General features: G+C 36.5%; 332 protein-coding genes, 1 tRNA gene, 1 rRNA gene, 1 pseudogene, 1 riboswitch and 3 other annotated features. Of the genes and pseudogenes, 262 read left to right on the top strand and 73 right to left on the bottom strand.

From position 1 onward, the window contains the following. Positions 1–34 precede the first annotated feature (34 nt). Positions 35–150 (top strand): 5S ribosomal RNA (rrf, locus tag BAU17_RS11030). 78 nt (positions 151–228) lie between these two features. Here the strand turns inward: rrf and BAU17_RS11035 are convergent. Further along, complete coding sequence (locus BAU17_RS11035) at positions 229–717, bottom strand: cupin domain-containing protein (protein ID WP_161902879.1); 489 nt, start codon at positions 715–717, stop codon at positions 229–231. 111 nt (positions 718–828) lie between these two features. Between BAU17_RS11035 and msrB the strand changes: the two genes are divergently transcribed. The 6 genes from msrB (at position 829) to BAU17_RS11065 (ending at position 4404) form a co-directional block, all read left to right on the top strand. Further along, on the top strand, positions 829–1263 hold the full coding sequence (gene msrB / locus BAU17_RS11040) for a peptide-methionine (R)-S-oxide reductase MsrB (RefSeq protein ID WP_161902880.1): 435 nt from the start codon (positions 829–831) through the stop codon (positions 1261–1263). 99 nt (positions 1264–1362) lie between these two features. Continuing rightward, positions 1363–1965 carry a Holliday junction branch migration protein RuvA gene (gene ruvA, locus BAU17_RS11045; protein ID WP_161902881.1) on the top strand — a complete coding sequence of 201 codons (603 nt, stop codon included), beginning with the start codon at positions 1363–1365 and terminating at the stop codon, positions 1963–1965. Positions 1966–1975: 10 nt separating this feature from the next. Further along, the gene (gene ruvB, locus BAU17_RS11050) at positions 1976–2974 is read left to right on the top strand and encodes a Holliday junction branch migration DNA helicase RuvB (protein WP_161902882.1); all 999 of its coding nucleotides are present in this window, start codon (positions 1976–1978) and stop codon (positions 2972–2974) included. A gap of 16 nt (positions 2975–2990) precedes the next feature. Further along, positions 2991–3560, top strand: coding sequence for a TetR/AcrR family transcriptional regulator (locus BAU17_RS11055; RefSeq protein WP_161902883.1), 570 nt, complete (start codon positions 2991–2993; stop codon positions 3558–3560). 4 nt (positions 3561–3564) lie between these two features. Beyond that, a complete protein-coding gene (locus BAU17_RS11060; RefSeq protein WP_161902884.1) occupies positions 3565–4023 on the top strand; it encodes a low molecular weight protein-tyrosine-phosphatase in 459 nt (152 codons plus the stop codon). Between the two features lie 24 nt (positions 4024–4047). Next, positions 4048–4404, top strand: a complete 357-nt coding sequence (locus BAU17_RS11065) for a hypothetical protein (protein WP_161902885.1) — start codon at positions 4048–4050, stop codon at positions 4402–4404. A gap of 61 nt (positions 4405–4465) precedes the next feature. Here the strand turns inward: BAU17_RS11065 and BAU17_RS11070 are convergent, their stop codons facing one another. Next, positions 4466–4894, bottom strand: a complete 429-nt coding sequence (locus BAU17_RS11070; RefSeq protein ID WP_420022110.1) for a GNAT family N-acetyltransferase — start codon at positions 4892–4894, stop codon at positions 4466–4468. Between the two features lie 394 nt (positions 4895–5288). On the opposite strand from BAU17_RS11070, the gene nox reads away from it, so the two are divergent. Next, positions 5289–6620, top strand: a complete 1332-nt coding sequence (gene nox, locus BAU17_RS11075) for a H2O-forming NADH oxidase (protein WP_161902886.1) — start codon at positions 5289–5291, stop codon at positions 6618–6620. Positions 6621–6637: 17 nt separating this feature from the next. Here the strand turns inward: nox and BAU17_RS11080 are convergent, their stop codons facing one another. After that, positions 6638–7048 carry a DUF1801 domain-containing protein gene (locus BAU17_RS11080; RefSeq protein WP_161902887.1) on the bottom strand — a complete coding sequence of 137 codons (411 nt, stop codon included), beginning with the start codon at positions 7046–7048 and terminating at the stop codon, positions 6638–6640. Between the two features lie 4 nt (positions 7049–7052). Beyond that, the gene (locus BAU17_RS11085; protein ID WP_161902888.1) at positions 7053–7850 is read right to left on the bottom strand and encodes a nucleotidyltransferase domain-containing protein; all 798 of its coding nucleotides are present in this window, start codon (positions 7848–7850) and stop codon (positions 7053–7055) included. A gap of 277 nt (positions 7851–8127) precedes the next feature. Here BAU17_RS11085 and infC point away from each other — a divergent pair, with 277 nt between their 5' ends. Genes infC through rplT form a run of 3 tightly spaced genes read left to right on the top strand, consistent with a single transcriptional unit; the run spans position 8128 to position 9282 of the window. Beyond that, entirely contained in the window at positions 8128–8649 is a 522-nt protein-coding gene (gene infC / locus BAU17_RS11090; RefSeq protein WP_016176001.1) for a translation initiation factor IF-3, read from the top strand. A 32-nt stretch (positions 8650–8681) separates the two neighbouring features. Then, positions 8682–8882, top strand: a complete 201-nt coding sequence (gene rpmI, locus BAU17_RS11095) for a 50S ribosomal protein L35 (protein WP_161902889.1) — start codon at positions 8682–8684, stop codon at positions 8880–8882. Positions 8883–8922: 40 nt separating this feature from the next. Beyond that, positions 8923–9282 (top strand): 50S ribosomal protein L20, encoded by a 360-nt coding sequence (rplT, locus tag BAU17_RS11100; RefSeq protein WP_161902890.1) that lies wholly within the window; start codon positions 8923–8925, stop codon positions 9280–9282. Positions 9283–9368: 86 nt separating this feature from the next. Here the strand turns inward: rplT and BAU17_RS11105 are convergent, their stop codons facing one another. Then, on the bottom strand, positions 9369–9821 hold the full coding sequence (locus tag BAU17_RS11105; protein ID WP_161902891.1) for a threonine/serine exporter family protein: 453 nt from the start codon (positions 9819–9821) through the stop codon (positions 9369–9371). Further along, on the bottom strand, positions 9818–10591 hold the full coding sequence (locus BAU17_RS11110; protein WP_161902892.1) for a threonine/serine exporter family protein: 774 nt from the start codon (positions 10589–10591) through the stop codon (positions 9818–9820). Before BAU17_RS11110 ends, BAU17_RS11105 begins: the two co-directional genes overlap by 4 nt. A gap of 122 nt (positions 10592–10713) precedes the next feature. Here BAU17_RS11110 and BAU17_RS11115 point away from each other — a divergent pair, with 122 nt between their 5' ends. Further along, positions 10714–11577 (top strand): VOC family protein, encoded by an 864-nt coding sequence (locus BAU17_RS11115; RefSeq protein WP_161902893.1) that lies wholly within the window; start codon positions 10714–10716, stop codon positions 11575–11577. Between the two features lie 38 nt (positions 11578–11615). Here BAU17_RS11115 and BAU17_RS11120 read toward each other — a convergent pair whose 3' ends face one another. The 3 genes from BAU17_RS11120 to BAU17_RS11125 form a co-directional block, all read right to left on the bottom strand. Beyond that, a complete protein-coding gene (locus tag BAU17_RS11120) occupies positions 11616–12668 on the bottom strand; it encodes an FUSC family protein (protein WP_161902894.1) in 1053 nt (350 codons plus the stop codon). A 125-nt stretch (positions 12669–12793) separates the two neighbouring features. Further along, positions 12794–12958, bottom strand: coding sequence for a hypothetical protein (locus BAU17_RS14125; protein WP_202622322.1), 165 nt, complete (start codon positions 12956–12958; stop codon positions 12794–12796). Between the two features lie 116 nt (positions 12959–13074). Continuing rightward, a complete protein-coding gene (locus tag BAU17_RS11125; RefSeq protein WP_161902895.1) occupies positions 13075–13512 on the bottom strand; it encodes an acyl-CoA thioesterase in 438 nt (145 codons plus the stop codon). 159 nt (positions 13513–13671) lie between these two features. Continuing rightward, positions 13672–13884 (top strand) — a binding site (T-box leader). Between the two features lie 78 nt (positions 13885–13962). On the opposite strand from BAU17_RS11125, the gene hisS reads away from it, so the two are divergent. The 13 genes from hisS to BAU17_RS11190 all read left to right on the top strand — a co-directional run bounded on the left by hisS (position 13963) and on the right by BAU17_RS11190 (position 26238). Then, complete coding sequence (gene hisS / locus BAU17_RS11130) at positions 13963–15255, top strand: histidine--tRNA ligase (RefSeq protein ID WP_161902896.1); 1293 nt, start codon at positions 13963–13965, stop codon at positions 15253–15255. 4 nt (positions 15256–15259) lie between these two features. After that, positions 15260–17032: an aspartate--tRNA ligase gene (gene aspS / locus BAU17_RS11135; RefSeq protein WP_161902897.1), complete on the top strand. Its 1773-nt coding sequence runs from the start codon at positions 15260–15262 to the stop codon at positions 17030–17032. A gap of 120 nt (positions 17033–17152) precedes the next feature. Beyond that, positions 17153–18028, top strand: a complete 876-nt coding sequence (locus BAU17_RS11140) for a YitT family protein (RefSeq protein WP_161902898.1) — start codon at positions 17153–17155, stop codon at positions 18026–18028. 112 nt (positions 18029–18140) lie between these two features. Then, entirely contained in the window at positions 18141–20006 is a 1866-nt protein-coding gene (locus BAU17_RS11145) for an acyltransferase family protein (protein ID WP_161902899.1), read from the top strand. A gap of 66 nt (positions 20007–20072) precedes the next feature. After that, complete coding sequence (gene comGA / locus BAU17_RS11150; protein WP_161902900.1) at positions 20073–21011, top strand: competence type IV pilus ATPase ComGA; 939 nt, start codon at positions 20073–20075, stop codon at positions 21009–21011. Further along, complete coding sequence (gene comGB / locus BAU17_RS11155; protein ID WP_161902901.1) at positions 20989–21987, top strand: competence type IV pilus assembly protein ComGB; 999 nt, start codon at positions 20989–20991, stop codon at positions 21985–21987. Before comGA ends, comGB begins: the two co-directional genes overlap by 23 nt. 1 nt (position 21988) lies before the next feature. Then, positions 21989–22255, top strand: a complete 267-nt coding sequence (gene comGC, locus BAU17_RS11160) for a competence type IV pilus major pilin ComGC (protein WP_161902902.1) — start codon at positions 21989–21991, stop codon at positions 22253–22255. A gap of 10 nt (positions 22256–22265) precedes the next feature. Further along, positions 22266–22712 (top strand): competence type IV pilus minor pilin ComGD, encoded by a 447-nt coding sequence (gene comGD, locus BAU17_RS11165; RefSeq protein WP_237579121.1) that lies wholly within the window; start codon positions 22266–22268, stop codon positions 22710–22712. Continuing rightward, positions 22702–22983 carry a type IV pilus modification PilV family protein gene (locus BAU17_RS11170; RefSeq protein WP_161902903.1) on the top strand — a complete coding sequence of 94 codons (282 nt, stop codon included), beginning with the start codon at positions 22702–22704 and terminating at the stop codon, positions 22981–22983. The genes comGD and BAU17_RS11170 overlap by 11 nt, the downstream gene beginning before the upstream one ends. Beyond that, positions 22973–23425 carry a competence type IV pilus minor pilin ComGF gene (comGF, locus tag BAU17_RS11175; protein ID WP_161902904.1) on the top strand — a complete coding sequence of 151 codons (453 nt, stop codon included), beginning with the start codon at positions 22973–22975 and terminating at the stop codon, positions 23423–23425. Before BAU17_RS11170 ends, comGF begins: the two co-directional genes overlap by 11 nt. Then, positions 23389–23784, top strand: coding sequence for a competence type IV pilus minor pilin ComGG (comGG, locus tag BAU17_RS11180; protein ID WP_161902905.1), 396 nt, complete (start codon positions 23389–23391; stop codon positions 23782–23784). Before comGF ends, comGG begins: the two co-directional genes overlap by 37 nt. Before the next feature lie 204 nt (positions 23785–23988). After that, entirely contained in the window at positions 23989–25002 is a 1014-nt protein-coding gene (locus BAU17_RS11185; protein WP_161902906.1) for a class I SAM-dependent methyltransferase, read from the top strand. Between the two features lie 51 nt (positions 25003–25053). Further along, a complete protein-coding gene (locus BAU17_RS11190; protein ID WP_161902907.1) occupies positions 25054–26238 on the top strand; it encodes an acetate/propionate family kinase in 1185 nt (394 codons plus the stop codon). Between the two features lie 61 nt (positions 26239–26299). On the opposite strand, the gene BAU17_RS11195 is transcribed toward BAU17_RS11190, so the two are convergent. Beyond that, positions 26300–27259: a 1-phosphofructokinase family hexose kinase gene (locus tag BAU17_RS11195; RefSeq protein ID WP_161902908.1), complete on the bottom strand. Its 960-nt coding sequence runs from the start codon at positions 27257–27259 to the stop codon at positions 26300–26302. Then, positions 27256–28017: a DeoR/GlpR family DNA-binding transcription regulator gene (locus BAU17_RS11200; protein WP_161902909.1), complete on the bottom strand. Its 762-nt coding sequence runs from the start codon at positions 28015–28017 to the stop codon at positions 27256–27258. Before BAU17_RS11200 ends, BAU17_RS11195 begins: the two co-directional genes overlap by 4 nt. A 246-nt stretch (positions 28018–28263) precedes the next feature. Here BAU17_RS11200 and BAU17_RS11205 point away from each other — a divergent pair, with 246 nt between their 5' ends. Genes BAU17_RS11205 through BAU17_RS11225 form a run of 5 tightly spaced genes read left to right on the top strand, consistent with a single transcriptional unit; the run spans position 28264 to position 31499 of the window. Further along, positions 28264–28722: a PTS sugar transporter subunit IIA gene (locus tag BAU17_RS11205; RefSeq protein ID WP_161902910.1), complete on the top strand. Its 459-nt coding sequence runs from the start codon at positions 28264–28266 to the stop codon at positions 28720–28722. Between the two features lie 31 nt (positions 28723–28753). After that, complete coding sequence (locus BAU17_RS11210) at positions 28754–29056, top strand: PTS sugar transporter subunit IIB (protein WP_161902911.1); 303 nt, start codon at positions 28754–28756, stop codon at positions 29054–29056. 38 nt (positions 29057–29094) lie between these two features. Then, positions 29095–30444: a PTS galactitol transporter subunit IIC gene (locus BAU17_RS11215; RefSeq protein ID WP_161902912.1), complete on the top strand. Its 1350-nt coding sequence runs from the start codon at positions 29095–29097 to the stop codon at positions 30442–30444. A 21-nt stretch (positions 30445–30465) separates the two neighbouring features. Beyond that, the gene (locus BAU17_RS11220) at positions 30466–30765 is read left to right on the top strand and encodes a hypothetical protein (RefSeq protein ID WP_161902913.1); all 300 of its coding nucleotides are present in this window, start codon (positions 30466–30468) and stop codon (positions 30763–30765) included. Beyond that, entirely contained in the window at positions 30747–31499 is a 753-nt protein-coding gene (locus BAU17_RS11225) for a class II aldolase/adducin family protein (RefSeq protein WP_161902914.1), read from the top strand. Before BAU17_RS11220 ends, BAU17_RS11225 begins: the two co-directional genes overlap by 19 nt. Before the next feature lie 47 nt (positions 31500–31546). On the opposite strand, the gene BAU17_RS11230 is transcribed toward BAU17_RS11225, so the two are convergent. Together BAU17_RS11230 and BAU17_RS11235 are read right to left on the bottom strand one after the other, a co-directional pair. Beyond that, positions 31547–33670, bottom strand: a complete 2124-nt coding sequence (locus BAU17_RS11230; protein WP_161902915.1) for a HelD family protein — start codon at positions 33668–33670, stop codon at positions 31547–31549. 62 nt (positions 33671–33732) lie between these two features. Continuing rightward, on the bottom strand, positions 33733–34557 hold the full coding sequence (locus tag BAU17_RS11235) for an NAD(P)H-hydrate dehydratase (RefSeq protein ID WP_161902916.1): 825 nt from the start codon (positions 34555–34557) through the stop codon (positions 33733–33735). A gap of 192 nt (positions 34558–34749) precedes the next feature. On the opposite strand from BAU17_RS11235, the gene pepV reads away from it, so the two are divergent. Next, positions 34750–36162, top strand: coding sequence for a dipeptidase PepV (gene pepV, locus BAU17_RS11240; protein WP_161902917.1), 1413 nt, complete (start codon positions 34750–34752; stop codon positions 36160–36162). 320 nt (positions 36163–36482) lie between these two features. Here pepV and BAU17_RS11245 read toward each other — a convergent pair whose 3' ends face one another. The 5 genes from BAU17_RS11245 to BAU17_RS11265 form a co-directional block, all read right to left on the bottom strand. After that, the gene (locus BAU17_RS11245; RefSeq protein WP_161902918.1) at positions 36483–36872 is read right to left on the bottom strand and encodes a hypothetical protein; all 390 of its coding nucleotides are present in this window, start codon (positions 36870–36872) and stop codon (positions 36483–36485) included. A 424-nt stretch (positions 36873–37296) separates the two neighbouring features. After that, entirely contained in the window at positions 37297–38628 is a 1332-nt protein-coding gene (locus BAU17_RS11250) for a DNA/RNA non-specific endonuclease (protein WP_161902919.1), read from the bottom strand. Positions 38629–38726: 98 nt separating this feature from the next. Further along, entirely contained in the window at positions 38727–39467 is a 741-nt protein-coding gene (locus BAU17_RS11255; RefSeq protein WP_161902920.1) for a DUF4950 domain-containing protein, read from the bottom strand. 132 nt (positions 39468–39599) lie between these two features. Continuing rightward, positions 39600–39980 (bottom strand): PH domain-containing protein, encoded by a 381-nt coding sequence (locus BAU17_RS11260; RefSeq protein WP_161902921.1) that lies wholly within the window; start codon positions 39978–39980, stop codon positions 39600–39602. Between the two features lie 29 nt (positions 39981–40009). After that, entirely contained in the window at positions 40010–40351 is a 342-nt protein-coding gene (locus tag BAU17_RS11265; protein WP_161902922.1) for a hypothetical protein, read from the bottom strand. Between the two features lie 154 nt (positions 40352–40505). Between BAU17_RS11265 and pepA the strand changes: the two genes are divergently transcribed. The 5 genes from pepA to BAU17_RS11290 all read left to right on the top strand — a co-directional run bounded on the left by pepA (position 40506) and on the right by BAU17_RS11290 (position 43560). Next, positions 40506–41582, top strand: a complete 1077-nt coding sequence (gene pepA, locus BAU17_RS11270; RefSeq protein WP_161902923.1) for a glutamyl aminopeptidase — start codon at positions 40506–40508, stop codon at positions 41580–41582. A gap of 114 nt (positions 41583–41696) precedes the next feature. Further along, complete coding sequence (locus BAU17_RS11275; RefSeq protein WP_161902924.1) at positions 41697–42008, top strand: thioredoxin family protein; 312 nt, start codon at positions 41697–41699, stop codon at positions 42006–42008. A gap of 20 nt (positions 42009–42028) precedes the next feature. Then, positions 42029–42484, top strand: coding sequence for a universal stress protein (locus tag BAU17_RS11280; RefSeq protein WP_161902925.1), 456 nt, complete (start codon positions 42029–42031; stop codon positions 42482–42484). A 95-nt stretch (positions 42485–42579) separates the two neighbouring features. Continuing rightward, positions 42580–43038, top strand: a complete 459-nt coding sequence (locus tag BAU17_RS11285; protein WP_161902926.1) for a GNAT family N-acetyltransferase — start codon at positions 42580–42582, stop codon at positions 43036–43038. Positions 43039–43056: 18 nt separating this feature from the next. Further along, on the top strand, positions 43057–43560 hold the full coding sequence (locus BAU17_RS11290) for an isochorismatase family protein (RefSeq protein ID WP_161902927.1): 504 nt from the start codon (positions 43057–43059) through the stop codon (positions 43558–43560). Positions 43561–43677: 117 nt separating this feature from the next. Here the strand turns inward: BAU17_RS11290 and BAU17_RS11295 are convergent, their stop codons facing one another. Next, positions 43678–44040, bottom strand: coding sequence for an iron chaperone (locus BAU17_RS11295; protein WP_161902928.1), 363 nt, complete (start codon positions 44038–44040; stop codon positions 43678–43680). 189 nt (positions 44041–44229) lie between these two features. Here BAU17_RS11295 and ytpR point away from each other — a divergent pair, with 189 nt between their 5' ends. The 4 genes from ytpR to BAU17_RS11315 all read left to right on the top strand — a co-directional run bounded on the left by ytpR (position 44230) and on the right by BAU17_RS11315 (position 47661). After that, positions 44230–44841 (top strand): YtpR family tRNA-binding protein, encoded by a 612-nt coding sequence (ytpR, locus tag BAU17_RS11300; protein ID WP_161902929.1) that lies wholly within the window; start codon positions 44230–44232, stop codon positions 44839–44841. Between the two features lie 114 nt (positions 44842–44955). Next, positions 44956–45906: an ABC transporter substrate-binding protein gene (locus BAU17_RS11305; protein WP_161902930.1), complete on the top strand. Its 951-nt coding sequence runs from the start codon at positions 44956–44958 to the stop codon at positions 45904–45906. Then, positions 45899–46900, top strand: coding sequence for a FecCD family ABC transporter permease (locus tag BAU17_RS11310; RefSeq protein ID WP_161902931.1), 1002 nt, complete (start codon positions 45899–45901; stop codon positions 46898–46900). Before BAU17_RS11305 ends, BAU17_RS11310 begins: the two co-directional genes overlap by 8 nt. Continuing rightward, complete coding sequence (locus BAU17_RS11315) at positions 46897–47661, top strand: ABC transporter ATP-binding protein (protein WP_161902932.1); 765 nt, start codon at positions 46897–46899, stop codon at positions 47659–47661. Before BAU17_RS11310 ends, BAU17_RS11315 begins: the two co-directional genes overlap by 4 nt. A gap of 40 nt (positions 47662–47701) precedes the next feature. Here BAU17_RS11315 and BAU17_RS11320 read toward each other — a convergent pair whose 3' ends face one another. Beyond that, positions 47702–48964 carry a S1C family serine protease gene (locus tag BAU17_RS11320; protein ID WP_161902933.1) on the bottom strand — a complete coding sequence of 421 codons (1263 nt, stop codon included), beginning with the start codon at positions 48962–48964 and terminating at the stop codon, positions 47702–47704. 400 nt (positions 48965–49364) lie between these two features. Between BAU17_RS11320 and rlmH the strand changes: the two genes are divergently transcribed. After that, a complete protein-coding gene (gene rlmH / locus BAU17_RS11325) occupies positions 49365–49844 on the top strand; it encodes a 23S rRNA (pseudouridine(1915)-N(3))-methyltransferase RlmH (protein WP_161902934.1) in 480 nt (159 codons plus the stop codon). Between the two features lie 85 nt (positions 49845–49929). Here rlmH and BAU17_RS11330 read toward each other — a convergent pair whose 3' ends face one another. Next, complete coding sequence (locus BAU17_RS11330) at positions 49930–50826, bottom strand: Ig-like domain-containing protein (protein WP_161902935.1); 897 nt, start codon at positions 50824–50826, stop codon at positions 49930–49932. A gap of 167 nt (positions 50827–50993) precedes the next feature. Continuing rightward, positions 50994–51092, top strand: a riboswitch (purine riboswitch). A gap of 52 nt (positions 51093–51144) precedes the next feature. Here BAU17_RS11330 and add point away from each other — a divergent pair. The 7 genes from add (at position 51145) to truA (ending at position 57333) form a co-directional block, all read left to right on the top strand. Continuing rightward, entirely contained in the window at positions 51145–52146 is a 1002-nt protein-coding gene (gene add / locus BAU17_RS11335) for an adenosine deaminase (protein WP_161902936.1), read from the top strand. A 262-nt stretch (positions 52147–52408) separates the two neighbouring features. After that, a complete protein-coding gene (locus BAU17_RS11340) occupies positions 52409–53830 on the top strand; it encodes an adhesive domain-containing protein (protein WP_161902937.1) in 1422 nt (473 codons plus the stop codon). A gap of 12 nt (positions 53831–53842) precedes the next feature. After that, the gene (locus BAU17_RS11345) at positions 53843–54154 is read left to right on the top strand and encodes a hypothetical protein (protein ID WP_161902938.1); all 312 of its coding nucleotides are present in this window, start codon (positions 53843–53845) and stop codon (positions 54152–54154) included. Continuing rightward, complete coding sequence (locus BAU17_RS11350; RefSeq protein ID WP_161902939.1) at positions 54151–54822, top strand: WxL domain-containing protein; 672 nt, start codon at positions 54151–54153, stop codon at positions 54820–54822. Before BAU17_RS11345 ends, BAU17_RS11350 begins: the two co-directional genes overlap by 4 nt. 117 nt (positions 54823–54939) lie before the next feature. After that, positions 54940–55905, top strand: coding sequence for a WxLIP family cell surface protein (locus BAU17_RS11355; protein ID WP_161902940.1), 966 nt, complete (start codon positions 54940–54942; stop codon positions 55903–55905). An 88-nt stretch (positions 55906–55993) separates the two neighbouring features. Next, the gene (locus tag BAU17_RS11360; protein ID WP_161902941.1) at positions 55994–56542 is read left to right on the top strand and encodes a GyrI-like domain-containing protein; all 549 of its coding nucleotides are present in this window, start codon (positions 55994–55996) and stop codon (positions 56540–56542) included. 50 nt (positions 56543–56592) lie between these two features. Continuing rightward, positions 56593–57333 (top strand): tRNA pseudouridine(38-40) synthase TruA, encoded by a 741-nt coding sequence (gene truA, locus BAU17_RS11365; protein ID WP_161902942.1) that lies wholly within the window; start codon positions 56593–56595, stop codon positions 57331–57333. A gap of 45 nt (positions 57334–57378) precedes the next feature. Here the strand turns inward: truA and BAU17_RS11370 are convergent, their stop codons facing one another. After that, on the bottom strand, positions 57379–59022 hold the full coding sequence (locus BAU17_RS11370) for a peptide ABC transporter substrate-binding protein (RefSeq protein ID WP_161902943.1): 1644 nt from the start codon (positions 59020–59022) through the stop codon (positions 57379–57381). A 22-nt stretch (positions 59023–59044) separates the two neighbouring features. Beyond that, positions 59045–59317 carry a hypothetical protein gene (locus tag BAU17_RS11375; RefSeq protein WP_161902944.1) on the bottom strand — a complete coding sequence of 91 codons (273 nt, stop codon included), beginning with the start codon at positions 59315–59317 and terminating at the stop codon, positions 59045–59047. 220 nt (positions 59318–59537) lie between these two features. On the opposite strand from BAU17_RS11375, the gene BAU17_RS11380 reads away from it, so the two are divergent. Continuing rightward, entirely contained in the window at positions 59538–61049 is a 1512-nt protein-coding gene (locus BAU17_RS11380; RefSeq protein ID WP_161902945.1) for a DUF1846 domain-containing protein, read from the top strand. Positions 61050–61150: 101 nt separating this feature from the next. Next, entirely contained in the window at positions 61151–61813 is a 663-nt protein-coding gene (locus BAU17_RS11385; protein WP_161902946.1) for an HAD family hydrolase, read from the top strand. Positions 61814–61853: 40 nt separating this feature from the next. On the opposite strand, the gene BAU17_RS11390 is transcribed toward BAU17_RS11385, so the two are convergent. Beyond that, positions 61854–62333, bottom strand: coding sequence for a GyrI-like domain-containing protein (locus BAU17_RS11390; protein ID WP_161902947.1), 480 nt, complete (start codon positions 62331–62333; stop codon positions 61854–61856). A gap of 101 nt (positions 62334–62434) precedes the next feature. Here BAU17_RS11390 and BAU17_RS11395 point away from each other — a divergent pair, with 101 nt between their 5' ends. Further along, the gene (locus BAU17_RS11395; protein WP_161902948.1) at positions 62435–63373 is read left to right on the top strand and encodes a helix-turn-helix transcriptional regulator; all 939 of its coding nucleotides are present in this window, start codon (positions 62435–62437) and stop codon (positions 63371–63373) included. Positions 63374–63406: 33 nt separating this feature from the next. On the opposite strand, the gene BAU17_RS11400 is transcribed toward BAU17_RS11395, so the two are convergent. The 4 genes from BAU17_RS11400 to BAU17_RS11415 all read right to left on the bottom strand — a co-directional run bounded on the left by BAU17_RS11400 (position 63407) and on the right by BAU17_RS11415 (position 67464). Next, positions 63407–65281, bottom strand: coding sequence for a beta-glucoside-specific PTS transporter subunit IIABC (locus BAU17_RS11400; RefSeq protein WP_161902949.1), 1875 nt, complete (start codon positions 65279–65281; stop codon positions 63407–63409). Positions 65282–65376: 95 nt separating this feature from the next. Beyond that, positions 65377–66216: a BglG family transcription antiterminator LicT gene (gene licT / locus BAU17_RS11405; RefSeq protein WP_161902950.1), complete on the bottom strand. Its 840-nt coding sequence runs from the start codon at positions 66214–66216 to the stop codon at positions 65377–65379. A gap of 126 nt (positions 66217–66342) precedes the next feature. Further along, positions 66343–66879, bottom strand: coding sequence for a DUF924 family protein (locus tag BAU17_RS11410; RefSeq protein ID WP_202622326.1), 537 nt, complete (start codon positions 66877–66879; stop codon positions 66343–66345). A gap of 3 nt (positions 66880–66882) precedes the next feature. Next, a complete protein-coding gene (locus BAU17_RS11415; protein ID WP_161902952.1) occupies positions 66883–67464 on the bottom strand; it encodes an alpha/beta hydrolase in 582 nt (193 codons plus the stop codon). Positions 67465–67496: 32 nt separating this feature from the next. On the opposite strand from BAU17_RS11415, the gene BAU17_RS11420 reads away from it, so the two are divergent. Both BAU17_RS11420 and BAU17_RS11425 read left to right on the top strand, forming a co-directional pair. Beyond that, positions 67497–68471: a VOC family protein gene (locus BAU17_RS11420; protein WP_161902953.1), complete on the top strand. Its 975-nt coding sequence runs from the start codon at positions 67497–67499 to the stop codon at positions 68469–68471. Positions 68472–68480: 9 nt separating this feature from the next. Beyond that, positions 68481–69188 (top strand): GntR family transcriptional regulator, encoded by a 708-nt coding sequence (locus BAU17_RS11425; protein ID WP_161902954.1) that lies wholly within the window; start codon positions 68481–68483, stop codon positions 69186–69188. A gap of 56 nt (positions 69189–69244) precedes the next feature. On the opposite strand, the gene BAU17_RS11430 is transcribed toward BAU17_RS11425, so the two are convergent. Beyond that, positions 69245–70444: an enolase C-terminal domain-like protein gene (locus BAU17_RS11430; RefSeq protein WP_161903196.1), complete on the bottom strand. Its 1200-nt coding sequence runs from the start codon at positions 70442–70444 to the stop codon at positions 69245–69247. 252 nt (positions 70445–70696) lie between these two features. Here BAU17_RS11430 and BAU17_RS11435 point away from each other — a divergent pair, with 252 nt between their 5' ends. The 5 genes and pseudogenes from BAU17_RS11435 (at position 70697) to BAU17_RS11455 (ending at position 79153) form a co-directional block, all read left to right on the top strand. Then, the gene (locus tag BAU17_RS11435; protein WP_161902955.1) at positions 70697–72520 is read left to right on the top strand and encodes a glucose PTS transporter subunit IIA; all 1824 of its coding nucleotides are present in this window, start codon (positions 70697–70699) and stop codon (positions 72518–72520) included. Positions 72521–72774: 254 nt separating this feature from the next. Next, on the top strand, positions 72775–73761 hold the full coding sequence (locus BAU17_RS11440) for a LacI family DNA-binding transcriptional regulator (protein ID WP_161902956.1): 987 nt from the start codon (positions 72775–72777) through the stop codon (positions 73759–73761). A gap of 107 nt (positions 73762–73868) precedes the next feature. After that, on the top strand, positions 73869–75299 hold the full coding sequence (locus BAU17_RS11445; protein WP_161902957.1) for a PTS transporter subunit EIIC: 1431 nt from the start codon (positions 73869–73871) through the stop codon (positions 75297–75299). 1 nt (position 75300) lies between these two features. Beyond that, positions 75301–76719, top strand: coding sequence for a glycoside hydrolase family 32 protein (locus BAU17_RS11450; RefSeq protein ID WP_161902958.1), 1419 nt, complete (start codon positions 75301–75303; stop codon positions 76717–76719). Positions 76720–76919: 200 nt separating this feature from the next. Beyond that, a pseudogene (locus tag BAU17_RS11455) lies at positions 76920–79153 on the top strand (ATP-binding cassette domain-containing protein). A gap of 164 nt (positions 79154–79317) precedes the next feature. Here the strand turns inward: BAU17_RS11455 and BAU17_RS11460 are convergent. Beyond that, a complete protein-coding gene (locus BAU17_RS11460) occupies positions 79318–80016 on the bottom strand; it encodes a MurR/RpiR family transcriptional regulator (protein ID WP_161902959.1) in 699 nt (232 codons plus the stop codon). A 41-nt stretch (positions 80017–80057) separates the two neighbouring features. Between BAU17_RS11460 and BAU17_RS11465 the strand changes: the two genes are divergently transcribed. The 25 genes from BAU17_RS11465 (at position 80058) to BAU17_RS11585 (ending at position 108880) form a co-directional block, all read left to right on the top strand. Beyond that, on the top strand, positions 80058–80675 hold the full coding sequence (locus BAU17_RS11465; RefSeq protein ID WP_161902960.1) for an AAA family ATPase: 618 nt from the start codon (positions 80058–80060) through the stop codon (positions 80673–80675). Positions 80676–80690: 15 nt separating this feature from the next. Beyond that, a complete protein-coding gene (locus tag BAU17_RS11470; protein ID WP_161902961.1) occupies positions 80691–81983 on the top strand; it encodes a PTS sugar transporter subunit IIC in 1293 nt (430 codons plus the stop codon). A 139-nt stretch (positions 81984–82122) separates the two neighbouring features. Next, complete coding sequence (locus tag BAU17_RS11475; RefSeq protein ID WP_161902962.1) at positions 82123–83148, top strand: LacI family DNA-binding transcriptional regulator; 1026 nt, start codon at positions 82123–82125, stop codon at positions 83146–83148. Positions 83149–83296: 148 nt separating this feature from the next. Continuing rightward, positions 83297–84559 (top strand): ABC transporter substrate-binding protein, encoded by a 1263-nt coding sequence (locus BAU17_RS11480; RefSeq protein WP_161902963.1) that lies wholly within the window; start codon positions 83297–83299, stop codon positions 84557–84559. A 91-nt stretch (positions 84560–84650) separates the two neighbouring features. Beyond that, entirely contained in the window at positions 84651–85547 is an 897-nt protein-coding gene (locus BAU17_RS11485) for a carbohydrate ABC transporter permease (RefSeq protein ID WP_161902964.1), read from the top strand. Positions 85548–85562: 15 nt separating this feature from the next. Continuing rightward, positions 85563–86387 carry a carbohydrate ABC transporter permease gene (locus BAU17_RS11490; protein WP_161902965.1) on the top strand — a complete coding sequence of 275 codons (825 nt, stop codon included), beginning with the start codon at positions 85563–85565 and terminating at the stop codon, positions 86385–86387. 30 nt (positions 86388–86417) lie between these two features. After that, positions 86418–87728 carry an alpha-glucosidase/alpha-galactosidase gene (gene melA / locus BAU17_RS11495; protein WP_161902966.1) on the top strand — a complete coding sequence of 437 codons (1311 nt, stop codon included), beginning with the start codon at positions 86418–86420 and terminating at the stop codon, positions 87726–87728. 67 nt (positions 87729–87795) lie between these two features. Further along, on the top strand, positions 87796–89979 hold the full coding sequence (locus BAU17_RS11500) for an alpha-galactosidase (RefSeq protein WP_161902967.1): 2184 nt from the start codon (positions 87796–87798) through the stop codon (positions 89977–89979). A gap of 134 nt (positions 89980–90113) precedes the next feature. Beyond that, positions 90114–91118: a LacI family DNA-binding transcriptional regulator gene (locus BAU17_RS11505; RefSeq protein WP_161902968.1), complete on the top strand. Its 1005-nt coding sequence runs from the start codon at positions 90114–90116 to the stop codon at positions 91116–91118. 183 nt (positions 91119–91301) lie between these two features. Continuing rightward, entirely contained in the window at positions 91302–92594 is a 1293-nt protein-coding gene (locus tag BAU17_RS11510; protein WP_161902969.1) for an ABC transporter substrate-binding protein, read from the top strand. A gap of 99 nt (positions 92595–92693) precedes the next feature. Then, on the top strand, positions 92694–93554 hold the full coding sequence (locus BAU17_RS11515; RefSeq protein ID WP_161902970.1) for a carbohydrate ABC transporter permease: 861 nt from the start codon (positions 92694–92696) through the stop codon (positions 93552–93554). Then, complete coding sequence (locus tag BAU17_RS11520) at positions 93554–94369, top strand: carbohydrate ABC transporter permease (RefSeq protein ID WP_161902971.1); 816 nt, start codon at positions 93554–93556, stop codon at positions 94367–94369. The genes BAU17_RS11515 and BAU17_RS11520 overlap by 1 nt, the downstream gene beginning before the upstream one ends. Positions 94370–94388: 19 nt before the next feature. After that, complete coding sequence (locus BAU17_RS11525) at positions 94389–95024, top strand: hypothetical protein (RefSeq protein ID WP_161902972.1); 636 nt, start codon at positions 94389–94391, stop codon at positions 95022–95024. 38 nt (positions 95025–95062) lie between these two features. Then, complete coding sequence (locus BAU17_RS11530) at positions 95063–96736, top strand: alpha-glucosidase (protein ID WP_161902973.1); 1674 nt, start codon at positions 95063–95065, stop codon at positions 96734–96736. Positions 96737–96749: 13 nt separating this feature from the next. After that, positions 96750–98435: an alpha-glucosidase gene (locus BAU17_RS11535; protein WP_161902974.1), complete on the top strand. Its 1686-nt coding sequence runs from the start codon at positions 96750–96752 to the stop codon at positions 98433–98435. A 3-nt stretch (positions 98436–98438) separates the two neighbouring features. Continuing rightward, positions 98439–99884, top strand: a complete 1446-nt coding sequence (gene gtfA, locus BAU17_RS11540; protein WP_161902975.1) for a sucrose phosphorylase — start codon at positions 98439–98441, stop codon at positions 99882–99884. 130 nt (positions 99885–100014) lie between these two features. Beyond that, complete coding sequence (locus BAU17_RS11545) at positions 100015–101013, top strand: LacI family DNA-binding transcriptional regulator (RefSeq protein WP_161902976.1); 999 nt, start codon at positions 100015–100017, stop codon at positions 101011–101013. Between the two features lie 68 nt (positions 101014–101081). Beyond that, a complete protein-coding gene (locus BAU17_RS11550) occupies positions 101082–102743 on the top strand; it encodes a glycoside hydrolase family 13 protein (protein ID WP_161902977.1) in 1662 nt (553 codons plus the stop codon). Between the two features lie 20 nt (positions 102744–102763). Continuing rightward, positions 102764–104179, top strand: a complete 1416-nt coding sequence (locus BAU17_RS11555) for a PTS transporter subunit EIIC (RefSeq protein WP_161902978.1) — start codon at positions 102764–102766, stop codon at positions 104177–104179. Between the two features lie 183 nt (positions 104180–104362). Beyond that, positions 104363–105172, top strand: coding sequence for a MetQ/NlpA family ABC transporter substrate-binding protein (locus BAU17_RS11560; protein WP_161902979.1), 810 nt, complete (start codon positions 104363–104365; stop codon positions 105170–105172). Between the two features lie 141 nt (positions 105173–105313). Beyond that, positions 105314–105784: a YehR family lipoprotein gene (locus tag BAU17_RS11565; RefSeq protein ID WP_237579122.1), complete on the top strand. Its 471-nt coding sequence runs from the start codon at positions 105314–105316 to the stop codon at positions 105782–105784. Positions 105785–105926: 142 nt separating this feature from the next. Then, a complete protein-coding gene (locus BAU17_RS11570) occupies positions 105927–106163 on the top strand; it encodes an AbrB/MazE/SpoVT family DNA-binding domain-containing protein (RefSeq protein WP_161902981.1) in 237 nt (78 codons plus the stop codon). Beyond that, the gene (locus BAU17_RS11575; RefSeq protein ID WP_161902982.1) at positions 106160–106579 is read left to right on the top strand and encodes a type II toxin-antitoxin system death-on-curing family toxin; all 420 of its coding nucleotides are present in this window, start codon (positions 106160–106162) and stop codon (positions 106577–106579) included. The genes BAU17_RS11570 and BAU17_RS11575 overlap by 4 nt, the downstream gene beginning before the upstream one ends. A gap of 133 nt (positions 106580–106712) precedes the next feature. Then, positions 106713–108542 (top strand): heavy metal translocating P-type ATPase, encoded by a 1830-nt coding sequence (locus BAU17_RS11580; RefSeq protein ID WP_161902983.1) that lies wholly within the window; start codon positions 106713–106715, stop codon positions 108540–108542. Positions 108543–108589: 47 nt separating this feature from the next. Next, on the top strand, positions 108590–108880 hold the full coding sequence (locus BAU17_RS11585) for a rhodanese-like domain-containing protein (protein ID WP_161902984.1): 291 nt from the start codon (positions 108590–108592) through the stop codon (positions 108878–108880). A gap of 40 nt (positions 108881–108920) precedes the next feature. Here the strand turns inward: BAU17_RS11585 and BAU17_RS11590 are convergent, their stop codons facing one another. Beyond that, positions 108921–110981: a methyl-accepting chemotaxis protein gene (locus BAU17_RS11590; protein ID WP_202622323.1), complete on the bottom strand. Its 2061-nt coding sequence runs from the start codon at positions 110979–110981 to the stop codon at positions 108921–108923. 539 nt (positions 110982–111520) lie between these two features. On the opposite strand from BAU17_RS11590, the gene flgB reads away from it, so the two are divergent. The 56 genes from flgB (at position 111521) to BAU17_RS11870 (ending at position 159405) form a co-directional block, all read left to right on the top strand. After that, complete coding sequence (gene flgB / locus BAU17_RS11595; protein WP_161902986.1) at positions 111521–111898, top strand: flagellar basal body rod protein FlgB; 378 nt, start codon at positions 111521–111523, stop codon at positions 111896–111898. Between the two features lie 13 nt (positions 111899–111911). Beyond that, positions 111912–112340, top strand: a complete 429-nt coding sequence (gene flgC / locus BAU17_RS11600; RefSeq protein ID WP_161902987.1) for a flagellar basal body rod protein FlgC — start codon at positions 111912–111914, stop codon at positions 112338–112340. A 4-nt stretch (positions 112341–112344) separates the two neighbouring features. After that, positions 112345–112671 carry a flagellar hook-basal body complex protein FliE gene (gene fliE / locus BAU17_RS11605; protein WP_161902988.1) on the top strand — a complete coding sequence of 109 codons (327 nt, stop codon included), beginning with the start codon at positions 112345–112347 and terminating at the stop codon, positions 112669–112671. 33 nt (positions 112672–112704) lie between these two features. Further along, positions 112705–114318 carry a flagellar basal-body MS-ring/collar protein FliF gene (fliF, locus tag BAU17_RS11610; protein WP_161902989.1) on the top strand — a complete coding sequence of 538 codons (1614 nt, stop codon included), beginning with the start codon at positions 112705–112707 and terminating at the stop codon, positions 114316–114318. A 17-nt stretch (positions 114319–114335) separates the two neighbouring features. Beyond that, entirely contained in the window at positions 114336–115343 is a 1008-nt protein-coding gene (gene fliG, locus BAU17_RS11615) for a flagellar motor switch protein FliG (protein ID WP_161903197.1), read from the top strand. Further along, on the top strand, positions 115327–116166 hold the full coding sequence (locus tag BAU17_RS11620) for a FliH/SctL family protein (RefSeq protein ID WP_161902990.1): 840 nt from the start codon (positions 115327–115329) through the stop codon (positions 116164–116166). The genes fliG and BAU17_RS11620 overlap by 17 nt, the downstream gene beginning before the upstream one ends. Positions 116167–116174: 8 nt before the next feature. Further along, positions 116175–117512 carry a flagellar protein export ATPase FliI gene (fliI, locus tag BAU17_RS11625; RefSeq protein ID WP_418904815.1) on the top strand — a complete coding sequence of 446 codons (1338 nt, stop codon included), beginning with the start codon at positions 116175–116177 and terminating at the stop codon, positions 117510–117512. 17 nt (positions 117513–117529) lie between these two features. Continuing rightward, positions 117530–117949, top strand: a complete 420-nt coding sequence (gene fliJ / locus BAU17_RS11630; RefSeq protein ID WP_161902992.1) for a flagellar export protein FliJ — start codon at positions 117530–117532, stop codon at positions 117947–117949. Between the two features lie 17 nt (positions 117950–117966). After that, positions 117967–119634, top strand: coding sequence for a flagellar hook-length control protein FliK (locus BAU17_RS11635; RefSeq protein ID WP_161902993.1), 1668 nt, complete (start codon positions 117967–117969; stop codon positions 119632–119634). Positions 119635–119645: 11 nt separating this feature from the next. Then, on the top strand, positions 119646–120083 hold the full coding sequence (locus BAU17_RS11640; protein WP_231474860.1) for a flagellar basal body rod modification protein: 438 nt from the start codon (positions 119646–119648) through the stop codon (positions 120081–120083). Between the two features lie 27 nt (positions 120084–120110). Further along, on the top strand, positions 120111–121025 hold the full coding sequence (locus BAU17_RS11645; protein ID WP_161902994.1) for a flagellar hook-basal body complex protein: 915 nt from the start codon (positions 120111–120113) through the stop codon (positions 121023–121025). A gap of 28 nt (positions 121026–121053) precedes the next feature. Then, positions 121054–121263 carry a flagellar FlbD family protein gene (locus BAU17_RS11650; protein ID WP_161902995.1) on the top strand — a complete coding sequence of 70 codons (210 nt, stop codon included), beginning with the start codon at positions 121054–121056 and terminating at the stop codon, positions 121261–121263. Between the two features lie 8 nt (positions 121264–121271). Continuing rightward, the gene (locus tag BAU17_RS11655; RefSeq protein ID WP_161902996.1) at positions 121272–121808 is read left to right on the top strand and encodes a flagellar basal body-associated FliL family protein; all 537 of its coding nucleotides are present in this window, start codon (positions 121272–121274) and stop codon (positions 121806–121808) included. 10 nt (positions 121809–121818) lie between these two features. Next, on the top strand, positions 121819–122199 hold the full coding sequence (locus BAU17_RS11660; protein ID WP_161902997.1) for a flagellar biosynthetic protein FliO: 381 nt from the start codon (positions 121819–121821) through the stop codon (positions 122197–122199). Continuing rightward, a complete protein-coding gene (gene fliP / locus BAU17_RS11665; RefSeq protein WP_161902998.1) occupies positions 122183–122947 on the top strand; it encodes a flagellar type III secretion system pore protein FliP in 765 nt (254 codons plus the stop codon). The genes BAU17_RS11660 and fliP overlap by 17 nt, the downstream gene beginning before the upstream one ends. A 48-nt stretch (positions 122948–122995) precedes the next feature. Continuing rightward, positions 122996–123259, top strand: coding sequence for a flagellar biosynthesis protein FliQ (fliQ, locus tag BAU17_RS11670; protein ID WP_161902999.1), 264 nt, complete (start codon positions 122996–122998; stop codon positions 123257–123259). A 9-nt stretch (positions 123260–123268) separates the two neighbouring features. Then, entirely contained in the window at positions 123269–124021 is a 753-nt protein-coding gene (fliR, locus tag BAU17_RS11675) for a flagellar biosynthetic protein FliR (RefSeq protein ID WP_161903000.1), read from the top strand. Between the two features lie 13 nt (positions 124022–124034). Further along, positions 124035–125099 (top strand): flagellar biosynthesis protein FlhB, encoded by a 1065-nt coding sequence (flhB, locus tag BAU17_RS11680; RefSeq protein ID WP_161903001.1) that lies wholly within the window; start codon positions 124035–124037, stop codon positions 125097–125099. A gap of 23 nt (positions 125100–125122) precedes the next feature. Further along, the gene (flhA, locus tag BAU17_RS11685) at positions 125123–127198 is read left to right on the top strand and encodes a flagellar biosynthesis protein FlhA (RefSeq protein WP_161903002.1); all 2076 of its coding nucleotides are present in this window, start codon (positions 125123–125125) and stop codon (positions 127196–127198) included. Positions 127199–127221: 23 nt separating this feature from the next. After that, positions 127222–127932, top strand: coding sequence for a sigma-70 family RNA polymerase sigma factor (locus BAU17_RS11690; RefSeq protein WP_161903003.1), 711 nt, complete (start codon positions 127222–127224; stop codon positions 127930–127932). Further along, complete coding sequence (locus tag BAU17_RS11695) at positions 127929–128630, top strand: flagellar hook-basal body protein (protein ID WP_161903004.1); 702 nt, start codon at positions 127929–127931, stop codon at positions 128628–128630. Before BAU17_RS11690 ends, BAU17_RS11695 begins: the two co-directional genes overlap by 4 nt. 13 nt (positions 128631–128643) lie before the next feature. Next, positions 128644–129426 (top strand): flagellar hook-basal body protein, encoded by a 783-nt coding sequence (locus BAU17_RS11700; protein ID WP_161903005.1) that lies wholly within the window; start codon positions 128644–128646, stop codon positions 129424–129426. A gap of 15 nt (positions 129427–129441) precedes the next feature. Next, a complete protein-coding gene (locus BAU17_RS11705; protein ID WP_161903006.1) occupies positions 129442–130155 on the top strand; it encodes a cell division ATP-binding protein FtsE in 714 nt (237 codons plus the stop codon). A 135-nt stretch (positions 130156–130290) separates the two neighbouring features. Beyond that, the gene (locus tag BAU17_RS11710; RefSeq protein ID WP_161903007.1) at positions 130291–131580 is read left to right on the top strand and encodes a methyl-accepting chemotaxis protein; all 1290 of its coding nucleotides are present in this window, start codon (positions 130291–130293) and stop codon (positions 131578–131580) included. A 33-nt stretch (positions 131581–131613) separates the two neighbouring features. Beyond that, positions 131614–132099 carry a chemotaxis protein CheW gene (locus BAU17_RS11715; protein ID WP_161903008.1) on the top strand — a complete coding sequence of 162 codons (486 nt, stop codon included), beginning with the start codon at positions 131614–131616 and terminating at the stop codon, positions 132097–132099. After that, positions 132086–132577, top strand: coding sequence for a chemotaxis protein CheD (locus BAU17_RS11720; RefSeq protein WP_161903009.1), 492 nt, complete (start codon positions 132086–132088; stop codon positions 132575–132577). Before BAU17_RS11715 ends, BAU17_RS11720 begins: the two co-directional genes overlap by 14 nt. 12 nt (positions 132578–132589) lie before the next feature. Beyond that, entirely contained in the window at positions 132590–133606 is a 1017-nt protein-coding gene (locus tag BAU17_RS11725; RefSeq protein WP_161903010.1) for a protein-glutamate methylesterase/protein-glutamine glutaminase, read from the top strand. Positions 133607–133611: 5 nt separating this feature from the next. Then, complete coding sequence (locus BAU17_RS11730) at positions 133612–134382, top strand: CheR family methyltransferase (RefSeq protein WP_161903011.1); 771 nt, start codon at positions 133612–133614, stop codon at positions 134380–134382. A gap of 19 nt (positions 134383–134401) precedes the next feature. After that, positions 134402–136456 carry a chemotaxis protein CheA gene (locus BAU17_RS11735; RefSeq protein ID WP_161903012.1) on the top strand — a complete coding sequence of 685 codons (2055 nt, stop codon included), beginning with the start codon at positions 134402–134404 and terminating at the stop codon, positions 136454–136456. 2 nt (positions 136457–136458) lie between these two features. Next, positions 136459–137046: a chemotaxis protein CheC gene (locus tag BAU17_RS11740; RefSeq protein ID WP_161903013.1), complete on the top strand. Its 588-nt coding sequence runs from the start codon at positions 136459–136461 to the stop codon at positions 137044–137046. A 13-nt stretch (positions 137047–137059) separates the two neighbouring features. Next, positions 137060–137422, top strand: a complete 363-nt coding sequence (locus BAU17_RS11745; RefSeq protein WP_161903014.1) for a response regulator — start codon at positions 137060–137062, stop codon at positions 137420–137422. 26 nt (positions 137423–137448) lie between these two features. Further along, positions 137449–137847, top strand: a complete 399-nt coding sequence (locus tag BAU17_RS11750) for a chemotaxis protein CheW (protein ID WP_161903015.1) — start codon at positions 137449–137451, stop codon at positions 137845–137847. Between the two features lie 13 nt (positions 137848–137860). Continuing rightward, the gene (gene fliM / locus BAU17_RS11755; RefSeq protein WP_161903016.1) at positions 137861–138877 is read left to right on the top strand and encodes a flagellar motor switch protein FliM; all 1017 of its coding nucleotides are present in this window, start codon (positions 137861–137863) and stop codon (positions 138875–138877) included. Beyond that, complete coding sequence (gene fliY / locus BAU17_RS11760; RefSeq protein ID WP_161903017.1) at positions 138870–140021, top strand: flagellar motor switch phosphatase FliY; 1152 nt, start codon at positions 138870–138872, stop codon at positions 140019–140021. Before fliM ends, fliY begins: the two co-directional genes overlap by 8 nt. 99 nt (positions 140022–140120) lie before the next feature. Beyond that, positions 140121–140411, top strand: a complete 291-nt coding sequence (gene flgM / locus BAU17_RS11765; RefSeq protein ID WP_161903018.1) for a flagellar biosynthesis anti-sigma factor FlgM — start codon at positions 140121–140123, stop codon at positions 140409–140411. Positions 140412–140414: 3 nt separating this feature from the next. Continuing rightward, positions 140415–140780 carry a flagellar protein FlgN gene (locus tag BAU17_RS11770; RefSeq protein ID WP_161903019.1) on the top strand — a complete coding sequence of 122 codons (366 nt, stop codon included), beginning with the start codon at positions 140415–140417 and terminating at the stop codon, positions 140778–140780. Between the two features lie 11 nt (positions 140781–140791). Beyond that, the gene (flgK, locus tag BAU17_RS11775; RefSeq protein ID WP_161903020.1) at positions 140792–142246 is read left to right on the top strand and encodes a flagellar hook-associated protein FlgK; all 1455 of its coding nucleotides are present in this window, start codon (positions 140792–140794) and stop codon (positions 142244–142246) included. A gap of 4 nt (positions 142247–142250) precedes the next feature. Further along, on the top strand, positions 142251–143282 hold the full coding sequence (flgL, locus tag BAU17_RS11780) for a flagellar hook-associated protein FlgL (RefSeq protein ID WP_161903021.1): 1032 nt from the start codon (positions 142251–142253) through the stop codon (positions 143280–143282). Positions 143283–143546: 264 nt separating this feature from the next. Next, positions 143547–144632, top strand: coding sequence for a flagellin N-terminal helical domain-containing protein (locus BAU17_RS11785; RefSeq protein WP_161903022.1), 1086 nt, complete (start codon positions 143547–143549; stop codon positions 144630–144632). Positions 144633–144770: 138 nt separating this feature from the next. Continuing rightward, positions 144771–146192, top strand: a complete 1422-nt coding sequence (gene fliD, locus BAU17_RS11790) for a flagellar filament capping protein FliD (RefSeq protein ID WP_161903023.1) — start codon at positions 144771–144773, stop codon at positions 146190–146192. Between the two features lie 7 nt (positions 146193–146199). Continuing rightward, a complete protein-coding gene (gene fliT, locus BAU17_RS11795; RefSeq protein ID WP_161903024.1) occupies positions 146200–146499 on the top strand; it encodes a flagellar protein FliT in 300 nt (99 codons plus the stop codon). Between the two features lie 14 nt (positions 146500–146513). Then, entirely contained in the window at positions 146514–146885 is a 372-nt protein-coding gene (gene fliS, locus BAU17_RS11800; protein WP_237579123.1) for a flagellar export chaperone FliS, read from the top strand. Between the two features lie 130 nt (positions 146886–147015). Continuing rightward, positions 147016–147780 (top strand): flagellar motor stator protein MotA, encoded by a 765-nt coding sequence (gene motA, locus BAU17_RS11805; RefSeq protein WP_161903025.1) that lies wholly within the window; start codon positions 147016–147018, stop codon positions 147778–147780. Between the two features lie 15 nt (positions 147781–147795). Further along, complete coding sequence (locus BAU17_RS11810; RefSeq protein WP_161903026.1) at positions 147796–148560, top strand: OmpA/MotB family protein; 765 nt, start codon at positions 147796–147798, stop codon at positions 148558–148560. A gap of 58 nt (positions 148561–148618) precedes the next feature. Beyond that, the gene (locus BAU17_RS11815; RefSeq protein ID WP_161903027.1) at positions 148619–149455 is read left to right on the top strand and encodes a C39 family peptidase; all 837 of its coding nucleotides are present in this window, start codon (positions 148619–148621) and stop codon (positions 149453–149455) included. A gap of 150 nt (positions 149456–149605) precedes the next feature. Continuing rightward, on the top strand, positions 149606–150034 hold the full coding sequence (locus BAU17_RS11820; protein ID WP_161903028.1) for an RrF2 family transcriptional regulator: 429 nt from the start codon (positions 149606–149608) through the stop codon (positions 150032–150034). A gap of 45 nt (positions 150035–150079) precedes the next feature. Continuing rightward, entirely contained in the window at positions 150080–150391 is a 312-nt protein-coding gene (locus tag BAU17_RS11825) for a hypothetical protein (RefSeq protein WP_161903029.1), read from the top strand. A 1-nt stretch (position 150392) separates the two neighbouring features. Next, positions 150393–152366 carry a V-type ATP synthase subunit I gene (locus BAU17_RS11830; protein WP_161903030.1) on the top strand — a complete coding sequence of 658 codons (1974 nt, stop codon included), beginning with the start codon at positions 150393–150395 and terminating at the stop codon, positions 152364–152366. Next, a complete protein-coding gene (locus tag BAU17_RS11835; RefSeq protein WP_161903031.1) occupies positions 152367–152840 on the top strand; it encodes a V-type ATP synthase subunit K in 474 nt (157 codons plus the stop codon). Positions 152841–152850: 10 nt separating this feature from the next. Then, positions 152851–153444 (top strand): V-type ATP synthase subunit E, encoded by a 594-nt coding sequence (locus tag BAU17_RS11840; protein ID WP_161903032.1) that lies wholly within the window; start codon positions 152851–152853, stop codon positions 153442–153444. A gap of 13 nt (positions 153445–153457) precedes the next feature. Then, the gene (locus BAU17_RS11845; RefSeq protein WP_161903033.1) at positions 153458–154453 is read left to right on the top strand and encodes a V-type ATP synthase subunit C; all 996 of its coding nucleotides are present in this window, start codon (positions 153458–153460) and stop codon (positions 154451–154453) included. Next, on the top strand, positions 154446–154760 hold the full coding sequence (locus BAU17_RS11850) for a V-type ATP synthase subunit F (RefSeq protein ID WP_161903034.1): 315 nt from the start codon (positions 154446–154448) through the stop codon (positions 154758–154760). The genes BAU17_RS11845 and BAU17_RS11850 overlap by 8 nt, the downstream gene beginning before the upstream one ends. 29 nt (positions 154761–154789) lie before the next feature. Beyond that, positions 154790–156565 (top strand): V-type ATP synthase subunit A, encoded by a 1776-nt coding sequence (locus BAU17_RS11855; RefSeq protein ID WP_161903035.1) that lies wholly within the window; start codon positions 154790–154792, stop codon positions 156563–156565. Next, positions 156565–157962 carry a V-type ATP synthase subunit B gene (locus BAU17_RS11860; RefSeq protein WP_161903036.1) on the top strand — a complete coding sequence of 466 codons (1398 nt, stop codon included), beginning with the start codon at positions 156565–156567 and terminating at the stop codon, positions 157960–157962. Before BAU17_RS11855 ends, BAU17_RS11860 begins: the two co-directional genes overlap by 1 nt. Continuing rightward, entirely contained in the window at positions 157950–158585 is a 636-nt protein-coding gene (locus BAU17_RS11865; protein WP_161903037.1) for a V-type ATP synthase subunit D, read from the top strand. The genes BAU17_RS11860 and BAU17_RS11865 overlap by 13 nt, the downstream gene beginning before the upstream one ends. A gap of 76 nt (positions 158586–158661) precedes the next feature. Then, positions 158662–159405, top strand: a complete 744-nt coding sequence (locus BAU17_RS11870; RefSeq protein ID WP_161903038.1) for an alpha/beta fold hydrolase — start codon at positions 158662–158664, stop codon at positions 159403–159405. A 37-nt stretch (positions 159406–159442) separates the two neighbouring features. Here BAU17_RS11870 and BAU17_RS11875 read toward each other — a convergent pair whose 3' ends face one another. After that, on the bottom strand, positions 159443–161083 hold the full coding sequence (locus BAU17_RS11875; protein ID WP_161903039.1) for a hypothetical protein: 1641 nt from the start codon (positions 161081–161083) through the stop codon (positions 159443–159445). A 12-nt stretch (positions 161084–161095) separates the two neighbouring features. Then, entirely contained in the window at positions 161096–161818 is a 723-nt protein-coding gene (locus tag BAU17_RS11880; protein ID WP_161903040.1) for an ABC transporter ATP-binding protein, read from the bottom strand. Positions 161819–161915: 97 nt separating this feature from the next. Between BAU17_RS11880 and BAU17_RS11885 the strand changes: the two genes are divergently transcribed. Beyond that, complete coding sequence (locus BAU17_RS11885; protein ID WP_161903041.1) at positions 161916–162458, top strand: helix-turn-helix domain-containing protein; 543 nt, start codon at positions 161916–161918, stop codon at positions 162456–162458. Between the two features lie 37 nt (positions 162459–162495). Here BAU17_RS11885 and BAU17_RS11890 read toward each other — a convergent pair whose 3' ends face one another. Continuing rightward, the gene (locus BAU17_RS11890; protein ID WP_161903042.1) at positions 162496–163107 is read right to left on the bottom strand and encodes a sugar O-acetyltransferase; all 612 of its coding nucleotides are present in this window, start codon (positions 163105–163107) and stop codon (positions 162496–162498) included. A gap of 178 nt (positions 163108–163285) precedes the next feature. Between BAU17_RS11890 and trhO the strand changes: the two genes are divergently transcribed. From trhO to BAU17_RS11980, 17 genes are all read left to right on the top strand, one after another. Next, the gene (trhO, locus tag BAU17_RS11895; protein WP_161903043.1) at positions 163286–164239 is read left to right on the top strand and encodes an oxygen-dependent tRNA uridine(34) hydroxylase TrhO; all 954 of its coding nucleotides are present in this window, start codon (positions 163286–163288) and stop codon (positions 164237–164239) included. Between the two features lie 237 nt (positions 164240–164476). Then, on the top strand, positions 164477–164971 hold the full coding sequence (locus BAU17_RS11900) for an LURP-one-related/scramblase family protein (protein WP_161903044.1): 495 nt from the start codon (positions 164477–164479) through the stop codon (positions 164969–164971). A gap of 320 nt (positions 164972–165291) precedes the next feature. Further along, positions 165292–166371, top strand: a complete 1080-nt coding sequence (locus tag BAU17_RS11905) for a BMP family lipoprotein (RefSeq protein ID WP_161903045.1) — start codon at positions 165292–165294, stop codon at positions 166369–166371. A 72-nt stretch (positions 166372–166443) separates the two neighbouring features. After that, the gene (locus tag BAU17_RS11910) at positions 166444–167379 is read left to right on the top strand and encodes a nucleoside hydrolase (protein ID WP_161903046.1); all 936 of its coding nucleotides are present in this window, start codon (positions 166444–166446) and stop codon (positions 167377–167379) included. Positions 167380–167502: 123 nt separating this feature from the next. Beyond that, positions 167503–168378, top strand: a complete 876-nt coding sequence (scrK, locus tag BAU17_RS11915) for a fructokinase ScrK (protein ID WP_161903047.1) — start codon at positions 167503–167505, stop codon at positions 168376–168378. A gap of 21 nt (positions 168379–168399) precedes the next feature. After that, positions 168400–169260, top strand: a complete 861-nt coding sequence (locus tag BAU17_RS11920) for a helix-turn-helix transcriptional regulator (protein WP_161903048.1) — start codon at positions 168400–168402, stop codon at positions 169258–169260. Between the two features lie 55 nt (positions 169261–169315). Continuing rightward, on the top strand, positions 169316–169591 hold the full coding sequence (locus BAU17_RS11925; protein WP_161903049.1) for a hypothetical protein: 276 nt from the start codon (positions 169316–169318) through the stop codon (positions 169589–169591). Positions 169592–169804: 213 nt separating this feature from the next. Continuing rightward, positions 169805–170821 carry a lipoate--protein ligase gene (locus tag BAU17_RS11930; protein WP_161903050.1) on the top strand — a complete coding sequence of 339 codons (1017 nt, stop codon included), beginning with the start codon at positions 169805–169807 and terminating at the stop codon, positions 170819–170821. Positions 170822–170831: 10 nt separating this feature from the next. Next, positions 170832–171554, top strand: a complete 723-nt coding sequence (locus BAU17_RS11935; protein WP_161903051.1) for an ATP-binding cassette domain-containing protein — start codon at positions 170832–170834, stop codon at positions 171552–171554. Beyond that, positions 171551–172222 carry a metal ABC transporter permease EmtB gene (locus tag BAU17_RS11940; protein ID WP_161903052.1) on the top strand — a complete coding sequence of 224 codons (672 nt, stop codon included), beginning with the start codon at positions 171551–171553 and terminating at the stop codon, positions 172220–172222. The genes BAU17_RS11935 and BAU17_RS11940 overlap by 4 nt, the downstream gene beginning before the upstream one ends. Before the next feature lie 9 nt (positions 172223–172231). Beyond that, positions 172232–173053 carry a MetQ/NlpA family ABC transporter substrate-binding protein gene (locus BAU17_RS11945; protein WP_161903053.1) on the top strand — a complete coding sequence of 274 codons (822 nt, stop codon included), beginning with the start codon at positions 172232–172234 and terminating at the stop codon, positions 173051–173053. Positions 173054–173756: 703 nt separating this feature from the next. After that, complete coding sequence (locus BAU17_RS11955; protein ID WP_161903055.1) at positions 173757–174830, top strand: Gfo/Idh/MocA family protein; 1074 nt, start codon at positions 173757–173759, stop codon at positions 174828–174830. Between the two features lie 9 nt (positions 174831–174839). After that, complete coding sequence (locus tag BAU17_RS11960; protein ID WP_161903056.1) at positions 174840–175589, top strand: sugar phosphate isomerase/epimerase family protein; 750 nt, start codon at positions 174840–174842, stop codon at positions 175587–175589. After that, positions 175586–176299, top strand: coding sequence for a ThuA domain-containing protein (locus tag BAU17_RS11965; RefSeq protein WP_161903057.1), 714 nt, complete (start codon positions 175586–175588; stop codon positions 176297–176299). Before BAU17_RS11960 ends, BAU17_RS11965 begins: the two co-directional genes overlap by 4 nt. A 2-nt stretch (positions 176300–176301) precedes the next feature. After that, complete coding sequence (locus BAU17_RS11970) at positions 176302–177270, top strand: sugar phosphate isomerase/epimerase family protein (protein WP_161903058.1); 969 nt, start codon at positions 176302–176304, stop codon at positions 177268–177270. Positions 177271–177309: 39 nt separating this feature from the next. After that, positions 177310–178341: a Gfo/Idh/MocA family protein gene (locus BAU17_RS11975; RefSeq protein WP_161903059.1), complete on the top strand. Its 1032-nt coding sequence runs from the start codon at positions 177310–177312 to the stop codon at positions 178339–178341. 168 nt (positions 178342–178509) lie between these two features. Further along, positions 178510–180312, top strand: a complete 1803-nt coding sequence (locus BAU17_RS11980; RefSeq protein ID WP_161903060.1) for an LTA synthase family protein — start codon at positions 178510–178512, stop codon at positions 180310–180312. Between the two features lie 53 nt (positions 180313–180365). Here the strand turns inward: BAU17_RS11980 and BAU17_RS11985 are convergent, their stop codons facing one another. Beyond that, entirely contained in the window at positions 180366–180710 is a 345-nt protein-coding gene (locus tag BAU17_RS11985) for a hypothetical protein (protein ID WP_231474828.1), read from the bottom strand. Positions 180711–180872: 162 nt separating this feature from the next. Here BAU17_RS11985 and efp point away from each other — a divergent pair, with 162 nt between their 5' ends. Both efp and BAU17_RS11995 read left to right on the top strand, forming a co-directional pair. Next, complete coding sequence (efp, locus tag BAU17_RS11990) at positions 180873–181436, top strand: elongation factor P (protein WP_161903061.1); 564 nt, start codon at positions 180873–180875, stop codon at positions 181434–181436. A 57-nt stretch (positions 181437–181493) separates the two neighbouring features. Continuing rightward, positions 181494–182678, top strand: coding sequence for a chloride channel protein (locus tag BAU17_RS11995; protein WP_231474827.1), 1185 nt, complete (start codon positions 181494–181496; stop codon positions 182676–182678). Between the two features lie 39 nt (positions 182679–182717). On the opposite strand, the gene BAU17_RS12000 is transcribed toward BAU17_RS11995, so the two are convergent. Both BAU17_RS12000 and BAU17_RS12005 read right to left on the bottom strand, forming a co-directional pair. Then, on the bottom strand, positions 182718–182999 hold the full coding sequence (locus tag BAU17_RS12000) for a GIY-YIG nuclease family protein (protein ID WP_161903062.1): 282 nt from the start codon (positions 182997–182999) through the stop codon (positions 182718–182720). Then, positions 182989–183726, bottom strand: coding sequence for a tRNA1(Val) (adenine(37)-N6)-methyltransferase (locus BAU17_RS12005; protein WP_161903063.1), 738 nt, complete (start codon positions 183724–183726; stop codon positions 182989–182991). Before BAU17_RS12005 ends, BAU17_RS12000 begins: the two co-directional genes overlap by 11 nt. 213 nt (positions 183727–183939) lie before the next feature. On the opposite strand from BAU17_RS12005, the gene licT (BAU17_RS12010) reads away from it, so the two are divergent. The 9 genes from licT (BAU17_RS12010) to BAU17_RS12050 all read left to right on the top strand — a co-directional run bounded on the left by licT (BAU17_RS12010) (position 183940) and on the right by BAU17_RS12050 (position 198826). After that, positions 183940–184776: a BglG family transcription antiterminator LicT gene (gene licT / locus BAU17_RS12010; RefSeq protein WP_161903064.1), complete on the top strand. Its 837-nt coding sequence runs from the start codon at positions 183940–183942 to the stop codon at positions 184774–184776. A gap of 136 nt (positions 184777–184912) precedes the next feature. Next, on the top strand, positions 184913–186790 hold the full coding sequence (locus BAU17_RS12015) for a beta-glucoside-specific PTS transporter subunit IIABC (RefSeq protein ID WP_161903065.1): 1878 nt from the start codon (positions 184913–184915) through the stop codon (positions 186788–186790). 130 nt (positions 186791–186920) lie between these two features. After that, on the top strand, positions 186921–187541 hold the full coding sequence (locus BAU17_RS12020) for a lysophospholipid acyltransferase family protein (protein WP_161903066.1): 621 nt from the start codon (positions 186921–186923) through the stop codon (positions 187539–187541). 149 nt (positions 187542–187690) lie between these two features. Next, a complete protein-coding gene (locus BAU17_RS12025) occupies positions 187691–188812 on the top strand; it encodes an exonuclease SbcCD subunit D (RefSeq protein WP_161903067.1) in 1122 nt (373 codons plus the stop codon). After that, positions 188813–191902, top strand: a complete 3090-nt coding sequence (locus BAU17_RS12030; protein WP_161903068.1) for an AAA family ATPase — start codon at positions 188813–188815, stop codon at positions 191900–191902. It begins immediately after the preceding gene. 17 nt (positions 191903–191919) lie between these two features. Further along, positions 191920–195084 carry a DEAD/DEAH box helicase gene (locus tag BAU17_RS12035; RefSeq protein ID WP_161903069.1) on the top strand — a complete coding sequence of 1055 codons (3165 nt, stop codon included), beginning with the start codon at positions 191920–191922 and terminating at the stop codon, positions 195082–195084. 117 nt (positions 195085–195201) lie between these two features. Continuing rightward, complete coding sequence (locus BAU17_RS12040; RefSeq protein WP_161903070.1) at positions 195202–196917, top strand: ABC transporter ATP-binding protein; 1716 nt, start codon at positions 195202–195204, stop codon at positions 196915–196917. Between the two features lie 634 nt (positions 196918–197551). After that, positions 197552–197950, top strand: coding sequence for a transcriptional regulator SpxA (spxA, locus tag BAU17_RS12045; RefSeq protein WP_161903071.1), 399 nt, complete (start codon positions 197552–197554; stop codon positions 197948–197950). 168 nt (positions 197951–198118) lie between these two features. After that, positions 198119–198826 (top strand): adaptor protein MecA, encoded by a 708-nt coding sequence (locus BAU17_RS12050; RefSeq protein WP_161903072.1) that lies wholly within the window; start codon positions 198119–198121, stop codon positions 198824–198826. A 58-nt stretch (positions 198827–198884) separates the two neighbouring features. Here BAU17_RS12050 and BAU17_RS12055 read toward each other — a convergent pair whose 3' ends face one another. Beyond that, the gene (locus tag BAU17_RS12055; RefSeq protein WP_161903073.1) at positions 198885–199190 is read right to left on the bottom strand and encodes a hypothetical protein; all 306 of its coding nucleotides are present in this window, start codon (positions 199188–199190) and stop codon (positions 198885–198887) included. Continuing rightward, positions 199159–199608 (bottom strand): hypothetical protein, encoded by a 450-nt coding sequence (locus BAU17_RS12060; RefSeq protein WP_161903074.1) that lies wholly within the window; start codon positions 199606–199608, stop codon positions 199159–199161. The genes BAU17_RS12055 and BAU17_RS12060 overlap by 32 nt, the downstream gene beginning before the upstream one ends. A 194-nt stretch (positions 199609–199802) precedes the next feature. On the opposite strand from BAU17_RS12060, the gene BAU17_RS12065 reads away from it, so the two are divergent. From BAU17_RS12065 to BAU17_RS12080, 4 genes are all read left to right on the top strand, one after another. Next, a complete protein-coding gene (locus BAU17_RS12065) occupies positions 199803–200246 on the top strand; it encodes a hypothetical protein (RefSeq protein WP_161903075.1) in 444 nt (147 codons plus the stop codon). A gap of 60 nt (positions 200247–200306) precedes the next feature. Next, positions 200307–201266 carry a competence protein CoiA gene (locus BAU17_RS12070; protein ID WP_161903076.1) on the top strand — a complete coding sequence of 320 codons (960 nt, stop codon included), beginning with the start codon at positions 200307–200309 and terminating at the stop codon, positions 201264–201266. A 59-nt stretch (positions 201267–201325) separates the two neighbouring features. Beyond that, complete coding sequence (gene pepF, locus BAU17_RS12075; RefSeq protein ID WP_161903077.1) at positions 201326–203143, top strand: oligoendopeptidase F; 1818 nt, start codon at positions 201326–201328, stop codon at positions 203141–203143. 98 nt (positions 203144–203241) lie between these two features. After that, positions 203242–204828, top strand: coding sequence for a ClC family H(+)/Cl(-) exchange transporter (locus tag BAU17_RS12080; RefSeq protein WP_161903078.1), 1587 nt, complete (start codon positions 203242–203244; stop codon positions 204826–204828). A 30-nt stretch (positions 204829–204858) separates the two neighbouring features. Here the strand turns inward: BAU17_RS12080 and BAU17_RS12085 are convergent, their stop codons facing one another. From BAU17_RS12085 to BAU17_RS12095, 3 genes are all read right to left on the bottom strand, one after another. After that, positions 204859–206004, bottom strand: a complete 1146-nt coding sequence (locus tag BAU17_RS12085) for a cation:proton antiporter (protein ID WP_161903079.1) — start codon at positions 206002–206004, stop codon at positions 204859–204861. A gap of 90 nt (positions 206005–206094) precedes the next feature. Next, complete coding sequence (locus BAU17_RS12090) at positions 206095–206691, bottom strand: DsbA family protein (protein ID WP_161903080.1); 597 nt, start codon at positions 206689–206691, stop codon at positions 206095–206097. 81 nt (positions 206692–206772) lie between these two features. Further along, positions 206773–207333: a CYTH domain-containing protein gene (locus tag BAU17_RS12095; protein ID WP_161903081.1), complete on the bottom strand. Its 561-nt coding sequence runs from the start codon at positions 207331–207333 to the stop codon at positions 206773–206775. Positions 207334–207493: 160 nt separating this feature from the next. Between BAU17_RS12095 and yjbM the strand changes: the two genes are divergently transcribed. Genes yjbM through mgtE form a run of 4 tightly spaced genes read left to right on the top strand, consistent with a single transcriptional unit; the run spans position 207494 to position 211252 of the window. Continuing rightward, positions 207494–208168, top strand: coding sequence for a GTP diphosphokinase (gene yjbM / locus BAU17_RS12100; protein WP_161903082.1), 675 nt, complete (start codon positions 207494–207496; stop codon positions 208166–208168). After that, positions 208165–208971, top strand: a complete 807-nt coding sequence (locus tag BAU17_RS12105; protein WP_161903083.1) for an NAD kinase — start codon at positions 208165–208167, stop codon at positions 208969–208971. The genes yjbM and BAU17_RS12105 overlap by 4 nt, the downstream gene beginning before the upstream one ends. A gap of 5 nt (positions 208972–208976) precedes the next feature. Next, positions 208977–209879, top strand: a complete 903-nt coding sequence (locus tag BAU17_RS12110; protein WP_161903084.1) for an RluA family pseudouridine synthase — start codon at positions 208977–208979, stop codon at positions 209877–209879. A 5-nt stretch (positions 209880–209884) separates the two neighbouring features. Continuing rightward, the gene (gene mgtE, locus BAU17_RS12115) at positions 209885–211252 is read left to right on the top strand and encodes a magnesium transporter (RefSeq protein ID WP_161903085.1); all 1368 of its coding nucleotides are present in this window, start codon (positions 209885–209887) and stop codon (positions 211250–211252) included. A 32-nt stretch (positions 211253–211284) separates the two neighbouring features. Here mgtE and BAU17_RS12120 read toward each other — a convergent pair whose 3' ends face one another. Together BAU17_RS12120 and BAU17_RS12125 are read right to left on the bottom strand one after the other, a co-directional pair. Then, positions 211285–213420, bottom strand: a complete 2136-nt coding sequence (locus BAU17_RS12120) for a GH92 family glycosyl hydrolase (protein ID WP_161903086.1) — start codon at positions 213418–213420, stop codon at positions 211285–211287. A gap of 18 nt (positions 213421–213438) precedes the next feature. After that, a complete protein-coding gene (locus BAU17_RS12125; protein ID WP_161903087.1) occupies positions 213439–214488 on the bottom strand; it encodes a GntR family transcriptional regulator in 1050 nt (349 codons plus the stop codon). 151 nt (positions 214489–214639) lie between these two features. Here BAU17_RS12125 and BAU17_RS12130 point away from each other — a divergent pair, with 151 nt between their 5' ends. The 5 genes from BAU17_RS12130 to BAU17_RS12150 all read left to right on the top strand — a co-directional run bounded on the left by BAU17_RS12130 (position 214640) and on the right by BAU17_RS12150 (position 222014). Further along, complete coding sequence (locus BAU17_RS12130; protein ID WP_161903088.1) at positions 214640–215932, top strand: glycoside hydrolase family 125 protein; 1293 nt, start codon at positions 214640–214642, stop codon at positions 215930–215932. Positions 215933–215942: 10 nt separating this feature from the next. Next, positions 215943–218618: an alpha-mannosidase gene (locus BAU17_RS12135; protein WP_161903089.1), complete on the top strand. Its 2676-nt coding sequence runs from the start codon at positions 215943–215945 to the stop codon at positions 218616–218618. Between the two features lie 202 nt (positions 218619–218820). After that, complete coding sequence (locus tag BAU17_RS12140) at positions 218821–220131, top strand: Sapep family Mn(2+)-dependent dipeptidase (RefSeq protein WP_161903090.1); 1311 nt, start codon at positions 218821–218823, stop codon at positions 220129–220131. A gap of 19 nt (positions 220132–220150) precedes the next feature. Next, on the top strand, positions 220151–221107 hold the full coding sequence (locus BAU17_RS12145) for a glycosylasparaginase (protein ID WP_161903091.1): 957 nt from the start codon (positions 220151–220153) through the stop codon (positions 221105–221107). A gap of 46 nt (positions 221108–221153) precedes the next feature. Continuing rightward, entirely contained in the window at positions 221154–222014 is an 861-nt protein-coding gene (locus BAU17_RS12150; protein WP_161903092.1) for an ROK family protein, read from the top strand. 92 nt (positions 222015–222106) lie between these two features. Here BAU17_RS12150 and BAU17_RS12155 read toward each other — a convergent pair whose 3' ends face one another. From BAU17_RS12155 to BAU17_RS12165, 3 genes are read right to left on the bottom strand one after another with little or no spacing between them, the layout of a single operon-like run. Further along, positions 222107–223405: an alpha-L-fucosidase gene (locus BAU17_RS12155; protein ID WP_161903093.1), complete on the bottom strand. Its 1299-nt coding sequence runs from the start codon at positions 223403–223405 to the stop codon at positions 222107–222109. A gap of 9 nt (positions 223406–223414) precedes the next feature. Further along, entirely contained in the window at positions 223415–223894 is a 480-nt protein-coding gene (locus BAU17_RS12160) for a hypothetical protein (protein WP_161903094.1), read from the bottom strand. Positions 223895–223905: 11 nt separating this feature from the next. Beyond that, on the bottom strand, positions 223906–225783 hold the full coding sequence (locus BAU17_RS12165) for a beta-N-acetylhexosaminidase (protein ID WP_161903095.1): 1878 nt from the start codon (positions 225781–225783) through the stop codon (positions 223906–223908). Between the two features lie 316 nt (positions 225784–226099). Here BAU17_RS12165 and BAU17_RS12170 point away from each other — a divergent pair, with 316 nt between their 5' ends. The 12 genes from BAU17_RS12170 (at position 226100) to BAU17_RS12225 (ending at position 239488) form a co-directional block, all read left to right on the top strand. Continuing rightward, on the top strand, positions 226100–227032 hold the full coding sequence (locus BAU17_RS12170; RefSeq protein WP_161903096.1) for an ABC transporter permease: 933 nt from the start codon (positions 226100–226102) through the stop codon (positions 227030–227032). 13 nt (positions 227033–227045) lie between these two features. Continuing rightward, positions 227046–227960 carry a carbohydrate ABC transporter permease gene (locus tag BAU17_RS12175; protein ID WP_161903097.1) on the top strand — a complete coding sequence of 305 codons (915 nt, stop codon included), beginning with the start codon at positions 227046–227048 and terminating at the stop codon, positions 227958–227960. A gap of 52 nt (positions 227961–228012) precedes the next feature. Next, complete coding sequence (locus BAU17_RS12180; RefSeq protein WP_161903098.1) at positions 228013–229650, top strand: extracellular solute-binding protein; 1638 nt, start codon at positions 228013–228015, stop codon at positions 229648–229650. Positions 229651–229777: 127 nt separating this feature from the next. Then, the gene (locus BAU17_RS12185) at positions 229778–230398 is read left to right on the top strand and encodes a YesL family protein (protein WP_161903099.1); all 621 of its coding nucleotides are present in this window, start codon (positions 229778–229780) and stop codon (positions 230396–230398) included. Continuing rightward, a complete protein-coding gene (locus tag BAU17_RS12190; protein WP_161903100.1) occupies positions 230395–232656 on the top strand; it encodes an AraC family transcriptional regulator in 2262 nt (753 codons plus the stop codon). Before BAU17_RS12185 ends, BAU17_RS12190 begins: the two co-directional genes overlap by 4 nt. Before the next feature lie 16 nt (positions 232657–232672). Next, complete coding sequence (locus BAU17_RS12195) at positions 232673–233617, top strand: DUF7916 family protein (RefSeq protein WP_161903101.1); 945 nt, start codon at positions 232673–232675, stop codon at positions 233615–233617. Between the two features lie 11 nt (positions 233618–233628). Next, positions 233629–234525 carry a metallophosphoesterase gene (locus BAU17_RS12200; RefSeq protein WP_161903102.1) on the top strand — a complete coding sequence of 299 codons (897 nt, stop codon included), beginning with the start codon at positions 233629–233631 and terminating at the stop codon, positions 234523–234525. 22 nt (positions 234526–234547) lie between these two features. Continuing rightward, the gene (locus BAU17_RS12205; protein ID WP_161903103.1) at positions 234548–235162 is read left to right on the top strand and encodes a YitT family protein; all 615 of its coding nucleotides are present in this window, start codon (positions 234548–234550) and stop codon (positions 235160–235162) included. Between the two features lie 88 nt (positions 235163–235250). After that, on the top strand, positions 235251–236645 hold the full coding sequence (locus tag BAU17_RS12210) for a glycoside hydrolase family 1 protein (protein WP_161903104.1): 1395 nt from the start codon (positions 235251–235253) through the stop codon (positions 236643–236645). After that, positions 236642–237970 (top strand): family 20 glycosylhydrolase, encoded by a 1329-nt coding sequence (locus BAU17_RS12215; protein WP_161903105.1) that lies wholly within the window; start codon positions 236642–236644, stop codon positions 237968–237970. Before BAU17_RS12210 ends, BAU17_RS12215 begins: the two co-directional genes overlap by 4 nt. Before the next feature lie 12 nt (positions 237971–237982). Next, positions 237983–238927: a glycosylasparaginase gene (locus tag BAU17_RS12220; protein ID WP_202622324.1), complete on the top strand. Its 945-nt coding sequence runs from the start codon at positions 237983–237985 to the stop codon at positions 238925–238927. A 264-nt stretch (positions 238928–239191) separates the two neighbouring features. Beyond that, entirely contained in the window at positions 239192–239488 is a 297-nt protein-coding gene (locus BAU17_RS12225) for a hypothetical protein (protein WP_161903106.1), read from the top strand. Positions 239489–239606: 118 nt separating this feature from the next. Here BAU17_RS12225 and BAU17_RS12230 read toward each other — a convergent pair whose 3' ends face one another. Further along, positions 239607–240245 (bottom strand): copper homeostasis protein CutC, encoded by a 639-nt coding sequence (locus BAU17_RS12230; RefSeq protein WP_161903107.1) that lies wholly within the window; start codon positions 240243–240245, stop codon positions 239607–239609. A gap of 83 nt (positions 240246–240328) precedes the next feature. Here BAU17_RS12230 and BAU17_RS12235 point away from each other — a divergent pair, with 83 nt between their 5' ends. The 3 genes from BAU17_RS12235 to recD2 all read left to right on the top strand — a co-directional run bounded on the left by BAU17_RS12235 (position 240329) and on the right by recD2 (position 244632). Continuing rightward, complete coding sequence (locus tag BAU17_RS12235; protein WP_161903108.1) at positions 240329–241171, top strand: putative RNA methyltransferase; 843 nt, start codon at positions 240329–240331, stop codon at positions 241169–241171. A 340-nt stretch (positions 241172–241511) separates the two neighbouring features. Then, positions 241512–242015, top strand: coding sequence for a tRNA (uridine(34)/cytosine(34)/5-carboxymethylaminomethyluridine(34)-2'-O)-methyltransferase TrmL (gene trmL, locus BAU17_RS12240; RefSeq protein ID WP_161903109.1), 504 nt, complete (start codon positions 241512–241514; stop codon positions 242013–242015). A gap of 64 nt (positions 242016–242079) precedes the next feature. Next, a complete protein-coding gene (gene recD2, locus BAU17_RS12245; RefSeq protein WP_161903110.1) occupies positions 242080–244632 on the top strand; it encodes an SF1B family DNA helicase RecD2 in 2553 nt (850 codons plus the stop codon). 49 nt (positions 244633–244681) lie between these two features. On the opposite strand, the gene BAU17_RS12250 is transcribed toward recD2, so the two are convergent. After that, positions 244682–245638: a diacylglycerol/lipid kinase family protein gene (locus BAU17_RS12250; protein WP_161903111.1), complete on the bottom strand. Its 957-nt coding sequence runs from the start codon at positions 245636–245638 to the stop codon at positions 244682–244684. Positions 245639–246094: 456 nt separating this feature from the next. Between BAU17_RS12250 and BAU17_RS12255 the strand changes: the two genes are divergently transcribed. Further along, positions 246095–246361 carry a hypothetical protein gene (locus BAU17_RS12255; protein ID WP_161903112.1) on the top strand — a complete coding sequence of 89 codons (267 nt, stop codon included), beginning with the start codon at positions 246095–246097 and terminating at the stop codon, positions 246359–246361. 25 nt (positions 246362–246386) lie between these two features. Here BAU17_RS12255 and BAU17_RS12260 read toward each other — a convergent pair whose 3' ends face one another. Together BAU17_RS12260 and cbpA are read right to left on the bottom strand one after the other, a co-directional pair. Next, positions 246387–246881 carry a QueT transporter family protein gene (locus BAU17_RS12260; protein WP_202622325.1) on the bottom strand — a complete coding sequence of 165 codons (495 nt, stop codon included), beginning with the start codon at positions 246879–246881 and terminating at the stop codon, positions 246387–246389. A gap of 155 nt (positions 246882–247036) precedes the next feature. Next, a complete protein-coding gene (cbpA, locus tag BAU17_RS12265; RefSeq protein WP_161903113.1) occupies positions 247037–247666 on the bottom strand; it encodes a cyclic di-AMP binding protein CbpA in 630 nt (209 codons plus the stop codon). A gap of 148 nt (positions 247667–247814) precedes the next feature. On the opposite strand from cbpA, the gene rpmG reads away from it, so the two are divergent. The 8 genes from rpmG (at position 247815) to sdaAA (ending at position 255614) form a co-directional block, all read left to right on the top strand. After that, entirely contained in the window at positions 247815–247967 is a 153-nt protein-coding gene (gene rpmG / locus BAU17_RS12270) for a 50S ribosomal protein L33 (RefSeq protein WP_161903114.1), read from the top strand. 11 nt (positions 247968–247978) lie between these two features. Continuing rightward, positions 247979–248149, top strand: coding sequence for a preprotein translocase subunit SecE (gene secE / locus BAU17_RS12275; protein WP_161903115.1), 171 nt, complete (start codon positions 247979–247981; stop codon positions 248147–248149). Positions 248150–248323: 174 nt separating this feature from the next. Then, entirely contained in the window at positions 248324–248869 is a 546-nt protein-coding gene (gene nusG / locus BAU17_RS12280; RefSeq protein WP_161903116.1) for a transcription termination/antitermination protein NusG, read from the top strand. Positions 248870–248957: 88 nt separating this feature from the next. Further along, positions 248958–251231, top strand: a complete 2274-nt coding sequence (locus BAU17_RS12285; protein ID WP_161903117.1) for a helix-turn-helix domain-containing protein — start codon at positions 248958–248960, stop codon at positions 251229–251231. Positions 251232–251377: 146 nt separating this feature from the next. Beyond that, entirely contained in the window at positions 251378–252586 is a 1209-nt protein-coding gene (locus tag BAU17_RS12290) for an MFS transporter (protein ID WP_237579124.1), read from the top strand. Positions 252587–252588: 2 nt separating this feature from the next. After that, positions 252589–254019, top strand: coding sequence for an amidohydrolase (locus BAU17_RS12295; protein ID WP_161903204.1), 1431 nt, complete (start codon positions 252589–252591; stop codon positions 254017–254019). 44 nt (positions 254020–254063) lie between these two features. Next, complete coding sequence (gene sdaAB / locus BAU17_RS12300) at positions 254064–254729, top strand: L-serine ammonia-lyase, iron-sulfur-dependent subunit beta (protein WP_161903118.1); 666 nt, start codon at positions 254064–254066, stop codon at positions 254727–254729. 12 nt (positions 254730–254741) lie between these two features. Next, entirely contained in the window at positions 254742–255614 is an 873-nt protein-coding gene (gene sdaAA / locus BAU17_RS12305) for an L-serine ammonia-lyase, iron-sulfur-dependent, subunit alpha (protein WP_161903119.1), read from the top strand. An 85-nt stretch (positions 255615–255699) separates the two neighbouring features. Here sdaAA and BAU17_RS12310 read toward each other — a convergent pair whose 3' ends face one another. Beyond that, entirely contained in the window at positions 255700–256542 is an 843-nt protein-coding gene (locus tag BAU17_RS12310) for an alpha/beta fold hydrolase (protein WP_161903120.1), read from the bottom strand. 145 nt (positions 256543–256687) lie between these two features. Here BAU17_RS12310 and BAU17_RS12315 point away from each other — a divergent pair, with 145 nt between their 5' ends. The 9 genes from BAU17_RS12315 to rplL all read left to right on the top strand — a co-directional run bounded on the left by BAU17_RS12315 (position 256688) and on the right by rplL (position 264205). Further along, complete coding sequence (locus BAU17_RS12315; protein WP_161903121.1) at positions 256688–257710, top strand: LacI family DNA-binding transcriptional regulator; 1023 nt, start codon at positions 256688–256690, stop codon at positions 257708–257710. 203 nt (positions 257711–257913) lie between these two features. Next, complete coding sequence (gene rihC / locus BAU17_RS12320; protein WP_161903122.1) at positions 257914–258828, top strand: ribonucleoside hydrolase RihC; 915 nt, start codon at positions 257914–257916, stop codon at positions 258826–258828. A 12-nt stretch (positions 258829–258840) separates the two neighbouring features. Then, complete coding sequence (gene dcuC / locus BAU17_RS12325; protein WP_161903123.1) at positions 258841–260214, top strand: C4-dicarboxylate transporter DcuC; 1374 nt, start codon at positions 258841–258843, stop codon at positions 260212–260214. Positions 260215–260281: 67 nt separating this feature from the next. Beyond that, complete coding sequence (locus tag BAU17_RS12330; RefSeq protein WP_161903124.1) at positions 260282–260788, top strand: GNAT family N-acetyltransferase; 507 nt, start codon at positions 260282–260284, stop codon at positions 260786–260788. Further along, positions 260763–261668 (top strand): ribokinase, encoded by a 906-nt coding sequence (locus BAU17_RS12335; protein WP_161903125.1) that lies wholly within the window; start codon positions 260763–260765, stop codon positions 261666–261668. Before BAU17_RS12330 ends, BAU17_RS12335 begins: the two co-directional genes overlap by 26 nt. A gap of 145 nt (positions 261669–261813) precedes the next feature. Beyond that, positions 261814–262236, top strand: coding sequence for a 50S ribosomal protein L11 (rplK, locus tag BAU17_RS12340; RefSeq protein WP_161903126.1), 423 nt, complete (start codon positions 261814–261816; stop codon positions 262234–262236). Between the two features lie 110 nt (positions 262237–262346). Next, on the top strand, positions 262347–263036 hold the full coding sequence (gene rplA, locus BAU17_RS12345; protein WP_161903127.1) for a 50S ribosomal protein L1: 690 nt from the start codon (positions 262347–262349) through the stop codon (positions 263034–263036). A 64-nt stretch (positions 263037–263100) separates the two neighbouring features. Then, positions 263101–263226 (top strand) — a sequence feature (ribosomal protein L10 leader region). 45 nt (positions 263227–263271) lie between these two features. Continuing rightward, entirely contained in the window at positions 263272–263772 is a 501-nt protein-coding gene (gene rplJ, locus BAU17_RS12350; RefSeq protein ID WP_161903128.1) for a 50S ribosomal protein L10, read from the top strand. Between the two features lie 64 nt (positions 263773–263836). Continuing rightward, a complete protein-coding gene (gene rplL / locus BAU17_RS12355) occupies positions 263837–264205 on the top strand; it encodes a 50S ribosomal protein L7/L12 (RefSeq protein WP_161903129.1) in 369 nt (122 codons plus the stop codon). 76 nt (positions 264206–264281) lie between these two features. Here the strand turns inward: rplL and BAU17_RS12360 are convergent, their stop codons facing one another. Genes BAU17_RS12360 through BAU17_RS12370 form a run of 3 tightly spaced genes read right to left on the bottom strand, consistent with a single transcriptional unit; the run spans position 264282 to position 267547 of the window. Next, positions 264282–265463: an ABC transporter permease gene (locus BAU17_RS12360; protein ID WP_161903130.1), complete on the bottom strand. Its 1182-nt coding sequence runs from the start codon at positions 265461–265463 to the stop codon at positions 264282–264284. Then, entirely contained in the window at positions 265450–266580 is a 1131-nt protein-coding gene (locus tag BAU17_RS12365) for an ABC transporter permease (RefSeq protein ID WP_161903131.1), read from the bottom strand. Before BAU17_RS12365 ends, BAU17_RS12360 begins: the two co-directional genes overlap by 14 nt. 34 nt (positions 266581–266614) lie before the next feature. After that, complete coding sequence (locus BAU17_RS12370) at positions 266615–267547, bottom strand: ABC transporter ATP-binding protein (protein ID WP_161903132.1); 933 nt, start codon at positions 267545–267547, stop codon at positions 266615–266617. A 354-nt stretch (positions 267548–267901) separates the two neighbouring features. Here BAU17_RS12370 and BAU17_RS12375 point away from each other — a divergent pair, with 354 nt between their 5' ends. After that, the gene (locus BAU17_RS12375; RefSeq protein WP_161903133.1) at positions 267902–268756 is read left to right on the top strand and encodes a sensor histidine kinase; all 855 of its coding nucleotides are present in this window, start codon (positions 267902–267904) and stop codon (positions 268754–268756) included. Further along, positions 268753–269373, top strand: a complete 621-nt coding sequence (locus tag BAU17_RS12380; RefSeq protein WP_161903134.1) for a response regulator transcription factor — start codon at positions 268753–268755, stop codon at positions 269371–269373. Before BAU17_RS12375 ends, BAU17_RS12380 begins: the two co-directional genes overlap by 4 nt. Positions 269374–269423: 50 nt before the next feature. Here the strand turns inward: BAU17_RS12380 and BAU17_RS12385 are convergent, their stop codons facing one another. Next, positions 269424–269753, bottom strand: a complete 330-nt coding sequence (locus BAU17_RS12385; protein ID WP_161903135.1) for a winged helix-turn-helix transcriptional regulator — start codon at positions 269751–269753, stop codon at positions 269424–269426. A 135-nt stretch (positions 269754–269888) separates the two neighbouring features. Here BAU17_RS12385 and BAU17_RS12390 point away from each other — a divergent pair, with 135 nt between their 5' ends. After that, positions 269889–270518 (top strand): NAD(P)-dependent oxidoreductase, encoded by a 630-nt coding sequence (locus BAU17_RS12390; RefSeq protein ID WP_161903136.1) that lies wholly within the window; start codon positions 269889–269891, stop codon positions 270516–270518. Positions 270519–270557: 39 nt separating this feature from the next. On the opposite strand, the gene BAU17_RS12395 is transcribed toward BAU17_RS12390, so the two are convergent. The 7 genes from BAU17_RS12395 to BAU17_RS12425 form a co-directional block, all read right to left on the bottom strand. Next, the gene (locus tag BAU17_RS12395; RefSeq protein ID WP_161903137.1) at positions 270558–271892 is read right to left on the bottom strand and encodes a PTS transporter subunit EIIC; all 1335 of its coding nucleotides are present in this window, start codon (positions 271890–271892) and stop codon (positions 270558–270560) included. 16 nt (positions 271893–271908) lie between these two features. Next, entirely contained in the window at positions 271909–273300 is a 1392-nt protein-coding gene (locus BAU17_RS12400) for a glycoside hydrolase family 1 protein (RefSeq protein ID WP_161903138.1), read from the bottom strand. Between the two features lie 109 nt (positions 273301–273409). Then, positions 273410–274177, bottom strand: coding sequence for a DeoR/GlpR family DNA-binding transcription regulator (locus BAU17_RS12405; RefSeq protein WP_161903139.1), 768 nt, complete (start codon positions 274175–274177; stop codon positions 273410–273412). Positions 274178–274304: 127 nt separating this feature from the next. Continuing rightward, the gene (locus BAU17_RS12410) at positions 274305–275318 is read right to left on the bottom strand and encodes a branched-chain amino acid aminotransferase (RefSeq protein WP_161903140.1); all 1014 of its coding nucleotides are present in this window, start codon (positions 275316–275318) and stop codon (positions 274305–274307) included. A gap of 160 nt (positions 275319–275478) precedes the next feature. After that, positions 275479–276288: a TPM domain-containing protein gene (locus BAU17_RS12415; RefSeq protein WP_161903141.1), complete on the bottom strand. Its 810-nt coding sequence runs from the start codon at positions 276286–276288 to the stop codon at positions 275479–275481. After that, positions 276285–277385: a TFIIB-type zinc ribbon-containing protein gene (locus BAU17_RS12420; protein ID WP_161903142.1), complete on the bottom strand. Its 1101-nt coding sequence runs from the start codon at positions 277383–277385 to the stop codon at positions 276285–276287. The genes BAU17_RS12415 and BAU17_RS12420 overlap by 4 nt, the downstream gene beginning before the upstream one ends. Before the next feature lie 77 nt (positions 277386–277462). Beyond that, positions 277463–278692, bottom strand: a complete 1230-nt coding sequence (locus BAU17_RS12425) for an SPFH domain-containing protein (RefSeq protein WP_161903143.1) — start codon at positions 278690–278692, stop codon at positions 277463–277465. 193 nt (positions 278693–278885) lie between these two features. Here BAU17_RS12425 and dnaX point away from each other — a divergent pair, with 193 nt between their 5' ends. The 10 genes from dnaX (at position 278886) to dinB (ending at position 286929) form a co-directional block, all read left to right on the top strand. After that, a complete protein-coding gene (gene dnaX / locus BAU17_RS12430) occupies positions 278886–280604 on the top strand; it encodes a DNA polymerase III subunit gamma/tau (protein ID WP_161903144.1) in 1719 nt (572 codons plus the stop codon). 18 nt (positions 280605–280622) lie between these two features. Continuing rightward, positions 280623–280937, top strand: a complete 315-nt coding sequence (locus BAU17_RS12435) for a YbaB/EbfC family nucleoid-associated protein (RefSeq protein WP_161903145.1) — start codon at positions 280623–280625, stop codon at positions 280935–280937. Between the two features lie 25 nt (positions 280938–280962). Continuing rightward, positions 280963–281559 (top strand): recombination mediator RecR, encoded by a 597-nt coding sequence (recR, locus tag BAU17_RS12440; protein WP_161903146.1) that lies wholly within the window; start codon positions 280963–280965, stop codon positions 281557–281559. Positions 281560–281587: 28 nt separating this feature from the next. Beyond that, positions 281588–282226, top strand: coding sequence for a dTMP kinase (tmk, locus tag BAU17_RS12445; RefSeq protein ID WP_161903147.1), 639 nt, complete (start codon positions 281588–281590; stop codon positions 282224–282226). A 22-nt stretch (positions 282227–282248) separates the two neighbouring features. Further along, the gene (locus tag BAU17_RS12450) at positions 282249–282578 is read left to right on the top strand and encodes a cyclic-di-AMP receptor (protein ID WP_161903148.1); all 330 of its coding nucleotides are present in this window, start codon (positions 282249–282251) and stop codon (positions 282576–282578) included. Between the two features lie 11 nt (positions 282579–282589). Beyond that, positions 282590–283516: a DNA polymerase III subunit delta' gene (gene holB, locus BAU17_RS12455; RefSeq protein WP_161903149.1), complete on the top strand. Its 927-nt coding sequence runs from the start codon at positions 282590–282592 to the stop codon at positions 283514–283516. Positions 283517–283545: 29 nt separating this feature from the next. After that, positions 283546–284376: a PSP1 domain-containing protein gene (locus BAU17_RS12460; RefSeq protein WP_161903150.1), complete on the top strand. Its 831-nt coding sequence runs from the start codon at positions 283546–283548 to the stop codon at positions 284374–284376. Continuing rightward, the gene (locus BAU17_RS12465) at positions 284369–284713 is read left to right on the top strand and encodes a DNA replication initiation control protein YabA (protein ID WP_202622328.1); all 345 of its coding nucleotides are present in this window, start codon (positions 284369–284371) and stop codon (positions 284711–284713) included. Before BAU17_RS12460 ends, BAU17_RS12465 begins: the two co-directional genes overlap by 8 nt. 52 nt (positions 284714–284765) lie before the next feature. Next, a complete protein-coding gene (gene rsmI / locus BAU17_RS12470) occupies positions 284766–285623 on the top strand; it encodes a 16S rRNA (cytidine(1402)-2'-O)-methyltransferase (RefSeq protein ID WP_161903152.1) in 858 nt (285 codons plus the stop codon). 175 nt (positions 285624–285798) lie between these two features. Further along, entirely contained in the window at positions 285799–286929 is a 1131-nt protein-coding gene (dinB, locus tag BAU17_RS12475) for a DNA polymerase IV (protein WP_161903153.1), read from the top strand. Between the two features lie 37 nt (positions 286930–286966). On the opposite strand, the gene BAU17_RS12480 is transcribed toward dinB, so the two are convergent. After that, positions 286967–288388 (bottom strand): helix-turn-helix domain-containing protein, encoded by a 1422-nt coding sequence (locus BAU17_RS12480; RefSeq protein ID WP_161903154.1) that lies wholly within the window; start codon positions 288386–288388, stop codon positions 286967–286969. A gap of 374 nt (positions 288389–288762) precedes the next feature. On the opposite strand from BAU17_RS12480, the gene BAU17_RS12485 reads away from it, so the two are divergent. Continuing rightward, entirely contained in the window at positions 288763–293973 is a 5211-nt protein-coding gene (locus BAU17_RS12485) for a Cna B-type domain-containing protein (protein ID WP_161903155.1), read from the top strand. 34 nt (positions 293974–294007) lie between these two features. On the opposite strand, the gene BAU17_RS12490 is transcribed toward BAU17_RS12485, so the two are convergent. From BAU17_RS12490 to nrdD, 3 genes are all read right to left on the bottom strand, one after another. Continuing rightward, entirely contained in the window at positions 294008–295438 is a 1431-nt protein-coding gene (locus tag BAU17_RS12490) for a helix-turn-helix domain-containing protein (RefSeq protein ID WP_161903156.1), read from the bottom strand. A 208-nt stretch (positions 295439–295646) separates the two neighbouring features. Next, positions 295647–296249, bottom strand: a complete 603-nt coding sequence (gene nrdG / locus BAU17_RS12495; RefSeq protein ID WP_161903157.1) for an anaerobic ribonucleoside-triphosphate reductase activating protein — start codon at positions 296247–296249, stop codon at positions 295647–295649. Between the two features lie 12 nt (positions 296250–296261). Continuing rightward, positions 296262–298451, bottom strand: a complete 2190-nt coding sequence (nrdD, locus tag BAU17_RS12500) for an anaerobic ribonucleoside-triphosphate reductase (protein ID WP_161903158.1) — start codon at positions 298449–298451, stop codon at positions 296262–296264. Between the two features lie 243 nt (positions 298452–298694). Here nrdD and BAU17_RS12505 point away from each other — a divergent pair, with 243 nt between their 5' ends. The 5 genes from BAU17_RS12505 to BAU17_RS12525 all read left to right on the top strand — a co-directional run bounded on the left by BAU17_RS12505 (position 298695) and on the right by BAU17_RS12525 (position 304569). After that, positions 298695–299462, top strand: coding sequence for an ABC transporter ATP-binding protein (locus BAU17_RS12505; protein ID WP_161903159.1), 768 nt, complete (start codon positions 298695–298697; stop codon positions 299460–299462). Continuing rightward, positions 299452–301515 (top strand): ABC transporter permease, encoded by a 2064-nt coding sequence (locus BAU17_RS12510; RefSeq protein ID WP_161903160.1) that lies wholly within the window; start codon positions 299452–299454, stop codon positions 301513–301515. Before BAU17_RS12505 ends, BAU17_RS12510 begins: the two co-directional genes overlap by 11 nt. An 87-nt stretch (positions 301516–301602) precedes the next feature. Continuing rightward, positions 301603–302685, top strand: coding sequence for a M42 family metallopeptidase (locus BAU17_RS12515; protein ID WP_161903161.1), 1083 nt, complete (start codon positions 301603–301605; stop codon positions 302683–302685). A gap of 89 nt (positions 302686–302774) precedes the next feature. Then, complete coding sequence (locus BAU17_RS12520; protein ID WP_161903162.1) at positions 302775–303515, top strand: MBL fold metallo-hydrolase; 741 nt, start codon at positions 302775–302777, stop codon at positions 303513–303515. A 49-nt stretch (positions 303516–303564) separates the two neighbouring features. Beyond that, positions 303565–304569, top strand: a complete 1005-nt coding sequence (locus tag BAU17_RS12525) for a lipoate--protein ligase (RefSeq protein ID WP_161903163.1) — start codon at positions 303565–303567, stop codon at positions 304567–304569. Between the two features lie 45 nt (positions 304570–304614). On the opposite strand, the gene BAU17_RS12530 is transcribed toward BAU17_RS12525, so the two are convergent. From BAU17_RS12530 to BAU17_RS12540, 3 genes are all read right to left on the bottom strand, one after another. Continuing rightward, positions 304615–305397 (bottom strand): L-threonylcarbamoyladenylate synthase, encoded by a 783-nt coding sequence (locus BAU17_RS12530; protein WP_161903164.1) that lies wholly within the window; start codon positions 305395–305397, stop codon positions 304615–304617. A 292-nt stretch (positions 305398–305689) separates the two neighbouring features. Beyond that, a complete protein-coding gene (proS, locus tag BAU17_RS12535) occupies positions 305690–307126 on the bottom strand; it encodes a proline--tRNA ligase (protein WP_161903165.1) in 1437 nt (478 codons plus the stop codon). A gap of 11 nt (positions 307127–307137) precedes the next feature. Beyond that, positions 307138–307332, bottom strand: coding sequence for a helix-hairpin-helix domain-containing protein (locus BAU17_RS12540; RefSeq protein WP_161903166.1), 195 nt, complete (start codon positions 307330–307332; stop codon positions 307138–307140). Between the two features lie 53 nt (positions 307333–307385). Further along, positions 307386–307594 (bottom strand) — a binding site (T-box leader). 108 nt (positions 307595–307702) lie between these two features. Between BAU17_RS12540 and BAU17_RS12545 the strand changes: the two genes are divergently transcribed. The 13 genes from BAU17_RS12545 to BAU17_RS12605 all read left to right on the top strand — a co-directional run bounded on the left by BAU17_RS12545 (position 307703) and on the right by BAU17_RS12605 (position 317815). After that, positions 307703–308125, top strand: a complete 423-nt coding sequence (locus tag BAU17_RS12545) for an ester cyclase (protein ID WP_161903167.1) — start codon at positions 307703–307705, stop codon at positions 308123–308125. A 94-nt stretch (positions 308126–308219) separates the two neighbouring features. Then, complete coding sequence (locus tag BAU17_RS12550; RefSeq protein ID WP_161903168.1) at positions 308220–308912, top strand: O-methyltransferase; 693 nt, start codon at positions 308220–308222, stop codon at positions 308910–308912. A 300-nt stretch (positions 308913–309212) separates the two neighbouring features. Further along, the gene (locus tag BAU17_RS12555) at positions 309213–310199 is read left to right on the top strand and encodes a tyrosine-type recombinase/integrase (protein WP_161903169.1); all 987 of its coding nucleotides are present in this window, start codon (positions 309213–309215) and stop codon (positions 310197–310199) included. A gap of 33 nt (positions 310200–310232) precedes the next feature. Next, complete coding sequence (locus BAU17_RS12560; RefSeq protein WP_161903170.1) at positions 310233–310424, top strand: hypothetical protein; 192 nt, start codon at positions 310233–310235, stop codon at positions 310422–310424. Positions 310425–311064: 640 nt separating this feature from the next. Continuing rightward, on the top strand, positions 311065–311580 hold the full coding sequence (locus BAU17_RS12565) for a hypothetical protein (protein ID WP_161903171.1): 516 nt from the start codon (positions 311065–311067) through the stop codon (positions 311578–311580). A 343-nt stretch (positions 311581–311923) separates the two neighbouring features. Continuing rightward, complete coding sequence (locus tag BAU17_RS12570) at positions 311924–313492, top strand: synaptobrevin family protein (protein ID WP_161903172.1); 1569 nt, start codon at positions 311924–311926, stop codon at positions 313490–313492. A gap of 374 nt (positions 313493–313866) precedes the next feature. Continuing rightward, a complete protein-coding gene (locus BAU17_RS12575) occupies positions 313867–314124 on the top strand; it encodes a hypothetical protein (protein WP_161903173.1) in 258 nt (85 codons plus the stop codon). 106 nt (positions 314125–314230) lie between these two features. Next, a complete protein-coding gene (locus BAU17_RS12580) occupies positions 314231–314428 on the top strand; it encodes a hypothetical protein (protein WP_161903174.1) in 198 nt (65 codons plus the stop codon). Then, positions 314425–314796 (top strand): hypothetical protein, encoded by a 372-nt coding sequence (locus BAU17_RS12585; protein WP_161903175.1) that lies wholly within the window; start codon positions 314425–314427, stop codon positions 314794–314796. The genes BAU17_RS12580 and BAU17_RS12585 overlap by 4 nt, the downstream gene beginning before the upstream one ends. A 20-nt stretch (positions 314797–314816) precedes the next feature. Beyond that, on the top strand, positions 314817–315269 hold the full coding sequence (locus BAU17_RS12590; protein WP_161903176.1) for a hypothetical protein: 453 nt from the start codon (positions 314817–314819) through the stop codon (positions 315267–315269). Beyond that, complete coding sequence (locus tag BAU17_RS12595) at positions 315269–315997, top strand: hypothetical protein (RefSeq protein WP_161903177.1); 729 nt, start codon at positions 315269–315271, stop codon at positions 315995–315997. The genes BAU17_RS12590 and BAU17_RS12595 overlap by 1 nt, the downstream gene beginning before the upstream one ends. Before the next feature lie 19 nt (positions 315998–316016). Continuing rightward, positions 316017–316460, top strand: a complete 444-nt coding sequence (locus BAU17_RS12600; protein ID WP_161903178.1) for a LuxR C-terminal-related transcriptional regulator — start codon at positions 316017–316019, stop codon at positions 316458–316460. Between the two features lie 854 nt (positions 316461–317314). After that, the gene (locus BAU17_RS12605; protein WP_161903179.1) at positions 317315–317815 is read left to right on the top strand and encodes a hypothetical protein; all 501 of its coding nucleotides are present in this window, start codon (positions 317315–317317) and stop codon (positions 317813–317815) included. A gap of 1350 nt (positions 317816–319165) precedes the next feature. Here the strand turns inward: BAU17_RS12605 and BAU17_RS12610 are convergent. Further along, positions 319166–319465, bottom strand: coding sequence for a helix-turn-helix domain-containing protein (locus BAU17_RS12610; protein WP_161903180.1), 300 nt, complete (start codon positions 319463–319465; stop codon positions 319166–319168). A gap of 104 nt (positions 319466–319569) precedes the next feature. On the opposite strand from BAU17_RS12610, the gene BAU17_RS12615 reads away from it, so the two are divergent. The 10 genes from BAU17_RS12615 to BAU17_RS12660 all read left to right on the top strand — a co-directional run bounded on the left by BAU17_RS12615 (position 319570) and on the right by BAU17_RS12660 (position 327489). Next, positions 319570–320229 (top strand): hypothetical protein, encoded by a 660-nt coding sequence (locus BAU17_RS12615; RefSeq protein ID WP_161903181.1) that lies wholly within the window; start codon positions 319570–319572, stop codon positions 320227–320229. Between the two features lie 337 nt (positions 320230–320566). Further along, a tRNA-Arg gene (locus BAU17_RS12620) sits at positions 320567–320640 on the top strand. A gap of 697 nt (positions 320641–321337) precedes the next feature. Next, on the top strand, positions 321338–322723 hold the full coding sequence (locus BAU17_RS12625) for a hypothetical protein (protein WP_104870472.1): 1386 nt from the start codon (positions 321338–321340) through the stop codon (positions 322721–322723). Between the two features lie 117 nt (positions 322724–322840). Next, positions 322841–323554, top strand: a complete 714-nt coding sequence (locus tag BAU17_RS12630; protein WP_104870473.1) for a type II toxin-antitoxin system PemK/MazF family toxin — start codon at positions 322841–322843, stop codon at positions 323552–323554. 366 nt (positions 323555–323920) lie between these two features. Beyond that, on the top strand, positions 323921–324496 hold the full coding sequence (locus tag BAU17_RS12635) for a tyrosine-type recombinase/integrase (protein ID WP_161903182.1): 576 nt from the start codon (positions 323921–323923) through the stop codon (positions 324494–324496). Between the two features lie 153 nt (positions 324497–324649). Beyond that, positions 324650–325057, top strand: a complete 408-nt coding sequence (locus tag BAU17_RS12640; RefSeq protein ID WP_161903183.1) for a MarR family winged helix-turn-helix transcriptional regulator — start codon at positions 324650–324652, stop codon at positions 325055–325057. Between the two features lie 38 nt (positions 325058–325095). Next, positions 325096–326109: an NADP-dependent oxidoreductase gene (locus BAU17_RS12645; protein WP_161903184.1), complete on the top strand. Its 1014-nt coding sequence runs from the start codon at positions 325096–325098 to the stop codon at positions 326107–326109. A gap of 77 nt (positions 326110–326186) precedes the next feature. Continuing rightward, on the top strand, positions 326187–326825 hold the full coding sequence (locus BAU17_RS12650) for a nitroreductase family protein (protein WP_161903185.1): 639 nt from the start codon (positions 326187–326189) through the stop codon (positions 326823–326825). Positions 326826–326839: 14 nt separating this feature from the next. Beyond that, the gene (locus BAU17_RS12655) at positions 326840–327127 is read left to right on the top strand and encodes a putative quinol monooxygenase (RefSeq protein WP_161903186.1); all 288 of its coding nucleotides are present in this window, start codon (positions 326840–326842) and stop codon (positions 327125–327127) included. A 2-nt stretch (positions 327128–327129) separates the two neighbouring features. Next, positions 327130–327489, top strand: coding sequence for a DUF1304 domain-containing protein (locus BAU17_RS12660; RefSeq protein WP_161903187.1), 360 nt, complete (start codon positions 327130–327132; stop codon positions 327487–327489). 24 nt (positions 327490–327513) lie between these two features. Here the strand turns inward: BAU17_RS12660 and BAU17_RS12665 are convergent, their stop codons facing one another. Continuing rightward, positions 327514–328428, bottom strand: coding sequence for a hypothetical protein (locus BAU17_RS12665; RefSeq protein WP_161903188.1), 915 nt, complete (start codon positions 328426–328428; stop codon positions 327514–327516). 571 nt (positions 328429–328999) lie between these two features. Next, the gene (locus tag BAU17_RS14130) at positions 329000–330028 is read right to left on the bottom strand and encodes a hypothetical protein (RefSeq protein WP_202622329.1); all 1029 of its coding nucleotides are present in this window, start codon (positions 330026–330028) and stop codon (positions 329000–329002) included. Positions 330029–330383: 355 nt separating this feature from the next. On the opposite strand from BAU17_RS14130, the gene BAU17_RS12670 reads away from it, so the two are divergent. From BAU17_RS12670 to BAU17_RS12695, 6 genes are all read left to right on the top strand, one after another. Continuing rightward, positions 330384–330956 carry a recombinase family protein gene (locus BAU17_RS12670; protein ID WP_161903189.1) on the top strand — a complete coding sequence of 191 codons (573 nt, stop codon included), beginning with the start codon at positions 330384–330386 and terminating at the stop codon, positions 330954–330956. Between the two features lie 195 nt (positions 330957–331151). Further along, positions 331152–331364 carry a preprotein translocase, SecE subunit domain protein gene (locus BAU17_RS12675; RefSeq protein ID WP_161903190.1) on the top strand — a complete coding sequence of 71 codons (213 nt, stop codon included), beginning with the start codon at positions 331152–331154 and terminating at the stop codon, positions 331362–331364. A gap of 17 nt (positions 331365–331381) precedes the next feature. Continuing rightward, positions 331382–332302 (top strand): hypothetical protein, encoded by a 921-nt coding sequence (locus BAU17_RS12680; protein ID WP_161903191.1) that lies wholly within the window; start codon positions 331382–331384, stop codon positions 332300–332302. Positions 332303–332311: 9 nt separating this feature from the next. Next, complete coding sequence (locus BAU17_RS12685) at positions 332312–332554, top strand: hypothetical protein (RefSeq protein WP_161903192.1); 243 nt, start codon at positions 332312–332314, stop codon at positions 332552–332554. Between the two features lie 478 nt (positions 332555–333032). After that, positions 333033–333302 carry a hypothetical protein gene (locus BAU17_RS12690; RefSeq protein WP_071859052.1) on the top strand — a complete coding sequence of 90 codons (270 nt, stop codon included), beginning with the start codon at positions 333033–333035 and terminating at the stop codon, positions 333300–333302. After that, entirely contained in the window at positions 333283–335139 is a 1857-nt protein-coding gene (locus tag BAU17_RS12695; RefSeq protein WP_161903193.1) for a hypothetical protein, read from the top strand. The genes BAU17_RS12690 and BAU17_RS12695 overlap by 20 nt, the downstream gene beginning before the upstream one ends. Positions 335140–335148 lie beyond the last annotated feature (9 nt).

Raw genomic sequence — 335148 nt, forward strand, 5'->3', positions numbered from 1 at the left:
GTTTTGAGTGAGCAATCACTTCAAAATAAAATAGTGTGGTGGCGATAGCGAGAAGGATACACCTGTAACCATGCCGAACACAGAAGTTAAGCTTCTTAGCGCCGATTGTAGTTGGGGGTTGCCCCCTGTGAGAGTAGGACGTCGCCACGCAAATAAAAAAGACTTGATAAATTATCGAGTCTTTTTTTGTTTTTTAATAACCTAGAATGAAAATACATTCTAGATTATTTATGGTATTGTTTCATAAGCAAGAGCTTGGATAATTGCTTGGTGTTGAGGATAATCTTTTAGTAATTGCTCTTGAGTAAATAATTCAAAATCTTGGTAATCAAAACCTGGAGCAACGACACAGCTAACAAGTGCATAGTCTTCTTTCACACTTGAGCCAAAAATGGTTCCTTTTGGTACAGTGTAAGAAAGGTATTCATTATTTGCAATATTTTTTCCTAAATGAATTTCTTTATAACGTCCATCAGGAAAAATACAGTGAACGGTTAACGATGTTCCTTCATGGTAAAACCAAGTTTCATCAGAAGCTAATCGATGAAAGTGTGAAGGACTTTCTGTATTTAATAAAAATAAAATACTTGTATATAGCGGACGTTCTCCATTTATTGTTTCTATCGTTTGGTCACTTCGGTCAGTTTGTTTGAAATAGCCTCCTTCGGCATGTGGTTCTAATGCCAGTTGTTCAATCCAATAAGTTGCTGTCGTCATCTTAATCATCCTTTCAGAGTCAGTTAAACGTTATTATAACATGGTACAAGCAGATAGGTAGACAATTAGAATAAACACGTAGAAAATAGTAGTAAAGGATGTGTAGTTAAAATGGAATTTTCAAAAGAGGAATTAAAAAAGAAACTTTCACCAATTGAATACGCAGTTACACAGGAAAATGCAACAGAACGACCATTTACAGGAAAATATGACAGTTTCTATGAAAAAGGTATTTATGTGGATGTTGTGAGTGGTGAACCACTTTTTGCTTCGACTGATAAATTTGATGCGGGATGTGGCTGGCCAGCATTTTCTCGACCATTGAAAACAACAGAAATTCAAGAGAAAGAGGATTTTTCATTAAGTCGACCGAGAGTAGAAGTACGTAGCAAAAAAGCAGATTCTCATTTAGGACATGTTTTTGAAGATGGCCCGATTGAGCAAGGTGGCCTACGTTATTGTATTAATTCAGCTGCATTGAAATTCATTCCTTATGATGAGATGGTTGCGAAAGGGTATGAAGAATATCTTCAATACGTTCAATAATCAAACTTTAGTCAGATAACCAATGAGTTATCTGATTTTTTTCATATCTATCTGATTTGTGGTACAATAAAGGGAACATATGTACAGAAAGGAAAAAGAATGTACGAATATATTATTGGAAAGATTACAGCAATTTATCCTGCTTATATTGTGGTCGAAGTAAATGGTATCGGTTATCAAATAGCATCAGGAAATCCTTATCGTTATAGTGGAAAGATGAATCAAGAAGTAAAATTGTTTGTTCATCAAGTGATTCGTGAAGACGCTCATACCTTATATGGATTCAATAGTTTAGAAGAAAAACAATTATTTTTACGCTTAATTAGTGTATCTGGAATTGGACCCAAAAGTGGTTTAGCAATTATGGCTAATGATGACCATGAAGGTTTGATTTCAGCAATTGAAACGGGAGATATTACATATCTAACGAAATTCCCCGGTGTAGGAAAAAAAACAGCGCAACAACTTGTGTTAGACTTAAAAGGAAAATTGGGTGAACTTTCAGGCGAATTGACAGGTTCAGTTGTAATGGAACTATTTACAACTAATCATTCTGCTTTGGATGAAGCGATATCTGCCTTGCAGGCATTAGGCTATAGTGAACGAGAAACAAAACGCGTGCACAAATTATTACTTCAAGAATCACTCCAAACAACCGATGAATATTTAAGAGCCGGATTGAAATTAATGATGAAGAAATAAGGAGAAGTACATGACAGATCGAATGATTTCACCAAATGCAAATCAAGAGGAAGAATTTTTTGAAAAATCATTACGTCCGCAATCTTTTGCGCAATATATTGGGCAAGAAAAAGTAAAACAAGAATTAAGTATTTATATTCAAGCGGCACAAAAAAGAGAAGAAGCATTGGACCATGTGCTTCTATACGGGCCTCCGGGTCTAGGGAAAACGACGATGGCCATGGTGATTGCAAATGAAATGCAAGTGAATATCCGTACTACAAGTGGGCCTGCTATTGAAAAGCCGGGTGATTTAATCGCAACACTTAATGAATTGGAGCCAGGAGATGTGCTATTCGTGGATGAAATTCATCGTTTACCGCGTGTAGCAGAAGAGATGCTTTATTCAGCGATGGAAGACTTCTTTGTGGATATCATGGTCGGACAAGGCACAACTGCACATCCTGTTCATTTTCCTTTACCACCATTCACACTTATTGGTGCGACAACGAGAGCTGGCATGCTATCAGCACCATTAAGGGATCGTTTTGGGATTATTTCTCATATGCAATATTATGATGAAAATGATTTGAAGGAAATTGTGCAACGAACGGCTTCGATTTTTGAAACAGAAATTGTTACTGAAGGGGCAGTAGAAATTGCTCGACGTTCCAGAGGGACACCGCGAATTGCGAACCGATTGTTAAAACGGGTGCGCGATTTTGCTCAAGTACAAGCAGATGGTATTATTAACCGCGAAATTGCTGATAAGGCATTGTCATTGCTACAAGTAGATCATGAAGGTTTAGATTTAGTGGATCAAAAATTAATTAAAACAATGATTGAGTTATATAATGGTGGTCCGGTGGGATTGAGCACGTTATCCATCAATATCGGTGAAGAACGTGAGACTGTCGAGGATATGTATGAGCCTTATTTAATTCAAAAAGGATTCTTGAAGCGAACACCTAGAGGACGAGTAGCTACTGCGCTTTCCTATGAACATTTCGGTTATCCTTATCAAGAATAGTACAAGTGAGGTAAGTATGGCAGAGGGAAAAAAGACAAAAGCAGCAATTGCATCCGCATATATTCAATTATGTGAGGAAAAAGAATATGCAAAAATTAGTGTGCAAGATATTGCTTTAAAGGCATCAATTAATCGTCAAACGTTTTATTATCATTTTCAAGATAAAAATGAATTATTACGATGGGTCTATTTTAATGATTCGTTGAAATTCTTAGCAAGTAAAGAAGTAAAACTAGATAATTGGGAAGAACAGGCACTAAAAATGCTGAAACGAATGCAGGAAAAGCAGGTATTTTATCAAAATACTATGATTGGCAATCGAACCATTCTGATTAATGAATTTTTTACTGTTGTTCAATCTATTTTTAGGCAATTATTTCGTCAAGTCGATGAAGAAAAAGTATTATCAAAACAAGATATTGATTTTTATAGTCGATTTTTTTCTTTCGGTTGTAGTGGGATTTTAGAGGCTTGGATTTGTGGGAATTTCCAAGAATCTGCATTGGAGATTGCTACACAGCTATTTCGTTTAGCACAAGATATTGAAGTCTTCTCTTATCGTATTTATCAAAGAAAAGAGGAATAAAGTGATGACAAAAGTGTTATTTGTTTGTTTAGGAAATATTTGTCGCTCACCAATGGCGGAAGGGCTAATGAAAAAGTATAATGAGGAGCAACGCTTAGGCTTAGTTATCGATTCAGCAGCAACTAGCCGCTGGGAAGTGGGGAATCCGCCTTATGCAGGTACGCAGGAAATTCTCAAAAGAGAGAACATTGATTTTTCAGGAATGTATGCAAGACAAATCCAGCCAAAAGATTTTGAAGAATTTGATTGGATTATCGGCATGGACCATCAGAACGTCAAAGATTTGATGCGTTTAGCACCAAGTGGCACAGAAGAAAAAATTCATCTGTATATGGAAGTGGTACCGGGCAAAGAAGAACAAGAAGTACCAGATCCATGGTATACAGATAATTTTGAAGAAACCTATCAGATGTTATCAGAAGGTCTATCATTGTGGGGAGAAAAGTTTGGGTCTTATTCTTAGTGGAAGCAGAAAGGAAGAATTGTTATGGAGAAACCTTCGACAATTAAAAAACTTAGAAATTTCCTTGTCATGACCTCAAGCGTGTTATTAGATACTTTTTTAAGCGATGACGCAGATAAACGTTTGGCCAAAGCGAAATTACGGGAAATGCGTGAAACGTTGCAACGTGCGGCTTATGAAAAAAGTCTCGTTGTCCTGCAATTAGACTCAGAAAATAATGAAGTTATTTCTGGGTGGATTGTTGGAAAAAACATTGGAAAAGAACAAGTGGTCATTAAAATTCAAGATAATCAACAGCAAATGCGTATTGTTGATTTGAAATCAATTGTTAAAGTGAGCACTCTTTCCCCAGAAGGAAAAAATATGAAAGCAGCAAGATAAGTAAAGAGTGGACGTGTTAGAATACTACGCCCACTCTTTTTTGTTTTGAGACCAATGAGTCTTATTTTTGCCAAATCATTTCAAATGCGATTTCTCCTGTTTCATCAGTAGTAGTTTTCGTGACTGTGAACCCTTGCGAGCGGTAAAAATGATACGCGGTGCTATTTTTTTGGTAAACAGTTAAGGACAAGGTAGTAGCATGTTGTTTGGCTGCAGTTAGTAATTTTTTGCCGATACCTTTTTGTTGCGTACTTGGTTCTACAAAAATACCTGCAATATACGTATCGATGAGTCCAATAAATCCTAAGATTTTCTCTTTTCGATAAACAAAGAAGGTTGCTTGCGTCAGTTGCTCTTTTACTTCAGGGTACATTTGATGCCAATAAGTAGGGGCGATAAAATCATGTGCCTGTAAATTAGTACCTAACCAAATTGTCGCAATTTCATCTAATTCATTCGGTGTTAGTGTGGATAAATAATCAATCATCATACAACCTCCCAACTAATTTAATAAATATAAACAGTTTTATCATAATTTATTCACACTTATCCATTATATTATATACATACCAACAAACAACCCTAACAAAACACTTTTTCATTTTTACTCCTTGACCTGCCATCCCCTATTGGCAGGTCACTTTTTTAGTTTTTAAAGTATTTTATTCACAAACTATTTTTTTTAATTTATATTAATTAGACAAAATGATTGTTCTGCCGTGTTTTTTAGAAAAAACTCTCACTTTTTTTGCTTGTGCAAAAAAAAATGATAGTTTCTTCGTTCACAATCTATGTATACTAAGGATGTAAGTTAAAGGTAATCACTTTTGATAAGAACGTTTTCACTAAAAGAAAGTGATTAATAAAACTAGGAGGAATTCTCAATGACAAAAACAGTAATTATTGGATCGAATCACGCAGGTATTGCCGCTGGGAACATTTTATTAGATAAATATAACCAAGAAGTAGTTATGATTGAACGTAACTCAAATTTCAGTTACTTAAGTTGTGGAACAGCTCTTTGGGTAGGACGTCAAATCGATGAAGTAGACGGTTTATTCTATACAAATCGTGATGATTTTGAAGCAAAAGGTGCTAAAGTTTATTTAGAAACAACAGTAGATCATATTGATTTTGAGAAAAAAGAAGTGCATTCTGTGACAGCTTCTGGTGAAGAATTGGTAGAAACATACGACAAACTTATTCTAGCAACAGGTTCTGTCCCAATTTCTCCAAAAGTACCAGGAAATGATTTAAAAAATATCACATTCATGAAAAAATTCCAAGAAGGTCAATTTATTGATAACTTGTTAGAATCAGATGAAATTCAAAATATCGCGGTTATTGGTGCAGGATACATCGGTGTGGAAATGGCAGAAGCAGCGAAACGCCGTGGCAAAAATGTCTTGTTATTTGATGCAGCAGATCGCTCATTACCAAGCTACTATGACCCAGAATTTACTGATGCAATGGACAAAAACTTAGCAGATCATGGGATTGAATTGCACTTAGGTGAATTAGTACAAGAATACCGCGGAACTGATAAAGTTGAAACAGTTGTCACTGAAAAAGGTGAGTATGCAGCAGACTTAGTTATCAACGCAATTGGTTTCTTACCAAACAGTGAATTAGGTAAAGATGAATTAGATTTATTTGTGAACGGGGCTTATTTAGTTGACCGTCATCAACGTACAAGCAATCCAGACGTGTATGCAGTAGGTGACTGTGCAACTGTTTACTCAAATGCATTGCAAGATACAGCTTATATTGCTTTAGCAACAAATGCCGTTCGTACTGGAATGGTTGCGGGTGAAAACATTGGTGGAAACGAAATTGAATCACCAGGAGTTCAAGGCTCAAATGGTATTTCAATCTTTGGTTACAATATGGTATCAACTGGTTATTCAGTAACAGCAGCACCTCGCTTTGGCTTAGATGTGAAGTATACTGACTTTGAAGATACACAAAAACCAGGCTTCATGCATGATAACCATGATGTAAAAATCCGTATTGTTTACGATGCAAACACTCGTCGTATTGTCGGTGCACAAATGGCATCAACAACATCTGAAATTTCAATGGCTATCCACATGTTCTCATTAGCGATTGAACGTGGTGTAACAATTGATGAGTTGGCATTACTAGACTTGTTCTTCTTGCCACACTTTAACCAACCTTATAACTATATCAATAAAGCCGCATTAGCAGCTGAATAATAACAAAAAGGCATCCGTCATTCGGATGCCTTTTGTGTGTCATTCCAAGCAATCACATCAGTGACAATAGCTTCCAGCACGTTGAAATCAATTTTTTTTGGATTTCGTAATCGCAAACAAATTTTTCCCACAGCTGATTTGGCAAAATGTTGCTCGTAGCTTTTTAAAATTGGTTGGCCATTTTTTTCGCCACTGATATAAAGAGAAACATTATTCTTTTGTGGGGCTAAACTAAGAAGGGAATTGTAAATATCATCTGTAGCATCATACAACTCGCCATAGCCAATAAAGGTGATGGTTCCACTAGCAATCAAACGACGAGAAAGCTGTGGGAAAGTTGTTTGTATCCATTGATCAAGCAGATGGAACAATTCACGATGTTCGCTAGTTTCGATTAATTCTTCTATTGTTTTGGCAGAGCTGTTCATACTATCATTTCTCCTTTTCTACGAGGGCTGTAATTTTGTTGAATTGACTGATGTTAAAGCTAATTGGAAATTCCTGAGAAATTTTTTGACTAATATCTCTAATTAAACTAGTCATTGTAGTTATAAATGCGGTGCCTTCTAATTGTGATAGCTCATTTAACTGGTTGAGTTGAGCGGAAGATAGTTTAGTGCGAGTGCCTTCATACTTACTCCAATCTCCCAAACTATTGGGTAAATACTGTTGCTGCATATACCAAAAGGATACTAGAATATGTTTCAAAGTTAGTTGACAACTTAGGGCATAATGGCCTTCTTTTCTACGATAACGACGATAATATTCATGTAAGTAGGCATAATATTTTGTCATAAAATACGTAAACTTTTCTTGTGATGGTACATAGGTAACACGTTGAGAATCTTCTTTGATATCGAGCAATTGATTGGCTGTATCTTTAAGAATGGCAATGTCAGCTAACCAAGGATTAGGTGCGAGATCTTTCCAAGTATAAATAAAGATATCTAGCTTAATAAATGTTTCAAAATGAACAACTGCATAGAAATCCGTTTGTGTTTCTATAAAAAGAATAGCATCCAATTGATTTAATAATGACTGTAAAAAGTTTGATTTCTGAAGAGGGGATGTAATCACAATACGAAAATCAATATCAGAATAGCAATCAGTCGTACCTGTAGCTAATGAGCCACCTAAAAAAATCCCTTCAATAGTAGGATTATCCTGAGTGAGACTTAGGATTTGGTCAAGCAGAAGTTGTCTAGCACTATTAAGATGTGTACGATACATAACTAGTTCCTCCAAACTTTTGCTTTAATTATATCATGAGCCGATTGAAAGAAAATGGAATTATTTCAGTCAATCTGATTGACAAAGGAACACGGATTTGTTATGATATAAAAGTTGAGAAATTAAAGTAGAAGTCCCACTTCTCGCCTAAGTGAATGTCTTACTGGGCTGAATAGTATTCTAACTAAGGATTTAGTAATGAATGACGGTGGGTTCTTTGATAAAAAGAAGCCATTTTTTTATTGCTTTATTTTTCTCTCAAATAACTTGGAGGTGAATGACCATAGCTAAAGATATGATGGTAAATGACGGCATTCGTGCAAGAGAACTACGCTTGATTGATCAGAACGGTGAACAATTAGGAGTGAAATCTAAAGCAGAAGCATTAAGTATTGCTGAAAGAGCAAACCTAGATGTAGTTTTAGTTGCTCCAAATGCAAAACCACCAGTTGCGCGAATTATGGACTACGGAAAATATCGTTTTGAACAACAGAAAAAAGAACGTGAAGCCCGTAAAAAGCAAAAAGTTATCAATATTAAAGAAGTACGCTTAAGTCCAACGATTGACGTAAATGATTTCAATACAAAATTGCGTAATGCACGAAAATTCTTAGAAAAAGGCGATAAAGTGAAAGCTTCTATCCGTTTCAAAGGACGTGCCATTACCCATAAAGAGATTGGTCAACGTGTTCTAGATCGTTTAGCTGAAGAAACTACTGATATTGCAACAGTAGAACAAAAAGCGAAAATGGATGGACGAAGCATGTTCTTAGTGCTTGCACCGAAAAACGAAAAATAGATAAATGAAAGATTTTGAGGAGGAAATTAGTTATGCCAAAACAAAAAACTCACCGCGGATTAGCAAAACGTGTTAAACGTACTGGCGGAGGCGGATTAAAACGCGCTCGTGCTTTTACTAGCCATAGATTCCACGGAAAAACTAAAAAACAACGTCGTCAACTACGCAAAGCAAGCATGGTATCAAGTGGCGATTTCAAACGTATTCGTCAACAATTAGCAAAAATGAAATAATACAATTATTAGATTAGAGATATATTAGGAGGAATTAAACATGGCACGTGTTAAAGGTGGAACAGTAGCTCGTAAACGTCGTAAAAAGATTCTTAAATTAGCAAAAGGCTACTACGGTTCAAAACATACTTTATTTAAAACAGCTCAAGAACAAGTAATGAAATCATATAGTTACGCATATCGCGATCGTCGTCAAAAGAAACGCGACTTCCGTAAATTATGGATTGCACGTATCAACGCTGCAGCTCGTATGAATGGTTTAAGCTACTCAAAATTAATGCATGGTTTGAAATTAGCTGAAATCGACATCAACCGCAAAATGTTAGCTGATTTAGCTGTTAACGATGCAAGTGCGTTTACTGCATTAGCTGACCAAGCAAAATCTGCATTATCTAAATAATGAACTGACTGTCCCTGCTCTTTGGAGTAGGGGCTTTTTTGTTTGTCATTTTATCAAGGAAAAATGACGTAATAAAAGCTGGAAAGTCATCTTTCCAGCTTTTTCCGACGACGATACGCAAAGAAACACTGCGGTGGTAATTCATAACCAAACGTAATGCCAAGAGCGATAGCAATCGCAATTTGGATTACCTTGACTAAGACAACGGCTGCATGAAGTGAGTCCCCAACAAAAAATTCATAGGCAAATTGGTAGACGCCAAGACCAGGAACGAGACAAAAAATCCCGCAGATTAAGAAAATTGTTACAGGTGCACGCAAGCCAAATGACGCTTCACGCGCCATATAAATGAGGCTTAGAGCGGAAACAAAGGTTGCGATAAGTAAGGAATCTGTTAGATGTAGCACAACTAAATAAATCCCCCAACCAATACTGCCGATGATGCCACAGTACAGATAATATTTTTTAGGCGTATCAAAGACAATAGCAAAAGAGATAGTTCCGATAAAACTTGCAATGAGTTGTAGAAGAACGGTCATATCTGTGCCCCCAATACATAATTAATAAATAAAATTCCTGTACCAACACCAATTGAGATAGACATGGCAGTGATTAAAGCGTACAAAATTTGTGTCCAACCTGTTTGATAATCTTCATCAAAGAGTGCCCGAATACCGTTTGAGATAGCTACCCCTGGAAGGAGTGCCACGATACCACCAGTAATGAGACTCATCACATTCATTTGCGGGACCAGTAAGACCAATAAGGATGCGCATATGCTAATTAAAAAACTGCTGGTAATTGAAACGATAATAGGAGAAAACTTTAGCTTAGGTAAAATATACAACGTATAAATCGCTGAAATGCCACCTAAAACCAAGGCACCACAAGCATCTAATAAGCTACCACCAAAGATATAACAAAAACTCGCACTTCCTAAAATATAAGCAAGTAGTTTAAGTGGACGGCTACTAAAAGTTTGTTCTTTGATTTCTGCAAGTCGTTCTTTTGCTTCTTCTGGTTGAATTTTTCCTTCTGTAATATGCCGAGACAAGGTATTAATCGCATCGATTCTACCTAAAGAAGTTGGTGAAATCGGCGTATCGCGAACGCGGGCTTTAGCTGCAATATCATTGTATTGATAGGTTAAAAAAACACCGTGAATGGAGACGTAACTATCGAAATTTTCTAGTTGAAAAGCATTTGCGACATGGGTAATTGTCGCTTCCACTCGTTGCACCTCAGCACCATTTTTTAATAATGTTTCCGCGATATCATAAACGAGATCAAAACGTTCAGGTTCGTTCAATGAAGTCAGTCCTCCTTAATAAATTAGTCCAAGGACTATTATAATCATACTACTAGCTAATTTGCTACTTTTTCTTTATGATGAAGAAAATAAAGTCGTTTCAAAAAGAAAGGGTGGCAAAAATGAATAAAATATATCCATGTCTTTGGTTTGATCAACAAGCAGAGGAAGCTGCAGAATATTATGTGTCGCTGTTTAATGATAGCGCTATTAATAACAAAGCGTACTATGTAGATGATGTTCATCGGGAAAAAGGTTCGTTATTAACCGTCGATTTGACATTAGCAGGCCAACGATTTATGACTTTAAATGGAGGACCGGAATTTTCTTTTACCCCGGCAGTTTCATTTTTCGTTGATTGTGAAACAAAAGAAGAAGTTGAGCGGCTATGGGATGCATTCATGGATGGTGGGCAAGCATTGATGCCCTTGCAACAGTATCCGTTTAGTGATTACTTTGGTTGGGTGCAAGATCGATACGGTGTATCATGGCAAATTAGTTTATCAAATATTCCTCAGCGAATCAGCACAGCAGTCATGTTTGCGAATGAAAAACTAGGGCGAGCGAAACCAGCGATGGAACAGTGGATATCCTTATTTGAAAACAGTCAGGTACTTGCCGAATTTCCTGCTGGTGAATTATTACAACAAGCTCTATTTACATTGGAAGATAGTCTTTTTCGAGTAATGGATAGTCCTGAAAAGCACCCATTTGGCTTTACCATGGCAATTTCATTTTGTGTTGCATGTGCGAACCAAGCCGAAATTGATTTCTTGTGGGAACATTTGACAAAAGACGGGAAAGAATGGCCATGTGGTTGGGCAGAAGATGCGTATGGTTTATATTGGCAAATTGCACCGGGTGACTGGGGTGATTTAATGGATCGTAGCAATCCTGAACGAGCAGAAGCAGTGGCCAAAGAAATGTATACAATGAAAAAAATTGATATTGCGCAGCTACAAGCAGTCTATAATCAGTTTAAGTAAAAAATGCATGGTACCCTCTAAAAAGGGAGCCATGCGTTTTAATCTGTTTCTTTATCAAGCGTTTCATGTAATTGGAATGCTTTGTTGTAAAATGTTAGACCAGTTGTCATCACCCAAGCAGCTAAGACACCTAATAAACTTCCGAGAACAATACCAATAAAGCGGTCTTGCAGTAGAGAAGTGACGTATTGCTGTTTCATGATAGAAGAGAGCATCAATGCCATTGGTGTAATGAAAAAGTTCGCCACCGCATAATTTGAGCGTACGGTATACTCGACGATAATATATAGTAAGGTGATTGCTACTAATGTCTGCACAGTTGATAACGGCAAGGTTAACAACAAAGCAGAAAGACCTAAACCAATCGTAGTACCGAAAATTCGTTGGATATTTCGGTGCATCATTGCGCGTAAATTATCGCCTTGTAAAATAGCTGCACACGAGACCACAAACCAATAGGGATTCGTTAACTGTAGGCTTTGGCTAAGATACATTGCTAAGAATAACGTACTAGCATAGAAAAGACCATCTAAAATGACTGCTGGATCGTCTGCCAGTCGTTTGGATAATGAACGTTGAGGCATGACTGGCGGAGGTGTTTTTTCCGTATAATGAACAATGATTGCAATTAAAAAGGCAAGGGCAATTCCTAAGAGAAAAAAGAGACTCATCATTGGTAATTTAGCCAATGGTATTTTAGAACTGACTCCCATCGCTGAAACCATCACACCAAAAAAGACACCAGGTTTGGTGATTTCATAGAGACGGAAAAAAATGCGACCTACAAAGCCAATCGTAGCAACAACTAAAGGTGCTGTCCAGCTAAGATGCGTGGATAGACTAGAAACAATGTAGCTCAAAAAAATAAAGGCACTGACCGCACTAAAGCGAGTCAGTAAGTTTTTTAATGGTAAATTCTGATAATATAGGAAAACAAAAATTCCCAGAGAGCCAAAACTGGCAATTAATAAATTGTCTAAAAAATAACCTGTAAAAAGGATAATCAGCATGCAAAGACCAGATCCAATGATTTGCATAGGGTTAATTTTTACTTTACGAAAGGTCATTATTTCTTTCAGGTGGTGTTTCATTCTCTCACTCCTTCTAGTTAAGAATAGCATGTCAAACAAAAAGTATTACAAAAATTTGCTTGTGATTTTTTTATTAAAAAATGTCAAAAAAAAAAAGCCCAAGCAACTTTCCAACATAGAAAGACTCAGACTTTAATTTCTTCTAATTTTTTCACGCGACCGCCTACTTTATCTGCGAAGGCTTCGGATTGCTTTTTATCTGGAAATAACAACAACTGCTCTGGTGATTTATCACGTGTGCGTTGGCCGTTTTTTGCGATATAGCCGTGAAAGACTTTTACAACATACATAGAAATTCCCCTTTCGTTAACCTACTTTTGATTATACGAAGGAAAAATAAAAAATCAAAAATGACGCTTCCAATTTAATGAAAAACTTAGAATTGTTAACAAAATCACGTTTTTTCTTAATTATTGTTGGCATGTTCTTGAAAATAGGTCATAAAAATCTGATGGAAGTCTGGTGCTGCTTTTTTTAAGTGAACCAATCGTTGGGTATCTTTTGTTAAGAAACAATGCTTACTCGTGCCAATCGTCATTAATTCCTCGGCATCGTTGCGTATTTCATAACGAAAATCAAGTCGTGTTCCGGTGTATTTTTCGACAAATACATCAATCCGAACAGTATCGCCGTAACGAATCATATTTTTGTACTGACAACTCACCTCTAAAACTGGAACAATCAATCCAGCTTCTTCAATAGCTTGATAAGGTAATTGTAAAAAATTCAGAATATCGACACGGGCTTCTTCAAACCAGCGAATATAATTGGAATGATGGATAATACTCATTTGATCGGTTTCGTAATAGTGTGGTTGACGGATGTAACCAGAATAGCTGTTCAAAATCGATTCCTCTCTTTCTTTTAAGCTTATCTTTAGTGTACGATTCTGAGGGAAAAGTGCAAGGTTTTTTTATCCGAATTCTCTTGCAAATTTTCTGAAATTTCAACGTAAAATCTTGACTTTTTGTGCGCTTTCCTGTAACTTATAGCTAATATCGGAAAAAAGCCAGTGAAAGAACAAGTATGCGATCATTTATCTTTAAAGAGAGAACTACCTAGGCTGCAAGTAGTTTAAGACATGAAGCAGAAAAGACACTCTGGAGGCGAGTGCGTGCAAAGCCACTCCGCGAGCGAGCGTTATTCGCATAGAGGAAAGCAGTAATTATGCTTTCAAAATTTAGGTGGTACCACGTGTAGCTAACTCGTCCTTGTGAAAACAAGGGCGATTTTTTGTTTTTTTAGAATGAAAAATGTCGAGAACATGGTTTTTTATGATTAGGGAGGAAAGAAAATGAGTTACCAACGCCCAAAAGGCACCAATGATATTTTACCGGGAGAATCGGAGAAATGGCAATTTGTAGAAGAAACTGCACGTTTGTTGTTTAAAGATTACCAATACCATGAAATTCGTACACCGATGTTTGAACACTATGAAGTAATTGCGCGTAGCGTCGGTGACACAACAGATATTGTGTCAAAAGAAATGTATGATTTCTATGATAAAGGGGAGCGTCATGTTACATTACGCCCAGAAGGAACGGCACCGATTGTTCGTTCATTTGTGGAAAACAAATTGTTTGGTCCAGAACATACAAAACCATACAAAGTGTATTATACAGGACCAATGTTCCGTTATGAGCGTCCGCAAAAAGGACGTTTGCGTCAATTCCATCAAATTGGTGTAGAAGCATTTGGTTCTGTCAATCCAGCAACAGATGTGGAAACTATGATGATGGCAATGGATTTCTTTGCACAATTAGGAATTCAAGAAATTCGTTTAGTGATTAACTCTTTAGGAGACAAAGAAACGCGTATTGCTTATCGTCAAGCGTTGATCGACTATTTGAATCCTCATTTAGCTGAACTAAGTGAAGATTCACAACGTCGCTTACACGAAAATCCATTACGTGTCTTGGATAGTAAAGATCGTCGCGACAAACAATTTGTGGCGAATGCACCATCTATTTTAGATTATTTAAGCGAACCGTCTAAGAAACACTTTGATGAAGTGACAAAGATGTTGGATGCTTTAGCAGTTCCTTACGAAATAGATACCAATATGGTTCGTGGTTTGGACTATTATACAGATACTATCTTTGAAATTATGAGTGATGCAAAAGGCATGGGTGCACAGTCCACAATTTGTGCTGGTGGTCGTTATGACGGTTTAGTCGAAGAACTAGATGGTCCTGCAACACCTGGTTTTGGATTTGCGATGGGGATTGAACGTATTTTGCTTGTTTTAGAGGCAGAAGAGGTTACTTTGCCGACGCTACATCAAGTCGATGCCTATGTCGTGAATTTAGGAGAAGCAACCAATGTGGAAGCTTTAAAAGTGGTTCAAGCAATTCGCAATGCTGGTTTTTCTGCGGATCGAGATGTCATGAATCGTAAAGCAAAAGCACAATTCAAAACAGCGGATAAATTAAATGCCGCACTTGTACTAACTTTAGGAGAAGATGAGTTAGCTGCAGGGATGATTAATGTCAAAGCAATGGCAACACGTGAGGAAAAACGAGTGCCATTAACTGAAATTTATCAATCTTTTCCAACAATTTATGATGAAATGACAAAAGGGGAGTAATTCAATGGCAAAAAGAACAGTTTATTGTGGTCGTGTGTCAAAAGAACAGTTAGGCCAAAAAGTAACATTAAAAGGTTGGGTACAAAAACGTCGTGACTTAGGAGGCGTAATCTTTATTGATTTGCGTGACCGTGAAGGAATTGTCCAAGTTGTATTTAATCCAGAATTATCAAAAGAAGCATGGGAAATTGCAGATTCATGCCGAAGTGAATATGTCATTGAAGTAACAGGTGAAGTGATTAACCGTGCACCAGAAGCAATTAATCCGAAAATGGTTACTGGTGAATATGAAGTCATGATTGATGAGATTACTATTTTAAGTAAAGCTAAAACACCACCATTCCCAATTGAAGAAGATGCTAATGTTGGTGACGAAGTACGTATGAAGTATCGTTATTTAGATTTGCGTCGTCCAAATATGACAAAGAATCTAATCACACGTACAAAAATTACACAAGCGATTCGTCGTTTCTTAGATGACAATGATTTCTTGGATATTGAAACACCATATTTGGCAAAATCAACACCAGAAGGCGCGCGTGATTATTTAGTCCCATCTCGTGTACATCCAGGTCATTTTTATGCCTTGCCACAATCACCACAAATTTTTAAACAATTATTGATGAATGCTGGTTTTGACCGTTATTATCAAATCGTTCGTTGTTTCCGTGACGAAGATTTACGTGGGGACCGTCAACCAGAATTTACACAAGTGGATATTGAAACTTCTTTCTTAACAACAGAAGAAATTCAAGAATATACAGAGCAAATGATTGCCAAAGTAATGAAAGAAGTAAAAGATATTGACGTAACATTACCATTCCCTCGTATGAGCTGGGATGAAGCAATGAACCGCTATGGTAGTGACAAACCAGATACACGTTTTGATATGGAATTAATTGATTTGTCTGAAACAGTTAAAGACGTTGATTTTAAAGTATTCCAAATGGCGTTACAAAACGGCGGTGTAGTCAAAGCATTGAATGCGAAAGGTGCTGCAGCGAATTATTCACGTAAAGACATGGATAATTTAGGCCAATATGCAAGCCAATTTGGTGCCAAAGGGTTGGCTTGGTTGAAAGTCGAAGAAGACGGCTTGAAAGGTCCAATTGCAAAATTCTTAGTAGATGCAACAGACGCAATTGTTGCTGCAACGAATGCTGAAGTAGGCGATTTATTAATGTTTGGTGCCGACAGCTTTGAAGTTGTGGCTGCAACATTAGGCGCAATCCGTACGCGTTTAGGAAAAGAATTACAATTAATTGATGAATCAAAATTCAACTTCTTGTGGATTGTAGACTGGCCACAATTTGAATATGATGACGAAGCAGGTCGTTATGTATCAGCCCATCATCCATTCACGATGCCTAAAGCAAGTGATGTTGAATTATTAGCGACAGATCCTGCGAAAGTTTATGCAGAAGCCTATGATATTGTCTTAAACGGCTACGAATTAGGTGGCGGTTCATTACGTATTCATGACCGCGCAATCCAAGAGCAAATGTTTGAAACATTAGGATTTTCTCGTCGTGAAATGAATGAACAATTCGGATTCTTATTAGATGCTCTTGATTATGGTTTCCCTCCACATGGCGGAATTGCCTTAGGATTAGACCGTTTAGCAATGCTATTAGCAGGCGAAGAAAACATCCGTGAAGTGATTGCCTTCCCTAAAAACGGTAAAGCGGTGGATCCAATGTCTGCTGCACCAAGTACAGTCTCTCCACTTCAATTATTTGAATTGAATATCGATGTAACATCTATCGAAGAAGAATAAGAGAATAATCCGAAAAAGTAATAGTTTTCTAATGAAAGCCACTTTTTCGGATTTTTTTATGTTTTTTGCTAAAAAAAATCCTATAATAAAAAACAAATTGATACAAAGTGAGGAAAAAACATGAATCGCTTCTTTAAATTTCTGCCTCATCCAGACTACGCCATGAAATTTTCATTTTCAGTCGTGTATGCTATTTTAGCTTCTGTTTCAGTCAATCTTTTTTATCAACCGGGAAAAATTTATTCCAGTGGTCTAACTGGTATTGCGCAAATTGTTTCGACGCTTGCTAGTAGTTGGTTTGATATTACATTGCCTGTTTCTATTGCTTTATTGCTGTTAAATGTTCCGTTATTTCTAATTGGCTGGTTTAAAATTGGGCATAAATTTACGATTTTTACAGGAATTACGGTGGTTTTAACTTCAGTTTTCATGCAGTTAATTCCCAGTGAAGTGTTAACGACAGACCCGATTATATGTGCTATTTTTGGTGGTGCAGTGATGGGTGCTGGAATTGGCTATGCCTTAAAAAACGGTCTTTCTTCTGGGGGACTGGATTTTATTAGTATTGCCATTCGTAAAAAAACAGGAAGAACAATTGGTTCAATCTCAATTGTCTTCAATTTCTTTATTTTATTAGCCGCAGGTGTATTATTTGGTTGGCAATACGCCTTGTATAGTGCATTAGCGATTTTTGTCAGTGGCAAGGTGACCGATGCGGTATTTACCAAACAAAAGAAGATGCAGGTTACCATTATCACGCGTCATCCCGACCAAGTCATTCATGCGATTCAAGATAAAATGCGTCGTGGCATTACGATTATTAATGAGGCAGAAGGGGCATTTCGACATGATAAACAAACCGTCTTATTGACAGTGGTTACTCGTTTTGAGTTACCATTTTTACGTCAAGCGATGAAAGAAGCGGATGCCGATGCTTTTGTGAGTATTGCTGAAAATGTCCAAATTCTAGGACGTTTTTATGAAGAAGAGCTGTAAGAGTTCTTCTTTTATTTTTTATAAAAAATAGCGTCAAATGACGAATCATAGTTGGTTTTTTGGGCATTGTGTGGCATCATGAAAGAGAAGAAAGAGTAGAGAAGGAATGCATATGGAGAAAAAACGAATCAAAAGGAGATACATCACAGGACTTGATGGTCTACGAAGTTTAGCTGTACTGGCAGTTATCTTTTATCATTTGATTCCAACAACAATGCGCGGTGGATATTTAGGCGTACCAGTAATTTTTGCTATTTCAGGTTATTTAATTACAGATTTACTACGGCAAGAATGGCAACAAAATGGCAACATACAATTAAAGCAATTTTATATTCGACGAATTAAACGATTATATCCAGCGTTAGTTGTGTTATTAGTGACTTCGTCTGCTTATATTACGTTGTTTCAACGTAATTTATTGAATAATTTAAGAGGAGTTGTGACTAGTAGTTTGCTGTATGTGAACAACTGGTGGCAAATTAATCATGGACTCTCTTATTTTGATCGGTTTGGGAATGAATCACCATTCACCCATTTATGGTCATTAGCTGTAGAAGGACAAAATTATTTGATTTGGCCATTGGTGTTCTTGTTCTTAATGAAATTTGTTAAACGCAGAGAGAAAATCTTTTTATGGATTGCTGGTGGAGCACTAATCTCCGCGATTTTAATGGGGATTTTATACACGCCAGGGACAGACCCAACTCGCGTATATTATGGGACTGATACACGAATCTTTGCTATTTGGATGGGGAGCAGCTTAGCCTTTATTTGGCCTAGTACCCGCTTGAAAGAAACGATACCTAAACAAGCACAGCAAGTATTGAATATCATTGGTGGTATCGCATTAGCGATTTTATTAGTCTCGTTTGTCTTTTTAAATAGCCAGTACACATTTGTTTATTATGGTGGAATGTATATACTAACCTTTTTTGCTATTATATTCATAGCAATTGTTGTTCATCCGGGGGCTAGTTGGAATCGCTGGTTAACAAATCCAGTGTTTACGTATTTAGGAAAACGAAGCTACGGTATTTATTTGTACCAATTTCCAGTAATGATTTTCTATGAAGCAAAAGTGCAAACAATCGCCAATCAGATGTGGCTGCATATTTTCATCGAGTTAGCCCTGATTTTAATTGCCAGTGAGCTATCTTATCGCTTTGTCGAAACACCGCTACGCAAATTTGACTATGGAAAATTAATTGAATGGATTCGCAAATGGTGGAAACAACCCGTTTATAGTGTCGGTAAAATTGTTGGTATCATAAGTGGTATTGTGTTCGCTATATCATTGATTGGACTAGTGATTGCTCCAAAAGATTTTGTAGATGCCAATCAAGCTGATTTCCAAAAAGAATTACAAGAAAATAAAAAAGTGGCGGAACAAACGAAGAATGAACAACCATCTTCAACGACTGATGAAACAGATTCTGAAAAAAATGGCAATGATGCTGAACTGATGGCAACGTATAATCTAACTGCTGAAGAAGCAAATCAGGCACGTCATTTAGAAGTGACCGCTTTTGGAGATTCAGTCATGCTAGGTGCAACACAAAATCTACAAGAAGTCTTTCCAAATGCTGTCGTAGATGCAGATATTGGTCGTCAATTGTATGGTAGCAATGATGAAATGACGAAGCTAAAACATAAAAAACTACTCAAAGATAACGTAATACTTGGCCTAGGAACCAATGGACCAGCCAGTGAAGCACAATTTGATAGTTTAATGCAAATTATTGGCGACCGTCATGTTTACCTGATTAATACCAGAGTACCAACTCAACGCTGGCAGAATGATGTCAATCAAATGTTGGCGCAAATGGCAGAGAAATACGACAATATAACGTTGATCGATTGGTATAATCAAAGCAATTCACAAGATACATGGTTTAAAGACGATTTAGTTCATTTAACAGAAGAAGGCAAAGTTGCTTACACGTCATTTATTGCCAAACAACTATTAGAAGAAAAATAATAAAAAGCTCTTAGACAAAAAAGTCTGAGAGCTTTTTTCGTACTTTAATAGTGAGAGGGGGACAAAATGGATATTCAAACATTGTCAGATACATTGATTTCTTATGGAAAAGAACAGCACATGCAAGATTTATATCTTTACCCAGTTGGAGAGGAAACAGATATCATCTTTCGTCGAAGTACGCAAACAATGGTTTATCAAACGATTTCTACCGATATAGCAAATCAATTAATTGCACGTTTCAAATATTTAGGAGAAATGGATGTTGGCGAAAAACGCAAAGCACAATTAGGGGCTATTTCGTATCCTTTAGACAATGAGAAGCAACGATTGCGTTTGTCGACAGTCGGAGATTATCGAGGACAGGAAAGCATGGTTATTCGTTTCCTACACGAGAACCAACATGTAAAGCTAGATTATTTTTTTCCGGAGGATGTTCCCTTGATTCAGCAAAAAGTAGCCGATGAAATTGGACTCTATCTTTTTAGCGGTCCGACTGGTTCAGGGAAGACAACCTTGATGTATCATTTAGCGCGTCAATTACCTGGACAAGTAATTGCAATTGAAGACCCAGTGGAAATTGAAGAAGTATCATTTTTACAATTGCAAACGAATGAAAAAATCCAACAGACGTATGAACAATTGATTAAGTTGTCTTTACGACATCGTCCCGATGTGTTGATTATTGGAGAAATTCGCGATGAAGCCACAGCTAGAGCTGCGATTCGTGCAGCATTAACAGGTCATACTGTCTTTGCAACAATTCATGCAAAAAATGTGTCCGAAACTCGCTTGCGACTGATCGATTTAGTTGGTGAGTCTGCTGAGTTGAGTTCTTGTTTAAGTGGAATTATTTATCAACGCTTATTATTAGATAAATCACAATGTCTGAAAGGATTGCTGGCTTACGAATTTTATAATGGAGCTAAAGAAAAACAATCATTTAGCACACGTTACCAACAAATAAAGAAAGGACAAGTTGATGAAAGAGGAAATCTTCCGTAAACAATTTTTAGAGTTGTTAGTTGCTTTATTAGAGAATGGTTTTTCTATGCAAGAAAGTATCGCTGTTATGAAGCGAAGTGGACAATTTTCAGAAGGGAAAATACAAGCCTTTTTAACGAGTTTAGAGGTGGGGGCTAATTTAGCAACCTGTTTTGAAAAAGTCGGCTTTTTACCACGACAAGTCACACAAATTCGTTTAGCTGAAATTCATGGGGATCTGCAGCATACCTTAGCGACGATTTTACAACACATGAAACTTTTTGAAAAACAACAAAAAGAATTACGAAAAGTGATTGCTTATCCTATTTTATTATTGTGTTTTGTGTTTGCTCTTTTATTTGGGATGCGTTTGTTTCTATTACCACCCTTATTGCAATCGGGCATGATTGACGATCGGCATTGGGGCGTATTGTTTTTAGCGCATGGTCCCTTTCTTTTGGCAGGTCTTTTAGTAGGAAGTGTGGGGCTAATTTTTTTGATATGGCACTATCTAAAACGTAAAACAGCGATTGAACGAGCGGAATTGTTCGCTGCTATTCCCATTTTTGCCAGTTTTTTTAAGCTGTATCAGACCAGTTATTTTGCACTGGAATGGGGACGATTATTTAAGCAAGGATTAGAAGCCCATCAAATTTTAGAACAAATGATAGCAGTAGAAGATAATTTATTATTGACGATGGTTGCACAGCAAGTTCATCAAGGAATGACACAAGGGCAAACATTATCACAACAATTAGTACGATATCCATTTTTGATGCCTGAATTTCCCTTGATTATTTATCAGGGCGAAGTAAAAGGACAGTTAGGTGAGGAATTACTGATCTATAGCCAATTATTGTTGAATAATTTAGTTCTAAAAGTAGAAAAAAGCATTCAGTGGATTCAACCAATAATCTTTTTATTTGTGGCTGTGTTAATTTTAGCGATTTATATGGCGATGCTCTTACCAATGTATGGAAATTTAGGAGGAATATAGAATGAAAAAGCGAATACATCAGGGTTTCACATTAATTGAGATGACAATTGTCTTACTAATAGTAAGTATTCTAATTTTAGTTTTTGTACCCAATTTATCTACTCAAAAAGAGAAAGCAACGGATACTGGTAACAATGCTGTAGTTAAATCAGTCGAAACACAGTTAGAATTATACGAATTGGAACATGGACAAAAAATGACTGAAGCCGAAATGGAGAAAGCAATTCCAGAACGACAATTAGAAATTTATCGTAAATACAAAAAGTAGGTGAAGAGAAGTGAAGCATCGTCTGCAAGGATTTACATTGCTTGAGTCACTCATTGTTTTGGTAATTGTTTCGATGTTTTTATTGCTACCAATGATTGCGAGCAGAGAAACATCGAAAACGATGACGACGTTGTACTTTTTAGATCGTTTAGAAAAAAATATGTTAGTCTGCCAACAAACAGCAATTGTCGGAAATCGCCAAACCAAAGTACTACAAAATACTGATAATCCTCGAGAACTTGCTTTTCGATTAGCACCAGGCATCTGGCTTGAATCTTTAGTTGTACCAGAAACATTAACGGTCAGTAGTGTGCCAATTATTACATTTGCAGGAGGAACAGGTAATGCGCAGAGTTTTCAAGTCTTTTCGTTTATTTGGAATGAAAAAGGGCAAAAAATTACGTATCGCTTTTTATTCGGAAAAGGGCATTTCGAAAAAAAGATTAGTGATTTATAGAGGCTATATTCTTTTAGAAGCGATGGTTGCTATCGGATTGTTAAGCATAGGAATTGTTCTTTTTCAAAATACACAAATGTATCTCTTACGATTGTCGCAAAATCAGCAACAACAAGTAGCGATGATGCGGGTGTTGTACGAAGAAATCCGAGTGAATCGTGCAGCGGTTGAAATTGAGCGAGAAGGCATGTCGATTCAGATTCAAGCTACACCTTATCATCAAGCAAGTGTGACAAAAGGTGATACTTGGAGGATTTATCGTGAAAACTAAAGGATTTACGCTTTTAGAATGTGTGATTGCCTTATTATTACTTAGTTTGTCTTTATTAGTGATTCCGACGATGATTCAGCAAAGTAAGCGAATAAATCATCACGTACTAGGACGTGATGATCAGACGTGGCATGTTTTCTTAATCCAATTGGAAAACAAATTATCTGAAGGTGAATTTTCACATATAAAAAATAATAAAATTTATTTTTATAAATTTAGGGAAAAAACAAATGTTCCGTATGAATGCCAAATCGAACTGAATCAGACGAAAGGAGAGCTTGTGATACGAGAAGACGGTGGTTATGAGCCGATTTTAACCGAAGTTCAATCATTACGAGTCATACAAGAAGTAAATCGTGTATTAATAGAAATAACATTCTTAAATGGGGAGGTCAAAAAAAGTCAATGGAACGAACCAATACCCATTATGGTGGCATCTTAATGACGACCATTTTTACGTTAGGTTTAATGAGTTTGTTGCTTGTATTTTTATTAGGAAACTATCGAAGTGTATCTGAATTTTCATTACGAACACGTCGTTTCTATGAAATGAAAATTATGACGCAGTTGTTTTTAGCAGACTACCCAAAGCTTTCAGAGCAGGACCAACAAAAAGGAGAAGTTCACTACAACGTTGGTACCATCAGTTATCAGCGTAAAGACACAGATTTGTTCATTACTGCTTTTAGTGGGAAATACAAACAAACACATACCGAAAAGCTACAGACAAACAAAACAGACACAAGTACAAGTGATACAGAAAATAAAAGTACACGCTTAGAGAAAGAGAAACAAGAGTAACAGTTTTTTTAATAAATTAGTACAGATTAAGACGCTGTTTTATAAATAAAAAGTGTCTTTTTATCTTGTGCATCATTAAACAAAGATTGTCATACAAGGAATTATTGGAATTGAGGAGGAAGCGGTTGATTATTTGCCTTAAATCAGCTAAAATTAAACAGGTAAAAGAGTTGTTATAGTTTAGAATTTGAGATGAGGTGTACCATGTTTCCGGAAAAAATTGAAGAAAGTTTCCACTTGCATTTGGAAGCTATTCAATTGTTACAAAATGCATTGAATTCTTCTTATTTGGATACCTATGTAGAGAACGTGGAAAATGTCATTGATCAGTTTCAAGTTCGTGTGATTGATGGGGTTCCAAGTGAACAAGTAACAGAACAAGTGAATGCACTCTATCAACGATTAAAGAATATCTCGTTAGAGCAAGAAGAAATTCGCAAGCTTTCACAATTGTTATTACTTAAAGGGTCACAGACTGAACCGTTACAGCCAAACCATCAACTAACACCTGATAGTATTGGCTTTTTATTTGTCTTTTTAATTGAACAATTGACAAACAAAGAGCAACCATTGTCTGTATTGGATATAAGTGTTGGAATGGGGAATTTGTTATTAACGATTATTAGTAATCTATCACTTGCAAATTACCAAGTAACTGGTGTTGGCGTTGATAATGATGAAACGTTATTAGCAGTTGCTGCTGCAAATAGTCAATGGATGAATGCTGATATACAATTGTTCCATCAAGATGGCTTGCAAAGTTTATTGATTGATCCGATGGACATTGTTGTGAGTGACTTGCCGGTTGGTTATTATCCAATTGATGAGAAAGCCCAAGAATTTGTTTCTGCCTCCCCAGAAGGACATAGTTTTGCACATCATTTATTAATGGAACAAAGTATGAACTATGTAAAAGAAGGTGGTTTTGGACTATTTTTAGTGCCGAGCAATTTTCTAGAAACAGAGCAAAGTCAGTACTTGAAACAATGGTTAAGTGAAAGTGTCTATGTACAAGGGATTATTCAATTGCCAGATGATTTATTTAAAAATGAAGCATCTCGTAAAAGTATTTTAATCTTACAACGTCGTGGTTCACAAGCAACACAGGTATCGGAAGTGTTGTTGGCAAAATTAACTTCGTTGAAAGAACCAAAATATGTCACTGCTTTTTTCCAAGAATTTGTTGCTTGGAAAACTAAAAATGGATTCGCTAAATAACCTTTAACATTACGTCAAAGGTTTAAAATAATAAGAATGAGGAGAATTTACATGTCTAAAACAATTGCAATTAATGCAGGAAGCTCTAGTTTAAAATGGCAATTATACCAAATGCCAGAAGAAACAGTTGTCGCAAAAGGAATCGTAGAACGTATTGGTTTAAACGATTCAATCTTTACAATCAAATACGGAGAAGATCAAAAATTTGAACAAATTATTGATATCCCAGATCATGAAGTAGCTGTTAAAATGTTGTTAGATCAATTAATCGAATTAAACATTTTAGGTTCTTATGATGAAATCACTGGCGTTGGTCACCGTGTCGTTCAAGGTGGTAGCTATTTTGATAAATCAGTTGTTATTGATGAAGATGTCATGGCTAAAATTGAAGAGTTGGCAGATTTTGCACCATTACACAACCCAGCACACTTAATGGGAATTAAAGCATTCAAAAACTTATTACCAGACATCGTAAGTGTGGCCGTATTTGATACAGCTTTCCATTCAACAATGCCAAAAGCAAACTACTTGTACAGCTTACCAAAAGAATATTATGAAAAATTCGGCGTACGTAAATATGGTGCACATGGAACAAGTCATCAATACGTTGCGCATCGTGCAGCTGAAATGTTGGGACGTCCAATTGAAGAATTAAAAATCATTACTTGTCATTTAGGTAACGGTGCTTCAATTACTGCCGTTGACGGTGGTAAATCAGTAGATACTTCTATGGGATTCACTCCTTTAGCAGGTGTTACTATGGGTACTCGTTCAGGTGATTTAGACCCAGCTATCTTGCCATTCTTAATGGATAAATTAAACATTGATATCAAAGAAATGGTTAACATCTTAAACAAAAAATCTGGTTTACAAGGTCTAACTGGTATTTCCAGTGATATGCGTGACTTAGAAAACAACATGGATAAAGAAGAAGTTCAAGTTGCTTTAGATATCTTTGCTGACCGTATCCGTAAATACATTGGTTCTTACGTAACTGTAATGAACGGTGTAGATGCAATTGTCTTCACTGCAGGTATCGGTGAAAATGATGCGAATGCTCGTGCAAACATCATCAACGGTATGACTTGGTTTGGTTGTGAATTAGATCCAGAGAAAAACGCGACTCGTGGAAAAGAATTAGAAATTTCAACACCAGAATCAAAAGTAAAAGTATTATTGATTCCAACAGATGAAGAATTAGTCATTGCACGTGATGTAGAAGCGTTACGTGGGTAATATATAGTAATAAGCAATTAAGGCGACTCTGATTAACAGAGCTCCCTTAATTGCTTATTTTTTATGAAAGGAGTAATTTTTTTACCTGAATTTGTTGCATGAATTGCTCTGTATCAGCTTTATTTATAAAACCGACTTCACCATGTTGTGCATTAGACATTCCGCATGCCATAGAATATTTGAAAATATTTTCTAGAGAAAAGTTATGTTCTACCGCATGAGCAAAACCTCCGACTGAAGCATCGCCAGAACCAGTTGTATTCACAATATCGATAGCTGGAATGGTAATATCGTAAATATCACTCCCAACTTTACATAAGGCACCTTCATTGCCACAAGAAATCATCATGTAGTCAATACCGCTAAAGTAGGAATGTGTTAATTCGCTGTATGCTTGTTCTTTAGTTTCAATTTCTTTATGCAGAATTTCTCCTAACTCATGGACATTTGGTTTGATGAAACTTGGTTTGTAGCGATTATTCTTTAAGAGTGAGAGTAACTGCTTGCCTGATATATCCATGAATACTGGGATGTTTTGATCAATATGCTCTCGAATGTACGTAAGCATCTCTAAATAAATCTGTTCGTTTTTTGAATTGATTGATCCTGAAATGCAGATAACTTTTAGTTGTTCATGTTGGTAAAGTTTTTTTAATTTTTCTAGCAATTGATAGACCTCATTATCAGATATTTCCGGACCGCTCTCAACGATTTCTGTGTGAGTATTATTGTCATGCATAATAGTAATTGCATTTCGGGTCTCACCAGAAGTTGGGATCATATCTAATTTGAATAAGTTTTCAGCTTCTAGGTATCGTTCAACTAAATCTCCGATATCACCTGCTAAGAAACCCGTTAAGACGACTTCTGATCCGGATAAGGCGGCAGTTCTTCCGGCATTAATTCCTTTGCCACCAACAGATTTTGTTGGGGAATCAAAACGATTCATCTTGCCCAACTGAAAATGGTTGATGAAATAAGCTAAATCAATGGATGGATTCATTGTTACAGTAACAATCATTTTAGTTCCTCCTTGAGAATCTTGGTATATGAACCATAATATTCTATTTGATTTTCAGAAATAAAATTATCGGTAATCAAGTAATCGATATCCCCTAGGCGACGGAAAGTGTAAACATCTGACACACCGAGTTTCGAGCTGTCCGCCAACACGCAACGAATTTTTGATTTTTTGAACACAGCATTTTGAACCGCTCCTTCATCAAATTGTGCGGTTGTGATATTATCCTCGAAAATTCCATTCGTTGAAGCAAAAGCAATATCAATATTTAGATTTTCAAAAGCCTTAATGGCCACTTCACCTACAAATTCTTCAGTAATTGGTGAAAATTCACCACCACTTAATAAAATACGATAATCGGTATGTTCTCTTAGGTAGTTAAAGGCAATCAAGCTATTAGTCGTAACAAACAAATTTTTTCGTTTGATTTCAGGGAGTGCGTAGAGAATTGTTGTTCCCGCACCGACAAAAATAGTGGAATTATCTGGAATCAAGCTATTCATCACGCGCCCAATGTATTTTTTTTCTTCTACTTTGGTTTGAATTTTTTCTTCAGTAGTTCGTTCTTTGTCTAATAACTCTAATCGTTGGGCACCACCATATAATTTAGTTAATTTTTTTTGTTTGGATAATTCGGTAATATCGCGTCGGATTGTCATATCAGATACTGAAAGTTTTTCAGCGATATCAACGATAGAGAGATACGTGTGTTCGTTCAATAATTCTAAAATGTTTTGTTGTCTTTCTTCTTTTAACATAAATAGCCTCCTTGCTATGTTTATTAATGTTCATTATTGTTTAACTTCGGTGTTTAAGTTCATTATACGAGTAAATAGTGTCTTTTTCAATCAATAATGTTTAACTTTTTTTGAAAATGTCTAAAAGAAAGCGTTGACAAATGTTTTAAAAGGTAATATTATGTGTTTGTAAAACAAAATAGAACAAAAAAGAACTTATTTTTAAAACAAAGTTTAACAAAAAAGAACAAAAAGGAGATGAGAGGAATGTCGTACAAAGAAATGTTTCATTCGGATTTAGTGGAACTTCATTTACAAGTAGATAATGAAGAAGAAGCATTTGAAGTGATTGGTACACGATTAAAGGAATTAGGTTATGTCAATGAAGGGTATTTAGAAGGAATTAAACGCAGGGAACAAGCTTTTCCTACAGGATTAATTACTCAATATTTGAATATTGGGTTACCTCATTCTGATCCAGAATTTGTGGAGAAGCCATTTATTTATATTGTGCGTTTAGTCGAAGACGTGACTTGTCGACAAATGGGAGATAGCCGAGAAATGAATGTCAAAAATTTATTTTTCTTAGGTATTAAAAATGGCAAAGAACAGGTCGGTTTATTGCAATCATTTATGAATTTGTTTATGGATGAAAATTTTGTTAGCACTTACACGTCCTTAGATAAAAAAGAAGAGATTTATCAATTATTTGTGAATCATATTTAAAAAAATAAAAAATTTTTAGGAGGAATAGAAAATGAAACAAAGATTAATCGTAGCATGTGGAAGTGGAGTGGCAACAAGTCAAACAATTGCGAGTAAAATCCAAAGTAAATTTGAAGAAGATGGGATTGATTTTCCAGTCGATGCTGTAGATTATAAGTCAATTGCTGGAGAATTACCTAGTACAGGAATTTATGTGTATGTTGCACAACCGGATGAAGAAGTATTAGAACAAGCTGAAGAGTTAGGTGTCAAAGTTTTCCCAGGTGTACCATTCATTACTGGCATGGGTATGGACGATATTTATGAACAAATTGTCGCAGCAGTGAAGGAATAATCGTCTGCAAAAATTTAATTGAAAAGAGGTAAGAATAGATGGGAGTATTTGAAAGTATTGTCAATGCTGTTTTAGGTTTAGGATCGGCAATTTTTGTACCTTTAATTATTTTAATTTTAGGTTTGTTGACGGGAATGAAAGTTCAAAAAGCGTTTATGTCGGCGATTACATTGGGAATTGCCTTTACTGGGATGTCAATGGTTATCGGTTTTATGTCGAATGCAGTTGGTCCGGCGTCAGAAGCATTAGCCAAGAACACAGGTATTAATTTGCCTGCTTTGGATATGGGATGGACGGGAGCTGCAGCAATTGTATGGTCTTGGAGCTATGCATTTATCTTCTTTGCAGTAACAATAGGCGTGAATTTCATTATGCTGATTTTTAATTGGACAAAAACCTTAAATGCTGATATGTGGAATGTTTGGGGAAAAGCATTAACTGCTTACATGGTTTACTTTGTTACTGGTAGTTTAGTCGCAGGTTTTGTGACAGCGATTGTACAAGTTGTATTGGAATTAAAATTAGGAGATATGTTCCAACGTCATATTCAAGATTTAACAGGAATTCCAATGGTAACAGTCACACATTTTATGACGTCAGCTGCGGTTTTACTTTTACCATTTAATATGTTGATGGATAAAATTCCTTTTTTCAACAAACGTGCAGATACGAATGCATTGAAGAAAAAAATCGGAATGTTCTCTGAAAATTCCGTGATGGGATTTATTATTGGATTGGGGTTAGGATTAGCTGCTGCTTATGGTATCTCTGGTTCTTTAAATTTAGCTATTCAGGTAGCAACTGCTTTGGCACTGTTTCCAATGATTTCTAAATTATTCATGCAATCCCTCTCTCCATTAGCAGATGCGATGTCTGAATTTATGAAGAAACGTTTTAAAGATCGGGAAGTATTTATCGGTTTAGATTGGCCGATTTTAGCAGGTCGTTCAGAAGTTTGGGTAACAGCGATTCTTTTAGTACCAGTTTTTATTGGATTTGCGATTTTATTACCTGGAAACCAAGTCTTACCTTTAGCAAGTATTATTAATTACTCAATTGCCGTAGGGGGACTTTTGTTAACGGGTGGGAATTTACTTCGAATGCTTATTTTAGGAATCATCACTATGCCAATTTATTTGTATGCGGCAACGTATTTAGCACCTGTTTTAAGTGGTTTAGCTGCTGATACAGGAGCGGTAGAAGGCTTTAAAAAAGGACAACTAATTACTTGGGCATCGATTGAAGGTCCGGAATTCCGAATTTTATTTGCTGAAGCATTTAACAAAAATATTTTAGCGATTATTGGAGCAATCGTCTTTATTCTCTTATTTATCTTGTTAAATCGATATATGAATAAAGTTGCTGTACCAAGCAAACGTTACGAATAATCAGAAGGCGAGGAGAAGGAAATGATGAAATTAACAAATCAAGAAAGTAAACTAAAATGGCTGCTCTTGCTTTTTCTCGCGATTGCATTATTCATTCTTGCTTTGTTTACAGGACAAACAAGCTTAAATATGATTGTCATTGGTTTAGCAATATATATTTATAAATATGGCAATCCGATTTTATTTAAGGAATATGATGAAAAGCGAAAAAAACAACTTGAGGAATCGCGAGTGGTTCACGAAGCTGTACAAGAAACACTGCAGTCAAAAAAATTGTTTAAAAAAATAAGGAGGACGTATAGATGTCTGATGGACGTATGATGTTTGAAAGAGAACGAGAAGATATGGCGAAAATTGTAAAGCTGATTTTTTCAAGAAAATTAACCAATGTTGCAGGAGGAAATTTTTCATTCAAAGCGACGGATGAAACAGGTAAAGATTATATTATCATGACACCAACAATGATGTCTGAAGCGTATCTGGGTGAACTAAGTGCAGCCCAAATTCTAGTAGTGGAACCACATACTCGTAAAGTAGTCAGTGGTATTGGTAAATTAACGCGTGAAATTAATATGCATGAAGCAATGTACGATACAAATCCTGAAATCAAAGCAGTTTTGCATGCCCATGCTCCAAATGCGATGTTTTGGGCAACAACTGAACTACCAATGCCTAATTTAACTGAAGCAACCCAAAAAGTAGCTGCTGTCCCCGTATTAGACTTTGCGCCAAATTGTTCTGAAGAATTAGCGAGCATCACAAGTACCTATATTAAAGAAAACAAGTTGTCTGTGCCACACATGTTATTGCTTGATAGTCATGGTGTATTAATTAATGCAACGGGTGAAACGGGTATGATGGCAATTCATAAAGCATTATCTATTCTAGATACGGTGGAGTGGAATGCCGAAATTGCGTATAAGCAGACACTCTTTCAGGCATTAGGGATTACCGATGGCTATTATTCTAAAGGGGAAAAAATTGGGAACCTAGAAGAATTGAAATCGAAAAAAGCTATCTATAATCAAGCAAAAATTGCTGCCGGTGGTGATTAGCATCAAACACTCTCCAACATTCGCGTGTAATGTTGGAGAGTGTTTGATTATAGCCATTGGGGCAATTGATTTGTATATAAAATCGTCAATGTCTGCATGCTTCGTGAAATGGCTGTATAAAGAATTTTTTTATCACGTTCTGTGTAATAATTTTCATCAGATACATCATACAAAACTACATGATCAAATTCTAATCCTTTGGCTAAGCTGATTGGCAAGATAGTGATCGTAGTGGGCAATAGAGCCCGTAAAACAGCTGCTTGGTCAGCTGTTTTGGTTAGGAATGTCAATGTCGTTGTTTGATTATCTCGAACAATTTCTCTGACTAGTTCATTTAAATCGGTGGCTGGGTTGATTTGAATAAAGTTGGGTGCTTGACCAAGTGGACGTATCGGTATAATCGAAATGTCTTGGGACGTTAATTGATTGAATAGTTGCGTAATGGCGCCTGTCGAGCGATAACTATACAATAAAGGATAGGTTATCACTGATTGGCGATGAGCAAATTGTTGAGCAATGTGTTCAAATGTACTATACGAATTAAAAATTGCTTGGTTTTCGTCACCAACCATAGTGAAATGGGCTGTAGGGAATAGTTCATTTAATAAAGCAATTTGCGCAGGTGTATAATCTTGCACTTCATCAATAAAAAGATATTTAGTTTGTGATGTGTCGATTTTTTCAATTAAGACATGTCTAATCAAGACAAAAATAACCGCTTCATCCACAGTATAAGGGGCTGTTAAAGGATTGTTTGTTCCTTGATACGCAGCTAAAAGCATTTCGTAAATCGAAACTAAATCAACCCAAGCAAAGGAATCAATTTGTGTTTGAATCGAACGGTATTTTTTCTTCAATAATTGCTCTGCGTACCTTTGTAGATGGTGTTCGGAATCATCTGAAATCAGTTCGCCAAAAAAATGACGTTGTTGTTCTTCTGATAAATCGAGCAGTTGTGTTTGAATGTTCGTTGATTTGGCTTGTTTGAATAAATGACGTTGCCAGTCGCTAGTAATTCTTTTTTTCGTTGCCTGCATTCGATCTTGCACAGAAGCATGTAGCGGTGTCTCGTGATAATAGTTGATAATGGTTTCTTTTCGTATCAGCACGCGTTTTTTATATCGAATATCTTGGATAAATTCTTCTGGGCGTAAAGTATGTGTCGTTGTTTTTATAAAATCAATAAACGATAAGCTACGTAAAGTTTCTGTTTGTGTATCGTTTGATTGTTGGCTGATGCGTGAAAAATACTGGTTTTCATCTTCTAAGGGAACGGAGAGATATTGTTTTAGAAATTGTAAAATTGTTACATTTAAAGGTGATTGTTCGCCTAGTGAAGGTAAAACATTTGAAATATAATCGATAAATCGATGATTTGGTGAAAGAATGAGACAATTATCTGCCGACATTTCTTGGCGTAAGGAATAGAGTAAATAAGCAATTCGCTGCATGATAGTAGATGTTTTTCCGCTACCAGCAACTCCGTTGACTAAGACAATATCATGCTTACGATCACGAATAATTTTGTTTTGTTCGGTTTGAATTGTAGCAGTAATATCTTGCATATAATGGGTTGTATCTTGTTTGAGGGCTTCAAGTAAAATATCATCTTGAATCGCAACCGAGGTATCAAAGTATTGTAATAATTGATCTTTTTCAATCAAAAATTGACGACGATCACGAATGGTGACAGGAATTTGTTGTTGGTTGGCTTCGTAGTATGATGGACCAATCAGATTATTATAATACGTTTCAGCAATGGGGGAACGCCAATCAAAGATGAGGGTATTTCCGGTTTCATCCGTAAAATTATGACGACCAAAATAAAAAGCTTCATCAGTTTCTTCTGCTGAGAAATTCAAAGTGATTTTCCCAAAGTAGGGGCTCAATAATAATTGTTGGACCTTTTGAAGCGTTTGCTCACTGGTTTGAATTCGGATATTCATTTGATCGATTTCACGATTTTTCATTTCAATCATTGAAAAAGTATCCAAATTATCAAGAACACTATCAAAATTGAGGCTAATATCTTTCCCCATTTCTTTAAGTGACAGCAAGCCATCCGTTTTTGCTGTTTGGATGAGCTTAGTAAGCAGCTCTTCAGTTTGTAAAAGTTGTTGATACACGTGAGACAAGTAATGTTTTTCTTTTTGCAATTCAGTGTTGACCATACACATGCTCCTTTGTCAAAAAGTAATAGAGTTCAAAATTATAGTTGATTCTTATAGTTTTTTCAAGAGTTTGAGAACTTTTTCATCCAATACGGAAGTGCGGCACTAATTTCGGTTGGCAATACAACATAACGCTCTTTTGCCAAGAGGTCACCAATATAACTATGAAGGTAAACCGCAGCTTGAATGGCGCCTTTATCTGAGAATTGTGCTAAAAAGCCAGCAATCATTCCTGCTAATGTATCGCCCATGCCCCCAGTTGCCATCGCTGGATTTCCCAAAGGATTTTGAACAGTCGGTCCACAGGAATAAATTTCTGTCCGATGACTTTTGAGTACAACGGTTGCTTGTAATTGGTGTTGTGCGTGTTTGTTTGCTTCTTCTGATTGTTGTGCGATTGCCAGTCCACTTAATCGTTGCCATTCCATTTGATGCGGTGTAAAGATAGTTTGACTAGAAAAAGGTAAAGTGAAAGAAGACGCAGCAAATAATGTAATTCCTGAACCATCAATAATCAGTTGTTGTTCTGCTTGTTGATGGTTTAATACGAAAGAAAGTAGCGTTTGTCCATGTGCTTCTAATCCTAGTCCGGGACCGATCAAACAAACATCAGCTGTCTCAAAAATTTCTTGTACAGAAGTAAGATCATACCAATTCACAACCATCACTTCTGGTAGACGAGCGTGAAGCGCAACATGATTAACTGGATCGGTAATAACCGTGACAAGACCTGCACCAGAGCGAACACAGGCTTCTGCCGCCATCATAATTGCGCCACCGTATTGTTGATTGCCACCAATTAAAACGACGCGACCAAACGTACCTTTGTGTGAAATTTGTGGGCGAGGGGGAATGATAGATAAACATTCTGGCGTTAATTTTTTCATGAGCAAAGATTCCTTTCTAGAAGACCACTAATTGTCTTTACTATAGTACAAGGTGAAAAAGAATGTAAGTAGAATGATTGGAATGGTATTTTTTAAGCGACCATTTCTCTATGCATCACTGCATTTCTTTTTCACTTTCTAGTTTAGAAGTGGTATCATGGAACACGAGAATACAAAATTGGAGGGACTCAAATGACAATTGATTGGCAAAAAGAAGTCGAAGCACGCAAAGATGATTTATTGCAAGACTTAATCGACTTATTAAAAGTAAAAAGTGAACGTGAAGACGATAAAGTAACACCGGATGCACCTTTTGGACCTGGACCTCGTGATGCGCTATTACACATGTTGGCCTATGGTGAACGTGACGGTTTTGTCGTTAAAAATGTCGATAATTATGCTGGACATATTGAATTTGGTGAAGGCGATGAAACACTAGGTATTTTCGGACATATGGACGTCGTACCTGCAGGTGATGGCTGGGATACAAATCCTTATGAACCAGTGATTAAAGACAATAAAATTTATGCACGTGGTTCTTCTGATGATAAAGGACCAAGTATGGCAGCTTATTATGGAATGAAAATCATTAAAGAATTAGATCTACCATTATCTAAAAAAATCCGCTTTGTGGTAGGTTCTGATGAAGAAAGTGGTTGGGGAGATATGGACTACTACTTCGAGCATGAAGAAAAACCAGACTTTGGCTTCTCTCCTGATGCAGAATTTCCAATCATTAATGGTGAAAAAGGGAATGTTTCTGTTGCTGTCCACTTACCTGTCAGCAATGAAGGTGCGTATGTTTTAACAAGCTTTACAGCCGGTTTACGTGCAAACATGGTACCAGGAACAGCGAAAGCAGTGGTTACTGTTGCAGATGCAGCGAAAGCGGAAGAATTGGCAACAGCTTTTGCCGCCTTTTTAGAAGCACATCCTGTGACTGGATCAAGTAGTATTGATGGTAAAACAGTAACATTTGATTTAGTTGGAAAAGGTGCACATGGGGCAAGCCCACAAATCGGCATCAATGCGGCTACTTTCTTAGGTCTATTTTTAAATGACTTTGCTTTTGCTGGTGGAGCGAAAAACTTCCTTGCAGCGGTAGCAACTTATATTCACGAAGATGTGTATGGCGAAAAACTACACACTGCTTATGAAGATGAAAAAATGGGTAAACTAACAATGAATGCGGGTCTATTTGATTTTGATGCGACAAAAGAACAAGCGTTTATTAACTTAAATTTCCGTTACCCACAAGGCACTTCTTTAGAAAAAATCGAAGCTGGTTTACAAGAAACACTTGGACAATTTGAGCCAACATTCAGTGCGGAACCACATCATATGCAACCACACTATGTTCCTCAAGATGATCCATTGGTTCAAACATTATTAGCGGTTTACGAAGACCATACGGGTGAAAAAGGCTTTGAACAAATCATTGGTGGCGGCACATACGGACGTTTACTAAAACGTGGTGTAGCTTATGGCGCGATGTTCCCTGGCTATACAGACACTATGCACCAAGCCAATGAATTTATGGACTTAGATGATTTATTCCGTGCAGCTGTGATTTATGCAGATGCTATTTATAGATTAGCGAAGTAACGTTGGTTCTATCTTATTCTCAATAATTCTGAATCACTTCCAAAATGTTGTTAAAATGGGACTTAATAATTTATAAAAGTGAATAGAAACGAATGAGAGTTAATTCGTGGTATGATTTTAGTGTGATTTTTTTTTAAGAATCGCAAAATATCACACCACGTTTTTTACGCTTCTTCCATCAAGATACTCTTGAACAATTTTTAACTTGAATTCAAAACGATATTTAGCCATAAAAACATCGACCTCTGGCAGTTAGATTTTTGGTCTAACTGCCAGAGGTCGGTACATATTGAGTTCTCTTTATGTTCATATTGTCTTCCTTAATGATTATCTTCTGTGTAACAAGCACTTGCAGCTCCTAACAATACTCCACCCAAAATCCCTAGTAACAAATTTCCGTGATTCATAAAGATAACCCCATGTTTATTGAAAAAGAAATATATATAAATAATCATATATACTAATAAAAAGACTGACACACTGGATACTAATATACGTTTAATAACTTTTGTGACTCTTATTGATAAAAATAAAGGAATAAGATAACCTATAAAAAACAAATAAGCTACTGGAAATAGAACATTTAAATATAGATATTGAAATACTGGTTGAATTTCTCTAGGGTTATAATTAGTCAAAAATACTTGAGATAGGATAAAACAGCAACTTGAAATTAATGGATAAACTTGATATAGTTTGATTTTTTTCATCTGCATTATACCTCTTGATTTATTTATTTTTCACAGTGAATATACCATGAAAAATAAGAAGGAAACCATTTTTATCCTAAACGTCGTAAATTCATACCTAAACGTCATATTTTTTCATACATTGCTAATTACAGCATCGATTAATTTAGTGAACAAAATGTTAAGGGGACTGGAGATATAAGAATAACAGTTGGAAGGTCGGAAAATAAAAAAAGCTCTTACCGAACATAATTATTAATGTGATTTTTTTAATCGCAAAATATCACATCAAGGTCTTTTGGTTATTTCGCAGAGCTTAGAAGGAAGGATTATGGTAACACTACTTTCAATTTGTTATAATTATGTATGATAAAGAAGCCTAGGTCATAGGTCTTTATTAGTGAACACGTCCTCGGTCGCCAAACTAGAGGGGCGTGTTTTTTAGTTACCGTTTGGGTGGTCTATATCCAGCGGCTTCGGCTTCCTCAATTGAAGAGAACCAAGCAACAGGATTTGTTGTTCTATCATAATAAGTAGAGCCAGGGACATGATAAATTCCGCTACTAGATCCTTTTATCAAACCATTACCATTTGCATCACTATACGGATTGTTAGCCGCACTTTGCTGTTGTGTTGCTTGCTCTTCTGCAAGCCGGTTCGCTTCAGCTTGTTCTGCTTCTATACGTTCTTGCTCAGCTCGCTCTGCAGCAATGCGTTGTCTTTCTTGTTCCGCTTTAGCTTCTTCGTCAGCGATACGTTGCTTTTCTTGTTCCGCTTTAGCTTCTTCGTCAGCAATGCGTTGTTTTTCTTGCTCAGCCTTTGCTTTTTCATCTGCAATTCGCTGTTCTTCTTTCTGTTTTTTCGCCGCTTTTTCTTCATCTGTTTCACTAGAACCATCCGCATAATTTAAAGTTACACCATCTTGGATGTTAAAAATAAATACATTAAATTTGATGGTATCATCATTTACAGATTGAGCCATCAAGTGCACGCCACGTGCTAGTAGTTCATCGTCTTTGAAAATCGGTGTTACTGAATATCGGACATAGTGATCGTCATTTTCTTCTAAATATGTTTTGATGTCCATTTCATGACGAAGCATTTCAGGATTGTTTAATTGAGCGGTACCAGTAATTAGGTTTTTCCAGTTATCATTTTCCCCAGAAAGTGCAAAACCAATCAGATGTGAACGATTATAAAGATAGCCTTTATTCAGCTTTTTATTCTTCCAACCAGTCGGTTCTACATTAGAGATATCCCCACGTTTTTCTGTAGGCATTAAATCATGATTCAACATAGCTTCAGCTGACGTCGCACGATTCAACTCGTCTAAATCACCATATGTTTCCCAACTGCCTTTTTTTACAGATAAATCAGCTTTCGTAAATAGGGGAACATTATCATTTACTTCAATTGTTTGCGTATCTTTATATTCAATTGTAGCAAGCTCGGTTCGTAATTTTTTTAATTCTTGATTGTTCTGTTCCTGTTCTTTCTTTAACGCCTCTTGTTTTTTCTTGTCGTTTTCAACTTTTTTTGTATCCTCCTGTTTGGATGATACTGTTGTAGATTCTTTGACATCAGCTGGTGGGGAAGGGGCAGTTATCCCAACACCAACAAAAGATATAACTAATGCTAGTGCAGATGAGATGATTAATCGTTTATTGTCTTTTCTTCGCTGTTTGTCTTTCTTTATAAGATGTATGATTGAACGAACTGTACCATATCCAAGACCACCAAGACTAACTAAAAATAAAATTACGAATAAATTTTCCATGATAAAACCTCCGTTTCTTTGATATAATGTTTTTACAAAGAATCTCGGAAACGAGAGGATAGCTAGACGATGCCGCGAACATTGTCTAGCTTATTTTTTTATTGCCAAGCACACTCACCATTATCAGCATAAACAATAATCGTCCCAATTGCCATGGATTTCATACCATTACTACCATTTTGGCGGATATTAATTGCATAGTAGGGGCGTCCACTAGCATCGGTTAATTGTTCATCACTTGTGAAAGTATAATTATCGAATAGAGACAGGTCATTGCCGTCAGCCATAAAATGTTTGGCTGCAGTGATGGCCTCGTCTAATGTATACGTGGTAGGTTCTGAGTCAACGGTGGTTTCTTCGGTTGGTGCATTATTGGCACGAAACTCTTCTAAAGTTATATTTCCTAAGTAAATATAACTTTCACCATTCGTAGTCAAGGTGCCGTCTTTTTCTAAAACAAAGTCATTTGAAGTCCCATCTGCTCTATGTAGTGTCATAACAGAACGACCATCATCTGTATAGTGAAATGATGTTTCAGGGAGTGGCTGATTGACTTCACTCGTATCAGATGCAGTCCCATCACTATTAATAAAGAAAAAGAATTCGGAATAGGGAATGCCCCAACCGCCGACAAATTCTTCAAGAGTAGGTGAAGCAACGACTTCTGTACTTTCGCTCGTTTCTTGTTGGCTGGACACAGTAGTAGAGTTGGTTGTTGTTTCGATTATGCTTGATTCGGAAAGCCGAGCATCACTTTCTTCTGTCTGTGCTTCGTTCGTACATGCCGTTATAAAAATCCCTAAAACAGGAAGTACTAAGCTGTGAACAATTTTTTTCATATATATCCTCCATTTCTTTGACCGTACTATCAATCGGTTAAAAAATAGAATAATATATAGTTAGTTTAAAATAAAGACAAGGGTAGGCTCGCTAGTTAGATGCTGAGTCTACTCTTGTCGCTTATCAAGCAATTATTTCAATACGGCCATTGCTAGTGCTTTTTGTACTTGTGTAATGTTTTTATCTTTTCTAAATTGTAAAATTTCGACAGGTTCCAAGGCACTTGAAATCCAGATTTTTAACTCGGCATCTAAATCAAAGTGCCCGGATGTTTCAACCGTGAAGCGAGAAATACTTTTATATGGATATGTTTTGTACGATGTTTTTTTACCGGTGACGCCTTGTTTGTCAACGATAATTAGTCGGTAGTCTGTAAAAACAACAAGGTCACGAACAAGTTTGAATGCTAAATCAACTTGTTCCTCTGGCATAAGAACGTCAGCTAAATCTTTTTCGACACCTGCAGGTTTTGCTTCGGTTGCATTTCCGATTAATCCGTTAAATAAGCCCATAAGAATGTCCTCTTTTCTTTCAATTTATTTTATGCAATTGAACGATGGACGTCTAAGACAGTACCAGTTTTTGTATCTGCCAAAAATTCGTACATGACAAGTAGCCCGTCTTCCATGCGTGTAATCCCGCCACTGTAAGCTTCTGAGTGGATGGCAAATTTACGAATTGGTTGTTTCTCAAAACTAATCCAAGAACCCTCAATCGAACCTTCTTTTAGAAAAGCGCGTTTAATTCTATCCAACACGGCATCTGCGCTCAATTCTTGCTTGTTTTTCGCCCAAATAGTTGTGGCAATGCCTGTAGCTAAACCAATACCGGCACCAATCATTAATCCACCTTTAAAATAATTCAAATGATTTTCTTTATTCATTCTCATGCTCCTTTCTGTCAACTATTGTTATTGTTCATTTTACCATAGAATAGAAGCAATCAAACAAGAAAACTTCCATCTTTTATAATTTGCGATATAATAGAAGAAGTTATTTAGAAAGGGAGGGTCGGTTTGACATTAGTCAAACATTCTCATGGAAGACAAAACATTTCAACGAATTAAAGAGCTAACAGAACTTCAAGGAACAAGCGGATTTGAGCAAGACATTCGTGCGTATATGCGCAAGGAAATCACCCCGTTAGTTGATGAAGTACAACAAGACGGATTAGGTGGTATTTTTGGTATTCGTCAACACGAAGAAGCAGATGCACCTCGTGTGATGGTCGCAGCACACATGGATGAAGTTGGCTTCATGGTTACCCAAATTACAGATCGTGGACTATTTAAAATTACGCCACTAGGTGGTTGGAATCCATATGTGGTTTCAGCACAGCGTTTTACATTAAAAACAATGAAAGGCGATTATCCATGTATTTCATCTTCGATTCCACCACATTTATTGCGTGGAACAGCGGGTCAAAAATCATTGGAAGTAACTGATATTTTATTTGATGCCGGTTTTGAATCGCGTGAAGAAGCCGAAGCCTTTGGTGTTCGTCCAGGTGATACAATTGTGCCACAAGTTGAAACAATTAAAACAGCAAACGGCAAAAATATTATTTCAAAAGCTTGGGATAACCGTTATGGTTGTACAGTTGTTTTGGAAGCTTTAGAAGCATTGAAAAATGAAAAATTAGGCCATACCTTAATTGCGGGTGCCAACGTGCAAGAAGAAGTTGGTTTGCGTGGAACAAAAGGTGCGGTTAATAAATTTAAACCAGATTTATTCTTTGCGGTAGACTGTTCAGCAGCAGATGATACAGTGACAAAAAATGGGACATTTGGTCATTTAGGTGAAGGCACATTGATGCGTATTTATGATCCAGGGTTGATTATGTTGCCTCGCTTGAAAGAATATTTATTAGATACAGCTGAAACAAACAATATTCCATACCAATACTTTGTTTCAAAAGGTGGTACGGATGCAGGTGCTGCTCACACAGCGAACGAAGGAATTCCAAGTACAGTGATTGGTGTTGTGGGTCGCTATATTCATACACATCAAACAATGTTCAGCATTGCTGACTATGATGCAGCCCGTGAAATGTTGATTCAAACATTACGTGGTCTAGATCGTAGTACGGTACAAACAATTATTGAAGGTAAGTAATCTTGACCAGCTATTTGAGTAAAATCAGGTAGCTGGTTTTTCTGTCAGGATTTTTTGCAGAGCATTCTTAAAAAGTGGTATACTTAAAGTAGTTAAAAGAAAGTAGGGGATTCGATGATTATTCCGAAAAATTTAGAAGAACTTGCAGGATATGTAGAGAAGGGAAAGAATGTCTTTTTCTTTACGGCAGATTGGTGTGGCGATTGTCGCTTTATTAAACCAGTAATGCCTGAGATTGAAGCCGAATTTCCAGAGTATCAATTTATTGAAGTTGACCGCGATGATTATATGGATGTGGCGATTGAATGGAATATTTTTGGAATTCCTAGCTTTGTTGTCATTAATGATGGTAAAGAAGTCGGTCGTTTTGTGAATAAAAATCGTAAAACGAAAGAGGAAATTGCAGCATTTCTTCGAGAGCTGTAAGTAAAGAAAGGGTGAGTGCAATGGAACATACGTATCAAACAATTTTGGTGGGAATCGATGGTTCAGAGCAAGCGAAAAATGCATTTGCAAAAGCAGTCGAAGTTGCCCGTCGAAACCAAGGAAAGATTATTGTAGCATCTGTTTTAGACTCACAAGTATCCACAACAATGGGCTTTGCGCCATTGAATGAAAGTATTTTTGTGCAGGAAGAAGAAGCAGCCAAAGAAATGATTCAAGAAGCCAAAGCATACGCAGCTTCTGTTGGTTTTGAGGCAGTGGAAGGTGTCGTTGCCTATGGCTCAGCCAAAACAGCCATGGCCAAAGAACTTCCAGCAAAATACAATGTGGACTTAATTATGATTGGTCAGTCAGGATTAAATGCTGTCGAACGTTTTATCACAGGAAGTGTCGCAAGCTATGTCATTCGTGAAGCCAAATGTGATGTGTTAATTATTGCACCCGAAGAAGCTGAGTAATCAGCTTCTTTTCTTTTCGAATAAATAGTAAAAAATAGAAATCTATTTTATTGTATGAATAAAATGATACATATTTTTAGGAAAGGAATAGTTGGATGACATTTGAAATTATCTCATTGGTCAATAAAATTGAAATGAAAGAAAAGGCTGCACAATGGTTTCATGAAAAGTGGGGACTTCCCAGGGAAGCTTATTTAGAAAGTATGAATGAAAGTATAAATAACGAGCAATCTATTCCTCAATGGTATATCGTACTATCAGATAATGGTCAAATTATAGGAGGTATGGGAATAATAGAAAATGACTTTCATGACAGGAAAGATTTAACACCTAATGTTTGTGCACTTTATATTGATGAAAATTATCGATCGCAAGGTATCGCCGGAAAATTATTGGACTATGGGTGTGAAGATATGAGAGACAAAAAGATTAGAACACTTTATCTACTAACGAGTCATAGGTCTTTTTATGAGCAATACGGATGGAAGTTTTATTGTATGGTAAAAGAAGATGGTGAAACTGAGTTAACCAGAATGTATATTCACAAATACTAAAAATAATAGGAGAGAAAAATGGAGAAACTTAGCGATGTCCTACTAATTATCGATTTACAAGTAGGTGTTTGTTTAGATGCGATACCTGTTTATCGATTACCCCAATTAATTGAACATGTGAACCAACGAATTGACAATTATCATCAAGCAGGGAAAAATATTATTTTTGTTCAACATTGTGATGAAGTATTGATTCAAGGAGAGCATGCATGGGAAGTGATTCCCCAGTTAGATCAAGGAAAGGGAACCTATTTTGTTCAAAAAACACATGGAAATGCTTTTTTCAATACTGACTTACAGCAGATTTTATCAAGTATTCATGCACAGTCATTGGAAATTTGTGGGGCGCAAACGGAATATTGTGTGGATGCCACAGTTAAATTTGCTCACGGTTTGGGCTACCAATTAACGATGTTCAGGCAAACAACAACCACGACTGACAATACCTTTCTTACTGCGAAAGAAACCATTGACTTCTATGAAAATATTTGGAATAAACGCTTTGTCACTTTGATTGAATGAAAGGATTGCTAGAGAGTAATCAAATGTTCTTACTAAATAAAAAACGATAAAATGGGTCTTATCGTTTTTTGTTTAATACATCTATTCAACTTTTAAATACTAATGGAAGATCTATTTCTACGCTTTTCTCCCAGCATCAATGTATTGTTTATGAGCAAGTACGAGTTCGGTTATCAACTTTTCAGACAAGGGTTTTTCTAAGGTAAATTGAATCGCATGTTGGGTTTGTTTATAATCTTGTAGTTGTTCTTTGAAATCTTCCATTGCCCAAGAGGATGGATAGAAGCTCATATGATTCTTTGAAGCAGTAAAATAGACAAGCGGTCGATTTTTATATTTTAACGTAGGCATGTTGTAACTAATGGTTTCTTCTGCACTTGGTACTAATTGTTTAACAAGTGTTCGTATCTGATTGAGAACTTCTCTACGTGTCGGATCAACAAGAGCTAGATACTCGTCGATGGTTTGAGGTTTGTTCATGGTCAAAACTTCCTTTCATTCATTACTTAGTATTAATTTATTTTAACATAGATTGATACCAGCTATTCCATGTTGTTAGTCCTTTCAGGGGATATTCAAGCGATTGAATAAAAATATTGCCATGAATAGTGTCGAAGTGTCAAAAATTTGTTAAAATAGTGGTCGAAGTGAATTTTAGGAGGAAACAGTGTGATTTTTGCGTATAACCCAAAATATGTTAGTGACACTTTGATGGTAATCACTGACAATGATAAAAATTTAGAACAAACAGTTGAAAGAAAAGGCAATGTCGCTTGTCTGAAAACAGAAGACGGTCGAATCATCGGCTGGAATTTCTTTGCTATTTCAGAAGTCATGACTATTGAAGGGAATGGTCAAGTCTATCTTTCAGATGAACAAGTAGCCAAATTGAATGAATTAATGCGTGCGGCTGGTTTTACAGAACAATTAACCCCTGATCATGAGCCTAAGTTTGTGGTAGGATTTGTGAAATCTTGTGAACCACACGAAGATAGCGATCATTTATCGATTACTGAAATTGAAGTTGATAACAATCAAACGTTACAAATTGTTTGTGGCGCGCCAAATATTCGTAAAGGACTAAAAGTTGTCGTTGCGAAACCCGGAGCGATGATGCCTGATGGAATGCTGATTTGGCCAGGTGAACTACGCGGTGTTGCTAGTTACGGGATGGTATGTTCAGCAAAAGAATTGCATTTACCAAATGCACCAATGAAGCGTGGTATTTTAGAATTAGGGAACGATGCTGTTGTCGGCGAAGCGTTCACTGTCGGAAAATAAAAAAGAGACGATTTGTTCCTAGTGGATGAATCGTTTTTTTGTTACGTGCAAGTTGAGTTTCGTGAAAGAGTATGCTTAAATGAAGAAAATATAAGATGGGATGGAGAATAGAAGATGAAAAAACTAAAATTAGTGGCTTTAACGCTAGCCATGTTGACAGTGGTTGGTCTGGCAGGTTGTACTCAACAAACCCCAACCAACGAAGCAACACAGACCCAAACACTACCAAAGAAAGACCGTGCAGGAAAAGATATTCATTTATCAGAAAAAACAACAAAAATTGTATCCCTTGCTCCATCAATGACACAAGTAATTACCGATATTGGACGCGAAGCTGATTTAGTAGGTGTGGATATGCAAAGTGCAGATGCCGATGCTACCCTTAAAAAATTGCCACAGTTTGATATGATGGCCATTGATGCAGAGCAACTTATTGCATTAGAACCACAAGTTGTTTATGTGACAGATATCAACATGGCTTCTTCTGAAAGTGTTTGGAATCAGGTGGAAGAAGCGGGAATTCCTATCGTGACGATTCCGACCAGTACAACCATAGGAGATATTGCATTGGATGTACAATTTATTGCGGATTCCTTAGATGAACACGATAAAGGGAAAGAATTAGTTGATACGATGAATCAAGAAATAGCAACAATCCGTGAGATTGGTAAGACAATTCAAGAGAAGAAAAAAGTACTCTTTGAAATTAGTGCGTTACCAGATATTTATAGTTTTGGTCAGGGCACCTTTTTAAATGAAATGTTGGAAGTAATTGGCGCTGAAAATGTTTTGGCTGGAGAAAATGGTTGGCTGCCAGTCACTGAAGAAGCGGCGATTGCCAGTAATCCAGATGTTATTTTAACGAGTGTTGATTACATTGAGAATCCGGTTGAAGAAGTGCTGGCTCGTCAAAATTGGGCGAATGTCACAGCGATTCAGAACCAAGCAGTTTATGAAATTGATACTGACACAAGTTCTGTACCGAATCATCATATTACAAAAGCTTTGAAACAAATGGCCAAAGCAGTCTATCCAGAAGCTTATCAGGATGTAACAAATGACTAAGCGAGTCTATCTTTTAGGTTTGTTTCTTTTGAGTATGGGTGCAATTTTTTTCGGGAGTACGATTGGGAGTGTCGACGTATCGTTAGCAGAATTTTTCTCAATTTTATTTCATCATTCGGATGACACGATGCTTGCAACAATTATCTGGCAAGTTCGCTTGCCACGCGTTTTGATGGCTTACTTTGTCGGAGCAGCGCTAGCGGTTAGTGGGACGGTTATGCAATCCTTACTAGGAAATCCGTTAGCGTCGAGCTATACATTGGGGGTTTCAGCAGGAGCTTCTTTAGGCGCTGCCTTAATTATGATTACTGGTGTAACAGTATCATTTATCGGCAGTCTATTGTTACCGGCCACGGGGTTTGTTTTTGGTTTAGCAACCGTGTTATTTATTTTAATTGCGGTACGTTCTTTAGATAGTCAAATGAATAATCAAACCGTTGTCTTGATTGGAATGATTGTGACGTTATTTATCAGTGCTGTATTGACGATGTTAACGGCGATTTATCAGGATTATTTGAAGCAGTTGATTTTTTGGCAAATGGGCAGTTTTTCTGGTAGTGATTGGGAGACGTTACGTTTATTTATCCCAACGACACTGCTTGCTAGTTTTTTCCTTTGGCGCGAAGCCAATGCGTTAGATAGTTTGAGTTTAGGAGAAGAACAAGCAATGATGGTTGGTGTTGAAGTGAAGCATCTGAAATTACACGTCATTTTATGGTCGACATTATTAGCAGGAAGTGCGGTATCGTTTGTTGGGATAATTGGTTTTGTGGATTTAATTGCGCCGCATATTTTGAGACGCTTGTTAGGCGCGACACATCGCTGGGTGCTTCCTGGAGCGGCCTTACTCGGTGGAAGTTTAATGGTGATTGCTGATACCGTCTCACGCACACTACTATCACCCCGAGAAATCCCTGTTGGAGCAGTGACCGCTTTGATTGGGGCACCTTTCTTCTTGTATCTCTATTTCAAAAAAAGGAGCCGAATACAATGATTGAACTGAACCAAGTGACGGTTTACCTACAAAAACGAACCATTTTGACGGATGTTTCCATGACGGTTCATTCAGAAAATCATTTGTGTATGCTAGGACCCAATGGGAGTGGCAAAACCACGCTGTTAAAAACAATAGCAGGTTTATTATCGTACCAAGGATCAGTAAAAATCGATGGACAAGAAGTCAAACAATTAAAACGTAAGCAAATGGCACAAAAAGTAGCGCTACTTAGTCAATTCACGACGATTGCCTTTGATTATACTGTCTACGAGACAGTTTTGATGGGATGTTATCATTATCAAACCACGTTTTTCCCACGTGTGTCACCAGAAGTACACCAACATGTATTGGATTGCTTAAAACGAACGAACTTACTTGATTTAAAAGATAAAGTGGTGAATCAGTTGTCTGGTGGACAGCAACAACGTGTGTTTTTAGCAAAAGTGTTTGCCCAAGATCCAGAAATTCTTTTATTGGATGAACCAAATAATCATTTAGATATTCGTTATCAAAAAACACTGATTCAAGAATTGAAGCAGTGGGGGCAGCAGGAAAAGAAAACGTTGATTGGGGTTTTTCACGATATTCGTTTAGCGTTAATGCTCAGTCAAAATATCTTGTTATTAAAAGAAGGAAAAATTGTCGCACAAGGTGCGTTCTCGACGATTGCTTCTCGAAAATTATTAGCAGAGACTTTCGATTTGGATATTGTTGATTATTTTCAACAACAGCAGCAATTTTGGATTGATATTAAATAAAAAAAGCTGAGTATGCGACATACTCAGCTTTTTTGCATGATTATTGTTGGGGTTGTTGTTGATTTAATGCCGATTGATCTAACGTTAATTCAACCGTTACTGTTTGTTCTTTGCCTTCACGATAGAAAGTAAGTTCCATCTTATCGCCAATTTGTTTTTTGTAGAGCGCAGCGCGAAGTTCGGTTGAATTGCTGACGTCTTTGCCGTCCACTTTGGTAATGACATCGTATTGTTGTAAACCAGCTTTTTCAGCAGGAGTCGCACTTTCAACGTAACGGACGACGACACCATTGACCACAGAAGAAGGGACTTTTAGAATTTTTTCTTGTTGTTGGCTAGAAATTTCGTTCATGTTCAGCATTGAAATACCTAATGCCGGACGAGCAACACTACCATTTTCTTCTAATTGGGCAATAATACTTGTCACATCATTACTTGGGATCGCAAAGCCCATCCCTTCAACGCTAACACCAGAATTGGCTGAACTAGCAATTTTACTTGAATTAATTCCGATGACTTGCCCAGCCACGTTAACTAAAGGACCACCAGAATTTCCTGGGTTAATCGCAGCATCAGTTTGAATTGCGTTGATACTGATTTCTTGACCGGATTCATTGGTGTTTTGAACCATACGATTTAAAGAAGACACGATACCTTGTGTAACCGAGTTGGCATAGTCAGAGCCAAGAGGTGAGCCAATAGCAATTGCTGGTTCACCGACTTTTAGTGCATCTGAATCACCAAAAGTAGCGACTGATTTTACCTTATCGGAAGAAATTTTCAAGACTGCCAAGTCAGTATAGGCATCTGTACCAACAAGTTCAGCTTGAACTTTTGTGCCGTCTTGCAAGAGAATCTCTAATCCTTTTTGACCTTCAACTACGTGATTATTGGTTACAATATACGCATCTTTGCCATCTTTTTTATAAATGACACCACTCCCTTCACTAGCAGGAGCTAATTCTGTGGAATTATTTTGTTGAGGTTCAAAAGGACTTCCCCACTGGCTTTGTGCCGGTGTTTGTAAATTAATGACAGAAACCACGGCATTTTGTACTTTACTAATGGCAGATGTAATGTCGCTGTTCACATCTACTTTGACATTACTTACTTTTGCATCACCGGAAGTCGTTGTATTTTCAGTGACAAGTGGTTCATTTTGAAAGTTAAAACCGTCTGTTGCGTAGTATGTACCTCCAATGGTAAGGAAACCACCTAATACACCACCCAAAAGACCAATCCCAAATTTTTTCAATACACCATTACTTGTTTTTTGAGGTGTGACATCTTTTCGATTATTCATAATTATGTTCCTCCATATTGAATTGTCTGTACTCTTATTTTTAGTATAAGCTTTACTTCTGCATTTAGTCTACTGCGAGATTTTGAAAAAAATATGAAGAACTTACGCAAAAAAGCAGATAAGAGTATGAAAAAATAGTTTTCCACAAATTCTGGGGAAAAAACTGGGGAAATGTTGTGTGTAAACAGTTGATTAGTTATACACAAGTATGTGGATAAAGTGGAAAACTATCGAGGGGAATAAGTGTTCTTATCCAAAAAGTGATGAAAAAAGTCTTTTATACGCATTTTTCTGTGGATAAACCTGTGTATACTGTGCATAACTATGTTAAAAAAGAGATTGTGCAGAAGGAAGGTATTTCTTGTATAATAAACAAGAAGAAATCAAGGGAGCTAAAACAATGAATATCAAAATTATCACAGTTGGAAAATTGAAAGAAAAATACTTAGTGCAAGGAATTAATGAATATGTCAAACGCCTTGGTGCTTATGCCGAAATACAGTTAGTCGAAGTTCCTGATGAAAAAGCACCTGAAAACTTAAGTGAAGCTGAAATGTTACAAGTGAAAGAAAAAGAAGGACAACGTATTTTAGCGAAAATCAAAGACCAAGAGTATGTATATGCTTTAGCAATTGAAGGGAAAAATCCAAGTAGTGAAGATTTTGCAAAACAAATTGATCAATTAGGCATTCAAGGGAAAAGTCAGTTGGTTTTTGTCATTGGGGGGTCACTTGGGTTAAGTGAAGCAGTGATGAAGCGGAGCAATGCCCAAATTTCATTTGGAAAAATGACTTACCCGCATCAATTAATGAAGTTGATTTTGGTGGAGCAAATTTATCGTGCGTTCCGTATCAATACAGGCGGACCCTATCATAAGTGAGTGAATAAGAGGAGAAAATTTATCACTTGTTACTTGATACAAAACTAGCAGGGAAATTCTATTCCTAGAATTTCCCTGCTAGTTTTTAATCTTCCCAACCGCAAAGGGTATAGCCTTCGCTTTTCGCTTTACTTTCAGTAGTTGAGCTGATAGATTTTGCTCTATTTAAACCGCGACAATGTGAATCAAAATGGTATTTTTTTCCAGATTTGGGTGCGATGTAGACTGTTTTGCCAACCGGTTTAACTGCATTGATAGTTATCGTCACTTTGCTTGTTTTATTGCCATCTTTGCTAGTAGCCGTAATGGTCGCTTTTCCGGCTTTTTTGCCGGTAACTTTCCCATGACTATCAACTGTCGCAATTTTCGTGTCTGACGATTTCCAAGTGACGCTTTTATTACTTGCGTTCGTTGGATTAAACGTTGCTTTTAGTGTAGTTGATTTTCCAACTGTGAGTGTTTTAGTTGGCGCATTGATACTGATACTTTTTACAGCAACCTTTTTAGGTGGTGACGCGAATGTAGATACTGTAAAGTGATAGTTTTTGGCTTTTTTTACATTTTGTGTACTTTTAAATTGAAGGTAATATTTTCCTTTAGGCAAGGATTGTTTCACTAGTGTTTGTGAGGTTGCATTGGTAATATTTTTGGTTTTCACAATCACTGATCCAGAACTATTTGTTAATTGAAATGTTCCTAATTGTTCTTTGGCAGTCCCAGTACCGTTAAAAAGTAATTGGATATTGCTTGTTGCTGATAATGTAAATGTGTACGTATCAATATCTTTGTTTCCAGAAAAATTCCCCTGTGTTTTTCTGCCTAAAGCAATGTTATTTGCTTTAGCGTTACTACCATTAAATTCTTTTTCATAAGTCACATTGCTAGCAGCATATACCGAAGTAGGAGCCATAGCTAAGAAACTTATCAAAATACCAACAATTGCAAATAGATGAACCCTTTTTTTCCATTGTTTTTTACTCATCATTTTCCTCCTTTATAATTTAATTGAAGTATAGCTTATTTTTAGCGAGAATTCACTAGAATAATAGGCAAAAATACGTCTTTTTGTAAAATAAATTTTTCAGAGATATAACCATTCTTGTAGTTTCTTTAATCATTTGACAATGAATAAAAAATTGCGTATCCTTAGAAAAATTAATAGATATATTTCGTATAATTCCAATAATTTGGTTTGGAAGTCTCTACCAGGAACCTTAATTCCTGCTTACGAAGAAGATGTGCTCGATGTCTTCTTCGTAAGCAGGATTTTTTATTGGGAATATTTTAAGGAGGAAAAAAAATGCACGGATTACCTAAAATTGAACTACATTGCCATTTAGATGGCAGCTTACGGGTGGCAACTGTTTTAGACATTGCGCGTAAAGAAGGAATTGAGTTACCAACTTATCATTTAACCGAATTAAAACATGCGTTAATTGCACCAGAAGAATGCACATCATTAGCAGACTATTTACAATGTTTTGCACTGCCAAATGCAGTCATGCAATCGAAAGAAAGCTTAAAACGAATCACATTTGAGCTATTTGAAGATGCGGCAAAAGAAAACGTGAAATATTTGGAAGTACGCTTTGGTCCACAGCTTCACACAATGAAAGGTTTAACACTCGAAGAAGTGATTCAAAGTGTGATTGATGGGTTGAAATTAGCAGAAGCGAGGTATGAAATTAAAGGCAATATTATTTTATCTTGCTTACGTTCGATGTCGGTGGAAAGTGCGTTTGAGGTCGTCGAATCTGGGAAAAGCTTTTTAGGTAAAGGCGTCGTTGCGATTGATTTATGTGCAATTGAAGAAGATGGATTTTGCACTCGTTTTGTTGAACCGATTGCCCTGGCTAGAGAATATGGTTATCATGTAACAATTCATGCTGGTGAGACGGGAAGTAGTCAAAACGTGTTGGATGCAGTAGACATGTTAGGTGCTGAGCGGATTGGTCATGGTGTTTTTATCAAAGATGACCCAATTGTTTATCAACGCGTAAAAGAACAACAAATTGTATTGGAGATGTGTCCAACAAGTAATGTCCAGACGAAAGCTGTTTTAAACTATCAGGAACATCCTTTTTACCTATTTCATCAAGACGGTATTAAAGTCACTATGAATACAGATAACCGTACAGTGTCACATACAACAATGACCAATGAATGGGAAATCATGGAACAGTTATTCACTGTGGATAAGCAGATGTACCAAATGATTTATGAAACTAGTGTGCAAGCTGCTTTTGCAACACAAGCAATCAAAGAATGGTGTTTATCACAATATCCCCCAACTATTCATTAATAAAATCCCTTTTTTTTACCTTAGTAATATTTTTTTAGAACTTTTATTGAAATGAAACAAATAATTCAATTGAGATGGATTATTTGTTTTGTTTTTTTTGTTCTTTTTTTGCATAATATTTGTTAAAAAAAGACACAAAAAGTTGTTGGAATGAAAATAAGGTGGTAAAATTAAAAAAAAATAATAAATAGATGATGAATGGTTAATTTTTATGTAAGCAATGATGATTTGGTAAGCGTTTTCTTTTGGAGGAGGGGTGGTTGTGAAGAAAAGTCGGGTATTTTGGTATCAAAAATTAATCGTTCTTTTTTTGGTTTCAATCATTCTTAACCTAGTATGTCCTATCCAAATAATCCATGCAGCGGTGTTAGACACAGAAATTTTAACCAATGTGACGACTGAAAATAATAGTCAAACAACACCTGAACAAAGATGGCAAGTAGAAGAACAACGGCAAGTCGATTTTACAATAGAAGGTTCGCAAAGGTTGGATATTGATGTCAAAGTTTTAGCAGGACGGAAACGTGCTGTACTTGTTTATCCAAGCGAATTGATTGGAAAAGTACAAGCGAGCACCGAAGCCAGAGGTGAAATTGCCGCCTTATTAAAATTAACCGATGTAGCGATGCTTTCAGAGGTCTTAAAAGCGATTGAAGCGTTATTAAATATTGAAATTGATTTAGGTTTAGTCCGTGTTGATTTAACAGATTTTAGACAACAGGTCCAACTCCTTAAGCAAATTGAAAATCTAGGAACGCAATCATTTACTGCACCAATCGAAGCGACCGACACTCATGCGATTGTCGATATTGATAATACATTAGGTATTTTATTGAGCGATTTGACAACTAATCGATTAATGAATGTGTTACGTGCAGCCAAAGCGATTAAAGTGGAGGTAAGAGTACCAATTGTCGGCGATCTTTTAGCGACAACCTTAAAAACAGCAATTAAGTTAGTCATTGATTTGTTAGACCCATTGCTAGCTTCTCTAACAGATCCAGGAAAACTAGGGCAATTGCAAGCACAGCTAGCAGATGCAGCAGTATTAGGAAGTGCGGACATTACAATTCCGACAACGATTAATCGTCCTGTTGGAATGACTGAAGAATTAGATTCGCCTTTTGTAGCGACAGTTACGAAAGAAGCGGTGGTTAATCTTGATTTATTGACTCAATCAAGTAATAAATCCTTTGTTTATTTTGCACCTGAAATTTTTGAATTGTCTACTGACTTTCCTGATAATTTAGATTTTGGTACGCATCCAGTTCAAATGATAGAGGAAGAAAACTGGTCAGCACTGACAGGAGAAAACTATACGACAGGGCAATTAATTGTAACCGACACTCGTTTACTTGAAAAAAATTGGCAATTATCCGTGACGCAAGAAGGCGATTGGGTGAATCTGGGAAAAACATTGCCAGGTGAACTACAGTTGACTTTAGATCCACCAAAAAGCACTTTTATCGACGGCATTCTAGAAATCCCTCAGAACAACCAGATACATTTACAAGCGAATCAATCGCAACCTATTGCTAGTTTAACAAATGCGCAGTCTATGGGAGAATTAACGATTGAAGTTGCTCATTTTAACCTGTATATTCCTGAGAATACAAAGAAGTATACGGGGGCGTATCAGACGACACTTGTTTGGAAACTATCTGATGTACCAATCGGGCCCTAGGAGGTGCGACTGATGAAAAAAAAGGTGCAACTATTTTTTTGTTTTGCAGTACTAGCAAGTTTTATTTTTACTGTGAATAGCCAAGCCGAAGTTACCACTGGAAAAGTGGAATTTTACTATGAGGATACTCTAAGTACTAGGGAACCAGAAAAGGAGGAGTGGAAAGAGCCCGAATTAGAAGCAGAACCAAAAGATTTTGCCAAAAAGTTCAATGAAATTGGAAAATTTGGAGAAGAAATCAATATATTGTTGTCAGTTGTTGGGATAGGGTTAGTTTTATTAGCAAGCTATTACATGATAAAGATACGGAGGATAAGAAAATGAAAAAATTATTGTTCGGTTCGTTGTTGATTGTTGGTACCTTGATTTATACCCCCGCTGCTTTAGCCAATGAAACAAATGGTGAGGTTCGTTTTACCACTGGAGGGCTTACACTAGATCCTTATGAAAATGGTTCTGATGTGACGAAGAAATTACCTAGAGATTTGAATTTTGGGAGTCATGCGATTCAGTTAGAAAAAAAAGGAGAAGATAAATGGTATGCCACGTCTGCTGCGGGCAACGGTGTCTATGGCGATGGCTCAACATTAACCAAAGGTGCTATTGTGGTCCGTGATAACCGTGGACGTACGGATTCATCATGGAGTTTAAGTGTTCAGCAAGAGGAACAGTTTACCATTCAATCTTCTGGAAAGACGCTAGGAACAGCGGAACTTAATATGAAGGTCAGCGATTTAGAAAATAATGTTAGTTCGCTACCTAGAATGGAAGGTTTTGTAGATGAAACATTTAAGAATCAATCATTAAAAACTTTCAGATTTGCTAATTACAGTGCCGCAACCATTCTAACCGCTGATACAGGCACTGGGATTGGGGAGACGACTTTGCCATTAGAAGTATTTGAATTAGTCATTCCTGAAGATGTCGTAGAGTACGAAGGAATTTACACCACTACCTTAGTATGGACATTAAATGCTGGGACAACTCCTTAGGATAGACAACCTTTCTTTTCAAGGAAGGTTTTACATAATTGATAGAAAGTAGTGATTAGTGTGAGACGAGATTTTAGCAGATGTTTTTTCAGCATAGTTTTTTTTAGCCTTTTTTTCTTGACTACTTATACAGTCAACGCAGAATCATTAGATAGCTTTGACATTTCAATTGAGCCACCTGCATCACAAACAAAACCAGAGTTAATGTACTACGATTTGCAATTAGCGCCGAGTAAAAAAGAAAAATTACCAATTGTTATTACAAATAAAAGTGAAAAAGAATTATCTTTAGAGCTATCTTTTAATCGGGCCGTGAATAATATGAACGGGATGATTGACTATTCAAATAGTAGTAAGGAAAAATCAACTTCTGCACCTTTCGATATTGAAAAGTTTGTTACGCTTTCTGAAGAAAAGATTCTTTTACCACCAGAAGGAACGCAGACAATTTATGCCGAAGTAGAAATGCCTAATCAAGAATTTTCGGGTGTGTTAGCTGGGGGCGTTTATATCAAACAATCTGCAGAAAAGGACTTTGAAGGAAATGTCCAAAATTTATTTGCCCGTGAATTAGCCATTTTATTACGTTCTGATTTAACACCAGTTACACCTGAATTTAGTATTAATAAAGCCTATAGCCAACAAGTCAATGGTCGGAATGCAGTCGGATTGCAAATTGAAAATCTTTCAGCTGCCTATGTCAATCAAATGATGCTAAATTATGAAGTCATGTATGAAGGAGAAGAGACAGGAATAGTTGAAGAGCGGGAAATTAATTTTGCACCCAATACAGTGATGGATTATTTTATTCCTTTGAATGGAAAAGCTTTTGAACCTGGAACATACACTGTAAACACGACTTTAGTCGCAGGAGAGCAGGTTTGGAAAGGTAGTTCAACTTTTACAGTGAATCGGGAAGCAGCGAAAAAATTTAATGACACGGATGTGACTATTGAAAAAGAACCGTTTCCTTGGTTAACTTTGGGGATTGGAACAATGGTTGTGTTATTAATCATTGTTGTGACCTATTTGAGTTTAAAAAATCGTAAGCTTCAAAATGAGATACAAAAAAGTAAGAAATAATAATTTAAAACTCCAGTGTTCATTAACATGGAGTTTTTTTATGAGCAGAAGGATATTCAGGTATAATAAATTGAGGAGGAAGATAAACATGAAAAAAATTGATTTTAAAAAAGAATATAAGCAGTATTATCTACCTAAAAATAAACCTGAAATTATCAAGATTCCTTCAATGAATTTTTTAGCAATCCGGGGTGCAGGTGATCCGAATGAACCAGATGGTATGTATGCCCAAGCAATCAGTAAACTCTATGCTATTTTGTATACGATAAAGATGAAAGGGAAACATTTAGAAGGCTATTATGAATACGTTGTGCCACCATTAGAGGGTTTTTGGTGGATGGATGGCTTAAAAGGTGTGGATTACAATCATAAAGAAAAATTTCGGTGGATTTCAGTGATACGTTTGCCAGATTTTGTGAGCAAGACAGATGTAGAATGGGCCATCTCACTTGCAACCGAGACGAAGAAAAATGATTATTCGGCAGTGATGAATGATTTTTTGAAAGAACAAGGTTACGAACCAGATTTTGAACCACGCATGCATCATGAAATATATATTAGTGATCCTAGAAAAACAGAGGCAGACAAATTAAAAACCGTGATTCGCCATCCAGTAAAACTTACGACCCTAAAATAACTGCCCAGTATGTTATACTTTGACAAGAAATGAAACCAAAGGAGCAAATCATGAGAAATATAAAATTAACAATTGAGTATGATGGCAAGCGTTATTTAGGCTGGCAACGTTTAGGTGATTCAGGGAAAACCATTCAAGGGAAAATTGAAAGTATTTTGACACAAATGACGGGTGAAAAAATTGAAATTATTGGTTCAGGGCGTACCGATGGAGGCACCCACGCTCGTGGTCAAGTTGCTAATTTCAAAACAGATTCAACCATGACAAGAGAAGAGATGTTACATTTTCTCAACCAATTTTTACCACGTGACATTGTGATTACCAGAGTGGAAGAGATGCCCGAACGTTTCCATGCCCGTTACAATTGTACAGGGAAGCAATATAGTTACTATGTTTGGAATAGTCCCATTCCAACTGCATTAGAGCGAAATCATAGTTTTCACGTAGCGCAGCCTTTAGATTTTGAAAAAATGAATGAAGCCTGCAAAAAATTAATTGGCACGCATGATTTTATCGGATTTTCTGCATTGAAAAAAACCAAAAAATCGACAGTTCGTACCATTCATGAATTAACGATTCAGCAAGAGGAATCAATGGTCCATTTCACTTTTTTAGGTGATGGCTTTCTACACAAAATGGTTCGTATTATAATGGGGACACTATTGGAGATTGGCACTGGAAAACTGCCCGTTACAATCATTGATGAAATTTTCGAAAATAAAGTTCGTGCAAATGCCGGAGAGACTGTTCCTTCACATGGACTCTTCCTTGATGCTGTCTTTTATGAATAAAATAACGTCTAGATTCAGTGAATTGAGTCTAGACGTTATTTTTTGTTATTCTTCTAAATAAGCATATTTATAATCAAATTGGGCGCCTGCACTATGACTAATAATGCCTTTCAATGCAGGGTTGCGTAAGCGTGCTTCTGATTTTTGAATCAATGGAGAGACACCCATATCTTGCATCAATGTTTTTTCTGCTTGGATGTAGTTATCCCACCGTTGCTCCAATTGATTTAAATCAGCTTTTTTAGCAGCTGCAACAAATTGATCGTACTTCGGATTTGTGTATTTTCCATAATTGTAGACAGAATCCGTAGTAAATAATTCTAAGAATGAACTTGGATCAGCGTAATCGGCTGTCCAACCAAATAAAAATAAATCAAAATTGGTACTTTGTCCATATTCAATTGCGACAGAGACAGGTACGACAGATAGCTCAACTTTGATGCCCTCTAAATTTTCTTCAATCGAAGACTGTAGATACTCAGCGACTTTTTTGATTGAATCGGTGTCATAAGCGACTAGTTTTAATGTGAGATTTGTAATACCCAATTCTTTTTGAGCCGTTTGCCATAATTTTTTTGCTTCATCAATATTCATTGTTAAGTTGCCACCTGCTTCAACAGCGAAATCTTCATCTGTTGTTGGTGAGTAGGACATACCACTTGGAACTAGTCCTGTTGGTGCAATTGAGCCATCTCCCAACAACTGATTAACAATTGCTTCGCGGTCAAAGACATAAGAAATAGCTTTACGCATATTTTCGTTTTTGAAAGTAGCTTCTGTTTGGTTATAAGATAGATAGGTTGTCCCAGCTTTTTTGATGGTCACAAATGCTTCATTGTCTTTGTATTGTTTGGCAAGTTCACCGGTTAATAGAATATCATCGGCTTGACCAGTTTCAAATAAATTGACACTGGTTGATGATTCTTTGACCACTTGATTATCAATTTTGGTTAATTGAACGGTGTCCTTATCCCAATAGTCTTCATTTTTTAGATAGGTCCAACTCGTGTCTGTACCTGGTCCGTCAAAATCTGCTAAGGTGAAAGGACCGTTATAAATGAGATTCTCGCTATTTTTTCCATAACTATCACCTTGTTCAGTCACAAATGCTTCGTTTTGTGGAAAGAAGGTAGGAAAGGCGAGTAAGCTGTCAAAGTAAGGCGTAGTTTTTTCTAACTCAATCGTTAGTTCATGTTCACTAACAGCTTTAATTCCTAATTCTTCGGGTGCTAGTTGACCTGCAAGGATGTCAGTTGCGTGTTTGACAGGCTCAAATAAATAGCCGTATTCGGCTTTTGTTTCAGGTGTAACAGCTTTACGCCATGCAAAGACATAATCATCAGCGGTTACGGGAGAACCATCGGACCAAGTGGCGTGCTCGTTTAATTGGATGGTATATGTTAAACCATCTTCGCTTACTTGAGGAAGGGATTTCGCGCCAGCAGGTTCTAATTCATTATTTTCTGTTAAACGGTATAATCCTTCCATGACGTTATTAATTGCGGTAATGCTATAAGTGTCTGTTGCTAACGCCGAATCCATGGAAGACATTTCTTGATCGACGACCACTGCAATTTCTTGTGAAGGGGCTTTACTTGAAGTAGATTCGCTTGTATTTTCTTTTTGTTTGCTCGTGCATCCAGCAAGTAAAAGTGTCACCATAACCATACTAAACCCTAATTTTTTCATCTTTTCACTCCTTATATTGTGTTCATTTGCCGTATAATGTTCCATCAAGTGCTTTTAAATACTGAGGTGCTTGTTGATAGAAATACGACCGTGCATCAGCACATAGTGGAATCACCGTTTTTTTCTGTTGTGTTAATTGTTCCAAAAATAGTGCAGGTAACGGACTATCTTTAGCGATGTCAAATTTGGTAACCAGCCAAACATTCCCGCCTGCAATACTCCATTCAATTTTTTGAATCGTTTGATTCTGATGGAAAATTAATTTTGTTTCTTCTTGAATTAAAATAGGAGTCACCTCTTTTCGATTGCAAAATGATGATAATTCTAATTTTTTTATAATGTTATCTATTATAGCAAAAGATTCCAATAAAGTCTCTAGCTATTTTGTATGAGAAACAAAACTAAAATTCTTTTCAAAAATCAGGGAATATTGGTTGTATATTTGCTCATTTTCTGGTTGAATGGTACAAGAGATTTTTTTGATAAATAGTAATTTAGTGAGGGGTACGAGAATAGTGAGAAAAATCGGTTTTGATCCACAGAAGTACATTGATGAACAGTCAAAATATATTTTAGAACGTGTGAATAACTACGACAAATTGTATTTGGAATTTGGTGGAAAACTAATTGGTGATATGCATGCCAAACGTGTTTTACCAGGTTTTGACCAAGATGCAAAAATCAAATTGTTGCATAAATTGAAAGACCAGACAGAAATTATTATTTGTGTTTATGCAGGAGATATTGAACGCAATAAAATTCGTGGCGATTATGGTATTACTTATGATATGGATATTATGCGTCTGATTGATGAATTAAGCGACTATGAATTAGCAGTGAATAGTGTTGTTATCACGCGCTATAATGGCCAACCATCAACTAAAATTTTTATCAATAAATTAAAACAACGTGGCATCAAAGTCTTTACCCACAGTGAAATTGAAGGCTATCCAATTAACGTAGACAAAATTGTCAGTGATGAAGGATTTGGCAAAAATACATTTATCCCTACGACAAAACCGATTGTTGTCGTTACTGGACCAGGGGCAGGTAGTGGTAAATTAGCAACTTGCTTGAACCAGTTGTACCATGAAAGTCGTCACGGTCATTCAGTTGGGTATTCAAAATTTGAAACCTTCCCAGTCTGGAATGTTCCGTTAAAACATCCATTGAATATTGCTTATGAAGCAGCAACCGTGGATTTAAAAGACGTGAATATGATTGATTCTTTCCACTACGATTGTTATGGCGAAGTTGCAGTCAACTATAATCGCGATTTAGAGTCATTCCCGATTATTAAACGGACAATTGAACGAATTACTGGGAGAGAATCTGAATTTAATTCACCAACCGATATGGGCGTAAATCGTGTCGGCTATGGCATCATTGACGATGAAGTGGTACAAGAAGCATCAAAACAAGAAATTATTCGTCGCTATTTTGATACAGAAGCGAATTATAAAAAAGGCTTAACTGATTTAGAAACTTTACAACGTAGTCAATTGATTATGGAAGAAATTGCGTTACGTCCAGAAGCTCGTCCATGTGTTTCTCCAGCTCGTACCTATGCAGAAGAAATTAAAAAAGAGAAGATGGATCAAGAATTTATGCCGCCAGTTGTCGCATTGGAATTAGCAGATGGACAAATTGTGATGGGCAGAGGATCAGAATTAATGGATGCAAGTGCTGCTGCCATCCTAAATGCTATTAAGAAACTGGCAAATATTGCGGATGAAATTTTATTATTGTCACCAAATATTTTAGAACCTATTCAAAAACTAAAAGCCAATGAATTATCTGGCAGAATTACGTCTTTGAATACCTCTGAAATTTTAATTGCCTTATCGATTAGTGCGGTAACCAATCCAACAGCGCAATTAGCCTATTCAAAATTAGTGGAATTAAAGGAAACGCAAGCACATTCAACTGTTATCTTTAATAAAGATGATGAACAAATCTTACGTAATTTGGGAATCTCATTTACGTGTGACCCCATTTATCCATCGAAAAACTTATTTTATGTTTAATCAAAAGCTGTCCAAATTTTTTGGACAGTTTTTTTGTTAATGCAAATGTGGTTTAACTAAGGTACACTAAAATTAATAAAATGATGTTTGGAGTGTAACCGATGCAAGGAATTGTTTTTGATTTTAACGGAACATTGCTGAGTGATACAGCAATTCATGAGGTAGCGTGGCGTCAATATATTCAATCATTATTGAATCGCCCAATCACGGAAGAAGAATTTCAACAGATTCACGGCAGAACCAATCACTTGATTATGGAAAAATTTTTGAATAAGCAACTCACATCTAATGAAGCTGAACGATATTCAGAGGAAAAAGAGGCTGTGTATCGAGAATTGTTATTGCAAGAAGAGACTGTTGAACTGATCCAAGGTGTGACAGAATTTTTTGATTACTTGCAAGAAAAGAATGTACGCATGAATATTGCGACCGCTTCTCCGAAAAGCAATGTGGATTTTTATTTTGATTTCTTTGATTTAGGACGTTGGTTTGACTTAGAAAAAATCGTCTATAATGATGGGACATTAGCGAGTAAACCGGCACCAGATTATTATCTTCAAGCGGCAAAAAATGTTGGGATAACGCCTGAAGAAATGATTGTCTTCGAGGATTCACCAATTGGACTACAAGGTGCTGCGAATGCCAAAGCCAAACATGTAGTAGCTGTGGCAACGAATGGCAATCATGACACCTTACAAGAACTCGATGCGGTAAAAGTTGTCATCGATGATTTTATGGATCCGCGTTTGCGAGAATTAATCTAAAAAGAAGGCTGAGGTAGCATCTTACCTCAGCCTTTTGTGATTATTTCGCTACGACAGGAATCCACATTTCACCAAAGAATTTGCCGTCTTTTTGTCCCATTTCAACGGCAGCGTTTGGTCCGCCAACGTATTGGTAATCCTGTAATTCAACCAGCGCTTGACCAAATGCCATACCAGTCAATACATTTTGTAATTCTTCAGATGAATCAGCTTCACCGCTGACAACAACATACGTGCTTTTTGGAAATTGAATGATACGAGTTGCTTCAGGTAACGTTTTTTCAGTTAAGACACCAGCATAATGCATCATTTTGTTGTCATAAGCTTCATTTACCGCAAAAATATAGTCATTATCAGCTAATTCTTTTAACTTTGTTAATGTCCCATCTTGTGTGACTTGTTCCCAGAAATCATGTTTTTCTTTGGTGATACCTGCAAAATCAGTGTAATCACTTTTTAATTCCACACCAATTCCTAAAACAGTGAAGGCTTCTTTTTCTACTAATTGATAGTTTGACATAACAATTCCTACTTTCTTTAGATAATTTGTTGTATTTCTCTTTGATATCTTTATACTAAAGCTAAACCATGTCAAAAAGTGACACTATTTAAGGAGATTGTATGAAAAAGACAGAAAGAATAAATACAATAATGAGATATATCAATAATCGCGCCCATTTTACGATTTCAGAAATTATGTCTGAATTTGCTATTTCACGTTCAACAGCTATCCGTGACCTTCGTGAAATTGAACAAATGGGGCTACCGCTCATAGCAGAAGTCGGGCGTGATGGTGGGTACTCAGTATTACAAAATTCCTTTTTACCAAGTGTCCACTTTACGGATGATGAAGTAAAGGCACTGTTTATTGCTTTTATGGCAACACGTAACCAGCAACTTCCTTATTTAAAAAGTCGCCAATCGTTATCAGAAAAACTGATAGGCTTGCTCTCAGAAAATCAACAAGATGAGCTGGTTTATTTGAATGAAGTACTCCTGTTTGAAGGGACAAATCCCTACAATCCTGATTTACTTGATTTAACGGATTTACCTGATCCAACTTTGGAGAAACTGATTCAAGCGTTACTGAAAGATCGCTATCTGATTTGTACCTTTACCACCGGAAAGATTGCTTTGTATTTAGTCCATTTATACCAACAAAAAAGCGCGTGGTTTATTGAAGGAATCATTATCGAAACTAGAGAAAAACACGTCTTTGCGGTCGAAGAATTAATCGATATTGCAGTTTTTGAAGGTAAACATCCTAAAAATATAGCCAAAAACTATGTTGCTGCACCAATCAATCTTATTTTAACTTTAGAAGCCAAGGCGATTGCACAATTTAAAAAGTATCACCCATTCCGTTTGACCTTAGCATATTTAAACCCATTTCAAACGAAAGCACGTTTAGAAACAGTTGTTGGCACCAATCCAGAAGAAGTGAGTGAGATGGTTAATTGGTTACTATTTTTAGGAGAAGATTTATACATTGAGCGGATGCCTGATGAAATTCGAGAGGAATTGATACGGCGAACAAAGAAACACCAAAGTGTGCTGTAAGACACACCTTGGTGTTTTGTTTAATCAAAAGAACTATTTGTAAATATTTAGTACCGTTTCACCCGCTGTAACTTGTTGTTTATTTAACTGCTCAATGCGAGCAAATTCTGTGTGATTGGTAAAGATAATGGGTGTGGTTGTTTCCAATCCAGCAGCTTTAATTTGTTCCAAGTCAACGTTGACTAATGGGGTACCAACTTGAATAGTGTCACCAGTTTTTACTAGCGTCTCGAATGGCGCACCGTCAAGTTTGACCGTATCTAAACCGATATGAATTAATAGTTCTAATCCGTCTTCTGAACGCAAACCAAAGGCATGTTTGGTTTCAAAGACCATTTCTACGGTACTGTTAATCGGGGAGACAAAGGAGCCATCTGCTGGCACAATCGCCAGACCTTCACCCATTGCACCACTAGCAAACGCTTGGTCGTTAACTTGAGCGAGTGGAATGACTTGTCCATTAACAGGTGCAGAAAATTCAAGGATTGTATCCGTATCTTTAGCGATAGTTGTTGTTGGATTGTTTTTTTCATTCTTTTCTTCGGTTGTATGATCTTTGTAAAGAATGTAGGAAATAATAAAGGTAATCACAATACTAATTGCCGCACCAATAGCTGCATGAATCAAGTGATACAATGTGTCGTCGCCAATATAACTTGGCAAGGTTAATAAACCGGGAGAGCCGCCTGAAAAGTTTTTAACACGCATAATTCCCGCATATAAACCACCGAATCCACCACCAATCATGGCTGCATATAAAGGTGTTTTAAAGCGTAAGTTAACGCCATATAGTGCAGGTTCTGTAATCCCAAATAAAGCTGTTAAACCAGAAGAAAAAGCTAATTGCTTAATTGTAGAATCTTTTGATTTCAATCCGACACCAATCGCAGCTGCACCTTGACTGACATTCGAAGCTAACATCCCTGGATAAATAACAGAATCGTAACCAGAAGTCATCCGATTATTAATACCAATTGGAACTAAGCCGTAATGAGTACCTGTTGCCACAAACAGTGGAGTGAAAGCTCCAATCAATAATGGAACAATCCAAGGACTAAATGTTTCCAATGCTTTGATACCAGATGAAATTAATTCACTAATAAAATAGCCTAGAGGTCCAAGCACTACAAGTGTTACAATACCAACAATGAAAATCGTAATTAATGGTTTCGTAAAGAATTTGACTGCTTTAGGAGATACTTTATCAGCTAGCGGTTCGACATAAGATAAAAACCAAACAGCTAAAATAATTGGAATAACTGAAGATGAATAGCTAACAGCTGTAATGGGTAAATTAAATAGACGAATGGCGCCTCCAGATTCTTTAACAGCTTCTACCATACCAATAAAGTTTGGATGAAGTAAAATTCCTCCGACCATCATAGACAGATACATATTGGCTTTAAATTTAACAGCAGCAGAAGCAGCTAATAAAATTGGCAAGAAGTAAAAGGCAGAGTCGGCCATAAAGTTTAAGATTTGATAACTTTGGCTTTCTGGAGTGAGCCAATTTAAAACAACTAATAAAGAAAGAACCGCTTTTAACATCCCTGAAGCTGTGATTGCAGGTAAAATTGGTGTGAAAATACCGGTAATCGTATCGATTACTTTGGCAACCATCCCACGGTTGTCAGGTTCATCATTTTTAGGGCTATCTGTAGCAATAGATGTCTGAGCTAAGACCTCTTTATAAACACTTCCTACGTCACTTCCGATAATAATTTGATACTGACCACCTTTGTTTACGACACCAGCAACACCTGCCGTGTTTTTTAAAAGCGATTCGTTGGTCTTGGAATCATCTTTTAAATTGAAGCGTAATCTTGTTGCACAATGGGTTAAAGAAGCGATATTTTCTTCTCCACCAATATTTTCAATAATGGTTTGTGCTAAATCTTTGTAATTCATTTTTTTCTCCTCCTAATTAAAATAATATAAAAAAGACCTAAATATCCCTTATCAGAGATATTTAGGTCTAGCCCACAAATTCAATGGTAACAATCCTAATCGATATTGGTTATTCTTCTAATATGAATCGTTAAATAAATCAATTCATCTTCTTCTAATTCACGATTAAATACGTTTTGTACATAATTATTAATTTTAATTGCACAAGCATATTCCTTCGTGTATTGCTCTTTAATTTTTAACATAAACTGAACAGTCTCTAAATCATTCAGACGAACATCGCTAAACAAACGTTGAACAAAAAATTTCAGATGGGTCACAAAACGTTCGTAATTCAATGAATATTCATCAATTTCAATATTAAAATGATATTTTACGATATTCAATATGTTTTGGATAATTTCTGTCATTTCAGCAACTTGCGCAATTTCTTTCATATCCAAATTTGCATTGACGATATGAAAGGCAATAAATCCCGCTTCATCTTCAGGGAGTTCTACACCTAAACGCTGCCGAATAATCGAAAGGGCTTCTTTCCCAATCAAAAATTCATGATTATAGAACCGTTTAATTTCCCACAGTAAAGCATTTTTTAGCACAATCCCTTCTTTACTACGTTCAATCGAATAATGAATGTGATCGGTAAGTGTCAGAAAAAGGCTATCACTAAGTTTTTTGCCAAGAGAAACTCTTGCAAAGCTGATAATTTCGTTGGCGACTTGAATATGCTCAATAGGAATTTCAGACAACATTTGCGTTAGCTTGTTGACGCTCCATTCTTGTGTGATAACATAAGTCTTTTCGATTGCTGTCTCATCAATCGTGTCACCAATTTTTTTATTAAAGCCGAGTCCTTTGCCCATTACGATTATTTCATTGTTTGCATTATTTAATGAAACAACGATGTTATTGTTGATAATTTTTTCAATAACCATAATGAACAAGCTCCCTAATATTTTTTCGTTTATTTGAGTATAGCTCGCTTCATGTAAAGCGGTAACAATCCCACGGATATTCTAGCACGCAATAAGTAAGAATGTCAATGTTCAAAAAAATAAGTGTTAGAACGATGAATCAGGTTCTTGTAAAAAGGCGAGTTCCTCTGCTGTGGAACTTCTTCCGAGAGCTTCGTTACGATGTGGGTAGCGACCAAAACGTTTGATAATCGCGTAGTGTTTTTTTTCATACTCAAAGTTGCTCTCTAATTCAGGTTGGTCAAATAAAATCATCGCTTTATTATGAATCATCAAAGATTCTGAATGCATAAAAGGCATATATAAGAAGGCGAGTTCTTCTTTGGTTAATTCTACAAGATCGGGTGCTTGTAAGGCTTCTTGTGCTAGGACTAAAGCCATACCATCATAGGCAAAAGCTTGTGCCGATTGCCGATATAAATTCCGCGAAAATTGATCAAGAACAATGATTTCTGCTAAACGTCCATGAATGGTCTCACGCCATTGAACACACTCACCAGCAGCAGCTTGGCGATGGACATGTGCAAAACGTTGGCGAATCAATTGATCAACTTCTGTACTATTGTACCAGTCAGTAGGTGTTAATTCATTGAACCAAAAGTGAAGAATTTCTTCTGGACGCATCATTTAATTTCCCCCTAGTTGTTTTTGAATGGCTACGATTTCTTGTTCACTCAATTCATGACCACTATCTGTAAATAGCAACGTTGTATTAGGAAAAACGACTTTTAGCTCTTCGCTTAATTTAAGGACCTCTCCAGGAAGGCTCATTGTATCTTGGGCACCAACTGTTAATAAGATGGTTGTATCGCTCGACCGATTGAAAGAATAGACGAGACGACTAGGATGCAGTAGAATAACGGTATCAGCAATCGTAGGTTCTTGTTCTAATAGACCTAAAATAAAGTTGGCGCCATTTGAATAACCGATAAAAATTACTTCTTGATAATCTTTTTCAAGAGAGGGCCAATCCTTTGTCAAAAAAGCTGAAACATGTTGTTCGAAATCACGTCGATCTAATTGACCATTGTCCAATGGTGCAAAAAAACGTCGTTGTGCTCCTTCCGAAACAGGGCCACGAAAGCTCAATAAAGACGCAGCAGGAAATAGTTCTGCGACAGTAGTCAACAATTGATACTCATTGCCACCAGTGCCGTGAAAAGCTACGACAAGTTGGTTATTTGTTCCAGCTTGAAAAAAAGAATCCATAGGGAAACCTCCTAATAGAAAGGAATTTTATTATGTCTGCACGTATTCACCATATCTCGATTATTAACCGCTTTATCCGTCCGACATTTGACTTTTATCATAATACACTTGGTTTGAAATTACTAATGAAAACAATCAACCAAGACGATCATACCATGTACCACGTCTTTTTCTCCGATGACCGTCAACGAATTGGTACAGAAGTGACTTTTTTTGAAGTACGAGAAGGGAATAACTACTTTTTTGGAACAAACACAATAGAACGAACAATTTTTAAAGTACCGACGGTGGCTTCTCTTCGTTTTTGGGAAAGTTATCTTGAAGAACAAGGTGTTTGCCAGTATGGTATTGAGAATTTCAACGGACGACCAATGTTACGTTTTGAAGGTCCGGATGCCACTCAATTAGCAATGGTTCCATTAAGAGAATTTGAACATGCGACGGATTATTTTCCTTATCAAGAAAGTGCCATTCCAGTGGAACATGCTATTTTAGGGATTGATGCTATTCAATTACGTGTCCAGTATGCTGATGCGACCGAAAAAGAATTGTTGCCATTAGGTTGGAAGAAAAAAGCAGATGCTCGCTTTTTTGCAAACCAACACCGAGTGACGATTTTAGAAAATCAAGATAGTCAGTTTTATCAAGAAGTTCATGTCATTCAAGACCGTGAAAATCCAATTGCCATTGATGGGATTGGGAGTGTTCACCATGTTGCATTTGGTGTATCAAGTATTATTGACCTTGAAATGATTGATACACGTTTAAATCAGCGTAATTTTATTAATTCTGGAATCAAAGACCGTGAATTCTTTCAATCGCTTTATTATCGCGAACCCAATCAGTTGTTGATAGAAGTCGCTACAGAAGAGGGGCAGCTCGATGCCAAGGCGTATGAAAACCAAAGTTCAAATTTTGATGATATTCCATTGTATTTACCACAATATTTGAGCTTTGTCCGTGAACAAGTCGAGCAAACATTAGCTAACCAACAACATGAAGAATAGGAGTTCGTGATGAAAAAACGTGAATTCATTATTCAGGATTTGTTAAGTAAGATTTATCAAGAACAATTTATAGAAGGCAAATTACCACCACAAAGAACATTAGCAGAGTTATATGGTGTTTCGCGATTCACTATCCAACAAGCAATTAAAAATCTTGAAGAAATTGGTGTCGTACGTGTTGTACAAGGTTCTGGAATTTTTGTTCATGAGAAATGGGTTCAAAATCCATTAATCTTTAATTCGCTCACTCGTACACCTTATGATCGAATTGATTCAAAAATGTTAAGTTTGAGAAAAACGAAAGCTACACCAGAAGAGCAACAGATTTTTCAGTTAAATCAAGAAGATGAGATTTGGACTTTTGAACGTTTACGGATTGTCAATTATAAGATTGAACAGTTAGAAGTTTCAAAAATGCCTGTTTCATTATTTCCAGACTTATCCAGAGAAGTAATCGAACACTCGATTCAAGGATATGTTGAGAAAAAGGGGTATAGAATTTCACATTATATTACAAGCTATCTCCCAATCACAATTTCGAAAGAAAAAGCCGCTATTTTGCTATGTAAAAGAGGAACACCTGCAATGAAAATTGAAAATCGAGCCATTTTAGAAAATGGTCAACTTTTTGAGTATAGTGAAATTATAGCGATTGATTATTCTGCAACGTATATTCGTCCTTTTGATCGTGAAATACATCGCTCTAGAATAGATTAAACTACCCAAACGATAGGCTGTTTACAACAGTGACTCTCTATCGCTTGGGTAGTTTTTTAAGGTGTCACAATAGTACCATCGGGAGTCCGACTTTGTGTCCATTCATGAGGACGATAAACAACAGGAAATTCTTCAGCCAGTTCTTCGTTAAAAGTTACGCCAATACCAGCTTGTTCAATTGGATAAAAGAATCCTTTTTTTGGTGTAGGAATATTTCCGAAAATGTTTTGTGTGTTGTCAGGAACATCAATATTTTCTTGAATAGCTGCATTGTGCAAATGAATGTTTAGATGTGTGTTCACTGCTAACCCTACAGGAGAGATATCAGAAGGTGTATGCCAAGCTATTTGTATTCCCATAGCATCACAAAAATGAGCCAATTTTAAAGCTGGTGTGATACCACCAATCTGTGAGACATGTGCACGCATAAAATCAATTTGCCTATTTTTAACAATTTCTTTCCATTCCATAGGGTTATTGAATAACTCTCCTGTAGCAATCGGAGTAGTCGCTTGGCTACGTAATTGTGCCAACCAATCATTTTGAGTCGGTGGCAAAATATCTTCTAAAAAAAATAGATGATACGGTTCAGCTGCTTTAGCGAAACGGATAGCTTGATTGGGATGCAAGCGTTCGTGTACATCGTGTAACATTTGAAAGCGATGACCATATCTGTTTTTAATTGCTTCAAACATACGTAATGTCGTATCCATATATTCTTCTTGATTAAAATATGAACCTGGAATTGGCTGCTCAGGTGTTTGTAGGTTAGTAGGGTTTCCACCGTAAAAACCTAGTTGACAGCGAATGTATTGATACCCTTCGTCTAAAAAATGATCAATTTCTTGATAAAGTGTATCTAAATTATCAGCAACTGCATGAGTATAGGCTGGAATAGCGGTCCGAGCTTTTCCACCTAATAATTGATATAGGGGCATATCTGCTAGTTTTGCTTTAATATCCCAAAGCGCCATATCGACACCTGAAATTGCGTTATTTAAAACAGGCCCATTACGCCAATAAGAGTTTACATTCATTACCTGCCATATGTCTTCAATTTGATTCGCATCACGTCCAATTAATAATGGTTTTAAATAGTCATCAATAGCAGATTTAACTGTTAAAGGACGAAATTGAAATGTAGCGCAACCTAGTCCTGAGATATCTTTATTTGTTTCAACTTTTACAATAACTAAATTGTGTCGATCAGGCTTAATTGCAAAACTTTTTATATCCGTGATTATAGTAGGTGTCATCATTTTTCACTCCTGTTTTCTTATAAAGAAATTAGTTACAAGACTATTGAACCATGGATAATAGAACGCTGTCAATTTGGCCTAAAAAAATCTGTTTATAAGCTAAAATTTCAGTCCAATTTTAATTGGATTTTAGTATATATGTTGATATATAGGTGTTTTTCTTTTTATTTTTAATAATAGGACTGATTTTACAATGAAGATATAAGCGTGCTACTATAATGCTGAAAACGGAAACAAGGAGGAAGAAAAATGACGCACAAAGAAGTAGCAAATTCGATTATTGAACAAATTGGTGGGAAAGAAAATATCAATAATGCCTGGCATTGTATGACACGACTGCGATTTGATATCAAGGATGAAAAGAAAGTAAATTATTCTGCACTAGAAAAAATTTCTAAAGTTGTTGGAACTAAGTATCAAAGCGAACAATTGCAAGTTGTTATTGGGACAGATGTTGCTGATTATTTTGCACCGATTGCCAAAGAATTGGGACTAGATGAAGACGGTACGCAAAGTAGCAATGAAAAGAAAGGTATTGTTTCGTTATTTATGGATACAGTATCAGGTGTTTTTGGACCGATTGTACCTGCAATTGCTGGAGCAGGAATGATTAAGGGGTTAATGGCAGGGTTAGTCGCTTTAAATGTTATTTCTAATCAAACAGATACATTCTTGGTTATTGATATGATTGCAAGCGGCGTTTTTACGTTTCTACCGTTTTTTGTAGCAGCTTCAGCAGCGAGAATTTTTAAAACAAATCAATATTTAGCGGTTGCTATTGCAGCGACATTACAATTTCCAACAATGACTAATGCAGTTGCAGCAGGGGATGTGTCGGAATTTTTGTTATTTAATATTATCCCAGTACCCGTGTTTAATTATGCAGGGACAGTCATTCCGATTATTTTTGCCGTACTGGCATTAAGCTATATCTATCGTTGGGTAGACAAAATCATGCCTCAAGCGTTAAAAACGGTATTTACACCGACACTTTCATTATTTATTGCTGGTTTAGTAACGTTAACAATTATTGGACCGATCAGTATTCATTTAGGAAATTTATTGGCAGATGGCGTAGCATGGCTATTTTCTATCTCACCTGTTTTAGCTGGTATAATTGTAGGAGCTATCCGACCAATTTCAATCTTTACAGGATTACATCATGCAATGACACCAATTGCTTTACAAAATTTTGCTAATCAGGGTTATGATATGCTGATGCCTATGATGTTTATGGCAAATATGGCAATCACAGGTGCAACAGCAGCTATTTATACAAAAGTAAAAACAAAAGAAGAAAAGACAATCGTTTTTTCTTCTGCGGTATCAGGGATTTTAGGAATTACAGAACCTGCATTGTTCGGTATTTTATCGAAGTATAAAAAAGCATTCTTAGCAGCAACAATCGGTAGCTCCGTAGCCTCAGCCTTTATTAGTTTCTTTGGTGTTCGTTTGTATGGCTATATTTTGTCTAGTATCTTTAGCTTGCCGGCCTATATTGGGGAATATTTTATCTTTGCTGTACTCGGTATTTTGATTGCGCTGATTTTATCATTTGTCCTAACCTATATGATGGTTCCCGCTGCTACGACTGAAGAAGATATTCCAAATGAAATAAATCTTCATGCAGTTGCCAGTGGGACATATATTCCGTTAGAAGATGTGTCGGATGAAGTGTTCTCTTCAAAAATGATGGGAGATGGTTTTGCGATTGAACCACTTGATGGTTCCGTGTACGCCCCTGTACGTGGAATAGTTACTACAGTATTTCCATCTAAACACGCCATTGGTATCCGTACAGCGAATGGTATTGAAGTTTTGGTTCATATGGGAATTGACACTGTTTCTTTAGGTGGTGAAGGATTTGATGTTTTAGTCAAAGAAGGTGACAGTGTAACCACAGACACAAAATTAGCACAAATGGATTTAGCTAAACTTAGAGAATATGGGAAAGCAACAGTTATCATTGTACTCATTACAAATATGGATCGAGTGGCAAAAATTTCACCGATTCCATCAGTCGAAGGACAACACGCTGCTGGTGCATTACTTGAAAATGTAGACTTAATTTAAGTATAGTTAATAAAAATAGCTCACTACAATAGTAGGGGGCTATTTTTGATTGTTTAGTAGTTATATTGACAATAAAGTCTACCGCAAGTTTTTCGTAAAATATAGTACAATATTTATAGGAGGATAATTATGACAATATGACTCTGAATCTCTGGAATTATCATGAATCAAACATTAACATTTATCCCTAATCGTCCTACGACTGTAGACATGAGAAGTTTGAAGGTTATAATAGAATAAAGAGGGGTGATAAGATGGCAAATATGAATGATGTGGCAAAGTTGGCAAAGGTTTCTCGTGGAACAGTTTCGAACTATATTAATGGTGTAAAAATAAAAGATATACTTGCTCAACGCATTGAAGCAGCAATTGAAGAATTGGATTACGTCCCAAACCAAGCGGCACGTGCATTAAAAAAACAATCAAGTGATACCATTGCATTTATTCTACCAACTATTTGGACACCATTCTTTGCGGAATTAACGAATCACTTACAATTAGAATTACAAAAGCGTAATTTGAAATTGCTTTTATGCAACTCAAATAACGATTTTCATTTAGAATTAGAGTATGTCAAGATGGCAAAAGAAGAAAAAGTAAAAGGAATTATTACTATTTCATATAGCGATATCGAACCATATATTACGTCTAATTTACCAATTGTCTCTATCGAACGTTACTTTAATCAGCGTGTACCTTTTATAACGAGTGATAATTTTGTTGGTGCCCGTCTAGCTGCCCAACAGTTACATCAGCGTGGTTCTAAAAAATTATTGATGATTTTAAGAGACATTCCTGACAATTTAGGGATTTATGAACGAATGAATGGCTTTATTGATTACTGCAAACATGAGCATTTGGACTATGAAGTATATTGTGATACTGGAGATTCACTTGGTTTTGCCAGTAGAATCGATGCGTACTTGCAAGAGATGTATAAGCAAGATTGTCCATTTGATGGTATCTTTGCAGTAACTGATCGTTATGCAGAATATGTGCTACATAGTTTTGAAAGCTTACCATGGCACATTCCTGAAGATGTACAACTCATCGGTTTTGATGGCGCTCGTAGTTATCAGAATCAATCGTTAACTATTTCAACAATTGCGCAAGATATTGAGAAGATTGCCAAAATGAGTGTCGAAGAGCTAATAAATTTTGATAACCAGAAAGAAAGACAAAATAAGCATATTCTACCCGTAAAATTTTTAGAATTCCAAACAACGAGAAAGTTGAAATGATTATATTTCAGCTTTTTTTATTTTTTTTAAAGAAAACGCTTGATTTTTGGAACGTTCCAAGTATAATAACTATTGAAATGGAACGTTCCAAAAAAGGAGGAAAAAGAATGGATTATCAAAAAATTGTCAAAGAAGTTCTCGAAGCTGTCGGTGGAAAAGAGAATATTTCTAGTGCGACACATTGTGTTACTAGATTGCGTTTGACATTAAAAAATGACGAATACAATCAAGAAAAATTGGAAAATGTTGAGGGAGCGAAAGGTGTCTTCTTTAATAAAGGGCAGCTACAAGTTGTTTTTGGCACAGGTGTCGTTGAACGAGTATATGAAGCATTTAATCAACAAGTGGGTGGAGAGACGGTCGAAGAGACCAGTCAACAAACGGCTACTGAACCAAAAAATAGTAGTTGGAAAGATAAGGTATTGGAATTTTTTAAAGCTTTTTCAGATATTTTTGTTACATTGATTCCAGCAATTGTTGGCTGTGCAATGCTTTTAGGGATTCGTTCATTATTTATTACATCTGGTTTATTTGGTTTAGAAGGGACGTTAGCTGATAATTACGTTTGGGCAGCAGATGCAGCTAGTTTCTTGAATATTGTTGCAACAGGTTTGAATTTCTTACCGGTATTTGTAGCATATTCTGCAACGAAACGTTTTGGTGGAAACCCAATCTTTGGGATTATCATTGGTTTGGTATTAGTTCATCCAGAGTTAGGTAATCGCTTTGAGTATGTACAAGGAACGTTAGAAAATGTTGATTATTGGAATTTCTTTGGGATGAGTGTTCCGCAAGTTGCGTTCCAAGGTGGGATTTTCCCAGCCATTTTAACTTCTCTATTTATGGCAAAATTTGAAAAAATCGTTACGAAGTATACGCCGCATATGTTGACATTCATTGTTGTTCCTATGGTGACTATTTTAGTTTCAGCTGTGGCATTATTTACGATTTTTGGTCCTTTGGGTGACTTAGTTGCTTCAGGAATCGGTGCAGTTGCAGACTTTTTATATATGAAAGCTGGAATTTTTGGTGCCGGCATTTTTGCAGCCTTATTGCAACCGTTAGTAATCACTGGAACCCAACATATGATTGGTTCAATCGAAGCACAATTATTAGCACAAACAGGCTTTAATTATATTCAACCATTATGGGCCGTATCAATTATTTCTCAAGGTGGCGCTGCAATAGGGATGTTTATCTTATCGAAAAAAGGTTCGAAACGTCGTGAAATTTCCGTGTCAAGTTTTGTTCCAACCTTAGTCGGTGTCAGTGAACCCGCAATTTTTGCCGTTAATTTAAAAGATTCTGTTGTTCCGTTTATTATGGCTGTCATCGGAGCTGGAATTGGTGGCGTGTATATGAAACTCTTAGATGTGAAAGCATTAGGATTTGGTTTAACGGGGATTCCCGGGATGACAATCGTTAACCCACCGGTAGTTATTCATTATATTATTGGTTGTGTGATTGCATTTGTTGTACCGATTGTCTTAATCCTTATCTACAATAAAGCGAAAGGGGTGGCGGGAGCCGAACGATAATATGAAAAAAAATAGCATTGAAAATCATAAAGAAACATTTTATCAAGAAAAATATGAAGAATTATTCCAGGAATTAAAAGCAAATGTTCGAAAGAGTACCTATGTGCCTGAGCTTCATATCTCACCCGAAGCAGGATTAATGAATGATCCAAATGGCTTGGCTTACTTCAACGGAAAATACCATGTCTTCTTTCAATGGTATCCATTTGGCGCAACACATGGATTAAAACATTGGGGACATACCACATCCGAAAACTTAGTGCAATGGAGTGAACAAGAATTTGCTCTCATTCCTGATCAAGAATATGAAAAGAATGGTTGCTATTCTGGAAATGCATTTGAGTATAAAGGAGAATTATACCTATTTTATACGGCAAATTATAAAACAGAACACGGCAAAATTCCGAAACAAGCCATTGCAGTGATGAATAAAGCCGGGGAAATCAAAAAATTTCCAGAACCTATAATTTCTGAAGGCATAGAAGGATTGTCTGGTGAATTACGTGACCCCTTTGTTTTTGAACGAGAGGGAACCTTCTACATGTTGTTAGGTGGGGGAATGTTTGAAGGAGCGGCGCGTTCAGGTTTTGGAGATAAAGGTGTTATTGTTCTTTATCAAAGCTCAGATTTATTTGATTGGGAATATGTTGGTTTACTCGATTTACCGATACCTACGGGATATATGCTTGAATGTCCAAGCGTGGTACAAATTGATGGCAAAGATGTGCTATTCTTATCACCCATGGGTTATGAAGCAGAGGAAAAAAGATTTCATAATCGCTTTGCAACGATTTATTTAGTCGGACATTTAGACCTTGAGCACTTACGTTTTGAAGTAGAACATTGGGATGAGATGGATGCTGGTTTTGATTTTTATGCGCCACAAGCTTTTATGGGCAAAAATGAACCACTCTTATTCGGTTGGTTTGGTTGTGGTGAACAAGAACAACCAATTCAAGAAAATTGGCAACATGGCTTAACATTTCCACAAAAAATGTGGCTTGAAGACAACCGATTAAAACGCTATCCTGTATCAGAGATTATTGAACAATTTACTGAAAAAAAAGAAATGAATACCCAAGAAGTACGTATTGATCAAGCTGTCTACCGTCTACAGTTGACAGCACAAACGAGTATAAAAGTCGGAAAACCAGATGATTATTGGGAACTTCTCTTTCGTCCGCAAGGAGAGGTAACTATTTCTCGTGAGCATTTGGCAAAAACGATTGATGAAAGTTATGGAATGACCAGAAGTACAACAATTTCGACATTTGATTGTGTTGATATATTCGTTGACCATTCATTCATTGAAATTTATATCAATAATGGCGAACGAGTCTTTTCATTCAATGTATACCAAAAGAAAGAAGCAACGATTTGGAGTAATGACGGTATACTTGAAGGGACATTGTATTTCTAAGAGTAGAAACAGCACTTTACATGATTGTAGAGGGCTGTTTTTTGATTGAATACATCTGACAAAAAAATACATATTATTTCCGCATGTTCTCCTTGCCTATCCCTCAACCTTACTGATAGAATAAGAGCTCACCCAAAAAATACCGTGTCATGCCTTACAAAACATTCTCAAAAATTTTGTCATCAAAAAGGGGATTAAAAATGAACGAGTATATTGAAATTATCCACGCAAGAGAGAACAATTTGAAAAATGTTAGTCTCAAAATTCCAAAGAACAAAATTACTATTTTTACAGGCGTTTCTGGTTCTGGAAAATCATCGATTGTCTTTGATACAATTGCGCAAGAAGCTGGTAGACAGCTAAACGAAACGTATGATAGCTATACACGATTGTTTTTACCAAAATACAGTCGTCCAGATGCCGATGAAATTAATAATCTATCTACTGTAATTGTTGTTAACCAAAAGAAAATTGGTGGAAGTGCGCGCTCAACGTTAGGGACGATTACAGACATCAATGCATTGTTTAGAGTATTATTTTCACGCTTTGCAACACCGAGTTTAGGCTATGAGAATGCCTATTCATTTAACGATCCGACTGGGGGATGTGTCCAGTCTGTCAAGGGATTGGTAAGACGATTACGTTAGATATCAATAAGGCCGTTGACCATAACTTGTCATTAAATGAAGGAGCAATCTTGTTACCAGGTTTTTCAGTAGGTTCTTGGTATTGGAAATTGCACGCTGAAACAGGATTATTCGATGCAGACAAAAAAATCAAAGACTATACTCCAGAAGAATATGATTTACTGATGTATGCTCAGGCACAAAAAGTAACAACCGCTGAAACAGGGGACATGAATGTGACTTACGAAGGAATCGTCACACGTTTCATGCGAACCAACGTGAATACTGAAAAAGAAACGAGCAAACGCTCTGCCAAAGTCTTAGAGGAATTCACTGTGATGCAAGCTTGTCCAACATGTGCAGGGAAGCGATACAATGCAGAAGTGTTAGCCTCGACCATTGATGGTTATAATATGTACGATTTGACGTCCGTTCAGTTAACGAATTTACAAGAGATTTTATTAAAACTAGATAATGAGACGCGTCATCCAATTATTGCCGGTATTCAAAAACGTGTCCAAGATTTGATTGATATTGGGTTAGGTTATATGGATTTATGCCGAGAAACCAATAGTTTATCCGGTGGTGAATCCCAACGTGTCAAAATGGTAAAACAATTGGCAAGTAGCCTGACAAATATTTTATATATTTTTGATGAGCCTAGCACTGGCTTACACCCTCGAGATGTTTATCGCTTGAATGATTTATTGCGAAAAATTCGGGACGCTGGCAATACAGTTCTAGTTGTGGAACATGATCCCGATGTGATTCAAATTGCCGACTATATTGTGGATGTTGGACCACATGCAGGAACGCATGGAGGAGAAATCACCTTTGAAGGAACGTATGAACAATTGCTTTCTTCTGATACATTGACTGGACGATTTTTAAAACAAGAGCTGCCAGTAAATGAGCAATCAAGAGCAATTACGACCTATTATGAAAGTACACGAAGTTCCTTGCATAATTTAAAAGATGTCCAGTTACGCGTACCAAAAGGAGCTTTTACCGCTATTACAGGGGTAGCAGGTTCAGGAAAAAGTACGTTAGTCAATCAAGTATTTGCACAAGAATATCCAGAAGCAATTCAAATTACACAAACGCCGATTCATACGAATAAGCGCTCGAATCCAGCAACTTATACGGGAATTATGAATAGCATTCGCAAAACATTTGCAAAAGAAACTGGAATGGATGCAGGTTATTTTAGTTACAATTCAAAAGGTGCTTGTCCAGAATGTAAAGGCGCAGGAAGTATTGAATTGAATTTGTCCTTTATGGAGACCTCTGAAATTGAATGTACACACTGTCACGGGAAACGCTACGACCCAACCGTATTGGAACATACCTATCAAGGAAAAAATATCGTGGATGTTATGGATATGACCATTGAAGAAGCAGTAGTCTTTTTCGATGCCAAGGATATTCAACGCAAACTCAAAAATCTACAAGAAGTAGGTATTGGCTATTTAACATTAGGCCAACCGATGGATACGCTATCTGGAGGGGAAGCCCAACGATTGAAATTAGCCAATGAATTAAAAACCAATGGAAAGATTTATATTTTAGACGAACCAACGACAGGCTTACACATGTCGGATGTCAAAAATGTTATTCGTATCATGAATAATTTAGTGGATAAAGGCAATACCGTCATTGTCATTGAACACAATGTGGATGTCATTCGTAGTGCCGATTGGATCATTGACTTAGGGCCAGAAGGTGGGCAAGGTGGCGGAGAAATTCTGTTTGAAGGCACTGTTTCGGATTTGAAAAATGCCAATACTGTGACCAGTCGATATATTTGAATGGTAATAGCTAAAACCAACAACTAACTTTTGAGAGTTAGTTGTTGGTTTTTTAAAATGTTCGGATTTTTTTGTAAAAATGTTTTTTTGTGATTGAACATTTTTATAATTCTAGTAAAACACGTACAAAATGAAAAATACATACTATAATGCAAATGAAACAACTACTTTTTAAATAGTGTTTGGAGAGAATGACTCATAAGTAACTCAAATTGATTGAGTGCTGTTCCAAAAAAGAGATTAGGTGCAAATTCATAAAAGCCTTTTGTCGCATGTGTTTTTGTACTAATGGTTAATGTGGCAAGGGAACCGATTTTTGAATGACGTTCTCCTACAAAAGCAAGACATTCAATATGATTTTTTTCAGCAATTGTTAGAAGCTCAATAAGTCGTTGGGTCTCACCAGAATGAGAAATCATAATAATTAATATCTCATCTTCAACCGATTGGCGTAAAAATTCTAAATGACTGTTCGCAGTAGCGCGAAAACCATACAAATTAAGATACTCCGAAAAATAATTTGCCAGGTTTTGAGAAAAACCAGAAGCTAGAATCATGATTCGTTTCTTTCGATACTTTTGTAAAAGCTGTGTAAATTGTTGGTATTCTTCCGCTGTTACTAAATCTGAAGGGGCGTTATCGGAGGTCTGATTATTTTGAAAAGAAAAGACAAGTTCACTGTAACCAGAGAAGCCTAGTTTTTTGGCCATATTGACAATTGTTGCGGTTGACACATAAGAGTATTTGGCAACATCTCGAATGCCAACTTTTGCAAAAGGCGTAATATTTTGTTGCATAAAACGCAATGCAGCAGCTTCGGCATCACTTAATTGGTACTTTTCTATGAGCATTTCAACATCCATACACGAATCACCTTAATTTTATTTGATAGGAGAATTATACCATGGAAAACAAAAAAATCATTCAAGATCCTTGGGCAAGAACAACAACACGCAATGGATTAGCAGGCGACGAAGTAATTTCTGCGCTACAGAAGTCTATTCGCCGAGGCTATGAGAAAGAAGCATGTGAATTTGCTTATGAAATGTATATTACCTCACCACAATTTGAAGAAAAATTATGGCGTCGTTTATTAGCAATTTCAGTAGAAGATATTGGTATGGGAAATCCCGAAGCAGCCATTATGATTAATAGTCTGAATCAAATGCGTAAAGAATTTCAATACAATGAATCTGATCGGTTAATGTATATTATTCATGCGATTCGTTTTTTATGTCATTCAGAGAAAGACCGTTCATCCGATTTATTAAAAAATATTGTCATTAAAAGCTTTGCGATGGGGTATGTACCAGAAATTCCTGACTATGCATTAGATAAACATACGACTCGTGGCATGGAGATGGGACGTGATTCCAATCATTTCTTAAATGAAGCGAGCAAAGTGTATCCACAAGCAGAAGTTGATAACGATTATAAAGAACAGTATGCAGAGATACTAAAACAATATGACCCCAATAATCAAACAGCAACAGCGTTTCAATTTAATTCTTGGCAAGTTTAAATCTGGAGGGATAAAATGAAAAATTCGGGTATGGTAGAAAAATTAAATGGAATTTTAAGTCCGTTAGCGGCAAAATTAGGAAATCAGCGCCACTTAAAAGCAATTTCAAATGGGATGATGTTTGGTCTGCCGTTTATCGTTATTGGTTCATTCTTTTTAATTGTGGCAAATCCTTCCATCAATATGGAGCAATACAATCCTGAGACTGCAAACTTTTTTATGAAATTTTTAGCTGCTTGGAAAGAATTTTCTGTAGCAAATTATGATGTGATTACTGCACCGTATAATTTAACCATGGGATTGATTGGTTTAATTAGCGCATTCGGTATTGCGTATTCATTAGCAAATGAATACAAACTCAATGCTGCTATGAATGGGATGATTGCCACAGTGGTCTATGCAATGGTATGTACACCCGTAGTGGAGGGGAAAATCGATCTAAACTATCTAGGCACGAACGGTTTATTTGTGGCGATTATTATTGGTCTATTGGTAGTCGAAATTTGTCGTTGGTTTGAAGTGAAAAAAATCAAAATTACGCTACCGGAAAGTGTGCCACCGATGGTTGTGGTGTTTATCAATACGTTAATTCCTTTATTAGTAAATATTGTCATTTTTTATGGCATTAATATTCTATTTTTAGCAACAACCAAGCAAATTTTTCCAGAAGCTATTATGCAAGTATTGACTCCTGCTACAGATATTGCAGGTAGTCTGGGTGGATTTTTGCTAATTGTTACCTTAGGAAATATTTTATGGTTATTTGGTATCAATGGCTCTTCGATTATTTTTCCAATTGTCTTTACTTTAGGAATTACTCAAACTGGTTTCAATGCCGAACAGTTAGCGAATGATGAAACGATGACGCATGTCATGAATTTACAAATGTTTCGAATTTCTGTTATGGGGGGAGCAGGTGCAACTTTAGGACTCGTTATACTAATGATGACAAGTAAAGTCCGAGAATATCGTACGATTGGCAAACTGTCAATCATTCCAGGGATTTGTTCGATTAATGAGCCGGTGATTTTTGGTTTACCAATCGTGTTTAATCCGATTTTAGCAATCCCTTTTCTAGTAACACCAGTTGTTAATCTCTTGTTGACATATTTTGCGCAAAAATTTGGCTGGATTGGTCTAGGGTTTATTATCGATCCATCATTCACACCATTTTTTGCACAAGCGTATCTATCTAGCATGGATTGGCGCAACATTATCTTTACCTTAGGATTAGTTATTGTCAGTATGATTATTTATTATCCGTTCTTTAAAGTGATGGAGAAAAATCGATTGTCACAAGGAAAATAGGTTAAGTTGGAAAACACCTTTCTGGAATGGAAGGTGTTTTTTTATAAATATAAATCAGAACTAAAAATCAACCTCCATTTGCTTATTTTAACAATCTATGGTTATATTTTAGTAAACACTTCGCAAAGGAGGAAAAATCATGGTTGGAATTAGAGATGTTGCGAAACGTGCAGGTGTATCCATTGCAACGGTATCAAGGGTATTGAATGACGACCCAACGCTTTCAGTGACAGATGAAACCAAAAGAAAAATTACAGAGTCTGTTAATTTTTATAATTATGTCAAAAAAAGTCCCGTTTCGAAGTTGTCAAAAAGTTTAGCGTTAATTACTACTGTATCTGAAATAGATGAGTTGGAAGATCCGTATTTTAGAACAATCAGAAGAGGGATTCAAACAGAAGCTGAAAAAAGTAAAATTGGTTTAAAAAAAGTCATCCGATTGTCAGAGACACCTTTAGATAAAGAAGAACTAGAAAAATGTCAGGGAGTCTTAATCATTGGACAAGTACTTCCGACAGTCATTGAGGAAGTACTAAAGGTTAATGCTAATGTAGTTGTTATTGATGATCCTAGCGTCGATGAAAGCATTGATGCCGTATATACAGATTTGTCAAAAGCAACACAGAATCATTTAGAACGGTTATATGAAAAAGGTCATCGAAATATTGCTTTTATTGGTGGTAAACGTAATCAATTAGATGGTGAAGGTATCCAACATGCAACAGAAGATGATGTGCGTCAACAAGCTTACGAAGAATGGATGAAACAAAAAGGTTTAGAACGTTATATACAAATTTATCTGGAAGGATGGACAACTTTAGAAGGAATGCAGGCAACAGATACCTTGTTAGAAGCTACGAAAGGCAAAGCATTACCAACTGCATTGGTAGTTGGTAATGACCCAATTGCAGTGGGAGCTTACCGAGCTTTGCAAAAAAGAGGAATCAATATCCCGGATGATATATCGATTGTTAGCTTTGATAATATTGAAGTAGCAGAATTCCTTACACCAGCTTTAAATACCGTTCATGTCAACACGGAAGAGCTTGGAAAAATAGCCGTTCGGATGGTCAATGATCGAATAATCAATCATCGAACGGTTTCTATCCACGTGACTGTGGCTAATACAATGATTATCCGAGAAAGCGAAAAGAAGATGAATTAAAAAAAGTAAACACTCTAGTAAAAGAGTGTTTACTTTTTTTGTTTACTAATTTATTTACTAAAATATATTGACAAAACATTTGGTAAACAGTTATATTGTTGTTAACGAAAAAAGAAAACGCATACAAGGTGTGTGAGGAGGAAAAATGATGAAACGCTGGAATAAAGTTATTTTGACAGGGTTGACGGTTCTTATGGGAGCGACATTAGCTGCATGTGGAGGTGGAAATTCTAGTAAAGATGGACAAGTAACATTAAGTTATGCTAGTTGGGATACTGACCAAGCTCCCGGCTTAAGAAAAATGCTTGATAAATTTGAAGAAGAAAACCCTAATATTAAAGTTGAAATGGAAACAACTCCATGGGATCAATATTGGGTGAAGTTAGAAGCTGCAACTACCGGAGGGAATATGCCAGACGTAGTGACGATGCATTCAAGTGAATCTTACAAATATATGTCACAAGGTGTATTGATGGGGTTAAATGATTTAGTAAAAGACAACGATATTGATATGAATGATTTTACAGAAGGATTAGCCGATTTTTATACGTATGAAGATGAGTTATATGCGATTCCTAAAGATGCTTCGGTAGTTGGTTTGTGGTATAACAAAGAACTTTTTGATAATGCGGGAGTTGCATATCCAGATGAAACATGGACGTGGGAAACACTTCGACAAGCTGCGATTGATTTGACTGATGAATCAAAAGGCATTTACGGATTTGCTTCACATATTGGCACGGAAACTGGTTATTGGCCATTTATCTATCAAAACGGTGGTGAAGTATTTACGGATGACAACACAAAATCAGGACTAAATACACCTGAAGCACAAGAAGCTTTGGCGTTCTACCGAGATATTGCACTTGTTGATCATGCGTCACCAACAATTACGGAATTACAAGATCCAGATAAACTTAGTCGTTTCCAATCAGGAAGATTAGCTATGATGATTGAAGGAAACTGGTTTGCACCAGGATTTTTGAAAAATGATTACTTAGTTGAAAATGTTTCAGCAGCAGTATTACCTAAAGGAAAAGTTAATGCAACAATTACAAATGGTCTTGGGTGGGCTGCGAGTGCTAAAACAGAACATCCTGAGGAAGTCAAAAAATTAATGGCATTTTTAGCTAGTAAAGAAGCAAATCAGATTCAAGCGGAAACTGGTGCATCGATTCCAGCATTGAAAGGTTTTGAAGATGAGTGGGCAGCTTCCTCAGATACCATTGACTTAACTGCATTTGGAAAAATGCTAGAATATGGCGTTCCTCGTCCTTACAACAAAGATGGTCTAAGAGCAGAACAAGCAGAAGTACAAATTATCAACCAAATTTTCTCTGGCAAAGTAAGTGTAGAAGATGGGACTGCTCAAATAGAAAAAGAAGTAAATACGATTTTGAGCGGAAATTAAACGTGAAGGTTACACAAGTTCAGAAAGATAGAGATGAAATAGGAGTTATTTTGTCTTTATCTTGATGAGCAATACCAAAAAGGGGGATATCATGAAAAATCGAATTTTTGGAAAATATCGTAAAGATCAAGTTTTTTGGGGATATGTGTTTATTTTTCCTACCGCATTAGGATTATTACTCCTAAATATCTGGCCAGCCATTCAAACAGTTATTTTAAGTTTCCAAAAAACTGTAGGCTTTGGAAATACAGAATGGGTAGGTTTAGCTAATTATCAGAAGTTATTTACAGACAATGAAGTCTTTCGTTCATTGATGAATACACTTATTTATGCAATAGTTTCCATTCCAAGTATCGTTATTCTTTCATTACTAGTTGCTGTATTAATGAATAAAAAGGTAAAAGGGTTGTCTATTTATCGAACAATTTATTTCTTACCAGTTGTTGCAGCACCTTCTGCAGTAGCGATGATTTGGCGCTGGATGTTTAACAATGACTATGGCTTGATTAATAGTATGTTAGCTAAAATTGGTATTAGTGGTCCATCTTGGTTATCAGATCCATCAATTGCAATTTATTCCATTATCATTGTCGGTGTTTGGAGTGCAATTGGTTATAACATGGTTTTATTACTGGCAGGGTTACAAGAAATTCCTAAGGATTATTATGAAGCAGCAGAGATTGATGGAGCTAGTCCTATTCAACAATTTTTTAATATCACGTTACCTTTAGTTACCCCAACATTGTTTTTTGTAGTTGTTACCACAGTTATTAATGCGTTTCAGGTATTCGATGTTATTTTCATGATGATTGCTCCTAATAGTGAGGCGATGTTTAACTCGCAATCTTTAGCTTATCTTTTCTATAAGCATTCATTTATTTTAAATGATAAAGGTTATGGTTCAGCGATTGTTATGTTTTTACTAATTATAATTTTAATCATTACTGCAATTCAAATGAAATTACAGAAAAAATGGGTGAATTATTAAGGAGGAACAGAACATATGAAAAAGAAATTATTCTCAAATGTGTCAACCCACTTATTACTCATTTTAGGTGGCATTGTGATGGCACTACCATTCATTTGGATGATACTAACTTCTGGGAAAACACTAGTTGAATCTACACAAATACCACCAACAATTTTTCCTGAAAAATTTCAATTCAATAATTATGAGCAAGTCCTTTCGTTATTACCATTTATGAAATTTTATATTAACACCTTCTTAATGGTAATTGGTCGTGTAGCAGGTTCAGTCTTGTTTTCAGCAATGGCGGCTTATGCATGTGCGAGATTGCATTTTCCAGGACGAGATGTATTCTTTGGAATGGTACTTGTGCAAATGATGATACCTGCATCTATTTTTATCACGCCACAATATTTATTGGCGCAAAATTTAGGTATATTAAATACCGTGCCAGCATTAATATTACCGGGAGTGGTAAGTGCATTTGGTACATTTTTGTTACGTCAATTTTTCCTTGGATTGCCGGATGAATTAGAGGAAGCCGCATATATGGAAGGCGCCAATGTTTGGACAATCTTTTTCAAGATTATGTTGCCATTAGCAAGATCGGGACTAATTGCTTTAGGAATCTTTACAGCATTATTTGCTTTCAAAGATTTGATGTGGCCATTAATTGTCAATACGTCTATTGATAAGATGCCGTTAGCTTCAGGTTTAGCGAATCTACAAGGACAGTATGCAACGAACTTTCCACAATTGATGGCAGGTTCATTGTTAGCGATTTGGCCTATGGTCGTGGTCTTTATAATCTTCCAGAAAAAATTTATCGAAGGAATCGCTACAACTGGTGGCAAACTATAAAATTATTATCTATTGATTGGAGAGTAAAAAATGACAAAAATTACGTTTATCGGAGCAGGTAGTACTATTTTTGCAAAGAATGTGTTAGGCGATGCGATGCTCACAGCAAGTCTATCAGATGCACATATTGCATTATATGATATTAATGAAACAAGATTAAAAGAATCTGAATTGATGTTGAAGAATATCAATAAAAACTCAAATGAAAATCGTGCAGACATCGTTTCTTATCATGACCGTAGAGAAGCTTTAAAAGATGCAGACTTTGTGATTAATGCCATTCAAGTAGGTGGGTACAAACCTTCAACAGTCATTGATTTTGAAATCCCTAAAAAATATGGGTTACAACAAACAATTGGTGACACGATGGGAATTGGCGGGATTTTTAGAACGTTACGTACGTTACCTGTAATGCTAGAATTTGCTAAGGAAATGGAAGAATTATGTCCGAATGCTTGGTTATTAAACTATACAAATCCAATGGCAATGCTAACGATGGGTGTATTGAAAGCAACCAACATTAAAACAGTAGGATTATGTCACAGTGTCCAAGTTTGTGTGCCGGAATTATTTGAACATCTAGGTATTGCGGATCAATACGATTTAAATGATTTCCAATGGAAAATTGCAGGAATTAACCATATGGCATATTTATTAGAAATTACCAAAAATGGAGAAGATTTTTATCCAACAATTCGTAAATTAGCAGCAGAAAAACCAAATCCCCATGCTGATTCTGTCCGTTTTGAATTATTGAAACGATTTGGGTATTACATTACGGAATCCAGTGAACACAATGCGGAATACCATCCATACTTTATTAAATCAAAGTATCCAGAATTGATTGATGAATTAGGTATTCCATTGGATGAGTATTTGCGTCGCTGTGAAAACCAAATCAATGACTGGGAAGCAATGCGAGATGATATTGTTAATAATGGTGATTTGACGCATAAGAGAAGTCGTGAGTATGCTTCATACATCATGGATTCCATCGTAACAGGAAAACCGTCCGTCATTGCAGGTAATGTATTGAATAAAGGATTGATTACGAATTTACCAGAAGATGCTTGTGTAGAGGTACCGTGTCTAGTAGATAAAAACGGTGTACAGCCAACTTATGTAGGGGATTTACCAACTCAATTAGCAGCTTTAAACCGTACGAACATTAATGTACAGGAATTAACAGTAGAGGCTGCCTTAACTTTAGATAAATCAAAAATTTATCAAGCGGCATACTTAGATCCGCATCTTTCATCAGAACTATCTTTAGATGATATTACTAATTTAGTAGATGATTTAATCGAAGCACATGGCGATTATCTACCAAAATATAAATAAGGGTAGAGTGAAAGGGGAAAATTAATTTTTCTCCTTTCCTTCCTTAATAGACTAGAGGAGCAAATAAATGATCACTTACAACGAACAAACGCAAACTTTTCACCTGAAAAACAATAAAATCAGTTATATCTTAGGTATCGAAGAAAACAACTATTTAACGCATTTGTATTTTGGTAAAAAAATAAACCATTACTCGGGGAATTATCGTTATCCCCGAACAGATCGCTCTTTTTCACCTAATGCACCAAATGCAGTGGATCGGTTGCTATCTTTAGATACATTACCATTAGAATTTCCTGGTTATGGCTATGGTGATTTTCGAGAGCCAGCACATAATATTAAGTTAGCTAATGGCAGTCGAATCAATGATTTTCGATATGAAAGTTATGAAATTCAACAAGGTAAACCACAATTATCAGGACTACCAGCACTGTACACAAATGAAGAATCAGAAGCAGAAACATTAATTATTCAATTAAAAGATGATGTGTCCGGATTGAAATTACGCTTGCTATATAGTATTTATCAAAATCAATCAGCAATTATTCGTTCTTCGCAAATAGTAAATGAGAGTCAAGACGTAGTCGAGATTAATCGTTTAGCAAGTCAATCCACTGATTTTCCGAATCGTGAGTTTGAACTTATTCACTTGAATGGCACATGGGCGCGAGAACGTCAATTAACGAGAGAGAAAGTGCATACAGGTATAAAAGTATTAGATAGTAAACGTGGGTCAAGTAGCCACCAACAAAATCCGTTTGTTGCTTTGGTTGAATCAACAACGACTGAATTTCAAGGAGAAGCATATGGTTTTAACTTGGTGTATAGCGGAAATCACGAAACAGTTATTCAAAAAGATCCGTTTAATCAAACGCGAATCATTTCTGGCATTAATTCGTTTAATTTTGGTTGGCAATTACAACCAAACGAAAGTTTTCAAACCCCTGAAGTTGTCATGGTTTATAGTCAATCCGGTTTAAATGACTTATCGCAGACCTATCATCATTTATTTAATCATCACTTAGTTCGTGGGAAATATCGTCTCCAAGAACGTCCAACATTGATTAACAATTGGGAAGCGACTTATTTTGATTTCAATGAAGAAAAAATCATGAGTATCGTTAATGAAGCTAGCGAACTAGGCATTGAGATGTTTGTCTTGGATGATGGATGGTTTGGGAATCGAGAAGATGATTTTACCTCTTTGGGAGACTGGTTTGAAACAGAGGGGAAACTTGCTTGTGGGTTAGTAGAGCTAGCTAACCAAATCCATGATAAAGGAATGAAATTTGGGATTTGGTTTGAACCGGAGATGGTTTCTGAAAACAGTGAATTATTCCGTGCGCATCCTGATTGGGCACTTGCTGTACCAAATCGTGAAAAATCACTAAGTCGTAGCCAGTATGTATTGGATTTTTCTAGAGCAGATGTCCGTGAGAATATCTATCAACAAATGACCGCGATTTTTGACCGTATACCGATTGATTATGTGAAATGGGATATGAATCGTAATATGACAGAAGTTTATTCAATTCTACTAGATCCGACAATGCAAGGAGAAGTAGCGCATCGCTATATGCTAGGATTATATGAATTTTTAGAGAAACTAACAAATGCATATCCTAATATTCTATTTGAAAGTTGTTCAGGTGGAGGCGGCCGTTTTGATGCAGGTTTTCTTTACTATATGCCACAAACATGGACAAGTGACAATACCGATGCGGTTGCCCGCTTGAAAATTCAATATGGGACAAGTTTAACATATCCTATTTCTAGTATGGGCGCCCATGTTTCAGCTGTTCCGAATCATCAAACAGGTCGCAACACTAGTTTAGAAATTCGTAGCAATGCAGCAATGTCTGGCGTTTTTGGCTACGAATTAGATTTAACACAACTAACTTCCAACGAAAAAACAGAGATTAAAGAACAAGTTGCGTTCTATAAAAAACATCGTCAATTATTACAATTTGGAACCTTTTATCGTTTGGAAAGTCCTTTCGAAGGCAATGATACTGCTTGGATGTTTGTATCAGAAGACCAGTCAGAAGCCATGGTCTTTTATTTCCGAGTATTAGCAGAAGCCTCTCATCCGCTAGTTACCTTAAAATTAGCCGGTTTGTTGGAAGATGCGACGTATCAATTGAATGATATTGCCGTAAGTGGTGATGAGTTGATGAATTTAGGTTTTTATATCGATTCCGAATTGCATGGGGATTATGCTACACAACGATTTTATTTGCGGAAAATATGAAAAATAGCCAATCGTGTAAACGGTTGGTTATTTTATATGTCCTGAAAAAGAAAGCGTTGACATTGTTTTTCTTCTGTGATAATCTCAATAAGTGATAACGATATCAGAAAACGATTTCTTTTGGAGGTGAGGAAATGTCTACTATTTCAGATGTAGCAAAATTAGCTGGCTTATCGGTTTCGACAGTCTCTCGTGTAATCAATAACCAAAAGTATGTTACTGAAGAAAAAAGAGAAGCCGTGCTCAAAGCGATGAAAGCGTTAAATTATCAACCTAGTGTAGCAGCTAGACAGCTACGTGGACAGCAAACTAATATTATTGGAGTAATTGTTCCTCGTATCACGAATCCATTTTTTTCTTATTTAGTAGATGAGCTTCAAAAGCAAGCGTATAAACAAGGATTTCAAATCATGATCTTTCAAAGCGATGAAGATAAGAAAAAAGAGCTCTCGTTCTTAAATTTAATGCTTCAAAAACAAGTAGATGGCATTATTATGTGTGCTGTTGAAAATGAGGAAAAGAAGGTAAGTTCTTATATGAAATATGGTCCAATTGTCTTATGTAATATTTTCTTTAATGGGAAATTTGAAGAGAATAAGATACCAAGAATTAGCTTAAATCAAGAACATGGGGCTTATATTGGAACAAAGTATCTTTTGGAAAAAGGGTATCGAAAGTTAGCTTATTGTACAGGTGGAACATTTGACGAACATGTTAAAGGAATTGAAAGGGATCGAGGCTTTACTAAAGCTTTGAATGAGTATGGACTAAAAATTAACAAAGATTGGGTGTATGTCAATCAACATACGATTAATGATGGTAAGCAGCTTGCACATGAATTTCAAAAATTGTCTGATAAGCCGGATGCAATATTTACGGGAAGTGATGAGATTGCAGCTGGATTTATTGCGGAAGCTAATCGTTTAGGCATTAAAGTACCAAATGATATTGCAGTATTAGGATTTGATAATCAAGTCACAGCTGAATTAACGGTACCAAGTATCACAACTGTTTCTCAACCAATCGATGAATTAGGAAAGCAAACAATTAATCTAATCACACATATTTTAGCTAATAAAGAATTTCAAATAGATGAAGAAATTCTAAAAATGAATGTAGTTATAAGAGAATCTGCATGATTGCCATGTAGTTTTTCTTTAAATTATCTGATAACGATATCATACATAACTTTATATAAGGGGGAATCATTTGGACATAGCGGAAAATTTTTATAAATGGTTGTTCTTTTGAATAATAGAATAATCAGGTGTTTGACATTAGGGAAAAGCTTTTATCTCAATTAAAAGAAAGAAGGATGTAAAATGTTTAAGAAAATGATTCGTACAGCAGCAATCTTAAGTGCAGTAGGTGTTTTAGCTGCATGTGGTAATTCTAAAGATAAAGATTCGACCTCAGGCAATGATGAGGATCAAGTAACTATCGAAATTTTACAAGGGAAAGTTGAATTTAATAAACAGTTTGAAGCATTGGCTCAACAATATGAAGAACTAAATCCTGGAGTGAAAATTAATATCACTTCTGTTGGAGGGGGTTCTGATTATCTTTCTTCTTTAAAGACAAAATTCTCGTCTGGTGAAGAGCCAACTATTTTTAGCTTGTCAGGTCCAAGTGAAGTTGATCAATTTAGAGATAGTGTAGCAGATTTATCTGATACAGAAGCTTCAAAAAAAGCATTGGCTGGTACATTAGACTCAGTAACTTATGACGACGAAATTGTAGGTTTGCCATATAACTTAGAAGGTTATGGTTATATCTACAACAAAGAAATTTTTGAAAAAGCTGGTATTGATGCAGAAACAATCAAATCATATGATGCTTTAGAAGCAGCTGTGAAAACATTAGATTCTAAAAAAGACGAATTGGGAATTAAAGGAGTGTTTGCTTTACCTGGAAAAGAAACTTGGGTAATGACAAATCACTTAGGAAATACATTCTTAGCACCTGAATTTGACAATAATGTATTAAACGCTTATGAAGCAAAAGAAGTAAAATTTGAATTGTCAGATCAATATCAACGTGCATTAGATATGCAAAATAAATACTCAATTGGTAAGCCATTATCTATTGATTACTCACAACAAGTAGAAGAATACTTCTCGCTAGGTCAAGTAGCAATTATCCAACAAGGAAACTGGGTATATCCAACAATTGCACAAATTGATCCAGAATTCGCGAAAGAGGGCATTGGTATGTTGCCAATTCCAGTTGACGGTTTAGAAGGAAAATTACCAGTAGGCGTGCCAAACTATTGGGCAGTGAATAAAAATAAATCAGACAAAGAAGTAAAAGCGGCAAAAGATTTCATCGACTGGTTGTACTTATCTGATGAAGGTAAAAAAGCAGTTGTTGATGAATTAAACTTTATTCCTGCGTATGAAGGATATGATGGTTTAGATATTGCAGATCCATTATCTCAAGCTGTTTATGATTATTCACAAGCAGGTGAAACAATCGGTTGGGTATTTAATGGCTATCCAGCTGGATGGGAACAATCAACATTTGGTCCAGAAATTCAAAAATATCTTGAAGGTTCAACATCATGGGATGATGTCATTAAAGTGTCTCAAGATGGTTGGAAAGAAGCTAGAAAATAGGCACTAATTGGTTATGGGCAGTAGCTTACTTTATAGCTTCTGCCCATTTCAGTAGTAATCATTTAAAGTCTTCGTAACGAAATTGGGGGAGTGAGCAATATGAGAAAAAATAATTTAACATTTTGGCTTTTTTTAACACCAGCTTTACTTAGTCTTACGCTAGTAATAATTGTACCCTTAGTGCTAGGAACGTATTATTCATTTACAGATTGGAATGGTGTCGGTTCTTATTCTTTTATTGGTTTTTCAAATTATACGAAATTGTTTGCTGATGATACGTTCAAAAGTGCTCTATGGTTTACCATTAAATTTTCAATTGTTACTGTCATCTCATTAAATGTCTTAGGCTTAGGATTAGCAATGCTCGTTACACAAAAATTGAAAGTCAGCAATACGCTACGAACTGTCTTTTTTATGCCTAATTTAATTGGTGGATTGATTCTCGGTTTCATTTGGCAGTTTATTTTTGTTCGTGTGTTTTCATCAATTGGCGAAGCAGTAGGAATGGATAGTTTAGTTGGATGGTTGTCAACAACTACCACTGGATTCTGGGGATTAGTCATTTTAACTTGTTGGCAAATGGGAGGATACATCATGATTATCTATATTGCCTATTTGCAAAATGTACCAAATGAACTAATGGAAGCTGCTGATATTGATGGTGCTTCAGCTATTCAGAAGTTTCGGTTTATTACCTTCCCATTAATTGCACCCGCTTTTACTGTTAGTATGTTTTTAACCTTATCTAATTCTTTTAAAGTATATGATCAAAACTTATCATTAACGAATGGTGGTCCATATAATTCGACAGAAATGTTAGCGATGAATATTGTAAAAACGGCTTTTGTTAATAATGACATGTCTTATGGGCAAGCGAAATCATTAATTTTCTTTGTCATTGTTGCAATCATTTCACTAACACAAGTGTACTACAATAAAAAACGTGAGGTGGAAATGTAATGAAAAATAAATCAAATAAAATTATTCTTTCCATTATTGGTATTGCTTTAGGTCTTCTATGGTTGTTTCCTTTTTACTTGATGGTTGTTAATAGTTTTAAAACACCAAAAGGAATATTTACTGATGTTATTGGTTTCCCTCTTGAAACAACATTTGAAAACTATAAAAATGCGTTTGTTGAATTGGATTTTTTTAAATCATTATTTAATTCGGTATTAATTACTGTCGTGAGTATTTTAGTGATTATTTTCTGTTCATCAATGGCAGCATATGTTTTGGCCCGAACAAAAACTAAAATGAGTATGATTGTGTTGATGATTTTTGTTGCAGCAATGTTAATTCCGTTCCAATCAGTAATGATTCCATTGGTATCTATTTTTGGTAATGTCGGGATGTTGAATAAAGTTGGTTTAATCTTTATGTATCTAGGTTTTGGTGGAAGCTTATCTATTTTCCTCTTTCATGGGGCAATGGGAGGTATTCCCGTATCATTGGATGAAGCTGCGTTGATTGATGGTGCTTCGAAGTTTCAAATTTTTACGAAGATAATTTTTCCACTGTTGATGCCAATTTCTGTTACTTCAGGAATTTTAAATGTTATCTGGATTTGGAATGACTACTTATTACCATCGTTGATTTTAGGAAAAGCAGATGAGACGATTCCATTGAAAATGTTTTATTTCTTTGGACAATATACAAAGCAATGGCATCTAGCATTAGCAGGTTTAACGATCGCTATTATTCCAGTAATTATTTTCTACTTCTTTGCTCAAAAATATATTATTGAAGGAGTAGCAGAAGGTGCTGTGAAGTAACAAGAAAGGAAGAAAAGAAATGAATAAGGAAAAATTAATGGGTGATTTATTAACTTTATGCGAATGGTTAATGAATTGTTCGATATCAAATCTAGTTTGGGTGATTTTCACTTTACCAAGCTTCATGGCAGGGTACCAATTATTATTTGCACCATCGGGGTTGGCTGTGCTAAGTAGCCTGTTCTTTTTCTCCTTATCTCTATTCTTTCTTACTTTGCCAGCTACGAGAAGTTTAGTTCTTTTTTGTAAAGATTGGAGTGAAAATAGGTTAAGCAAATATACATTTTATCTTAAACAAGGGTATGCATTTTGGTTTAAGCGGAAAAAAATTGCATTATTATTTAGTATTCTATTTGGGAATGTATTATTTTATTTTCGTATAGCAAAAAATTCAGCATTTTTATTACCTATATGTTTATTTATTGGGATGATTGCATTATTAACATTATTTTACTACCTTGTTATGAATTTAAGCAGCTCAATAGATATTTTAGAGGCACTTTCGCTGACGATTACTCGTTGGAAAGATTCCATCAAATTATTGATAGTTGTGCTAGGAACACTATTCGTTTGTTTGTTCGGCATACAATATTTGTATATAGTTGGAATTTTTACTATTTTAGTCAGATTCGTTGTGAGAGTCATTGAAAAATAGCAAGTTGAATTATTGGAAAAGTTACTGGAGGTTTTTAAGTGGAAAAGCAGTTGTTAAATAAAAAATGGTGGCACGAAACAATTGGATATCAAATTTATCCAAAAAGTTTTCAAGATTCAAATAATGATGGTGTAGGTGACATTCAAGGAATGATTCAACATTTAGATGAGTTACAAGAACTTGGCGTAAATGTTGTCTGGATTAGTCCGATTAACTTATCACCGATGGTTGATCATGGGTATGATATTTCAGATTATTTCCAAATTGATCCATCGTTTGGAACAAATGAAGACTTTGAAGAATTGATTCAAGAAGCCAATAAACGTGGCATTAAAATTTTAATGGATTTAGTGATTAATCATACTTCTGATCAACATGAATGGTTTAAAGAAGCGTTAGCAAATCCGAATAGTGATTTTCGTAATTATTATGTGATAAAAGAAGGGAAAGATGGTTTACCACCGAATAATTGGCGTTCTATTTTTGGCGGAAGTGCTTGGGAACAAATTGAAGATACCAATGAGTACTACTTACATTTGTTTACAAAAGGTCAACCTGACCTGAACTGGGAAAATCCAATGTTACGTGAAGAATTGTATCAAATGATTCAGTATTGGTTAGACCGCGGATTAGGCGGCTTCCGAATTGATGCGATTACGCATATTAAGAAAAATTATGATTATATCAATGTCCCAGCAGATGGTCCGGATAATTTGGCTACGGTATGGGAGCATTATCGTGACGCAACAGGTATTGGCGAATTTTTAGGAGAGATGCGCGATCGCGTCTTTACTGACAATGATGTATTGACGATTGCTGAAATGGATGTGGAAGATCCTGACAAATGGGAAGAATATTTTGGAGAAAACGGCTATTTTTCAACAATTTTTGATTTTTATCATACTCCGTATTCCATTCAGCAAGAGAAATACAAAGAGCATCCAGTGACATTTATTGAGGACATGAAAACAAAAATGTTTGCCAAGCAAGTAAAAGCAAATGGTCGTGTATTGTTTACGAATTTCTTGGAAAATCATGATTTACCAAGAGCGCTAAACCGCTGGATTCCTGAGTCGGAGATTCATTTCAATAGTGCGTCAGCATTAGCAATGATGTATTTCTTTTTACGTGGTATTCCGGTTATTTATCAAGGACAAGAAATTGGCATGGTCGATTATCCGAAAGATTCGATTGAGGAGTATTTGGATTTACCAACCTATAATAACTATGAAAACTACTTATTAGAAGGTCTATCTGAAGATGAAGCGTTGCATCAAATTAATATTGAATGTCGTGAAAATAGTCGGACACCAGTGCAATGGGATGCGTCAGAATATGCAGGATTTTCGACAGTAAAACCTTGGTTTGATGTGAATCCAAATTACCATGACATCAATTATGCGCAACAAAAAGATGACCCACATTCACTATTAAATTTCTACAAAAAAATGGCTGTTTTACGTAAAAATAAAGCGTATCAAGAGACCTTTATTTACAGTGATACGGTGCCTTTTGCTACCGAGATTAAAGGGTGTGTTGCGTATGAGCGTCAAGGTATAGAGTCTATCTTTGTTATCTGTAATATGACGAATCAACCAATGCAAGTACCTGTCGCATCAGTAGAGGAAATTTTGCTAACCAATGGAGAAACAGATATTTATGTAGATGGATACCTTCATTTAAAACCATATCAAGGAATTATTTTTAAATAAAAGAGGTGAGTCAATGACAACAAAAGACTGGTGGAAAGAATCAGTAGTCTACCAAGTGTATCCGAAAAGTTTTCAAGATAGTGATGGAGATGGTTTTGGAGATCTTCGTGGGATTATTAATCGTTTGGACTATTTAAAAGAGTTAGGTATTGATGTCTTATGGTTATGTCCAGTTTATCAATCACCAATGGATGATGGAGGCTATGATATTTCTGATTACTATACCATTGACGAACGCTTTGGAACGAACGAAGAAATGGATGAATTGTTAGAAAAAGCTAATCGATTAGGAATAAAGGTATTGATGGATTTAGTCGTGAATCATACTTCAGATGAACATGAATGGTTTCAAAAAGCATTGGCTGATCCGGATAGTAAATATCGTGATTATTATATCTTCCGAGAAGGGGTAGATGGCAACCCACCAAATAATTGGCGCTCTTACTTTGGGGATGCCGCTTGGGAAAAAGTACCCAATGAAGAGAATCTTTTCTATCTACATGCTTTTACGAAAAAGCAGCCTGATTTAAACTGGGAAAATGAAGAAGTGCGTGAAGAAATTTATAAAATGATTAACCATTGGTTGGATAAGGGACTGGGTGGTTTCAGAATCGATGCAATTTTGAATATCAAAAAAGAAATTGAATATGGCCAATTAGAAGTAGATGGTGAAGACGGTCGCGCCTTTATTGGACACTGGATTTTGAACAAACCCGGTATTGAAGAGTGGCTTGAAGAAATGCAAGAGCGAACATTTCGACCTCACAACAGCATGACCGTTGCAGAAGCAGATGTGCCAGAAGAACGTTTAGCAGAATATATTGGTGAAGATGGTTATTATTCTATGGTGTTTGATTTTAGTTATACTGATATTGATGTACCTGCAACGGGTGAATGGTTTGTTGACAGTAATTGGACATGGCAACAGATGCGTGAACGAATTTTTAATAGTCAATTAATGACGCAACGAAATGGTTGGGGAGCACTGTATTTAGAAAACCATGATCAACCACGTTCGATTAATAAATATATCCCAGTAGAACATATTAATGACTACAGCAAAAAAATGTTAGCGACCTTGTTTATGTGTTTACGAGGAACACCATTTATCTATCAAGGCCAAGAAATCGGGATGGAGAATATAACGCTAGCGGACATTGATACGTTTGATGATGTGGCGACTTATGCTCAATATTATCGTGGAATTGCTTCTGGTTTAACGGAAGAAGAGGCACTAAAGATTGTCAATCATCGCAGCCGTGATAATTCTAGAACACCAATGCAATGGGATAGTACACAACAAGCAGGTTTTTCAGGAGCAGAAACGACTTGGTTTCCAGTCAATTCTAATTATGAAACTATCAATGTTGAAAATGAGTGGAATAATCCAAATTCTGTCTTACATTATTACCGCCAATTAATTGCATTGCGTAAGAATAGTCCATACCAAGAGAATTTAATTTACGGGGAATTTGTTCCTGTAGCTGAAAAAAATAAAGAAGTAATTGTGTACGAGCGTCAATTAGAGGGACAAATAATACGCGTGTTGATTAATCCAACGTCCGTAGAACAACGAGTTAAGCATGATGGATTAAATTATTTCGTTATCGGTAACTACCCCGTAGAAAATGATATGTTAGAAGAATCCTTTGTCTTACGTCCCTTTGAAAGTATTGTATTAGCAAATTATGGAGGTTAAACAATGAAAATCAAAAACGAAGCGATGCTCATTACCTATTCAGATAGTTTAGGTAAAAACATGGGTGAGTTAAAAACAGTGTTAGACAAGTATTTAAAAGGTGCCATTGGTGGGGTTCATTTGTTGCCATTCTTTCCATCGACGGGTGATCGTGGCTTTGCACCGAGTGATTATACCACGGTTGATCCAGCACTTGGTACGTGGGAAGACGTGGAAGCATTAGGAGAAGACTATTATTTAATGTTTGACTTTATGATTAACCATATTTCTCGTGAGTCGAAATTTTTCCAAGACTTTAAGAAAAATCATGAACATTCACCTTATAAAGACATGTTTATTCGAATTCATGAGTTTTTCCCAGAAAATCGCCCCACGCAAGAAGATATTGATTTAATTTATAAACGCAAAGACAAAGCACCCTTTCAGACGGTTGAATTTGTGGATGGAACGACCGAAGAAGTGTGGAATACCTTTGGGGAAGAACAAATTGATTTAGATGTGACCAAAGAAATCGTGAAAGAATTTATTCGTGAAACCATTAAAGATATGGCCAGTCATGGTTGTTCGTTAATTCGTTTAGATGCGTTTGCCTATGCTATCAAAAAATTAGATACCAACGATTTCTTTGTGGAACCCGATATTTGGGAATTATTAGATGAAGTCCGTCAAGAAGCAGCGAAATATGAGGTTGAGTTGTTGCCGGAAATCCATGAGCACTACTCGATTCAAATGAAAATTGCCGACCATAACTACTATATTTATGATTTTGCTTTGCCGATGGTCACGTTGTATTCACTCTATAGTGGCAAGTCTGAACGACTAGCCCGCTGGTTGAAAATGAGTCCAATGAAACAATTCACCACGTTAGATACTCATGATGGTATCGGTGTCGTTGATGCACGGGATTTATTAACCGATGAAGAATTGGACTACACGTCGGAAGAGTTGTACAAGGTCGGAGCGAATGTGAAAAAAGTTTATTCTAGTGCCAACTACAACAACTTAGATATTTATCAAATTAACAGCACATATTACAGTGCACTAGGAGATAACGACCGTAGTTATCTATTAGCACGTGCCATCCAAGTATTTGCACCAGGGATTCCACAAATTTATTATGTTGGTCTATTGGCTGGAAAAAATGATATTGAGTTATTAGAAGCGACGAAAGAAGGTCGTAATATCAATCGTCATTACTATGATTTCGACGAAATTGATCAAGAAGTCCAACGTCCAGTTGTCCAAAACCTTCTGAAGTTATTGCAATTCCGTAATCAATCGGAAGCCTTTGACTTGTCGGGTAGTATTGAAGTAACAACCCCAACAGAAAATGAGCTAGTGGTAGTCCGTAAAAACAAAGCCGGCGATCAAGTCGCAACATTGACTGCGAATTTAGTTACGAAAGCTTTTGTTGTACAAGAAGCAAACACGATTATTTTGGAACAATAAATTTTAATTACTCAAAAGATGTATTCTTGCGTAATTTAAGCAAGAATGCATCTTTTTATTTTTTTTGTTGACAACGGATTCAAAATATTTTATAGTATGTATGAAATCGATACCACAAAGGAGCGATGATATGGCAACGATTAAAGATGTAGCTAAAAAAGCCAACCTATCTGTTTCAACTGTCTCTCGCTACTTAAATAATCATCCGTATGTTTCCGAAGAATACAAGAAACGGATTAAACAAGCAATGGATGAACTTGATTATACGCCAAGTTCGATTGCGACACAACTTCGTTCGAAAAAAGGAACGATGATAGGTATTCTCGTTTCACGGATTACGAATCCATTTTTTGCGTATTTAGTGGATGCGATTGAAAAACAAGCGAAGCAACAAGGTTACAATGTCTTAATTATGCAAACTTATGATGATCATCAAGCAGAAATGAAAATGCTGGAAATGTTAAAGCAACAAGTCATTGCTGGTTTGATTATGTGTTCGGTTGAAGGCGAAACAAAACTGATTGAAAGCTATCAAGCGTACGGTCCAATTGTTTTTTGTAATGAACGAGTTGTAGGAACAACGGTACCTAGTGTGATTACAGATCAATCACGAGCTGCATATGAAGCAACTTGCTTTCTGATTCAAAAAGGTTATAGAAAGCTTGCTTACTGTACCGGTGGTAATTTAACGACGAAAGGCCACGGGAAAGAACGAACGCAAGGCTTTGAGCAAGCATTATTAGAACACCAATTACCGTTTAAAAAAGAATGGGTCTTTCAACAAATTCATACAATTGCAGATGGACAAGAGGTTGCTTGTCAATTGATGGCATTAGAGGAAGAAAATCGTCCAGATGCAATCTTTACCAATAGTGATGAAGTAGCAATGGGGGTATTAAACTACCTACAGCAACAAGGCTTACATGTGCCAAGTGATTTAGCAATTATTGGATTTGACAATCAACCATTTACATCCATGTTGTCTGTTCCACTAACAACGATTGAACAGCCTGTTTCAGCGTTAGGAATTGAATCAACAAAATTAATGGTTTCATTGATTGAGTCAACGACATATACAGTAGATCAAACGAATTTACACTTACAATTAATTCAAAGAGAATCCGTTTAGAAGCAACGGATTTTCTATATGAAATGTATGGTATCGATACCATAAATAATATTCAGAGGAGAAATCAAATGAACAATGTAGAAACAACGAAAGACTGGTGGAAAGAGGAAGTTATTTATCAAGTCTATCCAAAGAGTTTTAATGATTCAAATGATGACGGAATTGGTGATTTACAAGGAATCCGTGAAAAATTACCGTATTTGAAAGACTTAGGTATTACAACGTTATGGATTTGTCCGATTTTTACTTCTCCAATGGTAGATAACGGATATGATATTGCAGACTTTGAAGGGATTGACCCGCAATTTGGGACGATGGCCGATTTTGATGAATTATTGGCAGATGCCAATCAATTGGGAATCAAAATTTTATTGGACTTAGTGATTAATCATACGTCGGATGAGCATCAATGGTTCCAAGAAGCTTTGAAAGATAAGCATAGTAAATACCGTGATTACTATATTTTTAAAGAAGGTAAAGAACGGCCAAATAACTGGCGCTCGATTTTTGGCGGCTCGGTTTGGGAAAAAGTTCCAGGCGAAGATTGTTACTACCTCCATGTCTTTGATAAAAGACAGCCCGATTTAAACTGGGAAAACCCAGAACTACGACAAGAAATTTATGCGATGATTAATCGTTGGTTGGATAAAGGAATCGCGGGTTTCCGAATTGATTCGATTACGTTTATCAAAAAAGACCAAGATTATGCAAGTTTACCAGCAGATGGTGTTGATGGGCTTGTTTCATGCAAACATAAGACACGAAACAGACCAGGTATTGAAATATTTCTGAATGAATTAAAGCGAGAAACATTTGAAAAGTACAACTGTGTCACTGTCGGAGAAGCACCTGGCGTCCCTTATGACGAGTTTTCTCAGTTTATTGGAGAAGATGGTTATTTTTCAATGATTTTTGATTTTCATTATGCAGATATTGATGTGGAGTCAGGGTCAGATTGGTTTAAACGTACGAATTGGACGACGAAAGAGTTCAAAGAATTACTAATAAATTCGCAAGAAGCGTTACAAGCTGCTGGTTGGGGCGCAAACTTTATTGAAAATCATGACCAACCACGTGCGTTGTCTAAATTAGTGAAAGAAGGATTCCAAACAGCGGAAGCAGCAGCTGGGATTGGTGTGATGTATTTCTTCTTACGTGGAACACCATTCATTTATCAAGGACAAGAGCTAGGAATGGTCAATGCACAACGTGAACAAATTAGTCAATTCGATGATATTTCAAGTATCGATAATTATCATCGTTCGATACAAGAAGGGTTTTCTCCAGAAGAAGCGATGAATTTTGTTAATTTACGTAGTCGAGACAATTCACGCACACCGATGCCATGGAATAATCAGCAATTTGGTGGGTTCTCAAAAGTTGCACCTTGGCTTGAAATGACGGAAGAATACCCTCGCGTTCATGCAAGCGAAAATAGTGTGCTAGACATGTATAAACAAATGATTGCCTTGCGTCAGCATTCAGCAATTAGCCCGATTTTAAAAACAGGGAGTATTCGCTTTTTAACAGATTTGCCAGATAATGTGCTTGGCTATGCACGTGAGTTAGAGAATGACACCGTTTATGTGTTGACGAACTTAAGTCCAGAAGAAGAAGCTGTTACTTTGGCGGATGAAATTGGAGAGATTTATTTAAATACACATGCAATCAATGAACCAGCTGGTAAAGAATTTACTTTATTACCTTATCAAAGCGTACTTTTTAATTAGTATCTAAGGAGGAAACAACGATGGCAACAAATTATCAAAAAATTGGTGAAGATATTTTAACGGTTGTTGGAAAAGACAATGTTCAATCCATTACCCATTGTGCGACACGATTACGTTTGGAAGTAAAGGACCGTGAAGCAATTGATGACAAAGAAATTGAAAAAATCGATCAAGTAAAAGGCGTCTTTTTCAATGCTGGTCAGTATCAAATTATTTTAGGAACAGGTACAGTAAATAAAGTTTATGAAGCCATTACTCAAAATGACAAAGAATTAGAAAATAAGGTTGCAGATTTAGAAGAAGTGAAAAAAGAAGGAAATCCAATTAAGCGAGGCGTTCGGACATTAGCGGATATTTTTATTCCGATTATTCCGGGAATTGTTGCGACCGGTCTCTTCTTAGGTCTGAAAGGCGTTGTTTTAAACGATACCGTATTAGGATTTTTTGGGACATCATCAGCTGGTATTCCTGAATATATCCTTGTATTGATGAGTGTGCTAACAGATACCGTTTTTGCATTCTTGCCAGCGCTGATTTGTTGGTCAGCATTTAAAAAATTTGGTGGGACACCCATTATTGGCTTTGTCATTGGGTTAATGCTTGTTTCACCGATGTTGCCTAATGCCTATTCAGTTGCAGATATTAACAGTGGCGTCGAACCATTAATCGCGTTTGGTTTTATTCCGATTGTTGGTTACCAAGGAAGTGTCTTAACGGCTTTGGTAATCGGGATTATTGGTGCGAAATTCGAGAAATTTTTACGAAAAAGAATGCCTGATTCGCTTGATTTGATGTTCACGCCATTTTTCGTTATTGCTGGCATGATGCTCTTAGGATTACTCGTTTTAGGCCCAGTGTTGCATTTTATTGAAGATGGCCTAGTCTACATTGTGGAAGGGTTAATTCATGTACCATTTGGCATTGGTGGCTTAATTATCGGTTTTATTTACCCATTAGCTGTTATGACAGGAATGCATCATTTATTCATTATGATTGAAACAACGTTATTAGCTTCAACAGGATTCAATCCACTAATTACACTATGTGCGATGTATGGATTTGCGAATGCAGCAGTTTGTTTTGCAATTAGTATCAAAGCGAAAAACAATCGGGTAAAAGTAATTGGAACGAGTGCTGGTGTGACGCAATTGTTAGGAGTAAGTGAACCAGCATTATTTGGTATTACGTTGCGCTATGGAACGAAACCATTGGCAGTAATGCTAGCTTCTTCAGCAATCGGCGGTGCAGTTTTATCTATCTTAGGTGTTCAAGCAAATTCTTATGGATTGGCAGTAATTTTATCGCCACTGATGTATATCTATGATTCATACCAATTAATTAGTTACATCGTTGTCGGTTTGTTGACATTTGTAGGTGCCTTTATTTTGACGTATTTGTTTGCAGTACCGCAAGAATTAATGGTAGCAGAGGATTAATCGCTGATAGATACAGTTGTATTTTTTAAATTAATACAGAAAAAGCTATTTTTAAGCAAAAAGGAGAAAACAAATCTTTTCTCCTTTTTTTCTGTTATATTTTAATTTGAATTGTGTTATAATAAATTAACTTGAAATGCGTAGTTACGTACCAAAGTTAGCTAGATGAAAGTAGGGGAAAAGATGAAAAAATTATATGTAGGAGTATTGACAGCACTTGCAGTATTCACTTTAACTGCTTGCGGAAATAAGAAAGAAGCTGCGGATGATAAAGTAATCAAAGTAGCTACCCAATTAGAAACAAGCGCAGAAATGGTAAAAATTGCTGCAGAAGTTGCGAAAAAAGATGGTTGGGATATTCAAAATGTCTCCGTAACTGATAATGTCGCTTATAATGACATGGTGAACAATGGCGAAGCAGATGCAAATTTCGCTCAACACAAACCATTTATGGAACAATACAATGAAGAAAAAGATGCTCATTTAGTAGCTGTTCAACCTATGTATGATGTAAAAATCGGTTTCTACTCAAAAGATTATCAAAATGTCGATGACATTCCAGATGGATCTAAAGTCGCAATTCCTAACGATCCAACTAATGAAGGTCGTGCATTGGCTATTTTAGAGCAACAAGGATTAATTAAATTAGCAGATGGTGTCGGCGTAAAAGGTCGTGTGAAAGACGTCGTTGAAAATCCAAAGAACTTTGAATGGTTATCCGTTGATTTATTGAATTTATCTGAAAGCTATCAAGAACCAAATGTTGCCTTAATGTACAATTACCCAGCTTATATCAAAAAAATCAATTTAACGCCAGATGATGCAATTTTCTTAGAACAAAAACGTGACGATTACTTTGCATTACAAATTGTTACTCGTGAAGATAATCAAGATTCAGAAAAAATTAAAGCATTGAAAAAAGCAATCACTAGTCCAGAAGTGAAACAATTTATGGAAGACAAACATGGTGACACCATGATTCCTTCTTTTTAAGTAACGTATGTAAGTGTAAAAACTGTCAAAAAAGTTTTTACACTTTTTTATTTTGCGAAAAAGCATACAAGCAAATCAAGGGTGTTTTTGATAAAAAACTGCTACTCTTTACGAAAGCGCTATTTTAAAAAGGAGTGTTTGATGATGAAAAAGATGGTAACTGTTGGTATGTTAATCATGTCGCTACTCTTTATTGTTGGTTGTGGAAATGGTGGCGGAACAGAGAAAAAATATGACACCAAAGTATTTGTCAAAGAAACAGAAGGACTTAGCTCAGAGATGACGTATTATTATATAGGAGACACGGTGGAAAAACAGTCGACGAAGAATGTTATGAGCTATGATTATCTGGGGGTAGCAAATGAAGAAGCTGCCAAAGAAAGATTAGAACCGATTGTGAAGCAATATCGCGAACTAGAAGGTATGGCGCATAAGATTGATTATCAACAAGATCAATTGGTAGAGGAATTAACAATTACTTATGCGGACGTGGATATTGAAGCCGCTAAAAACGTACCAGGTATTACTTTTGAAGGCGATGTATCAAAAGGCATTAGCATGAAGAAAAGTGAAGAAATGATGCTGGAAAATGGCTATAAATTAAAAGAATAGTTGAGTAGAGCACAGTCAGTTTTGATTGTGCTTTTTTTTGAATTTGTTAGATCAAATTGATAAAGATTTTTATAAAAGAAGAAGTTTTAATTGTGTATATACGCATGTATATACTATTATAATAATAAGGAAGGTGATAAATATGCAATTGGAAGAGAAAAAAATAAGAAAAGTAGGGAACTCGGTCGTGATTACCATTCCGCAAGATTTTTTAGATAAAGCTAACATTCAACCAGGAGAAGTTGTAGATGTAGATAATGATGCTTGGAGTCACTTAATCAAGAAAAAAGAAGTAACTAGAGAAGAAGAAATAGCATTGTATGCAAAAAAATCTCTTGCCAAATATGAAGAAGCCTACAGAGAGTTAGTGGAGCGATGAGTCATAAATATCTATTTATAGAAGAAATCATTTTTTTCAATAAGTTACAGATAGAAACATTTTCTCCAGCAGAGCCAATAGGTGTTGCTGATAGAAATGCGTTAGAAATGATTGTTGAACAGCCTAAAGCGACAGTATTTGGTGGAGATGTATATAAGGATATCTCGGAAAAAGCGGGTATTTTATTTATTAATCTTGTTAAGAAGCATCCATTTTTCAATGCAAATAAACGCACGGCTGCTATGGCATTAGATGTATTTTTAGCAATGAATGGATATCACTTAGAGTTGACAAATAAAATGTTAGCAGATTTAACCGTTGAAGTAGCTATCTTTGACGGAGATTTTGACCAATTGAAAAATAATATTTCTTCAAAAATAAGAAATAATCTATCCTCAACAGAAAGTAAAGAATAGGGAATTACTAAAAAGCACAGTCAGTTTTGAGTGTGTTTTTTTTATTGCTAGTGATTCTCTTTATCATTTAAGGGGTTTTGTATGAGTTGTTGATAGATAGGTGCTATGCTAGTTTTGTGAGGAGGGATAAAGAATGGAACAAGAAAAATTAGCATGGCGTTCAACGGCCATTTGTACAGCACTATTAGTAATAGGAATTATAATGGAAGTCTTTTTCTCATTTAATCAGACTATTTTTTATATTGGTGCGATTTTAGTTGGTGGATTTGAATTAACTATTGAAGGTGTGCGAGAATTAGTTCAAGAGCGACATTTTAATGTTGATTTACTGATGGTGATTGCAGCTTTAGCAGCGGGGCTGATTGGTGATTGGCGAGAAGGAGCTTTATTGATTTTTATTTTTAGTTTGAGTCATATCATGGAAGAATATGCGACACGTCAAAGTACGCGCGAAATTAATCGTTTGCTTGATAAGCAGCCGCAAGTCGCACGGAAAATAGATGTGGATGGGTCTTTTGTTGAAATGCTTGTGAAAGATTTGGTAATCGGTGATCATTTAGCTGTCTTTAAAGGTGAAAGTATTCCAACAGATGCACAAATTATTCGTGGTACCTCTGAAATTAATGAAGCAGTTGTTAGTGGGGAAAGTGTGCCTCGCTTAAAAAGTGTAAATGATGAGGTTTATGGAGGTACAGTAAATTTAGGAAATGAGTTAGAAATTATAGTGACCAAAGATGCGTCTGAAACCATGTTGGCACAAATCATACGTTTGGTCAAAGAAGCGCAAAATAGTCAAACAACGACGGAAAGTTTTCTGCAAAAAATAGAGAATCGTTATGTATTAGCAATTTTAATTGGTGTGCCTTTGATGGTTGTCTTCTTTTATTTTGGTTTGCATTGGACGTTGCAAGAGAGTCTTTACAGAGGAGTGAACTTACTTGTTGTAGCGAGTCCATGTGCTTTAGTTGCTAGTAGTACACCAGCGTTGTTGAGTGCTATTAGTAATGGCGCAAAACGCGGTGTGTTATTCAAAGGTGGTACCTACTTAGAAGATTTATCTGAAATTAAGAGTATTGCATTTGATAAAACAGGTACCTTAACTCGGGGCGAACTAACGGTTACCAATTATGATTTAACTAGCGAAGCGTTGATTCCAATGATTGTTGCGTTGGAATCAAAGAGTACACATCCAATTGCAATAGCAATTAAAGAGAAGTGGCAAGTTCCCATCCTTCATCTGACGACAGAAGAACAAACTGCTCAAGGAATGCAGACAATCTATCAAGGAACATCTTATTATGTTGGGAAGAAAAGAGCTAACTATGCGGATACACCAGCAATCAATCAATGGAAAGCTGAAGGAAAAACAGTCGTATATGTTGAAAAAGATGCGCATTACGCAGGTGCCATTGCGCTACTTGATACTGTCAATACTAATGCAAAAGAAGCGGTGACTTACTTTAACCAGCAAGGTGTTCATACGGTTATGTTAACTGGTGATGCGCAAAATACTGCTGACTTTATTGGCTCGCAAGTTGAAGTTCGACAAATTGAAGCAGCGTTATTGCCTGAGGACAAAGTAGCCCATGTTAGAGAGCAGAAGGAAACGTTTGGTAAGAATGCGATGGTTGGTGATGGAATTAATGATGCTCCAGCCTTAGCCACAGCAACATTAGGGATTGCGATGGGGCAAGGAACGGATGTAGCAATGGAAGTATCCGATGTAGTAATTATGGAAAATGACTTGAGTAAGTTAGTTTACACGCATCGCTTGTCAAAAAAAATGAAACGAGTGATTTTACAAAATATTTGCTTTAGTATTTTCGTTATTGTGACCTTAATCTTTTTCAATATTCGCCAACAATTGACGATTCCTTTTGCAGTCATTGGTCATGAGGGAAGCACGATTTTAGTCGTCTTAAATGGGTTGCGGCTACTATTGCCGGTGCGAGATTCACATTGACAAAACCAGCTTTCTTTCGTAGGATGCAAGAAGAGGAGTGAGTGGATATGTTTTCATCAATTTCAATGGAAGAATTTGCAAAACGACGTGAAGAACCATTAACAATTATTGATGTACGAGATGCATTACCTTTTGAACAGAATCATTTACCTGAAGCTATCAACATTCCTATTGGAGAGTTAGCAAACGCAATTCCTGCCTTGTCCCCAGAAACAACCTATTATGTTGTTTGTACAATGGGTGTTCGCTCGGTACAAGCTTGCGAATTTTTAGCAAATGAAGGATTTGATGTAATTAATGTTGAGGGTGGAATGAATGCCTTTCGTACATTAGCATAAGCAAAGAGAGCTTGACGACTTGTCAGGCTCTCTTTTTTTGCTAGTCAATCATTGTTAAGCGACTCATGCTTTGTTTTAAACCTTCAGAGATATTTTGTAAATCACTGACATGGCCAACAAATTCTTCCATAGTTGCTAAGACTTCTTCCGCGTTAGCAGAGACTTCTTGGGTACCAGCTGCATTCTCTTCGGTTGAAGCAGAGATACTTTCGAGATTTTCTAAGACAATATTTTGAATTTCAACAATGCGATTAGTAGAGATTTCAATTTCTTGAATCCCCTTAATCATCGCTGAACTGCGGTTAAAGACTTCTTGTGAAGAGTAAATCGCTTGGTCGATTAGTCGAGTTTGTTGCTCGCTACCTTCCAATGAGCGTGAAGCTTGTTCCACCATTTGTGTTGATTGTCCTTGGATAGTACCGATAATTGTTTCAATTTCTTTTGTTGAGTTTTTACTTTGTTCTGCAAGTTGACGAATTTCCGAAGCGACAACGGCAAAACCTTTCCCTGATTCCCCGGCACGTGCAGCTTCGATTGAAGCATTTAACGCGAGTAAGTTTGTTTGGTAAGAAATATCATTAATGACGTTGATAATTTGATTGATATCTTGAATGCTTTGATTCATACCATTCATACTGTCTACTAAAGAACTCATTTGAGCCATTTCATGTTGCCAACTTGAATTAACGGCATTCATGACTTCCATACTCTGTTGATTGATTTCGGTTGATTCTTTTGATTGGTCATTCATGGTAGTTACATTTTCAGTAAGCTCTTGAACGATGTCTGATAGTTGTTGTAATTGAGAGACACTACGTTCTGTTTCTTCTGCTTGTGTGCCAGTCACTTCAGCAATACCAGTAATTGTTTCAGTCACTTCACTAGTAGCAGAACTTGTTTGTTGGGATAACTCCAATAAAGAATCAGCCATAGTAGCGACGTGGTTACTTTCGTCTTGTACCTCAGAAACCATTGCACCTGTTCCTTCGATCATTGCATTATAGCTAGACGCCATTCGATGAATTTCTGTGCCGTTTTCATCGGGATACACGTAGCGACGAGCAGCATTGACAATACTAAAGCGATTATCTTTGGTCTTTTCTTGCTTATTGATTTTACGATAAGTACCATCTTTCATTTCATTAAAATGTTCTTCAAACACATTGATAATTTCTTTAATAATATTACGAACTAAGAAAGCAAACAATGTGACTAAAATCAACATAACAATAGCAACGATAGCGGAATTGCGAATCAAACCAGTTGTTTCAACTGAATACTCATCGTTACGAATAGAGGCATATGCCCAAGATTGACTGCCTTCACGTCCTTTATCAAAGTATAAATTTGTCACATCAGGACTTTCAGTATCTTCTTTTTTAAGTTCTACCATTGCTTCGTTCTTCTCTGAATTAGCAATTTGCTTAAAGATTTCTGTTTCGGAAATGTCTTTACCAATTCTAGCCGGATTAGCATCAGCAACGATAATTCCTGAATTAGAGATTAAGGTGATATAACCTGTACGTCCGACTGTCAAATCACTTAATAGTGTACCAATACCTTCATATGAAATGTTCAGACTAATAACACCCCAGCGTCCATCTTTTTGGCGAATCACTTTTGAAGCGGTGGTTAAATAATCTTCTCCTGCAGCATTTTTGTAAGGTGGTGACCAAGCAACTTCACCGTTTTTTTTGACAGCAGCTTGGAACCAAGGGCGTGAGCTAGGAACAAAATCGTCTGGTAAATCACTTAATGAAGTAAATTCATCTTGGTCTGTTGCAAACGTCATACCTTTAATTCCCGAATCTCCGTATGTAACTAAATTCATTGTTTCATGAATTTTATTTAAGTCCCAATCTTCTTGGAAAGCAGGTAATTTTGTAATTTCCTCTAGGCGTTGAGCAGTTGTATTTAATAAATTGTCTTTTTCTGTAATAACTGCATTGGTTGTACTTCGTTGGTTAGTTTCATTGCGATCGCGTAATAAATCAGTATTTAGTTTGTATGAACTTGCTAGCATAACTAAGATAGGTAACAAAGCCAATGAAATTAGCACAGAAAGAATAAGTGAACCGATACTTTTTTTTCCTTTTTTCAATGTTTTTCCTCTTTTCACACATAATAGTGAGCAGTTAATGCTCATACAAAATAAAATCGGTTGTTATTCTATAAATTTAAGCATAAAAATAAGAAATCTTTTTTTATTGAATTGTTCGCTAATAAAATATATTTCAAAAAAACTGTTTCTGTTATCGGAAAAATATCAAACTTACTATTATAAAGTGCGATGTAAAGAAAAAAGTCAAATATTTCACATGCTTTCGCTAAGTGGTTTTGTTATTTTTCAGGGGGCGAGCTTAGAATGCAATTGTAAAATTCTTTGAAATTAAGCGATTTATGGTATTTACGATAGGTTTTATTTATAGTAAACTTCTCTTTGGATTAATAAAAATTATTGTAAAGATGCACTGAATTACTTATACTTAATAAGCGTATTAATTTTAAATTAAGGTAAATTTTATCGGATTGTAAAAACTGAAATATTTTAGAAAATTAATGCAATTATTTGTTGGTTCAAAAAATAAAAAACGGACAATAATTTTTTGAACATTTTGTAACAAGGAAGGATGATGGCGATTGGATACATATGGGTTATTAAAAACAGCAATGCAGGTTGCAAATACACGCAGTGAATTAATTTCTACCAATATTGCTAATGTCAATACGACAAATTACAAAGCAAAACGAGTCGAGTTCGAAAGTGAACTACAAAAAGCTATCGGTCAAAATGACTTTCATTTAAAGACTACAAACAAAAATCATTTGCGAAATGATGTAACGAGTATTCAACCTGTGGTAAAAGAAAATCAGACATCTTCAGTAAAAGAAAATGGCAACAATGTTGATTTAGATGTGGAAATGCTCAATCAGGCAACAAATGGGTTATACTACAATGCTTTAACAGCCCAATTAAATGGACGCCTAAAAATGATGAATTATGTATTGAGCAATTAAAAGGAGATTGAGTATGAGTATTTTTAATGGATTAAACATCAATGCGAGTGGCCTTTCTTTAGAACGTTTTAAATTGGATACGATTTCGACGAACATTGCGAATGTGAATACTGCTCAGACGATAGAAAGTGATGCTTATCGAAAAAAAACAGTCGCGTTTTCAGAGAGTTTAAAAAACGTGCAGCAAAGCAATGCGTTAACCAATAAACAGAGCTATGGCGTGCGTATCGACGGCATTCGAGAAGATGACACAGTTAACTTGAGTTACGACCCGACAAACCCAGCAGCAGATGAAAATGGTTATGTTGAGCAATCGAATGTAAATGTGGCGGACGAAATGATTGAAATGATTCAAACATTGCGTACATATGAAGCAAATGCATCAGCCGTCGAAATGAACAAGAGTATGTTGAGAAAAGCACTAGAAATTTCAAAGGAGTAATGACATGAATACAATATCGTATGCACAAAGTTTGTTGGATTATCAAAAACAAATTCAAGAGTTGCAAGCAACGAATACCCCTCAAATCACTCCTCAAGTTAATGAAACGGAAAAATCATTTAGTTCTCACTTAGGTGAAGCCATCGCGGGATTAAGTCAAAACATGCAGATTATTGATGCAGATACTACACGTGTGATTTCTGGCGATGAGAATGATTTAGCAAAAGTAATGACAAATATGACGGAAGCGCAATTATCATTACAAACAGCGGTACAAGTACGTAACAAATGTTTAGAAGCATATAACGACATTAAAAATATGCAATTCTAAAAAATGAGCACATAGCTTGGAAGGATGGAATGAATGGGTGCCAATATAAAAGAATGGTTCGAACAAATAAGGTACAAATGGCAAAATCTTAGCTCATTGATGAAGAAAGTAGCTATTTTAGGAATAATCAGTTTATTAGTTATTATTGGTACCTTTTCTTATATGATGAACAAAGTAGAATACGGCGTTCTTTTTTCTAACTTAGCTCAAGCAGATGCGGGCAAAGTAACGACTGATTTGAAGGAAAAAAATATTCCGTACAAATTAGGAGATAATGGAACGACGATTCTGATTGATAAAAATATGATTGATGAATATCGAATCGATTTGGCTGTTGAAAATAAATTGCCAGATAGCACGACAGGATTTGAGTTATTTGATCAATCAGACATGATGACAACCGACGAAGATCGTAAAATTATGTATCAACGTGCATTAACAGGTGAATTGGAACAAGCAATAGGCTCGCTTGATGGCGTTCAAAAAGTAAAAGTTATCTTGGTTACACCGGACGATGGGGTTTTTAGTCGTGAAAAGAAAGATGCCACAGCTTCGATTGTCTTAACATTGAACGGCAATTTATCGGACTCATCAATTCAAGGAATTGTGACATTAGCTTCTGGCGCTGTAGAAAACCTATCACCAGAAAATGTAAAAGTCGTTGATGCAAATGGTAAAGTTTTAGCTGGTGGCGAAGAGGCAGAATCCTTAGCTAATGTAAGTGACCGTTACATAGGTATCAAATCAGCCTATGAAGAGGCATTGGAAAAGAAAGTTCGGAATTTGTTAGAACCAATTTATGGGGCAGATAAATTAAAAGTATCCATCAATGTGGATTTAGATTTCGATTCTGTGGAACGAACAACGACAACTTACAATAACCCCGAAATACGAAGCGAACAAGTAGAAGCATCAGGGAATGCTGATGCAATTCAAGAAGCACAAACAGGACAAGTAAATGACAACGTAACAGTTGTCACTGGCGATGACGCAGAGGGCAATCGTAATTATCGACGTAGTGTGAACAACGAACTTGACACGGAGACGACCAAAACAATTAGCGCTCCGGGCATGATTCGACGCATGACTAGTTCTGTCGTGGTGCCAGGTAATTTACCCGCTGATGTCCAACAAGAGCTACGAACCTTGATTGCTTCTGCTGTCGGGTTTAATGAAGAACGTGGCGATGAAATTGCTGTCCAAGGGTTAGATTTTGAAACAGCAGAAGATGATGGAGCAACCGATGACATGATTGAGCAACAAGCGAAAAATGCAAATTGGTGGATTTATCTTGCCATTGCAGGTGGTATCCTATTGACGATTGTTATCGTAACTATCATTATCTTGATAGTGCGTAGACGTCGCAATGATGATGATTTCCTTGTAGCCGAAGAAGAGATGCAAGAATCTGTCGCTTCACCAGCTTTGGATGAAGAGCTACTACAATCAATTGCACGCAATCAAGCGACAACTGCTTATGAAGAAGCAGAGGACGATAATGAAATCGATACAATTGATCCAGCTGAAAATGAAAAACGAAAAGAAGCAGAAAAATATGATGAGCGAGATCGTCGTGCAAAACAATTTGCGAATGACAATCCTGAAATTGCAGCAGAATTAATTAAAGCGTGGTTGAAAGAAAAATAGATGGAGGGACGCAAATGATGGATAATACCATGGAAGGTATTAAAAAAGCAGCAGTATTATTAATTTCGTTAGGGTCAGAAACCTCCTCCAAAGTGATGAAATTACTACCAGAAGATATGATTCGCAAAGTAAGTTACGAAATTGCGAATACCGATATGGTCAGTCCTGAAGAACGAGAGCTTGTCCTAGAAGAATTAGTCGAAACTTCAAGTGCACGACAATACGTCTTAGATGGTGGGATTGATTATGCGAAAGATTTATTGAATCAGGCATTAGGACCACAACGAGCAAAAGATGTGATTGATGTTTTAACACAAATTCAATTGAGAGAACGCCCGTTCAATATTGTACGTAAAGCAGATACCCAACAATTAACAAATTTATTACTAAATGAGCATCCACAAACCGTGGCTTTAATTTTATGTTATTTACAACCTGAAAAAGCTGCGACCGTTCTTTCACAATTTCCAGATAAATTGCAAGTTGAGATTGCAGAGCGTGTCGGCATGATTTCAAGTACGTCGCCAGCGATTATTCGTCGTATTGAAAAGGTCATTGAAAATAAATTCTCTAATTATGTTGAAAATAGCACTGAAAATGTCGGTGGTGTGCATACACTGGTCGAAATTTTAAACTCTGCCAGCCGTGGTACCGAGAAGAATATCTTGACCGATTTAGAAAAACGCCAACCGGATTTATCCAACGAAGTCAAGTCAAGCTTGTTTACCTTCGAAGATATTGTTGGTTTGGATCGTTTGGATGTACAAAAAGTGTTGCGTGACGTCGAAAATACTATGTTGGTACTGGCATTGAAAGGAACGACGGAAGATATTCGTGAATTCATTTTTACAAACTTATCAAGTCGTGCTGTACAAAATATTAAAGAAGAAATTCAGTTTATGGGACCAACTCGTCTATCGGCAATCGAAGAAGCACAACAACACGTTGTCGCTGTTATCCGCCGATTAGACGAAGCCGGTGAAATTTATATTGGAAGAGGCGAACAAGATGCCGTGGTCAAATAAGTCGTTAGTTAAAGGGGCAGAAGTTGGTAAGAGTAACAGCTCAAAATCAATTGTCACAAAATTACCGACTCTTCCAGTAAAAAAAGTTGCTACTTCTACCCAAGAAAATCAATTGAAACAAAAAACTGTAGTAAAAGAGCCTGAACAAGCTCAGTCGCTAACTAAGGAGCAAAAACAAGCGCAAAAATTGGAGGCAATGAAAACGACGGTTCTGCAACAGGCCCAAGAAGAAGCAGCAAAGATTATTGAAACTGCGCGAGAACAAGCAACTATCATTCAAGCACAAGCGCAAGAAGAAGCACAAACAGTGAAAACAATCGCTCAACAGCAAGGACTTGAAGAAGGCCAGCAAAGCGGTTACCAAGTGGGCTATCAAGAAGGCATTACCCAAGCAAAAGTAGAAAGCGAAGAATTACTGAAACAAGCGACGGCCTCATTGCAAGAGGCAATGGCTTCTGCTGAAACGTATGTGAAGGAGAAACAACAAGAACTTATTCAATTCAGTATCGAAATGGCAGAGGCACTTATTCAGGCCCAATTTGATTTTGATGAAAAAACAATATTAGCAATTGTAAATCCAATTCTGCTAAAGCTTGAAAAGGCTGATCAGCTAATAACGGTTCGCGCAAATGGCCGCTACCATGAATTATTGCAAAGAAGAATGGAACAATTAAAGCAAGAGATTCCTTCACTACGATATGTAGTCTTAAATGATGCATCGATGGGGGCGTATGAACTATCTGTGGAGTCAGATGAAACATTGGCAATTTTTCATTTAGAAGATGAACTTCGCAAATTTTTACAACAAATTTCAAAGGACTGATGACTAATATGGAGCTAGTATTACCGACAGAACGATATGTAAAACAAGCAAAAAAATATCCATTTTTTTCAGTATACGGAAAAGTCAGTGAGGTTGTGGGCTTAATTGTCAAAGTCGAAGGTTTAGATGTTTTTGTTGGAGAAATTTGTGAGATTAATATTCGAAATAGTGATAAAGTGGCCTTGTCAGAGGTTGTAGGTTTTGTCAAACAGACGGTTTTACTTATGCCGTTGGACGAACTGGAAGGCATTGGACCAGGCTGTTTGGTAAAAGCTACCGGACAAACACTGACTGTTAAAGTTAATGACGAATTGTTAGGTCATACATTGGATGGACTAGGTCGACCCTTGGATGACTTAGTTATTGAAACAGACTGCTTTGAATATGAAGTGTTAAATGATTCACCGGATCCGTTTAAACGTCGCAAAATCGAGCAAGTGATGAGTACTGGTGTCCGTGCTATTGATGGCTTAATGACCGTAGGCGAAGGACAACGTATGGGGATCTTTGCTGGTAGTGGTGTTGGTAAAAGTACACTATTAGGTATGCTGGCAAGATATTGTGACGCGGATGTTATCGTCATTGGGTTAATTGGTGAGCGTGGGCGTGAAGTAAAAGAATTTATTGAAAATGATTTAGGCTTAGAGGGCTATCAAAAATCAGTTGTCGTGTGTGCCACGTCGGATTCACCCCCACTGGTTCGTTTGAAAGGTGCTCATGTAGCAACGGCAATCGCTGAATATTTCCGTGATCAAGGCAAAAAAGTTGTCTTGATGATGGATTCAGTTACCCGATTTGCTATGGCACAGCGAGAAATTGGTTTGTCCATTGGCGAACCTCCGACAACAAAAGGTTATACTCCTTCAGTATTTACTGCATTGCCGAAACTGTTAGAACGTAGTGGTATGTCTGATAAAGGATCAATCACAGCTTTCTATACTGTGTTAGTTGAAGGAGACGACATGAATGAACCGATTGCCGATGCAGTGCGAGGGATTTTAGATGGCCATATTTTACTTTCAAGAAAAATTGCTTCACAAAATCATTATCCAGCGATTGATGTGCAAAATAGCTTAAGCCGACTCATGAAAAGTCTCGTTGCCCCAGAACATTACAAACATGCCGGTGAGTTGAAAGAAAACATGTCTGCTTATACCGAAGCAAAAGATTTGATTGATATTGGTGCTTATCAAAAAGGATCAAATCCATTAGTAGATTATGCGATTTCTCTTCATCAACCAATCAATGCATTTCTAAGACAGCAAGTAGAAGAAAATTCTGATATGGAAACAACCGTGATGAAATTGCATTCATTATTTAATGATGTAGCAACTATTAGAAATTAGTCAAAAGAGGAGATAGCATGGAAAAATTTCAATTCTCATTAGAAAAAGTGTTAGATTATCGTTGGTTGCAAGAGCAAGATGCAAAACGTGTGTATGCTTCGGCACAAAAAGCACTAAACGAACAAGAAAGTATTCTCCAGCAAATCAAACAAGAAAAAAATGAATTGATGGAAATTCGAGAAACAACGGTTAATCGGATGCAAGTACAGCAGTGGTATCTCTTAGATTTGAACCAACGATTAGTAGCAACCACACAAACGATTCAAGAGATGCGTCAATATGTGGCTACAGCTTTACAAAATTATATTACTGCACAAAAAGAACGAAAAATACTTGAAAAACTTTCCGAAAAACAATTAGAGGAATATCAATTAGCAGCCAATCGAGAAGAGCAAAAAATGTTAGATGAGATGGCAAGTCGAAGACGAATCAGTTAAACGAGAGGAAGGGACAAATGGAACGAATTCAACGTACTACTGAAATAAGTAATTTTCAAGTAGAAAAAGCGACAATCATACATGATATCAGTAAGTTTAGCACATTATTCCAACAGCACCTCTCTCAACACAATACGATGGAATCATCCTTTGGTGGACAATCAGAAACAATGAATCCCATGAGTGATGCACAGGAAAACTCCTCTACATACCAAGACCAGTCTGAAATCGATGCAACAGATTCAACAAATAAATCTTCGTCGGAACTATCTGAAGTACGCACATCTTTAGAAACAGAGCATGTGGATAAGTCAAATGCAGAGGTAGTTGGCGAAAAAGTCACACAAAAAGCTAAAAGCGATTTGTCAGAGCAAGAACTGTTGGCGAATGCGGAACTAACTGAATTTGTGACAAGGATGCCAAACGAAACACAAGAGAATTCAACGCGTGTTTCTCATTCAAAATCGAATGTGGCATCAGAGGAAACAATAAAGTTAGCTGAATCTTCTGGAATGACGTATGACTTCATGCCAGTTGTTGAGACGCAACCCGTTAATGAACAGTCAGAATTACTTGATGAAAGTATGGGATTACCTAGTTCTGATGAATATTCATTGGAAGAAATCAAAGGAATAACGGAAACTACACAATTCATTGAGGAAGAACAGTTAGCACAACAGATAGCAGAAAATGCTTTTAAAAAGTCTATTCACTCCTCCCAAATGGCTGATGATGTGGCAGAACGAGACAACTTGACGGCTGCTGATAATAAAGTTTTCTCACTGAATGATGAGCAACAGTTGAGTGAGAAGTCCACACAATTGAATGAATCTGTTGACGTAATGAAAGGACAATCAACTGAAATTAGTTCCGTATCTAAAGAAAAGCAGCACATGTTAAGCGAATCAGCTGAGGGGCTACAAGAAATAAAAGCGCCAGTTCGCATTGCAACAAAACAAGTCTTAGTTAAAGACTCGAAACAGTCACAATTGCCAGAAGATACAGAAGAACATATTCAAGCAGAGCAAAGCGTTAGTGAGGCTAAACTAGCGGAACTAAAAGGATCAGTAATTTCTGAAACAGAAGCAGTTGCTAGCGTATCTAGTAACGTGCATAAAAAAATACCAGAATCACAATCAATGGTAACTGAAATAGTTGAAGGACAAACAATTAGTCAAGATGTAACACCCACAATTGTTCATATAGATGTCCCAAAATTGGCACAAGGAAACAGTGAAACAATTGAAAAAGTTGCGGAGACTTTTGCTAAACCAGTTGTTAAAGAATTGAAGTCAATTGTTCGACCAAATGAGAAAGTATTGACCTTTGATTTAGCTCCCGATCATTTAGGGAAAGTTCAAGTCAAAATGAAGGTTACTGCGCAGATGGTATCATTAGAATTTACGGTTCAATCAGAACAAGCTAAAAAAGCCTTAGAAACCATCACTCCTAGCTTCGATAAAGTGTTACAAAAACAAGAACAAGTACCAGTTTTCTCGATTACTCGCACTGCGGAAGCACCGCTGGCTATGTCAAGTGAAAATCAATCTTCACAAAATTTTCAGCAAAGCTTTTCACAAGAGCGTCATATGCCTCAGCAACAACGTAGTTCGATGAAGTATAAACGCCCAGTGGAAGAAATAACAGAACCAGAAATAGAAGCTCGAGTGAGTATTTTAGCCTAGGAGGGAAAGACATGACAGATTCAGTAAATGGGATGACGCCTTTATACAGCCCAGCTACAGCAGCGGCGAACCAGAAGGAAAGATCGTCAGATATTTCAATGGATGATTTTTTGAAAATTTTAGCAGCAACTATGAGTAATCCTACAGTGAGTGCTGGTGGTGAATCAGGAGGCAACGCTGGTACTGATTACGTTGGACAATTCGTCCAATTTACCACCCTGCAACAAATTAAGGAAATCGGTGATGGTTTATCGCAATCTGTACGCATGACCCAACAGCAGCAAGCCTTCGATTTATTAGGTAGAGAAGTAACCGTTAAAGTAGATGACGAAAACAACGTGACAGGAAAAGTTGAAAAAGTTCGTTTTGTTGATGGCTATGCAACAATTGTTGTGAACGGTGAAGAGTATTACATGAGTGGTGTCCAAGAAATTGGCGAAAAAAAATAAAGTAGAAAATTTTAGGAGGAAATAAAAATGTTAAGATCTCTATATTCAGGTGTTAGTGGAATGAAAAATTTACAAACAAAAATGGACGTGGTTTCAAATAATATTGCCAATGTAAATACCGTTGGCTTCAAATCAAGTCGTGTCATGTTCCAAGATATGATGAATCAAACGACTGCTTCGGCAGCACGACCTGCCAATGGTTTAGGCGGAACAAACCCACGTCAAGTTGGGTTAGGAGTCCAAGTTGGTTCAATTGATACGGTTCATACGCCTGGTTCTAAGCAATCAACAGGCCGAGACTTAGATTTTTATCTAACAGGAGCAGGTTATTTTGTAGTAAGAGATGGTGCTGGCGATGAGTTATACACAAGAGACGGTATCTTCACACGTGATGCAGAAGGCTCAATTGTTAATAGTGCAGGGATGAAAATTTTAGGGCAACAACTTGGAACACCTATGACAGAAGATGACTACATCGCAGCGGTTAAAGGTGCAAATGGAGATCCTTTGAAAACATTCCCAACTGATCCAAATAACATGCAAGGATTAGTTGTACCTGCAACTATTGATGATGCTAATGGCACACCTCAAACGTACCAATCAATGGCTATCGACCGTAACGGAATTGTGACTGCCAAATATGGCAATACAAATTATGTCTTAGGGAAAGTCGCCGTTGCAACCTTCACTAACCCGGATGGACTAGAAAAACAAGGTGGCAATAATTATGCGGCTTCACCTAATACTGGCGCGCCAATTATCGCTGGTGCTGGCGAAAATGGTTCAGGTCTTTTAGAGTCTGGAAGCATCGAGATGTCGAATGTTGATTTAGCCAATGAATTTACTGAAATGATTGTAGCTAGTCGTGCTTACCAAGCCAACTCACGTAGTATTACAACTTCTGATGAAATGCTTCAAGAATTATTGAACTTGAAACGTTAATTCACATTAAACTAAAGGAGATACTCAAATGATTCTTGTTACAGCAATTAATAATAAAGAATTTTATCTAAATCCTGATTTGATTTATCGCATAGAAGAAATACCAGACACGCTAGTGACATTGGTTGATGGAAAAGCCATCGTTGTTAGAGAACCTGCGGAAGTTGTCGTACAACGAATCGTTGAGTATCGTAAACAAATTAGTCAGCCAATTGTGAATGAAAAAGAACAGATGTGAGGTGAGTCATGGTGGAAAAGAAAGCAAATAAGAAAGCTACAAAAGCAGAAAAAAAAGCAAACAAAGAACAAAAAGAAAAAAAGGACATTAATATTGGTATCGTATTACCATTGATTCTAGTTTTGGCAATTATTGGTAGCGTGATTGGGACAATTGTGACAACAAAATTCCTTTTACCAACACCGGCTGCTGGGCAAATCATTGAAAAAGAAGTACAACCCGGAAAAATTGAAGAAGGTCAAGTGGTCGTACCGTTAGAAGAATTTTTAGTAAATTTGGCTCAAACAGAAAACAAACCGCAACAGTATATTCGTGTCACAACATCGATTCTAATCGATGAAAAAAACAGTGATGAAGTCGAAAAGGGAATTGCACTTGTACGTGATGGGATTGTTAACACGTTACGTAAAAAACATGAAAGCGACATTCTTAATACAGAAGATGGTATGGATCGCTTGAAAGCTGAATTAAAAGACACAATTAATAATGCTTATGGAAAAGAAATTATTCGTGATGTATTCATTACAGATTTAGTCATTCAATAAAGGAGTAATTATGGAGATAGTATTTTTACTGATAAAGATGATTGTATTCCTCTTTGTCTTGCTATATGTAGCGAACCAGTTGATTCGATATTTGAATAATCGAACCCAACAAAGTGGCGGTAAAACATTACAAGTGTTAGAACGAATTGCTGTTAGTAAGACGTCTGCAATTGGAATTGTCAAGATTTTGGATAAATACTATGTCATGAGTTTAGCTGAACAAAGCAATGAAATTATTCGAGAATTAACACCCGATGAAGTTCAAAAGTATCGTACGAGTCAACCGCAAAATATAGAATTTGTTCCAAAACAGTTTGCGCAATTGCTTCAAAGTAAAAAAGACGTACTGTCCAATAGAAAGAGGAAATCGTCACATGAAAAAGAAGAATAAACGTTGGCTTACTTTAGTAGGTCTCATCAGCTTATTTTGGCTATTTCCGATACAAGCTTATGCACTAGACACAGGTGAAATTACAGATACGATTAATGGGTTACTCTCTAATAGCGGTTCTTCTGATATCACAATTAATACCTTTGTGATGATGACACTATTGTCGATTATTCCTGTCTTGTTAGTTATGACAACTTCATTTACACGTATTATTATGGTTCTTTCGTTTGTACGTAATTCGTTAGGAACCCAGCAAAATCCACCGAACCAAGTATTGATTGGTTTAGCTTTATTTTTAACATTTTTTGTCATGCAACCTGTGTATACCGATATTTATACAGATGCAATTAAACCTTTTCAAAATGAAGAGATTTCCCAGCAGGAAGTGTTTGATCGTTCTGAAGTACGCATTAAAGAATTTATGTATGAACAGACACGAGATAAAGATGTAGAATTATTTGTTGATTTGGCAGATAAACGAGGGGCATATGAATCTTTTGAAGATTTGCCACTTACAATTTTAACCCCGGCTTTTATTATCAGTGAATTACGAATTGCCTTTAGCATCGGCTTTTTAATTTTTATTCCGTTTTTGATTATTGATATGGCAGTTGCTAGTATCCTGATGTCTATGGGGATGTTCATGCTTTCGCCAGTAATGATTTCATTGCCATTCAAAATATTATTGTTTGTATTAGTAGATGGTTGGTACTTAGTCGTGGAGTCGTTGATGAGAAGTTTTTATTAAAACAAAGCTCATTGCGAAACAGTAGTTCAATAGAAAGCAGGCGAAAATATGTCCGTTCAATTGGTTTTAGATGTTCTTAGCGAAGCTTTTATGAAGATTTTGGTTGTCGCTGGTCCGGTGGTTATTGTGGCAATGATTGTCGGATTAATTATTAGTATTTTTCAAGCAACGACACAAATTCAAGAACAAACATTAAGTTTTGTTCCTAAATTATTAGCCATTTTTTTAACCTTAATTTTAGCTGGTAATTTTATGTTAAATACTTTATTACAATTTACGCAATCGATTTTTAAAATCATTGCTTCACTGTGAGGAAGAAAGATGGCACAAGTACAAGTTTTTTTATTCATCTTTATACGTATCCTTTCTTTTATTGCAGTTTGTCCCGTCTTCTCGCATAAAGGCGTTCCGTTAATGGCACGATCTGTTTTAGCAGGGAGTTTAGTTATTGGTTCTTGGCACTTTGTCGAAGTGACATCTACGGTTTATCCTCTCTTTCTATTTGGATTGATTAGTGTGAAAGAGGTTTTGTTAGGATTAGCCATGGGGTATGTGAGTCAGCTTATTTTTACCGCAGTTGAAATGGCTGGGCAATTAATCGATTTCCAAGTAGGATTTTCAATGGGACAAGCTTATGATCCGAGTTTTCAAATTATGTCTTCTCAATATGGAAAGATGTATTATTGGGTAACCCTTGCACTTGTTTTTGTCTTAGATTTACATCATTTATTGATTCAAGGTGTGGTCACGTCTTTTCAATTAATTCCACTGGGGGCATTTCCTATTGAAGGAAGTACAGTGGATGGCATTGTTCAGTTGTTTGCGGGGACTTTTGAAATGGCGTTAAATTTAGCAGCGCCCTTGATTGTTACGGTGTTAATTATTGATATTGTTTTAGGGGTTATTTCACGGACGATTCCCCAAGTCAATGTATTAATGCTAGGAATGCCTATCAAGACAATGGTTAGTTTCGTGATTTTTTTAATGTTAATTCCTAACATGATTAGTTATTTAGGAAAGCGGCTCCCACAAGCACTTTCTTTCTTACAGTCCTTTATTGAATCGTTAAGCTAGTGAGGTGAGGCAAATGGCAGAAGGTGACAAAACAGAACAACCCACCCCCAAGCGTCTGAAAGATGCGAGGAAGCGTGGAGAAGTGGCGAAAAGTCCTGATATTTCGTCATCGGTCTCCTTATTAATTTTTGCAGGAATGCTAATTCCACTTTGGACCTATGTCATGAAGAAATTATTGCCATATCTGGTAACCTCCATTCAACACGTACATAATTATGAACATTTGATGGAAGATTTGCCAAAGATTGCTTTACAAGCAATCGCCGTGTTTTTACTAACTTGTTTGCCTTTTTTTGCGATTACATTGGTTGTCGGTTTTATAGCTAATTTTGTACAGGTCGGCGTCCTTTTTTCAGGAAAAGTGATTAAACCAGATTTCAAGAAATTAAATCCTTTACAAGGTATGAAGCAATTATTTGGAAAGCAAACATTGATGAATCTTTTCAAAACACTTGTAAAATTTATAGTCGTCATTCTCTTCTGTTATCAAAAAATACAGGATGCTATTCCAATATTGTTGAACTTAAGTACAGTTGGTACAGAAAAACCACTCCAATTTTTACTCGGTTTTGTACGTGGTTTAGCACTACAAATTGGTATGATTTTGTTTGTACTAGCAATTATTGATTATATATTCCAACGTTATTCTCAACGGAAAAAACTGAAAATGACCAAACAAGAAGTCAAAGAAGAATTCAAACAGATGGAAGGCGATCCGCAAGTGAAATCACAGCGGAAAGCGAAGTATCAGGCCATGGTTCGGAATGCGATTGCCAATGTGAAAAATGCAACTGTCCTAATCACCAATCCAACCCATTATGCCATTGCTTTACGCTATCAGCCAGAGGAAGATGATGTACCAATTGTCTTAGCAAAAGGTGCGGATGATTTAGCCCAACGGATGAAAGCGGAAGCGAAGTTACATGATATTCCAATGATTGAAAACAAAGCTGTTGCACGTGCCCTCTATCCAGAAATTGAGCCAGGAGATAGTATTCCAGTGGAGTGGTATGAAGCTATCGCGGAAATTATCGCCTTAGTATATCAATTAGAAGAAAAAAACAAAGGAAAATTGTAGCATATTAGAAAGTAGGAGAACGGATGAACGAAGCAACAAATGAGAAGAAAAATAAATCAATCAATCTTGCAGACATACTAATTTCTGCGATTGTCGTAGGAACAATTGGTTTAATTATTATTCCGTTACCTGCAGCAATACTGGACTTTTTAATCATTGTCAATTTAACAATTGCGATGAATATTCTGTTGATTACTTTGTTTACCAAAAATGTGTTGGAATTTGCCACCTTCCCGACAGTTCTATTAATTACGACGATGTTTCGTTTAGGCTTGAATTTATCGTCTACACGCTTGATTTTAACGAATGGAAGTGCAGGGCATGTCATTGATGCCTTTGCTAACGTTGTGGCTGGAAACAATTATATTGTCGGGATTATTTTATTTGTCATTATCATGATTGTTCAATTAGTTGTAGTAACTAACGGTTCGAGTCGGGTATCTGAAGTGTCTGCAAGATTTACTTTAGATGCGATGCCGGGGAAACAAATGGCGATTGATTCAGACTTAAATTCAGGTTTGATTACAGAAGACCAAGCAAGACAGCGACGCAAAGATTTACAACGAGAAGCTGATTTTTTTGGTTCAATGGATGGTGCTAGTAAATTCGTGAAAGGTGATGCCATTGCAGGCATCATGATCACATTGATTAATTTAATTGGTGGTGCCGTTATTTTTTCTCTCAATGGACAATTAACAATTGTTGAAGCCTTCTCACAATTTGGAAAATTATCAATTGGTGATGGGTTAGTCAGTTCCATTCCGTCATTATTGATTTCCGTTGCTTCAGGTATTATTGTCACGCGTTCTGATAATTCGGTATCGTTTGGTTTGGATATCGCTGGCGACTTCATGCGTAATCCGCTGTTATTTCGAATTATTAGTGTCATTTTATTAGTCTTGGCAATTGTGCCGGGCTTCCCGTTTCTACCATTTGTGATTATCGCTGCTGCTTTATTTGGGATTAGCTTATTCATTAAGCAACAAGAAGAAAAAGCGATTATTGAACAGAAAAAGCAAGCCCAAACTTTGGCGTTGCAACGGAAAAAAGAGCAACAGGAAGAGGAAGAATCGGTCTCAGCTTTTCAGGTAGAACCCATCTCGATTGAAATCGGCTATGCCTTAATTCCAATGGTGGATAGTACGTTAGATAATAGCTTAATGAATCGGATTGTTGCGATCCGCAAACAAAGTGCCCATGAGCTAGGTATTTTAGTAAATCCTGTCCGTATCAGAGATAATCTATACCTTGAACCCAATAATTACTCCATTAAAATTCGTGGAAATGAAGTCGGTAGCGGTGAAATTTATCCAAATAAATTTATGATTATCAGTAATGGCGAACCGTTTCCTTTCCAAGGACAGTTAACCAAGGAACCAGCCTTTAATTTAGATGCAATGTGGATTGAAGAAAAAGATAAAGATGCTGCTGATTTACAAGGATTTACAATTATTGAACCATTGACTGTCGTAGCGACCCACCTAAAAGAAATTATCTACAGTCACGCCTCTGAATTATTGGGACGTCAAGAAGTGAAGAAATTACTCGAAGGTATTAAAGAGCAATACAATGTCGTCATCGACGAATTAATTCCTGATATTATGCGACTAGGGGAAGTACAAAAAGTTTTACAAAACTTATTGGATGAACAAATTCCCATTAATGATTTGGCTTCGATCTTAGAAACACTTGCGGATTACGGCATGGTTACCAAAGATATAGAAACGTTGACTGAATATGTACGTCAATCATTGAAACGCACAATTTCAGCCAAATATGCAGACAATACGCATTCAATCAATGTTGTAGTCGTTCACCCGAAAGTCGAAGAAATTATCTTGCAAAGTATTCAAAAAACAGCAACTGGTTCCTATCCTGTCTTAAAACCAGATGTTGTGAATGAGTTGTTAGAAAGATTAGGCATTTTACATCAACAATTAATGATGGAAAATGTGCCTCATGTTATTTTAGCATCACCAAAAATTCGTTTGGCATTTAGAAAATTAATTGCATTCAATTTCCCTGACATAGCTGTTTTATCACTGAATGAAATACCAAATGAAATGATGATAGAAACCGTAGCGAACTTAGAACTTTAATAATGATGAAAGGAGGGCTTGGAATGTATGAAATGAGTATGGAAGAAGAGATTATGAAATACTTACCTTTGGTTGAGCGAGTGGTGAACCGAATTGGGATTAAAAATCATGAGTATGAACCTGGCGATTTATTTAATATTGGCGTAATTGGCTTAATGGATGCTATTCATAAATTTGACGCCTCTAAAAAAGTACCGTTTGAAAGCTATGCAGCTATTCGTATCCGTGGCGCTGTGATTGATGAGGTTCGTAAAAATGCCAAGCTCTCCAGATATAAAATGGCGAATGTCAATGCTTATTACAAAGCTAAACAAGACTTGGAACAGACATTAAAACGTGAAGTCACGGACAGTGAAGTATGTACAGAAATGAAAATTAATCAAAGTCAACTAGCAGATATTTTTGATAGTATTCATTATTTAGCTAGTATCTCATTAGAAGACACCTTGTTTAACCAAGAAGATGATGGTGTGGAATTAAAAGATACCTTACGCGATACGTCGACTAAATCAGCAGAAGAACAATTATTAGATACTGAGCATAAAGATGCATTACAGCATAGTATTGAGCAACTAACAGAAAGAGAACAATTATTGTTAAGCTTATACTATAAGGAAGAGTTGACATTACGAGAAATTGCGGAAGTCTTGGAAATTTCGATTGCAAGAGTCTCTCAAATTCACGGCAAAACAATTAGTAAATTGAAAAAGCTCATCGAGGAGGAAATGGCATGATTCGCGCATTTGATACATTAACAAAAAACTTTGATATTTTACAAAAGAGACAAGAAAATATTAGCAGTAATATGGCTAATTCCCAAACGACAGGCTACCAGTCGAAGCAATTATTTCAACAAACATTAAGAGAAGTCGAGATACATAACTATCAAAACGGAGCCCGACTGGATCAACGGAATGATTTGGGGACGTTTACTTTCGGAAATGAAATTGGCGGTATCAATTTAAATATGGAAAAAGGTGCTTTTGAAGAAACCGGTCGACCCACTGATTTTGCAATTGGAACAGAAGGTTATTTTGCTGTACGTCTACCTAACGGGCAAACAGGTTATACCCGAAATGGTAATTTCGTGTTAAATGACCAGAACCAATATACAACGCAAGAGGGTTATCTTGTTCTTGGAGGAAATAATCAACCAGTCCTAGCAGAAAATCCTAATTTTCAAGTTGTGACATTTGCTAATCCACAAGCACTGACTAGTGAAGGTAATACGTATTTTCAAAGTAATGCAGCGGTTCAAGCTGTAGAAAATCCGCGTGTTTTTCAAGGATATTTAGAAACATCAAATGTGACTGTTGCAGATGAGATGGTTGCTATGATTCAGACCTCTCGTGAATTTGAAGCAAATCAAAAAGTCTTAAGTACGACAAATGAAACATTACGTAAAACAGTCAATGAATTAGGTAGATTCTAAAGGAGAAAAGTAAATGAACTTAAATAGCTTATTACATGTGAGTCGTTCTGGCGTCAACGGGATGCAAAAGAAAATGGACGTCACATCAAACAACATTGCGAATGTTAATACGACTGGTTATAAAGAAAAACAAGTCAGTTTTCGCGAATTATTGAACAATCCAACCACAAATAATGATGCACCTCTTGCTGCCAATGCACAAGTAGCGTTGAGCCGAGGGACAGGTGCGGATGAACAGAGTGTTAATTTTAGTCAAGGAAGTTATTTGCAAACTAATTCTCCGTACGATTTTGCCATTCAAGGAGCCGGTTTTTTTGGTGTTCGTGATGCCGACAATCAATTAGTGTTAACGCGAGATGGAAATTTTGGACGCGATGAGGTGGGACGTTTAGTAAATAACCGTGGACAAGCAGTTGAAATGAATTTAACTGTGCCTTACCAAGAGTGGCCAACAGGAACGCCCGTGGTAGATACATATGGCAATGTATCAATTGTAGATGGTGGTACGACAACAAATGTGGGCCGTTTAGTAATGTATTTGCCAGAAAATAACGAGAACTTAATTGCTGATGGGAACAATCAATATCGTGTAGCTGCTGGCACAAATCTAGCAACTTCCGATGCAAATCCAGAATTGTTTGGTGATATTGCTCAAAACAGGTTAGAAAATTCAAATGTAAATTTAGCGCAATCGATGACGGATATGATTGCCACCCAGCGTGCCTATTCGTTGAATATCCGTGTGTTACAAAGTACAGATGAGATGTTAAGTGTTGTTAACCGATTTACAGAATAATTAAAGGTGAAGGTCATGATCAAAGTTAAAAATGCCACGAAGCGATACAACAAAACCGCAAAACCGGCAGTCAAAGATATCTCTTTTCAAATGAAATCCGGCGAGTTTATCTATTTGATTGGACCAAGCGGCTCAGGAAAATCAACATTGCTGAAACTATTATCAAAAGAAGTAACATTAACGCAAGGTTCGATTCAAGTGGATAATATTAGAGTTGAAAAAATTAATACGTCGAAACTCTATGTACTCCGTAGAAAACTAGGTGTAGTTAGTCAAGAAGATATTTTTTTACCCCAACAAACGGTGTATCAAAATGTGATTTTTGCTTTACAAGCAGTTGAAACAAACTATCAACAAATAAAAGAGCGTGCAACAGCCGTCCTATCCCAAGTTGGTATGTTGGAGTACAGTGAACAATTGATTGAAAATTTGTCTATTGGACAACGGAAAAAAGTTGCTATTGCTCGTGCATTGGTCAATCAGCCTTTATTACTTATAGCAGATGAACCTACAGCGAATCTTGACGTTAAGTCCGCTGTAGAAATGATGAAATTATTTTTGCGAATTAACGAGATGGGGACATCTGTGATGATTGCCACTCACGATAGTACGATGGTCAACTCAATCCGCAAACGAGTGATTGAACTTTCAAATGGTGAGATTGTTCGAGACGACAAGTTCGGAGGTTATACCCGCTTTTCGGATCCAAAAGATGTCTATGTTTGGTAAGACGCTTTAATTTTTACTAGAATATCCGATAGTTATGACAGGACTATCATTTCTGGCGAAAAGGAGGGTACGATAAGCGTCAAAGATAGGGTCTAAATTGGTTGAACATATTATTGTTGTAGAGAGGATAAGCAAATGAAGATCAAATCATTTTTTTCACGCGTTCCGTTAAGTAGTATTATTTCATTGGTAAGCACAGGGGTAGTCTTGTTTGCGGGCTACTTCTTTGTTTTGAAACCGAGTGGAGATACCACTATTATTCATTCTTATACCCAGTTTTCGGTTGTTGTATTGATTTTATCGGTTTTGTTATCGACGGTTTATACTATTGTTTCAAAAAGGCAACGTGAAGTAATTCTAAATCAGTTGTCAGAACAATTAGCGCATGTTAGTCAAGGAGATTTTCAACAATTTGATAAAAAGCAAATTCATACGACAAACCCAATTATGCATCAATTAGTTGAGCGTTTTAGTAATATTGCCAATACGTTCAAAGCATTGATTTTAGGAATGAAAGATGAAAGTACACGCATGAATGATATGGCGGTGCAACTAGATGAAACCGCACAAAATATTCAAACTTCTGTAGAGAATATTCAAGAAAATATGGATCATATTGCTGATGCAGCAGGGATTGAAGCCGCTGATGCTGAACAAACGGTCCAAGAGATGAATGAGCTAGCGAGTGATATTGAGGCAATCAATAGTGCTATTGAGCAAATGGATGGATATATTGAACAAGCACAAAAAAGTAATGTTCGCAATGCTGAAATGATGTTCAAAGTTTATGAATACTGGGAGCTTGAACGAATGGAACAATCACAGTTAGTGGATGAAATGAAAGGAATGGACCAAGATATCCAAAGTATTGGACAAATTGTTCAATTGATTAATGATATCTCGGAACAAACCAATCTATTAGCACTAAATGCGTCGATTGAAGCCGCTCGTGCTGGAGAAGCTGGTCATGGGTTTGCCATTGTTGCTGATGAAGTACGAACATTGGCTGAACAAAGTAGCCAATCAACAAAAAATATCCGTAAAATTATGGAAAATATCCGTAATAAATCAGAAAAAATGGTTAAAACAGTGGCAACTTCTTTTGAGAGCGGTGAAAAACAAACACAAACGCTTAACAAAGCGATTGAATCGGCAAATGAGATTACGGATATTGTCGATATGTTCATTACAAGCATTCAATCAGTTGAAGCACATATCAAGAGCATTGTGATAAAAAAAGGGCTTGTCCAACAATCAGTCAGCAATATTTCTGAGGCAATTTCTGATACTTCTGCTAGTACACAAGAAGTGAGTTCGAACTTAGAAACGGTATCTTTAGTAGTAGAAAATTTAGAAAAAGAAGTTCAGGAAATTGCAAATACCGCAATGATTTTGAAATTCCAAGTAGACCAATTTAAACTATAAAGTGAAAATTTTGAATAAAGGAAGAATACAAGTATGGAACAATATGTTGTGTTTAAGAGTCACAATCAACTTTTCGCCATTCGTGTCAAAAACGTTGATCGTGTAATTGAAGCCAATCGTTTTATTGCTTTACCTGAAGTTGCGGAATTTATTTTAGGCGTGTATGAATATCACGATAATATGATTCCAATTGTGGATGTACGCAAAAAGCTCTTCGGAAAATTCTCAGAACAATCTGAAGAAAGTAAAGTTATTTTATGTCGTTGGCAAAATCACTCACAAGGATTATATGTAGAGGATATTATTGGTATTTCCTATATGGAAGAGACGAATTATGAACAAGATTTTGTTCAAGCGTTATTGAAAAAAGGCTATATTGAGAAATTCTTAAAACTAGAAGATGAAGTTGTGATGCTAATTGAATTGGATTATCTATTTAACAATGAACAGACGAAGCAAGCATTTTTAGAGTTAGAACAATTAGCAAATGCTGAGGAAAATGGCGATGGTTCAAACTGATATCCGTGTAGGAATTTCTGATTATAAACTTGGAAAAGCCCCTGATAAACTGATTACCGTTGGCTTAGGTTCATGTATCGGAACGATTATTTATGATGAAAAAACCAAGATTGGTGGACTTAGTCATATTATGTTACCTGATAGTCGTGCATTTGCAACGAAGCAAGATGTCAAAGTAGCTAAGTTTGCTGACTTAGCATTACCTCAAATGGTAAAGGAATTAAAAAAAGAAATTCCTTTTCCACGTCTGAAAGCTAAAATTGTTGGTGGGGCAAGTATGTTTGAATTTAATGCTACGGCATCTGCGACAGGAATTGGTCAACGGAACATTGAAGCGGTAGAACAAGTATTAAAAGAATTACGTATTCAAATTGTTGCTAAACATGTCGGCGGCAATGCAGGTCGAACAATGATAGTTGATTTAAATGATTTTACAACGACTGTTCGAATTGTAAATAAGGATATAGTCTATATTTGAAGGAGAAGACAGATGAATATATTGGTTGTAGATGACTCAGCATTTATGAGAAAAATAGTTACCGACTTGTTAGAGAAAATGCCAAATATTCATGTCTCTAATACAGCAAGAAATGGGCAGCAGGCACTAAAAATTTTATGTGAACAAAAGCAACCAGATTTGGTTTTGCTAGATGTAGAGATGCCCATTTTAAACGGACTAGAAACATTAAAGGAAATCAAACGGTTGTACGATATTCCAGTTATTATGTTGAGTGCGTTATCTAATAAAGATGTAACGATTGAAGCGTTGGCATTGGGAGCGGCCGATTTTGTTGAAAAGCCAACAAATATTCGTGAAATTCAAGAGGAATGGATTCGCGAATTTTATAACAAAATCAAAAGTATCCATATGCAAAAACGTCGGCCGAACAGGAAGCGAGTCGAAAAAGTTGAACCAGCTGCACCAAGTATTAAAGAGCGTTCTTTGCCGAGTCGGGTGCAGGCTGTAGTAATCGGTGCATCTACTGGAGGACCCAAAGCTTTATTAAAAGTCATGCAAGCACTCCCAGCTTCCTTAAGTATACCTATATTTATTGTTCAACACATGCCTAAGGGGTTTACCAGTTCCTTTGCCCAGCGTATGAATGACGAAAGCGCTGTGACAGTCAAAGAAGCCCAAGACGGTATGTTGGTTGAAAAATGTGTGTATTTATGCCCAGGTGATTTTCACATGACTGTCAAACAAGGAAAAATTCAGTTAAATCAAGAAATGAAAATTCATGGCACGCGGCCAGCAGTTGACTACTTATTTGAATCAGCAGCTCAACTATATCGCCGTGAATTAGTCGCAGTTTTGTTGACTGGGATGGGAAAAGATGGAACTGAGGGCATGCGTGAGATTCAGCGTCTTGGTGGTTATACTATTGCACAAGACAAAGAAACTAGTGTTGTTTTTGGAATGCCAAGACAAGCAATTCTTTCCGGTGTCGTGAATGAAGTGTTGAGCTTAGATGAAATCGCAGCTAAAGTCAAACAGATAGTTAGGTGAAGAACATGCAATTAAATTTTGATTTTTTTAATAAATGGGTCAAAGATAAATTAGGGATTCAATTGGATGCCTATAAAGAAAAACAAATGCAACGTCGAATTGCCAATATTATGGAGTCACACAATATAAAGACCTTGGAAGCTTATGCCAAACTTTTAGAACGTAATGCCGATGCGAAACAAGAATTTTTAGAGCATATTACGATTAATGTGACCGAATTTTATCGTAATCGCGATTTATTCGAAGTGTTTGAGAAGAATTTAGTGGCATTGAATAAAACATTTCCACGGATGAAAATTTGGAGTGCAGCCTGTTCAATTGGGGCAGAACCTTATACATTGGCGATGATTCTTCAAAAAAATAAAATTAATTCCGCTAAAATTATTGCGACCGATATCGATCGCACGATTTTACAAAAAGCGAAAACGGCCATTTACAAACCAAATGAATTAAAAAATATACCGCCAGCAGAAAAATCGGAGTATTTTACTAAATTTTCTGCCGATCAGTATCAATTAAAAGACAATATCAAACGTCAAGTCATGTTTAAGCGTCATGATTTACTAAAAGATCGTTACGAAGACAAGTGTCATGTGATTGTTTGTCGAAATGTTACGATTTATTTTAAAAATGAAGCTCGTGATGAAGTTTATCGCAAATTTGCTGACGCACTCGTACCAGGCGGCATTTTATTTACAGGTGCGACAGAAACTATTAATTTTTCAGAAAAATTTGGATTAAAGAAAATTGATTCATTTATCTATCAAAAAATGTAACAAAAGGAGTTGAAGAAATGTGGATGATAATAACATTTATCGCACGCTGTTCTTTGAAGAAACAGATGATCATCTTCAACAGTTGAATGACAACGTGTTAGAGTTGGAAAATAATCCTAATGATACCAGTCTATTAAATGAAATTTTTCGTTCAGCACATACTTTAAAAGGTATGGCGGCAACGATGGGCTACGATGTAATGACTGAACTTACACATAAAATGGAAAACATTTTTGAAAAATTCAAAGAAGGAACAGTCGAAGTAACGAGTAGCTCTATTTCATTAATTTTTCGCTGCTTAGATAAATTATCTAGTTTAGTTGAAGATTTACGTGAAGAAAAAGAATTAACACATGCTTCTATTGAAAGTTTGTTAGCAGAATTGAATGAAGTTGAAGTAGGACAAGAAACAACGGAGGCTGTAGAGGTTCCGGAAGTAACGACGACTGGTGAACTAATTGTTGGCTTTAAACAACTGGAAGAAAGCGACTTACACGTCATTAAAAATGCCATTGCTGGTGATTATTATGCGTATAGTATTGCGATTCGTTTAGAAGCAGACTCTTTATTAAAAGGCCCGCGAGCTTTCTTAATTATGGAAAAATTGGAACAAGAAGGCGATATCCTTCATACAGAACCAACAGCAGAAGTATTAGAAGAAGGAAACTTTGATTCTGATTTTCATATTGCGTACTTAACGAAAAATGAGCAAGAACGCGTACTAGAGAACTTGCTAGGTAATAGTGAGGTTGAGGAAGTCAAAGTAGAACTTTTTGATGAAGAAGCACATATTGTCTCAGAAGATACCTTGGTGGAATCGGCAGATGAAGCGGTAGTAGCAAGCGATGAAGTAGTTACCGAAAAAGTAGAAAAAGCCGTAACGACAAGCGAAGTACAACAAAAACCAGCGCAACAACATCATGCAAATAACAACAATCAATCGATTCGTGTAGACTTATCTCGCTTAGATTTATTCTTAAATCTCGTGTCTGAGTTAGTCGTTTATCGAAATCAATTGGAAGAAGTCAGCAGCCGTGCCAATATTGCCGACATCAAAGAGTCTTTGGAACAAGTGTCGCGTCTCACATCAGAATTACAAGATTTAGTCTTGAAAATTCGTATGCAACAAGTAAAAGTTGTCTTTAGTCGTTTCCCGCGAATGGTGCGAGACCTATCCAATGAATTAGGTAAAGAGATGGATTTGATTATCACAGGTGAAGAAACAGAGTTAGATAAAACAGTTGTTTCTGAATTAAGTGAACCTTTGGTACATTTGTTGCGAAATTCAGTGGATCATGGGATTGAATCGCCAGAAACACGTGAACAATTAGGGAAAAACCGTAAAGGAACAATTCAATTATCCGCTTTCCAAGAAGGCAATCAAGTAATGATTACGATTGAAGATGATGGGAAAGGCTTAGATCCAGAAGTGATTCGCGCAAGTGCTGAACGCAAAGGGATTGCAACTGATGGTTTGACAGAGGAAGAAATTCAACATTTGATTTTCCACCCAGGATTTTCAACAGCCAAAGAAGTAACGAATATTTCTGGCCGAGGCGTTGGGATGGATGTTGTGCAAGCAAAAATTAGTTCTTTAGGTGGAACGATTGAATTGCGTAGCCAAGTCAATGTAGGGACTATTTTCATCATTAAACTACCATTGACTTTATCAATTATTGAAGCTTTGATGGTTCGTATTGGCAATGAAAGTTTTGCGATCCCGTTAGATATCGTTGAGCGTGTGGTAATGATTCGTGAAGATGAAATCGAAGAAACCTTGCATGAGGAAGTCTATGAATTCCAAGGAGAAATGATTCCGATTATTCGTACCAATGAATTATTACAAGTTGAGACGAAACACACAGGTAAACACTACGCAATCATTGTCAACATCGATCAGCGTTATTACGGTGTTTTGTCGGATGAGTTGATTGGGCAGCAAGAAATCGTGATTAAAAAAATTGATAATATTTTACAACAAACACGAAAATATCAAGGTGCAACCATTTTAGGCGATGGTTCAATTGCGTTAATCTTAGATATCAATGCCATTTGCCATGACCAAAGGAGCTGACTATGACATATACTGAGTTACAATTAGACGGATTAAAAGAAATCATTAATATTGGTGGCGGTCATGCAGCAACGAGTATTTCAATGATGGTCAATCGCAAAATTGATATGCGTGTACCGGAAGTTGAAATTCTTAGTTATGAAAAATTATATGAACAAATTCTAGCTGAAAATGAAGAAGTTTATGCTGTTGTTAGTCAAATTTTAGGCGATGTGCGTGGTGTATTCTTATTTGTTTTAACCAATCCTGCTGCTGATAAAATGACAGAATTTATGATTGGAACTTCCGAATTTGATGAAGAAGTCAAAGCATCAGCAGTGAATGAATTAACCAATATTGTTTCGAATTCTTTTTTAGGAGCAATTGGAAATTTTTTGGATAATCAATTGATTTCGTCGCTTCCTGTGATACAATATGATTATTTTGGAGCTATTATAAGCAGTGTTTATATGGCATTAAACCAGTTTGATGATCAAATTATGGTCATACGTAACGAATTTACGTATGATGAAGATCGACTAGACGCTTCGTTGTTTTTCATACCAGAGACGGGTGTCATTGAGAAATTTTTAACTACTTTAGGGATTTAAGGAGAGAAAACAAATGGCGAAAAAAGTATTAATCGTAGATGATGCGGTATTTATGCGTATGAAATTAAAGGATATTTTAGAAAAAAATGGTTATGAGGTTGTCGGTGAAGCTCAAAATGGACAAGAAGCATTTGAAAAATATCAAGCAGTGTCACCAGACTTAGTAACGATGGATATTACAATGCCCGAAGTTGATGGGTTAGAAGCATTAAAAATGATTAAACAAGCTGATCCAAGTGCAAAAGTAATTATGTGTAGTGCTATGGGGCAACAAGGAATGGTCATGGATGCCATTCGTTCAGGTGCCGTTGACTTTATCGTAAAACCATTTGATACAGATCGAGTAATCAAAGCAATTGATAAAGCTCTTTCTTAATATGAACTAGTAGGAGATGACCGAAGATGCAAATGATTCTATTCAAAATGAATCATCAAAACTATCTCATCTCTGCGGATGCTGTAGAAGAAGTGATTGATACCATTCGAATTACAAAGGTACCTTTGGCGCCGCATTGGATAGAAGGATTGATAAATTTAAGAGGAACAGTATTAACCGTGGTCAACTTATCAAGATTAATTGGCGTTCCCACGACAGAGATCAATCGTAACATTTTGATTATGAAGCAAAATGAAGAAAAAAAAGGCTTGCTGATTGAAGAGGTCGTTGAAGTCGTCGATATTGAAGCGGGAGATATTCAGTTAATGGATGAAGAAGGATACGATGAGTACTATTCTGGCATTGTATCTTTTCCAGACAAGGTAGCAAATGTGATTCAAGTGAATCATATGATTTTTGAGTAAATGGGGGATTGAATTGGATCAGGTATTGTCGCAACAAGAAATTGATCGACTATTAAATGCCATGAGCAGTGGTGAGATTGATCAAGAAACAGTTGAAGAAGAAAACGAACAATCCAAAATTAAAAATTACGATTTTAGAAGACCGACAAAGCTTTCAAAAGAATACATTAATACCCTGCATATGATTTTTGAAGACTTTTCAAAAATGGGTAGTAATGCGATGTCAACTTTGTTACGTACAAATGTCAATTTTCAACTAGCAGCGATTGAGCAAATCAGTTATGATGAATTCATTCATTCGATTCCAAAATTTACGTTGTTGGGATTATTGCAATCAAAACCACTAAACGGGATTCAGATTATTGAAATGAATCCACAGCTATGTATGCTGTTAGTAGAATTATTATGTGGTGGGATGGAAATTCATCAGCAACAAGGAGTCTTAGATGAACAATTAGAAAAGAAAACTTTTACAGATATTGAAATAGCGGTGCTAGAAGAAGTCATGAGTCAATTGACAGCATCTTTTAAAAATTCTTGGAAAGATATTGTGGAGTTATCAACTGTGATGGAGGGAATGGACACCAACCCCCAATTGTTGCAAAACATGTCCCCAAATGAACCCGTCGTATTAGTAACATTTACTGTAAAAATCTTTAAAGTACAAACGTTTATCAATATTTGTATTCCATATGTTTTCTTTGAGGGCATTATTGATAAATTAAGTTTCCGTAATTGGTTTGACTCGAATCAGACATCAAACCAAGAAGATTCTGAAGAATTGCAAAGAAGTTTGAATAGTGTTCAGTTAGAGCTAGAAGTGCTGTTAGGAGAAGCTCAAATGAATCTTTCCGATTTCCTTCATCTAGCACCAGGAGATGTAGTTAAACTAGACCGTAAAATTACCGATCCGTTAGATACCTTTATCGAAGGGAAACCTTTCTATCGTGTGATTCCAGGAAAGAAAAATGATCAGCTCGCGATTGAGTTAATAGATAAATTGGAAGGAGATCAGGAAGAGAATGAGTGAAAGTCTATCACAAGAAGAAATTGATGCAATGTTAAATGGAGGGACAACTAGTCAGACAGATGAGAATACATCTTCATTAACTGAGCAAGATAAATTTGATATTATTGGTGAAGTTGGCAATATTTCGATGTCTCAAGCAGCAACAACCTTGTCTTCTATTTTGAATCGTCGGGTAATGATTACCACACCTCGCGTAACAAAAGTAAGATTTGGTGAAATTTTAGAAGAAATGGCTGCCCCAAAAGTTTCAACAACTGTTGAATTTAAAGAAGGTTTGTTTGGAACGAATTTAATGCTTTTAGAAGTGAGCGATGCCATCATTATTGCTGACTTAATGATGGGTGGCGAAGGCGCACCAACGAATACGAAATTTACTGAACTTGAATTAAGTGCTGTAGCGGAAGCCATGAATCAAATGATTGGTTCGGCGTCCACTTCAATGGCAACGATGATTAATAAAAAAGTAGATATTTTACCACCAGTGGTTAATTTGTGGGAAAGCAAAGAATCCATTGACTATGAAGGTATTGTCATGGATGAAGAAATTTATCGTATTTCATTCTCATTGAATGTTGAAGGTGTCATTGAAAGTGAAATTATGCAAGTCTTTACTGAAGAAGTGGTAAATGAAATTACAGATGCAATGTTATCAGACAAAGCAGTGAGTGTACGTCGTGAAGAACCGGTTATCCCACAAGAACCAGTCCAACCAACACCACCAGTAGCGGAGCCGCAAATGCAACAAGCACCACAACAAGCTCAACCACAAGAACAACAATGGCAACAGCCACAACAACCTGTGCAATCGCAACAACGAACAGTTGAAGTAAGTCAGGCTGAGTTTCAGCCATTGTTTTCAAAAACAACGACACCAGAATATGATAATGACAACTTAGGATTGATTATGGATGTCCCATTAGATATGAGTGTTATTTTAGGTCGTAGCCGCAAATCAATCAAAGATATTTTATCTTTGAATACAGGATCAGTTGTTGAACTAGATAAACTAACCGATGAACCGTTAGAAATCCTAGTTAATGGGAAATTAATTGCTACTGGAGAAGTCGTTGTCATTAACGAAAATTTTGGTGTCCGAATCACCAATATTTTGTCACCAAAGCAACGCTTAAACAATTTAAATTAAATAAAATAAAAAAAGTTAAACAAAAAAGTTTAACTTTTTTTATTTTTGACCGATACTATAAACATACAAACAAAAAAGATGACGAAGGAGGGTATCCTAATGAAAATCGAACGTGGCTATGGTGAATATAATGACCGATTGTTTCAAGCCAATAAAAATAAAAGTGTGCAAACATCTACCCTAAAAACGAATAGTCAAAAAGATGATATTGATTTCTCTGAAACAACTAAAAAAATTCGTCACACACAAAAAAATGAAGCAATAGAATCAGCACGCTCTGAGAAAATTGCTGCACTAAAACAAGCGATTAAAGATGGAACCTATCAAGTGTCTGCTGAAGAAATTACGACGAGTATGTTACAAGCAATGAAAACACCAAAGGATATTTAACTTATGACAAGTATGGAATTCGAACGTAAATTAACAAAGTTTAATCAACTATTGAAAAAAGAGCGTACGTATTTAATTAAAGGCCAATCTGAAAAATTAGCAGATTTAGTCGCTCAAAAAGAAGTGTATGTGCCTATTTTTGACTCTTATTCCGGTGACGTGACTGATAAAATGCGTGACTTGATTCAGCAGATTCAACAACAACAAGAAGAAAATTTATTACTAACGAAGCAAGCAATTAGTTACCAAGAAACCTTGATGCGTGCGGTGAAAGATACGATGAAAGAATCAACGACTCAAACCTATTCAAACCCATCGAACACCGCATATCATCAAGCACCAACAACGCTTGTCGATACTGAATTTTAGGAGGAACAACCATGACTGGTTTATTTGGAACACTAGGAACAGCCACTAGAGGGATGAACGTCAATCAGACAGCTCTACAAACAAGTGGACATAATATCGCAAATACCAATAGAGATGGTTATTCACGCCAACGTATACATATGCAGGCAGAAACACCTTATTATATGGCTGGTGTAGGTGCAATTGGCATGGGTGTAAAGGCAACTAGCGTTGATCGTATTGTGGATTCATTTATTCGTGGTCAAGTCAATGAAGCTTACTCTAAATTCCGTTTCTATGAACAAAAATCAGATGCGTTGGGACAGTTAGAACGTATCATGAACGAACCATCTAAGACAGGGTTAATTAATCAATTATCAGTGATGTATGATTCTTGGTCAAAATTAGGGAGTAACCCTGAGCTTGCAACGTCTAAAACCCTAGTTGTAAAAAATTCTGAGACATTTACCGATACGATTCGTCAAATGCGTACACAGATGAAACAACTCAAAGGTGAAGTAATTGCCAATGTGGAAAAAGGAGCATTGGATTTTAATCAAAAAATTGAGCAATTAGCCACATTAAATGATCAAATTTTTGCCATTGCTTCAAATGGTACAGTACCAAATGATCTATTGGACACTCGCGATACCTTATTAAAAGATATTTCTGGTTTGGCAAACAACACTGTGAAATTTGATAAATTTGGTCGTGTCTCTTCCTTAAAAATTGGAGGGGAGCAAGGTCCGGAAGTACTGAATTTAAATGAGGTGAAAAAAATTAGTGTTGTTTCGGGTGATGAAGATCCGAGTAACACTATTTCACTAGGTGGGGATGCACAACAGAAAAAAACAATCGCTGGTAATGCCTTGCCACTAGGAACAATTGTCATTGCTGACACTACAGACCCTGATAATATCACAGTATCCGAAGTAGCTTTAACAGAAGGCGAAATTGGTGGATTCAAAGAAGCAGGTAAAGAAATAGATGAGCGTATGGGAGAACTTGATACCTTTGTTCAGTCAGTTGCTGATCGTTTGAATGCTGTTTATAACCGAGATAAAGTTCCTGGCGAGGATTTCTTTACTTTTGATAAAGACGGCAATCTTGAAGTCAATGAGCAACTACGAAAGAACCCAAGTGGGCTTCGAACTGGATACGGGACTGACGAAGGTGATGGTTCATTAGCAAAAGATATGGCGAAAGTTTTTTCTGAAAAAGATGGAGACAAGATGACTTTTGCCGATCGATACAATAATATCGTGACGAAGAATGGGATTTCCAAACAACAAGCAGATAATACAGCAGAATCACAGTTAACGTTGTTAAATCAATTAGAATATAAAAATGAATCTGTTTCTGGTGTCAATATTAATGAAGAGGTGTCAGATGTGATTCGCTTCTCACAAGCATTCCAAGCAAATGCCAGAATCATTCAAACTGTTTCGGAAATGCTAGATACTTTAATTAACCGAACAGGAGTGTAGCCATATGCGCGTTTCTAGTAATGTAACGTACAATGATTTTATTAAAAATTTAGGAACAAATGCAAGCAAAGTTCAAAAAACATTGAATCAACTTTCAAGTTTAAAAGAAGTTAGTCAATCATCAGATAATCCATTATTAGTGGCAAAAATTATGAACTTAAATGTTTCGCTTGCTAAAAATACGACATACGGACAAGAAATTAAAGATAGCCAAGATTGGATTAATACTGAGTTTAGTGCTCTTAAGGGTGTCAATGACTCAATGAATAATATTCGTCGATTGGTACAACATTCAGCTAACGGCACACAAGATATTGATGAAATTAAAGCCAACCGTAATGAGATTCAACAAGAAATTCAAGGAATTGTTGAAGCATTAAACACTAATTTTGATGGACGTTATATTTTTGGTGGAACCAATACGACTAAACCACCATTTGAAGTTAGTCGTGATGCAGATGGAAATGTGAATGGCATTATTTATGCCGGTTCTCAAACAGAAGTTTCTCGAGAAATTGCCGATAATGTATCAATTGATTTACCAACAAATGGCGGAAAATTGATTGGTGGTCGCGTGGATGGTAACGGGCAAGCGAATGGTAGTGACATGAATGATTTCTTTACTTCATTAATGGACGATATGAACTTTTATATTGAGAACAAAGAACGTTTGAGCACAATTGATCGTAGTAGTTTAGATCCTGCTATCCCAGCTGATCAAGCAGTGCTGAATGATTTGAATCGTTTTGATAAATGGGCTGTAAATATGTCAAACAATATTAGTAAAGTTGATAATTTAAAGAACAGTATCTCTGATTTTCAAACACAAATTGATGCAATTGCCAATCGCTTAAAATCTGCTGGTGAACGTAATGAAGCAGACAAACTATCGCTAACTAGTACCTTGTCCGAACGCCAAGATGTAGATGTAGCCGAGAAATACATGGAATATCAGAATCAAATGTTAGCATACCAAGCAACCATGTCAATGGGAACCAAAATTATGCAAACATCAATCTTAGATTATGTTCGATAATTCGATATTATGAAACAGTAGCTGATAAATGGCTGCTGTTTTTTTAGTTCTAAATACAATTTTCATTGCAAAAAGTAGCATTAACCTATTAAAAAAATGAAAAGTCTTCCGATACTATTTATCAGAGGATGAACTTTTGTTAATGACAAAAATTTTTATGAAAAAAATAGCAAAAAGCTATTAAACTCTTAAAAGGACTTGCCGATACTATACAACAGAGGGGAAACCTTAACAAGTTTACTGAAAATTAGGAGGAAGACAAACATGAGAATTAATACAAATATCTCTGCTATGAATACTTATGGTCGTTTGACTAACGCAAATGCTGCGAAAAGTGATTCATTATCAAAATTATCATCAGGATTACGTATCAACAAAGCCGGAGACGATGCTGCTGGTTTAGCAATCTCTGAAAAAATGAAAGGCCAAGTAGGCGGTTTAACACAAGCTGTTCGTAACGCACAAGACGGTGTATCTTTAATCCAAACAGCTGAAGGTGCTTTAAACGAAACTCATGCTATCCTAGGTCGTATGCGTGACTTAGCTAACCAAGGTGCCAACGGAACTCTAAGTCAAGAAGACCGTGCAGAAATTGATAAAGAATTTGGTGCGCTAAAAGACGAAATTACTCGTATTTCTGATACAACTGAATTTAATACGAAAAAATTATTAAACACTAAAGACCAAGAGTTCACATTCCAAATCGGTGCTAACGGTGGTCAAACAATGTCAGTTAAAATTGGCAAAATGGATGCTGAATCATTAGGTTTAGATTCTGATGTACGTCTATCTGTAACTGATGATGTATTTAATGCTGCAGATGCTGCACGTGCAACTGCGAAAACAACTTTTGATACAGCACAAGCAGATTTCGATACAGCACAAGCAGATTACGATCAAGCTGTAGCTGATTACCAAGCAAGCTCACAAGATGATGCTGCACAAACTGCTTTTGAAACAGCACAAACAACTTACAATACAGCAAAAGATACGTACAACACAGCGAAAAGCGGTTATGATAAAGCTGTTGAAATCTTTAACAAAGCAATCGATGAGCCAGGACGTACAAATTCTTCTGATGCAATCGCTAAAATCGATGATGCAATCAAAACTGTTTCATCACAACGTTCTGACTTAGGTGCGGCTCAAAACCGTTTGAACCATACAGTTAAAAACTTAACAACAACAAAAGAAAACTTAGCTGAAGCGAACTCACGTATCCGTGACGTTGACATGGCAGAAGAAATGATGGCATTCACTAAGAACAACATCCTTTCTCAAGCAGCTACTTCAATGTTATCTCAAGCAAACGCTATGCCAAACAGTGTATTAGGTTTACTACAAGGATAATTTTGTTGCAAAAAAAGAATCGACATTTTTTGTCGGTTCTTTTTTTGCATTTTTTTCTTAATAGGTCTTAACATTTGTTTAAAAGTATCCGATAGGAAGACTAAGAGTCGATTTACATAGAGAAAGAGGGGATAAATAATGGCAAGTATTACAGGAGCATCTGGAATTAGCAGTATTTTAGGGCAATATTCAGGTATCGGTGCCGATCAAATCGATCAGCTATTACAAGGTGATGCGATTCCCAAATTACGTGCACAAAATCGAATTGAAGATATTCAAAAAGAGAAAACTGCGTGGAGTGACATTAAAACACGTTTAAACAATTTCTTGAAAAAAACCGAAGACTTACAAAAATTAGACACTTTTCAATCAAAAAAAGCCACTTCATCCAATGAAGCAAGCGTTAAAATTTCAGGAACTGCAGCAGCAGGGGAAGGGAAATACAGCGTTCAAGTCAAACAATTAGCGACATCAACAAGCTTAACAGGGGCTAAATTAGCGTCTAATGATCAAGCGTTGTTAGCTTCAGGGAAATTAACTTTGAAAACGGCCGAAGTAGATGCAGATGGAAAAGCGAAAGAGTTTACTTTTGCTATTGATTCAAGTGATAGTTTGAAAGATGTGGCAGCCAAAATCAATAAAGAAACGAAAAATTCAAATATTACTGCAACGATTGTCGATAATCGACTAGTATTATCTGATAAAAAAACAGGAGATCGGACTTTTACTGTCGAAGGTAGTGTGAAAAATTCATTAGGTTTATCTGACACGGAGGCAAAAGCGACGCAAGGACAAAATGCTGAATTTGTTTTAAACGGCATTGATATTACCCGTCAGTCAAACAATGTTAATGATGTTATCGAAGGCGTGACATTTGAATTGTTACAAACAACTGAAGAAGGCAAAGATGTGTCATTAACACTAACGAATGATACGTCTAAAATGAAAACAGCAGTTAAAGATTTTGTTACCCAGTATAATAGCTTAATGAGTTTAATTAATGACAAAGTAAAAGTTGGCGATCCTAGTTCAGATAAAAATACAGATGCTGGTGCTTTAGCCGGTGATAGTACTTTGATTCGTTTGCAGTCAGAATTACGTAATATGGTTGCACCTGCTTATACAGTAGGTGGTGGATTAAAAGCAAATCAATTGGGAATTTCAATCACCGACCGTCAAGGAACACTGGCACTAGATGAAAAAAAATTCGATGAAATGCTAACCAAAGATCCCGAAGCAGTCAAAGATTTCTTTTTTAAATCAGAAAAAATTGGAACAGAAACCAAAACGTCAGGTTATGCAGTGGATTTAAAAGACATTGCAGATAAATATCTTTCTGAAAAATCCGGTAACAAAGGAATTCTTGCGGTTAAGTTTGATACGTATGAAGCCAACATCAAAGATTTAAATAAACAAATTACGCGTTTAGATGCGGTTTTAGAACAAAAGAAAGCTCGTTATGTTGATATGTTTACACGATTAGATCAAGCGATGATGCAAGCACAAGAGCAAATGTCATGGTTGATTAGTCAAGTAGATTCTTTCAATAGTGGGAAGTAACTAGCAGATGATGAAAGATGTATTGGAACAGTTGTTAGAGTTAATTAGAACGCGGCCTGAAAATATTGATGAAATTGAAGAGCTATTAGTTCTATGTGAGCAAAAACTAGCGATAGTACAACCAGATAATCTTGTAGGACATGAAGAGTTAGTTCAACAAATAATCATTGAATATCAGCAATTAGTGCAGCAACTTCAAGAGCAAAAAAATCAAATTAGCAAAGAGATGGGGCAACTGCAACAAACTTTGCAAAAGGCACATGCTTATACCCCACCAATTTCTTCAGATTATGAATTTTATTATTGAAAGGAGAATCCATAATGTATCAAAATAGCCAAGACAACTATTTGAAAAACCAAGTGATGAGTGCTTCTCCAAATAAATTAATTGAGATGTTATTAGAGGGTGCGATTAAACGAATTCGCATGGGGAAATTGGCCATTGAAAATAATAATATCGTCCAAGCAAGTGAACAAATCATTCGTGCACAAGATATTATTATGGAATTACGCTATTCAATTAATGAAGAAGTAGATAGCCAAATTCCACAAGACTTAATTCAGTTATACGAATTTATGTATGACCGTCTGGTAATTGCAAATATGGAAAAAAATACAGCAATCTTAGATGAAGTACAGCATTTAATAGCTGAATTGACCGATGCTTGGAAACAAATTTCAACGAATAATTAAATAGACCATCAGTCCTTCTAGTTGCTTAAGATTCAGAAGGACTGATTTTTTGTGGTTATCTCTTAAAAAATAGAAAGAATAAGCCGATAAAAGTAACAAACGTGTAAATTGTAGCAGGAGGACAAGGCAAATGGATATATTTTTATTAATTGGTATATTTTTAGGTTTTTTCTCAGTAATTGTGGGAATGATTGTAAAAGGAGCAAACGTATTGGTCTTAATTAACCCTGCAGCGGTAATTATTATTTTCGTAGGGGTTATCGCCGCACTAGTCAATTCGTTTCCTGGAAGTGAAATCAAACGTCTTCCTAAAATTTTTGGTGTCTTATTTAAAAATAAAGAACAAGATGCACCTAAAATTATTGGTAATATTGTGGAATTAGCGAATTTGGCACGACGCGATGGGTTATTAGCTTTAGAAAGTAGTGTCGAAAGCTTAGAAGATCCTTTTTTAAAAAAAGGCTTGGAAATGGTCGTCGATGGTGTCGATCCAGAACAAATTCGTGAAATTATGGAAAATGAAATTGCTGGAATTGAAGAACGTCATCGAGTAGGTGCACAAATGTTCAAAACAGCAGGAGCTGCCGCACCAACATTGGGTGTATTAGGGGCAGTTATCGGTCTGATTGGTGCCTTAGGAAATTTAAATGACGTGGATGCACTGGGACATATGATTTCAGCGGCATTCGTTGCAACAATTTATGGGATTTTCTTTGGTTATGTTATCTTAGTTCCTTTTGGTTCGCGGTTGACAGTGAAATCAGAAGCAGAAGTACAAACATTGTTAATTATTATTGAAGGTGTTATGGGTATCCAAGCTGGTCAATCGCCAAAAACGATTGAACAAAAACTATTTAGTTTGATTGAACCAAATAAACGTACACCAAATGAATAGAGGATGTGATAAACAATGAAAAGAAAGAAAAAGCATGAAGAACATGCCGATGAAGGTTGGTTACTTCCTTACTCAGACATGATGACGCTCTTACTTGCGTTGTTTATCGTTATGTTTGCCATGGCACGTGTTGATGAAGAAAAGTTTCAAGAATTTAGAAGTGAATTTGGGACCATCTTTTCTAGCACGAGTGGTGGCAATTCGGTGATAGGCAATGTCGTTGATTTGGGTCAAACCAAAATGGTTCCTGCGAATTCAGACCAAGCAGCGCAAGAACGAAGTGTAGCTAGCGAATCAGCGAAGGAAGCTCAGCTAGCACAAAAATTGGAAGACCAACAGATGGCTGATGCACGCGAGCATATCAAAACAGCTTTAGATGATGCAAATTTAGCAGATGACGTGGAAGTTTCGCTGCGTTCTGATGGCATTCATATTTCATTAGAAGATAGTATTTTATTTTCTCCAGGGAGTACGGATTTAAGTTCATCAGTCGAACAATATTTGACGATTGTTTCTAAGGAAGTAAAAGAGTTGAATAAAGAAGTGGTTGTTGCTGGGCATACAGATAACGTACCTGATCCAAATGATAGCAATTGGGAATTAAGTGCGAAGCGAGCCATTGCCGTGATGAATTATTTAGTCCAGACAACTGGTATCAATCAAAATAAAGTATCTATTCAAGCATTTGCAGATACTCAACCAACAGCAAGTAACCAAACAACAGAAGGCCGTTCGAAGAATCGCCGAGTAGAAATTGTAGTCTATAAAGATTATGAATAATAGGCTGAGCTGCTCACGTAGCGACTCAGTCTTCTTTGGATAGTCAAGGAGGAGTAAAATGAAAAAAATCATTATTGGTGTAGTTACACTAGTGATTATTATCGGCACTTGTTTAGGAACATATCTATACCTGACTAAAGATGCAAAACCGGAGAAGACCACTGATTCTACAGGAGAAATTGTAGAGCTTCGTGAACCAAGTAAAGAATATGATGAAGAAGCTGTTTATAACGAAGACAATCAAATGGTAATTATTCCTCGTGAGGAAGTTTCTGAAGATGGGTCACGCAAATTTATTAAGACGATTCGATTTGATGTTCCATTAGAAGAACAAATGGCAGAACCAGCGTTAGAAAATGGGAGTGGCGTAACGGCACTTTCGATGCTTTTGAATTATTATCGTATCGGTACAAGTAAAAATGAATTGGCTGCGAAATTACCTGTCGTTCCTTATGAGGCAGAGGATGGTATTCATGGTGATCCGACAAAAGCGTTTGTTGGGAACATAGAGTCAGGGAAAGCTTTGGGTGTTTATGCGGATCCTTTAGCTGTAGTGGCACAAGAAATCGTTGGCGACAGCTATCAAGTGGTGTCAAGTAGCCAAACACCGTTTGAAGAGGTTCTTGAACAAGTCCAAAAAAATCGCCCTGTGTGGATTGCAACAAGCGAAAATCTGCAGATTCCTAAAAATAAAGATTATCAGACTTGGGAAACAGAGACAAGTATCTTAACTGTCCCTAAAAAAATTCATGCAGTTGTTATCGTTGGCATGGATCAATACCGAGTATATGTAAATGATCCTTTAGGAGAAAAAGAAAAAGAACTAAAGATTGGCGAACTAAAAGAAATCTATGAACGAACAGGCAGCCAATCATTGTATTTAAGAAAAAGATAAGCCCAACAGTGATGTCGAATGATATCACTGTTTTTTCTTTATATATAGGAAGGAAAAAATGATTACTATCGTAAACATCCTTGACGATAGTTAATGTGTGCGCTATCATTTATTTATGGATATTATTTGTCCTTAAAAGGAGAAATGGTCATGAAACTAAAAAATAGCTTAGAAGAAGCAATTTGTATACTGTTTGTTTTGTCAGAATCAATCGATGAAAAACCGATAAAAAGTGCAACGATTAGTTGTAGGTTAAGTATTTCGGATTCGTATATGAAAAAAACATTGCGAAAATTAGTTATTGGAAAACTGGTTCTTTCTAGCGTTAGTAAAGGAGGTGGTTTTAAGTTAGCACGCTCCTTAGATGAAATATCAATATTGGATGTTTTCTATGCGATAGAGGGCAAAGATTCCTATGTTCAAACCTCTCATTTAATTGAACGTGTCTATCCTCATGAAGAAGGGAAACAAATTGAAGCTAATTTACTCCAATTCTTACATGAAGGCGAGGAAGTACTAAGGAATCGATTGAGAAAAATTTCATTAGGGGATTTATTAAAGAGTAGAATTGACCGATAGTAATAAATAAGTGATTGAAAGCGGAAACAGAAAGAAGGGGTACAGATGAGTGTGGATGCTATTCAGCAATTAATAGCAGCAGAGAACCAAGCATCAGAACTTCTTGCCTCTGCTGAAGAAGAATTACGTGTCCAAAAAGCAGATAGTCAAGAACGATTGAAGCAATTTAAAGAGCAACAACGTACACAATGCGAGAAGCAACAACAGCTCTTGCGGCAAACAAAAGAAGCAGAATTTCAAGTAATCCGTGAACCATTGATGCAACGAACGCAAACAGAAGTTGAAAGGTTACGCACAATTTCACCTGAATTACGTGAAAAAGCCCTCAAAATCATTATGGATAAGGTTGTGAGTTGAGATGGCAATTGTAAAAATGCAAAAATTTAATTTAATTACTTTTTATTCTTATCAAGAATTACTATTAGAAACATTTCAAGATTTTCAAGCAGTGGAATTATTTTCAGCAGAGAATTATTATGACGAACCACAAACTATTTTTTCAAAAAAACAGGCGCATGCACTGATTGAAGAAGTTGAATTACAGATTGGTCAAGTGACTTGGGCGAGAAGTTTTTTAAATCAATATCTCCCAAAACTTAGCATGATGCAATCACTTAGGCAACCACTGCAACGTTATACCCTTCGCCAGTTAGCGGAACACATGCAGCAATATGACTGGCAACAAATATATGAACGACTCAGGACAATCGATAAGCGATTACGTCTCTTAGAACAAGAACGAAGGGAACTATCTGAGCAAGAAAATGAATTAAACATTTGGCGTTATTTCGATGAACGCCCGGCAATACTCACCACATTTAATCAAGCAACAGGCATGTTAGGAACGATTCCTAATACTGAACTTTCCAATTTAACGCAAGAGATGTCGCATATTCCAAATGTATATCTTGAAACGGTCCACCAAACAACTACAACAACTTATCTTCTCATTCTTTGCCACAAAGACAGTCGGCAAAAAACTGGCAATTTATTACGTAGTGCTGGTTTTGAAGAATACCATTATCCATTTGAAGGATTACCATCTGAAGCCTTGCAACAAGTCAAAGAGCAAGCATCCATATTGGTAGATGAAGAAACGTCATTGAAAAAAGAATTACGTGACATGCGAAAAGATTATCAGGCGTTCGGTTTAGTTGCTGAATACCTTGATGGCCAATTAATGCGCATGCAAAGTAATGAACACTTATTAACCTCCAATTATACAGTTAATTTATCAGGTTGGCTCCCAGTTGATAAAGCAGAAGCCTTCATTAAGCGAATTGAATCTGTCGTTGGAAGCGAGTATTTTTTAGAGTTCCAAGAAGTAAAAATGGAAGAGAGCGAAAACGTTCCTGTTCTTCTAAAAAACGGTCCATTAGTTAAGCCGTTTGAAAGTCTTGTAGAAATGTACAGCTTGCCACAGTACAATGAGTTAGATCCAACACCATTGATGGCGCCGTTCTATGCATTGGCCTTTGGGATGATGGTTGCTGATTTTGGTTATGGTTTATTATTATTTTTGGCGACGTTTTTGGCCAAACGAGTGTTTCATTTCAAACCGAGTATGCAGCAAAGTTTAACCTTCTTTGAAATTTGTGCAGTGCCAACGATGTTATGGGGATTAATTTACGGTAATATTTTTGGATTTGAGTTTTCTTTCCAATTATTATCAACCAACAATGATATTACACAAATTTTGATGATATCGGTTATTTTTGGTTATTTCCAAGTGATGTTTGGTTTATTATTGAAATTTTATATTTTATGGCAGAAAAAAGCCGACAAATTGCGAGCGATTTTTCAATCGGGCTCATGGATTTTTTTCTTGCTTAGTGCCTTAATGATTGTTTTAGGAATGATGGTGTTCCCAGATGGACCATTACAAGAAATTGGTTTCATTGGACTGATTGTTAGTTTAGTAGCCATTGTTATTGGTGGTAGCTTAGATGGACAGACGATTGTTGGAAAACTAGGATCTGGTTTATATGGCTTAATGGATGTGACCTCCTATTTAGGTGACTTAATTAGTTACACACGGTTAATGGCGCTGGGCGTTGCAGGAGGAAGTATTGCAGCTGCCTTTAACTTGATTATTAGCTATTTGCCATTGCCGGCACGATTTACTGTAGGGATTCTTTTGTTCTTTGTATTACATGGATTAAATATTTTCTTGAGCTTCTTGAGTGCTTATGTTCACGGAATCCGTCTACAGTATCTTGAATTCTTTGGAAAATTCTTTAACGGAGGAGGGCGAGCATTCAAACCATTAAAATCAAGTGAACAATACGTCGAAGTAATTTCGGAAGAAAAACAACAGCAGGAGGAAGAATAGATGGAAAATTGGATTACGTTTTTTTATGAAAATGGTGGGTTAATATTTGCGGCTTTAGGTGTTGCAACAGCAACAATTTGTGGCGGAATTGGTTCAACAATCGGGGTTGGACTAACTGCCGAAGCTGCCGCAGGATTAACTGCCGAGCAACCGGAAAAATTTGGGCAAGCATTGATTTTAGAATTACTTTCAGCAACGCAAGGATTGTATGGTTTCGTTATTTCTTTCATGATTTTTTTACAAATCACAGGTGACATTACGCTACAACGAGGATTATTTTTATTTGTAGCTTCTTTACCAATTGCCTTTACAGCTATTGCTGCTGGGAAATATCAAGGGCGTGCCGCTTGTGCTGCCATGCAGATTTTAGCGAAAAAACCAGAGCATGTGACTAAGGGAATTATCTATGTTGCGATGATGGAAACCTATGGCATTCTAGGCTTCGTTATTTCCTTCTTGCTTGTTATGAATTAGGAGGGATTTTATGTCGGATATTACAAAATTAACCAGCAAAATTATCCAAGATGCCCAAGTAAAGCGACAACAAATGTTGGAAGCTGGAGAAAAAGAGATTCAGCAACAAGAAAAGTTACAGCAACAGCAAATAGAACGTCAAATGAAAGAACAATTACAACGAGCTGAAAAAGAGATACAAGCAGAATTAAGTTTAAAAGTCTCGGATTTACATGTGAAGTCTCGGAGCAAATTGTTGGCTACAAAACAAATCGTTTTAGACGAGCTGTTTGCAGAAGCAAAAGACAGACTGAGACAGTTGTCTGCCACAGATTTTACTGATTTTGTTTTACGAAATATTAAAGCGACGAATCTAGAAGGCGAAATGGAATTAGTGCTTGGAGAAGAAAGTCAGCATTATGCAACAGAAAAAACAATTGCTGCCTGGCAACAAGAACTATTGCCAGATATTCAACTTACTGTTGCCAAGCAAGTTATTCCACGCCGTAGTGGATTCTTATTACGTCAAGGAGAAGTAGAGTTTAACTTTATTTTTGAGGCGATTTTAAATGCTTCAGAAGAAGAGTTGAGTAATGAATTACTACAATTAATATTTGAAGAATGAGGGAGGGACAAAGGTGAAAGATATTCAATTTAATACCATTAATACCCGCATTCGAACATATGAAGAGAAATTACTTCATAAGAACACGTATGAAAGAATGTTTGCTGTGCAACAAGCAGAAGAGATTTTGAGTATTTTGCAAGAAACACCCTATGGGGATTTTATTGAAGAAAATACCTCTGTTCATGATTTTGAACAACTATTATTAGCAGAGCAAAAACGTGTCTACGATAACCTTTATGAGATCTCACCAAATCGTCAAGTGATTGATTTATTTTCATTAAAATATGATTATCAAAATCTAAAAGTATTCGTGAAAGAAGTTTTGATAGACAAAGATTTATCTTCTTTGTTAGTCCCTTATGGTTCAGTCCCTCTGTCTACATTAAAAGAATTGGTTAAGGTTCGTCATAGTGAGCATGTCCATGAACAAATGAATGCGTGCATGCAGGAAATTTTTCAATATATAGAGGGGTATCATGAACATCATGCCTTAGATATTATTTTTGATAATCATTACTGGCAACATTTAAGCGCAATTGCAAATGGGAATGAAGACTTTCAGTTGCTCGTTCGACGAAATATTGATGTGTTCAATATTTCAACCGCTTTGCGGAGTCATTTGATGGGACGTCACAAAGGGTTTATTACAGCCGTACTAGCTGAAGGAGGAACCTTGCCCGTCGACAAACTAGTCGAAACCATTAGTTCATCGTTGGATGACTTTGTCACTTATCTACAAGAGACTCCTTATAAACTACTGATTGATAGTAGTTACGAAGAAATAATTACGAAGAAAACATTGAATGATTTTGACTTGTGGAAAGATAATTTTTTAATGGCACGCTTAAAAGAACAAAAAATTATTCCATTTGGACCTTGGGCGATGATGGGGTATATCTACGCCAAAGAAATAGAAATTAAAAATTTACGTATTTTATTGATTGGGAAAATTAATAAAATACCAGAAGAGATTTTAAGAAGTCGGGTGCGTGAGACGTATGTATAAAAAAATTGGAATGTTAGGTGGAAAAAATTCGATTTTGCCCTTCCAAGGTTTGGGCATAGATGTATTTCCAGTAACTAATTTAGAACAAGCCCGTTTGTTAGTCATGGAAATGTCTGAGGATTATGGAGTTATTTTTATTACGGAACGTTTGACAGAGCAACTGGAAGAAACCATTGCCTTATTCGATGATCGTCCAACACCAGCGATCATTCCAATTCCTAGTAGTACGGGTAGTTTAGGAATCGGAATGGACCGTATTCAAAAAAATGTTGAAAAGGCGATAGGAATGAATATATTAGATGACTGATTGATAAGCAGTTAGTAGGAGGCGATTTTTTGGCGATAGGAACAATTACAAAAGTTTCCGGTCCATTAGTTACTGCTCACGGACTTCAAGGCGCAAAAATCCATGAAATCTGTAAAGTAAGTGAAAAAGGATTAATCGGAGAAATTATAGAATTAAAAAAAGGCGTTGCTTCTATTCAGGTATATGAAGAAACTGCTGGGATTGGACCAGGAGAAATTGTTGAGACAACGGGTGCGCCATTGTCAGTTGAGTTGGCTCCGGGTCTATTAACACAAATGTTTGATGGGATTCAACGTCCGTTAGATAAATTTATGGCACAAACCGAAAGTGACTTTTTAGAACGTGGGGTCTCAATTGACCCTCTTGATTGGCAAAAAAAATGGACCTTTGTCCCACAAAAAAATATCGGAGATTACGTTGAAGCCGGAGATGTTATCGGTGTCGTTCAGGAAACAAAAGCTATTGAACATCGCATTATGATTGCTCCGCATCTCAAAGGGACAATCGTTGATATCAAAGCTGGTAATTATAGCATTACAGAAACCATTTGTGTGTTGGATACTGATAACGGACAAGAGCAAATTACGATGATGCAGCGTTGGCCTGTTCGAATGCCACGACCGTTTCGTAATAAATTAAAACCAGGTGTACCGTTAGTGACAGGACAACGTGTTATCGATACGTTTTTCCCAGTTGCTAAAGGTGGTTCAGCAGCGGTACCAGGACCTTTTGGCGCAGGAAAAACTGTGGTGCAACATCAGATTGCCAAATGGGCGGATGTCGATATCGTTGTATACGTAGGTTGTGGGGAACGCGGCAACGAAATGAAAGACGTGATTAATGAATTTCCTGAATTAATTGATCCGCAGACGGGTGAATCAATTATGGAGCGAACGGTTTTAATTGCGAATACCTCGAATATGCCAGTGGCCGCTCGTGAAGCGTCGATTTATACAGGCATAACGATTGCAGAATACTATCGTGACATGGGCTATAGCGTAGCCATCATGGCAGATTCTACCTCTCGTTGGGCAGAAGCGCTTCGTGAAATGAGTGGCCGTTTGCAAGAAATTCCTGGAGATGAGGGTTACCCTGCGTATTTAGGGAGTCGGATTGCAGAATATTATGAACGTGCGGGACGTTTCCAAACTATCGGTAGCACTCCTAGAGAAGGAAGTATCACGGCTATTGGCGCAGTTTCGCCAGCAGGTGGCGATATTTCAGAACCCGTGACTCAAAATACGTTACGAATTGTTAAAGTGTTTTGGGCTTTGGATAGCCTCTTAGCACAAAAACGTCATTTCCCATCCATTAATTGGATTACTTCGTATTCATTATATGAAGACACTATGAACGAGTATTTAGATAGCGTCTTGGGAGAAGAGTGGTCCAAACAAGTCGGAGAAGCGATGGCAATTTTACAAGAGGAAAGTCGTTTAGAAGAAATTGTGCAGTTAGTTGGGATTGATTCACTGTCTCAAAAAGACCGGATAACTATGATTACAGCACGTTCTTTACGACAAGACTATTTACAACAAAATGCCTTTGATGACGTCGATACATTTACCTCAAGAACAAAGCAATTTAAAATGTTGACCAATATTTTGTCTTTCCATCACGAAGCTCAAAAAGCGATTCAATTAGGCGCGTACGTTGATGAAATTATTAAAGGCACGGTTAGTTTGCGAGAAAAAATCGCACGTAGTAAATATTTTCCAGAAGACGAAGTAGAACGCTTAGATACACTCCATCGTGAAATTCAAAAAACCATGCAAGAAATATTAGAGAAGGGAGGAATGAACTGATGTTAAAAGAATATCGCTCGGTCTCGGAGATTGCCGGTCCTTTGATGGTAGTAGAAAATGTTCGTGGCGTTAAATTTGATGAATTGGTCGAAATTCGTACGGATAGTGGTGACGTTCGCCGTGGACAAGTATTAGAAGTTTCTGAAGATAAGGCAGTTGTCCAAATCTTTGAAGGAACAAGTAATTTGGGAGCTGAAGAAAGCAAGGTTCGTTTTCTAGGCAGCGGATTAACATTAGGCGTTTCTCCGGATATGTTAGGACGTGTATTTGATGGTTTAGGGCAACCTAAAGATAATGGTCCACGAATTATTCCTGAAAAACGCTTAGATGTGAACGGTGAATCAATTAATCCAATGGCTCGTGACTTTCCAGATGAATTTATTCAAACAGGTATTTCGACTATTGATCATTTGAATACACTCGTTCGTGGGCAAAAATTACCTATTTTTTCTGCATCAGGATTGCCACATAATGAAATTGCGGCACAAATTGCTAGACAAGCGACCGTTCCTGGTCAAGAAGGCAATTTCGCGATAGTTTTTGCAGCTATTGGTATTCCTTTTGAGGAGTCTGAATTTTTTATTGAAGAGTTTCGTAAAACAGGTGCGCTGGATCGTTCTGTATTGTTTTTAAACTTAGCGAATGATCCTGCTATTGAACGAATCGCGACCCCTAGAATGGCATTAACGGCTGCAGAATATTTAGCTTTTGAAAAAGACATGCACGTGTTAGTGATTATGACAGATATGACCAATTATTGTGAAGCACTCCGTGAAATTTCGGCTGCTCGCAGAGAAATTCCTGGTCGTCGTGGATATCCTGGTTACTTGTATACAAATTTAGCAACCTTGTATGAACGTGCAGGACGTCTGGTTGGCAAGGAAGGGTCGATTACTCAAATTCCAATCTTAACAATGCCCGATGATGATAAAACCCATCCAATTCCTGATTTGACTGGCTATATTACTGAAGGACAAATTATTTTATCTCGAGAGTTGGACAAACGAAACATTAATCCACCGATTGATATTTTACCAAGTTTGTCGCGTTTGAAAGATAAAGGGACCGGTGAAGACAAAACGAGAAAAGACCATGCGTCTACGATGAATCAAATTTATTCTGCTTACGCGGATGGAAAAGCAGCGAAAGAATTGTCGATTGTTTTAGGAGAATCAGCGCTGTCTGATGTGGACAAAAAATTTGCTCGTTTCGCTGATTTATTTGAACAAGAATACGTGAATCAAGGGTTTTATACCAATCGGACCATTGAGGAGACTTTAGATTTAGGTTGGAAATTGTTAGCAACTTTACCGAAAGAAGAATTAAGTCGGATTAAGGAAGAGTATATTGAAGAGTATCTCCCGACAGAGGAGTTGGCTGAACCATGGCAATCATGAATGTAAATCCAACGAGAATGGAATTAAGTCGTTTACGCAAACGATTAGCGACTGCTACCCGAGGGCACAAGCTATTAAAAGATAAACAAGATGAGCTAGTACGACAATTTATTCTGTTAGTCAAAAAGAATCAAACACTCCGCCAAAAGATGGAACAAGCGATACAAGATGGCATGGAGAAATATGTACTAGCTTCGAGTAGCATTCCAGATCATGTGCTCCAAGAAGCCTTTGCGATTCCTTTAAATACGATTTCATTGGATGTTCAAAGCAAAACAATTATGAATATGGACGTACCAGTGTTGAATGAAGTTTATGAAGAAGAGCAAGGCGAGGAAAACTTTTCTTATGGTTTTATGAGTACTACTAGCGAGCTAGATGTTTCGCTAAGTCATTTGAATACAGTTTTACCTCAAATGTTGCAATTGGCAGAAATTGAGAAAACCTGTCAATTAATGGCAGATGAAATCGAGCGCACAAGGCGACGCGTCAATGCGCTAGAATATATGACGATTCCTAAATTAACGGAAACAATTGCGTATATTGAACGAACGTTAGCTGAAGGGGAACGTTCCAACTTAACGCGCTTGATGAAAGTTATTGACATCATTGAAACTGAATAGGAGTTGGAAGAGTAATCACCAACAAAGCACATTTTTTAGCTATCCTTTATAATCATTCATGGAGGATGATTAGTCTATGAAAATTGAAGTCAGACGACGGATGGTTGGGACAATTCCATTATTGGAAGTTGTTTCGAAAGAACAAATGTACGAGAAGTTACCACTGATTATTTATTATCACGGGTGGCAGACGCAAAAAGAATTAGTTTTAACGCAAGGGAGAAAATTAGCAAAAGCTGGTTTTCGTGTCATTTTACCAGATGCGTTAAATCATGGGGAACGTAAAAATCCTGTTTCTCCAATCCCTTCACTGACTTTTTGGCAAAGTATTCAAACGAATTTATTTGAGTTTTCCTTTATTTTGGAATTTTTTACGCATTTAGATTTAGTAGGTGATTGGATTGGTGTTGGAGGCGTGTCGATGGGCGGAATGACAACGTGCGGTTTGTTGACTCATCACCCTGAGATTTCAGCGGCAGCATGTGTCATGGGCTCCCCTGATTTTATTCGCTATCAAGAAACTTTGAAACGAAATATTGCGAAAAGAGGCTACCATTTGCCAAAAGATTACGATGATTTAGTTGGTTGGATTCCTGCGTATGATTTAGCGACACAGTATACTCAATTGCCGAAACGACCACTTTTCTTTTGGCATGGGACAGAGGATGAAAAGATTCCTTTTGAACATGTATCAAACTTTGTGGAACAGCATAGTGAAGAATCGTTGATGTTTCAAGTCGCAGAGGAACGTCATTTGGTAAAAGGTGAGACGATGGATGACGTGACGGAGTTTTTTGTCGCTGCTTATCAAGGAGCATAGAAAAAGCACAAACAGTTTGATTGTTTGTGCTTTTTACTTACTCTTTAATTGGTCGCGTACTTTCTTTAGTGTAAAGAATAATGGCTGCGATACCAATGAGGAAGGTCAGTAGAATTGTTAGTATGAATGGAGATAATGGTAAAACACCACTGGTAACAATGAAACCACTTAAACCAATCACAACTAGTCCGCCAAGTCCACCGAGCATGCTCATCATACTTTGTTTGACGACTTGTGTTTCTTCTTGCCAATCGTAATAAGCGAAGCGATTACCAATCATGATACCAATGACAGACGTCGCAATGACGAATACAAGAGGTGCCAAGAAGAATACAGCTGTCTCTAAAAAAGAAGGTTTCAAAGTAAGACTTAATAAGAGCGAACAAATTAATGAAGTCGGTATTGTAAAGGTGAAATTAACGAGTAAATAACTGTCATAAAGTGTTTTGGGTGGAATGGGTAGTGATTTAATCAACCAGATATTTTGCCCTTCGAGTGCTAGTGAAACAGCTGCGGTATTGGTCATACTAATCATTGCTGCAATGGCAAAAGGAGCAGCACTCTTTACAACTGGTAGTACATCTGGAAACCCCATACTTTGTAGGACATTTTCTGGACCGACGAAAAAGATAGCACCAGCAGCAAGAATTGCCATGACACAGCCGACTAACAAATTAGTCGCAGCGATTGTTGATTTAAGAATCCGCAAGATTGTTTTTTTATAAATGGCAGCAATCATGCTACTTTGATGCAGTTGTGTCAATTGATAGTTGTTACGACTATAATTGGAAGTCACTGCTGTATTGATTTTTTCATAGCGTAAAGCAAGTAAGTAAACAAAACCGACATACCAACCAATAGAAACCAAACAGAACAAGGCGTAAGCAATAAATTGCCCATCAACAACACCTAATGTAAATAGCCGAAGAGGGGGATATAAATGTGCCATTTCATCAGATAATTGTGAAACCATTGAAGATAATTGAGTTAAATCGAGATTTCCTGAGCTATCAATGAACCCTTTAGGCACATTTGTTGAACCTAAACTCATGCTACCAATAAGAATTACGATAATTAAGGCAAACGATAGAACGGTTGCCATTGTCTTAGCATACCTAAATTTTGCTGAAATCGCTGTGATACCAGCACCAAAAATGGCGGCAATTGTTGTAGGAATCAAACTGGCAATAAATATACCCAACAACCACATCGGATAAAAGGTCCAAGCAGGCTGAGCATACCATGCGTAAACAGCTCCCATTGGTAACATAATCAACAAACTAAACAAGGTATTCCAAAGATACATATTAATAAAGCGACTATTCACTACAGTCCGCGTTGAAAAAGGCAACGACATCACGACGTCATAATCGTTAAAACCGAAGAATTCCCCATTCGCTTTAAACATCGTAAAAAACAACGTGAGTAGACTTGATAATAATAAAGCTAATCCAGGGATAAGATTCTTTAAACCAAGTGTCGCATAACCAATGGAAAGCCCAATCATATAAGAAATGAGGATAATTGCAACGAGTACAATTGTAAGCATCAAAGCTAATTTTTTTCGCTTTTTCTTTGGATCTTTTTCATAACGAAACGTGTTTAAGCTTGTCTGTGCGAGCAGGCGATTTTTGACTAATAGCCAAGTTAAATGAGCGGGGTGTTTGCTTGTGTTCATGATAGCACCTCCTTAGTGGGATTGTAGGGTTTGCATAAAGATATCTTCTAACGATTCACCAGCATGCTCAGTCAGTAATTGATCCATGCTTCCTGAGAAAGCCAATTTTCCTTGATGAATCATTGCAACTTTATTACACAATTTTTGCGCAACTTCTAATACATGCGTTGAAAAAAAGATAGCACTGCCAGTTTGGCATAACTCATGCATTAATTCTCTTAAAACAATCGAGGCTTTAGGATCTAGACCAACAAACGGCTCATCCAAAACGAGCAGCTTTGGCTCGTGAAGAACAGCAGAAATAATCGCTAATTTTTGCTTCATCCCATGTGAATAGGAAGAAATTAAATCGCCCAAATTGCCGGTAATTTCAAATTGCTCCGCATATTTTTTTATACGTTCTTCACGAAGGGGACCAGAAACATTAAAAATATCGGCGATGAAATTCAAATATTGAATACCGGTTAAATGTTCATACAAATCGGGATTATCAGGAATGTAAGCGAGTTGTTGTTTACAAATGACGGGTTCTTTTTTCATGGAATGGTGATTAATCAAAATTTCGCCTTCTTCATAATCCAAAACACCTACCAACGCTTTAATTGTCGTACTTTTACCAGCGCCATTATGACCAATGAAGCCAAAAATATCACCTGCGTCTACTTGTAAAGACAAATTATCGACGGCTTTTTTGCCACCTTGATAGGTTTTACTGAAGTTGTTAATTGTTAACATGAGATCAGCTCTTTTCTGGGAGAATATTCCCTGTGTTGATTTAATGTTATCATTTTGATAATATTAAATCAATAAGAAAAATAAATGAGGTGCTGAAATGGATACCAAAGAAGTGATGGATTGTTTTATCAACCCAAATAAAAGTAGTATTCTTTTTCTTTTACAACAAAAAAAAACCTGCACAGCCAAAGAAATCATGGAATTAAAACCAGATATTCCACAAGCAACGCTTTATCGTACTCTCAAACAATTAACGAAAGTTGGCATTATTAAAGTGGTGGCTGAACGAAAAGTACGTGCGGTTGTCGAAAAGACCTATGCGTTGAATGAAACATTTGGACCGGATGTGCAAACTATCATTACCGAAAATAATGGTGCTGGTTATTTGCAATTGTTCCATAGTTTCATGATGTCTTTACTATCGGAATTTAAATCATACGCTGAACGTGAGACAATTGACATTCTACATGATGGCTCGGGATTTTCTGCATCACCAATTTATGTGAATGAAGCCGAACTGCAAGAACTGGCGATAAAAATGAATGAGCTTATTCGCCCGTATCAAACACGTTCAGAAAATTCAGAAGTAAATCAAAAATTGCATACGATGGCTGTTATTTTCACGCCTCCAGAGGAATAAAAAACCATCGGGATTGCAAGCATCCAAATGGTTAGCGTTAGATATCGATTCTTTTTTCTTGATTATAAAATGTTCGATCGTGTTCATTGATTTCTCGCAACACACGACAAGGATTACCTACAGCAACAACATTTGCAGGAAGGTTTTTCGTGACCACACTGCCGGCTCCAATCACGGAGTTTTCACCGATTGTCACACCAGGAAGCACCACTGTATTAGCACCAATCCAAACATTGTCTTTAATATGAATTGGTAAGTTGTATTGCGCTTGTTTTTTGCGCGATTCAGGATCAATAGGATGGGTACCTGCAGCTAATACGACATTTGGTCCAAATTGCACGTAATCTCCTACGTAAATCGTTGTATCATCAACTAAGGTGAGATTGAAATTAGCATAAATATGATGACCAAAGTGTGCAAATTTTCCTCCCCAATTTGCATGGAAAGGTGTTTCGATATAACAGTCGTCGCCAATTTCAGCGAACATATCTTTTAGTAAGGCTTGTTTTTCTGTTTGTTTTGATGGGGGCAATTGATTGTAAGCAAATAATAAATCTAGATGTTTTATCTGTTCTTGTCCAATTGATTCATCGGTGCAACAATAAAGTTGTTGGTGATGAATACGGTGCCAAAGTTCTTTTGAATCCATAATAGGCCTCCTAATAACTATCTATATACTAAGAATAGAATAGAATAAATGACGAAGAATGCAACTATTCTTTTGTCTAAAAATCATTGAGATGTATTGAACAAGCAAAAAACTCGTTTTCACTTAAAAAATTTTATATAATCTACAATGTATGACTTGAAGGAGGAATAACCAAAAAATGGACTATCGCGTATTACTTTATTATAACTACACAACAATTGAAAATCCTGAATTATTCGCTAAAGAACACCTAGATTTTTGTAAATCAATCGGTTTGAAAGGTCGTATTTTAGTTGCAGAAGAAGGGATTAATGGCACGGTTTCAGGTACGGTCGAAGCAACTGATGCTTACATGGAACACATGCATGCAGATGAACGTTTCAAAGATACTTGGTTCAAAATTGATGAAGCCGAAGGACATGCATTTAGAAAAATGTTTGTTCGTCCTCGTAAAGAATTAGTTGCTTTAAACTTAGAAGATGATATTAATCCACATGAATTAACTGGTAAATATTTAAATCCAAAAGAGTTTAAAGAAGCATTATTAGATGAAGATACGATTGTTTTGGATGCTCGTAATGACTATGAGTATGATTTAGGTCATTTCCGTGGCGCTGTTCGTCCGGATATTCGTAGCTTCCGCGAACTACCAGAATGGATTCGTCAAAATAAAGAGAAATTTATGGATAAAAAAGTCGTGACGTATTGTACCGGTGGTATCCGTTGTGAAAAATTCTCAGGTTGGTTATTGCGTGAAGGTATCGAAGACGTGGCGCAATTGCACGGTGGTATTGCGATGTATGGTAAAGATCCCGAAGTGCAAGGCGAACTATGGGATGGAAAAATGTACGTCTTTGATGACCGTATCAGTGTTGACATCAACCATGTTGACAAGCGTGTCATCGGGAAAGATTGGTTTGATGGTACACCTTGCGAACGTTACATCAATTGTGCAAATCCAGAATGTAACCGTCAAATTCTAACGTCTGAAGAAAATGAAGCAAAACATTTAGGTGCTTGTTGTTATGAGTGTGCAGCAAGTGAAAACAATCGTTATGTGGTTGCTAATAATATTTCAGCAGAAGAACGTCTTGCACGTTTAGCTGCCATCGCACCAGAAGCAACAGCTTAAATATTAAAAGAACATTTTAAAAGCCAAGTAGCTTATATGCTGCTTGGTTTTTTTGTGGTAAGTTTTGATCGTGATAGCTTTAAAGATTGATTGACTACTCGCTGAAGAACGTTGGAAAAGTTGGATAGAGATGACATAGTGCCAAAACGATTTGACTCTATAGTCTGAAATCCATCCGTAGACGGATGATTTTGCAAATAAATCGTGGGATAATGAGAATAATAAGGGGGCGTAAAAATGAAAAAGCTATACATTAAGCAGAAAGTATTTAGTATTGGGGAAAAATTTACGATTACTGATGAACAAGAACGTGCTTGCTACTATGTTGAGGGAAGTTTTTTGCAAATTCCTAAACGTTTTTCCATTCAGGATGCGCACAATCGAGAAATTGGAAGTATTACAAAGAAAGTCTTCTCTTTTTTGCCTAAATTTTTTGTTGAGGTGAATGGAGAAGAAATGATTACGTTGGAAAAAGAATTTACTTTCTTTAAAGCGAAATATAACATTTCTGCACATGGTATTCGTGTGGAAGGTGACTGGTGGGACATGGATTTTTCTGTGTATGCACATGGCGAAGAAGTGGCTGTGATTAGCAAACGCTGGTTTACTTGGGGCGATACGTATGAAGTCACAATCTTAGATGAAGAAATGGAGCAGCTGATTATTTCCTTAGTGATTGCGATTGATCGTGTAAAAGCAGACAACGCAGCAGCAAGTAGTGGTTCATCTTAATTTGATATAGACAAAGCTTGTAGAGGTGAAAATCTCTATAGGCTTTTTTTGTTCGTCTTTTTTGAATATTGAGTGTTTTAACTAGGTTATAAATAGGAAAAAGTAAACTAAATGATTATTTTCCGAACATTCGTGTTTATTTTGATGTTTTTTGTTAGAAAATATATTTACAATCAAAAATTGAAATGTATAATAAGTGAGTAATCGAAAGTTAATGTACGTGTTTTATTTGTTGTTGGACTAGAAATAAAAGAATACAATTATCTTTTGATATAAAAAGCGAAATATAATGAGCATTTATTCGGAGGGAATCAATCATAATGAAAAAGAACAAATTTGCAAAATTAGCGTTAGCGACAGCAGGAATCTTAGCCATTCTTAGTGGCTGTGGCAATGGAGGAACTGACTCAAGTGCCTCTTCTTCAAGTAGTGCAGCTTCTGATGCACCGTCAGTAGCGTTAATTACAGATGGGAATGGGGTTGATGACCGTTCATTTAACCAATCTGCATGGGAAGGGATGGTTAGTTACGGGAAAGAAAATGGTTTAGAACAAGGAAATGGTGGTTACCAATACTTCCAATCATCTGGCGAATCTGATTTTATTCCGAATATTGACCAAGCGTTGACCGCAGGTTATCAAACAATTTTCGGGATTGGTTTTAAATTACAAGCAGCTATTCAAGAACAAGCGACAGCTAATCCTGAAGTGAATTTTGTTATTGTTGATGAATTGGTTGAGGATTTAGATAATGTAGTGTCAGCGACTTTTAAATCAAATGAAGCAGCGTATCTAGCGGGCGTTGCAGCAGCTTATTCAACAAAAAGTGATGTTGTTGGTTTCTTAGGTGGGATGGAAATTTCGTTAATCCAAGCTTTTGAAGCAGGCTTCAAACAAGGGGTAGCAGATGCATCGAAAGCGTTAGGTAAAGATATTAAAGTTGTTAGTCAATATGCCGGAGATTTCTCTGCACCTGATAAAGGAAGAACCATTGCTTCAGCTATTTATGCCAAAGGAGCCGATATTATTTATGGTGCTGCAGGAGCAACAGGAAATGGTTTATTCCAGGAAGCGAAGTCATTGAATGAAACAAAAGATGAGAAAGTTTGGGTAATTGGTGTGGATCGCGACCAAACAGAAGAAGGAAATTACAAAAAAGATGGCAAAGAAGATAACTTTACTTTAACATCTACGTTGAAAGAAGTCGGGGCTGCAGTGAAAGATTTAGCTGAAAAAGCAGCTAAAGATGAATTTCCTGGTGGCGAACATATTGTCTATGGTTTGGATGAAAATGGTGTAGGTTTAACGGATGGTCAATTATCCGACGAAGCAAAAGCGGCAGTCAAAGAAGCGCGTGAAAAAATTATTTCAGGTGAAATTACAGTTAAAGATGCGTTATAATAAAATGAATAGTATCGACACAGAAAGTGAGTCTTATTTTCTGTGTCGATTCTTGGTGAAAAGGAGAAGAAAATGAGAAAAGTATATTTGAATCATGATGGTGGCGTAGACGACTTAGTTACATTGTTTTTAATGTTACAGATGGAGGATGTTGAATTAGTGGGGGTAGGGGTCATACCTGCCGATTGTTATTTGGAACCTGCTGTTTCGGCAAGTCGCAAGATTATTGATAAATTTGGCAGAGGGCAAACTATTTCTGTTGCGGCTTCTAATTCTCGTCCTAAAAATCCCTTTCCAAAAGATTGGCGGATGCATGCCTTTACAGTCGATGCTTTACCAATCTTGAATGAAAGTGGTAAAGTTGAGACGCCGTTAGTTGAGACACATGCGCATCAGCACTTAATTGATACCTTGCATGCGCAAGAAGAGAAAGTGGATTTAGTCTTTGTTGGTCCATTAACGGATTTGGCGCGGGCTTTACAAATCGATTCAACGATCCAAGAGAAAATTGGTAAATTGTACTGGATGGGTGGAACATTCTTGGAAAAAGGCAACGTCGAAGAACCAGAACATGATGGTACTGCGGAGTGGAATGCTTTTTGGGATCCAGAAGCAGTCGTGACAGTTTGGGAAAGTCAGTTAGAAATTGTTTTAGTTGCTTTGGAAAGTACGAATATGGTGCCATTAACTAACGACACACGTGATATGTGGGCACAAAATCGCAAATATGAAGGGATTGATTTCCTAGGACAAGCCTACGCGATTGTTCCGCCTTTGGTTCATTTCCAGACCAATTCCACTTATTTTTTATGGGATGTGTTGACTGCTGCAACCTTTGGGAATGAAGCAATCGTGAAAAAAGAAACGGTCCGTTCAATTGCGATTGCAGAGGGGGTAAGTCAAGGGAAAACCGAGCGAAACGAAACAGGTCGTCCAGTTGAATTAGTTTATCATGCTGAAAATGCGTTATTTTTTGACTATATTACGGAATTAGCACGCAAAGCATAAAAAGATGCACAACGTTCGTTGCTGAATGTTGTGCATTTTTCATATATTTTTGAAAAAGACTAGTAATTTAAGCGTTTTCTATTTAAAATAAGCAATAGATAATAATTGAAAGAGGGTAAAATTATGTTATATGGCTCAATTGAAGCAGGCGGCACAAAATTTGTTTGTGCGATTGGAAACGAATCACTAGAAATCGTGGAGCGCGTGAGTTTTCCAACAACTGTTCCGGAAGAAACAATGACCCAAGTAATTGATTTTTTTAACAACTATAAAGAAGAATTAGTCGCAATTGGTGTGGGTTCATTTGGACCGATTGATATTCATCAAGATTCTGAAACGTATGGTTTTATTACATCAACACCGAAATTAGCATGGCAAAATTATGATTTTGTCGGAGCATTAAAAGCTGCTTTTGATGTACCAGTTGCTTGGACAACAGACGTAAATGCTGCGGCGTATGGTGAATACGTATTTGGTAACGGTAAAGGGCTTTCTAGTGTGGTTTATTATACGATTGGTACTGGCGTTGGCGGCGGTGCATTGCAAGAAGGACGTTTTGTAGAAGGTTTTAGTCATCCTGAAATGGGACATATGATGGTTGTTCCGCATGCCGACGATGACTTTGCAGGAAGTTGCCCGTTTCATGGGAATTGTTTAGAGGGTATGGCGGCAGGACCGGCTATTGAAAAACGTAATGGCCGTAAAGGGCAAGATATTCCAGAAGACGATCCATTCTGGGAAATTGAAGCTAGCTATATTGCGCAATGTGCATACAATACAACATTGATGTTGTCACCAGATGTTATTATCTTTGGTGGTGGCGTGATGAAGCAACGCCATATGGTTGAGAAAGTTCATCAAGCATTTAAGAAATTATTGAATGGTTATGTAAAAACACCAGAGCTAGATAAATATATTGTGACCCCTGCTTTAGAAGATAACGCAGGTACATTAGGTTGTTTAGCGCTAGCAAAAAATGCGGAATTACACGCGCATTAATAGATTAAAGGAGGAAAGTCTATGAGTTTATATTTAGAAATTCCTCAATTAAATAAGCAATTTCCCTATCGATTTTTACTAAACGATGGCATGACAATTGTCTATCCGCATTGGCATAAAGAAATTGAAATTATTTATGCCAATCGGGGTCGTGTTAATATTGGGGTTGGAGAATCTGTAGTCACCTTAGAAGAAGGCGAAGTGATTTTTTTCGCGAGTGGTGAACCACATTATTTTTTGGCATCACCAGATAGTGAGCGTTACGTGTATCAATTTGATTTAAAATTATTTGATGAATCTATTCTGCGAAAAGAGACTAGTCTGCTTTCGTTATTTGAACAAGGGGAACGCCATAGTCGCAATTGGCCTTCCTCTTTTCGTCAAACAGTCATTGCTTTGTTGGTCGAATTGGCTGAGTTGGAAGAGGAAGAATCGATGGGAATGAATTATTTAATTATGAGTAATTTGTATCGGTTAGTGGGTGAATGCTACCGCTCCCTTCCCAGAAAAGAAGAACAAGTAGCAGTGACACCAACCGCAATTCACCGGAAAGAAACCTTGGAACGCTTGAATCAAGTCTTTGAATACATTGAGAATCAATACCAAGAAGTGATTACCGTGGAAGATGTTGCAAAATATGTGGGATTTAGTCCCTATTACTTTACTCGTTTTTTCAAAAAAAATACCGGTCAGACCTTTATTCAATTTTTGACAGAATATCGTGTGAACCAAGCGAAATTTATTTTGGCAAATGAAAAGCTACCGATGGTCGAAGTCGCAGAGCAAGCAGGATTTTCAAGTGTTAAAACCTTTCATCATGTTTTTAAAGAGGCAGTTGGTCAATCCCCATTACAATATCAAAAGAAAATGGCAGATTTATAAACGACTGTTTATTTAATATTATGATTGCTCTATATAAAACATGGGAGGTGATACTATGAATGAACATTGGATCGATGATGCGCTGAATGCAGATGGGCAAGTAAAGTTGATTATGAAAGGTACCGTGGAAGATAACAATGACGAGAAAAAAGGCGTTGTTTCCATTGTGTACATTAGTGAGGATAAAGAAAAAGTTCGAACGATGTTTCATAAATTAACTGAATCAAATAAGGATGATTTTTTTATGATTTATAGTTGCGATTATGATATTAAATTAGATGATTTAAATCATTATCCTTCGATAGCAATTGATAAAGAAGATTTAGAATAGTAGATAGAATTAAAAGATAGGTAGTGTTGATGGAAAAATTTTTATTTTCCATCAACACTTTTTTTGAGATGAGAATATATTTTCTCATTTTGTAATACAGTTTTTCAAAGTGATGAGTACAGTTTTCTTTGAGCATTTTACTTGCTAAATTTTCTATAAAAAGCGATGATAAGAGAAATAATTTAATATTATAGAAAGAAAAGGTGCTTATATATGCGTTATTACGTGATGGAAAGTGATGATATTCGTTGGAATTTAGCCGCAGAAGAATATTTGATGAATACAGCTGATGTGTCGGAACCGCTCTTTCTGTTATACATACAAAAACCTTGTGTTATAATCGGTCGAAATCAAAATGCTTATGAAGAGATTGATTTTAGCTATTTGCGTGAACATGACATCACGTTGACGCGTCGAATTTCTGGCGGTGGTGCGGTGTATGACGATCTGGGAAATATGAGTTTTAGTTTCGTTACCAAAAAAGACGATACGACCTTTGGTGATTATCGTGGTGTGACTACGCCAATTTTGCAAGCGTTACAAGCGATGGGGGCAACGAATGTAACAGTCGGGGGTCGGAATGATTTATATATTGACGGTATGAAATTTTCAGGAAATGCCATGTATACGCGCCATGGACGGACGTATTCGCATGGGACGTTGATGTATGATGTTGATTTATCTGTATTGGATAAGATTTTAACTGTATCGAAAGAAAAAATCGCATCAAAAGCTACGAAATCGGTCCGCAAGAGCGTGACGAACGTCAAACCATTTTTAGCAAAGCAATACCAACAATTGTCGACGACTGAATTTCGAGATGAACTGTTACGTCAGATTTATCAAGTGGATTCGTTAAAAGCGATTGAAGATAAAAAATTGCAGTTAACATCAGCTGATAAACAAGCGATTCAACAATTATTTGATGAACGCTACGCAAACGATACGTGGATTTACGGGGAAGCACCAGATTTTGAATTTAATCGTCGAACCCGTGTCCCAGGTGTAGGAATCGTTGATATCCATTTATCAACTGAAAAAGGAAAAATTACTGCAATTCAATTTTTTGGCGATTATTTTGGAACGAAAGATACTGTGGAGTTAGAACAATTACTGTTAGGGAAAGTATTTAAATATGAAGAATTAGAAAAAAGTTTGTCTGCAGTAGATGTCTCTGATTATATTTTGAATTTTTCAAATAAAGAACTACTCGATTTATTAATGAAGTAGGAGGAGTTACATGTATACCTTGGAGCATGTGTCGAAAGTGTATGAAGAAACGATTGCATTACAAGATATTTCTTTCTCGGTCCAACAAGGAGAAATTGTAGGTGTTGTTGGAAAAAGTGGGTCGGGAAAATCAACTTTACTTCGTTTGCTAAACCTACTAGAAACACCTACGGAGGGACGTTTAGTTTTAGCTGACAAGGATGTTACCCAATTATCAAAAAAAGAAATTCAGCAACAAAAACAAAAAATTGGAATGGTTTTCCAGCAATATAATTTATTAAACAATTTAACCGTCAAAGAAAATGTCGCCTTGCCTTTAAAATTAATAGGGGTTAAAGATGAAGAGAAAGTATTGGAATTATTGAGTTTTGTTGGAATGGCGCATAAAAAAGATAGTTATCCGGCTCAATTATCAGGTGGGGAAAAGCAACGCGTGGCCTTAGCTCGTGCGCTGACAAGAAATCCTGATGTGTTATTATGCGATGAAGCAACGAGTTCGTTAGATGAAGAAAACACAGACGATGTGATTCGTTTATTGCAACAAATTCATCAAGAATTTCCCGTGACAATTTTCTTTGTGAGTCATGAATTAGATACTGTGAAAAAATTGTGTGAACGAGTATTGGTGATGGAAGATAGTCGTTTATTAGGGACTGTTGAGAATCAGCCAACCTTGCTTGAAAAAAGCAATCAACCTTATTTGGAAAAAGTCCAAAGGAGGTTGGCGAAATGAATTTAGTAGAAAATATTCAGTACTATATGCCTGAATTTATTCTTTCATTAAAACAAACAGGCACCATGATGGGTATTTCGATGACCTTTTGTTTATTCTTAGGGTTGCCTTTGGGCGTGGCATTATTTTTATCGAATCCAAGTATCAAAGGCAGTCAACCGCTGAATTATTGGGGCTTGAATTTTATTATTACATTAGTACGGTCTTTTCCGTTTTTACTATTCGTTGTTAGTTTAATTCCAGTCACTCGTTTTATTATCGGTCGAGCGTTTGGGCCCGTACCGGCTTCTTTTCCATTAAGTATTGTAGCAGTAGCTATCTTTGCACGAATGGTTGAGCAAGTCTTGCTGGATGTACCAGAAGAAATTCGTTTATTAGCAGATTCATTGGGAACGTCAAAATGGGAATATATTTGGCACTTTCTATTAGTCGAAGCTCGCAGCGGGATTGTGTTAGGTTATACGACCACTGCAGTGAGTATGGTTTCTTATTCAACGGTCATGGGAATCGTTGGTGGTGGCGGTGTCGGTGATTTCGCCATTCGTTATGGGTATCAAAGTTATCAAATGGGAATTATGTACTTTGCAATTTGCGTCATGATTGTGATTGTATTTATTATTCAAATGTTGGGTAATTCAATTGCCCGCAAATTAGATAAGAGAAAGTAGGAGAAGAAAGTGAAAAAAATTTACATCGGAGCATTAACATTATTAGCAGCTGTGACCTTAGTAGCTTGCGGCGCAAAAGAAGGCGAGGACAAAGCGTCATCTGAAGATAAAGTGATCAAAGTTGCTGGGCAAGCACCGCCGATGACTGATGTCGTGAAAGTAGCAGCAGAAGTTGCGAAAGAAGACGGCTGGGACGTTCAACTTGTTCAAGTGAATGATAATGTTGCCTACAACGATATGGTTAGCAGCAAAGAAGCCGATGCTAGCTTTGCACAACACAAACCATTTATGGAAAAATACAATTCTGAAAAAGGCACTGACTTAGTTGCCATTCAACCAATTTATGACGCAAAAGTTGGCTTCTATTCAAAAGATTATAAATCTGTTGATGAGATTCCTGAAGGTGCCAAAGTAGCCATTCCAAACGATGTTTCAAACGAAGGTCGTGCATTAGCTATTTTAGCTGAACAAAACTTAATCACATTGCCAGAAGGTACAGGTGCAGAGGGCACTTTGAAAGATATTGTTGAAAATCCTAAAAATCTAGAATTTTTACAAGTTGATTTGTTGAACTTAGCAGAAGCTTATAGCGAACCAGATGTCGCACTTGTTTATAACTATCCAACGTATATCTCGAAAATTGGTTTAACACCAGACGATGCATTATTCTTAGAACAAAATATTGACCAACGTTTCTCTATCCAATTAGTTGCACGTGAAGACAATAAAGATTCTGATAAAATCAAAGCCTTGAAAAAAGCGATGACAAGCGATAAAGTTCGTGAATTCTTAGAAGAAGAACACAGCGCAACATTAGTGCCATCATTTTAATAAATAGAAAGACCGCTGATGGGGGGTACACTCAATCGGCGGTCTTTTTGCAAAGAGCTAGTAAATCTTTTAGCTCCTGTCAAATTGTTGAATATTCGACTGGTTTTTGCTATTATAAGTATGTAAAGAGAGGTTGCGCTAACAACCCCTCATTATCAGCACCGCTTAAGACGGTGGCAAAGATGTTATTTATAAAAAATAACCGTGCTCTCTGCTAAAGTTGACGGTTATTTTTTTTGCGTTTTTTTACGCTTCTTCTTGCTTTTTGAGCGAGAAGAACGTGCGTCAATAATCGTTGTCGCTAACTTTACGCACGCTTCTAGTAATCCTATGAAGGCTACTAGAACAGGTACCAAAGCTAAAAGGACAGTGATTATCTCTGCTGTTTGCAAAAGGCTACTCCTTTCTTTAGATTTCGGTCGTACATACATATGCACCACCTCACTTTCAAAAAAAGCGCCACCGTCTTAACTTAACTGATACGCATATTATACCATATAAAGACCTTGAAATTTATGTATACCAAGGCTTTTGTATGGTTTATTTTTTTATAGCTGAATCAAATCATCGATGCAAAAATGGCATCGGTGTTTTTTGTGTGCGCAATATTCGGGAATTTTTTAGATGAAAACTGGGAAGAATCTGGAAACGTTGTCATATATAATGAACCTATCAAACATAAAACGTTTTCAGGAGGAAGAGTATGACAGTAAAAGTTGGAATTATTGGATGTGGTGGTATTGCGAAAGGAAAACATTTGCCAGCATTGGCACAAGTAGAAGAAGTAGAAATGGTTGCATTTTGCGATATTCTTGTAGAACGCGCTGAAGAAGCGAAAGAAATGTATGGAACCACAGAAGCGAAAGTCTACACAGATTACAAAGAATTGTTAGCAGAAAATGAGCTAGATGTTGTACATGTTTTAACACCGAATTCATCACATGCTGAATTGTCAATTGCAGCAATGGAAGCTGGTAGTCACGTGATGTGTGAAAAACCAATGGCGAAAACATCAGAAGAAGCTCGTGAGATGATTGCAGCTTCAAATCGTACAGGGAAAAAATTAACGATTGGTTATCAAAATCGTTTTAGAACAGACTCAAGATATTTACATGAAGTATGTGAAGAAGGCGAATTAGGTGAAATTTATTCAGCGAAAGCACACGCAATTCGCCGTCGTGCCGTTCCAACTTGGGGTGTTTTCCTTGATGAAGAAGCACAAGGTGGTGGACCATTAATTGATATTGGTACACATGCGTTGGATTTGACTTTATGGATGATGAACAATTACAAACCAAAATATGTAGTTGGTAAAACCTACCATGAATTGTCACAAACAAAAAATGCTGCAAATGCTTGGGGACCATGGGATCCTGAGAAATTTACTGTTGAAGATTCTGCGTTTGGTTTTATTGTGATGGAAAATGGCGCAACTATTTATCTAGAATCGAGCTGGGCATTGAATAGCTTAGATGTAAAAGAAGCGAAAACTACTTTGATGGGAACAAAAGGTGGGGCTGATATGAATGATGGTCTAAGTATCAATGGCGAAGCCCACGGATTATTATTTGAGAAAAAAGTGGAATTGGAAACTGGTGGTGTTGATTTTTATGACGGTACTGGAGAAGATCCAGCGTTATTAGAAGCACAATCTTGGATTGATGCAGTTATTAATGATACAGAACCGGTTGTAAAACCCGAAGAAGCGCTCGTTGTGACGGAAATTTTAGAAGCCATTTATAAATCTTCAGCAAACGGCGAACCAGTTTATTTATAGGAGGAGCTAATGAAGCCAAAAATTGCTTTACAACTGTGGAGTATTCAAGAAGATTGCCAAAAAGATTTTGAAGCTGCGCTACGACAAGTCAAAGAATTTGGTTATGATGGCGTGGAATTTGCCGGATATTATGGTAAAACAGCAGATGACATTCGCGCTATGCTATCAGACCTCGATTTAGATGTTGCTGGTTCACATGTTCCCTATGAATCGTTGAAAAATCAGCTAGAAGCCACCTTAGATTTTGAAGAGGCTATTGGAAACCGCCGTATCATTGTGCCGTATGCAAGCTTCTCAACATTTGCTGAGTGGCAAGAATTTATGACTAATATGCAAGAGATTGCCAAAGCTGTAACGAATCGGGGAATGAAATTTTATTACCATAACCATGCCCATGAATTTACGGAAGTGGAAGGAACGGATCTTTTGGATCTTTTGACGCATGAAATTGACCAGTTGCTTTTAGAAGTAGATTTGTATTGGTTAGCGCATGCTGGACAAGACGTACGTGCATGGGTAGAAGCACACAAATCTTCAATCGGTTTGTTCCATATGAAAGACAAACAACAAGAACCAGAAGAAAGTACGGAATTAGGTTCGGGTGTTTTACCACTGAAGGAATACACGCAACTAGCGAAGAAGTTGCAACTTCCATGGTTAATTGTCGAACAAGAAGCGTTCCAAAAATACGAACCATTAGAAGCAGCGAAAATCAATGTGAAACAACTAAGAGCAATTATCGAGGAGGTATATGAATGACCCAAGTAACGGTTTGGAACGAATTTCGCCATGAAAAAACCGACGAAAAAGTTCGCGACATGTATCCAGAAGGGATTCATGGTCAATTAGCCGCATTTATCGGTGAGGAGTTCGCCGTTCGAACAGCGACCCTTGATGAACCAGAGCACGGACTAACAGAAGAAGTTTTGTCAGAAACCGATGTATTGGTGTGGTGGGGACATATGGCACATGATGAAGTAGCTGATGAAATCGTGAATCGTGTGCATCAACGTGTGTTAGAAGGAATGGGTTTGATTGTCTTGCACTCAGGTCATTTCTCTAAAATATTCAAAAAATTGATGGGAACTTCTTGCGATTTAAAATGGCGTGAAGATGGCAAACATTGTCGAATTTGGAATGTGAATCCTAGTCATCCAATTGTGGAAGGTGTCGGAGAGTTTATCGAATTAGAGCAAGAAGAAATGTATGGTGAACACTTTGACATTCCAGCACCCGATGAATTAATTTTTGTCAGCTGGTATCCTGGTGGCGAAGTATTTCGTAGTGGTTGTACGTATCGTCGAGGGAATGGGAAAATCTTTTATTTCCAACCGGGTCATGAGACGTACCCAAGTTATTATGATAAAAAAGTGCAACGAGTGATTAACAACGGGATTCGTTGGGCAACCCCAACTGAGAATAATTACCCAACATATGGTCACTATCAAGCAAGAGAAGGAGCGAATTAAGAATGAAATTAGGCGTATTTACCCCATTATTTAATAATTTAACTTTTGATGAAATGATTGAAGAAGTAGCGAAAAAAGGACTACAAACAGTTGAAATTGGAACAGGTGGTTCTCCGGGGAGTGCTCACTTAGATATTGATAAATTATTGGCAAGTAGCGATGAACGAAAAGAATATTTGCATAAACTATCTGATAAGGGCTTAGAAATTTCAGCATTAAGTGCGCATCATAACCCAATTTCACCAATCAAAGAAGTAGCACAAGAAGCCGATGAATTATTACGCAAAACAATTAAATTAGCGAACTTGATGAATGTTCCTGTCGTTAATGGTTTTTCCGGTGTTGCTGGTGGAAATGCGACCGATACGCAAGTGAACTGGCCTGTATTACCTTGGCCAACAGAATATAATGATAGTTATGAATATCAATGGGAACAAAAATTAATTCCTTATTGGAAAGGGATTAACACAGAAGCTGAAGCAGCTGGTGTCAAAATCGGTATTGAATTGCATGGTGGATTCTTAGCGCATACGCCTTATACAATGCTACGTTTACGTGATGCTGCTGGTAAAGCGATTGGTTGTAATTTAGATCCGAGTCATTTATGGTGGCAAGGGATTGATCCAGTTGCGGCAGTTAAAATTTTAGGTGCTGAAAATGCGATTCATCATTTCCATGCGAAAGATACGTATTTAGATCAAGACAATATTAACATGCATGGTTTAACTGATATGCAACCTTATGGCAACGTCAAAACACGTGCATGGACTTTCCGTTCAGTTGGTTGTGGACATGACTTGAAAGTATGGTCAGATATTATTTCTGCCTTACGTATTCAAGGATACGATTATGTTTTAAGTATTGAGCATGAAGATCCAATCATGTCGATTGATGAAGGATTAAACCGCGCTATTACAAACTTAAAATCAATTATGATTAAAGACCAACCGACGGATATGTGGTGGGCATAAAAAAGAATGTTAGCTAAAAAGAGATGAGGAGTTAATCAGATGTCAGCAATCAATTTTGTAATTATCGGTTATGGTGGTATGGGCTCGTATCATGCCCACACAATCATGCCAGCAGATAAAGAAAAAATTAATTTAATCGGTGTTTATGATGTTCTAGCCGAACGCCGCCAAGCAGCGAAAGAAAAAGGGCTGATTGCTTATGAAAGTTTTGAAGCTGTCTTAGCAGATGACAAAGTCGAAGCGATTCTAATTGCGACCCCTAATGATAGCCATAAAGCATTAGCTATTCAAGCACTTCAAGCTGGTAAGCAAGTGGTCTGTGAAAAACCAGTTGCCATGAATACCGCTGAACTAGATGATATTTTAGCTGTTGCTAAAGAAACAGGTAATACATTTATGGTGCATCAAAATCGTCGTTGGGACCCAGATTTTCTAATTGTCCGTGACTTGTACAAAAACAAGCAAATTGGCGATATTTTCCAATTAGAATCTCGCGTGCAAGGCGCAAACGGTATCCCAGGTGATTGGCGGCATTTACCTGAACATGGTGGCGGAATGTTGTTAGATTGGGGCGTACATTTGTTAGACCAATTATTATGGTTAGTAGATAGTCCGATTAAGCATGTCTCTGTCGATTTTAGCTATGTTTTAGGTGATCAAGTGGATGATGGTTTCATGAGTTTCATTACCTTTGAAAATGGGGTTAAAGCCTTAGTCGAAGTCGGTACAAGTAATTATACAACGCTACCTCGTTGGTATATTAAAGGCTTTGAAGGCACTGCACGAATTGATAATTGGGCGTTAGATGGTGAAATGATTCGCGCAACGAATGATGAAAATGCCGTTGCACCAAAACCAATTCAAGCAGGTGTCGGTTTAACGAAAACGATGGCACCACCATCAGAAGAAGCTACAGAAAAAATTGCGTTCCCAGAAGCCAAAGCAGAGTATCCTTCATTTTATAGCAACGTCTATCAAGTGATTCGTGAAAATGCTGAACCAATTGTTAAAAATAGTGAAGTTCGACAAGTGCTGGCTTTGATTGACCAGATGTTTGAATTAGCGAAATAAAAGGAATGGATGGATGCCAGATATAGGTGTTCATCCATTTTTTTATGTGAGATTATAGAAAGGGTAAAAAAACTGATTTTAAAATTAAGTTTTGGTTACGATAAGAATGGTTGGTGTTTCTATGTGTTATACTAGTGACATGAGAATTTTTAGCAGGAGGTTTTTGACGTGCTGAGTATATTTATGCTTTTAATTGGGGTTGTGAAGACACAGGCACCGAAAACAAAAAAAGCGCAAATAAAAGCGATGGCTTATGTCAGCTTTATCTATTTGTCAGCCATTTTCTTTTTTTACAATCAAGCGAACATTTCCTGGACACTAGTAAGTAGTCTGTTGCCAATTGCTAGTGGTTCGCAGGCGTTGATTACAATAGGAACAGGGGCAATTATTGGTTTTTGTATCTGGTTCTTTTTACGTGCGCTAAAAAATGGTCGACTAACGAAGAGATATACATTGACGAAAAAAAATTGGGGGATGTTTATTTTATCAACCCTTTTGTTATTTAGTGGCAGTTTAGCCTATACCAGTAGTCGATGGGCAATGAACGGTATTGGGAATATGCGTTTTGACCAAATTGTCTTTGCGATGACCCAACCGCTTAAAGGGAGTGATCCGGGGCAAATTCAAGCTTTTATTTTACAACCGTTACTAGAAGCTGTTTTATGGAGTACACCGGTGATTTCCTTGATGTATCTTTTACTAACATATTCTTTCAAACAAAGAAAACATTTTTATCGTCCGAGTTGGGCTTTAGCAACTGGTATTTTAGGTTTAGTTGCAGGAATTTCTTTGAGTGCGAAAGTGATTGGATATGCAGATATTAAAGCATATTATTTTGAACATACTGAAATTTATGAAAATAATTATGTGGATCCACGAGAGGTGAAGCTTACTTTTCCTGAGAAGAAGCGCAATTTAGTTTATATTTTTATGGAATCCATGGAAAGTAGTTACATGTCAACTGATTTAGGTGGAAGTCAACCGGCTAATTTATTGCCTAATTTATCAGAATTGGCAGAGAATGAAGGCATTCACTTTTCAAATACGAATCAATTAGGTGGCGGCATGCGACAAGTGCCAGGAGCCAACCAGACGGCTAGCTCGATGGTTGCCCAAACGTCAGGTTTACCTTTGCGTCCATCAACGAGCTTAGGTGGTTCAGATAGTTCTGGCTCAAATAGTGCGGAGTATTTTCCTGGTGCTTATTCCATAGGAGAAATTCTTGAAAAAGAAGGGTACAACCAAACGCTATTAATGGGTTCGAAAGCTGAATTCGCTGGACGTGACCAATATTTCCATCAACATGGGAATTATGAAATTCGTGATTATAACTGGGCAATTGAAAATGGAAAAATTCCAGAGGATTATTTTGTTTGGTGGGGTTATGAAGACAATAAGCTGTTTGATTTTGCGAAAGAAACATTAACTGAGTTAGCAGCAAAAGAGGAACCATTTAATTTAACGATGCTGACAGCAGATACTCATTTTGAAGATGGTTATGCTACTGAGGAAACACCAGATATCTTTGGTGACCAATATAGCAATGTTATTCACGCTTCTGATCAACAAATTATGGCTTTTCTTTCTTGGATGAAGGAACAACCTTTTTATGAAAATACAACCGTTGTTTTATGTGGGGATCACTTAACGATGGATAGTGATTTCTTCGCTGAATTAGATCCGGGTTATCAACGTTCAGTTTATAATGTCTTTTTGAATACGGATAAAAAAGAAGTTCGTAAAGACAATCGCCAATTCAGTGCGATGGATATGTTTCCGACTACGCTATCTGCATTGAATGTGAAGATAGAAGGGAACCGTTTAGGACTTGGAACCAATCTATTTTCATCAAAAGAGACAGTGATGGAAAAACTAGGGTACGATACATTTGAATCGGAACTAATGAAAGGATCCAAATTTTACGATGAACGTTTAATGATGAAGGAGACTTCAACAACCGAATCAGAGTAAAAAAAGGCACTCGCAAACTAAACTAGCGAGTGCCTTTTTTGTGTCGTCAATCATTATTTTAATAATGAACTAGATACGAAGGTAAGTAAGAGACCGATAATCACAATCATCCATGTCCAATAGCGATTCGGAATAAAAAAGAGATGGGAACCATCTTTGATTGGAATACGTTCACCGGTTTCTTCATCAATAAATACCCGAACTTTTGTAGAGATAAATTTTTTTGTCAATAAATAGTTAAGGAGAGCAGCCAATAGTGTAGTTGTTATACCTTGGATTCTATAAGGAATTTTATAGGTCATATCAAGATTTAATAGTGGAAAGAACGACGTTGTAATAACTGCTGCAACTAGGACAGATGCGATAACCAATAACCCTTTTCCGCGCCAAATAATCATGTAAACTCCTCTTTTCCTTTTGATAATTAATGATAGCATAATCCCGTGAGTTGGCAAAGAATGCAAAATTTCTAGTAAATAGCAGCTCAGGCACTGGCGTAATCGCTGGTGTTCTGCTAAAATGGTAAAGGACGATTTTAAGAACAAAGGAGACGTTAAAATATGATTTCAGCAAGTGACTTAAGAGCTGGTATGACTTTTGTACAAGACGGCAAATTAATTAAAGTATTAGATGCAAGCCATCACAAACCAGGTAAAGGTAATACAGTAATGCGTATGAAACTTAGAGATTTACGTTCAGGTGCAACTTATGATACAACGTTCCGCCCAGATGAAAAATTTGAAAAAGCGCATATTGATACAAAAACAGTTCAATACCTATATACAATGGATGATACAGCATTCTTCATGGATTTAGTAACATATGATCAGTATGAATTGCCTGTAGAAACTGTTGAACATGAAATGAAATACATTTTAGAAAACATGGAAGTAAAAATTCAATTCTTCGGTGACGAAGTGGTTGGGATTCAATTACCAACAACTGTTGTACTACGTGTTGAAGAAACACAACCATCAATTAAAGGGGCGACAGTGACTGGTTCTGGTAAACCAGCGACAATGGAGACTGGTCTAGTTGTTAACGTTCCTGATTTTATTGAAGCGGGCGAATTATTAGAAGTGAATACAGCAGAAGGTACTTATGTAAAACGTGCTGGTAAATAATAAGATGAACGTTAAGTGGTACATGACTACTTAACGTTTTTTTGGTAGGTGAAGTAAGTGAGAACAAAAGACAAGCTAACAATTAGTTTGTTAAGTGTCTTGATTGGGTTAATTGTTGGTATAATTGATACGCTTTTTGGAAAAATTCTGCTGATGTTAACAGACTTTCGCCAAGAACATTTTATGACATTGATTTTATTTTTAGCGCCAGTCGGTATGTTATTTATGTATGTTTTCTTGAAGTATGGAAAAAACAGCTCTCAAGGAATGGGATTAATTTTTCGCGCTGGTCAAATGGGAGAAGAGACAATTCCTAAACGTTTAATTCCATTTGTGATAGTAGGTACCTGGCTGACACATTTATTTGGCGGAAGTGCTGGTCGAGAAGGTGTGGCAGTTCAATTGGGAGCGACGGTTGCTCATTGGATGGGGCGAATTAGTAAGCAATTTAATACTGGACAATTGATAGTTATTGGAATGGCAGCGGGGTTTGCTGGACTTTTCCAAACACCGTTAGCAGCGACCTTTTTTGCGCTAGAAGTTTTAGTTGTTAGTAGGCTGCGTTATGATGTGTTGTTGCCCGCATTAATAGCTGCATTTACAGCGAGCACAGTGTCAGCTAGACTAGGTTTAGAAAAATTTCAATTTCTGCTAGATACATCGATGAGTTTAGATACCACCATCGCATGGAAAATAGTCGCATTAGGGATTATTTTTGGTTTAGTTGGTCGTTTGTTTGCAGAGAGTTTATCCTGGTTTAAAAAACAAGCGCAACGGATTGCGAATCCTATTTACCGCATTGGAATGATTGGTCTTGTTTTGAGTATCTTGCTTATTTTATTCTTTCAAGGAAGATATTCTGGTTTAGGAACCAATTTAATTTCAAGTAGTTTTGCTGGAGGTTCTATTGAAATTTATGATTGGTTATTGAAATTATTGTTAACAGTCATCACCATTAGTGCTGGCTACCAAGGGGGAGAAGTGACACCTCTATTTGCAATTGGTGCTTCCCTAGGTATGGTATTAGCGAGTTTGTTTGGTTTGCCCGTGGCTTTTGTTGCTGCACTTGGGTATGTGAGTGTTTTTGGAAGTGCGACAAATACATTGTTGGCACCAATGTTAATTGGCGGCGAAGTCTTTGGTTTTACTTACTTTCCTTATTTTCTGATTGTTTGTGTAATTGCCTTTCTTTGCAACGGCAATCGAACCATCTATGGCGAACAAAAACTAACTATTGAATAGAGCAAAAGCCACGTACAATGTGTGTACGTGGCTTTTTTTTTAGGTAAGATAGACATTTTTAGCTTGAGCAATACGTAAATACTGTTCCTTTTTTTTGCGTGGTAGCTTTTTGAAGGCTGCTTCTGCTTTGGTTGCCTCACTACGCGTGTCAAATTGCTCAGCGTGAATCATTTGCAATGGACGACGACTGGCAGGATGGGTATATTTTGCGCCGCTTCCTGCATTATGTTCGTTCAGGCGACGTGTTAGATCAGTGGTGTATCCGCCATAAAAGGTGTTGTCTTTGCAATGCAAGACATAAAAATAATGTTTATTCGCCATAAAGCATTCGCCGCGTTTCTGGATTGTAATTTCCTTGGTCATTGTAGGTAATCAAGGGTGGTGCTACTTTGAACCCATCTGTTTTGCCATCTTTAATGCCTTCAACTAATAAGATATTGGCTTCTTTACCCAATTTAGGGTAAACAAATTGAATGCGCTTCGGGGCAATTCGATAGCGTTTCATACTCTCTAAAATATCCAAAAAACGGTCAGGACGATGAACCATTGCTAAGCGTCCATTGGTTTTTAAGAGTTTACTCGACACCTGAATGACCTCGTCTAAATTTGTTTCAATCTCATGTCGAGCTAAAGCTAAATAAGGATTTGGGTTTTTGATATTGGTTTCACTAGTTTTAAAATAAGGGGGATTACATAGCAGTAAATCGACGGAATCACCTTTAATTTTTGATAAACTATCTTTTAAATCCATCGTATACATCGTCATTTGTTCTTCCAGATGATTCAGTTGAATGCTTCGCTTTGCCATGTCGGCGAGTCGCTCTTGTAGCTCAATTTGATAAATTTGCGCATTCGTTTTGCGACTGACAAATAGTCCAACAGCACCATTTCCTGCACATAAATCGACAATTTTTCCGCGTTTGGGAATGGCTGGAAAGTTTGCTAATAATACAGCATCTAAAGAAAATGAAAAGACATTTGCACTTTGAATGATTTGAATATCGTCCGCATATAATTGGTCAATGCGTTCATCTTCAAGGATATACATAAAAAAACTCCTTTGACAGTATCATTGCTTCATTATACTATGTTTTCGAAACAAAGGTAAAAAATATTTTTTAAAACCGTTTGCAATTTAAAATTAGATATGATATTATCATTTTGTTCTATGGATTGTTACTGTTAATCAGGCAAAACCAGAATAAACCAGCTATTTTATAGGGGGATATTCTAGGTTTTTTTTGTGCGAGGAGAGAGAAAGTTGCTTATTGATAAAATTTTAAATAATAATGTCGTTCTTTCTCACAATGATAGTGACGAAGAAATCATTTTAATGGGACGAGGCTTAGCTTTTCAGAAAAAAATTGGCGATCAAGTAGACGCACAATTTATTGAGAAAGAATTTGTGTTGAAAGATTCTTTAACAGGGCATCAAATGGCACAAGTATTTAACGATGTACCGAGTGAAGAAATCGACCTTGCCAAAAAAATGATTGATTTGGCTGAAAAAGAATTGCAAGTCGAACTATCGACAAGCATTTATTTAACGTTAACTGATCATCTACATTACGCAATTAAGCGGATGCAAGAAGGGATTGAAATTCCAAATCCACTATTATTGGAAACCCAACGTTTCTATCCAAAAGAATTTGCAATTGCTGAAAAAGGGCTCGCACTTGTTTCTCAGGAGTTGGGCATAGAATTACCTGAATCAGAAGCAGGTTTCATCGCATTCCATATTGTTAACAGTAGTCAAGGAAATGACAATATGCAAACGACGATGCAAATGACTGAAATTGTTCGAGATATTCTCTCGTTGATTAGTCGCTATTTTGGAAAAACATTTGATAACCAATCGTTAAATTATCAACGAATTGTCACGCATTTACAATATTTTGCCCAACGGTATTTAAAAAATGAATTATCTGATGAACAAGATGAATTTTTATTTACATTGGTGCAATCAAAATATCCAAAATCATTTCAAGCTGTTCAGCGGATTAATGAGTTTTTGGAAAAAACGTATCATCAGCCAATTGGTCAAGCTGAAATGATTTATCTAACGATTCATATTGACCGTGTCGTTGGCGAAACATAAAATCAATCATATATAGGATTGTTACTGGAAACAGGCAAAACCTAGATTGAAAATAGAGGAGACTAAGTGTCTTACTGTCCTCTTTTTTCAATTTAGGTTTTTTTGTATATAAAAATAAGGAACAGGAGTGTTTGGAATGAGTAAAAATAGTGAAATTGCCGCAAAAGTTTTAGACTTAGTTGGCGGTAAGGAAAATGTACAGAGTGTGGTTCATTGTGCGACCCGTTTACGCTTTGTCTTAAATGATGAAGGTAAAGCGGATACTGAAAGTCTAAAAGCGGACAGTGATGTGATTCAAGTTGTGCAAAGTGGTGGACAATATCAGGTGGTTATTGGGAGTCATGTGAGTGATGTCTATCAAGAGTTAATGGGCTTAGCGAATTTTAATGGAGAAAATGCGAATGCAGAAGCTAAAAAAGGCAATCCGTTGAATCAGCTAGTAGATGTCATTTCTTCTATTTTTACACCTTTCTTAGGTGCGATGGCTGGAGCTGGGGTCTTAAAAGGATTTCTAACGTTAGCGTTGACATTAGGATGGACAACAGATACTTCTGGTTTGTATACTGTACTATTTTCTGTAGCGGATGGTTTGTTTACGTATTTACCAGTTATTTTAGCTTTTACTGCTGCACAAAAATTTAAAACCAATCCTTATTTAGCAGTTGCTTTAGGAATGGCGTTGGTTCATCCATCAATTACCGCAGCAGCGGGTGCCGGATTAGAAATGAACTTTTTGGGAATTCCGATTATTTTAGGAGCAACAGGTTATACATCTTCAGTTATTCCAATTATTTTAGCTGTCTATGTGCAAAGTTTTGTAGAGCGTTTCTTTAAGAAAGTTGTGCCAAGTTTCTTACAAATTATTGTTGTTCCGTTGTTAGTTTTTCTAGTGATGGCTCCAGTTACCTTTATTGCAATTGGACCTTTAGGAACAATTTTTGGTAATTGGTTAGGTTCTGCTTACAATGGTATTTATGGTATTAGCCCAATTCTTGCTGGAATTGTTATGGGTGGTTTATGGCAAGTTTTCGTTATGTTTGGTATGCATTGGGGCTTTGTGCCAATTATGATGGTGAATTTAGGCCAAGGGGCAGACTCATTAATGCCAATGTTATTACCAGCGGTCTTAGCTCAAGGTGGCGCAGCATTAGCTGTTTTCTTCATGACAAAGAGTGTGAAATTAAAAGGATTGGCGTTATCTTCAACCGTCACATCTATTTTTGGTATTACTGAACCAACTGTTTATGGTGTAACATTGCCATTGAAAAAACCATTTATTGCGGCATGTATTGCTGGTGCAGTTGGTGGGGCGTTTGTTGGTTTCCAACAAGTATCGAACTACTCCTTTGGTTTAGTTAGTCTATTGAGTTTACCTGGTTTTATTCCTCAAGATACAAAAGATATGTCTGGCTTAGTTATGGCAGCAGTTGGTACGGCGATTGCTTTTGTACTAGCATTCATTTTAACTTACGTTTTACGTTTTGATGATCCCGCTGAAGCAAGTGAAGCTGCGGTTACTCCAGCTGCTACTCCTACAGGAACGAAAAAACTTGAACGTTTTGTTTTAACAAGTCCCTTAGAAGGAAAAATTGTTCCGTTGAATGACGTACCAGATCCTGTCTTTTCGTCAGGTGCATTAGGTAAAGGTGTCGCAGTTGAGCCTATCGTAGGTGAACTTTATGCGCCAGCCGATGGAGAAATTACGACACTATTTCCAACAGGACATGCAGTTGGTTTAACGTCAACAGAAGGCGCGGAAATTTTGATGCACATTGGTATGGACACTGTTTCTTTAGAGGGCGAAGGCTTTGAAAAAATGGTTAAACAAGGCGATAAAGTGAAAAAAGGTGATTTACTAATTCGTTTTGATATTGAAAAAATTAAAGCAGCAGGCTTACCAGTTATCACACCTGTTGTCGTAACGAATGCCAATGATTATTTAGATGTCTTAGATATGAATCAGACTGAAATTTTATCTGGTGAAGAATTTTTAACAATTGTACCGAATGAATAAAAAGGAGAAACCGGTGATTTTTAAACAAATCATCGGTTTCTTTTTCTCATTATGAGAGAAAAGGCTTGTCAAGAAAGCTTTTTTTTTGCATACTAAATTTACGTAGTGTTAATGAGAAAGGAAAGAGTCTATGTTTTTTACATTTATGCGTGGTGTCGTGCGTGTTGTTTTATTTCTTATCAATGGCAATGCACATTATGAAAATCGCGAGTTATTACCTAAAGATGAAAATTATATTTTAGTTGCACCACACCGTACTTGGTGGGATCCCTTATATTTAGCAGTGGCTGCCCGCCCGAAAAAATTTGCTTTCATGGCAAAAGAAGAATTATTCAAAAATCCTATTTTACGTTTTATTTTGATAAAAGCGAATGCCTTTCCAGTAAAACGTGACAAACCAGGACCGAGTGCGATTAAAACACCTGTCAAACTATTAAAAGAGACAGATTTAAGTTTAATTATGTTCCCGAGTGGTACTCGCCATTCAACAGCATTAAAAGGTGGGATGGCGGTCATTTCTAAAATGGCAAAAGTCCGCGTAGTACCTTCTGTCTATCAAGGCCCCTTGTCGTTAAAAGACTTATTCAAAAGAAAAAGAGTCACCGTGCGTTTTGGAGAGCCAATTGATTTAAGTGATATTAAAAAGATGAATGAAGAAGGATTAGCAGAAGTGGAACATCGTATCCAAACAGCGTTTGATCAATTAGATAAAGAAGTGAATCCTGATTTTCGCTATGATGTGAAAAAGTAAGAAGAACGAACGATAACTTTCCGAGTTATCGTTCGTTTTGTTCTCTAGAAAACCAAAAAGTAAAAGCTGATTTTTTTGTTTTTCCATCCTGTGAGATAGCGTAGAAAGTGTTATAATAATAAGAAGAATATTTTTAAGAGGTGAATTAGGTGCGATTTTTGCATACAGCAGATTGGCATATTGGTAAAAAATTACATGGCTATGATTTATTGGCTGATCAAAAAGATAGTATCCAGCAGATTATTGCGATTGCAGAAGCAGAACAAGTGGATGCCATTGTGATTGCAGGTGATTTATATGATCGCTCCGTTCCCGCTGTAGAAGCTGTTGAACTATTAAATCAATCATTAATTGAGATTAATTTAGATAAAAAAATGCCACTCTTAGCCATTTCAGGTAACCACGATTCAAGTAGTCGTTTAGCAACGGGCGCTCCGTGGTTTCAGCAGACGGATTTTCATTTAGTCACGCAATTAAAGCAGGCATTTGAACCAGTGACAATTGGCGATACACAATTTTTCTTATTGCCTTATATTGAACCAATTGCTGCCCGTTTGTATTTCGATGAAGAATTTCCATCGATTAAAGAAGCAGTCCAACGAATTATTGCTGAAATGCAACCTTTATTTGATCCGACAAAGAAGCACGTCCTAATTACCCACTTTTTTATTGCCGGTGGTTTGCGCACAGAATCAGAGACGCCTTTGGAAGTGGGCGGGTTAAATAGCGTGCCGTATGAGTTGATGGCGCCCTTTGATTATGTCGCTTTAGGCCATTTGCATTCGAAAAATGCGCTGAAAGAGGGACCAGTACGTTACAGCGGGTCACCATTGAAATTTTCATTATCTGAAATAAATGATGAAAAAGGTGTCTGGATTGTGGACTCGGATACGATGTTGCCTGAATTTCGACCACTTACGCCGTTGCGCGATATTAAGAAAATCCAAGCATCGTTTGCTGACTTGCTACATCCAGATTTTTATCAAAACTTAGATCGCGAAGCGTTTTGGCAACTATTATTGACAGATCGGGCAGTGATTCCGAATATGATGAATCAGCTACGAGCTGTTTATCCCTATATTCTGAGTGTTGAACGGGTGAACGGTCGTGAATCGCAACCGATGCAACAATTCAAAAAACGTGAAGCATCACCACAAAAAGTATTTGCCACCTTTTTTGAAGAAATTACTGGAGACACATTAACAGAGCGCCAACAAGATTGGTTAGATAAAGGATTACAAATTGCTATGGATACAGAAAAGAGGGATTAGATGCAGCCACGAAAACTGACGATGAAAAATTTTGGTCCATTTATCAATGAATCGGTGGATTTTGGAGACTTTCAAGACGCAGGGCTTTTTTTAATCAGTGGGAAAACGGGTGCAGGGAAGACAACTATTTTCGATAGTATGACCTTTGCATTATTTGGCGAAACTTCTGGACAACTACGGACAGGTAAAGAAATGCGTTCGATGTTTGCAACGCCAGAAGAAGCAACCAGTGTCACGTTTACCTTTGAGCATCAAGGATTACTCTATGAAATTGAACGCTTACCAGAGCAAGAAATTCAAAAAAAACGTGGAGATGGCACACGTAAGCAGACAGCAAAAGTTTGTTTGACTATTTATGATAACAATCAAGTAGTTCGTCAATATTCTAAACGTACGGAAGTCGACGCGTTTATTAAGGAATTGTTGCATGTGGATGCCAAGCAATTTTTTCAAATTATTTTGTTGCCACAAGGGGAGTTTCGAAACTTCTTAATTGCTTCTAGTAATGACAAAGAAAAACTACTGCGTAATCTTTTTGGCACAGAAATCTATCAACGAGTGATTGAATGGTTGCATAAAGAAAAACGCGCGCTCGAACAACAATTAAGTAAGCAGCAGGATCAAATGACCTCTTTATTGTCGCGGTTTCAGTGGCAAGAAGAAAAGGCCTTTGTGTCATTGGCAGAAACCTTAACGGATTGGCAACAAGATATTGCGGTGTTGACTGAAGAAATAAATGCAAAACAAGACCAGCTTACGCTTGCGAAAAAACAAGAAACACAAGCAGAAGAACAATTATATGCAGCGAAAAATCTTGCTAAAATTCAAGAAGAATATCAGCAATTACAAGCTAAAAAAACAAAACTGGATGAACAAAAACAAAGCATGGATGAGATTCGGCAACAAATTGCTTGTTTAAGTTGGTTAGATAAGCATGCGCATTTACTGACAAATACGACAAATGCACGTGTTGAATATGAAGATACATTGCAACAATTCGAGCACTTGCAACAACAAATAGCCAGCAATGAAGAGGCACAAGTAGCTTGGCAAGAGGCTGAAACAGAAATGAAAGCCAAACGTCAGCAGTTAACAGAAATTCAAGCACAGTTACAACGTATTGAAAATCTCCTACCAATTGCTAAAGAAGTGACTGAAATAACTAATTCTGAAACAAGGGTAGCAGAAGAAGTTGAGATGTTTACTGCAAAGATGCAACAAGTGTCAACCCAACTAGCCGATTGGGAGCAAACTTGGCAAGCAACACAACGACAATTAGCGAAAAAAGAGACACTTCAACAAGCTGAAATGCGCTATATTCAAGGGGAGCAACTCGTTCATCGTTGGCAAGAACAAACGACTGCCTGGCAAAAAACACAACAATTCGTAGTGGAATATCAAGAAGAAGCAGTTGCTTTACAAGAAAAAAAGGCACAGTTAGCCACGACACTGACCAAAGTGAGCGAGCAATTCAAAACTTGTCGTAGTGACAATGCCAAAATGCAGATTGCACGTCTGCAATTATTGCTAGTAGAGGATGAACCTTGTCCGGTTTGCGGATCAACAGAGCACCATTTGGAAGCAACCGAAACTTTTTCGTCAGAAGAAATTGCTGAAAGCGAGCAACAACTAAATGAATTAGAACAGCAAGTCAAACAAGTGGAGCAAGAGTTACAAGAAGTGACGCTCCAATTGGCAACCAATGAGACTCGTCAAATAGAATTTGCGACAACTAGTGAACAACAGCAACAAAATCTACAGTTACTAACGAATGAGTGTCATGAAGTATTAGGAAAACAAGTTCCATCAGATGCGCTGGCATTATTGGCGAACGATATTTGTAAACAAAAAGAACAATTGGAAGAAGCAGAGCAAAAGAAAGTCGAATTAGAAGCAACCAAAGAACAACTAGACCAGCAATTAAAAGATGAGCAGCAAAAGCAACAAGAAAAAATCCAACAGCTGCAACAATTGCAAACACAAAAAGAGCTGTTACAAAAGCAACTACAGGGGCGAACACTTGCAGAGTTACAAACAGAATTGGATCAGCAAATGGCAACCCAACAAAAATTAGTAACAGTCCTTGATGAACATCAGCAAGCGGGCGAACAATTAAAACTTACGACAGCTAGTTTGGCAGAAGCGCAAAAACAACAAGGTAAGCTAAAACAAATCCAACAGCAAAAAGTTACGGAATGCGAAGAAGAGTTGGCAACCGTTTTATCAGAAAATGCCTTTGGCTTTACAGAAGAGAGCATGCACACTACTTTGCCGCAAGTGACACAACTGCCTGAGTTGCAACAGCAAGCGGATGTGTATGACCAACAAATTCAATTTGTAAAGCAACGGTTGGAAGAATTAGCAGAAAGTGTTCAGCAGCCAGCACCCGATATCGATGCGTTTGTTGAAGTGCATCAAGTAGCCAAAGCACAAACAGAGCAATTGCAAGCGAAAATGATTCAACAACAAGAAATAATGCGTCAAAATCAGCAATTGTTTGAAGAATGTCAGCAATTATATGAAACAACCAATCAACAGTTAACGAAATTAGGTCAATTAGAACAACTTTACCAAACGATGAGTGGCGACAATCCTGAAAAAATAAGTATTGAACGCTATGTGTTACAATCATTTTTAGCAGAGATTTTAGAAGTAGCGAATCAGCGTTTGATTAACTTGACGAAAGGTCGTTATCAATTTTTATTAGCTGAAGAAAAAGGAAGTTATCGTCGGTCTACAGGCTTGGAAATTAATATTTTTGATGATAATGCAGGGATGACTCGACGGGCACATACACTGTCAGGAGGCGAAAGTTTTATTGCTGCATTAGCATTAGCACTATCGCTGGCAGATGTGATTCAAAATCGGGCAGGAGGTATCGCCATCGAAGCATTATTCATTGATGAAGGATTTGGTTCGTTGGATGAAGAGTCACTTGAAATGGCGATGGAAGCACTCGAAATGATTGAAAATGAAGGGCGGATGATTGGAATTATCAGCCATGTGAGAGAATTAAAAGAACGTATTCAGCAACAATTAAAAGTACAAACAACTGGTACAGGGCAAAGCCACATTAAGAGTGTTGTGTAGAGGGGAGGAATCGTTGTATGAAATGGAGTATTCCAGAGAAAATCATTGAAAAAGGTCGAACATATTTAAATGATGGGCGTGTTTTATCTGTTACGCCGGATGCAGAGAATCAAGTATGGCATGCAGAGGTTTTGGGGAGTGAATTGTACCGCATTGATTTGGATGCGAGTGCCAAAGAGGAGGATTATTGCCAATGTCCTTATTGGGAGGAGCACCACTATTGCAAACATACGGTTGCTGTGGAATTGTATCTTAGAAAACAAGGGAAAACGCGGATGATTGCGAAATCAGAAGCACCAAAAAAAGAAGCTTTTTCACCGTCAGTGATGTTTTCCAATGGCTTTCGTCGCCTTGCACAAGAACAAGAACAACCATTTGTATCTTTAGGCATTGAATGCCAACTGGATAGTTTGCCAACGAATCCCTATCGTGAAGAGTTGGATGTTTTAGGCATTTCACTCAAAATAGGAGAGCAGAATGGACGCACATATGTTGTCAAAAACATTTATAAGTTTTTACAAGTATATGAGGAAGAGAAAACCTATCTTGCCAACAAACAAAATAGTTTTCTTCTAACTCATCAAGCATTTGACGACGCGACCAATCGCTTTTTAGCAAAGCTATCACACTTGGCTCAGACACAACAATTAATGGGGCAAACAGGGATTCAAGTCAAAGGGAAATTAGACAAGAAATATTTGTTATTGCCGATTGAAGGTTCACAGGAAATGACACAAGCGATGTTGCAATTTCCATTTATCCTACAAACTGAAGAGAAGAAAGTTCGCAAGTTAGAATTTCCGCAAGTTAAACAGCCGTTGCAATTTTCTGTTGTTCGCCATGAAGATCAATTTGACTTACGGATTGTTCAAGATTTCGACCATGTCTATAAATACTACGGTTGGGGACTAATAAACGATCAGGTGTATCAATTAACAACGAAAGAATTAGACATTTATTTAACGATGGAACAGTTGTTGAAACGCCTAGCAGAACCTAAAATCGCCTATCCTAAGAAGGAATTGTCGATTCTCTTTAAACAAGTTTTACCATTATTAAAACAATTAGGAACCGTCCAAATTTCTGATGAAGTCTATCATTACATTAGCGATGAGGATTTACATGTAATTTTTTATTTGAAAAAACGTCAAGGAAATGTTGAGTTGCGGGTGGACTACGTTTATGGGGATGTCGTATTCTCAACAGATACCAAGCATCAGATTACCCCAGAAGGACACGCAGAAATTTTACGTGATTATAAAAAAGAGCAACGCGTAGAATTATTAGTCAAAAACTTAGATTTCTTAAAAAACGAAACTGGTTGGCAGAAACCTTTACCTGAAGGAGAAGCCCTGTATCGCTTTTTTACCCATGAATTGTCTTATATGCGTCAATTAGGTGATATTCGGATGGGGAAAAAACTCCGTGAACGTTACATTGATGGTCGTAAATTACAGCCACAGATTGAAGTTAGTGAAGCAGGTTCATGGTTAGATGTATCTTTTGATATTTCGGGTATTGCTCAAAATGAAATTGATATGGTGCTTCAAAGTTTATTGCGTAACGATCAGTTTTACACCATGGAGAATGGTCAGGTATTATCGTTAAACTCAGAGGAATTTCAAGAAACTAGCCGAATTTTGTCACAACTAAGAGAATCATTACGAACGGTCAATGGTGTAGCAAAATTACCTTTGAATCAGGGACTACAGCTTCAAGAGCAATTAGGTGATTATGCCCATTTTAGTCAAGGATTTGAACAAATGGTGACGGATTTAACCCATCCAGAAGCATTTTCGGCAGCGTTACCGCAAGGATTGCAAGCTGAACTACGTGAGTACCAAGTAACAGGTTTCCGTTGGTTGAAAATGTTAAGTCATTATCAATTTGGTGGGATTCTCGCAGATGAAATGGGACTAGGGAAAACGTTACAAACGATTAGTTATTTATTATCTGAAAAAGAAGAAAAAAAAGTGATGAAAGCTTTGATTGTTGCGCCAGCTAGTTTGACGTATAACTGGCAACAGGAGATAAAAAAATTCGCGCCTTCTTTAAGGTCAGTGGTTATTAGCGGGAATAAAGAAGAGCGGGAAACGTTGATGCAGCCAGAAGTAGATGTTTGGATTACTTCTTATGCGAGTTTGCGTCAAGATATTGAGATGTACCAAGCACAAACGGTGGATTATTTGATTTTAGATGAAGCTCAAATGGTTAAAAACAGTAGTACCAAAACAGCACAAGCCTTACGTTCATTGCACGTGGCACATCGTTTTGCGTTAAGTGGTACGCCAATTGAGAATAATCTGGAAGAACTTTGGGCATTGTTCCAAATGATTATGCCTGGCTTTTTCCCAAGTCGCCAAGCCTATCGTGAATTATCGACCGAAAAAATTGCTGCGATGATTCAACCATTTATTTTACGTCGTGATAAGCGTACCGTATTGAAAGACTTGCCAGAAAAATTAGAAACAAATTACTACAGCGCACTGACTGATGAACAAAAAACTGTTTACTTGGCTTATCTACGCCAAATGCGCGATGAAATTTCAGGGATGGATTCCGCAACCTTTAAGAAAAATCGTATCAGTATTTTAGCTGGTTTGACACGTTTACGCCAAATTTGTTGTGATCCGAAACTCTTTGTAGAGGATTATGAAGGTGGTTCTGGAAAATTAGAACAAGTCAAAGATTTGATTCGTGCTGCGAAAGAAAATAATCGTCGCGTCTTGCTATTTTCTCAATTTACTAGCATGTTGTCGATTATTGAAGAAGAATTAGCTGAACTCGGTTTAGAAACCTTTTATTTAAGAGGAAGTACGCCGCCAAAAGAACGGATTGAAATGGTTGATGCCTTTAATGCTGGAGAAAAAGATGTCTTCTTGATTTCATTGAAAGCAGGAGGCACGGGATTAAACTTAACCGGTGCCGACACCGTGATTCTGTATGATTTATGGTGGAATCCAGCAGTTGAAGAACAAGCAGCTGGACGTGCGCATCGCATTGGTCAAAAACGTGTGGTTGAAGTTTGGCGTATGATTGCTGAAGGAACGATTGAAGAACGTATGAATTCCTTGCAACAAGAAAAACGTGAATTATTCCAACGCGTGATTCAAGGAAATGAAACACAGCTCCAACAAATGACCGAAGAAGACATTCGTTTGATTTTGAGTGTTGGAGAGTAACATGGATAGAAGAAAAGCATCTTCTGATAAAATTATCAGAAGATGCTTTTCATTTGTTTTGCTTTTCATAGATAGCTTCTCTATAATGGAAAGTATTGAAATTAGGGGAGGGGTTTGATGTTTAAACGTTTTTTTAGCTATTATCGACCATATAAATCTTTATTTATTTTAGATTTCTGTTGTGCGATTGTAGCTGGGTTATTGGAGTTGGCTTTTCCGGTTGCCGTCAATCAAGTTATTGACAAAATTATGCCACAAAATAATTTTCGCTATGTCTTATTAGCTTGCATAGGATTATTTATTTTCTATATTATTAATACGATTTTACAATACGTTGTCGTTTTTTATGGTCACAAATTAGGCGTAAATATTGAAACAGATATGCGTAAAGAATTGTTTCAACATTTGCAAAAGCAATCATTTGAATATTATGACAATCAGAAGACAGGGAAATTGATTAGTCGCTTGACGACCGATCTATTTGAAATTTCTGAGGTTGCTCATCACGGTCCAGAAGATGTCTTTATCACTGTAATGACGTTGGTCGGTTCGTTCATTTTGATGTTAAATATGCATGTGCAGCTAGCTTTAGCAACTTTTGCAGCCATTCCGTTGATTGCGATTGCCTTGATTTTCTTTAATAAAAAGATGACCAATGTAAATACAGACATCTATGATAATCTAGGTGAATTTAATGCAGGCGTGGAAGCAGCAGTTAGTGGGATTCGAGTAACCCAATCGTTTGCGAAAGAAGAATATGAAGCGCAACGTTTTAATGGTTTAAGCGAGTTGTATCGTCGATCAAAAATTGTTTTTTACAAAGTAATGGCAGTCAGTTCCGCTTATAATTATTTGATGATTCGCTTGATTAATTTATTTGCCTTGATTTTTGGTTCTTACTATATGATTCGTGGGGAATTAAAAGCGGGGGAATTTGTAGGCTTTATTTTACTCTCAAATGTCTTTGTACGTCCAATTGAAAAGGTGAATACGATGATTGAAAGCTATCCAAAGGGGATTGCCGGGTTCAAACGCTTAACAGAGGAACTGGATAAAGAACCACTGATTAAAGATAAACCAGATGCGCAAGTAGTAACTCATTTGAATGGTAATATTTCTTATCATCAAGTGTCATTTGCTTATGCAGATGGCTCGAAAGTATTGAACGACATTTCTTTAGAGATTCAAGCAGGGGAAACAGTTGCCTTTGTAGGTCAAAGTGGTTCAGGAAAAACAACCTTGTGTAACTTATTGCCACGATTTTATGATGTCACAGAAGGTCAGATTACGATTGATGGAATGGATATTCAAGACATGACATTAGAATCATTACGTAATCAAATTGGAACTGTGCAGCAAGATGTCTTCTTATTCCCAGGTACGATTCGTGAAAATATTGCCTATGGTCGTTTAGATGCCACCGAAGCAGAGATTCGCCAAGCTGTGAAGTTAGCACATTTAGAAGGTGTGCTTGCGCAAATGAGCGATGGTTTAGATACGGTTATTGGTGAACGTGGTGTGAAATTATCTGGTGGGCAACGCCAACGTGTAGCGATTGCGCGCATGTTCTTAAAAAACCCGCCAATCTTAATTTTAGATGAAGCCACATCTGCTTTAGATACAGAAACCGAGCAAGTAATTCAAGAATCATTAAACTCACTTGCTGAAGGACGAACGACCTTAATTATTGCCCATCGTCTGGCAACTATTAAGCACGCAACGCGCATTATAGTGATGAGTGAGGACGGTATTTTAGAAGAAGGAACTCATGAAGCGTTGATGGCTAAAAAGGGGCATTATCGTAAATTATATGATGCACAATTTCATAAATAAATAGAAAAACCAAATAATCGATGAGGCATAGTTAATGAAATGCCCATCATTATTTGGTTTTTTTGTTGGATGAGAGTCATCACACCTATTTTTGGTGAGTTTCTAATTTTTCACAGGAATGTTCATTTTTTTTCAGGAAAAAAAGGTGGGTGTCTAAAAAATTACTGAATAGTCGTTAAAAAAGTAACACACTTTAATAGGGAGTTTATTGAAAATAAACGTAGAATTTTGGACTAGCTGACTACTTTATTGCTTATTTTGAATAAGGTGAACAGTGAAAGGCGTTGTTCTTATAGTGTTAATGGCTCCTTATTTTTAATAAGTTATTAAAAAAAGCAAAAACAGAAATACAAAAAAAGATTTTTCAATCCGTATAAAACATTTCATTATATAACAGGGTTTCTATCCTGTTATATAATAATAAAAAAATGAGAAAAGAAAAAAATTTTTTTCTAAAATAGAAAAAAGCTTGATAAAACGCGGTTAAATTTGATATGTTTTTTTTTAAAATAACATTTTTTTGATTAGAAATTTAAAAATAAAACTAGTAATTCTCAAAAAATTGGTTTATAATAGAAACAGAAGTGAAACAAATGATTCTTCTGTTTTAAATTTTAAAAAGGAGTGATACACGTTGTTGACACTATATACTTCCCCAAGTTGCACGTCATGTAGAAAAGCTCGTGCTTGGCTACAAGAGCATCAAATTTCTTTCGTAGAGCGAAATATTTTCTCTGAACCTTTAAATATTTCCGAATTGAAATCAATTCTACAAATGACGGAAGATGGTACCGAAGAGATTATTTCGACCCGTTCCAAAGTTTTCCAAAAGTTAAACATGGATTTAGATGAACTGCCACTAAAAGATTTATTAACGCTTGTCCAAGAAAACCCTGGCTTGTTACGTCGACCAATTATGATTGACGAGAAACGCTTGCAAGTAGGATTTAATGAAGATGAAATTCGTCGCTTTTTACCACGCGATGTACGTCAATTAGAATTACGTCAAGCACAGTTGATGGCCGGATTATAAAATAATACTTACTGAGTCGGACTGACTAAAAGTTCGGCTCTTTACTTTTTCATTAAGAAAAAGTGGAATCAACCAGTCAAAGTGTCTTTGTAACGTTTTTCTCTTTACATTTTTGTCGCATCCGTTACAATATAGCTATAGTATCAAAATAAGTGAGGTGTAGCTAATATGGAAATGGAACATATTAATGAAAATACAATTCGTGTATTAATTAAAAGCGAAGATTTAGCTGCTAGAGGGATCACTTTTTTAGACTTATTGGGAAATCAAAAAGAAGTTGAAAGTTTCTTCTATAGTATTTTAGAAGAAGTTGACGTTGATGATGAATTCAAAGGAAGCGAAGCAGTTACTTTCCAAGTAATGCCTAAAGGTGATGGCTTGGAATTGTTTATTAGCAAGAATGCTTCACTTGAAAACATAAATCCTTATGATGTGTATGGTGATTATTACTCGCCAGAAGAAATTACGAACTGGCTAAAAAATGAAGACCCAGAATCTTATGAAGGATATTCTCAAGAGGAGTTAATGGAATGGTTTAAAGAACCGCTTCCTACTAAAAAAGAACAACCAAAAGAACCCGTTGTTAAACGAGATCTTGTCTTAGAATTAGGCACATTTGAAGGTATGGTTCAATTGTCTGCACAAGTTCAAGTAGAAAATAGTATAACAAATCTTTATTTAATGAATAATCGTTACTTTTTAACTGTACAATTCTTAGAAGAATGGGTAACAGATAAGCAAATCGAAAACCAAGTAGCTATTTTAACTGAATTTGGTCGTAAGAGTACAGTTACAGCAGAAGTTCTTGCTGAACATGGTGAGCTAATTATGGAAAATGATGCAATCGGCATGACACGAAGATATTTTGAAGAATAAAATTGCTTAAAAAATAAATCCCCCGCATGGATGAGTTTCATTCATGCGGGGGATTTACTTATTCATCAAATATCGTTATCTCTTTTGTCGTTGCATTGATTCTTAGAAAATCATAGCCGTCGAAGAATGAATCAACCATCACTGAATCATGGAAGATACGAATGAACATGGTTTGATTTGTATAGCGATTGTATTTTTCTACTGAAATAGTAATCAAGTCTTCCTCATTTTTTTCTGATGAGGCGTAGATACTATCATACAATTCTTCAGGAACGGTGAGTTTCCACCCATCGATTAGTTCAATAGAATAGTATAAAGGTGTGTATTTATTTTTAGAAAATCGATTCGTCAAAAAAGTCCGCATGTCTATCATCCTCTTCCTCATTTTCGTCATCGGTATCCAAATTTTCAACTGGCTCTGTTGGAAGCCAATATTTTTCTTTCAGCCAGATAATTACTTCTTTTTTCTTCGTATTGGTCTGTACAGCTAGAAAAGTAAGGGGAAACGGACCTAAGTCAATTTCTTGATTGTCATAAGACAGCTTAAATTTTGTGTGCTTTGTTCGTAATGTTTGCAGAGTAAGTAAATAAATTCCGACTTCTTGGGTATGTTCATCGAACTCTTTTCTTTGTAAGAATTTAATATTTTCATCCTCTAGAAAGCTGGGAATGAGTATTTTCCAACCATAATCTAGCGAATATACTCTGAATTGGGCTTCTTCATTTTCGTTTATATAGGATTGTTTATCAGCAGCTAACCCTAAATATTTTCGCGTTTCCATCTGGACCTCCTTGTAAAAGCATTATTTTCTTGAATATCATAACATATATTTATTTTAGGATAAAAAGATATGGGAAAATTGGAGGGAAAGTTCGCTTAAGTTCAATATTCAGTATGTACGATTATTCTGGTATGCAAGGCGAACCTTTTAGAATACAATGATGTAATAAATAGATGTTGAAGGAGAAGAATTATATGGCGCTGGATATGCAATTTGATCGTTTGATTTTAACAAAGGAAGTAGAATTTTACCAATTTTCGTACCGAGAAAGACCTTATGAAATTGTCGCGTATTTATTACTTCAAGATGCGTTTAAACCAGCATCGAAAGAATTTGGATGGCAATTTTATGATTATGACTTTGAACCAAATGATAATCAAATCTTTGTTAAAATTGGCACGTTGCATGAACTTTCTGATGTGGAACGTGAATATCTGTTGTCTTTTACCGATGGATTATTACGTTTTAAACCTAGTATTAATTATGTCGTAGATTTTTTTAAGATGGATTTCGACATCGAATGGGATTATCCAAAAGATGAAGGATTTTTAGAGTTCGTTGATAAAATAAATAGCATTTTTAAAACAACTATTGCATTAACAAATGTTCAATCTATTAATAATCTTGTACAAGAATAATATAAGCGGTAGATAAAAAAATTTTCTCACTTTTTACGTAATTAATAATGAGGTGAGAGTATGCTAGTTGCAGAAACAAAAGCCGGAATCAAAGTATATGCAGATAAGTGTAAAGGTAAAGTAGAAGCTATTTGTCCAAGTTGCAAAGCACCTGTTCGATTAAAGCATGGGAAAATTAAGATTCCACATTTTGCTCATGTTGCCTACACAGGTTGTGCTTATTTTAGTGAGGGTGAAACATTGGAACATTTGATGAATAAACAAATGTTGCTTACTTGGAGTGGGAGTGGACAATTGGAAGCTTATTTACCGGAACTGCAGCAACGTCCAGATTTACTAATTAACCGTGTGGCAGTTGAAATTCAATGTTCGCCACTTTCCCTTACAAGATTAATTGAACGTACCAAAAATTATCAAAATCATCACTATCAACCGTGGTGGTTAGTGGGCCAAAAGTTGACACCACGTAAACGCTGGAGTCACTTGCAAAAAGCGTTTAGTTATTATGATTTTAAGAAAGGGTGTCATTTATGGGTAATAGCGAATCAACAAAAAGAAATTCAATTGTTTTATCACATTCGTTGGCATTTTCAATTGGGGTATTTTTTTCAAAAGAAGCGCTGGCGTTTTATGGAGTCACCATTAGCTCAAGTTTTTTTATTTGAACCTGATAGATCAGATTATCATTGGGAAGTCAGTGCGTATCGCTATACGATTCAGAAAAAATTATTTCAAGGAAATGAAAAAATACAAGAAATACAGGAACAAATCTACCGATTAAAAGGAAATATTCAAACCTTACCTGAATGGTGTTATAGTGCTAGTGAGTTTTTCTTTTATTTTGAAGATTTGTTATTGTTTCTGCGCTATTGCGTGACTGTCTCAGCCAACTTTCACCAATGGCTGGACAGGATAAAAAGCATTGATTTTTCCTGGTATTTTCCTTTAGTTTCCCAAAAAGAAATTCTTAGAGCTGTTTATGATGAGAGTTGCTTTTTACAAGAAAGCAGTAATTTTTAGTGTGGTGAACAAAAAAAGTATGATACACTTGCTTTATTGAAAAGTAGGAGGAATGAGTTATGTCTGAAACGAAACAGTTACCATTACGTGAAGAAGTTGCTACATCAGTGACTTGGGATTTAACCAAAATTTTTGCTGATGATGCCGCTTTTGAAGAGGCTTTTAAAGAAGTCCAAACGGAGTTAACAAAAGCTGACACCTATAAAGGAACTTTGAAAAACGGCGGAGCAGCTTTTCTGGAAGCCTTAGAATTTATTTTAGATGTTTCTCGTAAATTAGAAACGCTCTATGTTTATAGCCACTTGAAAAATGATCAAGATACAGCAAATACGACTTATCAAGGATTGTATGCGCGTGCAAGCAGTTTGTTAGCTCAAACAAGCGAAGCTATTTCTTGGTTTGAGCCAGAATTACTAACATTAGATGATGCGACAATTTGGGGATATTTTGACGAAGTTCCCGCATTAGAAGTGTACCGTCATTTTGTACAACAAACAGTTGATAACCGTGCGCACGTATTACCAGCAGAACAAGAAGCATTGTTAGCCGGTGCGGGGGAGATTTTCAGCTCAGCTAGCAATACATTTTCTGTGTTAAATAATGCAGATTTAGTTTTCCCAACCATTGAAGGTGAAAATGGCGAAAGTGTCCAATTGTCTCATGGGTTGTATGGACAATTGCTAGAAAGTACTGACCGACGCGTAAGAGAAGCTGCGTTCAAGGGTTTATATAGTGTTTATGAGCAATTTAGAAATACCTTTGCGTCGACGCTAAGTACAAATATTAAAGCTCATAATTATCGAGCAAAAATTCGTAAATACAATTCAGCACGTGAAGCGGCATTAAGCAATAATCATATTCCAGAAAGTGTTTATGATACCTTAGTTGCAGTCGTTAATAAAAATTTACCATTGCTACATCGTTATATGGAATTGCGCAAACGTCTGTTAAAAGTTGATGAATTGCATATGTATGATGTGTATACGCCTTTATTAGGTGAAGCGCCAATCAGTTATACTTATGATGAAGCTGTGAATAAAGCGATTGAAGCTTTAGCACCAATGGGAGAAGAATATTTAACAGTCGTAAAAGAAGCTTTTAACAATCGTTGGATTGATGTAGTGGAGAATAAAGGGAAGCGTAGCGGAGCCTATTCTTCAGGTGCGTATGATACGTTACCTTACATTTTAATGAATTGGCATGATACGTTGGACCAATTATATACTCTGGTTCATGAAATGGGGCATAGTGTTCATAGTTACTTTACACGTAAAAACCAACCATATGTGTATGGCGACTACTCAATTTTTCTAGCTGAGATTGCTTCGACAACAAATGAAAACATCTTGACCGAGCATTTATTGGAAACTGAAACGGATCCTCGTGTGCGTGCATATGTATTGAATCATTATTTAGATGGCTTTAAAGGAACAGTTTTCCGTCAAACACAATTTGCCGAGTTTGAACATTTTATGCATGTAGAAGATGCAAAAGGTACACCATTAACAAGTGAATTTTTAAGTGAGAGTTACGGTGAGTTGAATCGAAAATATTATGGAAAAGCATTAGCCGATGATCCGGAAATTCGTTTGGAATGGTCACGTATTCCACATTTCTACTACAACTATTATGTTTTCCAATATTCAACTGGTTTTTCTGCGGCTTCCGCTTTAGCAAACAAAATTTTGCATGAAGGATCAGATGCTCTAACAAATTATTTAAACTACTTAAAATCAGGTAGCAGTGATTATCCAATTGAAGTCATGAAAAAAGCTGGCGTGGATATGACCCAAGCAACTTATTTAGAAGATGCAATGGCAGTCTTTGAAGAACGCTTGAATGAACTAGAATCACTGGTTGCTGAATTAGAAAACTAAACAAGGATACTGTCTCTTTTAGAGGCAGTATTTTTCTTTCTGAAAATTTTCTTGAAAGACCTATTTTTTAGCTGTATCATAAATAGGGAGATGATTGGATGAATGAAGAAAGTGAATTAAAGAAGATTGATGGAACAAAAATGCAATTTATTGGCAAAGGGCTACTTGTCGGCTTGCTGTCGGGAGTTGTTGTGAGTTTTTTTCGCTTGTTGATTGAACAAATAAGTGAAAAAGTTGTTGCTGCTTATGTATTTTTACGAGAAGAACCCCAATGGCTCATTCCTTGGATAATGGGATCTTTATTATTAGCACTTATTTTAGGTAAGTTGATTCAAAGTGAACCAAATATTAAAGGAAGTGGGATTCCGCAAGTAGAAGGCCAACTTCGAGGTCAACTATCTATTCATTGGTTTTCCGTTTTGTGGAAGAAATTTATTGGTGGGGTATTAGCAATTAGTTCTGGTTTGTTTCTAGGACGTGAAGGTCCTTCGATTCAATTAGGGGCTGTTGTGGCGCAAGGAATCAGTGAAAAAATGAAGCAAAGCAAGTCAGAAGAGAAAATTTTGATTTCTAGCGGTGCAAGTGCAGGGTTAGCAGCAGCTTTTAATGCTCCTATTGCTGGCTTATTATTTGTATTGGAAGAAGTACACCACTCATTTTCACCATTACTTTGGTTAACTTCTTTTTCGGCTGCGATTACAGCTAATTTTGTTTCTCTTCATTTTTTTGGTTTAAAACCTGTTCTATATATCGGCGAGATACAAAATTTACCGTTGTCCTATTATTGGACGTTACCTATTTTAGGCGTGTTATTGGGGACTGCGGGTCGTATATACCAAAAAGTCTTACTTGCTTTACCAAAATGGTATGGAAAAATTTCCTGTCTTTCTAGTAATTATTATAGCGTTGTTCCGCTGTTATTGATTATTCCTTTAGGGGTGTTTTTTCCTTATTTTTTAGGTGGTGGGAATCAAATTGTTTTTTATGTCTCGGTTTCATCGGTTAGTATTTGGCTTTTACTTGCTTTGTTTCTATTTCGATTTATTTTTTCGATGATTTCATATGGTTCTAATTTACCTGGTGGGATTTTTTTGCCCATTTTGTCATTAGGTGCAATTTTAGGGACGATTTATGGGTTGTTTTTACACCAAGTACTAGGGATTGATGCGGACTTTATCAAAAACTTTTTAATTTTTTCAATGGCAGGCTATTTTGCGGCTATTGGAAAAGCCCCATTGACAGCGATTGTGTTAGTGACTGAAATGGTGGGAAATTTGGCACAACTGATGTCGATAGGGATTGTAGTTTTGACTAGCTATATTGTTGCGGATTGTTTGGGGGCTAAACCCATTTATGAAACGTTATTAGATCGCCTGGTTCGACCAGATTTTGGTAAGATTTCGGGCAAGAAGACGGTTATGACCTATTCTGTCGCTCCTGGTGGTTTATTCGATGAACAAATGATACGTGATATTAAATGGCCCCAAGAGATGTTGGTCACTTCCATTCGCCGAGGGGAAACAGAATTGTTAACACATGGTGATACGGTGATGTTAGGAGGCGATGGTTTACTTATTTTGACGGATGCTGGAATCGCACAGAAAATTCGGATGCAATTGCAACAAATGGAACAAGGAGATAGAGAAGAATTGTCACATAAAGAAAAGCTAGCTGACTCTGATTAACGAGTGAGCTAGCTTTTTTTTAGTAAGGTGTTAATACACTTTTTTCGTAAAGTATTTTAAGAATAGTGGTGAAACAAGTGTACTAATTAAAACAATAATTACTAAAGGTGAATAATACTGTGGTTCAATCATATTGGATTGTTGACCGATTTGAATGATGATTAAGGCCATTTCACCACGAGAAATCATACCTGCACCGACCATTAATGCACTATTGTTTTCAAATCCAGCGAATTTTGATCCTAAGTACCCACCGACCAATTTTGAAGCAATTGCAACAATTGTAAAGACAATAATGAAAAGTAAATGTTCAGAGAAGTTATCAAACGTGACTTCTAAGCCAACACTAACAAAGAAGACTGGGATAAAGACTGAATAACCTAATGCTTCAACATTATGATAGACTTCGTGTTGCACTTTAGTTTGGCTGACAGCAATTCCTGCGAAAAAAGCACCAATGACAGAACTTAAACCAACTAAATCAGCCAAGAAAGACATGCTTAAGCAGATGACTAAAGAAGTGATGATAATTGCTGAATTGGCAAATAATTTTTCAGCTAATTGCATTAAATATGGCGCAATCCATTTTACTAGTAAGAAAATTAAAATAAAGTAAAAGACTTGTTCCAATAAAATTAATGAAATAGGTCCATCAGTCGTTGTTTCTCCAGTAAAGAATGAGAGACTTAAGCTAAGTACTAGTACCACTAAAATATCATCGACGACAGAAGCACCTAAGATGGTGGAACCTTCTTTGGTATTCACGGCATTTAATTCTTTAAGAACTTCTACTGAGATACTAACTGAAGTTGCCGCTAAAATTAAACCGAAAAATAAAGCTTCTTTAAAATCAATTTGGAATAGTTCCCCAGTTCCCCACCCTAAAATAACAGGAAACACAATTCCTAACACAGCAACTAATAAACCTGGTTTAAAATACTTTCGTAAAAGAGATAAGTCACTTTCTAAGCCGGCAAGAAACATCAACAGAATAACGCCAATTTCAGAAAATTCGTGGACTAAGAGATCGGGATGAACCCAGTTCAATCCAGCAGTTCCTAGGATAACACCCACTAATAATTGCCCAATCACAGAAGGAATACCCACTCGTCTTGAAAGATGTGAGCCTAAGGTAGTTGCTACTAAAATGAGGCATAATGTTCCAATAAATTCCATTTCTTCAAACCCTTCTTTTTTTATTATTAACTAAATAAGTTTACCATTTTTTTAGCATAAAAAGAAACTGATAGGCAAAAAACTGGAAAATCAGGAATGATTTTCCAGTAAAGTTATAGTAGCTGATTGATTTGTGTGACACAAATTTGGAATCCATTGTAATTCGTCGATACCTTGTAGCAAAAGACCAACATTTTGAGTATCGTGATTGTAAATAACCGCTGAAGTTTGTTGTTGGATGTTCATTTCACGAGCTGTACATTGGTCTTGCCAGAACATTTCTTTAATCAACGTTGACTGGCGGTCTTCTCGAAACATTTCTAAGTCGCCACCTGTTTGTTTGAATAATTGTTCGGTTAATTGTTTTGAATAAGGCAGATGCTGTTTTAATAAAGCTGTCTGTAATTGTAATAAAAAATTTCGTGCATACTTTTTTCCTTGAAGCTGTGCCGCTTTATAATCTAAGGCTGCTTCATAGGACTGCATTAAAAAAGCATTGCGACAAGCTAAGTTACTTGCATCATAACCTGCACGTTTCATCACACTAGTATTGGTCATCAAATTAACTAAAGGAAGGATTTGCAAATGAATTTTATGTGAATCCTGATAAATAAAGTCTAATAATTTGCATTCTGCTTCATAGCATAGCTGACCTAACGGATGGATAAATAAATAAATTTCAATCATTGGAAGAGCCTCCAAGCATAATCAATAAATCATTCTTACTTTAACAGAAAAGCAAAAAAAGGCAAAATAAAAGACTTTTGGTTACTTGGTTGCCCGTACAATTTTATTTTCTGCAAATTTGTAAGGAAGCTGGTGCGTGGTTAAATAAGCATCGAAGGCTACTTTTCCTAAGTGTGCATCATTGACCTCGAGTTCTAGTTCGTAGTCATGTTGTTGGTTATACCAGCTTTCATCCAGAGCCAGTAATCCTTCCGGAATTGCGAATTCTGCGCGTTTGGTTGTTAAGCTAGTAAGGACTTGCAATTGATTGGGATCAATGCCTAACTGTCGAAGTTCTTTTGTCACCGCTCCTTCAGGAAGTTGTTTTTTTGCCAGTGAATCCATTGTTTCTTCGAGGGTTAATCGATCAGTTGTTTCGAGTAAACCAACTGCTTGTGGTGTTTTTAAGGTGATTTCTCCCTTTGTTGTATATTGACGAATACGTAAGCCACATTTTTTGTGACGTAAGTCATTGGTCGGTGTGTCGAAATAGACATTGGTTTGTGTATAAAAGTCATCGGCAGTTAATTGATAATAAGCACATAAGCGTAAATAGTCTTGTTCACTTAAGAGAGTTTTAAATTCAATTTCAAGTTGTTTCATCGAATGCTCCTTTCAATTGTTTGTCTCTGTTGTAACGTAAAGTAGGGCATTCGTCAACTTTTAAAGAGAATTGCACAAATTCGAAAAGGAATACTAAAGCTTTTGAGTTACTTATGTTAAAATGGTACATGTATGTTAGCGTAGAAATGAGGGATGTTAGATGGAAAAAGATTGGGATAGCTTTTTAGCCCCTTATGAGCAAACGGTCGCCGAATTGAAGGTGAAATTACGCGGGATTCGTAAGCAATTTCGTGAGAAAAATCAACATGTACCTATTGAGTTTGTGACTGGTCGCGTGAAACCTGTGGAAAGTATCTTGGCTAAATCGCAATTACGTAATATTCCATTAGACCGCTTAGAGATGGAAATGTCTGATATTGCTGGTTTACGAATTATGTGTCAATTTGTTGAGGACATCCATGAAGTCGTGCGGCTGTTGCGTAGTCGTAAGGATATGAAAGTCATTATTGAACGTGACTATGTGACCAACCATAAAGCGAGTGGTTATCGCTCTTACCATTTGGTGATTGAATACCCTGTTCAATTAGTTGAAGGGGAAAAGAAGATTTTAGCTGAAATCCAGATTCGGACTTTAGCGATGAATTTTTGGGCAACGATTGAGCATTCATTAAATTATAAATATCAAGGAGATTTTCCACAAGAAATCGGCGATCGTTTGAAACGAGCAGCTGAAGCAGCAGATCAACTAGATGAAGAGATGTCAAGTATCCGTGAAGAAATTCAGGAGGCCCAACATTTATTTTCACATGGAAAGGGCAGTTCGACTGATTTAAGTTATCAGCGAATCGCTGAATGGAAGGAAGAGCCCAAATGAAAAAATTAAAAGTAGCCGTTATCCATAGCCATGTCGAGCAATCATTACAAGCAGCGGATCGTTTGTACCAATTATTGAAACAAAGTGGCCATGAAATTGACCGTGACAATCCAGATATTGTGATTTCGATTGGTGGGGATGGCACGTTACTTTCGGCATTCCATTTGTATAATCATAAATTAGATCGTGTGCGTTTTTTAGGTGTGCATACAGGTCATTTAGGTTTTTATACTGATTGGCGTGATTATGAATTAGAAGAATTAGTCAATTCATTGTGTAATGACCAAGAAAAAAGTGTCAGTTATCCTTTGTTGGATGTGCGGATTAAATACCGCAATGGTAAACCAGATAAACATTTTCTGGCATTAAATGAATCAACGATTAAGCGTGGCAGTCGGACGATGGTTGCGGATGTATTAATCAAAGATGAAATGTTTGAGCGTTTTCGTGGAGATGGTCTATCGGTGTCAACGCCAACAGGTTCAACTGCGTACAATAAAAGTGTGGGAGGCGCAGTATTGCATCCAAGTATCAATGCCTTTCAATTAGCTGAAATTGCTTCGTTAAATAATCGTGTGTTTCGCACATTGGGTTCTCCGATTGTTGTTGCTCAGCAAGAATGGGTAGAAATCCAGTTGCAGAATAGTACGGATTATTTGGTTACGATTGATCAATTCAATATCCAACAAGATGAAATTAAATCAGTCGAATATAAAATTGCAGAGGAACGTATTCATTTTGCTTCGTATCGTCATATGCATTTTTGGCATCGAGTAAGAGATGCGTTTATTGGAGAAGTATAGAACTTATGAAATTTATGTATACCTATCAAAAAGATGAGCCCCAGCAATTAAAATTTTTTCTCAAAGAACAGGGAATTTCAAAAGGTTTGCTGGCAAAAATCAAATTTCAAGGGGGCCATTTATTCGTCAATGGGTGCGAGCAAAATGTACTTTATCTTTTAACATTGGGAGATCAAATTTGTGTGGTAACTCCTGATGAAGCAGAGCATGAGACGTTGTTACTAGATGAAACGCCGATTGAGATTGTGTTTGAAGATGAGCATCTGCTATTGGTCAATAAGCCAGCAGGTGTCTCCTCAATTCCAGCACAATATCATCCAAATAATACGATGGCGAATCGCGTTAAAGCTTACTATAAACGTCGAGGATATGCTGATCAAGTGGTCCATGTCGTCACTCGTTTGGATCGTGATACATCTGGTTTGATGCTGTTTGCCAAACATGGCTTTGCGCATGCAAAATTGGATGTTCAGTTACGAAAGAAAGAAATTATCAAGAAATACCAAGCATTGCTTTGTGGAAATATCGCAGAATTACAAGAACACGGTAGAATTGAATTACCGATTGGTCGTGATTTGACTTCTATCATTAAACGCCAAGTGACAGAAGATGGCCGTTTTGCTGAAACGGAGTACTGGTTGTCAGCTAAAAATGATACGTTAGCATTTGTGGATATTCAATTGCATACCGGACGTACCCATCAAATTCGTGTCCATTTTTCGGCAATTGGTTGTCCGCTAGTCGGCGATGATATGTATGGTGGAACGATGGCGTTATCACTGGTACGACAAGCTTTACACTGTCGTCATCTCCAGTTTCGTCATCCATTTACAAATGAACAATTAGTCTTTGATTGTCCGTTACCAGAAGACATGAAAGCAATTAAAGAGACGATTGATGTGAGGTGAAGAAATTGGATGAAACACAAGAGTTAGAAACGGTTTTTGAACAATTAAAAAAAGATTTAGACGAAGGAAACTTGCAAGAATTTCGAGAGACTTTCTTGGATATGCATACCTACGAACAAGGACAATTTTATCAATCTTTGACCGAAGCACAGCGATTGATTGTCTATTCCTATCTTTCACCTAAAGAAGTTGGGGATATGTTTGATGTTATTGAAGAAGATAACGAATATATGAAGGATTATCTCTCAGAAATGCGTTTAAGTTATGCTGCTGAGATGCTTTCGGAAATGTTTACCGATAATGCTGTCGATTTACTGAGTACGTTAGATAAAAGAGAAGTTGCGAAATATTTAAGTTTGATGAATGCGGAAGATGCAGCTGAATTGCGTGTCATGTTGCATTATGAAGACGATACAGCAGGTTCGATTATGGCGACGGAATATGTGTCGATTGTAGCCAATCAGACCGTTCGTTCTGCCATGTATGTGTTGAAACAAGAAGCTAAAACGGCTGAAACAATTTACTATATTTATGTGGTAGATCAAGAAAATCATTTAGTGGGTGTCATTTCGTTAAGGGACTTAATTATTAATGATGATGATATGATGATTGCTGATGTAATGAGTGAACGGGTTATTTCGGTTCACGTCGGCGATGACCAAGAAGATATTGCCCAAACATTCCGTGATTATGATTTCTTAGCTTTACCTGTTACTGATTATGAAGATCATTTATTAGGGATTGTAACTGTCGATGATATTATTGACGTTATTGATGAAGAAGCAGCGAGTGACTACTCTGGTTTGGCTGGGGTTAACGTTGAAGAAATTAGTGAAAACCCAATTAAAGCAGCTGGAAAGCGTCTGCCGTGGTTAATTACCTTGCTCTTTTTAGGTATGGCGACAGCCAGTTTGATTAGTCATTATGAAGTGTTAGTTAGTGAGGCTAGTATTTTAGCAGTGTTCATTTCATTAATTACGGGAACCGCCGGAAATGCGGGAACACAATCACTGGCGGTTGCGGTTCGTCGGTTAGCGATGAATGATGACAAAGAAAATAGTTTCTTTGCGACGGTCATTGGTGAAGTATTAACTGGGATTGTGACAGGAGCGATTACTGGGTTAACAATTTTTGCAATTGTAGCAGTCTGGAAAGGTAATCCAATTCTAGGATTTGTCATTGGAATGGCGATGATGTGTGCAATTACCGTTGCCAATTTGGCCGGAAGTTTAATTCCGATGTTAATGGATAAGCTAGGATTTGATCCTGCGGTTGCTAGTGGCCCTTTTATTACAACCTTAAGTGATTTAACGAGTGTCTTAATTTACTTTAATATTGCTAGTCTATTTATGAGTTATTTTATTGGAAGTTAAAAAGCAAGCGAATCATTTGATTCGCTTGCTTTTTATGTTAATGAGAAAGGATAATCTTCAGGTGTATATTTTTTAGCGTTTGGTACGATTCCTAACTGATTGAAAATTGTACCACCTTGCATTAAATCTTCGTGTGCATAAAATAGTTTTTGATATGCTTGTCCATTGCGTAGAACTTGATGTAAAAACTGTTGCTGAGAATAATTTGGGCTACTTTCGATGGTTAAGGTTTCGCCATTTGATAGATGTAAGGTAGCTTTATCAAATAAAGGCATACCGATGACGTACTCACCAGTACCGGGGGTTACTGGATAAAAACCTAAACTATTAAAGATATACCAACCGGCCATACTACCGTTATCTTCGTCACCTGGATAACCAGTAGTACTGTTATCAAAAGTCTGTGTCAATAATTGTTTAATTAAAGGTTGTGCCATTTCTGGTTTTCCAATATAGCTAAATAAGAAAGGATAGTGGAAACTTGGTTGATTAGAAATTGCTAATTGACCAAATTCAATGGCGGCCATCTCAGTCATTTCATGAATTTCAAAGCCATAGCCTTCGACATTGAAATGTGGAGCTTGATTGCAAAGTTCGATTAATTTTTGCTCAAATTGCTCTTCACCAAATTGTTGAATAAGACCAGCGAAGTCTTGGTAAACAGCAAAACTACTTTGCCAAGCGCTACCTTCTGCATAATCTTTTCCCCAACGGATTGATAAAAAATCTTCCCGAAATTGTCCGTTTTTATCTTTTGCTCGCATAAAACCTGTTTTTGAATCGAAGAGGTGTTGATAATTGCGCGCTTGTTTTTGATAGTAGGTTGCATCGGAGCTTTCCCCTAAAGTTTGGGCAACTTGGCTAATACAAAAGTCGCTGTATGCATAGTCCAAGGTATGGTTGACAGATTCATGGTAATCGCTAGGGACATAGCCATATTTTAAATAATCGGTTGTTCCTTGGCGTCCATAATTAGGATTATCGCTTTGGATAGTAGCCGCTTTTTTCATTGCTGCCAGAAATTCTGGCATTAAATCAGGACGAATTTGTTTGACCGCAGCATCTGCAATGACCGCATCAATCAAAGTTCCAGGCATTAATCCACGTTCATCAGGCGACAGCCATTTAGGTAAATAGCCAGTTTCACGATAACTCGTTAAAAAGCCTTCGAGCATTTCTTCGTATTTTTCTTGGGCAATTAATGAATAGAGTGGATAGACTGTTTTATACGTATCCCAAAAACCATTATTGGTATACAGTATGCCAGAACGAACTTGTTTCGTTAATGTATCATAATGAATCGCCTGATTATTTTCATCACGTTCATAAAAAGTTTGTGGAAATAAGAACGTACGATATAAATTATGATAAAAAGTTGCGACTTGTTTGGTATCATGATGTTCAATTTCGATACGTTGCAATAAGTCTTGCCATAGCTGTTGACTTTGTTGTAAATATTCATTTGGTTGCAACGTCTTTTCGCGCGCTAAATTTAATTGTGCTTGTTTCTGACTAATAAATGAGGTTCCAAAACGAACAACTTGCTGCTGATTAGTAAATGAAAGCAACAGTGTGCCATCTTCGCCTTCTCCAGATACATGCTCTGTGAAAAATGGTTGTTCAAAATGCATGACCAGATAAAATGTAAAATCAGCATCTTCACAGCCAGAAAAATTGATGATTTCAACTACAACAGTTTGCTTGTCTTGTACCTCATAGCGATAGCGTCCAGGAAGAGTCAATAATAAACCGTTCTCATTTTGTTGGAAATTCATCGTTAAGACGCCACCATACATACTTGGGATAAGTGTTGATTGGATATCGTAACGTAATTGTTTAATTGTTAAATGAGTGGGATGGAAGGTACTTTCTGTTGGGCGATAGGAACTTTGGACATGAAAGAGGGAACGCTCAGTTAACTTGCCGCTAACCGGTGTAAAAATTAAATGGCTGAAATCTCCCATCCATGGACTTGGTTGATGTGTAAGGCGATACCCTTGGAAAGTAGCATCTTCCGGATGGAACCACCAACTTCCTTTCTGATCTGTGGTTTGGGGAGCAAAGTAGTTCATCCCAAATGGTACGCCTGTATAAGGCAGGCAGTTGCCATTTGAAAAACTATATTGATTTGCAGTTCCGTGACGTGTGTCGATTGTTTGAGTAAGCATAATGTCTCCTTTGAATAATTAAATTTGTTTGGTTGACTGACGTTGGATAAATGTAACAGGCACTTTAATATCAGTGGGAACTTCTTGTTGTTCAATCCAAGTAAGTAAGGTTTTACCAGCTAGTTCCCCAATTTGTTTAAAATCTTGAGCAATCGTCGTTAATGGTGGTTCAATAAATTGAGCTGCTTGAATGTCATCAAAGCCAATAATCGATAAGTCTTTTGGTAAATCATAGCCAGCTTGTTTTAATGTCCGCATCGCTTCAATTGCGACAATATCATTTTCACAAACTAGCGCAGTTAATTGGTTGTTTTTAACATATTGAATCACGTGAGACTGGGTTGCTAGCGAATCAATAGCTGAAGTATGAAAAGCAAGATCCGCTTGGTTCAGAGCTTGCAGATAGCCAATATATCGATTCTTAACTGACTGTGGATGATGAGTTGCATGATTAAAGAGATAACCAATGCGTTGATGACCTTCATCAATCAAGTGTTGCGTCGCCAATTGCCCACCCGCTAAGTTATCCGATACAATTGTCGGAAAATCCAATTCAAAATTCTTTTTATCTAATGAAATAACAGGAAAATCAGCCAAAGCTAAATTAACTAAAGTATCTAAATATTGTTCGGAATAATCGGAATAATAAATCAAACCATCATATTCAGTCATCAATTCGTTAGACTTTTTTTGTTCAAAAACATCTAATGTCCCCATAATCACTTCTACTTGATGTGCTTGCATGACTGGTAATAAGCCATCAGTAAAATTTCCTAACGATAAATCATGTAAAAAGGGGAGGAGGAATAAAATACGTGTCACTTTGTTAGAGGGAGAATGCACAGTGGGTTCAAATTGTTCTTTAACAAAGCTGCCTTTTCCACGAACGCGATAAATCAAGCCGGCTTGTTCTAGTTCAGTTAGTGCGCGTTTGGATGTGATACGACTGACTTGATAAGCCTCGGATAATTCTTTTTCAGTAGGTAATTGACTGTTTATTGCTCGTTGCCCTGAAAGAATCTCTTGTTTTAGCTGTCTTAAAATTTGTTTATATAAAGGTTCATTCATGAATACGACTCCTTTTGATATATCATATATTGAATAATAACATAATTAATAAGAATAATAAATAAAAAAAGAAAAGAAAGCGTAGACATTTCCTTTTTTTATGCGTATAATCGGTTTGTAAGATATATCAAACTGAGAGAGGAAGCAAAAAATGACTTATAATGATATACCAAATTCTGTTGAACAATTTATGAAGAAAATTACAGAGAAATGTGGCGACGCTCATAAAGATTGGGCAGAAAATTTTAATGCAGCTTTTGCGAATACCTTGCTGACAACAGTCAAACGTCATGAAGATGGCACCACATTTTTATTAACAGGTGATATTCCAGCAATGTGGCTTCGAGATTCAACAGCGCAAGTTCGTCCCTATTTAGTGATTGCCAAAGAAGATGAAGATTTGGCAGCTATGATTAGTGGATTAGTCAAAAAGCAATTTTTCTATATTAATATTGATCCTTATGCGAATGCCTTTAACGAGGAAGCGAACGGGGCAGGTCATCAAGAAGATCATACAGAAATGAACGATTGGATTTGGGAACGTAAATATGAAATCGATTCATTATGTTATCCTGTTCAATTAGCTTATTTACTCTATAAAAATACTGGCCGTACGGATCAATTTAATGAAGATTTCGTCAGCGGTGTGCAAAAGATTTTACAGGTATTTGAAGTAGAACAAGACCATAATTGTTCTCCATATAATTTCGTACGCGATACCTGGCGTAAAGAAGATACGTTAGTAAATGAAGGAAAAGGAGTAACCGTTGCTCCAACAGGAATGACCTGGTCTGGCTTTCGACCAAGTGATGATGCCTGTGCCGGTGGTGGGTATTTAGTTCCATCCAATATGTTTGCTGTCGTTATTTTAGATTACGTAGCAGAAATTTTCAGTCACATATTAAACGATGAAGCGATTGTTGAAAAAGCCAATACGCTACGTCAAGAAATTCAAGCGGGGATTGAGGCGCATGGACGGACAACTAATGCTGCGGGAGAAGATATTTATGCCTATGAAGTCGATGGTTTAGGCAATGCATCGATTATGGATGACAGCAATGTTCCTAACTTAATTTCAGCACCTTATCTAGGGTATGGTTCAATGACTGATGAACGTTATTTACGTACTAGAAAAACGTTATTAAGTAAAGAAAATCCTTATTTCTATGAAGGAAAATATGCAAAAGGAATTGGTTCTTCCCATACGCCCGAAAATTATATTTGGCCGATTGCCATGGCGATGGAAGGGATGACGACTGATGACAAAGCGGAAAAAGAACGTATCTTAAATCAATTAGTAGCAACAGATGCAGGTACGCATTTGATGCACGAAGGCTTTGACGTAGATGATCCAACACAATATACACGTGAATGGTTCTCTTGGGCGAATATGATGTTTTGTGAGTTAGTCATGGATTACTTTGATATTCAAGTCGAAAAATAGGAGAGATTAAATGAAGAAAAAAGTCTATATTATTTCACATAGTCACTGGGACCGAGAATGGTATGTGGCTTATGAAAAACATCATATGTTATTAGTAGAATTAATGGACGATTTGTTAGAAATTTTTGAAACAGATTCTGATTTTAATAGTTTTCATTTAGATGGACAGACAATCATTTTGGATGATTATTTGCAAGTACGACCAGAAAAACGTGCGGCCGTACAAAAAGCAATTAATGATGGAAAATTACGAATCGGACCATTTTACATTCTACAAGATGATTGGTTAATCAGCCCTGAATCAAACGTTCGCAACATGCTGATTGGTATGGAAGAAAGCCGTAAATGGGGAACACCAGTCAAATTAGGATATTTCCCAGATACGTTTGGTAATATGGGACAAGCACCGCAACTAATGCAAAAAGCTGGCTTTGATGCTGCTGCTTTCGGTCGCGGAGTGAAACCAATCGGCTTTGACAACCAAGTGCTAGAGTCTGAAAACTACACTTCTCAATACTCTGAAATGTGGTGGAAAGGTCCAGATCAATCTGAAATCTTTGGATTATTGTTTGCCAACTGGTACAGCAATGGCAATGAAATACCTGCGGAAAAAGAAGCAGCCATCAAATTCTGGAATCAAAAACTAGCCGATGCCGAGAAGTTTGCATCGACGAATCATCTGCTATTTATGAACGGTTGTGATCATCAACCAGTTCAAAAAGATGTTACCAAAGCAATTGCTTTAGCTAATGAATTGTATCCAGATTATGAGTTCATTCATTCTAATTTTACCGATTATTTGGAGGCAGTCCGTAATGATTTACCGGAAGATTTAGGTTCAGTGACTGGAGAATTAACTAGTCAAGAGACAGATGGTTGGTACACATTAGCCAACACGGCTTCCGCTCGCGTATATCTCAAACAATGGAATACACGTGTCCAACGTCAATTAGAAAATATTGCTGAGCCTTTAGCAAGTATGGCCTATGAAGTAAGTGGCAAGTATCCTCACGACCAATTAGACTATGCTTGGAAAACACTCATGCAAAATCATCCACACGATAGTATTTGTGGTTGTTCTGTGGATGAAGTCCATCGCGAAATGGTTCCCCGTTTTGAAAAAGCGAATGAAGTCGGAAAATATGTAGCAGAAGAAGCTGTCAATACCTTAAAATCAGCAATCGATACAAGTAACTTTGCAGAAAATAGTTTCCCGTTTGTGGTGTTTAATACGAATGGTCTTGCAAAAAGTGGTGAAGCAGAGATTGAAATTGAACTTGCTCGTCAGACTTTTGCTGAAGGCTATCCTGCACAATGTTATCATGCAATGGCAGAGCTACCTCAAACGGATTATCATGTTGAAGATGAAAATGGTCATGTTATACCGGCAACTATTTCAGAAGCACAAGTTCGTTTTGATTTTGATTTACCAAAAGATGGCTTCCGGATTCCTTATATGAAACGTTATGTGACGGTTCAATTACCAGTGAAAGATTTACCGGCTTTTTCATGGCAAGGTTTTGCTTTGGTACCTGGTCGTGAAGTAACAGATGCTACACCTTTGGCAAACAAGACAGGAACAGTCATCGAAAATCAACAAATGAAAGTTGAGATTGCAGACAATGGTACGTTAACAGTGACCGATAAAGAAACACAAGTTAAAAAAGAAAATTTACTTGTTTTTGAGAATGTCGGTGATATCGCCAATGAATATATTTTTAAACAACCTGAAAATGACCAAGCTATTTTATCAAGTGATGTACAAGCAACCATTACGTTACTCGAAAACCATAGTGAGAAAGCAGTTGTCAAAATTACTCACGTTTTAGATATCCCTGTTTCTGCAGATGAGTTATTGGATGTAGAGCAACAAATGGTGATTGATTTTACCCAACGGAAAGCGCAACGTTCAAAAGAGACCGCACCACTAACGATTGAAACACTGATGACAGTGACAAAAGATAGTAAGAAGATTGATTTTGAAACCCATGTCAATAATCAAATGAAAGATCATCGATTACGCGTATTATTTGAAACGGGAATTAATGTCGAACAGCATGAAGCAGATAGTATTTATGAAGTTGTTACTCGTCCGAATGCTGTTTCAGCTAGCTGGAAAAATCCGACAAATCCACAACACCAACATGCATTTGCTAACTTGCATGACACGGCACATGGGGTTACGGTTGGCAACTTTGGTTTAAATGAATATGAAATTGTCGGTGATACGATTGCGGTTACTTTATTACGTTGTGTGCGTGAACTAGGAGATTGGGGGTATTTCCCAACACCAGAAGCTCAATGTTTAGGAGAGCATACCTTCAACTATAGTATCGAAATGCACGCTACACCGGAAACACGTTATGCGACGTATAAACATGCGTATACTGCCCAAGTGCCATTTACCGTTGCCCAAGTGGCTGTCCAAAAAGGAAACTATCCAACAACATATCAATACGTAAAAGTTGAGGGCGAAACATTTATCCCAACAGCATTGAAGCGTCGCAAAGTAGACCAAGAGTTAATTTTAAGAGGATATAATATGTCCGACGAAATGAAGTCTGTGACCATTGAACAATCTCATGCCGAACCAGAAATATTAACCTTATTAGAAGAGCCAACCGATGAGGTGTATACTCCGGAACTTCAACCATATGAAATTCGTACGATTGGGTTGATGAAATAAAAGAATCAGTGTAAGTTGATGATGTTTAGCTAGACTTTCGGATAAAGTCTGAAGGCCAAGTCGCGATTTTCGCTGCTTGGCCATTTTTAATCTGCTCAATCGGAAAAAAATGGATGTAAGTTCTAAGTGGGAATCAATCATAAAAGGTGTCTGTGAAGACTCTCGTCAACTAATACTTATGAGGAGTAAAGGAGGTAAGAAAATGTCAACGCATGATTTTCGAGAATTAATTGAGAAAAATAAAACACAGTTTTATGACGATTTAGCTAAAATTATTGCGATACCTAGTGTGAAAGAAAAACCCGAATTGGGTGCACCATATGGTATTCAGAATAAGAAAGTGTTGGAAAAAATTATCGAGATTGCAGAGAGTTATGGTTTTCAAGCCCAGCTAGTCGACAATGCACTGGCTTATATTCAAGTAGGGAGCGCTGAAGATTATATTGGAATTATTGGACATTTAGACGTTGTCGCTGCTGGTGGAAAATGGACCTATCCACCATTTAAATTAACGCAAGCCAATGGTAAGTTGTATGGTCGAGGAATACTTGATAATAAAGGACCAATTTTTTCTTGTCTGTACGGATTGAAATTATTAAGTGAGCAAGGCTATCGCCTAAATAAAACACTTCGAATTATTTTTGGAACAGATGAGGAGAGTGGTTCATCGGATATTAATTGCTATTTAGAAAGTGAAAAAGCGCCTACTTTTGCCTTTACTCCCGATTGTAAGTATCCAGTAGTTTACGGCGAAAGAGGGATTATCAATGTAGAGATGATATCTATCCTTCCTCCAGAATCATTAGCACGTATTTCTGAAATAGAGGGTGAGCAAGCCCGCAGTTTTGTCCCCGATATGCTAACATGTAGCCTTGAAGGTGAAATGCTCAGTGTTCGAGGGAAACGAGCGCCCTCGAATGCACCTGAATTAGGGGAAAATGCCATTACACTATTGGCTGAAAAAATTAAAAACCACACGGAAGATTCGGTTTTAAAAGCTTATTTCACCGGCTTATATGATGCTTTACATGAAAAACATCATGGAGAAGGTATGGAAATGGCTTGGCAAGATGAAATGAGTGGGAAATTAAGCATGACACCGTATCTCTTAGAAAAAACAACAACGGGATTTAAATTAGGTTTATCAATCCGCTATCCGGTATCTTATACAGAAGCACAAATCTTAGCAGGCTTAGAAAAAGTGGCTAATCAAGCGGAAATACCGACAAAAGTGGCGTTAATTCGTAGTCTTCCTAGTCTTTTGGTTGATAAGAATCGTCTGGAAATCAAGCAGTTAACCAAAGCGTATGGTGATGTTACTGGTTTGGACAGTACGCCTGTAACGACGACTGGAGCAACCTATGCCCGATTTTTACCAGAAACGGTGGCGTTTGGTCCATCATTTCCTGGCCAAAAAGGGATTGCGCATAATGTAGATGAATATATGGATGAAGAGGATTTGTTGTTGAATATGGAAATATACATGAATGCTATTTTAAATCTTTGTGAATAAGACTGTAGGAGGAACAATAATGAGTTATGGAATGATCGCAACATGGCGTATGGCTTATGATGGAATTCGTGTTGGAATAGTAGATTTAGCAAACTGTGGTTCTTCACAAAAAGCGATTGTTGATGCGATTAAAATAGTCGAGGATTATCCATTTTATAAATCAGTTGGCTATGGTGGATTGCCAAATGAAGTTGGGTTGGTTGAATTAGATGCGGCCTTTATGAATGGGGATAACTTTGACATTGGTGCAGTAGCAGGCAGTCGTAATGTTAAAAATCCAATTGTAGTAGCAGAAAAATTAAGCCATGAACGATTTAACTCTTTCTTAGTTGGAGATGGAGTCGCAAAATATGCAAGCAAAGAAGGTTTTGAGCTTCGAAATATGTTAACCGAACGTGCGAAAAAAACATGGGAAAATCGTTTAGAGGAAATGAGTAAATCAAATTTAAGTCCTTATGATGGTCATGATACGGTAAGCATGGTGGCTTTAGATCAACATGGAAGTATGTCTTGCGGAACATCAAGCAGTGGTCTATTTATGAAAAAAGAGGGCAGAACGGGTGACTCACCTCTTTCAGGATCAGGTTTTTATGTAGATAGTGAGATTGGTGGCGCAACAGCAACTGGATTAGGAGAAGATTTAATGAAGGGCTGTTTAAGTTATGAAACGGTGCGCTTAATGAGTACCGGATTAACACCGCAAGAAGCAGTAAATCAAGCAACTATGACATTTGTAAAGAAGTTAGAACGTCGTAAAGGGAAATGTGGTGCATTTTCTTTAGTTGCGATGAATAATCAAGGTGAGTGGGGCGTTGCGACAAATGTTGAGTTTTCATTTGTAGTGGCTACCGATCGGTTATCTCCGACGATTTACTTAGCATATCCAGCAGAAGATGATGGGTATCCGACGATTGAAGTAGCTAGCCACGAATGGTTAGATGCATATCAAGCAAGAATTACGGCACCTATCAAGTAACAGTGATTGCTGGTAGTCCTAAATTGTATGTTAAGGAGTAATTTCTATGACAATATTAACAATTGATATAGGTGGTTCAAGTGTTAAGAGTGCAATTTATACAGATAAACTAGAAGACAGAAATCACTTTTTTTCACCCCCTAGCTTAAATGAAATGCAAGTAAAATTGGATCAGTTAATTTCTTATTATTTAGAGAAGTATCCGATTGAAGCCATCGCTTTTAGTGTTCCGGGAATTCCCAATCATGACACTGGACGTGTGGAAGGTGTCAGTTCTTTACGCTATATCCATCAGTTTGATTTTATTTCCTATTTTTCTGAAAAATACCAACGACCGATTTATTTTGAGAATGATGCTAATTGCGCTTGCAAGGCGGAAGTTCAATTAGGAATAGCCGGAGAGGTAAAAAATGCCTTATTTATGGTCATTGGTACCGGTATTGGTGGAACAATTATTTCTAATGGTCAAATCCTATCAGGTGAACATGCTTATGGTGGTGAGTTCGGAATGATGCTTATTGATGGTCGTCATGAGTTGAGTGAATTGGGGTCTGCGGTACACATGGCAAGAAAGTATTCAATACTCAAAGGTAAATCTTATACTGGAGAAGAAGTCTTTGCTCTTGCGGATCAAGGCGAAATCGATGCTGTAGCAGCAACAGAAAAACTCTATCATTATTTAGCTCTAGGTATTTACAATCTGCAATACATGATTGATCCAGAATATATTGTACTCGGTGGAGGGATTACCAAGAGAAGGAATTTGTTAAAACATATTCTACGTAAATTAGACGAGATTATGAATTATGGACAGGTCTGTCCAATCACCCCTAAAATTCGTTTGGCTAAATTTGGCAATGATGCGAACTTAATTGGTGCTGCATTAACTGTTAAAAGTAGTAAATAAGAAAGAATGTATCTCGTTTATTGTAATCTAATCGCAAACCATAAAACGTAGGCAATCAATGGATGTAACACTTATTGATTGCCTACGTTTTATTAATTATTTAAAAACAGTTCAATGACAGGCACCAAAGAATCGGGGCGTTTGGTTGGTAATTGTAAGACAATGTCATTTGGTTCAATAATTGTTTCAGTCGTAGTTATTACTTCTTCTGGATCAAAACCACGATAAAACACTTCAGAACCATCATTTAAAAATTGGGCGTAGCGAATTTTTCCAGCTAAATCTTTTAAATGAATGTGACCATATGGCCATGCAAAAATGTGTAAGTAGAGACGGTTTCCATTTTGAGTATAACGACAATCAGCAGGTGCAATGAATTCACTAGGTCCACACTCTTTGATTGAGCGATTGTGCAAATAAAACCATTCATTGAGTTCCTTAAATCGTTCTTTTGATTGTTTATCGATTAATCCACGGCCGTTTGGTCCAGTATTTAGCAGGAAGTTTCCGCCTTTAGCAACAGTATCAATCAGCATTTGTAAGATTTGTTCTGCTGATTTCCATTGTTGGTTGTTTCGATCATATCCCCAAGTGCCATTCATCGTCTGACAAGCTTCCCATAAAACTGGTAAACCATCTTGATACAATGGTTTATCTGGTTGGTATTGTTCGGGAGTTGTAATGCCATGACCCAAAGCAAAACGGTCATTTAGTAACATTTCTGGTTGTAAGTTACGGCAAATAGTTTCTAAACGTAGAGCATCCCAATCGTCAGCACCTTTTCCGACCGACCATCCCCAATCACGATGTGCATAAGAAAAATCAAACCACATATAATCAATTTTTCCATATTCGGTTAATAATTCTGTGACTTGTCCAGCTAGAAAGTCTTGGTAGCTTTTTAGTGTACGTTTATTATTCGTTGCACGATAACTTTTATCTTCTCTGCAAGGATGTAAGCCGTCAATTGGGAATTCTGGATGATACCAGTCAATCAACGAGTGATACAAACCAATTTTTAAACCCACTTGACGGAATGCTGGTAATAGCTCAGCTAGTAAATCCCTTCCAAATGGTGTATTTGTAATTTTATACTCTGAAAGCTTAGTATCCCATAAAGCAAAACCTTCGTGATGTTTGGTGGTAAAAACGACATATTCTGCACCGGTAGCTTTTATTTCTTGCGCCCATTGGTGAGCATCAAATAAATCAGGATCAAAATGTTCAAAGTATTTGCGATAGTTTTCTGGAGTAATCTGTTCATTCGTCATAAACCATTCATGACGAGCGCCGAGTGTGTATAATCCAAAATGAATAAATACACCAAAACGTGCGTTGGTAAACCATGTGGTATCCGGATAATTTTCTGGCCAGTTACTATATGTTTTCATGAGGTCTCCTTAAATAAAATGTGTATTGGTCATATTGGTCTCCTCGATAACCCATTTGCCATTTTCTTTGACAAACGTATGATGAGCTTCCGCAATATGGTCACGATAGTCCTTTTTTCCTTTATTAATTGTTTTTTGTTGGGTTTCAACTAGCATATGATTCTTTTCTTGTTTTAAGACTTTAAAAGAAAGCAAGGTATTTTCTAAATCGTAGTCATCAAAAAATGTTTGCATTTCTTTTTTAGTTTCTTCTTTGGCAGTAGAGACTAAGGTTGTAATGTATAAGTCGGCGTCTTCATCATTTACTGCTTGCAAGTTAGTTGTTAAAGTATGAAAGGCAGCCTGTGCAGCTTCTTGATCGGTAATCTTACCTTCAATTTTAACTTCTGTATCGGTTGATAGTGGTGCTGTAGATTTATTTGTTAGGAGATGAAAGAGTAGCACGACACCTAACAGACCAATCATGCCTAAGAATAATTTATTTTTCATGCTATTCCTCCTTAAACATCAGATAATTTGCTGGGACTGACAATGCCGTGATATAAATTACGACCAATGATTCCTTCGGGCATAGGGTATGGTCCGTCAAATGGCAAGCGTGTTTCCGTTAATTCTTCGAGAGAAATATCATGCATTAGCCATTGTGTGATTCGCCAATGGGAACTTTCTAAACGCGTAAGAATGCCACCGTAGCGAATATCCAATACTTCCCAGCCAAAAGCTTTATTAGCAGCAAACCATAGCTGGCGATGAGATTGACGTAAGTTATCAATTAAGTTTTTTAATTGCTCTAGTTGTAAGAGTATCTGTTGACCATCATTTTTATCTTGCGCTAGGTAAATTTGTTGTAGATGGATTCCTAAAGACGTTTTCTTCGCTAATATTTCAGCGAGTAATTGGTAATAAGCAAATAAATCGGCAGTTTTCTCAGATGTTTGACATTGAGCTAAGTCTTTTGCAAGTTTTTGATAATGTTCCGTTAAAGGGAATTCAGAAATTGTTTTGTCATACAAACCAAGTAATGGGTCTTGGTACAAAATTAATTTGCTTACTGCAGAACCTTCAGGATTTTCAGGAGCAACACCGGGTGTCTGGTCAAAGCAATCCAGTAAAAGAAAACTGTCCGCAGATTCGTGTTGCAATTCCAAAAAGCGAGTGGCTACTAATTCATTTGAAACTGTCTGATTAAATTGATGCTCTGCAAATAATTGTAGACCATATAACGCACTATCTAAAGGTGTTTCTGAACCATCATCTCCCCATAGCGTGGCATAAACGGAAGAAATCTGTTGTTTTTTACAAGCTGATAAAGCAGCATGAGTAGTGGCGATTGTTTTACTATAGTTGGGTGCAAGTCCGTTCCATGTCCAAATACCACCGGCAAACACAATCGGTTTTGCTAATTTTTTGTGCTGTGCCAATAATTGTAAATAGTCCGACTCTTGATGATGGTAGTAATCCCAATACACCATTTTGACATGTGGAATTTCAGTAATGACTTCTTGAGGAATAGCAACATCAGGGTCATAATAATCGCCTGTTTTTGAACCTAAACGGAAATACATGTCACTCCACATTTCAACTTCCAAGTCTAAGGAATCGGTAATTTCTAAGACTTTTGTTAAGTGTCGATTCATTAAGTCAAACCGATTTTGTAAACCATGTCTTTGTAAAAAGCGTCCAAGGCCCAATTGATGCGCTTCGTCCATCCCAATATGAATTTTTTTCGTACGGAAAGGTTGGCTGACTGCTTGAATGGCTTTTGCTAAGAAATGATAGGTTTTCGGCTCGTCAACTAGTAAAATATCTTCGGTGTCACGAAAATCACGGGTGAAGTTCCATTTCAAAGGGTTTTTTAAATGAGCTAACACTTGAATAGCTGGAATTACTTCAATACCCAGATCATGCCCATAATCATCAATTTCTTTTAATTCTGCTGCTGAATAACGTCCACGGAAATAACCAAAGTAAGGATAGTCTGTCACTTCATAAGTATCTTCCATATATAGGAGACATTGATTGAGTCCGATGACACTACATGTTTCTAACAGCTCTTTGATTTTTTCGACCGTCGGAACAGCATTTCTTGACGTATCCACCATAGGACCAATGACATCAAATTGAGGTGTTTCTGTGAATGAAAAATCGGGTGTTTCCCAATGATAAAATAACAAATTTAGCCCTCTGAAAAGATGCGCTGGTTCAGAAAATGTCAGGGTGATTTTATCAATTTTTTTCTCACAAATTAGAGGACCCTTGTGGTGAATTAGCTGAATCGGTGTTCCGGATTCATCCAAACAAAACTGTAATTTTTTTTGTAAAATGAGTAGCCCATTTTTGACAGTATCGATATCACCTGTAAAATATACCGCTTTCATTTTTGTGCTCCTTTCCTTGTTCTTCTATTAGTATAGACAAAATATTTTTGCATTTCTATAGGAGTAAAATTTTACATAGTTGAAACAATTTTTACATAGTAAATAACGGATTTTTAATCAAAAAACATGTTTTTAGTTTGAATAGTTTTTAATCAATAAGTAAAAATAATAGAAAAAATCTTTGATTAATCAAGTGAGAAATGTTGATATATCAATTGTTTTTACGATGGTCAAAAACCACATATTGAGTACCATTGGCATTCTAGGTAATATGAAAGTGCTTTCAGGTTGCTTTTTTGAAAAGGGGGAAAAAGATATGGAGTTAACGGTGAGACAAAAGAAAAGAGAAGCGATAAAGAAAAAGATTATTGCGAGCAGACAATTGTACCTATTTATTGTGCCCGCTTTCTTAATCGTTTTTATTTTCTCTTATATTCCAATGTATGGTGTAATTATTGCATTTAAAGATTACATTCCTACATTAGGAGTTTGGGGAAGTCCATGGGTAGGGATGAAACACTTTGAACGTTTCTTTAATTCGTATTATTTTTGGGACTTATTAAAAAACACTTTGGGTATCAGCGTCTACTCATTAGTTGTTGGATTTCCACTACCAATTATTTTAGCATTAGCATTAAATGAAATTAAAGATGGACCATGGAAGAAGTTTTCGCAAACGGTTACTTATGCACCGAATTTTATTTCAGTGGTGGTAATGGTTGGGATGATTCTAGCTTTCTTAAACCCATCAACTGGTTTGATTAACCATGCTTTAGGTTTTTTCGGAATTGATTCTATTTCCTTTATGGAAGATCCGAAATGGTTTAAAACTGTGTATGTATTATCAGGAGTTTGGCAAGGAACAGGTTGGGGATCGGTTATCTATCTAGCTGCTTTGGCTGGGGTCGATACTCAATTACATGAAGCGGCAATTGTTGATGGTGCGTCTCGTTTACAACGTATTTGGCATATTAATTTACCAACAATTCGTCCAACGATGGTTATTTTGTTGATTATGAATGTTGGGTCTGTGATGAACTTAGGCTACGAAAAAATTCTATTGATGCAAAACCCACTAAACATGGAATCATCTAATGTTATTGCGACATTTGTATATGAACAAGGGTTATTACAAGCACAATATAGTTATGCTGCGGCTGTTGGACTATTCAATTCAGCAATCAACGCTATTTTATTAATTGTTGTAAATAAAGTTGCTGCCAAATTAGGCGATTCAAGTCTATTCTAGAAAGGGGATTTATATGGAAAATCGATTAGTTAAAGATACCAAAGCAGATAAAGTGTTTATGATATTTACCTATATTTTCGTCTTTCTTTCGGTAGCGATTGTTTTGTATCCATTAATTTATATTGTTAGCGCTTCATTTAGTGATCCACTGGCGGTCAATTCAGGTGCGATGTGGTTATATCCGAAAGGGTTCACATTGGAAGGATATAAGACGATTTTGGAGAATGATAGTATTTGGCGAGGATACCTGAACACAATTTACTATACAGCATTAGGGACATTTATTAATTTATTTTGTACACTACCAGCAGCGTATGCTTTATCAAGACCAGATTTTTATGGTCACAAAACATTTACGACTTTCTTATTAATCACCATGTTCGTAAGTGGGGGATTAATTCCTTCTTACTTATTGGTTAAAAATTTGAATATGTTAAATACCGTCTGGGCATTAGTCTTACCTGGAGCTGTATCAGTGTATAACTTAGTTGTTACAAGAACATTTTTCCAAACGACCATTCCACGTGAAATGGAAGAGGCAGCGATTATTGATGGCTGTAACGATTTCAAGTTGTTTATGAAAATTATTTTGCCGTTATCTACGCCAATTATTGCAGTCATGGCATTGTTTTATGGTGTAGGTCATTGGAATAGTTTCTTCAGTGCATTAATTTATTTATCGGATAAAACAATGTATCCATTACAAATGGTTTTACGCGAAATCTTAGTGTTGCAAGATATGTCTTCAAATAGTATTGGTAGCAACATGACAAGTGATATGGCGGAATTAATGTTTAGTAAGCAACAATTGGCAGCTGTTATCAAATACGGTGTCATGATTGTTTCTACTTTACCAATTATTATTGCTTATCCATTTTTACAAAAGTATTTTGTAAAAGGGATGATGGTTGGATCAGTTAAAGGCTAGTATTTTACGGCAATTGCCGATGAATAAAAATCTTTTATAGGGAGAGAAAGAGATGAAATTACACAAATCGAAAGTTTTATTTGGATTATTGGCTTGTGGCGTTCTGCTAACAGCATGTGGTGGAAACAAAGACAATGCAAGTAACAAAGGAAGCGATGTTGAGTTAGGGGAAGTTGGCGAGTTTCCAGTAACAAAAGAAAAAATCAAAATGACGATGATGGGCCCTGGTACAGGTGAAGCGGAATGGAAAGATATGCCTGTTTTCCAAAAAATGGCTGAAATGTCAAATATCGAATTTGAATTTACAACCCCACCAACTGCTGACTTTAGTACAAAACTTAATTTGGCATTTGCTGGTGATGATTTACCAGATGTGTTATTTGGAACTAGTTCTGAATCGTTAACACCAGCTATGGAAATGGACTATGGTTCTCAAGGTATTTTAGTCCCATTGGAAGATTTAATTGATGAAAATATGCCGAATTTGAAGAAAATTATGGATGAAGATCCATCGATTCGTAAATCCATTACAACACCAGACGGTCATATCTATTCATTACCAATGATTCATCGTGGCGAGACTGCTATCTGGCCTCGTGGTCCAATGTGGTATCGTGGTGACTGGTTGAAAGCATTGAATGTGACTGAATTGCCAAAAACAACAGATGAATTTTATGATTTATTAGTTCGTTTCCGTGATGAAGACCCAAATGGAAATGGCAAGAAAGATGAGATTCCATTGACAGACGTTAAAATGGACAGTACTCGTCCTTGGTTAATGGGAGCATTTGGTTTAACTGAACGTGGAATTGAAGAAATAAATGGTGAAGTTGTCTACACGCCAATTACAGAAAACTACAAAGAATATTTAACTTATATGAACAAATTATATTCTGAAAAATTATTAGACCAAGAAGTTTATGGACAAGCAGATGAACAGAAAAAAGCCAAAGGTCAAAATAACCAAATCGGTTTATTCCCAGATTGGTTCTCAATCTTCACAACAGGGAAAGCTGAAAAAGAAGCAACGGATGATTTGATGTTCCAACCATTGACTTCTGATGTATCACCAGAACTGGTTGTACCAGGAAGCACACGTATGGCGCGTGAAACATTCGCGATTACGAAAAATTGTCCTTCACCAGAAGCAGCGCTACGATGGGTTGACTACTTCTACGGAGAAGAAGGTTCATACTTCTTGAGTAAAGGGCCAGAAGGCGCACTTTGGGATTGGGCAGAAAATGATAAAGGCGAAAAAGTTCGTGTATATGCCGAAGGAATTGATACTTCTGACACGGAAGGAGAACGTGCAAAAGTGACACCAAACTATGGTATTACAGTTCCTACAATGGGATATCCAGAAACAGAGGATATGATGATTTTGACTGATCCAAATCAAAAACCAGACAGAACATTCATTGAATTTATTGATTCAGAAACCCAAGCAAAAATTACGCCATATGCAAAAGTACCGTATCCATTGTTATATTTAACAACAGAAGAATCTGAAAAAGTTCGTGATTCAGAAACAGATTTGAAAAAATACGTTGAACAAATGGAAGCGAAATTTATCACTGGGGTAGAACCTTTATCAAATTGGGATAAATACGTGAAAACTATCGAAAGTATGGGTGTTGAAGAGTACGTTTCCGTCTATCAAACAGCTTACGATCGCTGGGCAGAGAAATAATCTGTAAAACAGTTGGTTTGGAAAGCGCCAAACCAACTGTTTTGTTATTTTTTTAAGTTTCTTATAATAGCAATTTGAACAATTTTTGTGGTAAGCTACTCTAATGAACGAAGAAGGGGGAATGGAAATGAAAGAAATGAAAGGGATTATCAAAGGCAGCTATGTCTTGGGGCAAAGGATTATCGATGGTCTCATTTTACAATTTCTATTTATCGTCTATACATTAAGAGGAGGAATTGTTTTAGGTTTTTTTCCAGCATTGGCATCAGTATTTCAAGTTATTTATTTAGCACTAACACATAAAGGCGGAAAGTTCAAATCAACCTTCCAAGAATCCTATAAGGAAAATTTTAGAATTAGTAATCAACTAGGATTTACTGCGCTGACTGTGTGTCTCTTTTTATGGGTAGATTTACGTATTTCTGGGAATTACATTCAAGTGCCAATACTCCATTATTTGCTAATTTTATTGTTTATCTTAGCTCTAGGAACAAGCTTATTTTTATTTCCAGTTGTATGTCGTTACTCATTAACGTACGTAGAGTATCTACGCCAAGCTGCTATTTTGTTTTTTACTAATTTAATTGAAGCAATAGCTATTTTAGTAGGTGTGTTTCTTGTTGTGTGGTTATATGTCATTTTTCCGATTTTATTAATTATTGCTGGTGTTCCGTTGTTATTATTTCCAATTATTTGGTTTGCCTTGCAAGCAATGATAAAAACGGAGCGAAAGGTTGAGATGTCATGAAAATCAGACATTTTTTACCTAGAAAATTTTTATTTAAAAAAAAGACGTTCTACCGTTATGTCTTTTCTTATTTATTAGTCTTTTTGTTACCGTTTTCTATTGTGTCAATTATTTGGTATAAGACTTCGACAGATAGTATTAACAACCAAATTGATTTATCTGCACAAAATCATTTGCTGCAAGTCAAATCAATTATGTCAGCTAATTTACGACAATTGGATTACTTAACCGATCAGATTAGTAATAATCCTCTGTTGAGTGAGAAAATGTTTGAGCATCCATATTATTCTTTGGAAGCCAGTAAAGAATTGTTACGAAATAAAGTCAATAGTAATATCATTGAAGAATTGTATGTTTACTATTACAACCAACCTGAAAAAGTCTATTCATCTAACGGCTTATTAGATTTGCCAACATTTATTCAACGACGATATGGCACTTTTGATTTTGATGAAGCTGCTTTGAAGCAATCGTTGAATACAAAAGCGCCTTTGATTGAACGAGTACCGGCAGGTAAGAAAAGTGGAGTGGGGTTGATGACCTACATCGTTCCTTTATCAGCTACGGATGGACTCCCTTCTGGTGTCGTGATGTATACGATGCGAATGAGTGATATTCAAAACTTTTTGGATAAATCAGTGGATCGTGAAACAGGGAATGTTTTTATGGTTGATAGCGAGAATCGCTTGTTGGTAGCTTCTCATGATGATGAGATACCTGCATTTATGAATCAACCTTCAGAAGTAGAGAAATTATATCAACAACATTTCCGAAAAACCAAGGAAGGCACCTTATTGGTTAATACGTCAGAAGACCAAGATTTTGGTATTCGTTACATTGCTTTGACGAATACAGAAGTAGCGTTAAGTGAAGTACGAACGATTCACTATCGCTTAATGGCACTGGTATTATCTATTTTGGCGCTTGGACTAGCGATTGTCTTTTTCATTGGCCGCCGACAATATAAGCCCATACACGAATTGGAAAAATTGATGGAAAAACAATTAGGTGGCGTTCGTGAAGCCGAAGAATTAGATGATTTTGTACGAATGGAACAACATGTGACTAGCTTTTTGAAGCAAAACAAAGAATTGCACCAAGAGATTCGCCGTCAAACACCGCATGCCAGAGAACAAGTTTTACGAAAGTTATTAATGGGACGCTTTAAGGATGAAAAAGAAGTACAACTTTTATTAGATTCAGTTGAGATTCAACTATACAAAGAACGTTATTTTGTTATGCTGATTGATACTAAAATGATTACGACAGAAACAAGTATTCAAAATCAAGAGTTTCTGATGAGTTTTCTAGGTGAAATTTCGGGAAATGGTTACCGTGCATACGGTTCAGAATTGTTGTCAAATCAAGCAATTGCACTATTGGTTAGTCTGGATGGGTCAGTAGGTCTTACAATGATTGTTCGTGAAATTGTGGCAGGAATTGTCTTGGAAAACACAGTAGCTCCAACAATTGGTGTCGGTTCTGTCGTTGACGCGTTAGTTACGATTAATCGTTCGTATATTGAAGGATTGGCAGCACTTGAGTATCAAGCTGTTTCTGATAAGCCCAACCAAATTCTATTCTTTAATGAAATCAAAAATGAGAAGAAAAATTCTGTAGTTTCTTACCCTGCAGATGAACAATTAAAATTAAGTCAAAGTTTGCAACAAGGAGACTTTGAAATTGCTTCGGAAACGATTGGATTAATGGTGAGAAAAGGAATGCAAGAACAGCGTACAATTGCTGGAATGAAGCTCTATAGTTACTATCTATTGAATAGTGTCGTTAAAGTCGGAGCTGAAGTAATTGGAGATGCTTTTTTTCAAGAAGCTGAAAAAGCTGTGGAATTTCGCAATTTAATTGAGCTTCAAAATGAATTAATTAAAATGAGTGAAAAAATTTGTTTGGCAGTACAACGAAATCCAAAAAATCAAGAATCAAAATTGCAAAAAGATATTTTTGTTTATTTAGATGCAAACTATGCTTCCCATGAGTTCTCACTAGAAAGTGTAGCAGAAGAATTTGATGTTTCTATCTCGTATCTCAGTCGTTTTATTAAAAAAGAAAGCGGCATGACATTCTCAAAATACGTGCAAGAAAAACGTTTAGCGAAAATAAAAAAAGAACTGCGTGAAACTGACCAGCCAATTAAAGAAATTATTTTGAATGCTGGTTATTATGATGTATCAAATTATACAAGAAAATTCAAGCAAATCGTTGGTATGACTCCTGGTCAATATCGAAATAAAAATCGTTAAGAAAGAGGGATTTATAGTGGTAAAAAGATTGATTAGTGCAACAGCATCTGAAATTCGACAAATGAATCGTGAGGAAATGTTTGAATCGATTAAAGCAAGCGAAGGACGTGTCATTGTCAGTGAGAATGTCTGTGTCGCAGCACCAGCATCAGACAGTACGACTAATGCGGAACTTGCCGCAGCTTTTGGCGCAGACATGCTTTTGTTAAATCTCTTTGATTGTTTTAATCCAGTCGTCGTTGGCTTACCGCAAATGGGCTTATCCGAAGCTTTTGATTTTTGGAAAGATCCGAGTAAAAACACGCGTAATCCGATTGCCGAGCTCAAAAAATTAACCGGACGTTTAATTGGTATTAACTTAGAACCTGTGGCCGAAGAGCAACAAATCATGGGCGAGAAAGTGACGATTGCCAATGGACGTAAGAGTACAGCTGAAACATTTCAAGCTGCCGAAAAATTAGGGGTGGATTATATTTGCCTAACCGGCAATCCGGGAACTGGGGTAACCAATCAGCAAATTGCTCAAGCGATTCGTATCGGAAAAGCCAATTACAATGGTTTAATTATTGCTGGAAAAATGCACAGCGCAGGTGTTGATGAACCAATCATGACCCAAGAAGCAATCAAAGAATTTGCGGCAGCTGGTACCGATATTCTGTTATTACCAGCTGTAGGAACGGTTCCAGGTTTTGATCAACAAGAGCTAAAAGAAGCTGTGAAAACGGCAAAACAATTGGGCATGTTAACAATGTCTGCCATTGGTACGAGTCAAGAGAGTGCTTCACCTGAAACGATTCGCCAAATTGCTTTATGGAATAAAATGTGTGGGGTGGATATCCAACATATTGGTGATGCTGGATACAGCGGTGTCGCACCAGCAGAAAATATTTACCATCTATCGATTGCAATTCGTGGAATGAAACATACGATGCAAATTATGGCACGTTCTATTAATCGATAAGGAGAATTGTTATGTTACGATGTCGCTCAGATGGTCGCTTTATGATAGCTCATTTTACAGATTTGCATATCGGCTATCCCAACAATGAAGCAGATAAACGAACCATCCAAGAGTTAACTGCATGTCTGAAAACGTTAGATGCTGACTTATTAATCTTTACGGGTGATCAAATTTGGTGTTATGGTGAAAATGATCCGTATCAAGGATTTCAACAAGTCATTGATTGTATCAATCAATGTGAAATTCCTGTTGTGATAACGTATGGCAATCATGATTCAGAACATGGAAAAATTTTACGAGAAGAACTACGATCTATGGAACAAGGATTAAAAAATCGCGTTTTCGGTGAGCAGCAATTAGTGACAAAAGAACGTTTATCAGAAATATTTTATATTTATGAAGCTACTGGTCAGAGGATTGTAAAGCAATTGGTGGTCTTTGATTCTGGTGATTACGTTTCTGAAAAAATGGCCCAACAATTGATAGATAAACAAACAGACAATCGTTATGCGTATCTCTACCCAGAACAAGTGCGTTGGTTTGAGGAATGTCAGCTTCCGTTAGAAACAACTATTTTCTTGCACATTCCCTTAATCGAGTACCAACAAGCCAAAAATTTTATTCGTACTGGCCAATGCCTAGAACCAATCTGTAGCTCAGAAATTAATTCAGGTTTGTTTTCTGTCCTGGTTGAGCAAGAACACGCTGTAAATGTCTTTTGTGGCCATGATCACGATAATGATTTTACAGCTGAGTGGTTAGGCGTTGGCTTGCATTATGGGCGGATTAGTGGCTACAATGTCTATGGGCAATTTGCTAGAGGATATCGTCAGGTTGTGTTGTCGGAAGATGAACCTTTAACCACGAGGATTATGTCATATGAACAAACAAGGGAAATAAAGTCTTAAATTGAAAGAGAACGAGTGACCGATGAAGAAAAAACAGCCAAATGCAATCAAAAAACAGTCAGAACAAGACGCTATATTAAAAATCATTTTTGGAAATATCTTGCTAGGGTTTGCTTATGCCAAATGGATGGTTCCCCATGCAATAATTAATGGTGGCGTAACGAGTTTGTCTTTAGTATTAAGCAAAGTCTTAACTATCGACGTTGCTTACTTGACAAATATGATAACTGTTCTGTTATTGATTGTTTGTTGGCTGTTTTTAGGTCGTGAACGTTTGTTAAAATCGATTGTCAGCAGTATGTCTTATCTGTTTTTCTTTACATTTTTTCATCAGTGGTCATTTTCGGCGGTGGTTAATTTGCCAATTGATTTCTTGTTGGCTTCCAGTTTTATTGCTGGTGGTTATTATTTCTGTTTGTCTGCAGGCTCATCCACAGTTGGAATGGATGTGATTGCGTTAATTGTTCATCAAAAGCGACCAACGATTTCTTTGGCTAAGGTCATTCGTTGGTTAAATTATACGGTATTAATTTTAGGTTTTATTACATATGGTTGGCAGTCAATCGTGATTGGGATACTGTTTAGTTTTATTTACTCATGGTTGTTAGAACGCTTTTTACGGAATACAAGTATGTAACTATTGCATGTAATGAAGAGCGAAAAAAACACATATTGTTTTGTATTCGCTTTCTTAGTAAAGTGAAAGAAATAAAGGAGGAGAAGTGATGATTACATTTCCAAAAGATTTTTTGTGGGGCGCAGCAACGTCGGCACCCCAAACAGAGGGTGCAGCATTACTTGATGGTAAAAGTCCTTCCACTTGGGATAAATGGTTTGAAATGGAGCCAGAATTATTCTTTGATGGGGTCGGGCCAAATGACACTTCGAATGTTTATGTGCAATACAAAGAAGATATCGCATTAATGAAAAAAATGTCCATGAATTCGTACCGTACATCGATCGCTTGGACACGGTTGCTACCCGACGGTAAAACACTGAATCCCAAAGCAGTTGCATTTTATCGTGACTATTTTGAAGAAATGATTAAGCAGGGCATTGAGCCAATTATTAATCTTTTTCATTTTGATATGCCGTGGTGGTTAATGGAAAAAGGTGGTTGGGAAGCGCGTGAATCAGTTGATCATTTTGCTTTTTATGCAAAAACTGCTTTTGAACAATTTGGCGATATTGTCAAAAAATGGGCAACGTTTAATGAACCGTTAGTTCATATCGAATGTGGATACATGGGAGATGCGCACTACCCAAAAGTCCATGATTTTAAACGAGCGATTCAAGTGGGATACCATACCTTATTAGCTCATGCTGCAGCGGTGAAAGCTTACAAAGAATCTTCACAAAATGATGGCGAAATTGGGATTATTTTAAATCTTTCACCGGTCTATGCAAAGAGTGAAGAGCCAGCAGATCAAGAAGCACGACACAAAGCTGATTTGATTTATATTCGTAGTTTTGTAGATACGGTGGTTCATGGTTATTTTCCACAGGAATTTATTGATTTGTTAGAAGAAAATCAATTATTACCAGAAACGCAAGCAGGAGACCGCACCATTTTTGAAGAAAATACAGTTGATTTTTTAGGGGTTAATTACTACCAGCCGTTACGTGTCCAAGCAGTCGAAAACCCACGTTTTCCTGCGCAATCACCGGGTGATTTTGCACGTTATTATGATTGGCCAGAAAAAAGAATCAACCCCCATCGAGGGTGGGAAATTTACCCAGAAGGGATGTATGATATTGCCATGCGCTTAAAAAAAGACTACTACAATATTCCTTGGTATGTTTCTGAAAATGGCATGGGCGTAGAAGGTGAAGAACAATTTTTGGATGCGCAAGGTGTGATTCAAGATGACTATCGAATCGCATTTTTAGAAGATCACTTAGCAATGTTGGCAAAAGCGATGCAAGAAGGTAGCCAATGCTTTGGTTACCATATGTGGACCTTTGTCGATTGCTGGTCGTGGTTGAATGCTTATAAGAATCGCTATGGGTTTTATCGTTTAAATCGGGAACAGAATTACGCTCGTTCAGATAAAGCCAGTAGTTATTGGATGAAACAAGTGATTGAACAATCAGGTTTTGAATATGGAGGTCATTTATGAGCTATACAATTTCTGTAGCAGAAGCAAGTAGTTTACCAATCGCTCGTCGGTTAAAACGAATTGTTGAACGCCTATTAAAACAAACCGTAACGATTACTCAGCATGATATTGGGGACTTACATCTTATTCAGCAAGCTGATACATCGGTGATTTATAAAGATCAAGGGATTAAAGTAGTCGCTGATCGGAGTGAATTATTGTCGGTTGCCGTTCATGCAATCATTCGAGATTTTTTAGGTGAGTTACCTTTAGGAGAAACGCTGGTGAGGTATCAACAAGAACAACGAATTTTAATGATTGATATGGCTCGTAAGTATTTTTCAAAAGATATTTTATTGCAATTTATTGATAGCATGGCTTTAGCGCAATTCAATTATTTACAGTTACATTTTTCAGAAAATGAAGGCTTTCGTATTGAATCAGAAGTGGCTCCTGAAATTGTTTCTGAAGAATATTTAACTAAAAATGAGATTCGTGAAATTATTTTATATGCACAACAAGCAGGGATTGAAATTATTCCCGATTTCGATAGTCCAGGTCATTTAAAGCAAATTTTACGTACGCATCCTGAATGGCAATTACAAAAGAAACAAGCAGATGGTACCCTCGAACGTGACCCAGCCGCGTTGAATATTTGTGATTCAGAGGCAGTTGCGTTTATTTTATCTATCTATCATGAATATGCGGAATTATTTACTGATAGTACCTACTTTCATATTGGTGGGGATGAATTTGTTGATTTCGATCAAATTGAAGTCTATCCAGAACTGCGTGCGTATGCCAAAACGCATTATGGTCCAGAAGCAGAAGGCATCGATACCTTTGTAGCATATGTCAATCAAGTGATTGAAAAGATCAATCAATGGGGCTTTGTTCCTCGTATTTGGAATGATGGCTTCTTCCGATTAAATCGTAGTGAACAAGTAAAATTAACAAAAAACGTCGAAATTACGTATTGGACGAAATGGAATCAAAACATGGCCCCAGTCACCACGTTCTTAGAAAAAGGGTATCCAGTGATTAATTTTAATGACAACTATTTCTACTATGTATTAGGTGAAAATGCGGGGTATTCCTACCCAACCTATGAAAAAATTCTGAATGATTGGACACCTGAGATGTATCCACAACAACAAGTCGTGCAACTTACACCACAACTACCAGGTGTCGCTTTAGCTATTTGGTGTGATCGACCAAAAGCCCAGTCAACAGCCGAAGTCTGGGAAAACATGACCTATTTATTATTTGCAACTATGCAAAAGCTAACAACAGTTTTTGCAAAGCGAGAACAAATTGAAACAATCATCAACACATATTTTGATTGAGGAGGTTTTCCTATGTGGGGAATCATTGCAACTTGGCGTATGGCCTTTGACGGTGTAACTGTTGCGAGCCAACTATTAAAAGAAGGTATAGCTGTTGGAGACGCCATTGAATTAGCGATACGCTTAATAGAAGATAATCCGTTGTATAAATCAGTTGGTTACGGTGGCTTACCCAATATTCAAGGAACTGTACAATTAGATGCTGCTTATATGGATGGTGATACGTATCAAATTGGTAGTGTTGCGGGAATCTCCGATGTGAAAAATCCAATTTCTGTTGCAAAACAATTAAGCAAAGAACGCTTCAATAGTTTTTTAGTGGGGGAAGGTGCCCGCGATTATGCTGTTCTTCATGGATTTGATATCCAAAATATGCTAACAGATCGTGCAAAAAGTGAGTGGGAGAAACGTTTAAAAGAAGTTCAGAAAAATAAATTAAATCCTTATGATGGTCATGATACGGTTGGTATGGTAGGACTTGATGTCAGTGGAAGTATGGCGACGGGGACGTCAAGTTCTGGCTTGTTTATGAAACAAGCAGGTCGTATTGGTGATTCACCGTTAAGTGGTTCAGGTTTTTATGTCGATAGTGATATTGGTGGCGCTACAGCTACCGGTTTAGGGGAAGATTTGATGAAAGGCTGTTTGTCTTATGAAATTGTTCGTTTGATGAAGGATGGCTATTCACCACAAGCTGCCTGCAATCAAGCAGTCTATGATTTTGCTGACCGCTTAACAAAGAGAAATGAAACAGCCGGCGCCTTTTCGTTAATTGCAATGAATCGTCATGGTGAATGGGGTGTGGCGACAAATGTTGAATTTGCTTTCGTGGTTGCAACCGAAAAACAAAAACCCACCGTGTATGTAGCAACACCAACAAAAGATAAACAAACGACCATTGAAAAAGTGACCGAAGAATGGTTAGAACAGCAACGAAAACATGCGACGATTGATTGAGGAGATAACGAATAGTTTTCATTTTAATATTTTCCTTATAAGTCGATATGTGTATCGCCTTATAAGGAATTTTTTTGTTATTAAGTATAAATTTCAATTCAAGTCGTAATTACAGGTTAATCAGGGAAAAAATTACTACAAAGTTTTCTTTGTACAATCTTTAGTAACAGTTAGTAATTGCGAGTGTTATAAAATATTTTTTGAAAACGGTTTACGAAGGTGTGTTGTATACTTTATTATTAAGTGTAACAAGGAGGGGAAGAAATGAAAAAAATATGCTTTGTATTAACTGTAAGTACTGGAATAAATTATGGTTCAATCTTTTCTTTACCGTTTATTCGAAATCATGATGATTTGAAAGAGTATTTTTCTCAATATTACGACGTTTCAATTGATTATATTAAGGATAAAAACTCAGTGGATTATTTGGTCGTTCCTGAACCTTTTACGCCTTTTGATAATGAAAATAATCTGCCGATAATTGAAGTGCCAGCCGTCTTATTTATGGAAAAAGATTTTGAAAATATAAAAAAGTATATCGATAATTATTTTTCTAAATAATTGTTCAGTAAATGATAATGAGTATCAAGAATTAGTCGCACTAGGTGTAGAACTTTATCTGAATGAAGAAAAAACTTATGAAACAACTGTTACAAAACAGGTTTCATAAGTTTTTTTACTAATCAAACGGTACAATCTTCGTTCCATGTACCTCAGTTACACCTAATACTTCCGCAACCTCTTCCGCATTTTCAAAAGTAATGCCGCCACCAGGTAAGATACCAATCCGGTCGCCAGCATGAGCAATTAAGGCTTTTAGATGCTCATAGTTTTCCGCAATTGGCGTACCGCTTGGACCACCGTGTGTCAAAATACGTGTGACACCATTTTCAGCTAACCAGTCAATCGCTTCAAATTGTCGTTCTACCGGAATTGCATCAAAAGCCATGTGGAAGGTAATTTGTAGACCTTCGGCATTGTCGATTAACATTTCTAATGCTTCTTCATCTAACCAATTATTTGGTGTTAAACAACCAAATACCACGCCATCTGTTCCTAATTTTTTCGCTTCAATTAAATCTGTATGCATGATTTTTAATTCGATATCGTTATACACAAAATCACCGCCACGTGGACGAATCATGGTCATAACAGTTACTCCTTTTTCACCAGCATAACTTAGCGCTTCTTCAATCACACCAGTACTAGGGGTTGTTCCACCAACGGCTAAGTTATCGCAAAGCTCAATTCGTTTTGCACCATTGGCAATTGCTTGTGGTAAATCACTATAGTTTTCTGCACAAAATTCTCTTAACATTTTTTTGCTCCTTTTCCATTTGTATATATAGCATTCTATCATAAGAATATGCTAAAGTAGTGAATGAAAGATGAGGAATCCATATGTTAAAGAAAATTGACCGTAGTGCATTATTTTTACAAGAAAATCCAGCGTTGTTCCAGTGTCCTTTGTGTCATGAACCGATGGAGACTGTTGAGAAAAGCGTTCGTTGTTCCAAGAACCATCGCTTTGATTTATCAAAAAAGGGTACATTGTATTTTTTAGATAAACAAATTAAAACTGATTATGATAATGAAATGTTTGCCCATCGTGGGGCGATGATTAAAAGTGGCATGTACCAACCGCTAGTAGAGCTACTAGCACCTTATTGTACCAACGAACAAATCTTAGATGTAGGTTGTGGTGAAGGTAGTTTTTTGACTGCGCTAGCTGAGCAAACTAGCATTACAACAGGTGTTGGTTTTGATTTATCGAAAGAAGGGATTTATCTGGCAACTAATCAGCCAGCAAATCTTTTTTGGTGTGTCGCTGATTTAACCAATTTACCATTCCAAGAGCAAACATTTTCGACTATTTTGAATATTTTCTCACCATCAAATTACCATGAATTTGACCGAATTTTGAAACCAGGTGGGCAAGTGATTAAAGTGGTCCCAAAAAGTGGTTATTTAAAAGAGCTACGTGCTGCCTTTTATCCGAATAATCCAGAAAAACAAGTGTACTCAAATGAACAAGTACTTGCGAAATTTCAAGAATTTTATCCAGAGGCCGAGCGACAACAAGTAACCTATGTCTTTGATATTCCGGAAGAAAACCGTCTCTCGTTATTAGAAATGTCTCCTTTAGAGTGGGGCGTTTCGCCAGAAAGAAAGGAACGTTTACGTGAAAATCCTCTGTCTCAAATTACAATTGATTTAGATATTCTGATAGGCAGAAAAATTTGAAGAAATTTTGAATTTTTTGAGAGGAAAACCTTGCAATCATTTCTATGAAATGATATATTAATTGCAAGTCATTTTTCATTGGTTTTTATCAGCATCCTGTTCTGATAAAAGTTAGTGAGGAGAACTTCACTAACGTAACAACTTGCCGTGCTAGACACCGAGTTGCTACGTTTTTTTTTTGCCTTATTTTATGATTGAAAAGTAGGAAGCTAACTATAGAATTTACGACTGAGAGAGGCTCTCAGTCGTTTCTTTTACGATAAAAGAAGATGGCAAAAAATAAAAAATTGCGTTATCATTGATAAGAAATATTTCTATAGAAAAGAAAAGAGGAATTTTTGTGAACCACGTTGTTTTATTTGAACCACAAATTCCAGCGAACACTGGAAATATCGCGCGGACTTGTGCAGCGACCAATACACCATTACATTTAATTGAACCTTTAGGATTTTCAACGGATGATAAACAGTTGAAACGTGCGGGGTTAGATTACTGGCATGATGTGAATATTACGTATCATAAAAGCTTAGCAGACTTTTTAGAAATGCTAGGAGACCAACCGTTACATTTGATTTCTAAATTTGCAAATAAAGTATATAGTGATGAAAATTTTGCGGATGACCGTGACCATTATTTTATTTTTGGAAAAGAAACAACAGGCTTACCAGAAGAATTTATGCGTGCGAATGCAGAAAAATGTTTACGTATCCCAATGAATGACGAGCATGTTCGTTCATTAAATTTATCGAATACTGTAGCGATGATTGTCTATGAAGCATTGCGTCAACAAGGGTTTCCAAATTTGGAACTTACACATCATTATGAAAATGACAAACTTGATTAATCTCATAATCTAATAAGTGTACTTGCTACTAAGTTAGAAAATTAGTGCGAAAGGAGGGGAACCATTGATTCCAGAAAAAAACTTTGTTTCAGGTGAATTGGTGCATATTATCTTTCAAAGCCCAAGTACTTTTTACAAAGTCCTAAGTGTGCGTGTAATCGAAACAGATACGGATTTTAAAGAAAAAGAAATCAAAATTACAGGTAGCTTTGGTGATGTACAAGAAGGTGAAAGTTATCGTTTTTTTGGCGTGATGGGCAAACATAGTAAGTACGGCGAGCAATTCAACTGTGAGACGTACCAAAAGGAGCAACCGACATCAGAAAACGGTATTATCAGTTATTTATCAAGTGAAAAATTTCCAGGAATCGGCAAGAAAACAGCTGAAAAAATTGTTGATTTATTAGGAGAAGAAGCCATTGATCGAATAATTGAAGACCCAAGTCTGCTCGAACAAATCCCTAACTTAACTGAAAAAAAACGCAACATGATGCTTGAAACCTTGCGTTTGAATTATGGGATGGATCAAATTATTGTCGGTTTGGGTCGCTATGGATTCGGAAGTACCCTATCTTTTGCCATTTATCAACTATATAAAAATGAAGCACTAGAGATTATCGAAGAAAATCCCTATCAATTAGTGGAAGATATCGAAGGAGTCGGATTTAAAAAAGCTGATACCATTGCAGAACAAATTGGCATTGGTGCGACATCACCGAAGCGAATGCGTGCTGCTATTTTGCATCAAATTTTTAGTCATTCAGCAAACACGGGAGATACGTTTGTACCAGCCAATACTTTACTGAATCAAACAATTGAGTTGTTAGAACGCAGCCGTCCAGTAGAAATTCATCCTGAAGTGCTTGCGGATGTATTGATTGAACTAGTCGAAGAAGGCAAGATTCAACAAGAAGGCACCAATTTATACGATAATAGTTTGTATTTTGCTGAATGGGGAATTGCAACTTCTATCCAACGATTATTGGAACGAAAAAAAGAAATTAATTATCCTGAAAAGACTGTTCAAAAAGCCATTCGGAAGATTGAGAAACGTGCAAATATTGTTTACGGAGAATCACAGGAGCTTGCGATTAAACAAGCCATTCGTTCCCCGTTCTTTTTACTAACTGGTGGACCAGGAACTGGGAAAACGACAATTATTAATGGAATTGTGCAATTATTTGCGGAACTAAATGATGTAGATTTAGACCCAAGTAAATATACAGACGAAATGTTTCCTATTTTATTAGCTGCCCCCACTGGTCGAGCAGCGAAACGAATGAATGAAACGACTGGGTTACCAAGTGGAACAATTCATCGTTTGTTAGGATTGAATGGTCGTGAAAAAAGTGTCGCAAGTAGCCCGAAAGAATTAGAAGGTGGCTTGTTAATTGTTGATGAAATGTCGATGGTCGATACTTGGTTAGCCAATACGCTATTGAAAGCTATATCAACGAATATGCAGGTGATTTTTGTTGGCGATAAAGATCAGTTACCATCAGTTGGACCAGGACAAGTGTTACACGATTTATTAGGGATTGACGATATTCCGAAACAAGAATTGACAGAAATTTATCGTCAGGGGGATGACTCAACGATTATTTCCTTGGCTCATGAGATAAAAAATGGTCATTTACCCGCCGACTTTACTCAAAAACAAAGTGATCGCTCATTTATTCCACGGACCGAGCAAACCATTCAAGCTGGAATTGCGCAAGTTGTTCAAAAAGCCAAAGAAACAGGCTATACAGCGCAAGATATTCAAGTCTTATCACCAATGTATAAAGGACCAGGTGGGGTCAATGAATTAAATAAAATTATGCAAGAAATTTTTAATCCGAACCCTAATGGTCGAAATAAAGAAGTGGTAGGTAAGGATGAAGTGTATCGGATTGGAGATAAAGTGCTGCAGTTGGTCAATTCACCTGAAGACAATGTATTTAATGGGGATATGGGGCAAATTGTAGGGATTATTTATGCCAAAGATTCTGAAGATAAGCAAGATGAATTAGTTATTCAGTTTGATGCAAATGAAGTAACCTATAAACGAAGCGAATGGCATCAAATTACCTTATCTTACTGTTGTACGATTCATAAGTCACAAGGAAGTGAGTTTCGTATGGTATTGATGCCGATGTTCAACTATCATCGACGGATGTTACAGCGTAACCTACTTTATACCGCTATTACGCGTAGTAAAGAAAAATTAATTTTGTTTGGTGAGCTTTCGGCGTACCAACAATGCGTACAACAGCAATCGAACTTTAGGCATACTACGTTGAAAGAACGGATTTTAGGAGTGGATACCTTAACTGCAACAATGCGGGAACAAATTAGTAATTTTGAGGAATCAGAAGAGCCGTTTACTGAAGCTGTCGCTTTCGCATCGCCAATCAACTCAACATCAGAAGAGCCGTTTACTGAAGCTGTCGCTTTCGCATCGCCAATCAACTCAACACCAGAAGCTAAAGTAGAGGAAACGAGTGTTGAAGAGGATGAACAAACGTCATTATTCACTGAAGAACCCGATTATTTAACAGAAGAAATGATTCGAAGTGGTCAAATTGATCCCATGATTGGGATGGCAGGTATTACCCCGTACCACTTTCAAGCATAAAAAATGGCAAACGAACGTCTAAGAAGACAATTGTTTGCCATTTTTTAGTTTAAAACCAGAAAAGTTGTTTTTCCAGACTAAATTGTAGATCGTAAGGTCCACGCCCTAATTCTTCTCCATCCGCTTGTGCAAATTGGGGTGTTGTTGAAACGATTCTTAATTTTGCAGCTGAAATATGGTGGAAATATTTTGAGTTGGCTTGCTTTTTTCTCAAGAGTAATACAATGAGCCAAAGAATTTTATAAAGTGGGAGTCGTTCCACTAAAACAAAGTCCAATGAGTGCTTGTAAATGTCTGCCATAGGCGCAATGGCAACACCTCCACCAAAAAATGGATGATTCGTCGTTGTACATAAAAAGGCTTTTTTATAGCCAATCGTTTGACCATTTGCTTCAACTAAAATTGGAAATCCTTTTTGTTTAAACAAAACAGCAAGAATCGACATTATGTACGATAATGAGCCAAGATTATATTTATTTAAATGATGTTTCGTTGTGGAATGATTTGTCCGTGCCACAATGGCTGCATCTAGTCCAATCCCCACGTTATTTACGCTAATCCCTTTGCGTTCTTGAATTTTTTCTTCATAAGCGATAATAGGCAGTTCTTGTGGCTCTTGTGTTTGGATAATGTGCCAAAAGATTTGTTCAATTTCTTTTGGTAAATTTACCCCACGAGCAAAATCATTACCCGATCCAGCGGGAATATAGGCAACTGGAATTTCTACGTTCAATTGTTTTAACTGATTCACTACTTGATGTAATGTACCATCACCACCAATGACAAGTAAGAGTGGATAGGGAGTTTCTGTTCGTTTGGACCAAGGGAGCAGTGTTGTCTCAACAAGTTGACTAATAATTTCTAATTCATGATTCGGATAATTTGTTCGATGTGCAGTATAAAGAAAGTTATTTTTAAGGAATAATGTTTCGACTTTTTCACTAATTTTTTTGCCATTGCCTGCACCAGCAGCTTGATTTATCAATAGATGATAATGAAAATTCATAATAAGTTCTCCAAGTATTTTTTTCTGGTAAATATTATACCACGGAAAGTAGATGAGGGGAAAAAAAGAAATTTAGGCAAAAAAATAGAATCCGATGAGAGAGGTTTTCAATCATGTAACACGTTGGTCACATTGTATGATTGTGATGCACAGTGAAGGTTCTTATGTCCACTTCATTTTGTGAGTTCTCATCGGATTCCTATTCAATTAGTAAGGAGTTGCTCAAATTCCCACTTCCTTTGCTTTTTTTTAAGTTTCACAACAATTCTTTTCTGTAGTTTTGCTACATTACTGGGAATTCCTATGACCCCTTACACCTATTTTATACCATAAACGAACTCTTTTTGCAAGCGTTTTCTTTTTGTTTTGTAATAAAAAAACAAAAAGAGAGGAAAATAGTTACTTTTTTTTATCAATTCTGCTATAATTCATTTTACTGAGGAGGACAATATACATATGAAATATTATCATTTAGTGGGTTTATCTGGTGGCGTATTGCTCATTCAATTTTTATTACAAAATGTCTTTCAATTATCCTTACCACGTGTAGTGAAGGGTGTGTTTTTCGCTTTACAAGCTTTTCTTTTCATAAGCTATAGTGTCTTTTTATTGGTGTATCGAGTGAATGTACGTCAAAAAAAGCGCCAATTGAAACGAAAAAATAATATTGTCCCTCTGAAATCAGAAGAACAAGAAACAGTATCCATTTTAAAAGCAAGTTAAAAAAAACGTCCAATGGACGTTTTTTTTATGCTTTATCAGCGAAATGTAATTTGCTGTCAATATAATACATGACTGGAGCTGAAAGGGACATAATAATTAATTCACTCAAAGCTGTTGTTCCATAAGTTAACCAGAATGGTAATTCTGCCGTGATATGCAACATAATAGCAATCATAAACATACTAATTGTAAAGAAGAAAATGTTTAGAAGCATGCGTGTTTTGATATTTTTAACCTTTTTTTGCAGTAGAGCGCTAGCTGTTAACGCTAGAAATGTTTGAGCACCACCGAAAATGACATCCAGTATGCCATAGCCGAAAAATAAGTTAAAGAGCAAGACACCACCTAAAACGCCCCACATTAATTTACGATTGAAAACAACAAGATGATTTAAGCTTTCTGATAATCGAAATTGAATGGCGCCTGATGAAACAGGGAGTACTAAGCTTAATACTACATATAGTCCCATAATAAGTGCATTGGCTAAAAGGGTTCGCAGTTGCGAATGATTGTTTGTCATAATTAATTCCTACTTTCTCCGAGTTTTGATTACGCGGGATGGTTGATGAACCGCGTGTGTAAATCCTTTGAATAATTTACAACAGCTATCATTGTAGAGTTCTTATTTGTGAAAGTCAATGCAGAAAATAAAAAGGACTGTTTTCACAGTCCTACTTAATTTAATTCTTCTACTTCCGCCACACGAAACTGCTTACTTAATTGTTGAACAATTTTATCTTTGGTTTCAGGTGTAGTTGTTTTTGGTAGAGTAATCAATGTGCGACGAATGAATTCATCTTGACCGACATCTAATGTGATACAGCTTGTAATGCTACTATATTTTGCAATGATTTTTGCCATTGTTGCTAATTCACCTTGAGAACCAGTTGAGGCAATTGTTAAAACATATTTCCCTTCGTCAATATTCCAAGATTGTGCCAGCATGTTTAATAATGTACTGTGCGTTAGAATCCCATAAAATTGGTTGTCGTCATCTAATACTGTGATATAAGGTAGTTCTTTAATGGTAAAGAAGACATGAAAGAACGAATCACGTAAATGAATAAATTTGGTTGCATTTTTTAAGAGATGTGTCACCGGTAAAGACATATCGCCACCGTTTGCTTTATGACGATAAATATGCATTTTATAAATGTTGCCACGGAAAATTTTAGAAGATTCGTCTAAAATAGGCACACAACGATAACCAGATTCTTCTAAAATTGCTAAAGCTTCTGCTAACGTATTTGTTTCTTTGACAGTTGTTAAATCTTGCTTTTTATAAACCATTGACTTTAATAACATGATTATTCCTCCAATTGTGAATATTTGACATCTCTATCATAACATAAAACAAGTAAAAACTGACTAAGAATTGACAGTTATCTAAAATCGTGGTAACGTATCTTCATATGAAATTAATTAGAGTGTATCTAATTCAGGAGGCAAAAAAATGGCCGTAAAAAAAGCAGCTCTTGCGTGTTCTGTCTGTGGTTCTCGTAACTATACAAAATCAGTCAGTGAAGGTAAAAAAGGCGAACGCTTAGAAATTAATAAATTCTGTAAATATTGTAATCAATACACGTTACATAGAGAGACGAAGTAAGGAGGAACCTCATGAAATTTTTAGCAAGTGTCAAAGATGAAATGAAAAAAGTAACTTGGCCAACAGGTAAAAAATTGCGCAAAGATGTGATTATTGTTATTGAAACATCGCTTATTTTCGCAGTGTTGTTCTACTTAATGGATACGGGAATTCAAACAGCTTTTAGCTGGATTATTAAATAGTTTACTAACATCGGACTAGCGAAATTAGCTAAAGGATGCTATAATTATTGGTGAGCAAAAAACTTCGGAATTATCTGAGGTTTTTTTATTTAGCAATGAATCTTAAACAACTTAGGCACAGTCCAGCCTTTACGAAAATGGATGAATTCAACTATAGAATAGGAAGTTAATAACATGGAGTCATTTGAAAAAAGTTGGTACGTACTACACACATATTCAGGTTATGAAAACCGAGTAAAAGCAAATATTGAATCACGTGCACAAAGTATGGGAATGGGTGATTTTATTTTCCGCGTCGTTGTTCCTGAAGAAACAGAAACAGAAGTGAAAAACGGAAAAGAAAAAGAAATCGTGCATAAAACATTCCCTGGTTATGTATTAGTAGAAATGACAATGACTGATGAATCATGGTATGTGGTTCGTAATACACCAGGTGTAACTGGCTTCGTTGGTTCTCACGGCGCTGGAAGTAAACCAGCACCACTTTTACAAGAAGAAATCAATTCTATTTTACGTTCATTAGGTATGAGTACTCGTACAGTAGAATTAGAGGTTGAAGTCGGCGAAACAGTGAAAATCATTGAAGGTGCGTTTTCTGGTTTAGAAGGACACGTGACAGAAGTAGATTTAGAGAAAGAAAAACTGAAAGTAAATATCAACATGTTTGGTCGCGAAACAAGTACCGAGTTAGACTTCGAGCAAGTCGATAAAATTGATTAATTTTAAAGAGCAAAGTTATCTTTGCTCTTTTTTTATGGTCTGAATTTCGCTATGATGAAAGAAAAAAGCTGAAAGTAGATGAAAAACAGTGAGAGGTATATTTCCGTTTACATTAAAATTAGTTAAAGGGCAATACTGGATTGTTAAAAAAGAGGACACTATTAAAGTGCTACTGGGATTACAGGGGAAAATGACAATTCGTAAAGAGGGCATCACTTATACTATGTGTGCAGAAGATTTACTCATTATTAATGCTTTTGAGAGTTGCGAGATTTCTTTTCAAGGGGAAGAATCTTTACTAGTGATTCTTGAAATTCAACGCAAAGAAATTGAGCGACAACTAGGAATCCAGTGGGCACCATTATTTATTTGTAACACAATGGCTTCTGCGCACCTGAATTATCAAGAACGGCAATTTACGAAAGTCCGTACCCAACTGATGGCATTAGTCAGTACCTATTTTAATCCTGAAGGGAACCAAGAATTTGCCATCTATGAAAAATTCTTTACGCTATTAACCTATTTGCGAAATCAATTTCAGCAAGAAAATCAGCCCATGAAAGAAATCGTCAATCCCGATATTCAAGCGATTCTAGAGACTGTCGAGCGGGATTATACACAACCTTTATCCTTAGAGCAGTTAGCAAAAGATTCTTACTTATCTTATAATTATTTATCGAAAAAATTTAAAGATGAAGTAGGAGAAACTTTCCGAGAATATGTTAAGAAAGTACGCTTGCAACATGCAGCGAACGAATTACGCTACAGTGAGACATCCGTATTGAAAATTGCTTTAAATAATGGCTTTTCAAGTAGTAAATCATTTCATAAATCATTTAAAATTCGTTATGGCATGACACCGAAACAATTTCGAATGCAAAAGCATCACATGGAGCCATCGACCGTCACAGAACAATGGCAGGTATTAGACCAAGAAACCACCATAGACGTGTTAGCAAAACATTTAATTGAAAATGAACGCGATGAGTTTGATATAAAAAAAGAACGACAATATCGTTTTTCTTTACAAGACAAGCCACAGCCCCTAAGACAGCCAAAACGGATTTTGAATATTGGCAAAGCGACAAACTGGTTGAAAGCAGAATGCCAAGCAGATTTAAAGGAAGCTTTAAGTGAATTAGCTTTTGATTTTATACGGGTAAATGGTTTTTGTTACGAAAAGAGAGAGGGGTATCTCACATTATTTTCGGATCATCAACAGAATAATTTGCTGTTTGAATTTATCGTTAGACAAAAAAAGACACCTTTGATTGTCTTTGAATTACCTGCTGTAGAAAAAGACATTGCCTCTTGGTATCAACAGCAAGTTGTCTTTATTCGCCAGTTATTAAAAAAATTCGGGCAACAAGAAGTGGCTAATTGGCATTTTGAATGGCATGCAACGTGTTGTCCTGACAAAAATTTTGAGTGGTTTACCCGTTTTTATCAAGAGCTTCAACTTTATGTGCCACAGGCAAAGATAGGTGTGTATGTCGGTAGTCTATCTTTTCATGACAACTATCAATTGGTGGAAAATTTTTTGCATAAACTTACTTTGGCATCTTTACCACTTACTTTTTTCAGCTACAAATCGAACCCAACAGCAGGAGCACTTTTGGACAGTGATGAACAACTATCTATCCAAGAGTATCAGATGCATCATTTTCAACTGCTCCAAGAATTGTTGAACAAATATGACTTATCTGGAGAGATTTACATTACTGATTGGGATACTTTAGTGGGTGAAGGGGAAGTTTTTGCGGGAACGTTCTTTCGTGTAGCCTTATTTATCAAAGAATGGTTTAGTTTGTCAACAAAAGTTGATGGTATTGCTGTATGGTTGAATAGCGAATCCTATTATCCAAGCGAGCAAGGAAATAGTCTATCCTTGTATCTCGTTTGTTCGTTGAAACGGCCAGTTTATTTAGCGCTTCAATTATTAGATAAAATGTCAGGTCAAGTGATTTACCAAAATGAACAAGTTTGTGTTTGCAGGCAAGGAGACGAAGTAAACATCTTGTTAACTAATCCTTCGTATATCAATCCAAGCATGTCGATTAATGCCAACTATTTACAATATCAAGTAGTTGAGCTTCTCTTAACCATGCAATCGATCAAACCAATGACCTATGTCGTTAAACGTTATTCCTTGGATAAAGACCATGGAGGAATTTATAATGATTGGCTTCGTTTGGGGGGATTATCCGAGATAGATGCAGAGATGATGGATTATTTGAAAAAGAAAATTATGCTTCATTTTGAAGTTGAAGTGAAAGAAATGACGGAAGAATCTGTTATTAAAGAAGCGCTATCCTTCAATGCTTGCCGACTATTAATCGTTAAGCCGTTACTACTTAGTTAAAAAGTAACGGCATTTTTTACGTTGTGATTTGTTGTGAATAAATCAACGTATCAAATATGACTCAAAAGCATAAAAAAGTATCTGTATGTATGAATGCGCTTTCTGTAAGATGACGATAGAAGAATAGAAATGGAGGAAATAAAACAATGGAACTAGAAAAAACGATGGACCCAGTGATAGAAAAGAAAAGCAATTTAGGAATTGTTTTGGCACTAATGGCAGGCTATTCGATGGTTTATATGGACAAGAGCATGATTTCCACGGCTGTTATCCCGATAGCACAGGAATTTAATTTGGATGCCGGTCAAACAGGTTTAATTATGTCTTTTTTCTTCTTAGGTTATTCATTAATGCAAATACCCGGTGGATGGTTAGCAGATAAAATTGGTGCCAAAAAAGTCTTGATGCTTTCTTTAGGAATCATTTCATTATTTTCATTTGCTTTTGGCATGGTGAGTAGTTTAATGTTGTTTGTGGTTATTCGCTTTTTTGCAGGAATTGGACATGGTGGGTATCCTCCTAGTGTAACCAAAGCTGTTGCAAGTAATTTCCAGTTAGATAAACGAACATTTATTCAATCGATTATTTTATCAACTTCTGGAATTGGTGGGATTTTAGCGTTTACTTTGGGAACGAATTTAATCAATGCACAGTGGCGATATGGTTACATCGGTTTGGGATTGCTTTTCCTTATTTCGATGATTTTAGTCGCAATTTTTGTCCCCAAAGATGCAGCAAGTGATGCATCTGTCAGTGCTAAGAAAATCCCATTTTCTCAAGTGATTTCTAATCGAAATGTGCTTGTTTTATTTGTAGCGATGTTATTATTAAATTTTTTACTTTATGGTAATATGTCTTGGTTGCCGACTGTTTTAGCCCAAAAATTTGGTTTGTCAATTACCCATATCGGGTATTTATTAGCGTTTAATGCAGTTTTTCAAACAGTGGCAACAATGTTTGCGGGTGTCTTATTGTCTAAATTATTTTTAGGAAAAGAAAAAATATTTATTTTAACTGCGACTGTTTTATCAGCCATTTTAGTGGTAGGATTTGTGTTGTCGACGAATTTGGTTTTCTCAATGATTGCGCTCATCTTGGTAAGTATGATTTCTGTTAGTGCGTTTACAGCAATTTTTACACTGCCGCATAAGTTGATGGATCAATCGATTATTGGTTCTTCAATTGGGATTATCAATACAGGTGGTACATTAGGTGGCTTTTTAGCGCCGTTAATTTTAGGACAACTGATTAAAGTCGGTGGTGGTTCATTCACCATGTCCTTTGGATTTATGGCAGTAGCAAGTATTTTATGTGGATTAACAGTCGTCTTTGGACTGAAAAAAGGAGCAGAATAATGATGGAAGCAAAAGAAAGAATTATTGAATTAATTGAAGCGAAGAAACAAAAATTTATCGATGCAGCAGATAAAATTTGGGCAACTCCAGAAACAAGATTTGCTGTTGAAAAGTCCGTGCAACCATTTTATGATGTCTTGGAAGAAGAAGGCTTTTCAATTGAAAAAGGGTTAGCGAACATGGAGCATTGTTTTGTAGCAACTTATGGTGCAGGAAAACCTGTCATTGGTATTTTGGCTGAATATGATGCTTTAGGTAATTTAAGTCAAGTAGCTGATTTAGGTGAACCCAAAGCAGAAGTGCAAGGTGGTAATGGTCATGGGTGTGGTCATAACTTATTAGGAACTGGCGCATTAGCTGGCGCTGTTGGCATCAAAGATTATATGGCAGAAAATCAATTAAATGGTACAATTAAACTCTTTGGTTGTCCTGCGGAAGAAAGTGGCTACGGAAAAGCGTTCATGGCTAGAGATGGTTTATTTGATGATGTTGATGTCGCATTATCTTGGCATCCGATGGATATCAGTGGGGCTTGGGCAGTAAGTAGCTTAGCTGTCTATCAAATTTATTATAACTTTAAAGGGGTATCTGCTCATGCAGCAGCAGCGCCAGAACACGGACGTAGTGCTTTAGATGCGGCAGAGTTAATGAATATTGGTGTACAATTTTTACGTGAGCATATCATCGATGAAGGACGCGTGCATTATGCCTTTATGGATGCTGGTGGGGAATCAGCAAACGTTGTTCAACCAACAGCTAGTTTATATTATTTCATTCGTGCACCGAAAATTGAACAAGCGCATGAGATTTATCAACGAGTGAATAAAATTGCCCAAGGTGCAGCGTTGATGACCGAGACGGAACTAGAAATGGTTTTTGATTCCGCTTGTTACAATTACTTGCCAAATCATGCTGTGACTCGTGTGATGCAAGAAAATTTAGAGCAATATGGCTCATTGGATTTAACCAAAGAAGATCAAGCTTATGCTAAACGATATTATGATACCTTACCAGAACCAACGAAAGAATCACTTGTTGCACGAGCAAAAGCCATGGATCCTGATTTATCAGAGGAAGAAGCTGAGCGTTTAGGCACATTACCAGTGAGCGAACAAATTCAACCATTAGTTTTTTCAGAAGCAACATCTGGTTCCACTGATGTGGGAGATGTCAGCTGGGTTTGTCCGACAGCACAAGTTTTTCTTGGATGTGAGCCTCAAGGCACGCCACCGCATTCTTGGCAATGGGTTGCTAATGGTAAATCTTCGGTTGCGCATAAAGGGTTACTTGCAGCAGGTAAAGTCATTGCGACAACGGCATATGACCTATTCACAAAACCGGAGCTAGTGGAACAAGCTAAAAAAGAACACAAACAAACAGTCGGAAGCAAAGGATACCAGTCAGCTATTCCAGCGGAAGTTGTCCCTCGTTAATTAAATGTCTGACTTAATTTCAATGAGATGTATGAGGTGGAAAAATGGAACAATTAAAATATCGCAGTGTATTTGATATTATCGGACCAGTTATGGTTGGTCCGAGTAGCTCACATACTGCCGGAGCGGCTCGAATTGGTAAAGTAGTCCGTAAAATTTTTGGAGAACAACCAGATACGGTCGACATTTATTTATATGAATCCTTTGCAAAAACTTATCGGGGCCATGGGACAGATATTGCCTTGGTTGGAGGTTTATTAGGAATGGAGCCTGATGATCCACAATTAGCAGATTCATTGAAAATTGCCCATGAGCGTGGTATGGAAGTTTTATTTGTACCTAAACAAGAAAAAGCGGAACATCCAAATATGGTGCAGTTGAAGATTACAAAAGGGACCCGTAAATTAACCGTAACAGGAAAATCCATCGGTGGAGGAAACATTCAAATTTCCGAATTGAATGGCTTTAAACTTTCGCTTTCTCTAGGTGTACCAACCTTTATCGTGGTTCATCAAGATGTCCCAGGAATGATTGCCAAAGTTAGTCAATTATTATCAGAAGCAGCAGTGAATATTGGCACTATGACTGTAACTCGTGAGTCAAAAGGGGAAAAAGCAATCATGATTATTGAAGTGGATGAACGGAATGAGGAAATCTTAGAACAAATTCGTGCATTGCCACATATTTTCAGTGCCTCATATTTTGGATAAAGGAGTAAAAAGATGTTTTTTTCAATAGCAGAACTCGTAGAACAAGCAAAAAGCTATGATTCAGTAGCGGAATTAATGATTGCGACAGAAATTGAATTGACTGGACGGACACGTGAACAAATCATTGAATTAATGGCACGCAATTTACAGGTGATGGAACGTTCAGTAGATGAAGGTGTGGCTGGTGTGACTTCTGTGACAGGGCTGACCGGTGGCGATGCTCCGAAGATGAACGATTACCTTGCGTCAGGGGATTTTTTAAGTGGAGAGACAATTTTGATGGCAGTTCGCAATGCGATTGCGGTCAATGAAGTCAACGCCAATATGGGCTTGATTTGTGCGACACCAACAGCTGGTAGTGCAGGCGTTGTTCCAGGTGTATTGATGGCTTGCCGTGAACGTTTAAATCTGACACATGCCCAACAATTAGATTTCTTATTTACTGCTGGTGCATTTGGCTTGGTGATGGCCAATAATGCATCTATATCTGGAGCAGAAGGTGGTTGTCAAGCGGAAGTCGGTTCAGCAAGTGCAATGGCTGCAGCGGCATTGGTTGCGACAAAAGGTGGGAATGCTCATCAATCTGCTCAAGCAGTGGCTATTACACTCAAAAATATGATGGGCTTGATTTGTGACCCAGTTGCTGGTTTAGTTGAAGTTCCTTGTGTGAAGCGAAATGCGTTAGGTTCTTCGCAAGCTTTTATTTCAGCAGATATGGCATTAGCAGGAATTGAAAGTGTCATTCCACCAGATGAAGTGGTCGAGGCGATGTATCAAGTAGGCCGTCAAATGCCTGCGACTTTCCGTGAAACAGCAGAAGGTGGATTAGCTGTTACACCAACTGCCAAACGCTTAACAAAAGAAATCTTAGAAAAGCAGTCTTAAAACAAAGCGTATAAATACAAACAAGCGGCAAGTTGCTAACACTTGCCGCTTGTTTATATGATGAAGTGATTATCACTCATAGTTTTCATTTATCCCATAAAAATGCTTGTAATAAGGCATCCACTTCTTCATTTTCATGAAGTTGACTATGTTGTGCATTGGTCTTGATAATATGGCTAGATACATGGTAATTATTTTCTTGTAACAGATGATAAATTGACAAGCCACTTGATATAGGTACTATCCCATCATTTACTTCTTCGGTACTCAATTGCCCCACCAATAATTGTATCTCACATTTTGGAGCAGTAGGAAGCGTTGTTGCATAATCATTGTAACGTGCTGAAAATTCTGTAGGTCCATTTGCAAGTAATTCATCAATGGATTGTGTTTGAGAAGTATCGATAAACTCATTAAACGGTGCCCCAATTGCGGAAAATTTGTTTACTTGAGGTAATGAATCATCTGCGCCATAGGTCCCTAAATAACGGAGACTGCTTGCACCACCCATGGAATGGCCGACTAAATGAACATTTTTGATAGCATAAGTGTCATGTAAATAGGCTAGTGTTGCTCGAATCCATGCCGCTTGATTCCACTCGTGACTTTCATTGTCTTCAAATAATACTTGAATCATGGGGTTGTTTGCTTGCCCACTTAATTGACCATCGGCTTGGATGCTTCCATCGCTTTTCACAGTGATGGTCATTTCTTTTTTCGCTAAGTCATTTTTTTCCATACGCTCAATCAAGGTGCCAAACGTTTGAGGTCCACCTGAATAGCCATGGATAAATAAAGTTGGAATTGATGATTTCTTGATAATTTCAGCGGTGGAAGACGTTGTTGTTTCACTGATTGTTGTAGTCGTTTCTGCCTTGTGTCCACAACCGACCAGAATAAATAATAATAGAAAGAATATTTTTTTCATAAGACACCTCTTTGTAGGTAGTATAAGTTTTTAACATGAAAAAGAAAAGAATCGTGATTGATAAATCAGTGAGGCGTAATGTACATCTATTTCATTTTCAAGTATGATATGGGTAATTAAACTAAATAGATTTAGGAGTAAACAAATGAAAGTTAGAATGAAAGATATTGCTAAACTAGCGAACGTCTCAGAAGCCACTGTTTCTTTAGTCCTCAATGATAAGCCTTCAAGAATTTCAGAAAGTAAAAAAGTAGAAATAAAAAAAATTGCTGCTGAATTAAATTATATTCCGAATATTGCAGCTCAAAGTCTAGCTAAACGCAAAACAAACACAATCGGTATTGTTATACCAGATATCGAAAATCCTTTTTTTGCAAAATTGAGTAAAGAGATTGAAAAACAATTGAGAGAAATTGGTTATTTAACGATATTAACTAATAGTAATGATGGATTTGAAAACGAAAAAGCGCTTATTTCTACATTATTAAATCGGGGAGTCGATGGCTTAATTTTAGCTTTATCTAATCAAGCATTTCACGATACGAATGAATTGCAACAATTTTTGTTGAATATTCCAATTCCTTTTGTGTTAGTTGATCGTCCGTTACATAATAAAACAATCAGTCAAGTATATTTCGATAGTTTTAATGGTGCTTACTTACTGACAAAGGAGCTACTTGAACGAGGCCATCAGAGAATTGTCTGCATGATTGGTGATAATCATGTGCCTAATGCGCAAAGTAAAATTGCAGGTATGCAAAAAGCATTTGCCGAATATAACGTATCTTTTGCTAAACATGATATTGTGGAAATTGGCTATACATTTGAAGATGGCTATCATAAATCCGATGCGTATTTACTAAATAAAGAAATGACAGCAATTTCTGCTACCAACGATATGGTTGCCCTAGGAATTATGAAACGTGCCAAAGAATTAGCGATAAATATACCTAATGATAAATCATTAATCGGATACGATAAATTAGCAATTATTGAAATGGTTGACATTGAACTATCATCTGTTAATCAAGACACGAAAAAATTAGCAATAAATACAACTTGTTTACTGGAGAAATTATTACAAAATAATCACCCCGAACAAATTATTCTTAATCCCGAATTAGTATTGAAAAAAAGTATTCGAGCGATTGGAAAGACTGAAGTATAACCATTAGATAAGGACCACATTAGCATTTATTCTGGTTATGTGGTCCTTTATTTAATAATTCTTCTAAAAATAGTTGACATCACAAAAAGAAAGCGTTATTATGTTTTGTATAAAGATAAAGCGCTTAACCTAAAGACTTCCTATTAAGGGAGTCTAAAAAAATATCTTTTGATAAAGCGCTTAATCAAAAAGGAGGAAATAAAATGAGTAAAAAAAGAGCGGTCATTATTGACACAGATCCAGGAATTGATGATGCAGTTGCTTTAGCCATTGCATTAAATCACGAGGAGCTAGATGTAAAGTTACTAACCACTGTTGCCGGAAATGTAAGCGTAGCCAAAACAACTGACAATACTTTAAAGTTACTGTCTTTTTTTGAAAAAGAGATTCCAGTTGCTGAGGGCAGCGCTCATCCGCTAATTAATGAGTTTGAAGATTCTGCAGACATACATGGAGAAAGCGGCATGGATGGATATGACTTTCCAAAACCTACTCGACAAATTGAAACTGTACATGCAGTTGAGGCAATGCGCCGTACGATATTAGAAAGTAAAGAACCAATCACTCTAGTTCCGATTGCTGCATTAACTAACATAGCTTTACTTTTTGCTATGTATCCCGAAGTGAAAGCCAATATTGAAGAAATTGTGTTAATGGGTGGCACGATGTCTAGAGGGAATACAAATACTAGTGCAGAATTTAATATTTACGTTGATCCACATGCTGCAAAAATGGTATTTCAATCAGGCGTACCAATTGTCATGGTGGGAACAGATGTAACTAGCGTAGCCGTTCTGACAAATCAAGAAACAGAAAAAATTAAAACTTTAGGAAAAGTCGGTGAAATGTTTTATGCCATGTTTAAACATTATCGCGGAGGCAGTTTAAAAACTGGCTTAAAAATGCACGATGTTTGTGCAATCGCCTATCTCGTAGCCCCACAATTATTTGAAACACAAGCAACATATGTTGAGATTGCAACAGAAGGACCCGCTGCAGGAGCCACAGTCGCAGATTTAAAAATGAAATATCATGATGAAAAAAATGCCACAGTTTGTGTAGAAGTTGATGTAGATGGATTTAGAAATTGGGTTATTAATGAGTTAAGCAAAATTTAAGGAGGAAATGAAATGGTTGAAGCATTTTTAGTATTGATTGTCTTAACTGCAGTTGCGTATTTGATTATCAAAAATTATCATCCAGCACTTAGCTTAATTGTAGGTGCTTTGGTGTTGTTATTATTTGCTGTATTGCTAGGATATCCGATTTATCCTGACGGAGAAGGTACAGGTTTACGATTCTTTGATATATTCTTGAAATTCAAAGATACTATTATTTCGCAAGTAAGTTCTGCTGGTATTGTTATTATGATTTTATTTGGTTATTCCGGGTATATGAATGTGATTGGAGCAAATAAAGTCGCAGTTAATATATTGGTACGACCACTGTTGAAGATAAAGAATAAATTATTATTCGTACCCTTGGTTTTCTTAATTGGAAATTTAATGTCCTTAGTGATTCCTAGTGCATCCAGTTTAGCAATTATTTTGATGGCTATTTTATATCCGATGTTGGCAAGCGCAGGTGTTTCATCATTAAGTGCTGCTGGAGTAATTGCAATGACTGCAACAATTATGCCCACACCATTAGGGGCAGACAATGTGATAGCTGCTGAAACATTAGGTTATGATTTATTGAATTATGTGATGTGGAATGCGAAAGTTTCTATTCCTGTCCTATTGATTATTGCGGTTACACAATTCTTTTGGCAACAGTACTGTGATAAAAAGGAAGGTGCTGCAGCTTTTGTAGACGTAGAAGAAATCGAAACAGCAGAGGAAGAAGAGCAACATGCACCTAGTTTTTATGCGATTCTTCCATTATTGCCTTTGATTTTAATTTTAGTTGTAGGAATTCTAGGATTCATTTATGAAAATATTCAAATGGATATTTTTGTATTAACATTTATTTCTTTCTTTATCGCAGTTATTATTGAAGCCTTTCGCCATAAATCTTATAAAAAGATTCAAGACTCTGCCTCAGAAATGTTTAAAGGAATGGGACAAGGTTTTAGTCAAGTCGTGATGTTAGTTGTCGGAGGTTCACTATTTACTACCGCTATCCAAACGATGGGAATCATAGATACGATCATGGAATCTGTTCAATCTTCTAGTTCAGCAGGGATTGTTACATCATTAATTTTTAGTGGTGCTACGACATTGTTTGGTATCTTAAGTGGCGGTGGTTTAGCAATGTTCTATGCAGTCGTTGAGTTAATTCCAAATATCGCTGAAAAAGCTGGAATTGATGGTATTTTAATTGCTCTACCCATGCAAATGATTGCTAATTTAGCTCGAACTATTTCGCCAGTAGCGGCAGTCGTGATGATTGTTGCTTCGAGTATTAAAGTTAGTCCTATTCGTATATTAAAAAGAACAAGTGTACCTACAATAGTTGGCATTTTAGCCGTAATTATTTTATCTATCGTGCTATTACCCTATTAGCAGATACCGCTAGGACAGGTATTTACTTGTTCTAGCTTCTTTTTATGAAAGAGTTGAGGTGGATGGAATGATGTTTCGTATTTGCGTACAGAAAGATTTAGCTGAAATTGTTGTATTGTTTAATCAAGCGAAGAGACATATGGTTCGACAAGGAATATATCAATGGACGAGCGAATACCCGAACGAACAATTAATTAAAGAAGATATTCACGAAAAAAGGCTCTACAAATTAGTAGAAAATGATAAAATTGTAAATGTAGTGACTTTAGAAATCAACCAAGCAGAAAACTTGGCATGGATGAAGCGATTTGTGACGATACCAGAGAAAGAGAGCACTGGTTTAGCCAGTGTTATGCTGGAAAATATTTATCGAATGATGAAGGAGAGGAAGCTTTCTTTTTTATATGCTTCGACAAATCATACGAATAAAAATATGCGGTATTTTTTTGAAAAGCATTGTTTTCATTTTGTGGCAAGTTACGTTCCTGAAAATAGAAGTGAATTTGGAGAGTTTTTAATTTATAAAAAACAAATGGATGTGAGAAATAATGACGAAAGTTTTAACTCTAGGTAGTTTAAATATGGACATGGTGATGACAACGAAGCAGATGCCTACAGTAGGTGAAACGATTTTAGGAGAAACAATTGATTACTTCCTTGGGGGAAAGGGAGCCAATCAAGCTGTGGCAGCATCTAGAATAGGTGTGCCAACGAAGCTTATTGGAAAGATTGGGATGGATACATTTGGTGAAAAAATCAAGCAACATTTAGGGAATGAAACAATTGATTTAGCCGGTGTAATTTGTGATGATACTGTATTTACAGGTGTAGCATCCATTTTTAAATTACCGCAAGATAATGCGATTGTTGTGTTGCCAGGTGCCAATAGTTTATTAACAGCACAAGAGCTTTCTGCGAAAGATTTTCAAGAGGGCGTGTTACTTACACAATTAGAAATCCCAATTGAAACAGTCTTGCAAGGTTTACAATTAGCGAAAAAGAATCAGATGCAGACTATTTTAAATCCAGCACCTTATCATCGAAGCGTTCCAACTTTATTACCGTGGGTAGATATTATTACCCCAAATGAGACAGAATTTGCTGATATGGTAGGAAAAAAAATACAAACGGCAAGTGAATTAGAGACTGAAATGCTGAATTGGGTACGAGAACATCAAACGCAATTAATTGTGACACGTGGTGCAGAAGGTGTGTCATATGTTGAAAAGCATCAATTAATTACAGTCCGTGCGCCAAAAGCAACTGTAGTGGATACCACTGGGGCGGGGGATACTTTTAATGGTGTTTTAGCTGCTAAATTAGCACAAGGGATGGCATTTGCCGAAGCAGTAGAGTGGGCCACAACTGGTGCATCGCTAGCTGTTGAAAAATTAGGTGCACAAACCGGTATGCCTAGTGATACACAAATACGAGAAAAAATGAAAGAAAAATGAAAGAAAAAACACTTGAAAATTTTTTTGATTCTGATATACTATTCGAGTGTGCATGAAATCTTGTATTTTGTGTGCGCTGAAACAAGTGGGAGGAGAAATTTTGATCTCCAATTAACCACATCACGGACTCAAGGAGGTATGTCTCGTGGCAAAAAAAGTAGAAAAAATCGTTAAATTGCAAATTCCTGCAGGTAAAGCAACACCAGCACCACCAGTAGGTCCTGCATTAGGTCAAGCAGGCGTAAACATTATGGGATTCACAAAAGAATTCAACGCTCGCACAGCAGACCAAGCAGGTTTAATCATTCCGGTTGTTATTTCTGTATACGAAGACCGTTCATTCACATTCGTTACAAAAACACCACCAGCAGCAGTATTATTGAAAAAAGCTGCAAAAATTGACAAAGGTTCAGGTGAACCAAACAAAACTAAAGTTGCATCAGTTACTAGCGATCAAATTAAAGAAATCGCTGAGTTGAAAATGGAAGACCTAAACGCAGCTGACGTTGAAGCAGCTATGCGCATGGTTGAAGGAACTGCACGAAGCATGGGAATCACTGTAGGTTAATTCTTACACTGAAACCTAAGGAAGTAGCTTCTCAGTTGGCTCTATATTGAAAGATATAGAACACGTGGGAGGTTCTACCGTTATAACCACATCAAGGAGGAAACACAAAAATGGCTAAAAAAAGCAAAAAAATGCAAGAAGCATTAAAAAAAGTTGATGCTACTAAAGCTTATTCAGTTGAAGAAGCAGTAGTATTAGCAAAAGACACAAATATTGCAAAATTCGATGCAACTGTTGAAGTTGCTTACCGTCTAAATGTAGACCCTAAAAAAGCGGATCAACAAATCCGTGGTGCAGTGGTACTACCAAACGGAACTGGTAAAACTCAAAAAGTTTTAGTATTTGCTAAAGGCGAAAAAGCAAAAGAAGCAGAAGCTGCTGGCGCTGATTACGTAGGCGAAGCTGACTTAGCTCAAAAAATTCAAGGTGGCTGGTTCGACTTTGACGTTGTAGTAGCAACACCTGATATGATGGCTGAAGTTGGTAAACTAGGACGCGTTTTAGGACCTAAAGGATTAATGCCTAACCCTAAAACTGGTACTGTTACAATGGACGTTACAAAAGCAGTTAACGAAGTAAAAGCTGGTAAAGTAACTTACCGTGTTGACCGTAACGGAAACATCCATGTTCCAATCGGTAAAGTATCATTCGACAACGAAAAACTTGTTGAAAACTTTAAAACTATCCATGATGTATTAGTGAAAGCTAAACCATCAGCAGCTAAAGGAACTTACATGAAAAACATTACAGTGACTACTACTTTTGGCCCTGGTGTACATGTAGATTCAGCTTCTTTCTAATTAATTTTAGAAATTAAACAAAAATTGTTGACTCAAACACCTTTCCTATGGTAAGGTGTTTGAGGTTAAATAATTAACTGTACCGAAGACAGTAGGTGACGAAAGTCATAATTCCTACCGAGGACATCTATTGAGAAACTTCAATTGTCCCTCTATGTCTACGGTGGCATAGAGTTTTTTTATGTCTTTTGACAAGAAGAACTCTTCCATCAAAACCAGGAGGTGAATTTTAATAATGAGTGAAGCAGCTATCGCTAAAAAAGCAGCGATTGTTGAAGAAGTGAGTGAAAAATTCAAAGCAGCGGCATCTGTAGTAGTTGTAGACTACCGTGGATTAACTGTTGATGAAGTAACTCGTTTACGTAAACAATTGCGTGATGCAAACGTAGAAATGAAAGTTATCAAAAACTCTATTCTTTCACGTGCAGCTGAAGCAGCTGGTTTAGAAGGAATGGGTGAAGTATTCACTGGTCCTACAGCCGTGGCTTTCAGTAATGATGATGTAATCGCACCTGCGAAAATCATCGATGAATTTGCTAAAGAAGCAAAAGCATTAGAAATCAAAGGCGGTATCATCGAAGGCAAAGTATCTTCATTGGAAGAAATCATTGCTTTGGCAAAACTACCAAACCGCGAAGGTCTTCTATCTATGCTTTTATCTGTACTACAAGCGCCAGTCCGCAACGTGGCTTACGCTATCAATGCAGTTGCAGAAAAAGACGAAGAAGTAGCTTAATTGCCGCATGATACAACGTTAATAAATAAAAAAATAAACTTACCTATAATGGAGGAAAACAATAATGGCATTGAACATTGAAAACATTGTCGAAGAGCTAAAAGGCGCGACAATCTTAGAATTAAACGACTTAGTTAAAGCTATCGAAGAAGAATTTGGCGTATCTGCTGCTGCACCTGTAGCTGTAGCTGCTGCTGGCGCTGGTGACTCTGCTGATGAACAAACTGAATTCACAGTTGAATTAACTTCTGCTGGCGATTCAAAAGTTAAAGTTATCAAAGCAGTTCGTGAAGCAACTGGCTTAGGCTTGAAAGAAGCTAAAGCTGTAGTTGATGGCGCTCCTGCACCAGTTAAAGAAGGTATCTCTAAAGAAGATGCTGAAGCGTTAAAAGCTGCTTTAGAAGAAGTTGGCGCTTCTGTAACTGTAAAATAATCTTATTTAAAAATATAAAAACTGGAAGACCTATTCAAAGGTTTTCCAGTTTTTTTTGTGTTAAATGGACTGAATGTTATCTAGCAGTTCGTTTGGATTTATTTAAAATAGCTGAGCCACGTTCTCTTAAATTGATAAATTGAATAATCATGAACGCAAGCGCAAAAGCTATTAATATAAATAAATTTAAGCCCAATGTGTTATAAAACGAGCGAGTATACATTGTTTGCTGAGCAATTAAATGATTGTTTTGTACAAACCAGTACGTTGGTGTGAACGCAGCAATTTTGTTGACAATATCAGGTAAAATTTCTGATGGAACAAAAACACCACTAATAAAACAGCTACCTAAAATAAAGACGTTATTAATCCCACTAATGGTATCGGCACTTTTAATGAGACTTGTAATCATGGTTGAAAAAGTGACCATTGTTAAAAAGAAGGTAAGAATATTTAGGATAAAGAGACTGAGTACTTGCATATCAGTGATTTTTGAAAAATAAAGAACAAATATACTGAACATCAATGTAACTAAAATCGCATAGCTCAAATTAGCAAGAGAAATACGCCGGTTTAATTTGCGACGAGAAATTGGTGAACAGTTATTTCTGAATTTAATTGGTATTCGATTAAATGCACCGTTCACTAATGCGTATGCGGAAAAAATAGTTGAGAAGAGACCATAAGCTAGCAAATTAATAAAGCTAGCAGCAATCGTTTGGTTATTCTTTTGGTTGTAAGCCGCATCAAGTTGGAACTGTTGTTTGTTTTGAAATGTTTCCGTTGTTTGTGCGATCAACTCTGATTGACTCAACGAAGGTTGTGCATCTTGATAAAGTAAATACGTATTTAAAAATTGATTAATTGTTGAATCAACTAAGACTTTTGAAAAAGTGTCAGGCCGTGTTTTAGCTGTTAATTTAGGCATTTCTCCACCTTCCAATTGTTCGGTAAAAGTAGCTGGAATAGTTAGAATATATGCAACTTCTCCGAAATACAACGCATCATCGATGGCTTCATCTGAAGTATCGCTCAATGTGACAAGTTGCTGTTCTTCTGCCAAATAGTCTTCTAATCCTTGCACGACAGTCGAATCGTCATCTGAAAGAACAGCAATCTTTGTGTTTTGGGCTGCGGATTGTTCTTCTCGGATATTTCCTGACTGAGTCAAGGTGATAAATGCTGTGATAGCTACGCCAATTAACAGTGGCGTTTTATTTGTTTGTAATAATTTTAGCACCGTTTTATAAATGGTCATAGGAAACTCTCCTTTCGAAATAGATATTCACTAAGAAGAACAAAACAGTGAAGCTTGTTAGCCAGATAAAATTGATATAAAACGCATGAAGAGACTGATAATAGTAAAGTTGGTAGAAGCTTTCACTGATTAGATTAACAATATTGAGTCGTCCTAATAAAGGGAGATTCGTACTAATCCAGTATTTTAAACTTTCCGTCCCCATCATACCTGCTAAAAAACTTAAGACCATGGTTAAGGTGGTCCCAATACTAATTTTTTGTTCAAAGGTTAGCTTAGATGAAATATTTCCAAGCAATGTACCAAAAGATAGGGCACTTAATACACCAACAGCAATTAACAGAAGCAACCACTGCCAATGACTCCCAAATTCAACACCATAAATAAAGTGGAAAGTTGCAACGACAATCAGGGTTTGTGCATAAAACAAAACAAAGCTAGCCAACAAATTTGCGAGAGAAACTATAAACTTATTGCGTGGAGATAAGCAGACACGAATACCATTTGCAGATTGATTCGCTTGCTGATCATTTGTATTTCCTAAACCCCAAAGCAAGCCATTCATAATGGTCATTCCTAATAAGGTAAAGAAGTAAAAATTACTTTTATTGGTATTTTTTTGTTCTTGATCCACAACAAATTGTTGATTTATGGAGAGACGTTGCATGATTTCTTCAGGGGGAATTCCTGCTGCTAATAAAATTTCTACTTTATTTTGCTCTGCTAAATACTGATTCAAAAATTCCAATAGAATAGCTTGGGGGATTTCATTTCTACCGACAAATAATTCAATGTCCCCTTCAGAAAATTCATAGTATCCAACAATCGTATCATTCGCCAGTGCTTGTTTAGCATCTGTTTTAGTTAAATGTTGGACTTCAAATAATTCTGTTTCCTCGGATTTTAATTCAGATAAGATTGCTTCAAATTCTTCACTATTTTCTTCATTAGCGACAATTCCTACTTTTGAACTTTCTAGATAGTCGACCCTATCAAGATTGCTAAACGCAGCAGTAAATAATAATCCTAAAAGAATTGGAAATGCCATGGTCCAAAAAATTAACGACAAATTTTTTATAAGTATATTTAAACGATAATAAAATAAATGCCAAAACATAAAAGAACCTCCTTTTAATCAGTTTCCATTGCGATTAGTCACGCAATTCTTTGCCAGTAATCTCTAAAAAGACATCATTCAAAGTGACTTCTTGTGTATGTAAATTTGCATACACAATGTTTTCTTGCATCAAATAATTTAAGATGGCGAGCAACGTATCTTTTGTATTGTCAAGATGGAGCGTTAATATTAAGTGATTATAGTCAATTCCTTGAACTCCTGGGATTGTTTGTAACTGTTTTTGGTGCTCTGCGGAGAGTTCAGGAACTTCAAGTAGCAATTTTTCTCCCGTTCGAATCATATTTTTTAGTTCCTCTTTCGTCCCTTCGGCAATGACTTGACCTTGGTCTATGATGACAATTTTATCGCATAAAATCTCAATTTCCTCCATATAATGAGTGGTGTAAACAATGGTTGCACCTTGTTGATTCAACTCTTTAATACTATTCAAAATTTTGTTACGACTTTGTGGGTCAACAGCAACTGTGGGCTCATCTAAAAAAATTAATTCTGGTTTATGCGAAATACCACAGGCGATATTTAACCGTCGTTTCAAGCCGCCACTTAATTGATTTGGGTGAAATTTTCGGAATTTCTCTAGCCCGACAAGTTCGATAACTTCTTCGACATATTGTTTCCGTGTTTTTTTATCATTTACATACAATCCGCAATAATAATCGATGTTTTCTACGACGGTTAATTCTTCAAATACAGCAATATCTTGAGGAACAATCCCAATTCTACGTTTAATATCAAATCGTGTAGGCGACATTTTCTCACCAAATAATTTAACTGTTCCGCGATCATACGTTAATAAAGATAACATGCAGTGAATGGCGGTCGATTTTCCACTACCATTAGGGCCTAATAAGCCCAAAATAGTTCCTTCTTCAACCGTTAAGTTAAAATGATTTAAGGCTAGAACTTCTTTATAACGTTTTACTAAATTTTCAATTTCAATCATCATAAGAAAAACTCCTTTTCTTTTTATTCTTATTTTGACTATAATGGAATTAAGTGATTGTCGGTAGTGCTTATTTTCTAAAAGCGACATGACAAATGTCATAAGTGAAAGGAGAGACCAGTGGAAAAACATCATTTTCTAGGGACATATTTATTTTTGCAGATAGTTAGTTTTTTACTTTTGTTGCAGAAGCCTTTTCGTCCAGAATTTGTTCTAGTGATATTACTGAGTTTGATTTTACTATTCCCAACATTATTCATTAAGAAGAGACTTGGACAGGTTTTGACATTAGTCATCTTTTATATAGTCAGCTTTTATTTTCCTCATTTAAGTTATTTTTTACCGGGTGTGTGGTATATGGTCAATCGTAAGGAATTATTGCCGATTCATTGGATTGTGGTAGGTTCTTTGGCAATCATTTGTTTTGATGTATCTATTTTAAATTGTTTCTTTTTGATTTTCCTCGTTCTCTTTGGGTATTATCTAAGTAATCTTCGTTTGACACACATACGATTATCGCAAGACTTTTTAGCGTTGAAAGATGACAGTTGGGAAAAAGAGCAACGTTTACGTAGGCAACATGAAGAAGTGATTGAGTCACAGGAAGCAGTGCTGAAATTGGAAATTGCGGAGGAGCGGAATCGAATTGCTCGTGATATTCATGACAATGTAGGGCATTTGCTATCAAGTGCAATTATTCAGCTAGGAGCATTGGAAGTGGTTAATAAAGCAGAGGAGCTTCAACAACCGCTCTATCAATTGAAGGAAACTGTGCATACTGGTATGGATAAAATTCGTGAAAGCGTCCATGATCTTCATCAAGAGTCACTTCAATTTCATGAAGGTTTAGCAATGATACTAGGCGATTTTCACTTTTGTCCGATAAAAGTGCAAGGAGATTTATCGCAGCATTTGAATAACGAGCAAAGTAGAATTTTATTGATGATTATCAAGGAATGCTTGTCTAATGTGATGCGACATAGCAATGCGACAGAAGTGATTATCGAACAAACAGAATTACCTGCTTTTTATCGTTGCCGTATCTTAGATAATGGGACCGTGTTCAAAGAAGGAACCGGTCTGGGGCTATTTAGTATGCGACAACGAATAGACGAAATTGGGGGACAACTTCATATAAATGCAACGGATAAAGGATTTGTTGTGTCAGTTATTTTACCTAAAAATAAAAAAAGAGCGGAGGGGAATTCATGATTCAAGTGATTGTAGTCGATGATGACCGCTTAGTAACCGAGTCGTTGCGAACAATTTTGGAAATAGGTGCTGAAATTGAGGTTCTTGCAGTGGGCCATTCTGCAGACGAGGCAGTCGAATTATTCACGCGTTTTCAGCCAGATGTGTTATTAATGGATATTCGAATGGGGAATCAAACTGGTATTGATGCAGCAAAAGCAATTTTCACTAAATATCCACAAGCGGCAATTTTATTGCTGACAACTTTTTCAGATGAAGAATATATCCGTGAAGCACTACAAATCGGTGTAAAAGGGTATTTAATCAAACAAAATTTAGCAGATATTATTCCAGCAATTAAAGCAGTAGCTAAGGGTCAATCAGTTTTTGGGAATGAAGTCGCTGATAAGCTCTCGACTATTTTAACCACGGCACCAAAGAAAATTCCTATTAAACTCACCAATCGTGAAACAGAAATTCTTGAACAAATTGCTGAAGGTAAAAACAATAAAGAGATTGCCGAAGCGTTGTTTTTAAGTGAAGGAACGGTTCGTAATTATATTAGTCAGTTGCTTGATAAATTAGACGTTCGTGACCGTACACAATTAGCCATTTATTATTATAAAAATAGTGAATAACAAGGACCACATTCCTATGGATTTACCGGAATGTGGTCCATTCATATTTGTTAATCATTCTTTCGGCATTGCTGTTGATAATTCGCACCCCAAGCAGACAAACTATCTAATACTGGTTGTAGGCTATAACCGGTAGCAGTTAATTCATATTCGACTCGTGGTGGGACTTCGGGGTAAGCTTTACGCGTAACTAAGCCTTGTTCTTCCATATCTCTTAAATTAGTGGTTAAGACTTTTTGGGAAATACTACCAATCGATTTTTTTAATTCACCAAAGCGCTTTTTCCCAGTCATTAAATCTCGTAGAATTAAGACCTTCCAACGATTGCTGATGAGAGATAGGGTGGTTTCAACCGGACAATCAAATATAAAATTTTCCATGATTTCTCCTTACTACAATACAATGGTTTCTAAAAAGTAACTAACTTACTTTTAAGTGCTTACTTTCTTTTTGTAACTAATAGGTATATTATAACTGTAGTAAGATATTTATTCAACAAATTGGAGGATGATAGTATGAAAATTGCGGTAGTGGCTGCAAACGGCAAAGCAGGTCAAGCGATTGTGAAAGAAGCCGTAGAGAGAAAGTTGGATGTGACAGCGGTGGTGCGTAATGAAAATAAGACAGTGGCACCAAATACGTTAGTCAAAGATTTATATGATTTAACAGCAGCAGATTTAACTGTATTTGATGTCGTTGTTGACGCTTTTGGGATATTTGATCCAGAAAAATTAGATCAACATCAAACTTCTTTAAAGCACTTAGCGGATTGCTTAAGTGGGACAAAGACACGCTTATTGGTCGTGGGTGGTGCAGGAAGCTTATACATGAATCCCGAACACACGATGCAATTACAAGATACACCAGATTTTCCAGAAGCATTTAAACCTTTAGCAAATAGCATGGGAAAAGCGTTAGACATGTTGCGTACTCGAGATGATGTTCAATGGGTTTATATTAGTCCAGCGGCAGATTTTCAAGCAGAAGGCGAACGTGTGGGTAGCTATGCATTAGCGGGCGAAGAATTTACGGTCAATGAAGCTGGTGAGAGTCAAATTAGTTATGCCGATTATGCGATTGCCGTGGTCGATGAAATTGTCCAACCAACGCATCAACAAGAACGTATTTCTGTTTATCAACAATAAAAAAGTCGAACGATACTATTTGGTATCGTTCGACTTTTATTAATTATTGCCTGTTTGTTCAGCATACAACTTCCCATCATACATTTTGAAAAATGGATAATAGATAGCGATGGAGACGAATAGATTGATGAAGGCAATGATGATGGCTCTAAAATCGCCACCAGTACCTAGGAATGCGCCAATTCCAACCGGCGAAATCCATGGAATTCCAGTAATAACTTTATTCACCAAATCCATAGATGTGGCAAAATACGAAATTGTCACGTTAATAATTGGTGTAATAATAAATGGAATAATCAAATATGGATTATAAACAATTGGCGCCCCGAAAATAACGGGTTCATTAATATTGAATAGTCCAGGTAAGATTGCTGCGCGTCCGAGTACTTTTAACTGCTCCGATTTCGCAACAAAGACCATTAAGAGTACTAAACCTAGCGTACTACCAGCACCACCAATGAAAATATACATATTAACAAAGTCACCAGCAAAAATGTTTGATGCACCATCGATATTTTCGGTTAAGGCAACTAACAAAATTGGGTTAATAAAGCTGTTTTTAATAATTGATGTGCCGTGAACACCAACAGCCCATAGGAGATGAATTAAGAGCATAATCACAACAATACCCAACCAAGAACCAGTTAAGTCTTTTACAAATTCAAATGGTTTAGACAAAATACCGTGTAAGTCTGTATGGAAGATTGCCAAAATCGCATTTACAATCACCATAAAGACAGCGATGAAAATAGCTGGAATTAAAGACGCAAAAGCTTTACTAACGCCATCAGGAACGCCATTAGGCATCGTAATTGTAATATTTTTTAAACTACAAAAACGATAAATTTGAGTCGCGATGACAGCTGTAATAATCCCGATAAAAATACCAATACCACCAAAACGAGTAACCCAACCACCAAGTGAAATACCATTATAAATCATACCTGTTTCACTTGTTTGTTGGATTAATTGTGCGGAACCATTGGAAATATCCACTTGCACAATCGTCATTAAAAAGGCAAATAATCCTAAAATAGCGCCAACAAAACTACTTAATTTCGCATCGTCTTGTCGGTAACTATCCGTTAAGTAATAGGCAGTAGCTAAACAATAAAAGAGGGCAATCGACCCAATGGACATAGTTGTAACTACGCTGTATAACGGTGAAAATTTCAAAATAGTTGCTTCAAAAAAAGGCGCTAAAGGTGGGATAATTTGTGGGAGATTATTAATAATCAGAAAAATCGATCCCACGATAGTAAAGGGAACCGTAATGACCCCAGCTTGCATAATTGCACGGATAAAACGTAAGTTGGCAACTTTATTTAGTGGCGGCATTAATTTAGTTTCTAGAAATTGAAAAACAGCATTCATGATTACTCATCCTTTCTTAAGAGGGCATCTCATTTGTTTCAATTAATTGTTGATACCAATAGAAGCTATCTTTTTTGTAACGCGCGAGTTCTTTTTCATTTTGTTCATCACGATCCACATAAATAAAACCATAACGTTTACTGATTCCTTCATGGACACTCACTAAGTCAATGGCCGACCAAGGGCTGTAACCAATTAATTCGACGCCGGCTTCAATAGCTTCGGCACATTTTGTCAAATGTTGCTCTAAATAATTGATACGATAAGCGTCATGAATTTTGCCATCAGCAGTTAATTCATCTCTGGCACCTAAACCATTTTCAGTGATAATGATTGGTAAATGGTAACGATCATACAATGTTTGAAGCGTTGTTTTTAAACCATCGGGGTCAATCGTCCAATTAAATTCATTCTTTTGTAAATTAGGGTTTGTATAGCCTTTATAAAAGCCCCATTCCATAATGTCTTCACTTTGTTGGTCACTAATGCCATCGGACATCCCGTCTTTTTTTGTTGGTTTTTCCACTGTGACAGTTGTGTAGAAATTCATTGCGACAAAGTCAGGGAAGTGTGATTTCATCATTTTTTCATCATCTTCTGCAAATTCAATCGTAACGTTTTTTTGATTTAAATAATCTTTGAAAACAGCATTGTAACGACCAAAGCATGAAAAGTCCAAGTAAGCCCAGTTACGTACGCTATTGAAATAAAGGGCAGCTTGATTATCTAAAGGTTTGCTTGATGCAGGGTAGACTAGTGAAATGTTCGGAACAGGACCAATTTTTCCTTCTGAAACCAATTCATGACATAATTTGAAGGCATATTTTTCAGCCATCATCAAATGATGAAATTGTTGGTACTTTTCTTGAACAGGGATAGATTTACCAAGTATTTTTTGATCCACTAGCAACATGATATTTGGTTCGTTAATTGTCAGCCAGTTTTTGACACGATCACCATACGTTTCAAACAATAGTTGTGCATACTCTTTAAACGCATCGACTGTACTACGGACACTCCAACCGCCTTCGTCTTCTAACGCTTGAGGCAAATCAAAATGATTAAGTGTGATATATGGTTGGATATTGTATTTTAAGCACTCATTGATAATGTCATTGTAGTGATCAATTCCAGCTTGATTGATTTCGCCACGACCATTAGGAAAAATACGTGTCCAAGCGATTGAAAATCGGAAAATATTCAGTCCTAACTCAGACAATAAACGAATATCTTCTTTGTAACGATGGTAGTGATCAACAGCGACTGTAAAATCAGTAATGTCATGATTGTCACGAGGACGTGTATCTTGAACGCTTAACCCTTTACCATCTGCTTGATAAGCTCCTTCTGTTTGGTGAGCACTGATGGAAGCACCCCATAAAAAGTTTTTTGGAAATGTATGCGTCATAGTAAATTGACTCCTTTAATATTTTTTTGAAAGCACTTTCTAAACCGTAGTATAAAGAAACAACATTGGTCTTGCAACAGCTCAACATGAACTGTTCATGAAAGAAATTTTATGAACGTTTATCAGAAAGTGTGTGTAATTGGACACCATGTTTTTGATAATAGGTAATGAGTTCTCGAGAAATAGTATCAGTATAAAACACATCAAATAAGAAGGTTCGGTTAATCATAAAGTTCCCTGTCGTTTCCAGACGATTTGCTGGAAAATAGACAAGTTTCGGTCCATTTGTATGTTCCATCATTGTGCGATAAACATACGATTCATTCAATGTTTCCGTTGTTACTTCATGCAAGTTAACTCCAGAGGCTTCTAAGAGACATAATTGTGCATCAAATTTGATACAAGAATGGATGGCTAAATTGCCGACCAGTGCGTTGGTTCCAATTTCTCTTTGCCCGCCAGTTAATGCGATAGTTGCGCGTGAATTTTCGATTGTACCAGCAAGATAGTCATTCGTAACAATCGTGATATCTAATCCTGCTAGTGCTTGAATTAAGCGAAATGATGAGGGACTTGCACCAATAAAAATCGTCATATCCGGTAATAGGTAAGGAATAAGAGCAGTAATGAATAAATCAATCGGAAAAACACTTGAACTTGCCGTTTTATGAGTAGGTGTAGTCAGTTGGTTTAGACGGACACCACCATAATAACGTTCAATCAGTCCTTTTTTTTCTAAAAAAAGTAAATCTCGACGGATCGTCACTGGAGAAACGTGGAAGTATTCAGCTAACGATTGCACAGTTTTTTCATTATGTTTAAGTAATGCTAAGATTTTTTCTCTACGTTGAAAAACATCGCCTTGACTTTTCTTCATATGAATTCTCCTTGCTTGTTTCTTTATAGGTTAGGTGCTTTCTTTTAAACAGTATACATTTTTTTAAGTATTTTGTAGAATAAACACACTAAAAAAAGTTCGAGAGAAATTCTCGAACTTTTAGGAATTATTTGACGTCGAAAATCCAACCTTCTGGTGCTGGTCGATCACCATATTGAATACCAACTAACTCTTCGTATAAAGCTTTTGTCACAGGACCAACTTCGGTTTCGCTATAGAAAACATGGAAGTCATCATGGGTTTGAATGCCGCCAATTGGTGAAATGACAGCAGCTGTCCCACAAGCGCCGGCTTCGACAAATTTGTCCAAGTCGTTTAAATAAACATCGCCTTCAATAGCTTTCAAGCCAAGTGTATGTTCTGCTAAATGAAGCAGAGAATATTTTGTAATACTTGGCAAAATAGAAGGAGATTTCGGCGTAATAAACTCGTTGTCTTTGGTAATGCCAAAGAAGTTTGCAGATCCGACTTCTTCAATTTTCGTGTGTGTTTCTGGGTCTAAATAGATACAGTCAGAAAAGTTCTTTTCATGTGCTTCTTCACCCGGTAATAAGCTTGCAGCATAATTTCCGCCAACTTTCGCCGCTCCTGTTCCGTTTGGTGCTGCTCGGTCGTAGTCTGAGACAATAAAGTTTGTCGGTGTCAGTCCTCCTTTAAAGTACGGACCAACCGGCATACAAAAGACGGTAAAAATAAATTCATCCGCAGGGTGTACACCGATTGTATCACCGACACCAATCAATAAGGGGCGGACATACAAGGTTGCACCTGTACCATACGGCGGCACAAATTCACGATTTGCTTTGACAACGTCTTTAACTGCTTGTATAAACATCTCTTGTGGCACTTGAGGCATACGTAAGCGTTGCGCGCTACGGTTCATCCGTTTACTATTTTCATCTACGCGAAATAAATTAATACCACCGTCTTTACGTCCGTATGCTTTTAGTCCTTCGAAACATTGTTGACCATAATGCAAAGCAGGGGAGGATTCGCTAATATGTAACGTATTGTCCTCTGTTAGTTCACCTTTGTTCCAAGCGCCATCTGTCCATTTAGCAAGAAAACGGTAGGGCGTTTTTATATACTCAAAACCTAAATTATTCCAATCAATTGTCATCCAATCACTCCTGATCTTTCATTAAAAGTAGACATGTAGATTATCTTCATACATGCGTATATTATTTCTTGCTAGTATATCATTAAATTTTAATATTGTCATTATTCTGAAAATTTAAACAAAAAAAGAATCTATTCCTAAAGAAATAGATTCTTTTTGCTTAGAAACTACGACCGCCGCCGCCAAAAGTTCCACCGCCACTAGAATGCGTGGTACTTCCGCCACCACCGCCGCGACCGCCACCACTGCTACTGCTAGGTTTCGGAATCCGACGTGTTGTAACGAAAGAGTTGATTAAGCGATCTTGTTTTGTACTTAGTTGGAGAGAAGATTTTTCTTGATAAGGGTAACGATACGTGCCCATCTTCAATTGATATTTTGATTTAATGATAAAGAAGAAAATCAGGCTAATCACCGCCGCGCCAATCAGCGCAAGTGTCATTTCAAAAGGTGTCAAAACCTTATAATAGGTAATTTTTCCAGTTTCTTCATCAATCCGATAGTGGTCTTTGGGTACGCCATCGTCAACAAAACGACTGGCACCAATCAAATAATTTTTGGCAGCTTGGCTAAAGTTATTTGTCGACATGCCATCATAGACATCATCTAGCAATGATTCGATGCGTTTGTCGTTTAAATAATCAATCATGTTACCAGATGTTGTAATATAAATTTCTCTTTGGTTCATATCTAATAGCAATAAGGAACCGTTATTGTCATTGCCAACGCGTTCTCTCAGCAAATCATCAGCATAATCACGAGGTTCTCGGTTATTTGTATCACTGGTGACAATAAATACTTCGCCTTTAATTTTGCTGTTTAGTTCTGAAGCGAGTTGATTGAACTCTTGAATATCGGCTTCAGTAAATAGTCCAGCTTCATCGGTGACAGTGGGACCTTGTGCATGGACTGGTGTTGCTAGTAAAAAGAAACCTAGCAGAACGAATAGACTGGTAAGGATTTTTTTCATATTAAATACCCCACAATCATAAAGAGAATGGCTAAGACTGTGAAAATACCACCAGCTGTAAAACCAAGTCGTTTATAGCTGATAGGGAGAATCCCACTGACTTTTCCTGTTTGCCCATTCATGGCATAGTAGAAGGTTTTCTTTGATTGATCGTTACTGCGATAAGTAACTAACCAGACCGGTAACAACATGTATTGGTTGTCTTCATCGGTTAGTTGGAAATTGCGGTGATTCCGTTTGAAACTAGTATAACCACCGACAGAGTTGCTGAGTAAACTTTCGCCATAATCAGCCAGTTCTTTTTGGATATCGTCTTGAATTGTTGCGTATTCAATGTCTCTTTTCTCCGCTTGAAAGCCAGAAAGGTATTGATTTTTAAATGTAACAGCTTTTTCAATAGGAAATGGTTGGACACTCTCGACCATTTTTTGCTGCGTATTTTTAGATAAGGCATTTTTGACTAAATCATTAAAACGTAGCTTTCCTTTGCGTTGGACATCAAAGACTTTGGTTTCGGTATATTCGAGGTCGCCAACTCGCCAGACCCGAATGGATGTCCCGGTTCCAGAAATTTCACCATCCGCTTGGGCATCAACTGCCCAGTAAGGAAAATAAACGCCTGTTAGTTTTTCTACTTGTGCTTTGTTGAAGAAATCTCTCGGGACGAACCATTTCTTTTGTGCCCAAGCTAAGAAATCCGCGGTGGCTTTTTCTTTTTCGATAGCAAAAGGCAACACTTTATTTGGCAAAAATTTGCCACTTAATCGACCAGAAAGAACGACTGGATTATGACAGAAATAACAATAAGTAGCAGCCGTCGTTGCATCAGTAACAATTTCAGCTCCGCAACTTGGACACGTGAATAAATCCATTGGGTTTTCTTCATCAACCGCTTGCTCTTCGCTAATATCTGGTGCTTCTTCAATTATTTCTTCAGGGGTGTCTTGCATACGTGCCGCTTTTTGACTGGCTTCAAACGTAGTCACTTCTTCTTCTGTAAAGATGCTCATACAATAGGGACAGTGAAATTTTTGGTCACTCGGATCAAAGGTTAGCGCACCATCACAGTTTGGACATTTATGTGTAATGACTTCCATACCAACAGCTCCTTTTTTCATCATTTACTCTCAATACAGGAAATGCCACTTGTATAAAGGTACAAGTGGCACAAACATTAGTCGATTGGGACACCTTGGAACGGTTTGCCACATTCAGGACAGAATTTTGGGACTCCGTTTGAAAGATCAACCACTTCATCACAAGCTGCACATTTCATTTTTATTGTTGCAGTGCTAGGTTTAGCTGCGCCACAATTGCTACAGAATTTACCTGTATTTTCAGTGCCACAATCAGGGCAAGTCCATGTATTGGAATTAGTGGCCTGTTGAGCGGCTTGTGCTTGCTGTTGCATTTGTTGTTGATTTGCTTGCGAAGCTTGGCCCATAAAGTTACCAGCTGCATTCATGCCCATACCCATGCCCATGAAACTTTGCGCAGCACCACCAGGATTGCTACCAGCAGCTTCCATTCCTTTGGCAATGGAACCTTGCACATAACCTTCACGAATGTTTGGATCACCTAGCATTGCTCCTTGGTTACGCATGTTAATTAGTTTGACAGAGTCATCTGTGTAAGAAATGCTAGAAACTGCCACTGAAACGACTTCCATCCCACGAAGCTCACGCCAACTTTCATCCAAAACATCGCCCATATATTTACTTAATTCCATACTTTTTGATGGAACGTAAGAAATACGCTCGCCATCTGCAGACATTTGATTAATCGTTGCTTGTAGAGCAGTTAAGAACTCTGCAAGGTATTGTTCATTAATGTCATCAATTTCAACCTGGGTTTTATTTTTAGGGATAGCATTTGTATAAAATAAAATTGGGTCTGTCACTCGAATAGAGTATGTGCCATGTGTGCGTAAAAATAATTCAGCATTGTAAAAATTATCAAAATAATTTAATGGTGATGAAGTGCCAAAACGAATGCCTTTAATTTCTTGCAAATTGATATAAAAGACTTGTTGTTTTTGAGGAGTTACGCCACCAAATTTAAAACGATCGAACGTTTCAGCAATTGCAGCCTTTAACGAACCGTTAAACATAGAAGGAGCAGAATTATTTTGAACCGTATAATAACCTTCTTCTGCGGTATAGTCGATGATTTTTCCACCGTCAACTAATAACATCATCATATTTGGATAAACGTGGACGACAGAACCATCTGTTAGAACATCATCCGTTCCTTTACGATTAGAACCACGTTTACTGTCTTTTCTGACCTTAACACCCTTGGTCATGACAGTGGAGTCACTCATATTGTCAGGTTCAATAATTTCTAGCCATTGATCAGCCAAACCACCGCCAACCGTACTTGTTGCTGCTTTAATTAATCCCATCCTTATTTCCTCCTTTAAGTTGTTTCATTCAATTAGTTTAAACGTTAAATTAAGTATACCATAAACACAACCGATTCTAACATCCGACGAAAGACGGAGAAAAAGTTCCTGAGAGTTTTTTCACTGTGGTAGTTTTTTTTGCAAAAATTTCGTATAATAATAGATAGTGAATTTTGAAAAGAGGTGGCAAAGAATGGCGTATCAGGCACTTTATCGTGTTTGGCGTTCACAACGCTTTGATGACGTTGTCGGGCAACAAGCAATTACCCAAACATTGAAGAATGCAATTATCCAAAAGCAAATTTCTCATGCCTATCTATTTACCGGACCACGAGGAACAGGGAAAACAAGTGCTGCAAAAATTCTTGCCAAAGCGGTTAACTGCCCGCACAGTCAAGATGGCGAACCATGTAATGAATGCGAGATGTGTCGTTCGATTACAGCAGGCACACAAGAAGATGTCATTGAGATTGATGCTGCCAGTAACAATGGGGTAGAAGAAATTCGCTTTATTCGTGATCGGGCAAATTATGCACCGACCCAAGCAACTTATAAAGTTTATATTGTTGACGAAGTTCATATGCTTTCAACGGGTGCTTTTAATGCCTTATTAAAAACATTAGAAGAACCGCGAAAAAATGTGATTTTTATTTTAGCAACAACGGAACCTCATAAAATTCCAGCGACAATTATTTCGCGTACCCAACGATTTGACTTTAAGCGAATTCGAACCGAAGATATTATGGCGCATTTGGCGCATATTTTGAATGAAAATCAGATTGGTTATGAAGAGCAAGCATTGCAAGTAATTGCTCGTGCCGCTGAAGGAGGCATGCGTGATGCCTTAAGTATTTTGGATCAAGCGATTTCCTTTAGTGACGGGACAATAACGCTGCAAAATGCTATGGAAGTGACCGGTAGTCTTACGTTTGAAATGATGGATCAATTTATTGGTAACTGCCAAACGCACAATGTATCTGGTGCATTGACAATGCTTGAAGAAATGTTAGCATCAGGGAAAGAAGCCCGTCGCTTACTCGAAAATTTATTGGTTTATTGTCGTGATTTATTAATCTATCAACAAGCCCCGCAACTCTTATTGGAAAAGGCAGGGCATGTCACAGATGCCTTTCAAACGTTAGCAAAAGAAACATCCGTCGCTCAGCTATACCAATGGATTGATATCTTAAACGCGACGCAAAATGATGTCCGTTTCACAACCAATCCGACGATTTATTTAGAAGTTGCAACGGTGAAATTAGCGAGTAGCCCAGCCCAAGCAACACCAACTACTACCGCAGAACCGATAGCAAGCGATGATGTGCAACAGTTGAAAAAAGAAGTGCAGGCATTACGGCAGGAATTACAGCAATTGAAACAAAACGGTGTGGCTGCCACGCCACAAGAAGTACGACCAACGCCAAAACGTAAAGCACAAACAAGTAGTTATCGCGTACCAAAAGAACGAGTCTTTAGTGTCTTGCAAGAAGCAACAAAACAAGATTTAGTCAATGTTAAGATGGTTTGGGACGATTTGTTAGCTAGTTTATCAGCTACCCAAAAAGCCATGCTTCGTGCAAGTGAACCAAAAGCAGCCAGTTCAAAAGGGTTGGTCATTGCCTTTGATTATGAGATTATTTGTCAACGAGCGGCCAATGACTCAGAATTTTCGGCTGCAGTGCAAAATAATCTTAGCCGTATGATTCAAAATTATGGTCCAGATCCAATTTTTATTACGGCAGATAGTTGGCCTGAGCTACGAAAAGAGTTTTTATCAGGAAATCATGAAGTAGAACCAACTGAAGTATTTGAAGAAGATGAAGAGATAACTTTGATTCCTGAAGATGATGATCGTGTGGTAACAAAAGCACAAGAACTTTTTGGGGAATTAATCCAAATTGAAGAAAATTAAGAATGGAGAGATTGATTTATGATGCGAGGAATGGGAAACATGCAAGGCATGATGAAACAAGTACAAAAAATGCAAAAGGATATGAAAAAAGCACAAGATGCATTGAATGAAAAAGAATTTATCGGAGAATCAACAAATGGTTACGTGAAAGTAACAGCTACAGGCGACCGTAAAATGAAAGATATCGTTATTGCACCAGATGTCATTGATGCAGAAGATCCAGAAATGTTGCAAGATTTAGTTTTAATGGCGGTTAATGATGTATTAGGTAAAGTAGAAAAAGAAACAGAAGCGACGATGGGTAAATATACAAAAGGACTTCCAGGATTCTAAGAAGTCCTGAAAGGAGTCTTGACTTGTGCAATATCCAGAACCTATTGCAAGATTGATTGCAAGTTACATGAATTTACCAGGAATTGGTCAAAAAACAGCCACTCGTCTTGCGTTTCATACCATTGATATGAAAGATGAAGTGGTCAATGAATTTGCAAAATCGTTATTGAGTGTCAAACGTGACTTAACTTTTTGTAGTGTTTGTGGCAACATTACCGAAGATGATCCTTGTGAGATTTGTTCGAATACGACACGTGATCGAACAACGATTTTAGTGGTTGAAGAACCAAAAGATGTGATGGCTTTAGAAAAAATGCGTGAATATCACGGATTATATCATGTGCTTCACGGTGTATTATCACCAATGGAGGGCACAGGTCCAGAAGATATTAACATCCCTAGTTTGATCCAACGCCTGCACGATGCAGAAGTGACTGAAGTCATTTTGGCAACCAATGCCACTACAGAAGGTGAGGCAACTGCGATGTATCTATCGCGTCTTATCAAACCAGCAGGAATTAAAGTAACACGCCTTGCACATGGGTTATCTGTCGGAAGCGATATCGAATATGCAGATGAAGTGACCTTATTAAAAGCTGTTGAAGGTCGAAGAGAACTGTAAAAATATATAAATGATGGAGGAACCCATAGTGAATGGAATTTTCATAACAATTGAAGGTCCTGATGGTGCAGGAAAAACCAGTGTCATTAATGAATTGTATCCACGATTACAATTAATGGCTAAAAAAGGAATTGTCAAAACAAGAGAACCTGGTGGTGTGGCAATTTCTGAAAAAATTCGCCAAATTATTTTAGATCCCAAACATGCTGAAATGGATGAGCGGACCGAGGCTTTGCTGTATGCAGCAGCTCGTCGTCAACATTTAGTTGAAGTTATTTTGCCAGCTTTAAATGCAGGGAAAATTGTGATTTGTGATCGTTTTGTGGATAGTTCACTTGCCTACCAAGGTGCAGGACGACGTATCGGTGTGAACGAAATTGCTGAAATCAATGAGTTTGCTACCGAAGGAACTACGCCTGATTTTACGCTATATTTAGACGTTGACTCAGACACAGGTTTACGAAGAATTCAACAACATCGATCTCATCAAGTTGACCGATTGGACTCAGAAGGGTTAGAATTTCATCAAAGGGTACGCCACGCTTATCTGAAATTAGCAGAAGAAAATCCAGTACGCATTCATCGTGTAGATGCCCGGATGAGTTTGCAAGAGGTGGTAGAGGCGAGTTATTCTGCAATTGTAGAAGCTTATCCCCAGTACTTTTAATGTATAAAGGAGAGAATTTATTATGAAATTAGTTATGGCGATTGTACAAGACAAGGACAGTAACCGATTGGCAAATGAATTTGTTGATGCAAACATTCGAGCAACAAAATTATCATCAACAGGTGGCTTTTTAAAAGCAGGAAACAGCACGTTTATTATCGGAATTGAAGATGAACGAGTGGATGAAGCATTGGAACTAATCAAGAAAACATGTCAATCAAGAAAACAATACGTATCTACACCAATGACTTTAGATGTGTCATTAGACGGACAAGTACCTTATCCTGTTGAAGTTGAAGTTGGTGGTTCAACCGTATTCGTTTTACCAGTTGAAGGGTTTCATCAATATTAAGGAGGATTCTTATGGAGGAAGGTACATTTTTAGCTGAATACCAACCCCTAGTCTACTCTCAAATGAAAAAAAATGTTGAGCATGAGCGTTTGGCTCATGCTTATCTTTTTGAAGGCGATAGTGGTACAGGTAAACATGAAATGAGTATCTGGTTAGCGAAGCGTCTTTTTTGTGAAGCGGAAGAAAAGCCTTGCAATCAATGCATTAATTGTTTGCGAATCGAGATGGGGGAACATCCCAATGTTCGAACAGTAGCACCCGATGGCCAAACCATTAAAGTGGATCAAATTCGTCAATTACAAGCAGAATTTTCTAAAAGCGGATTTGAAACTAGACAGCAAGTCTTTATCATTCAGCAAGCAGAAAAAATGAATATCAGTGCAGCCAATAGTTTATTAAAATTTTTAGAAGAGCCTACAGGGAGTTTTTTAGCTATTTTGGAAACCAATGCCTTAGGACGAATTTTACCGACGATTCAATCACGCTGCCAAGTGATTCATTTTTCACCACTGCCAAAAGAAAAGTTACAAGAAAGATTGCAAAAAGACGGAATAACACCTCAAACTGCTGAACTTCTGACGAGTCTAACAAATAGTTATGACAAAGCAGTTGAAATCTCTCATGATGAATGGTTTAATGGTGCTAAGGATATTGTTTTAAAATGGTTTGAATACTTAAAGAAGAATGATCCACAAAGTTTTATTTTTGTACAAAAAAGACTGCTAACTATTGCGAAGGAAAAATCGCAACAACGATTAATTTTAGCGATATTGTTGTTTTATTTTCAACGAGAGCGCAATCAATTTTTAGTACAAAAGATACAAGTAGATGGGATTAATCGGAATTTAGAGCTAATCTTGCAAGCGCAACAAAAATTAGATGCCAATGTCTCATTTCAAGGCGTAGCAGAGCAGCTTGTGTTACGAATCATACAATAAAATGACATCCATCAGAAAGGAGGAGACACATGGTAAAAGTAGTGGGCATTCGTTATCGTCAAGCCGGGCGAATCTATTATTTTTCTCCGGGTGAAACTGAATTTTTATATGATGATAAGGTCTTGGTGGAGTCTCAACAAGCAAAATATATAGCAACGGTCGCTATTCCGAATAAAGAAATGGCAGAAGAAGATTTACCAGATGACTTAAAACCGGTGCTTCATAAAGCAACCGAAGCAGAGTTACAACAAGATGAACAAAATAAACAAGATGCCAAAGAAGCATTGCAAATTGGTAAGAAAAAAATTCGTGAACATCAATTAGAAATGAAATTAGTTGATGTCGAATATACATTTGACCGCAGTAAAATGATTTTCCAGTTTACTGCTGATGGACGGATTGATTTCCGTGAATTGGTTAAAGATTTAGCGAGTATTTTCCGTACCCGTATTGAATTACGACAAATTGGTGTGCGTGATGAAGCCAAAATTTTAGGTGGGATTGGTCCTTGTGGGCGTCAATTATGCTGCTCAACCTTCTTAGGTGATTTCGTCCCCGTTTCAATTAAAATGGCAAAAGATCAAGGTTTATCACTAAATCCAACAAAAATTTCTGGCTTATGTGGTCGATTAATGTGTTGTTTGAATTATGAGAACGATGCTTATGAAGAAGCAAAACGAGAATTACCAGATTTTGGTACAGAAGTTCAAACGCCTGATGGTAAAGGTCGTGTGATTGGTTTAAACATGCTAAGTCGTGTCATCAAAGTTCGTTTGTTTGGTAAAGAAACGCCTGTTGAGTATGACTATGAAGAATTACAAGAAACTGCCAAAGCAGGTGAAACTGATGTCAATGGATAAGCGTTCTTTATATGACGGTCTGAATGACTTTGAAAATGATTTAAAACGTTTATTGGATAATTTGGCTGAAATGAAAAATTCGCTACAAGAAGTAGTCGAAAAAAATGCCACGTTAGAATTGGAAAATCAACGTCTGCGTGAACATATTCGTGAACTAAATCAAGTGGATCAACCTTCTGAAAAAGTGAAACAAGAATTATCGCAATCGCGCATGAATTTAGAAAAAATTTACGAAGAAGGCTTCCACGTATGCTATGATTCGTATGGTTCAAGACGAGAGTATGACGAACCTTGTGCTTTTTGTTTAGAAGTCATTTATCGTGAAAGCGGAAGTTAGAGATAAAGACTGGCAAATTATTGTCCAGTCTTTTTGTTGAGGAGTGACATAATTGAAAAAACAACGCAGTTTTAAAGAGCAAAAGGGGACACTGTATCTCGTGCCGACACCGATTGGTAATTTGGAAGACATGACTTTTCGTAGTGTGAAAACATTGCGAGAAGTCCAGTTAATTGCCAGCGAGGATACACGTAATACGCAGAAGTTATTGAATCATTTTGAGATTACTGTTCCTCAAAAAAGTTTACACGAACACAATTACAAAGAACGAATTCCACAATTAATCACGTTGCTAAAAGACGGAAAAAATATTGCCCAAGTTAGTGATGCAGGGATGCCTTCCATTAGTGATCCGGGTCATGAATTGGTCGTTGCGTGTATTGAAGAAGACATTCCAGTGGTGTCGCTGCCTGGCGCAACAGCTGGTCTAACAGCCTTAATTGCTTCTGGGTTAGTGCCACAGCCAAATTATTTTTATGGTTTCTTAGCACGTAAGAAAAAAGAGCAGATACAAGAGTTAACTGAACTAATGTACCAATCAGCAACGATGATTTTTTATGAGTCACCCTATCGTTTAGGTGCGACGATTCGTAATATGGTTGAGGTTTTTGGTCCGAATCGTCAAGCAGTTATTTGCCGAGAATTAACCAAGATTCATGAAGAATATTTACGAGGAACCTTGCAAGAATTAGCGGAGTATTTAGCTGAAACAAGCGTGAAAGGTGAATGTTGCTTAATGGTCGAAGGAAGTGCAGAATCTGCTCCTGAAGAAGACGAAGGAACTTTAATGGAACAAATCGAAGCCTTATTAACCACAGGAATCAAACCGAATGATGCGATTAAAGAAGTTGCCAAAAAAAATGGATTAAAAAAACAAATCGTTTATAATGAGTTTCACGGCATTCATTAGAAGAAAAAACAATAACTCCGCAAAATAAAACCTTATGCAGCTATTTTCAAAACAGCTTGTATAAGGTTTTTTATTATGAAAAAAGCGACTATTCATTTTAGTTAACGTCAAAGTAAATGTGAATACTTGTAGGGGAACGTTCGTTTGTATTATAATGTAGTTGAGGTGATAACTGATGACGGGCTTACAATTTCCTTTAAAAAATGATACATCACGTAAAATAATTCATATTGACATGGACGCTTTTTTTGCATCAGTAGAAGAACGCGACAATCCAGAGTTAGCTAAGAAACCGTTGGTAATTGCTCGTCATCCACGAGATACTGGGGGGCGTGGCGTCGTGACCACTGCTAATTATTTGGCTCGACAATATGGGATTCACTCTGCGATGAGTGCACAAAAAGCGTTTGAATTATGTCCTCAAGCTCATTTTATGCCAGGAAATTATCATAAGTATCGGGAAATTTCAGAGAAAGTCCGAGAAATTTTCCAACGTTATACGGAGGTCATTGAACCAGTGTCGATTGATGAAGCCTATTTAGACGTGACTGAAAATAAAATTAATAGTACATCAGCTATCAAAATTGCAAAACTGATTCAGCATGATATCTGGAAAGAAGTGCATCTGACATGTTCGGCAGGTGTGAGTTACAATAAATTTTTAGCTAAATTAGCCTCTGATTTTGAGAAACCACGTGGCTTAACTGTGGTTACACCAGAAAATGCTCAGCGTTTTTTAGTCAATTTACCAATTGAAAAATTTCACGGTGTGGGGAAAAAGACCGTACCAAAAATGCATGAATTAGGTATCTTTACTGGACAAGAGTTATATGAAAAATCTGAGATGGAACTAATTCAATCGTTTGGAAAAATGGGGTACTCCTTGTATCGAAAAGTCCGAGGGATACACAACTCACCAGTAAGTGTTACGCGTGAACGCAAGTCTGTTGGTAAAGAACATACTTATGGTCAAGTGTTACGGACTGAGGAAGCTTGTTTGACCCAATTACGTAGACTATCAGAAGAAGTTGCGGAGAGTTTAAAACGGGTACAAAAACATGGAAAAACAGTCGTGCTAAAAGTTCGTTATGCCGATTATACCACCATCACGAAACGAACAACCCTAAGACAATATGTACACAAAAAAGAAGATATTTTTTCACAGGCAAGTTTGATTTGGGAAGAAATTATGGGAATTGAGAAAGGCATTCGCTTGTTGGGGGTAACTGTGACAAACTTGGATCCATTGACTTATGAAAATATTGTTTTACCTTTATGGGAAATTGGAGACCCTTATAAAGAATAAAAGTTGAGGACAACAAAAGCGTTGGTCTCAACTTTTTTTAGTCTAATACGATTCTTTGAATGGCCTGATCAATTGTCGTTAAATCTTGCTTGGTTAGCTGAATACTTGTCATGACAAAAGTTTGATGTACAGCTAATTTTTCTCGATAATTAATCGTGCCAATAATTACATCAGCTTCTTGAGGGGTGGAAACCAACTGTACGTGATACTTATTTGAAAAGTGTAGAGCAACGGTATCTTTGATACGATGCAATGACAATGCCGTTAAGTCAGTAAATATAAAAAGTTTGATTTTAGGTAAAAAATAACGCAAAGGTAAACAATATTCACACAATAAAAAACTTTGTGTCTCGAAATAAGCATCATTCCATGAAGTTGCTTGCACGAAAGCGGTCCAAAATTTCTGGAATTGTTGGAAATAATAAGGCTGTGTTCGAGCCAGTTGGGAAAAGTCAACTGCAGGAAAAGCAGCTAGTAATGTCTGATCCACTTCGAAAAAGAAACTGGAAAAGTAACGCTTCAAAAAATTCTCATATAAAAAAGAACGATTGCTGTTGTCAAAGGGGCGAAAATAGTTCTCAAAGAGGGTAATCCATTGATTGAATGCCGCGTCGATTTCTTTGACAGATAAATTTGAAACATCAATCGGAATATCAAAATTGGCCAAGTTAGAATTATAAGCAGTTAACAATAGAAATTTCCACTCATCTTCTTCCCATGAAGCTAATACTTCAGGTTTTTCGGGGAAGAGAAGATCATTTAGATGTGGGAAATTTTCTTTGTCGAAACAAATAGGCGACTGTTGGTCAATTGCTTGTTGACTGACGAACAACAGGAGCGCAAATACTTCTGTTTCTGTTTGACGAAAGGCTAATTTTAAATGCTGAGCAATTGCTTTTGTTTGTTCAAGGTAGGTATCGTGGGCATTGAGCCAATAAATATTTGATAGTTGGCGATGGACAATATAGAGAAAAATAAAAGTAAAACAACGAATTGTTGATTCTGCGCCAGTTATTTTCAATGTTTGCGATAACGTGATATGTAGACCATATTTGTTTAAATAACTATTAATTTCTTTTATTTTTCTTTGTAAAGTCGATAAACTGATGAAATGTTCGCGACAAAAATCAGAAGTTGATAAGGTACGCTTAAATAAAATTTTTTGATAAATGCTAAAAGCTAAATCTTGAGAGGCGATAAAATCCAATAATTTCTGCATATTTTCAGAATGACGGACTAATTTAATACCGCGATGGCGATTGATTACTAATTCAACTTCTTTATTTGGGTAGCAACGCATAATAATATCTTGTAAATCCTTACATATTTTTTGAACTTGTCCCAGTGTAGAATATCCTAATGTTTCCAATAATTGGTTGCTTGGAATGTAATCAACTTGTTCGTCTAAATGCCGAAGAATATCACGCATCATCCAAATTGATGGGGTAAAACCAAACATAAATAATTCACTTCCTTTATTGTAGAAAACTTAAATTTAATCAAGTTTTGCTAATTTGTCAATATTCAGAAAAATACTCATCGCAAGTGGTTTTTAGAGTGCTGAATAGGTTGTTATTAATAAATTTGAATTAAACGGTTGTTTTGTTCTTTTTTTTTCCTTTTTTACTATTGAAATAAACAATTATGTACCAAAAAGGGAGAAAGAGAAGCCGTTTCGTAGTTTAAATTACCCCTACTCATTATTCATTGATTAGAATACGATTTAATGAAGATAACAAAAAATGTTTTGACCGCATAGAATAAAAATATAGTTAGGTAAAAAAGATGCATTGCCTAACGGACAAGAACAACTGAAAAGTGGAGGGATTTATCATGAAAAAAAACAAAAATCAATGGCTACGAAAAATACCAACGATTTTAGCAATTGGCTTGTTATGTTTACAAATTATGGTACCAGCTGGCATCGTATTAGCAGAAGCACGTACCAAAGATTCGACTACACAGCAAGTAGTGACTGAATCAACAGTAAATTCTACGACACAAAGTACAGTACTGGAATCATCTATTCCTACAGTGTCTTCAACAAGCAGTTCACAAGCGATAACGACACCAACTACTGAAAGTGAAGAAACACATCCAAGTAGCGAAGCAGAGTCGTCGGACGAGGATCCTGACCCTGTCACAACAAATACGAGTACAGAAGAAAGTACAACAAGTACACAAGAAGAGACGAAAAAAATAAATCTACAACGAGCTGCATTAAATATCCGCTCTTTATTTGAGGGGACAGATACTTTTCTATCAGATGTGAATATTGAGGTTTTTGATGGGAATAAAAAGATAGATTATGAAAATGAGACAGTTCCTGCTGATGCAACGATTCGTATTAATTACACTTGGCGAATTCCACAGCATCTACTGGATGATAAATTACTACAAGCTGGTGACTATTATGAAACAGATTTACCAGGAAATCTCGTGTTGACGCCACAATCAGGGGAGTTGAAAAGTACAGCGGGTGTGGTTTATGGAACGTATACAATTGGAGCAGACCGCAAAGTTCGCTGGACATTCAATGATCGAATCGAAAAAGAAAATGATATTCATGGGACTGTTTATTATGCGGAGCAGTTGAATGATGAGGCTACAGCAGGGGAAAATATTATTCGAATTCCTGTTGATGGTGGATTTAAAGAAATAAAAATTATTGTTCGCCCGAACGGAGGCAATTCGATTAGCAAGTTAGGGACGAAAGGTTCAGATAATCAAACAATTCATTGGGAAGTGTCAATTAATACTAATTTGGAGACTTTGAAACATGCGACAGTTACTGATCCTTTACCAGCAGGTACTACTTTGAAGAAACTGACCGTTTATCCACAAACAGTCAATTTAAAAGGGGAAGTGGTTGCAACAGGAAATGAATTAATTGAAGGCGCTGACTACACGATAAATGGAGATGTCGTAACTTTTATTGGAAAATATGCCAATACAAATCAATCATTCAAACTTGTTTATGAAACGACAATTGAAGATGAAAAAATACCATTTGAAGGTGGTAAGATCACTTTTAATAATATTGCTACCTTGAAAAATGGTGACGAGACGCATTCAGCAGATGCAAGTATTACGACAGAATATGGAAAGTTAATTGAGAAATCAAATCCAAGTCGATCACAATCAGCCAATGGTCATGTCTATAAATGGAAAATTAAATATAATTATGGCTACAAAAAATTACCAGTAAATTCTTGGGTCAAAGATACTTTGCAAGGAGATAATTTGGCTTTTATTCAAGATTCCGTAGTTATTCAAACGGTTGATGGCACAACTTTAGTCAAAGGGACGGATTATAAAGTTGTGTTTAATGGGAAAGAAATGACTATCACTTTCTTAAACGAACTAACAACAGCGGTAAATATTGAGTATCGAACCAGTGTTGTCGGTGTAGTGGATGATGATTTCAAAGAGACGATGATAAAAAACAGTGCAGAGACAACAGGTGGCTACAAAGATGAAGGTCGAGGCACAATTGATATCAATGGCGTCGTAAAAGATGCAACAGTTAATTATGACACACGTAAGATTAATTGGACGATTGAAGTGAATACCTTTAAATATGAGATGCATAATTGGCATTTGGAAGATACTATGTCAGAAGGATTGATTTTTAATAAAGATAGTCTGGTTATTCACGAAAAAAATGGTGCAGCTTTGGTACTGGGAACGGATTATGAATTTGTAGGCGAACCCACAGATACAACGTTCCGTGTACGCTTTATTGGTGATTTGGCTAAAGGAACAAATCATACGTATGTTATCACTTATGCGACCGACTTTGCCAGATACAAAGATAAATTTACGAATACAGCTATTTCTCATTGGCAAGATGCATCCGGTAAAGACTATAAAAATACGCGTACTAAAGAGCAGAAGGTAACAACACCTTATGTATTAGATGCTTCTAAAGGTGGCGAATACAATGCACAAACGAAAACTATTAAGTGGACAACGATTGTGAATTACAACCAAGATGTCCTAAAAAATGCGTCTATTACTGATCCAATTATCGGTAACGATCAAGTCTATGTAGCAAACAGCGCAAAAGTCTATGAAGTCACAATTCATTCGGACGGTTCTGTTACCTTGGGACAGGAAGTACCAAATATTACAAGTGAGGAAAATCAAGTAATTACAGCTAATTTACCAGAAGGCTCAACAAAAGCGTATGCTCTTGTTTTTGAAACGAGTTTAGATGGGAAAGTCATTAAAGCGGATGCTTATAAAAATGAAGCAAGTTATGTCAATCATGCACGTAGTCAAAAAGTTAATGCTTCAGTCAAAGCAGCTAATGGCGGTTCATTTGCAACGAAAAGTGGTAAGCAAGATGCAACGAATGGTAATTATGCGAATTGGTCGGTTGTTATTAATCCATCACAATCAACTTTGACCGATGTAACTATCACCGATGAACCTTCAACGAATCAAGTATTGGATCAATCTTCCTTTATCATTTACGGCACAACTGTCAGTACCGATGGTAAAATTACCAAAGATGTAAGTAAAATATTACAAAAAGACCGGGACTATACCATTTCCGTACAAACAAATAATGAGACTGGTCAACAAGTATCAACGATTAAGTTACTAGGGACAATTAAGACAGCATATATCTTAGAATACCGTTCATTAATTAATTCAGATTTATTAAATGATACTGTTTCAAATAAATTAGCGATTAAAGGTGTTAATGAAGAAACAGTTGAAGAAGAAGCGCAGGGTTCAACCAAAGTCATTGTTTCTGGAGGTACAGCAGAAGGCTCAAAAGCTTCGGTAACTCTAGTCAAAGTAGATAAAAATAAGAAAACCAAGACACCATTAATTGGTGCCAAACTAGAATTATGGTCGATGAAAAGTGATGGTAGTAAAGATCAATTAATTCGTTCTGGCGAGACCGATGGAAAAGGTGAATTAAAATTTGGCAATCTGCGAGCAAACCATCCGTATTTATTAATTGAAACCCAAGCACCTGCAGGTTTTACCGTTAATGAAGAACTACGTGATGGCAAAAAAGTGGAATTTGCGCCGGAAGCTGAAAATAATTTATTTGAAGAGCTTCGAGTCGAAAATGATATTCCACGTATTACTTTTACTAAAGTAGCAAGTGAAACCAAAGCAGGCTTGGCGGGGGCGACGTTTGCCATTAAAAATGCAGAAGGACAATTTTATAACGGCTTAGATGAGCATTATGTTGTTCAATGGGTTGGTAAAGAATCCCAAATTTCTGAGGAAACCAAGACTGCTTTAACATCCAATGCACAAGGTGTAGTAGAAGTGAGTGGTTTACCTATCGGTGTGTATAGCATTAAAGAACTTGTAGCACCTACAGGATATGATGGGATAGAAACAGAAATTCCATTTGAAGTGGTTAATAATCAAGGAATAATCGAATTAAAAGAAGCTATCGCTGATATTAGTAATGAAAAAATACAATACGTAAATTTACCTATTACAAAGGTTTGGAACGATGCAAACAATCAAGACGGCAAACGTCCAGAATCAGTGACGGTTCATTTACTTGCAGATGGAAACAAAACGAATCAAACAATCACCTTGACTAAAGCAACGGATTGGAAGGGGACTTTTGAAAACTTACGTAAATTTGATTCATCAGGTAATGAAATTCATTATACTGTAAAAGAAGATAAGGTAGCTGGCTATGAAGAACCAACAATTGAATTAGTGAACCATAGCTATGTGATTACCAATACACGTGTTCCTGAAACAATAACCATTGAAGGAACAAAAACATGGGATGATAAGGATAATCAAGATGGCAAACGACCAGCAGAAATTATCGTTAACTTATTCGCTGATGATGAACAAAAAGCAACTGCTACAGTTAGCGCGGAAACAAATTGGACCTATCGTTTTAGCAACTTACCGAAATATCAAAATGGAAACGAAATTGTCTACCATGTGACAGAAAACGTTGTGCCAGAATATCGGACAGAAATGAATGTATTCGATATTACCAATCACTATACTCCAGGCGAAACAAGTGTGAACGTAACAAAAGTTTGGGACGATGCAACGAATCAAGATGGTCTTCGTCCAGAAAATATTTATGTTCAATTATATGCGAATGGAACAAAGAGTGGCGAAGAAGTCTCACTAAATGCGGCTAATAATTGGACAACCATGTGGAATCACCTAGCCTTAAAAGAAAATGGAAAAGATGTTATTTATGAAGTGAAAGAAGTCAGTGCTGTGACAGGGTATACGACAAAAATTACAGAACCAGCTAAAGGCAATTTCATCATTACCAATAGTCATACACCAGAAACAATTACCATTAAAGGAACGAAAACATGGGATGATACAAACAACCAAGACGGTAAACGACCAACAGAAATTACGGTGCGTTTGTATGCAGATGGTGTGGAACAAACAACTACGAAAGTGACTGAAGAAACAAATTGGACCTATACGTTCACAGATTTAGCCAAATACCAAGAAGGCAAAGAAATCGTTTATACAGTTACTGAAGATCAGATTACTGATTACCAAGCTAGTTATGATGGTTATAACATTATCAATACGCATACACCGGCTAAACAAAGTATTGCTGTAACTAAAAATTGGCAAGATGAGCAAGACAAAGATGATATTCGACCAGATAAAATTGTTGTTAAATTGTTAGCAGATGGAAAAGATACCAAACAAACATTGACATTAAGCGACGAAAATAATTGGCAAGGTTTCTTTGTTGATTTGGATGTTTCTAAAGAAGGCAAAGGGATTGTTTATACCGTAGAAGAACAGACTGTTAAGGGGTACGAAGCAACTATTTCTGGAAATATGGAAAAAGGATATGTTATTACCAATACGCATATGCCAGAAAAAGGAAAGCCAAGTAAACCAGTTAAACCTAACAAGTCAACGCCAAATAAAACAGTGAAAACAAAAGCGCACTTACCAAAAACGGGTGAAAAAACCACCATTTGGTTGAGTATTCTAGGAATCGTGATACTCTTATTGGTAAGTACGGTCTATTTATTAAAACACCGAAAATCCGCTTAAAAAAAACGCATCGGCTAGGTTAGTCGATGCGTTTTTATGCTAATAATTGATGAAATATTTCTTCTAGGTGATTGTAATCGTGTTGTGTTAAAAGACCATGAATAATAATTAATGGTTTACTCAAGAGGTTCTGACTACGTAATGGATGTAAAGTACCAATCACTAAATCACTTTCTTCTACAGTTGAAACAAACTTGATAATATAGTTACTTGCAAAATAGGAACAAATGGCATTTTGTGTATTTGCCGAAAAGAGTAAATCTAAATCGGTATAGAAGTAAATATGAATGGTAGGTAAGAATTCAGTTGGAGGTAGGAAATACTGGCATAACAAGAGACTTTGCATTTCAAAATGATTGTTCACCCATTCACCACATTGTGCGGAAAAGGCTTGCCAAAAGTGGTCAAACTGTTTGAGATAGTATGAATGTAACTGTTCATTTTGCTGAAAATTAACGCCCGGAAAAGCCGATAATAATTTTTGATCAGTCTTTAGGAAGAAACTTGCAAGGTACATTTTTTGAAAATGATTGTATAAGTATTCGGTTTGTGTGGTATCGAATGGTGAGAAATATTTCTCAAAAAGAGTTACCCAAGTCGCGAAGTCTCGATCAAGTTCTGGAAATTGAATGGCTGTTAAATCTATTGGACTATCGTAGTTAGCTAAATTAGAATTATGCATAGTTAGTAAAAGAAATTTCCAGTCGTCTTCTGTCCAATGAGGTAAGAAATTGACTTTTTTAGGAAATTTAATCGCCTCAATGTATGGAAAATCTTCTTCACTAAAATTAATATGCTGATTTTTTTCGATAGCGGAAGTTGCGATAAACAAATGAATGGCTAAAATCTCTTCTTGGTAATCAAGAAAATTGAGTTGAAGACTATGGTTTAGTTTTTTTGCCAAATCGAAATAGGGTGAACTATCAGTTACCCTATTTACGTTGGACATTTGTCGATGCAACATAAATAGAAATAAAAAAGTAAAGCTACGTATCATAGACTCTTTTCCACGAATTGTCAATCGCTGCCCCAAAGTGATATGTAAGCCAATCGTATTGAGGTATTGATTAATCTCCTTTACTTTTCGTCTTAAGGTAGAAAGACTAATAAAATGTTGCTCGAAAAAAGTATCCGTTGAAACAGAGCGTTGAAACAACAATGTTTGATAGATGCTATAGGCTAAATCTTTCGAAGCAATCTGATTAAATAAAGGATGGAAGCTACAATTAGATTCGTGATATAATCGCATCCCATGACGTTTGCTAATAGCCAAAGTCATTTCTTGCGGTGCATAACAGGTTGTAATTAGGTCTTTTAATTCTTGGCAAGCCTTTTTTACTTGCGTAATATTCGAGTAGCCCAATAATTGCAGTAGGCGTTCACTTGAAATAGCTGTTGTTTGATTATCAAGTATTTTGACAATATCAAATAGTAACCACATCGATTTCTCAAATCCGAGCATCATGTCACCCCTTTTGTATATCTACGATTAATTGTAACGGCTTTTATCAGGAGATTCAACGTTCATAATATCGTTTTGGTAGAAACATAAAAAAAGGGAGTTGTAGTCGTTATGTAAGAGCAAAATATCCAAACCATGTAGAGATTGCTTAGGCAACCTACGAAATAGTTTGGATACTTTTTGTATTTATGTCACAAATCCAGCATTTATCTTAAATGAGTGTTTGTTTTTTGATTTGTTCATATTGTTGTTCGGCATCAAGACATTTTTCCCAAATAACTGCTTGTTGTTGCGCAAGCGATTGGGGGACATCAATAATCCGTTGATTGCTACTTCCTCGAAATTGCAAATTTAAATCTCTTTTACTTAATTCAAAGCGTCCGTCAACTAAAATATCAATTTGTTTTAAAAGCCTCTGTTTATCTTCAGTTTCTTGTAACAATTCTTCAAAAGTATAGCCAGACCAACTCCAAATATCTTTTGCTTGACCAAAGGTGTTTCGAACGCGTTTGACTAATTGCAAACAGACTTCCGTATTTAAAAAAGGTTCGCCACCAAGTAAGGTTAAGCCTTGGACGTAGTCGTGTGACAAATCTTCAATAATTTGTTCTTCTAGTTCTTGTGTATAGGGAGTTCCGTAGCGGAAATTTTGGACCGCTTTATTAAAGCAACCTTCACAGGCAAACAAACAACCACTGACGTATAAACTATTTCGGACACCTTCACCATCCACAAACATAAATGGCTTGTAGTCAGCGATGTATTGTTGGCTATACTGACTACTTTGCCATTCTTTTGGTTTTGGATTCCGCATCTCACTCACTCCTTATTCTTTCATATGTTTGACACGAGCGGAAATTTCTTTGTGACGTCCATGAACCATCGGACGTGCTTGTGGATTGCCTAAGTACCCACAGGTTCGTTTGACTACATCACAAGTTTTTGGATCGTGGTTGCCACATTGTGGGCATTTAAAACCACGTTCAGTTGGGTGAAAATCACCTTCAAACCCACATTGATAACAATGATCAATTGGTGTGTTGGTTCCTAGGTAACCGACACGGTCGTAAGAATAATCCCAGACTGCTTCTAACGCTTTCGGGTTTTGCTGCAAAATCGGGTATTCACAATAATGGATAAACCCTCCGCTACAATATTGAGGATAATCTTTTTCGAAATCTAATTTTTCAAAAGGTGTCGGATTTTTACGAACGTCGTAATGAAAGCTATTTGTGTAATAGTCTTTATCTGTAATATCTTTAATTACACCAAATTTTTCAGTATCTAATCGACAGAAGCGATCGGTCAGGCTTTCGCTAGGAGTGGAATAAACACTAAAGTGATAGTCATAAGCCTCCGCCCATCGGTCCGCATGTTGTTTTAGCTGCTGTAAAATTTGAATGGTAAAGTCTTTCGCTACTGGATTATTTTCCCAATCAGGTCCGTAAAAAGCAGTTGCAACTTCGTAAAGGCCAATATAGCCAAGTGAAACCGTTGCACGTCGGTGTTTAAATAAATCATCAACCCTGTCTGTAGGAGCTAATCTTTTTCCAAATGCACCATACATATAAAGAATGGGGGCATTTGCTGGTGTCGCTTCTTTACAACGTTCGACCCGATAAACAAGGGCGTCTTTAACAATCGCTAATCGTTCTTCTAGTAATTGCCAGAAATGCTCTTCGGATGATGCTTCTAAGGCAATCCGTGGCAAATTTAAGGTAACGACACCTAAGTTCATTCGTCCAACATTTACTTCTTGCCCATCGGTATCTTTCCAACCTTGTAAGAAAGAACGGCATCCCATCGGTACTTTAAAGCTACCTGTTAGTTCAACAATTTTGTCGTAATTTAAAATATCTGGATACATCCGTTTCGTTGCACATTCCAACGCTAGTTCTTTGATATCATAATTGGGATCAGTTGGTTGTGAATTAATGCCACGTTTGATACTAAAAATTAATTTTGGGAAAATGGCTGTCCGATGTTCACTTCCTAACCCATTGATGCGATTTTGGAGGATGGCTTTTTGAATTTCTCGTTCAAACCAATTCGTGCCTAAACCAAAACCAAGGGACGTAAAAGGTGTTTGTCCGTTAGAAGTAAAGAGAGTGTTAATTTCATACTCTAAACTTTGCATGGCATCAAAAATATCTTTTTTTGTTTTTTTACGAGCATAGGCTTGTTGGCGTTCTTTACTGTCGATCCATTCTTTGGCATCGGTTAAGTGTTTCTCATAATTTCGCTGTGCAAACGGAGCTAATAATTCATCCACACGGTCTGCGGAACAGCCACCATATTGACTTGATGCCACGTTTGCAATGATTTGCGAAATTTGTGCAGTAGCAGTTTGGATAGAACGGGGGGATTCTACTTCCGCATTTCCCATCTTAAATCCTTCGTTTAACATTTTTTTAAAATCAATTAAGCAACAATTGGTCATCGGTGCATATGGATGATAATCTAAGTCGTGGTAATGAATGTCTCCTTTTTGATGCGCGTTGGCAACGTGAGGTGGTAACATTTTCAGTCCAATTGATTTGCCGACAATTCCAGCAGTTAAATCACGTTGTGTGTTAAAAACATTGCTATCTTTATTCGCATTTTCATTGATGACCGATTGTTCTTTGTTCATTAATTTTTCAATGGTAAAGTTAATATCGGTTGCTTGACTGCGTTGGAAATCGCGTTGTGTCCGATAGCGGATATATTCTTCAGCGAGTTGATATTCATGATGGGCCAACAAAGTATGTTCCACAATATTTTGGATTTCATAAATTTTGATATCAGTCGTAAAACGAGCAGTAATCTCTTGATTAATTTTATCGACAATGAGTGCTAACGATTGATGTTCAATGGGGGAAAGTGTGCCATTTAGCTGTTTCTTGGCTTTTAATAATGCGTCGTAAATCTTTTTGTCATCAAATTCAACGAGACGGCCATCACGTTTGATAACGTGGATAGTTGTTAAATTTGACGATGATCGATATTGTTCATCTTTTATCTTTGTTGCATACATAAGAATCCGCTCCTTTGATTTGTTCATTTTCATCATAAAACAAAAACATCAACATTTCAACTATATGTTGTATATGTTATTGGTTCGTGAACTATATATTGTGTTTGTTTATGTTTCTTAAAATGTATGAGAATAACGTTTTTATTGTTTTTATTTGCACAAAGTGGTGAAAAATTTTTTTATTATTTGATTTGAGTTAATATAGAGATATGCTAAGATACAGTAAAGAAATGAGGCGTGAAAGTGAAAACAATGATTGATGTCAAACACTTAACAAAAACCTTTGGCACACGTTTTAATCAGACAAAAGTGCTAGATAATTTATCATTCAGTGTTGATAAAGGAGAATTTGTAGGAATTATGGGACCGAGTGGGGCAGGAAAGACGACCTTGATGAACATTCTTTCTTCACTGAGTTTACCAACGATGGGATCGGTTTATATTGATGGGAAGGATATTACTCGGATGAAAGAGAATGAATTGAGTGACTTCCGACGAAAAAAAATCGGGTTTATTTTTCAAGATTTCAATTTATTAGACACACTGACTGCTCGAGACAATATTCTGCTACCTTTGGCTATCGACAGTTTGTCGGTAACAGAAACGGAGCAACGAATAAACAATGTATCTGAATTACTTGGTATGACTCATTTTTTAAATCGCTATCCCGATGAGCTATCCATTGGTCAAAAACAGCGAGTTGCTGCTGCTCGAGCGATGGTTGCTCAACCGCAAGTGATTTTTGCTGATGAACCGACGGGCTCCCTAGATTCAAAGTCTGCTGCTGAATTACTTCGTTATTTAAGTGAAGTGAATCTGCACCAAGACACGACCATTTTAATGGTCACACATGATCCATTTACAGCCAGCTATTGCAATCGTATCTTATTTATTAAAGATGGGGTATTCTTTTCAGAAGTCGTTCGACGTGGTTCACGCAAAGAGTTTTTTGAACAAGTCATTGATATGCAGGCAACGATTGGTGGAGGTGGTCGAACGAATGCTTTTTAAAATCATTTGGCGTAGTTTTTTGCGACAGACACGAAATTACGTAGTGTATTTTTTATGTATGATGTCATCGGTCATGATTTTCTATTCATTTAGCGCTATGACGTATGATCAACCTCTGGTCCATCGAGCGCAGCAAGATATCCAAATTGGTGGTGTCTTATCACTGGGAAACTTTATTGTTGCAATTGTGGTCTTATTTTTCATGCTAAGTGCGAATCAATTCTTCATTCAGCAACGCCAGAAGGAGATTGGGTTGTATCATTTGTACGGTATCCGAAAATCACGAATTATTGCTCAGTTAATTGCAGAAACATTGGTTTTGAATGCCGTGTCATTGTTTGTCGGTATTTTAATGGGGATTGTTTTCTCTAAATTTTTTGCGATGATTTTAATTAAAGCCATGGACTTAAATATTGTGAGTCGTTTTTTTATTTCGTGGCCATCAATCCTGACTACAACGCTTATCTTTTTATTAGCAGTCGTGTTTATTTCAATTCAAAATATTTGGATATTACGGAAAAAACAATTAGTTGAACTTTTTCATCAGAAAAAAATTACAGCGAATTCGCGAATCAAGCTGCATTGGAGTGGTTATATTTTCGCATTAATGAGTGTGGGCTTGATTGGCATTGGTTACTATATCGCGACCAATTTTGTTTCCGTTACGACGCGATATATTCAACAAACAGAAGACAATGGGGCTTTTTTATGGATGCCGTTGTTTATTTTTACCGCCTGTGTGTTTGGCACTTATTTATTTTTTCGTTTTGGTATGCAGATGGTGTTTGCTACTTTTACAAAATGGCGTAAGTATAATCAAAGTCATTTACGTTTTATTATTTTTAATAATGCACGTCATCTCATGTATAAAAGTTGGCGCACATTATCGCTCATTTCAATTGTCTTAGGGATAGCGATTTCCATGATTGGTGGAGCAATTGGAGCTTTTGCAATCACTTATCAAATAACCGAGACAAATCATCCAACAGACTTTCAGTTATCACCAACGAATATGAAGGCTTTGGAACAGTTCATTACAAATAGTGGCGGGCAGATTTCTCAAAAATTCATCTTGCCTCTAAAAGCAATAGGTTATTATGAACGACAAGAAAATGAATTGACGGAAGAAAATTATGAAACAATTGAAGTGTTGGATGTCATATCAGAGAGCTCTTTTCAAAAATTAAAAGCGGTCATACCTAAGTTACCTGACGTTCATATCGAACAAGAAAATGGGGCTGTTTTGCTAGAATCAGATATTCGTTACAATCAAGCAAAGACAGATACAAAGCGCAAAATTTCTTTACCCGATTCTCAAGATGTCTATGTCGAACAAATCTATGGGAACTTATTGGGAAACAGCTTGGTTCGATATGGATTTAAAACGATGATTGTTACAGATAATTTGTATCAGGAATTAGAAGGTATCCCTTATCAAGTTGTTTATGCCAACGCAAAAGGTTACAATGAAGAACAATTCTATCAACAATATATTGAGAAATTTCCGGGTAGATGGGGAGAAGACATTCTTTATCACTATGATTACCAAGAGGGTGTCTTAACTGGTAAAATTGAACACAAAACACCTGATACACCGGATCCTACTTATCAAAAAGGTCAAGGCATGATGAGTCGTTTGACCCAAGTTAATCGATACCTTGATATTCGTTCAACACGGCGTCAAGGTGGTATTTTCTTGTATGTCGCACTTTTTGTAGGAATGATTGTCTTGCTAACAACGGCAGGAACCTTGATGGTACGTCAATTCTTTGAAGCGAGTCGCGAAAAGAAAAATTATCAGTTACTGCAACAGTTAGGTATTCCCAGAAAAGCTCTGCACAAAGTTGTTTACAAACAAATTGCTTGGATTTTTTTCCCCACAATGTTATTAGCCGTCAGTCATGGAAGCTTTGCCATTTACATGTTAACGCAGCTGATTCAAGATGCCAATTATTGGGTGGCGTATCTCTTTTGCTTCATCACCATTTTTATTTTTACGGCAGCATACTTACTGACAACGAATTTTTATTTACGAATTATTGAAGAGGAATGACGAGCTTTCGTTATTTTTCTTCCTCTTTTTGCAGAAAACGTATGGTATAATTTAAAGGTAATGTTTTAATTTAAAGGAGCGTATGACATGTTAGAAAAAGACGAACAATTACTGATTGACCTAACTTCCGCTAGAGGAGTACCGGGAAACGAAGAAGAAGTACGAGAAGTATTTAAAGCATATGCCAAAGATTATGCAGAAGATATCTTTTTTGATGGATTAGGTAGTGTCATTGCCAAACATTCAGGCAAAGGTGGCGGACCAAAGATTTTTATTTCTGGTCACATGGATGAAGTTGGTTTTATGGTAACGAAAATCACGGATAAAGGATTTATTGAGTTCCAAACTTTAGGTGGCTGGTGGGGACAAGTCATGCTTGCCCAACAAGTTGAAATTAAAACGCAAGCTGGCAAAATTATTCATGGCGTGATTGGTTCCAAACCACCGCATGTGCTATCTGCAGAAGCACGTAAGCAACCGTATGATGTCAAAGAGATGTTTATTGATATTGGTGCATCTAGCGAAGAGGAAGCAAAAGAATGGGGAATCCGTCCAGGTGATATGATTACACCTTACATTGAGTATAAACGCATGAATGACAGTAAGTTTTTATTAGCTAAAGCGTGGGACAATCGTGTAGGAACAGCTGTTTCTTTACGTGTGTTGGAGAATCTATCAAAAGAAGGTCATCCAAACTGTTTATTTGCTGGTAGTGATGTCATGGAAGAAGTTGGTTTGCGTGGAGCAAGAACGAGCACCCATTTAGTGAATCCAGATATTGCGATTGCGTTAGATACTGGAACTGCTGGCGATACACCGGGAATGTCACCGAAAGAAGCTGATTCTGTTTTAGGAAAAGGACCACAAATCTTAATTTTTGATGCCTCAATGGTTCCACACAAAAAATTACTGAATTTCGTGATTAACGTAGCAGAAGAATTGGAAATTCCTTTCCAATATACGGTGATTGCTGGTGGTGGGACGGATGCTGGTCAAATGCACTTGACGCGTGATGGTATTCCTTCAATTGCGATTACAGTTCCTGTTCGTTATCTACATTCTCATACGTCAATTATTCATGAAGATGATTATTTGAATACCGTGAAGTTAGTCACGGAAGTTGTTCGTCGATTAGATGATGCAAAAGTAAATGAACTACGTAGCTATTAAGAAAAAAGAAGTTTGAGGAAACTCAAACTTCTTTTTGCATTCATTTAGTGAAGGGGTTACACTAGAACCACAGATAGGAGGAATGTACGATGAAATTAACAGTTTTAGGATGTTTAGGCGCGTACCCATATAATGGTGAAGGAACTACAAGTTTTCTTTTGCAATCAGAAGGATTTAATTTATTGTTGGATGCAGGAAGTGCAACATTGATTCAATTAGAGAAGACTATCGATCCGTTGTCCTTGGATGCAGTTATTTTGAGTCACTATCATCCGGACCATGTAGCAGATTTAGGCGTGTTACAACATTATTGGCAGTTATTTCCTAAAACAGGTGAGCGTCCTTTATTACCAATTTATGGTCATGGGGAAGATGCTGAGAATTTTGCTCGTTTGACGATGCCAAATGTTTCTGAAGGGCACAATTATTTAGAAATGGAACAGTTGAACTTAGGGCCGTTTTCTGTTACATTTATGAAGACGATTCATCCTGTCGTTTGTTATGCCATGCGGTTTGTAGAAAATAGTACAGGTAAAATATTTGTATTTACTGGTGACTCTGGTTATTTAGAAAGTTTTGTTGATTTTGCGAAAGATGCAGACTTATTTTTAGCCGATACGTATTTGTTTGAAGGAAATGAAAATCATATTGCCCACTTTACTTCGAAAGAAGCAGGTGAAATTTCTCGTCAAGCGGGAGTCAAAAAACTAGTTCTTACTCATTTACCTCAACATGGTGATTTAGAGCAACTACGAACAGAAGCAAGTCAAGCAGCGAATGATGAATTGCCTGTTGAATTGGCAAAAGTAGGGAAAGTATTTGAAATTTAGCATACCCTATTTTTAAGAAATATTTGAGGCAAACGAGGAGGAACTATGCATGATTTTTGTACCAAATGATTTGAGAGACCCACGTATCAATTTAGCAATTGAAACATTCTTATTACAAGAAATGAAAGTTGATGAGCCGATTTTGCTTTTCTACATTAATGAGCCATCAATTATTATTGGTCGAAACCAAAATACAATTGAGGAAATTAATCAAGAATATGTTGATGAAAAAGGTATCCACGTTGTTCGCCGTTTCAGCGGTGGTGGTGCAGTTTATCATGATGAAGGGAATCTGAATTTCAGTTTTATTATGCCAGATGATGGGGATTCATTCCGTGATTTCGCTAAGGTAACGAAACCAATCGTGCAAGCGTTGCATGATATGGGCGTAGAAGGGGCAGAATTAAAAGGACGCAACGACTTAGTGATTAATGACATGAAATTCTCTGGGAATGCTATGTATGCCACTAATGGACGAATGTTCGCTCATGGAACAATCATGTTTGATAGTGATGTAAATGAAGTTGTCAAATCTTTGAAAGTACGCAAAGATAAGATTGAATCAAAAGGGATTAAATCAATCCGCTCTCGCGTGACAAATATCAAGCCATTCCTACCAGAAGACAAACAAGACATGACAACAGTTGACTTCAGTCAAGAAATTTTATTGAAAATCTTTGGTGTGGATTCACTTGAAGATATCCAAACTTATGAGTTAACAGAAGACGATTGGAAAAAAGTCAAAGAGATTTCAGAAAATTATTATGCAAATTGGGACTGGAACTATGGCAAATCACCTGCGTTTGATATCGAACGTCGTAAACGATTCCCAATTGGTTCAATTGAGATTCGCTTAAATGTCGCAGAAGGTAAAATTACAGCAGCGAAAATTTACGGAGACTTCTTTGGACTAGGTGAAATCAGTGATGTTGAAGAAGCGCTCGTTGGTACAAAATATGAAAAAACAGCTTTGAAAGAAGTTGTTGATACAATTGATGTAACAAAATACTTCGGTAATATCACCAATGATGATTTATTTGAATTAATCTATTAAAAGAAACGTCCTGCCTATCTCAAGGGATAAGCAGGACGCTTTTTTTTAATAGTATTCGCCTTGACGATAATCCCAAGAGTTGAAATTATCTGCCAAAATCATCATAATACGATCAATCGCTAAACCTTTACGAATTACAACTGGTGCAGGGCTGATTGAGCGTTCACCATTTTGTTCAGGCACTAATTTGCCGTCTTTATCGACAAATGAAACCATCACACCTTGTTCGTAGCGGGTATCAATTGTTTTATCAGGTTGAATAGACGCAACATATTCATCACCATCTAAAATTAAATCAGCTTCATTTTCAATTTGTTCACCAATACCAGCCACTAAACCACGATTTCCTTTACCAGAAGGATTCGCAGAACTTGCAAATAATAATTTTTTATCAGATTCCCAAAGGGCGCTAGAAATTTGTTCACCTGGTACACCGAACTTAACAACAAAACAACTTGTACCACGTACGTCTGTCATCAATTCATCGGAACCGTCATTTGGAATATATTGTTTGCCGGATTCTTTCCAAGGTAAGATAGCCCCAAATAAAATATCTTCTTCCCAACATTTTTTGTAGACAGCTTTCATTTCTTCTGTCATATCTGCTAATTCAAATAGTTGTTCTAATGAGCCGCATAGCACAACACCGGGTTTATTTCTATTACGATTTTTAGCAGAGAATTTACGTTCTAAGCCTGGTTTGTCACAAGTTGTGATGATATAACCAACTTTTGTTGGGCAAACAACCACTTTTCCTTCATCTTTTAGTAAATCTAAGGCTTCTTGTTGTACCGTACCATTCCATTTTATATGTTTTTCTTGAGTCATAACCGTCGTTCCCTTCTTAAAGCATTCGCTTTTTCACTGTAATTAAACTAAATATTCTGAAAATAATAGTTATTAAAAAAAATAATGAGTAATCTATGAAAAATTACTATTATTTTCTTAATTACATTTGATATTAATATAAGATTAGCTGAGAGTCAACCTCATTTCATGATGTTCAATCGCCTAGATGAAAAAAGAAGCGGATGATAGTGAAAGTTCCAAAAGATTTTCCATAAATAAAGTCTAATCAAAAAAAGAAGAGACTTCTTTTAAGAAATCTCTTCTAGTAAAACTAATAGGCGCGCGCAATCCAAACGGTATGTTTGGCTGGTTTGCCACTAACAATGTCGACTGTTTTTTCCACAGGGACATCAAATGGAATATTACGTGTTGTAAACCCTGTTTCTTCTTTGATTTTTGCTTCGGTTTCTTCGGTACCATCCCAACCGATCAAGACAAATCCAGTCACTTTGTCTTCCGCTTTACATGTTTCAATGTGTGCTTTTAAGTCATCTAGTGTTTCGATGTCGTAATGTTCATTTTCTTTGTTACGCGCACGTGCAGCTTCTAGTAGACGTTTAGGCATAATCGCTAGTTGTTCTTTGACATAATCGTGTAAATCTTCAAAAGCGACTTTTTCTTTATCTGCTAAGTCACGAACTTTGACCATTGCATGGCCATTTTCTAAATCACGAGGTCCACATTCAATACGGACGCAAGCACCTTTTAATTCCCACTCATTGAATTTATAACCAGGTGAATTGTCGCTGTCGTCTAAACGAACACGGAAGCCTTCCGCTTTAAATGCAGCAAAAATTTCGTCTAATTTTTCCATAATTGCTGGATTTTTCTTCCAAGGACCAACTGGCATTAGTACAATTTGTGTTGGCGCAATTGTTGACGGGAAGACCAAGCCTTTTTCATCGCCATGGGTCATAATTAATGAACCTAATAGACGTGTCGAAACACCCCAAGAAGTTGTATGTGCGTGCACGTGTTTGTTTTCTTTGTTCAAGTACGTAATATCGAATGCTTCCGCAAATTTTGTACCCATGTAATGAGAAGTTCCGGCTTGGACCGCTTTTCCGTCTTTCATCATCGCTTCAATAGAATAAGTTTCTTCTGCACCAGCAAAACGTTCAGAAGGTGTTTTTTCACCTTTGTATACCGGAATTGCTAAAAATTCTTCACACAAACGTGCATACTCATCTAAAATACGTAACGCACGTTTACGCGCATCCTCAGCATCGACATGAGCCGTGTGTCCTTCTTGCCATAAAAATTCAGAAGTACGTAAAAATGGCAAAGTTTTCTTTTCCCAACGGAAGACATTCGCCCATTGGTTAATTTCATAAGGTAAGTCACGATAAGAATTAATCCAATCAGAAAAGGCTGTACCAATCATTGTTTCAGAAGTTGGACGTAGTGCCAAAGGTTCTTCTAATTTTTCGTCACCAACTTCAGTAACCCAAGGAAGTTCTGGCGCAAAGCCTTCAATGTGATCCGCTTCTTTCATAAAGAAACTTTTTGGAATTAACATTGGGAAATAAGCATTGCGAATGCCTTCGCTACGTAAAAATTTATTGAATTCTTCTTGAATATGTTCCCATAATTCAAAACCGTCTGGACGGAAGATAATCGATCCTCGGACTGGGGAATAAGACATTAATTCTGCTTTTTGAACTGTTTGTAAATACCATTCAGTAAAATCATTTTTTTGTTCTGACATGTGTGTTCCTCCTATTGTTTAAATGCTTGATTGGTTTGGCTAAGAGCGGTTTTCATCATGGGTAATGATTTTGGTCCAATCCCATGGATGGCGAGTACTTGCTTTTCAGTTAAACCTGCTAGCTGTTCAAAGCTCTGAATACCGTTGTGTAAAAGTGCATTGCGTGCTGGTTTAGAAAGTTGTTGTAAAAATTCTTCGTAAGTCATTTGCTAACCACCTTTAATTTTTTGGCAATAAAAAAAGCATTCTCATCCTATATAAAAAGGACGAAATGCTGCACATTCGCGGTACCACCTTCATTGAATAGATTGTCTCTATTCCGCTCATAACGAAGATAAGGGTTCGAACCCGATTGCTTTCACAATCATTTCCATTGGTAGGTTCATAAAAACAGGGGTATCGAGGTTCCAGCCTTGCCTCGACTCTCTTAAACATATTTTTACTACTAATCCAAATCCTGTCTATAGACTAATCGGAAATAAGAAAAAAAGCAAGTAGAAAATAAATGAACTTTCAATCAATTGCGATGAAAGTTGTGATATGATAGAAAGAAATTTTATTTGAGGAGAATGTTTAATGACATCGGAAACAATTATTCGCCGCTTTTTTGCAGATGTTCGTTCTGGAAAAAAGCCAGATAAAGCTCATCAATATATGGCCGAAAAAGTACTAGCCCATCAAGTTATAGCAGAAGAAGAGCAAACCATTTATCGAACACCAGAAGATTATGCAACGCACGTTAAAGAAATGGTAGCGGCTTATGGTCACTTTTCTTTAGATATTCAAGAATTACTGGCATCTGAAAATAAAGTTTACGTTCGTTGGCGCCAAACGGGAACTCATATTGGGGAAGTAGATGGATACCAACCGACAAAACGTCCAATTGTTGAAATAGCAAGTGCTGTATACAAACTAGAAAATGATAAAATTATCGAATATTGGATTCAAATTGATCGACTAGGGATTCAAAAACAACTTGAACGCAATCAAGAGAAGTAAGAAAAAAATTTGCAGGTTGTTCTTGAAATTCGTATAATAAGCAACGAGGATTGCTAGAAAAGCAATCAATGGGAAAACTACAAGGAGTGTACACATGAGAAATGAAATGATGCATCGACCAGTTGTCAAACCAGAACTAGTCGAATTTTTACGCACAGAACAAAAACAATTAGCTGGCGAATTAGGTCAAATTGAAAAAGAAGCAAATGAAAATGAAGTCCCAATTATTCCACACGAAACAGTGGTTTTCATGCAATTTTTACTCGGGCAACTCAAACCAAAACAAATTCTAGAAATCGGGACTGCAATTGGATTTTCTTCTAGCTTAATGGCTCAATATGTGGGAGAGGATGGTCACGTAACTACAATTGACCGTTTTGATGTCATGATTCGGAAAGCGAAAGTGACTTATGAACGTCTTGGATTAGAAGATAAAGTGACGTTATTAGAAGGACAAGCAGCGGATATTTTCCCTGAATTAACAGGTCCATATGACTTTATTTTTATGGATAGCGCAAAATCAAAATATATTGAGTTTTTACCAGAATGCCTACGCTTGCTGAAAAAAGGCGGCGTCTTAATGGTTGATGATGTTTTTCAAGGGGGGACCGTTTTGGACCCAATCGAAGAAATTCCACGCAATCGTCGCACTATTCATCGTAAACTAAAACGATTTTTAGAGGTAATTAATACGCATCCGGACTTAACAACTAGTTTAGTTCCTTTGGGAGATGGGATTGCCTTAATTACCAAAGAAGCCGATGAGGTTGTCATTGAAGTAGAATAATTTCTTTAGGGCACTTTTCAACGAAGTGTCCTAAAAATAACAAAATAAACATTGACAATTGTAGCGATTTTCCATATAATAATTTTTGTTGCTGAAATATTTGTCATAGTAGCTCAGCTGGATAGAGCATCCGCCTTCTAAGCGGACGGTCGGGGGCGTATAAATACGGATATAACAGTCTTTTGGACTAGTTTTACACTAGTTTGAAAGGCTGTTTTTTTGTGCTTTTTTCCGTAAGTGAACAGTCATGTTCGCAGTCATTTCTGTAATTCTGGAATAACAATTTTAGGAGAGGTTTTCATGGGTGAAAATAACAATAAAAGGAAGTTGCTTTCTGTAGATGTGGATTTGACCAAGCCTATCACCAAGCAATTAATGCAGCAGCATCATGTTCCTAGTGATGTCCTGATTTTAGATGCGCTTGCTGTTATCTTACGTCAAATGTCTTTAGGCGGTAGGAGACCTAGAACCATTCACGCAATGGAAGCAGATGTGAAAGCTTATATGAGAGTCACAGGACAAGAGTTTCTAGCTGATATATCAACAGAGTCTATTTACATGTGGTTAGACAGTTACCAGAATATCAAAGACATTACAAGGCGGAGCAGATTGAAAACACTCAAAGCTTTTCTAGGGAAGTGTAATGAGAATGGTTGGTTGCCTGTGAAGTTTTGGACATCTATAAATATCAAAGTTGATGAAGTTGAAAAGCATGGGGCTACTAAGAATGATGTTGAAATTCTTCTATCATTGCTAGATGTAACTGACTTTGTGGAGTTGAGAGATGCGACTGCAATTATGCTTATGTTTCAAACAGGTATCAGGATAGCGACAATTGCAGGACTTGAAAATAAACATCTTGACCTTGAGGGGGGATATTTAAACTTGACCGCTGACATTATGAAAAATCATAAGCCTTTCAAGACTCCTATACCGCCTAAAACAGTTCAATACCTTGCGGCTCTCATTCAGGTAAATGACCGAATAAGGGAGCATACAGGAGCTGACAACAGCTATGTATTCATTTCTAGACGTGGGGGAAGTGTACAGAGTTCTGAAAATCATAACGCTATTCAGGTAAGGCTAACAAAATATGCTAAACAGTACAAGTTGAAAAATATTAATGCACATGGTCTGAGAAGGGGCTTTGCTATCAATTTAATGAAGAGTGGCGCACCAGTCTCTCTGATAAGTAAAGCACTGTCTCACGGTGATTTAGCAGTGACAACAAAGTACCTTCACTTGTCTAAAGATGAAGTAGCGGAAAATTTGAAGAATTACTTGTAAATAATCATTTAAGCACAGAAAGAAGGAATAAATATGGATAAGTTTAACCACAAGTTTCTCAATGCACCAGAATGGCAACAGGAGCGCTTTAGTGCAGTTTTTGAACAGCTAGAGCAGTATAACCTATCAGAAGAAGAACGCAGTAGCCTACTGTGGCTGTGCGGCTTTGAGCAGTCAACTCTTTACAACATTATGACTATTATCCAGAAAGTCCAGAAAGGCTAAACAGTATAAAAAAACTCCTCAACTGCTACCAACAGTCAAGGAGTTTGAGAATGTTTAAAACTGAATAAACCAGAAAACACCCTATAATTCAAGAAGATTATAGCAATTTTAGCAGTAATTTTCAAGTTGTGTAACTGGTAAGCAGATTTTTAAGGAAGTTTTCCTGCTTTGACCAATAAAAACAGAGGTCTGACTCTGACCGCCACACAAAAAAAGAGTATGAGAGTTGTGTATAGCGCTATTACTCTCAGTTGTAAAGGTGGTGACTGCCTAGCGTTAAAAAGGTCAGGAGAGGAAGCCTATAGGGCTACTTTTCTTTTTAGATAGAAAGCGGTGTTTAGTCAAGTTTGACCGCCTGAACAAACTAGGAGACTGTTTCCCCAGTCTTACAACCTCAAACTTTAGCGCTATCTAAGAAGTTACTTCAAGGGTAAGGTGAGAAGTGTAAAAAGTGGTTAGTCCATGCCCAGTAAATAGACTGTGTTTTTACCTGTCTAGGGGAGGAGTCCGCCCAGCCTTTCAGTCAAGGACTAGCAAATACCCAGTAATCATTGTCAAAAAGTAACTTATTGAACAGTAATAATCAGATATGTTACAATTAAATTACATTAAATATAATATGATGAAGGAGTTAAAGTTTATGAAGAAATTAATTACACTAGGTCTAACAGTGACATCAGTTGCATTACTGGGAGCATGTGGAAATACAGGAAGCACAGAGAAAGACTCTGCAACAAGCAGTAGTTCTACTACCACTGTTGAATCCACTGTAAAAGAGGAAGCACCTGTTGTTGAAGATAAATTTGCAGGTCAAGAAGAAAAAGGGGAAGGCACTTTTAACATTGCTAACCAATCAGGAAACACTGAAGAAGGTGACTCTATTACTGTTTTCTATGACCCTAACACTTTCCCAACAGATTTAGGAGTTAACACATGGGATTTAGATGGCAGTATGCTGTCTTACATTTATGCTGATGGACAACTGGTAGATACTCTGCAACTAGGTAATTCACAGAATGGCGTGGAATTACAAGATGTTGAATCAGCTATTACTGAAGGTGAACACAAGTTACAGTTAGTACAGTATGTTGATGATAATGAAGATGGAGAGATTGTCACTTATAAGGAACAGCCTTATACAGTGAAACTGAAATAAATCTTTATAAATACTTAGACACTTTGGCTGCTTCTGCTTTCAGGGTGCTTTTTGTATCTACAGAAAAATGTTACCCCTCATTCCTATAATATATATTATTATTCTTAAAGGGGTATCACTGTTATTCAACCATTAAATCAGTTAACAAACACTGATATACTAAGGTTTAAGTTGTCGCCCAGTCTAAAAGTGAAAAATTCACAAACACAACATGTGCTACTATTCAGTAGTGAGGATTTTTCAGCTGTGATATAATGGAAATATGTTAGATAACCAAGGAGAGACTCTGTAGCTGTTTGATTTAGCTACGGAGCTTATTAGGTTTGAGGAGCATTTACACCTGTTGAATGGTAACATCAAGTTTTCTTCACGCTATTTCACGCAAATTCCACGTGAAGAAACAGAACCTCAGTTATACATTCAACAAAAAAAGCCCACCATTAGAAAGTTTTTTCTCACTGATTTACTGAATAAACTTGATTTAATGGAGTTTAAAACAGACTTATATTACACTCCTAACCTGTTTGACCCTCTGACAGGTAAAAGGAATCAGGACAACGTCCACTTTCTTACGTGTCTTTGGCAGGACTTTGACAACTGTTCACTGGAAGAAGCATATAGTGCCTTAAAAACCAGTAAACTACCAGCACCCTCTGCAGTAGTGTGGTCTGGTGGTGGCGTTCACATGTATTGGTACTTTAACAATGGTTTTAGGCTTCAACCTGAATCATACTCAGACAGCTGGTTAAAAGTTATGAAAGCTCTAACATGTAAGCTATCTGAATCACTTCCATCTTCAAGTAAAGCAAAAGTAGATGGGGCAGTGAATGACTCTGCCAGATTAATGAGAATGCCTTCTAGTTACAACAGTAAGAGAAATAGCCACTGTTACTTCATTGAACAGGACTCACAGAAAGTTTACAGTTTTTTAGAGGACTTTTATTATCCATTGGTTGCGCCAAGTAAGAAAGCTGTAATGAATAGAGAAAAAAGGTTTCTTGAAAGCTTTGATTTACACAGTGGGAAGCCAGTCCTAAGGAAGCTTACGTGGGAATATGCTCTTGAGGTGTGTTCTGAAGTTCAAGCAGAGCAGCAAGCTAGATTACTTGCATATGAACAAAGAAAGCAAAACAGTAGTGCAGGAAAAGTGAACCACTACAATAGGTATTTAAGAAGAGACATTGTTAAACTGATTGAGTTACGTCAAGGCGACATGGAAGGCTACAGAAATTCAACGTTGAGATTTCTGTTGTATCTGGGGGACTCAGTAGACTGGGTTATTCATGTAAATTCACTGTTCAGTGAACCTTTACCAGAATCAGAGTTACTAAGCATTTTTGAAAGTGGTAAAGTTCCAGACAGATTTCCTAAGCGAGAAACCATTTATGAAGCCCTCAATGTTACCGCTAAAGAAGAAAAAGAGCTGAAAGTCCTTGTTCGCAGAAGTACCGCTGAGAACAAAGCATACTTTGAGAATAAGATTTCTTCATTGTCACGTCAAGTTACTGAGGTAACAGAAGCGTACAAAACTCTGTACTTAGCTTCGTGGCTGAACATTAAAGGAATTAAACAGAAAGACATCATAGCTAAAGTAGGTTTCACTAGGAAAACAGCAGTGAAACACAAGAAGAACTGGAAGGGATTTGAGGACTACGTGAATCAAAAATTGAACTTGATTGAGAAATTGATTAAAGTGAATACTGAGCTAACAGAGACTATTTCATTAATGATGGTTGACCCTGCGCTTGAAGGAAGGCTTGACACATTGCAAGAGAAAGCTGAAAAAATGCTAGACTCAGTAAGACAGCTGAGACAGATTGTTGAGGACTGTTCAGAATATAGCCACTTTACTTTTGACGTGGTAAAGCTGGAAAAGAAAGCGTGCGCTGTGTGGGAACTTGCGACAACTTAAATATTATTATATCACTGTTTATTTAACTGATTTAATAATTGAATAACAGTTATCTACTCTTAAGAATAATAATATATATTATAGGAATGAGGGGTAACATTTTTTATTGACTATCAACTATACACAGCTTTTCATGACCTTGGGCAATTGTTGCTCAGGGTTTTTTTCTGTTTATTCTCTTTACCATGGTTAATGAGTAGCAGAAGTAAAAAGTTTTAACTGAATGATAAAAAAGCTCAAGAACTTCCTTATATATTTGTCCCGATGGTTGCTAAGTATATAGGAAAAAGTAAAAGGAGAATTTCAGTTGATAGAGAACTTTAAGTTTAACTTAGATGAATACCGTGAATACACAGAAGCCAATGAGGCTTTGAATGAGTTTTTGTTCAAAAAAAACACTGAGAACAAAGTTAGAGGAGTTGCCAGTTCAAGAAGTTTTGAATTCCTTTGTTGAAAAGGTAACTGAAGATTTCTTTGAAAAGTTTGACATGATGCCTTCAAAGGCAAATAGGGGACTGCTAGCTAATGTTTGCTTACTTTATTCAATAAAAAGCAAGAAATCCAATAAGAACAGGGAAGAAGATAGCTTTCTTTCAGCTAGACAAGGGCTGACCTTGAGTATGCCACTTTAGATGTTGTTCTTGACATTAGAATGAGCGACAGAATCCTCCAGAAGGCTAGACCAAAGTTCACTAAAGAAATTGAAGATGTATAAAATGGAAAGGAAAGTGAATAACAGTGAATCAATTAGAACAATTTTTTAAAACAGTAATTAAGCCAAAGGAAACCAACAAGCAGATTGCGTATGAATACATTTCGCTAAAGGAGACTTATGGAAACATGCTAACTCAAGCAATTTTCTGCAAAGTGAAGGGAATTTCAGCGCCAACTTTATCTAAAGCATTAAGCGAAATTAAACAGGAGTCCAAAAAGTGAATGAGCGACAAGGGCTACATGAAACCCTGTTCCCTTTGTTTCAAGAATACTTTGATACAGTTTTAAGCTCAGAAAACATTGAGCGACAAGGGGAAGTGGGAACAGAAATAGACTCTGAACCAACTGTATTAGAAACCAGTGAGCCACAGTCAGAACCTGCCTCAGACAGTGCTTCTGAGATTGATGTTTTTGACGAAAAGATAGCACCAGCTATTACTAAAGTTCCTAGTGCCGCTGAAATTGGAGCTGAGTACTCTGCTCTATCTAAAATGTTCCCACAGCATGTGAGTGAGCAGAATTATGCTAAGGCTAAGGGAATTTCACAGGTATACCTGAGAAGGTGTATTAACCAGTTTGAAAATCAGTAAATTAGAAGGAGAATGCATAAATGAATTCAGCAATGAAAAAAATAGTAGATTTTTTTGAGCAACAAGAAGTATTGGAGCAGCGTAAGCAGGAGATTATTGACGAAGAAAAAATGAAATTGAAGCGTAACCACCTTGGGTATGTTTCTAACTATGTCAAAAATACAGATAATCTTCTAACAGTAGATGAAGTGAGAAAGTGCCTAGAAGAAGAGGAACTTGAAGCAGCAGAAATGTTTAATGCTACTAAGGAACATAGATATATTTCAAGCACTGCAAGTAGTAATTATAACATGGCTGTTGCCAGACTTTCAGCAATTGAAGCTGCTAAAGAAGTTTTAGCAGAAAGTCTAAATAATGTAACTGTTTCTTACTTCAATGAAAATTTAGCAGATGCTATGGCTAAATATGAGAAAGAATTACAGGAACAGGGAAGCAATCAGTTAACTATTGAACCCACAGAGGTGCCAGAGTGATGGGGATTTTTACTAGAAAAACAGTCCTCGAGCAGATTGACGTTGAACCACTGAAAGCAGATGTGGATACAGTTTCACGCTTAAAAAAGCAAATGACTTCTATTCAAACAGCCAGAAAAGAATATGAATCACGCATTCAGGAGTTGCAGGAGTCAGTAGAAAAAGTGACCAATGCAGAAGAAACATTCACAACTGAAGGAATGGGCTTTAAAGGCGCTTCCGCTGCTATTCAGGAGTTACTCAAAGTTAAAAGAGAAGAAGTTGACCCATTAGAGGTAGCTCAAGAACTTCAATACTTGGGTCAGTGGTGGCATGATTATGCACCAGCTAAATTATCTGAAATTGAAAGAGAGTTAAACTCTTTATTTAGAAAACAAGAAGAACACTTGAGGGCTATAGAAGCGGAGTTTGAAACGTCAAGTAATACTGAAGAAGTTGATGAAGTGGCTGAAATATTGCTACAGGATATTACAGCTTTATATGAGCAGTTCTTAGCAATTTCAAGAGTGAAGGACGTTGTGACCAACAGAGAGACATATGGTAGTTACGTCAATTTAAAACTTCCAGAACGTAGAAGCATTGCTCAGAAAGAAGCAGAAGCTGCACGACTCAAAGCATCCAGAGTGTTAGCAGCTGCACGTTCACAGGAATCAACTAATAAGATTGCTGAAGCACAAGGCAGGGAAACAGTCAATAACCCTTGGTTAAGTACTAACCCTCCAATTTAAGCAGAAAGGAAGTGATTGAATGAGTAATATCCACCAGTTACCAGCCTTAAACCTAAGTAGGTTAACTGCTCAGGAACAGGCTGTTCTTTCCGCTGTCCTTGAGCAGGATATTTCAGGTAAGAGTAACAAGGAAATATCAAATGAATTAGGCATTTCAGAATCTACATTCTACAGAATTAAGAGCAGACCTAGTGTCTCTCAAGAAATTCTAACAGCTTCTAAAACAAAAGCAGACCTGTTGCTTCCTTTGGCTATTCAGAAAGCTGAGAAGATGTTACAGGATGAATCTACTCCTGCAAGTGCTGCTGTTAACTTGATTAAAGTTATCTACCAACAAGCAGGCATGATCAAGCCCCCAGAAACTACTGGAGGTTTTGACAATAGTAATCCACGTGAGAAAACCATTGATGAACTCATGAAGCACTATGGGATTACAGACTCTTCTAGTGAAGAAATAGCATAATCATAGTTAGTTAAGCAGTGAATTCACTGTTTGCACATATATTTTAACCAGTAATGACTGCCCTCCTAGTGGTTTTACTGGTTATCCCTTTTTATTTTAACTCCCTATAGTCTATTCTGTGGGGAGATACATAGCAGTTTTAAAAGACTGCATGTCACTGGCAACAACCTCACATTCAGTTGTCAGCGCCTGATATGTCCTACGGTGCTTCCCTTGCGGAAACAGGGGGAGTGCCACTACATACTGAAAGTGTATATTTGTTATTTTATTAAAGTTCAGTCCAGAGTTGATTTACTGAGATAGAAGTTAGTTGACTGTTGCTTCATGTGACAGTGTTTCACTTTGTTTTCTGATTTCAATTTTAACGTGGAAGAAGTCATTTGAGGAGTTTAATAGAAGTCATATGTTGATATATCAGTGTTTTTCTGATGTTTCAGTTAGTTATTGAAGTGACAAGAATACCCGCAAGAACTAAGGAGACTGGTTTTGTGTATGACAGGAAATAAATTCAAATAAACAGATAACTTTCATGTGTGTCAACATTAACCAGAGTGAAATATCTGTAACTACTATATAGTTAATTGTTATTTTAATGGTAGTTTGTTCTTTCTGCTTATTCATTTTAGATAACATCATTAGTGATGAATAACAGCAATATATTTATTTAACTATGGTCAATCTAATAAAGTTTAAACCAGAGTCAAAGGGATTTTCTTACATCTGTTCTACCTTTGACTCTGTTTTAATATATAAGTCTGCCTGTTATCCCACAGAGTTGACTGAAAGAAGCCCCCTGTCTCCTTAAACGAGAAGCAGAGGGCTTTCTTTTTTACATATTTTAGGAGGCGAATAGATTGAGGTTATTCCATGCAACGCCTAAGAAAAATACCAGAAGTGTTCTGAAAAATGGCATTGATAACAGGAGAAATGTCCTTGCTACACGCCAACTTCGACAGTTCATAGACAGAAATAAGCCTTTTACGTCAACTGCTAATAAACATGAAGCTATATTTCTATTCAGTGAAAGTGAGTTACCTGTTGTTATGCAGAATTATCCTGATTATGCTGTATTAGCAGTTGACGTAACTGCATTAGACACCTTTTACTTAGTGTCATTTAACAACTACTTAAGCGAGGTTATTTGTGATTTCAGACAAGATAAGCATAAGATAACAGAAGCTGAACAGTGGGCAAGGGTGTATTGGCGTACCTGCAATCCATTTAATGACTATGTGGAACAGGAAGATAAAATTAAAAAGCACTGTTTAGCTACTATAGGTTGTGATTATATCCCTGAATTTCTATACTTTAAAGACATGATAGAACCAGAGTTTTTAACTCTGATAACTGAATAACGTAAATCAAGCTGTAATTACTTCTAATTGATGGGGGCATTGCAGCTTACTTTTTTTATGCTGTGAGTTACCTGTTGTTGTTGATGAATAGAGTTCTGTCGCTGTTATTTTAACTCCACTAAGAGTGTAGTGCTGTGGCTTTCTTTTATATTCAGTTTTATTGTATAAATATCTAGTTTACATAATGTAGATTATATCAAGTTGAATATGATTTTTTACTGATTATTCAGTGTTTTAGCAGTTTTAAACAGGTGGAAATGGTTTACATAATTTTGTAGTTAGTATATTGATATGTATAAAAATTAAAATAACAGTAAGTACCTGTTAAATCACTATTTACATGAATATTTCAATTGCTTCCTGTATAAAATAATGGGGCTGTTGACTACATTTTTTCAAGTGTGAACAGCAATAGAAAAGGAGATATATTGTTATTTTTCCTAAGATGGTTGCGTGTCATTAGAGTAATGACAGTATAAACTATGCCTACAGAGATATAAAAGCAGGCTATACTGTAACCCTACAGATTAATTAAACTATCTATTCAAGGCTGTACTAATAAGTAAACAGGTTGCTACTGATAGAAAGGGGGTAACTGGGGGGCAAGAGTGACATGCTGTAGGCTACTGCGCTACTAGGTGTCCTTACATTTGTTTGCCTGCTTCTACCTAGTAAAACAGTGCAGGAGCATACCAGAATAGAGGGGAAGGTGTGTGCTGCCAATATCAGCTTAATGTTGTTGTGCTGTAGCGCTTTAGTAGTACAGACTGAACCATCTTATTATAATTGTCACTTACTCATATCAGAGTAATGTACTTGTATATAGTTGATATTCTTAAGTAACAAGAACAATGACACAAAGTAATAAAGAACAAACTTAATCAAGTAAAGAACTGAAAGTAATTCTACCTTCATTGTGTTTCAGCTTTGAGTTCACCTTTTCTGTATCAAGTTTCTTTTAATTTCAATTAATAACAATAAAATAAAGTATTAAAGAACAAACTCAATCAAAGCAAACTACTCTTGATGTTATATTAAACTGAATGTTTTCAGTTCATTCTCAGTTACATCAGAAAATGAAAAGATGTTCAGTTACACCCCACCTCTGGGGGGGACACTACCAGATTTCAGCGCCCCTAAGCAGTTCTACAATATACACATTAAAAATACATTGGGCTTTACTGGTATAACTGTCCATTCCAGAAATTTTCTGAAATAAAAAATAACTCTGGGAATAGAGTCAATTCCTAAGTTATACAGTGTTCCACAGAAGCATTCTCAGCCCATTTCAGATGAATAACAGGGGAGTAGCCTGTTTAAGAGACCCTGAGCGCTACTGTAATCAATTTGCTATGCATTAGATCTGTTATTTAGTTGATTATCAACGTACTTCTGTATTTCCTGTAGTTCTTCTGTTGATAGTGAAGCTATATACTGTTTTATAAGAAGCAAAGTGTTATCAGATTGCTGTAATTCAGTGGGAGAAATTGAAAATGCAGTTGCTAATTTTATTAAGTTCTCTAATGTAGGAGAAATATCACCATTTTCATACCTTCTATAACTTCTAACATCAATACCAATCAATTCAGCAACTTGTGCTTGCTTCATACCTAGTTCAAGTCTTCTTTTCTTAATTAAATTATCTTCCATGTAAAAACCTCCTTGACAAAGGACGTTAACGCCCTTTATAATCTTTTTAGGACGTTAGAGTCCTGCTTGCTTTTGTATTCTACAGAATAAGGAGATAAAAAACTATGCACACTAATTTATTAGACAGTTCTATCAACATTGAGACACTTGTCGGACAATTTCAAGCAGGCATTAAGGAAACTTTCACGGAAATTTACGCTCTATTTGCTAACGAAAGAAAGGCTCAGAGTTTGAGGCTGCGCCACAGTCTACCTGCTGCGGTAACTGCTCATGACATTCAAGCCTTAATTGATGATGCTTTGCTAACTGCTGTTACACGCTTCAAACCAGAAGAAACTGCTTCTTTTAGAACATATTTCAGGAGTATTCTGGAATACAACAGATTAGATGTGATTAAACATGTAAACAGGAAGAAAAGAGATTGTGCCATTAAACTAGTTTCCACGATACTGGCAGAAGATGCAGAGCTATTAGACATTCTTGAAGTTATTGAAGATGAAACAGCTTTACAAGGCTTCACTGAGATTGAAAATACAACTTTACAACTTTTGCAAGAGTACGCCACTGTTAACCCTAGAAAACAATTAAATGCTACGTTACTTCTCTTAGAAGCAGGTAGCTACTTGAATGCTCCTGAAAAATACAGTTTCATGCGAAAAGTAACAGGAATGACGTTGAATGACTCTGCGGTCAGGAAGAAATGTCAGCGTGCTAAAGCAGACTTTAAAAAGTGGCTTGCTGAAAAAGAAGGTACAGAGATATGATGGATAAGCGTAGGACAATCAGAGTAAGCAACTTTGAATATGCTTTGAGAAAACTGATGGCGTACACAGTGTATTATGCTTTTATTCTTCTGATGTGTGCAGTTGTTACTGGTTTATTCTTGTTTATCCATGGAATACCAGAGTTACTTGTAAATGCTTTGTTTTAATAACAGATAGCAGACTTCACAGATATTGAAAATAACTGTTGCTTACACTTTTAAAATGTGATAAACTCAATGACGTTGGTGAATTACAGTCCAGACTGTTAACTGACTGACCACTTAGAATAACAGTTAGTGGCTGTCATGTTCCTGTATTTACCGCCCTTATCCAATTTGTCATAGTAGCTCAGCTGGATAGAGCATCCGCCTTCTAAGCGGACGGTCGGGGGTTCGAATCCCTCCTGTGACGTAAAAGTTAAGTTATTTATTCCTAATGAAAAAGCTTTTAGATAAGCGTTTCATTAGGTTTTTTTTATATTTTTTGTTATGGGGTAGACGAACTGGACTTCGAACTGGCAAAAGTATCCCACACGTTTTGTCTCATAATAGCATTATTTTATTATTTTGCAAGAGATGATATTTATAGCATTTAGTAGTGCAATTTTTAACTGTTGAGCATGCTTATTTGAATTTTTTTAGAAAGAGATAATGACATTTGTTTGGCTCGACCTTTCTTTAGAAGGCGGATGCTCTATCCAGCTGAACTGATTGGGTTAAGTTGAGAATTTTAAAAGTAAAGTAATCAATTCCAATTTAGAGAAAAACATTACAATAAACATACGTAAATAACCATTCTGAGAGCTTTAGAGCCTTCTTAAGCACTATTAAGTAAAAGTAGTTTGTATGAATGATAGAAGCCCGTATATGCGTATTAATTAGCTAATAGAATGAAAATCAAGGTTTCAAGTGCCAATGATGACAGGATTTTAAAATAGAAAACTAATGTAGATATTGACGTGTTTAAATAACTATTAAAAATTGAAGGAAAAGTTAGTAGTGTGGTTGAGTTGCCAACATAGAAGATGATAAAAAAATTTATAGAGAAAGGTTTTGTTTCATGTTAATATAGTGTAAGAACATACGTTTGTTTTTGGAGGGATGTTTTAATGGGGAAGAAATTATTAATTGATAAAAGTAAACGTAATTTGCTGATATTTAGTGATTTTATGAAATATGAAGAACCGACTATATATAAGATTTTATTAGAAAACAACAAAATTGATGAAGATACTGCTGAAAAATTAGATATTAGTCAAAAAATAAAGCAGAATCTCCCTGCATGGTTAAATTTTTCAAGTGAAGAATGGATTCCTGACAAGAATAATCCTATACTTACAACTGACGTATCTGGTAATAAACATTGTAAATTATGCAATCAACCTATAAAGTTTCAATACAAAGTAAAGAATAAAAGAAACAAGATGGAAATACTTATTGGTGGAAATTGTGTAAATAATTTTAAGCAATTAGATTCTATGATAAAAATTATCAAAACGGAAAAAGAATATATACGATACAATAAGCTATTGAAATACAACTCAGATATTTATGATATTCTGATGACTGATTCTAAACTTTTACAGAAAACTGAAATTATTCTCCCTAAAGGTTATTATGATAGTTTTGATAAAAGGCAGAAGCAAGTAAAAAGATTACTAATGGATTATATACGGCGAGGGAAAAGTCCTAAGAAAAAAGAGATAGATAAGTTACTTTCACTTTATAGGTATGAACGCAGTAACCTAAAGCATTTTGTAAAACAAAATAACCAAAATACAGATTATGTTACAAGAAAAATAGCTAATGAAATAGAAAATAATCAAAATGATGATTACAAAGGGATTATTAATGAGGTAATGGAAAACAATGGCAAATTGTCTGCTGTTATCTCAATGAAAATAAAAGTTGTAGGCCATTTGAACAGAATTAAGCCTTTAATAAGTAATCAGCTTCCAAAAGAAATTACACTGGAACAAACTTCTTTCGGAATGTTTATTCTCTCAATAAAAAAGTTTAATGATAATTATATTTTTAAAGTAGATTCACCTTTTTTGCTAGAATTTTTTTATCGGAAAAAATTAAGAAAATTTGATGATGTTTTTTTAGAAAATTTAAGAAAATTTGATATTTTCGGTGTGAGAACTAAAGAAAAACTACTTATACTATCTGAAAGCTTTGTTACTTCTGATAATTTATTTCGACTAAAAGAGATTGACTATCGAAAGATTGTCTATAGGTATGATGATGATTTAACTGTAACAGAATTCAACGAAGTACTTAATAAGGTTGCATCGGTTTTAGAAAAATATACTATCTTTGAAAAAAAGTGGGATAAAAACTTATATATTTATAGAAATACTACTTTAGAAGAAAAAGGGAAAGAGCTTTTATTTAGTCAGTTGGACAGAACCAAACAAAAAATAATTGATTCTTATGATAAAAAATTGGAGATTAAGGAGTTGTATGACTGGATTTTACAAGCGATTGAATAAAAAATATGCCGTTATCTTTTAAAAATTACTTGAAAAAGAGTGTGCCCATATAGAGAACAGGCTTGCATAAGTAGAAAAAAATATTAATTTAGTTATTAGAAGGTTGTGAATAAGTTCATGGATAGACAGTATTATAAACAAGTAGTTTCAAATCAACACCAATCTCAATTAAAAGTAGGTTCTGATAAAAAATTAATGAGCGATATCTCGTTCAGACATTATAAATTGACCAAGCAAGTAGAAAACATGAAGATGAAAGATGGAATAAAATGGTGTTATGGATATTCAAACTATATCAATCATCAAGGAATACCCAATTTACAAGGTATTCAGCGACAAAAATTTCAAAGAGGACAAATAGTTTTTGTTGATTTTTTCGGAGGGTTTGGTGAAGAATTAACTTTTGACCACAATGCTGTAGTATTGCAAGCAGGGATTACAGGATTAGTAGTCGCTCCGATAACCTCAGCTCCTAGATATTATCAAGATATAAACAATCCGTTGTTAGTCCAAATAAAACAAAAAATTAGTAATCAAGGTAATTTATTGTATAATTCTACTATTAGAATAGACCAACTAAGATATATAAGCCGTAGTAGAATATTGAGAAGACATGGACTGATATCTGATGGAACAAAGTTAGACGAAATATCTTTAAAAATATCTCAGTACCTTACTCCTTTTCTATTGAAACAAATGGAAAATGATATAGTAAGAACTAAACAAAAAGCTAAAGAAGATATAGAACAATTAAATGAAGAAATCAAAATTTTGAAAGAAGAAAACGCCCGATTAAAAGGATTAAATAGAAGTACTGAAGTAGATTTTTAAGTTTGAGGCTTGACAAAATACATTTTGAGAAATACAATGAGTATGTGATTAAGAATTAATCACATACAAATAATAATATTTTTCGGTGCATCATTCTATTTTTGATGGGACCCTTACACGGATGAAGTGTAAAAGATTTTTTATCCCTTGTGCTTTTTAGCATAAGGGATTTATTTTTGTTCTACAAATTTGCAACCTCCAAATTATGATGCTATAAAGGTCCTTGTAATGGATACTTTTATAATTAGTATCCATCACCAATCCTATTCTATCAATCTTTCATTTTTGATTTATAGGGAGATGGATACTTTTATATTGAAATACACTATAAGTATCCATAAATAGTGCATATTTGGGAGGTAATTTATGGGACAAAAAATGATTAATGTCAAACCAATAAAAAATAAGGAAACGCTAATTCAATTTGGAAAAGAATTACAAAAGGGCAAACACGGAAAAAGAGATTATTTGATTATGGCAATCGGAATAAAGACAGGGTTACGGATTTCAGATATATTGAACCTGAAGGTATCTGATGTGAAAAACAAGACTCAAACAGAAATTATTGAAATAAAAACTGAGAAAAGAAGAACTCTTCATCTAAAATCCTTAACATCAAACATTATTGACTATCTTAATACAGAGCATGATGGTGAATCTGAGTGGCTATTTCCAAGTCCAACAGATAGTAGTAGACAACTAGCCAGTCATCAATATTATAAAATTCTACAGAAAGTTTCTGATAATCTAGGGTTAGATTATATTGGCACGCACACACTTAGAAAAACATTTTCCTACTTCTTTTTACAACAGAATAAAGGAGATATTGTTACTCTGATGAAGATTTTAAATCATAGTAGCCAAGCAGTAACTTTGCGATACGCAGGAATCGAAGAGGAAGATATTAAAGCAAAGTTAGAAGATTTTGACCCATTTAATTAGGTGAAGCACAATTTTATTAGATTGTGCTTTTTTATTTGATAATAACGAATAAATTTTTAGAGTTAATTTAGGCAAACAACTTTTCAAAGTATTGAAAATGAGTTATATTTGATTGGTCAACTATTGATTAATCACATATGAAAGGAGTAATAGATGAATTTAAGAAAGCTTAGCAAACTATTTTATCAACTTAAACTTGCCAATCAAGAAATGACCACTAAATTTGAAAAAGAAACAGGATTTAGTATTACACGTTATGAATTAATGTTGTTTCTGAAAGAGAATGGACAGTGTTCGCAAAAAAATTTGCAAAATGAGTTGAAAATAGATAGTGCTGCGGTCACTAGACATTTAAAGATTTTAGAAGAAAAAAATTATGTTATACGTGAAAGAAACAAAAATAATAATCGAGAAGTTGTTGTTAGAATTACAGAGAATGCAACAAAAGAACTGGAACATTGTGAAAGAGAATTTGGTCATCCAAATAAAACGATGATGTCGCCATTGAATGAGGAAGAAGAAAATACTCTCCTAAATTTATTAACAAAATTAGTGAAATAAATATAGGAAATTAGCTTGGCGAATAAAGGAGAGGACAGATGTTTGCGTATCAAATAAAGCAATACGGAAAGCAAGAACAACTTTTTTTGAATGAAATACAAAAACCTGTACTGTCTGAGAATAGTATAATAATCAAAGTTCATTCAGCAAGTTTGAATCCAGTTGATTACAGAATTCGCAATGGTGATACAAAATTTGTTTTGCGTTATTCAATGCCCTTGACACTAGGGCATGATTTTTCAGGCGTTATAGAAGCTGTGGGTTCAAAAATCACACAATTTAGAGTAGGTGATTCTGTATATGGAAGAACACCGATGACAGGGGCTTTCCAAGAATACGTTGTTGTTGGTGAAAATGATATAGCGAAAGCACCAAAAAATCTTTCTCTTGTTGAATCAGCTTCAGTTCCGCTTGCGGGATTAACTGCCTATCAAGGATTGTTTGACTGGCTTCAACTAAAGGAAAAACAATCTATTTTAATTCTTGGTGGGTCAGGTGGAGTAGGTCACATAGCTATTCAACTTGCTCTTTTAACCGATGCAAAGGTTTATACGACGGCAAGTAAGGAAGGACAAGCTTTTTTACAACAATTTGGAAGTATTGAATTTATTGACTATCATAAAGAAAATTTTTATGAAGTGCTGCCTCCAGTAGATGCTGTTTTTGACATGAGAGGCGGAGATGAACTAACGCATTCATTTGATGTTGTGAAAACCGGAGGAAAAATTGCCTCTATCACGAGTATTCCTACGCCATCTTATGCCAAATCAGCAAACATGAATTGGTTTTATCAAATGATTTTGCGAGCATTTACTGCAAAAATGTATCACTTATCAAAAAAAAAGAATATTGTTTTTCATTCTTTTTTAACGCAGTCTAATAGACAAGAACTCGAAAAAATTACAGAGCTTGTTGAGTCGGAAAAATTGACTATTTCTATTCAAAAGATTTATCCTATTTCAGAGATTAATACTGCTATGAAAGAAATAAGCAACGGACGTGCGAAAGGGAAAATTGTAGTTGATTTTACGAATAAAGAGAGAAATGAGTAGAATGAAGACCCATAAAAAGCGTAATAGCATAAATTGGTTTTTAAAAATTATAAATATGAAATGGAAGAGGAAAGAATATGTTCAAAAATTTAGCAAACAATGATTTTTCAGAAATTACATTTGGAAGAAAGTCTGTTCGTGGATATGATGAAACAGTAAAAATATCTCATGAAGAAATGCTTGAAATGATTCAAGAAGCAACGACTGCACCATCATCAGTGAATATGCAACCTTGGCGTTTTGTCGTTGTTGAGAGTGATGAACAAAAATCTAAACTAAAACCATTAATTCGTTTCAATACAAAGCAAAACGATACTTCCTCAGCAATGGTTTTGATTTTTGGTGACATGCAATGCTATGAATTAGGGGAAGATATTTACAACCAAGCAGTTGAAGAAGGTAAAATGCCAGCTGAAGTAAGAGACCAACAATTGGCTGCAATTATTCCATATTACAAAAATTTTACTAAAGAGCAGATGAATGATGTAGTAAAAATTGATTCAAGTTTAGCTGCGATGCAATTCATGCTCATTGCTCGGGCACATGGATATGAAACGAATCCAATTGGAGGATTCGAGTCTGACCAGTTAGCAGAAGCTTTTGGGTTAGATAAAGAGAGATATGTACCAGTAATGATTTTATCTATCGGAAAAGAGAAAGAAGCTGGATATACTTCTGTTCGATTGGCTGCTGAAAAAATCACTGAATTTAAATGATGGGAGGGAGAAAAATGAAAATTATACAAGCAAATTTTTATGTAAAAAATGATAAAAGAGAAGATTTTTTAGCGGATATAGTACCTTTAATCGCTTCTACACGATTGGAAGAAGGCTGCTTGCTATATGATTTATATGAATCAGTGGAAAAGAAAAATCAGTTTGTTATGATTGAACATTGGAAAAACCAAGAATCAATTGATAAACATAACCAAAATCCACTATTAATAAACTTATTTGGAAAAATGTCAGAATATGCTGAGAAGAAAACAGAATTAATTATCACAGAAAAGGAGGAATAGAGATGTCTATAATTTCAACTGTTTTAATCGTATTTGTTGCTTTGGAATTCTTCTATATCATGTATCTAGAGACTTTTGCAACTACATCAGGTGCAACGAGTAGAGTTTTTAATATGACAAAAGAAGAATTGAAAAGAAATTCTGTAAGTACTTTATTTAAAAATCAAGGGGTATATAATGGTCTAATTGGTGTAGGGTTGCTGTATAGCGTATTTTCATCAACAGCTTCACTTGAAATTAGTCGATTATTATTAGTTTATATAATTTTAGTTGCTTTATATGGTAGTTTAACAAGTAATAAAAAGATTATTTTAACACAAGGTGGTTTAGCCATTCTAGCACTTGTTTCAACCTTCTTTTAAAGAGAAAAGCAAAACCACAATCAATTAAGTTTGTGGTTTTTGCTTGTCTCTTTTTAATTTAACAGTATTATATTTTTCTTTATTCAAATAACTTTGAAAATACAAGTCATCTGCATTATCATACTCAGTTTTATTATCAGAAATATAAATGGCATCTTTAGAATTTTTGTGTAAGGTTAAATAATAGAAGAAATCAACTATACAGGGAATTGCTTGTAACTTATATTGATTATTTTCTTTCGTAAAGTAACAAAGTTCATTAGAATCATTCAGATAAACTAAAATATCATTCCTAATAAGCGTGGTATTATTTTTCAAATTTCTAAACGAGACATCTGCTAAGTTAGATTTTATGGCAGGGATAAATTCTTTAGTTGGAATAGCTAATATATCAACAGTTTCTAAAGAGGTTGTATAATATTTTTCTTGTAGCATATCTGAAAAAGAAGCTACTCTAATTGGGAATTTAGTCAATTCGTTGATGATAAACTGACTAAAATACTTTCTATTTTCTTCAGAAGTTAATTGATTGTATCGTTTATTTGCAAGTTTTTTTATAGATTTATCATTTTTATAGTTATATTTACCTGAAGCAAATACTGAAAGATAGAGCTGTTTGTTCTTATAAGGTGAATCAATTACTTGAATTTTATTGGTATACAAGCCAATTGTAACCAAATATTGAACGACCATTGACTGCAAGTCTAAATCCTTCATATGTTTCAAGTCATAGTTACTAACATAATAGAAGTGTTTATTTAATTTTCCTCTAGATATTATTTTATTCTTTTTTAAGGTCTTCAGCCGTGCCTCTAGGCTGATACGATTGCATTGCAAGAGCTTAATTAAGGTGTTCTCATATATTCCGTTTGATTGGGTAATGATGTCTATTAATTCCTCAGAATCAATTGCCCGATTGTTTACAAAAAGTGTGGTCATATACACTCCCTCCTATAGTTTTATCTGTTTTATTTTTAAAAGTATCCATTCTCGTAACTATCCATAAGTAACCCTACACACATAACTATCCATTCTCATTTCTATCCATCACTAAGTGGGTGTATTTGAATAGAAATTTTTCATGGGGTAGCTGTTTTTGAAAATTCATGGAGGTTTCCATTGCGATTTTTCCGAATTCACATCAAAATTGGCATAGTTTTTAAAAAGTTCTCACAAAAGTTCTCATTTTGTTATCAGCTACTTTTTTTAAAACCTCTTTTTTTAGGGTTGATGGAGGGTTTATGTAGGGTATGAAAATCTAAAGATGTAGGGGTTATGAAGGGGTTCATAAATAAGTAAATTATCCCTAATTTCAAAAAGTATCCATCTCGTAACTATCCCTTTTAATAACTATCCATCTCTATTTTATCATCTAAAAGTAGGGGATGGAAATTTGAATGTCATCTTTAATAAGTAGTTGACAAAAAGTTTAGTTTCTGACATATAACAGAATAAAAATATCGCTCAAATGAATGAGCGATAAATTAGAATGTATCATAATTCTTAGTTTTTATATTTTTGTTAGATAGGTTTTATCAATACCATCGACTGCAATCGCAGAAAAAGGAGTAATAGTTCTAGAAAAATGAAAGCCATTTTTAAAAGTGACTGCTACTTCTATTGGTTTATTTGCATAATATACAATAATATCTTTTTCGTCATAAGTATATTTAACTCTATTTCCTGAGGAAGTAGAAACAGACTTATTATTGAATACTTTCCTAGGGTCAGTCATTTTGTATCTATTACCTTTACTATCTCGCATATCATCAGCATAATATGTTACACCTACAAAAGAACCAAATGTTGGTAAGTTTTTGTTATCTCTGTAAGTTCCGACTTCAAAAACTGGAGAATACACTTCTGAAATATTTATATCATACATATCGATAACGTTTTTACCAATAATAGTTTGTTGTGAAATCTTTTGTTTAGATAAATCAAGAGCTTTTCCATTTATGGTAATAGATTTTATATCCTCTATTCGTTGTTCTTTAAAGTCACCAGAATAACTTTTATTTTCTATAGTTAGATTTATTTTAAAATCTGTATTTTTAATTTCTTCATTTATTTTATCTAATACCTTTTTTGATTTCAGTAAAGAACGTGCTTTTCCGACATCTTTATTTTCTACAATAAACATATCATAAGAATGGGACTTAAATGAATCATCATGATTATTATTTGGATGTTCTTTATTGTAAAATGGACGACTACCTGATTGCCCAAAATTTCTGCCACTTTTATAATCAAAATAAGTGATATTGCCTTCTCCCATCGTATCTTCTTTTATAGTATTTAGATTGGGAAATGAATATTTTATGTTCTCATCTAGGGACATATATAAATTCCCATTTAAAGATTTGTAGTTTATGGGGGTATCCAATGCCTCCACAGCTTGCATATTAGAATCAGTAAATATATGAGTCAGTGCAGGTTTTAATTTATCTTTAAATAAGAAATAACTAGTTCCTACAAATATACTAAAAATAATAATTGCAACGATAATAAATAAACCTTGTGTTGTTCCATTTGTCATTATTAAATAACCTCCTTTTGTTAAATACGGACCGTATTATAGCAGGTTAGAAATGAAAATAGTATTTTTAATGTCGTATTTATTTTTCTAAAAAGTGGCGAAATATCAAGATACTATGCTAGTTAATTGGGGAATAATAAACTTGTAAAGTAGGGTATTAGTATGATTGATTTCCTCGACAAGTTCATTAAATGATGTGATAATAAACTTACCTTGACGAGAACCATTTGAAATATTCACCTCTGTGTGTGATAAAATTTTCATTTACCCTGACTATTTCCAGTTAGTTGGGGTATTTTTGTATTTAAATTTATTTTTGAATTAAATTAATTAGAAAGAAAGGAGGAGATTTAATATGGCAAAGAGAGTAGGTTATATCCGAACAAGTAAAAATAATCAAAATCTAGGGGTAGAGGTTCAAAAAGAAGCATTGAATCTCTATGAAATTGATTCTTATTTCATTGAACAAATCAGTGGAAGGAAAGAAAATCGAAAAGAGTTAAATAGAGCATTGGATATTTTAGAAGCTGGAGATACGTTAATTATTTATAAAATTGATAGGCTAGGTCGTTCTACTAAGCAGTTAGTAAATATCATGAGTGAACTGCAAGAAAAAGGTATCAATTTAATTAGTATTAAAGAAAATATTGATACATCGACACCGATGGGGAAGGTAATCTTTACTATATTATCAGCGATTGCAGAGCTGGAAGCCGATTATATATCTGAACGAACCAAAGAAGCATTGGCAATTTTAAAAGAAAATGGCGTTCAATTAGGCAATAGAGGATTAGACGAACGAACTATCAATAAAATTAAAAAGTTATATGTAGAAACGGATTTAACGCAAAAAGAAATTGCAGAAAAATGTGACGTTTGTATTAAAACAGTATATAATATAAAAAAACGGTATCATTTAACCAGATGATAGCTGATTAAATATAATCTGGTATAATAATTGCCGGTAATGAACGTTCGTTTGTTACCGCTAAAGTATAAAAAAATATAAATACATAGTGTGGTTGATAACTCTGATGTTTTCTTTTCAGAATTATCAGCTTTTTTTATTGGTTTTAAACGAACGTTCGATTCATATAGATAAAGAGGAGAAAGGATTGAGAAAATGGCACTAAAAGGTGGTCGTATTTTTCAAGAAATGGTAGAAGTTCCTGATGAGAAAGAAAAAGGATGTGGATGCATTGCTTGGATAATTTTTGCAGTAATTATCATTACAATTGCGATACATGTATTAGATTTTATTTTTCAACATCTGTTTATTTCTTTTTTGTTTATTGTGGGAATAATATTTGTGATTAGTTTATTTAATAAAAAGTAACAGAAGAGGTGAATAAAATGAAAAAATGGATGAAAATGGGAACAGCGTTAATTGGAATTGCTCTGATAAGCGGTGGAACAGGAGCCTATTTATATTCACAAATAAATGAACCTGTAACAGCAAAAGCAGTTAATAGTAATTCTTCGACAATTAAAGAAGAAGCTATTGAAAATGAAAGTAGTTCTAACAGTAATATATCTACAGATTCAACTGAAGAAGTTGAAGAATTAAGTGTGATAGATGAATTTAAACAGTTGAAAAACGATGAAAGTCACTCTGAAGTATCATCAGAAGATAAAATAAAAACTGAGGATGATAGGTTCAATACGACTATTGTTGTAAATCAACAAGATATTTATGAAGCATTTGAGATGGATGGCTTAAATGTAGGAACTGTATTTTATAATGGAAATCCTAGTGCTTCAAACCCATTTTTTTATCTAGGTAATTCTAAAGCCGAAGTAGTCGGAGGAACGGAAATTGGTTCAAATCTACAAATAGACAGTAGTCAATATGATAAATTTGTGACTCTGCTTTTAAATCAGGGTTCTGGTGAAACAAACTATTATTTGGTGACTAAAAAAGCTGATGAAATAATGATAAGCTTGCACACTGTGAAAGACTTGGTAACAGAAAAAAATCGTGTAGAAAAAGCATTACTGGTAGTAAAACCTATCCATTCAAAACAAGCAACAGACACAAGAGATATAAGTAAAATGTTAAGTAATTTAGTAAATGAAGAAGCTCCATCACTTGCGGTTTTGAACAATCAAGTGAGTATAAATGGAAAAAAGACTTCTTATTTAGATAACGTATATGTCTCGCTAACGGATAATAATGAACCTATTTATTTATATAAGCAAGTGTTTGATGGAGCTTTAGATAAATTTGAACAATATTTCTTCACTATCGCAATGTTTAATTACTTTTTCATGTAAGGGGAATAGATGAATACTAATCAATTAGCCCAAAAGAAATATGTTCAAAATAAAGTGAAGAAAGCATTTGTTCAAGCGAATGTAACTATTCCTAAAGTAGTAATCAATGGATTAGCTACTGCTTTATATAAGGAATTTATCAATTTATCTATTGAAGAACAAAAGAGAGTATTATTCAGTGAAGAATTAGTAGCTTGCCTTTGGGATAAACATGTGATAACAAAAGAAAAAGAATTATTAAAAGAGATATGAGTAAAGTCATGTCTCTTTTTTTTACAAAAATCTATCTCAAAAATATTGTCAAAAATCACTTAAAAAATGACCCTTTAAAAAGCCAGTAAAATCAAGGGTTTTCTCTTTGTTGACAAAATTAATAGATTATTGTTATATCAACGTTTTAAAGCACTATTTTTGAAAAAACACCTCTCAAACGACACGAAAAAATTTTTGTGGGTAATTCTACGCTTAAATGAATCTGAGAGGTGTTTTTTTAGTATGTAGATATATATATAATTAGAATAAACCTTGATATATCAAGGTTGTTAAGTTCTTTTATCTATTTAAAAAAGTCGTAGAAAAATGGGTTGTTATAAAGGACGATTTCTGATAAAAATACACTAATTATTTTTTGTTGTCCGAAAATGATATCCATTCTTGACTTCAGTTGACAATTGATGATATAGTCCGGACCTAAATTGATTAATAAAATAATTTCTGGAGGATAAATCGAATGAATTCAAAAAAATTAACAGCAGAGGAATTGACTGAGAAGCAAGAAAAGGTAAAGGCTTGGTTACATGTTTTAGATAAAATATATGGAGTGAAAATGACTATTTTCTCTAAGGCGATTGGTGTTCACAATCAAAACTTGCATAATTTTAGAAAAGGAAAAAGGGGATTAACAGAAGAAAAAACGGTGCTTTTAGAGAAAGTAATTGTTAGAAAATATGGAAGGTTATTGATGTTGGAGGATAGTGACTATGAAATTCTATCTAAGTAACATTTCAAATAAAGAAAAACCAGACCAATATATGGTGAAAAAGATTTCTAATACGATTTTGAATAATCTAAGAGAAATGAGCATGCAAGAATTTGCAGAAGAATTAGCAGTAAATGGAAAAACAGTGGTTTTAGCTGAATTATCAGATAATAAGTTATCAAAAATGACGAAAATTATTGGTCAAGAACTAGTGATGTTGGATTTTGATAACAAGGATGAGAATAATTTATATACGATTGAAGATTTAGAAGCTGATACGTTTATGCAGGAGAATGCTAGTTTTATATACAAAACATTCAGTGATTTGTTCTCTGAAGTTGATAAATTTAGAGTGGTATTCCATCTAGATAAATTAGTGACTGAGAACCAAGAGATAGAACAGATTTATCAGGCTTTATTTAAAAAATATCCCCAAGCAGATTCATCTGTTGGACAAACAAGTAGATTATTTTTCGGAAGTAATAGCGGTTATGAAGTGATTGATTGGGATAACACGTTAGATACTATTGGAATACTAGAAATTAATAATACAGAATCTACTGAGATTGCAAAAATTATCAGCGGTGAAATAATTGATGATTCTATGCCAAATTATGAGTTGCTGAAATTAGGAAGATTGGATATTGTTAAAAATAAACTAGGAGATAATTATAAACAAGAATTTCCTGATGATTATAACGCAATGAACTATTTTAAATCATTAGACATGAGAGAGTTTCTTGAATTATCTGAAGAAAATCCATTTTTTGATATTTTACATGAAGAAGACAATCCTAGTGCAAGTGTTTTTTATGCTGAAGAACATGGGATTTATCTATATAAATGTTTTTCTGCCAGCAATAAGTATTGTGGGAATATTATCTCTTTACTGGAGCGTTATTTAAAAATATCTTCAATCGAAGTAGTTAATTTATTAGTAGAACTTACTGGCTCGACTGTAACAAATACTTCACAACTAGGTCAAAGTAAATTTAATGCTCAAAAATTTAAGCGAGAACTACAATCAGGAGAATTAAAACAAACGTATCCTGAACTCTATCAATATTTTAGTAAATATCAAGTTGAAATTCCTATTGTTTTAGACTTTATGTATGATTATGTTTATATGGATGATAATGGTGAACTAAGATATTTAAATTATTACAGCATTAAAAATCTGGCAAAGCAATTAGCTAGAGTAACGAACCAAAAGAAAGTAAGCTTGGATAGGACAAGAAAAATTCTTTATCATATGATTGTTACTGAGATTGTTAAAAAGAAACCAGAAGCAGAAATTCCTAAGGATATATTTAATGGTTTGATACTGGAACAAAAGAAAGATTGCACTAAGCTAAGAACGAGCAATATCTATGAACCAACAAATTTGACAGATGAAAACACAGCAATTAGTGAAGGAATCGCTAAGGTTTTAAGAGAAAATAAAGTAACAGTCGGTAGTTTAAGTTATGAATTGGTATATAGACTTTTTGGAGAAGAAAAGGCTTATCAGGATTTTCCACAATCTTATAAACCACTTGTTGAACAGAAAAAAATAAAGATGAGTAAAACAGACAATAACCTAAGCCAAGCAAGTGAGAAGTTAGAAAAATCAGCCGTTAGTATAATTATGAGAGAGATTAAAGAAAAGGGTTATGTATACGAAAAGGATGTTATTTCTAAGGTAGCTAAAGCAAGGAGATTAAAAGTTCGTGATACTACAGAAAGGTTCAAGAAACTAAGAGCGGATATATATAATAAATATGGATTAAACACGTGTAGACTAAATAAAGAATTGTATAATCAGTTAGGGATTAAGGAGAAGTATTCATCTAAGAATGTTATATATAAATTAAATTAGTATACTAGA

Source organism: Candidatus Enterococcus willemsii (assembly GCF_009933335.1).
GTDB classification, from domain to species: Bacteria; Bacillota; Bacilli; order Lactobacillales; family Enterococcaceae; genus Enterococcus_F; species Enterococcus_F willemsii.

Bases quoted from the DNA above. Each gene is read 5' to 3' on its own strand.
- BAU17_RS12510 (WP_161903160.1), top strand. From the start codon at position 299,452: ATGCTTTTTAAAATCATTTGGCGTAGTTTTTTGCGACAGACACGAAAT.
- BAU17_RS11425 (WP_161902954.1), top strand. From the start codon at position 68,481: ATGAAAAAACGTGAATTCATTATTCAGGATTTGTTAAGTAAGATTTAT.
- BAU17_RS12515 (WP_161903161.1), top strand. From the start codon at position 301,603: ATGTTAGAAAAAGACGAACAATTACTGATTGACCTAACTTCCGCTAGA.
- BAU17_RS11650 (WP_161902995.1), top strand. From the start codon at position 121,054: ATGATTCTTGTTACAGCAATTAATAATAAAGAATTTTATCTAAATCCT.
- rpmG (WP_161903114.1), top strand. From the start codon at position 247,815: ATGGCCGTAAAAAAAGCAGCTCTTGCGTGTTCTGTCTGTGGTTCTCGT.
- BAU17_RS11245 (WP_161902918.1), bottom strand. From the start codon at position 36,872: ATGAAAAAAATCAAACTATATCAAGTTTATCCATTAATTTCAAGTTGC.
- BAU17_RS12155 (WP_161903093.1), bottom strand. From the start codon at position 223,405: ATGAAAACATATAGTAACTGGCCAGAAAATTATCCGGATACCACATGG.
- dnaX (WP_161903144.1), top strand. From the start codon at position 278,886: ATGGCGTATCAGGCACTTTATCGTGTTTGGCGTTCACAACGCTTTGAT.
- BAU17_RS11585 (WP_161902984.1), top strand. From the start codon at position 108,590: ATGTTTTCATCAATTTCAATGGAAGAATTTGCAAAACGACGTGAAGAA.
- BAU17_RS11860 (WP_161903036.1), top strand. From the start codon at position 156,565: ATGTTAAAAGAATATCGCTCGGTCTCGGAGATTGCCGGTCCTTTGATG.
- BAU17_RS12690 (WP_071859052.1), top strand. From the start codon at position 333,033: ATGAATTCAAAAAAATTAACAGCAGAGGAATTGACTGAGAAGCAAGAA.
- flgC (WP_161902987.1), top strand. From the start codon at position 111,912: ATGAGTATTTTTAATGGATTAAACATCAATGCGAGTGGCCTTTCTTTA.
- BAU17_RS11485 (WP_161902964.1), top strand. From the start codon at position 84,651: ATGAAAAATCGAATTTTTGGAAAATATCGTAAAGATCAAGTTTTTTGG.
- BAU17_RS11720 (WP_161903009.1), top strand. From the start codon at position 132,086: ATGGTTCAAACTGATATCCGTGTAGGAATTTCTGATTATAAACTTGGA.
- BAU17_RS12130 (WP_161903088.1), top strand. From the start codon at position 214,640: ATGACTTATAATGATATACCAAATTCTGTTGAACAATTTATGAAGAAA.
- BAU17_RS11120 (WP_161902894.1), bottom strand. From the start codon at position 12,668: ATGAAACACCACCTGAAAGAAATAATGACCTTTCGTAAAGTAAAAATT.
- BAU17_RS11635 (WP_161902993.1), top strand. From the start codon at position 117,967: ATGGAACGAATTCAACGTACTACTGAAATAAGTAATTTTCAAGTAGAA.
- fliG (WP_161903197.1), top strand. From the start codon at position 114,336: ATGGATAATACCATGGAAGGTATTAAAAAAGCAGCAGTATTATTAATT.
- BAU17_RS12080 (WP_161903078.1), top strand. From the start codon at position 203,242: ATGAATGAAGAAAGTGAATTAAAGAAGATTGATGGAACAAAAATGCAA.
- BAU17_RS11810 (WP_161903026.1), top strand. From the start codon at position 147,796: ATGAAAAGAAAGAAAAAGCATGAAGAACATGCCGATGAAGGTTGGTTA.
- melA (WP_161902966.1), top strand. From the start codon at position 86,418: ATGACAAAAATTACGTTTATCGGAGCAGGTAGTACTATTTTTGCAAAG.
- BAU17_RS11490 (WP_161902965.1), top strand. From the start codon at position 85,563: ATGAAAAAGAAATTATTCTCAAATGTGTCAACCCACTTATTACTCATT.
- BAU17_RS11035 (WP_161902879.1), bottom strand. From the start codon at position 717: ATGACGACAGCAACTTATTGGATTGAACAACTGGCATTAGAACCACAT.
- BAU17_RS11400 (WP_161902949.1), bottom strand. From the start codon at position 65,281: ATGAATTACAAAGATTTAGCACAAACCATTATTGAAAATATTGGTGGA.
- BAU17_RS11190 (WP_161902907.1), top strand. From the start codon at position 25,054: ATGTCTAAAACAATTGCAATTAATGCAGGAAGCTCTAGTTTAAAATGG.
- BAU17_RS12610 (WP_161903180.1), bottom strand. From the start codon at position 319,465: ATGGAAGATAATTTAATTAAGAAAAGAAGACTTGAACTAGGTATGAAG.
- BAU17_RS11250 (WP_161902919.1), bottom strand. From the start codon at position 38,628: ATGGAAAATTTATTCGTAATTTTATTTTTAGTTAGTCTTGGTGGTCTT.
- fliE (WP_161902988.1), top strand. From the start codon at position 112,345: ATGAATACAATATCGTATGCACAAAGTTTGTTGGATTATCAAAAACAA.
- BAU17_RS12405 (WP_161903139.1), bottom strand. From the start codon at position 274,177: ATGAAGAAAAGTCAAGGCGATGTTTTTCAACGTAGAGAAAAAATCTTA.
- infC (WP_016176001.1), top strand. From the start codon at position 8,128: ATGACCATAGCTAAAGATATGATGGTAAATGACGGCATTCGTGCAAGA.
- BAU17_RS12205 (WP_161903103.1), top strand. From the start codon at position 234,548: ATGAAGAAAAAACAGCCAAATGCAATCAAAAAACAGTCAGAACAAGAC.
- BAU17_RS12550 (WP_161903168.1), top strand. From the start codon at position 308,220: ATGAGAAATGAAATGATGCATCGACCAGTTGTCAAACCAGAACTAGTC.
- nusG (WP_161903116.1), top strand. From the start codon at position 248,324: ATGGAGTCATTTGAAAAAAGTTGGTACGTACTACACACATATTCAGGT.
- trhO (WP_161903043.1), top strand. From the start codon at position 163,286: ATGGACTATCGCGTATTACTTTATTATAACTACACAACAATTGAAAAT.
- cbpA (WP_161903113.1), bottom strand. From the start codon at position 247,666: ATGTTATTAAAGTCAATGGTTTATAAAAAGCAAGATTTAACAACTGTC.
- BAU17_RS12410 (WP_161903140.1), bottom strand. From the start codon at position 275,318: ATGACAATTGATTGGAATAATTTAGGTTTTGAGTATATAAAAACGCCC.
- hisS (WP_161902896.1), top strand. From the start codon at position 13,963: ATGAGTTACCAACGCCCAAAAGGCACCAATGATATTTTACCGGGAGAA.
- BAU17_RS12150 (WP_161903092.1), top strand. From the start codon at position 221,154: ATGACAATATTAACAATTGATATAGGTGGTTCAAGTGTTAAGAGTGCA.
- BAU17_RS12160 (WP_161903094.1), bottom strand. From the start codon at position 223,894: ATGAAAAATAAATTATTCTTAGGCATGATTGGTCTGTTAGGTGTCGTG.
- BAU17_RS12520 (WP_161903162.1), top strand. From the start codon at position 302,775: ATGAAATTAACAGTTTTAGGATGTTTAGGCGCGTACCCATATAATGGT.
- BAU17_RS12625 (WP_104870472.1), top strand. From the start codon at position 321,338: ATGGGGAAGAAATTATTAATTGATAAAAGTAAACGTAATTTGCTGATA.
- nrdG (WP_161903157.1), bottom strand. From the start codon at position 296,249: ATGCGGAATCCAAAACCAAAAGAATGGCAAAGTAGTCAGTATAGCCAA.
- BAU17_RS12235 (WP_161903108.1), top strand. From the start codon at position 240,329: ATGTTAAAGAAAATTGACCGTAGTGCATTATTTTTACAAGAAAATCCA.
- BAU17_RS11350 (WP_161902939.1), top strand. From the start codon at position 54,151: ATGAAAAAATTATTGTTCGGTTCGTTGTTGATTGTTGGTACCTTGATT.
- BAU17_RS12060 (WP_161903074.1), bottom strand. From the start codon at position 199,608: ATGGAAACGCGAAAATATTTAGGGTTAGCTGCTGATAAACAATCCTAT.
- BAU17_RS12090 (WP_161903080.1), bottom strand. From the start codon at position 206,691: ATGATTGAAATTTATTTATTTATCCATCCGTTAGGTCAGCTATGCTAT.
- gtfA (WP_161902975.1), top strand. From the start codon at position 98,439: ATGAAAATCAAAAACGAAGCGATGCTCATTACCTATTCAGATAGTTTA.
- BAU17_RS12220 (WP_202622324.1), top strand. From the start codon at position 237,983: ATGTGGGGAATCATTGCAACTTGGCGTATGGCCTTTGACGGTGTAACT.
- BAU17_RS11965 (WP_161903057.1), top strand. From the start codon at position 175,586: ATGACCCAAGTAACGGTTTGGAACGAATTTCGCCATGAAAAAACCGAC.
- BAU17_RS11695 (WP_161903004.1), top strand. From the start codon at position 127,929: ATGATTCGCGCATTTGATACATTAACAAAAAACTTTGATATTTTACAA.
- BAU17_RS12230 (WP_161903107.1), bottom strand. From the start codon at position 240,245: ATGTTAAGAGAATTTTGTGCAGAAAACTATAGTGATTTACCACAAGCA.
- BAU17_RS12250 (WP_161903111.1), bottom strand. From the start codon at position 245,638: ATGAATTTTCATTATCATCTATTGATAAATCAAGCTGCTGGTGCAGGC.
- rplT (WP_161902890.1), top strand. From the start codon at position 8,923: ATGGCACGTGTTAAAGGTGGAACAGTAGCTCGTAAACGTCGTAAAAAG.
- BAU17_RS12040 (WP_161903070.1), top strand. From the start codon at position 195,202: ATGTTTAAACGTTTTTTTAGCTATTATCGACCATATAAATCTTTATTT.
- BAU17_RS12685 (WP_161903192.1), top strand. From the start codon at position 332,312: ATGAATACTAATCAATTAGCCCAAAAGAAATATGTTCAAAATAAAGTG.
- BAU17_RS12360 (WP_161903130.1), bottom strand. From the start codon at position 265,463: ATGACCATTTATAAAACGGTGCTAAAATTATTACAAACAAATAAAACG.
- BAU17_RS11955 (WP_161903055.1), top strand. From the start codon at position 173,757: ATGACAGTAAAAGTTGGAATTATTGGATGTGGTGGTATTGCGAAAGGA.
- BAU17_RS11740 (WP_161903013.1), top strand. From the start codon at position 136,459: ATGACATATACTGAGTTACAATTAGACGGATTAAAAGAAATCATTAAT.
- BAU17_RS11255 (WP_161902920.1), bottom strand. From the start codon at position 39,467: ATGAAAAAAATTGTTCACAGCTTAGTACTTCCTGTTTTAGGGATTTTT.
- BAU17_RS11140 (WP_161902898.1), top strand. From the start codon at position 17,153: ATGAATCGCTTCTTTAAATTTCTGCCTCATCCAGACTACGCCATGAAA.
- BAU17_RS12465 (WP_202622328.1), top strand. From the start codon at position 284,369: ATGGATAAGCGTTCTTTATATGACGGTCTGAATGACTTTGAAAATGAT.
- rplJ (WP_161903128.1), top strand. From the start codon at position 263,272: ATGAGTGAAGCAGCTATCGCTAAAAAAGCAGCGATTGTTGAAGAAGTG.
- BAU17_RS11960 (WP_161903056.1), top strand. From the start codon at position 174,840: ATGAAGCCAAAAATTGCTTTACAACTGTGGAGTATTCAAGAAGATTGC.
- yjbM (WP_161903082.1), top strand. From the start codon at position 207,494: ATGGAAAAAGATTGGGATAGCTTTTTAGCCCCTTATGAGCAAACGGTC.
- BAU17_RS12545 (WP_161903167.1), top strand. From the start codon at position 307,703: ATGACATCGGAAACAATTATTCGCCGCTTTTTTGCAGATGTTCGTTCT.
- dinB (WP_161903153.1), top strand. From the start codon at position 285,799: ATGACGGGCTTACAATTTCCTTTAAAAAATGATACATCACGTAAAATA.
- BAU17_RS11435 (WP_161902955.1), top strand. From the start codon at position 70,697: ATGACGCACAAAGAAGTAGCAAATTCGATTATTGAACAAATTGGTGGG.
- BAU17_RS12335 (WP_161903125.1), top strand. From the start codon at position 260,763: ATGACGAAAGTTTTAACTCTAGGTAGTTTAAATATGGACATGGTGATG.
- BAU17_RS12085 (WP_161903079.1), bottom strand. From the start codon at position 206,004: ATGGAATTTATTGGAACATTATGCCTCATTTTAGTAGCAACTACCTTA.
- BAU17_RS11620 (WP_161902990.1), top strand. From the start codon at position 115,327: ATGCCGTGGTCAAATAAGTCGTTAGTTAAAGGGGCAGAAGTTGGTAAG.
- BAU17_RS11330 (WP_161902935.1), bottom strand. From the start codon at position 50,826: ATGAGTAAAAAACAATGGAAAAAAAGGGTTCATCTATTTGCAATTGTT.
- BAU17_RS12630 (WP_104870473.1), top strand. From the start codon at position 322,841: ATGGATAGACAGTATTATAAACAAGTAGTTTCAAATCAACACCAATCT.
- BAU17_RS11265 (WP_161902922.1), bottom strand. From the start codon at position 40,351: ATGAATAAAGAAAATCATTTGAATTATTTTAAAGGTGGATTAATGATT.
- pepA (WP_161902923.1), top strand. From the start codon at position 40,506: ATGGAAGACAAAACATTTCAACGAATTAAAGAGCTAACAGAACTTCAA.
- comGG (WP_161902905.1), top strand. From the start codon at position 23,389: ATGGAACGAACCAATACCCATTATGGTGGCATCTTAATGACGACCATT.
- BAU17_RS12480 (WP_161903154.1), bottom strand. From the start codon at position 288,388: ATGTTTGGTTTTACCCCATCAATTTGGATGATGCGTGATATTCTTCGG.
- BAU17_RS12330 (WP_161903124.1), top strand. From the start codon at position 260,282: ATGATGTTTCGTATTTGCGTACAGAAAGATTTAGCTGAAATTGTTGTA.
- BAU17_RS11545 (WP_161902976.1), top strand. From the start codon at position 100,015: ATGGCAACGATTAAAGATGTAGCTAAAAAAGCCAACCTATCTGTTTCA.
- pepF (WP_161903077.1), top strand. From the start codon at position 201,326: ATGTCTGAAACGAAACAGTTACCATTACGTGAAGAAGTTGCTACATCA.
- BAU17_RS11310 (WP_161902931.1), top strand. From the start codon at position 45,899: ATGACTAAGCGAGTCTATCTTTTAGGTTTGTTTCTTTTGAGTATGGGT.
- BAU17_RS11225 (WP_161902914.1), top strand. From the start codon at position 30,747: ATGTCTGATGGACGTATGATGTTTGAAAGAGAACGAGAAGATATGGCG.
- BAU17_RS11725 (WP_161903010.1), top strand. From the start codon at position 132,590: ATGAATATATTGGTTGTAGATGACTCAGCATTTATGAGAAAAATAGTT.
- BAU17_RS11105 (WP_161902891.1), bottom strand. From the start codon at position 9,821: ATGACCGTTCTTCTACAACTCATTGCAAGTTTTATCGGAACTATCTCT.
- BAU17_RS14130 (WP_202622329.1), bottom strand. From the start codon at position 330,028: ATGACAAATGGAACAACACAAGGTTTATTTATTATCGTTGCAATTATT.
- rihC (WP_161903122.1), top strand. From the start codon at position 257,914: ATGAGTAAAAAAAGAGCGGTCATTATTGACACAGATCCAGGAATTGAT.
- BAU17_RS11315 (WP_161902932.1), top strand. From the start codon at position 46,897: ATGATTGAACTGAACCAAGTGACGGTTTACCTACAAAAACGAACCATT.
- scrK (WP_161903047.1), top strand. From the start codon at position 167,503: ATGTTATATGGCTCAATTGAAGCAGGCGGCACAAAATTTGTTTGTGCG.
- BAU17_RS12020 (WP_161903066.1), top strand. From the start codon at position 186,921: ATGTTTTTTACATTTATGCGTGGTGTCGTGCGTGTTGTTTTATTTCTT.
- fliT (WP_161903024.1), top strand. From the start codon at position 146,200: ATGATGAAAGATGTATTGGAACAGTTGTTAGAGTTAATTAGAACGCGG.
- BAU17_RS12400 (WP_161903138.1), bottom strand. From the start codon at position 273,300: ATGACGCATACATTTCCAAAAAACTTTTTATGGGGTGCTTCCATCAGT.
- rplL (WP_161903129.1), top strand. From the start codon at position 263,837: ATGGCATTGAACATTGAAAACATTGTCGAAGAGCTAAAAGGCGCGACA.
- BAU17_RS12590 (WP_161903176.1), top strand. From the start codon at position 314,817: ATGAATTCAGCAATGAAAAAAATAGTAGATTTTTTTGAGCAACAAGAA.
- BAU17_RS11305 (WP_161902930.1), top strand. From the start codon at position 44,956: ATGAAAAAACTAAAATTAGTGGCTTTAACGCTAGCCATGTTGACAGTG.
- BAU17_RS12135 (WP_161903089.1), top strand. From the start codon at position 215,943: ATGAAGAAAAAAGTCTATATTATTTCACATAGTCACTGGGACCGAGAA.
- BAU17_RS11865 (WP_161903037.1), top strand. From the start codon at position 157,950: ATGGCAATCATGAATGTAAATCCAACGAGAATGGAATTAAGTCGTTTA.
- BAU17_RS14125 (WP_202622322.1), bottom strand. From the start codon at position 12,958: ATGTATGTTGTAAAAGTCTTTCACGGCTATATCGCAAAAAACGGCCAA.
- ruvA (WP_161902881.1), top strand. From the start codon at position 1,363: ATGTACGAATATATTATTGGAAAGATTACAGCAATTTATCCTGCTTAT.
- BAU17_RS12030 (WP_161903068.1), top strand. From the start codon at position 188,813: ATGCAGCCACGAAAACTGACGATGAAAAATTTTGGTCCATTTATCAAT.
- BAU17_RS11410 (WP_202622326.1), bottom strand. From the start codon at position 66,879: ATGCGTCCAGAAGAAATTCTTCACTTTTGGTTCAATGAATTAACACCT.
- add (WP_161902936.1), top strand. From the start codon at position 51,145: ATGCACGGATTACCTAAAATTGAACTACATTGCCATTTAGATGGCAGC.
- dcuC (WP_161903123.1), top strand. From the start codon at position 258,841: ATGGTTGAAGCATTTTTAGTATTGATTGTCTTAACTGCAGTTGCGTAT.
- BAU17_RS11825 (WP_161903029.1), top strand. From the start codon at position 150,080: ATGAGTGTGGATGCTATTCAGCAATTAATAGCAGCAGAGAACCAAGCA.
- BAU17_RS11200 (WP_161902909.1), bottom strand. From the start codon at position 28,017: ATGTTAAAAGAAGAAAGACAACAAAACATTTTAGAATTATTGAACGAA.
- motA (WP_161903025.1), top strand. From the start codon at position 147,016: ATGGATATATTTTTATTAATTGGTATATTTTTAGGTTTTTTCTCAGTA.
- BAU17_RS12420 (WP_161903142.1), bottom strand. From the start codon at position 277,385: ATGGAAGTCATTACACATAAATGTCCAAACTGTGATGGTGCGCTAACC.
- BAU17_RS12615 (WP_161903181.1), top strand. From the start codon at position 319,570: ATGCACACTAATTTATTAGACAGTTCTATCAACATTGAGACACTTGTC.
- BAU17_RS11215 (WP_161902912.1), top strand. From the start codon at position 29,095: ATGGGAGTATTTGAAAGTATTGTCAATGCTGTTTTAGGTTTAGGATCG.
- BAU17_RS12145 (WP_161903091.1), top strand. From the start codon at position 220,151: ATGAGTTATGGAATGATCGCAACATGGCGTATGGCTTATGATGGAATT.
- BAU17_RS12105 (WP_161903083.1), top strand. From the start codon at position 208,165: ATGAAAAAATTAAAAGTAGCCGTTATCCATAGCCATGTCGAGCAATCA.
- BAU17_RS12695 (WP_161903193.1), top strand. From the start codon at position 333,283: ATGAAATTCTATCTAAGTAACATTTCAAATAAAGAAAAACCAGACCAA.
- BAU17_RS11395 (WP_161902948.1), top strand. From the start codon at position 62,435: ATGAAAAAGACAGAAAGAATAAATACAATAATGAGATATATCAATAAT.
- BAU17_RS11320 (WP_161902933.1), bottom strand. From the start codon at position 48,964: ATGAATAATCGAAAAGATGTCACACCTCAAAAAACAAGTAATGGTGTA.
- BAU17_RS11420 (WP_161902953.1), top strand. From the start codon at position 67,497: ATGTCTGCACGTATTCACCATATCTCGATTATTAACCGCTTTATCCGT.
- BAU17_RS11730 (WP_161903011.1), top strand. From the start codon at position 133,612: ATGCAATTAAATTTTGATTTTTTTAATAAATGGGTCAAAGATAAATTA.
- BAU17_RS11580 (WP_161902983.1), top strand. From the start codon at position 106,713: ATGGAACAAGAAAAATTAGCATGGCGTTCAACGGCCATTTGTACAGCA.
- BAU17_RS12655 (WP_161903186.1), top strand. From the start codon at position 326,840: ATGAAAATTATACAAGCAAATTTTTATGTAAAAAATGATAAAAGAGAA.
- BAU17_RS11525 (WP_161902972.1), top strand. From the start codon at position 94,389: ATGAATAAGGAAAAATTAATGGGTGATTTATTAACTTTATGCGAATGG.
- nrdD (WP_161903158.1), bottom strand. From the start codon at position 298,451: ATGTATGCAACAAAGATAAAAGATGAACAATATCGATCATCGTCAAAT.
- BAU17_RS11280 (WP_161902925.1), top strand. From the start codon at position 42,029: ATGGAACATACGTATCAAACAATTTTGGTGGGAATCGATGGTTCAGAG.
- BAU17_RS11450 (WP_161902958.1), top strand. From the start codon at position 75,301: ATGAAAAAAAATAGCATTGAAAATCATAAAGAAACATTTTATCAAGAA.
- fliR (WP_161903000.1), top strand. From the start codon at position 123,269: ATGGCACAAGTACAAGTTTTTTTATTCATCTTTATACGTATCCTTTCT.
- BAU17_RS12190 (WP_161903100.1), top strand. From the start codon at position 230,395: ATGAAAATCAGACATTTTTTACCTAGAAAATTTTTATTTAAAAAAAAG.
- BAU17_RS12375 (WP_161903133.1), top strand. From the start codon at position 267,902: ATGGTCAATCGTAAGGAATTATTGCCGATTCATTGGATTGTGGTAGGT.
- BAU17_RS12055 (WP_161903073.1), bottom strand. From the start codon at position 199,190: ATGCGGACTTTTTTGACGAATCGATTTTCTAAAAATAAATACACACCT.
- BAU17_RS11570 (WP_161902981.1), top strand. From the start codon at position 105,927: ATGCAATTGGAAGAGAAAAAAATAAGAAAAGTAGGGAACTCGGTCGTG.
- licT (WP_161902950.1), bottom strand. From the start codon at position 66,216: ATGGTTATTGAAAAAATTATCAACAATAACATCGTTGTTTCATTAAAT.
- BAU17_RS12315 (WP_161903121.1), top strand. From the start codon at position 256,688: ATGAAAGTTAGAATGAAAGATATTGCTAAACTAGCGAACGTCTCAGAA.
- BAU17_RS12210 (WP_161903104.1), top strand. From the start codon at position 235,251: ATGATTACATTTCCAAAAGATTTTTTGTGGGGCGCAGCAACGTCGGCA.
- BAU17_RS11235 (WP_161902916.1), bottom strand. From the start codon at position 34,557: ATGAAAAAATTAACGCCAGAATGTTTATCTATCATTCCCCCTCGCCCA.
- fliF (WP_161902989.1), top strand. From the start codon at position 112,705: ATGGGTGCCAATATAAAAGAATGGTTCGAACAAATAAGGTACAAATGG.
- BAU17_RS11820 (WP_161903028.1), top strand. From the start codon at position 149,606: ATGAAACTAAAAAATAGCTTAGAAGAAGCAATTTGTATACTGTTTGTT.
- BAU17_RS12095 (WP_161903081.1), bottom strand. From the start codon at position 207,333: ATGAAACAACTTGAAATTGAATTTAAAACTCTCTTAAGTGAACAAGAC.
- BAU17_RS12395 (WP_161903137.1), bottom strand. From the start codon at position 271,892: ATGAATGCTGTTTTTCAATTTCTAGAAACTAAATTAATGCCGCCACTA.
- BAU17_RS11815 (WP_161903027.1), top strand. From the start codon at position 148,619: ATGAAAAAAATCATTATTGGTGTAGTTACACTAGTGATTATTATCGGC.
- BAU17_RS11370 (WP_161902943.1), bottom strand. From the start codon at position 59,022: ATGAAAAAATTAGGGTTTAGTATGGTTATGGTGACACTTTTACTTGCT.
- BAU17_RS11905 (WP_161903045.1), top strand. From the start codon at position 165,292: ATGAAAAAGAACAAATTTGCAAAATTAGCGTTAGCGACAGCAGGAATC.
- BAU17_RS11185 (WP_161902906.1), top strand. From the start codon at position 23,989: ATGTTTCCGGAAAAAATTGAAGAAAGTTTCCACTTGCATTTGGAAGCT.
- BAU17_RS11660 (WP_161902997.1), top strand. From the start codon at position 121,819: ATGGAGATAGTATTTTTACTGATAAAGATGATTGTATTCCTCTTTGTC.
- BAU17_RS11445 (WP_161902957.1), top strand. From the start codon at position 73,869: ATGGATTATCAAAAAATTGTCAAAGAAGTTCTCGAAGCTGTCGGTGGA.
- fliS (WP_237579123.1), top strand. From the start codon at position 146,514: ATGTATCAAAATAGCCAAGACAACTATTTGAAAAACCAAGTGATGAGT.
- BAU17_RS11115 (WP_161902893.1), top strand. From the start codon at position 10,714: ATGAATAAAATATATCCATGTCTTTGGTTTGATCAACAAGCAGAGGAA.
- BAU17_RS11430 (WP_161903196.1), bottom strand. From the start codon at position 70,444: ATGACACCTACTATAATCACGGATATAAAAAGTTTTGCAATTAAGCCT.
- flgK (WP_161903020.1), top strand. From the start codon at position 140,792: ATGACTGGTTTATTTGGAACACTAGGAACAGCCACTAGAGGGATGAAC.
- comGA (WP_161902900.1), top strand. From the start codon at position 20,073: ATGGATATTCAAACATTGTCAGATACATTGATTTCTTATGGAAAAGAA.
- secE (WP_161903115.1), top strand. From the start codon at position 247,979: ATGAAATTTTTAGCAAGTGTCAAAGATGAAATGAAAAAAGTAACTTGG.
- BAU17_RS12260 (WP_202622325.1), bottom strand. From the start codon at position 246,881: ATGACAAACAATCATTCGCAACTGCGAACCCTTTTAGCCAATGCACTT.
- BAU17_RS12450 (WP_161903148.1), top strand. From the start codon at position 282,249: ATGAAATTAGTTATGGCGATTGTACAAGACAAGGACAGTAACCGATTG.
- proS (WP_161903165.1), bottom strand. From the start codon at position 307,126: ATGTCAGAACAAAAAAATGATTTTACTGAATGGTATTTACAAACAGTT.
- BAU17_RS11900 (WP_161903044.1), top strand. From the start codon at position 164,477: ATGAAAAAGCTATACATTAAGCAGAAAGTATTTAGTATTGGGGAAAAA.
- BAU17_RS12295 (WP_161903204.1), top strand. From the start codon at position 252,589: ATGGAAGCAAAAGAAAGAATTATTGAATTAATTGAAGCGAAGAAACAA.
- BAU17_RS11550 (WP_161902977.1), top strand. From the start codon at position 101,082: ATGAACAATGTAGAAACAACGAAAGACTGGTGGAAAGAGGAAGTTATT.
- BAU17_RS12530 (WP_161903164.1), bottom strand. From the start codon at position 305,397: ATGACTCAAGAAAAACATATAAAATGGAATGGTACGGTACAACAAGAA.
- BAU17_RS12415 (WP_161903141.1), bottom strand. From the start codon at position 276,288: ATGAAAAAAATCCTTACCAGTCTATTCGTTCTGCTAGGTTTCTTTTTA.
- BAU17_RS11835 (WP_161903031.1), top strand. From the start codon at position 152,367: ATGGAAAATTGGATTACGTTTTTTTATGAAAATGGTGGGTTAATATTT.
- BAU17_RS12110 (WP_161903084.1), top strand. From the start codon at position 208,977: ATGAAATTTATGTATACCTATCAAAAAGATGAGCCCCAGCAATTAAAA.
- aspS (WP_161902897.1), top strand. From the start codon at position 15,260: ATGGCAAAAAGAACAGTTTATTGTGGTCGTGTGTCAAAAGAACAGTTA.
- BAU17_RS11645 (WP_161902994.1), top strand. From the start codon at position 120,111: ATGTTAAGATCTCTATATTCAGGTGTTAGTGGAATGAAAAATTTACAA.
- BAU17_RS12385 (WP_161903135.1), bottom strand. From the start codon at position 269,753: ATGGAAAATTTTATATTTGATTGTCCGGTTGAAACCACCCTATCTCTC.
- BAU17_RS11745 (WP_161903014.1), top strand. From the start codon at position 137,060: ATGGCGAAAAAAGTATTAATCGTAGATGATGCGGTATTTATGCGTATG.
- BAU17_RS11345 (WP_161902938.1), top strand. From the start codon at position 53,843: ATGAAAAAAAAGGTGCAACTATTTTTTTGTTTTGCAGTACTAGCAAGT.
- BAU17_RS11565 (WP_237579122.1), top strand. From the start codon at position 105,314: ATGATGAAAAAGATGGTAACTGTTGGTATGTTAATCATGTCGCTACTC.
- BAU17_RS12290 (WP_237579124.1), top strand. From the start codon at position 251,378: ATGGAACTAGAAAAAACGATGGACCCAGTGATAGAAAAGAAAAGCAAT.
- sdaAB (WP_161903118.1), top strand. From the start codon at position 254,064: ATGGAACAATTAAAATATCGCAGTGTATTTGATATTATCGGACCAGTT.
- BAU17_RS12670 (WP_161903189.1), top strand. From the start codon at position 330,384: ATGGCAAAGAGAGTAGGTTATATCCGAACAAGTAAAAATAATCAAAAT.
- BAU17_RS11210 (WP_161902911.1), top strand. From the start codon at position 28,754: ATGAAACAAAGATTAATCGTAGCATGTGGAAGTGGAGTGGCAACAAGT.
- BAU17_RS11710 (WP_161903007.1), top strand. From the start codon at position 130,291: ATGAAGATCAAATCATTTTTTTCACGCGTTCCGTTAAGTAGTATTATT.
- BAU17_RS12575 (WP_161903173.1), top strand. From the start codon at position 313,867: ATGAGTTTTTGTTCAAAAAAAACACTGAGAACAAAGTTAGAGGAGTTG.
- fliY (WP_161903017.1), top strand. From the start codon at position 138,870: ATGAGTGAAAGTCTATCACAAGAAGAAATTGATGCAATGTTAAATGGA.
- BAU17_RS12050 (WP_161903072.1), top strand. From the start codon at position 198,119: ATGGAAATGGAACATATTAATGAAAATACAATTCGTGTATTAATTAAA.
- BAU17_RS11460 (WP_161902959.1), bottom strand. From the start codon at position 80,016: ATGGATGTTGAAATGCTCATAGAAAAGTACCAATTAAGTGATGCCGAA.
- BAU17_RS11750 (WP_161903015.1), top strand. From the start codon at position 137,449: ATGCAAATGATTCTATTCAAAATGAATCATCAAAACTATCTCATCTCT.
- BAU17_RS12070 (WP_161903076.1), top strand. From the start codon at position 200,307: ATGCTAGTTGCAGAAACAAAAGCCGGAATCAAAGTATATGCAGATAAG.
- BAU17_RS11220 (WP_161902913.1), top strand. From the start codon at position 30,466: ATGATGAAATTAACAAATCAAGAAAGTAAACTAAAATGGCTGCTCTTG.
- BAU17_RS11970 (WP_161903058.1), top strand. From the start codon at position 176,302: ATGAAATTAGGCGTATTTACCCCATTATTTAATAATTTAACTTTTGAT.
- BAU17_RS12650 (WP_161903185.1), top strand. From the start codon at position 326,187: ATGTTCAAAAATTTAGCAAACAATGATTTTTCAGAAATTACATTTGGA.
- BAU17_RS12635 (WP_161903182.1), top strand. From the start codon at position 323,921: ATGGGACAAAAAATGATTAATGTCAAACCAATAAAAAATAAGGAAACG.
- BAU17_RS12675 (WP_161903190.1), top strand. From the start codon at position 331,152: ATGGCACTAAAAGGTGGTCGTATTTTTCAAGAAATGGTAGAAGTTCCT.
- BAU17_RS12560 (WP_161903170.1), top strand. From the start codon at position 310,233: ATGGATAAGTTTAACCACAAGTTTCTCAATGCACCAGAATGGCAACAG.
- flgL (WP_161903021.1), top strand. From the start codon at position 142,251: ATGCGCGTTTCTAGTAATGTAACGTACAATGATTTTATTAAAAATTTA.
- BAU17_RS11080 (WP_161902887.1), bottom strand. From the start codon at position 7,048: ATGAACAGCTCTGCCAAAACAATAGAAGAATTAATCGAAACTAGCGAA.
- BAU17_RS12595 (WP_161903177.1), top strand. From the start codon at position 315,269: ATGGGGATTTTTACTAGAAAAACAGTCCTCGAGCAGATTGACGTTGAA.
- BAU17_RS11295 (WP_161902928.1), bottom strand. From the start codon at position 44,040: ATGAACAAACCTCAAACCATCGACGAGTATCTAGCTCTTGTTGATCCG.
- BAU17_RS11465 (WP_161902960.1), top strand. From the start codon at position 80,058: ATGGAAAACAAAAAAATCATTCAAGATCCTTGGGCAAGAACAACAACA.
- BAU17_RS11910 (WP_161903046.1), top strand. From the start codon at position 166,444: ATGAGAAAAGTATATTTGAATCATGATGGTGGCGTAGACGACTTAGTT.
- fliJ (WP_161902992.1), top strand. From the start codon at position 117,530: ATGGAAAAATTTCAATTCTCATTAGAAAAAGTGTTAGATTATCGTTGG.
- BAU17_RS11655 (WP_161902996.1), top strand. From the start codon at position 121,272: ATGGTGGAAAAGAAAGCAAATAAGAAAGCTACAAAAGCAGAAAAAAAA.
- BAU17_RS12665 (WP_161903188.1), bottom strand. From the start codon at position 328,428: ATGACCACACTTTTTGTAAACAATCGGGCAATTGATTCTGAGGAATTA.
- BAU17_RS11510 (WP_161902969.1), top strand. From the start codon at position 91,302: ATGTTTAAGAAAATGATTCGTACAGCAGCAATCTTAAGTGCAGTAGGT.
- nox (WP_161902886.1), top strand. From the start codon at position 5,289: ATGACAAAAACAGTAATTATTGGATCGAATCACGCAGGTATTGCCGCT.
- BAU17_RS11985 (WP_231474828.1), bottom strand. From the start codon at position 180,710: ATGATTATTTGGCGCGGAAAAGGGTTATTGGTTATCGCATCTGTCCTA.
- BAU17_RS11885 (WP_161903041.1), top strand. From the start codon at position 161,916: ATGGATACCAAAGAAGTGATGGATTGTTTTATCAACCCAAATAAAAGT.
- BAU17_RS12380 (WP_161903134.1), top strand. From the start codon at position 268,753: ATGATTCAAGTGATTGTAGTCGATGATGACCGCTTAGTAACCGAGTCG.
- BAU17_RS12460 (WP_161903150.1), top strand. From the start codon at position 283,546: ATGGTAAAAGTAGTGGGCATTCGTTATCGTCAAGCCGGGCGAATCTAT.
- BAU17_RS12140 (WP_161903090.1), top strand. From the start codon at position 218,821: ATGTCAACGCATGATTTTCGAGAATTAATTGAGAAAAATAAAACACAG.
- BAU17_RS12390 (WP_161903136.1), top strand. From the start codon at position 269,889: ATGAAAATTGCGGTAGTGGCTGCAAACGGCAAAGCAGGTCAAGCGATT.
- BAU17_RS12225 (WP_161903106.1), top strand. From the start codon at position 239,192: ATGAAAAAAATATGCTTTGTATTAACTGTAAGTACTGGAATAAATTAT.
- BAU17_RS12005 (WP_161903063.1), bottom strand. From the start codon at position 183,726: ATGTATATCCTTGAAGATGAACGCATTGACCAATTATATGCGGACGAT.
- BAU17_RS11260 (WP_161902921.1), bottom strand. From the start codon at position 39,980: ATGGGCTTATTTAACGGATTAATCGGAAATGCAACCGAAGCAAAACCT.
- BAU17_RS12555 (WP_161903169.1), top strand. From the start codon at position 309,213: ATGGGTGAAAATAACAATAAAAGGAAGTTGCTTTCTGTAGATGTGGAT.
- BAU17_RS11520 (WP_161902971.1), top strand. From the start codon at position 93,554: ATGAAAAATAAATCAAATAAAATTATTCTTTCCATTATTGGTATTGCT.
- pepV (WP_161902917.1), top strand. From the start codon at position 34,750: ATGACAATTGATTGGCAAAAAGAAGTCGAAGCACGCAAAGATGATTTA.
- BAU17_RS11700 (WP_161903005.1), top strand. From the start codon at position 128,644: ATGAACTTAAATAGCTTATTACATGTGAGTCGTTCTGGCGTCAACGGG.
- BAU17_RS11850 (WP_161903034.1), top strand. From the start codon at position 154,446: ATGTATAAAAAAATTGGAATGTTAGGTGGAAAAAATTCGATTTTGCCC.
- BAU17_RS12525 (WP_161903163.1), top strand. From the start codon at position 303,565: ATGATTTTTGTACCAAATGATTTGAGAGACCCACGTATCAATTTAGCA.
- flhB (WP_161903001.1), top strand. From the start codon at position 124,035: ATGGCAGAAGGTGACAAAACAGAACAACCCACCCCCAAGCGTCTGAAA.
- BAU17_RS11640 (WP_231474860.1), top strand. From the start codon at position 119,646: ATGACAGATTCAGTAAATGGGATGACGCCTTTATACAGCCCAGCTACA.
- BAU17_RS12485 (WP_161903155.1), top strand. From the start codon at position 288,763: ATGAAAAAAAACAAAAATCAATGGCTACGAAAAATACCAACGATTTTA.
- BAU17_RS12490 (WP_161903156.1), bottom strand. From the start codon at position 295,438: ATGATGCTCGGATTTGAGAAATCGATGTGGTTACTATTTGATATTGTC.
- BAU17_RS11085 (WP_161902888.1), bottom strand. From the start codon at position 7,850: ATGTATCGTACACATCTTAATAGTGCTAGACAACTTCTGCTTGACCAA.
- BAU17_RS11715 (WP_161903008.1), top strand. From the start codon at position 131,614: ATGGAACAATATGTTGTGTTTAAGAGTCACAATCAACTTTTCGCCATT.
- BAU17_RS12370 (WP_161903132.1), bottom strand. From the start codon at position 267,547: ATGATGATTGAAATTGAAAATTTAGTAAAACGTTATAAAGAAGTTCTA.
- BAU17_RS12310 (WP_161903120.1), bottom strand. From the start codon at position 256,542: ATGAAAAAAATATTCTTTCTATTATTATTTATTCTGGTCGGTTGTGGA.
- BAU17_RS11500 (WP_161902967.1), top strand. From the start codon at position 87,796: ATGATCACTTACAACGAACAAACGCAAACTTTTCACCTGAAAAACAAT.
- BAU17_RS12215 (WP_161903105.1), top strand. From the start codon at position 236,642: ATGAGCTATACAATTTCTGTAGCAGAAGCAAGTAGTTTACCAATCGCT.
- BAU17_RS11935 (WP_161903051.1), top strand. From the start codon at position 170,832: ATGTATACCTTGGAGCATGTGTCGAAAGTGTATGAAGAAACGATTGCA.
- BAU17_RS11575 (WP_161902982.1), top strand. From the start codon at position 106,160: ATGAGTCATAAATATCTATTTATAGAAGAAATCATTTTTTTCAATAAG.
- BAU17_RS12600 (WP_161903178.1), top strand. From the start codon at position 316,017: ATGAGTAATATCCACCAGTTACCAGCCTTAAACCTAAGTAGGTTAACT.
- flgM (WP_161903018.1), top strand. From the start codon at position 140,121: ATGAAAATCGAACGTGGCTATGGTGAATATAATGACCGATTGTTTCAA.
- BAU17_RS11145 (WP_161902899.1), top strand. From the start codon at position 18,141: ATGGAGAAAAAACGAATCAAAAGGAGATACATCACAGGACTTGATGGT.
- BAU17_RS11875 (WP_161903039.1), bottom strand. From the start codon at position 161,083: ATGAACACAAGCAAACACCCCGCTCATTTAACTTGGCTATTAGTCAAA.
- BAU17_RS11770 (WP_161903019.1), top strand. From the start codon at position 140,415: ATGACAAGTATGGAATTCGAACGTAAATTAACAAAGTTTAATCAACTA.
- BAU17_RS11880 (WP_161903040.1), bottom strand. From the start codon at position 161,818: ATGTTAACAATTAACAACTTCAGTAAAACCTATCAAGGTGGCAAAAAA.
- rplA (WP_161903127.1), top strand. From the start codon at position 262,347: ATGGCTAAAAAAAGCAAAAAAATGCAAGAAGCATTAAAAAAAGTTGAT.
- BAU17_RS12035 (WP_161903069.1), top strand. From the start codon at position 191,920: ATGAAATGGAGTATTCCAGAGAAAATCATTGAAAAAGGTCGAACATAT.
- BAU17_RS11440 (WP_161902956.1), top strand. From the start codon at position 72,775: ATGGCAAATATGAATGATGTGGCAAAGTTGGCAAAGGTTTCTCGTGGA.
- comGC (WP_161902902.1), top strand. From the start codon at position 21,989: ATGAAAAAGCGAATACATCAGGGTTTCACATTAATTGAGATGACAATT.
- BAU17_RS11055 (WP_161902883.1), top strand. From the start codon at position 2,991: ATGGCAGAGGGAAAAAAGACAAAAGCAGCAATTGCATCCGCATATATT.
- fliI (WP_418904815.1), top strand. From the start codon at position 116,175: ATGGAGCTAGTATTACCGACAGAACGATATGTAAAACAAGCAAAAAAA.
- BAU17_RS11060 (WP_161902884.1), top strand. From the start codon at position 3,565: ATGACAAAAGTGTTATTTGTTTGTTTAGGAAATATTTGTCGCTCACCA.
- BAU17_RS12015 (WP_161903065.1), top strand. From the start codon at position 184,913: ATGAGTAAAAATAGTGAAATTGCCGCAAAAGTTTTAGACTTAGTTGGC.
- fliD (WP_161903023.1), top strand. From the start codon at position 144,771: ATGGCAAGTATTACAGGAGCATCTGGAATTAGCAGTATTTTAGGGCAA.
- ruvB (WP_161902882.1), top strand. From the start codon at position 1,976: ATGACAGATCGAATGATTTCACCAAATGCAAATCAAGAGGAAGAATTT.
- BAU17_RS11890 (WP_161903042.1), bottom strand. From the start codon at position 163,107: ATGGATTCAAAAGAACTTTGGCACCGTATTCATCACCAACAACTTTAT.
- BAU17_RS11230 (WP_161902915.1), bottom strand. From the start codon at position 33,670: ATGGTCAACACTGAATTGCAAAAAGAAAAACATTACTTGTCTCACGTG.
- BAU17_RS12255 (WP_161903112.1), top strand. From the start codon at position 246,095: ATGAAATATTATCATTTAGTGGGTTTATCTGGTGGCGTATTGCTCATT.
- BAU17_RS11065 (WP_161902885.1), top strand. From the start codon at position 4,048: ATGGAGAAACCTTCGACAATTAAAAAACTTAGAAATTTCCTTGTCATG.
- BAU17_RS11705 (WP_161903006.1), top strand. From the start codon at position 129,442: ATGATCAAAGTTAAAAATGCCACGAAGCGATACAACAAAACCGCAAAA.
- BAU17_RS12540 (WP_161903166.1), bottom strand. From the start codon at position 307,332: ATGACTTACGAAGAATTTTTACAACAACTTTCTAAACCAGCACGCAAT.
- sdaAA (WP_161903119.1), top strand. From the start codon at position 254,742: ATGTTTTTTTCAATAGCAGAACTCGTAGAACAAGCAAAAAGCTATGAT.
- efp (WP_161903061.1), top strand. From the start codon at position 180,873: ATGATTTCAGCAAGTGACTTAAGAGCTGGTATGACTTTTGTACAAGAC.
- BAU17_RS12185 (WP_161903099.1), top strand. From the start codon at position 229,778: ATGAAAGAAATGAAAGGGATTATCAAAGGCAGCTATGTCTTGGGGCAA.
- BAU17_RS12660 (WP_161903187.1), top strand. From the start codon at position 327,130: ATGTCTATAATTTCAACTGTTTTAATCGTATTTGTTGCTTTGGAATTC.
- BAU17_RS11535 (WP_161902974.1), top strand. From the start codon at position 96,750: ATGACAACAAAAGACTGGTGGAAAGAATCAGTAGTCTACCAAGTGTAT.
- BAU17_RS11285 (WP_161902926.1), top strand. From the start codon at position 42,580: ATGACATTTGAAATTATCTCATTGGTCAATAAAATTGAAATGAAAGAA.
- BAU17_RS11785 (WP_161903022.1), top strand. From the start codon at position 143,547: ATGAGAATTAATACAAATATCTCTGCTATGAATACTTATGGTCGTTTG.
- BAU17_RS12200 (WP_161903102.1), top strand. From the start codon at position 233,629: ATGTTACGATGTCGCTCAGATGGTCGCTTTATGATAGCTCATTTTACA.
- BAU17_RS11690 (WP_161903003.1), top strand. From the start codon at position 127,222: ATGTATGAAATGAGTATGGAAGAAGAGATTATGAAATACTTACCTTTG.
- BAU17_RS11290 (WP_161902927.1), top strand. From the start codon at position 43,057: ATGGAGAAACTTAGCGATGTCCTACTAATTATCGATTTACAAGTAGGT.
- BAU17_RS11925 (WP_161903049.1), top strand. From the start codon at position 169,316: ATGAATGAACATTGGATCGATGATGCGCTGAATGCAGATGGGCAAGTA.
- BAU17_RS11475 (WP_161902962.1), top strand. From the start codon at position 82,123: ATGGTTGGAATTAGAGATGTTGCGAAACGTGCAGGTGTATCCATTGCA.
- BAU17_RS12435 (WP_161903145.1), top strand. From the start codon at position 280,623: ATGATGCGAGGAATGGGAAACATGCAAGGCATGATGAAACAAGTACAA.
- BAU17_RS12565 (WP_161903171.1), top strand. From the start codon at position 311,065: ATGAAGAAATTAATTACACTAGGTCTAACAGTGACATCAGTTGCATTA.
- BAU17_RS11070 (WP_420022110.1), bottom strand. From the start codon at position 4,894: ATGATGATTGATTATTTATCCACACTAACACCGAATGAATTAGATGAA.
- BAU17_RS11870 (WP_161903038.1), top strand. From the start codon at position 158,662: ATGAAAATTGAAGTCAGACGACGGATGGTTGGGACAATTCCATTATTG.
- holB (WP_161903149.1), top strand. From the start codon at position 282,590: ATGGAGGAAGGTACATTTTTAGCTGAATACCAACCCCTAGTCTACTCT.
- BAU17_RS11515 (WP_161902970.1), top strand. From the start codon at position 92,694: ATGAGAAAAAATAATTTAACATTTTGGCTTTTTTTAACACCAGCTTTA.
- BAU17_RS11560 (WP_161902979.1), top strand. From the start codon at position 104,363: ATGAAAAAATTATATGTAGGAGTATTGACAGCACTTGCAGTATTCACT.
- rpmI (WP_161902889.1), top strand. From the start codon at position 8,682: ATGCCAAAACAAAAAACTCACCGCGGATTAGCAAAACGTGTTAAACGT.
- BAU17_RS11840 (WP_161903032.1), top strand. From the start codon at position 152,851: ATGTCGGATATTACAAAATTAACCAGCAAAATTATCCAAGATGCCCAA.
- BAU17_RS11555 (WP_161902978.1), top strand. From the start codon at position 102,764: ATGGCAACAAATTATCAAAAAATTGGTGAAGATATTTTAACGGTTGTT.
- BAU17_RS12365 (WP_161903131.1), bottom strand. From the start codon at position 266,580: ATGTTTTGGCATTTATTTTATTATCGTTTAAATATACTTATAAAAAAT.
- BAU17_RS11205 (WP_161902910.1), top strand. From the start codon at position 28,264: ATGTCGTACAAAGAAATGTTTCATTCGGATTTAGTGGAACTTCATTTA.
- BAU17_RS11390 (WP_161902947.1), bottom strand. From the start codon at position 62,333: ATGTCAAACTATCAATTAGTAGAAAAAGAAGCCTTCACTGTTTTAGGA.
- truA (WP_161902942.1), top strand. From the start codon at position 56,593: ATGAGAAATATAAAATTAACAATTGAGTATGATGGCAAGCGTTATTTA.
- BAU17_RS12175 (WP_161903097.1), top strand. From the start codon at position 227,046: ATGGAAAATCGATTAGTTAAAGATACCAAAGCAGATAAAGTGTTTATG.
- BAU17_RS11470 (WP_161902961.1), top strand. From the start codon at position 80,691: ATGAAAAATTCGGGTATGGTAGAAAAATTAAATGGAATTTTAAGTCCG.
- BAU17_RS11830 (WP_161903030.1), top strand. From the start codon at position 150,393: ATGGCAATTGTAAAAATGCAAAAATTTAATTTAATTACTTTTTATTCT.
- BAU17_RS12680 (WP_161903191.1), top strand. From the start codon at position 331,382: ATGAAAAAATGGATGAAAATGGGAACAGCGTTAATTGGAATTGCTCTG.
- BAU17_RS11275 (WP_161902924.1), top strand. From the start codon at position 41,697: ATGATTATTCCGAAAAATTTAGAAGAACTTGCAGGATATGTAGAGAAG.
- BAU17_RS12645 (WP_161903184.1), top strand. From the start codon at position 325,096: ATGTTTGCGTATCAAATAAAGCAATACGGAAAGCAAGAACAACTTTTT.
- BAU17_RS12640 (WP_161903183.1), top strand. From the start codon at position 324,650: ATGAATTTAAGAAAGCTTAGCAAACTATTTTATCAACTTAAACTTGCC.
- BAU17_RS11195 (WP_161902908.1), bottom strand. From the start codon at position 27,259: ATGATTGTTACTGTAACAATGAATCCATCCATTGATTTAGCTTATTTC.
- BAU17_RS11505 (WP_161902968.1), top strand. From the start codon at position 90,114: ATGTCTACTATTTCAGATGTAGCAAAATTAGCTGGCTTATCGGTTTCG.
- msrB (WP_161902880.1), top strand. From the start codon at position 829: ATGGAATTTTCAAAAGAGGAATTAAAAAAGAAACTTTCACCAATTGAA.
- flhA (WP_161903002.1), top strand. From the start codon at position 125,123: ATGAACGAAGCAACAAATGAGAAGAAAAATAAATCAATCAATCTTGCA.
- BAU17_RS12000 (WP_161903062.1), bottom strand. From the start codon at position 182,999: ATGGCGAATAAACATTATTTTTATGTCTTGCATTGCAAAGACAACACC.
- BAU17_RS12170 (WP_161903096.1), top strand. From the start codon at position 226,100: ATGGAGTTAACGGTGAGACAAAAGAAAAGAGAAGCGATAAAGAAAAAG.
- BAU17_RS12065 (WP_161903075.1), top strand. From the start codon at position 199,803: ATGGCGCTGGATATGCAATTTGATCGTTTGATTTTAACAAAGGAAGTA.
- BAU17_RS11930 (WP_161903050.1), top strand. From the start codon at position 169,805: ATGCGTTATTACGTGATGGAAAGTGATGATATTCGTTGGAATTTAGCC.
- BAU17_RS11975 (WP_161903059.1), top strand. From the start codon at position 177,310: ATGTCAGCAATCAATTTTGTAATTATCGGTTATGGTGGTATGGGCTCG.
- BAU17_RS11385 (WP_161902946.1), top strand. From the start codon at position 61,151: ATGCAAGGAATTGTTTTTGATTTTAACGGAACATTGCTGAGTGATACA.
- BAU17_RS12120 (WP_161903086.1), bottom strand. From the start codon at position 213,420: ATGCTTACTCAAACAATCGACACACGTCACGGAACTGCAAATCAATAT.
- fliP (WP_161902998.1), top strand. From the start codon at position 122,183: ATGAAAAAGAAGAATAAACGTTGGCTTACTTTAGTAGGTCTCATCAGC.
- BAU17_RS11940 (WP_161903052.1), top strand. From the start codon at position 171,551: ATGAATTTAGTAGAAAATATTCAGTACTATATGCCTGAATTTATTCTT.
- BAU17_RS12165 (WP_161903095.1), bottom strand. From the start codon at position 225,783: ATGAAAGCGGTATATTTTACAGGTGATATCGATACTGTCAAAAATGGG.
- comGB (WP_161902901.1), top strand. From the start codon at position 20,989: ATGAAAGAGGAAATCTTCCGTAAACAATTTTTAGAGTTGTTAGTTGCT.
- BAU17_RS11480 (WP_161902963.1), top strand. From the start codon at position 83,297: ATGAAACGCTGGAATAAAGTTATTTTGACAGGGTTGACGGTTCTTATG.
- fliQ (WP_161902999.1), top strand. From the start codon at position 122,996: ATGTCCGTTCAATTGGTTTTAGATGTTCTTAGCGAAGCTTTTATGAAG.
- BAU17_RS12180 (WP_161903098.1), top strand. From the start codon at position 228,013: ATGAAATTACACAAATCGAAAGTTTTATTTGGATTATTGGCTTGTGGC.
- BAU17_RS12125 (WP_161903087.1), bottom strand. From the start codon at position 214,488: ATGAATGAACCTTTATATAAACAAATTTTAAGACAGCTAAAACAAGAG.
- BAU17_RS11920 (WP_161903048.1), top strand. From the start codon at position 168,400: ATGAGTTTATATTTAGAAATTCCTCAATTAAATAAGCAATTTCCCTAT.
- BAU17_RS11415 (WP_161902952.1), bottom strand. From the start codon at position 67,464: ATGGATTCTTTTTTTCAAGCTGGAACAAATAACCAACTTGTCGTAGCT.
- BAU17_RS12425 (WP_161903143.1), bottom strand. From the start codon at position 278,692: ATGGGATTAATTAAAGCAGCAACAAGTACGGTTGGCGGTGGTTTGGCT.
- rlmH (WP_161902934.1), top strand. From the start codon at position 49,365: ATGAATATCAAAATTATCACAGTTGGAAAATTGAAAGAAAAATACTTA.
- BAU17_RS11360 (WP_161902941.1), top strand. From the start codon at position 55,994: ATGAAAAAAATTGATTTTAAAAAAGAATATAAGCAGTATTATCTACCT.